Below are 333,906 nucleotides of genomic sequence, written 5' to 3' on the forward strand. Positions count from 1 at the left end.
TTGGAACCACCTGATCCCATCCCGAACTCAGAAGTGAAACGATGCATCGCCGATGGTAGTGTGGGGTTTCCCCATGTGAGAGTAGGTCATCGTCAAGATTAAATTCCGAAACCCCAATTGCGAAAGCAGTTGGGGTTTTGTTTTGCCCGCAGGAAAGTTCTTACAGCATTCTCAGCCGTCCTGCGGCTGTCCTCGCCGGCCGACAATGCTAAGGTTCAGCCCTAGCTTTAGTACTTTTCCAAGGAAGCCTTCATGCCGGACACTCAGTCCCTCAACGCTGCATTCATGGTCGTTCAGAGCAACAGCCTGGATGAACTGCGCAGCCTTGTGATCAGCATCATGCGGCGCTATCCATTGGCCCCCCTGGAGAACGAAATCGCGCTCGTGCAGAGCAACGGCATCGCTCAATGGCTCAAGTTGGCACTGGCTGAGGATCCTGAAGAAGACGATTCAGGCGGCTGTGGTATCGCCGCCGCTATCGAAGTGCAATTGCCGGGCAGTTTCATGTGGCAGCTGTACCGGATGGTTCTGGGGCGAGAGGAAATTCCAGCGAAGTCGTTGCTCGACAAGGCGCCGCTGACCTGGCGTCTGATGCGCCTGTTGCCACAGGTTATCAACCGTCAACATTTCGAACCGCTGCAACGCTTCCTCACCCATGACACCGATCTGCGCAAGCGCTACCAGTTGTCCGAACGTCTGGCAGACCTCTTCGACCAATACCAGGTTTACCGCGCAGATTGGCTTGAGGACTGGGCAGAGGGGCATCATCAACTCCGCAATGTAAGAGGTGAAGCGAAACCACTCTCACCGTCCAGTTGCTGGCAGGCAGAGTTGTGGCGTGCCCTGCTGGACGACGTAGGCGAGCAAGGCATGGCCCAAAGTCGGGCGGGCGTGCACCAGCGATTCATGGAGCGCATCAACAGTCTTGAGCACGCACCTGTCGGTCTTCCCCAGCGGGTCATCGTATTCGGAATTTCGTCGCTGCCTGCTCAGGTACTGGAGGCATTGGCCGGGCTATCCCGTTTCAGCCAGGTTTTGTTGTGCGTCCATAACCCCTGTCGTTATCACTGGGCCGATATCGTTGCCGACAAGGATCTCTTGCGTCACCAGTACAAGCGGCAGGCTCGAAAAAACGGCATGCCTGTAGTGCTGGATTCGGAAACGCTCCACCAACATGCTCACCCGCTACTCGCAGCGTGGGGCAAGCAAGGTCGTGATTACATCAGCCTTCTCGACAGCTACGACGAGCCTGACAGCTATCGTGCAGCATTTCGCAACGGACGCATCGATCTGTTCAGCGAAACCCAGCCGAACAACATGCTCAACCAATTACAGGACGACATTCTGGAACTGCGGCCGCTCAGCGAGACTCGAGCACTTTGGCCGGCAGTCGATCTGACTCAAGACAACTCGATCCGCTTTCACATTGCCCATAGCGCCCAGCGCGAAGTGGAAATTCTTCACGACCAGCTCCTGGCCCGTTTCAATGCCAACCCCCAATTACGCCCTCGCGATGTAATCGTGATGGTGCCTGACATCGATAGTTATGCGCCGCATATCCGAGCCGTATTCGGGCAGCTCGACCGTCAGGACCCACGTTTCATTCCTTTCACCATGGCCGATCAGGGGCAGCGAGGGCGGGATCCATTGCTGATCGCTGTCGAACATCTGCTCAAACTGCCGGACAGCCGTTTTCCCGTCAGTGAGATCCTCGACTTGCTCGACGTTCCTGCGTTACGCGCCAGGTTTGGTGTGCAGGAGCGAGACTTGCCGACCCTGCATCGGTGGATTGAAGGGGCCGGCGTACGTTGGGGCATCGATGCCGGACAACGTGCCGGACTGGGATTGCCCGACCAACTGGAGCAAAACAGTTGGCGCTTCGGCTTGCGTCGGATGCTGCTCGGTTATGCCGTTGGCAGTTCCGGTGCCTGTGGAGATATCGAGCCTTACGATGAGATCGGTGGTCTCGATGCTGCATTGATCGGTCCGTTGGTGGCGTTGCTGGATGCACTGGAACTCTCGCATCAGCAACTGATGAAACCCGCGCAACCACAGGAGTGGGGACATCGGCTTCAGGCGTTGATGCAGCTGTTTTTCAAGCCCGAAGATGAGCATGACGACTACCTGTTGGCTCAGCTCGAGGAGTTGCGTGAAACCTGGCTGGAAACCTGCGAGGCCGTCGGTCTGCTGGAGGAGCTGCCACTGACCGTCGTCCGTGAGGCCTGGCTGGCGGGGCTGGATCAGGGGCGTCTGTCGCAGCGCTTCCTGGCCGGAGCTGTGAACTTTTGTACGCTGATGCCAATGCGCGCGATCCCGTTCAAGCTGGTTTGCCTGTTGGGTATGAACGACGGCGATTATCCACGCGCTCAACCGCCGCTGGACTTCGATCTTATGGGCAGCGACTACCGGCCGGGGGATCGTTCCCGTCGGGAGGATGATCGCTATCTTCTGCTCGAAGCGCTCTTGTCCGCCCGTCATCAGCTCTACATCAGTTGGGTGGGCCGAAGCATTCGCGACAACAGTGAGCGGCCAGCCTCAGTGTTGATCGGCCAGTTGCGCGATCATCTCGCCAATGGATGGCGATCGGCTGATGACAATGAGGATCTTCTGATTGCCATGACTCAAGAGCATCCATTGCAGCCATTCAGTTCGCGCTACTTCCATGAGGAAGACAAGCTGTTCAGCTACGCCAGCGAGTGGCAGGTGCTGCATCAACCTCACGAACAGAACGACGTAGCTACAATGCTTGCGCCCCATACCCAGGAAGAACCGTTGAGTCTGGAACTGCTGCAGGACTTTCTGCGCAATCCGGTCCGACATTTTTTCACTCAGCGACTCAAGGTTTACTTCGAAGCGGCGCAGGTACCTCAGGCTGACGAGGAGCCTTTTGTGCTGGATGCATTGCAGCGATACATGCTCAGCGACAGCTTGCTCGGGGCAGCCATGAGGCTCCCGGACAACGTAGATCAGGCGCTCGAGTCTCAGGCCCGACGCCTCCAAAACAGCGGACTGTTGCCCATGGCCGGATTCGGTGAATGCCTTCAGCGAGAGCTGATCGAGCCTTTGCCTGACTTGTTGCAACGCTATCAACAACTGTTGGCATTATGGCCAACACCCCTGACCAACGCGCTACCGATCAATTTTGAATGGCAGGAACTGCGCCTTGAAGGATGGCTGGGAGGTTTGCACCGACGCGCCGATGGCGGCGTACTCTCGGTCACAACAATCCCCAACAGCATTGGCTCGATCAAGAACCGCAAATGGCATCGACTGATCAAGCCCTGGGTCAGCCATCTTGTCGCGTGTGCCAGTGGCCTTTCCCTGACGACCGCAATGGTAGCCAGCGATGACACGCTCCTTCTGGAACCTCTGGAACAGACTCGAGCGGGACGAATTCTTGAGGATCTGCTCCTCGCTTGGCAGACGGGCATGCGCCAGCCACTGCCGGTCGCGGTGAAAACAGCTTTCGCATGGCTGGGGCAGACAGATCCGGTCAAGGCTGAAGCGGCTGCCCGCAAAGCCTATGAGGGTGATGGTCAGACCAACGAAGGCGAACGTCGCGAAAGTCCGGCTCTGACCCGACAATTCGCCGACTTCGATGCACTGCAGGCGGATGAAACCTTCTCCGGTTGGTGTGATGCACTGTATCGCCCTTTGCTTGAGGCGCCGTGGCGCTCATGGACTCATGAGGAGGCAGGCGCATGAGCAACCAACAGCCTCTCGCGCTGGCATTCCCGTTAAGGGGCAGTCAACTGATTGAGGCCAGTGCGGGCACTGGCAAGACGTTCACCATTTCGGCTTTATATCTGCGATTGATCCTCGGCCACGGAGGCGAGGGGAGTGGTTTCGGTCGTGAGCTGTTACCCCCGCAGATTCTCGTGGTGACCTTCACCGACGCGGCGACCAAAGAACTGCGCGAACGTATACGTACACGTCTGGCCGAGGCCGCCCGTTTCTTCCGTGACGAGACGCCTCCCCCTGATGCGCTGATCGATGAATTGCGTGCACAGTTCGATCCGCAACAATGGCCCGGTTGCGCCAATCGCCTGGATATCGCCGCGCAATGGATGGACGAAGCCGCTGTTTCGACGATCCACAGCTGGTGTCAGCGAATGCTGCGCGAGCATGCATTCGACAGCGGCAGTCTGTTTACCCAGACCCTGGAAACCGATCACAGCGACCTGCTCGGCGAAGTCTTGCGCGATTACTGGCGGCTGTTCTGCTATCCGATGCAGGGCGATGCCTTGAACTGGGTTCGCAGTCATTGGGCAGGCCCGGCGGCCTTGTTGCCGCGTGTGCGTGGGCTGTTTGGCACCGAGCGCGAAGGGGATTCAGACAAGACACCATCCGAACTGATCGAAGAATGCCTGCAGGAACGCCGTGCGGCATTGGTTGAGTTGAAGGGACCATGGCGGCAGTGGGCCGATGAGCTACTCGCCATCTGCCATCAGGGCGTCGCCAACAAAACCGTGGACGGGCGCAAGATGCAGGCCCGCTATTTCGAGCCCTGGTTCGAAAAGCTCAAGGCCTGGGCCGAGGACGAGGCGCTCGAACAACTGGATATCGGTACCGGGTTCGCCCGGCTCACGCCGGATGGCATGGCTGAAGCCTGGAAAGGCGAGCCGCCGAGTCACCCGGGCCTGGATGCAATGCCGGTGCTCAAGTCGAGCCTGGACAATTTGCCGACGCCCGATGCGGCTGTGCTGCAGCATGCTGCCAAATGGGTCGGTGCCCGCTTTGAAGACGAGAAGCGCCGTCGGGCCGAAATGGGTTTCGACGACATGCTGTTGCGTCTGGATGCGGCCTTGCAGTCCGACGGTGGGGAACGTCTCGCCACGCTCATCCGCGAGCAGTTCCCGGTCGCCCTGATCGATGAGTTCCAGGACACGGACCCGGTGCAGTACCGGATCTTCGAAAGTATTTATCGCATTGAAGAGGATAACCCCGAGACCGGGCTATTCCTGATCGGCGATCCGAAGCAGGCGATCTATGCCTTCCGTGGCGCGGACATCTACACCTATCTGCGAGCCCGGCAGGCCACAACCGGGCGCCTGCATACACTGGGCACCAATTTCCGTTCCAGTCACGGGATGGTCAGTGCGGTCAACCATGTGTTCGAACGTGCGGAGTCCCGTGAGCAAGGGCGCGGAGCATTTCTGTTCCGAGAGAAAAACGGCGTTAACCCGGTGCCGTTCCAGCCTGTGCAGGCTCAGGGGCGTAAAGAACATTTGCAAGTATCCGGGCAGGACGTACCGGCGCTGAACATCTGGCATTTATCCACGGACAAGCCACTGTCCGGGGCGGTCTATCGCCAGCAGTTGGCGGCAGCCTGCGCCAGTGAGATCACGACCCTGCTCAATGGCGGCCAAACCGGTCGCACCGGGTTTGTGCAGGAGGGCAAGGATTGGCGCGGGCTGCGACCAGCGGACATAGCGATCCTGGTGCGCGATGGTAAAGAGGCGCAGGCGATACGCGGTGAACTTGCAGCGCGCGGAGTCCGCAGCGTTTATCTGTCGGACAAGGACTCGGTGTTTGCCGCTCAGGAAGCCCATGATCTGCTGTCATGGCTCAAGGCATGCGCCGAGCCGGATGTCGAACGCTCCCTGAAAGCCGCGCTGGCGTGCATCACCCTGAATCTGCCACTGGCTGAGCTGGAGCGTCTTAATCAGGACGAACTGGCCTGGGAAACCCGGGTCATGCAGTTCCGTGGTTATCGTGAGCTCTGGCGCAAGCAAGGGGTGCTGCCGATGCTGCGGCGCCTGCTGCACGACTTTCAATTACCGCAGATGCTCATCGCCCGCAGTGATGGCGAGCGGGTGCTGACCAACCTTTTGCACCTGTCGGAGTTGTTGCAACAGGCTGCGTCGGAGCTCGATGGCGAGCAGGCACTGATCCGTCATCTGGCCGAGCATCTGGCGCTGTCCGGCCAGGCAGGCGAAGAACAGATCCTGCGTCTTGAGAGCGACGAACAACTGGTCAAGGTCGTGACCATTCACAAGTCCAAGGGGCTTGAATACCCGTTGGTGTTTCTGCCTTTCATCTGTTCGGCCAAACCTGTGGATGGCAGTCGGTTGCCGCTGCATTATCACGATGAGTCCGGCGAGGCCCGCATCAGTCTGAAACCCGACGCCGAACTGATCGCCCTGGCGGACAACGAGCGCCTGGCAGAGGACCTTCGGTTGCTCTACGTCGCGCTGACCCGCGCACAACATGCGTGCTGGCTCGGAGTGACGGATCTCAAACGCGGCAATCACAGCAGTTCGGTGTTGCACCTTTCTGCGCTGGGCTATCTGTTGGGTGGCGGCGCAATGTTGAATGAGTCCAGCGGATTGGCTCGTTGGCTGAGCGATCTTCAACAGGATTGTCCGGCGCTGAGCGTTGTTGAAATGCCGGAGGCTACCGGCGAGGAGTATCAGCCCCCGCGTAACGAGGCCACGCTACGTGCCACCCTTTTACCGGCTCGCAAGGCCAGCGAGAACTGGTGGATCGCTTCGTACAGCGCCTTGCGCATCAGTGATGTGCTGAGCGTCGGCAACGATGAAGCTCCCGACAGTCCGCAAGCGCAAAAGCTGTTTGACGACGAACGCCTCGATCCCGAAGCTCCACGCGAGATCATCGCCGGCGGGGCTGACATTCACCGTTTCCCCCGTGGACCGAATCCTGGAACGTTTCTTCACGGTTTGCTGGAGTGGGCGGGGGAGGAAGGGTTCGCGGTGACTCGCGAGTCGCTGGACGACGCGATTGCCAGGCGTTGCAATCGGCGGGGCTGGGAAGGCTGGATCACCACCCTCGGTGACTGGTTGCAACACTTGCTCAAACTGCCACTGCCTGTGGGCCTCGACCAACCGCCAGTGGTGCTCGAGCAATTGAAGCAATATCGGGTCGAGATGGAATTCTGGTTCGCCAGCCACAAAGTCGACGTGCTCAAGCTTGACGAGCAGGTGCGACAGTTCACCCACAACGGTGTTGCCCGGGTCGGTGCGGAGGCGGTGCAGCTCAATGGCATGTTCAAAGGCTTTATCGACCTGACGTTCGAGCATGAAGGTCGTTACTACGTGGCCGATTACAAATCCAACTGGCTGGGTGTCGATGACGCTGCGTATACCGAACGCGCCATGGAACAGTCGATTCTCGACAACCGGTACGACCTGCAATACGTGCTGTATCTGTTGGCTCTGCATCGTCAGCTCAAGGCGCGGCTTGTCGACTACGACTACGACCGGCATATCGGCGGCGCGTTGTATCTGTTCCTGCGCGGGACGCGCGCCCCTGGCGGTGGCGTCTACTTCGCGCGACCACCACGGGAGCTGATCGAGCGCCTGGACTTCATGTTCCAGGGCAAACCGCAACCCAAGGCCGAGCCCGCGTGGGAACAGGGAGTACTGCTATGAGCCGGACATTCACCGACCTGCTGCCAACGCCACTGACCGCCGAAAAACTCGCGCAACTGACGCCCCTGACGCGTGCCGATGATCTACTGCTGTTGCTGACCCAATGGGTCGAGCGTGGCTGGTTGCGGGCACTGGACAAAGCCTTCGTGGCCTTTCTTCATGAGTTGGCACCCGATATCGATCCGCTGGTATTGCTCGCCGCCGCATTGACCAGTCACCAGCTCGGCCATGGTCATGTCTGCCTGGATCTGTTCGAAACCCTCAAGGCGCCGGATTTTGCTCTGTCCCTGCCGCCGGAGGGTGATGCACAACTCGGCGTGTTGCTGCTGCCATCGCAACTGCTGGATACCCTCGACGGAGCGCACTGGTGCAAGGTGCTGGCGGGCAGTTCTCTGGTGGCGCTGGGCGCCGACGAAGGCGCGTCGGCTCGGGAGCGCCCGCTGGTGTTGTCCGGCAAACGCTTGTACTTGCGGCGCTATTGGGCCTACGAGCGGCGTATCGACAACGCATTGCGTCAGCGCCTCGCGGAGCAGGAAGCGACACCACCCGATCTCGCACGCCGGCTGGACACACTGTTCGATCCGGCCCAGCGCGCAGATGTCATCGACTGGCAGAAACTCGCCTGCGCCCTGGCCACCCGAAGTGCCTTCAGCATCATCACCGGCGGTCCGGGCACCGGCAAAACGACAACGGTGGTCCGTCTACTGGCGCTGCTCCAGGCACCTGCGGTCGAGGCGCGTCAACCATTGCGAATTCGGCTCGCGGCGCCTACCGGGAAAGCCGCGGCGCGGTTGACCGAGTCCATCAGTCAGCAGGTGCAATCGCTGAAGGTCGCTGACAGCGTCCGGGAAAAAATCCCGACCGAGGTGACCACGGTGCACCGCCTGCTGGGCAGCCGTCCCGGCACTCGGCATTTTCGCCATCATGCCGCTAACCGTCTGCCCCTGGACGTGCTGGTGGTCGATGAAGCGTCGATGATCGACCTGGAAATGATGGCCAACCTGCTCGATGCCTTGCCGCCTCATGCCCGGTTGGTGTTGTTGGGCGACAAGGATCAACTGGCCTCGGTGGAGGCTGGTGCAGTGCTGGGGGATTTGTGTCGCGATGCCGAAGCGGGTTGGTACAGTCCGCAGACCCTCCAGTGGTTGGAAAGTGTAAGCGGCGAATCCCTGCAGGAAAGCGGCTTGCACGAAGGCTCTGACGGTTCGCACCCGCTGGCCCAGCAGGTGGTGATGCTGCGTCACTCGCGGCGTTTCGGCGAGGGCAGCGGCATCGGCCAGCTGGCGCGACGGGTGAATCAGCAACTTCCGATTGAGGCTCGGCAGTTGCTGGAAGCCAATGCTCATGGCGATGTGTTTTCGTTGCCGCTTCAAAACGAACACGACCGGAAACTCGAGCACCTGGTACTCGATGGTCACGGCGAAGGCCCCCACGGTTATCGACACTATCTGAGCGTTTTGCGCGATCGACGCCCTGCGAGTGGTACGCCGCTTGAGCATCCAGGCTGGGTCGATTGGGCGCGTGACGTCCTGCAGGCCTTCGATACCTTCCAGTTGTTGTGCGCAGTGCGCAAAGGGCCGTGGGGTGTCGAGGGGCTGAACCAGCGCATCACTGACGCGTTGCTCAAGGCGCGGCTGATCGAGAGCGACCAGCAATGGTACGAAGGTCGGCCGGTGCTGATGACTCGAAACGACTACGGTCTGGGGCTGATGAACGGTGATATCGGCATCGCCCTGAAATTGCCCGAGCGCGATGGACCGGATGCCGGTAAGTCCGTGTTGCGAGTGGCGTTCCCGCGTAATGACGGGCGCGGCGGTGTTCGCTTCGTGCTGCCGAGCCGGCTCAACGATGTCGAGACCGTCTTTGCGATGACTGTGCACAAGTCTCAGGGCTCGGAGTTCGCCCATACCGCGCTGATACTGCCGGACGCCCTGAATCCCGTGTTGACCAAGGAACTGATCTACACCGGAATTACCCGGGCCAAGGACTGGTTCACCTTGATTGAACCCCGCAGTGGCGTATTCGAGGAGGCAGTACAACGTAAGGTGAAGCGTTTGAGCGGGCTGATGCTGGAACTGGAAGAAGGGACTACGCCTCGAGGATGAAGGGGCTTTCGATTACTGCCGATCTTTGACCGGCCGGTCAGGGGCGCTGTATCGCTGGCGTTCCAACGCTGTGCTATCGTTGCGGCATCATTTCGTAACGATCCAAGAGAATCCTTGCATGAAGGTGGCTGTCTGGGCGACAGAGCGCGTAGTTGGCTGCAAGTGGGCATTGCTTGCCGGTGTGCTCTTTTGGTTCACGGGTGTGGCCGCTGCCCAGACTCAGACCCCGGTGGGCATGGCCGAACAGCGGGCCAAATCCGTCACCCAGGTTGTCCTCGGCATCCTCAGTTATGCGCGCTGGCCGGTAGAGCCGGCGCAGTTGCGTCTGTGCATCGTCGGCCCGACCGAGTACACCGACGACTTGGTCAAGGGCACGACTCAGGCCACGGGGCGTCCGGTCATCGTGCGTCGACTGTTGGCCGACAACCCGGCCCTCGTCAGCGAGTGCGACGCGGTCTACATCGGCAAACTCACGACCGACGAACGCAGCCGGCTGTTCGCGTCTCTGATCGGCCATCCGGTGCTGAGCATCAGCGAAGGCGGTGATCAGTGCACGGTCGGCAGCCTGTTCTGCCTGCGGGTCGGCGATGAACAAGTGTCGTTCGAGGTCAATCTCGACTCCGTCGCCCGCAGTGGCGTGCGCATCCATCCCAGCGTGCTGCAGTTGTCGCGCCGCAAACCGGCGGTGCCATGAGACGCGACAAATCCACAGAGCGTCCGACCCTGGGCTCGGTCATCGGCCGTGGCAACCTGATTGTGGCGCTGGTTGCCGTGGCAATGGCCAGTGTGTCGCTGACGCTGCTTGGGGTGCTGGCACTGCGGGTCTACGCCGATCACAACCTGCATTTGATCGCCCGCTCGATCAGTTACACGGTGGAAGCCGCCGTGGTGTTCAACGACAAGGCCGCCGCGACCGAAGCGCTGGCATTGATCGCCTCGACCGAAGAAGTGGCCGATGCCCAGGTGCTGGACACTCAGGGTCAATTGATCGCGCGCTGGCAGCGTCCGGAGAACGGCCTGTTTTCCGAATTGGAGATGCAGGTCGCGCGGGCCATTCTGGAAAAACCCATTAGCCTGCCGATCCTGCACCAGGATCGAGAGATCGGTCGCATCTTGTTGATCGGCCACGGCGGCAGCCTGATGCGCTTTCTGTTGAGCGGGCTGGCGGGGATCATTCTCTGCACGGCGATCAGTGCCTGGGTCGCGCTCTTTCTGGCGCGACTGCAGTTGCGCAGGATCATCGGCCCGTTGCACAGCCTGGCGGCAGTGGCGCATGCCGCCCGAAGTGAGCGGGCGCTGGACCGACGCGTACCTCGGGCGAAGATTGCCGAACTGGATAACCTCGGCAATGACTTCAATGCCTTGCTCGATGAGCTCGAAGACTGGCAAACCCACCTGCAAAGCGAGAACGAAACCCTCGCCCACCAGGCCAGCCACGACAGCCTCACCGGATTGCCGAACCGGGCCTTTTTCGAAGGCCGCCTGATCCGTGCGCTACGCAACGCTCACAAACTGAACGAGCGCGTGGCGGTGCTGTTTCTCGACAGCGACCGATTCAAGAACATCAACGACAGCTTCGGTCATGCCGCCGGCGACGCAGTGCTGGTGGCGGTGGCCAATCGGGTGCGGGCGCAGCTGCGTGAGGAAGATCTTGTCGCGCGTCTGGGCGGTGATGAGTTTGCAGTCCTGCTGACGCCCTTGCACAAGACCGAAGACGCCGAGCGCATTGCCGACAAGATCCTCGCCAGCATGGACACCCCGATTGCGCTTCCGGGCGACAGCAGTGTCGTGACGTCGCTCAGTATCGGCATCGCCGTTTACCCCGATCATGGCGCCACGCCCGGCACCTTGCTCGATGCGGCAGATGCCGCGATGTATCAAGCCAAGCGCTTGTCGCGCGGCGCCCAATTCACGGCCGGGTCGGAGCACCCGGTCGATCCCGTTCAAACCAGGAGCTGATGCCGTGTTCTCACTTTCCATTCGACTGTTTTCCACCCTGTTGCTGACGGCCATGCTGGCCTTGACCGGTTGCCAGACCGCCCCACAAAAAGGCCTGACGCCGGCTCAGGTCGCTGTCCTCAAGCAACAAGGCTTCGAGTTGACCGATGACGGCTGGGAGTTCGGCCTGTCGGGCAAAGTGTTGTTTGGCAGCGATGTCGAAAGCCTGAACCAGCAAAGTACCGAAATCGTCGAGCGTATCGGCAAGGCGCTGCTGGGTGTCGGTATCGAACGGGTGCGGGTCGATGGTCACACCGACGCTTCGGGCAAGGAAACTTATAACCAGCAACTGTCACTGCGTCGCGCGAAAAGCGTCGGCAAAGTGCTGACCTCGGTCGGCATGAAGGAAGAGAACATCCAGCTGCAAGGCCTCGGCAGCCGCGAACCGGTCGCTTCCAACGACACTGCAGCCGGCCGCACCGAAAACCGCCGGGTGTCGATCGTGGTCAGCGCCGATTAATCGGCGAACTGCATTTCACGTGTCTCACCCATCAACAGACCCTGATTGCGCTCGGTCACCTCGCGGATGTAATCCCACAACAGGGTAATCCGCTTGAGCTTTCGCAGATCCTCCCGGCAGTACATCCAGAACTGCCGGGTGATGTCGATTTCCTCCGGCAACACCGGCAGCAGACGCGGATCCTGAGCCGCGAGGAAGCACGGCAGAATCGCCAGCGACCTTCCTTGCTGCGCCGCCACGAATTGCGCGATCACGCTGGTGCTGCGCAAATGGGCGTTGGCGCCGGGCAACACGTTCGCCAGATACAGCAGCTCCGAGCTGAACGCCAGGTCATCCACGTAACTGATGAATTGATGCTTGCCCAGATCGGCGGGGCGGCGGATCGGTGGGTGTTTGTCCAGGTAATCCTGGGTCGCGTAGAGCTGCAAGCGGTAGTCGCAGAGTTTGCAGCACACGTACGGTCCGTGTTCCGGGCGTTCGAGGGCGATGACAATGTCGGCCTCGCGCTTGGACAGGCTGATGAAGTGCGGCAGCGGCAGGATGTCCACGGAGATTGCCGGGTAAGCGTCGACAAAGTGGCTCAGTTGCGGGGTGATGAAGAAGCTGCCGAATCCTTCCGTGCAGCCCATCCGCACATGCCCGGACAGCGCGACGCCGGAGCCGGACACCTGCTCGCAGGCCATGTGCAGCGTGCTTTCAATCGACTCGGCATAACTCAACAGACGCTGGCCTTCGGCAGTCAGCACGAAACCGCTGGTGCGCGACTTTTCGAACAGCAAAGTGCCGAGCGCCGCTTCCAGCGAATTGATCCGCCGCGACACGGTGGTGTAGTCCACCGCCAGGCGTTTGGCTGCCGTGCTGGCCTTGCGGGTACGGGCGACTTCGAGGAAAAACTTGAGGTCGTCCCAGTTCAGCGAGCCTAGAGAGGTGATGTTTTTTTGCATGATGGACGGGCTTATATGTGCGTTCTTATTAGAAGTTTGCACATCTATACTCCAAAAACAGTCCGACAACCAATTCGTGACACACGCCTCATCTCAAGGCGGATCTTTCGCCTTGGCTCCCAAGATAAAAACAATTTCCGGAGACCAGCATGAACGCATCGCTTACGCCCAACGAAACCACGATCCAGAAGGTCAAGCTGTTGATCGACGGCGAGTGGGTAGAGTCGCAGACCACCGAGTGGCACGACATCGTCAACCCGGCGACCCAGCAGGTTCTGGCCAGGGTTCCGTTCGCCACCGCCGCTGAAGTCGACGCCGCCGTCAGCGCCGCCCAGCGCGCCTTCCAGACCTGGAAGCTGACCCCGATCGGTGCGCGCATGCGCATCATGCTCAAGCTGCAAGCGTTGATCCGCGAGCACTCCAAACGCATCGCCGTGGTGCTGAGCGCCGAGCAGGGCAAGACCATTGCCGACGCCGAAGGCGACATTTTCCGGGGGCTGGAAGTGGTCGAACACGCCTGCTCCATCGGCAGCCTGCAAATGGGCGAGTTCGCCGAGAACGTCGCCGGCGGCGTCGACACCTACACCCTGCGCCAGCCGATCGGCGTCTGCGCCGGGATCACGCCGTTCAACTTCCCGGCGATGATTCCGCTGTGGATGTTCCCGATGGCCATCGCCTGCGGCAATACCTTTGTACTCAAGCCATCCGAACAGGATCCGCTGTCGACCATGCTGCTGGTGGAGCTGGCGATCGAAGCCGGCATTCCGGCCGGTGTTCTGAACGTCGTGCACGGTGGCAAGGATGTGGTCGATGGCCTGTGCACCCACAAAGACATCAAGGCCGTTTCGTTCGTCGGTTCGACCGCCGTCGGCACCCACGTTTATGACCTGGCCGGTAAACATGGCAAGCGCGTGCAATCGATGATGGGCGCGAAGAACCACGCGGTGGTGCTGCCGGATGCCAATCGCGAGCAAGCGCTCAATGCACTGGTCGGCGCCGGTTTCGGTGCGGCCGGTCAGCGTTGCATGGCCACCTCGGTGGTGGTGCTGGTGGGGGCGGCCAAACAGTGGCTGCCGGATCTGAAAGCGCTGGCGCAGAAACTCAAGGTCAACGCCGGCAGCGAGCCGGGCACCGATGTCGGTCCGGTCATTTCGAAAAAGGCCAAGGCGCGGATTCTCGATCTGATCGAAAGCGGTATCAAAGAAGGCGCCAAACTCGAGCTGGACGGTCGCGACATCAGCGTGCCGGGCTACGAGAACGGCAACTTCGTCGGCCCGACCCTGTTCTCCGGGGTGACCACCGACATGCAGATCTACACCCAGGAAATCTTCGGCCCGGTGCTGGTGGTGCTGGAAGTCGACACCCTCGATCAGGCCATTGCGCTGGTCAACGCCAACCCGTTCGGCAACGGCACCGGCCTGTTCACCCAGAGCGGCGCGGCGGCGCGTAAATTCCAGACTGAAATCGACGTCGGCCAGGTCGGCATCAACATCCCGATTCCGGTGCCGGTACCGTTCTTCAGCTTCACCGGTTCACGCGGTTCGAAACTCGGCGACCTCGGCCCGTACGGCAAGCAAGTGGTGCAGTTCTACACCCAGACCAAAACGGTTACGGCGCGCTGGTTCGATGACGACAGCGTCAACGACGGCGTGAACACCACCATCAACCTGCGCTGAGGAATGGCCATGAAAATCGCATTTATCGGTTTGGGCAACATGGGCGCGCCGATGGCGCGCAACCTGATCAAGGCCGGGCATTCGCTGAATCTGGTGGACCTGAACAAGACCGTGCTGGCGGAACTCGAGCAACTGGGCGGCACCATTCGCGCTTCGGCTCGCGAAGCTGCTGAAGATGCAGAACTGGTGATCACCATGCTGCCCGCTGCGGTGCATGTCCGTAGCGTCTGGCTTGGTGAAGACGGTGTTCTCGCGGGTATCGGCAAAGGCGTGCCGGCAGTGGATTGCAGCACCATCGATCCGCAGACTGCGCGCGATGTGGCGGCCGCGGCTGCCAAACAAGGCGTGGCCATGGCCGATGCACCGGTGTCCGGTGGTACCGGCGGCGCCACGGCGGGGACGCTGACCTTCATGGTCGGCGCCACTGCTGAACTGTTCGCCACCCTGCAACCGGTGCTGGCGCAGATGGGCCGCAACATCGTGCATTGCGGTGAAGTCGGTACCGGCCAGATCGCCAAGATCTGCAACAACCTGTTGCTCGCCATTTCGATGGTCGGCGTCAGCGAAGCGATGGCGCTGGGCGATGCGCTGGGGATCGACACCACGGTGCTCGCCGGAATCATCAACAGCTCGACCGGTCGTTGCTGGAGTTCGGAAATGTACAACCCGTGGCCGGGCATCGTCGAAACGGCGCCGGCCTCGCGCGGCTATACCGGTGGCTTCGGCGCCGAGCTGATGCTCAAGGATCTGGGGCTGGCCACCGAGGCGGCACGTCAGGCCCATCAGCCAGTCATGCTGGGCGCGGTGGCGCAGCAGTTGTATCAGGCGATGAGTCAGCGCGGGGAAGGGGGCAAGGACTTCTCGGCGATCATCAACAGCTATCGCAAGCCGCAGTAATCGTCGTCAGATCCAATGCAGTAGGTGTTGCCGGGAAATCACGTCGGGTGGTTTCCCGGCCTTTTTGTATCAGGCGAACACGAAATATTTGCGCACGGTCTCGACCACTTCCCAAGTGCCTTTCATGCCCGGCTCGACCACGAAGATGTCGCCGGCGCGCAGGTGGATTGGCTCCATGCCGTCCGGGGTAATCACGCAGTAGCCTTCCTGGAAATGGCAGTACTCCCACTTCACGTAATCGACCCGCCACTTGCCCGGCGTGCAGATCCAGGTGCCCATGATCTTGCTGCCGTCTTCGCTGGTGTAGGCGTTGAGGTTGACGGTGTGCGGGTCGCCTTCGAGCTTTTCCCATTTGCAGGCGTCGAGTACGGGCAGCGGGTGGGTGTCGCGCAAAACGGTGATAGGTGCGGTCATTGGTGAGTTCCAGAATGGGCCTTTGTACGGAATCTGCACCCTATAGCGCCGGGTACTTTGCCAATTGTCTGGGCTCGACATTCAGTTGCTCATAAACGCAACAACGATTTGCACTGAACGGTTAATCAATAACCCTTGGAACATTAATCAAAGCAATGTACTGATCTGGAACAAGGGTTATGAACTTATAACAAAATTACTTGCTTTAATTTCGCAGGTGATACGCCAGCGAAGTCATCGCTAAGTTGCTTTCCATAGTTGGGCTGAGCGCGGCGGGGCGCTCCATCCTACCCGGACATTGTTAAGTAAATATGTCGCTCCGACCCATCGTCCGCACCAATCGAGTGCAGCATTTACGGGCGTGTGCATGTCCGTCTCAGATCAAATAAAAAACTTTGAACAGCTCGTTGACTCTCCCCTTAAGGGCAGAGTTTAGATTTCCGCCGCGCGAGAAGTTGCTGTAGGAAAAGTTACTTCTCGTATGCGGAAAATATGAGTCAGCCACGACATATAGGGAGATAGAAATGAACAATCCATTGGACTTGGAACAGGTCATTGGCAGCACCCGCGCCATTCTCGCGCAGTTGCTAGTAATGAGCGCCGATGAAATCGATGAGCACAGCAGCATCGTCGAAGATCTGGGGGCGGATTCGCTGGACATCGTCGACCTCAGCTTCCAGCTGGGCCGCCAGTATGGTTGCACCTTGCCCAAGACCAGCGTGCTGGACCATGCGGTGGCTGTCTGCGGGGATGCCAGTGAGTTTCTGGCCAACGGCCGGATCACTGAAAACGGCAAGGCCCTGCTGGAGCAGAGCCTGAGCGCCTACGCACCGGACCAGCTCAAGGCCGGCATGCAGCCGGCGCAGGTGTTCGCGGCCACCACAGTTCTCAACTGGGCGCAGCAATGTCGCAATCTGTTCAATTACCTGCCATCGAGCTGCCCTGACTGCAACGCCCATCAAGCCGTGCTCAACGAGCGTCAGCAAGTGGTCTGCGGTGCCTGCAGCGCACGCCTGGTGCCGGCCGATGGCGACGAAGTCTCCCGTCAACTGGTCGAGCAGTTTGTGGCCACTCACGTCAAAGAGACGGTGTAGGAGCTCACATGCGGGCACGAGAAGTCTATGTGAGCGGGTTCGGCCTGGTGGCGCCCATGGCGCTGGACGCTGCCACGTTGTTCGAGCGCATCTGCCGGAAACAATCCTGTGTCCGCGAACATCCCCGGTTCCAGGCGTTGGGGTTTCGCAACAGTGCGGCCGGGTTTATCGATGACGTGCAGTGGCAGAAGATCGCGGCTGGATTCGGTGGCAATGCAGCGCTGCACCCACGTCAGAGCGTGCTGGCCGAGTACGTCGCGCGTCAGGCGTTGCAGCACGCCGGTCTGACTCCGGCCGACTTTGCCCACAGCCGCAGCGGCCTGTTCCTGGGGGCCAATAAATACTGTGCCGACAGTCACGATCTGCAGCGGGTCAGTCGATGCATGGATGACGCGGGGCGAGTCGATCTGGATCGCCTGCTCGACCATCCGGCACCGCCGAGCGCTGCGTTCGTGCGTCGGGTTGATCAACAGACCCAGCACCTGGCGGACTGGCTCGGTATACGCGACTGCATCTCGACCCATTCCGACGCTTGTGCCGCCGGCACCATGGCCATCGGCAGCGCCTACCGGGCGATCGAGCGCGGTGAGGTGGATCTGGCGATTTGCGGTGCCGTGGAGCTGATGGCCAACGAGCTGCCTTATTACATGTTCAACAGCCTTGGCGCGCTGTGCCAGGCCGACCTGCCGGCAGGCGAGCAGAGCCGTCCCTTCATGCCGGATCGCAGTGGTTTTGTGCTCAGCGAAGGCGCGGCCCTGGTGATTCTCGAATCCGCCGAGCATGCCCGACGACGCAAGGCCAGGCCATTGGGACGAGTGTTGGGCTACGCCAATGTCTGCGAAGCCCAGAAGATGACCTCCAGCAGCCGGGATGGCAGCAAGTACGAGGAATGCATGGACGCTGCAATCGAAGATGCCGGGCTGCTGCGCAGTGCCGTGCAACACGTCAATACCCACGGGACTTCCACCCAGGCCAACGACAGTTGCGAGGCCCTGGCCCTGCAACGGCTGTTTGGCGAATGTCAGGACTTCATGACCTTCACCGCCAACAAGTCGGCCATGGGTCACTCTCTGGCGGGCAGCGGCGCCATTGAAGCCGTACTGTCGCTGATGACGTTGCGCGACGGTGTGCTGTTGCCGACCTTGAACTATGAGCCTGAGCGCGCCGAGTATCCTTCATTGAAGTTCCTCAGCGAGCCTGTGCGCCAGCCGATCAACGTGGTGATGTCCAACTCCTTCGGATTCGGCGGCGTCAACAGTTCGCTGGTTCTGGGGAGGGCATGACATGAACAGAGCCCTCTACATCAACGCGGCTGCCGTGCTCAATGCCGCCGGCAGCGAATGCGCCGACCTGCTCGCGACACCGCCGGTGCCACAACCGCTGGCCTTCGACCCGCAACGTAACGCCCTGGTGTTGCCCGCGCCGCGCCTGGCCAGCGATCTGTTCGATCGCAAGATCCAACGCAGCGTCGAGCCGCAGGGGCTGCGTCTGCTGCATTGCGCCGCACGCCTGGCGCCCGCGCTGGCGTCGCTGCAACTGCCTGCTGCGCGCATTGCCCTGACCGCCGCCATTCCGGAAGTGGACGCGCCTAGTCCGTGCTGGGATGCAGTGCAGGCGATCCTCGAACAGCCGCACAAACAGCTGTCGCAACTGTTGGCCAACACCCCGCCATTGCATGCGTTGACGCTGCTCAACAGCAGTGTGATGGCTTACGTGGCCGAGGCGCTGAATTGCCATGGTCCGATGGGCGGCTTCTGCTCCCAGGACAATGCCGGGCTCGATGCGTTGATCGAGGCCTGCCAGCAAATTGCCGAACAACACGCCGATGCGGCGCTGGTGGTCAGCAGCAGTCCGAACCTGACACCGGCCCTGTACCTGCGCGAGCCCGCTTTGGCGGACGAGCCGGTTTACGGTGAAGGCGCTGCGGCGCTGTTGCTCAGTTCGACACCGGCGCAGGACGCTACGCAGATCTTGCGTGTCGCCGGGTTTGCCCGAGGTTACAGCGCCGATCCGCAGCGCGCGCTGGCCGTCGGCAAACGCGTGATCGAACGCGCCCTGAGCGAGGAAAAACTGTGTATGGGTGACGTTGCCAAGGTGGTGGCCAATCCCGCCGACCGGCAACTGATGAGCCTGTTTGAATCGACGCCACAACACCTGCGCAATGTCAGTGCAATGACCGGCGAACTGGGCGCCAGCGGATTGCTGACCGAGGTCGCCATGGCTTTGCACCACAGTCGCGGAGCAGGCGCTGTGCCTGGTTACACCTTGCTCGTCAGTCATGGTCGCGCCGGTCACTGGGGCGCATTGCTGTTGGCCAGTGAAACCCTGGAGAAGTACGCATGAGTGCGACACGGATTGTGATCACCGGAATGGGCGCGGTAACCGGATTCGGTTTCGAATGGCAGACCCTCTGGGAAAAAATGCTCGGCGCCGAACACTGCGTGCGCCCCTGGCAGCCGCAAGACCTGCAGGACAATGAGTTTCCGGTTCGCTACGCGGCGCCCGTTGACATGACGTTGTTACCCGGGCATTTGCAGGACCACCCGGCCTGGACGCTGCCCCTGGAAAAACGCAGTCGCTTTGGCTGGGTGGCTGCCACCCAGGCCGTCGCCGACAGCGGGTTGAACCCCGAGCAGTTGCGCGAGGCTGCCGTGCTGTGTGCCTCCGGGGCACCGCAACACATGCTCGCCGACATGCTCCTGACCCAGGCGCCGGACGGCGATGCAGCGGACTGGCGACACCTGATGGCGCGGGCAACAGAAGTCAGCGCCGAGGGTTCCTTGCGTCAGGCCAACGACCGTCTGGCGCGAGTGATTGCCGACGACCTCGGTTGTGAAGGCCCGGTGATCAATATCAGTAGCGCCTGTGCCGGCGCATCCCAGGCGATCGGCAATGCGTTCCAGATGATTCGTCGCGGCGAAGTGAATGTTGCCGTGGCCGGTGGTGCCGACTCGGTGCTCAACCTCGACACCATGGCCGCTTTGTACCTGCTGGGCGCAGCCTCGGGCGAGCAGCGCTGGGGCGCTGATCTGTGCCGGCCGTTCGATCGTGACCGCAGCGGTCTGATCGCCGGCGAAGGCGGCGGGTTTGTCGTATTGGAAAGTCTTGAGCATGCCCTGGCGCGAGGGGCGACCCCGTATGCCGAAGTGCTCGGTTACGGCAGCAGCCTGGATGCCTACAAGGTCACCGCACCGCAGCCAGAGGGCCGGGGCGCCGCGCTGGCAATGCAAGCGGCGCTGGACGATGCGGAGTTGCAGCCGCAGCAGATTGACCTGATCAATGCCCACGGCACCTCGACGCCCCTCAATGATGTTGCCGAGACCCTGGCCATCAAGCAGGTGTTTGCTCAGCACAAGCATTATCAGACGCTGGCGGTCAGTGCCAACAAGTCGCAATTCGGTCACCTGATCGCGGCGGCCGGGGCGCCGGAGTGCATTGTCACTGCGCTGGCCTGTCTGAACGATCTGGTCACACCCACCGTGAACCTGCACGAGGCCGATGAACGCTGTGATCTGGATTATTGCGCCGGTCAGGCCGTCAGCCGTCGTGTCGATTACGCCCTCAGCAACTCCTTTGGCTTCGGCGGCCTGAACACCTCGCTGGCCCTTGGCAAATATCGGGAGCACGGACAATGACTAGCGCTACTGCACGCATTGCCATCGCTGGCAGCGGTTGTGTGTTGCCCACGGGTTGGGGCGTCGAGTGTTTCTGGGCGGCGGCCCGGGAAGGTCGCAGTGCGATCACAGCGCTGCAAACAACGCTGTTTCACAGTGAACGCATCGCCGCATTCGGACAGATCGATGACGCCACGCACCAACGCAGTCGCCAGGACGTTGCGCAAAACCTGCAGCGTTACTGCCCGCCGGCGGTGATCTGGGGCGTCAGCGCAGTGCGTCAGGCGCTGGCCGAGGCCGGCGTCGAACCCGGTCAGGACGGTTTGCGTTATGGCCTCTATTGCTGTCAGGGCGGGTATACCCATCCGTCGGTGGCTTCCTATGGGGAACTGCTTCAGGAGTGCCGCACCGACAGCGCAGCCGACATGAACCGCCTCGCCCGTCAAGTGTTGCAGGAGCGTGCGCTCGATCCGTTTCTGGTGCTCAAGAGTCTGAGTAACGGCTTGCTCGGCGTGGTCAGTCTGGCCTTGAAGCTGGAGTGCGAGTGCAACGCCTATATGCAAGGCGTGGCCGGCAATCTGGCGGCATTGCGTCAGGCGCACAGTGCCTTGCAGAGTGGGCGCATCGACGTGGCCATCGTGGTCGGGGCCGGCAGTGAACTTGACCCGCTGGCGCTGGTCGCGCTCGCCGAGGCCGGTGTGATCGGTACCGACGGTTCCCGGCAGATGCTCGCCTTCGACCGAAAGGGTTCGGGCGGCATTGCCGGCGAAGGCGCCGCTGCGCTGGTGCTGCGGCGGGCCGCGGATCTGCCTCCGGAACCGCAGACCTGCCTGACGGCGCTGTTCGCGCACCCGCGTCTGGACGCTCTGAGCCTGCCGGACAAACAGGTCGATCTGCTGATCAGCAGCGCCACCGGCACTGCGCTACAGGACGCCGATCTGGCCCGCACCCTGGCCCGTACCGGCGCTGCACACATCACCAGCGGCACGGCGCTGACCGGCATCCTCAGCGGTGCGCCGAGCCTGGTCGACCTGATCCTCGCCCGCCAGATGCTGCAGGCCCAAAGCATCGCGCCGATTGCCGGGCTGACGCAGCCGGTGGATACGCATCTGCCGTTTGTGTCGGGCGACCCACGGGATGCCGTTCTGCACGATTGCCTGGTGATCAACCGCGACGACAACGGCTTCAGCGCCTGTTACCAACTCGACTTGCAGGCGGACGACTGACCGCTTCAAGGCAATACATCGCTTCTGAATTTTTACTCAAGGGATATGACTGTCATGGATTACCGCGATTACGTTCGGCCAAAATTCGTTGAACTGATGCAGGCCCTGGGCCTGGAGTGCCAGTTCCATCGGGCGCAGGGCAGCAAACTGTTCTACCGCGACAAGCAGGGTGACGAAGTGACCGTGACCGATTTTCTCGGTGGCTACGGTGCCGCGCTGTACGGTCACAACGATCCGCAATTCGTCGATCAGCTGTGCGGCCTGCTGCGCGCCGATGTGCCGTTCAACGCGCAAATGTCGGTGCGTGGCGCGGCGGGGCAGTTGGGGCGCGAACTCAGCGAAGCGTTCAACCGTGAGCTGAACAACACCGAGCGCTACATTTCCACGTTCTCCAACAGTGGCGCCGAGTCGGTCGAAATCGCCGTCAAGCATGCCGAGTACCGTCGTCAGAAAAACCTGCAGAAGCAGTTCGACGAACATGATTTCGAACTGGCGAATCTGGTGGCCAGTGACAAGGCCTATGTCGAGTTGGAAATCGACGATCTCGATCTGCCGGCCGGTCTGTTGCCGCCGCACCTGACCAGCGTGACCGTGCGTCAGGTGGCCGAGGCGGTGCGTCAGCACAACCTCGCGCAACTGCATGTCGAGCCGGTCTTCCTCGCGGTGCGAGGCAGCTTCCACGGCAAACTGGTGAACACCGTTCAACTGACTTACGGCAAGCAATACCGCAAGCCGTTTGCCCGTTTCGGGCTCAACGTCGAATTCATCGATCCGGATCAACCGCAGCAGTTGCAAGAGCTGCCGGCCCGCCATCAGCATCACTGGCTGAGTCTGGCGTGGAGTGGCGAAACCCTGCACGTGCGCCGTGAAGCGTTCAGCGCAATCACTGCCGTGCTGCTGGAACCGATTCAGGGCGAGGGCGGGATCAACGAGTTTGCCAAAGAGTTCTACCTGGGCCTGCGTCGTCTGTGCAACGAGCAGCAATGCCCGCTGGTCATCGACGAAGTGCAGTCGGGTTTCGGCCGCACCGGCACCTTGCTCGGCGCCACCCATTTCAACCTGCAGGGCGACTACTACTGCCTGTCCAAGGCACTGGGCGGCGGCTTGATGAAAATCGCCGCCACCGTGATTCGCGCCAGTCATTACGAAAACGATTTCAGCTACATCCACAGCTCGACCTTCGCTGAAGACGATGCGTCGTGCCACATCGCGCTGTCGGCCCTGCGCCGCTTGTTCGAGAACGACAGCGCCATGCTCAAGGATGTGAACAAGAAGGGCGAGTACCTCAAGACTTCGCTGCTGGAGCTCAAGGCGGCCTATCCGGACGTGATCGCCGATGTGCGCGGACGCGGCCTGCTGCTGGGCTTCGAACTGCATGACCTGACCGGTACCAGTTCGCTGGTCCAGGCGTCGGCGCAGTACAACGAAGCGCTGGGCTACATCATTGCCGGCTATCTGTTGCAGTTCGAGTCGTTGCGTGTGGCGCCGTCGGGCAGCAACGCCAATGTGATTCGCCTGGAACCCCCGGTGTGCATCACCTTCCAGGAAATCGATGGCCTGATCGCTTCGCTGCAAAAAGTCTGCGACATGCTGCGTCGCCGCGATGCCTTCCCGCTGGCCGCCGGTGTGTGTGCCGACAGCATTGCCCAGGTTCCGGCGCGCGATGTCAGCTTCACGGAGACCGAAAGCCTCCCAAAGCCTGACGAGAACGTGCGCGTGGTAGCACGCGTGGCGTTCATCAACCACCTGATCGATGCGGACATGCTCAGTGATGTCGACCCATCGCTGTCGACCCTGAGCCCGGAGCAGAAGCGCGAGTTCATCAAACGCATGGCCCCCGAGCGCCGCGCGGCGCCTATCGGCCCGGTGCAGATCCGCTCGAAACTCGGCACGGCGGTGGAGTTCACCCTCTATCCGCTGTGCATGGATTCCGATGCGATGGCGGCTTACATCGCCAGCGGCGATCTGGAAACCATCCGCGAGGAAGTCGGCAATCGCATCAAGGATGCCCGCGCCGACGGCTATGGCGTGGCCGGCCTGGGCATGTACACCTCGATCGTCACCAACAACTGTCAGGCGCTGAAAATCCCTGACATGGCGCTGACCTCGGGCAACGCGCTGACCATCGGCATGGGCCTGGAAGCGATCGAGCAGGGCTGCAAACAGCAAGGTCTGGAACTGAGCCGGCAGACCGCTGCGGTGGTCGGTGCTGCCGGCAACATTGCTTCGACCTACGCTTCGCTGTTGTCGACCCGTGTCGAGCACCTGATCCTGATCGGCAGTGGTCGCGACGGCTCGCTGCGACGCCTGGAGAAAACCGCTCAGCAGATTTACGCCGAAGCCGCCCGGGCCATTCTCAAGGGGGTTGCCGAGCATGATCGTCTCGCCAGTCGCCTGCAGCAGCTGCGGGGTATCGACGCCCTGCTGCAAGCCCATGGCAACAGTGCCGATCTCGGGCAGCGTGTGGCGCAACTGGTCGATGAGCAACTGGGAAGCGACGCGTTCATCACCGTCAGCAACGACCTGGATACCTTGAAGCAAGCGCGCATCGTGCTGTGTGCGGCGAATGCACCGCAGGCGTTTCTCGGTGCCGGACACTTTGCCGAGAACAGCGTGATCTGCGACATCGCCGTACCGCTGAACGTGGACCAGAACCTCGCCGGTCAGCGCTCCGACGTGCTGTACATGCACGGCGGGATTGTCCAGACGCCGCTGGGCGATGGCCTGGCCCCCAACGTTCGCGCCTACCTCAAGCAAGGTCAGTTGTATGCCTGCATGGCGGAGTCGGTACTGATGGGGCTGTCGGGCATGAAACAGCACTACTCCTACGGCGACATCAGCCGTGAGCAAGTGCAGCAGATCCGTGCACTGGCCGCGACCCACGGGTTCAGCCTCGCGCAGTTCAAAACCGATAACTCGCTGTAAGGAACGGTCATGCCGAACAAAGTAGCAGTAGTGACCGGCGGCAGCCGTGGCATCGGCCGCGCCATCGTCCTGGCGCTGGCAGGTGCCGGTTATCAAGTGGCGTTCAGTTATGTGCGTGATGAAGTAGCGGCGATGGCCTTGCGTGATGAAGTGCAGGCGTCGGGCGTGGATTGCCTGGCGCTGCAATGCGACATCAGCCGTGGCGACAGCATCGCGTCATTTTTCGAACGGGTCGAGGCGCATTTCCAGCGCGTCGATCTGCTGGTCAACAACGCCGGCATTACCCGTGACGGCTTGCTGGCGACGATGCCGGCGAGCGACATCCTGGAGGTGATCCAGACCAACCTGGTCGGGACCTTGCTCTGCTGTCAGCAGGTGCTGCCGGGCATGCTGCGCCAGCGCAGTGGCTGCATCGTCAATATCAGTTCGGTCGCCGCGCAAAAGCCCGGCAAGGGCCAGAGCAACTATGCCGCGGCCAAGGGCGGGGTCGAGGCCATGACCCGTGCGCTGGCGGTCGAGCTGGCGCCGCGCAATATCCGGGTCAATGCGGTGGCGCCGGGGATCGTCAAGACCGAGATGAGCACCGCACTGATCGGCAGTCAGGAGGAGCAGATCCAGTCGCGGTTGCTGATCAAGCGTTACGCCGAACCCGAGGAAATTGCCGAGGCGGTGCTGTACCTCGCTGACCGTGGCCTGTACCTGACCGGGGAGGTCCTGCCGGTGAACGGCGGGTTGAAAATGCCATGAGCCGCACCATTCTGATTACCGGTGCAGCCAAAGGCATCGGGCGCGCGGTGGCCGAGGACTTCGCGGCCAATGGCGACAATCACCTGATCCTGCTGGACCTGGACTTGCCGCAATTGCAGGGCTGGGTCGATGAGCAGCAGGAGCGGATCAAGGCGCGGGTCGAGACCCACGCGGCGAACATCGCCGACCTGCCTGCCATGGAAGCGTTTTTCAAGCAGCTCGGCGCCCGGATCAAGCAGGTCGACGTGCTGGTCAACAGTGCCGGTATCTGCAATGAAAACGAGCCCGAAGATCTGCACAACTGGCACAAGGTGATTTCGGTCAACCTCAACGGTACGTTTTACGTGACCTCGCTGTGCCTGGCGCTGATGCCGGATCGGGGACGGATCATCAACATGTCCTCGATCCTCGGCCGGGCCGGCAAGGTGCGCAACACTGCGTACTGCGCTTCCAAGCACGGCATCGTCGGCATGACCAAGGCTCTGGCACTGGACCTGGCGTCGCGGCAGATCACGGTCAACGCGATTCTGCCGGCCTGGATCGATACGCCGATGCTCCAGGGCGAACTGGCGACGCAAGCGGCGATCGCCGGTCTGACCCAGGAACAGATCGTGCGCAACGCGAAGAAAAAACTGCCGATGCGCCGCTTCATCCAGAGCGAAGAAGTGGCGGCAATGGTGCGTTACCTGGCCAGTCCTGAAGCCGGTGGGGTCACGGCCCAGAGCCTGGTGATCGATGGCGGCGTCGGATTGGGAATGTAGCGATGCCAGGATCTATCAACCGCATCGCCTGGGCGATGTGGGCGTGCGTGGCCGCTCCGGCGGTTGTCGCGGCCCTGGAAGTCGACGATCTCAAGCCCGATTACGCCGACGCCGAAATCGGCGTGGCCACGGCACTGCGCCTGCACGGTGACGATCAGGTCACACAGAAGGCCGTGTATTTCAAAGCCAACCTGGAGGACAACTGGGACGGCGGTTATTACAAGGCCAAGGGTCGCGTACGGTATGACGCCCGCTACGACGGCAACAACCCGTACAGCGAACGCGCCCGGGAAAAGTATCGCTTCGACGCTGACTGGCGGCATCTGTATGTCGGTCATTCGCTGGGCGATGGTGAAGTGACGGTCGGCTGGCAGCAGGTGGTCTGGGGGCGTGCGGATGAACTGCGTGTGCTGGACCAGATCAACCCGTTGGACTATCGCGATGGACTGACCCCGTTGCTTGAGGACAGCCGCATCGCCGTGCCGATGGTGCGCGTGGCGCAGCCTGTGGGCGAGTGGGAGCTGGAAGCGCTGTGGATCACCGACTTCGTCAAGAACCGGCCGCCGGTGGCGGGCAGCGAGTTCGCCGCGCCGCTGTTCGCGGCGCCCGATCCGGAGTATTTCCTGCTTGATTCCAAACCCGGTTATGACGGTGACAAGGGCTATGCCTATGGTCTGAGCGCCAATGGCCGGATCGGTGCGGTGGACACCAGCTTCGTGGCACTGAGCGCACGTCAGCAGGATCCGGTGTATGCCGTCGAAGGCCTGGCCGATGACGGTCGTACGCGTCTTGAACGCCAGTTTCCCCGTTACACCATGGGCGGAGCAGGTCTGGCGATCGACGCCGGTCACAGCATCGTGGTGCGCAGTGAGATTGCCTGGTTCGACAACTGGCGCGTGACCAATCCGACCCGCGCCTACGGTGCCGACAGCACGTCGATGGTCAAGTCGCTGTTGGGCGTCGACTATCTGTGGCGCGACTGGCTGATTTCGGCGCAATGGCAGGAGCAGGTGCTGCTCGACTGGCAGGACGGGATGCTGCAGGACAAGCGCGAGCCGCTGTTCACCCTCTCGGCCGAAGGCACTCACTGGCAGGACCGGCTCAAGAGCCGACTGGTGGCCGCGGCCTCGCCGCCGCTCAAGGACAACGCTTTGCTGCAGGGCATCTTCACCTACAAACCGGTGGACTACATCAAGCTGGGACTGGAAGTGGACGTGTTCTTCGGCAAACCCGACAGGGCCTTCGGCGAGTACAGCAAGCGCGATCAAGTGCGCCTGTCCGCCGGCTATCTGTTTTAACCCCGTGACGCCTGCCTGCCACCGATGGCGCAGGCCCGCATGTACTCATCCGACGAAAAGGGAAATTCCGATGTTGCCGCTTTTGAAAAGTCTGACCGCCACCGCGTTGATCCTCAGTGGCGTCTGCGCCAGCGCTGCCGACGGCAGCAATGCCGATGAAATCATTCGCCAGGTGCGCGATCGCAATGACGGTAAAAGCTTCATGTCCCAGGTGTCGTTGATCCTTCACGACAAGAAGGGCAATACCCGGGTTCGTGAATTCACTTACCTGCAGAAGGACTACCCGGACAGCGACAAATTCAGCATGTATTTCTCGGCGCCGACCGATGTGCGCGACGTCGCGTTCCACATCGAAAACCCGCACGAGACGCTGGGGCTGGAAGACAGCCAGTGGATGTACCTGCCGGTCAGCCGCCAGACCCGCCGGATCTCCACCACCGACAAGCGCGGCTCGTTCATGGGCAGCGAATACTCCTATGCCGACCTGGACAAGATCCGGGTCAAGGATTACTCGCAGACATTGCTGGGAGAAGAGCAGATCAAGGGCCGCGACTGCTACGTGATCGAACGTGAACCGGCGTCCCCGGAAGTGCTGGCCAAGACCGGTTACAACAAACTCAAGGTGTGGATCGACAAGCAGAATTTCCTGGTCATGCGTCAGGACTTCTTCGACGTCAAAGGTGTGCTGATCAAGCAGATGCGCACCCAGAAGGTCGAGACCATCGACGGGATCGACAGCATCGTGCTCAGTGAAACCGAGCACTTCATCGACGGCACGCGCTCGGAAATGCGCTTCAACCAGTTGCAGTACAACGTCCCGCTGGAAGACCGGCTGTTTACCCAGACCGCCATCAAGCGCGGGCTGAAAACCGGTGACCTGCCGGAATTTTCCGTGACTGCCCGCTAAGCGCCGCTCCCGACGACCCTGGAACACATGATCATGGAAAGATACCTGAACTTCGTCGAGCGCCATGCGCGGGCGATCGTTTTCCTGCTGGTGGCGATCACCGCGTATTTCACTTATACGCTGGGCGCGCTGATCTCGGACACCAACCCTTATCTGCTCAAGGACAGCCATCCGGCGCGCAAGACCATCATCGATTTGCAGGGTGAGTTCACCGGCACCTTCGACTCGGTGATGGTGGCGTTGAACAACCCGCAGACGGTCTTCAACAAACAGACGCTCAATGCGTTGTTTTCGATGTCGCAGTCGGTGCGCAAGATGATCCTGGCCAACGACGCCGACAAGGAGCAACTGACGCAAATCGTCGCTCGCTACCCGAATGACAGCCGCGCGCAGCTATTGACCCGGGACATTCTGGAGGACGGTTTTTCCCAGAATGATTACGCTCAGGCCAAGGCCCTGCGCGATCATGCCCAGAGTCAGAACTGGGATGCTCATGATCAGTTGTTCCTGACCTTCCTCGCCGAGCGAATCAACCCGATTCGCGAAATGGCGTCGATGGGCGACCTGGAAAACATCGTGTTGACCGACGATGGCGAGTTGTTGATCCACAAGACCCTCAACGCCTATGACATGGATCCGGCCGTGGTCGAGTCACAGATCATGGGCAACGAACTGATGGTCGACGGCGTGGTGTCGAAGGACAAGAAAGTCGCGATGCTGGTGGCCGAACTCGGTACCAAGCAGGATGACGCCCAGGCGCAATTGCGCGCCTATCAGATCGTGCGGGGCATCGTCGCGAAGTATCAGGCAGATCATCCGGAGTACAAGGACGAGATTTTCATTGCCGGCATGCCGATCTTCATCGCGGCCCAACAGGAAATCATCGACCATGACCTGGCGGTGCTGTTTCCGATCGTGTTTCTGCTGATCACCCTGCTGCTGATTTTCTTCTTCCGCAAACCGCTGGGCGTGTTGTTGCCGCTGTTCAACATTCTGTTCTGCACCATCTGGACGCTGGGCCTGATGGCGCTGCTGCGGGTGCCGTTCGACCTGTTGACCAGCGTGTTGCCGGTGTTTCTGTTCACCATCTGCTGCTCGGACGCCATCCATGTGATGGCCGAATACTACGAGCAGAAAAACGCCGGCAAGAGCAACCGTGACGCCAACCGCGAGACCCAGCGGCTGATGGTCGTGCCGGTGGTGTTGACCACAGTGACGACCATCGCCACGTTCATGATTTCCACCACCAACAACATCGTCAGCATCCGTAACTTCGGCGTGTTCATGTCCATCGGCCTGACGGCGGCGCTGATCATTTCGTTGCTGCTGATTCCGGCCTGGATCTCCATCTGGGGCAAGGATCAACCAGCGCAAGCCAGGGTCGCTGCGCACAAGGAATCGATCATCTCGCGTTATCTGGTGGCGTTCTGCGCCTGGATGATCCGCTTTCGCAAACCGATTCTCATGGTCATGCTGCCGTTGCTGGCGCTGGCCACCGTGTTCACCTTCCGCGTCGATATCGAAGACTCGGGCATTGCCTATTTCAAACCCGAAAGCCATATCCGCATTTCGGACCAGTTCATCAACCACGCCAACGTCGCGGGTACGGCGCCGGGCTGGATTGCCATCGACAGCAAGGAGCCTCGCGGGGTGCTGACCACGGAGGTGGTGCAGTTCATCGACAAGCTCGACCACTTCATCAAGCAGCAGCCGAACGTGAGTTACGGCTACTCCCTGGCCACTTACGTCAAGCGCATGAACCTGGTGCTCAACGACATGAACCCTGATTACCTGCGCGTTCCCAACGCCATGGAAAAGGTGAGCTCAGTCAATGATGACGGGCAGGTCGAGCAATTCGAAGTGCCAGGCAATTCGCTGATCGAGCAGCACGTGATGCTGTTCGAAAACGGTGGCGGCTCGGACTTGAACAACGTGCTCAACGCCGACTTCTCCAAGGCCTTGACGCTGTACACCATGACCTCGTCGGTCGCCAGTGATTATCAGGGCATGCTCGATCGCCTCGACGCCTGGCTGCTGGTGAACAAACCGGCCAATCTGGAGGTGACGCATGCCGGCACGCCGTTGATCTGGACCGGTGTGTTGCAGGAAATCACCCAGGGCCAGGTACTGAGTTTTTCCCTGGCGTTGCTGGTCGTCACGCTGATGATGATGTACTGGCTCAAGTCGGTGCGGCTGGGCATTCTCGGCATGTTGACCCTGCTGACCACCTCGGTCACGGTCTACGGCTTCATGTTTCTGTTCAAGATCGAGCTGAACATCGGCACGACGCTGGTGACTTTCCTGGTGGTGGGCGTGGTCGATTACGCGGTGCACCTGCTGTCGCGCATCAAATGGCTGGTGCAGCAGGGCATTGAAGTCGACGCGGCGATTCTGCAGGCGATGCACAGCGTCGGTCGCTCGACGGTGATCAACGTGGTGATTTTCTCCGTGGGCTTCATGGCGCTGCTGTTTTCTGACTTCAAGCCGATTGTCGACCTGGGGGCGCTGGTGGCCATGGCGCTGTTCTCCAGCGGGGTCATGACCATCATTCTGGTGACGCTGGTTTCGCCGTGGTTCTTCGGCGCGATTGAGCCGATTGCCCAGCCCGCTCGGGCGCAACGCCTCGACGCAGAGGCAGTACCGGGCTGAAGCCCGAGCCGGTTCCGCCTGCCCTGATCCGACAGGCGAACCGGCCCATGCGCCGCAGAAGGGTTTTCAGTTCAGCGTAGCGGCCGGGGTTTTTTCCCCCTGCCGGGCGATGCGCTCGAACTGACATTCCTGTCGAGCCTCGTGGAGGTTGTTTTCAAACGCTTCAAGCCCATCGTACAACTGCTGCAAATCGCCGATCTGGGTCACCAGCTCGGCTTTTTTCCGGGCGATGGCATTCTGTGCCATGTCCCAGGGGAATTCCTCGCCGCGGTAGTTGTTCAGGATGACCTGCAGCTCCTTGAGCTTGAAGCCCAGTTGCTGAGCGCATTTGATGAACGTCAGGACCTCGACGCTTTCCTGACTGTAGATACGGTATTTGCCTTCACGCTTGGGCTCGGGCAACAGGCCGATTTCTTCGTAATGGCGAATGCTTTTGACTGTGGTGCCCGACAGCTGGGCGGCTTTGCCGATATACATAAAGATCCATCTCGATGATAAAACGGGGCGTAGCGTGACCAGGCTCGAGCCTGATCGGCGGGCGATTATAGGGTGAATACCATCGGCAGGTTGCAACTGTGCGTAAATGACGCGCACAGCTGACGGACGGGCTCGTGGGAGAGCCCGTGGAAGGCTGACGGCGTCGGCGGCGCCGTCAGTTGGACAGTCGCGTCAGATTCAGAACGCGGCGCTGGATCGCGCCTGTTGCAGCCACACGTCGCGCTGCTCCGGTTTGGAGCCGAGCATGGGGCCGAACGTCAGGGTCTTGATCGGTTTGACTCCGCAGAACTCCAGCGTGGTCTTGCGCACCTGGTGCAGGCCCGGCATGCGGTAGAACCATTTGTAGTACCAGTACGGCGTGTCCATGGTCACCAGCAAATGGGCGGTGCGGCCTTTGAGCAGTTTGTCCGGGAAGGCTTTGCCTTCGCGGTACTTGAACGCGAAACCGGGCAGGAAGATGCGGTCCAGAAAGCCTTTCATCAACGCCGGAATCCCGCCCCACCAGATCGGATAGACGAAAGTCAGGTGCTCGGCCCAGGTGATGTCGGCCTGGGCCTGCAGCAGATCGGGTTCCAGCGGCTGAATCTTGTTGTAACCCTCGTGCAGGACCGGGTCGAAATCCAGCGCATCCAGGCGCATCAACCGCACCTCATGCCCGGCGTCCTTGGCCGCCTGAACGTAGGTTTCACTCAGTGCTCCGCAAAAACTGTCGGTGGAGGGGTGTCCCAGAATCACGAGCATTCGTTTGCCCATAGTGTGTACTCCTGAAAAGAAGCTCACAGGATAGAGTCTGCCCCTAGCGGTAGAGTCAAGGCGTCAGAGCATCAAGCAAGGCTTGGGTGTAGGCCGGCAGATGGGCGAAGTTTCTTGAACACAGATGCAGTGTCCGTCTGGCCCAGGCATCGTCCAGCGGCACGCAGGCCAATGCGTTCGTCCGGGGCCAGCGCTCAACCGCCACTTTGGGCACGATTGCCAGGCCTGCCCCGCGCACGACCATGCGCATGAGCCCATCGAAGCCATCGGCGCGGATACGGATCGCCATGCGCTGGCCGATGTGCAGCGCCTGTTCTTCCAGATGAATCGCCAGGGCACTGTCGGCACCCAGCGCCACGTAGTCATGGGCCAGGGTTTCGGCAAAGGTCAGCGAGAGACGCTCTGCCAGCGCATGACCCGGCGGCACGAGCAGTACCAGCGGGTCGTCGCGAAAGACCCGGGTCTGCAAGTCGTGGGTGTCCACGGCGTCGGAGACAATGCCAAGGTCTGCTGCTCCCTGGCGCAAGGCGTGAGTGATGCGGGCGCTGGGCAGTTCCTGCAAGTCGATGTCGAGGTTGGGATGTTCGCGCAGGAAATCCGCCAGCACTTCCGGCAGGTATTCGCTGATGGCCGTGGTGTTGCACAGCAAACGCACCTGGCCTTTCACACCCCGGGCGTATTCGTTCAAGTCCTGCTGCATGCGCTCGGCCTGTTGCAACAGGAGTCGCGCATGTTGCGCCAGGGCCTTGCCGGCCGGCGTCGGTGTGACTCCGCGCCGCCCGCGCTCGAGAAACTCGGTGCCCAACGAAGCTTCCATCGCCCGGATCCGCGCACTGGCCGCTGCCAGCGACAGATGACTGCGGGCGGCGCCGGCGGTGATGTTGCCGCTGTCGAGAATGTGCAGGTACAGGCGCAGGTCGGTGAGGTCGAAGTGCATCGGTGGTGACTCTTGCTGAAAGAGAGGCTGCCTCAGTGTATGACAGATTTTCAGTTCATCCGTGCAGGCGCACAGTATCGCCATGAACGCACTCGCAGATTTCTATCAGAACCTCGGTCTGGCCTTGTCGTTGCTGGTGATGGCGACCTTCGTCGTCGCCGGCATGATCAAGGGTGTGATCGGTCTCGGCCTGCCCACCGTCGCCATGGGCCTGCTCGGTCTGGCTATGGCGCCAGCGCAGGCTGCGGCGTTGCTGATCATTCCGGCGACCCTCACCAACGTCTGGCAACTGGCGTTCGGCGGGCATTTGCAGGGGCTGGTGAAACGCTTGTGGCCGATGCTGCTGGCGATCTCTCTCGGCACGGCCATCGGCACCTTGTGGATCGGCATGGCCGGCGGGCATTGGGTGGTGCGCGGGTTGGGCGCGGCGTTGTTGCTCTATGCGCTGAGCGGATTGTTCCTGCCGACGCTGAGTGTCAGTCGCCGCCATGAAACGTGGCTGGGAACGCTGTGTGGCGTGATCACTGGCGTCATCACTTCGGCCACCGGCGTGTTCGTGATTCCCGCCGTGCCGTACATGCAGGCCCTGGGCTTGAGCCGCGATGAACTGGTGCAGGCGCTGGGCCTGTCCTTCACGGTTTCGACCCTGGCGCTGGCCGGTGGATTACTCTGGCGCGGGTCGCTCGGCGGCGCGGAATTGAGCGCTTCGCTGCTGGCGCTGCTCCCTGCCATGCTCGGTATGCTGCTCGGCCAATGGCTACGCCAGCGCATCAGTGCCGTGCTGTTCAAGCGGGTGTTCTTCATCGGTCTGGGCGCGCTCGGCGCCCATCTGCTGATCAGCGGCTAGCGGACGACGCGCTGAGCATTTCAATCGGGCGGATATCGAAATCCCGCTCCAGATACTCCATGCGATTGGCGAGAAACTGCTGCATGTGCGGCAGGTTCGAGTGCACGTCCAGATGCGCCTGGCTCTCCCAGATCTCGTAGAAGATGAACAGGCTCGGGTCTTCCTTGTCGCGCAGCATGTGGTACTCGATGCAGCCAGGTTCGGCGCGGCTCGGCTCGACGTAAGCGCGGAAAAACGCTTCGAAGGCCTCGGCTTTTTCCGGGCGGGTCTTGGCGTGCAGGATGAAACCCTGGCGTTCGCTCATGGCAAAAAACTCCTCAGATTCAGATGGCGGCCAATCCTACGGCAACAATCGGCATTCGATTCGTGCGTTTTAATCAAATGAATTTTGCGCAACCGATGCTTATTCCGCGCGGGGCGGATCGCTAATCTGCCGCCATTCAATTTTTCCCCTTCTCCATCCAGCGCTCTGCGCTGCGCATCGGAATCCGATCGAGGCTCTCCCATGAAAAAAGTGCTGTTGCTCAATGGCGGTAAAAAATTTGCTCACTCCGACGGTCGCTACAACACCACCCTGCACGAAGCGGCGCTGAGCGTGCTGGATCGCGGCGGTGTCGACGTCAAGACCACCTTCATCGACGAGGGTTACGACATCGCTGAAGAAGTCGCCAAATTCCTCTGGGCCGACGTGATCATTTATCAGATGCCGGGCTGGTGGATGGGCGCGCCGTGGACCGTGAAAAAGTACATCGACGAAGTCTTCACCGAAGGTCACGGCAGCCTCTACGCCAGCGATGGTCGCACCCGTTCCGACGCGTCGCAGAAGTACGGCAGCGGCGGTCTGATCCAGGGCAAGCAGTACATGCTGTCGCTGACCTGGAACGCACCGCAGCAGGCGTTCGATGACCCGACCGACTTCTTCGAAGCCAAAGGCGTGGACGCCGTGTACTTCCCGTTCCACAAGGCCAACGAGTTTCTTGGCATGACCGGCCTGCCGACCTTTCTCTGCGTGGACGTGATGAAACGCCCGAATATTGAAGCGGATGTGGCGCGTTACGAGCAGCATCTGACCGAGGTGTTTGGCCTCAAGGCCTGACGCTCGGCTACTATCGAAGGCCTGAGCTTGCGCAGCAGGCCTTTCGATTCGAGGACACCCGTGAAAGCCAGATCCGATGAGTTGCAGATTTTCGTCTGCGTGATCGAATGCGGTTCGATCTCCGCCGCCGCCGAGCAGGTCGGGCAGACACCGTCGGCGGTCAGCCGCACGCTGTCGCGGCTGGAAGCCAAGCTCGACACCACGCTGATCAACCGCACTACACGGCGCATGGACCTGACCGAGGAGGGCAAGTATTTCTTCGAACAGGCCAAGCTGATCCTCGACCAGATGGATCAACTCGAAGAACGTCTTTCTTCGCGCCAGCAAACCCCGTCAGGACGACTGCGCATCAACGCGGCGTCGCCGTTCATGCTCCACGCCATCGTGCCGTACATCGACGAATTCCGTCGGTTGTACCCGGACATCCAGCTCGAACTCAACAGCAATGACCTGATCATTGACCTGCTGGAACAAAGCACCGACGTCGCCATCCGCATCGGCCCCCTCGCCGATTCGACGTTGCATGCGCGGTCGTTGGGTTGCAGTCCGCTGTTGATCGTCGCCAGTCCCGCGTATCTGGAAAAACACGGCGCGCCGCGGGAAGTGGCTGACCTGAGCGACCACACCTTGCTCGGTTTCACCCAGAACGAAGGCCTCAACCAGTGGCCGTTGCGTTACGTGCACGGCGATCGCTGGCCGATTACCCCGGCGATCAGCGCCTCCAGCGGCGAGACGGTTCGGCATCTGGCGCTGGAGGGCCAGGGCATTGCCTGCCTCTCGCATTACATGACCATCGACGACATCCGCGCCGGGCGCCTCAAGATGTTGCTGGCGGAATTCAACAGCGGTTATCGCCAGCCGATCAACGCGGTGTACTACCGCAACTCGCAATTGGCGCTGCGCATCCAGTGCTTCCTGGATTTTATCCAGAGCAAACTGGCGGCTTACGCCAGCGCCGATTTCAAAGGCTGATTCGTGACCCCTGCGCAAGAGTGAATTGGTTGAGGGCGGGTTTTTCCACAGGACCTGCCGATCGATACTCGTTGCATCACTTACTCACGCAGGGAGTTTCCCCATGAACGTATTCGTCACCGGCGCTGCCGGTTTTATCGGCGGCTCCATCGCCACCGGTCTGGTCCAGGCCGGCCACAGCGTCACCGGTCTTGTGCGCAGCGCCGAACAGGCCAATGAGCTGAAGGCACTGGGCATCACCCCGGTGATCGGCACCCTCGACGACAAGGCACTGCTGGCCGAACAGGCCCGCGCCGCCGACGCCGTGATCAACGCCGCCAGCAGCGACCATCGCGGCGCGGTCGAAGCCTTGCTCGATGCCCTGCGCGGTTCGAACAAAGTGTTCCTGCACACCAGCGGTTCCAGCATCGTCGGCGATGCCTCGGGCGGCAAATCCAGCGACGTCATCTACTTCGAAGACAACCTGCCGGAGCCGACCGTCGACAAGGCCGCACGGGTGGCCATCGACAACCTGATCCTCGCGGCAGCGAAGGACGGCGTGAACTCGGCCGTCATCTGCAACACTCTGATCTACGGCCACAGCCTGGGCGTCAATCGCGACAGCGTGCAACTGCCGCGTCTGCTGAAACAGGCACGCAAAAGCGGCGTGGTGCGTCACGTCGGCAGCGGTCAGAACATCTGGTCCAACGTGCACATCGAAGACGTGGTGTCGCTGTACCTGCTGGCCCTGACCAAAAACGTCCCGGGCACCTTCTACTTCGTCGAAAGCGGCGAAGCGTCGTTCATCGACATGACCACCGCCATGGCCGAAGCCTTGAATCTGGGCCAGCCACAAGACTGGCCGCTCAAAGACGCTGAAGCCGAGTGGGGCTATGAAATGGCCAACTACGGCCTCGGCTCCAACAGCCGCGTACGCGGCAAACACGCCCGCGAACTGCTCGGCTGGGTGCCGAAGCGCACGTCGGTGGTTGAATGGATTCGTAACGAAATGGTGTGAGGGTTGATTAAACCCGAGAGGGCTTTGCGACTAACCTGTGAACGGCTGCCTTTGGGCAGCCGTTTGTGTTTTTTGATTTGTCCTGGCATCGGGGCAAATCCCCGGCGCTTTTCAATGTTCAGTGGCATCAGGAGGGGCAAGGATGGTTGAGGCAATCAACCAAGGGCTGAATTGCAATTACGAACCCATGGAGTATTGGGTTCGGCAGGCATTGTGGACTTGAGTGACGATCTCATTTGGCCAGAGAAAGATGCAGAAACTTGCTGTCCTTGAGCTTCAGCTTGCGTTCAATCGATTCAACGCTCTGACCCGTTTCGATGGCTGTCGAACTGGCAATCGCGCGTATCAACGCTTCGGCAGTGAGCTTTTTGGGGCGGCGGCGCGAAGCAGTCATGGCAGGAACTCGATAGAAAGCGTCTGCCGAGTATAGCGCCTGGATTGATGTTGAAAACCTTGTGGTCTGGGCAAAACCTTCAGCCGGGTCATGAAAATCCTACCCCGCGATTTTCATTATTCACGACAAGACATATCCAAAAGCGACAACCCTTATCCCTCCACGAAAATTACTTTCACTTCGTTTGAAAACTCGATCTCGAAATGATTTATGAGTTTCACAACCCATTCGAACGTGACCCTTTCGAGGAGTACCGCATGACACCGTCCTTCGGCTATTGGCTGCTGGTGTACGCCGCCGTTGCCATCATCGCCCTGATCGTTCTGATCGCCCGTTACCGGCTCAATCCGTTCATTGTCATCACCCTGATTTCCATCGGCCTGGCGCTGGTGGCGGGGATGCCGCCGTCCGGCGTGGTGGGGGCGTATGAGGCCGGGGTGGGCAAGACGCTGGGGCATATTGCGCTGGTGGTGGCGCTGGGGACGATGCTCGGCAAGATGATGGCCGAGTCCGGTGGCGCCGAGCAGATGGCGCGCACGTTGATCGAACGCTTTGGCGAAAAGAACGCGCACTGGGCGATGGTGTGTATCGCGTTTCTGGTGGGGCTGCCGCTGTTTTTCGAAGTCGGTTTCGTGTTGCTGGTGCCGATTGCCTTTACTGTGGCGCGGCGGGTCGGCGTGTCGATCCTGATGGTCGGTTTGCCGATGGTTGCCGGTCTTTCCGTGGTGCATGCGCTGGTGCCGCCGCACCCGGCGGCGATGCTGGCGGTGCAGGCCTATCAGGCGTCGGTCGGGCAGACCTTGCTGTACGCGATTGCCATCGGCATTCCGACGGCGATCATTGCCGGTCCCCTGTACGCCAAATTCATCGTGCCGCGCATTCAGTTGCCGGCGGATAACCCGCTGGAAAAACAATTCCTCGAACGCGAGCCCCGCGACAGCCTGCCGGGTTTCGGCATCACCATGGCGACCATTCTGTTGCCGGTGGTGCTGATGCTGATCGGCGGCTGGGCCAACCTGATTTCCACGCCGGGCAGCGGCTTCAATCAGTTCCTGCTGTTCATCGGCAACTCGGTGATCGCGCTGTTGCTGGCGACGCTGTTGAGTTTCTGGACGCTCGGCATTGCACAGGGCTTCAACCGGGAATCGATCCTCAAATTCACCAACGAATGCCTGGCACCGACCGCCAGCATCACCTTGCTGGTGGGCGCCGGTGGCGGTCTGAACCGGATTCTCGTGGACGCCGGCGTCACCGATCAGATCGTCGGCCTGGCTCACGAATTTCACCTGTCGCCGCTGATCATGGGCTGGTTGTTCGCCGTGTTGATGCGCATCGCCACCGGTTCGGCCACCGTGGCGATGACCACGGCTTCCGGCGTGGTCGCGCCAGTGGCCATCGGTCTGGGTTATCCACACCCGGAACTGCTGGTGCTGGCGACCGGTGCGGGCTCGGTTATCTTTTCCCACGTCAACGACGGCGGCTTCTGGTTGATCAAGGAATACTTCAACATGACGGTGGCCCAGACGTTCAAGACCTGGACGGTGCTGGAAACCCTGATCTCGGTAGTCGCTTTCGCCCTGACCGTCGGTCTTTCTTACCTGCTGTAGTCGGAGTTTTCCGCCATGGACATCCTTTATCAGATCCGCGCCCGTCAGGATTCCTTCAGCGCCGGTGAAGGACGCATCGCCCGTCTGATGCTCGACGACGTAGGATTTGCCGCCTCCGCCAGCCTCGAAGAGCTGGCGCAGCGGGCCGAAGTCAGCACCGCCACACTGTCGCGCTTTGCCCGCACCGTCGGCTGCCGCGACCTGCGCGATCTGCGTCTGCAACTGGCCCAGGCCAGCGGCGTCGGCAGCCGTTTCCTCGACCCGGCGGGCATGCCCGAGCAGTCGGCGTTTTACGGGCAGATCGTCGGCGATATCGAAACCACCCTGCGCCAGCATCTGGCGGCGTTCGACGAATCGCGCTTCGCCGATGCGGTGAAACTGCTGGGCCAGGCGCGGATGATCCACGCCTTCGGCATCGGCGGTTGCTCGACCCTGTGCAGCGATGAGTTGCAAGTGCGGCTGGTGCGTCTCGGCTATCCGATTGCGGTGTGCCACGACGCGGTGATGATGCGCGTCACCGCCGCCAGCCTCAGCGCCGAGCAGGTGGTGATCGTCTGTTCGCTGACCGGCATCACCCCGGAATTGCTGGAGACCGTGGCGCTGGCGCGCAACTACGGCGCCCGGATTCTCGCCATCACCCGCGCCGACTCGCCGCTGGCGGAACTGGCCGATATCGTCCTGCCGCTTCAAGGCGCCGAGACCTCGTTCATCTACAAACCGACGGCGGCGCGCTACGGCATGCTGCTCGCCATCGACGTGCTGGCCACCGAGCTGGCGCTGGCCAACCCTGAAGACAATCAAGAACGTCTGCGGCGGATCAAACTCGCCCTCGACGAATACCGTGGCGGCGACGATCACCTGCCGCTGGGAGACTGACATGCTGTACGACACCCTGATTCGCAACGCCCTGGTCATCGACGGCAGCAACAGCCCCGGTTATACCGCCGACGTGGCGATCCTCGATGGCCGCATCGCGCAGATCGGCGACTTGCGCGAGGCCCGCGCCAACGATGAAATCGACGCCGCCGGCCGTGTGCTGGCGCCGGGTTTCATCGACGTGCACACCCACGACGACACCGTGGTAATCCGCCAGCCGCAGATGCTGCCCAAGCTCAGCCAGGGCGTGACCACGGTGATTGTCGGCAACTGCGGAATCAGTGCGGCGCCGGTCAGTTTGCGCGGCGATCCGCCGGATCCGATGAACCTGCTCGGCTCGGCAGCCGCGTTCGTTTATCCACGCTTCAGCGATTACCGCGCAGCGGTGGAAGCGGCCAATACCACGCTGAACGTCGCGGCGCTGGTCGGGCATACGGCGCTGCGCAGCAATCATCTTGATGATCTGTTTCGCACCGCGACCGACGATGAAATCAGTGCGATGCGCGAGCAGTTGCGTGAAAGCCTGGAGGCGGGCGCCCTCGGTTTATCCACAGGTCTGGCGTATGCCAGTGCGTTCTCGGCTTCCACCGATGAAGTCATGCAACTGACCGAAGAACTGAATGCGTTTGGCGCGGTGTACACCACCCACCTGCGCAGTGAATTCGAACCGGTGCTGGAGGCGATGGATGAGGCCTTCCGTATCGGACGCCACGCACAGTCGCCGGTGATCATTTCCCACCTCAAATGTGCTGGCGCCGGTAACTGGGGCCGCAGTCCGCAGTTGCTCGCCTCGTTGGAAGAAGCGGCGAAAACCCACCCGGTCGGCTGCGATTGCTATCCGTATGCGGCGAGTTCTTCGACCCTGGATCTGAAGCAGGTCACCGATGCCCACCGCATCACCATCACCTGGTCGACGCCGCATCCGGACATGGGCGGTCGCGACTTGATGGACATCGCCGCCGAATGGAACCTGTCGCTGCTTGACGCCGCCAAACGCCTGCAACCAGCGGGCGCGGTGTATTACGGGATGGACGAGAACGACGTGCGCCGGATCCTCGCCCATCCGCTGTCGATGGTCGGTTCGGATGGCCTGCCGGAAGACCCGTTCCCGCATCCGCGTCTGTGGGGCGCTTTCCCACGGGTGCTCGGACATTTCAGTCGCGATGTCGGGTTGTTTCCACTGCACACCGCGGTGCACAAGATGACCGGTCTGTCGGCGGCGCGTTTTGGCCTGAAGGAAAGGGGCGAGATTCGAGAAGGGCACTGGGCGGATCTGGTGTTGTTCGACCCGGCAACCGTGCGTGACGTGGCGGATTTCAATGACCCGCAACGCGCCGCGCAAGGCATCGAAGGGGTGTGGATCAATGGTGTGTTGAGTTATCGCGACGGCCAGGCCAGCGGGCAAACAGCAGGGCGGTTCCTGGCGCGCCAGGGCGATCTGCGCGACGGCTTTCGTTGAATTTTGCTGACTGCGTCACGGTGATGGCACATTGCAATTAAAGAAAGCCATCACCAGGCCGAATTGCTGACATTCACCCCGGCTACACGCCGGGGCCAATCAGTCAGGGAGCAACCCATGAGCTTCGGCAAAACCACCCCGATCCTGCGGATTTTCGATGAAGCCAAAGCCGTGGAGTTCTACGTCGACTTCCTCGGCTTCAAGATCGATTGGCAGCATCGTTTCGAGTCTGGTTTCCCGTTGTACCTGCAAATCTCCCGTGGCGAGTGCGTGCTGCATTTGTCTGAACACCACGGCGATGCGACTCCCGGTTCAGCCCTGCGGATCGAGACCGATGAGCTGGAGGCGTTTCAGCAGCAGTTGCTGGCCAAGGAATACAAGTTTTCGCATCCACAGATTCAGGCCATGCCGTGGGGCAGCCAGGACATGACCATCGCCGATCCGTTCGGCAACCGTTTGGTGTTCACCAACGCGATCAGCCTCTAGCCGTCGTTCGATACCCGGTGAGTCTGGCGAAATTCACCGGGCGGCATCCCGCGTCGGCTCTTGAAGGCGCGGTGAAACGAGCGTGATTCGCTGAAGCCCAGATACTGGGCGATGTCCTGAATCGGCAGGGTGCTGTTGAGCAGGTAATGCTCGGCCAGTTCCTGGCGCAGTTCATCGAGAGTCTGCTGATACGACGTGCCGGCCTGATGCAACTGGCGTTGCAGCGTGCGCACCGACACGGCGAGATGTTCGGCCACCTGCTCCTCGCGCGGCAGACCTTCCTTGAGCAACTGGCGCAGGATGCTTTTGACCCGCTGTTCCAGCGACGCATCCTCCAGTGTCGCCATCAGACTCTGCGCGTGTTCTTCCAGGGTGCGCAGCAAATGCGCATCGGCCTGGCGCAACGGCAACTGCAAATACGGCAACGGCACGATCAGCGCGGAATACGGTTGATCGAACAGCACCGGGCAGTCGAAAAACTGTTCGTACTGCGCCAGCGTCGTGCCCGCCGGGAGTGAGTGTTCCAGCCACACCGCGGCCGGTGACAGTCGGGTATCGGCGATCCAGCGCGCGTATTGCAGCCAGGAGCCGAGCACGTTTTCCACCAGATGCCGGCGAATTCGCGGGCGCTCAAAGCGGCAGCTCCAGATCAGGTGCACGTGGTTTTCGTGAACCTCGGCGCGGCTGACACCCATGTCACCCACCAGTTTTTCGAACGGCATGATGCGGCTCATGGCGTCGCCCAGTGTCGCGCAGTTCATGGTGATGTAACCCAGCACGCTCCACGAGTTGGGCAGGACGAAATTGGCCGCGTTGAGGCCGAACAGCGGATCGCCCGAGTGTTCGCAGAAATAATCGAGCAACCGCTCATGGGCTTCACCCGGCAAGCGCAGGCTGTTGTCGCTCAACTGCTGCGCCTGCAACCCGGCCGCCGCCAACGCAGGCTCGATGGCCATGCCCAGATGTTCGGCATGGCGCAGGTACTTGAGCAGCGGTGGGACGGAGGTGAAGCCGAGCGATTGCATGACCGAATCCTCTTGATCGAGGCCGCCGTGGGCGGAGGAGCGCTCTGAAAGGTAATTTGAATCCGCGAATAAAGTAAATGGCTGGCCTTGGGACCATGCAGAGGTCTTCGAGCTGGTTTGTTAGTCTGCGATCACTCATTTCACGGATTGCAGGAAGCCTTATGACCAGCATCACTATTCGACTCGATGAGCAGATGACAGAGCAACTGCGTATCGCTGCCGCCCAAAATGGCCATTCCATGGAGGACGAAGCGCGGCAGATTCTGGAAAACGCATTGGCTACGGTTGATCGAGCTGGCGGGTTAGGTACTCGGATACACAATCGATTCGGCGCCATGGGTGGCGTCGAGCTCGATCTGCCATCACGTTCAGAAAACCTCAGCGGCTGATAAACACCGCTCACAAAAAGCCCGCCGCCACACTAAAACCAGTGTGGCGGCGGGCTTTTTACAGGGTGCAAAAAAATGGCGAGTGCACCGCACTCGCCACCTCCCGCATCAATCCGTCGGCACGACCTTGTCCAGCGCCCGGTTAACGGCCAGTTCGGCGATCATCACGATCTGGGCGATGCCTTGCAGAGTCTTGCGGTGGCTGCCCTCGACCAATGCCACATGATTGTTGAGCATGACGGTGGCGGAGCCGAGGGATTCGCTGGCGTCTACCAGCAGGGATTCGGTGTCGGCTTCGGGGTGAGCCTGATAGAGGGTGTTGGGTTTGTAGGGCGCGGCCATGATCTGGGCGCTGAGGGGGCCCAGGTGATAATCGAGGGCGCGTTCGGCGGCTTCGTTGAAGCGTTTCGAGCCGGGGCATTCGTAGGGAGATGCCGGATCCGGGATGATTGTGGGTTCGGTGAGCGGTGGGTTTGGCGTTACCTTGAACATGGGTGACTAACCTCTGGTTGAGGCTGCACCTTTTCGCCGCTAAGCAAAAGGGTGGCAGCTGTGCGCAAGTTAGCGGACCGGTAGTCACCCTCAACCCGGCGCACCCGAAGGTGCCATGCGCACAGCCACCATCAAGTGCAGGCTGGCGCCTGACTGGATTCGACATGTGCAACCGTAGGGGACATTCCGAACCGCTAAGTTCGATCACTGGAAATCAATGACGCAATCAAATTACGCAGCCAGCCCAAGGCGCACAAGCCGGCGGATTCTGGCGTAGCCGTAGGCAACGGCGCAAGGTTTTGTGGGCTTCGGGACGTATCACCGCGTGTCCTTAAACACCAATCGCCAAACGCGTGTAATCACGTTTCAGAACGCGTCATCCAATTCCTGAAAATGGCAATTTCAGGGCAAAAAAGAAGGGCAGCTTCTCAGCTGCCCTTCTTTGTACATCGGCTTTCGTGTGCAGGGTTTACACGCGGAAATGACTCACCATCTGCTGCAATTGCCCACCCAAACGCGCCAGTTCAACGCTGGACTTGGCCGTCTCATCACTCGCCGCCGCGGTCTGTTCCGACACGTCGCGGACGTTGATGATGCTGCGGCTGATTTCTTCGGCCACGGCGCTCTGCTGTTCGGCGGCAGCGGCGATCTGCTGGTTCATCGACTGGATATTCGACACCGTGCGGGTGATGTTTTCCAGCGAGTCGCCGGCCTTGCGGGTCAGGGCGACGCTGCTGTCGGTCAGGGCGCGGCTGTTGTTCATCACGGCGGACACCTGTTGCGTGCCGTTCTGCAGACCGGCCACCAGGCCTTCGATTTCCTCGGTGGATTTCTGGGTACGCTGGGCCAGGCCACGGACTTCGTCGGCAACCACGGCAAAACCACGACCGGCTTCACCGGCACGGGCGGCTTCGATGGCGGCGTTGAGGGCCAGCAGGTTGGTCTGTTCGGCCACGGCCTTGATCACGTCCATGACGCTGCCGATCTTGTCGCTTTCCTGTTGCAGCACGCTCATGGCTTCGGTGGAACGCACCACTTCGCTGGCCAGACGCTCGATCTGGGCGATGGCTTCGTTCACCACCTTGTCACCTTCGCGGGCTTCGCCGTCAGCGGCGGCTGCGGCTTGCGAGGCTTCTTCGGCGTTGCGCGCGACTTCCTGCACGGTGGCGGTCATCTCGTGCATGGCGGTGGCCACCTGATCGGTCTCGACCTTCTGGCTGTTCACGCCGGCGCTGGTCTGTTCGGTCACGGCCGACAGTTCTTCGGCGGCGCTGGCGATCTGGGTCACCCCGTCGCGGATGCCGCTGATCAGGTCGCGCAGGGTCACGCCCATGCGCGCGATGCCTTGTTGCAGCACGCCGAGTTCGTCGCGGCGGGTGACGATCACGTTGTGGCTCAGGTCGCCGCTGGCGATGCGGTCGACCACGGCCATGGTTTCCTGCAGCGGACGGGTGATCTGACGGGTGATGATGAACGCGGCGATAACACCTACCAGCAAGGCCAGCAGGGTGCTGATCAATTGCAGGGTGCGAGCCTGGGCGCTTTCGGCGTCACGACGGTCGAGCTGGATCTGATACAGCTGCTCACTCAGGCTGACGATGGTCGCGCCCTGATCGGTCATTTCCTTGCGCGCCTGCACCGCATCGCTGTTGGCGTTTTTGAAGGCCTGCAAGGCGCTGCGGTAGTTGGTCAGTGCGGTTTCCAGCTGACGCAGGGCGTCTTGTTGGCTGCTGGCGAAATGCATGTTCAGCGGCTTGAGGCTGGCGATGGCTACGTCCAGCTGGCCGACGGCTTTCTGCTCGGTCTCGGCGTTGGCAGTGGCGGTGTAGCCGCGCACTTCGTAGCGCGCCAGGATGAACGCTTCCTTGGCGGCGGTGACAGCCTGGAACTGCTCGAAACGCTCATCGCTCAGCGGCATTTGCTGGACCCGGTTGCTCAGCGCTTCGATCAGGCCGTAAGCCGTCGCGGCACTGGTGGCCATCGAGTCGCGCGCCGTGTTGCCGGTGCGGTAGGCGTTACGCATCTTGTTCAGGGACGTCTGGTACTCGGCGATGGTCGCCGCCTGCTGCTTGAGCAGCTTGAGGTTTTCCGGGCTCTTGAAGCTGCTGATCAGCTTCTGCTGCTGCGCGGCAAAACCGTCGAGGGTGGTCTGCACGTTCTGCGCGGCGGTTTCGTCGCCGTTGGTCAGCATGTATTGCAGGCGCACCACGCGCAGTTTGGTCAGGCCAGCGTTGAGCTGGGTGATGTCGCTCATCCAGTTGCTGCGGTCAATCAGGCCGCCCAGGCTGGTCCAGCCGGTGAGCGCCAGGATGCAGGTCAGGGCCAGGACGAGGCCGAATCCGAGCCCCAGTTTCAGGTTCACGCTGATGTTGCCGAACCAGCTATTCATCACAAAAATCCTCCAGAAAAACGTTGTGCTACTTGATCGTCGGTCAGGCTGGAAGATTGTTGTTTTTTTGCGCCAGCAAGGGTGTAAGCAGGACTGTATCGGCCGCAAATCCGAGAGCTGAAAGGATTTTGTCCGACGGATTTTGTAACAAGGGATCCCAAGATTTTTTTCACATGGGTTTCACTGGCTGCCCACGCCGTGCTCTTTAACCTCGCCGCATCGAATGACAAGTGATGGCGGCTTTTTGTGGAATTGCGACTGAGTCTGTTCGGCGTCAAGCGCTCGATTGATCTGAGCGGTCTGGCCCGTTTTCGAAACACCTGGGTGGTATTGGCAGCTTCGGTGCTGGTGATTCCGCTGACCCTCTGGCTGCTCGCCCCGGCGGCGGTGCCGGACCTTGCCCACGGCAACGTGGCCGGGGCCAAGGCGCTGAAGGAAGGCTGGAGCAAAGGCGAAATCATCGTGCTGGTGCGCCATGTCGAGCGCTGCGATCACTCGAAAGCGGCGTGCCTGAGCGGCCACGATGGCATCACCGACCGTTCGCGCAGTGTCGCGGTGAGCGTCGGCGCGCAGTTCGAGCAGTTGGGCCTGGACACGGCCGACGTCTACAACAGCCCGATGATGCGCACCGTGCAGACGGCCGGCTACATGTTCAACCAGGCGGCGACCGGCGAAGACTGGCTAATCAGTTGCAAGGGCCGGATGCTGCAGGACGCGCTGGCGCACAAAGTCCTGGGACGCAACCTGATTCTGGTGACCCACAGCGAATGCATGGCGCAGCTGGAAAAAGACCTCAAGGTGCCGGCCTCGACCCTCGGGTACGGCGCTTCGCTGTTTGTTTCCGCCGCCAGCCCGGCGGCCCCACGGATGCTCGGCTTCATTGAAGCCTCAGACTGGCGCACGGTGACCACCCAATGAAATCCCGCTTTTACGCTTACAACTTCGGCATCCCGCTGCTCTGCGCAGCCGTGGTTTTTCTGATGTTCGACATGACCAATATCGACATCGCCTTCAGCAACCTGCTGTTCGATCCACTGACCCACACATTCCCGCTCGACAAGATTCATTTCTTCGAAAAGCTGACCCACAAGTGGGCGCGGATCATTCCGAACTGGACTGCCGAAATTGCCTTGATCGGCGCCATGCTGTCGTTTGTCTGGCCACTGGTGAAGCCGCAAAAGCATCCGCGCCTGGGCGGTTTTCTCGAGCGTTGCAAAGTCGCGCCGGTGCTGCGCTTTGCCGCTGATCACCGTAGGGATTTTCTGTTTATCGTGGTGGCTTTCGCGGTCTGCACCGGGGTCATCCATTTCCTCAAGGCGCACACCAGCGTTTACTGCCCGATCGAGACCACGCTGTACGGCGGAAAGATGCCGCATATCGAGTGGTACAACAATTTCCAGCTGTTCCACGAAGCGGGTGAAGGGCGTTGCTGGCCGGGCGGTCATGCTTCCGGTGGCTTCACCATGCTGGCGCTGTATTTCGTCGGGCGTCGTTATCAATGGCGCTTTTCCAGCGCGTTGTTGTGGGGCTCGCTGCTGCTCGGTTTTGTCTACGGCACTACGCGAGTCCTACAGGGCTGGCACTACATGTCCCACACGTTCTGGGCCGGGATCTTCGTGTGGCTGGCGTGTTTGCTGACGGCGCTGGCGTTCTACGGGCGGGCTCGTCTGGAATTGCCGGTGTTGAGCAAACGTGAACGTAAGGTGTTCGCTGCACAGCCTGAGGCTTCGCTCTGAGTCCTCGCCGCTGAAATGAAAAAACCGCCATCGCCGGCGGGTTTTTCGTTGGTGCTGTGGTGGTTTCAATAGCCCACGAAGTAATACGCCTGGCGTCCGACCATCATGGTCTTGTGGACTTTCAGCGGGGCGGCGGGTTCGCTGTCTCCCGAGATCACGGCGATGTTCGATGGCGATGCACTGAGAAACTCCCGTAGCTGCGCATCGGTGTCCAGGCCCTTGAGTACACTTCGGGTATAGAACACGCTGGCACCGCCGACCCGTTCGTTGGCTTGAAACAGCGCGACCTGATTGCCGCTCGCTTGCAGCGACTGGATGTGTTCGGTCAACGGCAGGAACGACAGGCGTTTGTCGGCATTTGGCAGTGCCCATTGCGCGGCGCCAAGGTAGCTGGCGATGACCACCGTCAGTATCCCCGCCGCCAGTGGCTGACGATGACGGGCGATTCGTCCGACAAAACCCTTCCTGTGATCCTTCAACTTGTCGAACAGCACGCCCGCATATTCGGCGGCAATCACTGCCGCTGCGGGTGTCATCGACATCAGGTAAACCGTGCGTTTGCTCGAGGCCAGGGTCAGCAGGATGAATTGCGCAATGATCCACAGGCTGAAAAACAGCAGGTAACGATTGGCCTTCAGTTCCTTGCGAAAATGCCACAGGCCCAGGTACACCAGAATGTTCCACGGCAGAAACGCCTGCGGCAGCTTGGCGAGGTAGTAGTAGAACGGCTCGTAGTGGCCGGCTTCAACGAACGATCCGCTGAAACGTCCTACGCTGTTGGTCAGCAACACTTCGTTGACCGCCTGGACGCCGCCGCGCTGATAGAGCACGGCGAGCCAGATCATCAGCGGGATCAGACCGACAAGGGTCAGCAAGCCCGGACGCAGCCAGTCCGTCAGTTTGAAACGCTTGTCCATCAGATTGTCGGCCAGCAGAAAAGCGAAAATCACCACGCCCGGCATCGCCAGTCCGAGCACGCCTTTGCTCAACGTGGCGATGGCGATCCCGGCGATAAACAGCGACGAATTGCCTGGGGTCGGTGCTCGCTGCGCCTGGAAGAACGCCAGCAATGCCGCAGTCACACCGAGGGCGAGCAACGCATCCTCGCCGACCCCGCGCACGTTGCTCCAGTAACTGGCCATGGTCGCCAGCAGAATCCCCGCCGTCCAGGCGATGGCCTTCGGGCGGTCGAAGCGGCGCAACATGGCGTACAGCAGCATCACGCTGAGCAACCCGGCCACCGCCGACGCCAGTCGCACCGCCCAGGGCGAGACGCCGAAAACGCGCAGGGCGCCGGCGTCCAGCCAGAGGCTCAGGGGCGGTTTTTCCAGGAAGGGTTCACCGAACAGACGCGGCGTCACCCAGTCGTTGTCCAGATGCATTTCCATCGCAATGCCCGCCACCCGGGCCTCGGTGGAGCCTTGCAGTTGATGGTTGCCAAGGGCGAAAAAGAACAGCAGGGCGGCAAGCAGAAGCAGGGAAGAGGCGGCACGCGACATGGGTTCAGGCAACCGGAAGTGAACGGAAACCCGAGCTTACGCGGCCAATCCTTAACAATTTGTGAACGTCACGACAGCGGTCGTGACCAGCGCTGATCCGGCGTTTCGAAACGCGGATTGACCCGCGCCGTCAGCACATGATCCTGCCAGCGCCCGGCAATGTTCAGGTAGGCCTTGGCGTAGCCTTCCCGTTCGAATCCAAGGCGCTCCAGCAACCGTTCGCTGCGCTCATTGCCGGGAATGTAATTGGCCATGATCCGGTGCAGGTTCTGGGTGTCGAACATGTAAGCGATGGCCGCCTCCAGCGCTTCCTGCATCAAACCCTTGCCCTGATGCGCTTCGTCGATGTGATACCCCAGATAACAGGCCTGAAACGCACCGCGGATGATCCCGCTGAAATTGCAGGCGCCGATCATCTGCCCGCCATCCGGAGTCAGCAACGCCATATGCACCGCCAGCCCGGCGTCGAAGGCGCTGGCCTGTATCTCTAGACGTCGGCGGATCTGTTCAGTGGAAAAATAGTCGGTGGTGCGAATCGGCGACCACGGCGCGAGGTGGCGTTGATTGCGCTGGTAGAACGCGCTTTCCAGCGGCGCCTGATCCGGGTCGAGTACCGCGAGCGTCAGGCGTTGACAGGGCAGGGTCAGCAGCGGCATCGGGTGCTCCGGGTCTCGGGATTGATCACCAGAATTGCCCGGTGATCAGGAAAATACAAATCGCCGCCAGATTCCGGGCGAAAAAAAGCCCGCAGGAGCGCGGGCGAACCGTAGTTTCTTGAATGAGCGAGGCCAATGTACACGGCCATCACCGCCGCCGGGGTGAAGAAAAGTTCATGTCGATGAACGACTTGCGTCATCGACGAGCGGTCGTTTTTCAGTGAACGACCGGTGCCGTCGTACGAGGCACCAGATTCACCGGATCAAAGTTCTCCACGGCGCGATTGACCAGCATTTCGGTCATGATCGACAGCTGCCGGATCGCCAGCAACCGGCTGCGCTGAGAGCCAGTGAAATCATCGGCGATGTTGGCCGTCATCATGTTCAGCGCCGCCAGGGTCTCACAGGCATGGGTCAGCAGAGTGGCCGTGTCCACGTCGGTGCGCACGGAGAAAATCTCGTTGAACGGCAGGGTGCGACGCGGCTTTCTCACGTATTCCTGAGGCTGGGCAAGCACAGCCGGTTCTTTCGATTCGGTCTCGTGAGGCGGTGTTTGATCAGGCAGGCTTGGGTTGTCTTTTTTCATGACGAGGCTCCATGGTTTCAGTCTCCCGGCGAATCCCTTTGGTAAACCATCTGCCGGGTTGCAGCGGAGCGCGAAGACTAGCGTTTGGAAGCATCTTGAACCAGTTCATGGAAGTCGACGCGGGTTGCGGGAAATTTCCTAGGACGTTGGGTGGAGACGTTGTCCGGATGGGGAACTGCAGATGCGACAAGGCCCGCACTTGGCGGGCCTTGTCGTTGAGAGTTGGTGGGCCGGGGTAATCTGAACAGGGAATATAACTTATTGTTTATTAAGAAAAAGATAGATTTTATTTTTTATCTGGAATGCCATTTGGAATGCCAAACGTTGTATGTCGCTGCAGATCGGACAGTTAATCACTTTGATCCTTGTCCCAGGCTTTTGGTCAGCGAGCGCTGGGTAACCTGAACGTTTTTTTCTTTTGGGGACTGATTTTCACCACGGGTGAAGGGGTGTCGGTTTGAGCGTGAGGGAAATCATCGGTCGGGCTTGAATTTAAGTCCACCGGTGCTGCTTGTTCTGGCTGATCATCCTCTGCCGTTCCGGACGGCATTTGACTATTGCAGGGTGAATCTGGAATGAGGGTAATAGCCTCTTCCTGCTCAAGCAGAGATTCAGCGGCTTCTGGGGCAGCCTGCGATCTAGAGCGCTCATTTGAAGCTGCCGAAGTGGACTCGCCTGATTTCTTCTCCAGCAACTGAGGTTCACACATAGATTCTTCAGTTAAGGAACGACTGGGTATAGCTGAGTTATCGGGCTGTATGGCGCCTCCGACGAACATCTCGTGGAGGTCTTGAATTGTGTGGTGACGACTCCCTTGCAAAGTTTGTTTCGACAGTTGCCTTTGCTGTCTGCGCACGTGGGCTGTGTAAGCCTTTGTAATCATGCTCTCCAGCAGCACGGCTGGGCTCTTTTTTTGCTCTTTGGCCATGGTTTGCAGATGGCTCTTGGTGGCTGTACTCAGAGTGAATACGCACACTTGGCGGCCGCTATCCTTTTTCTTGTTTCTGTCTCTCTCCTGGCGCCAAGCATCCTTCATGTCGCGAAATAGTTTGCTCGCGCCAGCGTCCTGCTCGATATACATGCCTGCATCCAGCATTTCGTTGTGGGACGGAAGCTCATTCGGAAGGATCCTCTCCCCGCTATGGAAAATTCTCTCTAAGCCTTTCGCTTGCAAATACTTCAAGGCCCAAAGGCGTTGATTCGTATTTTCAGGATCAAGCCAATCCAGCCCAACTACTCTCTTGCGTCCCATTCTCATCTATTCCTGCTGGAGCATTCGCAATGGCCAGTATATTCATTATTGATAACGTTATGCATAACGACATAAGATTTCTCCGATAAAAATAGGGTATATTTAGCTGTGATTATTTCTGGATTGCATATGCTAATTAGTCTTTTATCACTGAATTTAGGGCGACTGGATTCCAAGGCTCGGTTCACGCTGGCGTCGTTTTACCTGCGTTATGAATTCACTGACACAGGGCCGATCACTATTGATGAGCTGGCTGGTTGCCTTGGAGTGCCTACGAGAGAGTGTGCCAATGCGCTCAACTTGCTCGTGAAAGAATCGATCCTCATCGCTACAACGGCGTTGGCTCAACGAGCCGGTCGGCTGAAAAAATCGTTTCGCATCCATGACGACGTGGTAAATAGGCTCGGGATTGCGAGTTTTATTTCGCGCCCCCTAGATCTTGCGCCGCACTTTGGCGCCGTCGAGCACCTAATCAAGGGGCCTTACATTCACGCCACCAGGCCCGACGTGGAAATCTATGCGATGCCGGCTAATACCGTGAAGGCGGAGCAAACGAGGGCAGCAGTGCCGAACCGCACTTCTTTGCTCAGTCGATCCAATCGACTTCTTCTTGCAGTGCTATCCGCTCATGCAGACCGTTTTGGCGTAGTAAATTCGCTCGGGAGTGTAGAGCTATGTCGACTCACCGGCCTTGAGCAGACAAGCCTTAAACAACGGATTAAGAAGCTTATTGGAATGGGGTTTATTCGACGACACGTGCCCGGAGTAGCCAGTCCCATTTTTGCTGAAAAACTCAAAAGCAGTTATGTCCTTAACCTGAACCATCGGCAAATCACCTCGGGGACGGACCGGATCAGCTTCGTTGTGCATGAGTGTGTGGGCGAAGGGGCTGACGATGTTCGGTACCTGGGGGATGTTTGGTTTGATCTTGAGCTCTGGCGCAATCCAACTACTAAGCATAAATACTCGTTGTCTGAGCTTTCCACACCGGCCTCAGTTATCCGCCTTTTTAGGTATGCGCCCAAGCACGCGATTGAGCAGCTTGAGTTTTATTTGAGTGGGCGTGTGTCAGACCTTCTGGCACAGCACTGGGAGCAGCTACACGTAGCCAAGTCAGGCGTTGCCCTTGGCATCCGAGACGACATCAGCGCATTTTTTCGCAAACCGATGAGGGACGTTAAAGATGCGAGCTTGCTCGACGAGGCTGAAGTCATAGATTTTTTATGGGTGATGACTATTCAGTTTGCGCGTGTGTGTAAGGTGCGCTTTTCACGGGTTGATGGGCTGGTCTGGTCAAGTCTGAACTTCAGACTTCTCCCCAGTGATTTGCGGCTGGGGTATGCAAGTTTAGGGATGTTGATTGATGGGGGGGCTGGCGGTGGCAAGCTGCTGAGAGAGGTCGGCGAGCACGTCGAAACAACGGACGTCACTACGGAAGCCCTTTGTCCAGTTGAGCTTAGAGAAAAGGCGGGTTTGCTCACGCCGGCACGATCGAAAACCGTCTAGGCGGTTATTTTTTATCGCCCCTGCCAATCCTCTGAACGAATACGAGGAGCCCCGTTCATGAGGATCATCCGTTTAAAAGAAGTCATCGACTCGACAGGTCTTGCCCGGTCGACCATCTACAAATATATCGCGGAAGGTAGCTTCCCGAAACCGGTATCTCTCGGCGACCGCTGCGTCGGCTGGGTCGATAGCGAGGTTCACGATTGGATCCTGGCGCGGATCGAAGAGCGTGACCTGGCTGAGGGAGCTGCAGTGCGGTCCACCGGCCACCTGAGTATGGCCAGCTAGAAACCAGCATAAGCGCCATGACCGGCTATGGCTGGTCATGGCGCTTATGCTGGGTAGGGTGTAATCCCCCGTTGGACGCCCCAGCAGACCGAGCAATGCGATGGTTTATTTCCGGAGTAGACACCCTGGAGAAGTTCACGGCGTGGCCATGAAAAAACACCCTGTGATCACGGAGTAGGCGAGAGCGTCAGTTGCGGCACGAGTATTATGCTTTTATTAGCTCTTCCTACCCGTAGGTTCGCAGTGTTGCTGAGGTATGAGCTGCAGGCACTGACCAGAATATCTAGTGGGAGAGCTCCAGGTAGCCAGTCGAGCGTAAAAAATTACACATGATGAAGATCGGTATGAAACTCAACTAGGAGTCATACCCATGCTTCGTCATTCCAATAACACGAGCTACCACCCGCTTCGTCATCCAGGCAACACCAACCTCCATCTGCAGTACGGGCCTACCTACCGTGGCCTGCCCTTGATGGTCGACAAGGGGCCGTATGTAGAGGAGTACCTATCCAGTCTCCTGCGCGTTATCCAGCGGGCACTGACTCAGTATCCTAGGGTCATGGCATTCCGGGTGGACCTCCACCTGCCGAGGGAGATAGATCTGTCCGCTAACACCAACAAGATCATTAGCAGGTTTATCGAGTCCTTCTGCGCCAAGATTGACTACCACCGCAGCCAGTTGCGTGAGCAAAAGCAGGATGCTCGTGGTTGCAAGGTTCGCTATGCCTGGGCAAGGGAGGTTGGAATGAGTGGAAGGCCGCACTACCACCTAGTATTCCTGCTGAATCATGATGCTTATCACAGGCCAGGTCGGGTGCAATCTACGAGTCGAAATCTCGTGACGCGCCTGCAGGAAGCTTGGGCTAGTGCCTTGCAGCTATCAGTCGATCAGGTACGTGGGCTGGTGCATATCACTGACAATGCCACATATCGAATCTACCGGGACGTCCCCGACGGCAAGATGGATGAGCTGCCTGACTTGTTTCGGCGGGCCAGCTACCTGTGCAAGGAGGCTACGAAGTCTTACGGGGATCGCCAGCGAGGCTTCGCCACTAGCCGGGGATGACGTCGCGATTAGGACGTATTCTGCGGGGGTACGCAGCTCGAGCTGATGGTGAACAGAGCATACAACTCTCCGCCATCAGCAGTTGGGCCTAATGAAGACAACAAGAGGGACTGAGATCTGCCCAACTGTACCCTGTTCTGGTAGTCTCCCGTCGACTTAACACGACTATGACAGCTTGAGATTGAGCGTAATTGCCATGAATACTGAACCTTGGGTCACTGCCGAGCAGGTCTCCCTTCACTTGGGGGTGGCCAAGGACACGGTATATCGCTGGCGTGAGCGGCGGGGCATGCCGGCTCATCGCATTGGCAGACTCTGGAAGTTCCAGCTCTCCGAGGTGGATGAATGGGTGCGGGCTGGTGGGGCGGATGATGCCTTCGACACCGCAGCGCAACACAACTAGCGCATTGCATAAGGAAGAGCACACCTGATGGTTTTCAGTGAAGATTCGCGCGTCAAGATCCCCTGCATCTTGCACCTGGTTCGCCTGGGCTACAGCTACCTCTCCCTGAAAGGTGCTTCCTGGGATGAGCAAACCAATATCTTTCCGGCGCTTTTTTGTTCTTCGTTGGCCAGGATCAACCCTGGTGTGGAGGCCGATGACATCGACCGCCTGCTGGCTGAGGTCAAGCTCCTGTTAGATAACGAGGACCTCGGTCAGGCCTTCTGCGATAGGCTCACCGAGCGCTCGGGCACCCGTCTGATTGACTTCGAGAACTTCGACAACAACAGCTTCCACGTTGTGACCGAGCTGCCATGCCGAAATGGTGATGATGAGTTCCGGCCCGACATCACCCTGCTTATCAATGGCATGCCGCTGGCCTTTATCGAGGTCAAGAAGCCTAACAACCGCGAAGGCGTGCTGGCCGAGCGCAACCGCATCATCACGCGCTGCCGCAATCTGCGCTTCCGTCGCTTCATCAACATTACCCAGTTGATGGTCTTCTCCAACAACATGGAGTATGAAGACGGCTCGCCGCAGCCAATCGAAGGTGCCTTCTATGCCAGCCCTTCGTATGACTCGCCAATCTTCAACTACTTCCGTGAAGAGGAAGCGTTGAATCTGGCCGAGCTGCTGACCGCAGAAGATGACGACATCGAGAACGCGGTGCTGCGCGACAACAATCTCAACGTCATCAAGCACAGTCCGGAGTTCCTCAGTAACAAGGATCCCGACGCGCCGACCAACCGTATCTGCACGTCACTGTTCAGCCGTCAACGCTTGGCCTTTCTGCTGCGTTTTTCGCTCGTCTATGTGAACGAGGCCGACGGCCTGCAAAAGCATGTCATGCGATACCCGCAGCTTTTCGCCACTAAGGCGATTGAGAAGAAGCTCGACGCTGGCGTACGCAAGGGCATCATCTGGCACACCCAGGGAAGCGGCAAGACCGCGCTTGCTTATTACAACACCCGCTTTCTGACGGACTACTTTCAGCGTCAGGGCATCATTCCCAAGTTCTACTTCATCGTCGACCGGCTCGATCTGCTCACCCAGGCCCAGCGCGAATTTGCCGGGCGCGGGCTGATCGTACACAGCATCGACAGTCGTGAAGCCTTCGCTCGCGACATCAAGGCCACCCAGGTGTTGCACAACCACAGCGGCAGGTCAGAGATCACCGTGGTCAACATCCAGAAATTCCAGGATGACCCGGACGTGGTGCGTACTGAGGACTACGACGTCAACATTCAGCGCGTCTACTTCCTTGATGAGGTGCACCGCAGCTACAACCCACAGGGCAGTTTCCTCGCCAACCTCAGCCAGTCAGACCGCAGCGCCATCAAGATTGGCCTTACCGGCACCCCCTTGTTAGGTGACGATCGCAATTCCCGTGCCTTGTTCGGTGACTACATCCACAAGTACTACTACAACGCATCCATCGCAGACGGCTACACCCTGCGATTGATCCGTGAAGAAATTGCCACCAACTACAAACTGGTCCTTCAGGAAGCGCTGGCCGCTGTAGAACTGCAACAGGGTGACATTGACCGCAAGCTTGTCTACTCCCACCCGAAGTTCGTCGAGCCTATGCTCGAATACATCGTGCGTGATTTCGAAAAGAGCCGCGGTGCGCTAGCCGACGCCAGCATCGGCGGTATGGTGATCTGCGACAGCGCCGAACAGGCCCGGCAGATGTTCGAGATCTTCAACGCTGTTCATGCCAAGCTGGGCCAGCCCAGCCCCAACCTGCAGGACTCTTCGCAGGCCTTGATCGCCGCCGCGCAGCCCGGCAGCGATGCTGCCCGCATTCAGTTGGAAAATAAGGCGAAAAGCGCCGCGTTGATTCTGCATGACGTAGGCAGCAAAGAAGAACGTAAGCAATGGGTGGAAGACTTTAAGGCGGGCAAAATTGACCTGCTGTTCGTCTACAACATGCTGCTCACCGGCTTCGATGCCAAGCGCCTGAAGAAGCTCTACCTCGGCCGGGTGATCCGTTCGCACAACCTGTTGCAGGCGCTCACCCGCGTCAATCGTACCTATAAGGATTTCCGCTACGGCTACGTGGTCGATTTCGCCGACATCCGCAAGGAGTTCGACGCCACCAACAAGGCCTATTTCGATGAGCTGCAGGCCGAGTTGGGCGACGAGGTCGAGCACTACTCCAATCTGTTCAAATCCGCTGAAGAAATCGCCGAGGAAATCGAAGCGATCAAGGACATCCTGTTTAGCTTCAACATCGAGAACGCCGAAGAGTTTTCGCGGCAGATCATCCAAATTCAGGATCGCGCCACGGTGCTGGCGCTCAAGAAGGCACTGGCCGACGCCCGCAGCCTTTATAACCTGATTCGCCTGCAGGGCGACTACGCACTCCTGCAGCAGCTTGATTTCCAGAAGCTCAACCAGCTCTACCGCGAAACCTGCAACCACCTCGATATGCTCAATCTGAAAGAGAGCATCGAATCCAGCACCGACACCGCCAACCTGCTCAACGTGGCGCTGGAAGATGTGCTGTTCATGTTCTCCAAGATCCGGGAAGAAGAGCTGGTACTGGCTGACAAGCTCAAGAACACCCTGCGTCAGACCCGTGAAGCTCTGGTCGACAATTTCGACCAGCAAGATCCCAAGTTCATTACGCTCAGAGAAGAGCTGGAGCGACTGTTCAAGAAAAAGAAACTCAACGAAGTCAGTCAGGAAGAAATGACTGCCAACATCGGCGCGCTCAACGCGATTCACGACCAGGTCAAAGAGCTCAATCGGCAGAATAATCAGCTGCGCGCCAAGTACCAAGGTGACGCCAAATACACCCGCATCCACAAGCGTCTGCAAGAGCGCGGCGGCCTCACACAAACCGAACGCCGTCTGTTTGAGGCGCTTTCCGGCGTGAAACAGCAGGCCGACGAACAGGTGCTGCAGAACACTCAGCTAGTGAACAACGAAAGCTACTTTGAAGGGATGATGATGCCGCTGGTGATTGGCGAGTTTCAAAATCGCCAGAAAATTCAGCTCACCCCAGGCGCTTCCCGCACCATCAACCAATTGGTGGTGGCCGAATACATAAATGAATTTGCCTCAGGCACTCGAATAGGAACACGTACGTGGTAACGCAGGAATTTGAGCAACGCACTCGCCGGCTGATCGACAGTCTCAAGACCATCTGTGCCAGCTTTGGTCTTGGCAACGACGGCAACGAATTCAAGATCATCACCCAGGTCTTTCTCTATAAGTTCCTCAACGACAAATTCACCTTCGAAGCCAAGAAAATCCGTCCCGAGCTAAGCCAAGCCCTCACTTGGGAGCAGGCCATGGCCGGTCTTAGCGCTGATGAATTGGAAATGTTGCAGTTGCAGTTGGGGCCGGACACTCCACGCCTCAAGCCAGAGCACTTCCTCGCCCATTTATTCGTCCGGCAGAATGAGCCTGAATTCGCCAAGTTGTTTGACGATACCCTGCGCGACATCGCCATTACCAACAACGATATCTTCGCGGTGAAAACCGATGGCGGAGCCAAGGTCACGTTGTTTGATCGCGTCAGCGAATACATCTCCGACCCATCCAAGCGCGACGATTTTTGCCGTGCCCTGATCAACAAACTGGTGGAATTCAGTTTAGAGCGCAGCTTTGAGAGCATCTTTACTCAGAAGTACGACTTCTATTCCACGCTTTTCGAATACCTGATCAAGGACTATAACAAGGACAGCGGCGGCAAATACGCCGAGTATTACACCCCACACGCCGTGGCCAAGATCATGGCTGCCATTCTGGTTCCCGAAAATGTGCGCGGCAAAATCAGGAACGTGAGCTGCTACGACCCGTCCGCCGGCTCCGGCACCTTGCTGATGAACATCGCCCACGCCATCGGCGAGCAGCGCTGCAGCATTTATTCGCAGGACATTTCGCAAAAATCATCCAGTCTGCTGCGCTTGAACCTGATCCTCAATAACCTGGTGCATTCCATCCCCAATATCATCCAGGGCAACACTATGCTCCACCCCTACCACCGGGAGGGCAAGGCGCTTAAAAAATTCGATTACATTGTCAGCAATCCGCCGTTCAAGATGGATTTCAGCGATTTTCGTAACGAACTGGATAGCAAGGAACATCAGGAGCGCTTCTTCGCCGGGGTACCAAATATCCCCAAGCAGGCCGTCGACAAGATGGCCATTTACCAGCTCTTCTTGCAGCACATCATTCATTCGCTAAAGTCGGGCGGCAAAGCGGCTGTGGTAGTACCTACCGGCTTTATAAGTGCACAAAGCGGCATAGATAAAAAAGTCCGTCAGCATCTGGTTGATAACAGAATGCTGGCTGGCGTTGTATCCATGCCTAGCAACATCTTCGCCACGACCGGAACTAACGTATCAATTTTGTTTATCGATGCTGCAAATAAGGATGGAGTGGTTCTGGTTGATGCTTCTAACCTCGGTACCAAGGTCAAGGACGGCAAGAATCAGAAAACTTTGCTTTCTGAAATCGAAGAAGACCGCATTATTGCAACCTTTAACTCCAAGCAAGCGGTGGATAATTTCTCCGTAATAGTTAGCTACGACGAGATAGCTACCAAGAATTACTCCTTAAGTGCAGGGCAGTATTTCGATGTCAAACTCGACTATACCGAGCTGACGCAGGCGCAATTCACAGCCAAGATGCAAGGGTTCACTGAGACTCTGGGCACTCTATTCTCCGAATCAGTTGGGTTAGAGCAAGAGATTATGAAGCAGTTGGCAGGAGTGACTCTAAATGAGTGACTTTATGACCACTATCAGTAATGTTGCGACTATTTTTGATGGCCCGCACGCTACACCAGAAAAAATAGAAGATGGACCCTATTTTTTAAGTATTTCTAGCCTGAACAGTGGACGTCTTGATCTTTCTAAGTCAGCCCACCTCAGCGAAGTCGATTTCAAAAAATGGACAAAGCGAGTTACCCCCCAAGAAGGCGATCTGCTTTTTTCATATGAAACGCGCCTAGGCGAGGCTGCGCTTATGCCCAATGGCATCAAGGCTTGCTTGGGCCGCCGAATGGGGTTATTACGTCCGCATAAAGAAAGGGTGATTCCAGAGTACCTTCTATATGCTTATCTATCGCCTGCGTTTCAGCAAACCATTATTGCCAACACGATTACCGGTGCGACAGTAGATAGAATTGCATTAAACGAAATGTCAGATTTTCGCATTCGCATACCGGAGATATCTGAGCAAAAAAAAGTATCCGGTTTGTTGAAGAATATTGATTCTAAAATCCAGTACAACAACCGAATCAACGCAGAACTTGAGTCGATGGCTAAGACACTGTACGACTACTGGTTCATGCAGTTCGACTTCCCAGACTTCAACGGTAAACCTTACAGGTCCTCCGGCGGTAAGATGGTTTATAGCACTGTGCTGAAGCGGGCTATTCCGTACGGATGGTCAGACTCAAGCATTCTCGCCGTTGCTGAACTGCTTGGTGGTGGCACGCCCACGAAAAAGAAGGCTGAATATTGGGGCGGTGATATTCCATTCTTCACCCCAACTGATGCCAATGGAGAAAGCTTCAAGTTCTCGACGGCAGACTACATAACTGATGAAGGCCTAAAAGGCAGTAGCACCAGGCTCTTTGGAAAGCATACTGTTTTCATTACGGCGCGGGGATCTGTAGGCAAGCTGACACTAGCAGGCGTCGGTATGGCAATGAATCAATCCTGCTACGCTCTGCGCGCCAAACCAGGAATCAGTCACACATTTCTGTTCCTCCTCGCCAAGGATTTGATCCATCACCTGCAGGTTAAATCCTCCGGGTCTGTCTTCGACTCCATCGTCTCGAATGATATTGAACTGACCAAGCTGGCAATTCCAACGGCGGATGTGATCGAGAAATTCGCAGCGATTGTTGAGCCCGCGTACGAGAAGATCGCCAACAACATCAAAGAGAACCTGCAGCTTGCTCAACTCCGCGATTGGCTGCTGCCCATGCTGATGAACGGCCAGGTCACGTTGGCGTAAGGTGGCCTGCCATGACTGAAAACTACAAAAACGCATCTGCAATCTTGCTACCAGGCTTCTGATTTTCATTTGCATGGTCGGCGAGCTGCTGTGTACTGCGCTCCGCGAGCGGTGAGTAACAACAAGGATGATCAAGAGTTATGAAGCTACAGACGCTGCGCCTATCGAATTTTCAGTCTTACGGTGCCGGGCCTACTGACGTTGACCTCGAAGCCATCACCTACTTGATCGGCCCTAATGGGGCCGGCAAGACAGCTGCGCTTCAAGCATTGTGCCGATTGTTCGCTTTCGATCCGTCCCAGCGTCGCATCCAGCGGTCTGATTTTCATGTCGCTTTCGATGAGAAGGATATTCCGGAGGAGCGCCAGCTTTGGATCGAAGCAGATTTTCTTTTCCCTGAACTGGCGGAAGACGAAGACAACAGCACGGTTGCTCCTCATTTTGGTCACATGCGCTTAGACGAGCCGGACGGTATTCCGCGAGTGCGTTTCCGTCTGAGCGCAGTCATGGGACAGGATGGCGACATCGAAGAAACCTTTGTTTATGTGCTGGATGTCAATCCAGATGGTTCGCCGCTCACCACTGCGCAAGTGCCGCGAGCCGAGCGCAACCATATACATGTCCACTACCTGCCCGCACGACGTGACCCTGCCGACCACATTGCTTATGGGGCCAATGCTTTGCTTGGGCGCATGCTCCGCGCTGTGCAGTTTGACAAAGAGCGAGACGTCATCAGGGGACTTACTGACGGCATAAGCGACAGCCTGGCCGCCAACCCATCAGTCAATGCGTTCAGCGAGCATCTGCAAATGACATGGGCATCGCTGCACAAAGGCAGTTTCTTTGCCGATCCCAAGATTACTTTCGCGGCCTCTGAGATTGAGGCCTTGCTACGGCATATGTCCGTCTCGTTCACGCCAGGGCATGATGAAAACTTTGTCGATTTTTCGCGACTTAGCGATGGCCAGAAATCGATGCTCTATCTGTCCCTCGTGCTGTCGTCACAGGCTATAGGTCGTGCCGTCTTAGCGGAGAAAGACAAGTCTTTCGATCCTGACAAACTGCGGCCCCCCGTTTTTACACTGGTTGCCGTTGAAGAGCCTGAGAACAGTCTTTCCCCTCACTATCTGGGAAGGATTGTAAGTGCATTGAATGCCATGACAAGCCAAGGCGATGCTCAAGCCCTAATCGCTACGCATGCGCCTTCCATGCTTCGGCGAGTCGAGCCTGAACACATCCGCTACTTGCGGCTGACCGAGGCGCGGCAATCGCGCGTAACGTGCATTCAATTGCCTGAAAAAACAGACGAAGCACACAAGTTCGTGCGCGAGGCAGTACAGGCATTCCCTGAAGTTTATTTCTCTCGATTGATTGTCCTCGGCGAAGGGGACAGCGAAGAGATTGTGTTGCCACGCCTCTTGCGGGCCAAAGGTGCGCCGATTGATGAGTCCGCTGTCGCGATAGCGCCGCTGGGGGGCAGGCACGTGAACCATTTTTGGCGTCTGCTGGAGGCCCTGCGGATTCCATATCTAACGTTGCTTGATTTGGATGTGGCCCGCCATCAAGCGGGGTGGGGTCGGTTTAAATACGTAAACGACCAGCTGGGAACGTTTCGAGCGGACAAGGTCCTTCCAAAAGACCATGGAATTCCGAAATGGAATTCCAGTGAGCACAAGGTGCGTGAGTATCCCGTTTACATAGAGGCCTTTGAAGAACGGGACGTATATTTCTCCGACCCGATGGACCTAGATTTCGCGATGCTTCTCGCCTATCCAGACGCTTATGGCGTTGAAAAGGAGGTGCCAGATGCAGACGTGATCAAGGCTGTTCTCGGGAAAAGCCATCACGACTCCTCCCAATACAGCGAAGACGAACTCAAGCTGTTTGGCACCTATCATCAACGCTTCAAGCTTGGCAGCAAGCCCGCCGCGCATATCAGTGCACTTGCTCAACTAAGCGACCAAGAGTTGCTTGAAAATATGCCAGCATCCCTGAGCAGATTGGCAGACACCGTCATCGCCAAACTCGCGGAGCTGCCGGAGTGATTGCAGTCGAAGCCTGGCAGCCCGCTGACGGGTTGACGCTTGAACCGAATGCCTTGCTCGCAGCCAAGGAGCAGGAGTGCTGTCTTGCCCTGACTGCAGGGCCTGGTGCTGGCAAGACCGAGATGCTTGCACAGCGAGCAGATTTTCTTTTGCGCACCGGCACTTGTCGTTATCCCAAGCGGATCCTGGCCATCTCGTTCAAAGTTGATGCCAGCAAGAACCTGAAAGAGCGGGTTCAGCGTCGCTGCGGCCCAGATCTGGCCTCACGCTTTGATAGCTTCACCTTTCATGCCTTTGCCAAGCGCATCATCGATCGATTCCGGCCAGTGTTGACGGGTGAAGATGCCCTGGACGCGGGTTACAAAATCGCCGATAGCAAGGTGGGGCGCTCCCGAACTCAAATTGTGTTCGGAGACTTGGTGCCGTTGGCTATCCAGATACTGCGGAAGTCAAAAGTGGCTCGGAACGCCATTCGTCAGACCTACAGCGATGTCTTTCTGGATGAGTTTCAAGACTGCACTAACCTGCAGTACGAGCTAGTAAAGCTTGCCTTTCAGGACACCAGCATTCGTCTCACAGCCGTTGGCGATACCAAACAAAAAATCATGGGCTGGGCCGGGGCACTCGATGGCATCTTTGAAACCTTCGCGGCTGATTTTGCTGCGGTACCGCTCAACATGTACCGCAACTTCCGTTCCAAGCCACGCCTGCTTCGGGTGCAGAACGAGATCATTCGTGTACTTGATCTCGCGTCAGCCATGCCCGACGAGCAGCTTGCCGGTGATGAAGGTGAGGTTTTCGCATGGCAATTTGAGGACAGTCGCAGAGAGGCCGAGTACTTGGCGGATTTGATTGCCAACTGGATAAGAGTAGAGCAGCTGCCCCCGTCGGAAACAGCGGTGCTTGTTTCCAAGCAATTGGAGCTGTATGCCGACCATCTCATGGCAGCGTTGGAGGTGCGGGGAATTCCTTTTCGTAACGAACAGCAGATGCAGGACATCACGGTAGAGCCTGTCGCGCGCTTGATCGTTGACTATTTGTCCTGTCTCTATGGACAGCGCGAGCCCAAAGCCTGGGTTCGGTTAATGAACCAGTTAATTCCTTTCGCGGATGACGAAATCCAGTCAAGCACGCGGAAGAATTTAGATCGTTTGATCAAGCAGCAGCGAAAAGAAGCTGTCGTAGCTGAGCTTCTTGAGGTGCCGTTCTCCGGCTGGTGGGAGTCGGTACGGTCGTTCTTGAAGCAAGTCAGTATCGAAACCTTGGTCGCGCTTTCATCAGACTATGAATCCCACGACAGGCTCAAGGAAGTTGTCCGGGACACCAAAATGCGCATTGAAGAATTGCTCAAGATCGAGCCCGATCTGCCCAAGGCCCTTGAGCGCTTTTCGGATGAGCAAGCGGTACGCATTCTGACGATGCATAAGAGCAAGGGCTTGGAGTTCGATTCGGTCATCCTCCTTGGCGTCGAAAACCAAACCTTCTGGGGAAAGGCAGACGAAGAGCGTTGCGCTTTCTTTGTTGGCGTATCACGGGCCAAGCGTCGATTGATAATGACCGTCAGTGAGCGCCGTGAAACGCCTCCATCCAAACCATACAAGTGGGTTGAGCAAAGAGTGCCCCATGCAGAGTTTCTCGGCTATGCCAGGCTATTTTTAAGCAACGCAACATAATCTGCGTGCTAGGCAGTGGTTAATAACAACGTAATCGTCTGGTTGGGCTACGCAATTATAAAATTGGTCAAAAAATAAATACTGAAGTGAAGCCAATAAGGGACGAATGCCCCCTATTGTCAGGTTTACCAAGCCGACCGTGCTTTCACTGGTCCGGCAGTGCTCAGGATTATTATTGCAACAAATAGCCCATCGGCTGGTCATCTTTGTCGAAGCAGAGGATGGTTTCACAGTGGCCGCCTAGCTGGTCGGCATTTGATTCGCTGATGTCCGGTAACCATTTACCCAGTTCAGCTAGTGGTACCTTCTTGTTGTTGATATAGCAGTCGTCATCCATGCGCGGATTGCACCAGGCGGTTTTGACTTCTGGCCATTCGGACTGGGGAGCAGCTGGAGTCTTCGTCGCTGCTGATGCAGCCCCGCCCTTCTCCTGATTCCACGCTGCCCAACCACCGATGTAACGCTTGTCGAAGGTCGAAACCAGTTCATTGTCCGGGACACCTGCATCTAAGTAGAACTTCATCAGCAGGCTGCCCGCTTCGGCGTATGACACTTGACGGGTGGCGTCGATGCGGTAAGCGACAGGCTTGCCATCAGTGCTACTGCCTATGCGATACCAGATGGAGAGTTGGAACGGAGTGTCCTCCGTCCAATTACCTACCTCTGCATCTTGGATTCGACATTTGCCACGTTGGCACATGCCATTGGCTTTATTGGTGATGCGGACGCTCTGCTGGCGCTGAGCGTCCCATAGGTCCACGTACCGCGTGCTTGTGAGCCAGGTACAGAAGAGCATTGGTAGACCCGTCGCTGCTGGGCGGGTGACGCATGGAATCGCTTCCGGGAGGTTGTGGGTCGATTTCTCGTCGGGAAAGAAAGCCGCTGTACCTTGGTACGCGGAGATTTCAGCGTTGGCGTGAGCACAGAACGCGAGAAGAAGGATGCTGAGGATACGTTTCATGGTTTATTTCTTACTATGAAGGGTTTGACGAGAGGGCTGAGCAAAGCTGCTATTTCTTGTAAACAACCTTGAGCCGCTTGTTGACGTAGTCCTTGATGATTTCGTAGTCGGGGTTATACGTAACGAGCGTATGACCTACGCCTGCTGCAGCCGTTAATGTCGCTATGGTCAATGTTGCAGGTGTTGTCAGGACGGTGAATACGGCGCCGAGTGCGCCGCCTTGTACCACTGCACTTTTCACATCGCTTTTGACTCGACACTTCAGCCCCTGGCTTTCAATCTTGGTTTCAACCAGTTTGATACCTGCCATGAAATTGCCCCTGAGACCATGGATCTCGAAGGACGCTTTACTTTTCACGAGACCTTCAATCTGCGCTTCATTCAGACCTGTTACGACGATCATGGGTTTTCTGAGCTCCCTGCAAGAGATAGTGGTTTTGAGAAAGGGTGGAATAACAACCTTTTAGGGTGAGTCTCGGTTTGATAAGTCCTTCATGTCAACAGGTTGATAGCCAACTATCCAGGTTGAACTGGAGGGCGGCATGTCAAAAACCGAATCGAAGCAGTTGGCGGAGCTTGTTGGCCAAGCAATTGCTCGCCAGCGTGCTCGTTGCAAGCTGAGTCAGGAGCAGGTTGCGGAAAAGCTTGGGATTGGAAGCGAGGCCGTATCCCGTATCGAGCGAGGGATCGTTATGCCCAACATCGAGCGTTTGGTGGAGCTGGCAGCGGTTTTTCGTTGTGAAACGGCTGACCTGCTGACCGAGGGGAGTTCACGCCCAGAGGACCAGGCGCGGAGGCTCTATGACTTGTTGTCTAGGCTGGAGGCGCATGACCGCGACTTCGTCATGGACATGGTGGAGCGTCTTGTCACTAGGCTTGATCGCGACTGATGGGCTCAGTCACGGCGGTTGCTTTGTTGTTTCAGAGGATTCTTTTTCCCCAGGCTCGTCGAACAGAGCACCACAGCGTAGGCACAAACAGTTGAACCCCGCGAAGTGATATTTGGCGACATCCTCGGCTACCCGCAACGCCGATGGATACGCGGGAGTGATAGCGGCCAACCCATTGATGAGCAGATGGCTGTCTGGCGCTTGGGTATCCTCATTCGCTTTCTGCGCTTCTCGCAACGCACTGCCAACCAGGCCGACCAGTAGTGCGATGCCTTTGGCAGCCTCCCGGATCAGGTTGGCCTTGGAGTCGCAGATCAAGCAGTGTCGAAGCATGATTCATTCTCCTGAAGAAGCGGCCATGGATACGGCCGCGCACGGTGGTTTTGAGTATTTCAGGTGGGAGTTCTGTGGTCGGGGGACGGTAGTCTGAGCAAGCGACTCAGGATCCAGCATGCCAGCACCACGGCCAGTAACAGCGGTGGGAAGCGCAGCATGAGCAGAATACTCAGCACCAGCGCCCCGGCGGCTGCAAGCGCTCCGACGAATATGAACAAGCAGAGCAAAAAACGCAGTAGCGACATGGCGGGTCTCCAAGATCTTGTGCCTGGCGATGTACTCGGCACCGATAGGTTTGATTCAGTGGGCTTGCGAGGTGAGGACTTCTAGTTTTCCAGCGAGGGAGTTGGGAGCTGGCTGCGATTCACCCTGGCTAGAGGTGCTGGCGGGCTCCGAATTTACGAAGAACTCCTCGATCACGACGTGACTGTCCTCCTCGCTGTCCTCGAAGGCGCCGTTGCCGAAGCCTCGGCGAGCTGCGTCATCTAGAGCCCTCTGATCGAAACCTGCTGTTTGCCGCTGTGTATCCAGCTCGCTCGCCTTCTGCAGCGCTTCGCTCATATCCATGCCAGCGCGTATCGTGAGGTCGACATAGAAGATCGGCGTGCCATGGCTTTGGCGGGTGGATTTACCGCGTAGACGCAGCTCCAGCGGCAGGCAAGCCAGTCGATTACCTGAGATGGCCTGGAAATAATGCAGTCGAGCAGCCAGGGTGCGAATGCTGTTGAATCCGGTGGTGCGGAACACAAAGCTACCCAACGAATCCTCATCACCGATAATCACATTCAGTCGGCCGTAAGGCTTGCAGGCACCGCCTTTGGCCAGTGTGCAGGCGTCGGGCGAAGGGCAGGGCAGAGACTGTATGCCGTCCTGGGCAGAGCGCTTGCAGGTTTCACCATTGCCCACGCATAACGGTCGCCCGGACTGCCGGTCGAACAGGGTGTAGTCGGCCCGGAAATTCAGCTCCGGTTCGTTGAACAATAGGCGTATAGGAATACTGCGCAGCTTGTCTTCCTTATTCTGACGCAGTTCGTCATTGAGTGGATGTAGCAGCCAGCCATCCCTACTTTGTACCTGGGATGTGATGGTGAACTGATCATCTTTCTCCGGCAGGCGTTTACCGTTTCTCTCAATGACTTTGCCGATAGAGATGCGTCCGAGCACGGGCGGCGTTAGGGCTAAGCCTTTCAACATGATGGTTCTCCTGAAAATGAAAAAAGGCCAGCTACGCAGCGCTAACTGCGTGGACTGGCCAAGGGGAGGGAAGTAACGGATAGCGGAGTCAGCTGATCAGGAAGCGGCGACTGCCTTCCTTGGTTTTGGCGTAGCGAACCTGCAGGTAAGGTTTCTCTTTTAGTAGGCGTTCGACATCGAGCTCGGTGCAGCCCTTAGATTTCTTCCAGCTGATATATCCGCTGGAGAACTCCGCTCGGGTGGCCTCGCCGATGGCTTGCTGCAGCATCTGCTTAAGTTGGGCCTCGCGCGTTTGTTTCTCGCCGATGGATTGGCGCACGGCCTTGAGCTCTAAGTAGGCCTCCGCCAATCCTGCATGGCCGCTGAAGTCGACGGTCTGACCGTTGTCCTCCGGGTACAAGCAGCGCAAAGCCGCCTCGGCTGATGCACTGCCGTCGGCTGGCGGCGGGGTATCGGTTTCCACGTAGGTCCAGAACTTACGCTCCAGTTCGATCAGGCGGGCGATCATCTGCTCATCTCGCTCAATGCGATGGATCTCCAAGTGCTGACCGCCGAGCAGCACCGCCACATCTGCCGCCTGTTTGCCGGTGACTGCGAGTTGGTGCATCACTTGCAGTTCTACATACTCGGGTACGCCTTCCTTCCAAAGGCGTGCGCCGTTTATGCCGGCGGTCTTACATTCGAGGATCTGCACGTCGTCCGCGCCGATTACTTCGCGGTCTATATTGGCCAGCATCCAGGGCAGCTCGGGATCCGGGTGTTGCAGCACGGCGTTGATGCGCCGCACCTTGTTCTTAGTACGCTTGCTGTAGTGCCAGGCCACGATGGGCTCTAGGACGTTGCCCCAATACATCGGGCTTTCTTCATCATGTGGATCGGCTTTTGGCAGTGTAGTGTCTCGACCGGTTTTCTCCAGCCACAGCTCCAACTGCGATTTGTAGGGATTTAGGCCCACCGCAGCGCCGGCATCCGAGCTGCCAATGCCTTGCTTGCGCACCTCCAGCCAATCTTCACGAGGCAGTTCCTTGGTGCTGATCAGGCGCAGCGCTGGACGAGCCTTGCTGGTGCTGCGCAACGGAGTAGCGTTCATAGCGTTCACCTTGCAGAAATAGTAACGCCCGATCAGCAGCTACGCTGATCGGGCGTTATGGAGTTGAAGGAGGTAAGCGGTCAGGCGACCAGTTGCAGGGCGGTGTCCAGGGCACGTTGCTTGATCTGCGCCCCTTGGCCGAACCAAGCCGAGTCCATGCGGTACTCATTGCTGCGTGCACGACGCTCGTGATCGACAAACTCGGTCACGGAGTTAAGCAAGCCCCAGGCGGTGCCGCGTGCCGAGTCGAGCTGACTGCCCCGACCACGACCTTCGTACAGCTCCTGAACCTTGCGCAGAGCGCGTTCGTTGGGCAGTACCTCCGGCAGTGCGCCGGTCGGATTGGTCTCGCATAGCACGGACATGAGGAATCCCAGCGCCTCATGCCACTGGACTTTGCGTTCGGCCAGCGCACGCATGCGGTACATAAAGTCGTCCCATTGCGAGACGGCGATGCCGAGCTGCTTCTTTACTGCCTTCGGGTCGAAGCGAGTGTTGTGCGGCACTTTGATCGCGCGGCTGGTGCCGTCCAAGGCGATGGTCAAGGTGTTGTTGCAGACCACGCGCACGGTGGTGGGTGTTGCCGTGGTCGCCAGGGTGCCGTCGCAGGACGTGGCCAGCAGCAGGTAGCCGTTGACCTGATCGTTACCCTTGAGCGCAGCACCTTGCCCGGTACGCGCCAACGCCCAGAACTTGCGGCCACCCTTCAGTACGCCGGCCGTTTCCAGCTCGTAACCGGAGACCTCGGTTAGATCCCGGTAGAACTCCAGCACCTCGCGCGGTTGCACGGTGTGGTAGCGCTGAGAGACCACCGACAGCGGCGCCTTGGTATCCGAACGGAACAGCACCTTCTGTTCGGGGAAGGAATGGATCGCGCCCAGGTGGCCGATGGTCCCTGATTTGAAGAGGACGGGGCTTTCCTGGATCTCCCAGTCCATGCCGGCTTCGCGTTGCCAAACTTCGATGGGTTGCTTCTGAGTGAGCTGATTGCCCAGGCCATGCCAGGGAGTTTCGCCAGCATAGGCCATAGTTTCGACGAGATGAGCCATGGTTGTAATTCCTTTAGGTGCAAGCCGGCATAAAGCGCCACGCAGAGCGCAGCACCGTCCGGACGCAATAAATAGAAGGGAAGTTGACTTAGTTAGGTCGGGAGGTTGAAGCGGTGGCCGCATAGCAAGCAGAGGTTGTGGGCCAGGACGTGGCGATCGAGCGACTCACCCAACTGGGCGCCGAGAGCACAGCCACCGACACCGCCGGCCAGCCCACCGAGAATGGCACCCGATACCGAACCGAGTGTGATACCGACAGGGCCGGCGATAGCGCCAATGAGCGCGCCCGCTTGGCCTCCAGCCAACGCAGCACTGACGCCACGTGCAGCACCACCCACGGTGCCGATGGCCGCGCCGACTTTCATGGCGTGATGGAATGAAGCGACTTTGGGGGAATGACAGCGAGGACACTGCAATGACATGGGGCGAACCTCCTTGATGGTGTAGTCAAGGTGGTTATGTGTGGTTGAAAGTTATTTGGATCGTATTAGCGCAGTGTGGTGTGGCAGAAAACGAAACTACGCCGTAGCGGTCGGTTGGAGGCGGCCAGAGATGCCATTGATTGAAGGTGTGAACCCTTAATAATTCTAGATTCGGGATCAGAGCAACGCTTCGGTCGATGGATGTGGCTACGGTAGTCTCTAGTGCCAATGATGGCGCTATGCTATTTTTTACAAAACCATGGATGGAGTCGAAACATGCCTGATCGGTTAGCTCTGACCCAAAACGCTCAGTTTTATCGTGAGGATGTGGCGCTCACAAACGAAGCCCTTTGTTCTATTTTGGATGCTGCGTCCGATAACAAAACTCTAGGCTCGGCGTTTTTAATCGATAAAACGGATGAGATTCGCAAACTTAAGGACGGTACCGAGTTTCGGTTCAGCCTCAGAGTGTTCCCAACCGAAAGACCTGTTCATTTTTGGGAAGATCCTCTCTCGGACCTGATCCATGCGCTCATCCTGGTCATTCAGGTCGATGGCCACGTCGCAGTATTGAAGAAATCCTGCGCAAGCATCTCTGAGGTCATAGAAAAACATCTGACCCCCATCAAAAGTTCAGACTTAACAGCTTCATTCAGCGATGACGAAGCTGAATTTCAAAAAATATCTATGCGGAATATGACCGTTTCCGAGCGCGCAATGCGCAGTAAAGCTTATGAAGCTGCGGATCTGAAAGGTTTGCTTTCCCTACACGCTGCTGGAAGGTCAATTCCTTACTTCTTCAAGCTCAAACTAAATGGCCGAATTAAAACTATTTCGGCGCAAAGTGGCCGAGTAGTAGAATCTTCCGAAAGAAAGTCTCTTGATGATATTGTTAGTTGGGCGCGTCAGCAAATCGAACAGATCAAAAACCCCTCTGGCGATAAGGATTTCTTAGAAGCGTTTGCGCAGCTAGTTGATCTAGACATCGTGTGGAATAATACTCAGCCTACTGCTGTTCTAGTGGAGTCATCCTTTGTCGTTGATAACTTGCTAGAAAAAAATGTCCCACTCTTTTATACGACGAGAAAGGGCAGGACCTTTGAACTTACAGGGAAGCAATTACGTGCATTGATCTCTCAGCTGGAAACAGTCTATGAGATTATTCCAGGGTTGGACTTTAAGTTAAATGGCACAAGCAGGCCGGCCAGTCTCAAAAAAAATAAAAGTTCTATTTCTTTAGATGTGCCTGCATTGCGAAAAATAAAGCTTGAAGATAATGGAAAAGAGCTGACGCTGCAGTCGTTTATAAACAAAAACAATCTGACCACTATCAGCTTCTCCAATCCACAGTACATGTATTTCATGGGGCAGTGTTTCAAAGATGGTGCTGGCGTCAATGAAATTCCTAGTCTTCTAAAATCATTTGTAGTGATTGATGATCTTGCAATGGCTACCTCTGAGAAAGGTGACTACAAACCTGCCAGGAAAAAGTTTGACTCAAGCTCGGTTTTTGGGCTTATTGAAAAGCATTGTAGCAAAAATGACTATATCTTTTGTGACGATCTAGGCGATGAATGGGCTGATCATATTGTTTTTAATAAAAAGGAGTGCTCTGTAAGTTTTATACACTCGAAGCATGGAGATATGAGTAAGTCCGCAAGCAATCTACATGACGTTGTAGGGCAAGCCATAAAAAATATCGGAAATATGGATATTGATTTGCGTGCTTTCGGAAAAAAGTACGACAACAAGCTTTTGATGAATTACCGTGATGGCACAATGCCGCGGGTTAGAAGAAAGTTACATGGTGATTTCAAGAAATACCTTGCCGAGCTTCGGCAGGACTATCGCTTCAATAAACGCTGTATTATTTGTTGCTCTTTTTTGTCAAGGGCTCAGATTGAGTCAGAGTTCACTAAGTTACAAAAAGGGATGCGAGTTCCTGGAAACATCACTCAGATGTTCTGGATCCTTTCATCTTTCGTACATGCGACAAAGGAAGCTGGTGTTTCACCAATTATCTATTGTCGGCCATGACGGCAACCTTCCTTTTCAGGAAAGAGCCCACTTTGGATTGAGAGCGCTCGTTGGATCAGCGTATCGAAACTACTTTTCTGTCTCGGCTTTCTGTCATGGCTGACACAGAAAGGTTGCCGGTAGCAGCTTCCTGAATGTGCGCGCTCCACCAAACCATCATCGGGCGCCTACGTTCGATGTAATCCGCTCGGTTATAGGCGCTTCGCACTTCGTCTTTGTCCACGTGGGCGAGCGCTACTTCAATCAATTCAGGATCCCAGCCGTGTTCGTTGAGAATAGTGCTAGCCATTGAGCGCATGCCATGGCTTACCAACCGGCCTTCGAAGCCCATGCGCTTTAGCGCCATGTTGGCGGTTTGGCTGTTGCAATGGGTTCGAGGGTCCCGGTCTGCAGGAAATACATACTCTCTGTGTCCGCTGTAGGGTTTGATTGCCTCCAGCAGTGCCAGTGCTTGATCTGTGAGCGGCACGATATGTATGCGGCGTTTCTTCATGCGCTCAGCAGGAATCGTCCAGATCTTCTTCTCGAAGTCGATGTCCGCCCAGCGTGTGGTGGCTGCCTCTGCTGGGCGGGTCATGGTGTTGAGCTGCCATTCGATAAGGCAGCGCGTAGTCCTTTTTATGCTGGCATTGGCAATTGCCACCATGAGTTCTTTCAGCTCATCGGGAGCAAGCGCAGCCATATTCTTTTTTTTCGGTTTCTTGAAGACGGATCGAATCCCACTAAGCGGGTTTGCGTGAATCAGTCCCGAGTTGACCCCGTAGGTCATGATCTCGTTGAGTCGCTGTGATAGCCGTTTAACTGTTTCAAGACTGCCTTTGGTTTCGAGTGGCCGAAGCAGGTTGATGACTTGTGGTGCGCTGATGGCTGAGATCGGTGTGGTGCCCAAATCCGGAAAAACGTGCAACGTCAATGAGCGCCAAATATCCTCGGCATAAGCTGGTGTCACTGCATCCTTCTTCAGTTCATACCAGGACGTAGCGACATTCTGAAATGTGTGCTCAGTTTCAGCTTGCTTTGCTTGCAGCACTGCATCTCGTTGTTCTTTGGGATCGAGGCCTTGGGCAAGTATTTCCCTCGCTGCAATGGAGCCCTTTCGTGCCTGTGCTAGCGAGACTTCAGGGAAGGTACCTAGGCCCATGTTGATCCGCTTCTTCGTCACGGGATGTCGATAATTGAAGTTCCATAGCTTGGAGCCATTACTTCTCACTCGCATTTGAAGTCCGCCGCCGTCGAACAGGACGTAGTCCTTTTCAGAAGGCTTGGCAGATTTGATTTTGAGCTCAGAGAGGCGAGTCGCTTGTGCGCACATTGGCATTCCAGGATTGGGTTGGCATTCCAAAAATTAGCACTGTTGGGCTTGGAATGCCATTTGGAATGCCATAAAGCGTGGCTGTTCTTGGACGTCCGTGGACACTGATGGCAATGAAAGCCCTGTATTTGCTGGATTTCAGGCACAAAAAAAGACGTCCGTGGACGTCTTTAGATGTGTATTTGGTGGAGCCGGGGGGATTTGAACCCCCGTCCGCCAGTACTCCGCTGTCGGTACTACATGCGTAGCCGTGTCTATTAAGTTAACCCTCAGCGACCCGACGGGCAGGGTGCTTTGGGCGAGTTGTGTAAGTTTTAGCCGCTTCGTCCACAACGTACTGCACGGCGATTCTGTTCTATATGACAATCATTTTGGGTTTACAGACATCCCCTGATGATTGCTGGACCCGAAGGTACCAGGAGTGCATGTCAGCTGCAATTAAGCAGCGAGAGCAGCACCGTATTGGTCGTCATTGGCAACTATAAGTAGTTGCAACAGTGGATTTACGACTTCTGTTACCAAGTCGGCATGCACCTAGAGTTTCGCAACCGGCGTCGAATCCTGAACGGCCCCGAACTCATTGCCCGGTATATCTGTTCGAGCAACAAGCACGCGCAGTGTACGCCAAACGGCCCGCAAGGCCAACCCGAAGGTTGGCCTCAGCTTCGATCAGTTGTTGGTTCCGCTGGTTTTGCGGATTTCCAGAATGGTTTGCTGGGTTTCAGCCACACATTCGTCGATCTTGCCCTGGGCTTTGAGTGCCTGGGCCTTCTGCACACTGGCCTCTACCCTTTGACTCAGGTCAGGCGACGACATGGCTTGGGCCTTGGCGTTGTTGATGGTTTGCAGATTGGCATCGCACAAGTCAGCAGGCTTGTCAGCAGCAAAGGACGTGGAAGCCATCATCGAGGCAGTAACGAACAGACCTAACAGTACAGAACGTTTCATGTGTATCTCCTTGAACTGAGGGATCCAGACTTCGCTGGCCGTCAGGACGGGCGACCGAATGGAGGAAAAGCCCCGATTGTTCGGGGCCTGTTCTGTGGACTGCGCTCACTCGCAAGGGTTCTATTTTTCTTCACATGGCGGTTGCGGGGGCTTTGGCCCGGGTCACCCGATCCACCAGATACACCAGGCCGTGGTAGTCGATTCCGCCGTGTTGCGTCAGGCCGATCTCACAGGTGCGGCTGGTGGAAATCCCCTCGCTGCACTGTTGCACCGCATCCTTGAGCGTTCGCAGGGAATGGCTGTTGAGTTCCGGCGTGGTGAAACCCTTGTCGCCGGCGAAACCACAGCAGTGAATGCCTTCCGGGATCACCACGTTCTTACTGCATTTGCGCGCCAGTTCGATCAGCGCCTGGCTTTCCCCAAGGTGCTGAGTGCTGCAGGTCACGTGAACGGCAATCGGTGCTTCCTGCGGCGTGAAGTCGAGCCGGTCCATCAGATGCGTACGGATGAATCGCACGGGGTCGTACAGATCCAGGCGAACATTTCCCACATCCTGCGCCAGCCGCAACGTGCAGGGGCTGGTGTCGCAGTAGATCGGATCAAGCCCGCCGCGACTGGCCTGAAGCAATGCACCGATCAGTTCCTGACGCTTGTGTTCGGCCTGCTCGGCATAGCCCTTGGACGCGAAAGGCTGACCGCAGCAGAGGTTGTCCAGATTGTCCGGGAACACCACCTGATAACCGGCCTTCTCCAGCAGACCACGGGTTTTGTCGTACAGCGACATCTGCTCTTTGTCGCCCGCCGCCGGCCCCATTACCCGCGAGACGCAGGCTGCCAGATACACGACGCGCGGACGCTCGTCCGACACGGCAGGGCTGAAGCGGATGGCTTTTTCCGGCTGTGGCATCGCGTTGGTCCACAGCGGCACCTGACCTTTGGACAGCCGCGTCAGGGTCGCTGAAAGCTTCGCCAGGCGTGGTGCACCCAACAACATTCGCGCACCGTTGGCCACATGCAGGGTGAAGCGCGCACCTTGCAGGGTGGTGGCGAAATTTCCTTCGATCAGGTTGGCGGTTTTCGTATGGGTTGCGTGATGGCCGCGAAGCTTTTTCACCAGCTCACCGGTATTGATGCCTACAGGACAGCGTTGCGCACACAAACCGGTCGCGGCGCAGGTATCGATGCCTTGGTACTCGTAGGCTTTTTCCAGTTCGGTGGTGTCGATCCCGGCGCGCTTTCGCGCTTGAATATCGCGCCAGATCACGATGCGCTGGCGCGGGCTCAGGGTCAGGCCTTTCGAGGGGCAGACCGGCTCGCAGAAACCGCACTCGATGCATTTATCCACAATCTCGTCGGCCGCCGGCAGCGGTTTCAGGTGCTTGAGGTGGATCTGCGGGTCTTCGCTGAGCACCACGTCCGGATTGAGAATGCCGTTGGGGTCGAGCAGGCGTTTGAGCTGCCACATCAACTGATAGGCGTCGCTGCCCCATTCCAGTTCAACGAAGGGCGCCATGTTGCGTCCGGTGCCGTGTTCCGCTTTCAGCGAGCCGCCGAACTCCACGGCCACCAATTGCGCCACGTCGTCCATGAACGCCTGATAGCGTGCGACTTCTTCCGCGCTGTTGAAGCCTTGGGTGAAGACGAAGTGCAGATTGCCTTCCAGCGCGTGTCCGAAAAGGATCGCTTCGTCGTAGTGATGTTTGTCGAACAGCTCGATCAGACGGTTCACGCCGATCGCCAGTTGTTCCACCGGAAAGGTCACGTCTTCGATGATCACCGTAGTGCCGGTCTTGCGCACGGCGCCGACGGCGGGGAAGGTGTCCTTGCGGATCGCCCAGAGGCGGGCGTTTTCGACCGGGTCTTCGGTGAAGTCGACCTGTTTTTCCACCGGGAAATCGCCGAGCGACGCCATGATCTGCGCCAGTTGTTCCTGCAGCAACGTGGAAGAAGCGGCGCGGGATTCGATCAGCAGCGCGCAGGCATTGTTCGACAGGTGCTGTACGAAATCCGGCATCCCGGGTTTGTCCTGCACCGAGCGCAGGCTGCGGCGATCAAGCAGTTCCACGGCGGACACCGGTTGGCTTTTCAGCACGGTGACCGCGTTGCAGCAGGTTTCCACGTCCGGGAAAACGATCAGTGCCGAGGCCTTGTTCGGGTGGTCGATCACGGTGTCGTAAGTCACCGCGCTGATGAAACCGAGGGTGCCTTCGGAGCCGACCAGCAAGTGGCTCAAGATATCCACAGGCTCATCGAAATCCACCAGGGCGTTGAGCGACAGGCCGGTGGTATTTTTCAGACGGTATTTGTGGCGGATTCGCGCGGCCAGTTCGGCATTGGCGCGGGTCTCGCGGCCCAAAGTCGCCAGACGTTCCAGCAATTCACTGTGGCTGACTCGAAACGCCTCGACGCTGGCGGCATCTTCGGTGTCGAGTCGGGTGCCGTCGGCCAGCACCAGACGAATCCCGGCCAGCGTGTGATAGGTATTTTGCGCAGTGCCGCAGCACATGCCGCTGGCGTTGTTGGCGACGATGCCGCCGATCTTGCAGGCGTTGATCGACGCTGGGTCCGGACCGATCTTGCGCCCGAATGGCGCGAGCCATGCGTTGGCCTGGGCGCCGATCACACCCGGTTGCAAGCGGATTTGCGCACCTTGCCCTCGGATCTCGCGCGCGTTCCAGTTATCCCCGAGCACGATCAACACCGAATCGCTGATCGCCTGGCCGGACAGGCTGGTGCCGGCGGCGCGGAAGGTCACCGGAACCTGATCGCGCTGGGCCAGTTTCAGTAGCGCCACCACTTCATCTTCGGACTCGACGCGGATCACCAGTTGCGGAATCAACCGGTAGAAGCTGGCATCGGTGCCGAAGGCCAGGGTCGACAGCGGATCGTCGAAGCGCCGTTCGGCCGGAATCAGTTGCTGCGCATCGCGCAGGAAAGTCGCCGGTAAGGTCATTGGTCCTCCAGGATCAACAACACCAGGTCTTTCGGGCCGTGGGCGCCGTAAGCCAGGACTTGTTCGATGTCGGCGGTTTTTGACGGGCCGGACACCAGCAGCGCATTGGTCGGCATGCCTTGCGCCCACTCGAATTCCTGCTGCACCTGATAGAAGTTGTCGCGGATCTGGCTGGCCTTGAGCAGGGCGAAATGCACCGGCGGCACCAGGCTCATCAGCCTTGGTTCTTCGCGGGTTGGCCAGAGAATCAGGCTGCCGGTGGCGGCGATGGCGCCGAGGGTGCCGGTCAGGCTGGCCGGCGTGTCGTTGAACAGCTCGGCTTTCCACTCTTCCATTGGCCGGTCGTAGGACTTCAGCGTCGGCAGATCAGGATTGTTCGCCCAGTGCTGTGAGATGCGCTGCCCGTGAGGCGTAGTCGGTGCGATCAGCAGACTCGGCAACTGGCGGTCGCGCAGTAATTGCGCCAGCAGCGCCGGCCACGCTTCAGCAGACGTCAGGTGGATTTCGGTGTGCACCGCTTCCATCAGTTTGCGCAGTTGCGGGATCCGTTGTTCGGCGCTGTAGGTGTAAGGCCGGGTTACCAGATCGACATCGAAGTTGTCGGCAATCGGTGTGGTGCCGGTCAGACTGTTCCTTAACTTGCCGAGGATGTTTTGCTTGGCGCTCATCAACGGTCTCCTTGTTTGGCCAGGTGTTCGCGAGCCATGTCATGCAGTGAGCGGGGGGCAGGTTTCGGAGCGCTGTGATTCTGCGTCCACGGCCCGACGTTGTTCGGCGCCAGTGCGCGCAGGCGCGTGGCGAAAAACGCAAACAGTCGATACAAAGTCGGCGAGCTATTGAGCTTCGCCCAGGCGTTCCAGATGAAGCGTTCCTTGCGCGAATACTTGCTGCCCTGGCCGCGCATCACTTGATGAGGACTGTCGGGGGCTTTGACGTTCTCTTCGCGCAGGCGGCGCAGCAGTGCGGGGATAGGAATTTTTACCGGACATACTTCACCGCAGGCGCCGCACAGCGAAGACGCGCTTGGGTGATCCGGGACTTTCGCCAGACCGACCATGTGCGGGGTGATGATTTTGCCGATCGGGCCGGGGTAGACCTCGCCGTAGGTGTGGCCGCCAACGCGGGTGTAGACCGGGCAATGATTCATGCAGGCGCCGCAGCGGATGCAGTTCAACGTCTGGCGCAGTTCGCTGTCGGCGAAGGCCTGGCTACGACCGTTGTCGAGCAGTACCAGATGCACTTCCTGCGGGCCGTCGAGTTCATGTTCCTTGCGCGGGCCGGAGATCATGTTGACGTAGGTGGTGATCGGAATGCCGAGCGCCGAGCGGGTCAGCAATGACAGCAGCGGCACCACGTCGCGCAGGTTTTCCACGACTTTTTCGATGCCGGTGACGGCGATGTGCACCGGCGGCACGGTGGTGGTCATGCGGCCGTTGCCTTCGTTTTCCACCAGCAGCAGAGTGCCGGTTTCGGCCACGGCGAAGTTGACGCCGGAGACGCCGATGTCCGCTTCGAAGAATTTCTGCCGCAGAACCCTGCGACCGATCTGTATGAGTTGGTCAACGTCCTTGGTGTATTCCACGCCAAGTTTGTCGTGGAACAAGGACGCGACCTGACCGGCATTCTTGTGGATTGCCGGCATGATTATGTGTGAAGGCTTCTCGTGGTCGAGCTGGACGATGTACTCCCCCATGTCGGACTCCAGACATTCAATGTCCCGAGCCTCGAGGAAATGGTTCATCTCCATCTCTTCGCTGACCATCGATTTGCCCTTGATCACTTGCCGCGCCTCGTGAGCGCGGATGATCGAAAGGACGATGCCATTGGCCTCGTCCACCGTTTCCGCCCAGTGCACTGTCACACCGTTGCGGGTCAGGTTCTGTTCCAGTTGCTCGAGCAGGTCGGGCAACTTGGAGAGCGCGCGGGCACGGATCGCATTGCCCAGTTCACGCAGGTGTTCTCTTTCGTGGGCATCGCTGAAAGCCGCTGCCCGCTTGGTCATCAGTGAATCCATCGCGGTGCGGAAGTTGTTCCGTAACTGCGAATCGCCCAGGGCGTTGTGTGCCCGGGTGCGGAAATCTTCTTCTACGGCAACAGTAGGAATAATCGTGGAAGTGCTCATCGCGCACCTCCGGTTCGTTGCCAGAGGAAGCTCGCCAGGTGTTGCCCGCGCAGCGCTTCCTTCTGTTTTTCCAGCGAGCCGTTGATGTTCATCAGACAGCCGCAGTCGGCACTGAGTACCTGATGTGCGCCGGATTCCTTCAACGCCCGGGTCTTGTCAGCCACCATCGCGCCGGAAATATCTGGCATACGGACGCTGAATGTCCCACCGAAGCCACAGCATTCGCTTTCATGGTCGTGGTTGACCCGTTCCACGTTGCTCAACTGCGCCAACAACTCGCGGCCGTGCAGGTGGGTGTTCATTTCCCGCCGCGCCGAACACGAGGTGTGCAGCGCCACTTTGACCGGCTCGCCGCTGTCCTTGAGCTGCACCTTGCAGACGAACAGCAGGAACTCGGCCAATTCATAGGTGCGGGCCGCGAGGGCCTGAACCTGTTTCAGCGTTTGCGGCTCGTCCTTGAACAAGTCGGCGTAATGCTCGCGGATCATCCCGGCGCACGAACCCGATGGCACCACCACCGGAAAATCCCCGGCAAACAGCGCCAGTTGCGAGCGCGCCACCGTGCGTGCCTGCTCGGTGTAACCCGAGGTGTAGGCCGGTTGTCCGCAGCAGCTCTGCCCTTGCGGGTAGTCGACCCGGATGCCTTCGCGTTCCAGCAAGTGGATCGCGTCCATCCCGGCTTCCGGGTAGAACAGGTCGACCACGCAGGTGCCGAACAGGTAGACCCGCGACGGTTTCTCGCTGGGGTATTGCCGGGGTTCGGGCAGTGGCGGTGCGACGCGAGTGGCGTTGGGCACAGCGTTGTAAAAAAGCTCGCTCATCAGGCGTGTCTCCGGGTGGGCCCGGTTATCCGTCTGTTGAGGCTGCCGAATATAGAGCGCGTTGCTTTCAGCAGCCTTACAGACCGGGTTGTGAATTGCTGACGCCGGAATCACGAACCGGCGTCGGTTATTTCCATGCTTCTTGTAGGTTTCTTGCAGTTATCAGTGCACCAGCATGCCGGTGAACCAGTAGGCCTGGGCCAGGGTGATCAGGCCGACGATCGTGGCAAAGAATAGGCTGTGCTTGAGGGTGAAGCGGAACAGATCGGATTCCTTGCCCACCAGACCGGTCGCTGCGCAAGCCACGGCGATCGATTGTGGCGAAATCATCTTGCCGGTCACGCCGCCGCTGGTATTGGCCGCTACCAGCAAGGTGTCGTTGACGCCGATCTGGTGTGCGGTGGTCGCTTGCAGCGAACTGAACAGGGCGTTGGACGAGGTATCGGAACCGGTCAGGAACACTCCCAGCCAGCCGAGGAACGGCGAGAAGAACGGGAATGCCGCGCCGGTTGCCGCCAGCACCAGAGCCATGGTCGAAGACATGCCGGAATAGTTGGTGACGAAGGCAAACGCCAGCACCATGCCGATGGACAGGATTGGCCAGCGCAGTTCGTAGAAGGTCTCTTTCAAAGTGGTCAGACCAGTTTTGATATTGATCTTCAGCACCAGCATCGAGATCAGTGCGGAGAAGAAAATCGCTGTACCGGTCGCGGAAATCGGGTCGAGTTTGAACACGGCCGGAATCGCCGTCGGGGCGGCAACGATCGGTGCGGTTTTGATCACCAGTTGATCAAGGTGCGGGATCGCGAAGTTGAACACCCAGGCGTACATCGAACCGCCGGCGGCGAACATGGCCTTGAAAGGCTTGAGGGTCCAGATGGTCACCAGCACGGTGAGGATCAGGAACGGCGACCACGCCTTGAAAATTTCCCCGAGGCTGTAAGGCGAAGCGACGGTGGTGCGCTTCTGGCCGAAACCGCCGGCGCTGGCGATTACCACCGAAGCGGAAACGGCACCGGCAATGTGCTGGCCGGCGGCACGTTTTGGCTGCCAGACCTTGAGGAACAGGGTCAGCGAAATCAGGCTGGCCAGGGCTGACGTGATGTCCGGCAGTTCCGGGCCGATGAAGTTCGAAGTGAAGTACTGGGTGACGGCAAAGCTCAAGCCTGCAACCAGCGCCGCCGGCCAGGTTTCACGCACACCGCGCAGGCCATCCATCATGAACACCAGCCAGAACGGCACGAACAACGACAGCAGTGGCAACTGGCGGCCGGTCATTGCGCCGATCTTGAACGCGTCGATACCGGTGACTTGCCCGGCCACGATGATCGGAATCCCCAATGCGCCGAACGCCACCGGTGCGGTGTTGGCAATCAGGCACAGGCCGGCGGCGTACAGCGGATTGAAGCCGAGTCCCACCAGCAGCGCAGCGGTAATCGCCACTGGCGCACCGAAACCGGCGGCACCTTCCAGGAATGCTCCGAAGCAGAAACCGATCAGCAGCACCTGCAGACGCTGGTCGTCAGTGATCGACAGTACCGAGCTGCGGATGACCTCGAACTGACCGCTCTTGACCGTGAGTTTGTACAGAAACACCGCCGCCACAATGATCCAGGCAATCGGCCACAGACCATAAGCGAAGCCGTAACCGGCGGCGGCGAACGCCATGTCGACCGGCATCTGGAACGCGAAGATCGCCACGGCGATGGCCAGGGCGAGCGTGATGCTGCCGGCCACATGACCTTTGAGGCGGAACACCGCCAGGGCGAGGAAGAAGAAAACGATGGGGATGACGGCCGCGAGTGCGGACACGCCGAGACTGCCGAGCGGGCTGTAGAGCTGTTGCCAGGTTTGCATATGGGGTGGCCCCTAATTGTTGTTGGTCAGGCACTGTCAGCGTACTTGGGTAATTGGTAAGACCAATTTACAAGTGCTGTCGGCTAGGGTAAAAGCCTTGATATCGGTGTGTCAATTTGCCGCCCTAAAACTTTTGTCGAACAACCGGACGGCAAGTCGGAGTGCACCGGTTGAATTGGCGTCATCTGGCAGGTGTCGGCGCAGCGTCGATAGGCCAGAATAGAGAGCCCGGCGAGCGGTCGGGATGGTGGAGAGTTGAGTGATGGGGTTTGATCAGATACGTCAGCGCCGTTTGTCTGACGACATTGTCGAGCGACTGGAAGGGATGATTCTCGAGGGCACGCTGAAGTCCGGCGAACGTCTGCCGGCCGAGCGGACTTTGGCGGAACAGTTCGGCGTTTCCCGGCCCTCGTTGCGCGAGGCGATTCAGAAACTGGCGGCCAAGGGTTTGCTGGTGAGCAAGCAGGGCGGCGGCAACTATGTCGTGGAAAGTCTCGGTTCAACCTTCAGCGATCCGCTGCTGCAATTGCTGGAAAGCAATCCCGAGGCGCAGCGCGATCTGCTGGAATTTCGCCACACGCTGGAGGCATCGTGCGCCTATTACGCGGCATTGCGCGCCACGGATGTGGATCGTGAGCGGTTGACGACTGCGTTCGAAGAATTACAGGACTGCTATTCGCGGCATGACGAAGTGAGCCGGGCGGAAGAGGGCGCGGCGGATGCGAAATTCCATCTTGCGATTGCCGAGGCCAGTCACAACGCGGTGTTGCTGCACACCATTCGCGGGCTGTTCGACCTGCTCAAGCGCAACGTGGTGACCAACATCGGTGGCATGTACAAACAGCGTGCGGAAACCCGCGACATGCTGATCACACAGCATCGGGAATTGTATCTGGCGATTATCGAGGGGCGCGCGGAACAGGCGCGTGAGGTATCCAGCCGACACATTCTTTATGTACAGGAAGTGCTGGAAGAGGTGCGACAGGAAGTACAGCGCATGGCTCGCGCCGAACGACGCAAGGGAATGTAGGCATGACCGTTCTCGCGGCGGGCGCGGGAACGGTCATTCAGGCAGAGGAATCAGTCTTCCTTGCCCTTGTTGCGCACCGCACGCTGCAACTCGCGACCAGCATCGCGTTCGCGTTCGGTATCACGCTTGTCGTATTCCTTCTTGCCCTTGCCCAGTGCGATCTCGCACTTGACCATGTGCTTGCTCCAGTACCAGGACAGGCACACGCAGGCGTAACCCTTTTGCTGCACGGCGGCGGCGAGCTTGTCCAGCTCGCGACGGTTGAGCAGCAACTTGCGGGTACGCACCGGGTCGGCAATGACGTGGGTGCTGGCGGTCATCAGAGGCGTGATGTGGCTGCCGAGCAACCAGGCTTCGCCATCCTTGAGCAACACGTAACTGTCGACCAGTTGCAGTTTGCTTGCCCGCAGACTTTTTACTTCCCAGCCGGCCAGGACCAGACCAGCCTCGAACTTGTGCTCGATGAAGTAATCGTGTCGCGCCTTTTTGTTTTGCGCGATGGTCCCTGTTGGGTGTTTCTTCTGTTTAGCCATAGGGGCGGCATTATATGGAGATAAACGGCTGTCGGCTACGGTGATGCTGCGTGCTTGAGCAGGTTGTGTGAATCCCGGACAATGCGGCCTCTTTTTCTAACGCTTGGGCGTGATAAACGATGTCGACAGACAAGGTTTCTGTCCACGGCAGTTGGGCTAGCCGCTGGGTTTTCATTTTCGCCGCGACCGGCTCGGCCGTGGGACTGGGCAGCATCTGGAAATTCCCCTACATGGTCGGGGTCTACGGTGGCGGCGCCTTCGTGCTGATGTTTCTGGCGTGTATCGCGCTGATCGGCATCCCGGTCATGCTCGCCGAGACCCTGATCGGCCGACGTGCGCGCCAGAGTCCGGCGAATGCCCTGAAGGCGCTGGCGCTGGAAGCCGGTCACTCGGGCAAATGGTCGTGGGGCGCATTCGCCGGGATGATCACGGCGTTGCTGATCCTGTCTTTCTACAGTGTGGTCGGCGGCTGGTCGCTGGATTACATCATTGATATGGGACGCGGCGACTTCCAGGGCGCGACGGCCGATCAAGTCGGGGCGTACTTCGGTAATGTCATCGCCGATCCGTGGCGCCTGACTCTCTGGCACACGGCCTTCATGCTGCTTTCGGCCGTGGTCATCGCCAAGGGCGTGGTCGCAGGGCTTGAGCGCAGCCTGCGGATCATGATGCCGCTGCTGTTCGTGATGGTGCTGGTGCTGCTGGGTTACAGCATGACCACCGGGCATTTCATGGAGGGCGTGCATTTCATGTTCGACTTCCATCCGGAGAAAGTCCTCGACGGCTTGCTGCCGGCCATGGGGCACGCGTTTTTCTCGCTGAGCGTGGGCGTGGGCTCGATCATGATCTACGGCGCCTACATGACCAAGGAAGCCTCGCTGTCCGGCACGGTCGTGGGTGTGGCGCTGCTCGATACTTTTGTTTCGCTGGTGGCCGGCCTGGCCTTGTTTCCGATTGTGTTCGCCGGTGGTTTGAACCCGAGCGAAGGCCCGGGGCTGATGTTCGTCAGCCTGCCATTTGCTTTCGGTAACGTGCTTTTCGGCCAGTTGATGGGCGTGGTGTTCTTCGTTCTGGTGGCCATTGCGGCCTGGAGCTCGGCGATTTCCCTGCTTGAGCCGATGGTCGCCTATCTGGTCGAGCGGACTAAAATCAGTCGTGCCTGGGTGACGTTCTGGTTGGCATTTACTTGCTGGTTCGTCGGCCTGGGTACGGTGTTTTCCTTCAATATCTGGAAGGAAGCCAAATTTTTCGTGAACGATGGCGGGGTGTTCCATCTCTACCAATGGGGTGCGGCCGGTGGTCTGGACTTCTTTGGGGTGATCGACTTCTTCACCTCGCGGATCATGTTGCCGCTCGGCGGGCTGTGCTTCGTGCTGTTTGCCGGTTGGGTGATGGGGCGTGAAGCGGTGCGTGACGAGTTGTCGATTCGCAGCCCGGTGCTGTTCGCTCTGTCTCTGTTCTTGATGCGCTATGTGGCGCCCATCGGCATTCTTGTAGTGTTTGCCACCCAGCTCTGGAAGTGACGCTTACATGACGACACATATTCAACGATCGGCACTGCTGCCTTACCCGGCGCAATTTCTCTACGACCTGGTCAATGACGTGGCGCGTTACCCCGAGTTTTTGCCGTGGTGCTCGTCTGCTGAGGTTCTGGAAAGCTCGCCTGAGCATATGCGCGCCAGTGTCGGCGTGGCCAAGGGTGGTCTCAGTCAGCATTTCGTGACGCGCAATACGCTGGTGCCGGGGCAGTCGATTGAGATGAACCTGGAGGAGGGGCCGTTCAATCAGCTGCATGGCGTCTGGGTGTTCAAGGCGCTGAACGAGAAGGCCTGCAAGATCAGTCTGGATCTGTCCTTCGACTATGCCGGCCCGTTGGTCCGGGCGACGCTCGGTCCGTTGTTCAATCAGGCGGCCAATACATTGGTGGATGCGTTTTGCCAGCGCGCCAAGCAGATGCATGGTTGAGCCGGTGATCGAAATCGAAGTGGTGTATGCCGCCGTTGATCGTCAGGTTTTGCGGGTGGTCAGCGTCGTCGAAGGTGCGACGGTGCGGGCGGCCCTGATGGCTTCCGGGATTGATGCTGAATTTCCGGAGCTGGATCTGCAGAGCTGCCCCTTGGGGATCTTCGGCAAAGTGATCGCTGATCCGGATACTCGACAGGTTCAGGAGGGCGATCGCATCGAGATCTATCGACCGCTGTTGGCTGATCCGAAAGAAGTGCGCCGTCTGCGTGCCGCGAAAGCCGCCGAGGCCAAGGCGCGAAATCAGTAGGCTGGCCAAACGGCAGGCAATAAAAAAACCCGGAATTTCCGGGTTTTTTTATTGCGTCGCAAATTATTGCGGCGAGGTATCCAGCGGTTCTGGCGTTGGAACCGGAACGGTTTCCACACCATCGACGTCCTTCTGGATCTGATCCAGCAGGGAGCCTGGCTTGGCTGGTTTTTCCGGTTTTGGCTGCTCGACGTTCTCGGCAGGAGCGGTCACGCTGGTTCCACTGTCCTTGCCGAGAATGGCTTCGTCACGGCTGACGCCTGGCATGAAGTCACCGGACAGGGCGGCAAGGCGGTCATTCGAGTCGAAAATGACACTCACGCGTTCCTGCTGGCGTTCACCGCCACCCGGTTGCAGGCTGTACAGATAATCCCAGCGGTTGGCATGGAACGTGTCGGCAAGCAGAGGGTTGCCCATGATAAACCGTACTTGCGGCCGGGTCATTCCCGGGCGTAACTGGTCTATCATGTCCTGCGTGACGACATTGCCCTGCTGGATGTCGATTTTGTAAACCCCGGGGAATGAACAACCGGCGAGTGCGAGCAGTCCCACAAAGGTGAAACTGGTTAGCAAGAGCTTGGTGTTTTGCATCGGTGGGCGACTTCCACTATCTTGGCTGGGACAACGTAAACGCCGATCATACCCGCATTAAGAGAAGCTGCGAAGCAGCATCGCGAGAAAGCTGACCATGGTTGAAAATAGCGAACTACGCAAAGCCGGCCTCAAAGTGACCCTGCCACGGGTCAAGATCCTGCAAATGCTCGACTCTACCGAGCAGCGTCACATGAGTGCCGAGGACGTCTACAAGGCGTTGATGGAAGCTGGCGAGGACGTCGGTCTGGCCACGGTTTACCGTGTACTGACCCAGTTCGAAGCGGCTGGCCTCGTGGTCCGTCACAACTTCGACGGCGGTCACGCGGTATTCGAATTGGCCGACAGTGGCCACCACGACCATATGGTCAACGTGGACTCCGGCGAGGTTGTCGAATTCGTCAGCCCGGAAATCGAGAAGCTTCAGAAGGCAATCGCCGAGGAGCATGGTTTTGATCTGGTGGATCACAACCTGGTGCTGTACGTACGCAAGAAAAAGTAAGCATGTCGCGCGAATTTCAGGTTCGCGAAACGAACGAAGGCGACCCGAGGGTCGCCTTCGTGCTTTCTGCGGTGCTTAAACCTTTGCGGTAACGACCATCTTTTTCGCGTGCGCCAAGGACTCTTTGGTTAGATCGATGCCGCCAAGCATTCGCGCGACTTCTTCTATACGGTCATTCTTGCTCAGCTTCGAAACGGCCGTGTGAGTGGCCTGTTCACCACGCACCTTGTGGACGAACAAATGCTGATGCCCCTGAGCCGCGACCTGCGGCAAGTGCGTGACCGTCAATACCTGCCCGCGATCCCCGAGGCGGCGCAACAACTGGCCGACGATTTCGGCCGTCGGACCGCCAATGCCCACGTCCACTTCGTCGAACACCAGCGTCGGTACGCGAGAGGTCTGGGCGGTAATCACCTGGATGGCCAGGCTGATCCGTGACAGCTCACCGCCGGACGCCACTTTGGCCAGGGCCTTCAAAGGCTGGCCCGGGTTGGCGCTGACCAGCAGCTCGACTTGCTCCAGGCCATTGGGTTGCAGTTCGCTGCTGTTGTTGGCGCGCAACTCTATAGTGAAGCGACCTCCGGGCATGCCCAAGCGCTGAATCTCCTGCTCCACAGCGCTGGCCAGGCTGCCGGCCGCCTGATGGCGCAGCTCGCTCAGTTCCCGAGCCTTTTCCTGATAGTGGCGGGCATAGGATGCGAGTTCTTCGGAGAGACGCTCGATGGATTCATCGTTGGCGTCCAGGGCTTCAATTTCATCGAGCAGCTTCTGCTGCATCTCCGCTACTTCCGTCGGCTGTATGCGGTGTTTGCGTGCCAGCGTGTAGATGGAATCCAGACGTTCTTCCAGATATTGCAGGCGCGCCGGATCGGCATCGAAATTGTCGAGAAAGCGATTGAGTTCGCCGACGGCTTCTTCGACCTGGATCTGTGCACTGGTCAGCAGGCTGCTCGCCTCACCCAGTGCGCCGACCGAGTTGTTCACGCTCGACAGGCGATTGAGACTGGCCGTCAGGGCATTCAGCACATTGCCAGAATCGCTTTCGCTGCATTGTTCGACCACTTGTCGGCAGATGCCAAGCAGGGTTTCGGCGTTGGTCAGGTTCTTGTGTTCCTGCTCCAGTTCTTCCAGCTCATTTTCACCGAGGCCGAGGTTTTCCAGTTCTTCGAGCTGGTAGCTGAGCAACTGATGGCGTGCACGCTGTTCGTCGCCGGAGTTGGAAAGGCGTTCCAGCTCCTGGCGAGTCTGACGCCAGCGCTGGGCGGCCAGATGCACCTGGCGCGCCAGATCGGTGGCCCCGGCGTACTCGTCGAGCAGACGTCGGTGGGTGTCGGTCTTGAGCAGGGATTGGTGTTCGTGCTGGCTGTGGATATCGATCAGCAACTCGCCGAGCGCCTTGAGATCGCCGAGCGGGCAGGGCGTGCCATTTATATAGCCGCGTGAGCGACCTTCGCAGGTGATGACCCGGCGCAGGATGCACGGGCCGTCGATTTCCAGGTCGCGCTCCGCCAGCCAGGCGCTGGCCTCGGGGATGTCGGCCAGATCGAAGGTCGCCAGAATATCGGCCTTGTCGGCGCCCGGTCGAACCACGCCGCTGTCGGCGCGATCGCCGAGCGTCAGGCCCAGGGCATCGAGCATGATCGACTTGCCGGCGCCGGTTTCCCCGGTAATCACGCTCATGCCGCGATCGAGTTCGAGATCGAGATGTTCAACGATGGCGTAGTTGTGTACGGACAGGTGCACCAGCATAAAGGCCGCTCCCAGGCTTCAGGTCTGGTTATTTATACAGTGTTTTGTTTCGGGCTGACAATGCCCTCACTCGGTTCGATGGGAATGATCCGATCAAATGCCTACAGCGCCCGGGAATGACAATGCAGCACTTTTTTGTAGGGTTAATCGTTGTCAGCCCTTGAAGCCTGATTTTGCGGCCCCATATACCGAGGCAGAAGCGCGAATCGAACTCGCGGACGATATTGAAAGGAGAATTCTATGGCTGACGAACAGACAGTAGATACGCAAAATCCAGAAGCCAATCAGGCGCCCGAGGCTTCGGGTGATGACCTGGCGACCCGTGTACAAGTGCTCGAAGAGCAATTGGCCGCCGCGCAGGATCAATCGCTGCGCGTAGCTGCCGATCTGCAGAACGTCCGCCGCCGTGCCGAGCAGGATGTAGAAAAGGCGCACAAGTTTGCGCTGGAAAAATTCGCCGGCGACCTGCTGCCGATCGTCGACAGCCTGGAGCGCGGCCTCGAGCTGTCGAGCCCGGACGACGAAAGCATCCGTCCGATGCGCGAAGGCATCGAGCTGACCCTGAAAATGTTCCAGGACACCCTCAAGCGCTATCAGCTTGTAGCCGTCAGCCCGCAGGAAGGCGAGCCGTTCAACGCCGTGGAACATCAGGCAATGGCCATGCAGGAAAGTGCTGACCTGGAACCGAACAGCGTTCTGAAAGTGTTCCAGAAGGGCTACCAGCTCAATGGCCGCCTGCTGCGTCCGGCGATGGTTGTGGTCAGCAAGGCGCCGGCACCAGTTTCGCCTTCGATTGACGAGAAGGCTTGAAATTAGCCGCAAGGCCCCCATTTAGAAGTCAAGCGTTTAAGTATTACCGCAGTTAGCCACCACTGCTGCGGCAACCAAATCCAAAGTTTCGGGAGAGTGAACATGGGCAAAATTATCGGTATCGACCTGGGGACTACCAACTCCTGCGTCTCCGTGCTGGAAAACGGCGTAGCCAAAGTTATTGAAAACGCCGAAGGCGCGCGTACCACGCCGTCGATCATCGCTTACGCCAACGACGGTGAAATCCTGGTGGGTCAGTCCGCCAAGCGTCAGGCTGTGACCAACCCGCACAACACACTGTTCGCGGTGAAGCGCCTGATCGGCCGCCGCTTCGACGAAGAAGTCGTGCAGAAAGACATCAAGCTGGTGCCTTACAAGATCGTCAAGGCCAACAATGGTGACGCTTGGGTTGAGGCCTCTGGCAAGCAGATGGCTCCGCCGCAAATCAGCGCCGAAGTCCTGAAGAAGATGAAGAAGACCGCCGAAGACTACCTCGGCGAAGCTGTGACCGAGGCGGTGATTACCGTTCCGGCCTACTTCAACGACAGCCAGCGTCAGGCGACCAAAGATGCTGGTCGCATCGCCGGTCTGGACGTAAAACGTATCATCAACGAACCAACCGCAGCTGCTCTGGCTTACGGCATGGACAAGGCCAAGGGCGATCACACCGTGATCGTTTATGACCTGGGTGGTGGTACCTTCGACGTTTCCGTGATCGAAATCGCTGAAGTTGACGGCGAGCACCAGTTCGAAGTACTGGCCACCAACGGTGATACCTTCCTGGGTGGTGAAGACTTCGACATGCGTCTGATCGACTACCTCGTCGACGAGTTCAAGAAAGAGTCCGGCATGGATCTGAAGAACGATCCTCTGGCGCTGCAGCGTCTGAAAGAAGCCGCTGAGAAAGCCAAGATCGAGCTGTCTTCTTCTCAGTCGACCGACGTCAACCTGCCGTACATCACAGCAGATGCGACTGGTCCTAAGCACCTGAACGTGAAGATCTCTCGTGCCAAGCTCGAGTCGCTGGTCGAAGATCTGGTGAACCGTACCATCGAGCCATGCCGCATCGCTCTGAAGGATGCCGGTATCGACGCCAGCAAAATTGACGACGTGATTCTGGTCGGTGGTCAGACTCGTATGCCACTGGTGCAGAAGGCAGTTACCGATTTCTTCGGTAAGGAAGCACGTAAAGACGTGAACCCGGACGAAGCCGTTGCCATGGGTGCAGCCATCCAGGGCGCCGTTCTGGCCGGCGACGTGAAAGACGTTCTGCTGCTCGACGTCAGCCCGCTGACCCTGGGTATCGAAACCATGGGTGGCGTGATGACCGCGCTGATCGAGAAAAACACCACGATTCCTACCAAGAAATCGCAAGTGTTCTCGACTGCCGACGACAACCAGGGCGCTGTGACCATTCACGTCCTGCAGGGCGAGCGCAAGCAAGCCGCACAGAACAAGTCTCTGGGCAAGTTCGACCTGGCCGACATTCCACCAGCTCCACGTGGCGTGCCGCAGATCGAAGTGACCTTCGACATTGACGCCAACGGCATCCTGCACGTAGGTGCGAAGGACAAGGCTACCGGCAAGACCCAGTCGATCGTGATCAAGGCCAACTCCGGTCTGTCCGACGAAGAAATCGAGCGCATGGTGCGTGATGCCGAGGCCAACGCCGAGGAAGACCGCAAGTTCGAAGAGCTGGCCGCTGCCCGTAACCAGGGTGATGCACTGGTTCACTCGACTCGCAAGATGATCGCTGATGCTGGCGACAAAGTGACTGCAGAAGAGAAGACTGCAATCGAAGCAGCCGTGGTTGCCCTGGAAGCTGCCGTAAAAGGCGACGACAAGGCTGCCATCGACGCCAAGGTTGAAGAGCTGTCGAAAGTCTCCGCGCCGGTTGCCCAGAAGATGTACGCCGAACAGGCTCAGCCTGCCGAAGGCGCGGCGCAGCACGACGAGAAAGCTGAAAAGGCTGACGATGTCGTCGATGCCGAGTTCGAAGAAGTAAAAGACCACAAGTAAGTTGTTGGTCGCCCGGTTGACTGCCTTGCGGCGGTGACTGGTAGGATGTCGCCGCGCGGGAGCTTGCTCCCGCGTTGGCGTATCTGGAATACGCGAATTTTTACAGCATGCGACAAGCTTCGTGTGTTGGCGGTATGGCCGGGAATGCTCCTGCTTTTCGCGCTGCAAATACCGCATGAACCAAAGACCAGGATCGTTGAATTGACGTGAGTTGGGTCCGGGCCTGTATTGGGGCTCAACGAGTTTGGCGAAGCTCAGGAGGGGTTTGCCGAACGTCCTCAAGAGTATGAAGAACTTATGGCAAAGCGTGACTATTACGAAGTGTTGGGTGTTGAGCGCAGCTCAAGCGAAGCAGACCTGAAAAAGGCCTATCGCCGTTTGGCAATGAAGCACCACCCGGACCGTAATCCCGGTGACAAAGCGTCGGAAGATCTGTTCAAAGAGGCCAACGAAGCCTACGAAGTGCTCTCCGATTCAAGCAAGCGTGCAGCGTACGACCAGTACGGTCATGCCGGCGTCGACTCAAGCATGGGCGGCGGTGGTGCAGGCTTCGGCGGTCAGAACTTCTCCGACATCTTCGGTGATGTCTTCAGTGATTTCTTCGGTGGCGGTCGCGGCGGTTCCCGCGGTGGCGCACAGCGTGGCAGCGATTTGCGCTACACCCTGGAGCTGAACCTGGAAGAAGCGGTGCGCGGCACGACCGTGAATATCCGCGTTCCGACATTGGTCAACTGCAAGCCATGCGATGGTTCGGGCGCCAAGAAAGGCTCGTCGCCGTCGACTTGCCCGACTTGCGGCGGCATCGGCCAGGTGCGCATGCAGCAAGGCTTCTTCTCGGTGCAGCAGACCTGCCCGCGCTGCCATGGCCAGGGCAAGATCATTTCCGACCCGTGCGATTCCTGCCACGGCGACGGTCGCGTCGAAGAATACAAAACCCTCTCCGTCAAAGTGCCGGCCGGTGTCGACACGGGTGACCGCATCCGTCTGTCCGGCGAAGGCGAGGCGGGTACTCAGGGTGGTCCGACCGGCGACCTGTACGTCGTGATCAACGTCCGCGAACACGACATCTTCCAGCGTGACGGCAAGCACCTGTTCTGCGAAGTGCCGATCAGCTTCGTCGATGCAGCCCTGGGCGGCGAGCTGGAAATTCCGACCCTCGACGGTCGCGTCAAACTGAAGATTCCGGAAGGGACTCAGACCGGCAAGCAGTTCCGCGTACGCGGCAAGGGTGTTGCGCCGGTACGTGGCGGTGGTGCGGGCGATCTGATGTGCCGTGTGGCAGTCGAAACGCCGGTCAATCTGAATCGTCGTCAGCGTGAACTGCTGGAAGAGTTCCGCAGTTCCCTGGCGGACGACAACAGTCACTCCCCGAAAACCACCGGTTGGTTCGACGGTGTGAAACGCTTCTTCGGCGATCTGTAAGGAGTCGGCATGCGACGTATAGCTGTGATGGGCGCTGCCGGGCGCATGGGCAAGATTCTGGTCGAGGCGGTGCAGCAGCGCGCGCCGCTGACCGGTCTGACGGCTGCGATTGTCCGCCCTGGCAGTACGCTGATCGGTGTGGATGCCGGTGAGCTGGCTTCGCTCGGTCGAATCGGTGTGCCGCTCTCCGGGAATCTGGAGTCGGTGGCGGAAGAGTTCGATGTGTTGATCGACTTCACCCTGCCGGAAGTCATGCTGAAAAACCTGGCCTTCTGCCGCAAGGCCGGCAAGGCGATGGTGATCGGCACGACCGGGCTGGACGCTGCGCAGAAGCAGTTGCTGGCCGAGGCGGGCAAGGACATTCCGATTGTCTTCGCTGCCAATTTCAGTGTTGGCGTCAACCTGTCGTTGAAGCTGCTCGACATGGCGGCGCGGGTATTGGCGGAAGATGCGGACATCGAAATCATCGAAGCCCATCACCGCCACAAGATCGATGCGCCGTCGGGTACGGCCCTGCGCATGGGTGAGGTGATTGCCAATGCGCTGGACCGTGATCTGCAGAAGGTCGCGGTCTATGGTCGTGAAGGTCACACCGGTGCCCGTGAGCGTGAAACCATCGGTTTCGCCACTGTTCGAGGTGGTGATGTGGTGGGTGATCACACGGTGCTGTTTGCCTGTGAGGGCGAGCGCCTGGAAATCACGCACAAGGCTTCGAGTCGCATGACCTTCGCCAAAGGCGCGGTGCGTGCAGCGTTGTGGCTGGATGCTCGTGAACCGGGTCTTTACGACATGCAGGACGTGCTCGATCTGCGTTGAGATGTTCTGAAGCCGGCGCAAACGCCCTGTTTGTGCCGGTTTTGCTCCACCCGGCGACGCCCTGTCGCATTCTCCGGCCTTTCGGGCTCATTGGCGGTAGACCAAAAATCCCTTTTTCTGTAAGCTACAGCTTTAGTGTGTCCACTAAAAGCGCGCAGAATAATTCAGTGAAGAAGCGGGGTGACGTGTCCATACGTCACTCCGCTTTTTTACAACCTGCGATTGCCCTTTCATGCGTTATTTACGGGAGGTCTTCTTGACTAAGCCAGCCATACTCGCCCTTGCTGATGGCAGCATTTTTCGCGGCGAAGCCATTGGAGCCGACGGTCAGACCGTTGGTGAGGTGGTGTTCAACACCGCAATGACCGGCTATCAGGAAATCCTTACCGATCCTTCCTACGCCCAACAGATCGTTACCCTGACTTACCCGCACATCGGCAACACCGGTACCACGCCGGAAGACGCCGAGTCCGACCGCGTCTGGTCCGCTGGCCTGGTCATCCGTGACCTGCCCCTGGTAGCGAGCAACTGGCGTAACACGATGTCTCTGTCCGATTACCTGAAAGCCAACAATGTTGTGGCAATCGCTGGTATCGACACCCGCCGCCTGACCCGCATTCTGCGTGAAAAAGGCGCACAGAACGGCTGCATCATGGCCGGCGACAACATTTCCGAAGAAGCGGCCATCGCCGCGGCGCAAGGCTTCCCGGGCCTGAAGGGCATGGACCTGGCGAAAGTCGTCAGCACCAAGACCCAATACGAATGGCGCTCCACTGTCTGGGATCTGAAAACCGACAGCCACGCGACCATCGAAGCCTCCGAACTCCCTTATCACGTGGTTGCCTACGACTACGGCGTCAAGGTCAACATCCTGCGCATGCTGGTCGAGCGCGGCTGCCGCGTGACCGTTGTGCCGGCGCAAACCCCGGCTGCCGACGTACTCGCCCTGAAACCGGACGGCGTGTTCCTGTCCAACGGCCCTGGCGATCCGGAGCCTTGCGACTACGCGATCAAGGCAATCAAGGAAGTGCTGGAAACCGAAATTCCGGTCTTCGGCATCTGCCTCGGTCACCAACTCCTGGCCCTGGCCTCTGGCGCCAAGACCCTGAAAATGGGTCACGGCCACCACGGTGCCAACCACCCGGTTCAGGATCTGGACACGGGCGTCGTGATGATCACCAGCCAGAACCACGGTTTCGCGGTTGACGAAGAAACCCTGCCAGCCAACGTCCGCGCGATCCACAAATCGCTGTTCGACGGCACCTTGCAAGGTATCGAGCGCACCGACAAGAGCGCGTTCAGCTTCCAGGGTCACCCTGAGGCGAGCCCGGGCCCGAACGATGTGGCCCCTCTGTTTGACCGCTTCATCAACGAGATGGCCAAGCGACGCTAAGCGCTCGCCTTGAGACTGTAGCGAGAAGCCTCTTGAGGGCGGCCCCGGAACCGGCGGCCCCCTCGGGACTTCAGAAATCGATCAAGACGGCTTGCCGACTGACCTGCGGATTTGAGTGACAAACCCATGCCAAAACGTACAGACATTAAAAGCATCCTGATTCTCGGCGCTGGCCCGATCGTTATCGGCCAGGCTTGCGAATTCGACTACTCCGGCGCCCAGGCTTGCAAAGCCCTGCGCGAAGAGGGTTACCGCGTCATCCTGGTGAACTCCAACCCGGCCACCATCATGACCGATCCGGACATGGCCGACGCCACCTACATCGAGCCGATCAAATGGCAGACCGTTGCCAAGATCATCGAAAAAGAGCGTCCGGATGCCGTGTTGCCAACCATGGGCGGCCAGACTGCTCTGAACTGCGCCCTGGATCTGGAGCGCGAAGGCGTTCTGGAGAAGTTCGGCGTAGAGATGATCGGGGCCAACGCCGACACCATCGACAAGGCTGAAGACCGTTCGCGTTTCGATAAGGCGATGAAAGCCATCGGCCTGGAATGCCCGCGTTCCGGTATCGCCCACAGCATGGAAGAAGCCAACGCAGTGCTTGAGCGCCTGGGCTTCCCGTGCATTATCCGTCCGTCCTTCACCATGGGCGGCACCGGTGGCGGTATCGCTTACAACCGTGAAGAGTTCGAAGAAATCTGCGCCCGCGGTCTGGACCTGTCGCCGACCAAGGAGCTGCTGATCGACGAATCGCTGATCGGCTGGAAAGAGTATGAAATGGAAGTTGTCCGCGACAAGAAGGACAACTGCATCATCGTCTGCTCGATCGAAAACTTCGACCCGATGGGCGTGCACACTGGTGACTCGATCACTGTTGCCCCGGCCCAGACCCTGACCGACAAGGAATATCAGATCCTGCGTAACGCCTCGCTGGCGGTACTGCGCGAGATCGGCGTCGAGACCGGCGGTTCCAACGTTCAGTTCGGTATCTGCCCGGACACCGGCCGCATGGTCGTGATCGAAATGAACCCGCGTGTATCGCGCTCTTCGGCCCTGGCTTCGAAAGCCACCGGTTTCCCGATCGCCAAGGTTGCGGCCAAACTGGCAGTCGGCTACACCCTCGACGAGCTGTCGAACGACATCACCGGCGGCAAGACCCCGGCGTCGTTCGAACCGTCCATCGACTACGTCGTCACCAAGATGCCGCGCTTCGCTTTCGAGAAGTTCTCCAACGCTGATGCGCGTCTGACCACCCAAATGAAGTCCGTAGGCGAAGTCATGGCCATCGGCCGTACCTTCCAGGAATCCCTGCAGAAAGCCCTGCGCGGTCTGGAAGTGGGTGTTTGCGGTCTGGACGAGAAAGTCGACCTGAGCAACCCGGAAAGCATGAGCGTGCTCAAGCGCGAACTGACCGTGCCTGGCGCCGAGCGTATCTGGTACGTGGCGGACGCCTTCCGCGCCGGCATGACCGTCGAAGAAATCTTCGGCATGAACATGATCGATCCGTGGTTCCTGGTACAGATCGAAGATCTGATCAAGGACGAAGAGAAGGTCAAGACCCTTGGTCTGTCCGCTATCGACCGCGACCTGATGTTCAAGCTCAAGCGCAAAGGTTTCTCCGACCAGCGTCTGGCCAAGCTGTTGGGCGTCACCGAGAAGAACCTGCGTACTCACCGCCACAAGCTGGAAGTGTTCCCGGTCTACAAGCGCGTCGACACCTGCGCGGCCGAGTTCGCCACCGACACCGCCTACCTGTACTCGACCTACGAGGAAGAGTGCGAAGCCGCGCCGTCCGGTCGCGACAAGATCATCATCCTTGGCGGTGGCCCGAACCGTATCGGTCAGGGCATCGAGTTCGACTACTGCTGCGTACACGCGGCACTGGCGCTGCGCGATGACGGTTACGAGACCATCATGGTCAACTGCAACCCGGAAACCGTTTCCACTGACTACGACACTTCCGATCGTCTGTACTTCGAACCGGTCACTCTGGAAGACGTGCTGGAAATCTGCCGCGTCGAGAAGCCGAAAGGCGTGATCGTCCAGTACGGCGGCCAGACGCCTCTGAAACTGGCTCGCGCCCTGGAAGCGGCCGGCGTGCCGATCATCGGCACCAGCCCTGACGCCATCGACCGTGCCGAAGACCGTGAGCGCTTCCAGCAAATGGTCGAGCGTCTGAACCTGCGTCAGCCGCCAAACGCCACCGTGCGCAGCGAAGACGAAGCTGTTCGTGCTGCTGCGAAAATCGGTTACCCGCTGGTGGTGCGTCCGTCCTATGTGCTGGGCGGCCGGGCGATGGAAATCGTCTACAAGGAAGAAGAACTCAAGCGTTACCTGCGTGACGCGGTGCAAGTGTCGAACGACAGCCCGGTGCTGCTCGACCACTTCCTCAACTGCGCCATCGAGATGGACGTGGATGCGGTCTGCGACGGCAAGGACGTAGTGATCGGCGCGATCATGCAGCACATCGAACAGGCCGGCGTTCACTCCGGTGACTCGGCGTGCTCGCTGCCGCCGTACTCGCTGCCGGCGCACATCCAGGACGAGATGCGCGAACAGGTCAAGAAAATGGCCCTGGAACTGGGCGTGGTCGGCCTGATGAACGTTCAGTTGGCGCTGCAGGGCGAAGATATTTACGTCATCGAAGTCAACCCGCGGGCTTCCCGTACCGTACCGTTCGTTTCGAAGTGCATCGGTGTTTCCCTGGCGATGATCGCGGCTCGCGTGATGGCTGGTAAAACCCTGAAGGAAATCGGTTTCACCAAGGAAATCATTCCGAACTTCTACAGTGTGAAAGAGGCGGTGTTCCCGTTCGCCAAGTTCCCTGGCGTTGACCCGATCCTCGGCCCTGAGATGAAATCCACCGGTGAAGTGATGGGTGTCGGTGACACCTTCGGCGAAGCCTTTGCCAAAGCCCAGATGGGTGCCAGCGAAGTGCTGCCGACCGGCGGTACCGCATTCATCAGCGTGCGCGACGATGACAAGCCACTGGTTGCAGGCGTGGCCCGTGATCTGATCAACTTGGGCTTCGAAGTCGTAGCCACTGCCGGCACTGCCAAGCTGATCGAAGCCGCAGGTCTGAAAGTGCGTCGCGTGAACAAGGTGACCGAGGGTCGTCCACACGTGGTCGACATGATCAAGAATGACGAAGTCACCCTGATCATCAACACCACCGAAGGGCGTCAGTCGATCGCCGATTCCTATTCCATTCGTCGTAACGCCTTGCAGCACAAAATCTACTGCACCACCACCATTGCTGCTGGCGAAGCTATCTGTGAAGCGCTGAAGTTCGGTCCTGAGAAGACCGTACGCCGCTTGCAGGATCTACACGCAGGATTGAAGGCATGAATAAATACCCAATGACCGTCCAGGGCTCCAAAGCCCTGGAAGAAGAGCATGCTCACCTGACCAAGGTCGTTCGTCCGAAGCTCAGCCAGGACATCGGTACGGCCCGCGAGTTGGGTGACTTGAAAGAAAACGCTGAATACCATGCCGCGCGCGAACAGCAAGGCATGGTCGAGGCGCGGATCCGTGACATCGAAGGTCGCCTGCAGAACGCGGTGATCATCGACGTGACGACCATTCCGCACACCGGCAAAGTGATTTTCGGCACCACCGTCGAAATCGCCAACGTCGAAACTGATGAAAGCGTCACTTACCAGATCGTGGGTGAGGATGAAGCGGACATCAAACTCGGCAAGATTTCCGTCGGCTCTCCGATCGCTCGCGCCTTGATTGCCAAGGAAGAGGGCGACACGGTCGTCGTGAAAACGCCGGGCGGCGATATCGAGTACGAGATTGTCGAAGTCCGTCACATCTGAGAGTGGGCGCCCGCTGCATGCGGGCGCGATGCTCTGGCAACTGGCCCAGATGTTGTGGGTTGGTGGCTTGTGGCTGGTTCATCTCGGTCTGCGACCGGTGTTGGGTCAAATCGGCCTGGCACCGCTGTTGATCGATGAAGTTGCAAGTACGTTTGAAGTGGCGGTGGTGGGTTTCGCCGTCGCGTGCGTGATATTTCAGGCTTTGGTGCTGGTACAGGCCGAAGGCCTTGCCAGTCTGTGGCGGGATTTTCGCGGACAGGTGTTGCTGATGGCGTTGTATGCGTGTGCGATGTTTGTCGCAGTGCGTGTCGGCTGGCCGGATGCGCAGCGCTGGCAGGTGTTCAGCTTTCTTGTACTGGGTTTCTCCGGGTTGGTGCTGGTTTTGCAGCCGGTGCCGGGATGGAGTGGCAGGGTGCGCGAAGCACACCCTTGACCCTGGCCATCACTTGAAGCGATGGACGTTCGACAGCTGCTTGTTGACGCTGAAGTTCTTGCGGTAAATCAGTGCCATCTTGCCGATGACTTGAACCAGATCGGCCTTGCCGACCTTGCACAGCTCTGCAATGGACGCCAGGCGCGCCTCACGATCGAGGATGTTGAGCTTGATCTTGATCAGCTCGTGATCCGCCAATGCGCGTTCGAGTTCGGCTAAAACACCCTCAGTCAAACCGTTGTCAGCCACAGTCAGAACTGGTTTCAGGTGGTGGCCAATGGATTTGTACTGTTTCTTCTGCTCGGGAGTGAGCGGCATAATCTGACCCTTTCGTCTGGATTCTGTAAAATGGCGGCCATTTTACCCGAGGGCTCGTGGATCCGCCCAATTAATCACGACCCTAATCAACGAGGTGCCCAATGGCGCGTTCCAAGACAAGCCTTGGTTGGCTGAAAAGACATGTCAATGACCCCTATGTGAAGCAGGCGCAGAAGGACGGTTACCGTTCGCGTGCGAGTTACAAGCTTCTGGAGGTCCAGGAAAAATACAAACTGATCCGGCCCGGCATGAGCGTTGTCGACCTGGGCGCCGCGCCCGGCGGCTGGTCGCAGGTCACCAGTCGGTTGATCGGTGGTCAGGGGCGTCTGATCGCTTCGGACATCCTGGAAATGGACAGCATTCCGGATGTGACCTTCATTCAGGGGGATTTCACTCAGGATGAAGTCCTTGCTCAAATCCTTGAGGCGGTGGGTAATTCACAGGTGGACCTTGTGATTTCCGATATGGCCCCCAATATGAGTGGTACGCCCGCCGTAGATATGCCGAAAGCCATGTTTCTTTGCGAACTGGCGCTTGACCTGGCGGAGCGGATTCTCAAGCCGGGCGGTAATTTCCTGATCAAGATTTTTCAGGGTGAAGGGTTCGATACTTATCTGAAGGACGCTCGTCGGAAATTCGACAAGGTCCAGATGATTAAACCGGACTCTTCCCGCGACAGTTCCCGCGAGCAATATATGCTGGCTTGGGGCTATCGCGGTCACAGTGAGTAAAACGAGGTTTTTTGCCGGGGTGATAGGTTTTTCGTATTTCGCCCCGCGTGCATAAGCGAATATTGTGTAGAAAGTGTTTCACAAAGGGTTACAGACGGCGCCTGCCAGAGCTGTAGGTAATGTAGTAAGTTAGGCCGGTGAATATCATGCGAAGCGCGCGCCAGTAGCGGAGCTTGCTTCAGAGGGTAGTTAATTGAACGATATGGCAAAGAATCTGATCCTGTGGTTGATCATCGCGGCTGTCCTGGTGACGGTGATGAACAACTTCTCCAGCCCTAACGAGCCGCAGACCCTCAACTATTCCGACTTCATCCAGCAGGTCAAGGATGGCAAGGTCGAGCGCGTGGCCGTCGACGGCTACGTGATTACCGGCAAACGCAACGATGGCGATAGCTTCAAGACCATTCGTCCGGCAATCCAGGACAATGGCCTGATCGGCGATCTCGTCGACAACCACGTTGTGGTCGAAGGCAAGCAGCCTGAGCAGCAAAGTATCTGGACCCAGCTCCTGGTAGCCAGCTTCCCGATCCTGGTGATCATCGCGGTGTTCATGTTCTTCATGCGCCAGATGCAGGGCGGCGCGGGCGGCAAGGGCGGGCCGATGAGCTTTGGCAAGAGCAAGGCGCGTCTGCTGTCCGAAGATCAGGTGAAAACCACTCTGGCTGACGTTGCCGGTTGCGACGAAGCGAAGGAAGAAGTTGGTGAGCTGGTTGAATTTCTTCGTGATCCGGGCAAGTTCCAGCGTCTGGGCGGCCGCATTCCTCGTGGCGTGCTGATGGTCGGTCCTCCGGGTACCGGTAAAACCTTGCTGGCCAAGGCGATTGCCGGCGAAGCCAAAGTGCCGTTCTTTACCATTTCCGGTTCCGACTTCGTCGAAATGTTCGTCGGTGTTGGTGCCAGCCGTGTTCGTGACATGTTCGAGCAGGCCAAGAAACACGCTCCGTGCATTATCTTCATCGACGAGATCGACGCCGTTGGTCGCCATCGTGGCGCCGGCATGGGCGGCGGTCACGATGAGCGCGAGCAGACTCTCAACCAGTTGCTGGTGGAGATGGATGGCTTCGAAATGAATGACGGCATTATCGTCATCGCTGCGACCAACCGTCCTGACGTGCTCGACCCTGCATTGCTGCGTCCTGGTCGTTTCGACCGTCAAGTTGTGGTCGGTCTGCCGGACATACGTGGTCGTGAGCAGATCCTCAAGGTTCACATGCGTAAAGTGCCAATGGGTGACGATGTCGCTCCGGCCGTTATTGCGCGTGGTACTCCGGGCTTCTCCGGTGCCGATCTGGCGAATCTGGTCAACGAGGCTTCGCTGTTTGCTGCTCGCGCCGGCAAGCGCATCGTCGAGATGAAAGAATTCGAACTGGCCAAAGACAAAATCATGATGGGCGCCGAGCGCAAATCCATGGTCATGTCCGAGAAGGAAAAGCAGAACACTGCTTATCACGAGGCAGGCCATGCCATTGTTGGTCGTGTCGTGCCCGAGCATGATCCGGTCTACAAGGTATCGATCATCCCGCGCGGTCGTGCGCTGGGTGTGACCATGTTCCTGCCGGAAGAAGATCGTTACAGCCTGTCCAAGCGTGCGCTGATCAGTCAGATCTGCTCGTTGTACGGCGGCCGAATTGCCGAAGAAATGACTTTGGGCTTCGATGGTGTGACCACGGGTGCTTCCAACGACATCATGCGCGCGAGTCAGATTGCGCGGAACATGGTGACTAAATGGGGGCTGTCGGAAAAGCTCGGTCCGTTGATGTATGCCGAAGAAGAGGGTGAAGTATTCCTCGGTCGCGGTGGTGGGGGTCAGAATGCCAGCTTCTCCGGTGAGACAGCCAAGCTGATCGACTCCGAAGTGCGCAGCATCATCGACCAGTGCTACGGCACGGCCAAGCAAATTCTCACGGACAACCGCGACAAGCTCGATGCCATGGCGGATGCCCTGATGAAGTACGAAACGATCGATGCCGAACAGATCGACGACATCATGGCCGGACGTACACCTCGCGAGCCTCGCGACTGGTCGGGCGGCACCGGAACTGGCACGCCTCCTGTCATTCAGGGTGAGCGTCCGGAAACACCGATTGGCGGTCCTGCTGCCGACGTTTAAGGTTTGAAATGACTTCTGTACAGTCCCTGACCCGGTTGCCTTGCGGCAACCGGGTTCTTGATTTGGCCCGGACTCATGTCATGGGCATTCTCAATGTCACTCCCGATTCCTTTTCCGACGGTGGCCGATACAGCCAGCTCGACGCGGCCTTGCGTCATGCCGAAGCCATGGTTGCGGCGGGTGCGACGCTGATCGATGTGGGCGGCGAGTCGACCCGGCCAGGCGCGCGGGCGGTTTCTCCCTTGGAGGAGCTGGAGCGTGTCGCTCCCGTTGTCGAGCTTATCAATCGCGAACTGGATGTGGTCATATCCGTCGATACATCTACTCCGGCGGTCATGCGCGAAACGGCTCGCTTGGGTGCCGGCTTGATCAACGATGTTCGTTCGCTACGGCGCGATGGCGCACTTGATGCGGCGGCCGCCACGGGATTGCCCGTGTGCCTGATGCATATGCTTGGCGAGCCTGGTGATATGCAGGACGATCCGCGTTATCAGGATGTCACCCGTGAGGTAGGTGAGTTTCTTGCTGAGCGCATGGTTCAGTGTGAGAGGGCAGGAATTCCCGCCGAGCGGATCATTCTCGACCCGGGCTTCGGCTTCGCCAAAACCCTGCAGCACAATCTAAGCTTGTTCAAGCATATGGAGGCCCTGCATGCGCTGGGGCGGCCTCTGTTGGTGGGTGTTTCACGCAAAAGCATGATCGGTCATGCATTGAGTCGCCCTGTGGGTGAGCGTCTTTTCGGTGGTCTGGCTTTGGCCGCACTGGCAATGGTGAAAGGTGCGCGTATATTGCGCGTCCATGATGTGGCGGAAACGGTGGACGTGGTGCGAATGCTCGCGGCCGTGGAATCAGCCGAATAAGAATGATGGAGCACTTATGAGCAAGAAATACTTTGGTACTGACGGTATTCGTGGTCGTGTCGGGGAATACCCGATCACTCCTGACTTCATGCTCAAGCTCGGCTGGGCTGCCGGTATGGCATTTCGCAAGATGGGTGCCTGCAAGGTGCTGGTCGGCAAGGACACGCGGATTTCCGGCTACATGTTTGAATCGGCCCTTGAGGCTGGCCTGACTTCTGCGGGCGCCGATGTCATGCTGCTCGGCCCGATGCCGACTCCGGCCATCGCCTATTTGTCGCGTACATTCCAGGCTGAGGCCGGGATCGTGATCAGTGCATCGCACAATCCGCATGACGATAACGGCATCAAGTTCTTCTCCGGCAAGGGCACCAAGCTGCCCGATGAGCTGGAGTTGATGATTGAAGAGTTGCTCGATACACCAATGACCGTTGTCGAGTCGAGCAAGATCGGCAAGGTGTCGCGAATCAATGATGCGTCCGGCCGCTATATCGAATTCTGCAAGAGCTCCGTGCCGACTGGTACCAGTTTTTCCGGGCTGAAGATCGTCATCGACTGCGCACACGGTGCTACCTATAAAGTGGCGCCGAGTGTTTTTCGTGAGTTGGGCGCCGAGGTCGTCGTTTTGTCGGCGCAGCCTAACGGCCTGAACATCAATGACAACTGCGGCTCCACGCATATGGGGCAATTGCAGGCGGCGGTGTTGTCCGAACATGCGGATCTGGGTATCGCCTTCGATGGCGATGGTGACCGGGTGCTGATGGTCGACCACACGGGTGCGATTGTTGATGGTGACGAACTGTTGTACATCATTGCGCGCGATCTTCATGAGCGCGACAAGTTGCAAGGCGGTGTAGTCGGTACCTTGATGAGTAACCTTGGACTTGAGCTCGCGCTCGCGGATTTGGGTATTCCTTTTGTGCGCGCCAATGTCGGTGACCGCTATGTGATCGCCGAACTGCTGGAGCGTAACTGGCTGGTCGGTGGAGAAAACTCGGGGCATGTCGTGTGCTTCAACCACACCACCACGGGTGATGCGATCATCGCGGCCTTGCAAGTGCTGATGGCGCTGAAGACGCGTAACGAGGGGCTTGCTCAAACTCGCCAGGCATTGCGCAAATGTCCGCAGGTGCTGATCAACGTGCGTTTCGGTGGGGGCGAAAGCCCGTTGGAGCACCCGGCTGTCAAGGAAGCGAGTGCGCGCGTGACCCAGGCGATGGCGGGTCGTGGTCGCGTGCTTTTGCGCAAGTCCGGAACAGAGCCTCTGGTGCGGGTGATGGTCGAAGGCGAGGACGAAACTCAGGTTCGTGGCTATGCCGAAGAGCTGGCAAAACTGGTAACTGAAGTTTCTGCCTGATTCGGCTTGCCAGCCATGATTGTGTTGGGTAACATCTGCGCCCACTTTGACCGACGAGGTACAGCATGCGTCGCCCTATGGTAGCTGGTAACTGGAAGATGCACGGTACCCGCGCCAGCGTCGCTGAGCTGATCAACGGCCTTCGTCATCTGGCCTTGCCAAGCGGTGTTGATGTCGCGGTGTTCCCGCCTTGCTTGCATATCAATCAGGTGATTGATGGCTTGAAAGGCAAATCGATTTCGGTCGGTGCGCAGAACTCTGCGGTGGAATCCATGCAAGGTGCGTTGACAGGCGAGATTGCGCCGAGTCAGTTGGTGGATGCAGGTTGTTCCCTGGTGCTTGTCGGGCACTCCGAACGCCGCCAGATAATGGGCGAGCGAGACGGAATGCTGAATCGCAAGTTCGCAGCGGCACAGGCATGTGGCTTGATTCCGGTATTGTGTGTGGGGGAGACCCTGGAGCAGCGTGAGGCCGGAAAAACTCTTGAGATTGTCGGGCGTCAGCTGGGCAGTATCATAGAAGAGCTGGGTGTCGGTGCTTTTGCCAACGCAGTGATCGCTTACGAGCCGGTCTGGGCGATTGGTACCGGGCTGACTGCGACGCCGCAACAGGCTCAAGATGTGCATAAAGCCATTCGTGAGCAGTTGGCGGCAGAGAATTCTGAAGTGGCACGAGGTGTGCGGCTTCTATACGGCGGCAGCGTGAAGGCGGCCAATGCGGTCGAACTGTTCGGCATGCCGGATATCGATGGGGGGCTCATTGGTGGAGCTTCCCTGAATGCAGATGAGTTCGGTGCGATCTGTCGCGCCGCGGGAAACTGAAAAAATGCTGGAAACAGTCGTAGTCGTTTTTCATCTGCTGGGTGCGTTGGGCGTAGTTGCTCTGGTTTTGCTGCAGCAGGGTAAAGGTGCGGACGCTGGCGCGTCTTTCGGAGCAGGTGCTTCAAATACTGTGTTCGGAAGCCAAGGTTCCTCTACCTTTCTTAGTAAGTTTACTGCTATACTTGCCGCCGGTTTCTTCATAACCAGCTTGGGGTTAGGTTACTTTGCTAAAGAGAAGGCTCATCAGCTGACTCAAGCAGGTTTGCCAAACCCGGCAGTATTGGAAGTTCCAAAGCAGCAACCGGCTTCTGATGATGTCCCGGTGCTTCAAGAGCAAAAGTCGGCTACCCCAGCGACTGACGTACCTCCAGCTCAAGAGCAGAAGTAAGAAGGGTTTCAAACGTAGTATTGCCGAGGTGGTGGAATTGGTAGACACGCAACCTTGAGGTGGTTGTGCCCATAGGGTGTAGGGGTTCGAGTCCCCTTCTCGGTACCAATTAGTCAGGAGAGCCCGCTGTTGCGGGCTTTCTTGCAGGTGGAAGGTTACATTGACCCTAAAAGGGATCGGTCGTATACTTCCGCCCCAGCTTTGTCGCGGGGTGGAGCAGTCTGGTAGCTCGTCGGGCTCATAACCCGAAGGTCGTCGGTTCAAATCCGGCCCCCGCAACCAGTTTAAGGAGCCCCTTTTAAGGGGCTTTTTGTTAGCTGGACACTTTCAACGCCGCTGTTCGACGGCGTTTCAAGGATGGGCGTTTCGCCCATTTTTTTATTTTGCATAGCATGCACATACATGCACGAGGGGGTTCAGGTGTCGAGCAAGCTAGAAGAGTTGCAGGCCTTGCTGGCCCCGGTGGTCGTGGCCCTAGGCTATGAATGCTGGGGTATTGAGTTTTCGGCTCAAGGTCGCCACTCAATGTTGCGCGTTTATATCGATAAGGAAGGCGGCGTACTGGTGGACGATTGCGCCATCGTCAGCCGTCAGATCAGCGGTGTGCTGGATGTTGAAGATCCGATCTCCGTTGAATACACCCTTGAAGTTTCCTCGCCAGGCATGGAACGCCCACTGTTCACTCTTGAGCAGTTTGCCAAATATGTCGGTGAACAAGTGAAGATCAAGCTGCGCTCGCCTTTTGAAGGTCGACGCAACTTTCAGGGCCTTCTGCGCGGTGTAGAAGAACAGGACGTCGTGGTGCAGGTAGATGACCATGAATTCCTGTTGCCGATCGATATGATCGACAAGGCCAACATTATTCCCAGTTTTGACTGAGACGCGGATCCCGCGGATCCAATGGCTTGCGAAAGGCGAGGCGTACGATGAGCAAAGAAGTACTGCTGGTTGTTGAGTCGGTATCCAATGAAAAGGGTGTACCGGCAAGCGTAATTTTTGAAGCGCTGGAGCTGGCTCTGGCCACTGCTACCAAAAAGCGTTTTGAAGACGAAGTTGATCTGCGTGTGGAAATCAACCGCCACACCGGTTCTTACGAAACTTTCCGTCGCTGGACGGTCGTCGAAGAGGATGATCTCGATGATCCGGCCATCGAAACCTGGCCGAGCAAGGTTGCTGAAACGCACCCTGGCGCCAAGGTTGGCGACGTCGTTGAAGAAAAGATCGAGTCCATCGAGTTCGGCCGCATCGCTGCACAGACTGCCAAGCAGGTCATCGTGCAGAAAGTTCGTGAAGCCGAGCGCGCTCAAGTGGTTGACGCTTATCGCGAGCGCCTGGGAGAAATCATCTCCGGCACCGTGAAAAAAGTGACCCGCGACAACGTGATCGTCGACCTGGGTAATAACGCTGAAGCGTTGCTGGCCCGTGAAGACATCATTTCTCGCGAAACCTTCCGGGTCGGCGTGCGTCTGCGTGCGCTGCTCAAGGAAATCCGCACCGAGAACCGCGGCCCTCAGCTGATCCTGTCGCGTACCGCGCCGGAAATGCTGATCGAACTGTTCCGTATCGAAGTGCCGGAAATCGCTGAAGGCCTGATCGAAGTCATGGCCGCATCCCGTGATCCGGGTTCGCGTGCCAAGATCGCTGTCCGCTCCAAGGACAAGCGCATCGATCCGCAAGGCGCGTGCATCGGTATGCGCGGTTCGCGCGTCCAGGCCGTGTCGGGCGAGTTGGGTGGCGAGCGTGTCGACATCGTCCTGTGGGACGACAACCCGGCCCAGTTCGTGATCAATGCCATGTCGCCGGCAGAAGTGGCGGCCATCATCGTTGACGAAGATGCCCATGCCATGGACATCGCTGTTGGCGCAGACAATCTGGCTCAGGCCATCGGTCGTGGTGGTCAGAACGTGCGTCTGGCGAGCCAGCTGACTGGCTGGACCCTGAACGTGATGACCGAATCGGACATCCAGGCTAAGCAACAAGCAGAAACCGGCGACATCCTGCGCAACTTCATCGACGAGCTGGAAGTCGACGAAGAGCTGGCTCAGGTGCTGGTAGACGAAGGCTTCACCAGCCTGGAAGAGATTGCCTACGTACCGTTGGAAGAAATGCTCAACATCGACGGCTTTGACGAAGACATCGTCAACGAGCTTCGCGCTCGTGCCAAGGATCGCTTGTTGACCAAAGCCATCGCTACTGAGGAAAAGCTGGCAGACGCCCATCCGGCCGAAGACCTGCTCTCGCTTGAGGGTATGGACAAGGATTTGGCGATGGAACTGGCGGTGCGCGGCGTAATTACCCGCGAAGACCTGGCCGAGCAGTCTATTGACGATCTGCTCGACATCGACGGCATTGACGATGATCGTGCCGGCAAGTTGATCATGGCCGCCCGAGCCCACTGGTTCGAGTAATTAGGCGCGGCCTGAGGAGAGAAGTGCATGACGCAAGTCACGGTGAAACAACTGGCCGATGAGGTCAAAACACCGGTAGAGCGCCTGTTGCAGCAGATGCGTGAGGCAGGTCTGCCGCACACCGCCGCCGAAGAAAATGTGACTGACAGTGAGAAGCAATCCCTGCTGACCCACTTGAAGAGCAGCCACAAGGCGAAAGTGGAAGAACCACGCAAGATCACGCTGCAGCGTAAAACCACCAGCACCCTGCGTGTGGCTGGCAGCAAAAGCATCAGCGTTGAAGTCCGCAAGAAGAAAGTTTTCGTACAGCGTAGCGCGGAAGAAATCGAAGCCGAGCGCAAGCGTGAACTGGATGAACGTCGCGCGGTAGAGAATGCTGCCCGTCAGAAGGCTGAAGAAGAAGCCCGTGTGCGCGCCGAAGAAGAAGCGCGTCGCCAGCCTGCTGCGCCGTCCGCTCCTGCTGAAGCCGTCGCTGCACCTGCGCCAGTGGCCGAACCAGTGCGCGAAGCTGCGCCGGTTGTGGCTGCTGCGCCAGCTGCCGACACTCGCAAGCGTGACGAACAGCGCCGTCCGGACAAGCCACGCGCCGACGACAACAATCGTCGTGGCGGTGGTGATGGCGAGCGCAAGAACGCTCCGCATCGCGCATCGGTCAAGGAAAAGGCGCCGGCTCCACGCGTGGCGCCACGTACTACCGACGAAGAAAGCGATGGCTTCCGTCGCGGCGGTCGCGGCAAGTCCAAGCTGAAAAAACGCAACGCTCACGGTTTCCAGAGCCCTACCGGCCCTGTCGTGCGTGAGGTGAAGATCGGCGAAACCATCACTGTTGGCGATCTCGCTCAGCAGATGTCGGTCAAGGCTGCCGAAATCATCAAGTTCATGTTCAAACTGGGTACTCCAGCGACCATCAACCAGGTGCTTGATCAGGAAACTGCTCAACTGGTAGCCGAAGAACTGGGCCACAAAGTGACCCTGGTCAGCGACACTGCCCTGGAAGACTCCCTGGCCGAGTCCCTGAAGTTCGAAGGTGAAGCGGTTCCGCGTGCGCCGGTCGTAACCGTAATGGGTCACGTTGACCACGGTAAGACCTCGCTGCTCGACTACATCCGTCGTGCCAAGGTAGCTGCTGGCGAAGCCGGCGGTATCACCCAGCACATCGGTGCATACCACGTTGAAACCGAACGCGGCATGGTCACCTTCCTCGACACCCCGGGTCACGCCGCGTTTACCGCAATGCGTGCTCGTGGTGCGAAGGCGACCGACATCGTGATCCTGGTGGTTGCGGCGGACGACGGCGTGATGCCACAAACCATCGAAGCTGTTCAGCATGCTCAGGCGGCTGGCGTTCCGCTGGTAGTCGCAGTGAACAAGATCGACAAGCCGGGCGCTGATCTCGATCGCATCCGCAGCGAGCTGTCGGTCCACGGTGTGACCTCCGAAGACTGGGGTGGCGACACTCCATTCGTTCCGGTCTCGGCGAAAATGGGTACCGGCGTCGACGAACTGCTTGAAGCGGTATTGCTGCAAGCCGAAGTTCTCGAGCTGACCGCCACTCCATCGGCTCCTGGCCGTGGTGTCGTGGTTGAATCGCGTCTGGACAAGGGCCGTGGCCCGGTAGCGACTGTTCTGGTTCAGGACGGTACGCTGCGTCAAGGCGACATGGTGCTGGTTGGCTCGAACTATGGTCGCGTGCGCGCCATGCTCGACGAGAACGGCAAGCCGATCAAGGAAGCGGGCCCGGCCATTCCGGTTGAGATCCTCGGCCTGGACGGTACGCCTGATGCGGGCGACGAGATGAGCGTGGTTGCCGACGAGAAGAAAGCCCGTGAAGTGGCTCTGTTCCGTCAAGGCAAGTTCCGCGAAGTCAAACTGGCTCGCGCTCACGCCGGCAAGCTGGAAAACATCTTCGAGAGCATGGGTCAGGAAGAGAAGAAGACGCTCAACATCGTCCTCAAATCCGACGTCCGTGGTTCGCTGGAAGCCTTGCAGGGCGCTCTGAACGGCCTGGGCAACGACGAAGTGCAAGTGCGCGTGGTCGGTGGCGGCGTCGGTGGTATCACCGAGTCCGATGCCAACCTGGCACTGGCTTCCAACGCTGTACTGTTCGGCTTCAACGTGCGTGCCGATGCCGGTGCACGGAAGATCGTCGAGCAGGAAGGTCTGGACATGCGTTACTACAACGTGATCTACGACATCATCGAAGACGTCAAGAAAGCCCTGACCGGTATGCTTGGCAGCGATGTTCGCGAGAACATCCTCGGTGTGGCCGAAGTCCGTGACGTGTTCCGTTCGCCGAAGTTTGGCGCGATCGCTGGTTGCATGGTGATTGAAGGTGTTGTGCACCGTAACCGTCCGATCCGTGTACTGCGTGAAGACATCGTGATCTTCGAAGGCGAGCTGGAATCCCTGCGCCGCTTCAAGGATGACGCTTCCGAAGTACGTGCCGGCATGGAATGCGGTATCGGCGTGAAGAGCTACAACGACGTCAAGGTCGGCGACAAGATCGAAGTCTTCGAGAAGGTTCAGGTTGCTCGCAGCCTCTGACTCGCGCACTTCAAGGGCCACGTCGGGCCGTCGCATGAAAATGCGCGGCACGGCGTCAGGACTCTAAACGCAACGCCCGGTCTGGCTTTTAGTCAGGCCGGGCGTTTGCCGCTTTCAGACCTTGCGGGTTTCACCGCGGGGCAGTAACAGGTAACAAAATCATGGCAAAAGAATACAGCCGTACCCAACGTATCGGCGATCAGATGCAGCGTGAGCTGGCCCAACTGATCCGTCGTGAAGTCAAAGATCCGCGTGTCGGCCTGGTCACCATTACCGCTGTAGATGTCAGCCGTGATGTTGGTCACGCGAAGATCTTCATCACCGTGATGGGGCAGGACAACGCCGAAGACATCGCGCAAAGCATCAAGGTGCTCAATGCTGCCGCCGGTTTCCTGCGCATGCAGCTGGCCCGTGAAATGAAGCTGCGCAGCGTGCCTCAATTGCATTTCCACTACGACGAAAGTGTCGCCCGTGGTGCGCACCTTTCCGCTCTGATCGAGCGCGCGGTGGCCGAAGACAGTCAGCACGAAACTGCTGCACCCGAAGACACCAAGGAGTAACTCGGTGGCTCAGGTCAAACGTATCCGTCGTAACGTCAGCGGCATCATCCTGCTCGACAAGCCGTTGGGGTTCACCTCCAATGCCGCGTTGCAGAAGGTTCGCTGGTTGCTCAACGCCGAGAAGGCCGGTCACACCGGCAGTCTCGATCCCCTGGCCACCGGCGTTCTGCCACTGTGCTTTGGCGAGGCGACCAAGTTCTCGCAATACCTGCTCGATTCCGACAAGGGTTACGAAACCCTGGCGCAACTGGGCAAGACCACCACCACGGCAGACGCCGAAGGCGAGGTTTTGCAGGAGCGTGCGGTGACCGTTGGTCAGGCCGACATTGAAGCGGTCCTGCCGAAATTTCGCGGTCAAATCAGCCAGATACCGCCGATGTACTCGGCTCTCAAGCGTGATGGCCAGCCGCTGTACAAGCTGGCCCGTGCAGGCGAAGTAGTGGAGCGCGAACCGCGTTCTGTTACTATTGCGCGCTTGGAATTGCTGGCCTTCGAAGGCGATACTGCGCGACTCGCGGTGGATTGCAGCAAGGGCACCTATATTCGCACTCTGGTGGAGGATATCGGTGAGCAACTCGGTTGTGGTGCGTACGTCGCTGAACTGCGTCGTACCCAGGCCGGGCCTTTCACCCTGGCGCAGACCGTGACCCTCGAAGAGCTGGAAGCGGTACATGCCGAAGGCGGCAACGAAGCGGTCGACCGCTTCCTGATGCCATCGGACAGCGGCCTGCAGGATTGGCCGTTGCTGCAGTTCTCGGAAGCGAGCGCGTTCTACTGGCTCAACGGCCAGCCGGTACGTGCCCCGGATGCTCCGAAGTTCGGCATGGTGCGGGTACAGGATCACAACGGTCGCTTCATCGGTATCGGTGAAGTGAGCGAAGACGGGCGTATCGCGCCGCGTCGACTGATTCGGTCAGAATGACCGGAAACCGGTCTGTGTAACAGCAGGCCGGCGAGTGTGGCTGTCAACAGGCACGGTCACTACTCATTTATAGATACAGGGATTTGTCCCTGGCCTGTTGAAACTGTTTTTTAAACAGTTTCCTGATAAAAGGATTGCCTCATGGCTCTCGACGTTCAAGAAAAAGCTCAAATCGTTGCCGACTACCAGCAAGCTGTTGGTGATACTGGTTCGCCAGAAGTGCAAGTTGCACTGCTGACCGCCAACATCAACAAACTGCAAGGTCACTTCAAGGCCAACGGTAAAGACCACCACTCCCGTCGTGGTCTGATCCGCATGGTTAACCAGCGTCGCAAGCTGCTGGACTACCTGAAAGGCAAGGACCTGAGCCGTTACAGCGCTCTGATCGCTCGCCTGGGTCTGCGTCGCTAATCAGCGATTGCGCTATGAGGTTGGTTGTCTGTCAGACGTCAGCGGGTTTCCGCCGGCGTCCGGCAGGCTCCCAGCCTCAAGTTTTATCTGAACTACCGTTTTACCCGGACAATCCGCGGGCCGATTCCCGACGTTGCCCAAGAATTTCGCAAGAAACCAGTTCCCCCAAGAGCCACAAAGAAGGTAGGACACCGTGAACCCGGTAATCAAAAAATTCCAGTTCGGTCAGTCGACCGTTACCCTCGAGACTGGCCGTATCGCCCGTCAGGCCTCCGGCGCAGTATTGGTCACCGTTGACGACGACGTCAGCGTATTGGTGACCGTAGTCGGTGCCAAGCAAGCTGATCCGGGCAAGGGCTTCTTCCCTCTGTCCGTTCACTACCAGGAAAAGACTTACGCTGCCGGTAAGATTCCTGGCGGTTTCTTCAAGCGTGAAGGCCGTCCTTCCGAGAAAGAAACCCTGACTTCCCGACTGATCGACCGTCCGATCCGTCCGCTGTTCCCTGAAGGTTTCATGAACGAAGTGCAGGTTGTCTGCACCGTCGTTTCCACCAGCAAGAAAACCGATCCGGACATCGCTGCGATGATCGGTACCTCGGCTGCCCTGGCGATCTCCGGCATTCCGTTCGACGGCCCGATCGGCGCCGCTCGCGTTGCTTTCCACGAAAGCACCGGCTACCTGCTGAACCCGACCTACGAGCAGCAAGCTGCTTCGAGCCTGGACATGGTCGTTGCCGGTACTTCGGACGCCGTGCTGATGGTTGAATCGGAAGCCAAAGAGCTGACCGAAGACCAGATGCTGGGCGCAGTACTGTTTGCTCACGACGAGTTCCAGGTCGTAATCAACGCCGTTAAAGAACTGGCTGCCGAAGCGGCCAAGCCAACCTGGACATGGGCACCTGCCCCAGAAGCCACCGAGCTGCTGGCCGCTATCCGTTCCGAGTTCGGCGAAGCGATCTCCCAGGCTTACACCATCACCATCAAGGCCGACCGTTACGCGCGTCTGGGCGAGCTGCGTGACCAGGTCGTCGCCAAGCTGTCCGGCGAAGAAGGCCAGCCTTCGGCTGCCGACGTCAAAGCTGCTTTCGGCGAAATCGAATACCGCACCGTTCGCGAAAACATCGTAAACGGCAAGCCACGTATCGACGGTCGCGACACCCGCACCGTACGCCCGCTGAACATCGAAGTCGGCGTTCTGCCGAAGACTCACGGTTCGGCACTGTTCACCCGTGGCGAAACCCAGGCTCTGGTCGTCGCGACGCTGGGCACTGCCCGTGACGCGCAGCTGCTGGACACTCTGGAAGGCGAGAAAAAAGACCCGTTCATGCTGCACTACAACTTCCCTCCGTTCTCGGTGGGCGAGTGTGGTCGCATGGGTGGCGCCGGTCGTCGTGAAATCGGTCACGGCCGTCTGGCCCGTCGCTCGGTTTCGGCCATGCTGCCAGCCGCTGACGTGTTCCCTTACACCATCCGTGTGGTTTCGGAAATCACCGAATCCAACGGTTCGAGCTCGATGGCTTCCGTTTGCGGCGCTTCCCTGGCCCTGATGGATGCTGGTGTTCCGATGAAGGCACCGGTTGCCGGTATCGCCATGGGTCTGGTTAAAGAAGGCGAGAAGTTCGCCGTCCTGACCGACATCCTGGGTGACGAAGACCACCTGGGCGACATGGACTTCAAGGTAGCCGGTACCGCCAAAGGTGTGACCGCGCTGCAGATGGACATCAAGATCAAGGGCATCACCGAAGAGATCATGGAAATCGCTCTGGGCCAAGCCCTGGAAGCGCGCCTGAACATCCTCGGCCAGATGAACCAGATCATCGGCCAGTCGCGTACCGAACTGTCGGCCAACGCTCCGACCATGATCGCGATGAAGATCGACACCGACAAGATCCGTGACGTTATCGGTAAAGGTGGCGCGACCATCCGTGCGATCTGCGAAGAAACCAAGGCTTCGATCGACATCGAAGACGACGGTTCGATCAAGATCTTCGGCGAAACCAAGGAAGCGGCTGAAGCAGCACGTCAGCGCGTTCTGGGTATCACCGCTGAGGCCGAGATCGGCAAGATCTACGTCGGCAAGGTTGAGCGCATCGTCGACTTCGGCGCATTCGTCAACATCCTGCCAGGCAAGGACGGTCTGGTTCACATCTCGATGCTGAGCGACGCTCGCGTAGAGAAAGTGACCGACATCCTGAAAGAAGGCCAGGAAGTGGAAGTGCTGGTACTGGACGTGGACAACCGCGGCCGTATCAAGCTGTCCATCAAAGACGTGGCAGCTGCCAAGGCTTCGGGCGTTTAATCACCCCGCAGCCCTAGCGCAATGAAAATGCCCCGCCGTGAAAACGGCGGGGCATTTTTTTGTCCGTGAAATATCGAGTCATTCGGCAAAGTTGCCGACCTGCAAGACCAGTGCTAGGTTTAGCCCACCGCCCGTGTAGCTCAGCCGGTAGAGCAGCGCACTCGTAACGCGAAGGTCGCAGGTTCGATTCCTGTCTCGGGCACCACCTCTCCGTTATCCTTTTAAACCGGCATTTATGTTCCACAGGTCAACTTTTTGTGGGAGAGATGTAAAGAGCCGTGTAATTCGTCATGCAAACGTCCTATATTCGGTGCCTGCATGAGCATCGCCCAGCAGTTTTCAGATGATCCCGAATGGTTCCGAAGGCCGGACAGTCCGCGTCAGAGAGATCCTTGATGATCCAGATCCATCCTCCATTCCCATGATCAGCGAGAACGCCATGACCGAATTAACTCAAGAGCAACGTCACGAAGAAGCGCTTAGAAAATACATCCTGGATGTTCCGGATCTGAAGGAAGAGATCAAGGACCTGAGTCCCGATGAACAGAAGGACCAGATCCAGTGGGCGTTCGAAGACGAAGCCGAAGCCCAGGGTCTGCAGCCTTGGGAGTTGACCCTCAAGTACACCAGTACGCCTGAGGAGTTCGATGCCAAGCGCCTGGAACTGCACAAGGAGGCGGCCGAAGTATTGGGTGTCGATTGGGAAGAGTACTGCGAGATGAACAATCTGGTGGTCTGAAACAAAAACGCCAGCCTCGAAACGGCTGGCGTTTTTTATTGCCCGACTGCCTCAGATGCTCAGGCGCATCGACAGGTCCACGGCCTTCACATCCTTGGTCATCGCGCCGATCGAGATGTAATCCACCCCGGTCTGTGCGATCGGCAGCAACGTGCTTTCGTTGATGCCGCCACTGGCTTCCAGTTTTGCCTTGCCAGCGTTCAGGCGCACGGCTTCGCGCATGTCATCGAGGCTCAATTCGTCGAGCATGATGATGTCGGCACCGGCGGCCAGCGCTTCTTTCAGTTCCTCCAGACTTTCCACTTCGATTTCCACCGGTTTGCCCGGTGCAATCTTGTGCGCGGCGGCAATGGCCTGCGGGATGCCACCGCTGGCGGCGATGTGGTTTTCCTTGATCAGGAACGCATCGTAGAGGCCGATGCGGTGGTTGTGGCAGCCACCGCAGGTGACCGCGTATTTCTGCGCCAGACGCAGGCCCGGCAGGGTCTTGCGCGTGTCGAGCAGTTTCACTGACGTCTCGGCGACGAAGTCCGCCAGGTACTGCGCGCGGGTCGCCACGCCCGACAGCAATTGCAGGAAGTTCAGCGCGCTGCGCTCACCGGTCAGCAGCGAGCGTGCAGGGCCTTCCAGATGAAACAGCGGCTGATTTGGCGAAACCCGTTCCCCATCGCGCACCTGCCAATGCACCGCCACCCGGGGATCGAGCTGGCGGAACACTGCATCGACCCAGGCCGTGCCACTGATGACGGCGGCGTCGCGGGTGATGATAGTGGCTTTGGCCAGGCGTTCGGCCGGGATCAGTTGCGCGGTGATGTCGCCGCTGCCGATGTCTTCGAGCAACGCACGGCGCACGTTGGCTTCGATTTCGGCGGTCAAATCGGCGAGACGTAGATTCGGCATAACGGGCTCCACAAACTAAGTGGCCCGATTATAGGGGCATGGCGTCGGCCAACCCAAGGCGAGAACGGCGACGCAGCGCTGCATCCGGTCGATTTTGTTGAGCAAACCGGATTTCGGCGTGGTCACTGCAAGGTGTCGGCGTATAGGGGAAACCCTGACGGCTCTGGCGCCGGGGACATCTTTTGCAAGATAATCCGCCTTGCATTTGACGCCATGACTTTGACGTCGGCGAATCACCGTTTCAGGAGGCTTGGATGCACAACGACGGGAATGTAGTGCCTCTGCACAAGGCCACTACCGATCAGGCGACTCACTCGCCGCTCGCCCGCCTGCCTGTGATTCTGCTTCAGGTTCGTGACAAGGCTGCCCAGCGCCTGCGCAACGGTTTGCAGGAGTTGTTCGATAACGCCGACGACACCCTGTTCGAAATGGCCGACCGGGCACGTAATGACGTCGAACAGAACATCTTTTTCGAGGCCATGCGTGACCTGCGCCTCAAGCGCAAGCACATCGAGCGCGGTTTTCTCGAGCAGTTCTTCGAAGCCTTTATCGGCCTCACTCAATTCGATCCCGCGCCTACCGTCCTTTCTCACGCCTTGCAGCATGAGGAAACCACCCTGCGCACCGATGACATGGAGCGTAAAGTCGCGGTGGAGACCATGGTCGGCCGCGTACTGAATCGCGACGGTTTCGCCCTCGACCAACTGACTGCGCGATTCAATGCGCTGTTGGGCAAGACTCTGGACGACCAATACAACCCTCTGGGTCCGGCGATGCTTTGCGAATACTTCCTGCAAGCCGGGCGCAATCTGGGGGTGGAGATCAAGGTCAAACTGATCCTGCTCAAACTGTTCGAGCGCTATGTGCTGGCCGACACAGATCAACTTTACGCCGAAGCCAACCAACTGCTGAGCGCCACGGGCGTGTTGCCCGAGCTCAAACCGGCACCGGCCCGTCGCGCCATCGATCAGGCTGTGGCCAGCGTGCGGAGCGAATTCGAAGGCATCGACAAAACCCAGGCCGATGCGGGCGTGCAGGAGGTCTTCACCGCGTTGCAGGAGTTGCTGCTGCACGTGCGCGGCACGGTTGCGCCGACCCTGGAACCCAGCGCTCCCGCCCAGCCGATTTCCACTCGGGACCTGCTGCGCCTGCTCTCGCACTTGCAGCAATACGTGCCGGCGCTGGCGGTGCAGGACGATTTCGATCTGCGCCATCAGCTCGAACAGTTGCTGACCCGGGTTAGCGTGCGCAGCGGCAAATCACGAATTGTCGGCGGGGCTGACGAAGACGTGATCAATCTGGTGGCCATGGTCTTCGACTGCATCCTCGATGATCGCAATCTGCCGGATTCGCTCAAGGCGTTGATCGCGCGGTTGCAGATCCCGATGTTGAAGGTCGCGGTGATCGACAAAAGCTTCTTCAGCCGCAGCAGCCACCCGGCCCGCCGCTTGCTCAATGAAATCGCCGAAGCGGCGATGGGCTGGGGGGAGTGCGACGGTAATGCGCGCGACAGCCTGTACCTGCGCATCGAACAAGTGGTGCAGCGCCTGCTGACGGATTTTGTCGATGACCCGGCGATTTTTTCCGAGTTGCTGGCAGACTTCCTCGCGTTCACCAGTGACGAACGCCGTCGCAGCGAACTGCTTGAACAGCGTTTACGCGATGCCGAAGAGGGCCGGGCGAAAACCGAACTGGCCCGCCGGCGGGTCGAGCAGGCGCTGAATCAGGCGTTGCTGGGCAAAGTCTTGCCACCGTCGGTGGTGACATTCGTGCAGGACGCCTGGAGCAAAGTGTTGCTGCTGACCTGCCTCAAGCACGGCGATCAGTCCGCCGAATGGCACGCCGACGTGCAGACCATGGAGCAATTGATCTGGAGCGTGCAGCGCCACGACGACGCCAAAGCGGGTCTGCGCCTGCTGGCGCTGGTGCCGGGGTTGCTCAAGTCATTGCGCGACGGCCTGAGCACTTCGGCCTTCGATCCGTTTGCCACCAGCGGCTTTTTCAGCGAACTGGAAGCGCTGCATGTACGCCTGCTCGATCCGTCCAGCGAACCGGATCAGACCACACTGCCGGAAATGATCGAAGTATCGCAGACGATTGTCTTGCAGATGGCCGACGACGGCCTGCAGCCACGCACGCCGGCGCGTTTGCCGGCAGACGATGCAGGTTTGCGCCAGGTCGATCAGCTGCGCCTGGGCAGTTGGGTGGCGTTCGAGGAAGATGAAGAACACACCCTGCGCTGCAAACTGGCGGCGATCATCGAAGCCACCGGCAAATACGTGTTTGTGGACCGTACCGGGATGAAAGTGCTGGAGCGCGATCGCACGGAACTGGCCCTGGCGTTTCGTCGCGGCGCGGTGCGGGCGCTGGATGACACCTTGCTGTTCGACCGGGCGCTGGAATCGGTGCTCGGCAATCTGCGGCGGCTCAATCGCGGCAAGTGATCGCGCGCCGGGGCCCGATCACGGCATACTGGTCGCCAACACAGTCGGCGTTGAAGGAATCGGTATGCAGTTGGATCCCGCAAGCGGGTGGTGTCACGGGGTGCAGGTCTGCCCTTCGCCCAACTTCAATGAACGCCCGGCGGGCGAAGTCTCCCTGTTGGTCATCCACAACATCAGCCTGCCACCGGCGCAGTTCGCCACCGGCAAGGTGCAGGAATTTTTCCAGAATCGTCTGGATGTCACGGAACATCCCTACTTTGCCGGGATCGCCGACCTGCGTGTATCTGCGCATTTTCTGATCGAACGTGACGGCAAGGTCACCCAGTTTGTCTCCTGTCTTGAGCGTGCCTGGCATGCCGGTGTTTCGGTGTTCGAAGGACGCGAAACCTGTAACGATTTTTCACTGGGCATCGAGCTGGAAGGTACCGATGATCTGCCGTTCACCGATGCGCAGTACCAGGCGTTGACCGTGCTGACCCGGCAGATACAGGCGGCGTTCCCGGCGATTACTGTCGAGCGCATCTGCGGGCACAGCGACATCGCCCCCGGACGCAAGACCGACCCCGGACCCGCATTCGACTGGGCACGCTACCGCGCCGCCCTGGCACAAGAGGAAGGACAATGAGTTTTCTGGTGTTACTGCTGGCGGTCTGGATCGAGAAGTTCTCGGCCCTGCGCCAACGGGTTCAACGCGATGGCGGATGGATCCGCGAACTGCACAAGCTTGAAAGCGGCGGGCTGGCCAGACAGCCGTGGCTGGTGCTGACCGTCCTGGTGCTGTTGCCGGTGGCGCTGCTGGGGTTGCTGCTGGTGGTGCTGGACCCGGTGGCCTACGGTCTGCTGGCCTTGCCGGTGCATTTGCTGGTGGTGATTTACAGCCTGGGGCGCGGAGATCTGCTCGGCGAACTGGGGCCGTTTCGCGACGCCTGGCGTCGTGAGGATCTGCAGGCCGCCGCCCATGTGGCCAAGCGTGATCTGAACATCTGCGCCGAAAGCGGCGAACAATTGCTGGAGCAAGTGCAACAGCATCTGTTGTGGCAGGCCTATCAGAGTTTCTTCGCGGTGATTTTCTGGTACTTCCTGCTCGGTCCGGTCGCGGCACTGAGCTATCGCTTGCTGGCGCTGGCGGAAGAAAACGCCCTAAACCCGGCGGTAGCCGAACGGGCCGGGCAACTGCGTCACGCCTTCGACTGGGTGCCGGTGCGCCTGTTGGCGGCGAGTCTTGCTCTGGTCGGCAATTTCGTCGCGGTCAGCCGGGTGATGCTGCACGAATTGCTGAACTGGAACATCAGCGCCGCCCAGCTCATCAACAAGGTCGGGCTGGTTGCCGGGGAAATTCCGCCGGCCGCCGTCGGCCCCGAAGGCATCAACACCCTCGACTGTCTGTGGGAACTGCTGCTGCGGGCCGCGGTGCTGTGGTATGCCTGCTTTGCTCTGTGGACGGTACTCGCGTAAGCCGTTACTGCGACGAGGGGGGGCAATCCCCCTCGTTAACCTTAAGTTACAAAACCTCCCTTCGATTTGAGCTATACAGAGATAGCGCCCGATAGTGGCTATCTGCTGTCGCCCCGCGCCTGCCAATAAAAACAAGAAAAACCAAGGGAGACTTCCAGTGAAGAGCTTGCTCTATCCCGCCGTCTCGCTGATGAACCGCTTGAGCTTCGGCATGAAGTTCAGCCTGATCAGCGTGCTGTTCCTGGTGCCAATGCTGGTGACCAACTTCTATCTGGTGCGCGATTCCTATCGCGAATTCCAGGGCACCCGGGTTGAGCTGCAGAGCCTCGACCTGCTGGGCAGCAGCCTGACGCTGCGTCGGGATCTGGAAACCCTCAACAATCTGGTGCAGATCAACGTCACCCTCGGCCAGTCCGGCAAGGCCGGTAATGTCGAGGCGCAGGTCACCAGTCTTGAGCAAAACGTCCTGGCACGCCTGCAAGGGTTGACGCCCATGACCGAGGATCCGGAGCAGATCAAGTTCTTCGAGACCAAGCGCGATGAAATGATCGCTGCGTTCAAGAACCAGCAAGCGGAAAACTCCCTGCAAAGCAAAAGTGCGCTGATCGGCAAATTGCTGGGCAATGCGCAGATTTTCAGCCAGATCGTGGCCAGTCAGGCCGGTTTGAGCCGTGACAACCAGAGCGACATTCGCCAGCTCAGCGAGCTGGTCACCGCGATCACGCCGGCCGTTACCCAGGCCTTGGGCGAAGGTCGGGCGATGGGCTCATATTCCTTGGGCCAGGGCTTTCTCAACAGCTCGTCGAGCACCCGCTTCGACGAGCTGCTGGTGCAGATCGAAAAACTGCAGGCCGAGTACGGTCTGAAATTGCAGGACGCGCTGGGTTCGAGCAAAGCCGCCCGAGATTCTCTGAGCGCGCCGGCCGATGCCAGCAAGGCGTCGCTGAAACAGGCCGGCACACTGATCGAAGAGCAAGTGGTGATGGCCGAAACGCTCGACGCCCCGTGGCAGGGGTTTTATGACCAGGTCACCGGGCTGATGGACCAGACCTATCAGCTCAACGACGCCACCCTGAAATTCCTCGACACCCAATTGCAGCAGCGCCTGGGGCAAAACCGCACGCACATGGTGCTGCAAGCCGTGGCGTTGTCGGTGGTGTTCGTGCTGATTTTCTATCTCTACGGCGGCTTCTACGCCTCCACCCGCGCCACCCTGAAAAACCTCGGTGCCATGATGGACAAAGTGGCGGCGGGCGACATGACGGTGAATTTCCGCGCCAACAGCCGCGATGAACTCGGCGAGTTGGGCGAGGTGTTCAACGGTACGGTGCGCAAAATCCATGACCTGATCGAACGGGTCGGCCACACCGTTGGCGAGGTCGAGCGACAGGCGGGGCAAGTGGAAAATGTTTCGGCGCAAAGCAATCAGGCGGTCGCCGGGCAACGTACGCAAATCGAGCAAGTGGCTACCGCAATGAACCAGATGTCGGCGACATCGCTGGAGGTGGCACGCAGTGCCGCGGCAGCGGTCAGCAGCGCCCACAGCGTAAACGACGAAACCATCAGTGGTCGCGGCTTGGTGGAGTCGCAGCAAGGCAGCATCGCGGCACTGGCGAGCGAAATCGATCAGTCGGTGCTGGTGATCAACCAGTTGGCCAGCGACAGCCAGTCGATCAGTCGCGTTCTGGAAGTGATCAAGAGCATCGCCGAACAGACCAACCTGCTGGCGCTCAACGCCGCGATCGAGGCTGCGCGGGCCGGTGAGCAGGGGCGCGGTTTTGCCGTGGTCGCTGACGAAGTCCGCACGCTGGCCAAACGCACTCAGCAATCGACCGAAGAAATCGAGCAGATGATCGCCAAACTCCATGGCGGCGTCGGCGCGGCGGTGAAGGCCATGGGCGTCAGCCATCAGATGGCCAACGGCACGGTGGGGCAGTCGGAAAAAGTCCAGCAGGCGCTGGAAAACATCCTCGGCGCTGTCGGCATGATCGTCGACCAGAACCAGCAGATCGCCGCCGCCGTCGAGCAGCAGACCGCCGTGGCCCATGACATTGACCAGAACATCGTCGAGATCAACCGTGCCGGCGAGCGCACCGCAGAAGGCGCGCATCAGACTGAAGATGCCAGCCGTGCGTTGTCGGCGCAGGTGGTCGAGTTGAAGCAATTGATCAGCGCGTTCCGGGTTTGAATCGACCTGCCTCCTCTGAGGCAGGTTTTTTCGGAATGGCTTGTAGTACTTGTTTGCTTACATCGGTAAGACAAATCCTGTTTTCCTCCGGGCGCTGGTTTTTCGTCTTCAATGAACCAAGCTCTGTTCTTTGACCACTTGGAGGAGATGCACATGTCTGTCGCAACCCTGGGCGTCCAGGGCCGCTGCGCCCACTGCCAGACCACGCTGGTGCTCAAACCCTGGCAACTGAATGCCATATCCATCCACGAACCATTCACCTGTGCGCATTGCCAGAAAAACCTGGAGCTGCGCTGCCCGAAGCAGATCAAACGCTTGCGTTCGCTCGATTCACTTGGCCTGCTGCGCGCCAGTGCGCTCGTGACCGTGTGCACCGCGCTGCTGGTGGCCCTGGTGATGGAATGGGTAGGGCTGCTCAGCGTCACCGAGCAGTTGAACGCGTCGCTGATCACGATTTTCGTGTACTTCGCGGTGATTCGTTACGCCCGGCGGCGTCAGCACCTGACCCTGATTCTCGACGCGGCCAAGGCCCACGCCGACTGACTACCAGCCGAACACGTCGCAGCTGTTGGCGGTACTGGCGGCGGCGAGTTGTGGCGCACTGGTGTTCATCAATGCGGCCAGTGAGTCGCAGATTGCCGGCAGGTGCGCCGGCGTATTGCGAATGCCGGGGTACATGGCAGGCGCCATGTCCGGGGAGTCGGTTTCCAGCACCACCGAGTCCAGCGGCAAGTCGGCCAGCACCCGGTGCATGCGCAATGCCTGCGGCCAGGTCGGTGCACCGCCGAGGCCGAGTTTGAAACCGAGCTTGATGTATTCCCGCGCCTCTTCACGACTGCCGGCGAAGGCGTGGATGATCCCGGCGCGCTTGAGCTTGAAGCGCTTGAGCGTGGCAATCACTGCCGCATGGCTGCGCCGTACGTGGATCAATGCCGGCAGTTCGAAATCCGCCGCCAGTTGCAACTGTGCCTCGAACAACGCCTGCTGGCGTTCGCGGTCGAGGGTTTCGATGAAATAATCCAGGCCGATTTCGCCGACTGCGCACAGCTGCCGATGACCTTTTAGCCGAGTCAGCCAGTCGCCCAGTGCCAGCAAATCTTCAGGCCGGTGCTGATCGAGATAGACCGGGTGCAATCCGAACGCCGCGTACAGATCGGCATCGCTTTGCACCAGGTCCCACACCCGCTGCCAATTCCCCTCGTAAACCCCGAGCACCACCATTCGCCGCACCCCGAGGGCGCGGCTTTCGTTCAGCAGCGCCGCGCGGTCGGCGTCGAAGTCGGGGAAGTCCAGATGGGTGTGGCTGTCGATCAGCTCCACGGCTCAGTCCCGGTTAATACGCTGCTTGAAGGTACGGGCGATGGCCTGCACGCCGGGCTGGTAATCCGATTGCTCGACCGCCGCCAGTGCCAGTTCCAGTGCCTTGTCGGCGATCAACTGGTGCTGCTGGGCCATGGCGTTGACCGGCAGCGGCAGGAAGTCCAGCAACTGGGTGTCGCCAAACGTGCCCAGGCGCAGCGGGCGGGATTTGAGCGGGAAGTCGTGCAGCGCGTCGAACACGCCTTGCAGCAGAACGTAGGAGGTGGTCACCAGCGCATCCGGCAAATGCCCGAGGCGTTGCAGGAGTTCTTCCATCAACTGCTTGCCGCACTCGCGGCTGAAAGACTCGGCGTGCTCGACCAGCACTTCGCCCTTGAACCCGGCCAAGGCTTGCTTGAACCCGGCCGCACGTTCCTGGCTGATGCTCAGTTCCGGACGGGCACCCAACAGCACGATCTGTTTCGGCTGCGGGTCGAGCAGGCTTTCGGTCAGGTGCAGGCTGGCTTCGCGGTCATCGCTGACCACCGAGCAGAAGTGTTCGGCATCCATCACCCGGTCAATGGCAATGATCGGCAAACCCTTGGCCTGCAACTGGCGATAACTGTCGTCACCGGCCGGCAGGCAACTGGCGACGATCAACGCATCGCAGCGCCGGGCGCGGAACAGTTGCAGCAGTTGCCGCTCGCTGTCCGGCGCATCGTCGGAGCTGGCGATCAACAATTGATAGCCGCGAGCCCGGGCGCCTTGCTCCAGCAGTTTGGCGATCCGCGCGTAACTGGGGTTTTCCAGATCCGGCAGGATAAAACCCAGGGTCCGGGTGTGCCGACTGCGCAGCCCGGCCGCCTGTGGATTGGGGGTAAAGCCGTGCAGATCGACCACCGCCCGCACGCGCTCGACGGTGGCGTTGCTGATGCGTTGCTGTTCGGCCTTGCCGTTGATGACGTAGCTGGCGGTGGTCACGGACACTCCGGCCAACCGCGCGATATCACTGAGTTTCAACCCGGGATTTCCTTGTTTTTTCGAGCTTGCCGCGACATTTTCGCCAATCCTACCCGATTCAGGCAGGCGACTATTGTCGCAGCGCATCCGACAAGTTGGACTTCAAGGATGGGACATTATCGAGTAACGTGCCGATCAATCTAGATTAAACGTTTCAGCAAGCGTATTTTCTACGTTTTAGACGCCTTTGGCCGGTTCTGCCGTGAAACCGCCAAAACTGCCTCCTGAAAAGGATGGCCTACAGCGCCTAAGCTGCAACCATTCAAAACAATACCTGGCATTGAACAGTGCCAAAAAGGAGATCGCATGCTCGAGCTCACTGTAGAGCAGATATCCATGGGCCAGTCGGCTGTGGATAAACCCGCCGCTTTGCAATTGCTGGCCAGTCATCTGGTCGCCGATGGACTTGTTGCCGACGGATACCTTGCCGGGCTGCAGGCCCGGGAGGCTCAGGGCTCGACCTTCCTCGGCCAAGGCATTGCGATCCCCCACGGCACGCCCGAAACCCGCGATCAGGTGTTCGCCACCGGCGTACGCCTGATGCAGTTTCCCGACGGCGTGGATTGGGGCGACGGCCAGATCGTTTATCTGGCCATCGGCATCGCCGCCAAATCCGACGAACACCTGCGCCTGCTGCAATTGCTGACCCGCGCCCTCGGCGAGACCGATCTTGGTCAGGCCCTGCGTCGTGCGAGTTCGCCGAAAGCACTGCTGAAACTGCTGCAAGGTGCGCCGCAAGAGCTGGCGCTGGATGCGCAGATGATCGGCCTCGGGGTCTCCGCCGACGATTTCGAAGAACTGGTCTGGCGCGGGGCGCGTCTGCTGCGCCAGGCCGATTGCGTGAGCAACGGTTTCGCCGGTGTGTTGCAGCAAGTTGAAGCGCTGCCGCTGGGCGATGGCCTGTGGTGGCTGCACAGCGAGCAGACCGTGAAGCGTCCGGGCCTGGCCTTCGTCACGCCGGACAAACCGATGCGCTACCTCGGCCAGCCCCTCAGCGGGCTGTTCTGTCTGGCCAGCCTGGGTGAAGCGCATCAGGCGTTGCTTGAGCGTTTGTGCGCGTTGCTGATCGAAGGTCGCGGCCATGAACTGGGCCGCGCCACCAGCAGCCGCAAAGTCCTCGAAGTGCTTGGTGGTGAGTTGCCGGCCGACTGGCCGAGCGCGCGAATTGCGCTGGCCAACGCCCATGGCCTGCACGCGCGACCGGCGAAAATCCTCGCGCAACTGGCGAAAAGTTTTGACGGTGAAATCCGTGTGCGCATTGTCGACGGTCGGGACAGCGCCGTGTCGGTGAAGAGCCTGAGCAAACTGCTGAGCCTCGGCGCCCGTCGCGGTCAGGTACTGGAAATCATTGCCGAACCGAGCATCGCTGCCGATGCGCTGCCGGCCTTGCTGAGCGCTATTGAAGAAGGCCTCGGTGAAGAAGTCGAACCGTTGCCTGCAGTCAGTCAACAGCGCGAAGTGATTACGGACATTGCAGAAGTCCTGAGCGCCCCGGCCTCCGGCAGCCTGCTGCAAGCGATCCCCGCTGCCCCCGGCATCGCCATCGGCCCGGCGCACATTCAGGTCCAGCAAACCATCGATTACCCCTTGCGCGGCGAGTCCGCCGCTATCGAACGCGAGCGTCTAAAGCATGCGCTGGTCGACGTGCGCCAGGACATTCAGGGCCTGATCGAACGCAGCAAGGCCAAGGCGATCCGCGAGATTTTCATCACCCACCAGGAAATGCTCGACGACCCGGAACTCACCGACGAAGTCGACACCCGCCTCAAGCAGGGCGAAAGCGCCGAAGCAGCCTGGATGGCTGTGATCGAAGCTGCCGCTAAACAACAGGAAGCGTTGCAGGACGCGTTGCTCGCCGAACGCGCCGCCGACCTGCGCGACATCGGTCGTCGGGTGCTGGCGCAACTGTGTGGCGTGCAGACGCCCGCCGAGCCGGAGCAACCGTACATTCTGGTGATGGATGAGGTCGGCCCGTCCGACGTGGCGCGTCTGGATCCGGCGCGGGTCGCGGGGATTCTCACCGCCCGTGGTGGCGCCACCGCTCACAGCGCCATCGTGGCTCGCGCGCTGGGCATTCCGGCGCTGGTCGGCGCGGGTGCTGCAGTGTTGCTGCTGAAGCCGGGCACGCCGTTGCTGCTCGACGGCCAGCGCGGTCGCCTGCACGTCGATGCGGATGCCGTGACCCTGCAACGCGCCAGCGAAGAACGCGACACCCGCGAACAACGCCTGAAAGCCGCCGCCGAACAACGCCACCAACCGGCGCACACCAGCGACGGTCACGCCGTTGAAGTGTTCGCCAACATCGGCGAAAGCGCCGGTGTGATCAGCGCGGTGGAGCAAGGCGCCGAAGGCATCGGCCTGCTGCGCACCGAGCTGATTTTCATGGCTCATCCACAGGCGCCGGACGAGGCGACTCAGGAAGCCGAATACCGCCGCGTCCTCGATGGCCTTGCCGGTCGGCCGCTGGTGGTGCGCACCCTCGATGTCGGCGGCGACAAACCGCTGCCGTACTGGCCGATCGCCAAGGAAGAAAACCCGTTCCTCGGCGTGCGCGGGATTCGCCTGACCTTGCAGCGTCCGCAGATCATGGAAGCGCAGTTGCGCGCCTTGCTGCGTTCGGCAGACAACCGTCCGTTGCGGATCATGTTCCCGATGGTCGGCAGCGTCGAAGAGTGGCGCCAGGCCCGCGACATGACCGAACGCCTGCGTCTGGAAATTCCGGTTGCCGACCTGCAACTCGGAATCATGATCGAAGTGCCGTCCGCCGCGTTGCTGGCGCCGGTGCTGGCCAAAGAAGTCGACTTCTTCAGCGTCGGCACCAACGACCTGACCCAGTACACGCTGGCAATCGACCGTGGTCATCCGACCCTGTCCGCCCAGGCTGACGGTCTGCATCCGGCGGTACTGCAACTGATCGACATCACCGTGCGCGCGGCCCATGCCCATGGCAAATGGGTCGGTGTGTGCGGCGAGCTGGCGGCGGATCCGCTGGCGGTACCGGTGCTGGTCGGCCTCGGTGTGGATGAACTGAGCGTCTCCGGGCGCAGCATCGCCGAGGTCAAGGCACGCATCCGCGAACTCAGCCTGACCCAGGCACAAACTCTTGCTCAACAAGCCCTGGCCGTGGGCAGCGCCAACGAAGTGCGCGCATTAGTGGAGGCCCTGTAATGGCCAAGATTCTTACCCTGACCCTCAACCCGGCGCTGGACCTCACGGTGCAGTTGCCAAGCCTTGAGGCCGGTCAGGTCAACCGCAGCGACGCGATGCACACCCACGCCGCCGGCAAGGGCGTCAACGTCGCGCAAGTGCTGGCCGACCTCGGTCATCAACTGACGGTCAGCGGCTTTCTCGGCGAGGACAATCTGCAAGCATTCGAAAACCTGTTCGCCAGGCGCGGTTTCACCGATGCGTTTATCCGGGTGCCCGGCGAGACCCGCAGCAACATCAAGGTCGCGGAACAGGACGGCCGCATCACTGACATCAACGGCCCGGGCCCGGTGGTCGGCGTGGTGGCGCAACAGGCATTGCTGGATCGTCTGGTGCAGATCGCGCCGGGGCATGACGCGGTGGTGGTGGCCGGTAGTCTGCCGCGCGGCGTCAGTGCGCAGTGGTTGCGCGAACTGGTGGAGCGCTTGAAGGCGTTGGGCCTGAAAGTCGCCCTGGACACCAGCGGCGAAGCTTTGCGCGAGGCGCTCAAGGCCGGTCCGTGGCTGATCAAACCGAATACCGAAGAGCTGGCCGATGCGCTGGGCTGTGAGGTGGTGTCCCGCGCGTCTCAGGCCGAGGCAGCCAATCGGCTGCATGCTCAGGGTATCGAGCATGTGGTGATTTCCCACGGCGCCGAAGGTGTGAACTGGTTCAGTGTCGGCTCGGCGCTGCATGCGACGCCGCCGAAGGTCAGCGTCGCCAGCACGGTCGGTGCCGGTGATTCGTTGCTGGCGGGCATGCTTCACGGTCTGCTCAGCGCCGACACGCCGGAACAAACCCTGCGCACGGCCACCGCCATTGCGGCGCAGGCGGTGACCCAGATCGGTTTCGGTATTCACGATGCTGCGCAACTGACGCAGCTCGAACAGGGCGTGCGCGTGCGCCCCCTGACAGAACAATAAGAGGGTTTGTCATGAAATTAGCCATTGTCACGGCCTGCCCGAACGGCATGGTCACCAGTGTGCTGTGCGCCCGGTTGCTGGATGCCGCGGCCCAGCGTCAGGGCTGGAGCACCAGCGTCGAAGTGGTGGATGCGGCGCACCCGGAACGTGAGTTGTCGGCGGCCACCATCGAGGCCGCCGAGTGGGTGTTGCTGGTGGCCACCGGACCTGTGGACATGACCCGGTTCATCGGCAAGAAAGTCTTTCGGATCGCGCCGGCGCAAGCCCTGCAGGATGTCGAAGGCGTGCTGCGGCGCGGCGCCGTCGAGGCCGAGGTTTACGTCGCTGCCGAAACGCCGCCCGTGGTTGCCAGCGCCCAAGCGCCGCGCCTGGTCGCTGTCACTGCATGCCCGACCGGCGTCGCCCACACCTTCATGGCCGCCGAAGCCTTGCAGCAAGCCGCCAAGCGTCTGGGCTACGACCTGCAAGTCGAAACCCAGGGCTCGGTCGGCGCGCGAAACCCGCTGAGCGCAGCGGCGATTGCCGAGGCTGACGTGGTGCTGCTGGCGGCGGACATCGAGGTCGCCACCGAGCGTTTCGCCGGCAAGAAAATCTACCGCTGCGGCACCGGGATTGCGTTGAAGCAGTCCGAAGCCACGCTGAAAAAAGCGTTGGCCGAAGGCAAGCAGGAAAGTGCTGCGAGCGACGGCAAAGCGCCGGCCAAACAGGAGAAAAGTGGCGTCTACAAACACCTGCTGACCGGCGTGTCGTTCATGCTGCCGATGGTGGTGGCAGGCGGTCTGATGATCGCTTTGTCGTTCGTGTTCGGCATCACCGCCTTCAAGGAAGAAGGCACGCTGGCGGCGGCGCTGATGCAGATCGGTGGCGAGACCGCGTTCAAATTGATGGTGCCGCTGCTGGCCGGTTACATCGCCTGGTCGATTGCCGACCGTCCCGGACTCGCGCCGGGGATGATCGGCGGTTTGCTGGCGAGCACCCTGGGCGCCGGTTTCATCGGCGGGATCGCTGCCGGGTTTATCGCGGGCTACGCGGCCAAGGCGATCAGTCGCTATGTGGCGTTGCCGCAAAGTCTGGAAGCGCTGAAACCGATTCTGATCATCCCGTTGTTCGCCAGCCTGTTCACCGGGCTGGTGATGATTTACGTGGTCGGCAAACCGGTGGCCGGGATGCTCGCGGCGCTGACGCATTTCCTCGACAGCATGGGCACCACCAACGCGATCCTGCTCGGTGTGTTGCTGGGCGGCATGATGTGCGTCGACCTCGGCGGGCCGATCAACAAGGCTGCTTACGCGTTCTCGGTGGGGCTGCTGGCCTCGCAGAGTTATGCACCGATGGCCGCGACCATGGCCGCCGGCATGGTGCCGCCGATCGGTCTGGGCATCGCCACGTTCATCGCCCGACGCAAGTTCGCCCAGACTGAACGCGAGGCCGGTAAAGCGGCGCTGGTGCTCGGGTTGTGCTTCATTTCCGAAGGGGCGATTCCGTTTGCCGCGAAAGACCCGTTGCGGGTGATTCCGGCAAGCATTGCCGGCGGTGCGCTGACCGGTGCGCTGTCGATGTACTTCGGCTGCAAGCTGATGGCGCCCCACGGTGGACTGTTCGTGCTGGCGATTCCGAATGCGATCAACCATGCGCTGCTGTACCTGCTGGCGATTGTCGCGGGCAGTCTGCTGACGGCGGTGGTGTATGCGCTGGTCAAGCGGCCGGAGGCTGTGGAACTTGCGCTGGAGCCCGCGAAGGCCTGAGGTGTCACACCCCTTTCATCTAGCGGTGCTTAAGTTTTCCTTTTTTCAGGGAGAACACCATGAGCGATTTCAATCCCGGTCGCCGGCGCGTGATGCAAGCCGTCGGCGCCGGACTGCTGATGCCGGGGCTGGCGCCGGCAGTCATCGCGTCGGTCAAGGATCGACCGCAACTCACTGACGGCGTGCAATCCGGCGACTTGCAGGGCGACCGCGCGATGATCTGGAGCCGCGCCGACCGCCCGGCGCAGATGGTGGTGGAGTGGGACACCCGCAGCCAGTTCCGCCACCCGCGCCGTGTCGTCTCGGCGCTGGCCGATGCCCGTAGCGATTTCACCGCCCGCGTCGAACTCTCGGGCTTGCCCGCCGATCAGGCGATTTTCTACCGCGTGTATTTCAAGGATGCCCGCACCGGCGTCACCAGCGAACCGTGGCTCGGCCATTTGCGCAGTGCGCCGACAGCGCGGCGCAATCTCCGTTTCGTCTGGAGCGGTGACACCGTCGGCCAGGGGTTCGGCATCAACCCCGATATTGGCGGCATGCGCATTTATGAAGCGATGCGCCTGCGCCTGCCGGACTTCTTTATCCACAGCGGCGACACCATATACGCCGACGGCCCGGTGCCGGCGCAACTGACCACCGAGGGTGGCCGGATCTGGCGCAACCTCACCACCGAAGCCAAGAGCAAAGTCGCCCAGACCCTCGATGACTATCGCGGCAATTACCGCTACAACCTGATGGATGAAAACGTCCGTCGCTTCAACGCCGAAGTGCCGCAGATCTGGCAGTGGGACGACCATGAAGTGGTCAACAACTGGTCGCCGGGCAAACAACTCGACGAGCGCTATCAGGAAAAGGATATCCACACCCTGGTCGGCCGTGCGCGTCAGGCCTGGCTCGAATATTCGCCGATGCGCCGTCAGGCAGCGGATGGTGGCGGGCGGATTTATCGCAAGTTGAGTTATGGGCCGATGCTCGATGTCTTCGTGCTCGACATGCGCAGCTATCGCGGCGCCAACGATGACAATCTCGGGCCGGAAAAACCGTTCCTCGGGCGCGAGCAACTGAACTGGCTCAAACGCGGATTGAAGGCCTCGAAGGCTCAGTGGAAAGTCATCGCCGCTGACATGCCGATCGGTCTTGGCGTGCCGGATGGCGAGGTCAGCCCCGGTGTTGCGCGCTGGGAAGCGGTGGCCAACGGCGACCCCGGTCCGGCGCAGGGGCGTGAGCTGGAAATCGCCGAGCTGCTGGGCTTTTTGCGCGCGCAACAAGTACGCAATTTCGTGTTCCTGACAGCGGACGTGCATTACTGCGCGGCCCATCACTACCATCCGGATCGCGCGGCGTTCCAGGATTTTGAACCGTTCTGGGAGTTTGTCGCGGGGCCCTTGAACGCCGGCAGTTTCGGGCCCAATCCGCTGGACAAGACCTTTGGCCCGCAAGTGGTGTTCGAGAAGGCGCCGGCGGTACAGAACGCCTCGCCGTTTGCCGGGTTTCAGTTTTTCGGTGAGGTGAACATCGAGGGGCAGAGCGGGGAGATGAGCGTGGTGTTGCGGGATCTGGAGGGGGTTGCGGTGTTTGAGCAAAAACTGCAACCGACTTGAGTTCACCGCAAACAATTTGTGGGAGCGAGCAAGCTCGCTCCCACAGTTACTGTGTGTGGTCAGTAAACGTCGCGGCGATAGCGACCCTGTTCGATCAGGTGTTCGACCTCTTCGGCGCCCAGCACTTCATTGAGCACCTGATCCACGCCTGACGCCATGCCTTGCAGGCTGCCGCAGATGTAGATCACTGCACCGTCCGCCAGCCATTTCTTCAACTCGCCGGCCGATTCGCGCAGGCGATCCTGCACGTAAATCTTCTCGGCCTGATCCCGCGAGAACGCCAGATCGAGGCGTTCCAGATCGCCGTTGATCAACCACTCTTCCAGCTCCGCACGGCAGAGGAAATCGTGCTCGCGATTGCGCTCGCCAAACAGCAGCCAGTGGCGCTGCTGGCCGTCGGCAATCCGCGCCTTGAGCAGGCTGCGCAAACCGGCGAGGCCGGTGCCGTTGCCCAGCAGAATCATCGGCACCGCAGCGTTCGGCAGATGGAAACCGCTGTTGCGGCGCACGCGCAGACTGATGCTGCCGCCGACCGGAGCATGCTCGGTCAGCCAGCCGGAACCGATGCCGAGACGACCGTCGGCATGCTGTTCCTGACGCACGATCAGCTCCAGCACGCCGTCGGCGGCAATCGAGGCGATCGAGTATTCGCGCATGGCCAGCGGCACCATTGCATCGACCAGTGCCTGAGCATGCAGGCCCACCAGATGGGCGCGGTGCTCGGGCAGTTGGCGGGTGGCGAGGGCGACCTCCAGCGACTCTTCCAGGCCGTTGACTTTGACGCTGGTTTCACCACGGATGCCGAGACCGTCGAGAAAGTGCTCGATGGCCCACGGGCAGTTGCGCGGCAGCACTTCCACCAGATCGCCGGCCAGCCAGCTGCGGGAGGTCGGTGCGGTCAAGCCGAGCAGGAAGACGGGGGCGCCGCTGCTGTCCGGGTTCATCAGTTCTCGACGTACCAGCGTCCAGTTTTCGTAGCTAGGCGCCTGCCAGGTGTCGACCGGCGCTTGTCCGGTGATTTGGCCCAGCTGTGTCTGCCAGTGACGCAGCGCGTAAGGATCACCGCTGTCGACTTCCACCGGGGCGAACAAGGTCTTGCCGCCGTGCTCGCCCAGCCATTGATGCAGGCGCCGGGCGAAACCGCAGAAGTGCTGATACTGACGGTCGCCGAGGCCGAGTACGGCGTAGTTGAGGCTGTCGAGGGTCGAGGCGTTTTTCAATACCTTGCGCTCGAAACCGCGAGCGCTGTCCGGCGCTTCGCCATCGCCGAAGGTGCTGACCACAAACAGCGCGTTGTTCGATTCGCGCAAATCCTGCTCGCTGACATTGGCCAGCGGCTGCACCTTCACCGGCAATCCGGCCGCCTGCAACTGGCCGGCGGTCTGCCAGGCGAGTTGCTCGGCAAAACCGCTCTGGCTGGCAAAGCCGATCAGCCACGCCGGTGTATCGCCGGCCGGTTGGTCGAGGCCTTTGCGGGCATCCTTGATCTGCTTTTTCTTGCGCCTACGATCGAGGTACAACAACCATCCGGTGATGAAGAACAGCGGCATCAATACCGCCGCGACGGTCACGATGATCCGCCCGACCAGGCCGAAATAGCTGCCGACATGCAGCGCGTAAATGCTGGTCAGCAATTGCGCCTTGAAACTCTTGTCGGCGTAGCGATCCACACGTTTGACGACGCCGGTGGCCGGGTCGAGGGTGATCTGGTTCAGCGCGCGGTCATGGGGCGAGCTGTCGAGCAGATAGAACACGGTCGCCGGTTGGCCGGCCACGGGCGGCATACGGATGTTGTAGGAGGCGAGGCCTGGACCTGCGGCGCTGTAGATGCTGATCCACATGGCGGCGTAATCGGCAGTCGGCGCCGGCCCTTCGGGGGCCGGGCCGCGACCGCCGCGCACGCGCTCGTTTTGCGGCGCGTCGGAAAGCAACCTGGTCAGGCCTTTGTTGTACCACTCGTAGGACCAGGACAGTCCGGTCAGTGCCAGCAGCAGGTAAACCAGCATGCACCAGGTGCCGAACACCGAATGCAGATCCCAATTGAAGCTGCGGCCCTTTTTCTTCCAGTCGAGGGTCAGCCAGACGCGCCAGCTGTTCCACTGGCGCGGCCAGCGCAGGTACAGGCCGGACAGGCAGAAAAACAGCAGCAGCAGGGTGCAGGCGCCGGTGATGTTGCGGCCCGTATCGCCCATGGCGAGGAACCGGTGCAGTTGCAGCATCAGACCGAAGAAATCCTGACCCGTGACGTTGCCCTTGAACTCGGCGGTGTAGGGATCGAAGTAGCGCATCTCGCCACGGCGCTCACCTTTGGGCGGGGTGAACCAGACGCGGCCGGCGCTGCCGCTTTCGGTCTCGACGGAGAGCATCGAGACTTTCTTGCCCGAGGCCGCTTCGATCCGCGCCACCAGATCGGCGGGCGGCAGGACGCCGGCGACCTGTTTCTCCACCTGCAACACGGAGGGGTTGAGGGCTTTGAGTATTTCGTCCTGAAACGAATAGGCAGCGCCGGTGATGCCCATCAGGGCCAGCACCAGCCCGGCAGTGATGCCAAAAAACCAGTGCAACTGGAACAGGGTTTTCTTCAACACGTCGCTTGCCTTGTCCGTTCGGAAATGGTGTTCACGGCGCGCATTATGCCGTGGCTTATCGAGAAACGTTCTTTATTACGCACAAAAGCCCCGCTCAAATGAATGAACGGGGCTCGATACTTCCCACTTCGATCAGAAGTGGAAGTTGGTACTCAGCAATGCCGTACGGCCCGCCGCCTGGTTGGCGAAGTGAGTCGAGAAGGCCTTGTCGTAGTAGGTCTCGTTGGTCAAGTTCTGCACGTTCAGTTGCAGGTCGACATTCTTGCTCAGCTTGTACGCAGCCATCGCGTCGTAGCGAACGTAGGAGTCGACCATGGTGGTGTTGGCCACGTTGCCGAACACATCATCCACATAAAACGCACCGCCACCGATGGTCAGCTTCGGCGTGACCTGGTAAGTGGTCCACAGGCTGGCGCTGTTTTTCGGCGTGTTAGGCAGCTCGTTACCGTTGTTGGCCTTGTTGGCCGGCAGGTCACCACCGTCAACCTGTTCGCTGTCCATGTAGGCGTAACCGGCGAACACTTGCCACTTGTCGGTGATCTTGCCGCTGGCGGACAACTCGATACCTTGTACACGCGTCTTGCCGGCGTTTTCGTACGAGGTGGTATCCACCTGGACACGCGCGTTTTCTTTCTCGGTGCGGAAGATGTCGGCGGTCAGCGACAGGCGATCGTTCAGCAAATCCCACTTGGTACCGATTTCGTAGTTCTTGGTGGTTTCCGGCTCCATGTCGCTCTTGAGCAGGTTGCCGTTACGATCCGGCGTGCCGCCCAGCGGGTTGCCTTCCTGACCTTCACCCAGGGTGTTGCCCGGCGGTGTGGCGGAGGTGGCGTAGGACGCATAGATGCTGCCGTTCTCGGCCGGTTTGTAGACGATGCCGAACTGACCGGTGACGAACTCGCTGGTGTCCGAACCCTTGGAGGTGGTGCGGCCAGCGTTGTTGTAGGTGTTGTAGCCCGTTTCGAAGTGGTCGTAACGCAGGCCCATGTTCACCAGCCATTGCCGGGACAGTTCCAGAGTGTCGAATACGTACAGCGCGTAGGTATCGGACTGGGTGTCGGTGCCGGCGTAGTTGCGCGAGATCGCGCCGTTCCACGGATCGTTCGGGTTCGGGTTCGACAGCGAGGTGCAGTTGTAGCCGCTGGCAGCGCCGATCAGGCCCGGATTGCAGTTGGTGGTCACGGCCGAAGTGCGCGGCGTGGTGTCGGTGTTGACGTTGTACGAGGATTTGCTGCTTTCCTCACGGGTGTATTCGACACCGGTGGAGAAGCTGTTCTTGAAGCCGGCGAGGTAGAAGTCGCCGAACAGATCGGTCTGGTTGGTGGTGGTCTCGGTGTTGCTCACGCGAGTGTTCGCACGACGCCAGACGCTGCCGTTGTTGACGTTGCCCTTGCTGTCGTCCGGCTGGGTCAGGATGTAATCCTGCATGCTGGTGCCGTGACGCAGGGTGTTCTTGATCGTCAGCGAGTCGCTCAGGTCATGCTCGATGGCGAAGGTCGCGGTATCGGTGCGGCCTTTGCGGAAGTCGCGGTCCAGACCGTAGAAGTTGCTGTGATCGCCACCGGCGTACGGCTTGTCCGGATTGGACTTGGTACGCGCCGCCGAGCCGCCGGCAGGAATCGTGTAAGGGATGCCCGAGTCCGGCGTGTCATTGCTTTCGAGATGGTAGTAGTCGAGGTTGACGCGGGTGTCGGTGCCCAGGCCGAAGGCCAGGGACGGCGCGATGCCCCAGCGGTCGTAGTCGACCTTGTCGCGACCGGCGACGTTGCTCTCGTGGCTCATCAGGTTCAGACGGCCGGCAGCGGTGTCGCTGAACTGGTAGTTGCCATCCAGGGTGTAACGCTGGGTCTGGTCGGAGCCCCAGGTGAAACCACCGTCGAACGAGTTGCCCAGGTGCGCTTTCTTGCTCACCAGGTTGATGCTGCCGCCGGCTGCGCCACGACCGCCGATGGCAGAGTTCGGGCCCTTGCTGACCTCGATGTTTTCCACGGCGAAGATCTCGCGGCTCTGGGAACCGGTGTCGCGCACGCCGTCGAGGTAGGTGTCGCCCTGGGCGTCGAAACCACGGATGAACGGACGGTCGCCCTGCGGGTTGCCACCTTCACCGGCACCGAAGGTAATGCCCGGTACGGTGCGCAGCGCATCCTGCATGTTCAGGGCGCCGGTGTCTTTGAGGACTTGTTGCGGGATAACGGTGACCGAGCGCGGTGTATCAACCAGCGGCGCGGTGTACTTGGGCGAGGAGGCTTTCTCGACCTGGTAGGAAGTCGAGTCCTGGGCTTCGCCGGTGATGGCGGTGGCGTCCAGGGCGATGGCATTGCCGGTGGCTTTGCTGTCGGTTTTTTCGGCGGCAAACACCATGTGGCCTGCGGAGCCGGCGGTGATGGCCACGCCGATGGCGGAAGCGAGCAGACGTGGTGAACCGACCGGTAATTGTGCTTGTTGACGTGCCATTTTTATTCCCCTCCCCAAGGATTTGAGGCGGCGGAATATAGGGTAAACAGGTATTCGTATCAATTGCGAAACATTGTTATTCGCACTGAATTTACATTCTTTACAATTTAACCTTACGGTTTTTGCCAGTTCATTCGTCTAGCGGGTTTTACACAGCCAATAAGAATCAATACCATTGCCGCCTCTTTGCCATCAGGTGACATTGCCATGCTGCTGCACATCCCCGCTCTGTTCGAAAAAGACGAAGTGCGGCGCATCCGCGAGGCTCTGGAACAGGCCGACTGGGCCGATGGCAAGATCACCGCCGGCTATCAATCGGCCAAGGCCAAGCACAATCTGCAACTGCCGGAAGGCCATCCACTGGCCAAGGAAATCGGCGCCGCAATGCTTGAACGCCTGTGGAAAAATCCGCTGTTCATGTCCGCCGCGCTGCCGCACAAAGTGTTCCCGCCGTTACTCAACTGCTACACGGCGGGCGGCAGCTTCGATTTCCACATCGACAACGCAGTGCGCCAGCCCAAGGGCAGCATTGAGCGGGTGCGCACTGATCTGTCCGCCACGCTGTTCTTCAGCGAACCCGAGGACTACGACGGCGGCGAGCTGGAAATCCAGGACACCTTCGGCACCCAACGGGTGAAACTGCCCGCCGGCGATATGGTGCTGTACCCCGGCACCAGTCTGCACAAGGTCAATGCGGTCACTCGCGGCGCGCGTTATGCCTCGTTCTTCTGGACCCAAAGCCTGGTGCGCGAAGACAGCCAGCGCGCGTTGCTGTTCGAGATGGACGGTGCGATCCAGCAACTCACCCAGGACATGCCCGATCATCCTTCGTTGATCCGCCTCACTGGCACCTATCACAATCTGCTGCGTCGCTGGGTCGAGGTGTAAGTGGCGGACTTTCGGTTACGTCGCGAAGAAGTCCTCGACGGCGAACGCCTCACGGCCATGCTCGAAGAAAGCCCGGCCCGTGCGGCTCAGGCGATTCTGATCGCAGCGGGTGAGGGCGTGCTCGAAGCGCAGGCGCTGCTTGGGCAGATTTTGCTCGATGGCCACGGGATTGCGCAGGATCAGCCGCTGGCAGTGCGCTGGTTTGAAATCGCCGCAGGGCAAGGTCATCTGATGGCGCGCAACATGCTCGGCCGCTGTCATGAACACGGATGGGGTTGTGTGGCCAGCGCCGAACTCGCCGCGCGCCATTACCAGGCGGCCGCCGACGCGGGGCTGGATTGGGCGATGTACAACCTGGCAAATCTGCACGCCACCGGACGTGGAATACCCGAAGACCAGGCGCAGGCCCTCGCCCTGTACCGCAGCGCTGCCGAGTCGGGACATGCCAAGTCGATGAACCTGTTGGGTCGGTATCTGGAAGAAGGACGTCACTGTCCGCAAGATCTGCCAACGGCGCGTGACTGGTATCGTCGAGCGGCTGAGGGCGGCGATTTTCGAGGACAGTTCAGTTACGCCGCGATACTTGCCGATGAGGGACGCATTGATGACGCTCTTGGCTGGCTGCGCAAGGCGCTGGACGCGGGCAATGTGAATTTCCTGCGAGTCGCCAGCGTGTCTTTGTTGAATGCACAACATCCTCGAATCCGTGCAATGGCAGACGCTTATAAGTTGCGGCTGGCAGAGTTAGTTGCTTTGTAAGCATTTACTTCGCGGTTATTTGTTTTCATCAAGTTGATGTGGCTGTTCTCGGGTAAGTATTCGGGTGAATGGCTTGTTTGTCGTGATTGCTAATATTTGAATGCTTGTTGATTGGTGTTTTGCTGTCCTAAGGTTGTTTTGCGATGTCGGCGCTAAAGTTGAAGTGAGTTGAGTGGCGATGTCGTTTCTAAAATAACTTTTATTAAATATCCGAAGAAGACAAGGAGTCTCTTATGGAATTCAAGATGGACAGCAAAATTGTCGAGATCGCCGCAAAAGCGCCTCTGATGTTTGTAAATGCTTCGCTTGGTGAAGATGAAGAATACAATCGGGACCCCGGTATTCAATTAACCAAGGAACAAATTATCGGCCTGCGTAAGTATGAAGTTTTGGGGCTGTCACTTCCTGTTCGGCTGGAAGATATCGTTGCCTATCTGAACTATGGTGCCGGGGATGCGGGGGGCGTTGGTCTCAAGGCAGCAGACTTTCAGAGGACCTTCGTCTGCACCTACGACCATGCGAAACGCTGGTCGCCGTTGCGTGAAAAAATCATGCTTACCGGGACTGACCTGAAGGTATTTGCCGGTAGCATTCTTGGCGCAGGTGCAGCAATTCAAGAGATCTACAATGACCAGCCTTCATCCTCTTACCTGGAAAACTACGATATCTACACGCCGGAGGAGTATCAGGAACTGGAGCGCAGGTTCCCGAACCTTCCAAGCCTGAACTTCCCTGCCGATGACGCCCTTGAGGTCAAGTCTCACCTCAAAACCATTCTGGACAAGGTGACAGCGGCCCACAGTAAGGCCGAACGAGTCCGAGAGGAGCTCGACAGTTTCGGCACCGATATGCGCGAGACGGTCTTGCCGGCGATCAGGTTGCGACTGGAGTTTGTGTCCCGTAATACCTACCAGGCCGACATCCAGATTCTGCAAGGCGAAATTGACCAGCGCTCCAAAGCTATTGATGAACTCAACAAGCAATATGATCAGCTGGTTCAGGAAGCAATCAGATCTGCGGCGACGTTTAACATTGGTGGTTTGATACTCGGTATCTACCAGGGCGTCAAAGCCGAAAAGATCCGCAAGGAGCGAAACCAGCTAAAAACAGAACAACAGTCTGCCAATCAGAAGATGGCCAGCAAGAGTCAGACACTAAGTTCCTTGAACAAGGTGCGTGATGACCTGCAGAACCTCAGCTACGTTGCGATTGAAGCAGAAGTTGCAACTCAAAATCTGATGCTGGTCTGGAACGCTCTGAGTACTTACCTCAAAGGTTCTTTTGAAGATATTGATGGTATTGTGACAGCAACTAATTTCAGGATGTTCAAAAATCAGATTTTCTCCATCATTGATCCGTGGCGAAAAATAAGAACAGCTTCTGATCAACTGCTGGGTGTGTTCGCAGCGGCAGAAAAAGAGTATGGAAACGGCTTTGCAGTATTCAGGAGCAACACAATGATGTTATCGCTACAGGATGATTTGACTTCTTCTGATTTTGACGTCGCGGCACTGCGTGTACACAGTGCTTCGGTTCAGGCAAGTAATGTCACTGCGCAAATGCTGGGTGAGCAATTCAATTATTTGCCAGGTACCGTCCGCACCATGAATGGGCTGACGGTGGCTATCCAGAAGGCCACATTCGAACTTCGTAATCAGGCCCAGACGACAGGGATCAATCTGGAGCGTGCGCAGAACAGGCTGAAAATGTCTCAGAGCGATCTCCTCAAATATCCTGAAGAAGGGGATGAAATCCGCGAAGAAATGGAAACCGAGCTCAAGAATGTATCGATGAAAGTCTCCGAGCACGCGAACGATTTGAAGATGACGCACAACGGCTTGAGTACGGCTTATGACCGATCGGCTTCGGCGCAATGGATTGTGACGCTGCAGCAGGACCGGGCGTTCACGGAGGCATTGAAGGTCAAGTCGGAAGAAAAAATCGCCGATTTCGAAAAGCAGATGGAATCGGTGTCTGAAGCGCTCGAACTGATCGCGAAAGCCGGGGTGGAGAAAATCGGTCAGGAAGCCCGATTGACGCTGGATAACCTGAAAGCACTGGGGCTGGCGCCACCGCAGGTTCAGATTGCACTGTTTGCCATTGATACCTTGAAAAAAATGATCGCGGGTATCGGCGAGGCTATTTCCTATCTGAACATGCTGGCGGGTTACAACCAGCTCAAGGATAAGGCAGCTGATCTGAGGGCGCAGTTGAAGAAGCACGTCAACGATATCTACCAGATCGATGGAAAGATTCAGCTGGTGCAAGTGCTCGACCAGTTGGACGAAGAGCGCTGGAGTTACGTGAATGAGTATTCGAATCTGGTGGCTGTATTCGAGTCCTTCGCCCGAGACTTCCAACAGGACAAATCGCAGCCTGCCGAGCAGCGGACGGCTGCCGCACTCACCCGGATTGCCGATGTCAGGCAGTACCTGAAAACTGTTCAGCAGTAAGGAGTCGAGGCGGTGGGCGACATGCTCACCGCTTCCCTGTCACTCATGAAAACACTTGCCTATGAATTCTCCACAACGCAACGACGCGTGCTGGATCGATACACAATTTTTCTCGGTTCTCTTCACCCAACCTTCAACAACATTCCTTTGGTGTTTGAGCGCCGCAGAGCCAGCGGTCATCAACTGGCAGTACGGGCCAGCGATTCGCGTTTGAACAACGCCAGCTTCAATGCACGCTACTTGCAGGAGTTCTGGCAGCGCACCGAAGAGGTTCGGCGCCTGTGCAGTACTTACGTCGCGGATCTGGCTGCGTTCACTGCCGAATCGCTGGAAATTAGCCGCAATACTTCAAGGAACGAGCCCCTCAGTCAGGTGGATTTCAAGTTGTACAGCTTATCCAGGTCGCCGACCTGGAGGTTGTTTCCCCCTACGAATGTCCCGGAGCTCGTTCACGAACTCGCGCTTCGTTTTTACTCGTTGAGGGCAGCGATAGGCCAACTGAAATACACAATCGTCGAGGTGCATGACGAGTCGTTCGGGCTCAAGTCGGTGTTTGGCAGGGCGATGGATCATCGCTCGTGCCAGTGCCATAACCAACCCGCAGTGGTTGAGGAGTTGTTTCGTGAAGCGCGCACGTCGCCGGTTTGGGACGTAGCTTATTCGTCAGCGGATCCGGTAGTCAGGGCCGCTGAATACAAAGCTGATGTAGCGGTGTTGTTTAACGGATTGGCTTCCGTGAGTTCGCACATCAGCGTGTTTCTCGAAGAAACCGGCTTGCGCATCGAAATGTTGTACTACGACTTGTTGAGGGCAGAGCGCGCATCGAAACTCGGCGAGTTGAATTTCCAGCTGGCCGCCATGCAAGAGGGCGCCGATGAGTTCATGACCATGCTCAATCATCTTGAGAGCTGGCTGCGCAAATAAAAAAGGCCCATGCACATGCATGGGCCTTTTCATTTACAGCTTCGCTTACACGTAGAACGACTTCAGCGGCGGGAAGCCATTGAACTCTACGGCGCTGTAGCTGGTGGTGTACGCACCGGTCGACAGCCAGTAGAGGCGATCACCAATCGCCAGATTCAGCGGCAGGCCGTACTTGTAGTTTTCGTACATGATGTCGGCGCTGTCGCAGGTCGGGCCGGCGATCACGACTTCTTCCATCTCGCCTTTCTTCTCGGTCCAGATCGGGAACTTGATCGCTTCGTCCATGGTTTCGATCAGACCGGAGAACTTGCCCACATCGGTATAAACCCAACGCTCGACGGCGGTACGGGATTTACGCGCGACCAGTACCACTTCGCTGACCAGGATGCCGGCGTTGGCAATCAGTGAACGGCCCGGCTCCAGAATGATTTCCGGCAGATCATCACCGAAGTCTTCCTTGAGGAAGCGGATGATTTCTTCGGCGTAGGTTTCCAGGCTGTTGGTGCGGGTGATGTAGTTGGCCGGGAAGCCACCGCCCATGTTGATCAGCTTCAGGTGGATACCGTCTTCTTCTTTCAGGCGCTCGAAAATCACTTTGACCTTGGCGATCGCGGCGTCCCAGACGCTGATGTCACGCTGTTGCGAACCGACGTGGAACGAGATGCCGTAAGGCACCAGACCCAGATCGCGGGCGAGGATCAGCAGGTCCATGGCCATGTCGGTCTGGCAGCCGAATTTGCGCGACAGTGGCCAATCGGCTGTGGTCGAGCCTTCGGTCAGGATGCGCACATAAACTTTGGCGCCCGGTGCGGCCTTGGCGATGTTGCGCAGGTCGGCTTCCGAGTCGGTGGCGAACAGACGCACGCCCTTCTCAAAGAAGTAGCGAATGTCCTTGGACTTTTTGATGGTGTTGCCGTAGCTGATCTGGTCCGGGCTGACGCCCCGGCTCAACACTTTGTCCAGCTCATAGATCGAGGCGATGTCGAAGCTCGAACCTTTCTCTTTGAGCAGGTCGATGATCTCGACGGCCGGGTTGGCCTTGACCGCGTAGTAGACCTTGGCGAATTCGAAACCGGCGCGCAGGTCATCGTAGGCCTGGGCGATCATCGCGGTGTCGATCACCACGAACGGGGTTTCCTGTTTGTCGGCGAATGCCTTCATTTTCTGAAAGGTTTCGCGCGCGAAATAGTCTTCGACCTGGATCGACATACCTGGGAGCTCCTATGGGCAAACTCGTGAAATCAATGGGTGCAAATGAACGCCCTCCGTATCCCCACTTTGGTTCGCCTACTTCCCAAGGCATGTCGCCGAAAGCAAAAAGGCCATGGGAAATGTAGTCTTTCTTTCCCTTGGCCTTGCTGTCTCGTCGTCAGTACTTGAGCCGGATGGATCGTTTCCAGCATGGACGTTCGGCGCGAACTTTAGGGCGTGAGGGGCCTGAGATCAACTAAAAATGTCGCGTTTTTGCACGCTTCTGACGTGCGTCGCGGATATCACTCTTTGTAGCCGACCGAGATGACGGTCAGATGTTCCGCAGTAATTTTCTGGTGTTAAAAATACCTGCACGTTCGATGCTGATGTGCACCAAGTCTCAGGAAAGTACGATCACTTCAACATCGGCGACGTTAGCTGCGAGAAGGGGCGGTGCGGGGGGATTTATGAATTTACGCTGACACCGTCGGACGGATTCGGCCATTTGATGTGTTGATATTTATTGCCGGCTTGGCGTTGGCAATGAGGCCCCGGCTTTCAGGTTCCTGTGGTCGAAAAAAAAGGGCTGTTGAACAGCCCTTTTGCATTTTGTCAGGCCACCGTTTCGGCCGGTGACACGATATTGGTCTTCATTCCGCGCGATCGACCCGAACTCAGGTACGCCGCAATCGACTCCTGGGTGACCTCGCCGAGGAATACCCGCTCGGCATCCATCACCGGCAACCAGGCACGATTGAACTCGTACATCCGCGACAAGAGGATGCGCAAATGCTCGTCGTACGCCGCCGTGGCGTTGAACTCGCGCAGGAACTGGGCACAGGTGCCGGTCTGGCGATGCAGGTCGCGACGGCGCACATAACCCAGTGCCTTGTTCTCGGCGTCGGTGACGACGACATAGCGGCGGTCATGCTCGTCCATCAACTCCAGCGCATCGGCCACCGGGGTTTCCGGGCTCACCGATGGCGCGTTGTCTGCCGCGTCTTCGGCTTTCACCAGTAGCAGGCGTTTGAGGGTGCTGTCCTGGCCGACGAAGTTGCTGACAAAGTCGTCTGCCGGATGCGCCAGCAGCGTGTCCGGATGATCGATCTGCAACAGCTTGCCGGCGCGGAAGATCGCGATCTTGTCGCCCAGTTTGATCGCTTCGTCGATGTCGTGGCTGACCATGATCACGGTCTTGTTCAACGCGCGCTGCATCTCGAAGAACTCGTTCTGGATCATTTCGCGGTTGATCGGGTCCACCGCACCGAACGGTTCGTCCATCAGCAACAGCGGTGCATCCGCGGCCAGCGCGCGGATCACGCCGATCCGTTGCTGTTGGCCGCCGGACAGTTCGCGCGGGTAACGATGCAGATACTGCTTGGGCTCAAGCTTGATCATGCTCATCAGTTCGCGGGCGCGGTCGTGGCATTTCTGTTTATCCCAACCGAGCAGTTTCGGCACGACGACGATGTTCTCTTCGATGGTCATGTTCGGGAACAGACCGATCTGCTGGATCACGTAGCCGATGTTGCGGCGCAGGGTCACTTCGTCGAGGTCGGTGGTGTCTTCGCCGTTGATCAGGATCTTGCCGGAGGTCGGCTTGATCAGGCGGTTGATCATTTTCAGCGTTGTGCTTTTGCCGCAACCCGATGGCCCGAGGAACACACAGATTTCGCCTTCATTGACGGTCAGGCTTACCGAGTCCACGGCTTTCACATCTTTGCCGTTGCTTTGGAAGGTCTTGCTGAGGTTTTGAAGTTCGATCATTTGAGGAGTCCTTTTGGAGTCAGCGAACGTTGCAGCCACTGCAAAATGAGGTCGGCGAAAATCGCCAGAAGACTGACCAGCAGCGCGCCGACGATGAGCATCGACATGTCGCTGCGGCTGATGGAGGCGAGGATCAGCACGCCAAGGCCGCCGGCGCCGATGGTCGCGGCGATGGTCATCACGCCGATGTTCATCACCACGGCGGTGCGTACGCCCGCGAGGATCACCGGTACCGCAATCGGCAACTCGACCATGCGCAGGCGCTGGCCGAAGGTCATGCCGATGCCGCGAGCAGCTTCGCGGATGCCCGGCTCGACGCCGGTCAGGGCGAGGTAGGTGTTGCGCATGATCGGCAGCAGTGAATAAAGGAACACCGCCGTGATTGCCGGCATCGGGCCGAGGCCCTGGCCGAATTTCGAATAGAACGGCAGCAGCAGACCGAACAGGGCAATCGACGGCACGGTGAGCAATACCGTGGCGCTGGCCTGCAAGGGACCTGCGAGCGTCGGAAATCGAGTCATCAAAATCCCCAGCGGCACGCCGATGAGGATTGCCAGACTGACGGCGATGCCGACCAGGGTGATGTGCTGCCAGGTCAGGTGCATCACCTGCTGCCAGTCGAGGTGGGAAAAGGCGTTCAAAAATTCCATGACTTTTCCTCCTTTAATTCAGTGGATGCTGGCGCAGGAAATCGGCAGCGACTTTCGACGGGCTTTCGTGATCGACATCGACCCGCGCGTTGAGCTGGCGCATGGTTTCGTCGTCGAACAGTTCAGCCAGCGGCTTGAGTTGCTCCGCCAGTTGCGGATGGGCGTCGAGGTAGGCCTGACGCACCACAGGAGCGGCGGTGTAGTCCGGGAAGTAATGCTTGTCGTCCTCCAGCAGCTTCAGGCCGAAAGCATTGAGGCGACCGTCGGTGGTGTAGACCAGACCGGCAAACACCTGCCCGTTGCGCAGCGCGGTGTAGACCAGGCCTGCGTCCATCTGTCGGATGTTCTTGCGGGTCAGGTTCATGTCGTAAAGCTTGACCATGCCGTCCAGACCGTCGGAGCGGTTGGCGAACTCGGTGTCCAGCGCGACCAGGTGGTTGGTCTTGGCTTCAGCCTTCAGCACGTCGTTCAACTGGCTGATATTGCTGATCTGCGGATATTCCTCGGCCACCTTTTTCGGCAGGGCGAGGGCGTAGGTGTTACTGAATTTCGACGGCGTGAGCCAGACCAGGCCTTTTTTCGCGTCGAGTTCTTTTACCCGGGCGTAGGACTGTTCGCTGTCGAGTTTCTCGGTGACATGGTTGTAGGCCACCAGCGACACACCGGTGTATTCCCAGAGCATGTCCAGCTGTCCGCTTTCGTGGGCGCTGCGGGCCAGGTTGCTGCCCAGGCCGCCGGTGATCCGCGCGTCGTAACCTTTGCTGCGTAGGTATTGCGCGGTGATTTCCGCGAGCAGCGTCTGCTCGGTGAATACCCGGGCGCCAAGACGGATAACGGGCTTTTCAGCGGCTTGCGCCAATCCCGCGAACAGCAGGGCGCAGCCTAAGATCAAGCTAAGTCGTTTCATGTTCATTCCTTCGCAAGAGCCTTAAGACGGGCGCAAACCGCGTTCCAGCCAGAGACGGCTGGCGAGGGTGACCACGCCATCGAGCAGCAGGGCCAGCAGCGCGGTGCACGCGGCGCCGAGCAGCAGTTGCGGCTGATTGTTCAGGGCGATGCCGGGGAAGATCAGGCTGCCAAGGCTGTTGGCGCCGATCAGGAAGGCCAGCGGTGCGGTACCGACGTTGATCGCCAGCGCGACCCGCACACCGCCGACGATGATCGGCACGGCGTTGGGCAATTCGACTTTCCACAACACCTGACGCGGCGTCATGCCGATGCCGACGGCGGCTTCTTTCAGCGAACCCTGAACGTTTTTCAGGCCTTCATAGGTGTTGCGCACAATCGGCAACAGCGAGGCGAGGAACAGAGCGAAGATCGCCGGACCGCTGCCGATGCCGAGAATCCCCAGGGCAATCGCCAGCACGGCCAGCGGAGGCACGGTATTGCCGATATTGAAGATCTGCATGAAGCGTTCAGCGCGGCCGACCATGCTCGGGCGGCTCAGGAAGATACCGGCGGGGATGCCCACGACCAGGGCGGCCAGCATTGAAGCGAGGACGAGAATCAGATGAGCTTGCAGGTAAAACAACAAATCGTCGCGGTAGTGTTCGATCGTGTTGATGCCGATCCAGTGGACCAGCAGGGCCAGGAGCGCGATCACCACCGCACCTCCCATCAGCCCTTTGCCATAGCGGATAGCCACAGGCGGACTCCTTTTTTTAGTCGGCGAACGCAGCTCCGCGTGGCATGCCATTCCTGGCTGCCGGAGTCAGCGTTCGCGAGAAGCGGCTTTTTTTCAGCCCGGCAAAAACGGTCTGAAAGCGAGCCATGAGCGCAGCCTCGTCAGGCTAACTTGCTGATTTTTCAGCCCCTGACGAATTGTCGTAACAGGGGATGGACGTCTCCGTGCTTTAAAAGGTTCCCATCCGAGGCAGCATTTGGCCACCCTTAATGTGCTCAACGGTTCGGTTATTGAATCGAGTTGGGCTATAATCGCCGCCCTTTTTTGAATCACCGCCAGGCGATTTCCCATGACCAACCAGGCCGCCGAAGTCGCGAAACGCCGCACTTTCGCCATTATTTCCCACCCCGATGCCGGTAAAACCACCATCACCGAAAAGCTCCTGTTGATGGGCAAGGCGATTGCCGTGGCCGGTACGGTGAAATCCCGTAAATCCGATCGCCATGCGACATCCGACTGGATGGAGATGGAGAAGCAGCGGGGTATTTCCATTACCACCTCGGTCATGCAGTTCCCGTATCGCGAACACATGATCAACCTGCTCGACACCCCGGGCCACGAAGACTTCTCCGAAGACACCTACCGCACCCTGACCGCGGTGGACTCGGCCCTGATGGTCCTCGACGGCGGTAAAGGTGTAGAGCCGCGGACCATCGCGCTGATGGATGTCTGCCGTCTGCGTGACACGCCGATCGTCAGCTTCATCAACAAACTCGACCGTGACATCCGCGACCCGATCGAACTGCTCGACGAGATCGAGGCCGTCCTGAAGATCAAGGCGGCGCCGATCACTTGGCCGATCGGTTGCTACCGCGATTTCAAGGGTGTGTACCACCTGGCGGGCGATTACATCATTGTCTACACCCCTGGCCACGGCCACGAACGCACCGAAACCCGGATTATCGAGAAGCTCGACTCCGACGAAGCCCGCGCTCACCTGGGCGACGAGTACGACCGCTTCCTCGAGCAGTTGGAACTGGTGCAGGGCGCCTGCCATGAGTTCAACCAGCAGGAGTTCATCGACGGTCAACTGACCCCGGTGTTCTTCGGTACCGCACTGGGCAACTTCGGGGTCGACCACGTACTCGACGCCGTGGTCGACTGGGCCCCGCGCCCGCTGCCGCGTGTGGCCAACGAGCGCACCGTGGAGCCGGTGGAAGAGAAGTTCTCGGGCTTCATCTTCAAGATCCAGGCGAACATGGACCCGAAACACCGCGACCGCATCGCCTTCATGCGTATCTGCTCCGGCAAGTACGAGAAAGGCATGAAGATGCGCCATGTGCGTACCGGCAAGGACGTGCGCATCGGCGACGCCCTGACGTTCTTCTCCTCTGAGCGCGAACAGCTGGAAGAAGCGTACGCCGGCGACATCATCGGCCTGCACAACCACGGCACGATCCAGATCGGCGACACCTTCACCGAAGGCGAAGCCCTGGGCTTTACCGGTATCCCGCACTTCGCCCCGGAACTGTTCCGTCGCGTACGTCTGCGCGACCCGCTGAAATCCAAGCAACTGCGCCAGGGCCTGCAACAGCTGGCCGAAGAAGGCGCGACCCAGGTGTTCTTCCCGGAGCGCACCAACGACATCATCCTCGGCGCCGTCGGTGTGCTGCAGTTCGATGTGGTCGCCAGCCGCCTGAAAGAGGAATACAAGGTCGAGTGCTCCTACGAGCCGATCACCGTGTACTCCGCGCGCTGGATCGAATGCAGCGACAAGAAGAAGCTTGAGGAATTCTCCAACAAGGCGGTGGAAAACCTGGCACTGGACGGCGGCGGTCACCTGACCTACCTCGCCCCGACCCGGGTCAACCTGGCCCTGATGGAAGAGCGCTGGCCGGACGTGAAATTCCGTGCAACCCGTGAGCACCACTAAGCGCTGACTGGTGAGACCCGAAAGCCCACTGATAAAACAGTGGGCTTTTTTTTGCGTGCTGATTAAGTATGCGAACTCATTCAATTCGGGCGCCGAGCGTCCGGTCGATCAACAAGGGAGCAATCGAATGACAGGGAGGCTCGCTCATCTGCTTCGGCCCAACGGTTATTTCAGCCTGATGGCCTGGGTGCTGGCGGCGCTGCTGTTCATCAATCGCCTGAGCAGCATGGTCAAGCTGTTCATGGCGTTGTACTTGCGCCAGGAACTGGGGCTGGCGATCGAAACCGTCGGCTGGCTGCTGTCGGCGTATGGCGGTGGCTTGCTGATCGGCTCGATGCTCGGCGGGTGGCTCAGCGACCAAGTGCGCACGGCGCGACTGACGGCGGTGCTGTTTTTCATCTCTGCGTGGGTTCTGGTGTTGCTGGGGCTGGTCACGCAAGTGCCGTTGCTGGCCGGGTTGCTGTTGCTCAGCGGCACGCTCGACGGCGCGATCCGTACGCTGCATCAACGCTTGATCATGGAGTATTGCGAGGTTGGGCAGCGTCCACGGGCGCAGGCGTTGAGTCGCATCGCCAGGAACCTCGGGATGGCCGCTGCCGGTGTGGCGGGCGGTGTTCTGGCGCAAGTGGATTTTCGTTGGGTGTTTTTCATCAGCGCCGGGCTCACGCTGCTGGCGCTGCTCTGGTTTGTTCGCACGACCTGGCGCCGGCCGGTGCTGGACGCTGAGGAGGCGCCGCAGGCGCAATCGAGTGCGGGCCTGCCGTATCGCGACAAGCCATTCCTCTGGCTGCTGGCAGCGACCCTCCTTCTGGGTATGGCGTTCGACACGGTCTACAGCACCTTGGGCAACTACCTTCGCGACTATTACCGCTTGAGTACCGAGGCCATCGGCTGGCAGTTCGCGATCAATGCGATTCTGGTCGTGGCTTTGCAGATTCCCATGTCGCACTGGGGGGAACGCTGGGGCGCGCGCCGGCCGTTGATCGCCGGTTGTGTGCTGCTGGCGGTCGGGCTCGGCATGTTGCCGCTGGGTTCCGGGTTGTTTTATGCCTGCCTCTCGACCGTGATCTGGACGCTGGGGGAGGCATTGTTCATGCCACCGTTGAACGTGCTGGTGATGCAACATGCGCAAACCGGAAAAAGCGGTCGCTATTTCGGCCTGTTCTTCATGGCCTGGAGTGCGAGTTCGCTGCTGTCGCCCGTGCTCGGCGGGCAGCTTTATGGCCAGTTCGGGGGCCACAGTGTCTGGCTGGCGAGTGCCGCGCTGGCCTTGCTGTCTATGCCGCTGATTTATCAGGCGACCCGAGTTCGACCCGCAAGAGGCGCAGGCGCTTAGCTGATCCGGTTATGGACGTTATTCGAAAGCGGTCTGTCCAGGCACGGCATTTCCGGGCGTTGGTTAGCGTCCCATCTGGTGAACCCGGCTGATCGGAACTAGATTTCAATCAGCGTCAGGTCAGGCATGAATTTCTCACCTGGAACAGGATGGAATCGGCTATGAAAAACAGGTTGCTACGCGTTTTGTTGCTGTTGAAAGTGATGGTGATGCTGTCCCTCGGCACCGCGACGGCCTGGGCCGAGTGCGAGGATCACGATACTCAGGCCTTTAGCGGGCCGGTCGGGCACAGCGCGCTGATGCTGGCCAAGTCCGAGTCCGAGCCGGGCGATCAGGGCCAGGGCGGCAGTGCCGACGATGACGACGACACCACCGATGAGCCGGACACCGACGATCCGGACGAAGGTGACAGCCAGACGTAGATTCCGGGCAAAAGAAAACCCCTTCTTTCCCGATCGATGCGCAATCGAGGCAGAAGGGGTTTGGGCAACTCATCAACAACCCGCCCCGGAAAACGGGGCGGGTTTTTTCATGCCGCGCCGTCGAGGAACTGCTCGGCGTAGTGGCACGCTACCTGACGGGTGTCGAGCTGGCGCAGGGCCGGCTCTTCGCTGCTGCAACGCGCGGTGGCGTACGGGCAGCGCTTGTGGAACGCGCAGCCAGGCGGCGGGTTCAGCGGGTTGGGCAGCTCGCCGACGATCTTGATTTTCGGCTTGTCCGGATCCGGATGGATAGTCGGCGTCGCCGACAGCAGCGCCTGGGTGTACGGGTGCAGAGGACGGGCATAGATGTCCTCTTTCGGACCGATTTCCACCGGACGACCGAGGTACATCACCATCACGTCATCGGCCACGTGCTGCACCACCGCCAGGTTGTGCGAGATGAACACGTAACCGGTGTTGAACTCCTGCTGCATGTCCATGAACAGGTTCAGCACCTGCGCCTGGATCGACACGTCCAGCGCCGAGGTCGGTTCGTCCGCCACCAGCACTTTCGGTTGCAGCATCATGGCGCGGGCCAGCGCGATACGCTGACGCTGACCGCCGGAGAACATGTGCGGATAACGCTGGTAGTGCTCGGGACGCAAGCCGACCTGCTTCATCATCGCCTGGACTTTCTCGCGACGCTCGGAAGCACTCAGGTTGGTGTTGATCAACAGCGGCTCGGCCAGTTGATCACCGATTTTCTGCCGTGGGTTCAATGAGGCGTACGGGCTCTGGAACACCATCTGCACGTCTTTGCGCAGTTGTTTGCGCTGGGCCTTGTCGGCACCTGCCACTTCCTGCCCGGCGATTTTCAGGGAACCGGACGACGGCTCCTCGATCAGGGTCAGGGCGCGGGCGAGGGTGGATTTGCCGCAGCCCGATTCACCAACGACGGCGAGGGTCTTGCCGGCTTCCAGCTCGAACGACACGCCGTTGAGGGCGCGCACGGTGGCGTGGCCCTTGAACAGGCCGCGGGAGACTTCGTAGTGACGGGTCAGGTCGCGGGCGGTAAGTACGACGGCCATTACGCCACCTCCTGGTTCAGCGGATAGAAGCAGCGGGCGAGGCTGTGGCTTTTCGGGTCAAGGGTCGGACGCTGCGCGCGGCAGCTGTCCTGCACGTACGGGCAGCGCGGCGACAGCAGGCAGCCCTGCGGGCGGTCGTAACGGCCGGGAACGATGCCTGGCAGTGTGGCCAGACGCGCGGCACCCTGGCTGTGTTCCGGAATCGCCTTGAGCAGCGCTTCGCTGTACGGGTGGGCCGGGATGTCGAACAGTTGCGGCACCTGACCGACTTCAACGGCTTGACCGGCGTACATCACGCACACGCGCTGGGCGGTTTCAGCCACGACGGCGAGGTCGTGGGTGATCAGCACCAGGCCCATGTTCTGCTCTTTCTGCAGCGCCAGCAGCAGGTCCATGATCTGGGCCTGGATGGTTACGTCGAGTGCAGTGGTCGGCTCGTCTGCGATCAGCAGTTTCGGCTCGCCGGCAATTGCCATGGCGATTGCCACGCGCTGGCTCATGCCGCCGGACAATTGGTGCGGATAGGCATCCATACGGCTGGCGGCGCCGGGGATCTCAACCTTTTCCAGCAGCTCGATGGCGCGCTTGCGGGCGGCCTTGCCGGACATTTTCAGGTGCAGGCGCAGCACTTCTTCGATCTGGAAACCGACGGTGTAGCTCGGGTTGAGCGCGGTCATCGGGTCCTGGAACACCATCGCCAGGTCTTTGCCGACGATCTGCCGACGCTGGCGGTTGTTCAGCTTGAGCATGTTCTTGCCGTCGAAGCTCAGCGAGTCGGCAGTCACGATGCCCGGGTGCTCGATCAGGCCCATCAGCGCCATCATGGTCACCGACTTGCCGGAGCCCGACTCGCCCACGATCGCCAGGACTTCGCCCTTGTCGACTTTCAGGTCGAGGCCGTCGACCACCGGTGTGGCGTTCTTGTCGCCGAAGCGAACGTTGAGATTCTTGATTTCTAACAGTGACATGGGAATCTCCTCAGGCGGCGTTCTTGAGTTTCGGGTCCAGCGCATCGCGCAGGCCGTCGCCCATCAGGTTGATTGCCAGCACGCTGAGCAAAATGGTCAAACCAGGCAGACTCACCACCCACCAGGCGCGTTCGATGTAGTCGCGGGCCGAAGCCAGCATGGTGCCCCACTCAGGGGTTGGCGGCTGGACGCCGAGGCCGAGGAAGCCCAGGGCGGCGGCATCGAGGATCGCCGAGGAGAAGCTCAGGGTCGCCTGCACGATCAGCGGTGCCATGCAGTTCGGCAGCACGGTGATGAACATCAGGCGTGGCAGGCCGGCACCGGCCAGGCGCGCGGCGGTCACGTAGTCGCGGTTCAGCTCACCCATCACGGCAGCACGGGTCAGACGCACATAGGACGGCAGCGACACCACGGCAATCGCGATCACGGTGTTGATCAGGCCTGGGCCGAGGATGGCGACGATCGCCACGGCCAGCAGCAGCGATGGCAGAGCCAGCATGATGTCCATCAGACGCATGATGGTCGGGCCGACCACTTTCGGGAAGAAGCCGGCGAACAGACCCAGCAGGATCCCGGGAATCAGCGACATCACCACCGACGACAGACCGATCAGCAGCGACAGGCGCGAGCCCTGGATCAGACGCGACAGCAAGTCGCGACCCAGTTCATCGGTGCCGAGCAGGAACTGCATCTGCCCGCCTTCGAGCCACGCCGGCGGCGTCAGCAGGAAGTCGCGGTATTGCTCGCTCGGGTTATGCGGGGCGACCCACGGCGCGAAAATCGCGCAGAAAATCACCAGCAGCATGAACAGCAGGCCGGCGACGGCGCCCTTGTTTCTGGCGAATGCCTGCCAGAACTCTTTGTACGGTGACGGGTACAGCAGACTTTGATCCACGGCGGTGGCGGCGGTGACTACTGAGGAAGTTGGAGTGCTCATGGGTATTGACCTCAGCGCTGATGACGGATGCGTGGGTTGGCAAAGCCGTAGAGGATGTCCACCACGAAGTTGACCAGAATCACCAGGCAGGCGATTAACAGGATGCCGTTTTGCACAACCGGGTAGTCCCGGGCGCCGATGGCTTCGATCAGCCATTTACCGATGCCGGGCCAGGAGAAGATGGTTTCGGTCAGGACCGCGCCAGCGAGCAGGGTACCGACTTGCAGGCCGACCACGGTCAGTACCGGAATCAGCGCGTTGCGCAGGCCGTGCACGAACACCACGCGCGACGGCGACAGGCCTTTGGCCTTGGCGGTACGGATGTAGTCTTCACGCAGGACTTCGAGCATCGACGAACGGGTCATCCGCGCGATCACCGCCAGCGGAATGGTGCCCAGCACGATGGCCGGCAGGATCAGGTGGTGCAGGGCATCGACGAACGCGCCCATGTCATCGGCCAGCAGGGTATCGATCAGCATGAAGCCGGTGCGCGGCTCGATGTCGTAAAGCAGGTCGATCCGCCCGGACACCGGGGTCCAGCCCAGGCTCACCGAGAAGAACATGATGAGGATCAGGCCCCACCAGAAGATCGGCATCGAATACCCCGCCAGGGAGATGCCCATCACCCCGTGGTCGAACAGGGATCCTCGCTTGAGGGCCGCGATCACCCCGGCCAGCAGGCCCAGGATACCGGCGAACAGCAGGGCGGCCATGGACAGTTCCAGGGTCGCCGGGAAGAGGGAGGTGAACTCGGTCCATACGCTCTCACGGGTGCGCAGGGATTCGCCGAGGTCGCCGTGAGCCAACTTGCCGATGTAGTCCAGGTACTGGGCGTACAACGGTTTGTTAAGACCGAGGCGTTCCATTGCCTGAGCGTGCATTTCGGGGTCGACCCGACGTTCGCCCATCATCACTTCCACGGGGTCGCCGGGAATCATGCGAATCAACGCGAAAGTCAGCAAGGTGATGCCGAAAAACGTGGGGATCAATAACCCCAGTCGGCGGGCAATAAAACTAAACATCGTGTGTGGTACCTCATCAGCCGGTTAGGCGTGCCCGGCGACCCTGGGGTCAGGGAGGCCGGGAGTTTTCTTATCTACTTCACCTGGGTGGTGGCGAAGTTATTGGTTGTCAGAGGGCTGATGTGATAACCCTCTACGTTGTTGCGCATTGCGGTGAACATGCGGGTATGGGCCATGCTGATCCATGGCTGATCCTGATTGAACAGCACTTGAGCCTGTTCATACAGCTTGGCGCGTTCGGCCGGATCTACTTTAGCCCGTGCTTCGTCGAGCAGGGCCTGGAATTTCTCGTTGCACCAGCGAGCGTAGTTTTCGCCGTTCTTGGCGGCTTCGCAACTGAGCATAGGCGTCAGGAAGTTATCCGGGTCGCCGTTGTCGCCCGCCCATCCGGCCGAAACCATGTCGTGCTCGCCGGCCTTGGCGCGCTTGAGCATCTCGCCCCATTCCATCACCCGGATGTCGATCTTGATTCCGACTTTCGCCAGGTCAGCCTGCATCATCTGCGCGCCGAGCATCGGGTTCGGGTTGGTCGGGCCGCCGCCGTTGCGGGTGAACAGGGTGAAGGTGGTGCCTTCCGGTACGCCGGCTTCCTTGAGCAGGGCGCGGGCCTTGTCCAGGTCACGTGGCGGGTTTTTCAGCTCGTGGTTGTAGCCCAGCAGGGTCGGCGGGTACGGGTTGACCGCAACGGTCGCGTTGCCTTTGCCGAACAGGGCGTTGACGTAGGCTTCCTTGTCGAAGGCGATGTCGATCGCTTTGCGCACCCGCACGTCGCTGATGTACTTGTGCTGGGTGTTCATGGCGACGTAGGAGACAGTCATCGCATCCAGTTCATCGACTTTCAGGTTGCTGTCTTTCTTGATGCTCGGAATGTCATCCGGTTTCGGGTACAGCGCGATCTGGCACTCGTTGGCCTTGAGTTTCTGCAAGCGCACGTTGTTGTCGGTGGCGATCGCCAGGATCAGTGCGTCAGCCGGGGCCTTGCCACGGAAGTAGTCCGGGTTGGCCTTGAAGCGTACCTGGGCGTCCTTGTTGTAGCGCTGGAAGATGAACGGCCCGGTGCCGACCGGTTTGCTGTTCAGGTCGCCGGTCTTGTTGGCCTTGAGCAACTGGTCGGCGTATTCGGCCGAATAGATCGAGGAAAACGCCATGGCGATGTCGGCCAGGAACGGCGCTTCACGACGGGTCAGGGTGAACTTGACGGTGTTGTCGTCGACTTTCTCGACGCTTTTGAGCAGTTCCTTGAAACCCATGCTTTCAAAGTACGGGAAGCCCACGCTCGACAGCTTGTGCCACGGGTGATTCGGGTCCAGCTGACGCTGGAAACTCCAGACCACGTCGTCGGCGTTCATGTCGCGGGTCGGCTTGAAATATTCGGTGGTGTGAAACTTGACGCCTTTGCGCAGGTGGAACGTGTAGGTCAGGCCGTCTTCGCTGATGTCCCAGGATTCGGCCAGCGCCGGAATCACTTCGGTGGTGCCCGGCTTGAAGTCCGCCAGACGGTTGAACACCGTTTCAGCTGCCGCATCGGCTGTGACTGCAGTCGTGTATTGGACTATATCGAAGCCTTCCGGACTGGCTTCGGTGCAGACCACCAAGGGTTTGGCCGAGACGCCGACAGCGACACTCAGCAACGCAGCCGCGATGGCCGCACGTAGGGGAAGCATTTTCATCAAGAACCCTCTGCAATCGGTTGAAGACAAAAAGCCGAACGGCCGACTCGTCACTGAGTCAGCCGTCGGCTGGCGTTTTTACAGGATGTTGAATGGAACGGTGGTCACCAGACGGAACTCGTTGATGCTGCCGTCAGCCTGGTTTTCGCTCGCACGATGCGCGGTGTAGGTCGCGCGAACGGTGGTGGCTTTCAGCGGACCGCTCTGTACGGCATAAGTGGCACCGATGCCGTATTCATAGTGGTGTTCGCCGTCCATCGACTGCACGCCATCGTAGCCGCCACCCTTGTAGTGAGTGCCGTCGATGCCCCAGCCGCGGGCCTGGTAGATGTTGAACTTCAGGCCTGGCACACCGTATTCGGCCATGTTCAGACCGTAGGCCACCTGGAAGGATTTCTCGTTCGGGCCGTTGAAGTCCGACAGCAGGGAGTTGGCCAGGTAGATGCCGTTGGTTTCGTGCAGGTAGTCGAAGTACTCGTTACCGTTCACTTCCTGGTAGGAGAAGGTCAGGGTATGCGCCTGGTGAGTCAGGCCGAACGACAGGGAATAGGTGTCGTTGTCGATTTCACCCAGTTTCTTCTTACCTTCGTCCACGGTCTTGTAGTAGTTCAGACCGGTGGTCAGAGCCAGCACCGAGCTGTCACCCAGCACGTGGGTGGCGCCGAAGTAGTACTGGTTCCACAGGTCTTCGGCCTGGGTGCCCCACAGGCTGGTGGTCAGGCTGGCGAACGGCTGGTACGAGATGCCGCCGGTGTGGACGTGGTCGGCTTCGGCATCGATCGCGCCGTATTCGGAGCGGAACTTGCTCAGGCTTTCTTCGGTACGCGGCGAAACGCGGTCGAACGAGGCCAGGTCGAAGGACAGATTGTTCAGCTCTTCGCTATGGATCGCGATACCTTCGAAGCTCGATGGCAGCGGACGGTTGCCAATCACATCAACCTGCGGGCTGCTGAAGTTCATGCGGCCGGCGGTCAGGGTGGTGTTGGAGATGCGTGCCTTGACGTTGGCCAGGCCGACTTTGCTCCACTGGCCCTGGGCTTCGCCGCCTTCACGGGTCAGGGTACGGTTGTTGCCCGCGCCCGGACGGGTGCCTGGTGCGCCGCCATTGTTGGCCGCCAGGTTCTCGCGGTCACGTTCCAGCGCGATGGCGTTGTACGCTGCCACTTCGGTGCTGAAACCGACGGTGCCTTCGGTGAAGCCCGAGTTGTACTTGACGATGGTGCCTTGCACCCAGTTGATACGGCGGTCGGTCGGGGTGGCCACGCCATCCTTGCGATAGGTGAACTTGCCGCCGCGCTTGAGTTGTTCGTTGGCGTACCAGTTACGGGTCGAGCCGCTGATTGTGGAGCCTTCGAGGAAGCCGGTGGCTTCGGCCTGGGCGCTCTTTTCATTGACGGTCACCGGGGTGAACGCCTGGCTTTGGGTTTCCGCGTAAGCCGTGGCGGTGATGCTGCTGATGGCCAAGGCCAGTATCGCGGTATTGCTCAGTTTCATGGGTGAAGCTCCTTTACTTTCTTTTTATGCCGGCTTTTTTGGGTTGGCCGGTTATTGGTTTAGAACTCATTCACACATCGCAAACGTTTGCAAAAGGCCTGAATGGCGAATTTCGGCAAAGCGCTTGCGTGAGGGGGTAGACGGCCCCCTCAGCGTTGCGGCTAATCGGTTGTTTGTTTAATCGATGCTGACACCCGAAAACACGTTGCGACCGAACGGGCTCACCTTGAACCCTTCGACTTTGGCGCTCAGCGGCTGGTTGACCGTCGAGTGGGCGACAGGCGTGATCGGCACTTGCTGCTTGAGCAGTTGTTGGGCCTGTTTGTAGAGCACGGTGCGCTGGTCGCGGTCGGTGACGACCTTGGCCTGCTTGATCAGCTTGTCGTAAGCCGGATCGCACCACATGGAGTAGTTGTTGCCGCCGATGGCATCGCAGCTGTACAGCGTGCCGAGCCAGTTGTCCGGATCCCCGTTGTCACCGGTCCAGCCGATCAGGCTGATGTCGTGCTCGCCATTCTTGGTGCGCTTGATGTACTCGCCCCATTCGTAGCTGACGATCTTCACTTTCAGACCGATTTTGGCCCAGTCAGCCTGGAGCATTTCGGCCATCAGTTTGGCGTTCGGGTTGTACGGACGTTGTACCGGCATCGCCCACAGGGTGATCTCGGTGCCTTCCTTGACGCCGGCAGCCTTGAGCAGCTCTTTGGCTTTTTCCGGGTTGTAGGCGGCGTCCTTGATGGTGTCGTCGTAGGACCATTGGGTCGGCGGCATGGCGTTGACGGCCAGTTGGCCGGCGCCTTGATAAACCGCGTTGAGAATCCCCTGTTTATTCACCGCCATGTCCAGTGCCTGACGCACTTCGAGCTGGTCGAACGGCTTGTGGCGCACGTTGTAGGCGATGTAGCCGAGGTTGAAGCCCGGCTTCTCGATCAATTGCAGTTTCGGATCGTTCTTCAGTGCCGGTACATCGGCCGGACGCGGGTGCAGCGTGATCTGGCATTCGCCGGCCTTGAGCTTTTGCACGCGTACCGAAGCATCGGTATTGATCGCGAAAATCAGGTTTTTCAGCTTCACCCGGCTCTGATCCCAGTAATGCGGGTTGCCGGTGTAGCGGATGTTCGAGTCTTTCTGATAGCTCTTGAACACGAACGGGCCAGTGCCGATCGGCTTCTGGTTGATGTCGCTCGGTTTGCCTTCGGCCAGCAGCTTGTCGGCGTACTCGGCGGACAGGATGGCGGCGAAGCTCATGGCGATGTTCTGGATGAACGCGGCGTCGACGCTGTTGAGCGTCATGACCACGGTCAGCGGCCCGGTCTTCTCGACCTTGGCGATGTTCTTGTTGAGGCTCATCCCGTTGAAATACGGGAACTCGGTCGGATAAGCCTTACGGAATGGCTGTTGCGGATCGAGCATGCGGTTAAACGTGAACAGCACGTCATCGGCATTGAAGTCGCGCGTGGGTTTGAAGTACGGCGTTGTATGAAACTTCACACCTTCGCGCAGGTGAAAGGTGTACTTGAGACCATCCTCGGAAATATCCCAGCTGGTTGCCAGGCCCGGTACGACATTGGTCGCGCCTTTTTCGAACTCGGCCAGCCGGTTGTACAGCGGTTCGGCGGCGTCGTTATCGGTCGCCGTTGTGTACTGCGCGGTATCGAAACCGGCCGGGCTGCCTTCGGAGCAGAACACCAGACTGTTGCTGGCGGCGAAACTGGCGGACGCGGCGGTCAACAGACCGGCGCCCAGCAATGCGGAAAAAACCAAGGTATGGCGCATGACGCTCCCTCTTTTTTTAGTGTTGTTCAATGCGCCGCGATCCCGTCCAGGGAAGTTGTGGCGGCATCGAGTTCAAACCAATACGGCAGCAAAACCGATGGTCCACGCAGTCACTGGTCAGAACCCGACGGTAGGGGCCGTGGGTCTGGCAGTAAATGCGCTGAGTCCTAAAGACTCGTAGGAAAAGGCAACACGTCCTGAACCAACCCGGTAAGACCGGTTGGAAAAGTTTGTAGGCAGATTCCTAACTTCTCGGCAAAAAAAACAGCGGCGACGCTGAAAACGTCGCCGCTGCTTCTTTTATTTGCTGACGCTGACGCCGTAGAAGGAGTTCAAGCCGAATGGGCTGATCTTGAAGTCCTGCACGTTGGCGCGCATGGGTTGATACACCGTCGAGTGAGCGATAGGTGTCATAGGGACTGCATCTTTGAGGACGTGCTGCGCCTCTTTGTAGAGTTCGGTGCGCTTGGCCTGGTCAGTGGTGCGCTTGGCTTCTTTCACGAGGCCGTCGAATTTCTTGTCGCACCATTTGGAGAAGTTGTTGCCGCTCAGGGAGTCGCAACCAAACAGCACGTTGAGCCAGTTGTCCGGATCACCATTGTCACCGCTCCAGCCAATGATCATCGCCTGGTTCTCGCCACCCTTGGAGCGCTTGATGTACTCGCCCCATTCGTAGCTCTGGATCTTCACTTTCAGGCCGATCTTGGACCAGTCGGACTGGAGCATTTCAGCCATCAGCTTGGCGTTCGGGTTGTAGGGACGCTGCACCGGCATCGCCCACAGGACGATCTCGGTACCTTCCTTGACGCCGGCTTCCTTGAGCAGCTGCTTGGCTTTCTCGGGATCGTACTTGGCGTCCTTGATGGTGGTGTCGTAGGACCACTGGGTCGGCGGCATGGCGTTGACGGCCAGTTGTCCGGCGCCCTGGTAAACCGAGTCGATGATCTGAGGCTTGTTGACCGACATGTCCAGTGCCTGGCGAACGCGCAGGTCGGCCAGCGGGTTAGGCTCGTTGCTGCCCTTGACCTTGTCCATCACGTTGTAGGCGATGTAGCCCAGGTTGAAACCGGCCTGGTCCGGCATTTTCAGCGCAGGGTCGGCTTTCAGTGCGGCGAGGTCGGCCGGACGCGGGAACAGGGTGACCTGGCACTCGTTCTTTTTCAGCTTCTGGATACGTACCGACGGGTCGGTGGTGATGGCGAAGATCAGGTTGTCGATCTTCACGTCTTCAGGCTTCCAGTAGTCCTTGTTGCCGGTGTAACGGATGTTGGAGTCTTTCTGGTAGCTCTTGAACACGAACGGACCAGTGCCGATCGGCTTCTGGTTGATGTCGGCAGCCTTGCCTTCCTTCAGCAGCTGGGCTGCGTACTCGGCGGACTGAACAGACGCGAAGCTCATGGCCATGTTCTGGATGAACGCGGCGTCGACTTCTTTGAGGGTGAACTTGACGGTGTGGTCGTCGACTTTATCGATCTTGGTGATGTTGGTGTCCATCCCCATGTCGGTGAAGTACGGGAATTCGGTCGGGTACGCCTTACGGAACGGGTCATCCTTGTTAATCATGCGATTGAAGGTGAACAGCACGTCGTCGGCGTTGAAGTCACGAGTCGGCTTGAAATACGGGGTGGTGTGGAACTTGACGCCTTCACGCAGGTGGAAGGTGTAAGTCAGGCCGTCATCAGAAATGTCCCACTTGGTCGCCAGACCAGGAACAACGGCGGTGCCGCCGCGCTCGAACTGGGTCAGACGGTTGAACATGGTTTCGGCTGAGGCGTCGAAGTCGGTTCCGGTGGTGTATTGGCCTGGGTCGAAACCGGCCGGGCTGCCTTCGGAGCAGAACACCAGGTTAGTCGCAGCGGAAGCGAAAGGTGCGGAGGCTAACAAGCCTGCGCCGACTAAAAACGGAATGACCGCGTGTTTAAGCATGTTGGCCTCATGATTTGTTGTCATTTTTTAGTAGTGAGGTACGACCTCGTGAGTCGTGCCTGCGGATACTTATGCAGGGCCCATACCCAATGCAAGATCCAGAGCGCTCGGCGGCGTCAAAGCGTGGCACGAACGTACCTTAATGTCGCATCCGTATAACTTCTGACGCATTTGACCGTTTGCGGCCGGTTTTTACGGTGCAAACGAAGCCCCAAAACGGTGCGCCGGTCACGTTGTGCGCGCCGGATTGGGGCCGGGTGTTACTTATTTATACCCACCCCGTAAAAGGGGGTTAGACCGAACGGGCTGATCTTGAAGTCGGTGACTTCCTTGCGCAGTGGCTGGAACACCGTGGAATTGGCGATCGGCGTGATCGGCACCTGCTGTTTGAGGATCAGTTGCGCCTGTTGATACAGTTTTACCCGTTGCGATTTATCGGTGGACACCTTGGCCTGCTGCACCAGCTTGTCGTAGGCCGGATCGCACCACTTGGCGTAGTTGCTGCCTTTCACCGCGGCGCAGCTGTAAAGCACGCCCAGCCAGTTGTCCGGGTCGCCGTTGTCACCGGTCCAGCCGTAGATCATCGCGTCGTGTTCGCCATTCTTGGCGCGCTTGATGTACTCGCCCCATTCATAGCTGACGATGTTGGCCTTGATCCCGATCTTCTCCCAGTCCTGCTGGATCATCTGCGCCGACATCCGCGCATTCGGATTGGAGGCGCGCTGCACGGTCATGGCCCAGAGGTTGATGGTTGTACCCGGTGCAACCCCGGCTTCCTTGAGTAGCGCCCTGGCTTTTACCGGGTCGTGCGGCGCGTCTTTTATGTTCGGATCGAACGACCATTGCGCTGGCGGCAAGGCGTTTTGCGCCAGCTGCCCGGCACTCTGATAAACCGCTTTGATGATCGCGGGTTTGTCGATGGCCATGTCCAGCGCCTGGCGCACTTTGAGCTGATCCAGCGGTGGATGAGTGGTGTTGTAGGCGAGAAAGCCGAGGTTGAATCCGGCCTGCTTCAATACGCGCAAGTTCGGGTCTTTTTCCATCACTTCAATGTCGGCCGGGCGCGGGTAGCCGCTGACCTGGCATTCGCCGGTCTTGAGCTTTTGCAGGCGTACGGCGGCGTCCGGGGTGATCGAGAACACCAGGTTATCGAGCTTCACGTCCTCGGGTTTCCAGTAGTCCTTGTTCGCCACGTAGCGGATCTGCGCGTCCTTCTGGTAGCGCTTGAACACGAACGGGCCGGTGCCGACCGGTTTCTGGTTGAGGTCGGTGGCGTGGCCTTCCTTCAGCAGCTGCGCGGCGTATTCGGCCGATTGCACCGAGGCAAAGCTCATGGCGAGGTTTTGCACGAACGCGGCGTCAACGTTGTTCAGATTGAAGCGCACGGTGTTTTCGTCGAGCTTTTCCACGGATTTGATTGTGCTGTTCAGGCCCATGTCGGTGAAGTACGGGGATTCGGCAGGGTAGGCCTTGCGGAAGGCGTTTTCCGGGTCGAGCAGGCGCTGGAAGGTGAACAGCACGTCATCGGCGTTGAAGGTGCGGGTCGGGGTGAAGTAGTCGGTGGTGTGGAATTTTACGTTTTGGCGCAGGTGGAAGGTGTATTGGAGGCCGTCCGGGCTTACGTCCCAGCTTGTGGCCAGGCCCGGTTCGATGTCGGTGCTGCCGCGTTTGAATTGGGTGAGGCGGTTGAAGACGGTTTCGGCGGAGGCGTCGAAGTCGGTGCCGCTGGTGTATTGGCTGGGGTCGAAGCCTGCGGGGCTGGCTTCGGAGCAGTAGACGAGGGTTGTTGCTGCGTTGGCGATGGGGGTTATGGCGGTCAGGGCCAGGGTGATCAGGAGTGGTTTTAGGGTGGTTCTTTGCATGTCTGGCCCGTGGGTCTGGAGGTGGTTGTTCCTTGAGGTTAGCGGGGATTTGAGGGGGATCGGAAATATCGTTTTTTGAGGGGATGCGTCTATCTCGGTATATCTGGGCTTGTGTACATATCCGTTGCTGCGGTAACGGCTTCTTAGGGTTCCGCCCTTACGGCGGGTCACTTTTTACAAACGCCTAAAAAGTAACCAAAAACGCTTGCTCCTGCGTTCGGCCCCTCGCTAAGGCTCGGGGTTCCTTCGCTCCGGGATTTATCCGGGGGGCATCGCCTACGGTTTGCTTCGCTGCACCTCCTCTCGATGTGTTTGGCTTCGCCAAACGGTCGCTGCGCTCCCACCCCCGGATAAATCCCTCCACTCAGCCTTCCGACGTCGCCCGTGGATCAAGATCAAAAGCTGCAGCCGAGCTAACGCTCATCCTGTTGAGTGGTGGTGGGGCAACAGCTAGAGCGGTTTGTGTGCTTTTCGGATTTTGAATTCACCTTCGATATCTCACGTCGGCGTATTTCATTTAAACGACGCGGTCAGTCCCCTCTCCCTCCGGGAGAGGGCTAGGGTGAGGGCAGCTTTTGATCGTTCCCACTCGCGTGGGAATGCAGCCCGGGACGCTCCGCGTTCCATTTTCGAATGTTTAAAGATGTGTGGGATTCACCGAACCTTCCCACAATGTTTTCAGGTTGTCCGTCGGAAGCACGCTCTCTAGTCTTCGGTTGTCGCAGAAAACTCTGTGATTGGGTGTGAGAACCCAGGCAAGCGAGTGTTATTCAAACGTCAGTCCGACCATAATTGCCGCCAGCATTCCTGCTGCCTGTAATTGATTTATGGCGGCTGTGTGCGGGCAGACTTCGGTCTGGCCGGAATCTCCTTGCCCGGTTTCTCACCCCGCACATAGCTGCCACCTCTTCGCCGCGTGAGAACGGCATTTGGTGGCTTCAAGTCAGCAAGGAGTTAATCAATGAACAAGGTTGTCCCCGATCCACCCTTCGAAACACCCACCCCCCTCGAAGAAGCCATGCGCGCCGAAGACCTCGCCCGCAACCGCGAAGCCATCAAACGCGCCCTCGACTATTACCTGTGCCCCAACCCTTCCAAACCGCGCCCGAGCACGATGTATATGGTCACGCCCAACGTCGACACCGAAAGCCTGTTGGTCAATGCCTGCGAATCCCTGGCCTCGGCCAGTACGATCGCGAGCAATTTCGCCAATGAACTCAGCGGTTCGCAGCGCAGTACGGCGCTCGGCATCCAGCAGATCATCATGCTGGCCGAGCTTGCGGTGAACCGGGCGCTGGATCGGGTTGATCCGCGAGCCTGACGACCGAGTCATCGTTCATTGCGGGCAAGCCCGCTCCCACAGGATCGTGCGCGATTTCAATAAATCCACAGAACGGGAGCTGGCTTGCCAGCGATGACGGCAGAGCTGACAACACAAATCCCGGGCATAAAAAAACCGGCGATCATTTTCTGATCGCCGGTTTTTCATTCAGCCGTCACTCAATCACTGCATCAACACTTCAATCGAACCATCGGCGGTCAGGCTGACCTGGCTGGTGCCGGCTTCGACCTCAGGCGTCACGGGTGCTGAATCCATGCCCGCCGCTTTCATCATCATCGGGGCGCGCATGTACGGTTGCGGGTAGCCGTTGCTGTTGAGGTTCAGGTTGACGATTTTGTAACCCTTGCCGCCCAGGGCGTCGGTGGCCAGTTGGGCGCGGGCCTTGAAGGCGGTGACGGCTTCTTTCAGCAGTTTGTCTTCGCTGGCCTTGCGGGTCGGGTCGGCGATGGCGAAGTCCATGCCGCCCATTTTCAGTTCGGTCAGCAACTCGCCGGTGAGTTTGGACAGGGCGGCGAAGTCGGTGCTTTCCAGGCGCAGTTCGGCGCGTTCGCGCCAGCCGGTGATTTTCTGGCCCTTGGTGTCGTAGATCGGGTAGCTGTTGCGGCTGCCCTGGCGCAGGGTGATGTCTTTGACCTGCTTGGCCTGGGCCAGGGCCTTGTTCATGGTGGTGCTGACGTCGGCGGCGAGTTTGGCCGGGTCGGTGTTCTGTTCTTCGGTGTAGAGGGTCACGATCATCAGGTCGCGGGCCACTTCCTGGCTGACTTCGGCACGCAGGGAAATCTGGTTGTAGTGCAGCTCATCGGCGGCCAGGGCCGGAAGGCTGGCGACACTGCCGACGGTCAGGGCGAGAAGGGCGGCGCTGCGGCGAAATGTGTGCATGAAAGCTCCTTGATGAGGGCGCAGGTGATGGTTCGGGGCCTGCGTGAAACCATCAGACTCTAGCTTTTATGATCCGGTTCGCCCAGTTACAACTTCTATACAGATGGCCGGCAGCCGCTGCGCAGCCAATCGCGAGCAAGCTCGCTCCCACATTTGGGACGCGTTCCCCTGTGGGAGCGAGCTTGCTCGCGAAGGGGCCCTTATAGCCGCAGAAAATCTTTGCGCCATGTGGTCGTTTGCCGCACTTTCGCCTCTCAAGCGCGCGCCTTGGTTATACTCCGTGCGATCCGCCTGGAGCGCTCATCAGGAGAGCTCATGCTCGCCCCCGTACAACTGACTTCCGCCACTCGCCAGAACCTCTGGCGGCTGACTTTCATCCGCACCCTGGTGCTCGCCGCGCAGGCCGGTTCCGTGGGCCTGGCCTACTGGCTGGAATTGTTGCCGTTGCCGTGGGTGCAACTGGTGATGACCCTCGGCTGTTCGATTCTGCTGTGTGTGTTCACCGCTGTACGCCTGCGCACTTCGTGGCCGGTCACCGAGCTCGAATACGCGCTGCAACTGGCCTGCGATCTGGTTATCCACAGTGCCTTGCTGTATTTCTCCGGTGGTTCGACCAACCCGTTCGTTTCGTACTATCTGGTGCCGCTGACCATCGCTGCGGTGACGTTGCCGTGGCGTTATTCGGTGGTGCTGTCGGGCATTGCGCTGGCCTTGTACACGCTGATGCTGACGCATTTCTATCCGCTGGAAACCCTGCCGGTGGCGCGGGAGAACCTGCAGATCTACGGCATGTGGCTGAGCTTCGCGCTGGCGGCAGCGGTCATTACCTTCTTCGCCGCGCGCATGGCCGAAGAGCTTCGCCGGCAGGAAGAGTTGCGTGCGATCCGTCGCGAAGAAGGCCTGCGCGATCAGCAATTGCTGGCCGTTGCGACGCAGGCTGCCGGTGCCGCTCATGAACTGGGCACACCGCTGGCGACCATGAGCGTCTTGCTCAACGAAATGCAGCAGGATCATCACGACCCGATGCTTCAGGAAGACCTGAAAGTGCTGAAGGATCAGGTGAAACTCTGCAAGGAGACCCTGCAACAACTGGTGCGCGCCGCCGAAGCCAATCGCCGGATGGCGGTGGAGATGCAGGACGTTACCGATTGGCTCGACGAGGCGCTCAACCGCTGGCACCTGATGCGTCCGGAAGCCAGTTATCGCTTCCAGCGCCTGGGCCAGGGCCCGTTGCCGCGTGTGGCACCGCCGCCGGATCTGACCCAGGCCTTGTTGAATCTGCTGAACAACGCCGCCGATGCCTGCCCGGAAAACCTTCAGGTGACCCTGGACTGGACCGCCGAAGACCTGACCATCAGCATTCGCGATCATGGCGCTGGTGTGCCGCTGGCCATCGCCGAGCAGATCGGCAAACCGTTTTTTACCACCAAGGGCAAAGGTTTCGGCCTGGGCCTGTTTTTGAGCAAGGCCAGCGTGACACGCGCCGGCGGCTCAGTGAAACTCTATAGTCATGAGGAAGGCGGCACGCTCACCGAGCTGCGCCTGCCCCACGGCGCCCGAGGAGAGCAACATGAGTGACGAAATCCAAGTCGAAGGCGAAGAACTGCCGCATTTGCTGCTGGTCGATGACGATGCGACCTTCACCCGGGTGATGGCCCGTGCCATGGCCCGCCGTGGTTTCCGCGTCAGCACCGCCGGTTCCGCCGAGGAAGGCCTGACCATCGCCCAGGCCGATCTGCCGGACTACGCCGCGCTGGACCTGAAAATGGACGGCGACTCCGGTCTGGTCCTGCTGCCGAAGCTGCTGGAACTGGACCCGGAAATGCGCGTGGTGATCCTCACCGGTTATTCGAGCATTGCCACCGCCGTCGAAGCGATCAAGCGCGGCGCCTGCAATTACCTGTGCAAACCGGCCGACGCCGACGACGTGCTGGCAGCGCTGCTGTCCGAACACGCCGATCTCGACAGCCTGGTGCCGGAAAACCCGATGTCGGTGGATCGCCTGCAGTGGGAACACATCCAGCGCGTGCTGACCGAGCACGAAGGCAACATCTCTGCCACTGCCCGCGCCCTGGGCATGCACCGCCGCACCCTGCAGCGCAAACTGCAGAAGCGCCCGGTTCGTCGCTGAACCTGCGCTGAACGACCATCGCCAGCCCTCGCGATAAAACGCACCGATCATCTATGATCGGTGCGTGTCTGTTCTTTTCTTTATCGAGCCTTTTCCATGAATCAGAACGCTGAATATTCCGCGGTCAACGATGCTGTGCGCGGGCAGTTTTTTCGCAAGGTGTGGGCCATGACCACGCCTTATTGGCGCAGCGAAGAGAAGGGCAAGGCCTGGACGTTGCTGATCGCCGTTATCGCCCTGTCGCTGTTCAGCGTGGGCATCTCGGTGTGGCTCAACAGTTGGTACAAGGATTTCTACAACGCCCTGCAAAAGAAGGATGAGGCGGCGTTCTGGCAGTTGATCCTGTACTTCTGCGGGATTGCGACCGTGGCCATTCTCGGTGCGGTGTACCGCCAGTATCTGACGCAAATGCTCACCATCCGCTGGCGGGCGTGGCTCACCGAAAACCATTTCAAGCGCTGGCTGGGGCACAAGAACTACTACCAACTGGAGCAGGGCGGCTATACCGATAACCCTGACCAACGGATTTCCGAAGACCTCAACACGTTCACCAGCACGACCTTGAGTCTCGCCCTGGGCTTGATCCGCACAATCGTCAGCCTGGTGTCGTTCTCGATCATTCTGTGGGGCGTGTCCGGCAGCATCGAAGTTTTCGGCATCGAAATTCCGGGCTACATGTTTTGGTGTGCGCTGCTGTACGCGGCGGTCGGCAGCTGGCTGACACATTTGATCGGTCGACGTCTGATCGGCCTGAACAACCAGCAACAACGGTTCGAAGCCGACCTGCGTTTCTCCATGGTGCGGGTGCGCGAAAACGCCGAGAGCATCGCGCTGTACAACGGCGAGCCCAACGAAAACCGTCGCCTGAGCAGCCGCTTCGGTCTGGTCTGGCACAACTTCTGGGACATCATGCGAGTGTCCAAGCGCCTGACGTTCTTCACCTCGGGTTATGGCCAGATCGCAATCATCTTTCCCTTCATCGTTGCGGCCCCCCGTTACCTGTCCGGCAAGATCGAACTGGGTGAGTTGATGCAGATCAACTCGGCGTTTGGCAACGTGCAGGAGAACTTCAGCTGGTTCATCGATGCCTATGCGTCGCTGGCAGCCTGGAAAGCCACCTCCGATCGTCTGTTGAGTTTCCGGCAGGCCATGACCGATAACGAAGAGCGTTCGCCGGCCATCGATGTGCAGAATCAGGGCGATGAGCTGAAGGTTCATAACCTGGGCCTGGATCTGGCCGACGGTCGTCACCTGCTGACCAGCGCTGACATGACGGTGGAAGCGGGCGACCGCGTGATGCTCAGCGGCCGTTCCGGCAGCGGCAAGTCGACACTGCTGCGGGCAATGGGGCATCTGTGGCCGGCGGGGCACGGCAGTATTCGCTTGCCGGCGTCGCGTCATCTGTTTCTGCCGCAAAAACCGTATCTGCCGATCGGCACCCTGCGCGACGCCTTGAGTTATCCACAACCGGGCGAAACCTACGCGCCAGAGCGTTACGCACAAGTGCTGGAGACTTGCCGCTTGCCGCATCTGGTGGCGCGACTGGACGAGGCCAACCACTGGCAGCGCATGCTCTCGCCGGGCGAACAGCAACGTCTGGCCTTCGCCCGCGCGCTGCTCTATGCACCGCAATGGCTGTACATGGACGAAGCGACGTCGGCGATGGACGAAGAAGACGAAGCCACGTTGTATCAGGCGCTGATCGATCAGTTGCCGGGTCTGAGCATCGTCAGCGTCGGCCATCGCAGCAGCCTCAAGCGCTTCCATCCACGGCATGTGCGGATCGATGGCGGGCATCTGGTCGAGCAGACCGTGACCGCCTGATTTATCCGCACCTCTCTCGTGGGAGCTGGCCTGTCAGCTCCCACAGGATTTGCGTGGAAACGGAAAGTGATCGTACAACTCGCTTGAGCTATGATGCCCACAAGCCGAAATTTCGAGACAAGATGCAGACCATGGAAAACCTGATCGACACCCCGCGCCTCCCTCGCAAGCGCCGCAGCCTGGCTCAAGAACTGGTGACGGTGCTGACCGAGCAAATCCGCGACGGTCTGCTCAAGCGTGGCGACAAGTTGCCCACCGAGTCGGCGATCATGGAAGCCCATGGTGTCAGCCGCACTGTCGTGCGCGAGGCGATCTCCCGGCTACAGGCCGCAGGTCAGGTGGAAACCCGTCATGGCATCGGTACTTTCGTGCTCGACACCCCGAGCCCCAGCGGTTTCCGGATCGACCCGGCTACCGTGGTCACTCTGCGTGATGTGCTGGCGATTCTCGAATTGCGCATCAGCCTGGAAGTCGAATCCGCCGGCCTCGCCGCGCAGCGTCGCAGCACCGAACAACTGGCCGCAATGCGCGCCGCTCTCGATGCGCTGAACGAAAGCGTGGCCCATGCCAGCGATGCGGTGGCCTCGGACTTTCAATTCCACCTGCAAATCGCGCTGTCCACCGGCAATCGCTACTTCACCGACATCATGACCCACCTGGGCACCAGCATCATTCCGCGCACTCGGTTGAACTCGGCGCGCCTGGCCCATGACGATCAGCAGCACTACATGAATCGCCTGAGCCGCGAGCACGAGGAAATCTACGACGCCATCGCCCGTCAGGATTCCGATGCGGCACGCGCGGCCATGCGCCTGCACCTGACCAACAGCCGCGAACGGCTGCGTCAGGCGCACGAAGAAGCGCAGGCGCAGGGCTAAACTCTGGAAGTGCGGGAAAACGTCATACGGTGTCGACTATAGATAGCGGTAATACCTTTGATGGTTGCGTGGTTCCGTCTATCGTTGCGATGTAGCTGATTTCTGCGGACCCATTTTTGAATTGATAGTTGAAAAGGCTTCTTGAATCCAGAGAGACCTGTTCCTTTCCGGCTGCCGAGGTTGTAAATCTAGTGCCCCATGGTATAGGGGGGCTAAAGCGGTCGGGCTTGACTGCAATTGTTATGTCGATCTGTTGGTTTGCTGCTTTCCCCTCATAAAAGAAATCGAGTAGAAAAACGCCATCCAGTTTTTTGGTGTCCAGCACTCCATTTGGCGCCTGAGGTGCTTCCGCTGGGGCAAGTAGATTTAATGGGGATAATTGTAGTGTCTGCATGAGAAACTCTCCTTGGGTCGGGGTGAGTGCAATCTTTTTGTACCCCGCCAGTTGAGCTTCTTTGTGTGCCGGTGTGCCACTGTCAGAAATAACAGTGGCGACAAGCGGTCGCAATTGATCCCCCGCGCGTGATCAGGCCTCGATATATAGTCTCAACGGCTCCGAACACGGCTCCAGACTGGCCTCATCAGCAAACTTGTAGCGCAGCTCAACGGTACTGTTCAGGTACTTTTCCAGCTCGAACTTCGGGATGCTCAGTTCGATCCCGGTCAGGCCGACCATGTCATCGAGTGCTTCATCCCAGACGCCGGTCGGTTCCGACAGGCCCAGCCATTCAGGCTCTTCAGGATCAGCGCCGAGAATCGGGTACACATCCCAGTTCGGCGGTGTGTTCTGCCCGTCGGGCACCCGGACGATCAAATCGTCATCCAGAGTCGACAGCCGCAGGATGATCGAATCGCTGGCGTGGTCGGGGAATTGCGGAAGGTGTGCAGTGGCAAACGTCATGCTTCGTTCTCCTTGAAAGATCTGCCGCGATCCTTCGCGGCAGTCGTCGCACTTTACCCGGCGAATCGGTGAGGCGCGCCGGAGCAATCTTGTCCGGGCATTTCAGCTCTGGGGCAGAATCGAACGATCGACCCTGACCGCCAGCTTGCCCGGGCCGGGCCTGACGTCGAACGTCGCCCGGCCCTGAGCATCCACCGACGTGCGGGCGATGGCCACGCCGTCACGCAGCAATTGCAGCGGCGCACCTTTCAACGATTGGCCCGAGGCCAGTTCCACTTTCAATTTGATCGTCATCGAATCACTCCTTAATTCGTGTTGCCGGTTGGTTGGTAGTCCTTGAGCAGCAGGTAAGTGCTCCAGCCCCACCAATCGTCGACGGTGGTGGTGTCGTTGAGGTTGTTGACGTCCTTGCGCCGCAGGACTTTGTTGCCCTGAAGGCGGAACAGTGGCGAGAAGTTGTTGGCCGGATCCAGCACGGCTGTCAGATCCGGCAACCGTTGCAGCGCGTTGAAGGTGGTCGGCACGCTGCCGCTTGAGTACGCGGCATACACCTCGTCCGCCGAATCCTGCACTGCCTGATTCACCTGCTTTCGGTTGTCGACATCGGTGGCGTCGAAGTAGCGCTTGTCACCAAACGCACGCCATTGTTCGCCATGTCCGTTGCGTACCTTGAGGCCGAACTTGCTGTCTTCATCGTGCATGAAGCGAGTGATGAGCGAACCCAGGTCGCTCGGCGTCACTGCTGCGGCCATGGCCTTGCGCGGCACCCGCAGATGCCCGGAGGAGAACAGGTCGGTGAGGTAGTGATCGGCGAACGCGTTCATCGCGTAGGCCCGTTCCAGTTGCAGTTCGTCCTGACTGGCGTGGGCGGCAGCGGCGACTTGCAGGGCGGCGGTATGCCCGGCGATGTAGGCCTGACGTGCCCATTCGCCGAAGTGGTCGGCGTTGTTCGCTGCCAGTTTCAGATAGCGCCCGAGCGGGAAGAGGGCCGAGACAAAGCTGCCGCCACCGGTGATCTTGTTCCACTCTTCCGACAACGTATCTCCCAAGGCGTCATAGGCCTCATGGGGTTGCTTGCCGTCCTTGATCGCCTGGTTAACCGCGTCGATCTCTTTTTGCATGATCGCGAGAATCTGTACCGCTTCGGCCTTTGAAGCCGGCAGCGCGGCGAGGGTGTCGAAGGCTGCCGTGAAGCGTTGCAAGCGATCCGCCGGTGTCGCGCCTTCATTGATCGGACGGTCGACGACACCGTAGAAATCTCCTCCCAGCGCCAGTACCTGGCCGTAGGTCAGTGCCGATCCATTTGGCAGATGCAAGGGCACGTTTTGCGCAAGAAGCGGCTCGGCATTTTCTCCGAAACGCAGCCGTGTGTTATCGCCGATAGCCGTGTGTTCCGCGCCCTCGAAGCGTAACTGCGGTTTGCCTTTCAAGGCTTGAGCGGGCAGGGCGGTCGCAGGTTCGACATCGCTGTGCGAGTCGGCGATATGCAGCAACAGATGCGGATTTTCGGTACTGAAAGCGATGCCGTCGGAGGTGAAAAGATCATTGAACCGGGCGATGACCGGCGTGGGTTTTTCCAGGCATTTTGTTTGTAGACCGGACATTTCTTTCTCCTTGATATGTCATCGGTGAGTTTTTATTTAACTGTATGCATATACAGTCAAATCCACTCTAGACGAGAAATTTCCTACGTCAAAAAGAAATCCTGTCCGACAAAAATGCCTGCCAGCGATGAAATGCAGTTGACGGTTATCTTTTAAGTTGTACGATGACCTACAACTTCGGCGAAGGCTGAACGGTCCACTCACAAAAAACGTTGCTACCAGGGTGTTCGAATAATGAATCCACAAGAACTGAAGTCCATCCTCTCCGCCGGCCTGCTGTCGTTCCCGGTGACCGATTTCAATGCTCAGGGCGATTTCAACCGCGCTGGCTACATCAAACGCCTGGAATGGCTGGCCCCGTACGGTGCTTCAGCCCTGTTCGCCGCCGGTGGCACCGGTGAATTTTTCTCCCTCGCTGCCAGCGAATACTCGGAAATCATCAAGACTGCCGTCGACACCTGCGCCAGCAGCGTGCCGATCCTCGCCGGTGTCGGCGGCTCGACCCGCCAGGCCATCGAATACGCTCAGGAAGCCGAGCGTCTGGGCGCCAAAGGTCTGTTGCTGCTGCCGCACTACCTGACCGAAGCCAGCCAGGACGGCGTTGCCGCTCACGTTGAATCCGTGTGCAAATCGGTCAACATCGGCGTGGTTGTGTACAACCGCAACGTCTGCCGCCTGACCGCGCCGCTGCTGGAACGTCTGGCCGAACGTTGCCCGAATCTGATCGGTTACAAGGATGGTCTGGGCGATATCGAACTGATGGTGTCGATCCGTCGCCGTCTCGGCGATCGCTTCAGTTACCTGGGTGGTCTGCCGACCGCCGAAGTCTACGCTGCGGCCTACAAGGCCCTGGGCGTGCCGGTTTATTCCTCGGCGGTGTTCAACTTCATTCCGAAAACCGCGATGGAGTTCTACCACGCCATCGCCCGCGAAGATCACGCCACCGTCGGCAAGATCATCGACGACTTCTTCCTGCCATACCTGGACATCCGCAACCGCAAGGCCGGCTACGCCGTGAGCATCGTCAAGGCAGGCGCCAAGATCGCCGGCTATGACGCAGGCCCGGTGCGGGCGCCGCTGACCGACCTGACCCGCGAAGAGTACGAAATGCTCGCCGCGCTGATCGACAAGCAAGGTGCGCAGTAACCCAACCCTATAAACAAGGCCGCTGAGCGATCAGCGGCCTTTTGCGTCAGGAGAATGATTCGTGACCAAGCGCTATGACAACTACATCAACGGTGAATGGGTCGCCGGCAACGATTACTCGGTCAACATCAACCCGTCCGAGCTGAGCGACACTATCGGCGATTACGCCAAGGCTGACCTTGCTCAGGTCAACGCCGCCATCGACGCCGCGCGCGCCGCGTTCCCGGCGTGGTCGACTTCGGGGATTCAGGCCCGTCATGACTCGCTGGACAAAGTCGGCACCGAAATTCTCGCCCGTCGTGAAGAACTCGGCACCCTGCTGGCCCGGGAAGAGGGCAAGACCCTGCCGGAAGCTATCGGTGAAGTGACCCGCGCCGGCAACATCTTCAAGTTCTTCGCGGGTGAATGCCTGCGTCTTTCCGGCGACTACGTGCCGTCGGTGCGTCCGGGCGTCAACGTTGAAGTGACCCGCGAAGCCCTCGGCGTGGTCGGCCTGATCACCCCGTGGAACTTCCCGATTGCCATCCCGTCGTGGAAAATCGCCCCGGCCCTGGCCTACGGCAACTGCGTAGTGTTGAAACCGGCGGATCTGGTGCCGGGTTGCGCCTGGGCACTGGCCGAAATCATCTCCCGCGCAGGCTTCCCGGCCGGTGTGTTCAACCTGGTGATGGGCAGCGGTCGCGTGGTGGGGGAAGCGCTGGTCAACAGCCCGAAGGTCGACGGCATCAGCTTCACCGGCTCTGTCGGTGTGGGCCGTCAGATCGCGGTCAACTGCGTGTCGCGCCAGGCCAAGGTTCAGCTGGAGATGGGCGGCAAGAACCCGCAGATCATTCTCGACGACGCCGACCTCAAGCAAGCGGTCGAGCTGTCGGTGCAGAGCGCTTTCTACTCCACCGGCCAGCGTTGCACGGCATCGAGCCGACTGATCGTCACCGCCGGGATTCACGACAAGTTCGTCGATGCCATGGCCGAGCGCATGAAGTCGATCAAGGTCGGTCACGCGCTGAAGGCCGGCACCGACATCGGCCCGGTGGTCTCGCAGGCACAGCTTGAGCAGGACCTGAAATACATCGACATCGGCCAGTCCGAAGGTGCGCGCGTGGTCAGCGGCGGTGGTCTTGTGACTTGCGACACCGAGGGCTACTTCCTCGCGCCGACTCTGTTTGCCGACAGCGAAGCGTCTATGCGCATCAGCCGCGAAGAGATCTTCGGCCCGGTGGCCAATATCGTCCGCGTGGCCGATTACGAGGCGGCACTGGCCATGGCCAACGACACTGAATTCGGTCTGTCGGCGGGTATCGCCACCACGTCGCTGAAGTACGCCAACCACTTCAAGCGTCATTCGCAGGCCGGGATGGTGATGGTCAACCTGCCGACCGCCGGTGTCGATTACCACGTTCCGTTCGGTGGCCGTAAGGGTTCATCCTATGGCTCACGTGAGCAAGGCCGCTATGCGCAGGAGTTCTACACGGTCGTGAAGACCAGCTACATCGGTTCCTGATAGACGCACTATCTGTGGGAGCTGGCTTGCCAGCGAAAGCATCACCTCGGTGTGACAGACATTCCGGGGCGCCTGCATCGCGGGCAAGCCCGGCTCCCACAACGCAAGACCAAAGAAGATTCACCCGCGCATAAAAATAATCAGTGGGAGTACATCTACATGCAATCGTCCAAGCCGACTCACGTCCGCTATTTGATCCTGCTCATGCTGTTTCTGGTGACCACGATCAACTACGCCGACCGCGCCACCATCGCGATCGCCGGCTCCAGTCTGCAAAAAGACCTCGGCATCGACGCGGTCACCCTCGGCTACATCTTCTCTGCATTCGGTTGGGCCTACGTGGCCGGGCAAATTCCCGGTGGCTGGCTGCTCGATCGCTTCGGCTCGAAAAAAGTCTATGCCCTGAGCATCTTCACCTGGTCGCTGTTCACTGTGCTGCAAGGCTTCGTCGGTGAGTTCGGCATGTCCACGGCCGTTGTGGCGCTGTTTATGTTGCGCTTCCTCGTGGGGTTGGCCGAGGCGCCTTCGTTCCCCGGCAACGCGCGCATTGTGGCGGCCTGGTTCCCGACCGCGGAACGCGGCACCGCTTCGGCAATCTTCAACTCGGCGCAGTACTTTGCGACGGTGTTGTTCGCGCCGCTGATGGGATGGATCGTGTTCACCTTCGGCTGGGAGCATGTGTTCATCGTCATGGGCCTGCTCGGCATCGTGTTCTCGCTGGTCTGGCTCAAGATTATCCACAGCCCGCGCCAGCACCCGATGGCCAACGAAGCGGAAGTGAAGTTCATCGCCGACAACGGCGGCATGGTCGACATGGACCAGAAACAAGGCAAAAAGGCTGACGGCCCGAAATGGGATTACATCCGCCAGTTGCTGACCAATCGCATGATGCTCGGCGTTTACCTGGGCCAGTACTGCATCAACGGCATTACCTATTTCTTCCTGACCTGGTTCCCGGTGTACCTGGTGCAAGAGCGCGGCATGACCATCCTCAAGGCCGGTTTCATTGCCTCGTTGCCGGCGATCTGCGGTTTTATCGGCGGTGTTCTCGGCGGGGTGATTTCCGATTACCTGCTGCGCAAGGGCCACTCGCTGACCTTCGCCCGCAAGGCGCCGATCATTGCCGGTCTGCTGGTGTCGAGCAGCATCGTGGCCTGCAACTATGTCGACGTTGAATGGATGGTAGTCGGCTTCATGGCCCTCGCGTTCTTCGGCAAAGGCGTCGGCGCGCTGGGCTGGGCGGTGGTGTCCGACACCTCGCCGAAACAGATCGCCGGTCTGAGCGGTGGCCTGTTCAACACCTTTGGCAACATCGCGTCGATCACCACCCCGATCGTCATCGGCTACATCATCAGCTCCACCGGTTCGTTCAAGTGGGCGCTGGTGTTTGTCGGCGCCAACGCGCTGGTGGCGGTGTTCAGCTATCTGGTGATCGTCGGCCCGATCAAGCGTGTGGTACTCAAAGAGCCGCCAACCAGTGGCGGTTCCGAAATCACCGGTAAATTGTCTCAAGCGCATTCCTGAGGAGCGGCGTCATGCAGCTGATTGAACATTCCGACTCGCCGCGCTACATCCGCCTGCACGAGCGGGACAACGTAGTGGTCGTGGTCAATGACCAGGGCGTTCCGGCCGGCACCGCTTTCGCCGATGGCCTGGTGACGGTGGATTTCGTGCCGCAGAGTCACAAGGTCAGCCTGGTGGACATCCCCGAGGGCGGCACGGTGATTCGTTACGGCCAGATCATTGGCTACGCGTTGCAGCCGATTCCCCGTGGCAGTTGGGTCAAGGAAGATCAATTGCGCATGCCGACCGCGCCGCCGCTGGACAGCCTTCCGCTGTCCACCGATGTGCCGGCCGCCCAGGCGCCGCTGGAAGGCTTCACATTCGAGGGGTATCGCAATGCCGACGGCACCGTCGGCACGCGCAACATCCTCGGGATCACCACCACCGTGCAGTGCGTCACCGGGGTACTGGATCACGCGGTCAGACGCATCAAGGATGAACTGTTGCCGAAGTATCCACATGTCGATGACGTGGTGGCGCTGACCCACAGTTACGGTTGCGGCGTGGCGATCACGGCCACCGACGCCTACATCCCGATCCGTACCGTGCGCAATCTGGCGCGCAACCCGAACCTCGGTGGCGAGGCGCTGGTGATCAGCCTGGGCTGCGAGAAACTGCAGGCCGGTCAGGTCATGCACGAAGACGATGCGTCGGTGGATCTGAGCGAGCCTTGGCTGTATCGCTTGCAGGATTCCAGTCACGGTTTCACCGAGATGATCGAACAGATCATGCAACTGGCCGAAACCCGCTTGAAGAAACTCGACCAGCGCCGCCGGGAAACCGTGCCGGCGTCCGAGCTGATCCTCGGCATGCAATGCGGCGGCAGCGATGCGTTTTCCGGGATCACCGCCAACCCGGCGCTGGGTTACGCCTCCGACTTGCTGCTGCGGGCGGGGGCGACGGTGATGTTTTCCGAAGTCACCGAAGTGCGCGACGCGATTTACCTGCTGACCTCACGGGCGCAGAGCAAAACCGTTGCCGAGGAACTGGTGCGCGAGATGGACTGGTACGACCGATACCTGGCCAAGGGCGAGGCGGATCGCAGCGCCAACACCACGCCGGGCAACAAGAAGGGCGGGTTGTCGAACATTGTCGAGAAGTCGTTGGGCTCGATCGTGAAGTCCGGCAGCAGTGCGATCAGCGGCGTGCTCGGCCCGGGGGAACGCTTCAAGCAGAAGGGGTTGGTTTTCTGTGCGACGCCGGCGAGTGATTTTGTCTGCGGCACGTTGCAACTGGCGGCGGGGATGAACCTGCATGTGTTCACCACCGGACGTGGTACGCCTTATGGTCTGGCCATGGCGCCGGTGGTGAAGGTTTCGACCCGTACCGAACTGGCGCAGCGCTGGCCGGATCTGATCGACATCGATGCCGGGCGGATTGCTACCGGACGCGCGTCCATCGAAGAGTTGGGCTGGGAGCTGTTCCACTACTACCTGGATGTGGCGAGCGGCAAGCAGCAGACGTGGGCGGAGAAGCACAAGCTGCATAACGACATTACGTTGTTCAATCCGGCGCCGATCACTTGATCTGCTTGAGGGGTGTTGATCGTTCCCACGCTCCGCGTGGGAATGCAGCCCGGGACGCTCCGCGTCCCAACAGCGTGACGCGGAGCGTCACAGGAGACGTTACCACGCAGAGCGTGGGAACGATCAGGGTGAAAGTGGCTTATCATTGGCCCCCTGACGACGCTCACCTCCAAGGCTCCCCGGCATGCTGGCTATCTTCCTCGAAACCTTGAACATCACCGCGCCGGTGTTTGCCATGCTGTTTCTCGGTGTGCTGCTCAAGCGCATCGACTGGATCAACGACAACTTCATCCACACGGCTTCGTCATTGGTGTTCAACGTCACCATGCCGGCGCTGCTGTTTCTCGGCATCCTGCATGCCGACCTGCACGCCGCGCTGCAACCGGCGCTGCTGATCTATTTCGCACTGGCCACGCTGGTCAGTTTTGCCGTGGCCTGGGGCTGGGCGATTTTTCGCTGTCCGCGCGAAGATCGTGGCATCTACACCCAAGGCGCGTTTCGCGGCAACAACGGGGTGATCGGCCTGGCGCTGGCGGCGAGCATGTACGGCGACTACGGAATTTCCCTCGGGGCGATTCTCGCGGCGCTGGTGATCCTGTTCTACAACACCCTGTCGACCATCGTGCTGGCGGTGTACAGCCCGGTGATCAAGTCCGATCCGTGGAGCATCTGCAAAAGCGTGGTCAGCAATCCGCTGATCATCAGCGTGATCGCAGCGGCACCGTTCGCTTATTTCAAGATCGGTCTGCCGGGCTGGCTGGAAACCTCCGGTCAGTACCTGGCGCAGACCACGCTGCCGCTGGCCCTGATCTGCATCGGCGGTACGCTGTCGCTGGCGGCGCTGCGCAAGAGCGGCAACATGGCGCTCAGTTCGAGTCTGGTGAAGATGATCGGCCTGCCGGTGATCGCCACGCTGGGTGCATGGCTGTGGGGCTTTCGCGGGGCGGAGCTGGGGATTCTGTTTCTGTACTTCGGCAGCCCGACCGCCGCCGCCAGTTTCGTCATGGCCCGTGCCGCGCAGGGCAACCATGAACTGGCGGCGGCGATCATCGTGCTGACCACGTTGATGGCGGCGATCACCACCAACATCGGGATCTTCTTCTTGCAGTGGGGCGGGTGGATCTAGCCCGAGACCGGGCTTGATCTTTCGGGCCTCTTCGCGAACAGGCCCGTCAATCAGGGTTTCTGGTAGGTATCGATCACTTCCTGCGCCGCGCGGAACGCATCGATTGCCGCCGGCACGCCGGCGTACACCGCGCAATGCAGCAGCGCTTCGCGGATCTCATCGACCGTGCAGCCGTTGTTCAGCGCACCACGCACATGCCCCTTCAACTCCTGCGGACACTTCAGCGCGGTCAGTGCGGCAAGAGTGATCAGGCTGCGGGTTTTCAGCGGCAGGCCTTCGCGATTCCACACGCCGCCCCAAGCGTGTTCGTTGACGAAATCCTGCAACGGTTGAGTGAATTCGGTGGCGTTGCCCAGCGCGCGGTCGACAAACGCGTCGCCCATTACCTGACGGCGGACTTCAACCCCGGATTTCTTCGATTCGGTCATGGCACATCCCTCTTGTGGTGTTGGCGGCGCCAGGCGCGTACGGACGTAAAAAACAGAAACGTCAGCAGCGTCGGCAGCACATAAAACAGCATCAACCGTTCAAGCTTGCCGGCCAGTGGCATGCCGGTGGTGAACGACACCACGTGCAGCCCGTAAGCCAGATACAAACCAAGCAGCAACAGGCCTTCAGCCCGAGTCACGCGATAACCGGAATAGAACACCGGAAGGCACAGCGCCGCGACGCCGAGCATCACCGGCAGGTCGAAATCCAGTGCGTTCGGCGAGACCGACAGCGGCGTCGGCGCGATCAGTGCGGTGAGGCCCAGCACCCCAAGCAGATTAAACAGGTTGGCACCGATCACGTTGCCCACGGCAATGTCCCGCTGGCCGCGCAGCGCGGCGATCAGTGAGGTGGCGAGCTCCGGCAGCGAGGTGCCGACCGCGACCACGGTCAGACCGATCACCCGTTCGGAGAATCCCAGGTCGGTGGCCACGACCACGGCTGCACCCAGCAGCAGGTGCCCGGCGAACACCAGCATGCCCAGACCGCCGACGATCATCAGCAGGCTGGTAAACCACGGCGCCTGCGGATCGTGCGGTTGATCGGAATGCGGTCGGGTCGAGTGCCGCGACTGGCGCAGCAACAACCCGAGGTAAAGCCCCAGGGCGCCAAGCAGCAGTACGCCGTCGAGGCGCCCGAGCTCTTCATTCCATGCCAGCACGAACACCAGCAGGCTGGCGCCGATCATCAACGGGATGTCGAGGCGCACCAGTTGCCGCGACACCCGCAGCGGAATGATCAGCGCCGACAGGCCGAGGGTGACAAGAATGTTGAAAATACTGCTGCCGATCACGCTGCTGACGGCGATGTCCGGTGTGTGCGCCTGCACGGCCTGCAGGCTGACGGCCATTTGTGGAGCGCTGCTGCCGAGGGCAACGATGGTCAGGCCGATGATCAGCGGTCGTACATGCAGGCGCGCGGCCAGACGCACGGCGGCGCGCACCATCAGTTCGGCGCCGGCGATCAGCAGGAACAGCCCGCTGAGCAATTCGATCACGCTGATCAGGGGTAAGTCGGTCAATCCGAAAATGGTGGGCGCTCCATCAGTCGTCGAGAGCCTGGACCCGAACACGGGCGGTTCCACTGCGCAGCATACCGAGCTGTTCGGCCGCCGCACGTGAAACATCGATCAGGCGGCCACGGGTGTGCGGGCCGCGGTCGTTGATGCGGACCACGACGGATTCATCGTTTTTCAGGTTGGTGACCTTCACCCGTGTGCCGAACGGTAACTGGCGGTGGGCCGCGGTCAGGGAATTCTGGTTGAACGCTTCGCCGCTGGCGGTGCGTTTACCGTGGTGCTTGGCACCGTAATAGGAGGCGACGCCGGTCTGGTCGTAACCGTGCGGGTCGATGGTGTCGGTGCTGGCGCAACCGGCTAGCAAAGAGAGCAGGGCGCAGGCGCCGAGCAGACGTTTCATTCAAAAGCTCCCAAATAACAATGTGGGAGCGAGCTTGCTCGCGAAGAAGCCGTCACATTCAGCATCAATGTTGAATGTCACGACGCCTTCGCGGGCAAGTCGGAGCGCCGAACCGCCACTCCCACAGGGAATGGAGCCAGGCTTTGGATCTGGCTCCATTGTGGTCAGCCTTCGAGCTTGCTTTTCAGCAGTTCGTTCACTTGCTGCGGGTTGGCCTTGCCTTTGGAGGCTTTCATGGCCTGACCGACGAAGAAGCCGAACATCTTGCCGCGCTTGGCTTCGTCTGCCGCACGGTATTGCTCGACCTGCTCGGCGTTGGCCGCGAGCATTTCGTCCAGTACCGCCGAGATTGCACCGGTGTCGGTGACTTGCTTCAGACCGCGCTTCTCGATGATCTCGTCCGCGCTGCCTTCACCGTTGGCCATCGCTTCGAACACCACCTTGGCGATCTTGCCGGAGATGGTGTTGTCCTTGATGCGCTGCAGCATGCCGCCCAGTTGCTCGGCCGAAACCGGCGAATCCTCGATGTCCAGGTTCTGCTTGTTGAGCAGGCTGCCCAACTCGACCATCACCCAGTTCGCCGCCAGTTTGGCGTCGCCGCCGATGCTGGCGACCTTCTCGAAGTAGTCCGCCTGCTCACGGCTGGTGGCCAGCACGTTGGCGTCGTAGGCCGACAGACCGAACGCAGTCTGGAAGCGCTCGCGTTTCTGCGGTGGCAGTTCCGGCAGGGTGGCGCGCACGTCGTTGAGGAACGAGTCCTCGATGACCACCGGCAGCAGGTCCGGATCGGGGAAGTAACGGTAGTCGTTGGCTTCCTCTTTGCTGCGCATCGGACGGGTCTCGTCCTTGTTCGGATCGTACAGACGGGTCTGCTGGATCACTTTGCCGCCGTCTTCGATCAGGTCGATCTGACGCTGGATTTCGGAGTTGATTGCCTTCTCGATGAAGCGGAACGAGTTGACGTTCTTGATCTCGCAGCGGGTGCCGAATTCAACCTGGCCTTTGGGACGCACCGACACGTTGCAGTCGCAACGCAGCGAGCCTTCGGCCATGTTGCCGTCGCAGATGCCCAGGTAACGCACCAGCGCGTGGATCGCCTTGACGTAGGCCACGGCTTCCTTGGCGCTGCGCATGTCAGGTTCGGACACGATTTCCAGCAGCGGCGTGCCGGCACGGTTCAGGTCGATGCCGGTGGCACCGCTGAATTCTTCGTGCAGGCTCTTGCCGGCGTCTTCTTCCAGGTGCGCGCGGGTGATGCCGACGCGTTTGACCGTGCCGTCTTCCAGGGCGATGTCCAGGTGGCCCTTGCCGACGATCGGCAATTCCATCTGGCTGATCTGGTAGCCCTTCGGCAGATCCGGGTAGAAGTAGTTTTTACGGGCGAACACGTTGCGCTGGCCGATCTCGGCGTCAATCGCCAGACCGAACATCACCGCCATGCGCACGGCTTCCTGATTCAGTACCGGCAGGGTGCCGGGCATGCCCAGGTCGATCAGGCTGGCCTGGGTGTTCGGCTCGGAACCGAAAGTGGTGGAACTACCGGAAAAGATTTTCGACCGGGTGGTGAGCTGGGTGTGAATCTCCAGCCCGATCACGACTTCCCATTGCATGTGTGTCTCCTCAGAAGCCGGTTGGGGTGCGGGTGTGCCAGTCAGTGTTCAGCTGATACTGGTGCGCAACGTTGAGCAAGCGGCCTTCCTGGAAATACGGAGCGAGCAGTTGCACGCCGACCGGCAGACCATCGACAAAACCGGCCGGCATCGACAGGCCCGGCAGGCCTGCGAGGTTAGCGGTGATGGTGTAGACGTCTTCCAGGTAGGCAGCGACCGGGTCGCTGTTCTTGGCGCCGAGTTTCCAGGCCGGGTTTGGCGTGGTCGGGCCGAGGATGATGTCGACTTCGTTAAATGCGCTCATGAAGTCGTTCTTCACCAGGCGACGGATCTTCTGCGCTTTCAGGTAGTAGGCGTCGTAGTAACCGGCGGACAGCGCGTAGGCACCGACCATGATCCGGCGCTGGACTTCAGCCCCGAAGCCTTCGCCACGCGAGCGCTTGTACAGGTCTTCCAGGTTCTTCGGGTCTTCGCAGCGGTGGCCGAAGCGCACGCCGTCGAAACGCGACAGGTTGGAGGACGCTTCTGCCGGGGCGATCACGTAGTACGCAGGAATCGCGTGCTGCATGTTCGGCAGGCTGATTTCCTTGATCACGGCACCGAGCTTCTGCAGCTCTTTGATGCTGTTCTGGATCAGGTCGGCGATGCGCGGGTCGAGACCGGCGCCGAAGTATTCCTTCGGCACGCCGATGCGCAGCCCTTGCAGCGAACCGTTCAGGCCGGCGGTGTAGTCCGGCACTGGCTCATCGATGCTGGTGGAGTCGTTCGGATCGAAGCCGGCCATACCTTGCAACAAAATCGCGCAGTCTTCGGCGGTGCGAGCCAGAGGGCCACCCTGATCGAGGCTGGAGGCGTAAGCGATCATGCCCCAGCGCGACACCCGACCGTAGGTCGGCTTCAGGCCGGTGAGGTTGGTGAACGCGGCCGGTTGGCGGATCGAACCGCCGGTGTCGGTGGCCGTGGCAGCCGGTAGCAGACGAGCGGCAACTGCTGCCGCCGAACCACCGGACGAACCGCCCGGCACGTGTTCCAGGTTCCACGGGTTTTTCACCGCGCCGTACCAGCTCGACTCGTTGGCCGAACCCATGGCGAATTCGTCCATGTTGGTCTTGCCCAGAGTCACGGTGCCGGCGGCGGCCAGCTTCGACACCACGGTGGCGTCGTACGGGGCCTTGAAGTTGTCGAGCATCCTCGAGCCGCAACTGGTGCGGATGCCCTGGGTGCAGAACAGGTCTTTGTGGGCGATCGGCGCACCGAGCAGCGCGCCGCTCTCACCATTGGCCCGGCGCACGTCGGCGGCTTTGGCCTGCTCGAGGGCCAGCTCTTCGGTGAGGCTGATGAAACTGTTGAGCTGCGGATCGAGCTGGGTAATGCGCGCCAGCAGGACTTTGGTCAGTTCTTCGGAAGAAAACTTTTTATCGGCGAGACCGCGGGCGATCTCGGCCAGAGTCAATTGATGCATTGCAGGCTCTTTCCCTTTAGTCGATGACTTTCGGAACCAGGTACAGGCCGTTTTCGACCGCTGGTGCGATGGACTGATAAGCCTCGCGGTTATTGCTTTCGGTCACGACGTCGGCGCGCAGGCGCTGACTGGCTTCCAGCGGGTGGGCCAGCGGCTCGATACCGTCGGTATCGACCGCCTGCATTTCGTCGACCAGCCCGAGAATGCTGTTGAGGGCCGAAGTGATATGTGGAAGATCGGCGTCATTAAGGCCAAGGCTGGCCAGATGAGCGATTTTTTCCACGTCGGAGCGTTCTAGCGCCATCGGGTTTCTCCAGTGGAAAACAGGACGGACGGCGTCCGTGTGTTAGATTGTCGGAACACTACCGCACTTCTACGGTCATAAGGCCGCGATTGTGGGGCTTGGTGCACAGAAAAGCGGCCAATTTAACATATTGGCGCCTTGCCCAAAATCCCTGTCGTTGTTAGAGTTTGCCGCACTTTTTTACCCACGCGTTGCCTAGGGTCCCTTTCCCATGTTCAAGAAACTGCGTGGCATGTTTTCCAGCGATCTTTCCATTGACCTGGGCACTGCCAACACCCTTATTTACGTGCGCGAGCGCGGCATCGTCCTGAATGAGCCATCGGTTGTGGCCATTCGGACACACGGTAACCAGAAAAGTGTCGTCGCTGTCGGCACCGAGGCCAAGCGCATGCTCGGTCGTACGCCGGGCAACATTGCTGCCATTCGTCCGATGAAGGACGGCGTGATCGCCGACTTCAGCGTCTGCGAAAAGATGCTGCAATACTTTATCAACAAGGTTCACGAAAACAGCTTTCTGCAGCCCAGCCCTCGTGTGCTGATCTGCGTTCCATGCAAGTCCACCCAGGTTGAGCGTCGTGCCATCCGTGAATCGGCCCTTGGCGCCGGTGCCCGTGAAGTGTTCCTGATCGAAGAACCAATGGCCGCTGCAATCGGTGCCGGCCTGCCGGTTGAAGAAGCTCGCGGTTCGATGGTCGTGGATATCGGTGGTGGTACTACCGAAATCGCGCTGATCTCCCTGAACGGTGTGGTCTATGCCGAATCCGTACGCGTTGGCGGCGACCGCTTCGACGAAGCGATCATCACCTACGTGCGCCGCAACTACGGCAGCCTGATCGGCGAATCCACCGCCGAGCGCATCAAGCAGGAAATCGGCACAGCCTACCCGGGCGGCGAAGTTCGCGAAGTCGACGTTCGCGGTCGCAACCTGGCCGAAGGCGTTCCACGCGCATTCACCCTGAACTCCAACGAAGTGCTGGAAGCTCTGCAAGAGTCCTTGGCAACTATCGTTCAGGCCGTGAAAAGTGCTCTTGAGCAATCGCCGCCGGAACTGGCTTCCGACATCGCCGAGCGTGGCCTGGTGCTGACCGGTGGTGGCGCGCTGCTGCGTGACCTCGACAAGCTGCTGGCTCAGGAAACCGGTCTGCCGGTGATCGTTGCCGAAGATCCGCTGACCTGCGTCGCTCGCGGCGGTGGCCGTGCATTGGAAATGATGGACAAGCACACCATGGACCTGCTCTCCAGCGAATAATCGCCGGGTGCAATACGTGGGTGAGCGCGCAGGCAGCACTTTGCAGTGCTGCCTGTTGGCGTTTATCTTCTGTCAGTCTTCATCCAGGCCGGTTTGATGCCGTATGAATAAACAGAACATTTGCCTGGGAGGAGCGGCTTATTAAACCGCTTTTCGCCAAGGGCCCCTCACTGGGCGTGCGCTTGTTGGTGCTGGCCGTGCTATCGGTCGCGCTGATGGTCGTTGACGCGCGTTTCAGCCTGCTTAAACCCGTACGCAGCCAGGCCTCGCTGGTGCTGATGGACGCCTACTGGATTACTGACCTGCCCGGACGGTTGTGGGAAGGTATCGCCAGCCAGTTTGGCAGTCGCACCGAGCTCGTGGCCGAAAACGAAAAACTCAAGTCGGAGAACCTGCTGTTGCAGGGGCGCATGCAGAAGCTTGCCGCCCTCACCGAGCAGAACGTCCGTCTGCGCGAGTTGCTCAATTCCTCCGCGCTGGTCAACGAGAAGGTCGAAGTGGCCGAGCTGATCGGCATGGACCCCAACCCTTTCACCCATCGCATCATCATCAATAAAGGTGAGCGTGATGGCGTGGTACTCGGTCAGCCGGTGCTCGATGCTCGCGGTCTGATGGGGCAGGTGGTCGAGCTGATGCCTTACACCTCCCGCGTATTGTTGCTGACCGACTCGACTCACAGCATTCCCGTGCAGGTGAACCGTAATGGTCTGCGGGCGATCGCCAGTGGGACGGGCAACCCGGAGCGCCTTGAGTTGCGCCATGTTGCCGATACTGCCGATATCAAGGAAGGGGATCTGTTGGTCAGCTCCGGCCTGGGTCAGCGTTTTCCGGCCGGTTATCCGGTGGCAACGGTCAAGGAAGTCATCCACGACTCCGGCCAGCCTTTCGCCATTGTTCGCGCTGTGCCGACCGCCGCACTGAACCGCAGCCGTTACCTGCTGCTGGTATTCAGTGACAACCGCACCGCCGAAGAACGTGCCAATGATGCCGCGCAGGCGCAGGAAAACCTTGATGCCTTCGGTGGCGGTCCGGTGATTCCAGCCACAGTGCCGAAAATCGTCACACCGCCTGCCGCAGCCGCAACAGCAACCCCTGCCACGGCGACACCGGCTGCGCCTGCCGCCAGCACCACGCCGGTCAAACCCGCTGCAAGCAAACCGCCTGCAGTCACACCAGCGGCCAGCAAACCACCGGCAAATCAACCGGCGGCTCGATCAGCGGCCAAACCGCCAGTCACTGCGCCGGCTACCACCGGGAGGCAAGAATAATGGTCGGGGCTACCGCATCGCGGAACGGCTGGATTGTCTGGCTGACGTTTATTGTCGGCATACTGCTCAGCGTGTCGCCACTGCCCATTTTCATGGAAATCCTGCGCCCGCTTTGGCTGGCCTTGCTCCTGACTTTCTGGGCTTTGTATCTGCCGCACACCGTCGGCATGGTCACGGCTTTCTGCCTGGGACTGGCCGAGGACGTGCTGCAGGGCGACCTGCTCGGTCAGAATGCCTTGATCCTGACCCTGATCACATTCCTGGTGCTTTCATTGCAGCAACGTCTGCGAATGTTCCCGATGTGGCAGCAAAGCCTGGTGATTCTGGTGATCTTCGGCCTTGCCCAGCTGGTACAGCTTTGGCTCAGTGCCTTGACCGGCAACCGTCAGCCGACCCTCGCGCTGGTCCTGCCGGCACTGGTCAGTGCCTTGCTCTGGCCATGGGTCAGCTTCGCTCTGCGTGGATTGCGCCGGCGCTACAAAATCAACTGATCGCTCAGGCATTTGCCCGTACCAGTGCTTGCCTCGCAAATGAAGAGCTTTTTGGGCGAGTGGATGTTGTTGCCAGACAAGGCGCCGTGACGAGTCATAGCGTGCTATGGCGAGTAGCGGCAACGCAGTAGGCAACACCAGACGCCGACCAAAGGGAACAGCATTTGCGAGGCCGGGCACCAAACAGGGAGATGTCTTGATGAAGCCGCTTTACCTCGCCTCAGGATCGCCGCGTCGGCGTGAATTGCTCACGCAGATCGGCATCCCGTTTACCGCCATCAGCGCGGATATCGATGAAACCCCTCTAGCCCATGAATCCCCATCGGCCTACGTCGAGCGCCTGGCGCGCGGCAAGGCCGAAGCCGGACAGCGCACGGTCGTTTCCGATGTGGCGTTTTGCGTACTGGGCGCCGACACCGCCGTGGTGCTGGACGGCAAAATTCTTGGCAAACCGGTGGACGAAGCCGATGCATGCGCCATGCTGATGATGCTGTCCGGAAAGGAGCACGAAGTGCTGACGGCGATTGCCGTGCTCGACGGCGAGCGCTGCGAGTCGCGTGTGGTGCGCAGTCTGGTGCGGTTCCGGTCGATCAGCCGCGAAGAAGCCGCCGCCTACTGGGCCAGCGGCGAGCCTCGGGACAAGGCGGGTGGCTACGGCATTCAGGGGCTCGGCGCGGTGTTCGTTGCCGGCCTCAATGGCAGTTACTCGGCGGTCGTCGGCTTGCCGGTGTGCGAAAGCGCAGAACTGCTCGGCCATTTCGGCATACCCTGTTGGCAAACCCTGAACGCGCAATGAGCGTCGAACGGAAAAGATGCGGCCATAATCGTGAACATGCCTGAACGAGACCCTGCCATGAGTGAAGAGATTCTGATCAACATCACGCCGATGGAATCGCGCGTGGCGGTGGTCGAAAACGGTGTGCTGCAAGAAGTGCACGTCGAGCGTACGCAAAAACGCGGGATCGTCGGCAACATCTATAAAGGCAAGGTGGTGCGCGTCCTGCCGGGCATGCAGGCGGCATTCGTCGACATCGGTCTGGATCGCGCAGCTTTCATTCACGCCTCGGAAATTTCCCTGCGCGAAGGCCCGGCGGTGGAAAGCATCAGCGCCCTTGTGCACGAAGGCCAGAGCCTGGTGGTTCAAGTCACCAAGGATCCGATCGGTTCCAAAGGCGCGCGGCTGACCACGCAACTGTCGATTCCGTCGCGCTATCTGGTGTACATGCCGCGCACCGCCCACGTCGGCATTTCCCTGAAAATTGAAGACGAAGCCGAGCGCGAACGTCTCAAACAGGTGGTCAGCGATTGCGTGGCCAAAGAAGGCATCAAGGAGGCCGGCGGCTTCATTCTGCGCACTGCCGCCGAAGGTGCCGGGGCCGATGAGATCCTGATGGACATCCGCTACCTGCGCCGCCTCTGGGATCAGATCAACGAACAGATCAAGACCATCGGCGCACCGAGCGTCATCTACGAAGACCTCGGCCTGGCGCTGCGCACCCTGCGCGATCTGGTCAGCCCGAAGATCGAGAAGATCCGCATCGACTCCCGGGAAACCTTCCAGAAGACCACGCAGTTCGTTGCCGAACTGATGCCGGAAATCGCCGATCGTCTGGAGCACTACCCGGGTGAACGGCCGATCTTCGATCTTTATGGCGTCGAGGATGAAATCCAGAAAGCCCTGGAACGCAAGGTGCCGCTGAAGTCCGGTGGCTATCTGGTGATCGACCCGGCGGAAGCCATGACCACCATCGATGTGAACACCGGGGCGTTTGTCGGTCATCGCAACCTCGAAGAGACCATCTTCAAGACCAACCTCGAAGCCGCGACCGCGATCGCCCGGCAGATGCGCCTGCGCAACCTGGGCGGGATCATCATCATCGACTTCATCGACATGGAAGATGAAGAGCATCAGCGTCAGGTGCTGCGTACTCTGGAGAAACAGCTGGAGCGCGATCACGCCAAGACCAACATCATCGGTATCACCGAGTTGGGTTTGGTGCAGATGACGCGCAAGCGCACCCGCGAAAGTCTCGAGCAAGTGCTGTGCGAACCGTGCAGCAGCTGTCAGGGCCGGGGCAAGCTGAAAACCCCGGAAACCATTTGCTACGAGATTTTCCGCGAGATCCTGCGTGAAGCCCGGGCCTATCAGGCCGAGGGTTATCGGGTGCTGGCGAACCAGAAGGTGGTGGATCGCCTGCTTGATGAAGAGTCCGGTAACGTGGCCGAGCTTGAAGGTTTCATCGGACGCACCATACGCTTTCAGGTGGAAACCATGTATTCCCAGGAACAATATGACGTGGTGCTGCTCTGAATCCCTGCGTCACCCTTTTCCTGAAACGGCTGGCCTCAGCTTTTTGCAGTATTTTTGCCATGGGAGCCAACTGACATGGAACGTCTGACACGCATTTTGGCCGCACTGACCCGCTGGGGTCTGGGCCTGTGCGCGTTGGTTCTGGTATTGATGGCGTTGTACGTCAGTCTCGGCCGGGAACTCACGCCGCTGGTGGCCGAATACCGCGCGGATATCGAAGACAAGGCCAGTGCTGCCCTGGGCATGCCGCTGCAGATCGGCGAGCTGGAAGGCAACTGGAGCGGATTTGCGCCGATCCTGCTGGCTCATGACGTGATGGTCGGCAGCGGCGCCAACGCCTTGCGCCTGGATCGGGTGCGTGCGGTGCCGGATCTGTGGGCCAGTCTGCTGGCTCGCGAAGTGCGAATCGCCCACCTTGAACTCAATGGCCTGAAGATCAGCCTCAAGGAAGGCGAAGACGGAAAGTGGGCGCTGGAAGGCCTGCCGGTGCAGCAGGATCAGCCCATGGATCCCGAGCAACTGTTCAACCGCATGCAAATGATTCAGCAACTGTCGGTGCTCGACAGCCAGGTGACCTTGCAGCCGCGGGAACAGGCACCGCTGACCTTCACGTATGTCGGCCTCAATCTAAAAACTGGCACCAGCCGCCAGCGCCTCGATGCGCGGTTGACCCTGCCGGACGGCCAGCCCGTGGCGCTGAGCCTGCGCACGCGGATTCGTGCGAACAACTGGCAGAACAGCGAAGTGGAAGGTTATGTCAGCCTGCCGCAGAGCGACTGGTCGAAATGGCTGCCCGAGCGCCTGACCCAACAATGGAATTTCTCCGAGATCAAGGCCGGCGGGGAGCTGTGGGTTAACTGGCGCGAAGGGGCGTTGCAGAGTGCTGCGATCCGTCTCAATTCGCCGCAACTGACCGGCGCCTATGCCGAACGCAAGCCGATCCAGATCAACAATCTGGCGCTCAACGGCTACTTCCAGCGCGGTCCGGAGGGAGCCACTGTCACGCTTGATTCGCTGGCGATGAATTTGGGCGAAACCCGTTGGGAATCGCATGTCCAGATCAAACAGACCGCTGCCACCGACAAGACTGAAGAACTCTGGCATTTGCAGGCCGACCGGCTCGACCTGACACCGATAACGCCCTTGCTCAATGCCCTCGGCCCGTTGCCCGAAGGCTTCGCCACCGTGGTCGAGCGCCTGAAAGTGACCGGCGGTCTGCGCAACGTGCTGCTGGATTTCCGGCCGAACGCCACCGACGACAGCAAATTCAGCTTCGCCGCCAACCTTGATCAGGTCGGTTTCGACGCCTATCACGGCGCCCCGGCGGCCCGGAACGTCAGCGGCAGTCTCAGCGGCAACCTCGGCGGCGGCGAGCTGCGCATGGACAGCAAGGATTTCGTCCTGCACCTCGATCCGATTTTTGCCAAGCCGTGGCAATACATTCAGGCCAACGCCCGATTGACCTGGAAGCTCGATAAAGAAGGTTTCACCCTGATCGCCCCCTACCTGAAGGTGCTCGGCGAGGAGGGCAAGATCGCTGGCGACTTCCTGATTCGCCTGCATTTCGATCACAGTCAGGAAGACTACATGGACCTGCGGGTCGGTCTGGTGGACGGCGACGGTCGTTATACCGCCAAGTACCTGCCGCAAGTCCTGAGCCCGGCACTCGACGAATGGCTGCGTACGGCGATTCTCAAGGGCGCAGTGGATCAAGGGTTCTTCCAGTATCAGGGCTCGCTGAACAAGAACGCCGGGGAAGCGGATCGCAGCATCAGCCTGTTCTTCAAGGTGCATGACGCCGAACTGGCGTTCCAGCCGGGCTGGCCGCATGTGAGCAAGGTCAACGGTGACGTGTTCATCGAAGACAGCGGCGTGCGTATTCTCGCCAGCAAGGGCCAGTTGCTCGACACTCAGGTCAGCGATGTCTTCGTCAATATTCCCCATGTGCCGAGCGGCGAGCACAGCCATATGTTCCTCGACGGCACCTTTGCCGGCGGGCTGGGCGATGGCTTGAAAATTCTTCAGGAAGCGCCGATCGGCACCGCCGACACCTTCGCCGGCTGGGAAGGCGAGGGCGATCTGCAAGGTACGCTCAAGCTCGATGTGCCGTTGGCCAAGGGCGATCAGCCGAAAATCCTCGTCGATTTCAAAACTGCCAATGCGCAATTGAAACTGGCGGAGCCGAAGCTCGAACTGAGCCAGCTCAAGGGTGATTTCCGCTTCGACAGCGCCAAGGGCCTGAGCGGGCAGAACATCAGTGCCCGGGCCTTCGACAAACCGGTCACCGCGCAAATTTTCGCCGACGGCGGCCCCGGCAAACTCAAGACCCGGGTGGCAGCGTCAGGGCAGGTCGAGGTCAAGAAACTCACCGACTGGCTGGGCGTGACTCAGCCGTTGCCGGTGTCCGGGACCCTTCCATATCAGCTGCAGGTGAATCTGGACGGTGCCGACAGCCAATTGATGGTCAGTTCCAGCATGAAGGGTGTGGCGGTGGATTTGCCGGCACCGTTCGGCATGGCCGCCGATGTCGGGCGTGACACGGTGTTCCGCATGACGTTGCAGGGACAGGAGCGGCGTTACTGGGTCAATTACGATCAACTGGCCAACTTCACCTTCGCTGCGCCACCGGACAATTTTGCCGATGGCCGTGGCGAATTGTTCCTCGGCGCCGGCGAAGCGGTGTTGCCGGGTAACAAAGGTTTGCGGATACGCGGCGTGTTGTCCGAGCTGGACGTCAAACCCTGGCAGGATCTGCTGGACAAGTACGCTGGTCAGGATCCAGGCGGCAATGCCAAGCAGTTGCTCAGCAGCGCGGACTTCAAGATCGGCAAACTCACGGCCTTCGGCACCACGCTGGATCAGGCGGCAGTGCAAGTGAATCGCAAGCCTGGCGCCTGGGCTCTGGCCCTCGACAGTCAACAGGCCAAAGGCACGGCCGGCATTCCCGACGCCAAGGGCGCGCCGATTGCGGTGAACCTGCAATACGTGCGGTTGCCGGCGCCGGATCCGACGGTGCAGGCCGACGAAAACGCGCCCGATCCACTGGCTTCGGTCGATCCGAGCAAGATTCCGGCGCTGGATATCACCATCAATCAATTGTTCCTGGGCCAGGACCTGGTCGGTGGCTGGTCGCTCAAGGTTCGGCCGACCGCCAAGGGCATCGCCCTGAACAACCTTGATCTGGGTCTCAAGGGCATTCTCTTGCAGGGCAGCGGTGGCTGGGAAGGTGCGCCCGGTGCCACGACCAGTTGGTACAAGGGGCGGATCGGCGGCAAGAACCTCGCCGATGTGCTCAAGGGCTGGGGTTTTGCGCCGAGCGTGACCAGCGAAGAATTCCACATGGATGTCGATGGCCGATGGCCGGGCTCGCCGGCGTGGCTGGCGACCAAACGTTTCTCCGGCACCCTCGATGCGTCGTTGAACAAAGGCCAGTTTGTCGAAGTGGAGGGCGGCGCTCAGGCATTGCGCGTATTCGGTCTGCTCAACTTCAACTCCATTGGCCGGCGTTTGCGTCTCGACTTCTCCGATCTGTTCGGCAAAGGCTTGAGCTATGACCGGGTGAAGGGATTGTTGGAGGCGACCAACGGCGTCTATGTCACGAAAGAGCCGATCAAGTTGACCGGCCCTTCGAGCAACCTGGAACTGGATGGCACGCTGGATCTGGTGGGCGACAAGGTGGATGCCAAATTGCTGGTGACGTTGCCGGTGACCAACAACCTGCCGATTGCCGCGCTGATTGTCGGCGCGCCGGCAGTCGGCGGTGCCTTGTTCCTGATCGACAAGCTGATCGGCGATCGCGTGGCGCGCTTCGCCAGCGTCAAATACACCGTCAAAGGGCCTTGGAAAGAGCCGAAAATCACCTTCGACAAGCCTTTTTGAACAGCCACCCTCTGAACCGATGGAGTAGCATGGCCGCATATCTCTTGCGGAGTGCGCCATGTCTTTAGCGGTGATTCAAATGGTCAGCCAGAGCGATGTGCTGGCCAATCTGCGCGATGCCCGACGTTTGCTCGAACAAGCAGCCAGTGCCGGCGCGAAGCTGGCCGTGCTGCCGGAAAATTTCGCGGCCATGGGGCGTCGCGACATCGCCGATATCGGCCGGGCCGAAGCGCTTGGCGATGGCCCGATCCTGCCGTGGTTGAAACAGACCGCCCGCGACCTCAGGTTATGGATTGTGGCCGGCACCTTGCCGTTGCCGCCAATGGGGCAGCCTGAGGCCAAGTCCCATGCCTGCTCGTTGCTGGTGAACGATCAGGGTGAAATCGTTGCCCGCTATGACAAGTTGCATCTGTTCGATGTCGACGTAGCGGACAATCGCGGCCGTTACCGCGAATCCGATGACTATGCTTATGGCAGTGGCGTGGTGGTCGCGGATACGCCGGTCGGGCGATTGGGTCTGACGGTGTGTTACGACCTGCGCTTCCCGGAGCTGTACAGCGAATTGCGCGCTGCCGGGGCTGAACTGATTACCGCACCGTCGGCTTTCACCGCTGTGACGGGGGCGGCGCACTGGGATGTGCTGATCCGCGCGCGGGCCATTGAAACCCAGTGCTATGTGCTGGCGGCCGCTCAGGGCGGAACGCATCCGGGGCCGCGTGAAACCTTTGGCCACGGGGCGATTGTCGATCCGTGGGGGCGCGTGCTGGCGCAACAGGAACGAGGCGAAGCCGTGCTGTTGGCCGAGCGCGACAGCAGTGAACAAGCGTCCATCCGGGCGCGAATGCCGGTGACGGGTCATCGGCGGTTTTTTTCGCAGGGCGCACAGCGACCTGCTTCAGAACACGAATTTAAGGCGTAAAACCTATGAGCGAGTTGTTGTCCTCAGTCAGTGATCACCTGTTGGCGCCCGGCGGCGTGACGATCGAGAGTCTGCAAGGCGTACTCGGTGATCTGGCGGGCCCAGGCATCGATGCGGCCGACCTGTATTTCCAGGGGCAGATTTCCGAGTCCTGGTCGCTGGAAGACGGCATCGTCAAGGAAGGCAGTTTCAACCTCGACCAGGGTGTCGGCGTGCGTGCGCAGTCCGGTGAGAAAACCGGTTTCGCCTACAGCAACGCGATCACCCTCGAAGCCCTCGGCGCAGCGGCCCGTGCGGCCCGTTCGATTTCCCGCGCCGGGCAGAACGGCACGGTGCAGGCGTTCAGCGCCCAGGACGTCGCCCAGTTGTATGCGCCGGATAACCCGCTGGAAGTGCTCAGCCGCGCTGAAAAAGTTGACCTGCTCAAGCGCATCGACGTTGCGACCCGCGCCCTAGACCCGCGTATCCAGCAGGTGAGCGTAAGCATGGCCGGGGTCTGGGAACGTATTCTGGTGGCTTCGACCGACGGTGGCCTGGCTGCCGATGTGCGTCCGCTGGTGCGTTTCAACGTCAGCGTGATCGTCGAGCAGAACGGTCGTCGCGAGCGTGGCGGCCACGGCGGCGGTGGGCGTACCGACTACCGTTATTTCCTCGCCGAAGACCGCGCCATGGGCTATGCCCGTGAAGCGTTGCGTCAGGCGCTGGTGAATCTGGAAGCGATTCCGGCACCCGCCGGCACCTTGCCGGTTGTTCTGGGCTCGGGCTGGTCCGGCGTGCTGCTGCACGAAGCGGTGGGTCACGGTCTGGAAGGCGACTTCAACCGCAAGGGCAGTTCGGCCTACAGCGGTCGCATGGGTGAAATGGTTGCCTCGAAACTTTGCACCATCGTCGATGACGGCACGTTGGCCGGTCGTCGCGGTTCCCTGAGCGTCGACGACGAAGGCACCCCGACCGAGTGCACCACGCTGATCGAAAACGGCGTACTCAAGGGCTACATGCAGGACAAGCTCAATGCGCGGCTGATGGGCGTGGCCCGTACCGGTAACGGTCGCCGTGAATCCTACGCGCACCTGCCGATGCCGCGGATGACCAACACATACATGCTCGGCGGCCAGAGCGATCCGGCGGAAATCATCGCCTCGGTGAAGAAGGGGATCTACTGCGCCAACCTCGGCGGCGGTCAGGTCGACATCACCAGCGGCAAGTTCGTGTTCTCCACCAGCGAGGCTTACCTGATCGAGGATGGCAAGATCACCGCACCGGTTAAAGGCGCAACGTTGATCGGCAACGGTCCGGAAGCGATGAGCCGGGTGTCGATGGTCGGTAACGATCTGGCGCTGGACAGCGGTGTGGGGACTTGCGGCAAGGACGGCCAGTCGGTGCCGGTAGGTGTCGGTCAGCCGACGCTGAAGATCGATGCGATCACCGTGGGTGGCACGGGCGCGTAAGAAGGGATGGAGCTTCGGGTGGCGCGCAGTGCGGCCACCCGGTGGCGAATATCAACGCAGACCGCGTTGAGTCTCGTCCAGCTCACGGATGTACTTGAAGATTTTACGGCTCGAGGCAGGAGGCTTGTTATGCGCTACCTCGTGCTGGGCCTGACGGATCAGGGAGCGCAGTTGCTGGCGGTCGGCGTCCGGGTACTCGACGACGAATTTCTCCAGCACGGCATCGTCACCGGCGATCAGGCGGTCACGCCAGCGTTCGAGGTTGTGGAACCGCTCGTTGTACTGACGGGTAGAGGCATCGAGTTGATCGAGCAGCTCAAGGATCGCGGTGGTGTCCTGATCGCGCATGAGTTTGCCGATGAACTGCAAATGCCGTTTACGTGCAATGTGCGCAACGTGTTTGGGCGCATCGGCCAGAGCCCGGCGCAGGGCGTCGGTCAGTGGCAGTTTGGCCAGCCGGTCCGGCTTGAGTGTCGTAAGGCGCTCGCCAAGGTCAACCAGAGCATGCAGCTCGCGTTTGACCTGGGATTTGCTTTTTTCTCCCGTATCGAGGGAGTCGTCGTAAGAATCAACCATGGTGGCAGTCCGCAAAGAAACGCCGCCATGATAACCAGTCGGGGGCCGCTTGTCCGGCCCGGTCGCTCGAAGGCCCCAGCCGAAAGCAGAATTTGAGTGGAGATGAGCATGAGTGCAGTTGAAAGCGTCGGCCCACAGGCATTGCCGGCACTGCAGGAACAGGTCGAGCAGATCATCGCCGAAGCCAAGCGTCAGGGTGCGAGTGCCTGCGAAGTAGCGGTGTCGCTGGAGCAGGGACTGTCCACGTCGGTGCGTCAACGTGAAGTCGAGACGGTCGAGTTCAACCGCGATCAGGGCTTTGGCATCACCTTGTACGTCGGTCAGCGCAAAGGCTCGGCCAGCACCTCCGCCACCGGGCCGGATGCGATTCGCGAGACCGTCGCTGCGGCGCTGGCGATTGCCAAGCACACCTCCGAAGACGAAGCCTCCGGGCTGGCCGATGCCGCGCTGATGGCCAGGGATATTCAGGATTTCGATCTGTTCCACGAATGGGACATCACCCCGGAGCAGGCCATCGAGAAAGCGCTGCTCTGCGAAGCCGCCGCTTTCGATGCCGATGCCCGCATCAAGAATGCCGATGGCACCACGTTGAGCACTCATCAGGGCTGCCGCGTGTACGGCAACAGCCATGGTTTCATCGGTGGTTATGCCTCGACCCGGCACAGCCTTAGCTGTGTGATGATCGCCGAGGCCGATGGCCAGATGCAGCGCGATTACTGGTATGACGTGAACCGTCAGGGCAGTTTGCTGGCGGATCCGGTGAGCATTGGCCAGCGTGCGGCACAACGGGCGGCGAGCCGTCTGGGCGCGCGTCCGGTACCGACCTGCGAAGTGCCGGTTTTGTTTTCAGCGGAACTGGCAGGTGGATTGTTCGGCAGCTTCCTGTCGGCGATTTCCGGCGGCAGTCTGTACCGCAAATCGTCATTCCTTGAAGGCACCCTGGGGCAGAAGCTGTTCCCGGAATGGTTGACCATCGACGAGCGCCCGCACCTGATGCGTGCCATGGGCAGTGCATCGTACGACGGTGACGGTCTGGCGACCTATGCCAAGCCGTTCGTCGAAAAGGGTGAGTTGGTCTCGTACATCCTCGGCACCTATTCGGGTCGCAAACTCGGCATGCCGAGTACCGCCAACGCCGGCGGCGTGCATAACCTGTTTGTCACTCATGGCGATGAAGACCAGGCGGCCTTGCTGCGGCGTATGGGGCGCGGGTTGCTGGTCACCGAGTTGATGGGCCATGGTCTGAACATGGTGACTGGTGATTACTCGCGCGGTGCGGCGGGTTTCTGGGTCGAGAACGGTGAAATCCAGTTCGCGGTGCAGGAAGTGACCATCGCCGGCAACATGCGCGACATGTTCAAGCAGATCGTCGCCGTTGGTAACGATCTGGAACTGCGCAGCAATATTCGCACCGGCTCGGTGTTGATCGAGAAGATGACTGTCGCGGGCAGTTAAGCCTCCGTCAGGTAAACAAAGGCGCGCCACCCGACCGGGCGGCGCGCTTTTTTTGTGTCCGCAAGTTTTTCCGGGCTCATGAGGGGAACAAAAAAGCTGCCCTTGTTTTGGTTCTTATTATCATATAATAATAAATCTCATTATCGTATGAGCCCCGGATCATGAGTTCTGCCTTGCACGAGCAGCCGTACCTTGAAAGCTGGCGCTGGATGAGTCGCCAGATCCGTTGCGCGATGGATCCCGATGAACCTCGTCTGATCGAACACTACCTGGCCGAAGGCCGATATCTGGCCTGCTGCACAGCGACCTCACCCTGGACGGTCGCTGAAACCTCTTTCCGTCTGCTGCTCGACACGGCCTCCGACATCGCGCTGCCGTGGCATTGGCGCAGCCTCTGTCTCGATCAAGCCTGGCGACCGCTGCGTGAAATGGAACGCCTCTCAATGTGCAAATGCCGGCTCAAACGCTGGCAAAGCTACACCTGGCAGCTCGCCACCTGCGAGTTGCAACCCTCGATTCCTCTCATTGAATTAGTCCAAGGATTTACCGATGACCAAGACACGTATTGAGCGCGACAGCATGGGCGAACTGCAGGTGCCGGTGGACGCTCTCTACGGCGCGCAGACCCAGCGTGCAGTGGATAACTTCCCGATCAGCGGCAAGCCGATGCCGACCCAGTTCATACGTTCCCTGATTCTGGCGAAAGCGGCCGCCGCCCGCGCCAACGTCGAACTCAACCAGATCAGCGCCGCGCAAGGCAAAGCCATCAGCGATGCCGCTCAAGCACTGCTGGAAGGCGACTTCATGCAGCATTTCCCGGTGGATATCTTCCAGACCGGCTCCGGCACCAGCTCCAACATGAACGCCAACGAAGTGATCGCCACCCTGGCCAGCCGCCTGCTCGAAGAACCGGTGAACCCCAACGATCACGTCAACTGCGGGCAGAGCAGCAACGACATCATCCCGACCACCATCCACGTCAGCGCCGCGTTGGCCCTGCACGAACAATTGCTGCCGGCGCTGCTTTATCTGGTACAAGTGATCGAGCGCAAGTCCGGGCAAGTCCATCATCACGTCAAGACTGGCCGCACCCACTTGATGGACGCGATGCCGGTGCGCATGAGTCAGGTACTCAACGGTTGGGCACAGCAGCTCAAGGCCAATATCGGTCATCTGCAGGATTTGCTGCCAAGCCTGCAATCTCTGGCCCAGGGCGGCACGGCGGTCGGCACCGGGATCAATGCGCATCCGGAGTTCGCAGCGCGTTTCAGCCGCCAGTTGAGCCTGTTGACCAACGTTCAGTTCACGCCGGGCAAGGATCTGTTCGCCCTGATCGGCTCGCAGGACACCGCCGTAGCGGTGTCGGGTCAGCTCAAGGCTACTGCCGTGTCGCTGATGAAAATCGCCAACGACCTGCGCTGGATGAATTCCGGCCCGCTCGCCGGCCTCGGTGAAATCGAGCTGGAGGGTTTGCAACCGGGGTCGTCGATCATGCCGGGCAAGGTCAATCCAGTAATTCCTGAAGCTACCGCCATGGTCGCCGCGCAAGTGATCGGCAACGATTCGGTGATCACCATCGCCGGTCAGTCGGGCAATTTCGAATTGAACGTGATGCTGCCGATCATCGCCCAGAACCTGTTGAGCAGCATCGGGTTGCTGGCCAACTCCAGCCGTCTGCTGGCCGACAAGGCCATCGCCAGCTTCAAGGTCAACGAGTCGCGGCTCAAGGAAGCGCTGTCGCGCAACCCGATTCTGGTGACCGCGCTCAACCCGATCATCGGTTACCAGAAAGCCGCCGAAATCGCCAAGCAGGCCTACAAACAGGGCCGTCCGGTGATCGACGTCGCGCTGGAACACACCGACCTGTCGCGCAGCCAACTGGAAGAGTTGCTCAATCCTGAGAAACTCACCGCCGGCGGCGTGTAAGCACCGCAACCGCTTTGGAGGTTCACCATGGAGCACTGGAAACGCACGATCGAACGGGCCAATCGCTGTTTCATGCTGGGCGATCTGATCGACGCCCGCGAGGCTTATCTGCAAGCCTTGGCCCTGGCTCAAGTGTTGTTCGAACGCTGGGCCGATGCCGACGAAGCAGTGGCGGCCTGCGTCATTTCCCATCACAACCTGGCGGATCTGCATCTGCGCCTGAATCAGCCGGAGGAGAGCGCCGAGTACCTCTGCGCTATCCACCAGCGCCTGTTGCAGACCATGCAGGACGAGCGACTGCGCCCGGCGCTGCGTGAAGCGGCATTGCGCCAGAGCAGCAAGACCTACGTAGAGCTGCTCAATTTCATCAGCGAACACGGCGAATACCCGCGCACCCAGCGTTTGCTGCACCCGGATACAGGCAATGCGCGCCGCGCGCCTGCCCCACATCACCATGGAGTCCATTGAAATGGCTTTTACCCTGCCAGCCTTGCCTTACGCCTACGACGCTCTGGAACCGCACATCGATGCGCAAACCATGGAGATCCACTACACCAGACATCACCAGACCTATATCAACAATCTGAACGCTGCAGTCGAGGGCACCGAATTCGCGGAATGGCCGGTGGAAAAACTGGTCGCCAGCGTCCAGCAACTACCGGAAAAACTTCGTGCGGCGGTGATCAACCAAGGCGGCGGTCACGCCAACCACTCGCTGTTCTGGGAAGTAATGGTGCCCAACGGGGGTGGTAAACCGGATGGTGCGCTGGCCAGGGCGATCGATGAACAATTGGGCGGCCTTGACAGCTTCAAGGACGCTTTCACCAAAGCCGCGCTGACCCGTTTCGGCAGTGGCTGGGCCTGGCTCAGCGTGACGCCGGACAAGAAACTGGTGGTGGAAAGCAGCGGTAACCAGGACAGCCCGCTGATGAGCGGCAATACGCCGATTCTCGGGCTCGATGTGTGGGAGCACGCGTACTACCTGCGTTATCAGAACCGTCGGCCGGAATACATCAGCGCGTTCTACAACGTCATCAATTGGTCGGAAGTCGCTGCGCGCTATCAGGCCGCGCTGGTTTAAGTCTTCTATAAAAACAATCCAAGGCTGACTATGGGCACTGAAACACTGGCGATCGGAAGTGGGCGTAAGTTTCGTTACGCAATTGGATCGCTGTTGCTGTTGGCGGGTATGACCTTGCTGGTCGCCCACGGACTGGAATGGCTGAATCTGGAGCCCAGGCTATCGCGTGCGTTGCAGGGCGGGGCGATTTGCGCCCTCGGCACCGCACTTGGAGCCGTTCCAGTGTTGGTGATCCGCAACATGCCCCAGGCATTGGGCGATACGCTGCTGGGTTTTGGCGCCGGTGTGATGCTGGCGGCGACCGCGTTTTCGCTGATCGTGCCGGGAATCGCCGCCGCCGAAAGTCTGGGACTGAGTTCGTGGGGCGCCAGCGGCCTGATCTGCTTCGGCATCATGCTCGGAGCGTTCGGTCTGTATCTGGTTGATCGCCGGGTGTCGGGCGCTTCGCCGGAAATGCTCATCGGCACTGTCGAGCATCCGGTGATTCCGCCGCGGATCTGGTTATTTGTGTTCGCCATCATCGCCCACAACATCCCGGAAGGGATGGCCGTCGGCGTCTCGGCTGGCGGTGGAATGCCGGACGCAGACAGTCTGGCGATGGGCATTGCCTTGCAGGATGTGCCGGAAGGGCTGGTGATTGCACTGGTGTTGGCTGGCGCCGGGATGTCGCGGGTGAAGGCGTTTTTGGTTGGCGCAGCGTCAGGACTGGTCGAGCCGGTGTTCGCGCTTCTGTGTGCGTGGCTGGTCAGTCTGGCCGAGTTGTTGCTGCCCTTGGGGTTGGCGTTGGCGGCGGGAGCCATGCTGCTGGTGGTGACTCACGAGGTTATCCCGGAGTCGCGACGCAATGGCCATGAGAAGCTGGCAAGTCTGGGATTGCTGATCGGCTTCTGTCTGATGATGGTGATGGACACGGCGTTGGGATGAGTCGGGAGGAGGGAGCGAGCTCCCTCGCCTCAAGTGTTTTCAACCACCTTCGTCGAAGTAGTTGTTAATCAGCGTTACCAACTCATCCATGGCTTCCTGTTCCTGATGACCTTCGGTGCTCAGGTATATTTTGGTGCCCTGGCCTGCAGCGAGCATCATCATCGCCATGATGCTTTTGCCGTCAACCGTGGTTTCCGGGGTGCGGCCCACTCTGATCGTGCAATCGGGAAACTTACCCGCCACCCCGACGAATTTTGCCGATGCGCGGGCATGCAGGCCCAGCTTGTTGATGATTTCTATTTCCCGAGCAGGCATCGCGGTGTGAATCCTTTAGCTGAGGTCGCGGTGGCGAACCTGGACGTTCTTCAGGGTCTTCTGCAGCGCCTGGCCAAGACGTTCGGTCAGGTAAACGGAGCGGTGATGCCCGCCGGTGCAGCCGATGGCAATGGTGACATAAGCGCGGTTGCTCGCCGCAAAGCGCGGCAACCATTTGTACAGATACGAGTAAATGTCCTGGTACATCTCCTCGACCTCCGGCTGCGCCGCCAGATACTCGGCGACCGGCTGATCGAGACCGGATTGTGCGCGCAGCTCCGGTTTCCAATACGGATTCGGCAGGCAGCGTACATCGAACACCAGATCCGCATCCACCGGCATGCCGCGTTTGAAACCGAACGACTCCACCAGAAACGCAGTGCCCGGCTCAGGCTGGTTCAGCAGGCGCAGCTTGATGGTGTCGCGCAGTTGATAGAGATTGAGGTTGGTGGTGTTGACCTTCAGATCGGCCAGATCGGCGATCGGGCCCAGCAGGGCGGTTTCGTCGTTGATGGCTTCGGCCAGCGAGCGGTTGGCATTGCTGAGCGGGTGACGACGACGGGTCTCCGAAAAACGTTTGAGCAATGTTTCGTCATCGGCATCCAGGTACAGGACATCGCACTGGATGTGCCGGCTGCGAACTTCCTCGAGCAGCTCTGGAAAACGTGACAGATGGCTCGGCAGGTTGCGGGCGTCGATCGAGACAGCCACCAGCGGCTGGAGCATTTCGGTATGCACCAGAGCGCGCTCGGCGAGATCCGGAAGCAAGCCGGCAGGCAGGTTGTCAATGCAGTAGTAGCCGTTGTCCTCAAGGACATCCAGGGCAGTACTCTTACCCGAGCCGGAACGGCCACTGACAATGATCAAGCGCATGATTACGGCCTGTTCTGTTCTTCCAGTACAACCTGGTACAAGGCTTCGTTGCTTGGCGCGCTACGCAGTCTGTCGCGCACATCCTTGCGGTCGAGCATGCTGGCGATCTGGCGTAAAAGCTCCAGGTGAGCATCGGTGGCGGCTTCCGGCACCAGCAGGACGAACAGAAGGTCCACAGGCGCGCCGTCGATAGCGTCAAAATCGATAGGGGCGTCAAGGTGCATCAGCGCACTGATCGGCGCTTCGCAGCCCTTGAGGCGGCAGTGGGGAATGGCGATGCCGTTGCCAAAACCGGTGGAACCCAGTTTTTCACGGGCAATCAATGCCTCGAAGACATCTTGCATCTCCAGATCCGGGACTTCCCGGGCGATCAGGTTGGCAATTTGTTCGAGGGCTTTCTTTTTACTGCCGCCCGGCACGTTCACCAGGGAACGGCCGGGGGTCAGGATACTTTCAAGTCGGATCATGGGGGTGGGGGTTATCGACCGGTAGCGCCCTGAAGCAGGCTCTGGGTCTTTTCCTTATGCTTTTTGAGTTGTTTATCAAGCTTGTCGGTCAGCGCGTCGATCGCAGCGTACATATCAGTATGTTCCGCGTTCGCGACGACTTCATTGCCGGGAATATGCAGCGTGGCTTCGATTTTCTGCTTCAGCTTTTCGACGCACATCGTGACTTGCACGTTGGTGATCTTGTCGAAATGTCCCTCAAGCCTCTTGAGCTTTTGCTCAACGTACTCACGGAGAGGTTGGGTAACTTCCAGTTGGTGTCCACTGATGTTGACTTGCATACAGCTTCTCCTTCGTTGCCAGTGCATAAAGCGGCAGGCCGAAGAGCCTGCCACTGGAACGCTGTAACGTGGCTTACATCAACCGCTTGCGTTCGCTCGAAGGCGCGATCCCGAGGGATTCGCGGTACTTGGCGACGGTGCGGCGAGCCACCTGAATGCCTTGTGCCTCCAGTAAACCAGCGATCTTGCTGTCACTCAACGGCTTTTTCTGATTTTCCGCGGCAACCAGTTTCTTGATGATCGCGCGGATCGCCGTGGAAGAGCATTCACCGCCTTCGGAGGTGCTTACATGGCTGGAGAAAAAGTATTTCAGCTCATATATGCCCCGCGGGGTATGCATGAATTTTTGCGTGGTCACTCGGGAAATTGTCGACTCGTGCATGCCCACTGCTTCAGCGATGTCATGCAGGACCAGCGGCTTCATGGCTTCGTCGCCGTACTCCAGGAAGCCGCGCTGATGCTCGACGATCTGGGTGGCAACTTTCATCAGGGTTTCGTTGCGGCTCTGCAGGCTCTTGATGAACCAGCGGGCTTCCTGCAACTGATTGCGCATGAAGGTGTTGTCGGCACTGGTGTCGGCACGACGTACGAAACCGGCGTACTGGGCGTTGACCCGCAGACGCGGCACTGATTCCTGGTTCAGCTCCACCAGCCAGCGTTCGTTGTCCTTGCGTACGATGACGTCAGGCACCACGTATTCGGCTTCGGTCGACTCGATCTGCGAGCCGGGGCGCGGGTTGAGGCTCTGCACCAGTTCGATGACCTGGCGCAGTTCGTCTTCCTTGAGCTTCATGCGGCGCATCAGTTGGCTGTAGTCGCGACTGCCGAGCAGGTCGATGTAATCGGTAACCAGGCGCTTGGCTTCGGCCAGCCAAGGGGTCTTGGCCGACAGCTGGCGCAATTGCAGCAGCAGGCATTCGCCCAGGTTGCGCGCGCCGATGCCGGCCGGTTCGAACTGCTGGATGCGGTGCAGGACGGCTTCGATCTCGTCCAGCTCGATATCGAGTTCCGGATCAAAGGCGTCGAGGATTTCTTCGAGGGTTTCGTCGAGGTAGCCCTGATTGTTGATGCAATCGATCAGGGTGACCGCGATCAGGCGATCGGTGTCGGACATCGGTGCCAGATTCAATTGCCACAGCAGGTGGCTTTGCAGGCTCTCGCCGGCGGAAGTGCGGGTGGTGAAGTCCCACTCGTCATCATCGCTGCTCGGCAGGCTGCTGGCACTGGTCTGATAGACGTCTTCCCAGGCGGTGTCGACGGGTAGATCGTTGGGGATTCGCTCGTTCCATTCGCCGTCTTCGAGGTTATCGACTGTCGGCGCGGTCTCCTGATAGGAGGGTTCCTGGATCTCGGTGTTGGGCTTCTGCTCGGCGTTGTCGGCCATGGGATCGGAGTTGTCGAAGTCGTCGCCGTCTTCCTGGCGTTCGAGCATCGGATTGGATTCCAGAGCCTCCTGGATTTCCTGCTGCAGATCCAGGGTCGACAATTGGAGCAGGCGGATGGCCTGTTGCAGCTGCGGTGTCATCGTCAGCTGCTGGCCCATTCTCAAGACTAGCGATGGTTTCATGGCAGGGGCTTAACACCTTTTTCGCCGGCGCTATGCGCCATCCACTACAGGGCGCCGGGGCGCCAAACTTAAGCAAATTATATGCCTGAAACTGTCGTGTTTGCCTAGAGCGCTGTAACAATAAAAGCGTATAAAAAAGCGCTTCAACGTTACAGCACCCGAACGGCTGATCGAATGCCGTCTTGCTTACAGGCGGAACTCGTGACCCAGGTAGACTTCCTTCACCAGATCGTTGGCGAGGATGGTCGCGGAGTCGCCTTCAGCGATCAACTGGCCGTCGTTGACGATGTAGGCGGTTTCGCAGATATCCAGCGTCTCGCGGACGTTGTGGTCGGTGATCAGTACACCGATGCCCTTGGCCTTGAGGTGGTGGATGATCTGCTTGATGTCGCCGACCGAGATAGGGTCGACACCCGCGAACGGTTCGTCGAGCAGGATGAACTTCGGTGCCGTGGCCAGTGCGCGGGCGATTTCCACCCGGCGGCGCTCACCACCGGACAGGCTCATGCCAAGGTTGTCGCGGATGTGGCTGATGTGGAATTCCTGCAGCAGGCTTTCCAGCTCCTTGCGACGACCGGCCTTGTCGAGTTCCTGGCGGGTCTCGAGGATGGCCATGATGTTGTCGGCGACCGACAGTTTGCGGAAGATCGACGCTTCCTGCGGCAGATAGCCGATACCAGCCTTGGCGCGACCGTGCATCGGCTGGTGGCTGACGTCCAGATCGTCGATCAGTACGCGACCCTGATCGGCCTGGACCAGGCCGACGATCATGTAGAAACAGGTGGTCTTGCCGGCGCCGTTCGGGCCGAGCAGGCCGACGATCTGACCGCTGTCGATCGACAGGCTGACGTCGCGCACGACCTGGCGGCTTTTATAGGCCTTGGCCAGGTGCTGAGCTTTCAGAGTTGCCATTACTGGGTTTTCTCGTCGGTTTTCTTCTTCGGCTGGATCACCATGTCGATGCGCGGACGCGCTTCGGTGACCTTGCTGCCAGTGGCTCGACCGGCGCTGGCCAGTTTTTTCACCGTGTCATAGACGATTTTCTCGCCTTGAGTGGTGTTGTTGTCCTTGTCGACGACTTTGGCCTTGTCGATCAGTACAACGCGGTTCTGCTGTGCGTGGTACTGAATGGTCACGCCCCAGCCCTGAACGGGTTTGGTGTCGCCGGCAGTCTGCAACTGTTCGAAGTAGGCGAGGTTGCCAACCGAAGTCACGACGTCGATGTCGCCGTTGGGCGCACGGGTCATGGTCACGGTGTTGCCTTTGACGACCATCGAACCCTGGGTGATGATCACGTCGCCTTTATAGGTGGCAACGCCGTTCTTGTCGTCCAGCTGGGCATCGTCGGCCTGAATGCGGATTGGCTGCTCTTGATCGTTCGGCAGAGCCCAGGCGCTCACGCTTCCCAGTGCTGCGCCCAGACTGAGCAAAATAGGGAGGGTTTTAACGAGCCTCATACTGTCCTCTTACGTTCGATAGCAGGTGTATCCTGCTTTCCTTCAAATACGCTTTCATTCCTACGCCAGTCGATACACCGCCAGCGCCGTCGATTCTAACGGGTTGCTGGGTCTGCGCATATTGCTGCTGCGGGAACACCGTCATGCGAGTGGAGGTGATCAGGGTATCGCGGTTCTTTTCGTCGGTGCGCTTGACACGTACCGAGTCGATCAGTTCGACCTCGGTGCCACCGGAGTTCACTTCGCCGCGTTCACTGGTTACGTGCCATGGAAAATCGGTGCCACGGAACATGTTCAGATCGGGCTTGGTGACCAGTGTAATGTCGGTCGCCTTGACGTGCTCAGCCTTGTCGGACGTCATTTCGTACTGCACTTTGCCGTCTTCGAGGTACTGGATCGTGTGTGTATTGGTCGCATACCAGTCGATCGGGCTTTCCTCTGCCGAAACCGGCGGTTTGTCGAGGAAGCGCTCCGGGCTGATGTTCCAGTAGCCGACCGCACCGAAAATCGCTGCGATGCAACCGAACAGCAGGATGTTGCGAAACTTTTTGCTAAACATGGTTGGACTCACAGGTACGCGTTGTTGGCGGCGTCGAGGCTGCCTTGGGCGCGCAGGATCAGTTCGCAGAATTCGCGGGCGGCACCTTCGCCGCCCCGGGCCTGGGTCACGCCATGGGCGTGCTCGCGCACGAATGCAGCGGCGTTGGCTACGGCCATGCCCAGCCCCACGCGGCGGATCACCGGCAGATCCGGCAGGTCATCACCGAGATAGGCCACTTGTTCATAGCTTAGGCCCAGTTGCTCCAGAAGACCGTCGAGAACGACCAGTTTGTCTTCGCGGCCCTGAAACAGGTGCGCAATGCCGAGGTTTTTTGCCCGGCGCTCGACCACTGGAGTCTTGCGACCGCTGATGATGGCGGTCTGGACGCCGGCGTTCATCAGCATCTTGATGCCCTGGCCATCGAGCGTATTGAAAGTCTTGAACTCGCTGCCGTCTTCAAGGAAGTACAGGCGACCGTCGGTGAGGACACCGTCGACGTCGAAAACCGCCAGTTTGATGGCTTTGCCGCGTTGCAGCAGATCGTTGGTCATTTACATCACTCCTGCGCGCAGCAGATCGGAGAGGTTGAAGGCGCCGACCGGGCGATCCTCTTCATCCACGACAACCAGTGCGTTGATTCGGTGGTCTTCCATGATTTTCAGGGCCTCGGCGGCGAGCATCTCGGCGCGGGCGGTCTTGCCGTGCACGGTCATCACCTGGTCGATGGTGGCGCTGTGGATATCGATGCTGCGATCCAGGGTGCGACGCAGGTCGCCGTCAGTGAAGATCCCGGCCAGTTTGCCGTCCGTTTCAAGAATGACGGTCATGCCCAGGCCCTTGCGGGTCATTTCCATCAATGCATCCTTGAGCAGGGTGCCGCGCTGTACCTGCGGCAGTTCCTGACCAGCGTGCATGACATTTTCCACTTTAAGCAGCAGGCGCCGTCCCAGCGCGCCGCCCGGGTGGGAAAAGGCGAAGTCTTCGGCAGTGAAGCCGCGCGCTTCCAGCAGCGCCACGGCCAGGGCGTCGCCCATGACCAGTGCGGCGGTGGTCGAGGAGGTCGGCGCCAGGTTCAGCGGGCAGGCTTCGTGCTCGACGTGCACGTTGAGATTGACCTCGGCAGCCTTGGCCAGCGGCGATTGCGGATTGCCGGTGACGCTGATCAGCTGGATGCCCAGGCGTTTGATCAGTGGCAGCAGGGTAACGATTTCGTTGGTGGAGCCGGAGTTCGACAGGGCCAGAATCACGTCGTCACGGGTGATCATGCCCATGTCGCCGTGACTGGCCTCGGCCGGGTGCACGAAAAACGCCGGGGTGCCGGTGCTGGCCAGGGTCGCGGCAATCTTGTTGCCGATGTGTCCGGACTTGCCCATGCCGACCACGACAACACGGCCCTTGCTGGCCAGAATCATCTCGCAAGCGCGTACGAAATCGGCGTCGATATGGGGCAACAAGCCTTGTACGGCTTCCACTTCGAGGCGGACGGTGCGTTGTGCCGATTGAATCAGGTCGCTGGTTTGGCTCATGTCAGAAATCGTATAGCCCGATGAAAAGGCGGCGATTATAGCGGTTATGTTGAAAAGCCTCACGCAAGTTCGTCGTGCTTTGTCATTCCTTGTTGCCAAAACTCTGTAAATAAGGCTTCAAGCCCTTCAAGTCGCAGAAGGCAGGCCGGTGCAGGCCTTGGGCGCTTGCCCTTTGCAGTGATATAGTTCGCCGCCAGTTCGGCCTGCCCGGGATGTAGGGGCTTTCCTCCAGAAAGCCAGGTGTCCGAGTGAGAGGCTGCATCGCAAGGAGTTTAGATGAGTGCCGATAACGCCTACGCGGTCGAGCTGAAGGGAGTCTCCTTCAAGCGCGGTGCGCGGAGCATTTTCAATAACGTCGATATCCGCATCCCGCGCGGCAAGGTCACCGGCATCATGGGACCTTCCGGGTGTGGCAAGACCACACTGTTGCGCCTGATGGGCGCCCAGTTGCGGCCATCCAAAGGCGAGGTCTGGGTCAACGGCCAGAACCTGCCGAAGCTGTCGCGCAGCGATCTGTTCGATGCGCGCAAGCACATGGGCGTGCTGTTTCAGAGCGGTGCGCTGTTCACCGATCTTGACGTGTTCGAGAACGTCGCCTTTCCGCTGCGGGTTCATACCGATCTGCCGGACGAGATGATTCGCGACATCGTGCTGCTCAAGTTGCAGGCCGTGGGCCTGCGCGGTGCGATCGAGCTGATGCCTGATGAGCTGTCTGGCGGCATGAAACGTCGTGTCGCCCTGGCCCGGGCCATTGCCCTCGATCCGCAGATCCTGATGTACGACGAACCGTTCGTCGGCCAGGACCCGATCGCCATGGGTGTTCTGGTTCGCCTGATCCGGCTGCTCAATGATGCCCTGGGAATCACCAGTATCGTGGTGTCGCACGATCTCGCCGAAACCGCGAGCATTGCCGACTACATCTATGTGGTCGGTGATGGCCAGGTATTGGGGCAGGGCACGCCGGATGAACTGATGAGTTCGGACGATCCGCGTATCCGCCAGTTCATGACCGGTGAACCCGACGGCCCGGTGCCGTATCACTTTCCAGCGCCGGATTACCGCGCAGATCTTCTGGGGAAGCGCCGCTGATGCGCAGAATTACTTTAATGGAGCGTGTGCGTCGTTTCGGCCTCGCCGGCATCGACAGCGTCGCAGTGTTCGGGCGTTCGACCCTGTTCCTGTTTCATGCCTTGCTCGGGCGGGGCGGCATCGGCGGCGGTTTTGGTCTGCTGGTCAAGCAGTTGCATTCCGTCGGCGTGATGTCGCTGGTGATCATCGTGGTGTCCGGGATCTTCATCGGCATGGTGCTGGCGCTGCAGGGCTTCAACATCCTGTCGAGCTACGGCTCGGAGCAGGCTGTCGGGCAGATGGTGGCGCTGACCCTGCTGCGTGAGTTGGGGCCGGTGGTGACCGCGCTGTTGTTCGCCGGTCGTGCCGGTTCGGCGCTGACGGCGGAAATCGGCAACATGAAGTCCACCGAGCAGCTGTCCAGCCTGGAAATGATCGGGGTCGACCCGCTCAAGTACATCATCGCCCCGCGTCTGTGGGCCGGCTTCATTTCCCTGCCGGTGCTGGCGATGATTTTCAGCGTGGTCGGCATCTGGGGCGGTTCGTGGGTCGCCGTCGACTGGCTGGGCGTCTACGAAGGTTCCTACTGGTCGAACATGCAGAACAGCGTGAGCTTCGGTGACGATGTGCTCAACGGCATCATCAAAAGTGCAGTATTCGCTTTTGTCGTCACCTGGATCGCCGTATTTCAAGGCTATGACTGCGAACCCACTTCCGAGGGAATCAGCCGTGCCACCACCAAGACCGTGGTTTACGCCTCGCTGGCAGTACTCGGCCTGGACTTTATTCTGACCGCTTTGATGTTTGGAGATTTCTGATGCAAAACCGCACCCTGGAAATCGGTGTCGGCCTGTTCCTGCTGGCAGGGATCCTGGCTTTGTTGCTGCTCGCTTTGCGGGTCAGTGGCCTTTCTCCGACTTCGACCACCGATACTTACAAGCTTTACGCGTATTTCGACAATATCGCCGGTTTGACGGTCAGAGCCAAAGTGACCATGGCGGGTGTGACGATCGGCAAGGTCACCGCGATCGATCTGGACCGCGACAGCTTCACCGGTCGGGTGACCCTGCAAGTGGATAAAAGCGTCGACAACCTGCCGACCGACTCCACAGCATCTATCCTGACTGCGGGTCTGCTGGGCGAGAAATACATCGGTATCAGCGTGGGCGGGGAAGACACCCTGCTCAAGGATGGTGGAACCATCCACGACACGCAGTCGTCTCTGGTACTGGAAGACCTGATCGGTAAATTCCTGCTCAATACCGTTAGCAAAGACGCCAAATGAGGAGCTTTTGAATGATCTCTACCTTGCGACGTGGCCTGTTGGTGTTGCTTGCGGCGCTGCCGCTGGTGGCTAACGCCGTGGCGGTACAGTCGGCGCACGATCTGGTTCAGGACACCACAAACCGGATGCTCGCCGATCTGTCGGCCAATAAAGAGAAGTACAAGCAGGATCCACAGGATTTCTACACGGCGCTGAACACCATCGTCGGCCCTGTGGTAGATGCCGAAGGCATTTCCAAGAGCATCATGACGGTCAAGTATTCGCGCAAGGCAACCCCGGCGCAGATGAAGACCTTCGAGGAAAACTTCAAGCGCGGCCTGTTCCAGTTCTACGGCAATGCGCTGCTCGAGTACAACAATCAGGGCATTACCGTTGATGCGCCCAAGGACGAGTCTGGCGACCGCACCAGCGTCGGCATGACCGTCAAGGGCAACAACGGCGCGATCTATCCGGTGTCGTACACCCTGGAGAAGATCAACGGCGAGTGGAAACTGCGCAACGTCATCATCAACGGCATCAACATCGGCAAGCTGTTCCGTGACCAGTTCGCCGACGCGATGCAGCGCAATGGCAACGACCTGGACAAGACCATCAACGGCTGGGCCGGGGAAGTCGCCAAGGCCAAGCAGTCGGCCGAGCAGAACGAGAAGCCTGCCCAATGACCGAGTCGGCCATTCGTCTGGATGAAGCCAGTGAGCTGCAGCTCAGTGGCGTGCTGGATTACCGCACCGGGCCCGATCTGCGCGAGCAGGGCCGGGCGCTGATCAAGTCGTGCAATGCCCCGGCATTGGTGATCGATTGCTCGGCGGTGGAGAAGTCCAGCAGCGTCGGTCTGTCGCTGCTGCTGTGCTTCATTCGCGATGCGAAGGCCGCCGGCAAGGCGGTCAGTATTCGCGGGATGCCCGAAGACATGCGCGAAATTGCTCAGGTCAGCGAGCTGACCGAGCTTTTGGCGCAACCCTGAATCCGCATCAATAGAGAAGCCCCCCGTCAGAGTCCTGCGCAGCGGGGTTCGCAGGCGCGGGGCTTTTTTGTATGATGTCCGACCCGTGCGCACAGGGCGCCGATTGAGGTTGAGCATGCAGGCCGTAGAAGTGAAGAGCTTCCTTGAAGGAAAGCTGCCAGGAACGCTGGTGGAAGTTGAAGGCGAAGGCTGCAACTTTCAGCTGAACGTGATTAGTGATGAACTGGCGGCGTTGAGCCCGGTCAAGCGTCAGCAAAGCATCTATGCCCATTTGAACCCTTGGATCGCCGATGGCAGCATCCATGCGGTCACTATGAAATTTTTCAGCAGCGCGGCCTGGGCCGAGCGCACCTGAGCCCTAGGGCGTCGAGATTCTTATGGATAAATTGATAATTACCGGTGGCGCTCGTCTTGATGGCGAGATCCGCATCTCCGGGGCGAAGAACTCCGCCCTGCCGATCCTGGCCGCCACCCTGCTGTGCGATGGCCCGGTAACCGTTGGCAACCTGCCGCACCTGCACGACATCACCACCATGATCGAGCTGTTCGGTCGCATGGGCATCGAGCCTGTGATCGACGAAAAGCTCAGCGTCGAAATCGACCCGCGCACCATCAAGACCCTGGTCGCTCCGTACGAGCTGGTGAAAACCATGCGCGCCTCGATCCTGGTACTGGGTCCGATGGTTGCGCGTTTCGGTGAAGCCGAAGTCGCACTGCCTGGCGGCTGCGCCATCGGTTCGCGTCCGGTCGACCTGCACATCCGTGGCCTGGAAGCCATGGGCGCGGTCATCGACGTCGAAGGCGGCTACATCAAGGCCAAGGCGCCTGAAGGCGGCCTGCGTGGCGCGCACTTCTTCTTCGATACCGTCAGCGTGACCGGTACCGAGAACATCATGATGGCCGCTGCTCTGGCCAAGGGCCGCAGCGTGCTGCAGAACGCCGCTCGCGAGCCGGAAGTCGTCGACCTGGCGAACTTCCTCAACGCCATGGGTGCCAAGGTATCCGGTGCCGGTACCGACACCATCACCATCGACGGCGTCGAGCGTCTAGGTTCGGCTTTCTATAAGGTCATGCCTGACCGTATCGAAACCGGCACCTACCTGGTGGCTGCTGCGGTCACCGGTGGCCGCGTGAAGGTCAAGGACACTGATCCGACCATCCTTGAAGCCGTTCTGGAAAAACTCCGTGAGTCCGGCGCAGAAGTCACCACCGGTGAAGACTGGATCGAGCTGAACATGCACGGCAAGCGCCCGAAAGCGGTCAACGTGCGCACTGCGCCGTACCCGGCGTTCCCGACCGACATGCAGGCGCAGTTCATCTCGCTCAACGCCATTGCCGAAGGCACCGGTGCCGTGATCGAGACGATCTTCGAAAACCGCTTCATGCATGTGTACGAACTGCACCGCATGGGCGCCAAGATCCAGGTCGAAGGCAATACGGCCATCGTGACCGGTACTGAAATCCTGAAGGGCGCGCCAGTGATGGCAACCGACCTGCGGGCCTCGGCCAGTCTGGTGATCTCGGCCCTGATGGCCGAAGGCGATACCCTGATCGACCGCATCTACCACATCGACCGTGGTTACGAATGCATCGAGGAAAAACTGCAGATGCTGGGCGCGAAGATCCGTCGCGTTCCGGGCTAGTCGCTGCATCTGGACACAGGGAAGTGTCCGTTGAATTCGTTTTGATCGGGGGTGGCAACGCCCTCGATGTATGTCCGGCGCCGATTGCGACCGGACATGAGTACCTTGATAAGGACTGACGTTTCCCATGTTGACCATCGCACTGTCCAAGGGCCGCATCCTTGACGACACCCTGCCGCTTCTCGCCGAAGCGGGCATCGTGCCGACCGAGAATCCGGACAAGAGCCGCAAGCTGATCATCCCCACGACCCAGGAAGACGTTCGCCTGTTGATCGTGCGGGCCACCGACGTGCCGACCTATGTCGAGCATGGCGCGGCCGACCTCGGCGTTGCCGGTAAAGACGTGCTGATGGAATACACCGGCCAGGGTCTGTACGAGCCGCTGGATCTGCAGATTGCCCGGTGCAAGCTGATGACTGCCGGCAAGGTCGGCGCCGTCGAGCCCAAGGGCCGCCTGCGCGTCGCCACCAAATTCGTCAATGTCGCCAAGCGCTACTACGCCGAGCAGGGCCGTCAGGTCGACATCATCAAGCTTTATGGCTCGATGGAGCTGGCACCGCTGATCGGCCTGGCCGACAAGATCATCGACGTGGTCGACACCGGCAACACCCTGCGCGCCAACGGCCTGGAACCCCAGGAACTGATCGCCACGATCAGCTCGCGTCTGGTGGTCAATAAAGCTTCGATGAAAATGCAACACGCCCGAATCCAGGCGTTGATCGACACCCTGCGCAAGGCAGTGGAGTCTCGACACCGCGGCTGATGTACCTGCGCGACGTTAAGTCGCGCCCGTCTATCCGCCTCATAGCCAGAATCTCAGGTGCCCAAGCGGATCGAATGGTAATTTCGGGCGCCTGAGTTTTTTGCCATTCCTATGAGGCTCTCGCTATGACCGCACCGACTGCAATTCGCCGACTCAACGCTGCTGACCCGGATTTCGCGCATCATCTGGATCATCTGCTGAGCTGGGAAAGTGTGTCTGACGACTCGGTCAATCAGCGGGTGCTGGACATCATCAAGGCTGTGCGCGAGCGCGGTGACGCGGCGCTGGTCGAGTTCACCCAGAAATTCGATGGCCTGGAAGTCACTTCGATGGCGGACCTGATCCTGCCGCGCGAGCGCCTGGAACTGGCCCTGACCCGCATCACTGTCCCGCAACGCGAAGCGCTGGAAAAAGCGGCGGCCCGCGTGCGCAGCTATCACGAAAAACAGAAGCAGGATTCCTGGAGCTACACCGAAGCCGACGGCACGGTGCTGGGCCAGAAAGTCACGCCACTGGATCGCGCCGGTCTGTACGTGCCGGGCGGCAAGGCGTCGTATCCGTCATCGGTATTGATGAACGCGATTCCGGCCAAGGTTGCCGGCGTGGCCGAAGTGGTCATGGTGGTGCCGACCCCGCGCGGTGAAGTCAACGAACTGGTGCTGGCAGCAGCGTGCATTGCCGGTGTTGACCGGGTGTTCACCATCGGTGGCGCGCAAGCCGTTGCCGCGTTGGCCTATGGCACCGAAAGCGTGCCGCAGGTGGACAAGGTTGTCGGCCCGGGCAACATCTACGTCGCCACTGCCAAGCGTCACGTGTTCGGTCAGGTCGGCATCGACATGATCGCCGGCCCGTCGGAAATCCTCGTGGTATGCGACGGCCAGACCGATCCGGACTGGATCGCCATGGACCTGTTTTCCCAGGCCGAGCACGATGAAGACGCCCAGGCAATCCTGGTCAGCCCGGACGCCGAATTCCTCGACAAGGTTGCCGCCAGCATCGACAAACTGCTGCCGACCATGGATCGCGCCACCATCATAGAAACCTCGATCAATGGCCGTGGCGCCCTGATTCACGTGCGCGACATGGCCCAGGCCATCGAAGTCGCCAACCGTATCGCCCCGGAACACCTTGAACTGTCGGTCGCCGACCCGCAGGCCTGGCTGCCGCAGATCCGCCACGCCGGCGCGATCTTCATGGGGCGTCACACCTCCGAAGCGCTGGGCGACTACTGCGCCGGTCCGAACCACGTGCTGCCGACCTCCGGCACTGCGCGTTTCTCCTCGCCGCTGGGCGTGTATGACTTCCAGAAACGTTCGTCGATCATCTTCTGCTCCGAGGCCGGTGCTTCGGAACTGGGCAAGACTGCATCGATCCTGGCCCGTGGCGAATCCTTGAGCGCCCACGCGCGCAGCGCCGAATACCGCATCAAAGACGACGTGAAGGGGAACTGAACATGAGCAAATTCTGGAGCCCGTTCGTCAAGGATCTGGTGCCTTACGTGCCAGGCGAGCAGCCGAAGCTGACCCGTCTGGTCAAGCTCAACACCAACGAAAACCCGTACGGCCCGTCGCCAAAAGCCTTGGCGGCGATGCAGGCCGAACTCAACGACAACCTGCGTCTGTATCCGGATCCGAACAGCGACCGGCTGAAAAACGCTGTCGCCGAATACTACGGCGTGCAGAGCAATCAGGTGTTCCTCGGCAACGGTTCGGATGAAGTGCTGGCGCACATCTTTCACGGCCTGTTGCAACACGATCAGCCGATCCTGTTCCCGGACATCAGCTACAGCTTCTATCCGGTCTACTGCGGTCTCTACGGCATCACGTTCGACGCGGTGCCGCTGGATGCGCAGTTCCGGATCAACCCGGCCGACTACGCCAAACCGAACGGCGGGATTATCTTCCCCAACCCGAACGCGCCGACCGGTTGCCTGCTGGCGCTGGAAGCGGTCGAGCAGATCCTCAAGGCCAGCCCGGATTCAGTGGTGGTGGTCGACGAGGCCTACATCGACTTCGGCGGCGAAACCGCGATCAGTCTGGTCGAGCGTTATCCGAACCTGCTGGTCACCCAGACCCTGTCCAAATCCCGTTCGCTGGCGGGCCTGCGGGTCGGTCTGGCGGTCGGCCATCCGGATCTGATCGAGGCGCTGGAGCGGATCAAGAACAGCTTCAACTCCTACCCGATCGATCGCATGGCCAATGTCGGCGCGGCGGCAGCGTTCGAGGATCGCGAGTACTTCGACAAGACCTGCGCACTGGTCATAGAGAGTCGCGAGTGGGTGGTTGCGCAGTTGCAGGCCAAAGGTTTTGAAGTGCTGCCGTCAGCGGCCAACTTCATCTTCGCCCGGCATCCGCAACACGATGCGGCGGGGCTGGCGGCCAAACTGCGTGAACAGGGCGTGATCGTGCGCCATTTCAAACAGGAGCGGATTGCCCAGTTCCTGCGGATCTCGATCGGCACGCCGGAACAGAATCAGGCGTTGATCGACGGTCTGGGCGAACTCTGAAACGACGCTGATCCCTGTGGGTTCAGTCCCGCAGGGATCAGCGCTGGTTTATTCGTGATGCGGCTCGCCAAGGAACGTCAACGAACTGAACAACCCTCTGCTGCTCACCTCTGCACTGTCCTTCACCGGCACTTCCACCTGCGCCGCAATCACATTCAATCCCTCATTACGCACCAGCACCTGAGCGCGGCCGTCCTTGTCGGTTTCAGTGCTCAAGGTATTCGGCGCGCTGCGGTAGTCACCGATCAACTTCACGCCCGCGGCCGGTTTGCCATCCAGCAACACCCGCACCGGCAATGATTTCCCCGGCCCGACGGTCAGCGGATCGACCTCCGGCAGAATCAGTAATTTGATCTGATCCAGTTTGGGCAACTTCGCTCCCGGCTGATAAATCGCCAGGCTGTACTTGAGGGTCTCGGTCGACTCAATGGCGCCCGGGACTTTACTGCGACCCTCGTTGATCCATTTTTTGTCAGCGGTTTGCGACCACATGCCATTGTTCAGGGCCACGGCCAACACCGCTGGCGGCTTCAACGGTTGCAGGCGGGCATGATCCGCCAGGCGCTGCACGCTGACGGGAATCATCTTGCCGCTTGCGTCATAGGCCCACGCTCCGCTGACTTTCTGCGGTTTGAATGCATTGTCCTCGGCACCGTGTCCGTAGACGACTTCGATATTGCCGCGCCGTTGTTCGGTCCACAAACCATGGGCCGAGGCGTGAGTGGCGAAGAGCGCGGCGATGAACAGCAGGGATTTGCCGTATTGCATGGAGACGTCCTTTTACAGGTTGAGTGTCAGGCTGACCGTGAAATTGCGCGGCTCGCCGGGGTTGACCCAGTAGTTGCTGTACGAGCGCTCGTAATACTTTTCGTCGAACAGGTTGTTCAGGTTCAGGCCGACGGTGATTTTGTCGCTGGCCTTGTAATGGGCCAGCAGGTCAACGGTGTGATAGGCCGGCAGCTCGAAATCGCTGCCGGATTCACCCGAGCGGTCACCGACATAGGTGAACGCCGCGCCGATATCCGAGCCGCGCAAGCGGCCGTCCTGAAACTCGTAGACACCCAGCAGGCTGCCGCTGCGTTTGGCGACCCCGAGGATGCGGCTACCGGCGGGGATCGCGGCATCCCCCTTGGTCACTTCGGCGTCGATCCAGGCGAAAGCGCCGATCACCCTGACGGCGTCGGTGACTTGCCCGGTGACTTGCAGATCGAAACCCCGGCTGCGGGCCTTGCCCATGGCGCGGCTGGTGTCGGTGCCCGGGTCGAGGGCGAGGACGTTTTCCTTGTCGATATGGAAGAAGGCGAGGGTGCTGCTTAACCGTTCGTCGAACAGCTCGTTCTTGATCCCGATTTCGTAACCCACACCTTCCTCCGGATCGAAGGATTTGCCAGCCGCATCGAGGCCGTTGTTCGGTTTGAATGAGGTCGAGGCGTTGGCGAACAGGCCGATGTCCGGTGTCAGTTGATAGAGCAGGCCGGCACGTTGAGTGAGCGCATCGTGGGTCTGGCGGCTGGTGGTGTTGCGGCTGTGGTCATCGATGTTTTGCTCAAAGTGCTCCAATCGCGCCCCGATCATCCCACGCAGTTTTTCGCTGAAGACGATTTGATCCTGCAGGTTCAGCGCACGGCTTTCGACGTGTTCGAAGAAGTCCGTGCCGGAGCGTGCACCGTTGGGTTTGGGCTGGCCGTATACCGGGTTATAGATATCGATGGCGTAAGGCCTGCCGGCGATGTTGGTGACGCGCTCGTTCTTGCGGAAGTTCTCGTACTCGCTGCCGATCAGCAGTTCGTGCTGCCAGGTGCCAAGGTCGAACAGACCGCGCAGTTCCAACTGGGTGATGCTGTCGTGCCAGTTGGTATCGCGTTCGCGATAGCGGCGGTTGACTGAGTGGCCATCGGCATTCAAAGGACGGCTTTCAGAGGCGAATCCCCAGAGTTTGCCTTCCTTGTAGTGGCTGGCCAGGCGCAGTTTCCAGGCATCGTTGAGGTGGTGCTCAAGCGTGGCTTGCAGTCTGTTGTTGTGGTTGTCGATGTTGCCGTCGTTCGGTTCACCCAGGAATGTCGAACGCGAGACGCCGCTCCATTTATTGTTTGGCGCAACAATGCCGCGGTCGAAGGTCGAGCTATGACGTACGAATTCGCTCTCCACCAGCAGGCTGGTGTCCGGGTTCAACTGCCAACTGAAAGAGGGGGCGACGAATACACGTTTACTGTCGACGTGGTCGCGAAAACTGTTGTTGTCCTCGACCGCGAGGTTGATCCGCGACAGCACATCTCCCTGATCATCCAGCGGCGTGTTGACGTCCAGCGCGGTGCGATAACGATCCCAACTGCCGGCACTGGTTTGCAGGGTAGTAAACGCTTCGGGCTGCGGTTTTTTGGTGACGATGTTTACCGTGCCACCCGGATCGCCTCGGCCGTACAGGCTGGCGGCTGGTCCTTTGAGCACTTCGATGCGCTCGATGTTGGCAGCGTCGGGTATGCTCGGGTAGCCACGGTTGGCGCTGAAGCCGTCCTGGTAAAACTCGGAGGTAGTGAAGCCGCGCACACTGTATTCGTAAAGCGTCAGGCCGCCGAAGTTGTTTTGCTTCGACACGCCACCGGCGAATTCCAGCGCACGTTCGACGCTGGTGCTACCCAGATCCTTGAGTACGGTGGCGGGCACCACGCTGATGGCCTGTGGAATATCGCGGATTGCGGTGTCGGTTTTGGTGGCGCTGGACGAGCGCGTAGCGCGGTACCCTTTGACCGGACCGGTAGGGGATTCGTAATCGGAGGTGACGCTGATGGTATCGAGTTCAAGCGTTTGCGGTTCATCGGCAAACACGGGATCGCCAAGCAGGCCAAGGGTCAGGCCGAGCAGAGAAGCCTTTTTTCGAGACGACATGTTATGTTGTTCCAATGTATTAATTGAAACAATATAACATGCCCGTTGAGAATGTCTGTTATTCGCGCCATTGGCGCGAACAAAGTCTTACTCTTCTTTCTCTTGCACCGGCGCTGGCGGCGGACGCAGGCCGATTTCAGCGGTCAGCTTCAACTCCTTGCCATTGCGCATCACCTGAATCGTGACCTTGTCGGTCGGTTTGATTCGCGCTACCTGGTTCATCGACTTACGGCCATCACCGGCCGGTTCGCCGTCGATGCTCAGGATCACATCACCCAGTTGCAAGCCGGCCTTCTGTGCCGGGCCGTCGCGGAAAATGCCCGCCACCACGATTCCCGGGCGCCCGGACAGGCCAAACGACTCGGCCAGTTCCTGGGTCAGCGGCTGCACTTCAATGCCGAGCCAGCCGCGAATCACCTGACCGTGCTCGATGATCGATTTCATCACTTCCATCGCCAGTTTCACCGGGATTGCGAAGCCGATGCCTTGCGAGCCGCCGGACTTGGAGAAGATCGCGGTGTTGATGCCGGTGAGGTTACCGTTGGCGTCTACCAGCGCGCCGCCGGAGTTGCCCGGGTTGATCGCGGCGTCGGTCTGAATGAAGTCTTCGTAGTTGTTCAGGCCCAGCTGATTGCGGCCGGTGGCGCTGATGATGCCCATGGTCACGGTCTGGCCGACGCCGAACGGGTTGCCGATGGCCAGTGCGACGTCGCCGATGCGGATGTTGTCGGAACGGCCGACGGTGATCGACGGCAGGTTTTTGAGATCGATCTTCAGGACGGCGAGGTCGGTTTCCGGATCGCTGCCGATCACCCGGGCCAGGGTTTCGCGACCGTCCTTGAGCGCCACGACGATCTGGTCGGCGCCACTGGTAACGTGGTTGTTGGTCAGAATGTAGCCTTCCGGGCTCATGATCACGCCGGAACCGAGGCTGGACTCCATGCGTTTCTGCTTCGGCGAATTGTCACCGAAGAAGCGGCGGAACTGCGGATCCTCGAACAACGGATGCGCCGGTTTGGCGATGACTTTGGTGGTGTAGAGGTTGACCACTGAAGGCGCGGCGATGGTCACCGCGTCGGCATAGGACACCGGCCCCTGCTGCACGCTGGTGGTCTGCGGAGCCTGTTGCAGGTTGACGTCAAGGCTTGGAAGCCCGACCCACTGCGGGTAACGCTGAATAATCAACAGAGCGATAAGTACGCCGGCCAACAGCGGCCAGCCGAAAAAACGCAGCGCCTTGAGCATTAAGCACGTCCTGGAAAAGTTGCAGGCGGGGTCAGACCGCCCATAATGTCGCGCATTATACGAGGCCGCGCGCGCCTCTGAACGGGATTTTCAGGAGTCTTTCATGGCCGTTGCCCTCAGTACCCTGGTCGAAGAAGCCGACCGTTACCTCGGCAGTGCGAAAATTGCCGATTATTGCCCCAACGGCCTGCAGGTCGAAGGCCGTCCGCAGGTGATGCGCATCGTCAGCGGTGTCACCGCCAGCCAGGCGCTGCTCGATGCTGCCGTCGAGGCCGAAGCCGATCTGGTGCTGGTGCATCACGGTTATTTCTGGAAGGGCGAGAACCCGTGCATCACCGGCATGAAACAGCGCCGTCTGAAGACGCTGCTCAAGCACGATATCAGCCTGCTCGGTTATCACCTGCCGCTGGATCTGCACCCGGACGTCGGCAACAACGTGCAGCTTGCGCGTCAGCTGGACATCACCGTCGAGGGGCCGCTGGATCCGGACAACCTGAAGGTCGTCGGTCTGGTCGGTTCGCTGAACGAGCCCATGACTCCGCGCGACTTCGCCCGCAAAGTGCAGGAAGTCATGGGCCGCGAGCCGCTGCTGGTCGAGGGCAGCGCGATGATTCGTCGGGTCGGCTGGTGCACCGGGGGCGGTCAGGGCTACATAGACAATGCCATCGCCGCCGGCGTCGATCTGTTCCTCAGCGGCGAAGCCTCCGAGCAGACATTCCACAGCGCCCGGGAAAACGACATCAGCTTCATCGCCGCCGGCCACCACGCCACCGAGCGCTACGGCGTGCAGGCGCTGGGCGACTATCTGGCGAAGCGTTTTGCCCTCGAGCACATTTTCATCGACTGTCCGAATCCGATCTGACTTCACCCAAATCCTGTGGGAGCGAGCTTGCTCGCGAAGAGACAGTATCAGTCGCCATCATTGTTGAATGGCAGACCGCTTTCGCGAGCAAGCTCGCTCCCACATTGGCTTTCATCACCCGAACGGGCGGGCATATTCATATGCCCTTTCGATCTAGTTGGCGTCCTGATTAGAAGAGGTCGCTGTGCTAGGATTCGACGCTCGAACACGGCCCGCTGGCCGTTCATAAGAAAGCTTTCGTGAGTAGCCATGGTCGACAAACTGACGCATCTGAAACAGCTGGAGGCGGAAAGCATCCACATCATCCGCGAGGTGGCCGCCGAGTTCGACAACCCGGTGATGCTGTACTCCATCGGTAAAGACTCCGCCGTGATGCTGCATCTGGCACGCAAGGCGTTCTTCCCGGGCAAACTGCCGTTTCCGGTGATGCACGTCGACACCCGCTGGAAATTCCAGGAGATGTACAAGTTCCGCGACAAGATGGTCGAAGAGCTGGGCCTGGATCTGATCACCCACGTCAACCCGGATGGCGTTGCGCAGGGCATCAACCCGTTCACCCACGGCAGCGCCAAGCACACCGACATCATGAAGACCGAGGGCCTGAAGCAGGCGCTCGACAAGCATGGTTTCGACGCAGCCTTCGGCGGTGCCCGTCGCGATGAAGAGAAGTCCCGCGCCAAGGAGCGCGTCTACTCGTTCCGTGACAGCAAGCACCGCTGGGACCCGAAGAACCAGCGTCCCGAGCTGTGGAACGTCTACAACGGCAAGGTCAACAAGGGCGAATCCATTCGTGTGTTCCCGCTGTCGAACTGGACCGAGCTGGACATCTGGCAGTACATCTACCTAGAAGGCATCCCGATCGTACCGCTGTACTTCGCGGCCGAACGCGAAGTGATCGAGAAGAACGGCACGCTGATCATGATCGACGACGAGCGCATCCTCGAGCACCTGTCCGACGAGGACAAGGCGCGCATCGTCAAAAAGAAAGTGCGTTTCCGTACCCTTGGCTGCTACCCGTTGACGGGCGCGGTGGAGTCCGAGGCCGAAAGCCTGACGGACATCATTCAGGAAATGCTCCTGACGCGAACTTCCGAGCGCCAGGGCCGGGTCATCGACCACGATGGCGCAGGCTCGATGGAAGACAAGAAACGTCAAGGCTATTTCTAAGGGGCTGTCATGTCGCACGCATCTGATTTGATCAGCGAGGACATCCTCGCCTACCTGGGCCAGCACGAACGTAAAGAGCTGCTGCGCTTTTTGACCTGCGGTAACGTCGATGACGGCAAGAGCACCCTGATCGGGCGCCTGCTGCACGACTCGAAAATGATCTACGAAGATCACCTGGAAGCCATCACCCGCGATTCGAAGAAAGTCGGCACCACCGGTGACGACATCGACCTGGCATTGCTGGTCGACGGCCTGCAGGCCGAGCGCGAGCAGGGCATCACCATCGATGTCGCGTACCGCTATTTCTCCACCGCCAAGCGCAAATTCATCATCGCCGACACCCCCGGCCATGAGCAGTACACCCGCAACATGGCCACCGGTGCGTCCACCTGTGACCTGGCGATCATCCTGGTCGACGCCCGTTACGGCGTGCAGACCCAGACCCGTCGCCACAGCTTTATCGCCTCACTGCTGGGCATCAAGCACATCGTTGTCGCCATCAACAAGATGGACCTCAAGGGCTTCGATCAGGGCGTGTTCGAGTCGATCAAGGCCGACTACCTGAAGTTCGCCGAAGGCTTGAAGATGAAGCCTACCAGCATGCATTTCGTGCCGATGTCCGCCCTGAAGGGCGACAACGTGGTGAACAAGTCCGAGCGCTCGCCTTGGTACACCGGCCAGTCGCTGATGGAAATCCTTGAGACCGTGGAAGTGGCGGGCGACCGCAACTTCACCGATCTGCGTTTCCCGGTGCAGTACGTCAACCGTCCGAACCTGAACTTCCGCGGTTTCGCCGGCACCCTGGCCAGCGGCATCGTCAAGAAGGGCGACGAAGTCGTGGTCCTGCCGTCGGGCAAGAGCAGCCGCGTGAAATCCATCGTCACCTTCGAAGGTGAACTGGAACACGCAGGTCCCGGCCAAGCGGTAACGCTGACCATGGAAGACGAGATCGACATTTCCCGTGGCGACCTGCTGGTGCACGCCGACAACGTCCCGCCAGTGACCGACAGCTTCGAAGCGATGCTGGTGTGGATGGCTGAAGAGCCGATGCTGCCGGGCAAGAAATACGACATCAAGCGTGCTACCAGTTACGTGCCGGGCTCCATCGCCAGCATCGTCAACAAGGTCGACGTCAACACCCTCGAAGAGGGCCCGGCGAGCGCGTTGCAGCTCAACGAAATCGGCAAGGTGAAGATCGCGCTCGACGCGCCGATCGCCCTCGACGGTTACGACAGCAACCGCACCACCGGCGCGTTCATCGTTATCGACCGTTTGACCAACGGCACCGTCGGCGCCGGCATGATCGTCGCTCAGCCAGTGACCCACGGTACGGCCACGCACCACGGCAAAATGGCCCATGTAGCGACCGAAGAGCGCGCTCAGCGTTTCGGTCAGCAACCGGCTACCGTGCTGTTCAGCGGCCTGTCGGGCGCTGGCAAAAGCACCTTGGCGTATGCGGTCGAACGCAAGCTGTTCGACATGGGCCGCGCGGTGTTTGTACTCGATGGCCAGAACCTGCGTCAGGATCTGAACAAAGGTCTGCCGCAGGATCGCGCCGGGCGTACCGAGAACTGGCGTCGTGCCGCGCACGTGGCGCGTCAGTTCAACGAAGCCGGTTTGCTGACTCTGGCGGCGTTCGTTGCGCCAAGTGCCGAAGGTCGCGAGCAGGCCAAGGAACTGATCGGCAAGGATCGCTTGCTGACGGTCTACGTGCAGGCCTCGCCGACAGTGTGCGCCGAACGTGATCCGCAAGGGCTGTACGCCGCTGGTGGCGACAATATCCCGGGCGAATCCTTCCCGTACGACGTGCCGCTCAACGCCGACCTGGTGATCGACACGCAGTCGCTGAGTCTGGAAGAAAGCGTCAAGCAAGTGCTGGAGCTGTTGCGGCAGCGCGGCGCGATTTAAGCACTGAAGCAGCGACAAGCTTCCAGTTTCAAGCGGCAAGAAAAAGCCCGTCGATGAGCAATCATCGGCGGGCTTTTTTTGTGCCGGGTGATCGTTCCCACGCGGAGCGTGGGAATGATCAAACGATCAACTGTGGGAGCGAGCCTGCTCGCTCCCACAGGGGTCAGTGTTTGGGTGGATATTCGCGGTGCATCTGCTCCAGCAACGCATCCTTGTCCAGCCACAGCTGATTGATCCAGCCCTGAAACTGCAATCGATACTCGCCGTCCTGGTCATAGTTCTTGCCGATGAACTGCGGTGGAATTTTCAACTCTTCGAAGTGCACCACTACGTCTCGGACGTTGCCGCACAACAGATCCCAGAAGCCAGGGCGTCCGCCGGGGTAGTGGATGGTGACGTTGACGATCGACTCCAGCTGTTCGCCCATCGCATCCAGCACAAAGGCGATCCCGCCGGCCTTGGGCTTGAGCAGGTACTTGAACGGTGACTGCTGTTGCGCATGCTTGCCTTCGGTGAAGCGTGTGCCTTCGGCGAAGTTGAAAATCCCTACCGGGTTGTCGCGGAATTTCGCGCAGGTCTTGCGGGTGGTTTCCAGGTCTTTGCCTTTCTTTTCCGGGTTTTTTTCCAGATAGGCTTTCGAATAGCGTTTCATGAATGGAAAGCCCAGCGTCCACCACGCCAGACCGATCACCGGGACCCAGATCAGCTCCTGTTTAAGGAAAAACTTCAGCGGCTGGATGCGTCGGTTGAGCACGTATTGCAGCACCAGGATGTCGACCCAGCTCTGGTGATTGCTGGTGATCAGGTACGAGTGTTGATAGTCCAGACCTTGCAGGCCGCTGAGGTGCCAGCGGGTGCGGCGCACCAGGTTCATCCAGCCTTTGTTGTTACTGATCCAGGCTTCGTGAGTGTGGCTCATCAGCCAGCGCGATGCGCGGCGTGCGAGGTCGAACGGCAGCACTTTGATCAGTGCCACGAGAAACAGGAACGAGCAAAGCAGGATCGTGTTCAGCGCCAGCAGCAGCGCGGCGATAACGCCGCGCAGGGTGGCAGGGAGAAAAGCCAGCATCGGGTCAGATATCCAGAGGTCGGTTGGCAGCCTGAATCGCGGTCAGGGCAATGGTGTAGACGATGTCGTCGACCTGCGCGCCGCGCGGCAGATCGTTCACCGGTTTGCGCAGGCCTTGCAGCATCGGGCCGAGGCTGACGCAGTCGGCACTGCGTTGCACGGCCTTGTGAGTGGTGTTGCCGGTGTTCAGGTCAGGGAACACGAACACCGTGGCGCGACCGGCCACCTGGCTGTTCGGCGCCAGTTGCCGGGCCACGGTTTCGTTGGCGGCGGCGTCGTACTGCAACGGGCCGTCGATCAGCAGCGAGTGCTGTTGTTCGTGGGCGAGCAGGGTGGCTTCGCGAACCTTCTCGACTTCTTCGCCGGTGGCGGATTCGCCGCTGGAGTAACTGATCATCGCTACCCGTGGCGTGATGCCGAACGCGGCGGCCGAGTCGGCGCTTTGCAGGGCGATTTCGGCCAGTTCGCTGGCGCTCGGGTGCGGGTTCATCACGCAGTCGCCGTAGACCAGCACTTCTTCGGGAAACAGCATGAAGAACACCGACGACACCAGCGTGCAGCCCGGCGCCGTTTTAATCAGCTGCAAGGCCGGGCGGATGGTGTTGGCGGTGGTGTTGATGATGCCCGAAACCAGGCCGTCGACTTCATCCAGCGCCAGCATCATGGTGCCGATCACCACGGTGTCTTCCAGTTGCTGCTCGGCCATCGGCGCGTTGAGGCTTTTGCTCTTGCGCAGGGCGACCATCGGTTCGACGTAGCGTTCGCGGATCAGATCCGGATCGAGGATTTCCAGCCCCGGCGGCAGGACGATGCCCTGAGCCCGGGCGACGGCTTCGACATCCGCCGGTTTGGCCAGCAACACGCAACGGGCAATCCCGCGTTCCTGGCAGATCGCGGCCGCTTGCACGGTGAGCGGCTCGCTGCCTTCGGGCAGGACAATGCGCTTGTTGGCAGCCTGCGCGCGTTGAATCAATTGATAGCGGAACACCGCCGGCGACAGGCGCATTTCCCGCGGTGTACCGCAGCGCTGGTGCAGCCAGTTGGCGTCCAGGTGACTGGCGACGAAGTCGGTGATGATCTCCGCGCGTTCACGGTCATCGACGGGAATTTCCTTGTTCAGGCCGTTGAGCAGGTTCGCGGTGTCGTAGGAGCCGGTGCTCACCGACAGCACCGGCAAGCCAGCCTGCAACGCACCACGGCACAGGTCCATGATGCGCGGATCGGGCAGGGTGTCGCTGGTCAGCAGCAGACCGGCCAGCGGCACGCCGTTGATGGCCGCGAGGCTGACGGCGAGGATGATGTCGTCGCGATCGCCGGGAGTCACCACCAGCACGCCGGGCTTTAGCAGGTCCACAGTGTTGCGCATGGTGCGCGCGCAAATGATGGTCTTGGTCATGCGCCGGGTTTCGTAGTCGCCGGCGTTGAGCACCTGGGCGCCCATCAGGTCGGCCACATCGCGGGTGCGCGGGGCGTTGAGTTCCGGCTGGAACGGAATGCAGCCGAGCAGACGGAAATCACCGGTGCGCAGCAAGGGCGAATGCTCTTTCAGGCGCGCAGCGAAGGCGTCCATGCTCTCGTCGGTCTTGACCTTGTTGAGGATCACGCCGAGGACTTTCGGGTCCTTCGGCCCGCCGAACAGTTGCGCCTGCAACTCGACGCGGCCGGAAAGTTCGGTCAGCACTTCGTTTTCCGGGGCCGAGACCAGTATCACCTCGGCATCCAGGCTCTTGGCCAGGTGCAGGTTGACCCGCGCGGCGTAGCTGGCGCTGCGGGTAGGCACCATGCCTTCGACGACCAACACGTCTTTGCCGATGGCTGCCTGCTGGTAGAGGGTGATGATTTCTTCGAGCAGCTCGTCGAGCTGACCGTCGCCGAGCATCCGCTCGACATGGGCCAGACCCAGTGGCTGTGGCGGTTTCAGGCCGTGGGTGCGGGCCACCAGTTCGGTGGAGCGCTCAGGGCCGGTGTCGCCCGGATGCGGCTGGGCGATCGGTTTGAAGAAGCCGACTTTCAGCCCGGCCCGTTCCAGCGTACGCACCAGCCCGAGGCTGATGGAGGTCAGACCCACACCAAAGTCGGTGGGCGCGATAAAAAAAGTTTGCATGCGGATTCTCTAAGGGTGCATGGCAATGGCGATCGTCTCTGTGTGCCGATCTGCCGAGATTCAGTCGCCAAGGTTATCGCTAACCGAGGCTTGAGCGCACCAACCGCAAGCAAAGGGTTGGCCTATTTTTTCAATGCGTTGCGTGGCGTCCAGAACCCACGCCCGGGACTGCCAGGGCGGGAGGTGGCGCAGGTGCTGGGTATGGCCGCAGGACAGCTCGGCGACCCAGTGGCCGTCCTCGTCCTGATGGAATCCGGTGACGGTCACGGGCGCCAATCGATCCCGTCTGTCCGGGTTCTGTTCGCTTTCGGGCAAATCCTTGTTTAGACTTGTCCGTTCTTCATTCTTATGCAAAAGGTCTCGCCCCATGCTGATCGCCGCCAATAAGGCTGTCTCCATCGACTATACCCTGACCAACGACGCTGGTGAGGTCATCGACAGCTCCGCCGGCGGCGCTCCGCTGGTCTACCTGCATGGCGCAGGCAACATCATCCCGGGCCTGGAAAAAGCCCTGGAAGGTAAAGAAGTCGGCAACGAGCTGGAAGTGTCCGTCGAGCCGGAAGATGCCTACGGCGAATACGCCGCTGAACTGGTCAGCACCCTGAGCCGCAGCATGTTCGAAGGCGTTGACGAGCTGGAAGTCGGCATGCAGTTCCACGCTTCGGCGCCGGACGGCCAGATGCAGATCGTCACCATCCGTGACCTGGACGGCGACGACGTTACCGTCGACGGCAACCACCCACTGGCCGGTCAGCGCCTGAACTTCAAAGTGAAGGTCGTTGCCATCCGTGACGCCAGCCAGGAAGAAATCGCTCATGGTCACGTCCATGGCGAAGGTGGCCATCACCACTGATTTTCTGCGCTAAGCTCAGAGAACTGGAGAGGCGCCCGAGGGCGCCTTTTTAGTCCGCGGCTGTCCTTGGTGCCCTCGCCAAGTGGCTGTTTCGAGTAGAACACGGGAATCTGGAGTTCGTCATGAGTGCTTTTCACGACCTTAAGTTGACAGCCCTGGATGGTCAGGAGCTACCGCTGGCACCCTTCAAGGGCCAAGTCGTGCTGGTGGTCAACGTCGCCTCCAAATGCGGCTTGACCCCACAGTACGCGGCGCTGGAAAACCTTTATCAGCAATACAAAGGAAAAGGCTTCAGTGTGCTGGGCCTGCCGTGCAACCAGTTTGCCGGTCAGGAACCGGGCAGTGAGCAGGAGATCCAGGAATTCTGCAGCCTCAACTATGGCGTGAGTTTTCCGTTGTCGAAAAAGCTCGAAGTCAACGGTCACGACCGTCATCAGCTGTACCGCCTGCTGGCGGGCGAGGGCGCGGAGTTTCCCGGTGACATCACCTGGAATTTCGAGAAATTCCTGCTCGGCAAGGACGGTCGGGTACTGGCCCGCTTCTCGCCGCGCACGGCGCCGGATGATCCTTCGGTGATTACGGCGATTGAAAAAGCACTGAGTTGAAACACGAAAATCGCAGCCATTGAGCTGCGATTTTTTTTGCCTGCCTTTTGACCCTTAATCATTCAGATCAATAGTGCTATCGGGCGTTTGAAACTCCGCATATTATCGCCGTCATATGAATTGCGTGCCCGTCGATCAATTTTTCGTGGAGCTTCCCATGCCCGTGCAAGCCCTGTTCAAACCGTTCCAGCTCGGTGCCCTCGAACTGCCGACCCGCGTGGTCATGGCGCCGATGACCCGTTCGTTCTCTCCGGGCGGCGTGCCCAATTCCAAAGTGATCGAATACTACCGTCGTCGCGCGGCGGCCGGTGTCGGCCTGATCATTACCGAAGGCACCACCGTCGGCCATCAGGCATCCAACGGTTACCCGAACGTGCCGCACTTCTACGGTGAAGCAGCCTTGGCCGGCTGGAAGAAAGTCGTGGATGCGGTACACGCCGAAGGCGGCAAGATCGTTCCGCAACTCTGGCACGTCGGCAATGTGCGCCGTCTGGGCACCGAGCCGGACGCGAGCGTGCCGGGTTATGGCCCGTCGGAAAAACTCAAGGACGGTCAGGTCGTGGTGCACGGCATGACCAGGCAGGACATTCAGGACGTGATCGCAGCCTTCGCCCAAGCGGCGAAAGATGCCCAAAGCATCGGCATGGACGGCGTGGAAATCCACGGCGCCCACGGTTACCTGATCGACCAGTTCTTCTGGGAAGGCAGCAACCAGCGCACCGACGAATACGGTGGCAGCCTGGCCAACCGTTCGCGTTTCGCCATCGAGCTGATTCAGGCTGTGCGTGCGGCGGTGGGCGAAGGCTTCCCGATCATCTTCCGTTTCTCGCAGTGGAAACAGCAGGACTACACCGCGCGTCTGGTGCAAACCTCTGAGGCACTGGGTGAATTCCTCAAGCCGTTGTCCGACGCCGGGGTGGATATTTTCCACTGCTCGACGCGCCGTTTCTGGGAGCCTGAGTTTGACGGCTCCGACCTGAACCTGGCCGGCTGGACACGCAAGCTGACCGGCAAACCAACCATCACCGTCGGCAGCGTCGGCCTCGATGGCGAGTTCCTGCAGTTCATGGTCAACACCGATAAGGTCGCGCAACCGGCCAGTCTGGAGAAACTGCTGGAGCGTCTAAACAACGACGAGTTCGATCTGGTGGCAGTGGGGCGTGCGCTGCTGGTCGATCCGGACTGGGCGCAGAAAGTGCGCGAAGGCCGCGAGCAGGACATTCTGCCGTTCAGCCGTGAGGCGTTGATGACGCTGGTTTGATCGATGTGGGAGGCTTGTCGTGCAGGTCGCGGCAAGCCCCCAGCAAATGGTTTTCAAACTGTTCGACGATGGCCGCCCAACCCTGGCGGCTGGCGTGCTGGCGTGCGTTCAGGCGTACGCAGCGCAACCTTTCGTCTTCTTCCAGCAGCCATGCGGCTGCCTCGCAGAACGCCTCTTCATCTCCGGGCATTGCCAGCACGCCGTTGTAGCCATGGCGAATATGCTGGGCCGCCGCGGCCTGATCGTAAGACACCACCCCAAGGCCTGAGGCCAGCGCTTCCAGCACGACGTTGCCAAAGGTCTCGGTCAGGCTCGGAAACAGAAACACATCCCCCGACGCATAGTGCGCCGCCAGCGCTTCGCCCCGTTGCGAGCCGCAGAAAATCGCCTCGGGCAGTTCGTTTTCCAGTGCCATTCGTTGCGGTCCGTCGCCGACCACGATCAGCTTCAGGTTGCGCTGTGGATAAGTGCCGGCGAGCTTTTCGAAACTGCGCTTGAGCAAGCCGAGGTTTTTCTCCGGCGCCAGGCGTCCTACGTGAATGACAGCAATGTCCCGCTCGCCAAGACCCCATTGCTCACGCAAGGCATTCAGGCGTTTGGCCGGGTGGAACAACTGACTGTCGACACCCCGGGACAGCAGCGCCAGGCGCTCGAAGTGCCGACGCTCCAGCTCCAGGCGCTGGCTGACGCTCGGCACCAGGGTCATGGCCGAACGATTGTGAAACCAGCGCAGATAGTGGGTGAGCAAGCGCGTCAGCAAGCCCAGCCCGTACTGGTGGGTGTATTGCTGAAAGTTGGTATGAAAACCACTGACCACGGCAATCCCCAGGCGCCGTGCCGCGCGTAACGCCGACAGCCCGAGCGGACCTTCGGTGGCGATATAGAGCACGTCGGGGCGATGGCGCGTCCAGCGTCGCAACAGCTTGTGCATCGACGACTGGCCCCATTGCAGTCCCGGATATCCTGGCAACGGCCAGCCCCGGCACAGCAGCAGGGCGTCGTCTTCACTGCGCTGCGGATCGTCAGCCTGACGCGGTCGCACCAGTTCCACCCAATGCCCGCGTGCGCGCAAACCGTCGCACAAGCGGCCAAGGGTATTGGCCACGCCGTTGATTTCCGGTGGGAAGGTTTCGCTGATGAGGGTGATATGTAGAGCTGTCGTCATGGCCTCAGTGTCGGCTGAGGCCATGTCGTGGTTGTGACGTTCCGATGATGGATTTGTGACGCGGTCTCAGCGTTGCATCACCAGATTCTCGGCCCCGCGCTCACGCACCCAGAACAGCGTCGCGCCAGCCACGGCGGCCGGCATCATCAGGATGTTGACCAGCGGAATCAGCAACACCAGATAAACGATCCCGCCGAAGCTCATGCTCTGCCAGCGCTTCTGGCGCAGCCAGGCGAGCATTTCGTTCCAGCCCAGCTTGTGGTTATCCGCCGGGTAGTCGATGTACTGGATCGCCATCATCCACACCCCGAACAGCAGCCACAACGGCGCGGCGACGATGTTCACCACCGGGATGAACGACAGGATGAACAGGCCGATCGCGCGGGGCAGGAAATAACCGAGTTTGCGCATTTCCCGGGCCAGGGTGCGCGGGATCATGGCGATCAGTTCGCCCCAGCTGAAGGCCGGGAAGTCGTCGGTGCCGCGCACCACCACTTCAACCTTTTCCGCGAGGAAACCGTTGAACGGCGCGGCGATCACGTTGGCCAGCATCGTAAAGGTGAAGAACACCATCAACGCCACCAGCACCACGAATAGCGGCCACAGGATGTAACTGAGGAAACTCAGCCATTCAGGCAGCGACGGCATCAGCGTGTCGACCCACAGGCTGAACTGGTGACCGGCCAGATAGATCAATCCGACGAACAGCACCAGGTTGATGGCCAGCGGCAGCAGCACAAACAGGCGCAGGCCGGGACTCAAGACCAGTTTGAGGCCTTCGCGCAGGTATTGCGGGCCGGACAGAACAGGGGCGGGCATAAGGTGCTCCGAGCAAGGGAAAACGCGCCGACCTTACCGACTTTGCAGAACCTGTGAAAGCGCGGCAGCGGGATCGACATTCACTGTAACAAAGACATCCATCTCGTCAGTGTGTCGGCATAGAGACCACCTATGAGCTGGATTGTTAAACCGTATTTCCTTAATCTTGCCCCCCTCGATACGCTGCACCCAACTTTTTACAGGACTGTCGAGCTCACGCCTTCCCCAAGGTTATCCACAGTCCTTTTTTATTCCCGCCGGCAGTCCGGCGTCCGGCCAGGTGTCTTGGCCGGTCAACAGGAGCAGGTTCATGTCTGAAGTCCGTCATTCGCGAGTGATCATCCTCGGTTCCGGCCCTGCCGGTTACAGCGCTGCCGTCTACGCTGCCCGTGCCAACCTCAAGCCGCTGCTGATCACCGGCATGCAGGCCGGCGGTCAATTGACCACCACCACCGAAGTCGACAACTGGCCGGGCGACGTCCACGGCCTGACCGGCCCGGTGCTGATGGAACGCATGCGCGAGCACGCCGAGCGTTTTGAAACCGAGATCGTATTCGATCACATTAACGCCGTGGACTTCGCTTCCAAGCCCTACAGCCTGACCGGCGACAGCGGCACCTACACCTGCGACGCGCTGATCATCGCTACCGGCGCCAGCGCCCGTTACCTGGGCCTGCCGTCGGAAGAAGCGTTCATGGGCAAGGGCGTTTCGGCCTGCGCGACCTGCGACGGTTTCTTCTATCGCAACAAGCCGGTGGCCGTGGTCGGTGGCGGCAACACTGCTGTCGAAGAAGCCCTGTACCTGGCCAACATCGCCAGCAAAGTCACCCTGATCCACCGTCGCGAAACCTTCCGCGCCGAGAAGATCCTGATCGACAAGCTCAACGCCCGCGTGGCCGAAGGCAAGATCGAGCTGAAGCTGAACGCGACCCTGGACGAAGTGCTGGGCGACAACATGGGCGTGACGGGTGCGCGTCTGAAGAACAACGACGGCAGCTCCGACGAAATCAAGGTCGACGGCGTGTTCATCGCGATCGGCCACACCCCGAACACCTCGCTGTTCGAAGGTCAGCTGGAATTGAAGGACGGCTACCTCGTGGTTCAGGGTGGCCGTGAAGGCAACGCCACCGCGACCAGCGTCGAAGGCATTTTCGCTGCCGGCGACGTGGCCGACCACGTTTACCGTCAGGCCATCACCTCGGCCGGCGCCGGTTGCATGGCGGCACTGGACACCGAACGTTACCTGGACGGTCTGCAGAACGCTTCGTTCTAAGATCGCAGACAACTCGACATGATCGTTCCCACGCAGAGCGTGGGAATGCCTCATTTGGACGCGGAGCGTCCCCGGCTGCATTCCCTCGCAGAGCGTGGGAACGATCTGACGAAAAAAATCGGCCAATTGGCCGATTTTTTCATGCCTGCGATTCGCTCGGAATCAGCGGCGGGTCAGCGGTTGCGCATCGAATTTCACGCCCGCCAGACCGTGCTGGATCAGCGCACGGATATTGCCGTGATCGCTGCCTTCAGGCGTTGCCACGACCGAGCGGTAGTGTTCGCCGAACGCCAGCAGCGCTTCTTCATCGCTCAAGCCTTCCAGCAGTGCCAGACCCAACGTCTTGCACGAACCTTCGTTCTGCCCGGCCGCGTTTTCCACGCCACCATTGTTGAACGCCTGAGGCTGGTAGTCGTAACCGGCGGCGATGAAGGCCAGGGTGTCGGCAAAAGCATGTTCGCCGCTCTTGAGGCTGGCGCGCAGGGTGTTCAGATCACTCATTGGGTCTTCCCTTGGCGAACGCCGCTTGCTGTTCGGCGCTGGCTTCTTGCTGATATTGGGCTTTCCAGTCGGCGTACGGCATGCCGTAAACCACTTCACGGGCATCGTCGAGGCTGACCTCGATCTGGCGCTCGTCGGCGGCTGCCTTGTACCACTTCGACAGGCAGTTGCGGCAGAACCCGGCGAGGTTCATCAGGTCGATGTTCTGCACGTCCTTGCGGCTGTCCAGGTGGGCGACCAGCCGGCGGAAGGCGGCGGCTTCGAGTTCGAGGCGTTGTTGCTCGGTCATGATGGGCTCTGTGCAGTCAAATCGTGGCGCGGATGATAAAAGCCTGACGCCCGGAGCGCCAGACACGTTCAGCGGCTGGCGGCGAGGGTGATCGACACCGATTCGGCAAAACGCAAGGCATGCGGCTTGTCGACTTCGACTTCGGCGTACAGCACCGATTCGTTGGCCATCACCAGATCCAGCAGCTCCTGGGTCAGGCGTTCGAGCAGCGCGAAACGGTTGCCTTCCACGTGGGCGATGATCGCCTTGGTGATCGTGCGGTAGTTCAGCGCGTGGTCGATGTCGTTGTCACGCACCGCTTCCTGCGCGGCGTACAGGATGGTCAGGTTGATCAGCACATCCTGCTTGTTGAGGATTTCGTCCTCGTTGATCCCGATAAAGGTGCGCAGGCGCAGATCCTTGACCCGGATGCGCGCCATTCCCGGCTGAAGTTGAGGCATTTACTTGCTCCGTCCAATCAATTGCAGGAACTCCTGACGGGTGTTGCTCGACTCGCGGAAGGCGCCGAGCATGACCGAGGTGTTCATGGTCGAATTCTGTTTCTCGACACCGCGCATCATCATGCACATGTGTCGGGCTTCGATGACCACCGCGACACCGGCGGCATCGGTGACTTGCCGGACCGCCTCGGCGATCTGGCGGGTGAGGTTTTCCTGGATCTGCAGGCGACGGGCGAACATGTCCACCAGTCGCGCGATCTTCGACAACCCCAGCACCTTGCCCGTCGGAATATAAGCCACATGGGCCTTGCCGATGAAGGGCAGCAGGTGATGTTCGCACAACGAATAGAGCTCGATGTCGGCGACGATGATCATCTCGTCGCTGTCGGAGGCAAACAGCGCGCCATTGACGATTTCCTCGACGCTCTGTTCGTAGCCGTGACACAGGTACTGCATGGCCTTGGCCGCCCGCACCGGGGTGTCGAGCAATCCTTCGCGGTCAGGGTCTTCACCGAGACCGATCAGGATCTCGCGGTAACTCTCGGGCAGGGAACGGGTCATGGAGCATCCTCGCGGGGCGTATTACTTGACGTGCCGCCCGCCATTGACGGTCAGGGTCGTGCCGGTGACGTAAGGGTTGTCGAGCAGATAACGCAGGCTCTGATAAATCACTTCGCTGCCGGGTTCGATGCCCAGCGCGGACTTGGCCAGCGCTTTGGCGCGGTACGCTGCGTCGTCGTCGGGATTGAACAATAGCAGGGCTGGCGCGATGCCGTTGACCTTGATTGAGGGCGCGTAGCGCGCCGCGAAGGACAGCGTGAGACTGTCGAGCCCGGCCTTGCTGGCGCAATAGCCGATGTGTTTGCTGCTGCCCTTGCGGGTGACGTCATCGCTGATGTGGATGATGTCGGCAGGACTCGAGCGTTGCAGCAATTCGGCGCAATGCAGGTTGATCAGGTACGGCGCCAGCATGTGGACGTTAAACATGCGGCAGAACGCTTCGGCTTCGCCGTCGTCGGTTTCCGCCAGCCACTGCGAGGCGTTGTGCACGATGGCGCGCAGGCTGTCGGTGTGGGTCTTCAGTTCGGTGATGAACGCGAGGATCGAGGCTTCGCTGGAAAAGTCCGCGTGCAGCCCGAGGGCGCCCAGATCCCGCAAAGCCTTCACTCCCGGTCGTTCGCTGCGGTAGGTGAAGATCACCCGATGGCCGTCGTCCAGCAGACGCTGCGCACAATGCAGGCCGACCCGCTGGCCGGTGCCGGTGATGAGGATGGGAGCTGTGGGAAAAGTCATGTACGGCTCGCGTCGAAGTCAGAGCAAAAACTATAACAGCGACGCGAGCGACGGCTTCAGCGATTTTGCGTAGAGGGCGCGGCGGGCAGTGGGCGTGCAGGCGCCGGGTTGAGCCAGCCGGCCAGCAGGCGGGTCGACAGCGGAATGAAGAAGTAGACCATCAACGGGGTCAGGCACAGCGTGCTGACGAAGACTCGGGGAACCAGGCTCATTTCAGCGAGCAGCGGACCCAGCACGAAATTGAACAGCAGCGACACCGGGAAGAACGCCAGCCAGATTGCCACGGCCTGTTTCCAGCGCGGGGGGCGATGACCGGCAGCACCGAACCAGCCTTCAATGCCGCTGACCCGATGTTCCGTCGGGTGGGCAAACAGATCGCTGCCACGCGCCAGCCATGCGGTGCGCGATGCCGAGTGTTCCCAGGCATGCAGTGTCTGTTCGTCGACGAAGCGGAATATGATCTGGAATTCATCGTCGCCGGGAGGCGGGGCCAGTACGCCGGAGCCGAGGTAACCGGGGAAATCGGTGGCCAGTTGTTCGCCTTCTCGCAACCAGGCGATCAGATCCTGATAACGACCATGGGTGACGCGACGCGCGACCATCAGCGTGACGGGGGAAGTAGACATTGTGTATCTCCGTATTGCATGTGCGTCGCTCCGGGTAGGAGTTTCGCCTGACGCAGCGCCGGGTAGAGGGCTGCGTTTTTCGACAAGCAAGGATTATTCCTCATCTTCGTGACAAACCAGAGACTTTCGTCTCATTTCACCGCTTGAACCGCTCGATGGCATCCGGAGTAGAATGGGATCCAACTACGCTCACACTCGCCAACGAGGACGTACCCGCGCAAATGCCTGTCATGACTGACGTTCGTCCTGCTTTCCCGGCCTCTGTTGCGCTGGAGCGCGAAGAGCTTTTCCCTATCCGCGAAGTAGCGCGGCTGACCGGCGTGAACCCGGTTACGTTGCGCGCCTGGGAGCGTCGCTACGGTTTGATCCAGCCGACACGCACCGAAAGCGGGCATCGGTTGTATTCGATGACCGATATCGAGCGCGTTCGCAGCATCGTCGACTGGATCGATCGGGGTGTCGCCGTGAGCAAGATCGGCAGGATCCTGGCCAAGACCGAGCCGATGAAAGTCCTGGCCCCGTTCATATCCGATGACAATATGCAGACGGATTACCTGCAGTGGCAGGAACAGGTTCGGCACGCGGTCGGTTCATTCGACGATCAGGCGCTGGATCAACTCTACGGCCAGATTTTCTCCTCCTACGCATTGCCTGTCGTGTTTCAGGACATCCTGATGCCGTTATGGCTGCAAATGCTGCAGCGCCAGGACGCTTTCGGACAAACCAGCGAGTGGCTGTTCTTTGATGGTTTTCTGCGAGCGAAGGTGCTGCAGCGCATCGTCATGCTCCGCGGCTCTCAACCGCGCAGGGTGATCGTCAGCGCACTGGCCGGTCAATGTCGTGAGCTTGAACTACTGGTGGCGGCGCTGTTTCTCAGCGGCAATGACGCGGGTGTTCGTGTACTCACCACCGGCCAGCCGTTCGATGAACTGACGCTGGTGTGCGAAAAGACCAGGCCTCAGGCGCTGGTGCTGTTTTCCAATCATGCGCCGACTGCCGAGCTGCCACGACGTTTGAATCGTCTGGCCTTGAGCCTGGATTGTCAGTTGATGCTGGCGGGCGATGCCGCCGATCTGGCGCAGGACAGCCTCGCCGGATCAGCGGTTGGCTGCCTGGGCAATGACGGATCGACCATGCGTCAACGCATGAATCAGTTTCTGGCGGGGACGCTGGATACCTGAGACTCAGGTGTGTATGGCAGGGTGGGTCAGACGATGCTGTTGCAGGATGAACTGGCGCAGACGCTCGGTTTCGTCGGCATCGCTCTGGCTTAGCTCGTAAGCATAAAAGCCGCTTTCGGTTTCCCGCTCGAACGTCCCGCGCAGGGAAATCCGCTCATAGCCCGACGGGCTGAACCACAAGGCAAAATGCTTCGGTGGTTTGGTCTTGTTGCGCACTTCCAGCAGCACACCCTTGTGCGAAACCTCGTGAACCCACAGCGTACCGGGCTGGCCTTTGGCATTTTCCAGTGCCACCGGCTCTTCCAGAGTCAGGCGCCATGGACGCACCATCGGTCCGTCTTCATAGATGCTCGGTACACCCAGGCGCAGGTGCAGGGCGTGGAACTCGTCTTCCACCAGATGTAACGGGAAGGTCATCTGCTGATTTTCGAAGTTGGCCTGGATGGTGACTTGTTCATGGGCCGCCAGGCGCGTGAGCAGGTCACGGATCTGCGAACCACCGTTGACCAGCAGGCTCGACGTCGCATCCCGCACGTTGAGTTGCGGGTTGTGTTGCATGGTCTGGATGAAATCCAGCTCATCCTGGGTCAGGAGGGCGTCACGCTGCATGGCTAACTCGAAATGAATAATTACAAAGTCATTGGTGATTGTAGTTAGTGACAATTAGTTCGCTGTTTTGTTTGCGCCGTTCGTCGCTTTCAGTTCAGCGAGCTCGGCTTCCAGAGCCGCGACCCGGGCTTCCAGTTGCACAACGCGCTGCTGGGCCTTGACCTGAACCGTGACGTCCTTTTGCACGCCGACGAAATAGGTCAGCCCGTCGTCGGCATTTTTCACGGTCGACAGCGACAGCTCGTTCCAGAACGGCGTGCCATCCTTGCGGTAGTTACGCAGGATCTCCCGGCATGAGCCGCCTTCGCTCAATACGTCGCGAATCAACTTCAAACTGGCCTGGTCACGATCTCCGGCCTGCAGGAAGCGGCAGTCCTGATAAAGAATCTCTTCACTGGTATAGCCGGTCATTTTTTCGAAGGCCGGATTCACGTAGATCAGGATGTTGTCCTGATCGCCTTCCTTTTCTGCCACCACGATCCCTTCGTTCGACGCGTTGATCACCATTTGCAGCAAACTGGCACTGATCATCTATGAAGCCTTTAAGGATTTCGGTGGCAGGCATTCTAGAAGATCGATCGGCGCTGTCTACCGGCCACCAGCGCTTATCGAGAGCCAATCGCGACAAGGCGCCGCTGGCTGTTACTATCGCCGCTCTTTTTTTCAGTTTCAGGATCAGATTGATGAAAGTCGCCATCCTCTCCGGCTCTGTGTACGGCACGGCCGAAGAAGTCGCTCGCCACGCTCAGAGCCTGTTGAACGCCGCCGGTTTTGAAACCTTCTACAACTCGCGCGCCAGCCTCGCTGATCTCCAGGCCTTTGGCCCTGAAGTCTTGCTCGGCGTAACTTCGACCACCGGCATGGGCGAGCTGCCGGACAACCTGCAACCGTTGTACTCGGCCATTCGCGACCAATTGCCGGCGGCCTGGCGTGGCTTGCCTGGTGCCGTGATCGCCTTGGGCGATGCCAGTTATGGCGACACCTTCTGCGGCGGCGGCGAGCAATTGCGCGAGTTGTTCGGCGAACTGGGCGTGCGCGAGGTGCAGGACATGCTGCGCATCGACGCCAGCGAAAGCGTCACGCCTGAAACCGACGCCGAACCTTGGCTGGAACAGTTGATCGCCACGCTCAAGGGCTGATTTCACGTTCGCGCAGCAGCGCCAGCCAGGCCTGCGCAGCCTTCGACAGATAGGCGCCCCGGCGCCAGATGAAAGCGATGTCCCAGCGCAAGTAATCCGGCGCGTTCAAGGTCAGGCGCACCACGCCTGGCCGCACCAGTCCGCGCGCCACCACGCTGGGCAGCAACACCACGCCTTGTCCGGCGGCGACCAGCGCCGCGAGAAAATCCGCCTGCCCACTGCGCCCGCCTTCCTTCGGGGTGAAGCCCATCTGCTGGCAGGCCTGAAGCAAACGATCGTTGAGCACGAAACTGCGCTGATACAAAAGGAACGGCGTATCGGCCAATTCTTCCAGACCGATTTCGCCTTTTGCCGCCAGTGGGTGATCCACCGGAAGCAGCGCATCGAGCGGTTCATCGCAGAACGGCTGAACGTCGAACTGCGGATCTTTCGGCAGCAAGCTGCCACCCAACTCCAGCTCCCCGCTGAGCACAGCCTGTTCGATGTTGCGACTGCCGCCCTCTATCAGTTGAACGCTGATGTTCGGATATCGCCGTCGGTATTCGGCAAATAGCCCGGCAAACAACGCGTCGCTGCCCAGTAATGGCAGCCCGAGACGCAGCTCGCCGCGTGCCAGATGACTGAGATCATCCAGCTCGCTGAGCAATTCATTGCGCAACCGCAGCATGCCTTCGGCCCGTTGCAGCACCACGCTGCCGGCGGCGGTCAGGCGTAATTGCGAGCCCAGCCGTTCAAGCAGCGGGGTGCCGAGACTTTGTTCGAGCTGGGCAATCTGCTTGCTCACCGCAGACTGACTGATGTGCAGGTTTTTTGCGGCTTGAGTGAAACCGCCCTGATGCATGACTTCGACAAAGCTTTTGAGCTGTTTGAATTCCATGGCCTGATTCCAGATTGGAATGGCCTTGAGTCTAACAATTCGCTTCGGAGATGGAAGTCGGGTTCGTAAAATAGGCACCTGTGAAAGGAGCCCCCCGATGAAATCCTCGACCGTTAAATACTTTTCCCGCCTGCTGGCCGAACTGGCCGTGCTGCTCGGTCTCTACCTGCTCGGATGCCAGATCGCAGCGTGGCTGCCCTGGCCGATTCCCGGCGGGGTGATCGGCATGGCATTGCTGCTGCTGGCTTTTGCGTTCGGCTGGGTCAAACCGGCGGCGCTGCAAATGGGCGCGGGATTGCTGATGGCCGAGATGCTGCTGTTCTTCATTCCGGCGTTGATGAGCCTGCTGGATTACGGCGCGTTGCTGCACGATGACGGCTGGCGGATCTTGTTGGTGATCGCGGCCAGCACATTGATGGTGATGCTGGTGACCGCGTTCACCGTAGAGCTGGCCGTGCGCCTGAGGCGGTCCCATGAAGCTTGAGCTGATGCCGATGTTCTGGCTGGCGTTCACGTTGCTGGCTTATCTGTTCAGTCGCTGGCTGTATCGCCGGACCGGGCGCTACGTGTTGTCGCCACTGATTCTGGTCCCCGCGTTGCTGCTGGCGCTTGCCGTGCCGCTGCACACCGCTTACGCCGAATACTCAAGCAATACCCATTGGCTGATGCTGGTGCTTGGTCCGGTCACGGTGGCATTTGCGGTGCCGATCTGGCAGCAGCGCCAGTTGCTGGTGCGGCATTGGTCGGCATTGCTGCTGGGCATGCTGGCCGGCAGTGCGGCGTCGATCGCCACTTCGTTCGGTCTCGCGAAAGCACTGGCGCTGGACAGTCCGGTGACGCTGTCGCTGGTGCCGCGCTCGATCACCACACCGTTTGCGATGCCGCTGGCCCAGGACCTCGGTGGCGTACCGGAACTGACTGCGGTGTTCGTGATGTTCACCGGGGTGTTCGGCGCGATGCTCGGTGGTGTGCTGCTCAAGTGGTTGCCGTTGCGCAGCGCTTTGGCACGCGGTGCATTGTTCGGCGTCGGTGCGCACGGCGCCGGGGTCAGCCGGGCCCATGAAGTGGGTGGCGAAGAAGGCTCGGTCGCGGGCCTGGTGATGGTGCTCACCGGGCTGCTCAATCTGTTCGCCGCACCTTTGTTGGCGTCGTTGCTTTGACATGGATCCAAGCTGTTTGCGTTGCTGACTCGTTCAGTCATCAAGCTGGCTGCCAATGCAACTACGCGACCGTCCGGGGCTGACTAGACTGCTGACACACGCAAAAACAATAAGAACGCAGAGGTGCATACAGTGAGCGTAGCCCCCGTCCCTTCGTCCATAAACGTCAAAGACCAGGTCAGTGCCGCGGAATGGCAGACCCGGGTCGATCTGGCCGCCTGCTATCGTCTGGTCGCGCTGCATGGCTGGGATGATCTGATCTTCACCCACATTTCCGCCAAGGTGCCCGGCACCGAAGATTTCCTGATCAACCCGTTTGGCCTGATGTTCCATGAGATCACCGCCTCGAGCCTGGTGAAGGTCGACCAGGCCGGCAACAAACTCATGGACAGCCCTTACGAAATCAATCCCGCTGGCTACACCATCCACAGCGCCGTGCATGAAGTCCGCCACGACGTGGCCTGCGTGCTGCACACCCATACCGCTTCCGGTGTCGCGGTGTCGGCGCAGAAGCAGGGTGTGCTGCCGATCAGTCAGCAATCGTTGTTCGTGCTGTCGAGCCTGGCCTTTCACGCCTATGAAGGGGTGGCGCTTAACCATGAAGAGAAAGCGCGGTTGCAGGCGGATCTGGGCGACAACAATTTCCTGATGCTGCACAACCACGGTCTGCTGACCTGTGGCGGCACCATCGCCGATACCTTCCTGATGATGTTCACCTTTCAGCGCGCCTGCGACATCCAGGTCATGGCGCAGACCGGCGGGGCCGAACTGATCGCCATCGAACCGCAGATTCTGGCAGGCGCCAAGGCGATGATCGCCGGTGTCACCAAAAGTGCTCAAGGCATGGGTGGCGCGCTGGCCTGGCCGGCGCTGCTGCGCAAACTCGATAAACAAGACCCGGGGTATAAACTCTAATGCCTCTTGCCGAGATTCCGCTGAGTGCCTGGCGCAAACGCAGCCAGGCGTTTGTCTTCCATGGTCAGCCGATCCGCTACTGGACGGCCGGGCAGGGTGAACCGCTGCTGCTGATCCATGGCTTTCCCACGGCCAGTTGGGACTGGCATTACCTGTGGCAACCGCTGTCCCAGCGCTACCGGGTGATTGCCTGCGACATGCTCGGCTTCGGTGACTCGGCCAAACCGCTCAATCACACCTACAGCCTGCTGGAGCAGGCCGATCTGCAACAGGCCTTGCTCGCGCATCTGCAGGTCGAGCAACCGGTGCACATTCTGGCCCACGACTACGGCGACAGTGTTGCCCAGGAACTGCTGGCCCGACATTACGAAGACCTGATCGAAGTCGCCAGTTGTGTGTTCCTCAATGGTGGTCTGTTTCCGGAAACCCACCGGCCACTGCTGACGCAAAAACTGCTGCTCAGCCCGCTGGGCTGGATGATCGGCCGGGCCTTCACCCGGGATGCGCTGGTGAAAAGTTTCCATCAGATTTTCGGCCCGGACACCCGGCCCAGCGAAAGCGAGATGGATGATTTCTGGAGCCTGATCGAGTGCAATCGCGGGCAACGCGTCATGCACAAGCTGATTCACTACATTCCCGAGCGTCGGGTTCAGCGTGATCGCTGGGTCGCGGCGATGCAGCGTGGCGAGGTGCCGCTGCGGGTGATCGATGGCGAAGTCGATCCGATTTCCGGGGCGCACATGGTCGAGCGTTATCGCGAGCTTATCCCCGACGCGGACATCGTGCTGTTGGCGGGTATCGGCCACTACCCGCAAACCGAAGCGCCGGTACAGGTGCTCAAACACTATCTCGCATTTCGCGATCACTTCGTGTTGCCACCGCGCAAGGCGGCGTGCTCCTGAATTCTTGCCGGAGGCGCCTGGCGCCCCGGCACGTTTTCATCATCCCCCAGCCTTATCGCGCACCATTCAGCCCCATCCGTGTTCGTTGTGACCGAGCGCGTCGTGCCTGACACTCGGGGAAACTGTCCCTCAGGCCTGCTGGAGTTGCCCCGATGAATGATTCTGTGCGTTTCGAAGATAAAGTCGTGATCGTCACCGGAGCCGGTGGTGGCCTGGGACGCGCGCACGCCTTGCTGTTCGCCAGACAGGGCGCCAAAGTGCTGGTCAATGACCTCGGCGGCTCGACTCAGGGCGAAGGCGCCAACGCTTCGGCGGCCGACCGCGTGGTGGCGGAAATCCGTGAGGCCGGCGGCATCGCCGAAGCCAACCATGACTCGGTCACCGACGGCGAAAAACTGGTGCAGAACGCGCTCGACGTATTCGGCCGCGTCGACGTGGTGGTCAACAACGCCGGGATCCTGCGCGACAAGACCTTCCACAAAATGGAAGACGCCGACTGGGATCTGGTCTATCGCGTCCATGTCGAAGGCGCCTACAAGGTGACCCGCGCCGCGTGGCCGCACCTGCGCGAGCAGAACTATGGGCGAGTGATCTTCACCGCATCGACCTCCGGCATTTACGGCAACTTTGGCCAGTCCAACTACGGCATGGCCAAACTCGGCCTCTACGGCCTGACTCGCACCCTGGCCATCGAAGGCCGCAAGAACAACATCCTGGTCAACGCCATCGCCCCCACCGGCGGCACCCGCATGACCGAAGGCCTGATTCCGCCGCAAGTGTTCGAACAACTCAAACCGGAACTGGTCAGCCCGCTGGTGGTGTACCTGGCCAGCGAGCAATGCCAGGAAACCTCGGGCCTGTTCGAAGTCGGTGGCGGCTGGATGGGCAAAGTGCGCTGGGAGCGCAGCCTGGGCGCCGGGTTCGATCCCCGCGTCGGTTTTTCCCCGGAAGACGTCGCGGCGCACTGGCAGCAGATCTGTGATTTCGAAGGCGCGGCGCATCCGAAAGACAACATCGAGGCGCTGAAGGAAATGATGGCGAACCTGCAGAAATATTCGCTGTAAACCGTAGCGGCAAGGTCAAGAAACGACCTTGCCTTTCAAGTGTTCAAGGAAAGTATTTGGCCACGAGTGCCGCCAGGTTTGCCGCCGTCTGTGCGTCCATTTCTCCTTCGCAGGCTTGCGGGCGAAAGTGCAATTGAAAGGCACGCACGAGTTGCCGATAGCCCGCCTCGTCTGTGGCCCTGGATGTGTCGTAGCCATAGGTCTTGAACTGTTGCAGCAGGTCGGCCCGGGATGGAATGCCTGATTCGGTGAACTGCTGCAAAAAGCGGTTCCGGGTGTCCTCGTCATACCAGGCGCCAACGCCCTTCAAATACAACGCGTACCACGGAAACATCGGTCCGGGATCACTCTTGCGGCCGATGGCAATGTCCGAATGGCCGAGCACCTGGGTCGGCCCGATATCCGGATAGCGCGCAAGAATGTTCAATGCCAATTCTTCGATCGCACGGATCTGTTCAGGATGGTACGGCGGAAAGTTGAAGAGGCCGTCCTTGAATGTCGCCATGTTGACGATTTCCACGCCGATGGACGTGTCGTTGAGGTTGCTGCGATTACCCCACTGACTGATCCCGGCATGCCAGGCACGCTGGGTTTCATCCACCAGACCGAAAACCTCCTGGGTGCTGTGACCGGCCCGCTGATAGCTGGGATCAGTGATGTCCGGCACCAGATAGTGCGCACTGACACTCGGGCCGGTCAGGGCGGCAATCGAGCCGGCGAAGTCGACGGCGGTGTAGTGAAAGACAAGAAACCGAATCCGTCCGTTGAAACTGTGGATGGAGCGGTATTGGTTATAGCTGATGGTTTTCAACGAGCAATCCTTCCAATGGATAAAGTCAAAACCAGCCCTTTGTGTTCGCTGGTCTGGCAATGATCTTAATTGAGAAGCGCGATCGCGAAGTTACAGAGACGTGTAGCCGATTTCGGGAAATTGTGTAGTTCGGGCACTTGTAGATCGCATTGCCCAGTGCAGAGGAAGCTGTCGGTGCGCCAGCGACATTTGCCAGGTCGCGCCCATAAAAAAGGCCGCTGCAAACGCAGCGGCCAAGGTAAGACGTTGGATCAAGGAGCTACAAATCAACGTCAGTGAACACCGGGGCGATGGATCGAGGAAATGCTTCGGTCCATCAGAAATCGGTTGCCGACGACTCGGTCGCGGACTTTGTGCTTGCGGGCGGTGCGCCGTGAAAGCCCGCTCAGAATAAGCGCTCGAGACCAAAGTAAAAATAGCGAAACCGGACATGCACTGTTACGGGGCATGTAACAGTGCAGTGATTCGAAGGGCCATCATCCGTCACGTTGATGGTGGTGCATCCAGCCTGTTCATGGCGGGCGCAGAGCCTTGCCGCAGGCGGGTATTCATCCTTTCGAGCGACGGCGCGAATACCTCCTTGGTGCGCTTATCGTCCCCGTGTAGCGGCAGTAGGGTGGGGCCTTCTGTCACTCACCGGGGAAGACGCATGACAAAAACAACAATGCGCGCCATCTTCACACCGCACGCGCTCGCCGCTGCGGTGGCCTTGGGCTGCTGTGCCCAGGCGCACGCGGTCGCTTTCAATATCGGGGAAATCGAAGGCACCTTTGATTCTTCGCTGTCGGTCGGCGCGAGCTGGGGCATGCGCGATGCCGACAAGTCGCTGGTGGGTACGGTCAACGGCGGAACCGGCCAGTCGTCCACCGGTGATGACGGGCGTTTGAACTTCAAGAAAGGCGAGACCTTTTCCAAGATCTTCAAGGGCATCCACGACCTCGAACTGAAGTACGGCGACACCGGTGTGTTCGTGCGCGGCAAGTACTGGTACGACTTCGAGCTCAAGGACGAAGACCGCGAGTTCAAGCCGATCAGCGACAAGGGCCGCAAGGAGGGCGCCAAGTCCTCCGGCGCGCAGATTCTCGATGCGTTCATCTATCACAACTATTCCATCGCCGATCTGCCGGGCACCGTGCGCGCCGGCAAACAGGTGGTGAGCTGGGGTGAAAGTACTTTCATCGGCAACTCGATCAACAGCATCAACCCGATCGACGTCTCGGCGTTTCGCCGGCCGGGTGCGGAGATCAAGGAAGGGCTGATTCCGGTAAACATGCTGTTCGCCTCTCAGGGGCTCACCGATCAACTGACGGTCGAGGGCTTCTATCAACTGGAATGGGATCAGACCGTCCTCGACAACTGCGGCACCTTCTTCGGTGTTGACGTGGCGGCGGACGGCTGTAACAACGGCTACACCGTCGGCAGTCCGGCGATCGCCCCGTTTGTACCGCTGACGGCAGCCTTCGGTCAGCCGATCCAGGTGACCCGCGAAGGCGTGATCGTGCCCCGTGGCGGCGACCGCGATGCGCGGGATTCCGGACAATGGGGTACGGCACTGCGCTGGCTCGGCGATGACACCGAGTACGGCCTCTACTTCATGAATTACCACAGCCGCACGCCGACCGTCGGCACCAGCACCGCCGGGCTTTCGACCCTCGCGGCGCTGCCGGGCATGGTCGGGATCGCAAACGGTCTGGCACCCGGCAGCGGTTCGGGGCTGGCGCAAAGCGTGATGCTCGGGCGCGGCCAGTACTACCTCGAATACCCGGAAGACATCCGCCTGTACGGCGCGAGTTTCTCCACCACGCTGCCGACCGGCACCGCCTGGACCGGCGAGATCAGCTACCGGCCCAACGCGCCGGTGCAGGTCAACACCAATGACTTGACCCTGGCGCTGCTCAATCCGATTGCCGGCGGTGCGGCGTCGCCGCTGGTGACCTCGCCGGGCGCCGACAACAAGGGCTACCGGCGCAAGGAAGTGACGCAGATCCAGAGCACGCTGACGCACTTTTTCGATCAGGTCTGGGGTGCGGAACGCCTGACCCTGGTCGGCGAAGCGGCGGTGGTGCGGGTCGGTGGGCTGGAGTCGCGCAGCAAGCTGCGTTATGGCCGTGACTCGGTCTACGGTCAGTACGGTTTCGGCGGTGACACCGACGGTTTCGTCACCTCCACCTCCTGGGGCTATCGCGCCCGGGCGATCCTCGATTACGCCAACGTGATCGGCGGGATCAACCTCAAACCCAACCTGTCCTGGTCCCACGACGTTGCCGGTTATGGCCCCAACGGTCTGTTCAACGAAGGCGCCAAGGCCATCAGCGTCGGGGTGGATGCCGATTACCGCAATACCTATACCGCCAGCCTGAGTTACACCGACTTTTTCGGTGGTGACTACAACACCCTCGAAGACCGTGACTTCGTGGCCCTGAGTTTCGGTGTGAACTTCTGATCTGCCCGAGAAGGATGAATGCAATGCGCAAGATGATTCTGCAATGCGGTGTCCTGGCCCTGAGCCTGCTGGCCGCCAACGTGATCGCGGCGGTCTCGCCGGAAGAGGCCAGCAAGCTCGGCACCAGCCTGACGCCGTTGGGCGCCGAAAAGGCTGGTAACGCCGACGGCTCGATTCCGGCCTGGACCGGCGGTATTCCGAAAAACGCCGGTGCGGTCGACAGCAAAGGCTTTCTGGCGGACCCGTTCGCCAGCGAAAAACCGCTGTTCACCATCACTGCTGCCAACGTCGACAAGTACAAAGACAAGCTGTCCGACGGCCAGGTGGCGATGTTCAAGCGCTACCCCGAAACCTACAGGATCCCGGTCTACCCGACCCATCGCACCGTGGCCGTACCGCCGGAAATCTACGAATCGGCCAAGCGCAGTGCGCTCAACGTCACTAGCATCAACGACGGCAACGGCCTGGCCAACTTCACCGGCAACCGTTACTACGCATTTCCGATTCCGAAGAACGGTGTTGAAGTACTGTGGAATCACATCACCCGGTATCACGGCGGCAATCTGCGACGGATCATCACTCAGGTGACCCCGCAGACCAACGGCAGCTACACACCGATCCGCTTCGAAGAAGAGATCGCCGTGCCGCAACTGATGAAGGATCTCGATCCGGAAAAAGCCGCCAACGTTCTGACCTTCTTCAAGCAGTCGGTGACCGCCCCGGCGCGTCTGGCCGGTAACGTGCTGCTGGTGCACGAGACCCTCGATCAGGTGAAGGAACCGCGTCTGGCGTGGATCTACAACGCCGGCCAACGCCGGGTGCGTCGTGCGCCGCAAGTTGCCTATGACGGGCCGGGCACCGCTGCCGATGGCCTGCGCACCTCGGACAACTTCGACATGTTCTCCGGTGCGCCGGATCGCTACGACTGGAAACTGATCGGCAAAAAGGAAATGTACATTCCGTACAACAGCTACAAGCTCGACTCGCCGAGTCTCAAGTACGACGACATCGTCAAGGCCGGGCACATCAATCAGGACCTGACCCGCTATGAACTGCACCGGGTCTGGGAAGTGATCGGCACGGTGAAACCGAACGAGCGGCACATCTACGCCAAGCGCCACATGTACATCGACGAGGACAGCTGGCAAGTGGCGCTGGCCGATCATTACGACGGTCGCGGGCAACTGTGGCGGGTGGCCGAGGGACACGCGCAGTATTACTACGATCACCAGACCCAGGCCTACACCCTTGAAGCGCTCTACGACATCATCGCCGGCCGCTACATTGCTCTGGGGATGAAGAACGAAGAGAAGCACAGCTTCGAATTCGGCTTCGAAGCCAAGGCTGCCGACTACACGCCGTCAGCCCTGCGCGCCGAGGGCGTACGGTAAGGGTTTCGATACATCGGCAAGGCGAAAGGCGACCGTACGGTCGCCTTTTTTATGGGCGCCAATCAGCTTGCTGAATACTCGTCAACAAGCGCCGGAGAGAGGTCTAGGGTGAGCGTACAACGATAAGAAGGCGCACCCGATGACCGCCATGACACCCAGTTTGAACCGACCGGATTTTCTCCCGAGACTGTCTCCCCATCATCTGCCGCGCCCGCGCCTTTGCGAGGCACTCTTCGATTCGACGGCCCGGGTCAAACTGATCTGTGCGCCGGCCGGCAGCGGTAAAACCGCGCTACTCACCGAGTGCCTGCTGCAAGCGCCGGCCAATTGCACCGTCTGCTGGTTGCCGCTGGCAGGGGCTGCCTTGGGTGTCGGCGAATTTTGCGAACGGCTTGCACGTGCGATGGGACTGACGGCCTCGGACGAGGCTTCGTTGCTTTATGAACTGGCGCGAAGGTCCTCGGAAACCTGGGTGTTGATCGACGATTACTGCCGCAATCCACAGCCGGCGCTGGACGCATTGCTCGACCGGATGCTGGCGATCAGCAGTCCGGCCGTGACATGGTGGATCGGTACGCGGCGGCGGCCACCCTGCAACTGGCCGCGTCTGCTGCTCGATGATGCCCTGTACGAATGTGAAGGGGCGATGCTGGCGCTGACCCGGGACGAAATCGCACAACTACTGCGCCACTTGCCGCCAGACCAGGCCGACAGCGTGGCGGCTCGGATTCATCAGCGCAGCGGTGGCTGGTGTGCCGGAGTACGGATGCTGATGATGCAAAAATGCGACTGGTCGCAAAAGACCTTGCCCCAGCAGCGCATGGATACCTTGCTGGACTACCTGCAACACGAACTGTTCAGCGGCCTGAGCCCGGAACTGGCCGAAGCCTGGCGGGTGCTGGCGCATTTGCCGCGTTTCAATGCCAGCCTTTGCGATCACCTGTTTGGTGCCGGAGACGGGGCGCAATGGATGCGCAACCTGCAGACGCTGGGATGTTTTATCGAACCCTGGCGAGGATCTCCGGACTGGTTGCAGGTGTGTGCGCCACTGTCACGCCTGATGCGTGACGAACCTTGGCCTGCCGGGCGTTCCTGGCATCGCCGGGCCTGTCAGTGGTTTGCTGCCGGGCAACATTGGAAATGTGCTTTCGAGCAGGCGTTGCTGGCCGAGGAGTACGAGGTCGCTGTGAGTCTGTTACAGCATTTCAGTTTCGAGCATCTGTTCGAGGAACAGACGGTCGTGCTGTTGCTGCGTCTATATGAACAGCGCGGCGAGGAACTGTTGCTGGGTTCGGCGCAACTGGTCGGGTTGATCACGGCTGCATTGTTGTTCGCCGGTCGCTTTGTCCAGGCGGCGGATTGCATCGGGCAGCTGTCGCGTTTTTTGCCGCCACCGTCGGCTGGCCAGCAACGGCAATTGATTGCCCGCTGGCAGGCTCAGCAAGGCTGGCTGTTGCACCTGCAAGGACGGATGGAAGAGGCGCGTGATCACTTTGAACAAGCCTTGAGCGATCTGTCGCCGAAGGCCTGGACAGCGCGCCTGCTGTGCCTGTCGGGACGTACACAGCAGGCGCTGCTGTGTGGCGATCTGGAGCTGGCGCATTCGATCAATCGTGAAGCACTTTGCCTGGCCCGGGCTGAAGGTTCATTGCTGTTCGAGGCGTTGCTGGAGCTTGATCATGCCCAGGTGCTCGAACAGCGTGGTGGGGCCGCCCGGGCCGAAGAGCTGCTGGCCAATCTCTGCGAAATGCTCGGATTGTCCATTGAGCGGCCGACGCCGCTGCTGGGCCGTATCGCCCTGCGACGCGGGCGACTGGCGCTAAGCCTGGGACAGCAGGAACGGGCAGCCGAGTTCTTTCAACAGGGGCTCGACGACTGTCTGCGCAGCTTTGACAAGCGTGTGCTTTACGGCTTTCTGGGGCTGGCTCAACTGGCTGCCGATCAGGGGGATTTCCCACAAGCCTTCATGCGTCTGCGCGATGCGGAACGGTTGATGCAGCAGCGGCAGATTCCGGACACGGTCTATCGCAGCATCCTGTTGCAGGTCAGCAGCGAGTTCTGGCTGCAACAGGGGCGGCCAGAACTGGCCCGGGAGGCCTTGACTCGGGTAATTCGGCACTTTCGTGGCCCCAACGCACGGCAGGCACCGCCGGCGACGCTGGAGCTTGTCCCGCGCATCGAGTGTTTGCTGATTCTGGCCGAGACCCGGTTGCATCAGGCACCTCAACCAATGGCACGTTTGCAGCGACTGTTCGAACAGGCCCGATCCCGTCGGATGATCCTTCTTGAAGCCGAACTGTTGCTGGCGATGGGGGAGGTGGCCTCGTTGCTCGATGAAGGCGAATCTGCCCGGCTTTACTTTGAAAGAGGCCGGGCATTGGCAAGCCATTTCAAGTTGTCACGATTATTGTTGAAGTTTGAAGAGCAAGTGCCGGATGCCTGGGTTGATTTGGTACAGCAAAAGAAACTTTCAGATAAAAGTGGCGATGAAAATTCATTGAGTTTGCGAGAGTCTCAGGTCCTGGAATTGATTGCTTCGGGAAACTCCAATCAACAAATAGCGGACAAGTTGTTCATCTCATTGCATACGGTTAAAACTCATGTCCGAAGAATTCACGCCAAGTTGGGCGTGGAACGTCGGACGCATGCCGTGGCGCGGGCAAGAATGCTGGGGTTGTGCAGTTAATTGTCAGTTAATGAAATTGTAGGTCAGGTTGGCGACCGGAAGTTTTCAAAACTTTGTAAAGTGTGGTGGGTGTCTGTGTGGGTGCTTCTCAAGCTAAGTTAATTACACGTTTCGGGTGATGTTGTATTGCCTGGTAGTAATGTGTATTGCCGGAGTTTGTTTATGAGTGCCATGGAAAAGATTTCGATTGAAACAAGTCTGGGTAAAGTTGATCAGGGTTTTGTAGAGTTTGAACGTATGCTGGGAGGGTTGCCTTCGTTCAAGTCGTATTTGCAGGAGCTAGTGTTAAACGAACTTCAGAAATTGCTGCCGGATATTTACATCAGCAAGACTTACATCACTGCCCGAAGTCGGGAAATCGTCAATCCGCAACCGACCGGGCTGGTCATGAACGTATTCATGCAGTGCCTGGCGCGGGGCCGGGCACCCGTGTATGACGCCAGCCAATACGGCGTCTACGACTGGCCTGACTCCACGGATGACGAGGATCGAATCCAGGGTCTGGATGTGGCTGCCGTCGGCTCGGTGATCGCCAATGTGTTGGGCTCGCTGGCACAAAAATACTCGCCCTTGCTGGCGCAATATTGGGCCGCTTCTTCGGGCAAGGATGACAAGGGGCGCAAGCTGCCGTCGCGCAGCCGTCAACTACAGGATGCCTATGCCGCGCTGTTCTGGCAGGAATTGAGTGCGACAGTGCAGTTGCAAGGTGTGCGACCGGAAGTAGAGGAAAGTTTTGCCGTCTTCATAAGGGGCGCATCCATGACGCCGGCCTACAGTGTTTCTCTGCAACTGGAAAACGGCCGATTCGCGACGCTGGCCGGTTGCTTTGTCACTTACCTCTCTGGCCGCTCGGTCTCTGAACTGATACCGGGCGAGAACGAATGGGTCGTTCTTTTCACTCACGTGAACGGCCTGGAAACATTCCGCACATCGGCCATGATGCAGCGTGTTCTGGAGCAGCGCCTGAGCAACCCGGACAGCCGGCTGCAACTGCTCAAGGGCATTGCCCTGGAAGACGCCGCTCAGGTCAGGCAGGTTCCGGACATCCGTTACCTGAACATTCAGGGAGAACTCTTCCACACCCTCACGGCCGGGTTGCTGGAACAGCAGCAGAGAGACGTGACCTGGCATCTTCGCCAACTGGAAAAAAACGGCGCGGATCTGCAGGCCGTCATTCAGTCCATCGAATCGGTGCATCGTCAGCAGACAGTGAGCGATACCGCAAAGGGACGCATTGCCCACCTCCTGATCCTGATGAACAAAAAAAATCGGCCGCAATGGCTCAAGGACGCTCCCGCCGCCCATCAGGAAGTTTTCGCCTCGATGGAAAACGGATTGTTGAGAAGTCAGGTGGCATTGCATGAGTCGATGGGCGGGGTGTCTTCATTCCAGGAATATGTGCGCGGTGTCGTCGAAACTCATATTTCCGCAGACGATACCCAACGTGTGGATCCTGATACGGTCTGGGTGACGGTGCAACATTCGCTGCCGATGGGCAGCCGGCGTATCGAGCATATCGAGCGTAAAACCCTGACCCAGCTGTTCATGTACGGCGTGCATGACAAGGGGGCTGCGTACTCGATCAAGTTCGAGGCGTTTCACAATAACCCGCGACTGACCGCGTCCAATATCGAACGCACCATCCGCCAGCTTGATCTGCGGGTGCAATACGCCAATGAACGCAATGACCGCTTTGGACGGGCGTCGGTCAGAGAAGCCATGTGTAAAGTGCTGGCACAGCAGATTGCCGTCAGTAACTTCGCCGCGATCCTGCAAAAACACATCAGCCCGCAGGCCCAGGATATGGTGCAGCGGTATCTGCTCGGGAAACCGGAAATGGAGGCAACGGGTGTTGCTTTCCGACCTTACTACAAACCGTTCAGGGACATGCTTGCGTTTCGCGCGAAAGGCGCGGCGCCTGATCACTCAAGGCATGTCCTTTATGCTCCCGGCGCACCGACAGGGCAGCAGTGGTTCGAGTTCACCGATCTGACGGCATTGAAGCGACAGTTCATTGCCTGGGGATTCGAGCCGCGTGACCGTGACTTCCTGACCGGTCAGGCATTCAGCGAAAATCGTGCGGAATTCGAGAAGGACTACCTTTCCTTCAGCGAACCGGGCCCGGTATTCCAGCCATGGTGGTGGGGGGACGTGACACTGGTGCAATGGACTCAAGGGCTGGATGATGGCCCGCTGATGGGGGCCATCCACGGGATCATCAACTGGGAAGTCGCTGAGGAAAAAGTGGCTACCCCCGTCTGGTACCGGAACGCGGCGGCGCAGGATCGTGAGCTGCTCACCCGGCTGAATACGGAGTTCAAGGCGATCTACGAAGTGTCAAAAGATGAGCTGAATATCCCCACAATGGTGTCGTTTTCGCGAGACCTGGTGATGGAAAGGCTGAACCGTCATCTGCGAGGGGCTGACCCGAAACACCCATTGATCGATCCTGATCAAGTGAACGTCAAGGTGCGTGGGCAGGAGTGGATGACGCTTACTCAACTGTTCATTCAATGGCAACTCTGGCCGAGCGATGGTCAGGTGGCATTTGCCTCCAGAAATGGTGCTTCGCTGGGAAATCTGAATGCGAGCGTTGTGAGGGCCTTGATCAGCCTGAAACCGGCCATGGCGTATGAGTGGCATCTGGTTGACCATTTCGCCAATTCCCCGAAGCAGAGCCTGAAGGCGAAGCTCTTCTGCAAGGTCAAGCAAAACGAAATGCTCAAGGCTGCAGTGACCCAAAAGATGCAGGGCTCCCTGTCCTCCGAGCAATTCAATTGGTTGGCGGGACTGGTCGAGGGGCTGGATCATGACCGCCCTCATGAGCTGGAACCGTTCAAACCCGGAACCACCCCGCAGGAAGGTATTTATACGCTGACCCTTGAGGGGCGACGCATCGAGGGTGCCTACACGTTCGGACGCCGTGTGGCGGGGAAGTTGCAACTGCTGGTCTACATTCCCAAGGCACCGGACGGTTTGAGCTTTCGTCCGCTCGCGTCGCTGACACTGGGACTCAAGGGCGGCAGCCTGGGCAATCACGTCATTGCACTGGCAAGGCTGGAGCACCGAGCTGTCGTGCAGAATTTCGTCATTCGTTGTCAGCAAGCTGCAAACACCCTCCCTGCACCTGCATTGATCAACAGTTACGCCGTGACTCATTTCAAGTTCGAGTTCGACAGCATGGTTTCGCGGGTGCTCAGCGATGTCGATCATCAAACGACCACGCCTGCCGAGCGTTTCTGGAACACGGTGCTGGTGGTCACGGAGCTGGCGGTGGATATCGTCTCGCTGTTTGTACCGCCGGTGGGACTGGTCGCCAGTATCGTACGGATCACAAGGTCGATCGTTCAGGGCATCGTTGCCTACAGCCTGGGGGATGACGACGCAGGCAGGAACCATCTGGCCTCGGCCTGGAGAAGCTCCATCCTCTTGTACGTCGGCGTGATCGCCGGTGTTGGCGGATCGGTTTCGGCGGTGGGCGCGTTGACACGGGTCAAGGATATTGCGGACATCGTATCGACCGCGACCGGCGTGCCGGTCGGGATCGGTTACATCACCGCAGCGGTTTCTCCCCATGTGATTGCGGACAGCAAGACCCATATCGTCGGCTGATCATTCAATCTTTCAAGCTGGCTGATACCCCATCCGCCAACTCACGGCCCGCGTCGCCGCCAGCAGCCGCTGCGCCGCCGGGCCGTTTTCGTCGGCGTGGAACAACGAGGTCGGGCCGACGATGGTCAATACCGCCGCGACCTGCCCGAGGGCGTTGAACACCGGTGCCGAGAGAGCATCGACGCCAGGCATCAGCAAGCCGTGGACATGATGCAGACCGCGTTCGCGAATCTGTCCGCACAACGCCGCATAGGCTTTTTCGTCCGCCAGCGGATGGCCGCCGACGGCGATTTCCTGCTCGCGCAATTCATCGGTTTCACGATGCGGCAGGTACGCGCCGAAGACCAGGCCAGTGGATGAACTGAGCAGCGGCAACACCGAGCCCAGTTGCGTCACCACGGTTACCGCGCGCACCGCCGGTTCGATGTGCACCACGGTCGCGCCCTGATTGCCCCATACCGCCAGGAAACAGGTTTCGTTGAGTTCGTCGCGCAGCTCGGCCAGGGGCAGGGCGGCGACTTTCAGCACGTCCATACTGTTGAGTGCCGCCAGGCCCACGCGCAGCGCTTCACGACCCAGGCCGTAATGGTTGGTGGCGGTGTTCTGCTCGGCGAAGCCGCTGGCGATCAATGCCTGCAGATAACGATGAACCTTGCTCGCCGGCATCTGCACATGTTCGGCCAGACGCGACAGCGAAGTGGACGGCGACAACTCGGCCAGGGCCTTGAGGATGTCGGTGCCGACCTCGGCGGAGCGGACTTTCTGTTTGCCGTTGCTGTCGCTGGTTTTTTCCATGGTGCTGCCGTGTCCCGGAACGAATGGGCGTCTTTATAGCTTGACGCTGGATAGCGAGCAAATTACGTTATGCGTAATTGAATTACGATAAAAATAACCCCGGCGTGCCAAGACCTCCGATCCAGAGCGTCCGGCCATGCCGACTCCCTGTTCAGGAGGCTCCATGAACCTCGATTCAGCCCTGGCTTACCAGTCCGGTTTCGGCAACGAATTCAGCTCCGAAGCGTTGCCCGGCGCGCTGCCCGTCGGCCAGAACTCTCCGCAAAAAGCCCCTTACGGTCTGTACACCGAACTGTTCTCCGGCACCGCGTTCACCATGACCCGCAGCGAAGCGCGGCGTACATGGATGTACCGGATCCAGCCGTCGGCCAATCACCCGGCCTTCGTCAAACTGGAGCGGCAACTGGCAGGTGGTCCGTTGGGTGAAGTGACCCCCAATCGCCTGCGCTGGAACCCACTGGACATCCCGGCCGAACCCACCGATTTCATCGATGGTCTGGTGAGCATGGCGGCCAACTCCGCTGCCGAAAAACCGGCCGGCATCAGCATCTATCACTATTGCGCCAACCGTTCGATGGAACGCGTTTTCTTCAACGCCGACGGCGAGCTGCTGCTGGTGCCGCAACTGGGTCGCCTGCGCATCGCCACCGAACTGGGTGTGCTGGAAGTGGCGCCGCTGGAAATCGCCGTGCTGCCACGGGGTTTGAAATTCCGCGTCGAACTGCTCGATCCGCAAGCGCGCGGCTACGTCGCCGAGAACCATGGCGCGCCGCTGCGCCTGCCGGATCTGGGACCGATCGGCAGCAACGGTCTGGCCAATCCGCGGGACTTCCTGACCCCGGTCGCCGCCTACGAAAACCTGCAACAACCGACCACCCTGGTGCAGAAATTCCTCGGTCAGTTGTGGGGCACCGAACTCAATCACTCACCGCTGAACGTGGTCGCCTGGCACGGCAACAACGTGCCGTACAAATATGACCTGCGCCGCTTCAACACCATTGGCACCGTCAGTTTCGATCACCCGGACCCGTCGATCTTCACCGTGCTGACCTCGCCGACCAGCGTCCACGGCCTGGCCAACCTCGACTTTGTGATCTTCCCGCCGCGCTGGATGGTGGCCGAGAACACCTTCCGTCCGCCGTGGTTCCACCGCAACCTGATGAACGAATTCATGGGCCTGATCCAGGGCGAGTACGACGCCAAGGCCGAAGGTTTTGTGCCCGGCGGCGCATCTCTGCACAGCTGCATGAGCGCCCACGGCCCGGACGGCGAGACCTGCACTAAAGCGATCAATGCGGACCTGAAACCGGCCAAGATCGACAACACCATGGCCTTCATGTTCGAGACCAGCCAGGTGCTGCGCCCAAGCCGCTTCGCCCTCGACTGTCCGCAACTGCAATCCACTTACGACGCCTGCTGGGCTTCGCTGCCCGCCACGTTCGACCCGACCCGGAGATAATCCATGACTCAGAATTCCATCACCCGCAGTTGGGTCGCTTCCGCCAATGGCCACAGCGATTTCCCGCTGCAGAACCTGCCGCTGGGTGTGTTCAGCCTCAACGGCTCGGCGCCGCGCGCGGGCGTGGCGATTGGTGAACACATCTTCGATCTGCAAGTAGCGCTGGAGGCCGGGCTGTTCGACGGCGTCGCGCGCCGTGCTGTCGAAGCCATGCGCGGCGGTCAGTTGAACGCCTTCTTCGAACTCGGCCGCGACGCCCGCGTTGCATTGCGCGAAAGACTGCTGGAGCTGTTCAGCGAAGGCAGCACCCATCGCGGCAACATTGAAGCCCAGGGCGCAACACTGCTGCCGCTGGCCGCCGATTGCCAGCTGCACCTGCCGGCGCGCATCAGCGACTACACCGACTTCTACGTCGGCATCGAACACGCGCAGAACGTCGGCAAACTGTTCCGCCCGGACAACCCGCTGCTGCCGAACTACAAACACGTGCCGATCGGCTACCACGGTCGCGCATCCACCGTACGCGCCTCCGGCGCCGACGTGCGCCGCCCGAAAGGCCAGACCCTGCCAGCCGGTGCGACCGAGCCGACCTTCGGCCCGTGCGCGCGTCTGGACTATGAGCTGGAGCTGGGAATCTGGATCGGTCAGGGCAACGAGATGGGCGAGCCGATTGCCATTGGCGATGCCGCTGAACACATTGCCGGTTTCTGCCTGCTCAACGACTGGTCGGCCCGTGACATTCAGGCCTGGGAATACCAGCCGCTTGGCCCGTTCCTGTCCAAGAGCTTCATCACCAGCGTCTCGCCATGGGTGGTGACTGCCGAAGCGCTGGCGCCATTCCGCACCGCACAACCGGCGCGTCCGCAAGGTGATCCGCAGCCGCTGCCATACCTGCTCGACAAACGCGATCAGGAGGGCGGTGGTTTCGACATCGAGCTGGAAGTGCTGCTGCTTACCGAGAAAATGCGCGAGCAGAATCTGCCGGCCCATCGCCTGACCCTGAGCAACACGCGCTACATGTACTGGACCGTTGCGCAAATGGTCGCGCACCACAGCGTCAACGGTTGCCAGTTGCAGGCCGGTGACCTGTTCGGTTCGGGCACCTTGTCCGGCCCTGAAAACGGTCAGTTCGGCAGCCTGCTGGAAATCACCGAGGGCGGCAAAAAACCGATCGAGCTGGCGTCCGGCGAAGTGCGCAAATTCCTTGAAGACGGCGACGAAATCATCTTGCGCGCTCGCTGCGCCCGCGAAGGTTTTGCCTCGATCGGTTTCGGCGAGTGCCGTGGCACCGTGCTGGCGGCACGCTGACAGGAGCGGGTCATGGATCTTTACACCTATTACCGTTCCACCTCGTCGTACCGGGTGCGGATTGCGCTGGCACTCAAGGGGCTCGACTATCAGGCGCTGCCGGTCAATCTGATTGCAGCGCCTGGCGGCGAGCATCGGCAACCGGCGTATCTGGCGATCAATCCCCAGGGCCGGGTGCCGGCGCTGCGCACTGACGAAGGCAAGTTGCTGATCCAGTCGCCGGCAATCATCGAATACCTGGAAGAGCGTTATCCACAGGTGCCGTTGCTCCCCGAGGACCTCGTTGCCCGTGCCCAGGTGCGCGGTGTGGCGGCGGTGATCGGCTGCGACGTGCATCCGCTGCACAACGTCAGCGTGCTCAATCGCCTGCGCGGGTTGGGGCATGACGAGCCGCAGGTCAACGAGTGGATCGGCCACTGGATCAGTCAGGGGCTGGCGACGGTGGAGCAATTGATCGGCGACAGCGGTTTCTGTTTTGGCGAGTGGCCGTGTGTGGCTGACGTTTACCTGATTGCGCAGTTGTACGCGGCCGAGCGGTTCAACGTTTCGCTGGAGGCCTATCCACGGATTCGCCGGGTCGCCGCGTTGGCCGCTGAACATCCGGCGTTCATTGCGGCGCATCCGGCGAATCAGCCGGACACACCGTAACCCCTGTGGGAGCGAGCTTGCTCGCGAAGAGGGAGGGTCAGTGCCAGCAGTGTCGCCTGACTGACCGCTTTCGCGAGCAAGCTCGCTCCCACAATAGATCTGCGCTGTGACCAAAAAATCATAAAAACAAAACAGGTACCTTGCGATGCACAACCAGATTGCCAGCTTCCGGGCGGCACTCGACGCCCGTCCTGTGTCCCGCTTTCAGTGGTTGCTCCTGATTCTTCTCGCCTTGCTGCTGGTCACCGACGGCTATGACGCCCAGGTGCTCGGTTACGTGGTGCCGGCACTGGCGCAGGACTGGGGCCTGGAAAAGTCCGCGTTCGGCCCGGTGTTCAGCGCCAACCTGCTGGGTCTGACGCTTGGCTCCCTCGCGGTGACGCCTCTGGCTGACCGCTTCGGCGTTCGACGGATTCTGCTCGCCTGCGTGCTGATCTACGCCAGCCTCACCGTGCTGATGGTGTTCGCCGATTCCCTGAATACCCTGATGATCGCGCGCTTCATCTGCGGTATCGGCATGGGCGGCGCGATGCCCAGCGCCATGGCGTTGATGTCGGAATATTCACCGCCGCGCCTGCGTACGCTGATGGTGACGCTGGCGGCTTGCGGCTTCTCGTTCGGCGGTGCGGCCGGTGGTTTTGTGGCGGCCGGGTTCATCGACCGTTTCGGCTGGCAAGCGGTGTTCCTCGCCGGTGGTGTCACGCCGTTGCTGCTGTTTCCGTTTCTCTGGTGGATGCTGCCGGAATCCTTGCCGCGTCTTCTACGTGATGCGCCGCCCTATGCGCGCCTGCGCAAGGTCACCGCACGCATGCTGCCGGAGTGGCAACCGCCCGCCGCATCGGTCGAGCAGAACGAACGCGAGCAGGGCAGCAAGCTGACCGTGGTGGAATTGTTCCGCAACGGTTATGCGCGTCCGACCTTGCTGATCTGGGCAACCTTTTTCGTCAGCCTGATCCTGCTGTATTTCATGATCAGTTGGCTGCCGTCGCTGCTGCTGGAAAGTGGCCTGAAACTCAACGAAGCGAACCTGGTGACGTCGATGTTCCTGTTCGCCGGCACGCTCGGCGCGATCTGCATGGCGTGGTTCGCCGATCGATTGAAAAGCAAGGTGCGACTGTTGTCCGGCGTGCTGGCTGGCGCGGCGGTGTGCACGATTCTGCTGGGCCTGAATCACGACAACCCGCGTTATCTGGTGGCCTGTGTGTTCGCGGCAGGGTTCTGCATCATCGGCGGGCAACTGACGCTCAATGCGTTCGCCAGCAATTTCTATCCGGCCCAGGTTCGCGCCACCGGCACTGGCTGGGCATTGGGAGTCGGGCGATTCGGCTCGATTCTCGGGCCGCTGTTCGGCAGCCTGTTGCTGGCGATGCACATTCCGGTGGAGCAGATTTTCTTCTTCTGCGCGATTCCGGCGGTGATCGCGGCGTTGCTGATCATTCAGGTGCGTTCGCCTTCGCAGGTTGCGCAAGATCCTGTGGGAGCGAGCTTGCTCGCGAAGAACGATAACGCGGTTTGACTGATCGACCGCGTCGCCTGATTCGCGAGCAAGCTCGCTCCCACAAGGGATCAGTGGACGACTGAGTTGGGTGGCAGATGCCCCAGCCGTTCCGTCAGGCGAAGTCGCTGAATCGGGTCGTCACTGAGCAACAGCGCGTGCTCCAGATCGAAACGCTCGGCGTTCGGGCAATCGAGGCGCTGGTACAGACTGGCCCGGGCCAGGTAATCGGCGGCGCTGGCGTTGCCCAGTTCGAGCACGCGCTCGGCATCAATCAGCGCCGCGATGAAATCGTCGTGGGTCAGGTGCAACTGGCGCAGGTTGCGTGACAGACGCTGTAGCATCTGCACCGGCTCGGCAGTCAGCAGGTGGTCGGCGTTGAGTTTCATCTGATGGCCGTACTGGCGATGCAGCAGTTCGCGGCAATCGTTCGGATACAGGCGCCGTCCGCCGCACGGATCGAGCAGGTGATCGGCTCCGGGCACCTTCAGCAGGAAGTGCCCGGGGAAGTTCACGCCAACCAGCGGGATCTCCAGACCACGGGCCAGTTCCAGGGCGATCAGTGCCAGCGCCAGCGGCTGGCCGCGTTTGGTCTGCATGACTTTGTGCACCATCGCGGCCTGCGGACGCAGCGGTACGAAATCATCCTGGGCAAAACCGAGGTCGGTCATGCGCCGCAGCAACGGTTGCGCCAGTTCGCTGACCGGAAGCAACGGCAAGCCATAACTGACTCGCTGCTGCAGTTCCTTGAATTCCTGCAACAGCGCTTCGGGATCGGCTTGTTTGTCGTGTTCGGCGGCCATCCACAACGCGGCTTCGAACAGCGCGGGCGGTGAACGGTGCAGACAATCGAAGAAACGTTGGCGCGGACTCATCAAAATCTCCGGAGCATGCCTCGTTTTAGCCCCGTCTTTGCCATTCGTCCAGTGTCGGGGCTGCTCTGCCATCGGGTTATGCCGCAACGTATTGGTCGCTGTCGGGCCTTATTCCCGTGCGCTTCAGCAATTTTTGGGCGCAAGCCTATACTGGCGTCTACCAGAAGTGATTCGGGAGCCTGCCGATGTTTGCTCTCATGCAAAGCACTCGCCTGGAATCGCTGCACCTTAGCGTTGATCCGGTGTCCGGATTGAAGGCGGTCATTGCCATCCATAACAGTCGCCTCGGGCCAGCCCTGGGCGGTTGTCGTTATCTTGCCTACCCGAACGACGAATCTGCGGTCGAGGACGCCATACGCCTGGCCCAGGGCATGAGCTACAAGGCCGCGCTGGCCGGTCTTGCTCAGGGCGGCGGGGTGGCCGTGATCGTGCGGCCGGTCCACGTGGAAAACCGCGCTGCATTGTTTGAAGCCTTCGGCCGTTGCATCGATCAGCTCGACGGGCGCTACATCACCGCCATCGACAGCGGCACCTCGGTGGCGGACATGGATTGCATCGCCCAGCAGACTCAGCATGTCACCAGCACTACTTCAGCCGGCGACCCGGCGCCGCATGCCGCGATGGGCGTGTTCACCGGGATTCGCGCCACGGCCATGGCACGGCTGGGGAGCGACAATCTCGAAGGCTTGCGCGTGGCGATTCAGGGGTTGGGCAATGTCGGGTTTGCGCTCGCGGAGCAGTTGCACGCAGCGGGCGCCGAACTGCTGGTCAGCGACATCGACCACGGCAAGGTGCAACTGGCGATGGAACAGCTCAACGCCCATCCGATTGCCAACGACGCATTGCTCAGCACGCCGTGCGACATCCTCGCACCGTGCGGCCTTGGCGGTGTGCTTAACAGCCACACGGTCACCCAGTTGCGCTGCTCGGCGGTGGCGGGCTCGGCCAACAATCAGCTGACGCATCTGGACGTCGCCGATCAACTGGAACGGCGCGGCATCCTGTATGCACCCGATTACGTGATCAATGCCGGCGGGCTGATCTACGTTTCCCTCAAGCACCGGGGCGAAGAACTGACGACCATCACTGCGCACCTGTCGAAAATCAGTTCGCGGCTGACGGAAGTGTTTGCCCATGCCCAGGCGGAAAAACGTTCACCGGCGCGGGTGGCGGACGAACTGGCGGAAAAGGTGTTGTACCGCTGAGGTTTGTCCGGGCATGAAAAAGCCCCTGAGTCTTTCAACTCAGGGGCTATTCAATTCCGAGGCTATTCAATTCAAAGGCGTCAATTCAGATGCCGATTACTTCGCAGCCTTTGCCGCCTTGGCAGGTTTGGCCGGCGCTTCTGCCGGTTCAGCCACCTCTGCAGGCTCGGTTGCCACAACCGGTGCCGCTGGTGCGTTGATCAGCTCCGACAATGCGTCAGGCTGGCTCTTGAACGCCCGGGCGAACACATCGCGGTTCTTCGCCATGAAGATCCCGACTTCTTCCACTTGCTGTTCGCTCAACGAAGGAACGGCTTTTTCCAGCACTTCGGCCAACAGTTCGGCCAGTTCGAGCATTTTGTCATGACGGTCAGCTTCGGCTTTATCCATGAACAAGCGCTCCAGATCTCGGCTGCTGCGGTATACCACTTCGACGGCCATTCACCACCTCACATGCCTTCACATTAAGTTGTCTTTGCGACTACTGTATCTATATACAGCGAAAAGGATAAGCGAATCCCTGCGCTTTGGGTAGTGGCTTTTCAATGTAGACCGGATTCGGATTTTGTCAGCCCTGCGCCTGCGCGCAGGTGCGACCAAACGCCACGGCGCGGGTTTTGCGTCACCTCGCCATCATGGCGTGGCCTCTTTTCTGCATGCATCTGCGTACGTGTGCAATAACCGTCACGTCCAGCACGCAACATCCGCTCGAACCGGGCTAAGGAACCTTCATCGTGAAAATCAACTGGGCCGAGAAACTGCGGCAAAACGTGCATCAACTGGCCGAGTCCCTGGGCAACCTGTTCGTCGAGACTTTCCACTACCTGGCGCTGTTCGCCATTGGTGCGGTGACCGCGTGGGCGGCGGTGATGGAATTTCTCGGGATGCTCGAGGAAGGGCACATCAAGATCGATGACATTCTGTTGCTGTTCATCTATCTGGAACTGGGGGCGATGGTCGGGATTTATTTCAAGACCAACCACATGCCGGTGCGATTCCTGATTTACGTGGCAATCACGGCACTGACACGCCTGCTGATCTCCAACGTCTCCCACCACAATCCGCCAGACATGGGCATCATCTACCTGTGCGGCGGGATTCTGCTGCTGGCGTTTTCGATCCTGGTGGTGCGTTACGCCTCATCGCAATTCCCTTCGGTGAAAATCGAGAACCCGCACCGCAAGATCGGCACGGGTTCCAGTGAACATCCTGAAGTGGAGAAGGGCGAACTCTAGAGGCCGGCAGCTGGCCGGGGCTGATGTTTGGCCTGACGCGGTGGCGGAGTGATTCCGTCGCCGCGGGTCATGGCGTCGAGGATCGCCATGGCGCTATGGCCCTGCTCGATGGCGATGCCGAACTGAATGCTTTGCACCAGGCGCTTGAGGCGCTTGGGGTCGTTGCGCTGTTCGGCGCTGATCATCCGTTTGGCGACGATCCGGCCGCCGTTGGAAAGGGTCAGCATGATGCTGCCGTCGAGCCCCTGAATGCTCAGGTTGATCTGATAGTCCGGCGCGAAGGCATCGGTAATGATCTGAAAAGGATTGTCCATGATGCGTCACCGCCTGATTGAACGTGCAGTTGTTGACCGGCCTTGATCGGGTTGGTTCGCCAAACCTGACCATCGGCCCTTCCGTGGTCCCGTCTCCTTCAGCGATGTAGCAAGGGACATGCCGGGAATATTGTCGAACAATGAAACCGGTCAAAAAGAAGGCGAGCCCATGGCTCGCCTTCTTCGTTTGCGGCCCGTTTCAGGGCAGAACCGAGTAGATGATCGCTGACAGTGCAATCAGACCGATCAGCACCACGAACACGTTGGACGCCTGGCCCGAATACTGGCGCAAGGCTGGCACGCGGCGGATGGCGTACATCGGCATCAGGAACAACAGGCAGGCAATCACCGGGCCGCCGAGGGTTTCGATCATGCCGAGGATGCTCGGGTTGAAGGTCGCCACGGCCCAACAGCTGAGGATCATGAACAGCGCGGTTGCACGGTTCAGCCAGCTCGCCGACATCACCCGGCCACGGCTGCGCAGACTTTTGACGATCATGCCCTGGAAGCCTTCGCTGGCGCCGATGTAGTGGCCGAGGAAGGATTTGGTGATCGCCACCAGCGCGATCAGCGGCGCAGCGTAAGCGATGACCGGGGTCTGGAAGTGGTTGGCCAGGTACGACAGGATCGAGATGTTTTGCGCCTTGGCCGCTGCCAGATCCGCCGGCGACAGCGCCAGCACGCAGCTGAAGCAAAAGAACATCACCGTGACAACCATCATGCCGTGAGCCATGGCGAGAATGCCGCTGCTCTTGCGCTCGGCCTGATCGCCATAGCGCTGTTTCTGGTCGACGGCGAAGGCGGAAATGATCGGCGAATGGTTGAACGAGAACACCATCACCGGGATCGCCAGCCACAGGGTCTTGAGGAACACCGACATTTCCATCGGTTCCCGGGCGCTGGCGAAGAATGCACCGTTCCAGTTCGGAATCAGGCTGATGCCGAGCAACAGCAACGCGGCGACGAACGGATAGACCAGCACGCTCATGGCTTTGACGATCACGCTCTGACCGCAACGGACGATGGCCATCAGACCGAGGATCAGCGCCAGCGACAGCACCGCGCGCGGTGGAGGGGCGATGTGCAACTGGTGTTCGAGGAAGCTGCTCAGGGTGTTGGTCAGCGCCACGCTGTACACCAGCAGGATCGGGAAGATCGCGAAGAAATACAGCAGCGTGATCAGTTTGCCGGCGCCGATGCCGAAGTGTTCTTCCACCACTTCGGTGATGTCACCGGAGCGGCCCGACAGCACGAAGCGGGTCAGGCCCCGGTGCGCGAAGAAGGTCATCGGGAATGCCAGCACCGCCAGGATCAGCAACGGCCAGAAGCCGCCGACACCGGCGTTGATCGGCAGGAACAAGGTGCCGGCACCGATGGCCGTGCCGTACAGGCCGAGCATCCAGGTGGTGTCGAATTTGCTCCAGCCCTTGTGGGCGATTTCGTTGTTGCATGTGCGGTCTACAGCGGGATTTTCGGCAGCAGGTGTGCGTACATCGGTCATCGTTTTTGCCTCGTTATTATTCTTGCTCGGGCTCACGTGTTACGGGCGGTCAGGGAGCGCTCCTCAGCACTCCACCCAGCTCACGGCCAGGCCGCCCCGTGAAGTCTCTTTGTATTTGTCATGCATGTCGGCGCCGGTATCGCGCATGGTGCGGATCACCCGGTCGAGGGAAATGAAGTGTTTGCCGTCGCCGCGCAGGGCCATTTGCGTGGCGTTGATCGCCTTCACCGCAGCGATGGCGTTGCGCTCGATGCATGGCACCTGCACGAGCCCGCCGACCGGGTCGCAGGTCAGGCCGAGGTTGTGTTCGAGGCCGATTTCGGCGGCGTTTTCCAGTTGTTCCGGGGTGGCGCCGAGCACATCGGCGAGCCCCGCAGCAGCCATCGCACAGGCAGAGCCGACTTCGCCCTGGCAGCCGACTTCGGCGCCGGAGATCGAAGCGTTTTTCTTGCACAGGATGCCGACCGCTGCCGCGCCCAGAAAGAACGCGACTACGTCATCGTCGGACGCGTCCGGATTGAATTTCATGTAGTAGTGCAGAACGGCCGGGATGATCCCGGCGGCGCCGTTGGTCGGCGCGGTCACCATGCGCCCGCCGGCGGCGTTCTCTTCGTTGACGGCGAGGGCGAACAGGTTGACCCATTCCATTGCCGACAGGGTCGAACTGATGACGTTCGGCTTGCCGATTTCCAGCAGGCTGCGGTGCAATTTCGCTGCGCGACGCGGCACATTCAGACCGCCAGGCAGGATGCCTTCGTGACGCAGGCCTTGCTCGACGCATTCGCGCATCACCGACCAGATGTGCAGCAGGCCCTTGCGGATCTCGGCGTCGCTGCGCCAGGCCCGTTCGTTGGCCATCATCAGTTCGGAAACCCGCAGGTTGTGCTGCTTGCACAGCGCCAGCAGTTCGACGGCGCTGGAGAATTCGTAAGGCAAATCGACGTCGCCGGCCGGCACTACGCCGGATTCGGCTTCGGCCGCTTCGATGATGAAACCGCCGCCGACCGAGTAGTACGTTTGCTCGAACAGTTGCCCGGATGCACCGAAGGCTGTCAGCGACATGGCGTTCGGGTGGTAGGGCAGGCTCTCGTCCAGCAGCAGGAGATCGTGCTGCCAGTTGAAGGCGATCGAACGTTCACCGGCCAGAGACAGTTGGCCGGTTTCGCGCAGTTGCTGGATGCGCGGTTCGATGGTCGACGGATCGATGCTGTCCGGCCATTCGCCCATCAAGCCCATGACCGTCGCGCGGTCTGTGGCATGGCCGACACCGGTGGCCGAAAGCGAGCCGTACAAGCGGATTTCCACTCGCTGCACATCATTCAGCAAACGCTGGTCGATCAGGGCCTGGGCGAAGGTCGCGGCGGCGCGCATAGGGCCGACGGTGTGGGAGCTGGACGGGCCGATGCCGACTTTGAATAGATCGAAAACACTGATAGCCATGCTAAACCCTTACAAGCAATGGAGTAGGAATCGCTGCCATTTTTTGTAGGACAAGCGCAATGTCGGCGATACTGCCTGCCTCGCTTCAGCGTGACTAACGAAACTTCCTAAGTAAGCCTTTAGCAGGACTAAACCATGAGTCGTCAATTGCATGCCCAGACTTACGTCTGGCTGCAGGTGTTTTCCTGTGCCGCGCGGCACCTGTCATTCACCCGTTGTGCCGAAGAACTGCACATCACGCCGGGAGCGGTGAGTCAGCAAATCCGACAGCTGGAAGAGCGCCTGGGCTTTCGTCTGTTTCACCGTCGTGCGCGGGGCGTGGAGCTGAGTGCGGAAGGGCAGCGACTGGCGATTACGGTCAACGAGGCTTACGGCAGCATCGATGCGGAATTGCGTCGTCTTGATGCAGGGATGATCAGCGGGATTCTGCGGCTGCGCTCGATTCCGTCGTTCCTCAGCAAATGGCTGACCCCGCGCCTGCCGCGTCTGCAACAGCGTTACCCCGACATACAGCTGCGGCTGGTGGCCGAGGACAGCAGCGTGCCGTTACATGAAGGGGATTTCGACCTGGCCATCGACCTGAACGACGGCAGCTATCCGGGACTGTTATCCACAGCCTTGCTCGATGAGCAGATTTTCCCGGTGTGCGCGCCGGGCCTTCTGCGTGGGCGACCACCGCTGCATGGGCCGGCGGATCTGGTGCATTTCCCGCTGTTGCACGACATCACTGCCTGGCGCGGCAGCTACGAATACGCGGAGTGGGAGTTTTATCTCAATGCCATCGGTTTCGAGGGCGCCGATGTGCGGCGCGGGCACACATTCAATCGCAACCACCTGACCATCGAAGCGGCGATTGCCGGTATGGGCGTGGCGATTGCCCGGCGCACGCTGCTCAACGACGAGTTGGAGCGGGGAACGCTGATTGTGCCGTTCGGGATTTCGGTGCCCAATCACAAGCGCTATGTCTTGCTCTACTCGCCGGGGGCGTTGAGCCATCCGGGTGTGCGGGCGGTGCATGACTGGCTGGTGGAAGAGGCGGGGATTTTTCGCAGCCTGCACCCGTTGGGTGATGGCCAATTGTGAGCAGATTTTTCGGGGTGGCGGGGCGATGCAACTCCCGACCTTACCAGCGCTTTGTTCGGTTGTCCGGCTTTTTTTGCGTATGAATATTTATCTTTTTTAAGGGGTTGAAATGTTCGTCCGGCGGGCCGATTGTTGTAATCAAGAGGTCACGAAATCCTGTTCCAGGCCTCTTGCGAGCTAGCTGAAATAAGGGATGAACTATGCAAATCCAAGTCAACAGCGACAACCATATTCAAAGCAGCAAACGACTGGAGGAGTGGGTACGCACCACAATTGAGAGCACGCTCGACCGTTATGAGGAAGACCTGACCCGTGTCGAAGTCCATCTGAGCGACGAGAACGGTGACAAGCCGGGTCCCCATGACTTGCGCTGCCAACTGGAAGCGCGGCCGAAAGGCCATCAACCGATTTCCGTCACCCACAAAGCCGATTCGCTGGAACAGGCGATCGATGGTGCAGCCGAAAAACTGGAGCACGCGCTGGAGCACCTGTTTGGCAAACTGCGCGGCAAACCGCGGGCCGCTGTGGTGCCATTCACAAGCAAAGCCAATGACAAGCTGTTGGCGGAAGAGTTTGACGAAAACGAACAGGCAGCGATCAACAGTTGATGCGCTGATTTTCCAAGCCACCCAATGAGAAAGGGCCTGCAATTGCAGGCCCTTTCTGTTTTCGGCAGGGATCAGAAAGCAACGGAAGTCTGCAGGTACACCGTGCGCGGCTCACCGACATACTTGCCTTTGTTGTCATCGAACGAACGGGTGAAGTACTGGGTGTTGAAGATGTTCTTCACCCCCACCGCCACGTTCAGGTCCGACAACTGCGGGCCGAAGTCTTGGCGTAAGTGGCGTAGACATCGAAGCCGGCCAGCGCCGGGCTCAAGTCGTCGAGAGCGTAATTGACGCTGGTCTCGATGCCCTGATGCCGGGTTTCACCACGGGCGATCACCGAGTCGTTGGTCTGGTTGCTTTCGTACTGGTTGTCGAAGTTGATCAGGAATGCGCCGATCTCCGCTCGCAGCGCACCGTTGTCGTAACGGGTACCGACTTCCCAGGTGCGGGCCTTTTCCGGTTTCACTTATTCGCATTGTTGGGCTGTCAATGATGCCCGGCAATCAGACTCTTTTGCGTATGAGAATATTTATCATTAATATCGCATGCCTGCCGTCCCGGTCTGTTGACCGGGCGTTAACCGTTTCAGGGTCGAAACATGAAAGCCAAACTCGCCACTCTCCCCATGTCCTATCGTCTGGCCGTCACTTCGCGGGTGCTCGCGGCGGTGTTTGGCGGCTATCTGGTCGCGGCGCTGGCCAGTGTCACGCTGACACTGTGGTTGCCGCTAAACCGCGTCGAAGCGGTTGTCACCGGCATGACCGTTTCGTTTCTGGTCTATCTGGTGGCGGTGCTCTGGTGTTTTGCCTGTCGTACGGCGTGGTCGGCGTGGGTCGGTCTGCTGGTGCCGAGCGTGATCCTGGCGACCGTGTCCGGGGCTGCGCGCGGTCTGGGGCTGGCATGAAAGAGGGTTTTCGGCAGGCGATGGCCTGGCTGCACACCTGGACCGGGCTGGTCTTTGGCTGGCTATTGTTCGCGATTTTCCTGACCGGGACCCTGGCCTATTTCAAGGATGAAACCAGTCACTGGATGCAGCCGGAGATCGCCGCCCATCCATTGGATGCCGAAAAAAGCCTGACGCTGGCCCAGCAGTATCTGCAACAACAAGCCCCCGACGCCACACGCTGGATCATCGGTTTGCCCGACGCCCGCGATCCCGGCCTGAGCGTGGGCTGGCAGCAGTCGCCCGCCAGGCCCGGCGAACGCGGCGCATTCATCCGCAAGACCCTCGACGCAGAGACCGGTGCCGAAGTACAGGCCCGGGAAAGCATGGGCGGCGAGTTCTTCTATCGCTTCCATTTCCAGCTGCAAATGCCTTACCCGTGGGGCCGCTGGCTCTCGACCATCGCCGCCATGGTGATGTTCGTCGCGCTGATCACCGGGATCATCACCCACAAGAAAATCTTCAAGGACTTCTTCACCTTCCGCCCGCGCAAGGGCCAGCGTTCGTGGCTCGACGGGCACAATGCGGTGGGCGTGCTGGTGCTGCCGTTTCATCTGATGATCACCTACAGCAGCTTGGTGATTTTCATGTCGATGGTGATGCCGGCAAGCATTCTGGCTTCGTACGGCGACAACGTCCGGGCGTTTTACGACGAGGTATTTCCCGCCTCCAATATTCCCGAGCGAGCCAATCAACCGGCGACACTGGCACCGCTGGCGTCCCTTGTGCTGGCGGCCAGCGAGCAATGGTCGGGCGGGCATGTCGGACGTATCAGCGTCAACAATCCGGGCGACGCCAATGCCTCGGTGGTGATGTCCCGCGCGAGCTCCGACCGTGTGGTGAACGACTCCGGTAGCGCCGTAACCTTCAACGGTGTCAGCGGAGAAATCATTGGCAGCGTGCCTGAGCAGCCAATGGCGATGGCGATTGCCGGCAGTTTCTACGGGTTGCACATGGGCCACTTTGCCGGGCCGGTGTTGCGTTGGCTGTATTTCATCTGCGGCCTGGCGGGCACGGCGATGATTGGGACCGGGCTGGTGATCTGGCTCGGCAAGCGTCAGCTTAAACACGCCAAAACCGGTGTGATGCCTTTCGAATTGCGGCTGGTTGAAGTGTTGAACATCGCCAGCATGGCCGGGCTGGTGGCAGCGATTGCCGTGTTCTTCTGGGCCAATCGTCTGCTGCCGGTGAGTCTGGCCGGGCGTGCCGATTGGGAAGTGAACGCGTTCTTTATCACCTGGGGGCTGAGCGTGGCCCATGCGATGTTGCGGCCGGGGCGCAAGGCCTGGGTCGAACAGCTGTCGCTGGGGGCCGCGTTGTTTGTCGCGGTGCCGGTTCTCAATGGCCTGACCACGCCTTATCACCTCGGCGTGACAGTGCCCGAAGGCGACTGGGTCTTGGCCGGTTTTGACCTGACGTGTCTGGGCAGCGGACTCTTCCTGGCCTGGGCCGCCCGGAAAATGCAGCGCGCCGGGCACTCCGTCAGCGTGATAAAACCGGTCCGCGAAAAGACCCGGCCGATCACCCTTGAGCAAGGGGCGAATTGAATGTTGCTGGCGCTGTTGCTTTGCTATTGCGCATTCACCGCGCTGTGCCTGGCGATGCCTCGGCATCACGAAGAACTGCTGGGCCACAAACCTTCAGCTCGCCTTCGTCAAGGTCTGAAACTGGCGGGCTGGTTGTTGTTGGGGTTGTCGCTCTGGGCGGCGGTTTCCATGAAAGGCTGGAGCTTCGGCCTGGTCGACTGGTGCGCGGTGTTGATGCTCAGTGCGTTGACGCTGGTGCTGTTGTTGCCCTATCGCCCGCGTCTGGCATTGACCATGGCCGGACTGAGCCTGCTCGCCAGCCCGGTCGCTGCATGGGTCTTGAACTGACATGTTGATCGGCCATCCTCCCGAACACCGCGACGACGAACCCCATGGCGCCCGTGCGCATTTTCTTCAGGTGTTCCTGTCCCAGCGTTCGCAGATGGAAGCGCTGGTGAACCGGCGCGTCGGTTGCCGGGCGACGGCGGCGGATCTGGTGCAGGACCTGTTCCTGCGTTTCTGGCGTCGGCCGTTGGTGCAGGTCGAAGAGCTCAGCACTTATCTGTTGCGTTGTGCCGGCAATATCGCCATCGATCATTTGCGCAGTGAAGGCGCGCGGGTGCGGGTCAACGAAGGCTGGCAACCGGATGAGCCCGACAGCAGCGCCAGCGAACCGCAGGCGGCGCTCGAAGCGGGCAACGATTTGCGCCACGTCGAAGCGGCGTTGCGTGCGTTGCCCGAACGCACGCGGCAGATCTTTTTGCTCAATCGCATCCACGGGCGCAAGTACGCCGAGATCGCTAGGGCCATGGGCCTGTCCCAAAGCGCTGTGGAAAAACATATGATGCGCGCCCTCGAGGCCTGCAAGGCCAGCCTGCGCGAACCCGCGCCACGCCTGCCAGGGAAAGCACCGTGAACAATACCGACCGCGTCATCCCGACGCCCGCTCAGGAACAGGCCGCTTTCGCCTGGCTGAGCCTGCTGCACGACCACCCGAGCACCGGTGATCAATTGACCTTCAGCCAGTGGCTGCACGCTGACCCGGCCCACGCCGAGGCCTATGCCCAGGCGCAAGTGGTGTGGGAATTGAGCGAAGAGCCAGCGCGCACCTTGGCCGGCGAAGACGCGCTGGCATTGCAGGGTTTGCTTGATGCGATGGACCGGCCACGCCGTGTACCGCTGCGACGCTGGACTGGCGCGCTGGCGATGGCGGCCTGTCTGCTGTTGATGATCAGCCTCGGGACAGGTTGGCAGCCGCAACGCTGGATCGATGATCTGGGCGCCGATTACGTGTCGGCACCGGGCGAGATCCGCACCGTGACCCTGGCCGATCAATCGCAGGTGACGCTGGACGCGGATAGCGCCATCGCGGTGAATTTCAATCACGGCGAGCGGCATGTGCAATTGCGCCGCGGCGCCGGATTTTTCAGCGTGACCCACACCGGTGATCCTTTTGTGGTCGAGGCCGAGAAGGGCCAGGCGCGGGTGCTCGGCACGCAGTTCGAAGTGCGCCTGCAACCTCACGGCGCACAAGTCACCGTGCTGTCAGGACGCGTCGGTGTGACGGCGGTGCGTGATGCCGAGCAGCAGATTCTCACCGCCGGCCAGCAAGTGGCGTACGGCGCAGGCACTGCGGAAAAACTGCATGCCGTAGACAGCGAAGCGCAGTTGGCGTGGCGTCAGGGCTGGCTGACTTACTACAAGTCGACACTGGCCGATGTGGTGCAGGATCTTCGCCGCTATTACCCCGGACGGATCGTGTTGCTCAACGACGAACTGGGCGCACGAAAGGTCAGCGGCAGCTTTCCGAGCAAGGATCCACAAGCCGTGCTGAATTCGCTGCAAGGGGTTCTTGGATTCGAGCAGCATCAAGTGCTGGGGCATCTGATAATTCTTCGCTGACTTTGCTGGCCCCTTCGCGAGCAAGCTCGCTCCCACAGGGAGTGCATTCCAAGGTGGGAGTGAGCTTGCTCGCGAAGGCGTCGGCAGCGACAACGAAAATATTTTCACCTTTGTGGTGAGGTAGACCCGGACGCCATCCGTGTAGTGACTGAAACTGCGAGTCATTCGCATCCGTTGCGGTTCTACACAGGTCATGAGCAATGAAGTCCAGGGCAAAATCGGGTTCGGTCAAACAGTGGTTAGGCGTTTCGGCCTTGGGTTTTTCAGCATTGGCCCTGTTGCCGGTGAGCGTGGCGCTGGCCGCTGAAACAGTCAGCAGTCAGCCGCAAAAGCAATTCAGTTTTTCTCTGGCAGCCAAGCCGCTGCCTCAGGCCCTGAGTGATTTCAGCCGCGTCACCGGACAGAGCGTGGTCTACACCGATGAGGCGCCTTACGGTCTGACCGCTCCAGCGATCAACGGCCAGATGAGTGTCGAACAGGCGCTGCAACGTCTGCTCACAGGCTCCGGCCTGACCTTCCGTCGCACCGACAGCCATACCCTGGCGCTCGAACCGCAACCAACCGCAGGCGCATTGAACCTCGGCGCGACCACCATCACCTCGGTGGCCAACCAGCCGATGAGTTATCAGCCACCGGAAACCAGTTCGGTGATGCGTTCTTCCGCTTCGCTGCAGGAAATTCCGCAGACCGTCAACGTGATCCCGGCCCAGGTCATTCGCGATCAGGCACCCCGCAATCTCGATGACGCCCTGGCCAACGTCAGCGGCATTACCCAGGGCAACACTTTGGGCAGTACCCAGGATTCGGTGATGACCCGTGGCTTCGGCGATAACCGCAACGGCTCGATCATGCGCGACGGCATGCCGGTGGTGCAGGGCCGTGGCATGAACGCGACCGTGGATCGCGTCGAAGTGCTCAAGGGACCGGCCTCGCTGCTCTACGGGATTCAGGATCCGGGCGGCGTGGTCAACATGGTCAGCAAGAAGCCTGAACTGACCCAGTACAACGCGCTGACCCTGCGCGGCTCGACCTACGGCGACGGCAAGAATGGCAGCGGTGGCTCGTTCGACAGCACCGGTGCGCTGGGGGATTCCGGCCTCGCGTATCGCATGGTGCTCGATCACGAAGACGAAGATTACTGGCGCAACTTCGGCACGCATCGCGAAACCCTGATCGCGCCGTCGCTGGCCTGGTATGGCGAGCGCACCAAGCTGTTGTTCGCCTACGAGCATCGAGAATTTCTGACGCCATTTGATCGCGGAACCCTGATCGACCCACGCACTAACCATCCGCTGGACATCTCGCGCAACGAGCGCCTCGACGAAAAATTCAACGACATGGAAGGGCGCTCGGATCTCTATCACTTTGAGGCCGACCACGAACTCAACGACGACTGGAAAGCCCATTTCGGCTACAGCTGGAACCGCGAAACCTACGATGCCAGCCAGGTCCGCGTAACCGCGATCGACACCAAAAAAGGCACGCTGACCCGCAGCATGGATGGCACCCGGGGCGCGATCAGCACCGACCGTTTCACCACCGCCAGCCTCGAAGGCAAGGTCAACGTGCTGGGCATGCAACATGACCTGGTGTTCGGCGTCGACGACGAATACCGCAAGATCTATCGCGCCGACCTGATCCGCCAGAAAAGCCTGAGTACCTTCAGTTACGTCAACCCGGTCTACGGCCGTGAAGTCGAAGGCACCACCGTCAGCCCGGCGGACAGCGCACAGACCGATCTGCTGCGCAGCGATTCGGTGTTCCTGCAGGACTCGATCCACCTCAACGACCAGTGGATCCTGGTAGCTGGCGGGCGTTTCCAGGAGTACGACCAGTACGCCGGCAAAGGCGTGCCGTTCAAGGCCAACACCGACAGCAACGGCCAGAAGTGGGTGCCGCGCGCAGGTCTGGTGTATCGCTACACCGACGAACTGTCGTTCTACGGCAGCTACACCGAATCGTTCAAACCCAACTCGACCATCGCCCCGCTGAGCGGCAGCAGTACCGTGCTCGACGGCAGCATCGCGCCGGAAGAAGCCAAATCCTGGGAGCTGGGCGCACGTCTGGATATACCGGGACGCATCACCGGCAACGTCGCGCTGTTCGACATCAAGAAACGCAACGTGCTGGTGGCCAACGCCGAAGGCCCGACCACGATCTACAGCGCCGCCGGTGAAGTACGCTCCCGTGGTCTGGAAGTCGATCTGACCGGCCAGCTCAGCGACCGCTGGAGCATGATCGGCAGCTACGCCTACACCGACGCCGAGGTCACGGAAGATCCGGACTACAAAGGCAACCGGCTGCAAAACGTGGCGAAGAATAGCGGCTCGTTGTCGGCGGTCTATGACTTCGGCAGCGTGATCGGTGGCGATCAGCTTCGGGTCGGTGCCGGTGCGCGCTATGTCGGTGAACGAGCGGGTAACGCGGTGAATGATTTCGATCTTCCGAGCTACACCGTGGCCGATGCGTTCGCCACTTACGACACCCGGGTTGAGGGGCAGAAGGTCAAGTTCCAGCTCAACGTGAAGAACCTGTTCGACCGCACTTACTACACCTCGGCGGCGAGCCGGTTCTTCGTGTCGATGGGCGATTCGCGGCAGATTTCGTTGTCGAGCACCCTGGAGTTCTGATCAGCGCAAAAACGCCTGGCGATACTCGCCGGGCGTTCCACCCAGCACCTGGCGAAAGCGGTTGGTGAAGTGGCTGGCGCTGGCGAATCCGCACGCCAGAGCAATCTCCCCCAGCGGCAACGTCGTTGCGCGCAACAACTCCCGCGCCCGGCTCAAGCGCCGTGCCAGCACGTACTGATGTGGCGGCAAGCCAAAACTCACCCGGAACATCCGCGCAAAGTGGTATTCCGACAACGCACACAACCCCGCCAGTTGCCCGAGGCTGATCGGCTCGGCCAATTGGCTGTCGATGAATTCCGCCAGTTGCCGGCGTTGATGCGGCGCCAGCCCACCCTTGAGGCGCAAGCCCTGACGTACGCCGACCTGACTCAGCAAGGTATGGCTGATCAATTCGTGGGCCAGGCTACTGGTCAGTAAACGCTCGCCGGGTTCGTCCCAGTTCAGCGTCAGCAACTGGCGAAACCGTCGGGCCTGTTGCGGATCCTCCAGAAAAGTCTGTTCGCGCAACTGCATTTCCCGTGGCTCGCGGTCCAGCAGCGTCACGCAACCGAGGGCAAATTGTTCGGCGCTGAAATACAGGTGGGCCAGACGAATATCACCGTTGATGACCCAACCCGATTCATGGTCGGCCGGCAGGATGCACAACTTGTCCGGGCCACCCTTGATAGCGGGTTCGCCACGGCGGAAGGTACCGGTGCCGCCAGCGATGTAGCAGGAGAGGGTGTGATGGCTTGGCGCTTCATATTCCTGGGCGTCGTGGTGATTGGTCCACAAAGCTGCAGACAAGCCGTCACCCAGTTCGGCGCTGTGCACAAGGCGTGCATTGGGCGAATTGTTGAGCGCTTGAAAGACTTGCAGGGTATCGATGGCGGCCATGATCGGTTCTCTTCAACGCCTTGCATCCTACTCCCTGGATTTCGCGCTGGCAGCCTGCGCACCGACAAAAGCGCAAGTTTATGCAAGCGAGGGGCGAGGGCACAGGCGGACACTGAAAGCCAATCAAGGAGTGTCTGCCATGAACCTGTCGTTGTATCTGTTGACCGTGCTGATCTGGGGCACCACCTGGATCGCCCTGAAGTGGCAACTGGGCGTGGTGGCGATTCCGGTGTCGATCGTCTATCGCTTCGGTCTCGCCGCGCTGGTGCTGTTTGCGCTGTTGCTGCTCAGCCGTCGCCTGCAACCGATGAACCGGCGCGGGCATTTGATCTGTGTGGCGCAGGGCTTGTGCCTGTTCTGCGTCAACTTCATGTGTTTCCTGACCGCCAGTCAGTGGATTCCCAGCGGTCTGGTGGCGGTGGTGTTTTCCACCGCGACCTTATGGAACGCGCTGAATGCGCGGGTGTTCTTCGGCCAGCGTATCGCGCGCAATGTACTGATGGGCGGGGCGCTGGGGCTGTGTGGTCTGGGCCTGTTGTTCTGGCCCGAACTGGCCGGGCATCACGCCAGTCCGCAAACCCTGCTCGGCCTTGGCCTGGCACTCTGCGGCACCTTGTGTTTTTCGGCCGGCAACATGTTGTCGAGCCTGCAACAGAAGGCCGGTCTCAAGCCGCTGACTACCAATGCGTGGGGCATGGCTTACGGTGCAGCGATGCTGTCGGTGTGGTGCCTGGTCAAAGGCATTCCGTTCGAGATGGAATGGACGTCGCGCTACATCGGCGCTCTGCTGTACCTGGTCATCCCCGGTTCGGTGATCGGTTTCACCGCGTACCTGACGCTGGTCGGTCGCATGGGGCCGGAACGCGCAGCTTATTGCACCGTGCTGTTCCCGGTGGTGGCGCTGAACGTTTCGGCCTTTGCCGAAGGCTATCAATGGACGGCGCCGGCATTGGTGGGTCTGGTGCTGGTGATGTTGGGCAATGTGTTGGTGTTTCGCAAACCCAAACCCGACATTGCCATGGTCGCCAAACCTGCACATTGAATATTGAATGTTCAACTGTCGACTTTCATTACAAGAAAGATCAGTGCCGGTAACAGAAAGTCGACAATGCTTTGTGCCCACTTCATGGCATTCCAGTCTTCTGATTGATCCATGTCGAACCATTCAATGCCAATGACTTGCAGGCAAAAATAATAAATAAACAGCGCCACGAGAAATCCCAGTACGGCATATTTCTTGGCTTCATGAAACTGCTCGTCTGATGCATTTATATTCTTTGCAAGTTGATAGCCTCCCAACAGGCAGGCTGAAGTAAATATGGTCTCCAGTGTCATGATCATCCAGTAGATCCGGTGATGCATCATTTCCGAGTTGATCGACCGGTACATCAAATGGCTGCCTGTCGTATCCATGCTCAGGATATGACCAAGGTAAATGTAGTTTGAGTTGTAATCGGTGGCGTTGCTGAAAACAATCAGGGCGCCCAGAATACCTACCATGAAAACGATTGCAACTTTACTTCTTCGAATAAGTTGGGAGGTTTTAAGATAAGTCATTATTGATTCTCCGTGAGTAGTGTCTGTCCGTTGGCAGATGACTCTCGGGATTCTATAGCGAGTATAAAGAAGTTGGGTGAGGAGTCGTTTTCAAGTTGTGTAGTTAAAGGGGGTTAATAACTTCAGGCCATTTGGGAAACAGGTTTAAAACAGACGGGGCCGGGAAACTTTTACTCCAGCCCCGTGGGTCATCAGTCCTTCCAGACTTGCGGATTAACCAGATCCTGCGGCCGTTCGCCGAGCAGGGCGCTGCGCAGATTGGCCAGCGCACGGTTGGCCATGGCTTCACGGGTTTCATTGGTGGCCGAGCCGATGTGCGGCAGGGTGACAGCGTTTTTCAGCTGGAACAGCGGCGATTCGGCCAGCGGTTCTTTTTCGTAGACGTCGAGGCCGGCGCCGCGAATGCGGTTGTTCTGCAACGCTTCGATCAGTGCCGGCTCGTCGACCACGGGGCCGCGGGAGATGTTCACCAGAATCGCGTCCGGCTTCATCAGCGCCAGTTCGCGATGACTGATCAAGTGGCGGGTTTTGTCGCTCAGTGGCACGACAAGGCAGACGAAATCGGCTTCGGCCAGCAGTTGGTCAAGGCTGCGGAACTGCGCGCCGAGTTCCTGTTCCAGTCCGGTCTTGCGGCTGTTGCCGCTGTAGAGAATCGGCATGTTGAAGCCGAAGCGGCCGCGACGGGCGACGGCGGCGCCGATGTTGCCCATGCCGACGATGCCCAGAGTCTTGCCGTATACGTCGCAGCCGAACAGCGATGCGCCGACGCTGGCCTGCCATTGGCCGGCCTTGGTCCAGGCGTCCAGTTCGGCGACGCGGCGGGCGCTGCTCATGATCAGGGCGAAGGCCAGGTCAGCGGTGCTTTCGGTGAGGACGTCCGGGGTGTTGGTGAGCATGATCCCGCGTTCGTTGAAGTAGGCGAGGTCGTAGTTGTCGTAGCCGACGGAGACGCTGGAGACCACTTCGAGTTTTGCGGCGTTTTCCAGTTGGGCCTTGCCGAGTTTGCGTCCGACGCCGATCAGGCCGTGGGCGTGGGGCAGGGCTTCGTTGAACTGGGCGTTGATGTCGCCGTTTTTCGGGTTGGGGACGATGACGTCGAAGTCCTGTTGCAGGCGTTCGATCATGGGTGGGGTGATTCGGCTGAAGGCCAGGACTGTTTTTTTCATTGGCATTGGGCTCGGCTGTTCTGGGTTGCCAAGCAAGCTAACATTTCTGTTTTGGGTTGTCTTGGCGGCCTCTGGGCCGACCAGACTTTTGGGGTTTTGGGTGAATATCCGTTTCTGCGGGTGTTGCGGATTATGGTTCCGCCCTTACGGCGGGTCACTTTTGACAAACGCCTCAAAAGTAACCAAAAAGGCTTGGCCCCTGCGTTCGGCACCTCGCTGTGGCTCGGTGTTCCTTCGTTCCGGGATTGATCCGGGGGCATCGCCTACGGTTTGCTTCGCTGCACCTCCTCTCGATGTGTTTGGCTTCGCCAAACGGTCGCTTCGCTCCCACCCCCGGATCAATCCCTACACTCAGCCTTCCGATGGGGCCGGTACGTCAAGAGCGGTACTCGAGCTAACGCTCATTGTGTTGAGTGGTGGGAAGCGGAAAGCAGAAGCAGAAAGCAGAAGCAGAAGCAGAAAGCAGAAAGCAGAAAGCAGAAGCAGAAAGCAGAAAGCAGAAAGCAGAAGCAGAAAGCAGAAAGCAGAAAGCAGAAAGCAGAAAGCAGAAAGCAGAAAGCAGAAAGCAGAAAGCAGAAAGCAGAAAGCAGAAAGCAGAAAGCAGAAAGCGGACTGCTTTTGCTTTGATCGTTCCCACGCTCCGCGTGGGAATGCAGCCCGGGACGCTCTGCGTCCCAATCGATCTGCCAGCGAATGCAGTCGGCGCTGGCAGGTCGGTTTTGTCGGAACGGCTTAGCTGTGTGTTGGGCAACGCTGAACTTCGACGTTGTCCAGCACCCGATTCACCGCCAGTTCCGCCAGCATGATTACTTGCTGAATACCCAGGATGCGGTGCCGCTGCGGTGTGTCGAAAAAAGCCGCTACATCACTGGCCATGGCACTGGCGGTGGCCAGGGATTCGCAGGCGTGGGCCAGCAGGCTTTCGTCGTCCATGTCCGGGGCGACCTGGAACATCTTGCTTGGTCGGCGACTGGAGCATTTTTTCGGGAAGGGGTTGAGGTGATGGTCGAGGGCGCGTTCGGCAGCCTCGTGGAGTTTTTTTGAATCGGCGGACTCGTAGGGCGAGGTGTCGTTGGTTTCAGGGGGATTCGGAGTAAGTTTTTTCATGGCATAGATCCTTAAGTCTTGGAGGAGCTGCCATTCTTCGTTTTCCAGGCGAAAGAGGTGGCAGCTGTACGCGGACTGGAAAAACCGGAAAGGATCAAACCCGGCAGACCCGGAGGTCTCCCACGTACAGCTACCATAACGTCGCGAAAAAACGCCGCATTATGTCATGGGCTGTGATCCTGAACTTCGGGTTTTCCAGACCCGGCCGCCGATGCGTCAGCGACCCCAAAAGCCTATCCACCTCGTTTCCGAGGGACAACCGACACGACTTGTCGGAAACATCCGCCAAAAACCAGCCCGTCTGTAGGACGGCCAAGTCAATTCGCCACCCGAGCCCCCGCCAGACTTCCACTCATTTCATAAGCCGCCAGTTCCGCCTGATGCCCCGCCAATATCTCCGGCAACGAGCCACGCAGGTACTCGACCCAGGTCTTGATCTTCGCATCCAGATACTGCCGCGACGGGTAGATCGCATACAGGTTCAGTTCCTGCGAGCGGTAGTTGGGCATGACCCGTACCAACGAGCCATTGCGCAGGCCTTCAATGGCGGCGTACACAGGTAACACGCCGACCCCCATCCCGCTGGTGATCGCGGTTTTCATCGCGTCGGCGGAGTTGACCAGGAACGGCGAGCTGTTGATGGTGACCATTTCCTGGCCGTCCGGGCCGTCGAAGGCCCATTTTTCCAGGGGGATCACCGGGCTCACCAGGCGCAGGCAGGCGTGGTTCAGCAGGTCGCTGGGTTTTTGTGCGCAGCCGTTGGCTTTCACATAGGCCGGGGAGGCGCAGACGATGCTGTAGGTGATGCCCAGGCGTTGCGAGACGAAGCCTGAGTCCGGCAGCTCGCGAGCGAGGACGATGGACACGTCGTAGCCTTCGTCGAGCAGGTCCGGCACGCGGTTGGCCATGGTCAGGTCGAAGGTCACGTCCGGGTGGGTCTTGCGGTAGCGGGCGATGGCGTCGATCACGAAGTGCTGGCCGATGCCGGTCATGGTGTGCACTTTCAACTGACCGGCCGGGCGCGCGTGGGCTTCGCTGGCTTCGGCTTCGGCCTCTTCGACGTAGGCCAGGATCTGCTCGCAGCGCAGCAGGTAGCGCTTGCCGGCTTCGGTGAGTGCGATGCGCCGCGTCGTGCGGTTCAGCAGGCGGGTTTGCAGGTGGGCCTCAAGGTTGGAGACCGCGCGCGAGACGTTGGCGGTGGTGGTGTCGAGTTGCACGGCGGCGGCGGTGAAGCTGCCCGCTTCGGCCACGCAACTGAAGGCGCGCATGTTTTGCAATGTGTCCATGGGGTGCTCTCAAGGGAGATGGCAAATTGTGACACGAAGTTTCAGGGGCTGAGACCCCCGACCAAGGGATTATCTCGTTAACCGTAACAAAGATTCGCAGAAAACCCAGCTTATCGCCGTTCAGGGCGCCCCCTAGAATTGCGCCCACCTCGAAACATCTCCCACCTCAGGAATTCGCAGCAGTGCCGCGTCGCATCAACAGAGCGCTTTTGCCGCTCAGTGTTCTGGCTTTTTCGTTAGGTCTTGGCGGCTGCATCGGAACCGGAGGGATTGCCCCGCAGGGCAAGGCTCTGGAGGCCAATGAACTGGCCACCGACGAGGCCATCGCCCACGCCGCCCGTGACGCAAACTGGCCCACCGCCCAATGGTGGCAAGCCTACGGCGACCCGCAACTCAACCGCTGGATCGACCTGGCCGTGCAAGGCAGCCCGACCCTGGCCATGGCCGCTGCGCGAGTGCGTCAGGCCCGGTCCATGGCCGGTGTCGCCGAAGCCGCCGAGTCGTTGCAGATCAATGGCGAATCTACCCTCAAACGTCACAACTGGCCGACCGACCAGTTCTATGGCCCCGGTGAGCTGGCCAATACCACGACTTGGGACAACAACGCCGCGCTGGGTTTCAGTTACGCCCTCGACCTCTGGGGCCGTGAAAGCAACAGCACCGAGCGGGCCGTCGATCTGGCGCACATGAGCGCTGCCGAGGCGCGGCAGGCGCAACTCGAATTGCAGAACAACATCGTGCGCGCCTACATCGAGCTGTCGCTGCATTACGCCCAGCGCGACATCGTCGCGGCGACGCTCAAGCAGCAACAGCAGATTCTCGATTTGGCGCAGAAACGCCTGAACGGCGGGATCGGTACGCACTTCGAAGTCAGTCAGGCTGAAACCCCGCTGCCGGAAACCCATCGGCAACTGGATGCGCTGGATGAAGAAATCGCCCTGAGCCGCAACCAGATTGCGGCACTGGCCGGTAAAGGGCCGGGCGCCGGCGCGCAGTTGCAGCGTCCGACCCTGTCCCTCGGCGCGGCGCTGAAACTGCCGTCGGCATTGCCCGCCGAACTGCTCGGCCAGCGCCCGGACGTGGTTGCCAGTCGCTGGCAAGTGGCGGCGCAGGCGCGCGGGATCGATGTGGCGCATGCCGGGTTTTATCCCAACGTCGATCTGGTCGGCAGCCTCGGCTACATGGCCACCGGCGGCGGGGCGCTGGAGTTTCTGACCGGCAAGAAGCTCAACTACAGCGTCGGGCCGGCGATCTCGCTGCCGATCTTCGACGGCGGGCGACTGCGCGCCGAATTGGGTGAAGCCTCGGCGGGTTATGACATCGCCGTGGCGCATTACAACCAGACCCTGGTCAATGCGCTGAAGAACATCTCCGACCAGTTGATCCGCCGCGAGTCGATGGACAAGCAGCAGACGTTCGCCGCCGAATCCGTGGCCACCGCGCAGAAGACTTACGACATCGCGATGATCGCCTACCAGCGCGGCCTCACCGATTACCTCAACGTGCTCAACGCCCAGACCCTGCTGTTCAAACAGCAACAGGTTCAGCAGCAGGTGCAGGCGGCGCGTTTGAGTGCCCATGCGGAACTGGTGACGGCATTGGGCGGCGGACTTGGCGCGGGTAAAGACGTGCCGACCACCGAACAGACCGCCGCCCCGAAAACCCCGGTTCTCCTGCGTTGAAAACACAATCTGTGGGAGCGAGCTTGCTCGCGAAGCGGAAGTGTCAGCCAGCACACATGTCGGCTGATACACCGCATTCGCGAGCGAGCTCGCTCCCACAGGGTATGGGTCCGACCTGAAACTCATTGAGCATAATTGAATGACTCCCTTGCCCGCACCCTTGCGCTGGCTCTACTCCCTGGAATGGCGCCGGGGTTTCTTCGAATGGGCACGCAGCGACGGCGTGACCTGGGTCTACATCTTCAAGGTGTTGATCGCCGCATTCCTGACCCTGTGGCTGGCGATGCGCCTGGAACTGCCGCAACCGCGCACGGCGATGATCACGGTGTTCATCGTCATGCAGCCGCAGAGCGGCCAGGTGTTCGCCAAGAGTTTCTATCGCTTCCTCGGCACCCTGGCCGGGTCGGCGATGATGGTCACGCTGATTTCCCTGTTCGCCCAGAACACTGAATTGTTCCTCGGTTCGCTGGCGATCTGGGTCGGCATCTGCTCGGCCGGCGCCGCCCGTTGCCGCAACTTCCGCGCCTACGGTTTTGTGTTGGCCGGGTATACGGCGGCGATGGTCGGCCTGCCGGCGCTCGCCCATCCCGATGGCGCGTTCATGGCGGCGGTGTGGCGGGTGCTGGAGATTTCACTGGGGATTCTCTGCTCGACGCTGGTCAGCGCCGCGATCCTGCCGCAAACCGCCAGCGCGGCGATGCGCAACGCTTTGTATCAGCGCTTCGGCGTGTTCGCCCTGTTCGTCACCGACGGCTTGCGCGGGCGCAGCAAGCCGGAGTCGTTCGAGGCCAGCAACGTGCGCTTCATCGCCGAAGCGGTGGGGCTGGAAGGGCTGCGCAGCGTGACCGTGTTCGAAGACCCGCACATGCGTCGGCGCAACGGTCGTCTCAGTCGCCTGAACAGCGAGTTCATGGGCATCACCACCCGGTTCAACGCCTTGCATCAGTTGCTCGAGCGTCTGCGCGTCAATGACGAAGCGCATGTCGTGGCGGCGATCAAACCGGGCCTGCAGGATCTGGCCGAAGTGCTCGACGGGTTCAGCGGCCGCGCCCTGACCAGCCCGGACGCGGCGCGTCTGGCGCTCGCGCTCGCGGCGTACAAGGAAGGCTTGCCGGCGCGGGTGCGCAGCCTGCGGGCGATCTTTCAGGAGAGCGAACCGAGCGACGCCGAGCAACTGGATTTCCACACCGCGTACGAGCTGCTCTATCGCTTCGTCGATGACCTGCACAGTTATGCACAGACCCACGCCTCGCTGGCCGACCACAGCCACGAACGCGAGCGCTGGGACGAGCCGTTCACCCCGCAAACCAGTTGGTGGGCGGCAGCGGCTTCGGGGATTCGTGCTGCGTTCATCCTGGTCGTGCTCGGCAGTTACTGGGTTGCCACCGCGTGGCCGAGCGGCGCGACCATGACCCTGATCGCTGCCGCCACCGTGGGCCTGTCGGCGGCGACACCGAACCCGAAACGCATGGCGTTTCAAATGGCGTGCGGCACGTTTCTGGGGGCGCTGATCGGCTTCGTCGAAATGTTTTTCATCTTCCCGTGGATCGATGGTTTCCCGCTGCTGTGCGTGATGCTTGCGCCGGTGATCGTGCTCGGCTCGTTCCTCACTTCGCGGCCGCAATACGCCGGTGTCGGTCTTGGCTTGCTGATCTTTTTCAGCACCGGTTCGGTGCCGGACAACCTGACCATCTACAACCCCTACACCTTCATCAACGACTACATCGCCATGGTCATGGGCATGCTGGTCTGCGCGGCGGCGGGGGCGATCATTCTGCCGCCGAACAGCCGCTGGCTGTGGCAGCGTCTGGAACAGGATTTACGCGGGCAAGTGGTGTACGCGATCAGCGGCAAACTCAAGGGTCTGGCGTCGAGTTTCGAAAGCCGTACCCGCGACTTGATGCATCAGGCTTACGGACTGGCGGCCGGTCAGCCGCTGGTGCAGAAAAACCTCTTGCGCTGGATGTTCGTGGTACTGGAAGTCGGCCACGCGATCATCGAGCTGCGCAAGGAACAGGCGATCCTGCCGGTGCATCCGGCCTATGCCGAATCGCAGCCATGGCGCCAGGCAATCCGGGTCATGGGGCGCTCGCTGGTGCGCCTGTTCCTGCAACCGAACTCGAGCAATCTGGAACGTGCGCTGGTGGCGGTCGATCACGCGATCAGCCGGGTCGCCGCCACTGATGAACCGTTCGCGCCGCACTTCGATACCTCGGCCCTGCGGCGGGTGAAAAGCTACCTGCACTTCATCCGCACCTCGTTGCTCGACCCGCAATCGCCACTCGCTGCCTATGCCATCGCCAAGCCCGAAGGACTTGCCCATGCCTCGTGAAATCGCCTTCCACGGCGTGTACATGCCGACCATGACCCTGATGTTTTTCATCGCCGCGGCACTGGCCTGGGCGCTGGACCGGTTCTTGTCCGGGTTCGATCTGTACCGCTTCTTCTGGCACCCGGCGCTGCTGCGCCTGAGCCTGTTTTCCTGTCTGTTCGGCGCGATGGCGCTGACTGTCTACCGTTGAGTCTGAGAATTGTCACGATGAAAAAGTTTTTCAGCCTGCTCGCGACCCTGCTGGTGCTGGCCCTGGCGTTGTGGATCGGCCGCACGTTGTGGGAGCACTACATGAACACCCCGTGGACCCGCGACGGTCGGGTCCGCGCCGACATCATCAACGTCGCCGCCGACGTCACCGGTGAAGTGGTCGACGTGCCGGTGCGCGACAACCAGTTGGTGAAGAAAGGTGATCTGCTGATGCAGATCGATCCCGAGCACTATCGCCTGGCGGTGAAGCAGGCGCAGTCGCTGGTCGCTTCGCGCAAGGCCACGTGGGAGATGCGCAAGGTCAACGCCCATCGCCGCGCCGACCTGGACAACCTGGTGATCTCCAAGGAAAACCGCGACGACGCCAGCAACATCGCAGACTCCGCACTGGCCGATTACCAACAGGCCCAGGCGCAGCTGGAAGCCGCCGAACTCAATCTGAAACGCACCGAAGTGCGCGCGGCGGTGGACGGCTACGTGACCAACCTCAACGTCCATCGCGGTGACTACGCGCGCATCGGCGAGGCGAAAATGGCCGTGGTCGACATGAACTCGTTCTGGGTCTACGGCTTCTTCGAAGAAACCAAACTGCCTCACGTGCGGGTCGGCGACAAAGCCGACATGCAACTGATGAGCGGAGAAGTCCTCAAGGGCCACGTGGAGAGCATTTCTCGCGGCATCTACGACCGCGACAACCCGGAAAGCCGCGAGCTGATCGCCGATGTGAACCCGACCTTCAACTGGGTGCGTCTGGCGCAACGGGTGCCGGTGCGGATTCACATCGATGAAGTGCCGGAAGGTGTGCTGCTGGCGGCAGGGATTACCTGCACCGTGGTGGTGAAGCAGGGCGCTGTGGATAACTGACAGACCGCAAAGCGTCACGTCCTGTATTTCAAAGCTGCCCCCGCAACCCGAAGCGCTTCATCAACGTCGACTCCAGCAAACCTTTTGGCAACAACGTCGCCAGCAACGGCAACGCCCGGCTGCCATTGCCGATGCGGATCAGCCGTGGCGGTTTGCTCTGCTGCACAGCCTTGAGCAACTCGGCGGCAAATTCGCTGGCCGGCGTTGGTTTGTCTTGCGAGGCCTTGGCCCGCGCCCGAATGCCTTCGCGCAACGGAAACCACGGCGATTGTTCGTTGATCAGTTGTTCGGCCTCGTGCCCGGCATTTTTGGCGAAGCTGGATGCAATCGCCCCCGGCTGCACTTCCATCACGCGAATCCCGAACGGCGCCAGTTCCATGCGCAACGCATCGCTCAGTGCATGCACCGCCGCTTTCGACGCGCAATAGGCGCCGGCAAATGGCGTGACCAGCACCCCGGAAACACTGCCGATATTCACCACCAGGCCTTTGGCCCGGCGCAGTACCGGGAACAGCGCACGGGTCACGCCGACAATCGAAAACACATTGGTTTCGAACTGGCGCTGCATGGCCGTCACACCGCCATCGAGCAATGGGCCCATGGCGCCGTAGCCGGCGTTGTTGATCAGCACATCGAGGCCGCCGTGTTGCTGGTTGATTCGTTCGGCAAGTTGTTCCAGCGCTGCGTTGTCATTGACGTCGAGCTGCACCGCTGTGAACCCGGCGGCACTGAGAGCCGCGACATCTTCGGTCTTGCGCGCACTGGCCCAGACCTCGTAGCCGGCGCTTTTGAAGGCCTCGGCGAGGGCGCGGCCGATGCCGCTGGAACAACCGGTAATCAACGCAACGGGCATGGCGCATTCCTTGTGCAAAACAGTGGGAGAGGGGATCAGTCGGAGAAACTACCCTGCAATCGCTCGGCGCGAAACTCCAGGGTTTGCGGGCGATAACCGGGACGCAGCGGCGGCATCGGCAAACAGTCTTCCCAGTTGCCACCGGCCTGCAATTCGCCGGGGCCGCGATAGCGTGGGGCGGCGTATTGATTGTCGGCCAGGTTCACCGTATCGCCCGGCGCGTACGCGGCAATGCGCCAGCGCAGTTCGGTCAGCGGCACGTCGTTGCCATTGTTCAACTTGAGCAACAGCGGGCGGTCGGCGGGGCAATGTTCGGGGGCATAGACGATGCGCAGTTCAAGCCGCGCCAGTTGCTTGATCTCACGGTTGTCCAGCCACACCACCCACATCGCCACCAACCCGAGGCCCACGGCGGCGGCCATGGACACCGGCAAGGCTTTGGCCGGATAACGCAACAGCAGGATCAGCCAGGTGATGACCAGCAAGACGCCGATGAACATGTCGCGAAACCTCGTGGGCAGGGAAGGTTCATCCTACCTAAGCCTGGACGAGGTTGGCGAAAAAAAAAGCCCCCGCCCAACCCGTTGCGGATAGGGGACGCAGCGGGCTGGACGGGGGCTTCCTGTTACGGAGCGATCACTGCGCGATGGTTTTCACCGACACGCCGCGTTCGATCGGGGTGGAGCGACCGTAGATATCTTCGAAGCGCTCGATATCGTCTTCACCCAGGTACGAACCGGACTGCACTTCGATGATTTCCAGCGGGATCTTGCCCGGGTTGCGCAGGCGATGCACCGACGCGATCGGGATGTAGGTCGACTGGTTTTCGGTCAGCAGGAACACGTTCTCGTCGCAGGTCACTTCGGCGGTGCCGCTGACCACGATCCAGTGTTCGGCACGGTGGTGGTGCATCTGCAGCGACAGGCACGCGCCCGGCTTGACCGAGATGTGCTTGACCTGGAAGCGACCGCCCATGTCCACCGAGTCGTAGGAACCCCACGGACGATAGACCTCGCAGTGGTTCTGGGTTTCGCTGCGGCCCTGCTCGTTGAGGGTGTTGACCATCTGCTTGACGCCCTGGACCTTGTCCTTGTGGGCGATCATCATGGCGTCCTTGGTTTCGACCACCACGATGTTTTCCAGACCGATCACCGACACCAGTTTGCCGTTGCCGTGGATCATGCAGTTCTTGCTGTCCTGGATCACCACATCGCCCTTGCTGACGTTGCCGTTGGCGTCCTTCTCGTTGACTTCCCATAGCGACGACCAGCAGCCGACATCGCTCCAGCCGGCAGTCAGCGGCACCACGCAGGCGCGCTGGGTTTTTTCCATCACGGAGTAGTCGATGGAGTTGTCCGGGCAGCAGGCGAAAGTGGCTTCATCGAAAGTGATGGTGTCCGGGTCCTGAGCACTGCGTTCTAGGGTCAGCAGGCAGGTGTCGTAGATGTCCGGATCGTGCTTTTTCAGCTCTTCGAGGAAGCGGCTGGCGCGGAACAGGAACATGCCGCTGTTCCAGTAGTAACCACCGGACTCGACGTATTCGGTGGCGCGTTTGACGTCGGGTTTTTCCACGAAGTGCGAGACGCGGCTGACGCCTTCCGGCAGCAGCGAATCGCCGGTGGACTTGATGTAGCCGTAGCCGGTTTCCGGTTTGGTGGCCGGCACGCCGAACAGCACCATTTCACCGTTTTCTGCAGCGACGGTGGCCAGGGCGAGGGCGCGTTGCAGGGCTTTCTGGTCTTCGAGGACGTGGTCGGCCGGCAGCACCAGCATCAGTTCGTCGCGACCTTCATTGACCAGCATCATCGCGGTCAGCGCCACGGCCGGCGCGGTGTTGCGACCAAACGGTTCCATCAGGATGCGTTGGCATTCCAGATTGCGGTTGGCCAACTGCTCGTTGACGATGAAGCGGTGATCCTTGTTGCAGACCACGATCGGGGTGTCCATGCCTTCGAACACCAGGCGCTCGAGGGTTTGCTGGAACAGCGTGTGTTCGCCGGTCAGGGCGAGGAACTGCTTGGGAAACTGCTTGCGCGAAAGCGGCCAAAGACGTGAACCGCTACCACCTGACAAGATCACCGGAATCATATTTTTTACTCCATAAAATCGATTGGGTTAGAGCCACGAACCTGTGTCGTTTCACTCTTGTTTTTGTTGCGTACCCGAACTGACAACCCGATTCATTGTGGGAGCGAGCTTGCTCGCGAAGGCGGCGTATCAGTCGACACATCTGTTGAATGTCAGACCGCTTTCGCGAGCAAGCTCGCTCCCACAGGGGATATGCGTCAGGTCGGGAAATGGTTAGCGGGTCGACACCGGGCGTTTCACCCAGACTGGCGACAGGTTGCTGCCGTTGCCGGTGACGTACAGCACCGCTGCCTCACCACGCTCCAGGGCGACCGGTTTCACGTCGCCGACTTTCTTGTCGCCCTCGTACAGCGCCAGGCTGACTTTCACCGGGTTGATTTCACGTTCGCCACGGCCCTTGGCGGCCACGTTCGGCACAACTTCGGTCTTGCCGTCGGCGGTCTTCAGGGTCAGCGACTTGTCGCTGAGGTTCTGCACGCGCACCAGGGATTTCTGCTTGTTCTTGAACGGTGGTTCTTCGATCAGTTGCGGCGCGCCGGAGGCGTTGTTGACCAGGGTGTAGTAGTGATCACCGGCGAGTTTCACCGGCAGGGTCTGGCTGCCGACCTTGGCGCTGTAGTCGCCGCCCGGCATGAAGCTGAAGTCGCTGCTGGCCAGCGGCGCGACGTCGCTCAGATTGGTGCTGCCGACAGTGGCGCTGACTTCAGCATTGCTGGCGTTGTAGACACGGACGAAGGTCGAGCCTTTCGGTGCAGTCGGACCGTACAGCGCAGCGTCGCCACCGGCAAAGGCCTGGACCGACAACACACTCAGGCCGGCGACCAGAGCAATGCGTTTAGCGAGACGACGAGGAGTTGTAGTGAAAGTCATGGTGTACCTCTCTTTCAGTTTTGCGCCCGATCGGGCGTCTCGGATTTAGTGTTTACAGCTACGTTTTGTTGGCGCGCGCCGGCTTGTTTAAGCTCTGCGACCCACTGCGGGTCGGCGTCGCCGATTTCGTTGTTCACAGGCAGATATCGTTCAGGAAACTCCCAGATCAGCACCTGTGGCGGGCTGTTCTTGAAGTCATCGCTTTTCAGGTAGCTGAGCATCGGCAGGATCGGGCCGTGGCCGTCCTCGGCGTAGTTGACGACGTCGCTGTGCAGCGCTTGCTTGAGCGCACCGACGAAATTCCAGTTGGGGTTGGCGCTGTAGCTGGTACCGATCAGTGCCACCGGCACTTCACTGTTGGCGAACAGGGCGTCGTCACCGGCAGGTTGTTGGGCGGCCACAGTGTTGCGCTTTTGCAGCGGCTCTTTGGCCGGCATCAGGTTTTCGAACAGTGGATCCAGCGGCAGGAACAGACGCAGATCGCCCTTGTGCGTGACCTTTTCCGCCGGGGTGGTGACGAAGCGCTGCGGCTCGCCGCTGAGCGGGAACTTGTCAGCGATGGTTTTGGCCAGGGTGTTGGCGGCGATTTCCGCGCCTTCCGGGGTCCAGTGGGTGTCGGTGCGCAGGAACACTTGCTGACCGTTCTGCTTGGCCGCTTGGAGCGGGCCGAGCAGGTCGGGGGCGAGGATCTTGTCGGCCGCGACGCGGGCGTGGAAGTCCTGATAAAGGTTGGCGTGAATACTCGCCGGTTTCACTTCACCCAGGTGTTCCGGGTACAGGCGAACCTTGGCCGGCACGATCGCCATCACCAGTTTCACGCCTTTCTCTTTCAGGGTCTGGCGCACGCCTTCGACCAGCGCATAGTTGCCTTGCAGGTTCAGCTCTTCGTTGACGATCGGGTTGAATTCCTCATCGCTGTACAACCACTGATCGCGACCGAGCACCACGCCCGGACGACCTTCGTTGAACAGTTTGAAATCCAGCGCGGCCCAGAGGTTGGTGCCCAGGCGCTTGATCGGGAATTCATCGTCGTAGTGGGTTTCCACGGCTTTGGTCCAGCGGCCGTTGAGCACCGTCGCGTCGGCGTTGGTGCTGAAGCCGAAGAAGCTGCGCACCGACCACAGACCGAGCACCAGCAGGGTCAGCAGAAACAGCGCGATGTAGAAGATGCGTAATGAGCGGGTCATGTCAGATCCCTCAGAACTGGAAGTAAAGGAACGGCGAGAAGCTTTGCGCCGAGAGTTTGAGAATCGAGGCGATGAACAGCAGCAGGATCAGCCCGCGCATCACGTAGCGCGACCAGTCCGCCGTCCAGTACGCCGGTTGCACCTGGGCGTCGACGCCGACGGTGTAGCCAGGCTCATGGATGCTCGCCGGATTTTCGCCCGGAGCCGCTTTGATCAGGCCTGGAGTCGCCGTGGCAGGGCCGTTGGCCTCGACGTTGACCTCAGGTTTGCTCTTGACCGGCGGCTGGTTGGTGTACAGATCACGCAGGCCGAAGAACGCCAGGGTCACGTAGGCCACCACCAGAGTCGCCACTTGCAGGCCGGTCAGGCTGGCCTGATTGAGTTCCGACAGCGACCAGTCGCCGAAGCTGAACATCGCGCCGTACATGCGGCCGGCAACGTGCAGGTTCTCGGCGCGGAAGATCACCCAGCCCATGACCACCAGCAGGAAGGTCAGCGCCCAGCGGATCGGGTTGAGGCTGCGCGGCGAAGTGTTGAGACCGAGCATTTTTTCGATCGCCAGCCACATGCCGTGCCAGGCACCCCAGACGATGTAGGTGATGTTCGCACCGTGCCACAGACCACCGAGCAGCATGGTCAGGAACAGGTTGCGATAGGTCATCAGCGTGCCTTTGCGGTTGCCGCCGAGGGTGATGTAGAGGTAGTCACGCAGCCAGGTCGACAGGCTGATGTGCCAGCGGCGCCAGAACTCGGTGATCGACTGGCTGATGTACGGCTGCTTGAAGTTTTCCATGAAGCGGAAACCCATCATCAAGCCCAGGCCGATGGCCATGTCGCTGTAACCGGAGAAGTCGAAGTACAGCTGCGCGGTGTAGGCCAGTGCGCCAAGCCAGGCATCCCCCGTGGTCGGGTTTTGCAGGGCGAAGCAGTGGTCGGCGACCACGGCGAGGGTGTCGGCGATGAAGACCTTTTTGATGAAGCCCTGCATGAACCGTGTGCAGCCCTCGGAGAATTTGTCGAGGGTGTGGGTGCGGTTGTTGAACTGGTCGGCCAGGTCACGGAAACGCAGCACGGGACCGGCGATCAGGTGCGGGAAGATCGCCACGAACGCTGCGAAGTCGATCAGGTTGCGGGTGGCCGGGGTGTCGCCACGGTAGACGTCGATGATGTAGCTGATCGACTCGAAGATGTAGAACGAGATACCGATCGGCAGCAGCACGTGGGTCAGGATGAACGGCTCGAGACCGACCGACGTCATCATCGCGTTGATGCTTTCGACGCCGAAGTTGGCGTACTTGAAGTAGCCGAGGATGCACAGGTCCACCGCCACGCCGAGCAGCAGCCAGCGCTGGGCCGATTTGGTGCGCACGCCGGCGGCGCCGACTCTCAGGCCGATCCAGTAGTTCCACAGGGTGACGCCGGCGAACAGCGCCAGGAAGTCCACCCGCCACCACGCGTAGAACACGTAGCTGGCAATCAGCAGCAGCAGGTTGCGATAGCGTTGCCCGCTCAGGTAGTACAAGCCGAGAAAGATCGGCAAGAACAGAAACAGGAACACGTTGGATGAAAATACCATCCCGATCTCTCCATGTTTGAACCAACAGTCAAGGGCCAAAGCCCCCCCAAACCCCCCGCTGAAAACTGGAGAGCTAACTCACACATCTCAAACCTGACACTTAACCTGTGGGAGCGAGCTTGCTCGCGAAAGCGGTGTGCCAGACGACATCATTTTTGAATGTCGGATCCTCTTCGCGAGCAAGCTCGCTCCCACAGGGTTTATCAGTGTCCTCAGGAACCCTTGTTGCCCTTTTCATGGGACGGGTCGTAGACCTTGGTCAGGTCGCCACCGAGGCGGAAGGTCTTGAACGGCTGCATCCCGTGCTTCTTCTCCAGCACATCCGGCGAACAGGTGTAGAGCGTGCAAAACGGCTCGAGCCAGGCGAATTTCATGTCCTGTTTCAGGTCGGTCATGTCCTGCTCTTTGCCGTTCTTCTTCTCGAACTGATCCGGGTCTTTCACCCCGGCCAGCACCCGATCACCCAGACGTTTCAGCGCGCCGTTGTTTTCCTGACGCAGATCCACACCGTTGACCTGCGCAAAACTGGCGATCATCGCCAGCGGCGGCAGGGCGTAGTTGTGATAGGCGAGGGCGCGTTGCTGGCGCTTGAGTTCGTTGGGCAGGTAGCCGTCGGCATCGACCTGGTTGACGCCGACCTTGTATTCCTTGACTGCCCAATCGAACAGGTCGCGGCGGTTGGTCGCGACCGATGTCGCCATCACCGACCAGGCGGCCCAGTACGAGTGGTTGTTGGTTTTTTCCAGCGGCAGGTTGTCCCAGTCGCTGACCACCTGATCGGCCAATTTGCTGAACCAGGCCTCGATCAACTGCGCTTCCTGCTGGTGCTGGGCCAGCGGATGGGAGTCGGAGAACTTCAGGCGAATGTACGACGAGGCCATGCTGCCCAGCGCCCATTTGCGCATCGACTTGCCGGTGTGGTTGAAGTCTTTGGACATCAATGCATCCGCCCGGGCCCAATTAACCAGCCAGTTCAGTGTGCAGTCGAGCTGTTCCGGGCGACCGTCGCGCATGAACTGCATGACACGCTTGGCGGTGCCGCGCTCAAGGGTGGTGATGTCTTTGGTGGTGTCGCGGAAGGCTTTCTCCGACTGCACGTTCAGTGTCGCGCGGGCCTTGTCCGAGCCTTCGTATTTGCTGCGAAATTGCAGCGGTCCGGTGTACGGCGTCGGCATCGCGTCGCAGCCTTCGCTCTTGTCGCCGGTCTTGAATTTATCCACAGGCGCAAAGTAGCCCTGAGGAGGACGCAGCGGCGCGGCGGCCTGCGCGGTGCCGGCGAAGATCGCCAGTCCGAGCAGCGTTGGCGCCAACAGAGTTTTCAGTTTCGGATTTCGCATAGCAGACCTCATTGCCCGACCTGAGCGGTTTGTTGCCCAGCGCCCGGGAATACGTTGCGTTTGCAGATTTTCGCTTCGACTTTCTGTGGCGCGGTGCCCGCTTCCGGGCCCTGGACTTCGACCGCGAGCAGGTTTTGCGAGGCCCAGTCTTCGTCCGTGCGCAGCTCAAAGGCGAAACGACCGTCGGTGTCGGAGGTTTCCGGTTTCTCGATCTTGATGTCCTCGTGGCGACCGTTCATGTACCAGAGGGTGGCTTGCAAGGTTTTCACCGAGGTGTCGGCGAAGCGGATGTCGACCTGATGGCTGCTGTTCTGCAGGTTCAGGTTCTTGCTGTTGACCAGCAGTTCTTGTTTGCCGCCCGGCTTGAGCGTGGTGCTCGCGGACATCTGTGCCTCTTTGCCTTCGCAGCCGTTGTCGAGCAGCGCCATCATCTGGCGATAGATGGTTTCCTGGTCGAGGCGGTACAGCGGCGAGAATTCCCAGATGAGGATTTTCGGCGGAGATTTCTGGAATTCGTCGCTGCCCAGGTACTGCAGCATCGAACCTTCCAGGCCACCGCCGGGGAAGGCGACGTTGAGGATGTCGGCGCCGATGGCTTCTTCGAGGAAGCCTGCGAAGTTGTAGTTCTTGCCGCTGTGCGAAGTACCCACGAGGGTGATTTGTGGGTTGCCGGAATCACCGAACAGGTCGCCGTCACCGGCTTCGCCTTTCGGCTCGGTGGTGAACTGATCCATGTACTGGATTGCGTAACTGGTGCCGCACAGTTGTCCGGCCATGTTGTGCAGGGTGCCGGTCTTGCCCATGCGTCCGGAGCGTTTGGTTTCGAACTCACGCTTGGGAATGTCGGCGAAGGCCGGGATCTGCTTGACCTTCTCGGCGACGATTTTTGCCGTGCGCTGGGCACCGTATGGCGTCCAGTGCTGGTCGCCGCGGAAATAGAAATCGTGGGCCGGCAGGGTGTCCGGCAGCGATTCGTTGGTCAGTGGCGACAGGTCCGGCACCACGTAACCCATCTTCGCGAAACGGCCGAGCATGGTCTTGTAGTTGCCCAGCGCTTTTTCGTAATCGAACGCGGCTTTTTCTGCCGGGTTGAGCTTGTTGCGGTTCACCAGACCTCGGGTCGGCTGGTAGACGATCACCAGTTCGACGCCTTTGGCCTTGAACGCGTCGTGCAGCTGTTGCAGGCGTTTGTAGCCGGCCGGGGTGGTGTTGAACTCGGTGCGCAAATCTTCCTGGGTCCGGAACAGCCAGTCGCCCTGCGCCTGCACCAGGGTGGTGAAGTTCTGCTGGTAGCGGGTGGTGTAGTTCTTCGCATCGTGGGCGGCCGGGCACAGGCTGCAGCAAGGTTCGGCCGTGAATTCAGGCGGCTGGACTTCATCTGCGCGGGCGCCGTTGCCGGCCGCCAGAATGCCCACGGTCAGGGCCGACAGGCTGAGTAATTTGATCAGGTGTGGGTGCATAAAATTATCCTCAGTCCTGCAATTCGGTCTGGCGTTCGACAGGGTCGATCAGCACGGCTTTCTGCTGGCGCACCAGCAGGTCGAGAATTTCATCCTGGCGCTCGCCGAGGATGCCGTTGAAGCTGATGCCGCTGGATTTGGTCGGCGCCAACATCGACACGCGATACAGCTCGACACTCAACGGCGAATCGATCGACAGCGGACCGCTGCCGTTGGCCGCCAGTTCACCGCCGACCACGATCAGCGAGACCTGGGCGTCGAACGGGTCGAGCTCGATGTCACGGTCGGTGTCGGTCAGGTCCTTGATGTGCCCGTAGACGCCGGTCAGGCCGTTGGCCATGGCGACGTTTTCGTAGAGGCGGATGTTCACGCTGTTACGAATGCGGATGCCGTGGCGTTTGTTGCTGATGACCTTGTTGCCCCACAGCAGGTTGTCGGCGGACTCGTAGAGCGTGATGCCGTCGGTGTGGTTCTTGTAGATCTCGTTGTAGGCGATCAGGTTGTTCACGCTGTTACGGTCGATCACCAGGCCCGAGAGGTGGTTGTCGTAGCTTTTGTTGTTGAAGATGAAGCTGTCGTTGACCTCACGGGAAATGATGATCCCGTGCTTCTTCTTCGTGCCGTACACCGTGTTCTCGGCAATGATCAGACCGTGGGAACGGTCGTGCGGGTCGATGCCGTAGACGATGTTGTCCTTGTAGGTGTTGCCCTTGACCACGAAGTCGCGGGTCTCGTAGCAGTAGAAGCCGTACCACATGTCCGAGAACTCGGAACCGACGATCCAGCCGGTCGGCTCGGGACGCTTGAGCACCTTGGCCATGTTCGGCGTGTACTGGGAAATACTCACACCGTAGGACTTACTGTTGGCGTAGCCGAAACTGGCCATCTTGCTGTTGACGATGTAGGTCTCGGTGCCACCCCAGGCCAGCAGGAACGGGCGGAATTCCTTCGGCGAACGGAAGGTCGCCGGGCCGTTGTCCTTCTCGCGCCAGCCGGTGACCTTGGTGTCACGCACGAACAACTGGCCGTCGTTGACCAGGAACGAACCGGCTTCCTGGGACAGGCGCAGTTCCTGGGTCTGGCCGTCGATTTCGAGGATGCCTTTGCGGCCGACCACGATCGGCAGCTTGGCCAGATAGACGCCCGGCGATGTTTCGCTGAAGTACTGCTTGGGCAGTTTCTGCGCCAGCTCTTTCAGGTTCATGTAGCCGTCGTCGACGAAGATCGCCTGCGGGATGCCGTGCTGACGCACCACCCATTCGGCCATCTTGTTGTCGCCGCCGATGAAGTCCTTCAGGGCGTCTTCCTGCATCATCCGGCGCACGCTGATCTTGCCCGGTTTGCTGCGCACGATTTTCGCGGCGGCGGCTTCGGCGGTGTAGCCGGAGAGGTCGGGCAGTTTCGGCTTGGCCAGTTCCAGCGCGTCGGTCGGCGCGTTGCTGACGGTGTAGGTCTTGGCCTGTTGCAGCTCCTTGGCAGTGGTCACCGGCTTGGCCGGTTCCACACTGGCGAAGGCGCCGGCCGAGGCCAGCAGCATCGCGCCGGCCAGCAGGCTGAGTGAGCCTTTGCGGGCAATGTTCATGTCGGGCACTCCCTTGGCGGTCAGCATCAGAAGCGCCAGATCACGTCGATGAACGCGCGGTGCATGTACGAATCAACCTGGCTGCCGTAGGCATCACCCGGCTTGAACACACCGCCACGGAAACGTACCAGCGCCGACGGCTCGTCGATCGACTGGCTCAGCGCTGCCGGCAGCAAGCCTTGCTTGAAGTACTTGGTGACCACCAGATCCATTTCCTGGCCCAGATCCTTGTTGCCGTCCTGCAGTGGCAGCGAGGTGCTGGAGAGGATTGCGCCGGTCACGTCGTCGGTGTTGTTTTCCACAGCGTTGATGCCGTTGCTGCCCACCGGTTTGTTGCCGTCCACGCGCCAGAACTTGTGGTAGATCAGGCTGGCGTCGTACTGGTCGTTGAGCATCCACGAACCGAACAGGGTGGCGGTCTGCATGTTGTTCATTTCGCCACGGAAAGCCTCGCCGAAACGGTGAACCCGCGAGCGGGTACCGGTGTAGTTCGAGCGGTTGCTTTCCAGGCCGTTCTGTTGGTAATCGGCGCTGGCACGGGCATAGGCCGCACCGACCTGCCACTGCGGATCGAGGCGCAGACGCACACCGACGTCGGTGGCCCAGCCGTTGATGTCTTCGCTGCGCTTGGCCTGCGCCGGGCGGGTGCCATCGGCGTTCAGCGGGTTGACCGTGTCGCGGTCGCCGCTCATGCCGGTGATGCTGCCCCAGTAGTTGACGGTGTTGGTGTTGCGCCAGTTGTAGGCGTCGCTGTCGGCAGTCAGGCCGAGCCAGCTGATGTCGCCGTTCTGGGTTTTGTCGAGGGTGTCGCGGGGCACACCCGGTTCGGCGTAATCGAGTTTGCCGTCGTCGTGGGTGTGGTGACCGCGAATCCCGACCCACTGGCCCGGCGTCCACTGGTAAGCGGCATCGGCGTAGGCGTGCAGGCGATCCTTGTCTTTCGGCGCCAGTTCCTTGAGGTCGGTGCGGTATTCGCTGAAGCGCTCGGCGACACCGGCATTGGCGCGCAGCAGGGTGGTGTCGAAGGTCCAGTTCAGCGCTTCGATGTTGGTGTCGCGCCACTGGCCGTCGTCGTTGCGCAAACGCTGGCGACCGAACTTGAGGATCTCGCCGGGGTAGGGCGTCAGACCGCTGTAACCGACCCAGAACTCGCGCATTGCCAGGTAGTTTTTCTTGGTCTTGCGGTCGCCGTTGTCGGTGGTCTGGGTGCCTTCGCTGTCGGACTGCTGGAGGGTGTCGGTCTCGATGATGTCGGTCGAGGTCACGGCCTGGCCCATGGCGTAGGCGCTCCACGCGCCGCTTTCGCCGTAGACCCACGGACGCAGATCGAGGCCGACGCCGTTGACGTCGCCGCCGCTGGCGGTGCCGAGGTCGCGGTCGTCTTCGGACTGGCCGGTGATTTTCACTTCGAGGCCGAAGTTCTTCGATTCAGTCATCGCGGCCAGGGTCGGACAAGACCAGATCAACGCGAACGTGAGGCCAATGCCGGCCTTCACAAAGGGATTCAATTTCATAGTTTTTCCTCGCCGTCTTCTTCTTGCAGGGCGTGCAGTTGCAGCGTGTTCTGGTTCAGGGCGCCACGGGCCGCCTGTTCCTGTTGCAGCAGGCGCCGCGCTTCGGCCAGGCGCTCGGGCGGCAGCTGGGCGGCGAGGGTGGTCGCCAGCTCGTCGGCTTGCGGGGTGTTTTGCGCCTTGGCCAATTGGCTGAACACATAGGCGTTGAGCGGGTCGGGCTTGGTGCCCTTGCCTTGGGAAAACAGCTGGGCGATGGCGAAGTCGGCGCTGTTCTGGCCGTTGCGCGCAGCGGTCAGCAGATGGTCGAGGGCCTTCTGCGGATAGACCTTGCCCAGGTAGCCACGGCGGTAGATCTGGCCGAGGTAGTAATCGGCGGCGACTTCGCGGCCGACGGCTTTCTGGAAATGTTCCTCGGCGACTTTCGCGTCGGCCGGGACCAGTTTGCCTTCGTAGTAGAGCTTGCCCAGCAACAGTTCGGCGCGCGACTGGTCGGCGGCGCGGCCGTTGTCCAGGTACTTCATCATCTGATCGACATCGCCCAGTTCCGGGAAGTCGTAGAGCAGTTGTGCCAGCGTTACCCAGGACGCCGGGTAGCCCGGCGCGATCGGCTCGAGCAGCGACTGCGCGGTTTTTTCGTCGGTCTTGCCCAGGGTCGAATCAGCCAGCACACGGGCTACGGAATCCACCCGCTGAGCGCTGACGGTGCCGCGGCTGTAACCGGCCTGCAGTTGTTTGATCAGCTCGGCCTGTTGCTCCGGCGCGCCACGTTTTTGATAGACCGTGGCCAGTTCGACGTAGCAGATGTCGGTGGTGTTGAGTGCGGCCTTGCAGATCTTTTCCACGTCATCCAAGTGCTGGTCGTAAGTGCCCTGGGTGCGGTACAGCAGCACTTGAGCGAGACCGGCTTCCGGGTAACCGGATTTGCGCCATTGGTCGATCTGCTGCTGAGCGTTGATGTTCGGGAAGCTGTGCGGGTATTGCAGGTACAGCATCGCGAGCGGAATCAGCGTGTTGCCTTCGCCACTGGCGGCGGCTTTCTTCAGCAGGGTTTCGGCTTCGTGATGTTCGGCCTCGGTGGAACCGGGCTTGGCCACCAGCAAGCGGCCGAGTCGGGCCTGGGCACGCGGCGAAACACTGGCGGCGGCGCGGTAGGTGGCTTCGGCCTGTTTCATTTGTTCCGGATCGCGACTGTCGACCTGAATATCGGCGAGGCCCACCTGGGCTTCGCTGTAACCCAGATCGGCCAGCGCACGGTAGTTCTGCGCGGCGGTCGCGGTGTCACCGCGCTTGAGCGCTTCGTTGGCCAGACGCTGGTCAGGCAGGCCGGCGCAACCGGCCAGACTGACTGCCAAGGCCAATGCGCACACTGAACCCATGTGGGAGCGAGCTTGCTCGCGAAAGCGGTGTGTCAGTCGGCACTGAGGCTGAATGTCAGAATGCATTCGCGAGCAAGCTCGCTCCCACAGGGTTTGTGGTGTGCTCGAGATGGGTGGAGTAGTCACAGGCATGTCCTCGACTTAAAGACCGGCTGCCATGGCTTTGTCGATCAGCCAGTTCAGGTTCGGACCACGGTCGCTGTTCACTTCCACCGGGCGGCCGGCGAAGCGGCTGTCCAGCGGTTCGTCCGGCTGGATCTGCACGCGGATGTCGGAGGACAGGTCAGCACTTTTCAGGCTGGTGCTGCTGACGATCTTGCCGGTGCGGGCCTTGTCTTCGCCGGCGATCTGGAAGCTCACCGGGGTGCCCGGACGTACGTCGCCGAACTGGCGATAGGAGAAGCGAGCATCGACGGTGGCCTGGGTGTTGCGCGGTACCAGCTGGAAGATCACGTCGCCCTTGCTCGCGTATTGACCGTCGGCCACCAGTTGCTGGGCCACGGTGCAATCGCACGGCGAGGTCAGAGTGCCGGTCATCTGCTTGCCGAACAGTTCTTCAACCTTGGCCGGCTGCAGTTGATCTTCGTCCAGATGGCCCTTGAGCACGTCGAGCATGCTGGTGCTGAAAGTCGCCAGCGGTGCACCTTTGGCGGCAACGCCGTCGGATTTGACCAGGCTCTGTACAGTGCCGTCGCGCGGCATGGTGATGTTCATGCCCGGCACGCTGACCAGACCGGCCTGTGCATGGCTGACGAAGTACATGCTGTACACCGATTTGAAAATGAAACCCGCCGCCACCAGGCCGACCGCGAAGATACCGGCGCTGAACGTCACCGCTTTCAGACGCCCGAACGGGGTCATGCCGGAGTCGCCGTCCTTGACCTTGCGGGCCTTGGTGAAGTTGTCGCGCTGCAGGGTTGCCAGCACTTCGCCGATGCTGACGATGTCGCCGGCCAGGTGCGAAGTGATCAGGTGGCGCAGGGTCGAAATGTCCTGCGGCTCGAGGTTCTGGAACTGGCAGCCGACACGGCCCGTCTGCCGGTCGTAGGAGCGCACTTGCAGTTCAACGTCCATGGCCAGGCCGAGGTTGTCGATGACGAACTGCAGACGCGCCTTGTACACCTCGCCGACGGTCAGCGGCAGTTGTCCGGCATTGAACGCCAGACCACCGGCGGACAGGTCGAGGACCCGTGCTTCAACCGGAGTCCGGTCAGGGCCGAAGAACCGCAGCTTGGCCGGGATTTTTACCCGGGCGTGCTGGCGCTGGGCTTCGGATTCATGCACTACGTTGACGTTGACGGCGGTATTCATGGGGGCGATTTCCTTGTTAATTCAATAGGGGCAGGTCAGACCATCATCAGCAGCACGGCGACGAAAATGCTGCCGGCGGAGAAGGTCATGGTCCGAGACGACCAGGTGTTGAACCAACGTTGAAAGCTGGCGAGATCACGGGTCAGGGAAGTGGGTTGGCGAGTCCAGGATTGTTGGTCGAGGCGGAAGAACACGTAGATCTTCACGAGCGCGCCGACGATCTGGTTGTAATAGAGAATTGCCGGGTAAGCCGGACCGATCCGGTGGCCCGAGCAGGACAGCAACAGCGTCAGAATCAGTCGGGTGATGCCGATCCACAGCAGGTAAACCAGAATGAACGCGGTGCCGTATTTGAAGCTGGCGATGATTGCCACGGTCAGGCCGAGCAGCGATGTCCACATCGATACGCGCTGGTCGAACAGCACCACCGAGGTGAAAGCGCCGAGGCGTTTTACACCCAGGCCCAGCGCTCGGGAGTTCTGCCGCAGGTTGTTGCCGTACCAGCGGAACATCAGTTTGCGGCTGGCCTTGATGAAGCTCTTTTCCGGCGGGTGTTCAACGGTGTTGATCGCCGCGTCCGGCACGTAGAAGGTGTCGTAGCCCAGACGCATCAGGCTGAACCAGCTCGACTTGTCGTCGCCGGTCAGGAACTTAAAACGGCCCAGGCGCCAGTGTTGCAGCGAGTCGCTTTCAACGTCGGCGATGAATTCCGGGTTGGTGACCACGGTGGCGCGGAACACCGACATGCGTCCGGTCATGGTCAGCACGCGTTTGGACAGGGCCATCGAGCACATGTTGATGTGGCGCTGGGCGAAGCGCAGCTTGTGCCACTCGCTCATGATGTAGCCGCCGCGCACTTCGCAGAATTCGTTGGTGGTCAGGCCGCCGACGTTGCCGAACATCTGGAACCACGGCACGGTTTTGCGCACAACGCCTTCGCCGAGCACGGTGTCGCCATCGATCACGGCCACCACGGCGCGGTCGTCCGGCAGGTGACGGGAGATCGCGCGGAAACCAAACGCCAGGCCATCACGTTTACCGGTGCCGGGAATGCGCACGAAGTCGAGTTTCACGCGGTCCGGCGGATTCATCCGCGCCCACAGCGCCTTGACCAGCAGCTCATCGGACATTTCGACGATCGAGCAGACCACGGTGGTCGGCAGTTCGCAGTCGATGGCTTCGCGGATCACCGAGCTGTAAACCTGCGCGGTGGTCAACGCGTCGATGCGAAAACTGGTGACCATCAGAAACACATGCGACGGGTCCGCCGCTTTACCCAGCTTGCGAACCTTGCGGCGCAGGTGCGGGTAGACGATGTAGAGAAAGATCATGCCGCGCACAAAGTGCGTGGCACCCATCGAATAGCGCCAGATACCCACGGCGCCAATCAGGAAAATGAAGTCCTTCGACTCGGAGTCGAACGTGGACGTGGGCAGCATCAGGGCCAGGCCCATCAGCAGGCTCAGAAACAAAAGCCAGCCGGCGGATTGCAGAAAAAAATGTTTGAGCTTGGACATGACCGTCATCCGAAGGTGATGGGGGCTTCAAGCCGCCCGCCGATTCACGGCGGGCGGCTTGAAACTCGGGGCTTGCCGCTGCGTTACCAGCAGATGCCTTCGGTGCGGCTACCGGCGCTGGTGGCCTTGGACATGAAGCCCACCAGGTCGATCACCTGTTTGCCGTGCGGCGCCTCTTCGGCCAGTGCACGGAACTTCTCGTCGCGGTTGCCGAGGATGATCACGTCGGAGTTGTCGATCACCGAATCGAAGTCCGCGTTGAGCAGGGACGACACGTGCGGGATCTTCGACTCGATGTAGTCCTTGTTCGCGCCGTGGACACGGGCGTACTGGACGTTGCTGTCGTAGATGCTCAGGTCGTAACCCTTGCCGATCAGCATCTCGGCCAGTTCCACCAGCGGGCTTTCGCGCAGGTCGTCGGTGCCGGCCTTGAAGCTCAGGCCGAGCAGGGCGACTTTGCGTTTGTCGTGGCTTTCAACGATGTCGAAGGCGTTTTGCACTTGCGATTCGTTGCTGCGCATCAGCGAGTTGAGCAGCGGCGCTTCGACGTCCAGGGAGCCGGCGCGGTAGGTCAGGGCGCGCACGTCTTTCGGCAGGCACGAACCGCCGAACGCGAAGCCCGGGCGCATGTAGTACTGGGACAGGTTGAGGGTCTTGTCCTGGCAGACGACCTCCATCACTTCGCGGCCATCGACGCCCACCGCTTTGGCGATGTTGCCGATCTCGTTGGCGAAGGTCACTTTGGTGGCATGCCAGACGTTGCAGGTGTACTTGATCATCTCGGCGACGGCGATGTCCTTGCGGATGATCGGCGCGTCGAGTTCTTCGTACAGCGATTGCAGAACGTCGCCCGAAGCCTTGTCGAACTCGCCGATGACGGTCATCGGTGGCAAGTCGTAGTCGGCGATCGCGGTAGATTCACGCAGGAACTCCGGGTTTACGGCGACACCGAAATCAACGCCGGCTTTCTTGCCGGAGCAGTCTTCGAGGATCGGGATGACAACGTTTGCCACGGTGCCCGGCAGCACGGTGCTGCGCACGACGATGGTGTGACGGGTGGTCTTTTCGCGCAGAACAAAACCGATCTCGCGGCACACCGCTTCGATGTAGTTCAGTTCCAGGTCGCCGTTCTTCTTGCTCGGTGTGCCGACGCAGATCATCGACAGATCGGTGTCGCGAATTGCCTCGGCGAAGTTGGTTGTGCCGCGCAGACGACCGGTCTGGATACCTTGTGCCAGCAACTCGCCCAGGCCCGGTTCGACAATGGGAGATTTGCCAGCATTGATCATGTCGATCTTGTCTTTGGCAACATCGACGCCAACGACGTCATGGCCCCGTGCAGACAGGCAACCGGCACATACTGCACCGACGTAACCCAAACCAAATATGCTGATGCGCATCGCAATTACCTCTGTATATATCAGGCCTTAGAGGGCCGGAGTTAATGGTTTTCAGCGTTCTTAGTGCACTCGAAAGTGTGACTTACAGGCGTCACAATGCCGTGTGCAGGCATACTTAAGTTCCGAGTGTCTAAATAAGTGCACTCAAGATGTGCGCAAACCAGGCCTTGTTGTTATGACGTGCCCTGTTATGCAGCCGATCCTCTGGTCAGAGGGCTCTTGTGCAATCGTGTTACACGCTCGATGCCAGGATAAATACCTGTAGATCAAGCGCTTGGGTGCTCAGGCGAGCACGTTTATAGGGGCGCGACCATGGCCTTGCAGGGGATATTAATGGTGCGTATCTCCTGTCCTTCGATAGTTGTCCAGAGTTGTTATCCATGGGTGCAAGTTGTTGTGACAACTTGGTTACATGGTTGGGTTCTCTGCGTAAGTTATCTCGTACAAACTCGGCGAGAATCGTTACCGGTGGTATGAGCTATGCATTTGGACATAGTTCCTGTCCGCTCATCGCGGAAGCAGAAATTTTTTGAAATATTGAGAAAGATGGCACTGCTTTCAAATTGATAGCACTTTCGATTTCGCCCTTTGTTAATCGGGGGATAATCGCGTTAGATGGTTTTGTGCCACTACTGTAAAAAAATTTAGGTGCCACTACTGAAAAAAATGACAACTGTCGAGTGAAACTAAAGATAGGAAAGAGGGTGATGTTTTTATGGCGCCAATAAGTCGGCGTAAACAGGCGGGGGATTTTTGACGTCGTGCGACCTGCACGACTCTCTTAATCAAGAGTCGTGCAGAAGTGCATGCTTTATTCCGGTGGGTGGTCGCGCAGAAACACCAGATTGTCGGATTTCGATTGCTCGGCGCTGTAGCGATAACCCTGTACATCGAACTGCTTGAGCAGGGCCGGATCGTTGATTTTTTCCTGGATCACGAAGCGGCTCATCAGGCCCCGGGCCTTCTTGGCGTAGAAGCTGATGATCTTGTACTGGCCGTTCTTCAGGTCCTTGAACTCGGTATTGATGATGCGTGCGTTCAGGGCCGTGCGTTTGACGGCCGAGAAGTATTCGTTGGACGCCAGGTTCAGCAGCACGTCATCGCCCTGATCGGCCAGTGCTTCGTTCAGCCATTCGCTGATGCGCGTGCCCCAGAAGGCGTACAAGTCCTTGCCTCGGGCGTTGGCCAGTTTGGTGCCCATTTCCAGGCGATACGGCTGCATCAGGTCGAGCGGGCGCAACAGGCCGTAGAGGCCGGAGAGCATGCGCAGGTGCCGTTGCGCATAATCGAAGTCGGCTTCGCTGAAACTCTGGGCGTCGAGTCCGGTGTAGACGTCGCCCTTGAAGGCCAGCAATGCCTGTTTGGCGTTTTCCGGTGTGAACGCCGGTGTCCAGCTGCCGAAGCGCGCGGCGTTGAGGCCGCCGATCTTGTCGGACACGTGCATCAGCTCGCTGATCTGCGCCGGGCTCAGTTCGCGCAGTTGCTGGATCAGTTCCTGGGAATGGTCGAGGTATTGCGGCTGGGTGAAGCGCTGGGTCGCCGGCGGTGTTTCGTAATCGAGGGTCTTGGCGGGGGAAATCACCATCAGCATGAAGTCGTCTCCTTTAATCGTGGGGGCGATTCTAGGGGGTTGGGGCGGATGACTCCAGCTATCAGGTCCATAGGTGATCGGTGGTGTGCCACCCAACCCTGATCGTTCCCACGCTCTGCGTGGGAATGCAGCCAGTGACGCTCTGCGTCACCCCGGCAGCGGACGCGGAGCGTCCGGGGAGGCGTTACCACGCAGAGCGTGGGAACGATCACAAGGGATGGGTGTTGCTGCGGGGAATGGGGCAGGATCGGCTATAGTGCCGCGCGGGTTTTGTTATGGAGACACCCTTTGCGCATTGTTCTTTTTTTCGCCGCGTGGCTGTTGAGCGTCGGTGCCGTTGCGGCGCCGGGCGATATCGCGACGCTGGATCGCAGCACCTGGCCGGAGAAACTCGACAACCCGACCCTGTTCGACGTCGCCTCACGGGCGGAAATCCTGATGTTCGCCCGAGGCCTGCTCGGCACCGAAGCACTGGACGAAGCGGCGCTGGCCCAGCGTCTGGGACTGCGCACGGTCAATCTGGATGCGATCAACAGCCTGCGCGAGCGCCTGTGGCAGCGCCTGCTGGCCAACTACAACTTCGCCCAGCAAAGCTGCGATCAGGACGCCTCGTTTTGCTTCCTCGTCGAAGACTTGCCGACCCTGCGCGAGCAGGCGGCCAAATTCGTGGTCAGTGACGAGAGCTACTACACCAAATGGGCCGAACCGAGCCGGATCTTCCATCTGCAGTACCTTGATGAGCTGATGCGCAAGGCTGCGCTGTCGCCGCAGACCAGCAGCGAACTCGATCATTTCGCAGACTACGAGCGCAACGGCGACGACATGCACGATCGCCTGTTTCTGCTGAGTTTCGACAGCGCCGCCAACCTGCAACCGGACAATACCGACTGGCTCACCGAGTACCTGCGCAAGTCGAACCTGAGCGGCACCTTTTTCATGTTGGGCAAGGATGTTCAAGCGCGGCTGGCCGATCGTTCGGTGAGCAGTCTGCAAGCGACGTTTTCGCAGCAGTGCGTCGGCGTTCAGGGCTGGGAATTCCGCTCTCACAGCCACTGGCAGGACTGGCAGGATTCGGTGCGACGCAGTGCCGACCTGGTGCGCAACAAGCTGCCGGAAAATTACGTGCCGCTGTTCCGTCCGCCGGAAGGCCAGCGTCGCAGCGATGCTGGGGGGGTCTTCAACAGTCAGGGCTTGCAAGTGGCGCTGTGGGACATCGATGCCCAGGACGGCGCCGGCAAGCTCAAGGGGGCTCCGAGCGCGCAGCGCGTGCTGACCCTGATGCTGTTGTGGCGACACGGAGTGATCAATTTCAACATGAAGCAGGATGCGGTGAAGACCGCGTTGCCGTGGCTGATCACACAGACTGCGCAAAGCGGCATCGGCTGGGAAGACTGTCAGAACGCGTTTCGCTGAAAAACGGCAAGAGCCCGGAAATATGGGGCTTGGGGTGAATTTTTTGCAGGATTCGATGCAGGCGGACTTCCGACTCTAACGGGGGCAGGGCGGTCCGCCAAGGGCTTTTCGTCACTTTGCAAAATAAACTTCAAAAAAGCGTCAAAGTGCTTTTTTCTGTCACGGGTTTTGGAGTATTACGAAGTCAGACCGCCGAAACCTGCAACACAGGTGGCGTCTTCCAAGACCCATTTTGTGTGCGGTTCACCTGCTATCCCGACAAAAGCTGTGCAGGTGGATTCGGCAGTCACTTCGAGGCGCAGCACCGCCGAGGTATTGCGTCGAATGGCTCCCACAAAGGTGACCGAGTATGGATGATCACGGACGTAGCCCCTCCTCCAACCAGCCAATCCTTTATGTACTCGATACCAACGTACTGATTCACGATCCGAACGCCCTGCTGAATTTCGAAGAACACCACGTCGCGATCCCGATGACCGTGCTTGAAGAGCTGGACAAGCTCAAGAGCGGGCATCACAGCGTGGCCGCCGAATGCCGTCAGGCGATCCGCCTGATCGACAAGACCCTGGGCGATGCTTCCCCGGAAGATGTCGAACTGGGGGTGCCGATCCAGCGCGGCAAGGGCGGTCCGAAGGGCTTGCTGTCAATTCTGATGAGCAAGCAGGCCGAATCGAACCTGATTCTGCCCGAGCATCTGAACGACAACAAAATCATCAACCAGCTGATCGACCTGCACACCCGCGACCCGAAAAAACCGGTGGTGCTGGTCACCAAAGACATCAACATGCGCCTCAAGGCGCGCGCCTGCGGGATTGACGCCGAGGACTACAGCACCGACCAACTGGTCGACGACGTGTCCCTGCTGCCCAACGGCTATCACAACATGACCGGCTCCTTCTGGGACCGTGTGAGCAAGGTCGAAACCCGTCAGGACCATGGCCGCACCTGGCATCAGGTGCAATTGACCGATAACCTGCCGGCCGTGCACATCAACGAATTCATCATTGATGAGCAAGGGTTTGTCGGCTGGATCAAGGAGATTGAGGAGGACCGTCTGCTGATCCTCGACCTTCATCAGGAACCGCTGCTGCACCAGGAAGCCTGGGGCCTCAAGCCACGGGACATCTATCAGAGTCTGGCGCTGTATGCGCTGCTGGATCCGGACATTCACCTGGTCAATCTGTCCGGCGCCGCCGGCTCGGGTAAAACCATTCTGGCGCTGGCCGCTGCGATCGAGCAGACCATGGTCAGCAAGCGCTATCGTCGCATCATCGCCACCCGCAGCGTGCAGGGCCTGGACCAGGAAATCGGCTTCCTGCCCGGCACCGAAGCGGAAAAAATGGAGCCTTGGCTGGGCGCCATCACCGACAACCTCGAAGCCTTGCACATGGATGACGAAAACACCCATGGCAGCGTCGACTACATCCTCAGCAAAGTGCCGTTGCAGTTCAAATCGCTCAATTACATTCGCGGTCGCAGCTTCCAGCAGAGCCTGATCCTGATCGACGAATGCCAGAACCTCACGCCGCACCAGATGAAAACCATCATCACCCGGGCCGGCGCCGGTTCCAAAGTGGTGTGCCTGGGCAACCTGGCACAGATCGACACCCCTTACCTGTCCGCGACCAGCTCCGGGCTGACCTACCTGACCGAACGCTTCAAGGATTTCCCCAACGGTGTGCACATCACCCTGCAAGGGGTGCCTCGCTCAATCCTGGCCGAATACGCCGAATCGCATCTGTAACCGTCAAACGCAACCGGGCGACTGCAAAGTCGCCCGGTTTTTTATGTGCGCAATTCTGACCCCCAGGTTTACAATCGACGCTCCTGATCAGGAGTAATCCCGTGCTGACTCATCTCGATTCCCAAGGTCGCGCCAACATGGTCGACGTCACCGAAAAAGCCGTGACGTTCCGTGAAGCGACGGCCCAAGCGCTGGTGCGCATGCTGCCCGACACCCTGCAGATGATCGTCAGCGGCGGCCATCCCAAGGGCGACGTGTTCGCCGTGGCGCGCATTGCCGGCATTCAGGCGGCGAAGAAAACCAGTGACCTGATTCCCCTGTGCCATCCGTTGATGCTGACCGGCGTCAAGGTCGAGCTCAGTGCCGAAGGCGATGACGCGGTGCGCATCGTCGCCCGCTGCAAACTGTCCGGGCAGACCGGCGTCGAGATGGAAGCGCTGACCGCCGCCAGCGTCGCCGCCCTGACCATCTACGACATGTGCAAGGCCGTGGATCGTGGCATGACCATCGAAAGCGTGCGTCTGCTGGAAAAGGTTGGCGGCAAGAGCGGGCATTTCCAGGCGGAGCAGCCATGAACCTGACCGTGAAATTTTTTGCCCGTTACCGCGAGGCGCTGGGCGTGGACTCGGTGAAGGTCGAGGGTGACTTCGCCACCGTCGATGACGTTCGTGCGTTGCTGGTGCAGCGTGACGGCGCCGAGGTGCTGAGCGAGCAGAATCTGATGTGCGCGCGCAACGAAGACCTCTGCCAGCTCGACGAGCCGGTGGCGGATGGCGACGAAGTGGCATTTTTCCCCACCGTGACCGGAGGCTGAGCCATGCGCATTCGAGTGCAGTCCGAACCGTTCGATCCGGGCGCCGAAGTCAACGCGATGCACGCGGCCAATGTCGGCGTTGGCGCGGTGGTGAGTTTCGTCGGCTACGTGCGTGACTTCAACGATGGCCTCGATGTCGCCGGAATGTTCCTCGAACACTATCCGGGCATGACCGAAAAGGCCCTCGGCAAGATCGCCGTAGAGGCCGAGCAACGCTGGCCGCTGTTGAAGCTGGAAGTGCTGCACCGCATCGGCGCGCTGGAACCGGGCGAACCGATCGTGTTTGTCGCCGCCGCCAGTGCCCACCGCCAGGCGGCGTTCGACGCCTGCGCCTTTGTCATGGATTACCTGAAAACCCGCGCGCCGTTCTGGAAGAAAGAGAACACCAGCGACGGCCCGCGCTGGGTTGAAGGCCGTGACAGCGATCATGCGGCGGCGGATCGCTGGAAGCAGTAATTCCTCTGTCGACTTAGAGTCAGTCTTCGCGAGCAAGCTCGCTCCCACAGGTTTTAGATAATCCTTGTGGGAGCGAGGTTGCTCGCGAAGAGGCCATCCGAATCACCAATTCCCTCAAGTTCACCTCCCCGACCATCGGCCAGAAATGATCGGTCTCGCCCAATTGACGATTTGTACGTAAAAGTCCAGTATGGATTTACAAGTACAAAAAAAGGTCTTTCCCCGTTTCAGCTTTTTTCTTCTGTCTTGCCAAACCAACAACAACCCGCGAGAGAACGAACATGAAGAAATTCCCCCTCATCACCGGTCTGGCACTGAGCCTGTTGGCGTGCAGCAGCGCGTTCGCCGCCGAGAAAACCCTGCGCATCGGTATCGAGGCGGCGTATCCGCCCTTCGCCTCGAAAACCGACAAGGGTGAAATCGTCGGTTTCGACTACGACATCGGCAACGCCCTGTGCGCGCAGATGCAGGTCAAGTGCGTGTGGGTCGAGGGCGAGTTCGACGGTCTGATTCCTTCCCTGAAAGTGAAGAAAATCGATATGGCGCTGTCGTCCATGACCATCAACGAAGATCGCAAGAAGTCGGTGGACTTCACCCACAAGTACTATTTCACCTCGTCGCGGCTGGTGATGAAGGAAGGCGCGAGCGTCGATGACCAGTACGCCAGCCTCAAGGGCAAGACCGTTGGCGTGCAGCGTGCGACCACTACCGACCGCTACGCCACCGAGGTGTTCGAGCCCAAGGGCATCAACGTCAAGCGTTACGGCAACAACGAAGAAATCTACATGGACCTGGCGGCCGGGCGTCTCGACGCGATTTTCGCCGACACCATTCCGCTGACCGACTTCCTGTCGATGCCTCGGGGCAAGGGTTACGCCTTTGTCGGTCCCGAGTTGAAGGACCCGAAATACGTGGGCGAGGGCGCGGGGATTGCGGTGCGCAAGGGCAACACTGAGCTGGTCAGCCAGTTGAACACCGCCATCGACGGCATTCGCGCCAGTGGTGAGTATCAGAAGATTTCCGAGAAGTACTTCAAGTCGGACATCTACGGCGACTGACAGTCCGCCATCGCTGGCACGTCAGCTCCCACAGAGATTTTCGGTGTACACAAAACCTGTGGGGGCTGGCTGGCCAGCGATGAGGCCGTCAGATTCACCGCAAAATCTTCAGCCCTTCAATTCCTTCAAGTGCTTGTACACCGTCGCCCGTCCCATGTTCAGGACATTGGCCACATAGTTCGAGGCGCTCTTGCCCTTGAACGCCCCCTCGGCGTGCAGCGCCAGCACCAGTTCGCGTTTGTGATCGCGGGTCAGCAGGTTCAGGCTCAGTTGCCGCTCGCGTAGCCAGGCGTGCAGGAAGGTGTTGATGCGCTCCTGCCAGTCATCGCGAAACAGCGAGTCCGGTTGCGGAATCAGTTTGCTCGGCGAGAGGAACAGGTCCAGCGCAGCCTTGGCATTCTCGAACAGCGAAATATTCAGGTTGATGCACAGCACCGCCAGCGGATGACCTTCGCTGTCACGCAGCACGGTGCTCAGGCTGCGAATCTTCTGGCCGTCCCAGTTGAGCTTTTCGTACGGGCCGATGTTCCGTTCGCTGACGTCGTCGCTGAGCATGTCTTCCAGCGACGATTCATCGCCGATCACCCGTTTCGACAGGTTGTTGGCGATGTAGTCGACCTTCTGCGTGCGCAGGTCATGCAGCACCACTTCGGCATGGGGAAAGAACAGCGTGGCGATGGCGTCGGCGATGGCGTGGTAGTTATCCAGCGCGGCGTCATGCAGCTCGGGCGTGTGTTCGGGGGCGGTCATAACTGTGGAGCTCCAGGCAACGTCAGCGCCCCCGTGATCCGGGGGCGTTGCGAGTGTGCCGCAATCCGTCGGGCGCGTCATCCGGGCGGACGGTCAGGCGAGGCGGGAAGGGGCGAGCATGGCGGCGGTCAGGCCGAATTGCTCGAGGTGTCGGGGCAGCGATTCGCCACGCACCAGCGCTGCGCTGGCCATGCCCATGGCCGGTGAGGTCTGGATACCGTAACCGCCCTGGGCCGCGACCCAGAACAGCCCCGGCACTTGTGGGTCGAACCCGGAGAGCAAATCACCGTCGGCGACGAAACTGCGCAGACCGGCCCAGGTGCGGGTCGGGCGGCGGATGGTCAGGGTCGTCGCCTCCTCGATCTGGTAAATGCCCATGGCAATGTCCAGTTCTTCCGGTTGCACGTCGTGCGGCTCGACCGGGTCGGCGTTGGCCGGTGAGCCGAGGAACATCCCGGCATCGGGCTTCATGTAAAAGGATTCGTCGAGGCTGACCAGCATCGGCCAGTGATGAATGTCCACGCCTTCGGGGCCGGCGAAGATGAACGCGGCGCGACGTTTTGGTTGCAGGCCCAGCGGCCGGGCGCCGGCCAGGGCAGCGATCTTGTCGGCCCAGGCGCCAGCCGCGTTGATCACGATGGGCGCGCTGAAGGTTTGGTCATTGGTCTGCACGTGCCAGACTCCGTCGGCATCGCGGCTCAGCCCGAGCACTTCGCAATCGGTATGCACCTGGCCGTTGTTGCGACGGATGCCGCGCAGATAACCCTGATGCAGGGCGTCGGTGTCGATGTCGCTGGCGGTCGGGTCGTAGATCGCGCCATGGACTTTCTCCCTGCGCAGGATCGGCAGCCTCGCGCAGGCTTCATCCGCGCTGAGCAACTGCATCTCCGGCACTGTGGCTTTGGCGCTCAGGTATTGATTGTTCAGCTCGGCGGCGTCCCCGGTGAAATCCACGGTCATTTCCCCGCGCGGGGTCAGCAGCGGGTGCTCGCAGAAACCGCTGGGCGGATGGTCGAAGAATTCGCGGCTGGCCTGGGTCAGCGCCCGGACCTGCGGTGTGCCGTAAGCGGCGGTGAACAGCGCCGCCGAGCGCCCGGTGGAGTGATAGGCCGGATGCGACTCGCGCTCCAGCACCACGACCTTGCCGTGCTGCGACAGCCAGAAACCGGTGGAAGCGCCGGCAATCCCGCCGCCGATGATGATGAAATCTGCATGACTCATGAAAATCTCCGGTGTCAGCGCTGCAATTGATAGATGGCATTGGCCAGGGCGATGTCTTCCAGGCCCAGACCGATGGAGCGGAAAAACACGTGATGCTGGTAATCGGGGCGCTGCACTTTTTCGCTGAGCAGATCCGCCAGGTCGCCGAGGATCGCGCTATTGTCCCAGCCATGTTGTTCGCGGGCGATCAGCATCTCGCCGGCCGAGCCCGGGGTAGTCGGGCGATAGTCGCAGAACACCTGCATGTCGTTGAGGCTTTGCGGCGGCACTTCGTGGGCGCGCGGTGCGTTGGTGCTGATCGAGGTGATCAGTGCTGGTTTGTTCAAGGTCGCCGGGTCGATCACAGGTCCTGCGGACGAGGTGCAGAGCATGATCACATCGGCTTCGGCGATGGCGGCTTCGCGGCTTTCGGCGATGCTCACCCGTGGATCGAGGGCTTGCAGTTGTCGGATGGTTGCCGGGTCTTCGCTCAAGGTAGGTGAGTACACACTGATGCTCTGCCAGTCGCGCAATGTTTTGACGTAATGCAGGTGCGCCTGGGCGACCTTGCCGCTGCCGATGATTGCCAGGCGTTTTGCGTTCGAAAGGGCCAAGGCGTCGACGGCGACAGCTGTGGTTGCCGCCGTACGGGCGGTGGTCAGTTCGCCGGCATCGCAGAGCAGCAACGGTTGACCGGTCTGCATCGACATCAACAGCGTCCATGCCGTCACCAGCGGGCCTTGTTCGCGAACGATGTACGGCGAGGTCTTGACTCCGTACACGCCATCTTCTGCCAGCACGCCCAGATAGTTGATGAAGTCCCCGGCGCCCTGGGGGAACTCCACCAGTTGCTGCGCCGGTTGCACCGCATGCCCGGCCGCCAGATCGCGGAACAGCTTGCGCAGGATCTGCGGCACATCGATCCGGGCCAACAGCTCGCGGGCCTGGGTTTGGTCGATCACGTAGGGCGTACTGGACATGGCAGACTCCGGAGACTGTTTTTAAACTAATTTGTCTATTATGGACTTTTAGTTTTGTTGAACAATATCCGGGCGAAAAAAAAGCGCAGTCCGTTGCCGGCTGCGCTTCTCTTTATGGTGCCGCTTACTGTGGACGCTTGCGCTCAACCGCCCGCAACAGATGGGTCGGCGGCGTTTCACAGCTGATCTTGCGACCGAGTTTTTCTTCGATGGACGGCAACTGATAGGAGTCGTCTTCACCGGCGAAGCTGATCGACACACCGTCGGCGCCAGCACGACCGGTACGACCGATGCGGTGCACATAGTCGTCCGGGACTTCCGGCAGGGTGAAGTTGATCACGTGGCTGATGCCGTCGATGTGGATACCGCGACCGGCCACGTCGGTGGCGACCAGGACGCGGATCCTGCCTTCGCGGAAGCCTTCAAGCGTCTTGATCCGCTTGTGCTGCGGCACGTCGCCGGACAATTGCGCGGCGTTGATGCCGTCGCGCACCAGGCGTTCCTCGATGCGCCGCACTTCGTCCTTGCGGTTGGCGAACACGATCACTCGCTCCCAGCCGTTGTCGTTGACCAGGTTGAAGAGCAGTTTGTATTTGTCGGCACCGGCCACCGCATAGATGTGCTGTTCGACATTTTCGTTGGCCACGTTGGTGACCTCGATTTCGACGATCGCAGGATCGGTGGTCCACTGCTTGGCGAGGTTCATCACGTCATCGGTGAAGGTCGCGGAGAACAGCAGGGTCTGGCGTTCGCTTTTCGGCGGAGTCTGGCGAATGATCTGACGCACTTGCGGGATGAAGCCCATGTCGAGCATGCGGTCGGCTTCGTCCAGCACCATCACTTCAACCATGTCCAGGTGCACGTCGCCGCGCTGGTTGAAGTCGAGCAGGCGGCCAGGCGTTGCGACGAGGATGTCGCAATGGCGCGCTTCGAGGTGCTTGAGCTGCTTGTCGAAGTCCATACCGCCGACGAACGTCATGACGTTGAGGCCGGTGTACTTGGTCAGGTCGGCGGCGTCCTTGGCGATCTGCACCACCAGTTCACGGGTCGGCGCGATGATCAGCGCCCGTGGCTCGCCCATGTAGCGCTCTTTCGGCGGCGGCGTCTGCAACAGCTGGGTGATGATCGAGATCAGGAACGCGGCGGTCTTGCCGGTGCCAGTCTGGGCGCGGCCGATGGCGTCTTTGCCGGCGAGGGTATAACCCAGCACCTGAGCCTGGATCGGCGTGCAATACGGGAAGCCCAGGTCGTGGATGGCATGCATCAGTTCCGGGGCGAGCTTGAAATCGTGGAAGCGGGTCTTGCCTTCCTGCGGCTCGACGACGAAGTCTTCGAGTTTCCAGGGAATCACCGGCGCCTTGGGCTTGGGTTCGCGACGTGGTCTGGCCGGTTTCGGGGCTTCGCTGCGCGCAGGCTCAGTGGCGGGCGTGGCAGCCGGAGCGGGTTTCGGTTCGTGCTTTGGGGGCGTGGCGGGCGTCTGGCGGCCGGCCTGGCTGGCATCGTTGCGATGACCGGGGGCGTGCGACGGCGCAGTGGGGACTGGCGCGAGCTGCTCAGCCTCGCTTTTACCGAACATTTTCTTGAGTGCTTTGAGCACGGTCATCTCATCAATTGGTTAAGGAATGTACGCCGGCCAGTGTAATGCAAGAAACGGGCGCGGCGTAGTGGGATGATCAAAGGGCGACCCCTGTCGCAATTGTCAGCGCAAGCGTTCGCTGAGCCACACGCCGATGTCGCGAATTTCTTCAGGTAACACTTCGTGCTCCATTGGGTATTCCTGCCATGTCACGGTGACACCATGGGCCTTGAGATACTCATAAGCCGTGCGACCCATCGAGTTCTGCACCACGTTGTCGAACTGGCCGTGCAGCGCCAGTGCCGGAATCCGTTGCTGGCTGGCGGATAACTCCAGTTCATCGCTGAACGTCGGCGCGTATGTCGATAATGCCAGTACCCCGCCCAACGGCCCCTGCCATTTCAGAAACGCGGTGTGATAGACCACGGCGCCGCCCTGGGAAAAACCGGCCAGGAAAATCCGCGATGCGTCTATTCCGCTGCTTCGCTGTTCTTCGATCAATTCGATGATGCGATCGGCGGACGCTTCCAGCTCATCGTGGTCGATCGACCGCGCCGGGCTCATGGCTTTGATGTCGTACCAGCTTGGCATGGCATATCCGCCATTTATCGTCACCGGGCGCGTCGGCGCCTGAGGCAGCACGAAACGCGTGCTCAGCAGGCTTTCCTGAAGCGCTTCGGCCACCGGCAGAAAGTCGTAGCGGTCGGCGCCGAGGCCGTGCAGCCAGATCACGCAGGCGTCTGCGGGCTTAACAGGCTGAAGAATCAAGGGCTCGGTCATGGCTGCTCCAATTGTGTGCGGGCGCTCTCATTGAGTGCGTGATTTGCGTGCGCGCCCGGTTGATCCGTTAAGAAGATGTCGCAAGGGTGCAAGTTTTGCTATTGACCTGCCACTCAATCGCTTCAGCAGCCGGTGTGGTACGGGCTTTGCTATGAGGTAGTCGTGCAATCAATCTCGCGCCTGGCGGTAACACTATCAGTGAACGCCGGGTGACGGGATAGCAAAGAATCCGGTGATGGATGTTCGCCAATGGCCGCAACGGGCTTAGCGAACGTGAAAGGGCTACCGCCCGTTCGGCCGAATGGTGAGAAGTGAGTTGTCCATGATGTGGATTTTCTCCTACTAGACTCATAGCGAAGGTCCTGCGTCGGTTGACCCCAAAAAAAGCCAACACGGGTCAACAACGCCTCAAAAGGGTGCGACTGGACTCAAGCTCCGACACAACAAGAGCAAAACTGGAGGTTTGAATGAAGATGTTGAAATCCACTCTGGCGATCGTGACTGCTGCTGCAGTACTGGGTGTCAGCGGGTTCGCTCAGGCGGGTGCAACCCTGGATGCAGTGAAGAAGAAAGGATTCGTGCAGTGCGGCGTCAGCGATGGCTTGCCAGGCTTCTCGGTTCCGGATTCCACCGGCAAGATCGTGGGCATCGATGCTGACGTCTGCCGCGCCGTGGCCGCTGCCGTGTTCGGCGACGCGACCAAGGTCAAGTTCAGTCAGTTGAACGCCAAGGAGCGTTTCACCGCTCTGCAGTCGGGCGAGATCGACATCCTGTCGCGCAACACCACCATGACCAGCTCCCGTGACGCGGGCATGGGCTTGAAATTCCCGGGCTTCATTACCTACTACGACGGCATCGGCTTCCTGGTAAACAACAAGCTGGGCGTCAAGAGTGCCAAAGAGCTGGACGGTGCAACCATCTGCATCCAAGCCGGTACCACTACCGAACTGAACGTTTCCGACTACTTCCGCGGCAACGGTCTGAAATACACCCCGATCACTTTCGACACCTCCGATGAAAGCGCCAAGTCGCTGGAATCCGGTCGTTGCGACGTGCTGACCTCCGACAAGTCCCAGCTGTTCGCCCAGCGCAGCAAGCTGGCTTCGCCGAAGGATTATGTCGTTCTGCCGGAAACCATTTCCAAGGAACCACTGGGCCCGGTCGTGCGTAACGGCGATGACGAGTGGCTGGCCATCGTGCGTTGGGTTGGCTACGCGTTGCTGAACGCCGAAGAAGCAGGCATCACTTCGAAGAACGTCGAAGCTGAAGCCAAAGCGACCAAGAACCCGGATGTCGCTCGTATGCTCGGCGCAGACGGCGAATACGGCAAAGACCTGAAACTGCCGAAGGACTGGGTCGTACAGATCGTCAAGCAAGTCGGCAACTACGGTGAAATCTTCGAGAAAAACCTCGGCAAGAGCACTCCGCTGGAAATCGACCGCGGCCTGAACGCGCTGTGGAACAACGGCGGCATTCAATACGCACCACCAGTGCGCTGATGGTTCTGTCACCCGGCAGGCCAACTGCCGGGTGACGTTCTGTTCCATTATTTCCGGGGCACTTCATGCAAAATTCAATCGGCGCACCAAAGCAGAGGCTCAGCCTCAGCGATCCACGAGTGCGTGCGTGGGTATTTCAGATCATCACCATCGTGGCGGTGGTCTCCCTGGGCTGGTATCTGTTCGATAACACCCAGACCAACCTGCAACACCGGGGTATCACTTCGGGGTTCGACTTTCTCGAGCGCAGTGCCGGGTTCGGCATCGCTCAACACCTGATCTCCTACACCGAAGCGGACAGTTATGCCCGGGTGTTTGTCATCGGCCTGCTCAACACGCTGCTGGTGACCTTCATCGGTGTGATCCTGGCCACAATTCTCGGCTTCATCATCGGCGTCGCGCGCCTGTCGAAGAACTGGATCATTTCCAAACTGGCAACCGTGTACGTGGAGGTTTTCCGTAACATCCCGCCACTGCTGCAGATCCTGTTCTGGTACTTCGCGGTGTTCCTGACCATGCCGGGGCCGCGCAACAGCCACAACTTCGGCGATACCTTCTTCGTCAGCAGCCGTGGCCTGAACATGCCGGCCGCGCAAATGGCCGACGGCTTCTGGGCGTTCGTGGTCAGCATCGTGGTGGCCATCGTTGCCATCGTGCTGATGAGCCGCTGGGCCAACAAGCGCTTTGAAGCGACCGGCGAGCCGTTCCACAAGTTCTGGGCTGGCCTGGCGTTGTTCCTGGTGATCCCGGCGCTGTGTGCGCTGATCTTCGGTGCACCTGTGCACTGGGAAATGCCGAAGCTACAAGGCTTCAACTTCGTCGGTGGCTGGGTGCTGATTCCGGAACTGCTGGCCTTGACCCTGGCGCTGACGGTGTACACCGCGGCGTTCATCGCCGAGATCGTGCGTTCGGGCATCAAGTCGGTCAGCCACGGCCAGACCGAGGCGGCGCATTCGCTCGGCCTGCGCAACGGCCCGACCCTGCGCAAGGTGATCATTCCGCAAGCGCTGCGGGTCATCATCCCGCCGCTGACCAGCCAATACCTGAACCTGGCGAAAAACTCCTCGCTGGCGGCCGGTATCGGTTATCCGGAAATGGTTTCGCTGTTCGCCGGCACCGTGCTGAACCAGACCGGTCAGGCGATCGAAGTCATTGCCATCACCATGAGCGTGTACCTGGCGATCAGTATCAGCATTTCCCTGCTGATGAACTGGTACAACAAGCGCATCGCGCTGATCGAGCGGTAAGGAATAGCGCATGAGTACTCATACTTTCAAACCCGACATGCCACCGCCGGCCAAGGTCTTCGGCCCGATGGCGTGGATCCGCGCGAACATGTTCTCCAGCTGGCTCAACACCCTGCTGACGCTGTTTGCGTTCTATCTGATCTACCTGGTGGTACCGCCGATCCTCAGTTGGGCGATCCTCGATGCCAACTGGGTCGGCACCACCCGCGCCGACTGCACCAAGGACGGCGCCTGCTGGGTCTTCATCCAGCAGCGTTTCGGCCAGTTCATGTACGGCTACTATCCGCCGGAACTGCGCTGGCGCGTGGACCTGACCGTGTGGCTGGCGGTCATCGGCGTGGCGCCCTTGTTCATCAAGCGCGTGGCGCACAAGGCGGTGTACGGCCTGAGCTTCCTGGTGATCTACCCGATCGTTGCCTGGTGCCTGCTGCATGGCGGCGTCTTCGGCCTCGACACCGTGGCGACCAGCCAGTGGGGCGGTCTGATGCTGACCCTGGTGATCGCCACTGTCGGCATCGCCGGTGCGTTGCCGCTGGGGATTGTCCTGGCACTGGGCCGACGCTCGAACATGCCGGCGATCCGTGTGGTCTGCGTGACCTTCATCGAGTTCTGGCGCGGCGTGCCGTTGATCACGGTGCTGTTCATGTCCTCGGTGATGCTGCCGCTGTTTCTGCCTGAAGGCATGAACTTCGACAAGCTGCTGCGGGCGCTGATCGGCGTGATCCTGTTCCAGTCGGCGTACGTCGCCGAGGTGGTGCGCGGCGGTCTGCAAGCGATCCCCAAAGGCCAGTACGAAGCCGCGGCCGCGATGGGCCTCGGTTACTGGCGCGCCATGGGCCTGGTGATTCTGCCGCAAGCCCTGAAGCTGGTGATTCCCGGCATCGTCAACACCTTCATCGCGCTGTTCAAGGACACCAGCCTTGTGATCATCATCGGCCTCTTTGACCTGCTCAACAGCGTCAAGCAAGCCGCTGCCGATCCGAAATGGCTGGGCATGGCCACCGAAGGCTACGTGTTCGCCGCCCTGGTGTTCTGGATTTTCTGTTTTGGCATGTCGCGCTATTCCATGCACCTGGAACGCAAGCTCGACACTGGCCACAAGCGTTAGGAGTTTTTTCGATGAGCGAAGCAATCAAAAAGCCAGCGGGCCCTGAAGGCATCATTCAGATGCAGGGCGTGAACAAGTGGTACGGCCAGTTCCATGTGCTGAAAGACATCAACCTGAACGTGCGTCAGGGCGAGCGTATCGTGCTGTGCGGCCCGTCGGGTTCCGGCAAGTCCACCACCATCCGCTGCCTCAACCGTCTGGAAGAACACCAGCAGGGCCGCATCGTGGTCGATGGCGTGGAACTGACCAACGACCTCAAGCAGATCGAAGCGATCCGCCGTGAAGTCGGCATGGTGTTCCAGCACTTCAACCTGTTCCCGCACCTGACCATCCTGCAGAACTGCACCCTGGCGCCGATGTGGGTACGCAAGATGCCCAAGCGCAAGGCCGAGGAAATCGCCATGCATTACCTGGAACGCGTACGCATTCCGGAGCAGGCGCACAAGTATCCGGGGCAACTGTCCGGCGGCCAGCAGCAGCGTGTGGCGATCGCCCGCGCGCTGTGCATGAAACCGAAAATCATGCTGTTCGACGAACCGACCTCGGCACTCGACCCGGAGATGGTGAAAGAAGTACTCGATACCATGATCGGCCTGGCCGAAGACGGCATGACCATGCTCTGCGTAACCCACGAAATGGGCTTCGCCCGCACCGTGGCCAACCGTGTGATCTTCATGGACAAGGGCGAAATCGTCGAGCAGGCGGCACCGAACGACTTCTTCGACAATCCGCAGAATGATCGTACGAAGCTGTTCCTGAGTCAGATCCTGCATTGATCCGATTCAGGCGTTGAAATAAACCCGGACTCAGTTCCGGGTTTATTTTTGTCCGGATTTTGCCGGTTGCCCTGATTGGAAAATCTGACTACCCTGTCAGCAAATTCATCCCATGATTGGATGACAGGGCGAATTCCATGTCTGAAAACTCTTTATTGATCAAACGATCCCTGGTCGATCAGGCGCTGGATCAACTGCGTCAGCGCATCACCGACGGCAGCTGGCAGGTCGGTCAGCGGCTTCCCACCGAGCCCGAGTTGTGCGCCGAACTCGGCATCAGCCGCAATACCGTGCGCGAAGCGATGCGGGTGTTGGCGTTTTCCGGGTTGATCGAGATCCGTCAGGGTGACGGCAGTTACCTGCGGGCGGTGGTCGATCCGATGGACACGCTCAAGGCGCTGTCCAGATGCTCGCTGGATCAGGCTCGGGAAACCCGGCACATCCTTGAAGTCGAGGCCATCGGCCTGGCGGCCTTGCGCCGTACCGATGAAGACCTCGTCGCGTTGCGCGAAGCGCTGGGTGTCGCCGGCAGCCACTATCACGGCGACCTCGACAGTTACATCCGCTGCGATCTGGTGTTCCACCGGCGTCTGGTGGATGCCGCACACAATCCGACCCTCAGCGAGCTGTATCGCTATTTTTCCAGCATCGTCGGCGCGCAATTGCGCCAGACCCTGAATATCGTCCCCCGTCGCCAGGAAGTCTTCGATTTGCACGTCGCCTTGCTTGAGGCCGTCGAGCAGCGCGATCCGGAGCGGGCCAAAGCCTTGTCGAGGCAGTTGATCAATGAACCTTGAAACCGAGAAAACCATGTCCCGCCCAGAAGTCTCCCCGGCACCCGTTCGCAAGGCCGAGCTCGAAGAATTGTTGATCGACGCCGAAGCCGATGACGAACAAGTGCAGCAAGGTCATCCGTTGGTGCGGCGCCCCTGGCTGTTGCTGCTTGGGTTGATTCTGGTGGCGTTGAACCTGCGACCGGCGCTGTCGAGCATGGCGCCGCTGCTCAGTGATGTGTCGAAAAGCCTTGGTTTGTCGGCCGCTCAAGCGGGGTTGCTGACGACGTTGCCGGTACTCTGCCTCGGTCTGTTTGCTCCACTGGCACCCGTGCTGGCGCGACGTTTCGGTGCCGAGCGGGTGGTCTTGGGGATTCTTCTGACACTGGCCGGCGGCATCATCCTGCGCAGCAACTTCGGCGAAATCGGTCTGTTCGTCGGCAGCGTGCTGGGCGGTGCGAGCATCGGCATCATCGGCGTGTTGCTGCCGGGCATCGTCAAGCGCGACTTCGCCAAACATGCCGGCACCATGACCGGCGTCTACACCATGGCCCTGTGCCTGGGCGCGGCAATGGCGGCAGGTTCCAGCGTGCCGCTGAGCGAACACTTCGACCACAGCTGGGCCATGGGTCTGGGTTTCTGGGTGATTCCGGCGCTGGCGGCGGCAGTATTCTGGCTGCCGCAAATCGGCCAGAAGCACGGCGCGCACAACGTTGCCTATCGGGTCCGCGGTCTGCTGCGTGATCCGCTGGCGTGGCAAGTGACCTTGTACATGGGCCTGCAATCTTCACTGGCCTACATCGTGTTCGGCTGGTTGCCGTCGATCCTCATCGGTCGCGGGCTGACCCCGACCCAGGCCGGCCTGGTGCTGTCCGGATCGGTGATCATCCAGCTTGCCAGCTCCCTGGCGGCACCATGGCTGGCCACGCGCGGCAAGGATCAGCGGCTGGCGATCATGGTGGTCATGGCGCTGACGCTCGGCGGCCTGTTCGGTTGCCTCTACGCACCGATCGAAGGACTGTGGGGCTGGGCGATCCTGCTGGGGCTGGGGCAGGGCGGTACGTTCAGCCTGGCGCTGACCCTGATCGTGCTGCGTTCGCGGGATTCCCATGTTGCGGCCAACCTGTCGAGCATGTCCCAGGGCTTCGGCTACACCCTCGCGTCCATGGGGCCGTTCGCGGTCGGTGTGGTGCACGACTGGACCGGTGGCTGGAACGCCGTGGGCTGGATCTTCGGCATCATCGGTGCGGGTGCAATCCTCGCCGGCCTCGGTGCCGGACGTGCGCTGTATGTGCAGGTAGTCAGCGAAAAGGTCTGACGCGCGCACACTGTCGGTATTCGGAGTGCGAATGCCGATAGTGTTTCGGGCGTTTGCGGATTATCGTGCTGGCAATCTGTACCTTTCCTGGAGATTGCCACATGAGTGAAGAAGCCCACAGCGCCCTGATCACCCGTTTCTACCAGGCTTTCCAGCGCCTCGACGCCGAGGCCATGGCCGCCTGCTACACCGACGACGTGGTATTCAGCGATCCGGCGTTCGGCGAACTGCGCGGCCGCGATGCCGGTGATATGTGGCGCATGCTCACTACCCGCGCCAAAGACTTCTCACTGACCTTCGACAACGTCCGCGCCGATGAGCGCAGCGGCGGCGCCCACTGGGTGGCGACCTACCTGTTCAGCCAGACCGGCAATATCGTGATCAACGACATCCAGGCACGCTTCGTCTTCCGTGACGGCAAGATCTGCGAACACCACGACCACTTCGATTTGTGGCGCTGGTCGCGTCAGGCGTTGGGCTTCAAGGGCCTGCTGCTGGGTTGGACACCGCTGGTGCGCAACGCCGTCCGTGCCCAGGCCCTGAAAGGGCTGAAGGCCTTTCAGGCGAGTCGCTGATAAGATCGCGGCCTGTTTTCCTTACATCTGAATTGTCCCGTGACCAGCCTCAGCGAAAATCCTCCCGATGCCGACGTACCAGTGAGCAAGTCCTGGTTCGTCTACCTCGTACGCGCCGCCAACGGTTCGCTGTACTGCGGGATCAGCGATGATCCCGTGCGCCGCTTTGCCAAGCACCAGAGTGGCAAGGGCGCGCGCTTCTTTCTTTCAAGCCCGGCGATGGCGCTGGTCTATACCGAGCTGTGCCGCGACAAGAGTGATGCGTTGCGCCAGGAGCGGTTGATCAAAAAACTCAGGAAGAGTGCGAAGGAATGTCTGGTGGCGTCTTATCGGCCTGATTGATCGGGTGTAAGCGGTAGAAGTCTCTGCATGTCGAAGGCGCTGCCTGAGGCAAACGGCGGGCGAAAAAAAAACCGCCTTTGCGGGGCGGTTTTTCTGTAAACGCCGGTTTGCGGCCGGGTTTACTGCATCACAATGGACACACTAGCGTGGACGAAGATTATTCGGCTTTATGCCATCGAGCAAGTGGGAAAACCGTCTCGGTTTCGGCTGAGGCGGTTTTTTTCGAGAACTCTCCAGTGCCTTATCAACCTGACTGATCGGTTCCCATCAGCCGGATCCGTAGGCTGCGAACAAATTGCGCGCTAAGCTGCTGGCTCACTTTCTGTGCGGCGGAGCCGAGCATGTCCGAGTTGATCCTTCATCATTACCCGACCTCTCCCTTTGCTGAAAAGGCCCGGCTGCTGCTGGGGTTCAAGGGCTTGTCCTGGCGTTCGGTGCATATCTCGCCAGTGATGCCCAAGCCTGACCTGACCGCCCTGACCGGTGGCTACCGCAAGACGCCGGTGCTGCAGATCGGCGCCGACATCTATTGCGACACCGCGCTGATCGCCCGTCGCCTCGAGCAGGTAAAGGCCCAGCCTTCGTTCTTCCCGGATGGTCAGGAAATGATTGCCGCCAGTTTCGCTGCCTGGGCCGATTCGGTGGTGTTCCAGCATGCGGTGAGCCTGGTGTTTCAGCCCGAATCGGTGGCGGTGCGTTTCGGCAAGTTACCGCCGGAAGCGATCAAGGCCTTCCTCGCCGATCGTGCCGGACTGTTCAGCGGTGGCAGCGCGACCAAACTGTCAGCCGAGCAGGCCAAACATCAATGGCCAACCATCATGGCGCGTCTGGAGCAGCAGCTGCAGCGTGAAGACGGGGACTTCCTGTTCGGCGAGCCGTCGATTGCCGACTTCGCCATGGCCCATCCGCTGTGGTTCCTCAAGGCGACCCACGTCACCGCGCCGCTGGTGGACGACTATCCGGCAGTGTCCGCATGGCTCGGGCGGGTGCTGGGCTTCGGTCACGGTGCGGCCAGTGCGATGAGTTCCGAAGAGGCGCTGGAGGTTGCACGCAGTTCGAAGCCGGCGGCATTGCCCGATGAGCAGTTTGTCGATCCGAACGGATTCGAAACGGGCCAGCAAGTCGTGATCGCGGCCACTGACTACGGCGTTGATCCGGTGGCCGGTGAGCTGGTGTTTGCCGGTCGCGAGGAGTTGATCCTGCGCCGTGAAGACGAACGTGGCGGCGTGGTGCATGTGCACTTCCCGCGTTTCGGTTTCCGAATCGAGAAACGCTGAAACAACTGAGGGAGCCGATTGGCTCCCTCGTTCATTTCAGTGCAGCGAGAATCTCGTTCGGATCAAACCCGCGAATCAACGTGCCATTGACGTCGATCAGCGGAATCCCGCGCCCGCCCAAAGCCTCGTAAGCCTTGCGTGCCTCGGCATCCTTCTCGATATCGAATTCCTTGAACGGAATGCCTTTCTGATCGAGAAAGCGCTTGGTCTGCTTGCAGTAACCGCACCAGTCCGTGGCGTACAACACGACATGGGCGTTGGCGCGGACCTGCTCGGATGCCATCTGCGATGGGTTGAATACCCGCTCGATCTTGCCCCAGTTCTGATAGACCACGACCACCAGCAGAACCAGCAGAACTTTTTTCAGCACATTGCCGAGCATCAGTTGCGACGCTTCAGCTGATCGGTGAGCGAGGTCGGCAGGCCTTTGATGACCAGGGTGCCGGCCTCTTCGTCGTATTCGATCTTCGAGCCCAGCAGGTGTGCTTCGAAGCTGATCGACAGGCCTTCGGCGCGGCCGGTGAAGCGGCGGAACTGGTTGAGCGTGCGTTTATCCGCCGGAATCTCCGGCGACAGGCCGTAATCCTTGTTGCGGATGTGATCGTAGAAGGCCTTTGGGCGCTCTTCGTCGATCAGCTCAGAGAGTTCTTCCAGGCCCATGGGCTCGCCGAGCTTGGCCTGGCTGCTGGCGTAGTCGACCAGGGTCTTGGTCTTTTCGCGCGCGGAATCTTCCGGCAGGTCTTCGCTCTCGACGAAGTCGCTGAAGGCCTTGAGCAGGGTGCGGGTCTCGCCCGGGCCGTCGACGCCTTCCTGGCAGCCGATGAAGTCGCGGAAGTACTCCGAGACCTTTTTGCCGTTCTTGCCCTTGATGAACGAGATGTACTGCTTGGACTGCTTGTTGTTCTGCCACTCGGAAACGTTGATCCGCGCCGCCAGGTGCAGTTGGCCGAGGTCGAGGTGGCGCGACGGTGTCACATCCAGTTGTTCGGTCACTGCCACGCCTTCACTGTGGTGCAGCAGGGCGATGGCCAGGTAATCGGTCATGCCTTGCTGGTAGTGGGCGAACAGCACGTGGCCACCGACCGACAGGTTCGATTCTTCCATCAGCTTTTGCAGGTGCTCGACCGCGACTTTGCTGAACGCGGTGAAGTCTTTGCCGCCTTCCATGTACTCCTTCAGCCAGCCGCTGAACGGGAACGCACCGGACTCCGGATGGAACAACCCCCAGGCTTTGCCCTGTTTGGCGTTATAGCTCTCATTGAGATCGGCGAGCATGTTCTCGATGGCAGCGGACTCAGCCAGTTCGGAGTCACGGGCGTGCAGGACTGCGGGTGTGCCGTCGGGTTTTTTGTCGATCAAATGGACGATGCAATGACGGATCGGCATAGGCTTCTCGGCTGGTGGAAGGGGGGAGGGCGGGCTCCCCCGAAAAAGCGCTCAGTGTACCGCAACCACTGGATTTGGCGCGGGGTGAAGGGCAAATCCGGGTCACCCGACGGCCCTTATGCATTTATTTACCGATTTAGCGCAATAAACCTGACCATTTGGCTAGCTAGAGGCGGATATTTCCTTGTCTCTGTGCTAGTTTTGCCCGGTCTTGTGCGAAGTCACCGCGACAAGCATGCATTCAGCTTTTGTCAGGTCGAACCAAACCTTGATTTCGGCATCTATAACCCCGACTCGTCGTGGTTATCGCCGAGGGTGCCAGATCCAGAAGATCGGGCTCGATGGCTGACACTGCACTCTGCAATCCATATGAATTTGATAGGGAAGGAACACTACATGGCTCTTACTAAAGACCAACTGATCGCCGACATCGCTGAAGCTATCGACGCGCCGAAAGCCACCGCGCGTGCCGCTCTGGACCAACTGGGTCAAATCGTTGCCGATCAGCTGGAAAACGGTGCCGAAATCACTTTGCCAGGTATCGGCAAGCTGAAAGTGACCGAGCGTCCTGCCCGCACTGGCCGTAACCCGTCGACTGGCGCTGCCATCGAAATCCCTGCCAAGAAAGTGGTCAAGATGGTTGTGGCCAAAGGCCTGACCGACGCTGTGAACAAGTAAGACGCAGCGATAAAAAAAAACCGTGCACCGGAGCGATCCGGGCACGGTTTTTTTGCGCCTGCTGTTTGTGTTTCAGCAGTAGCGGCGGCTGCTTTGCGCTCAAGCGCCGCCCTGGTTGAAGCGTATTACTTGCGAACCCAGCGCTCGCGCCGCCAGATCTGCTGTTCGGACTTGGTCTGGAAGGTCCAGGCGACGAAGCGGCTCTGCTTCTGCCCCTGGGACATTTCCACCACCTGGCTTTCCAGCGCGCCGGCCTTTTTCAGCGCGGTTTCGATGGCAGGCAGGTTCGAGGCTTTCGAGACCAGGGTGCTGAACCACAACACCTTGTGCGCAAAGTTCGCACTTTCGGCGATCAGTTGCGTCACGAAGCGCGCCTCGCCACCTTCACACCACAGCTCGGCCGACTGACCGCCGAAGTTCAGCACCGGTAATTTGCGCTTCGGATCGGCCTTGCCCAGGGCCCGCCACTTACGCTCGCTGCCCTTGGTGGCTTCTTCCATCGACGCGTGGAATGGCGGGTTGCACATGGTCAGGTCAAAGCGCTCGCCGGGCTCCAGCAGGCCGATCAGGATGTGCTTGCGGTTTTCCTGCTGGCGCAGCTGGATGACCTTGTTCAGGTTGTTGGACTGGACGATGGCCCTGGCGGCGGCCACGGCGGTCGGATCAATCTCCGAGCCGAGGAAGTGCCAGCGGTATTCGCTATGACCGATCAGCGGATACACGCAGTTGGCGCCCATGCCGATATCCAGCACATTGACGATGGCACCGCGCGGAACCACGCCATCGTTGTTGCTGGCCAGCAGGTCCGCCAGAAAGTGGATGTAGTCGGCACGGCCCGGCACCGGCGGGCACAGATAATCGGCCGGGATGTCCCAATGCTGGATACCGTAGAACGATTTGAGCAGCGCCCGGTTGAACACGCGCACCGCATCGGGACTGGCGAAGTCGATGCTTTCCTTGCCGTACGGGTTGGTGATCACGAACTTCGCCAGTTCCGGCGTGGTCTTGATCAGCGCCGGGAAGTCGTAACGACCCTGATGGCGATTGCGCGGGTGCAGGCTGGCTTCTTTACGCGGTTCCACGGGCTTGGCCGGGGTGGCGGAGTCAGGCTTCTTGCGCGCAGGTTTCGGTGTACGTGGGGCGTTCATGGGCGTGGTCGATTCGGGTAGGGCTGAAAGTGGCGGCTATTGTCCCACAGGGCGCTGCGTTGTTGGCCGGAAAAGTGCCGGGCACAAAAAAGGGAGGCCGTTGCGGGCCTCCCTTTTTCAGTGCGATGTCTCGTCCTGAATAAGGTTTACACCTTCTGACCCATTCTCAGGAGGGAGTAATGAATACAGGAAAAAGGCGCAGTCAGCGTGATTACACGCGGACCT

296 protein-coding genes, 3 tRNA genes, 1 rRNA gene, 1 other RNA gene and 3 pseudogenes are annotated in these 333,906 nt (G+C 59.9%); 175 read left to right on the forward strand and 129 right to left on the reverse strand.

Features of this window, described 5'->3' with window-relative positions:
* The 7 genes from rrf to CAF73_RS07805 all read left to right on the forward strand — a co-directional run.
* Positions 1-98: ribosomal RNA gene (gene rrf / locus CAF73_RS07775) — 5S ribosomal RNA — on the forward strand; the annotation flags it as partial.
* 154 nt (positions 99-252) lie between these two features.
* Positions 253-3,705 (forward strand): exodeoxyribonuclease V subunit gamma, encoded by a 3,453-nt coding sequence (recC, locus tag CAF73_RS07780; protein WP_085702391.1) that lies wholly within the window; start codon positions 253-255, stop codon positions 3,703-3,705.
* Entirely contained in the window at positions 3,702-7,391 is a 3,690-nt protein-coding gene (gene recB, locus CAF73_RS07785) for an exodeoxyribonuclease V subunit beta (RefSeq protein WP_085702392.1), read from the forward strand. Before recC ends, recB begins: the two co-directional genes overlap by 4 nt.
* Positions 7,388-9,496: an exodeoxyribonuclease V subunit alpha gene (recD, locus tag CAF73_RS07790; RefSeq protein WP_085702393.1), complete on the forward strand. Its 2,109-nt coding sequence runs from the start codon at positions 7,388-7,390 to the stop codon at positions 9,494-9,496. Before recB ends, recD begins: the two co-directional genes overlap by 4 nt.
* Before the next feature lie 118 nt (positions 9,497-9,614).
* Positions 9,615-10,190, forward strand: a complete 576-nt coding sequence (locus CAF73_RS07795) for a YfiR family protein (RefSeq protein ID WP_085701332.1) — start codon at positions 9,615-9,617, stop codon at positions 10,188-10,190.
* Positions 10,187-11,455 carry a diguanylate cyclase domain-containing protein gene (locus CAF73_RS07800; protein ID WP_085701333.1) on the forward strand — a complete coding sequence of 423 codons (1,269 nt, stop codon included), beginning with the start codon at positions 10,187-10,189 and terminating at the stop codon, positions 11,453-11,455. The genes CAF73_RS07795 and CAF73_RS07800 overlap by 4 nt, the downstream gene beginning before the upstream one ends.
* A 52-nt stretch (positions 11,456-11,507) precedes the next feature.
* On the forward strand, positions 11,508-11,954 hold the full coding sequence (locus tag CAF73_RS07805) for an OmpA family protein (RefSeq protein ID WP_371807405.1): 447 nt from the start codon (positions 11,508-11,510) through the stop codon (positions 11,952-11,954).
* On the opposite strand, the gene CAF73_RS07810 is transcribed toward CAF73_RS07805, so the two are convergent.
* The gene (locus CAF73_RS07810) at positions 11,951-12,898 is read right to left on the reverse strand and encodes a LysR family transcriptional regulator (protein WP_085702394.1); all 948 of its coding nucleotides are present in this window, start codon (positions 12,896-12,898) and stop codon (positions 11,951-11,953) included. The genes CAF73_RS07805 and CAF73_RS07810 overlap by 4 nt on opposite strands.
* A 149-nt stretch (positions 12,899-13,047) precedes the next feature.
* On the opposite strand from CAF73_RS07810, the gene CAF73_RS07815 reads away from it, so the two are divergent.
* Both CAF73_RS07815 and mmsB read left to right on the forward strand, forming a co-directional pair.
* Positions 13,048-14,574, forward strand: coding sequence for a CoA-acylating methylmalonate-semialdehyde dehydrogenase (locus CAF73_RS07815; protein WP_085702395.1), 1,527 nt, complete (start codon positions 13,048-13,050; stop codon positions 14,572-14,574).
* A 9-nt stretch (positions 14,575-14,583) separates the two neighbouring features.
* On the forward strand, positions 14,584-15,471 hold the full coding sequence (gene mmsB, locus CAF73_RS07820) for a 3-hydroxyisobutyrate dehydrogenase (RefSeq protein WP_085702396.1): 888 nt from the start codon (positions 14,584-14,586) through the stop codon (positions 15,469-15,471).
* A gap of 69 nt (positions 15,472-15,540) precedes the next feature.
* Here the strand turns inward: mmsB and CAF73_RS07825 are convergent, their stop codons facing one another.
* Complete coding sequence (locus tag CAF73_RS07825; RefSeq protein WP_039592382.1) at positions 15,541-15,885, reverse strand: cupin domain-containing protein; 345 nt, start codon at positions 15,883-15,885, stop codon at positions 15,541-15,543.
* Positions 15,886-16,409: 524 nt separating this feature from the next.
* Between CAF73_RS07825 and CAF73_RS07830 the strand changes: the two genes are divergently transcribed.
* From CAF73_RS07830 to CAF73_RS07880, 11 genes are all read left to right on the forward strand, one after another.
* Positions 16,410-16,979 (forward strand): acyl carrier protein, encoded by a 570-nt coding sequence (locus CAF73_RS07830; RefSeq protein ID WP_064382630.1) that lies wholly within the window; start codon positions 16,410-16,412, stop codon positions 16,977-16,979.
* A gap of 8 nt (positions 16,980-16,987) precedes the next feature.
* A complete protein-coding gene (locus tag CAF73_RS07835) occupies positions 16,988-18,262 on the forward strand; it encodes a beta-ketoacyl-[acyl-carrier-protein] synthase family protein (RefSeq protein WP_085702397.1) in 1,275 nt (424 codons plus the stop codon).
* Between the two features lies 1 nt (position 18,263).
* A complete protein-coding gene (locus CAF73_RS07840) occupies positions 18,264-19,322 on the forward strand; it encodes a beta-ketoacyl synthase (protein ID WP_085702398.1) in 1,059 nt (352 codons plus the stop codon).
* Entirely contained in the window at positions 19,319-20,614 is a 1,296-nt protein-coding gene (locus tag CAF73_RS07845) for a beta-ketoacyl synthase (protein WP_085702399.1), read from the forward strand. The genes CAF73_RS07840 and CAF73_RS07845 overlap by 4 nt, the downstream gene beginning before the upstream one ends.
* A complete protein-coding gene (locus tag CAF73_RS07850) occupies positions 20,611-21,819 on the forward strand; it encodes a beta-ketoacyl synthase N-terminal-like domain-containing protein (protein WP_085702400.1) in 1,209 nt (402 codons plus the stop codon). The genes CAF73_RS07845 and CAF73_RS07850 overlap by 4 nt, the downstream gene beginning before the upstream one ends.
* 54 nt (positions 21,820-21,873) lie before the next feature.
* Positions 21,874-24,744, forward strand: a complete 2,871-nt coding sequence (locus tag CAF73_RS07855) for an aminotransferase class III-fold pyridoxal phosphate-dependent enzyme (protein ID WP_085702401.1) — start codon at positions 21,874-21,876, stop codon at positions 24,742-24,744.
* A 9-nt stretch (positions 24,745-24,753) separates the two neighbouring features.
* Complete coding sequence (locus CAF73_RS07860) at positions 24,754-25,491, forward strand: 3-oxoacyl-ACP reductase family protein (protein WP_085685527.1); 738 nt, start codon at positions 24,754-24,756, stop codon at positions 25,489-25,491.
* Positions 25,488-26,252 carry an SDR family NAD(P)-dependent oxidoreductase gene (locus CAF73_RS07865; protein WP_085701344.1) on the forward strand — a complete coding sequence of 255 codons (765 nt, stop codon included), beginning with the start codon at positions 25,488-25,490 and terminating at the stop codon, positions 26,250-26,252. The genes CAF73_RS07860 and CAF73_RS07865 overlap by 4 nt, the downstream gene beginning before the upstream one ends.
* 2 nt (positions 26,253-26,254) lie before the next feature.
* Complete coding sequence (locus CAF73_RS07870) at positions 26,255-27,550, forward strand: DUF1302 family protein (protein ID WP_085702402.1); 1,296 nt, start codon at positions 26,255-26,257, stop codon at positions 27,548-27,550.
* Between the two features lie 70 nt (positions 27,551-27,620).
* Positions 27,621-28,457, forward strand: a complete 837-nt coding sequence (locus CAF73_RS07875; protein ID WP_085701346.1) for an outer membrane lipoprotein-sorting protein — start codon at positions 27,621-27,623, stop codon at positions 28,455-28,457.
* Between the two features lie 33 nt (positions 28,458-28,490).
* Positions 28,491-31,106: an RND family transporter gene (locus CAF73_RS07880; protein WP_085702528.1), complete on the forward strand. Its 2,616-nt coding sequence runs from the start codon at positions 28,491-28,493 to the stop codon at positions 31,104-31,106.
* A 66-nt stretch (positions 31,107-31,172) separates the two neighbouring features.
* Here CAF73_RS07880 and CAF73_RS07885 read toward each other — a convergent pair whose 3' ends face one another.
* The 3 genes from CAF73_RS07885 to CAF73_RS07895 all read right to left on the reverse strand — a co-directional run bounded on the left by CAF73_RS07885 (position 31,173) and on the right by CAF73_RS07895 (position 33,294).
* The gene (locus tag CAF73_RS07885) at positions 31,173-31,583 is read right to left on the reverse strand and encodes a MerR family transcriptional regulator (protein ID WP_085685536.1); all 411 of its coding nucleotides are present in this window, start codon (positions 31,581-31,583) and stop codon (positions 31,173-31,175) included.
* 198 nt (positions 31,584-31,781) lie between these two features.
* Positions 31,782-32,357 carry an NAD(P)H-dependent oxidoreductase gene (locus tag CAF73_RS07890; RefSeq protein WP_085702403.1) on the reverse strand — a complete coding sequence of 192 codons (576 nt, stop codon included), beginning with the start codon at positions 32,355-32,357 and terminating at the stop codon, positions 31,782-31,784.
* Between the two features lie 55 nt (positions 32,358-32,412).
* A complete protein-coding gene (locus CAF73_RS07895) occupies positions 32,413-33,294 on the reverse strand; it encodes a LysR substrate-binding domain-containing protein (protein WP_085701348.1) in 882 nt (293 codons plus the stop codon).
* A gap of 82 nt (positions 33,295-33,376) precedes the next feature.
* Here CAF73_RS07895 and CAF73_RS07900 point away from each other — a divergent pair, with 82 nt between their 5' ends.
* A complete protein-coding gene (locus CAF73_RS07900; protein WP_085701349.1) occupies positions 33,377-34,141 on the forward strand; it encodes a sulfite exporter TauE/SafE family protein in 765 nt (254 codons plus the stop codon).
* Here the strand turns inward: CAF73_RS07900 and CAF73_RS07905 are convergent.
* Positions 34,131-34,445 carry a putative quinol monooxygenase gene (locus CAF73_RS07905; RefSeq protein ID WP_065261059.1) on the reverse strand — a complete coding sequence of 105 codons (315 nt, stop codon included), beginning with the start codon at positions 34,443-34,445 and terminating at the stop codon, positions 34,131-34,133. The genes CAF73_RS07900 and CAF73_RS07905 overlap by 11 nt on opposite strands.
* A gap of 201 nt (positions 34,446-34,646) precedes the next feature.
* On the opposite strand from CAF73_RS07905, the gene CAF73_RS07910 reads away from it, so the two are divergent.
* The 3 genes from CAF73_RS07910 (at position 34,647) to CAF73_RS07920 (ending at position 37,206) form a co-directional block, all read left to right on the forward strand.
* Positions 34,647-35,237 (forward strand): NAD(P)H-dependent oxidoreductase, encoded by a 591-nt coding sequence (locus CAF73_RS07910; RefSeq protein WP_085701350.1) that lies wholly within the window; start codon positions 34,647-34,649, stop codon positions 35,235-35,237.
* 60 nt (positions 35,238-35,297) lie between these two features.
* Complete coding sequence (locus CAF73_RS07915) at positions 35,298-36,209, forward strand: LysR family transcriptional regulator (protein ID WP_085702404.1); 912 nt, start codon at positions 35,298-35,300, stop codon at positions 36,207-36,209.
* A 103-nt stretch (positions 36,210-36,312) separates the two neighbouring features.
* Positions 36,313-37,206, forward strand: coding sequence for an NAD-dependent epimerase/dehydratase family protein (locus CAF73_RS07920; RefSeq protein ID WP_085702405.1), 894 nt, complete (start codon positions 36,313-36,315; stop codon positions 37,204-37,206).
* Positions 37,207-37,438: 232 nt separating this feature from the next.
* Here CAF73_RS07920 and CAF73_RS30145 read toward each other — a convergent pair whose 3' ends face one another.
* A complete protein-coding gene (locus tag CAF73_RS30145; protein ID WP_170929807.1) occupies positions 37,439-37,600 on the reverse strand; it encodes a hypothetical protein in 162 nt (53 codons plus the stop codon).
* A gap of 257 nt (positions 37,601-37,857) precedes the next feature.
* Here CAF73_RS30145 and CAF73_RS07925 point away from each other — a divergent pair, with 257 nt between their 5' ends.
* The 4 genes from CAF73_RS07925 (at position 37,858) to CAF73_RS07940 (ending at position 42,028) form a co-directional block, all read left to right on the forward strand.
* Positions 37,858-39,207, forward strand: coding sequence for a GntP family permease (locus CAF73_RS07925; RefSeq protein ID WP_085702529.1), 1,350 nt, complete (start codon positions 37,858-37,860; stop codon positions 39,205-39,207).
* Positions 39,208-39,222: 15 nt separating this feature from the next.
* Complete coding sequence (locus CAF73_RS07930) at positions 39,223-40,083, forward strand: MurR/RpiR family transcriptional regulator (protein WP_085702406.1); 861 nt, start codon at positions 39,223-39,225, stop codon at positions 40,081-40,083.
* Between the two features lies 1 nt (position 40,084).
* Positions 40,085-41,542, forward strand: a complete 1,458-nt coding sequence (locus tag CAF73_RS07935) for a D-aminoacylase (RefSeq protein ID WP_085702407.1) — start codon at positions 40,085-40,087, stop codon at positions 41,540-41,542.
* Between the two features lie 117 nt (positions 41,543-41,659).
* Entirely contained in the window at positions 41,660-42,028 is a 369-nt protein-coding gene (locus CAF73_RS07940; protein WP_085702408.1) for a glyoxalase superfamily protein, read from the forward strand.
* On the opposite strand, the gene CAF73_RS07945 is transcribed toward CAF73_RS07940, so the two are convergent.
* Positions 42,025-43,053: an AraC family transcriptional regulator gene (locus CAF73_RS07945; RefSeq protein WP_085701355.1), complete on the reverse strand. Its 1,029-nt coding sequence runs from the start codon at positions 43,051-43,053 to the stop codon at positions 42,025-42,027. The two genes, CAF73_RS07940 and CAF73_RS07945, sit on opposite strands and share 4 nt — an antisense overlap.
* Positions 43,054-43,214: 161 nt before the next feature.
* Here CAF73_RS07945 and CAF73_RS07950 point away from each other — a divergent pair, with 161 nt between their 5' ends.
* Entirely contained in the window at positions 43,215-43,442 is a 228-nt protein-coding gene (locus CAF73_RS07950) for an Arc family DNA-binding protein (RefSeq protein WP_085701356.1), read from the forward strand.
* Between the two features lie 108 nt (positions 43,443-43,550).
* Here CAF73_RS07950 and CAF73_RS07955 read toward each other — a convergent pair whose 3' ends face one another.
* The 3 genes and pseudogenes from CAF73_RS07955 to CAF73_RS30775 all read right to left on the reverse strand — a co-directional run.
* Complete coding sequence (locus CAF73_RS07955) at positions 43,551-43,934, reverse strand: DUF6124 family protein (RefSeq protein ID WP_085701357.1); 384 nt, start codon at positions 43,932-43,934, stop codon at positions 43,551-43,553.
* 469 nt (positions 43,935-44,403) lie between these two features.
* Complete coding sequence (locus CAF73_RS30770) at positions 44,404-45,267, reverse strand: methyl-accepting chemotaxis protein (protein ID WP_371321019.1); 864 nt, start codon at positions 45,265-45,267, stop codon at positions 44,404-44,406.
* A gap of 42 nt (positions 45,268-45,309) precedes the next feature.
* Positions 45,310-46,323 (reverse strand): annotated as a pseudogene (locus CAF73_RS30775) (methyl-accepting chemotaxis protein); the annotation flags it as partial.
* A 246-nt stretch (positions 46,324-46,569) separates the two neighbouring features.
* Between CAF73_RS30775 and CAF73_RS07965 the strand changes: the two are divergent.
* Entirely contained in the window at positions 46,570-47,241 is a 672-nt protein-coding gene (locus CAF73_RS07965) for a histidine phosphatase family protein (RefSeq protein ID WP_085702410.1), read from the forward strand.
* Positions 47,238-48,059, forward strand: coding sequence for a phosphatase PAP2 family protein (locus tag CAF73_RS07970; protein ID WP_085698357.1), 822 nt, complete (start codon positions 47,238-47,240; stop codon positions 48,057-48,059). Before CAF73_RS07965 ends, CAF73_RS07970 begins: the two co-directional genes overlap by 4 nt.
* Before the next feature lie 65 nt (positions 48,060-48,124).
* Here CAF73_RS07970 and CAF73_RS07975 read toward each other — a convergent pair whose 3' ends face one another.
* From CAF73_RS07975 to CAF73_RS07990, 4 genes are all read right to left on the reverse strand, one after another.
* Positions 48,125-49,558 (reverse strand): glycosyltransferase family 39 protein, encoded by a 1,434-nt coding sequence (locus tag CAF73_RS07975; RefSeq protein ID WP_085702411.1) that lies wholly within the window; start codon positions 49,556-49,558, stop codon positions 48,125-48,127.
* A gap of 68 nt (positions 49,559-49,626) precedes the next feature.
* Entirely contained in the window at positions 49,627-50,214 is a 588-nt protein-coding gene (rimJ, locus tag CAF73_RS07980) for a ribosomal protein S5-alanine N-acetyltransferase (protein ID WP_085702412.1), read from the reverse strand.
* A gap of 217 nt (positions 50,215-50,431) precedes the next feature.
* On the reverse strand, positions 50,432-50,800 hold the full coding sequence (locus tag CAF73_RS07985) for a DUF6124 family protein (RefSeq protein WP_085702413.1): 369 nt from the start codon (positions 50,798-50,800) through the stop codon (positions 50,432-50,434).
* Between the two features lie 382 nt (positions 50,801-51,182).
* Positions 51,183-52,052 (reverse strand): hypothetical protein, encoded by an 870-nt coding sequence (locus CAF73_RS07990; RefSeq protein WP_085702414.1) that lies wholly within the window; start codon positions 52,050-52,052, stop codon positions 51,183-51,185.
* 108 nt (positions 52,053-52,160) lie between these two features.
* Here CAF73_RS07990 and CAF73_RS07995 point away from each other — a divergent pair, with 108 nt between their 5' ends.
* The 9 genes from CAF73_RS07995 to CAF73_RS08035 all read left to right on the forward strand — a co-directional run bounded on the left by CAF73_RS07995 (position 52,161) and on the right by CAF73_RS08035 (position 65,051).
* Positions 52,161-53,558, forward strand: coding sequence for a hypothetical protein (locus CAF73_RS07995; RefSeq protein WP_139834823.1), 1,398 nt, complete (start codon positions 52,161-52,163; stop codon positions 53,556-53,558).
* Positions 53,559-53,615: 57 nt separating this feature from the next.
* Entirely contained in the window at positions 53,616-53,846 is a 231-nt protein-coding gene (locus CAF73_RS08000; protein WP_003235111.1) for an AlpA family transcriptional regulator, read from the forward strand.
* A gap of 370 nt (positions 53,847-54,216) precedes the next feature.
* Complete coding sequence (locus CAF73_RS08005; RefSeq protein WP_085702416.1) at positions 54,217-54,912, forward strand: inovirus Gp2 family protein; 696 nt, start codon at positions 54,217-54,219, stop codon at positions 54,910-54,912.
* Positions 54,913-55,108: 196 nt separating this feature from the next.
* The gene (locus CAF73_RS08010) at positions 55,109-55,315 is read left to right on the forward strand and encodes a helix-turn-helix domain-containing protein (protein ID WP_003235107.1); all 207 of its coding nucleotides are present in this window, start codon (positions 55,109-55,111) and stop codon (positions 55,313-55,315) included.
* Between the two features lie 27 nt (positions 55,316-55,342).
* Complete coding sequence (locus tag CAF73_RS08015) at positions 55,343-58,453, forward strand: type I restriction endonuclease subunit R (protein WP_085702417.1); 3,111 nt, start codon at positions 55,343-55,345, stop codon at positions 58,451-58,453.
* Entirely contained in the window at positions 58,447-60,096 is a 1,650-nt protein-coding gene (locus tag CAF73_RS08020) for a class I SAM-dependent DNA methyltransferase (RefSeq protein ID WP_085702418.1), read from the forward strand. Before CAF73_RS08015 ends, CAF73_RS08020 begins: the two co-directional genes overlap by 7 nt.
* Complete coding sequence (locus CAF73_RS08025) at positions 60,089-61,333, forward strand: restriction endonuclease subunit S (protein WP_085702419.1); 1,245 nt, start codon at positions 60,089-60,091, stop codon at positions 61,331-61,333. Before CAF73_RS08020 ends, CAF73_RS08025 begins: the two co-directional genes overlap by 8 nt.
* Before the next feature lie 140 nt (positions 61,334-61,473).
* A complete protein-coding gene (locus CAF73_RS08030; protein WP_085702420.1) occupies positions 61,474-63,378 on the forward strand; it encodes an ATP-dependent endonuclease in 1,905 nt (634 codons plus the stop codon).
* A complete protein-coding gene (locus CAF73_RS08035) occupies positions 63,375-65,051 on the forward strand; it encodes a UvrD-helicase domain-containing protein (RefSeq protein ID WP_085702421.1) in 1,677 nt (558 codons plus the stop codon). Before CAF73_RS08030 ends, CAF73_RS08035 begins: the two co-directional genes overlap by 4 nt.
* 172 nt (positions 65,052-65,223) lie before the next feature.
* Here the strand turns inward: CAF73_RS08035 and CAF73_RS08040 are convergent, their stop codons facing one another.
* Both CAF73_RS08040 and CAF73_RS08045 read right to left on the reverse strand, forming a co-directional pair.
* Positions 65,224-66,012, reverse strand: a complete 789-nt coding sequence (locus CAF73_RS08040) for a hypothetical protein (RefSeq protein ID WP_085702422.1) — start codon at positions 66,010-66,012, stop codon at positions 65,224-65,226.
* A 49-nt stretch (positions 66,013-66,061) separates the two neighbouring features.
* On the reverse strand, positions 66,062-66,415 hold the full coding sequence (locus tag CAF73_RS08045) for a hypothetical protein (protein ID WP_085702423.1): 354 nt from the start codon (positions 66,413-66,415) through the stop codon (positions 66,062-66,064).
* Positions 66,416-66,554: 139 nt separating this feature from the next.
* Here CAF73_RS08045 and CAF73_RS08050 point away from each other — a divergent pair, with 139 nt between their 5' ends.
* Positions 66,555-66,902 carry a helix-turn-helix domain-containing protein gene (locus CAF73_RS08050; protein WP_038609684.1) on the forward strand — a complete coding sequence of 116 codons (348 nt, stop codon included), beginning with the start codon at positions 66,555-66,557 and terminating at the stop codon, positions 66,900-66,902.
* A gap of 9 nt (positions 66,903-66,911) precedes the next feature.
* On the opposite strand, the gene CAF73_RS08055 is transcribed toward CAF73_RS08050, so the two are convergent.
* From CAF73_RS08055 to CAF73_RS08080, 6 genes are all read right to left on the reverse strand, one after another.
* On the reverse strand, positions 66,912-67,235 hold the full coding sequence (locus CAF73_RS08055; protein WP_085702424.1) for a hypothetical protein: 324 nt from the start codon (positions 67,233-67,235) through the stop codon (positions 66,912-66,914).
* A 59-nt stretch (positions 67,236-67,294) separates the two neighbouring features.
* Positions 67,295-67,483, reverse strand: coding sequence for a hypothetical protein (locus CAF73_RS30450; RefSeq protein WP_085702425.1), 189 nt, complete (start codon positions 67,481-67,483; stop codon positions 67,295-67,297).
* A 55-nt stretch (positions 67,484-67,538) separates the two neighbouring features.
* On the reverse strand, positions 67,539-68,432 hold the full coding sequence (locus CAF73_RS08065) for a hydrolase or metal-binding protein (protein WP_085702426.1): 894 nt from the start codon (positions 68,430-68,432) through the stop codon (positions 67,539-67,541).
* Positions 68,433-68,520: 88 nt separating this feature from the next.
* A complete protein-coding gene (locus CAF73_RS08070) occupies positions 68,521-69,522 on the reverse strand; it encodes a YqaJ viral recombinase family protein (RefSeq protein ID WP_085702427.1) in 1,002 nt (333 codons plus the stop codon).
* Positions 69,523-69,602: 80 nt separating this feature from the next.
* A complete protein-coding gene (locus tag CAF73_RS08075) occupies positions 69,603-70,571 on the reverse strand; it encodes a DUF932 domain-containing protein (RefSeq protein WP_085702428.1) in 969 nt (322 codons plus the stop codon).
* A gap of 92 nt (positions 70,572-70,663) precedes the next feature.
* The gene (locus CAF73_RS08080) at positions 70,664-70,993 is read right to left on the reverse strand and encodes a hypothetical protein (RefSeq protein ID WP_054882005.1); all 330 of its coding nucleotides are present in this window, start codon (positions 70,991-70,993) and stop codon (positions 70,664-70,666) included.
* Positions 70,994-71,269: 276 nt separating this feature from the next.
* Between CAF73_RS08080 and CAF73_RS08085 the strand changes: the two genes are divergently transcribed.
* Positions 71,270-73,030 (forward strand): hypothetical protein, encoded by a 1,761-nt coding sequence (locus CAF73_RS08085; RefSeq protein WP_085702429.1) that lies wholly within the window; start codon positions 71,270-71,272, stop codon positions 73,028-73,030.
* A gap of 55 nt (positions 73,031-73,085) precedes the next feature.
* Here the strand turns inward: CAF73_RS08085 and CAF73_RS08090 are convergent, their stop codons facing one another.
* The 8 genes from CAF73_RS08090 to CAF73_RS08125 form a co-directional block, all read right to left on the reverse strand.
* Positions 73,086-74,342 carry an integrase domain-containing protein gene (locus CAF73_RS08090; RefSeq protein ID WP_085702430.1) on the reverse strand — a complete coding sequence of 419 codons (1,257 nt, stop codon included), beginning with the start codon at positions 74,340-74,342 and terminating at the stop codon, positions 73,086-73,088.
* Between the two features lie 183 nt (positions 74,343-74,525).
* Positions 74,526-74,915: a transfer-messenger RNA gene (ssrA, locus tag CAF73_RS08095) on the reverse strand.
* Between the two features lie 96 nt (positions 74,916-75,011).
* Positions 75,012-75,290, reverse strand: coding sequence for a hypothetical protein (locus tag CAF73_RS08100; RefSeq protein ID WP_085698372.1), 279 nt, complete (start codon positions 75,288-75,290; stop codon positions 75,012-75,014).
* A 130-nt stretch (positions 75,291-75,420) separates the two neighbouring features.
* Positions 75,421-78,243, reverse strand: coding sequence for an FAD-binding and (Fe-S)-binding domain-containing protein (locus CAF73_RS08105; RefSeq protein ID WP_085702431.1), 2,823 nt, complete (start codon positions 78,241-78,243; stop codon positions 75,421-75,423).
* Positions 78,240-78,911, reverse strand: coding sequence for a lactate utilization protein (locus CAF73_RS08110; protein WP_085702432.1), 672 nt, complete (start codon positions 78,909-78,911; stop codon positions 78,240-78,242). Before CAF73_RS08110 ends, CAF73_RS08105 begins: the two co-directional genes overlap by 4 nt.
* Positions 78,911-80,365: a LutB/LldF family L-lactate oxidation iron-sulfur protein gene (locus CAF73_RS08115; protein WP_085698375.1), complete on the reverse strand. Its 1,455-nt coding sequence runs from the start codon at positions 80,363-80,365 to the stop codon at positions 78,911-78,913. Before CAF73_RS08115 ends, CAF73_RS08110 begins: the two co-directional genes overlap by 1 nt.
* Entirely contained in the window at positions 80,362-81,186 is an 825-nt protein-coding gene (locus tag CAF73_RS08120; RefSeq protein ID WP_085702433.1) for a (Fe-S)-binding protein, read from the reverse strand. Before CAF73_RS08120 ends, CAF73_RS08115 begins: the two co-directional genes overlap by 4 nt.
* Positions 81,187-81,348: 162 nt before the next feature.
* Entirely contained in the window at positions 81,349-83,043 is a 1,695-nt protein-coding gene (locus tag CAF73_RS08125; RefSeq protein WP_085702434.1) for a lactate permease LctP family transporter, read from the reverse strand.
* Positions 83,044-83,305: 262 nt separating this feature from the next.
* On the opposite strand from CAF73_RS08125, the gene CAF73_RS08130 reads away from it, so the two are divergent.
* Positions 83,306-84,073, forward strand: coding sequence for an FCD domain-containing protein (locus CAF73_RS08130; RefSeq protein ID WP_085698378.1), 768 nt, complete (start codon positions 83,306-83,308; stop codon positions 84,071-84,073).
* A 50-nt stretch (positions 84,074-84,123) separates the two neighbouring features.
* Here CAF73_RS08130 and smpB read toward each other — a convergent pair whose 3' ends face one another.
* Positions 84,124-84,606, reverse strand: a complete 483-nt coding sequence (smpB, locus tag CAF73_RS08135; RefSeq protein WP_007953781.1) for an SsrA-binding protein SmpB — start codon at positions 84,604-84,606, stop codon at positions 84,124-84,126.
* Positions 84,607-84,725: 119 nt separating this feature from the next.
* Here smpB and CAF73_RS08140 point away from each other — a divergent pair, with 119 nt between their 5' ends.
* From CAF73_RS08140 to CAF73_RS08150, 3 genes are read left to right on the forward strand one after another with little or no spacing between them, the layout of a single operon-like run.
* Positions 84,726-86,129 (forward strand): sodium-dependent transporter, encoded by a 1,404-nt coding sequence (locus CAF73_RS08140; protein ID WP_085698379.1) that lies wholly within the window; start codon positions 84,726-84,728, stop codon positions 86,127-86,129.
* A gap of 7 nt (positions 86,130-86,136) precedes the next feature.
* Positions 86,137-86,571, forward strand: coding sequence for a type II toxin-antitoxin system RatA family toxin (locus tag CAF73_RS08145; protein WP_003221509.1), 435 nt, complete (start codon positions 86,137-86,139; stop codon positions 86,569-86,571).
* Complete coding sequence (locus tag CAF73_RS08150) at positions 86,564-86,878, forward strand: RnfH family protein (RefSeq protein WP_085698381.1); 315 nt, start codon at positions 86,564-86,566, stop codon at positions 86,876-86,878. The genes CAF73_RS08145 and CAF73_RS08150 overlap by 8 nt, the downstream gene beginning before the upstream one ends.
* A gap of 63 nt (positions 86,879-86,941) precedes the next feature.
* On the opposite strand, the gene CAF73_RS08155 is transcribed toward CAF73_RS08150, so the two are convergent.
* Positions 86,942-87,469, reverse strand: coding sequence for an outer membrane protein assembly factor BamE (locus tag CAF73_RS08155; RefSeq protein ID WP_085685591.1), 528 nt, complete (start codon positions 87,467-87,469; stop codon positions 86,942-86,944).
* A gap of 97 nt (positions 87,470-87,566) precedes the next feature.
* On the opposite strand from CAF73_RS08155, the gene fur reads away from it, so the two are divergent.
* Positions 87,567-87,971 carry a ferric iron uptake transcriptional regulator gene (fur, locus tag CAF73_RS08160; RefSeq protein WP_085685593.1) on the forward strand — a complete coding sequence of 135 codons (405 nt, stop codon included), beginning with the start codon at positions 87,567-87,569 and terminating at the stop codon, positions 87,969-87,971.
* A 75-nt stretch (positions 87,972-88,046) separates the two neighbouring features.
* Here the strand turns inward: fur and recN are convergent, their stop codons facing one another.
* Positions 88,047-89,720 carry a DNA repair protein RecN gene (gene recN, locus CAF73_RS08165; protein ID WP_085702435.1) on the reverse strand — a complete coding sequence of 558 codons (1,674 nt, stop codon included), beginning with the start codon at positions 89,718-89,720 and terminating at the stop codon, positions 88,047-88,049.
* 240 nt (positions 89,721-89,960) lie between these two features.
* On the opposite strand from recN, the gene grpE reads away from it, so the two are divergent.
* From grpE to CAF73_RS08205, 8 genes are all read left to right on the forward strand, one after another.
* Entirely contained in the window at positions 89,961-90,530 is a 570-nt protein-coding gene (gene grpE / locus CAF73_RS08170; RefSeq protein WP_085685597.1) for a nucleotide exchange factor GrpE, read from the forward strand.
* Between the two features lie 102 nt (positions 90,531-90,632).
* Entirely contained in the window at positions 90,633-92,549 is a 1,917-nt protein-coding gene (gene dnaK / locus CAF73_RS08175) for a molecular chaperone DnaK (RefSeq protein ID WP_085698383.1), read from the forward strand.
* Positions 92,550-92,846: 297 nt separating this feature from the next.
* Entirely contained in the window at positions 92,847-93,971 is a 1,125-nt protein-coding gene (gene dnaJ / locus CAF73_RS08180; RefSeq protein ID WP_085698384.1) for a molecular chaperone DnaJ, read from the forward strand.
* A 9-nt stretch (positions 93,972-93,980) separates the two neighbouring features.
* Positions 93,981-94,787, forward strand: coding sequence for a 4-hydroxy-tetrahydrodipicolinate reductase (gene dapB, locus CAF73_RS08185; RefSeq protein ID WP_085702436.1), 807 nt, complete (start codon positions 93,981-93,983; stop codon positions 94,785-94,787).
* A gap of 256 nt (positions 94,788-95,043) precedes the next feature.
* Complete coding sequence (gene carA / locus CAF73_RS08190; RefSeq protein WP_007953761.1) at positions 95,044-96,180, forward strand: glutamine-hydrolyzing carbamoyl-phosphate synthase small subunit; 1,137 nt, start codon at positions 95,044-95,046, stop codon at positions 96,178-96,180.
* 126 nt (positions 96,181-96,306) lie between these two features.
* Positions 96,307-99,528: a carbamoyl-phosphate synthase large subunit gene (gene carB / locus CAF73_RS08195; RefSeq protein ID WP_085698386.1), complete on the forward strand. Its 3,222-nt coding sequence runs from the start codon at positions 96,307-96,309 to the stop codon at positions 99,526-99,528.
* Entirely contained in the window at positions 99,525-100,001 is a 477-nt protein-coding gene (gene greA / locus CAF73_RS08200; protein WP_007953757.1) for a transcription elongation factor GreA, read from the forward strand. Before carB ends, greA begins: the two co-directional genes overlap by 4 nt.
* A 28-nt stretch (positions 100,002-100,029) precedes the next feature.
* On the forward strand, positions 100,030-100,434 hold the full coding sequence (locus CAF73_RS08205) for a hypothetical protein (RefSeq protein ID WP_007953755.1): 405 nt from the start codon (positions 100,030-100,032) through the stop codon (positions 100,432-100,434).
* 9 nt (positions 100,435-100,443) lie between these two features.
* On the opposite strand, the gene CAF73_RS08210 is transcribed toward CAF73_RS08205, so the two are convergent.
* A complete protein-coding gene (locus CAF73_RS08210; protein WP_085698388.1) occupies positions 100,444-100,752 on the reverse strand; it encodes a YhbY family RNA-binding protein in 309 nt (102 codons plus the stop codon).
* A gap of 101 nt (positions 100,753-100,853) precedes the next feature.
* On the opposite strand from CAF73_RS08210, the gene rlmE reads away from it, so the two are divergent.
* The 17 genes from rlmE to CAF73_RS08295 all read left to right on the forward strand — a co-directional run bounded on the left by rlmE (position 100,854) and on the right by CAF73_RS08295 (position 116,899).
* Positions 100,854-101,483 carry a 23S rRNA (uridine(2552)-2'-O)-methyltransferase RlmE gene (gene rlmE / locus CAF73_RS08215; RefSeq protein WP_085698389.1) on the forward strand — a complete coding sequence of 210 codons (630 nt, stop codon included), beginning with the start codon at positions 100,854-100,856 and terminating at the stop codon, positions 101,481-101,483.
* A 202-nt stretch (positions 101,484-101,685) separates the two neighbouring features.
* On the forward strand, positions 101,686-103,593 hold the full coding sequence (gene ftsH / locus CAF73_RS08220) for an ATP-dependent zinc metalloprotease FtsH (protein ID WP_011332403.1): 1,908 nt from the start codon (positions 101,686-101,688) through the stop codon (positions 103,591-103,593).
* An 8-nt stretch (positions 103,594-103,601) separates the two neighbouring features.
* Positions 103,602-104,453: a dihydropteroate synthase gene (gene folP / locus CAF73_RS08225; RefSeq protein ID WP_085702437.1), complete on the forward strand. Its 852-nt coding sequence runs from the start codon at positions 103,602-103,604 to the stop codon at positions 104,451-104,453.
* Positions 104,454-104,469: 16 nt separating this feature from the next.
* Positions 104,470-105,807 carry a phosphoglucosamine mutase gene (gene glmM, locus CAF73_RS08230; protein ID WP_085698391.1) on the forward strand — a complete coding sequence of 446 codons (1,338 nt, stop codon included), beginning with the start codon at positions 104,470-104,472 and terminating at the stop codon, positions 105,805-105,807.
* Positions 105,808-105,872: 65 nt separating this feature from the next.
* Positions 105,873-106,628 (forward strand): triose-phosphate isomerase, encoded by a 756-nt coding sequence (gene tpiA, locus CAF73_RS08235; RefSeq protein ID WP_085698392.1) that lies wholly within the window; start codon positions 105,873-105,875, stop codon positions 106,626-106,628.
* Between the two features lie 4 nt (positions 106,629-106,632).
* Positions 106,633-107,016, forward strand: a complete 384-nt coding sequence (gene secG, locus CAF73_RS08240) for a preprotein translocase subunit SecG (RefSeq protein WP_011332406.1) — start codon at positions 106,633-106,635, stop codon at positions 107,014-107,016.
* A gap of 22 nt (positions 107,017-107,038) precedes the next feature.
* Positions 107,039-107,124, forward strand: a tRNA-Leu gene (locus tag CAF73_RS08245).
* A 97-nt stretch (positions 107,125-107,221) separates the two neighbouring features.
* Positions 107,222-107,298, forward strand: a tRNA-Met gene (locus tag CAF73_RS08250).
* A 138-nt stretch (positions 107,299-107,436) separates the two neighbouring features.
* Positions 107,437-107,895 carry a ribosome maturation factor RimP gene (gene rimP / locus CAF73_RS08255; protein ID WP_039769696.1) on the forward strand — a complete coding sequence of 153 codons (459 nt, stop codon included), beginning with the start codon at positions 107,437-107,439 and terminating at the stop codon, positions 107,893-107,895.
* Positions 107,896-107,942: 47 nt separating this feature from the next.
* Positions 107,943-109,424 carry a transcription termination factor NusA gene (nusA, locus tag CAF73_RS08260; RefSeq protein ID WP_085698393.1) on the forward strand — a complete coding sequence of 494 codons (1,482 nt, stop codon included), beginning with the start codon at positions 107,943-107,945 and terminating at the stop codon, positions 109,422-109,424.
* Positions 109,425-109,451: 27 nt separating this feature from the next.
* Positions 109,452-111,968, forward strand: a complete 2,517-nt coding sequence (gene infB, locus CAF73_RS08265) for a translation initiation factor IF-2 (RefSeq protein ID WP_085698394.1) — start codon at positions 109,452-109,454, stop codon at positions 111,966-111,968.
* A gap of 161 nt (positions 111,969-112,129) precedes the next feature.
* Complete coding sequence (gene rbfA, locus CAF73_RS08270; protein ID WP_085698395.1) at positions 112,130-112,528, forward strand: 30S ribosome-binding factor RbfA; 399 nt, start codon at positions 112,130-112,132, stop codon at positions 112,526-112,528.
* Positions 112,529-112,532: 4 nt separating this feature from the next.
* A complete protein-coding gene (gene truB / locus CAF73_RS08275; RefSeq protein ID WP_085702438.1) occupies positions 112,533-113,450 on the forward strand; it encodes a tRNA pseudouridine(55) synthase TruB in 918 nt (305 codons plus the stop codon).
* Between the two features lie 141 nt (positions 113,451-113,591).
* A complete protein-coding gene (gene rpsO / locus CAF73_RS08280) occupies positions 113,592-113,861 on the forward strand; it encodes a 30S ribosomal protein S15 (protein WP_085698397.1) in 270 nt (89 codons plus the stop codon).
* 193 nt (positions 113,862-114,054) lie between these two features.
* On the forward strand, positions 114,055-116,160 hold the full coding sequence (pnp, locus tag CAF73_RS08285) for a polyribonucleotide nucleotidyltransferase (protein WP_011332410.1): 2,106 nt from the start codon (positions 114,055-114,057) through the stop codon (positions 116,158-116,160).
* Positions 116,161-116,289: 129 nt separating this feature from the next.
* Positions 116,290-116,365, forward strand: a tRNA-Thr gene (locus tag CAF73_RS08290).
* A gap of 234 nt (positions 116,366-116,599) precedes the next feature.
* Positions 116,600-116,899: a DUF6388 family protein gene (locus tag CAF73_RS08295; RefSeq protein WP_085702530.1), complete on the forward strand. Its 300-nt coding sequence runs from the start codon at positions 116,600-116,602 to the stop codon at positions 116,897-116,899.
* A gap of 51 nt (positions 116,900-116,950) precedes the next feature.
* On the opposite strand, the gene nadC is transcribed toward CAF73_RS08295, so the two are convergent.
* Complete coding sequence (gene nadC, locus CAF73_RS08300; RefSeq protein ID WP_011332412.1) at positions 116,951-117,799, reverse strand: carboxylating nicotinate-nucleotide diphosphorylase; 849 nt, start codon at positions 117,797-117,799, stop codon at positions 116,951-116,953.
* Positions 117,800-118,053: 254 nt separating this feature from the next.
* Between nadC and CAF73_RS08305 the strand changes: the two genes are divergently transcribed.
* From CAF73_RS08305 to CAF73_RS08325, 5 genes are all read left to right on the forward strand, one after another.
* Positions 118,054-120,243 (forward strand): DUF1631 domain-containing protein, encoded by a 2,190-nt coding sequence (locus CAF73_RS08305; protein WP_085702439.1) that lies wholly within the window; start codon positions 118,054-118,056, stop codon positions 120,241-120,243.
* A 64-nt stretch (positions 120,244-120,307) separates the two neighbouring features.
* Positions 120,308-120,868, forward strand: a complete 561-nt coding sequence (gene ampD, locus CAF73_RS08310) for a 1,6-anhydro-N-acetylmuramyl-L-alanine amidase AmpD (protein ID WP_085698399.1) — start codon at positions 120,308-120,310, stop codon at positions 120,866-120,868.
* On the forward strand, positions 120,865-121,698 hold the full coding sequence (ampE, locus tag CAF73_RS08315) for a regulatory signaling modulator protein AmpE (protein ID WP_085698400.1): 834 nt from the start codon (positions 120,865-120,867) through the stop codon (positions 121,696-121,698). The genes ampD and ampE overlap by 4 nt, the downstream gene beginning before the upstream one ends.
* 157 nt (positions 121,699-121,855) lie before the next feature.
* A complete protein-coding gene (locus CAF73_RS08320; RefSeq protein WP_085702440.1) occupies positions 121,856-123,886 on the forward strand; it encodes a methyl-accepting chemotaxis protein in 2,031 nt (676 codons plus the stop codon).
* Between the two features lie 153 nt (positions 123,887-124,039).
* On the forward strand, positions 124,040-124,429 hold the full coding sequence (locus CAF73_RS08325; RefSeq protein ID WP_085698402.1) for a hypothetical protein: 390 nt from the start codon (positions 124,040-124,042) through the stop codon (positions 124,427-124,429).
* On the opposite strand, the gene CAF73_RS08330 is transcribed toward CAF73_RS08325, so the two are convergent.
* Entirely contained in the window at positions 124,430-125,206 is a 777-nt protein-coding gene (locus CAF73_RS08330; protein ID WP_085702441.1) for a TatD family hydrolase, read from the reverse strand.
* 3 nt (positions 125,207-125,209) lie between these two features.
* Positions 125,210-126,205: a catabolite repressor/activator gene (gene cra / locus CAF73_RS08335; RefSeq protein WP_085702442.1), complete on the reverse strand. Its 996-nt coding sequence runs from the start codon at positions 126,203-126,205 to the stop codon at positions 125,210-125,212.
* A 306-nt stretch (positions 126,206-126,511) separates the two neighbouring features.
* Here cra and ptsP point away from each other — a divergent pair, with 306 nt between their 5' ends.
* The 4 genes from ptsP to CAF73_RS08355 are packed head-to-tail and all read left to right on the forward strand — an operon-like array spanning position 126,512 to position 133,660.
* Complete coding sequence (gene ptsP / locus CAF73_RS08340; protein WP_085702443.1) at positions 126,512-129,373, forward strand: phosphoenolpyruvate--protein phosphotransferase; 2,862 nt, start codon at positions 126,512-126,514, stop codon at positions 129,371-129,373.
* Positions 129,373-130,314 (forward strand): 1-phosphofructokinase, encoded by a 942-nt coding sequence (gene pfkB / locus CAF73_RS08345; protein ID WP_085702444.1) that lies wholly within the window; start codon positions 129,373-129,375, stop codon positions 130,312-130,314. Before ptsP ends, pfkB begins: the two co-directional genes overlap by 1 nt.
* An 11-nt stretch (positions 130,315-130,325) precedes the next feature.
* On the forward strand, positions 130,326-132,059 hold the full coding sequence (locus tag CAF73_RS08350; RefSeq protein WP_085698407.1) for a PTS fructose-like transporter subunit IIB: 1,734 nt from the start codon (positions 130,326-130,328) through the stop codon (positions 132,057-132,059).
* 59 nt (positions 132,060-132,118) lie between these two features.
* Positions 132,119-133,660 (forward strand): alkaline phosphatase, encoded by a 1,542-nt coding sequence (locus CAF73_RS08355; RefSeq protein ID WP_085702445.1) that lies wholly within the window; start codon positions 132,119-132,121, stop codon positions 133,658-133,660.
* A 59-nt stretch (positions 133,661-133,719) separates the two neighbouring features.
* On the opposite strand, the gene CAF73_RS08360 is transcribed toward CAF73_RS08355, so the two are convergent.
* Both CAF73_RS08360 and CAF73_RS08365 read right to left on the reverse strand, forming a co-directional pair.
* The gene (locus CAF73_RS08360; RefSeq protein WP_085702446.1) at positions 133,720-136,248 is read right to left on the reverse strand and encodes a sulfite reductase flavoprotein subunit alpha; all 2,529 of its coding nucleotides are present in this window, start codon (positions 136,246-136,248) and stop codon (positions 133,720-133,722) included.
* 132 nt (positions 136,249-136,380) lie between these two features.
* Positions 136,381-138,702, reverse strand: a complete 2,322-nt coding sequence (locus tag CAF73_RS08365; RefSeq protein ID WP_085702447.1) for a TonB-dependent siderophore receptor — start codon at positions 138,700-138,702, stop codon at positions 136,381-136,383.
* 207 nt (positions 138,703-138,909) lie between these two features.
* On the opposite strand from CAF73_RS08365, the gene CAF73_RS08370 reads away from it, so the two are divergent.
* From CAF73_RS08370 to CAF73_RS08385, 4 genes are all read left to right on the forward strand, one after another.
* On the forward strand, positions 138,910-139,590 hold the full coding sequence (locus CAF73_RS08370) for a Fe2+-dependent dioxygenase (RefSeq protein WP_085698411.1): 681 nt from the start codon (positions 138,910-138,912) through the stop codon (positions 139,588-139,590).
* Positions 139,591-139,647: 57 nt separating this feature from the next.
* Complete coding sequence (locus CAF73_RS08375; protein ID WP_085702531.1) at positions 139,648-140,349, forward strand: tetratricopeptide repeat protein; 702 nt, start codon at positions 139,648-139,650, stop codon at positions 140,347-140,349.
* Between the two features lie 233 nt (positions 140,350-140,582).
* On the forward strand, positions 140,583-142,802 hold the full coding sequence (locus CAF73_RS08380) for an alpha-xenorhabdolysin family binary toxin subunit A (protein ID WP_085702448.1): 2,220 nt from the start codon (positions 140,583-140,585) through the stop codon (positions 142,800-142,802).
* Positions 142,803-142,823: 21 nt separating this feature from the next.
* Positions 142,824-143,726, forward strand: a complete 903-nt coding sequence (locus tag CAF73_RS08385) for a hypothetical protein (protein ID WP_256574656.1) — start codon at positions 142,824-142,826, stop codon at positions 143,724-143,726.
* A gap of 45 nt (positions 143,727-143,771) precedes the next feature.
* Here CAF73_RS08385 and CAF73_RS08390 read toward each other — a convergent pair whose 3' ends face one another.
* From CAF73_RS08390 to CAF73_RS08410, 5 genes are all read right to left on the reverse strand, one after another.
* Entirely contained in the window at positions 143,772-144,935 is a 1,164-nt protein-coding gene (locus CAF73_RS08390; protein ID WP_085702449.1) for a type III PLP-dependent enzyme, read from the reverse strand.
* Positions 144,936-145,529: 594 nt separating this feature from the next.
* Positions 145,530-146,684 (reverse strand): betaine/proline/choline family ABC transporter ATP-binding protein, encoded by a 1,155-nt coding sequence (locus CAF73_RS08395; RefSeq protein ID WP_085702450.1) that lies wholly within the window; start codon positions 146,682-146,684, stop codon positions 145,530-145,532.
* Positions 146,681-147,334 (reverse strand): ABC transporter permease, encoded by a 654-nt coding sequence (locus tag CAF73_RS08400; RefSeq protein WP_085698416.1) that lies wholly within the window; start codon positions 147,332-147,334, stop codon positions 146,681-146,683. The genes CAF73_RS08395 and CAF73_RS08400 overlap by 4 nt, the downstream gene beginning before the upstream one ends.
* A gap of 13 nt (positions 147,335-147,347) precedes the next feature.
* The gene (locus CAF73_RS08405) at positions 147,348-148,241 is read right to left on the reverse strand and encodes a glycine betaine ABC transporter substrate-binding protein (RefSeq protein ID WP_085698417.1); all 894 of its coding nucleotides are present in this window, start codon (positions 148,239-148,241) and stop codon (positions 147,348-147,350) included.
* Between the two features lie 21 nt (positions 148,242-148,262).
* Positions 148,263-148,952, reverse strand: a complete 690-nt coding sequence (locus CAF73_RS08410) for an ABC transporter permease (RefSeq protein WP_166554532.1) — start codon at positions 148,950-148,952, stop codon at positions 148,263-148,265.
* 355 nt (positions 148,953-149,307) lie between these two features.
* Between CAF73_RS08410 and CAF73_RS08415 the strand changes: the two genes are divergently transcribed.
* From CAF73_RS08415 to CAF73_RS08425, 3 genes are all read left to right on the forward strand, one after another.
* Positions 149,308-150,891 carry a peptide chain release factor 3 gene (locus CAF73_RS08415; protein WP_085702451.1) on the forward strand — a complete coding sequence of 528 codons (1,584 nt, stop codon included), beginning with the start codon at positions 149,308-149,310 and terminating at the stop codon, positions 150,889-150,891.
* Between the two features lie 127 nt (positions 150,892-151,018).
* Positions 151,019-152,227, forward strand: coding sequence for an MFS transporter (locus tag CAF73_RS08420; RefSeq protein WP_085702452.1), 1,209 nt, complete (start codon positions 151,019-151,021; stop codon positions 152,225-152,227).
* A gap of 161 nt (positions 152,228-152,388) precedes the next feature.
* Positions 152,389-152,649 (forward strand): hypothetical protein, encoded by a 261-nt coding sequence (locus CAF73_RS08425; RefSeq protein ID WP_085702453.1) that lies wholly within the window; start codon positions 152,389-152,391, stop codon positions 152,647-152,649.
* Positions 152,650-152,756: 107 nt separating this feature from the next.
* Here CAF73_RS08425 and CAF73_RS08430 read toward each other — a convergent pair whose 3' ends face one another.
* The 9 genes from CAF73_RS08430 to CAF73_RS08470 form a co-directional block, all read right to left on the reverse strand.
* Entirely contained in the window at positions 152,757-153,737 is a 981-nt protein-coding gene (locus CAF73_RS08430; protein WP_085698421.1) for a peptide ABC transporter ATP-binding protein, read from the reverse strand.
* Positions 153,737-154,705: an ABC transporter ATP-binding protein gene (locus CAF73_RS08435; RefSeq protein WP_085698422.1), complete on the reverse strand. Its 969-nt coding sequence runs from the start codon at positions 154,703-154,705 to the stop codon at positions 153,737-153,739. Before CAF73_RS08435 ends, CAF73_RS08430 begins: the two co-directional genes overlap by 1 nt.
* Positions 154,706-154,715: 10 nt before the next feature.
* Positions 154,716-155,642 (reverse strand): ABC transporter permease subunit, encoded by a 927-nt coding sequence (locus CAF73_RS08440; protein WP_085702454.1) that lies wholly within the window; start codon positions 155,640-155,642, stop codon positions 154,716-154,718.
* An 11-nt stretch (positions 155,643-155,653) separates the two neighbouring features.
* Complete coding sequence (locus CAF73_RS08445; protein WP_085698424.1) at positions 155,654-156,664, reverse strand: ABC transporter permease subunit; 1,011 nt, start codon at positions 156,662-156,664, stop codon at positions 155,654-155,656.
* Positions 156,665-156,738: 74 nt separating this feature from the next.
* Positions 156,739-158,334 carry an ABC transporter substrate-binding protein gene (locus CAF73_RS08450; protein WP_085698425.1) on the reverse strand — a complete coding sequence of 532 codons (1,596 nt, stop codon included), beginning with the start codon at positions 158,332-158,334 and terminating at the stop codon, positions 156,739-156,741.
* A gap of 78 nt (positions 158,335-158,412) precedes the next feature.
* Complete coding sequence (locus CAF73_RS08455) at positions 158,413-159,828, reverse strand: OprD family porin (protein WP_085702455.1); 1,416 nt, start codon at positions 159,826-159,828, stop codon at positions 158,413-158,415.
* 177 nt (positions 159,829-160,005) lie between these two features.
* Positions 160,006-161,604 carry an ABC transporter substrate-binding protein gene (locus CAF73_RS08460; RefSeq protein ID WP_085698427.1) on the reverse strand — a complete coding sequence of 533 codons (1,599 nt, stop codon included), beginning with the start codon at positions 161,602-161,604 and terminating at the stop codon, positions 160,006-160,008.
* A 300-nt stretch (positions 161,605-161,904) separates the two neighbouring features.
* Complete coding sequence (locus CAF73_RS08465; RefSeq protein ID WP_085698428.1) at positions 161,905-163,530, reverse strand: ABC transporter substrate-binding protein; 1,626 nt, start codon at positions 163,528-163,530, stop codon at positions 161,905-161,907.
* Between the two features lie 260 nt (positions 163,531-163,790).
* Positions 163,791-165,392: an ABC transporter substrate-binding protein gene (locus tag CAF73_RS08470; RefSeq protein WP_085702456.1), complete on the reverse strand. Its 1,602-nt coding sequence runs from the start codon at positions 165,390-165,392 to the stop codon at positions 163,791-163,793.
* A 961-nt stretch (positions 165,393-166,353) separates the two neighbouring features.
* Here CAF73_RS08470 and CAF73_RS08475 point away from each other — a divergent pair.
* Complete coding sequence (locus CAF73_RS08475) at positions 166,354-166,713, forward strand: DUF6124 family protein (protein WP_085702457.1); 360 nt, start codon at positions 166,354-166,356, stop codon at positions 166,711-166,713.
* Between the two features lie 183 nt (positions 166,714-166,896).
* Here CAF73_RS08475 and CAF73_RS08480 read toward each other — a convergent pair whose 3' ends face one another.
* Positions 166,897-167,613, reverse strand: a complete 717-nt coding sequence (locus CAF73_RS08480) for an SIMPL domain-containing protein (RefSeq protein ID WP_085702458.1) — start codon at positions 167,611-167,613, stop codon at positions 166,897-166,899.
* Positions 167,614-167,928: 315 nt separating this feature from the next.
* On the opposite strand from CAF73_RS08480, the gene CAF73_RS08485 reads away from it, so the two are divergent.
* From CAF73_RS08485 to CAF73_RS08500, 4 genes are all read left to right on the forward strand, one after another.
* A complete protein-coding gene (locus CAF73_RS08485) occupies positions 167,929-169,191 on the forward strand; it encodes an ATP-binding protein (protein WP_085698432.1) in 1,263 nt (420 codons plus the stop codon).
* Complete coding sequence (locus tag CAF73_RS08490; RefSeq protein WP_003221630.1) at positions 169,184-169,744, forward strand: response regulator transcription factor; 561 nt, start codon at positions 169,184-169,186, stop codon at positions 169,742-169,744. The genes CAF73_RS08485 and CAF73_RS08490 overlap by 8 nt, the downstream gene beginning before the upstream one ends.
* 96 nt (positions 169,745-169,840) lie before the next feature.
* Positions 169,841-171,568, forward strand: a complete 1,728-nt coding sequence (locus tag CAF73_RS08495) for an ABC transporter ATP-binding protein/permease (protein ID WP_085702459.1) — start codon at positions 169,841-169,843, stop codon at positions 171,566-171,568.
* Positions 171,569-171,699: 131 nt separating this feature from the next.
* Positions 171,700-172,446: a FadR/GntR family transcriptional regulator gene (locus tag CAF73_RS08500; protein ID WP_176247715.1), complete on the forward strand. Its 747-nt coding sequence runs from the start codon at positions 171,700-171,702 to the stop codon at positions 172,444-172,446.
* A 22-nt stretch (positions 172,447-172,468) separates the two neighbouring features.
* On the opposite strand, the gene CAF73_RS08505 is transcribed toward CAF73_RS08500, so the two are convergent.
* The 4 genes from CAF73_RS08505 to CAF73_RS08520 form a co-directional block, all read right to left on the reverse strand.
* Positions 172,469-172,840, reverse strand: a complete 372-nt coding sequence (locus tag CAF73_RS08505; protein ID WP_085698434.1) for a hypothetical protein — start codon at positions 172,838-172,840, stop codon at positions 172,469-172,471.
* Positions 172,841-172,972: 132 nt separating this feature from the next.
* Positions 172,973-173,347 carry a hypothetical protein gene (locus tag CAF73_RS08510; RefSeq protein WP_085702460.1) on the reverse strand — a complete coding sequence of 125 codons (375 nt, stop codon included), beginning with the start codon at positions 173,345-173,347 and terminating at the stop codon, positions 172,973-172,975.
* 102 nt (positions 173,348-173,449) lie between these two features.
* Positions 173,450-173,641 (reverse strand): hypothetical protein, encoded by a 192-nt coding sequence (locus tag CAF73_RS08515; protein ID WP_085702461.1) that lies wholly within the window; start codon positions 173,639-173,641, stop codon positions 173,450-173,452.
* Positions 173,642-173,652: 11 nt separating this feature from the next.
* On the reverse strand, positions 173,653-174,951 hold the full coding sequence (locus CAF73_RS08520; RefSeq protein ID WP_085702462.1) for a phospholipase: 1,299 nt from the start codon (positions 174,949-174,951) through the stop codon (positions 173,653-173,655).
* A gap of 234 nt (positions 174,952-175,185) precedes the next feature.
* Here CAF73_RS08520 and kdgD point away from each other — a divergent pair, with 234 nt between their 5' ends.
* The 5 genes from kdgD to CAF73_RS08545 all read left to right on the forward strand — a co-directional run bounded on the left by kdgD (position 175,186) and on the right by CAF73_RS08545 (position 181,813).
* A complete protein-coding gene (gene kdgD / locus CAF73_RS08525) occupies positions 175,186-176,097 on the forward strand; it encodes a 5-dehydro-4-deoxyglucarate dehydratase (RefSeq protein WP_085702463.1) in 912 nt (303 codons plus the stop codon).
* 61 nt (positions 176,098-176,158) lie between these two features.
* Positions 176,159-177,598: an aldehyde dehydrogenase family protein gene (locus CAF73_RS08530; RefSeq protein WP_085698439.1), complete on the forward strand. Its 1,440-nt coding sequence runs from the start codon at positions 176,159-176,161 to the stop codon at positions 177,596-177,598.
* Between the two features lie 159 nt (positions 177,599-177,757).
* Entirely contained in the window at positions 177,758-179,122 is a 1,365-nt protein-coding gene (locus CAF73_RS08535; protein ID WP_085698440.1) for an MFS transporter, read from the forward strand.
* Between the two features lie 11 nt (positions 179,123-179,133).
* Entirely contained in the window at positions 179,134-180,687 is a 1,554-nt protein-coding gene (gene garD / locus CAF73_RS08540; protein WP_085702464.1) for a galactarate dehydratase, read from the forward strand.
* 184 nt (positions 180,688-180,871) lie between these two features.
* Entirely contained in the window at positions 180,872-181,813 is a 942-nt protein-coding gene (locus CAF73_RS08545; RefSeq protein ID WP_085702465.1) for an AEC family transporter, read from the forward strand.
* A gap of 50 nt (positions 181,814-181,863) precedes the next feature.
* Here CAF73_RS08545 and CAF73_RS08550 read toward each other — a convergent pair whose 3' ends face one another.
* From CAF73_RS08550 to gatC, 6 genes are all read right to left on the reverse strand, one after another.
* Positions 181,864-182,241, reverse strand: a complete 378-nt coding sequence (locus CAF73_RS08550; RefSeq protein WP_085698443.1) for a carboxymuconolactone decarboxylase family protein — start codon at positions 182,239-182,241, stop codon at positions 181,864-181,866.
* On the reverse strand, positions 182,238-183,299 hold the full coding sequence (locus CAF73_RS08555; RefSeq protein ID WP_085698566.1) for a calcium/sodium antiporter: 1,062 nt from the start codon (positions 183,297-183,299) through the stop codon (positions 182,238-182,240). Before CAF73_RS08555 ends, CAF73_RS08550 begins: the two co-directional genes overlap by 4 nt.
* Before the next feature lie 46 nt (positions 183,300-183,345).
* Positions 183,346-183,720 carry a septal ring lytic transglycosylase RlpA family protein gene (locus CAF73_RS08560; protein WP_039769262.1) on the reverse strand — a complete coding sequence of 125 codons (375 nt, stop codon included), beginning with the start codon at positions 183,718-183,720 and terminating at the stop codon, positions 183,346-183,348.
* A 164-nt stretch (positions 183,721-183,884) separates the two neighbouring features.
* Complete coding sequence (gene gatB, locus CAF73_RS08565; RefSeq protein ID WP_085698444.1) at positions 183,885-185,330, reverse strand: Asp-tRNA(Asn)/Glu-tRNA(Gln) amidotransferase subunit GatB; 1,446 nt, start codon at positions 185,328-185,330, stop codon at positions 183,885-183,887.
* A 10-nt stretch (positions 185,331-185,340) separates the two neighbouring features.
* Positions 185,341-186,792, reverse strand: a complete 1,452-nt coding sequence (gene gatA / locus CAF73_RS08570) for an Asp-tRNA(Asn)/Glu-tRNA(Gln) amidotransferase subunit GatA (RefSeq protein ID WP_085698445.1) — start codon at positions 186,790-186,792, stop codon at positions 185,341-185,343.
* Positions 186,793-186,808: 16 nt separating this feature from the next.
* A complete protein-coding gene (gatC, locus tag CAF73_RS08575; protein WP_085698446.1) occupies positions 186,809-187,096 on the reverse strand; it encodes an Asp-tRNA(Asn)/Glu-tRNA(Gln) amidotransferase subunit GatC in 288 nt (95 codons plus the stop codon).
* A gap of 211 nt (positions 187,097-187,307) precedes the next feature.
* On the opposite strand from gatC, the gene mreB reads away from it, so the two are divergent.
* The 8 genes from mreB (at position 187,308) to tldD (ending at position 198,661) form a co-directional block, all read left to right on the forward strand.
* The gene (gene mreB / locus CAF73_RS08580; RefSeq protein WP_002555108.1) at positions 187,308-188,345 is read left to right on the forward strand and encodes a rod shape-determining protein MreB; all 1,038 of its coding nucleotides are present in this window, start codon (positions 187,308-187,310) and stop codon (positions 188,343-188,345) included.
* Between the two features lie 140 nt (positions 188,346-188,485).
* Positions 188,486-189,613 carry a rod shape-determining protein MreC gene (gene mreC / locus CAF73_RS08585; RefSeq protein ID WP_085702466.1) on the forward strand — a complete coding sequence of 376 codons (1,128 nt, stop codon included), beginning with the start codon at positions 188,486-188,488 and terminating at the stop codon, positions 189,611-189,613.
* The gene (mreD, locus tag CAF73_RS08590; RefSeq protein ID WP_064593386.1) at positions 189,613-190,104 is read left to right on the forward strand and encodes a rod shape-determining protein MreD; all 492 of its coding nucleotides are present in this window, start codon (positions 189,613-189,615) and stop codon (positions 190,102-190,104) included. Before mreC ends, mreD begins: the two co-directional genes overlap by 1 nt.
* 199 nt (positions 190,105-190,303) lie before the next feature.
* Positions 190,304-190,900 (forward strand): nucleoside triphosphate pyrophosphatase, encoded by a 597-nt coding sequence (locus tag CAF73_RS08595; RefSeq protein WP_085702467.1) that lies wholly within the window; start codon positions 190,304-190,306, stop codon positions 190,898-190,900.
* A 57-nt stretch (positions 190,901-190,957) separates the two neighbouring features.
* A complete protein-coding gene (gene rng, locus CAF73_RS08600; protein WP_007953605.1) occupies positions 190,958-192,415 on the forward strand; it encodes a ribonuclease G in 1,458 nt (485 codons plus the stop codon).
* A gap of 75 nt (positions 192,416-192,490) precedes the next feature.
* Positions 192,491-196,294 (forward strand): YhdP family protein, encoded by a 3,804-nt coding sequence (locus tag CAF73_RS08605; protein ID WP_085702468.1) that lies wholly within the window; start codon positions 192,491-192,493, stop codon positions 196,292-196,294.
* 58 nt (positions 196,295-196,352) lie between these two features.
* Positions 196,353-197,213 (forward strand): carbon-nitrogen hydrolase family protein, encoded by an 861-nt coding sequence (locus CAF73_RS08610; protein WP_085698450.1) that lies wholly within the window; start codon positions 196,353-196,355, stop codon positions 197,211-197,213.
* A gap of 5 nt (positions 197,214-197,218) precedes the next feature.
* A complete protein-coding gene (tldD, locus tag CAF73_RS08615; RefSeq protein WP_085702469.1) occupies positions 197,219-198,661 on the forward strand; it encodes a metalloprotease TldD in 1,443 nt (480 codons plus the stop codon).
* Positions 198,662-198,712: 51 nt separating this feature from the next.
* Here tldD and yjgA read toward each other — a convergent pair whose 3' ends face one another.
* Positions 198,713-199,237: a ribosome biogenesis factor YjgA gene (gene yjgA, locus CAF73_RS08620; protein WP_085698452.1), complete on the reverse strand. Its 525-nt coding sequence runs from the start codon at positions 199,235-199,237 to the stop codon at positions 198,713-198,715.
* A gap of 108 nt (positions 199,238-199,345) precedes the next feature.
* Here yjgA and pmbA point away from each other — a divergent pair, with 108 nt between their 5' ends.
* The 6 genes from pmbA (at position 199,346) to CAF73_RS08650 (ending at position 204,623) form a co-directional block, all read left to right on the forward strand.
* Positions 199,346-200,692: a metalloprotease PmbA gene (gene pmbA / locus CAF73_RS08625; protein WP_085702470.1), complete on the forward strand. Its 1,347-nt coding sequence runs from the start codon at positions 199,346-199,348 to the stop codon at positions 200,690-200,692.
* Between the two features lie 161 nt (positions 200,693-200,853).
* On the forward strand, positions 200,854-201,261 hold the full coding sequence (locus CAF73_RS08630) for a FagA protein (protein ID WP_085702471.1): 408 nt from the start codon (positions 200,854-200,856) through the stop codon (positions 201,259-201,261).
* Complete coding sequence (locus tag CAF73_RS08635; RefSeq protein ID WP_085702472.1) at positions 201,242-202,618, forward strand: lyase family protein; 1,377 nt, start codon at positions 201,242-201,244, stop codon at positions 202,616-202,618. Before CAF73_RS08630 ends, CAF73_RS08635 begins: the two co-directional genes overlap by 20 nt.
* A gap of 27 nt (positions 202,619-202,645) precedes the next feature.
* Positions 202,646-203,086: a hypothetical protein gene (locus tag CAF73_RS08640; RefSeq protein ID WP_085698456.1), complete on the forward strand. Its 441-nt coding sequence runs from the start codon at positions 202,646-202,648 to the stop codon at positions 203,084-203,086.
* A 1-nt stretch (position 203,087) separates the two neighbouring features.
* Complete coding sequence (locus tag CAF73_RS08645; protein ID WP_085702473.1) at positions 203,088-203,699, forward strand: superoxide dismutase; 612 nt, start codon at positions 203,088-203,090, stop codon at positions 203,697-203,699.
* A gap of 30 nt (positions 203,700-203,729) precedes the next feature.
* Positions 203,730-204,623: a ZIP family metal transporter gene (locus tag CAF73_RS08650; RefSeq protein WP_085702474.1), complete on the forward strand. Its 894-nt coding sequence runs from the start codon at positions 203,730-203,732 to the stop codon at positions 204,621-204,623.
* A gap of 39 nt (positions 204,624-204,662) precedes the next feature.
* Here CAF73_RS08650 and CAF73_RS08655 read toward each other — a convergent pair whose 3' ends face one another.
* The 10 genes from CAF73_RS08655 to CAF73_RS08700 form a co-directional block, all read right to left on the reverse strand.
* Positions 204,663-204,938: an HPr family phosphocarrier protein gene (locus tag CAF73_RS08655; RefSeq protein ID WP_085702475.1), complete on the reverse strand. Its 276-nt coding sequence runs from the start codon at positions 204,936-204,938 to the stop codon at positions 204,663-204,665.
* Positions 204,939-204,953: 15 nt separating this feature from the next.
* Positions 204,954-205,811 carry an RNase adapter RapZ gene (gene rapZ, locus CAF73_RS08660; protein ID WP_085698460.1) on the reverse strand — a complete coding sequence of 286 codons (858 nt, stop codon included), beginning with the start codon at positions 205,809-205,811 and terminating at the stop codon, positions 204,954-204,956.
* Between the two features lie 2 nt (positions 205,812-205,813).
* Positions 205,814-206,278 carry a PTS IIA-like nitrogen regulatory protein PtsN gene (gene ptsN, locus CAF73_RS08665; RefSeq protein WP_007953580.1) on the reverse strand — a complete coding sequence of 155 codons (465 nt, stop codon included), beginning with the start codon at positions 206,276-206,278 and terminating at the stop codon, positions 205,814-205,816.
* Between the two features lie 11 nt (positions 206,279-206,289).
* A complete protein-coding gene (gene hpf / locus CAF73_RS08670) occupies positions 206,290-206,598 on the reverse strand; it encodes a ribosome hibernation-promoting factor, HPF/YfiA family (protein WP_007953578.1) in 309 nt (102 codons plus the stop codon).
* Between the two features lie 73 nt (positions 206,599-206,671).
* Positions 206,672-208,165 (reverse strand): RNA polymerase factor sigma-54, encoded by a 1,494-nt coding sequence (locus CAF73_RS08675; RefSeq protein WP_085698462.1) that lies wholly within the window; start codon positions 208,163-208,165, stop codon positions 206,672-206,674.
* A 186-nt stretch (positions 208,166-208,351) separates the two neighbouring features.
* Positions 208,352-209,077 (reverse strand): LPS export ABC transporter ATP-binding protein, encoded by a 726-nt coding sequence (gene lptB / locus CAF73_RS08680; protein ID WP_007953572.1) that lies wholly within the window; start codon positions 209,075-209,077, stop codon positions 208,352-208,354.
* A complete protein-coding gene (lptA, locus tag CAF73_RS08685; protein WP_085698463.1) occupies positions 209,077-209,622 on the reverse strand; it encodes a lipopolysaccharide transport periplasmic protein LptA in 546 nt (181 codons plus the stop codon). Before lptA ends, lptB begins: the two co-directional genes overlap by 1 nt.
* Positions 209,609-210,181 (reverse strand): LPS export ABC transporter periplasmic protein LptC, encoded by a 573-nt coding sequence (gene lptC, locus CAF73_RS08690; protein WP_007953568.1) that lies wholly within the window; start codon positions 210,179-210,181, stop codon positions 209,609-209,611. The genes lptA and lptC overlap by 14 nt, the downstream gene beginning before the upstream one ends.
* A gap of 8 nt (positions 210,182-210,189) precedes the next feature.
* On the reverse strand, positions 210,190-210,714 hold the full coding sequence (locus CAF73_RS08695) for an HAD family hydrolase (protein ID WP_085702476.1): 525 nt from the start codon (positions 210,712-210,714) through the stop codon (positions 210,190-210,192).
* Positions 210,715-211,689, reverse strand: a complete 975-nt coding sequence (locus tag CAF73_RS08700; protein WP_085702477.1) for a KpsF/GutQ family sugar-phosphate isomerase — start codon at positions 211,687-211,689, stop codon at positions 210,715-210,717.
* A gap of 276 nt (positions 211,690-211,965) precedes the next feature.
* Here CAF73_RS08700 and CAF73_RS08705 point away from each other — a divergent pair, with 276 nt between their 5' ends.
* The 10 genes from CAF73_RS08705 (at position 211,966) to hisC (ending at position 219,918) form a co-directional block, all read left to right on the forward strand.
* The gene (locus CAF73_RS08705; protein WP_007953564.1) at positions 211,966-212,778 is read left to right on the forward strand and encodes an ATP-binding cassette domain-containing protein; all 813 of its coding nucleotides are present in this window, start codon (positions 211,966-211,968) and stop codon (positions 212,776-212,778) included.
* The gene (mlaE, locus tag CAF73_RS08710) at positions 212,778-213,575 is read left to right on the forward strand and encodes a lipid asymmetry maintenance ABC transporter permease subunit MlaE (RefSeq protein ID WP_007953561.1); all 798 of its coding nucleotides are present in this window, start codon (positions 212,778-212,780) and stop codon (positions 213,573-213,575) included. The genes CAF73_RS08705 and mlaE overlap by 1 nt, the downstream gene beginning before the upstream one ends.
* A complete protein-coding gene (gene mlaD, locus CAF73_RS08715; RefSeq protein WP_085698466.1) occupies positions 213,575-214,042 on the forward strand; it encodes an outer membrane lipid asymmetry maintenance protein MlaD in 468 nt (155 codons plus the stop codon). The genes mlaE and mlaD overlap by 1 nt, the downstream gene beginning before the upstream one ends.
* Before the next feature lie 11 nt (positions 214,043-214,053).
* On the forward strand, positions 214,054-214,704 hold the full coding sequence (locus CAF73_RS08720; protein WP_085698467.1) for a phospholipid-binding protein MlaC: 651 nt from the start codon (positions 214,054-214,056) through the stop codon (positions 214,702-214,704).
* Positions 214,701-215,006, forward strand: a complete 306-nt coding sequence (locus tag CAF73_RS08725) for a lipid asymmetry maintenance protein MlaB (protein ID WP_007953557.1) — start codon at positions 214,701-214,703, stop codon at positions 215,004-215,006. Before CAF73_RS08720 ends, CAF73_RS08725 begins: the two co-directional genes overlap by 4 nt.
* A 115-nt stretch (positions 215,007-215,121) precedes the next feature.
* Positions 215,122-215,361 carry a BolA family protein gene (locus CAF73_RS08730; RefSeq protein ID WP_039769303.1) on the forward strand — a complete coding sequence of 80 codons (240 nt, stop codon included), beginning with the start codon at positions 215,122-215,124 and terminating at the stop codon, positions 215,359-215,361.
* Positions 215,362-215,383: 22 nt separating this feature from the next.
* A complete protein-coding gene (gene murA, locus CAF73_RS08735; RefSeq protein WP_085698469.1) occupies positions 215,384-216,649 on the forward strand; it encodes a UDP-N-acetylglucosamine 1-carboxyvinyltransferase in 1,266 nt (421 codons plus the stop codon).
* Positions 216,650-216,776: 127 nt separating this feature from the next.
* Positions 216,777-217,412, forward strand: coding sequence for an ATP phosphoribosyltransferase (gene hisG, locus CAF73_RS08740; protein WP_065260859.1), 636 nt, complete (start codon positions 216,777-216,779; stop codon positions 217,410-217,412).
* 125 nt (positions 217,413-217,537) lie between these two features.
* Complete coding sequence (gene hisD, locus CAF73_RS08745) at positions 217,538-218,863, forward strand: histidinol dehydrogenase (RefSeq protein WP_085702478.1); 1,326 nt, start codon at positions 217,538-217,540, stop codon at positions 218,861-218,863.
* 2 nt (positions 218,864-218,865) lie between these two features.
* Positions 218,866-219,918, forward strand: a complete 1,053-nt coding sequence (gene hisC, locus CAF73_RS08750; protein ID WP_085698471.1) for a histidinol-phosphate transaminase — start codon at positions 218,866-218,868, stop codon at positions 219,916-219,918.
* Positions 219,919-219,966: 48 nt separating this feature from the next.
* On the opposite strand, the gene CAF73_RS08755 is transcribed toward hisC, so the two are convergent.
* From CAF73_RS08755 to algW, 3 genes are all read right to left on the reverse strand, one after another.
* The gene (locus CAF73_RS08755) at positions 219,967-220,686 is read right to left on the reverse strand and encodes a DUF4198 domain-containing protein (RefSeq protein WP_085702479.1); all 720 of its coding nucleotides are present in this window, start codon (positions 220,684-220,686) and stop codon (positions 219,967-219,969) included.
* A 12-nt stretch (positions 220,687-220,698) separates the two neighbouring features.
* Positions 220,699-222,804: a TonB-dependent siderophore receptor gene (locus tag CAF73_RS08760; RefSeq protein ID WP_085702480.1), complete on the reverse strand. Its 2,106-nt coding sequence runs from the start codon at positions 222,802-222,804 to the stop codon at positions 220,699-220,701.
* Between the two features lie 87 nt (positions 222,805-222,891).
* The gene (algW, locus tag CAF73_RS08765; RefSeq protein ID WP_085702481.1) at positions 222,892-224,049 is read right to left on the reverse strand and encodes a Do family serine endopeptidase AlgW; all 1,158 of its coding nucleotides are present in this window, start codon (positions 224,047-224,049) and stop codon (positions 222,892-222,894) included.
* Between the two features lie 103 nt (positions 224,050-224,152).
* Between algW and CAF73_RS08770 the strand changes: the two genes are divergently transcribed.
* From CAF73_RS08770 to cysN, 3 genes are all read left to right on the forward strand, one after another.
* Positions 224,153-224,911 carry a Nif3-like dinuclear metal center hexameric protein gene (locus CAF73_RS08770; RefSeq protein ID WP_085702482.1) on the forward strand — a complete coding sequence of 253 codons (759 nt, stop codon included), beginning with the start codon at positions 224,153-224,155 and terminating at the stop codon, positions 224,909-224,911.
* 249 nt (positions 224,912-225,160) lie between these two features.
* Complete coding sequence (cysD, locus tag CAF73_RS08775) at positions 225,161-226,078, forward strand: sulfate adenylyltransferase subunit CysD (protein WP_007953546.1); 918 nt, start codon at positions 225,161-225,163, stop codon at positions 226,076-226,078.
* Between the two features lie 9 nt (positions 226,079-226,087).
* A complete protein-coding gene (cysN, locus tag CAF73_RS08780; RefSeq protein ID WP_085698476.1) occupies positions 226,088-227,986 on the forward strand; it encodes a sulfate adenylyltransferase subunit CysN in 1,899 nt (632 codons plus the stop codon).
* 163 nt (positions 227,987-228,149) lie between these two features.
* Here the strand turns inward: cysN and CAF73_RS08785 are convergent, their stop codons facing one another.
* From CAF73_RS08785 to CAF73_RS08795, 3 genes are read right to left on the reverse strand one after another with little or no spacing between them, the layout of a single operon-like run.
* The gene (locus tag CAF73_RS08785; protein ID WP_085702483.1) at positions 228,150-229,055 is read right to left on the reverse strand and encodes an acyltransferase; all 906 of its coding nucleotides are present in this window, start codon (positions 229,053-229,055) and stop codon (positions 228,150-228,152) included.
* Between the two features lie 4 nt (positions 229,056-229,059).
* Positions 229,060-231,159, reverse strand: a complete 2,100-nt coding sequence (pta, locus tag CAF73_RS08790; protein ID WP_085702484.1) for a phosphate acetyltransferase — start codon at positions 231,157-231,159, stop codon at positions 229,060-229,062.
* A 60-nt stretch (positions 231,160-231,219) separates the two neighbouring features.
* The gene (locus tag CAF73_RS08795) at positions 231,220-231,558 is read right to left on the reverse strand and encodes a DUF3565 domain-containing protein (RefSeq protein ID WP_227234467.1); all 339 of its coding nucleotides are present in this window, start codon (positions 231,556-231,558) and stop codon (positions 231,220-231,222) included.
* On the opposite strand from CAF73_RS08795, the gene CAF73_RS08800 reads away from it, so the two are divergent.
* The 3 genes from CAF73_RS08800 to CAF73_RS08810 all read left to right on the forward strand — a co-directional run bounded on the left by CAF73_RS08800 (position 231,527) and on the right by CAF73_RS08810 (position 233,878).
* Positions 231,527-232,012 (forward strand): peptidylprolyl isomerase, encoded by a 486-nt coding sequence (locus CAF73_RS08800; protein WP_085698479.1) that lies wholly within the window; start codon positions 231,527-231,529, stop codon positions 232,010-232,012. The genes CAF73_RS08795 and CAF73_RS08800 overlap by 32 nt on opposite strands.
* A gap of 122 nt (positions 232,013-232,134) precedes the next feature.
* Positions 232,135-232,617 carry a glutathione peroxidase gene (locus CAF73_RS08805; RefSeq protein ID WP_007959082.1) on the forward strand — a complete coding sequence of 161 codons (483 nt, stop codon included), beginning with the start codon at positions 232,135-232,137 and terminating at the stop codon, positions 232,615-232,617.
* A 157-nt stretch (positions 232,618-232,774) separates the two neighbouring features.
* A complete protein-coding gene (locus tag CAF73_RS08810; RefSeq protein WP_085698480.1) occupies positions 232,775-233,878 on the forward strand; it encodes an NADH:flavin oxidoreductase in 1,104 nt (367 codons plus the stop codon).
* Here CAF73_RS08810 and CAF73_RS08815 read toward each other — a convergent pair.
* Entirely contained in the window at positions 233,847-235,067 is a 1,221-nt protein-coding gene (locus CAF73_RS08815) for a glycosyltransferase family 1 protein (protein ID WP_085702485.1), read from the reverse strand. The two genes, CAF73_RS08810 and CAF73_RS08815, sit on opposite strands and share 32 nt — an antisense overlap.
* 42 nt (positions 235,068-235,109) lie before the next feature.
* Positions 235,110-235,862 carry a sulfate transporter CysZ gene (gene cysZ / locus CAF73_RS08820; protein WP_085698482.1) on the reverse strand — a complete coding sequence of 251 codons (753 nt, stop codon included), beginning with the start codon at positions 235,860-235,862 and terminating at the stop codon, positions 235,110-235,112.
* Between the two features lie 310 nt (positions 235,863-236,172).
* Between cysZ and trxB the strand changes: the two genes are divergently transcribed.
* Positions 236,173-237,135: a thioredoxin-disulfide reductase gene (gene trxB, locus CAF73_RS08830; protein ID WP_085698483.1), complete on the forward strand. Its 963-nt coding sequence runs from the start codon at positions 236,173-236,175 to the stop codon at positions 237,133-237,135.
* Between the two features lie 162 nt (positions 237,136-237,297).
* Here the strand turns inward: trxB and CAF73_RS08835 are convergent, their stop codons facing one another.
* The 6 genes from CAF73_RS08835 to CAF73_RS08860 form a co-directional block, all read right to left on the reverse strand.
* Complete coding sequence (locus CAF73_RS08835) at positions 237,298-237,636, reverse strand: HopJ type III effector protein (protein WP_085702486.1); 339 nt, start codon at positions 237,634-237,636, stop codon at positions 237,298-237,300.
* Positions 237,629-237,925 carry a DUF1244 domain-containing protein gene (locus CAF73_RS08840; protein ID WP_085702487.1) on the reverse strand — a complete coding sequence of 99 codons (297 nt, stop codon included), beginning with the start codon at positions 237,923-237,925 and terminating at the stop codon, positions 237,629-237,631. The genes CAF73_RS08835 and CAF73_RS08840 overlap by 8 nt, the downstream gene beginning before the upstream one ends.
* Positions 237,926-237,993: 68 nt before the next feature.
* Entirely contained in the window at positions 237,994-238,365 is a 372-nt protein-coding gene (folX, locus tag CAF73_RS08845; RefSeq protein WP_007957207.1) for a dihydroneopterin triphosphate 2'-epimerase, read from the reverse strand.
* Positions 238,366-238,926, reverse strand: a complete 561-nt coding sequence (gene folE, locus CAF73_RS08850; protein ID WP_085702488.1) for a GTP cyclohydrolase I FolE — start codon at positions 238,924-238,926, stop codon at positions 238,366-238,368.
* A gap of 21 nt (positions 238,927-238,947) precedes the next feature.
* A complete protein-coding gene (gene folM, locus CAF73_RS08855; RefSeq protein ID WP_085702489.1) occupies positions 238,948-239,658 on the reverse strand; it encodes a dihydromonapterin reductase in 711 nt (236 codons plus the stop codon).
* Between the two features lie 56 nt (positions 239,659-239,714).
* Entirely contained in the window at positions 239,715-240,284 is a 570-nt protein-coding gene (locus CAF73_RS08860) for an antibiotic biosynthesis monooxygenase (RefSeq protein ID WP_085698488.1), read from the reverse strand.
* A 221-nt stretch (positions 240,285-240,505) separates the two neighbouring features.
* On the opposite strand from CAF73_RS08860, the gene CAF73_RS08865 reads away from it, so the two are divergent.
* A complete protein-coding gene (locus CAF73_RS08865; protein WP_085702490.1) occupies positions 240,506-241,465 on the forward strand; it encodes a MerR family transcriptional regulator in 960 nt (319 codons plus the stop codon).
* A 3-nt stretch (positions 241,466-241,468) separates the two neighbouring features.
* Here CAF73_RS08865 and CAF73_RS08870 read toward each other — a convergent pair whose 3' ends face one another.
* Both CAF73_RS08870 and CAF73_RS08875 read right to left on the reverse strand, forming a co-directional pair.
* Positions 241,469-242,074, reverse strand: a complete 606-nt coding sequence (locus CAF73_RS08870) for a hypothetical protein (RefSeq protein ID WP_085702491.1) — start codon at positions 242,072-242,074, stop codon at positions 241,469-241,471.
* Positions 242,075-242,128: 54 nt separating this feature from the next.
* Positions 242,129-242,605 (reverse strand): PAS domain-containing protein, encoded by a 477-nt coding sequence (locus CAF73_RS08875; RefSeq protein WP_085698491.1) that lies wholly within the window; start codon positions 242,603-242,605, stop codon positions 242,129-242,131.
* Between the two features lie 152 nt (positions 242,606-242,757).
* Here CAF73_RS08875 and CAF73_RS08880 point away from each other — a divergent pair, with 152 nt between their 5' ends.
* Positions 242,758-243,213, forward strand: coding sequence for a flavodoxin (locus CAF73_RS08880; protein WP_085698492.1), 456 nt, complete (start codon positions 242,758-242,760; stop codon positions 243,211-243,213).
* Here the strand turns inward: CAF73_RS08880 and CAF73_RS08885 are convergent.
* Entirely contained in the window at positions 243,203-244,090 is an 888-nt protein-coding gene (locus tag CAF73_RS08885) for a LysR family transcriptional regulator (RefSeq protein WP_085702492.1), read from the reverse strand. The two genes, CAF73_RS08880 and CAF73_RS08885, sit on opposite strands and share 11 nt — an antisense overlap.
* Positions 244,091-244,187: 97 nt before the next feature.
* Between CAF73_RS08885 and CAF73_RS08890 the strand changes: the two genes are divergently transcribed.
* The 5 genes from CAF73_RS08890 to CAF73_RS08910 all read left to right on the forward strand — a co-directional run bounded on the left by CAF73_RS08890 (position 244,188) and on the right by CAF73_RS08910 (position 248,131).
* Positions 244,188-244,574, forward strand: coding sequence for a CidA/LrgA family protein (locus tag CAF73_RS08890; protein WP_085698494.1), 387 nt, complete (start codon positions 244,188-244,190; stop codon positions 244,572-244,574).
* A complete protein-coding gene (locus CAF73_RS08895; protein ID WP_085702493.1) occupies positions 244,564-245,250 on the forward strand; it encodes an LrgB family protein in 687 nt (228 codons plus the stop codon). The genes CAF73_RS08890 and CAF73_RS08895 overlap by 11 nt, the downstream gene beginning before the upstream one ends.
* Before the next feature lie 132 nt (positions 245,251-245,382).
* Positions 245,383-246,165: a class II aldolase/adducin family protein gene (locus tag CAF73_RS08900; RefSeq protein ID WP_085698496.1), complete on the forward strand. Its 783-nt coding sequence runs from the start codon at positions 245,383-245,385 to the stop codon at positions 246,163-246,165.
* The gene (locus CAF73_RS08905) at positions 246,165-247,067 is read left to right on the forward strand and encodes an alpha/beta fold hydrolase (RefSeq protein WP_085698497.1); all 903 of its coding nucleotides are present in this window, start codon (positions 246,165-246,167) and stop codon (positions 247,065-247,067) included. The genes CAF73_RS08900 and CAF73_RS08905 overlap by 1 nt, the downstream gene beginning before the upstream one ends.
* A 152-nt stretch (positions 247,068-247,219) precedes the next feature.
* The gene (locus CAF73_RS08910; protein ID WP_085698498.1) at positions 247,220-248,131 is read left to right on the forward strand and encodes an SDR family oxidoreductase; all 912 of its coding nucleotides are present in this window, start codon (positions 247,220-247,222) and stop codon (positions 248,129-248,131) included.
* A gap of 43 nt (positions 248,132-248,174) precedes the next feature.
* Here CAF73_RS08910 and CAF73_RS08915 read toward each other — a convergent pair whose 3' ends face one another.
* On the reverse strand, positions 248,175-248,942 hold the full coding sequence (locus CAF73_RS08915) for an N-acetylmuramoyl-L-alanine amidase (protein WP_085702494.1): 768 nt from the start codon (positions 248,940-248,942) through the stop codon (positions 248,175-248,177).
* Positions 248,943-249,591: 649 nt separating this feature from the next.
* Here CAF73_RS08915 and CAF73_RS08920 point away from each other — a divergent pair.
* The 4 genes from CAF73_RS08920 (at position 249,592) to CAF73_RS08935 (ending at position 259,074) form a co-directional block, all read left to right on the forward strand.
* Positions 249,592-251,385: a DUF1302 domain-containing protein gene (locus CAF73_RS08920; protein WP_085702495.1), complete on the forward strand. Its 1,794-nt coding sequence runs from the start codon at positions 249,592-249,594 to the stop codon at positions 251,383-251,385.
* Positions 251,386-251,408: 23 nt separating this feature from the next.
* Positions 251,409-252,776, forward strand: a complete 1,368-nt coding sequence (locus tag CAF73_RS08925; RefSeq protein ID WP_085702496.1) for a DUF1329 domain-containing protein — start codon at positions 251,409-251,411, stop codon at positions 252,774-252,776.
* A 139-nt stretch (positions 252,777-252,915) separates the two neighbouring features.
* A complete protein-coding gene (locus tag CAF73_RS08930; protein ID WP_085702497.1) occupies positions 252,916-255,462 on the forward strand; it encodes a LuxR C-terminal-related transcriptional regulator in 2,547 nt (848 codons plus the stop codon).
* Positions 255,463-255,624: 162 nt separating this feature from the next.
* Positions 255,625-259,074 (forward strand): dermonecrotic toxin domain-containing protein, encoded by a 3,450-nt coding sequence (locus CAF73_RS08935; RefSeq protein ID WP_085702498.1) that lies wholly within the window; start codon positions 255,625-255,627, stop codon positions 259,072-259,074.
* Between the two features lie 12 nt (positions 259,075-259,086).
* Here the strand turns inward: CAF73_RS08935 and CAF73_RS08940 are convergent, their stop codons facing one another.
* The gene (locus CAF73_RS08940) at positions 259,087-259,869 is read right to left on the reverse strand and encodes an IclR family transcriptional regulator (protein ID WP_085698504.1); all 783 of its coding nucleotides are present in this window, start codon (positions 259,867-259,869) and stop codon (positions 259,087-259,089) included.
* A 163-nt stretch (positions 259,870-260,032) separates the two neighbouring features.
* Here CAF73_RS08940 and hmgA point away from each other — a divergent pair, with 163 nt between their 5' ends.
* The 4 genes from hmgA to CAF73_RS08960 all read left to right on the forward strand — a co-directional run bounded on the left by hmgA (position 260,033) and on the right by CAF73_RS08960 (position 264,800).
* Positions 260,033-261,328 (forward strand): homogentisate 1,2-dioxygenase, encoded by a 1,296-nt coding sequence (hmgA, locus tag CAF73_RS08945; protein WP_085702499.1) that lies wholly within the window; start codon positions 260,033-260,035, stop codon positions 261,326-261,328.
* A 3-nt stretch (positions 261,329-261,331) separates the two neighbouring features.
* Complete coding sequence (gene fahA, locus CAF73_RS08950; protein WP_085698506.1) at positions 261,332-262,636, forward strand: fumarylacetoacetase; 1,305 nt, start codon at positions 261,332-261,334, stop codon at positions 262,634-262,636.
* Positions 262,637-262,648: 12 nt separating this feature from the next.
* The gene (gene maiA, locus CAF73_RS08955) at positions 262,649-263,284 is read left to right on the forward strand and encodes a maleylacetoacetate isomerase (protein ID WP_085698507.1); all 636 of its coding nucleotides are present in this window, start codon (positions 262,649-262,651) and stop codon (positions 263,282-263,284) included.
* A 145-nt stretch (positions 263,285-263,429) separates the two neighbouring features.
* On the forward strand, positions 263,430-264,800 hold the full coding sequence (locus CAF73_RS08960) for an aromatic acid/H+ symport family MFS transporter (protein ID WP_085698508.1): 1,371 nt from the start codon (positions 263,430-263,432) through the stop codon (positions 264,798-264,800).
* Between the two features lie 50 nt (positions 264,801-264,850).
* Here the strand turns inward: CAF73_RS08960 and CAF73_RS08965 are convergent, their stop codons facing one another.
* Complete coding sequence (locus tag CAF73_RS08965) at positions 264,851-265,654, reverse strand: SirB1 family protein (protein ID WP_007957252.1); 804 nt, start codon at positions 265,652-265,654, stop codon at positions 264,851-264,853.
* A 185-nt stretch (positions 265,655-265,839) separates the two neighbouring features.
* Here CAF73_RS08965 and CAF73_RS08970 point away from each other — a divergent pair, with 185 nt between their 5' ends.
* A complete protein-coding gene (locus CAF73_RS08970; RefSeq protein ID WP_085698509.1) occupies positions 265,840-266,859 on the forward strand; it encodes a Glu/Leu/Phe/Val dehydrogenase dimerization domain-containing protein in 1,020 nt (339 codons plus the stop codon).
* Between the two features lie 183 nt (positions 266,860-267,042).
* Here the strand turns inward: CAF73_RS08970 and CAF73_RS08975 are convergent.
* A pseudogene (locus CAF73_RS08975) lies at positions 267,043-267,300 on the reverse strand (YebG family protein); the annotation flags it as partial.
* A 293-nt stretch (positions 267,301-267,593) separates the two neighbouring features.
* Between CAF73_RS08975 and CAF73_RS08980 the strand changes: the two are divergent.
* On the forward strand, positions 267,594-268,094 hold the full coding sequence (locus CAF73_RS08980) for a phosphate-starvation-inducible protein PsiE (RefSeq protein ID WP_007957255.1): 501 nt from the start codon (positions 267,594-267,596) through the stop codon (positions 268,092-268,094).
* Here CAF73_RS08980 and CAF73_RS08985 read toward each other — a convergent pair.
* The 3 genes from CAF73_RS08985 to CAF73_RS08995 all read right to left on the reverse strand — a co-directional run bounded on the left by CAF73_RS08985 (position 268,091) and on the right by CAF73_RS08995 (position 271,349).
* Positions 268,091-268,408 (reverse strand): DUF3509 domain-containing protein, encoded by a 318-nt coding sequence (locus CAF73_RS08985; RefSeq protein WP_085702500.1) that lies wholly within the window; start codon positions 268,406-268,408, stop codon positions 268,091-268,093. The two genes, CAF73_RS08980 and CAF73_RS08985, sit on opposite strands and share 4 nt — an antisense overlap.
* Positions 268,409-268,607: 199 nt before the next feature.
* Entirely contained in the window at positions 268,608-269,909 is a 1,302-nt protein-coding gene (locus CAF73_RS08990) for an HAAAP family serine/threonine permease (protein ID WP_085702501.1), read from the reverse strand.
* A gap of 63 nt (positions 269,910-269,972) precedes the next feature.
* Entirely contained in the window at positions 269,973-271,349 is a 1,377-nt protein-coding gene (locus tag CAF73_RS08995; protein ID WP_085702502.1) for an L-serine ammonia-lyase, read from the reverse strand.
* Between the two features lie 135 nt (positions 271,350-271,484).
* Between CAF73_RS08995 and CAF73_RS09000 the strand changes: the two genes are divergently transcribed.
* Positions 271,485-272,432, forward strand: a complete 948-nt coding sequence (locus CAF73_RS09000) for a LysR substrate-binding domain-containing protein (RefSeq protein WP_085698513.1) — start codon at positions 271,485-271,487, stop codon at positions 272,430-272,432.
* Positions 272,433-272,632: 200 nt separating this feature from the next.
* Positions 272,633-273,040 carry an HPF/RaiA family ribosome-associated protein gene (locus CAF73_RS09005; RefSeq protein WP_011332524.1) on the forward strand — a complete coding sequence of 136 codons (408 nt, stop codon included), beginning with the start codon at positions 272,633-272,635 and terminating at the stop codon, positions 273,038-273,040.
* Positions 273,041-273,111: 71 nt separating this feature from the next.
* Here CAF73_RS09005 and CAF73_RS09010 read toward each other — a convergent pair.
* Positions 273,112-273,506, reverse strand: a pseudogene (locus tag CAF73_RS09010) (TonB-dependent receptor domain-containing protein); the annotation flags it as partial.
* 132 nt (positions 273,507-273,638) lie between these two features.
* Between CAF73_RS09010 and CAF73_RS09015 the strand changes: the two are divergent.
* From CAF73_RS09015 to CAF73_RS09040, 6 genes are all read left to right on the forward strand, one after another.
* The gene (locus CAF73_RS09015; protein WP_085702503.1) at positions 273,639-273,944 is read left to right on the forward strand and encodes a DUF3649 domain-containing protein; all 306 of its coding nucleotides are present in this window, start codon (positions 273,639-273,641) and stop codon (positions 273,942-273,944) included.
* Positions 273,941-275,530: a PepSY domain-containing protein gene (locus CAF73_RS09020; RefSeq protein ID WP_085702504.1), complete on the forward strand. Its 1,590-nt coding sequence runs from the start codon at positions 273,941-273,943 to the stop codon at positions 275,528-275,530. The genes CAF73_RS09015 and CAF73_RS09020 overlap by 4 nt, the downstream gene beginning before the upstream one ends.
* Positions 275,531-275,857, forward strand: a complete 327-nt coding sequence (locus CAF73_RS09025) for a DUF3325 domain-containing protein (protein ID WP_085702505.1) — start codon at positions 275,531-275,533, stop codon at positions 275,855-275,857. It begins immediately after the preceding gene.
* Position 275,858: 1 nt separating this feature from the next.
* Positions 275,859-276,425 carry an RNA polymerase sigma factor gene (locus CAF73_RS09030; RefSeq protein ID WP_085702506.1) on the forward strand — a complete coding sequence of 189 codons (567 nt, stop codon included), beginning with the start codon at positions 275,859-275,861 and terminating at the stop codon, positions 276,423-276,425.
* Positions 276,422-277,411 carry a FecR family protein gene (locus CAF73_RS09035; protein WP_085702507.1) on the forward strand — a complete coding sequence of 330 codons (990 nt, stop codon included), beginning with the start codon at positions 276,422-276,424 and terminating at the stop codon, positions 277,409-277,411. Before CAF73_RS09030 ends, CAF73_RS09035 begins: the two co-directional genes overlap by 4 nt.
* Before the next feature lie 200 nt (positions 277,412-277,611).
* A complete protein-coding gene (locus tag CAF73_RS09040) occupies positions 277,612-280,041 on the forward strand; it encodes a TonB-dependent receptor (protein ID WP_085702508.1) in 2,430 nt (809 codons plus the stop codon).
* On the opposite strand, the gene CAF73_RS09045 is transcribed toward CAF73_RS09040, so the two are convergent.
* The gene (locus CAF73_RS09045; protein ID WP_085702509.1) at positions 280,042-280,917 is read right to left on the reverse strand and encodes an AraC family transcriptional regulator; all 876 of its coding nucleotides are present in this window, start codon (positions 280,915-280,917) and stop codon (positions 280,042-280,044) included.
* A gap of 139 nt (positions 280,918-281,056) precedes the next feature.
* On the opposite strand from CAF73_RS09045, the gene CAF73_RS09050 reads away from it, so the two are divergent.
* Positions 281,057-281,959: a DMT family transporter gene (locus tag CAF73_RS09050; RefSeq protein WP_085702510.1), complete on the forward strand. Its 903-nt coding sequence runs from the start codon at positions 281,057-281,059 to the stop codon at positions 281,957-281,959.
* An 11-nt stretch (positions 281,960-281,970) separates the two neighbouring features.
* Here CAF73_RS09050 and CAF73_RS09055 read toward each other — a convergent pair whose 3' ends face one another.
* From CAF73_RS09055 to CAF73_RS09075, 4 genes are all read right to left on the reverse strand, one after another.
* Positions 281,971-282,474 carry a DUF2165 domain-containing protein gene (locus CAF73_RS09055; protein WP_085698523.1) on the reverse strand — a complete coding sequence of 168 codons (504 nt, stop codon included), beginning with the start codon at positions 282,472-282,474 and terminating at the stop codon, positions 281,971-281,973.
* A 191-nt stretch (positions 282,475-282,665) separates the two neighbouring features.
* A complete protein-coding gene (locus CAF73_RS09060; protein ID WP_085698524.1) occupies positions 282,666-283,640 on the reverse strand; it encodes a D-glycerate dehydrogenase in 975 nt (324 codons plus the stop codon).
* Positions 283,641-284,372: 732 nt separating this feature from the next.
* The gene (locus CAF73_RS09070) at positions 284,373-284,747 is read right to left on the reverse strand and encodes a DUF6124 family protein (RefSeq protein ID WP_085698525.1); all 375 of its coding nucleotides are present in this window, start codon (positions 284,745-284,747) and stop codon (positions 284,373-284,375) included.
* A gap of 317 nt (positions 284,748-285,064) precedes the next feature.
* Positions 285,065-286,033, reverse strand: a complete 969-nt coding sequence (locus CAF73_RS09075; RefSeq protein ID WP_085698526.1) for a LysR family transcriptional regulator — start codon at positions 286,031-286,033, stop codon at positions 285,065-285,067.
* Positions 286,034-286,215: 182 nt separating this feature from the next.
* Here CAF73_RS09075 and CAF73_RS09080 point away from each other — a divergent pair, with 182 nt between their 5' ends.
* The 4 genes from CAF73_RS09080 (at position 286,216) to CAF73_RS09095 (ending at position 291,121) form a co-directional block, all read left to right on the forward strand.
* Positions 286,216-287,715 (forward strand): efflux transporter outer membrane subunit, encoded by a 1,500-nt coding sequence (locus tag CAF73_RS09080; RefSeq protein ID WP_085702512.1) that lies wholly within the window; start codon positions 286,216-286,218, stop codon positions 287,713-287,715.
* 139 nt (positions 287,716-287,854) lie between these two features.
* Positions 287,855-290,047 (forward strand): FUSC family protein, encoded by a 2,193-nt coding sequence (locus CAF73_RS09085; RefSeq protein ID WP_085698528.1) that lies wholly within the window; start codon positions 287,855-287,857, stop codon positions 290,045-290,047.
* A complete protein-coding gene (locus CAF73_RS09090) occupies positions 290,037-290,237 on the forward strand; it encodes a DUF1656 domain-containing protein (RefSeq protein WP_085702513.1) in 201 nt (66 codons plus the stop codon). Before CAF73_RS09085 ends, CAF73_RS09090 begins: the two co-directional genes overlap by 11 nt.
* Positions 290,238-290,254: 17 nt before the next feature.
* The gene (locus CAF73_RS09095; RefSeq protein WP_085698530.1) at positions 290,255-291,121 is read left to right on the forward strand and encodes an HlyD family secretion protein; all 867 of its coding nucleotides are present in this window, start codon (positions 290,255-290,257) and stop codon (positions 291,119-291,121) included.
* A 28-nt stretch (positions 291,122-291,149) separates the two neighbouring features.
* On the opposite strand, the gene CAF73_RS09100 is transcribed toward CAF73_RS09095, so the two are convergent.
* The 15 genes from CAF73_RS09100 to yaaA all read right to left on the reverse strand — a co-directional run bounded on the left by CAF73_RS09100 (position 291,150) and on the right by yaaA (position 310,783).
* A complete protein-coding gene (locus CAF73_RS09100) occupies positions 291,150-291,974 on the reverse strand; it encodes an SDR family oxidoreductase (protein ID WP_085702514.1) in 825 nt (274 codons plus the stop codon).
* A gap of 35 nt (positions 291,975-292,009) precedes the next feature.
* Positions 292,010-292,474, reverse strand: coding sequence for a multidrug transporter (locus tag CAF73_RS09105; RefSeq protein ID WP_085698532.1), 465 nt, complete (start codon positions 292,472-292,474; stop codon positions 292,010-292,012).
* Positions 292,475-292,610: 136 nt separating this feature from the next.
* Entirely contained in the window at positions 292,611-294,062 is a 1,452-nt protein-coding gene (locus tag CAF73_RS09110) for a mannose-1-phosphate guanylyltransferase/mannose-6-phosphate isomerase (RefSeq protein WP_085698533.1), read from the reverse strand.
* Positions 294,063-294,275: 213 nt separating this feature from the next.
* The gene (locus CAF73_RS09115; RefSeq protein WP_085698534.1) at positions 294,276-294,932 is read right to left on the reverse strand and encodes an alginate O-acetyltransferase AlgF; all 657 of its coding nucleotides are present in this window, start codon (positions 294,930-294,932) and stop codon (positions 294,276-294,278) included.
* A 14-nt stretch (positions 294,933-294,946) separates the two neighbouring features.
* Complete coding sequence (locus tag CAF73_RS09120) at positions 294,947-296,119, reverse strand: alginate O-acetyltransferase (RefSeq protein ID WP_085698535.1); 1,173 nt, start codon at positions 296,117-296,119, stop codon at positions 294,947-294,949.
* A 10-nt stretch (positions 296,120-296,129) separates the two neighbouring features.
* On the reverse strand, positions 296,130-297,695 hold the full coding sequence (locus tag CAF73_RS09125; protein WP_085702515.1) for an MBOAT family protein: 1,566 nt from the start codon (positions 297,693-297,695) through the stop codon (positions 296,130-296,132).
* A 212-nt stretch (positions 297,696-297,907) separates the two neighbouring features.
* Positions 297,908-299,032 carry a mannuronate-specific alginate lyase gene (locus tag CAF73_RS09130; RefSeq protein WP_085702516.1) on the reverse strand — a complete coding sequence of 375 codons (1,125 nt, stop codon included), beginning with the start codon at positions 299,030-299,032 and terminating at the stop codon, positions 297,908-297,910.
* A gap of 8 nt (positions 299,033-299,040) precedes the next feature.
* On the reverse strand, positions 299,041-300,492 hold the full coding sequence (locus CAF73_RS09135; protein WP_085698538.1) for an alginate O-acetyltransferase: 1,452 nt from the start codon (positions 300,490-300,492) through the stop codon (positions 299,041-299,043).
* A gap of 10 nt (positions 300,493-300,502) precedes the next feature.
* On the reverse strand, positions 300,503-302,074 hold the full coding sequence (gene algG / locus CAF73_RS09140) for a mannuronan 5-epimerase AlgG (protein WP_085702533.1): 1,572 nt from the start codon (positions 302,072-302,074) through the stop codon (positions 300,503-300,505).
* A 26-nt stretch (positions 302,075-302,100) separates the two neighbouring features.
* On the reverse strand, positions 302,101-303,588 hold the full coding sequence (locus tag CAF73_RS09145; RefSeq protein WP_085698539.1) for an alginate export family protein: 1,488 nt from the start codon (positions 303,586-303,588) through the stop codon (positions 302,101-302,103).
* Positions 303,585-305,096 carry an alginate biosynthesis TPR repeat lipoprotein AlgK gene (gene algK, locus CAF73_RS09150; RefSeq protein ID WP_371918964.1) on the reverse strand — a complete coding sequence of 504 codons (1,512 nt, stop codon included), beginning with the start codon at positions 305,094-305,096 and terminating at the stop codon, positions 303,585-303,587. The genes CAF73_RS09145 and algK overlap by 4 nt, the downstream gene beginning before the upstream one ends.
* Positions 305,097-305,105: 9 nt before the next feature.
* Positions 305,106-306,275, reverse strand: coding sequence for an alginate biosynthesis protein Alg44 (locus CAF73_RS09155; RefSeq protein WP_085702517.1), 1,170 nt, complete (start codon positions 306,273-306,275; stop codon positions 305,106-305,108).
* A 35-nt stretch (positions 306,276-306,310) separates the two neighbouring features.
* Positions 306,311-307,792, reverse strand: a complete 1,482-nt coding sequence (gene alg8 / locus CAF73_RS09160) for a mannuronan synthase (protein WP_176247718.1) — start codon at positions 307,790-307,792, stop codon at positions 306,311-306,313.
* Between the two features lie 83 nt (positions 307,793-307,875).
* On the reverse strand, positions 307,876-309,192 hold the full coding sequence (locus tag CAF73_RS09165; protein ID WP_085698542.1) for a nucleotide sugar dehydrogenase: 1,317 nt from the start codon (positions 309,190-309,192) through the stop codon (positions 307,876-307,878).
* Positions 309,193-310,003: 811 nt separating this feature from the next.
* Positions 310,004-310,783, reverse strand: coding sequence for a peroxide stress protein YaaA (yaaA, locus tag CAF73_RS09170; protein ID WP_085702518.1), 780 nt, complete (start codon positions 310,781-310,783; stop codon positions 310,004-310,006).
* Positions 310,784-311,071: 288 nt separating this feature from the next.
* Between yaaA and CAF73_RS09180 the strand changes: the two genes are divergently transcribed.
* The 6 genes from CAF73_RS09180 (at position 311,072) to CAF73_RS09205 (ending at position 316,268) form a co-directional block, all read left to right on the forward strand.
* Positions 311,072-312,196: a polysaccharide deacetylase family protein gene (locus CAF73_RS09180; RefSeq protein WP_085702520.1), complete on the forward strand. Its 1,125-nt coding sequence runs from the start codon at positions 311,072-311,074 to the stop codon at positions 312,194-312,196.
* A gap of 349 nt (positions 312,197-312,545) precedes the next feature.
* On the forward strand, positions 312,546-313,940 hold the full coding sequence (locus CAF73_RS09185) for a PhoH family protein (RefSeq protein WP_085698545.1): 1,395 nt from the start codon (positions 312,546-312,548) through the stop codon (positions 313,938-313,940).
* A gap of 101 nt (positions 313,941-314,041) precedes the next feature.
* Positions 314,042-314,515, forward strand: a complete 474-nt coding sequence (gene moaC, locus CAF73_RS09190) for a cyclic pyranopterin monophosphate synthase MoaC (RefSeq protein WP_007957321.1) — start codon at positions 314,042-314,044, stop codon at positions 314,513-314,515.
* Positions 314,512-314,754 carry a MoaD/ThiS family protein gene (locus tag CAF73_RS09195; protein ID WP_085698546.1) on the forward strand — a complete coding sequence of 81 codons (243 nt, stop codon included), beginning with the start codon at positions 314,512-314,514 and terminating at the stop codon, positions 314,752-314,754. The genes moaC and CAF73_RS09195 overlap by 4 nt, the downstream gene beginning before the upstream one ends.
* A 3-nt stretch (positions 314,755-314,757) precedes the next feature.
* Positions 314,758-315,210 (forward strand): molybdopterin synthase catalytic subunit MoaE, encoded by a 453-nt coding sequence (gene moaE, locus CAF73_RS09200; RefSeq protein ID WP_085608144.1) that lies wholly within the window; start codon positions 314,758-314,760, stop codon positions 315,208-315,210.
* Positions 315,211-315,491: 281 nt separating this feature from the next.
* Complete coding sequence (locus CAF73_RS09205; RefSeq protein ID WP_011332566.1) at positions 315,492-316,268, forward strand: ABC transporter substrate-binding protein; 777 nt, start codon at positions 315,492-315,494, stop codon at positions 316,266-316,268.
* A gap of 108 nt (positions 316,269-316,376) precedes the next feature.
* Here CAF73_RS09205 and CAF73_RS09210 read toward each other — a convergent pair whose 3' ends face one another.
* The 5 genes from CAF73_RS09210 to CAF73_RS09230 all read right to left on the reverse strand — a co-directional run bounded on the left by CAF73_RS09210 (position 316,377) and on the right by CAF73_RS09230 (position 321,554).
* Positions 316,377-317,018, reverse strand: a complete 642-nt coding sequence (locus CAF73_RS09210; RefSeq protein ID WP_007957327.1) for a transcriptional regulator — start codon at positions 317,016-317,018, stop codon at positions 316,377-316,379.
* Between the two features lie 93 nt (positions 317,019-317,111).
* Positions 317,112-318,239, reverse strand: a complete 1,128-nt coding sequence (locus CAF73_RS09215) for an FAD-binding oxidoreductase (RefSeq protein WP_085702521.1) — start codon at positions 318,237-318,239, stop codon at positions 317,112-317,114.
* Between the two features lie 14 nt (positions 318,240-318,253).
* The gene (locus CAF73_RS09220; protein ID WP_085702522.1) at positions 318,254-319,198 is read right to left on the reverse strand and encodes an ornithine cyclodeaminase family protein; all 945 of its coding nucleotides are present in this window, start codon (positions 319,196-319,198) and stop codon (positions 318,254-318,256) included.
* 124 nt (positions 319,199-319,322) lie between these two features.
* Positions 319,323-320,801: an ATP-dependent RNA helicase RhlB gene (rhlB, locus tag CAF73_RS09225; protein WP_085698549.1), complete on the reverse strand. Its 1,479-nt coding sequence runs from the start codon at positions 320,799-320,801 to the stop codon at positions 319,323-319,325.
* 96 nt (positions 320,802-320,897) lie between these two features.
* A complete protein-coding gene (locus tag CAF73_RS09230) occupies positions 320,898-321,554 on the reverse strand; it encodes an alpha/beta hydrolase (RefSeq protein WP_085698550.1) in 657 nt (218 codons plus the stop codon).
* Between the two features lie 467 nt (positions 321,555-322,021).
* On the opposite strand from CAF73_RS09230, the gene CAF73_RS09235 reads away from it, so the two are divergent.
* From CAF73_RS09235 to CAF73_RS09275, 9 genes are all read left to right on the forward strand, one after another.
* A complete protein-coding gene (locus CAF73_RS09235) occupies positions 322,022-323,053 on the forward strand; it encodes an amino acid ABC transporter substrate-binding protein (protein WP_085698551.1) in 1,032 nt (343 codons plus the stop codon).
* A gap of 65 nt (positions 323,054-323,118) precedes the next feature.
* Complete coding sequence (locus CAF73_RS09240) at positions 323,119-324,300, forward strand: amino acid ABC transporter permease (protein WP_085702523.1); 1,182 nt, start codon at positions 323,119-323,121, stop codon at positions 324,298-324,300.
* Between the two features lie 10 nt (positions 324,301-324,310).
* Entirely contained in the window at positions 324,311-325,408 is a 1,098-nt protein-coding gene (locus tag CAF73_RS09245) for an amino acid ABC transporter permease (RefSeq protein ID WP_085698553.1), read from the forward strand.
* Between the two features lie 11 nt (positions 325,409-325,419).
* On the forward strand, positions 325,420-326,184 hold the full coding sequence (locus tag CAF73_RS09250; RefSeq protein ID WP_085698554.1) for an amino acid ABC transporter ATP-binding protein: 765 nt from the start codon (positions 325,420-325,422) through the stop codon (positions 326,182-326,184).
* Positions 326,185-326,321: 137 nt separating this feature from the next.
* On the forward strand, positions 326,322-326,981 hold the full coding sequence (locus tag CAF73_RS09255; RefSeq protein ID WP_085698555.1) for a FadR/GntR family transcriptional regulator: 660 nt from the start codon (positions 326,322-326,324) through the stop codon (positions 326,979-326,981).
* A complete protein-coding gene (locus CAF73_RS09260; RefSeq protein ID WP_085702524.1) occupies positions 326,971-328,275 on the forward strand; it encodes a CynX/NimT family MFS transporter in 1,305 nt (434 codons plus the stop codon). Before CAF73_RS09255 ends, CAF73_RS09260 begins: the two co-directional genes overlap by 11 nt.
* 101 nt (positions 328,276-328,376) lie before the next feature.
* On the forward strand, positions 328,377-328,850 hold the full coding sequence (locus CAF73_RS09265) for a nuclear transport factor 2 family protein (RefSeq protein ID WP_085608154.1): 474 nt from the start codon (positions 328,377-328,379) through the stop codon (positions 328,848-328,850).
* Between the two features lie 39 nt (positions 328,851-328,889).
* Positions 328,890-329,192 (forward strand): GIY-YIG nuclease family protein, encoded by a 303-nt coding sequence (locus CAF73_RS09270; RefSeq protein WP_085702525.1) that lies wholly within the window; start codon positions 328,890-328,892, stop codon positions 329,190-329,192.
* A gap of 341 nt (positions 329,193-329,533) precedes the next feature.
* Complete coding sequence (locus tag CAF73_RS09275; RefSeq protein WP_085698558.1) at positions 329,534-330,469, forward strand: glutathione S-transferase family protein; 936 nt, start codon at positions 329,534-329,536, stop codon at positions 330,467-330,469.
* Between the two features lie 31 nt (positions 330,470-330,500).
* Here CAF73_RS09275 and CAF73_RS09280 read toward each other — a convergent pair whose 3' ends face one another.
* Positions 330,501-330,851: a glutaredoxin family protein gene (locus CAF73_RS09280; protein WP_085702526.1), complete on the reverse strand. Its 351-nt coding sequence runs from the start codon at positions 330,849-330,851 to the stop codon at positions 330,501-330,503.
* Positions 330,851-331,855: a nucleoid-associated protein YejK gene (yejK, locus tag CAF73_RS09285; protein WP_085702527.1), complete on the reverse strand. Its 1,005-nt coding sequence runs from the start codon at positions 331,853-331,855 to the stop codon at positions 330,851-330,853. The genes CAF73_RS09280 and yejK overlap by 1 nt, the downstream gene beginning before the upstream one ends.
* Positions 331,856-332,251: 396 nt before the next feature.
* Between yejK and CAF73_RS09290 the strand changes: the two genes are divergently transcribed.
* Positions 332,252-332,533, forward strand: coding sequence for an HU family DNA-binding protein (locus tag CAF73_RS09290; protein WP_085698560.1), 282 nt, complete (start codon positions 332,252-332,254; stop codon positions 332,531-332,533).
* Between the two features lie 125 nt (positions 332,534-332,658).
* Here the strand turns inward: CAF73_RS09290 and rlmF are convergent, their stop codons facing one another.
* Entirely contained in the window at positions 332,659-333,681 is a 1,023-nt protein-coding gene (rlmF, locus tag CAF73_RS09295) for a 23S rRNA (adenine(1618)-N(6))-methyltransferase RlmF (protein ID WP_085698561.1), read from the reverse strand.
* Positions 333,682-333,906: the final 225 nt, after the last annotated feature.

The sequence above is a fragment of the Pseudomonas sp. B15(2017) genome (assembly GCF_002113215.1).
Taxonomy (GTDB): domain Bacteria; phylum Pseudomonadota; class Gammaproteobacteria; order Pseudomonadales; family Pseudomonadaceae; genus Aquipseudomonas.

What these genes read in the sequence shown, in the direction of transcription:
- CAF73_RS07835 (WP_085702397.1), top strand. Translation starts at nt 16,988, where the DNA reads ATGCGGGCACGAGAAGTCTATGTGAGCGGGTTCGGCCTGGTGGCGCCC.
- CAF73_RS08140 (WP_085698379.1), top strand. Translation starts at nt 84,726, where the DNA reads ATGTCGACAGACAAGGTTTCTGTCCACGGCAGTTGGGCTAGCCGCTGG.
- CAF73_RS08105 (WP_085702431.1), bottom strand. Translation starts at nt 78,243, where the DNA reads ATGACCTTACCGGCGACTTTCCTGCGCGATGCGCAGCAACTGATTCCG.
- dapB (WP_085702436.1), top strand. Translation starts at nt 93,981, where the DNA reads ATGCGACGTATAGCTGTGATGGGCGCTGCCGGGCGCATGGGCAAGATT.
- CAF73_RS08655 (WP_085702475.1), bottom strand. Translation starts at nt 204,938, where the DNA reads ATGCCTGCTCGGGAAATAGAAATCATCAACAAGCTGGGCCTGCATGCC.
- CAF73_RS08885 (WP_085702492.1), bottom strand. Translation starts at nt 244,090, where the DNA reads ATGGAATTCAAACAGCTCAAAAGCTTTGTCGAAGTCATGCATCAGGGC.
- folP (WP_085702437.1), top strand. Translation starts at nt 103,602, where the DNA reads ATGACTTCTGTACAGTCCCTGACCCGGTTGCCTTGCGGCAACCGGGTT.
- CAF73_RS08610 (WP_085698450.1), top strand. Translation starts at nt 196,353, where the DNA reads ATGTCTTTAGCGGTGATTCAAATGGTCAGCCAGAGCGATGTGCTGGCC.
- CAF73_RS08000 (WP_003235111.1), top strand. Translation starts at nt 53,616, where the DNA reads ATGAGGATCATCCGTTTAAAAGAAGTCATCGACTCGACAGGTCTTGCC.
- CAF73_RS07875 (WP_085701346.1), top strand. Translation starts at nt 27,621, where the DNA reads ATGTTGCCGCTTTTGAAAAGTCTGACCGCCACCGCGTTGATCCTCAGT.
- recB (WP_085702392.1), top strand. Translation starts at nt 3,702, where the DNA reads ATGAGCAACCAACAGCCTCTCGCGCTGGCATTCCCGTTAAGGGGCAGT.
- CAF73_RS08030 (WP_085702420.1), top strand. Translation starts at nt 61,474, where the DNA reads ATGAAGCTACAGACGCTGCGCCTATCGAATTTTCAGTCTTACGGTGCC.
- garD (WP_085702464.1), top strand. Translation starts at nt 179,134, where the DNA reads ATGCAGCTGATTGAACATTCCGACTCGCCGCGCTACATCCGCCTGCAC.
- CAF73_RS08910 (WP_085698498.1), top strand. Translation starts at nt 247,220, where the DNA reads ATGAATGATTCTGTGCGTTTCGAAGATAAAGTCGTGATCGTCACCGGA.
- CAF73_RS08465 (WP_085698428.1), bottom strand. Translation starts at nt 163,530, where the DNA reads ATGCTTAAACACGCGGTCATTCCGTTTTTAGTCGGCGCAGGCTTGTTA.
- CAF73_RS09045 (WP_085702509.1), bottom strand. Translation starts at nt 280,917, where the DNA reads ATGGCCGCCATCGATACCCTGCAAGTCTTTCAAGCGCTCAACAATTCG.
- smpB (WP_007953781.1), bottom strand. Translation starts at nt 84,606, where the DNA reads ATGGCTAAACAGAAGAAACACCCAACAGGGACCATCGCGCAAAACAAA.
- hpf (WP_007953578.1), bottom strand. Translation starts at nt 206,598, where the DNA reads ATGCAAGTCAACATCAGTGGACACCAACTGGAAGTTACCCAACCTCTC.
- CAF73_RS08100 (WP_085698372.1), bottom strand. Translation starts at nt 75,290, where the DNA reads ATGAAACGTTCTGTACTGTTAGGTCTGTTCGTTACTGCCTCGATGATG.
- CAF73_RS07925 (WP_085702529.1), top strand. Translation starts at nt 37,858, where the DNA reads ATGACACCGTCCTTCGGCTATTGGCTGCTGGTGTACGCCGCCGTTGCC.
- CAF73_RS08890 (WP_085698494.1), top strand. Translation starts at nt 244,188, where the DNA reads ATGAAATCCTCGACCGTTAAATACTTTTCCCGCCTGCTGGCCGAACTG.
- CAF73_RS08485 (WP_085698432.1), top strand. Translation starts at nt 167,929, where the DNA reads ATGCTCGCCCCCGTACAACTGACTTCCGCCACTCGCCAGAACCTCTGG.
- mlaD (WP_085698466.1), top strand. Translation starts at nt 213,575, where the DNA reads ATGCAAAACCGCACCCTGGAAATCGGTGTCGGCCTGTTCCTGCTGGCA.
- lptC (WP_007953568.1), bottom strand. Translation starts at nt 210,181, where the DNA reads ATGTTTAGCAAAAAGTTTCGCAACATCCTGCTGTTCGGTTGCATCGCA.
- CAF73_RS08730 (WP_039769303.1), top strand. Translation starts at nt 215,122, where the DNA reads ATGCAGGCCGTAGAAGTGAAGAGCTTCCTTGAAGGAAAGCTGCCAGGA.
- CAF73_RS07975 (WP_085702411.1), bottom strand. Translation starts at nt 49,558, where the DNA reads ATGTCGCGTGCCGCCTCTTCCCTGCTTCTGCTTGCCGCCCTGCTGTTC.
- CAF73_RS09235 (WP_085698551.1), top strand. Translation starts at nt 322,022, where the DNA reads ATGAAGATGTTGAAATCCACTCTGGCGATCGTGACTGCTGCTGCAGTA.
- CAF73_RS08630 (WP_085702471.1), top strand. Translation starts at nt 200,854, where the DNA reads ATGAGTTCTGCCTTGCACGAGCAGCCGTACCTTGAAAGCTGGCGCTGG.
- CAF73_RS08455 (WP_085702455.1), bottom strand. Translation starts at nt 159,828, where the DNA reads ATGAAACTGAGCAATACCGCGATACTGGCCTTGGCCATCAGCAGCATC.
- CAF73_RS08720 (WP_085698467.1), top strand. Translation starts at nt 214,054, where the DNA reads ATGATCTCTACCTTGCGACGTGGCCTGTTGGTGTTGCTTGCGGCGCTG.
- CAF73_RS08380 (WP_085702448.1), top strand. Translation starts at nt 140,583, where the DNA reads ATGGAATTCAAGATGGACAGCAAAATTGTCGAGATCGCCGCAAAAGCG.
- CAF73_RS09050 (WP_085702510.1), top strand. Translation starts at nt 281,057, where the DNA reads ATGAACCTGTCGTTGTATCTGTTGACCGTGCTGATCTGGGGCACCACC.
- CAF73_RS08470 (WP_085702456.1), bottom strand. Translation starts at nt 165,392, where the DNA reads ATGCAAAGAACCACCCTAAAACCACTCCTGATCACCCTGGCCCTGACC.
- CAF73_RS08675 (WP_085698462.1), bottom strand. Translation starts at nt 208,165, where the DNA reads ATGAAACCATCGCTAGTCTTGAGAATGGGCCAGCAGCTGACGATGACA.
- gatA (WP_085698445.1), bottom strand. Translation starts at nt 186,792, where the DNA reads ATGCATCAATTGACTCTGGCCGAGATCGCCCGCGGTCTCGCCGATAAA.
- mreB (WP_002555108.1), top strand. Translation starts at nt 187,308, where the DNA reads ATGTTCAAGAAACTGCGTGGCATGTTTTCCAGCGATCTTTCCATTGAC.
- carB (WP_085698386.1), top strand. Translation starts at nt 96,307, where the DNA reads ATGCCAAAACGTACAGACATTAAAAGCATCCTGATTCTCGGCGCTGGC.
- murA (WP_085698469.1), top strand. Translation starts at nt 215,384, where the DNA reads ATGGATAAATTGATAATTACCGGTGGCGCTCGTCTTGATGGCGAGATC.
- CAF73_RS08755 (WP_085702479.1), bottom strand. Translation starts at nt 220,686, where the DNA reads ATGCAATACGGCAAATCCCTGCTGTTCATCGCCGCGCTCTTCGCCACT.
- CAF73_RS09275 (WP_085698558.1), top strand. Translation starts at nt 329,534, where the DNA reads ATGTCCGAGTTGATCCTTCATCATTACCCGACCTCTCCCTTTGCTGAA.
- CAF73_RS08650 (WP_085702474.1), top strand. Translation starts at nt 203,730, where the DNA reads ATGGGCACTGAAACACTGGCGATCGGAAGTGGGCGTAAGTTTCGTTAC.
- rimJ (WP_085702412.1), bottom strand. Translation starts at nt 50,214, where the DNA reads ATGCCGCTGCTGACCCTGCCCTGTCAACGCCTGACGCTCGCGGTACTC.
- CAF73_RS09145 (WP_085698539.1), bottom strand. Translation starts at nt 303,588, where the DNA reads ATGAAATTGAATCCCTTTGTGAAGGCCGGCATTGGCCTCACGTTCGCG.
- CAF73_RS08695 (WP_085702476.1), bottom strand. Translation starts at nt 210,714, where the DNA reads ATGACCAACGATCTGCTGCAACGCGGCAAAGCCATCAAACTGGCGGTT.
- glmM (WP_085698391.1), top strand. Translation starts at nt 104,470, where the DNA reads ATGAGCAAGAAATACTTTGGTACTGACGGTATTCGTGGTCGTGTCGGG.
- fur (WP_085685593.1), top strand. Translation starts at nt 87,567, where the DNA reads ATGGTTGAAAATAGCGAACTACGCAAAGCCGGCCTCAAAGTGACCCTG.
- recN (WP_085702435.1), bottom strand. Translation starts at nt 89,720, where the DNA reads ATGCTGGTGCACCTGTCCGTACACAACTACGCCATCGTTGAACATCTC.
- CAF73_RS07845 (WP_085702399.1), top strand. Translation starts at nt 19,319, where the DNA reads ATGAGTGCGACACGGATTGTGATCACCGGAATGGGCGCGGTAACCGGA.
- CAF73_RS08940 (WP_085698504.1), bottom strand. Translation starts at nt 259,869, where the DNA reads ATGGAAAAAACCAGCGACAGCAACGGCAAACAGAAAGTCCGCTCCGCC.
- folM (WP_085702489.1), bottom strand. Translation starts at nt 239,658, where the DNA reads ATGACTTTTCCCACAGCTCCCATCCTCATCACCGGCACCGGCCAGCGG.
- CAF73_RS08795 (WP_227234467.1), bottom strand. Translation starts at nt 231,558, where the DNA reads ATGGAGACAGCCTTATTGGCGGCGATCAGCATGGGGCGAGACCTTTTG.
- CAF73_RS07985 (WP_085702413.1), bottom strand. Translation starts at nt 50,800, where the DNA reads ATGAAAAAAGACAACCCAAGCCTGCCTGATCAAACACCGCCTCACGAG.
- CAF73_RS09040 (WP_085702508.1), top strand. Translation starts at nt 277,612, where the DNA reads ATGAAGTCCAGGGCAAAATCGGGTTCGGTCAAACAGTGGTTAGGCGTT.
- yaaA (WP_085702518.1), bottom strand. Translation starts at nt 310,783, where the DNA reads ATGCTGATGGTGATTTCCCCCGCCAAGACCCTCGATTACGAAACACCG.
- algG (WP_085702533.1), bottom strand. Translation starts at nt 302,074, where the DNA reads ATGAACATTGCCCGCAAAGGCTCACTCAGCCTGCTGGCCGGCGCGATG.
- gatC (WP_085698446.1), bottom strand. Translation starts at nt 187,096, where the DNA reads ATGGCGCTAGAACGCTCCGACGTGGAAAAAATCGCTCATCTGGCCAGC.
- rng (WP_007953605.1), top strand. Translation starts at nt 190,958, where the DNA reads ATGAGTGAAGAGATTCTGATCAACATCACGCCGATGGAATCGCGCGTG.
- rbfA (WP_085698395.1), top strand. Translation starts at nt 112,130, where the DNA reads ATGGCAAAAGAATACAGCCGTACCCAACGTATCGGCGATCAGATGCAG.
- CAF73_RS08895 (WP_085702493.1), top strand. Translation starts at nt 244,564, where the DNA reads ATGAAGCTTGAGCTGATGCCGATGTTCTGGCTGGCGTTCACGTTGCTG.
- CAF73_RS08050 (WP_038609684.1), top strand. Translation starts at nt 66,555, where the DNA reads ATGTCAAAAACCGAATCGAAGCAGTTGGCGGAGCTTGTTGGCCAAGCA.
- CAF73_RS07810 (WP_085702394.1), bottom strand. Translation starts at nt 12,898, where the DNA reads ATGCAAAAAAACATCACCTCTCTAGGCTCGCTGAACTGGGACGACCTC.
- CAF73_RS08010 (WP_003235107.1), top strand. Translation starts at nt 55,109, where the DNA reads ATGAATACTGAACCTTGGGTCACTGCCGAGCAGGTCTCCCTTCACTTG.
- ampE (WP_085698400.1), top strand. Translation starts at nt 120,865, where the DNA reads ATGAGTTTTCTGGTGTTACTGCTGGCGGTCTGGATCGAGAAGTTCTCG.
- CAF73_RS08130 (WP_085698378.1), top strand. Translation starts at nt 83,306, where the DNA reads ATGGGGTTTGATCAGATACGTCAGCGCCGTTTGTCTGACGACATTGTC.
- CAF73_RS09110 (WP_085698533.1), bottom strand. Translation starts at nt 294,062, where the DNA reads ATGATTCCGGTGATCTTGTCAGGTGGTAGCGGTTCACGTCTTTGGCCG.
- CAF73_RS09070 (WP_085698525.1), bottom strand. Translation starts at nt 284,747, where the DNA reads ATGAAAAAACTTACTCCGAATCCCCCTGAAACCAACGACACCTCGCCC.
- CAF73_RS07860 (WP_085685527.1), top strand. Translation starts at nt 24,754, where the DNA reads ATGCCGAACAAAGTAGCAGTAGTGACCGGCGGCAGCCGTGGCATCGGC.
- CAF73_RS07955 (WP_085701357.1), bottom strand. Translation starts at nt 43,934, where the DNA reads ATGTTCAAGGTAACGCCAAACCCACCGCTCACCGAACCCACAATCATC.
- CAF73_RS08070 (WP_085702427.1), bottom strand. Translation starts at nt 69,522, where the DNA reads ATGAACGCTACTCCGTTGCGCAGCACCAGCAAGGCTCGTCCAGCGCTG.
- CAF73_RS08705 (WP_007953564.1), top strand. Translation starts at nt 211,966, where the DNA reads ATGAGTGCCGATAACGCCTACGCGGTCGAGCTGAAGGGAGTCTCCTTC.
- CAF73_RS08800 (WP_085698479.1), top strand. Translation starts at nt 231,527, where the DNA reads ATGCTGATCGCCGCCAATAAGGCTGTCTCCATCGACTATACCCTGACC.
- CAF73_RS08925 (WP_085702496.1), top strand. Translation starts at nt 251,409, where the DNA reads ATGCGCAAGATGATTCTGCAATGCGGTGTCCTGGCCCTGAGCCTGCTG.
- CAF73_RS07940 (WP_085702408.1), top strand. Translation starts at nt 41,660, where the DNA reads ATGAGCTTCGGCAAAACCACCCCGATCCTGCGGATTTTCGATGAAGCC.
- CAF73_RS08985 (WP_085702500.1), bottom strand. Translation starts at nt 268,408, where the DNA reads ATGGACAATCCTTTTCAGATCATTACCGATGCCTTCGCGCCGGACTAT.
- CAF73_RS08205 (WP_007953755.1), top strand. Translation starts at nt 100,030, where the DNA reads ATGCTCTGGCAACTGGCCCAGATGTTGTGGGTTGGTGGCTTGTGGCTG.
- CAF73_RS07825 (WP_039592382.1), bottom strand. Translation starts at nt 15,885, where the DNA reads ATGACCGCACCTATCACCGTTTTGCGCGACACCCACCCGCTGCCCGTA.
- CAF73_RS08145 (WP_003221509.1), top strand. Translation starts at nt 86,137, where the DNA reads ATGACGACACATATTCAACGATCGGCACTGCTGCCTTACCCGGCGCAA.
- CAF73_RS07795 (WP_085701332.1), top strand. Translation starts at nt 9,615, where the DNA reads ATGAAGGTGGCTGTCTGGGCGACAGAGCGCGTAGTTGGCTGCAAGTGG.
- CAF73_RS08490 (WP_003221630.1), top strand. Translation starts at nt 169,184, where the DNA reads ATGAGTGACGAAATCCAAGTCGAAGGCGAAGAACTGCCGCATTTGCTG.
- grpE (WP_085685597.1), top strand. Translation starts at nt 89,961, where the DNA reads ATGGCTGACGAACAGACAGTAGATACGCAAAATCCAGAAGCCAATCAG.
- CAF73_RS08065 (WP_085702426.1), bottom strand. Translation starts at nt 68,432, where the DNA reads ATGTTGAAAGGCTTAGCCCTAACGCCGCCCGTGCTCGGACGCATCTCT.
- CAF73_RS08880 (WP_085698492.1), top strand. Translation starts at nt 242,758, where the DNA reads ATGAAAGTCGCCATCCTCTCCGGCTCTGTGTACGGCACGGCCGAAGAA.
- CAF73_RS07910 (WP_085701350.1), top strand. Translation starts at nt 34,647, where the DNA reads ATGAAAAAAGTGCTGTTGCTCAATGGCGGTAAAAAATTTGCTCACTCC.
- CAF73_RS08045 (WP_085702423.1), bottom strand. Translation starts at nt 66,415, where the DNA reads ATGATCGTCGTAACAGGTCTGAATGAAGCGCAGATTGAAGGTCTCGTG.
- CAF73_RS07895 (WP_085701348.1), bottom strand. Translation starts at nt 33,294, where the DNA reads ATGCACTTCGACCTCACCGACCTGCGCCTGTACCTGCACATTCTCGAC.
- CAF73_RS09215 (WP_085702521.1), bottom strand. Translation starts at nt 318,239, where the DNA reads ATGAGTCATGCAGATTTCATCATCATCGGCGGCGGGATTGCCGGCGCT.
- CAF73_RS08545 (WP_085702465.1), top strand. Translation starts at nt 180,872, where the DNA reads ATGCTGGCTATCTTCCTCGAAACCTTGAACATCACCGCGCCGGTGTTT.
- CAF73_RS08840 (WP_085702487.1), bottom strand. Translation starts at nt 237,925, where the DNA reads ATGACCGAGCAACAACGCCTCGAACTCGAAGCCGCCGCCTTCCGCCGG.
- CAF73_RS09095 (WP_085698530.1), top strand. Translation starts at nt 290,255, where the DNA reads ATGAAAAAGTTTTTCAGCCTGCTCGCGACCCTGCTGGTGCTGGCCCTG.
- CAF73_RS08640 (WP_085698456.1), top strand. Translation starts at nt 202,646, where the DNA reads ATGGAGCACTGGAAACGCACGATCGAACGGGCCAATCGCTGTTTCATG.
- CAF73_RS09265 (WP_085608154.1), top strand. Translation starts at nt 328,377, where the DNA reads ATGAGTGAAGAAGCCCACAGCGCCCTGATCACCCGTTTCTACCAGGCT.
- secG (WP_011332406.1), top strand. Translation starts at nt 106,633, where the DNA reads ATGCTGGAAACAGTCGTAGTCGTTTTTCATCTGCTGGGTGCGTTGGGC.
- CAF73_RS30450 (WP_085702425.1), bottom strand. Translation starts at nt 67,483, where the DNA reads ATGTCGCTACTGCGTTTTTTGCTCTGCTTGTTCATATTCGTCGGAGCG.
- CAF73_RS08155 (WP_085685591.1), bottom strand. Translation starts at nt 87,469, where the DNA reads ATGCAAAACACCAAGCTCTTGCTAACCAGTTTCACCTTTGTGGGACTG.
- CAF73_RS08080 (WP_054882005.1), bottom strand. Translation starts at nt 70,993, where the DNA reads ATGTCATTGCAGTGTCCTCGCTGTCATTCCCCCAAAGTCGCTTCATTC.
- folE (WP_085702488.1), bottom strand. Translation starts at nt 238,926, where the DNA reads ATGACCCGTTCCCTGCCCGAGAGTTACCGCGAGATCCTGATCGGTCTC.
- cysD (WP_007953546.1), top strand. Translation starts at nt 225,161, where the DNA reads ATGGTCGACAAACTGACGCATCTGAAACAGCTGGAGGCGGAAAGCATC.
- cysZ (WP_085698482.1), bottom strand. Translation starts at nt 235,862, where the DNA reads ATGCCCGCCCCTGTTCTGTCCGGCCCGCAATACCTGCGCGAAGGCCTC.
- CAF73_RS08995 (WP_085702502.1), bottom strand. Translation starts at nt 271,349, where the DNA reads ATGGCTATCAGTGTTTTCGATCTATTCAAAGTCGGCATCGGCCCGTCC.
- CAF73_RS07905 (WP_065261059.1), bottom strand. Translation starts at nt 34,445, where the DNA reads ATGAGCGAACGCCAGGGTTTCATCCTGCACGCCAAGACCCGCCCGGAA.
- CAF73_RS07945 (WP_085701355.1), bottom strand. Translation starts at nt 43,053, where the DNA reads ATGCAATCGCTCGGCTTCACCTCCGTCCCACCGCTGCTCAAGTACCTG.
- yejK (WP_085702527.1), bottom strand. Translation starts at nt 331,855, where the DNA reads ATGCCGATCCGTCATTGCATCGTCCATTTGATCGACAAAAAACCCGAC.
- CAF73_RS08420 (WP_085702452.1), top strand. Translation starts at nt 151,019, where the DNA reads ATGACAGGGAGGCTCGCTCATCTGCTTCGGCCCAACGGTTATTTCAGC.
- CAF73_RS07865 (WP_085701344.1), top strand. Translation starts at nt 25,488, where the DNA reads ATGAGCCGCACCATTCTGATTACCGGTGCAGCCAAAGGCATCGGGCGC.
- CAF73_RS09060 (WP_085698524.1), bottom strand. Translation starts at nt 283,640, where the DNA reads ATGAAAAAAACAGTCCTGGCCTTCAGCCGAATCACCCCACCCATGATC.
- CAF73_RS08550 (WP_085698443.1), bottom strand. Translation starts at nt 182,241, where the DNA reads ATGACCGAATCGAAGAAATCCGGGGTTGAAGTCCGCCGTCAGGTAATG.
- CAF73_RS09195 (WP_085698546.1), top strand. Translation starts at nt 314,512, where the DNA reads ATGAACCTGACCGTGAAATTTTTTGCCCGTTACCGCGAGGCGCTGGGC.
- CAF73_RS08935 (WP_085702498.1), top strand. Translation starts at nt 255,625, where the DNA reads ATGAGTGCCATGGAAAAGATTTCGATTGAAACAAGTCTGGGTAAAGTT.
- ftsH (WP_011332403.1), top strand. Translation starts at nt 101,686, where the DNA reads ATGGCAAAGAATCTGATCCTGTGGTTGATCATCGCGGCTGTCCTGGTG.
- CAF73_RS08965 (WP_007957252.1), bottom strand. Translation starts at nt 265,654, where the DNA reads ATGAGTCCGCGCCAACGTTTCTTCGATTGTCTGCACCGTTCACCGCCC.
- CAF73_RS08785 (WP_085702483.1), bottom strand. Translation starts at nt 229,055, where the DNA reads ATGCTGGCTTTTCTCCCTGCCACCCTGCGCGGCGTTATCGCCGCGCTG.
- mreD (WP_064593386.1), top strand. Translation starts at nt 189,613, where the DNA reads ATGGTCGGGGCTACCGCATCGCGGAACGGCTGGATTGTCTGGCTGACG.
- CAF73_RS07970 (WP_085698357.1), top strand. Translation starts at nt 47,238, where the DNA reads ATGAAATCCCGCTTTTACGCTTACAACTTCGGCATCCCGCTGCTCTGC.
- CAF73_RS09125 (WP_085702515.1), bottom strand. Translation starts at nt 297,695, where the DNA reads ATGGTATTTTCATCCAACGTGTTCCTGTTTCTGTTCTTGCCGATCTTT.
- CAF73_RS09055 (WP_085698523.1), bottom strand. Translation starts at nt 282,474, where the DNA reads ATGACTTATCTTAAAACCTCCCAACTTATTCGAAGAAGTAAAGTTGCA.
- hisC (WP_085698471.1), top strand. Translation starts at nt 218,866, where the DNA reads ATGAGCAAATTCTGGAGCCCGTTCGTCAAGGATCTGGTGCCTTACGTG.
- CAF73_RS07890 (WP_085702403.1), bottom strand. Translation starts at nt 32,357, where the DNA reads ATGGGCAAACGAATGCTCGTGATTCTGGGACACCCCTCCACCGACAGT.
- CAF73_RS08805 (WP_007959082.1), top strand. Translation starts at nt 232,135, where the DNA reads ATGAGTGCTTTTCACGACCTTAAGTTGACAGCCCTGGATGGTCAGGAG.
- nusA (WP_085698393.1), top strand. Translation starts at nt 107,943, where the DNA reads ATGAGCAAAGAAGTACTGCTGGTTGTTGAGTCGGTATCCAATGAAAAG.
- CAF73_RS08645 (WP_085702473.1), top strand. Translation starts at nt 203,088, where the DNA reads ATGGCTTTTACCCTGCCAGCCTTGCCTTACGCCTACGACGCTCTGGAA.
- CAF73_RS08385 (WP_256574656.1), top strand. Translation starts at nt 142,824, where the DNA reads ATGCTCACCGCTTCCCTGTCACTCATGAAAACACTTGCCTATGAATTC.
- CAF73_RS08125 (WP_085702434.1), bottom strand. Translation starts at nt 83,043, where the DNA reads ATGCAAACCTGGCAACAGCTCTACAGCCCGCTCGGCAGTCTCGGCGTG.
- CAF73_RS09015 (WP_085702503.1), top strand. Translation starts at nt 273,639, where the DNA reads ATGAAAGCCAAACTCGCCACTCTCCCCATGTCCTATCGTCTGGCCGTC.
- mlaE (WP_007953561.1), top strand. Translation starts at nt 212,778, where the DNA reads ATGCGCAGAATTACTTTAATGGAGCGTGTGCGTCGTTTCGGCCTCGCC.
- CAF73_RS09255 (WP_085698555.1), top strand. Translation starts at nt 326,322, where the DNA reads ATGTCTGAAAACTCTTTATTGATCAAACGATCCCTGGTCGATCAGGCG.
- CAF73_RS09005 (WP_011332524.1), top strand. Translation starts at nt 272,633, where the DNA reads ATGCAAATCCAAGTCAACAGCGACAACCATATTCAAAGCAGCAAACGA.
- CAF73_RS08430 (WP_085698421.1), bottom strand. Translation starts at nt 153,737, where the DNA reads ATGGCCGTCGTACTTACCGCCCGCGACCTGACCCGTCACTACGAAGTC.
- tpiA (WP_085698392.1), top strand. Translation starts at nt 105,873, where the DNA reads ATGCGTCGCCCTATGGTAGCTGGTAACTGGAAGATGCACGGTACCCGC.
- CAF73_RS08075 (WP_085702428.1), bottom strand. Translation starts at nt 70,571, where the DNA reads ATGGCTCATCTCGTCGAAACTATGGCCTATGCTGGCGAAACTCCCTGG.
- CAF73_RS08400 (WP_085698416.1), bottom strand. Translation starts at nt 147,334, where the DNA reads ATGGAATTTTTGAACGCCTTTTCCCACCTCGACTGGCAGCAGGTGATG.
- CAF73_RS08510 (WP_085702460.1), bottom strand. Translation starts at nt 173,347, where the DNA reads ATGACGTTTGCCACTGCACACCTTCCGCAATTCCCCGACCACGCCAGC.
- CAF73_RS08990 (WP_085702501.1), bottom strand. Translation starts at nt 269,909, where the DNA reads ATGACCGATGTACGCACACCTGCTGCCGAAAATCCCGCTGTAGACCGC.
- CAF73_RS08500 (WP_176247715.1), top strand. Translation starts at nt 171,700, where the DNA reads ATGGAAAACCTGATCGACACCCCGCGCCTCCCTCGCAAGCGCCGCAGC.
- CAF73_RS08305 (WP_085702439.1), top strand. Translation starts at nt 118,054, where the DNA reads ATGCACAACGACGGGAATGTAGTGCCTCTGCACAAGGCCACTACCGAT.
- CAF73_RS08815 (WP_085702485.1), bottom strand. Translation starts at nt 235,067, where the DNA reads ATGGCCTCAGCCGACACTGAGGCCATGACGACAGCTCTACATATCACC.
- CAF73_RS09135 (WP_085698538.1), bottom strand. Translation starts at nt 300,492, where the DNA reads ATGCACCCACACCTGATCAAATTACTCAGCCTGTCGGCCCTGACCGTG.
- pta (WP_085702484.1), bottom strand. Translation starts at nt 231,159, where the DNA reads ATGCAAACTTTTTTTATCGCGCCCACCGACTTTGGTGTGGGTCTGACC.
- CAF73_RS08325 (WP_085698402.1), top strand. Translation starts at nt 124,040, where the DNA reads ATGTCTGTCGCAACCCTGGGCGTCCAGGGCCGCTGCGCCCACTGCCAG.
- CAF73_RS09290 (WP_085698560.1), top strand. Translation starts at nt 332,252, where the DNA reads ATGGCTCTTACTAAAGACCAACTGATCGCCGACATCGCTGAAGCTATC.
- CAF73_RS08015 (WP_085702417.1), top strand. Translation starts at nt 55,343, where the DNA reads ATGGTTTTCAGTGAAGATTCGCGCGTCAAGATCCCCTGCATCTTGCAC.
- CAF73_RS08960 (WP_085698508.1), top strand. Translation starts at nt 263,430, where the DNA reads ATGCACAACCAGATTGCCAGCTTCCGGGCGGCACTCGACGCCCGTCCT.
- CAF73_RS07830 (WP_064382630.1), top strand. Translation starts at nt 16,410, where the DNA reads ATGAACAATCCATTGGACTTGGAACAGGTCATTGGCAGCACCCGCGCC.
- CAF73_RS09230 (WP_085698550.1), bottom strand. Translation starts at nt 321,554, where the DNA reads ATGACCGAGCCCTTGATTCTTCAGCCTGTTAAGCCCGCAGACGCCTGC.
- lptB (WP_007953572.1), bottom strand. Translation starts at nt 209,077, where the DNA reads ATGGCAACTCTGAAAGCTCAGCACCTGGCCAAGGCCTATAAAAGCCGC.
- CAF73_RS09260 (WP_085702524.1), top strand. Translation starts at nt 326,971, where the DNA reads ATGAACCTTGAAACCGAGAAAACCATGTCCCGCCCAGAAGTCTCCCCG.
- CAF73_RS08515 (WP_085702461.1), bottom strand. Translation starts at nt 173,641, where the DNA reads ATGACGATCAAATTGAAAGTGGAACTGGCCTCGGGCCAATCGTTGAAA.
- CAF73_RS09000 (WP_085698513.1), top strand. Translation starts at nt 271,485, where the DNA reads ATGAGTCGTCAATTGCATGCCCAGACTTACGTCTGGCTGCAGGTGTTT.
- CAF73_RS08700 (WP_085702477.1), bottom strand. Translation starts at nt 211,689, where the DNA reads ATGAGCCAAACCAGCGACCTGATTCAATCGGCACAACGCACCGTCCGC.
- CAF73_RS09165 (WP_085698542.1), bottom strand. Translation starts at nt 309,192, where the DNA reads ATGCGCATCAGCATATTTGGTTTGGGTTACGTCGGTGCAGTATGTGCC.
- lptA (WP_085698463.1), bottom strand. Translation starts at nt 209,622, where the DNA reads ATGAGGCTCGTTAAAACCCTCCCTATTTTGCTCAGTCTGGGCGCAGCA.
- CAF73_RS07990 (WP_085702414.1), bottom strand. Translation starts at nt 52,052, where the DNA reads ATGGGACGCAAGAGAGTAGTTGGGCTGGATTGGCTTGATCCTGAAAAT.
- algK (WP_371918964.1), bottom strand. Translation starts at nt 305,096, where the DNA reads ATGCCTGTGACTACTCCACCCATCTCGAGCACACCACAAACCCTGTGG.
- CAF73_RS08090 (WP_085702430.1), bottom strand. Translation starts at nt 74,342, where the DNA reads ATGTGCGCACAAGCGACTCGCCTCTCTGAGCTCAAAATCAAATCTGCC.
- CAF73_RS09185 (WP_085698545.1), top strand. Translation starts at nt 312,546, where the DNA reads ATGGATGATCACGGACGTAGCCCCTCCTCCAACCAGCCAATCCTTTAT.
- CAF73_RS09105 (WP_085698532.1), bottom strand. Translation starts at nt 292,474, where the DNA reads ATGTTCATCGGCGTCTTGCTGGTCATCACCTGGCTGATCCTGCTGTTG.
- CAF73_RS09075 (WP_085698526.1), bottom strand. Translation starts at nt 286,033, where the DNA reads ATGGACACATTGCAAAACATGCGCGCCTTCAGTTGCGTGGCCGAAGCG.
- pmbA (WP_085702470.1), top strand. Translation starts at nt 199,346, where the DNA reads ATGAGTGCAGTTGAAAGCGTCGGCCCACAGGCATTGCCGGCACTGCAG.
- CAF73_RS08930 (WP_085702497.1), top strand. Translation starts at nt 252,916, where the DNA reads ATGACCGCCATGACACCCAGTTTGAACCGACCGGATTTTCTCCCGAGA.
- CAF73_RS09155 (WP_085702517.1), bottom strand. Translation starts at nt 306,275, where the DNA reads ATGAATACCGCCGTCAACGTCAACGTAGTGCATGAATCCGAAGCCCAG.
- hisD (WP_085702478.1), top strand. Translation starts at nt 217,538, where the DNA reads ATGACCGCACCGACTGCAATTCGCCGACTCAACGCTGCTGACCCGGAT.
- CAF73_RS09245 (WP_085698553.1), top strand. Translation starts at nt 324,311, where the DNA reads ATGAGTACTCATACTTTCAAACCCGACATGCCACCGCCGGCCAAGGTC.
- CAF73_RS09240 (WP_085702523.1), top strand. Translation starts at nt 323,119, where the DNA reads ATGCAAAATTCAATCGGCGCACCAAAGCAGAGGCTCAGCCTCAGCGAT.
- cysN (WP_085698476.1), top strand. Translation starts at nt 226,088, where the DNA reads ATGTCGCACGCATCTGATTTGATCAGCGAGGACATCCTCGCCTACCTG.
- CAF73_RS08920 (WP_085702495.1), top strand. Translation starts at nt 249,592, where the DNA reads ATGACAAAAACAACAATGCGCGCCATCTTCACACCGCACGCGCTCGCC.
- CAF73_RS08595 (WP_085702467.1), top strand. Translation starts at nt 190,304, where the DNA reads ATGAAGCCGCTTTACCTCGCCTCAGGATCGCCGCGTCGGCGTGAATTG.
- kdgD (WP_085702463.1), top strand. Translation starts at nt 175,186, where the DNA reads ATGAATCCACAAGAACTGAAGTCCATCCTCTCCGCCGGCCTGCTGTCG.
- CAF73_RS07815 (WP_085702395.1), top strand. Translation starts at nt 13,048, where the DNA reads ATGAACGCATCGCTTACGCCCAACGAAACCACGATCCAGAAGGTCAAG.
- CAF73_RS08605 (WP_085702468.1), top strand. Translation starts at nt 192,491, where the DNA reads ATGGAACGTCTGACACGCATTTTGGCCGCACTGACCCGCTGGGGTCTG.
- recC (WP_085702391.1), top strand. Translation starts at nt 253, where the DNA reads ATGCCGGACACTCAGTCCCTCAACGCTGCATTCATGGTCGTTCAGAGC.
- CAF73_RS08475 (WP_085702457.1), top strand. Translation starts at nt 166,354, where the DNA reads ATGAACAAGGTTGTCCCCGATCCACCCTTCGAAACACCCACCCCCCTC.
- CAF73_RS07950 (WP_085701356.1), top strand. Translation starts at nt 43,215, where the DNA reads ATGACCAGCATCACTATTCGACTCGATGAGCAGATGACAGAGCAACTG.
- CAF73_RS08375 (WP_085702531.1), top strand. Translation starts at nt 139,648, where the DNA reads ATGCTCGAAGAAAGCCCGGCCCGTGCGGCTCAGGCGATTCTGATCGCA.
- CAF73_RS08450 (WP_085698425.1), bottom strand. Translation starts at nt 158,334, where the DNA reads ATGAAAATGCTTCCCCTACGTGCGGCCATCGCGGCTGCGTTGCTGAGT.
- ptsP (WP_085702443.1), top strand. Translation starts at nt 126,512, where the DNA reads ATGCTCGAGCTCACTGTAGAGCAGATATCCATGGGCCAGTCGGCTGTG.
- CAF73_RS08860 (WP_085698488.1), bottom strand. Translation starts at nt 240,284, where the DNA reads ATGTCTACTTCCCCCGTCACGCTGATGGTCGCGCGTCGCGTCACCCAT.
- CAF73_RS09280 (WP_085702526.1), bottom strand. Translation starts at nt 330,851, where the DNA reads ATGCTCGGCAATGTGCTGAAAAAAGTTCTGCTGGTTCTGCTGGTGGTC.
- CAF73_RS08435 (WP_085698422.1), bottom strand. Translation starts at nt 154,705, where the DNA reads ATGTCACTGTTAGAAATCAAGAATCTCAACGTTCGCTTCGGCGACAAG.
- CAF73_RS07885 (WP_085685536.1), bottom strand. Translation starts at nt 31,583, where the DNA reads ATGTATATCGGCAAAGCCGCCCAGCTGTCGGGCACCACAGTCAAAAGC.
- CAF73_RS07920 (WP_085702405.1), top strand. Translation starts at nt 36,313, where the DNA reads ATGAACGTATTCGTCACCGGCGCTGCCGGTTTTATCGGCGGCTCCATC.
- CAF73_RS08865 (WP_085702490.1), top strand. Translation starts at nt 240,506, where the DNA reads ATGCCTGTCATGACTGACGTTCGTCCTGCTTTCCCGGCCTCTGTTGCG.
- rhlB (WP_085698549.1), bottom strand. Translation starts at nt 320,801, where the DNA reads ATGACCGTGCTCAAAGCACTCAAGAAAATGTTCGGTAAAAGCGAGGCT.
- CAF73_RS08520 (WP_085702462.1), bottom strand. Translation starts at nt 174,951, where the DNA reads ATGTCCGGTCTACAAACAAAATGCCTGGAAAAACCCACGCCGGTCATC.
- CAF73_RS08760 (WP_085702480.1), bottom strand. Translation starts at nt 222,804, where the DNA reads ATGTCGTCTCGAAAAAAGGCTTCTCTGCTCGGCCTGACCCTTGGCCTG.
- CAF73_RS08970 (WP_085698509.1), top strand. Translation starts at nt 265,840, where the DNA reads ATGTTTGCTCTCATGCAAAGCACTCGCCTGGAATCGCTGCACCTTAGC.
- CAF73_RS09100 (WP_085702514.1), bottom strand. Translation starts at nt 291,974, where the DNA reads ATGCCCGTTGCGTTGATTACCGGTTGTTCCAGCGGCATCGGCCGCGCC.
- CAF73_RS08005 (WP_085702416.1), top strand. Translation starts at nt 54,217, where the DNA reads ATGCTTCGTCATTCCAATAACACGAGCTACCACCCGCTTCGTCATCCA.
- CAF73_RS07870 (WP_085702402.1), top strand. Translation starts at nt 26,255, where the DNA reads ATGCCAGGATCTATCAACCGCATCGCCTGGGCGATGTGGGCGTGCGTG.
- ptsN (WP_007953580.1), bottom strand. Translation starts at nt 206,278, where the DNA reads ATGATCCGACTTGAAAGTATCCTGACCCCCGGCCGTTCCCTGGTGAAC.
- CAF73_RS08870 (WP_085702491.1), bottom strand. Translation starts at nt 242,074, where the DNA reads ATGCAGCGTGACGCCCTCCTGACCCAGGATGAGCTGGATTTCATCCAG.
- CAF73_RS08370 (WP_085698411.1), top strand. Translation starts at nt 138,910, where the DNA reads ATGCTGCTGCACATCCCCGCTCTGTTCGAAAAAGACGAAGTGCGGCGC.
- infB (WP_085698394.1), top strand. Translation starts at nt 109,452, where the DNA reads ATGACGCAAGTCACGGTGAAACAACTGGCCGATGAGGTCAAAACACCG.
- CAF73_RS09120 (WP_085698535.1), bottom strand. Translation starts at nt 296,119, where the DNA reads ATGACCCGCTCATTACGCATCTTCTACATCGCGCTGTTTCTGCTGACC.
- CAF73_RS08505 (WP_085698434.1), bottom strand. Translation starts at nt 172,840, where the DNA reads ATGCAGACACTACAATTATCCCCATTAAATCTACTTGCCCCAGCGGAA.
- CAF73_RS08635 (WP_085702472.1), top strand. Translation starts at nt 201,242, where the DNA reads ATGACCAAGACACGTATTGAGCGCGACAGCATGGGCGAACTGCAGGTG.
- CAF73_RS08150 (WP_085698381.1), top strand. Translation starts at nt 86,564, where the DNA reads ATGGTTGAGCCGGTGATCGAAATCGAAGTGGTGTATGCCGCCGTTGAT.
- CAF73_RS08560 (WP_039769262.1), bottom strand. Translation starts at nt 183,720, where the DNA reads ATGAAACGTCTGCTCGGCGCCTGCGCCCTGCTCTCTTTGCTAGCCGGT.
- CAF73_RS08085 (WP_085702429.1), top strand. Translation starts at nt 71,270, where the DNA reads ATGCCTGATCGGTTAGCTCTGACCCAAAACGCTCAGTTTTATCGTGAG.
- trxB (WP_085698483.1), top strand. Translation starts at nt 236,173, where the DNA reads ATGTCTGAAGTCCGTCATTCGCGAGTGATCATCCTCGGTTCCGGCCCT.
- CAF73_RS09250 (WP_085698554.1), top strand. Translation starts at nt 325,420, where the DNA reads ATGAGCGAAGCAATCAAAAAGCCAGCGGGCCCTGAAGGCATCATTCAG.
- CAF73_RS08905 (WP_085698497.1), top strand. Translation starts at nt 246,165, where the DNA reads ATGCCTCTTGCCGAGATTCCGCTGAGTGCCTGGCGCAAACGCAGCCAG.
- hmgA (WP_085702499.1), top strand. Translation starts at nt 260,033, where the DNA reads ATGAACCTCGATTCAGCCCTGGCTTACCAGTCCGGTTTCGGCAACGAA.
- CAF73_RS09130 (WP_085702516.1), bottom strand. Translation starts at nt 299,032, where the DNA reads ATGCGAAATCCGAAACTGAAAACTCTGTTGGCGCCAACGCTGCTCGGA.
- CAF73_RS30145 (WP_170929807.1), bottom strand. Translation starts at nt 37,600, where the DNA reads ATGACTGCTTCGCGCCGCCGCCCCAAAAAGCTCACTGCCGAAGCGTTG.
- CAF73_RS08350 (WP_085698407.1), top strand. Translation starts at nt 130,326, where the DNA reads ATGAAATTAGCCATTGTCACGGCCTGCCCGAACGGCATGGTCACCAGT.
- yjgA (WP_085698452.1), bottom strand. Translation starts at nt 199,237, where the DNA reads ATGGTTGATTCTTACGACGACTCCCTCGATACGGGAGAAAAAAGCAAA.
- rlmF (WP_085698561.1), bottom strand. Translation starts at nt 333,681, where the DNA reads ATGAACGCCCCACGTACACCGAAACCTGCGCGCAAGAAGCCTGACTCC.
- CAF73_RS08770 (WP_085702482.1), top strand. Translation starts at nt 224,153, where the DNA reads ATGGCCGTTGCCCTCAGTACCCTGGTCGAAGAAGCCGACCGTTACCTC.
- CAF73_RS08480 (WP_085702458.1), bottom strand. Translation starts at nt 167,613, where the DNA reads ATGCACACATTTCGCCGCAGCGCCGCCCTTCTCGCCCTGACCGTCGGC.
- CAF73_RS08115 (WP_085698375.1), bottom strand. Translation starts at nt 80,365, where the DNA reads ATGAGCACTTCCACGATTATTCCTACTGTTGCCGTAGAAGAAGATTTC.
- CAF73_RS07800 (WP_085701333.1), top strand. Translation starts at nt 10,187, where the DNA reads ATGAGACGCGACAAATCCACAGAGCGTCCGACCCTGGGCTCGGTCATC.
- CAF73_RS08875 (WP_085698491.1), bottom strand. Translation starts at nt 242,605, where the DNA reads ATGATCAGTGCCAGTTTGCTGCAAATGGTGATCAACGCGTCGAACGAA.
- pfkB (WP_085702444.1), top strand. Translation starts at nt 129,373, where the DNA reads ATGGCCAAGATTCTTACCCTGACCCTCAACCCGGCGCTGGACCTCACG.
- rapZ (WP_085698460.1), bottom strand. Translation starts at nt 205,811, where the DNA reads ATGCGCTTGATCATTGTCAGTGGCCGTTCCGGCTCGGGTAAGAGTACT.
- CAF73_RS08120 (WP_085702433.1), bottom strand. Translation starts at nt 81,186, where the DNA reads ATGAGCGAGCTTTTTTACAACGCTGTGCCCAACGCCACTCGCGTCGCA.
- fahA (WP_085698506.1), top strand. Translation starts at nt 261,332, where the DNA reads ATGACTCAGAATTCCATCACCCGCAGTTGGGTCGCTTCCGCCAATGGC.
- CAF73_RS08365 (WP_085702447.1), bottom strand. Translation starts at nt 138,702, where the DNA reads ATGGCACGTCAACAAGCACAATTACCGGTCGGTTCACCACGTCTGCTC.
- CAF73_RS08725 (WP_007953557.1), top strand. Translation starts at nt 214,701, where the DNA reads ATGACCGAGTCGGCCATTCGTCTGGATGAAGCCAGTGAGCTGCAGCTC.
- CAF73_RS08410 (WP_166554532.1), bottom strand. Translation starts at nt 148,952, where the DNA reads ATGGGAGGTGCGGTGGTGATCGCGCTCCTGGCCCTGCTGGTCCACTGG.
- gatB (WP_085698444.1), bottom strand. Translation starts at nt 185,330, where the DNA reads ATGCAATGGGAAGTCGTGATCGGGCTGGAGATTCACACCCAGCTCACC.
- ampD (WP_085698399.1), top strand. Translation starts at nt 120,308, where the DNA reads ATGCAGTTGGATCCCGCAAGCGGGTGGTGTCACGGGGTGCAGGTCTGC.
- CAF73_RS09030 (WP_085702506.1), top strand. Translation starts at nt 275,859, where the DNA reads ATGTTGATCGGCCATCCTCCCGAACACCGCGACGACGAACCCCATGGC.
- CAF73_RS08445 (WP_085698424.1), bottom strand. Translation starts at nt 156,664, where the DNA reads ATGTTTAGTTTTATTGCCCGCCGACTGGGGTTATTGATCCCCACGTTT.
- rpsO (WP_085698397.1), top strand. Translation starts at nt 113,592, where the DNA reads ATGGCTCTCGACGTTCAAGAAAAAGCTCAAATCGTTGCCGACTACCAG.
- CAF73_RS09115 (WP_085698534.1), bottom strand. Translation starts at nt 294,932, where the DNA reads ATGACTTTCACTACAACTCCTCGTCGTCTCGCTAAACGCATTGCTCTG.
- CAF73_RS09025 (WP_085702505.1), top strand. Translation starts at nt 275,531, where the DNA reads ATGTTGCTGGCGCTGTTGCTTTGCTATTGCGCATTCACCGCGCTGTGC.
- dnaK (WP_085698383.1), top strand. Translation starts at nt 90,633, where the DNA reads ATGGGCAAAATTATCGGTATCGACCTGGGGACTACCAACTCCTGCGTC.
- tldD (WP_085702469.1), top strand. Translation starts at nt 197,219, where the DNA reads ATGAGCGAGTTGTTGTCCTCAGTCAGTGATCACCTGTTGGCGCCCGGC.
- CAF73_RS07840 (WP_085702398.1), top strand. Translation starts at nt 18,264, where the DNA reads ATGAACAGAGCCCTCTACATCAACGCGGCTGCCGTGCTCAATGCCGCC.
- CAF73_RS08810 (WP_085698480.1), top strand. Translation starts at nt 232,775, where the DNA reads ATGCCCGTGCAAGCCCTGTTCAAACCGTTCCAGCTCGGTGCCCTCGAA.
- CAF73_RS08210 (WP_085698388.1), bottom strand. Translation starts at nt 100,752, where the DNA reads ATGCCGCTCACTCCCGAGCAGAAGAAACAGTACAAATCCATTGGCCAC.
- rlmE (WP_085698389.1), top strand. Translation starts at nt 100,854, where the DNA reads ATGGCGCGTTCCAAGACAAGCCTTGGTTGGCTGAAAAGACATGTCAAT.
- CAF73_RS30770 (WP_371321019.1), bottom strand. Translation starts at nt 45,267, where the DNA reads ATGGGCGTGACCCTGCGCGACCTGATCAGCGGCATCCGCGACGGGGTG.
- CAF73_RS08440 (WP_085702454.1), bottom strand. Translation starts at nt 155,642, where the DNA reads ATGAGCACTCCAACTTCCTCAGTAGTCACCGCCGCCACCGCCGTGGAT.
- algW (WP_085702481.1), bottom strand. Translation starts at nt 224,049, where the DNA reads ATGCTCAAGGCGCTGCGTTTTTTCGGCTGGCCGCTGTTGGCCGGCGTA.
- hisG (WP_065260859.1), top strand. Translation starts at nt 216,777, where the DNA reads ATGTTGACCATCGCACTGTCCAAGGGCCGCATCCTTGACGACACCCTG.
- mmsB (WP_085702396.1), top strand. Translation starts at nt 14,584, where the DNA reads ATGAAAATCGCATTTATCGGTTTGGGCAACATGGGCGCGCCGATGGCG.
- CAF73_RS08415 (WP_085702451.1), top strand. Translation starts at nt 149,308, where the DNA reads ATGACCAACCAGGCCGCCGAAGTCGCGAAACGCCGCACTTTCGCCATT.
- CAF73_RS07930 (WP_085702406.1), top strand. Translation starts at nt 39,223, where the DNA reads ATGGACATCCTTTATCAGATCCGCGCCCGTCAGGATTCCTTCAGCGCC.
- CAF73_RS09210 (WP_007957327.1), bottom strand. Translation starts at nt 317,018, where the DNA reads ATGACCGCCCCCGAACACACGCCCGAGCTGCATGACGCCGCGCTGGAT.
- CAF73_RS08835 (WP_085702486.1), bottom strand. Translation starts at nt 237,636, where the DNA reads ATGAGTGATCTGAACACCCTGCGCGCCAGCCTCAAGAGCGGCGAACAT.
- CAF73_RS07850 (WP_085702400.1), top strand. Translation starts at nt 20,611, where the DNA reads ATGACTAGCGCTACTGCACGCATTGCCATCGCTGGCAGCGGTTGTGTG.
- maiA (WP_085698507.1), top strand. Translation starts at nt 262,649, where the DNA reads ATGGATCTTTACACCTATTACCGTTCCACCTCGTCGTACCGGGTGCGG.
- CAF73_RS08395 (WP_085702450.1), bottom strand. Translation starts at nt 146,684, where the DNA reads ATGATCGAACTTCAAAACCTCAGCAAGACCTTCCAAAGCAACGGCAAA.
- CAF73_RS08295 (WP_085702530.1), top strand. Translation starts at nt 116,600, where the DNA reads ATGACCGAATTAACTCAAGAGCAACGTCACGAAGAAGCGCTTAGAAAA.
- CAF73_RS09020 (WP_085702504.1), top strand. Translation starts at nt 273,941, where the DNA reads ATGAAAGAGGGTTTTCGGCAGGCGATGGCCTGGCTGCACACCTGGACC.
- CAF73_RS09085 (WP_085698528.1), top strand. Translation starts at nt 287,855, where the DNA reads ATGACTCCCTTGCCCGCACCCTTGCGCTGGCTCTACTCCCTGGAATGG.
- CAF73_RS08040 (WP_085702422.1), bottom strand. Translation starts at nt 66,012, where the DNA reads ATGAAACGTATCCTCAGCATCCTTCTTCTCGCGTTCTGTGCTCACGCC.
- CAF73_RS08390 (WP_085702449.1), bottom strand. Translation starts at nt 144,935, where the DNA reads ATGTCGATCCAGGTCGAAGACTATTTCGCGCGCGAAACCTTTCAGAAA.
- CAF73_RS09205 (WP_011332566.1), top strand. Translation starts at nt 315,492, where the DNA reads ATGAAGAAATTCCCCCTCATCACCGGTCTGGCACTGAGCCTGTTGGCG.
- CAF73_RS07900 (WP_085701349.1), top strand. Translation starts at nt 33,377, where the DNA reads ATGAACGCACTCGCAGATTTCTATCAGAACCTCGGTCTGGCCTTGTCG.
- CAF73_RS08535 (WP_085698440.1), top strand. Translation starts at nt 177,758, where the DNA reads ATGCAATCGTCCAAGCCGACTCACGTCCGCTATTTGATCCTGCTCATG.
- CAF73_RS08055 (WP_085702424.1), bottom strand. Translation starts at nt 67,235, where the DNA reads ATGCTTCGACACTGCTTGATCTGCGACTCCAAGGCCAACCTGATCCGG.
- moaE (WP_085608144.1), top strand. Translation starts at nt 314,758, where the DNA reads ATGCGCATTCGAGTGCAGTCCGAACCGTTCGATCCGGGCGCCGAAGTC.
- CAF73_RS09220 (WP_085702522.1), bottom strand. Translation starts at nt 319,198, where the DNA reads ATGTCCAGTACGCCCTACGTGATCGACCAAACCCAGGCCCGCGAGCTG.
- CAF73_RS08405 (WP_085698417.1), bottom strand. Translation starts at nt 148,241, where the DNA reads ATGAAACGACTTAGCTTGATCTTAGGCTGCGCCCTGCTGTTCGCGGGA.
- CAF73_RS08425 (WP_085702453.1), top strand. Translation starts at nt 152,389, where the DNA reads ATGAAAAACAGGTTGCTACGCGTTTTGTTGCTGTTGAAAGTGATGGTG.
- CAF73_RS08110 (WP_085702432.1), bottom strand. Translation starts at nt 78,911, where the DNA reads ATGAGCGCCAAGCAAAACATCCTCGGCAAGTTAAGGAACAGTCTGACC.
- CAF73_RS07855 (WP_085702401.1), top strand. Translation starts at nt 21,874, where the DNA reads ATGGATTACCGCGATTACGTTCGGCCAAAATTCGTTGAACTGATGCAG.
- CAF73_RS08025 (WP_085702419.1), top strand. Translation starts at nt 60,089, where the DNA reads ATGAGTGACTTTATGACCACTATCAGTAATGTTGCGACTATTTTTGAT.
- nadC (WP_011332412.1), bottom strand. Translation starts at nt 117,799, where the DNA reads ATGCCGAATCTACGTCTCGCCGATTTGACCGCCGAAATCGAAGCCAAC.
- folX (WP_007957207.1), bottom strand. Translation starts at nt 238,365, where the DNA reads ATGCCTCAACTTCAGCCGGGAATGGCGCGCATCCGGGTCAAGGATCTG.
- recD (WP_085702393.1), top strand. Translation starts at nt 7,388, where the DNA reads ATGAGCCGGACATTCACCGACCTGCTGCCAACGCCACTGACCGCCGAA.
- CAF73_RS07935 (WP_085702407.1), top strand. Translation starts at nt 40,085, where the DNA reads ATGCTGTACGACACCCTGATTCGCAACGCCCTGGTCATCGACGGCAGC.
- CAF73_RS09090 (WP_085702513.1), top strand. Translation starts at nt 290,037, where the DNA reads ATGCCTCGTGAAATCGCCTTCCACGGCGTGTACATGCCGACCATGACC.
- dnaJ (WP_085698384.1), top strand. Translation starts at nt 92,847, where the DNA reads ATGGCAAAGCGTGACTATTACGAAGTGTTGGGTGTTGAGCGCAGCTCA.
- CAF73_RS07805 (WP_371807405.1), top strand. Translation starts at nt 11,508, where the DNA reads ATGCTGGCCTTGACCGGTTGCCAGACCGCCCCACAAAAAGGCCTGACG.
- greA (WP_007953757.1), top strand. Translation starts at nt 99,525, where the DNA reads ATGAATAAATACCCAATGACCGTCCAGGGCTCCAAAGCCCTGGAAGAA.
- CAF73_RS08460 (WP_085698427.1), bottom strand. Translation starts at nt 161,604, where the DNA reads ATGCGCCATACCTTGGTTTTTTCCGCATTGCTGGGCGCCGGTCTGTTG.
- CAF73_RS07880 (WP_085702528.1), top strand. Translation starts at nt 28,491, where the DNA reads ATGGAAAGATACCTGAACTTCGTCGAGCGCCATGCGCGGGCGATCGTT.
- alg8 (WP_176247718.1), bottom strand. Translation starts at nt 307,792, where the DNA reads ATGTCCAAGCTCAAACATTTTTTTCTGCAATCCGCCGGCTGGCTTTTG.
- CAF73_RS08495 (WP_085702459.1), top strand. Translation starts at nt 169,841, where the DNA reads ATGAATCAGAACGCTGAATATTCCGCGGTCAACGATGCTGTGCGCGGG.
- CAF73_RS08355 (WP_085702445.1), top strand. Translation starts at nt 132,119, where the DNA reads ATGAGCGATTTCAATCCCGGTCGCCGGCGCGTGATGCAAGCCGTCGGC.